A 461373-nucleotide genomic window follows, 5' to 3' on the forward strand; every position below is an offset into this window, starting at 1 on the left:
GCTAAGTGACAGTTCCTTACGTCCATCCTGATACTATCATCTGGAATAAAAGCCCAATGACAACGTGTTGAAGGATGCAACTATGCTGACATGGACTATTGCTGCAGCGCAATATGCTCCCCGCAGAGGGGATATCGCTGAGAACATTACCCACCATCTACGATTTGTCGATGCTGCCGCCGAGCAGGCCTGTAAGGTATTAATCTTCCCGGAGCTTTCCCTGACCGGCCCCGATGACGAGCAAGCTCTGCCCGTGCCACCGAGCGATACCCAGCTACAGCCCTTAAGCGAAGCCGCCCAGCGGCATCAGATGACCATCATCGCCGGGCTGCCGATGGAAAACGATGGTAAGCGCATCAAAGGTATTGTCATCTTCGCCCCACACGCCCCCGGCCCTATCAAGCAGCATCAAGGACAGGGAACCTGCCTGGCCCCAGAATCCGATCAAATCAGCGTCTTTGAGCTGCACCATGAAGGCTGCGAGCTTTCGCCGCAGGCCTCGTTGCTGGCCACGGTCAGCTCGATGGCAGAACCTCAGCAACAGAGAACCAGCCAACGGTTGCAGCGCTTCGCTCACAAGTACGCCATTGCCGTGCTGAAATCAAACTATGCCAATGGCACCTTCTCCGGCGGCAGCGCGTTATGGGATGAAAACGGCCAGCTTATTGTGCGTGCTGATGGCGGCGAACTGCTGCTGACGGGCAGAAAGAGCGACCAGGGTTGGCAAGGCGAGATCATTCCATTACGCTAAACGTTTTAGGCCGGAGTTTGCCATGCTGCGCGTAATCGATACAGAAACCTGTGACCTGCAAGGGGGTATCGTGGAGATTGCCTCCGTTGATGTTATTGACGGCAAAATCGTCAATCCAATGAGTCATCTGGTGCGTCCGGATCGTCCTATCAGCCCGCAAGCGATGGCTATTCACCGGATCACCGAAGAGATGGTGGCAGACAAACCGTGGATTGAGGAAGTGGTGCCGTTTTATCAGGGTAGCCCCTGGTATGTTGCCCACAACGCCAGCTTCGACCGCCGCGTACTGCCAGATATGGAAGGCGAGTGGATCTGCACCATGAAGATGGCACGCCGCCTGTGGCCGGGTATCAAGTACAGCAATATGGCGCTGTACAAGTCACGCAAGCTAAGCGTGGCAACGCCACCGGGTCTGCATCATCACCGCGCGCTTTACGACTGTTATATCACCGCTTCGCTGCTGATTGACATTATACAGGTATCAGGCTGGACGCCCGACCAGATGGTGGACGTCACCGGCCGCCCGGCGCTGCTGCGTACCTTCACCTTCGGCAAATACCGCGGGCAGGAAGTGGCTGAAGTGGCGAAAAACGATCCGGGCTATCTGCGCTGGCTGTTTAACAACCTCGACCGCATGAGCCCGGAACTGCGCGTGACGCTCAAGCACTACCTCGAGCAGTAGCTAGCGCTCGGACTGCCCCGGCAAGGTTCCCTGCGCCAGGGCAATCAGGAAGGCAAACTCCAGCGCCACGCCTTCATAGCTTTTATAGCGTCCGGATTTACCGCCGTGACCGGAATCCATCTCAGTGCACAGCAGCAGCAGGTTATCGTCTACCTTCAGTTCACGCAGCTTGGCCACCCATTTTGCAGGTTCCCAGTATTGCACCTGGGAATCATGCAATCCCGAGGTCACCAGAAGATGCGGGTAAGCCTGCGCCTTAACGTTGTCATAAGGGCTATAGGACTTCATATAGCGATAGTAGGTTTCATCCTGCGGATTCCCCCACTCCTCAAACTCACCGGTGGTCAGTGGAATCGACTCATCGAGCATCGTAGTTACCACATCGACGAACGGCACCTGCGCAACAACGCCATGGAACAGTTCAGGACGCTCGTTAATCACGGTTCCCATCAACAGGCCTCCCGCGCTGCCGCCCATCCCATAACAGAGCGCCGGGTCGCCATAGCCTTTCGCCAGCAGCGCATCGCAGGCATCCAGGTAGTCATTGAAGGTGTTTTTCTTCTTGAGGAATTTTCCCTCTTCGTACCAGAGCTGCCCCAGTTCACCACCGCCGCGAATATGGGCGATGGCAAAGACAAAGCCCCGGTCGAGCAGGCTTAAGCGGCTGCTGCTAAAGTCGGCGTCCATACTGGCCCCGTAGGAGCCGTAGCCGTAGACCAGCAGCGGATTTTTACCGCGACGGAAATGCTCATGACGATAGACCAACGACACGGGCACCTCAACGCCATCGCGTGCGGTAATCCAGATACGTTCACTGCGGTAATGACTGGCATCAAACCCTTTCACCTCTTGCTGTTTCAGCACGCGGCGCTCGCCGCTGTCCATATCCAGCTCAAACAGCGTGTCCGGGGTGGTCATTGACGAATAGCCGTAGCGCAGGCAGGCGGTTTCCGGCTCCGGGTTATAGGCAATCCAGGTCACATAGGCCGGATCGTCAAAGGCAATGGCCGTTTCCTGCTGGCGATGGCGATGGATCTGCCGCAGGCTGGTTAAGCCATGCTGACGCTCTTCCACCACCAGCCAGTCGCGAAACAGCGTGAAATCTTCGAGCATCACGGCATCGCGCGGCGCAATCAGAGTTTGCCACTCGGCCTCTTCCCAGGATTCACTGCGGTACAGGCCGAAGTTTTTACCCTCGCGGTTAGAACGCAGGTAGAACTGGTTTTGGTAGTGATCGAGGCTGTACTCATGATCTTTACGGCGCGGGACATAGACGCGCGGCTGGGCGTTTGCCTGGTCGGCATCCAGCAGCAGCATTTCACTGGTGGTGGTGCTGGACAACGCAATCACCACGTACTGGCGTGACGAGGTTTTATGCAGGCTGACATAAAATGTCTCGTCCTGCTCTTCGTAAATCAGCTCGTCCTGCTCGGCGGCAGCACCAATCTGATGTCGCCACACCTGCCACGGCAGCAGCGTCGTTGGGTGCTGGCGCACGTAGTAAAGCACGCGCGAATCGTTGGCCCACACCACACCCGGTGAAACATCGTCGATCACTTCCGGCAGCCAGGTTTCGTTTTCCAAATGGCGAATACGCAGGCTGTACTGGCGGCGGGAGAGAAAATCTTCGGTCACCGCCAACAGGTTATTGTCTGGTGCAACGTTTAGCCCACCCAGGGTATAGAACTCGCTGTGCGCCGCCCGTTTGTTTTCATCAATCAGCAAGGACCACTCATCGCTGTTTAACGCCTGGCGCTGGTAAATCGCATATTCACGGCCCGGCTCAAACACCTGGCGATAGCGATAGCCATTTTTGATATAGGGCGCTGAAACCTCACGCGGAGGGATCCTGTCGACAATCTCTTTCAGCACGCGATCCTGCAGGCTGCGCTGGGAGGACATCACTTCACGCCCGTAGGCATTCTCCTGCTGCAGGTAATCCAGCACCGCCGGTTTGGCGCGCGTGTCATCGCGAAGCCAGTAGTAGTTATCGACGCGCGTATCACCATGCAAAGTCATGGTGTGGGGTATCCGTTTCGCTTTAGGTGGCATCTCGTTATTCTTCTTGTCGTGTTAATTCATTATTAAGCCTGGCAAAAGTCGCGCTCATTGCCAACATAACCTTTCCCCTCATCCTACGTTTCATCAGCCTTTTGTGCCACTCGCAAGACAGACGCAAACGTTTTCGTTTATAATGCGCCAAACTTTGGATAGACGGTGGAATGGGTAATGACGTTATTAGGAACAGCTCTGCGTCCCGCTGCGACGCGCGTAATGCTTCTGGGTTCAGGTGAGTTAGGTAAAGAAGTGGCGATCGAATGCCAGCGCTTAGGTATTGAAGTGATCGCGGTCGACCGCTACGCCGATGCACCGGCCATGCACGTCGCGCACCGCGCTTACGTTATCAACATGCTCGATGGCAACGTACTGAAAGCGCTGGTCGCACAGGAAAAACCAGACTTTATCGTGCCGGAAATTGAAGCCATCGCCACGGACACGCTGATTGAGCTTGAGCAGGCCGGGCAGAAGGTCGTGCCGTGCGCCCGGGCAACCAAACTGACGATGAACCGTGAAGGCATTCGCCGTCTGGCGGCGGAAACCCTCAAGCTTCCGACCTCAGCCTACCACTTTGCCGACAGCGAAACGCAGTTCCGCGAGGCAGTCACCGATATCGGCCTGCCGTGCATCGTGAAGCCGGTGATGAGTTCATCCGGCAAGGGCCAGACCTTTATTCGCCGAGAAGATCAACTGGCGCAGGCCTGGCAGTATGCGCAGGAAGGCGGCCGCGCCGGTGCAGGCCGGGTAATTGTTGAAGGGGTGGTTAATTTTGATTTCGAAATCACTCTGCTGACCGTCAATGCCGTCGACGGCGTTCACTTCTGTGCTCCAGTGGGTCACCGTCAGGAAGAGGGTGACTACCTCGAATCCTGGCAGCCGCAGCAGATGAGCGAACTGGCGCTGGCGCGTGCGCAGGAAATCGCCCGCGAGGTGGTGCTGGCGCTGGGCGGCTATGGCCTGTTCGGTGTAGAACTGTTTGTGTGTGGTGATGACGTGGTGTTCAGCGAAGTCTCCCCTCGCCCACATGATACCGGGATGGTGACGCTGATATCGCAGGACGTCTCCGAGTTTGCCCTCCACGTTCGCGCTTTCCTGGGGCTGCCGATTGGCGCCATCCGTCAGTACGGCCCGTCCGCTTCGGCGGTACTGCTGCCCACGCTGACCAGCCGCAACGTCACCTTTGATAACGTGCAGAATGCGCTAAGCGCCGGGGTACAGCTGCGTCTGTTCGGTAAACCGGATATTGCGGGTTCTCGCCGTATGGGCGTGGCGCTGGCAACCGCAGACAGCGTTGAAGAGGCCGTCGAGCGTGCCAAAATCGCCGCGGCGGCCGTGGTGGTTCAGGGATAAGAAAAAAGGCGGGCTGCTTGCGCATACCCGCCCTTCTTTTGCTTACCCAGCCATCAGGCTGGGTGCAGCAAACACCTTACAGCTTCGCGCCTTCAACCGCTTCGCGAGCCAGCTTGGTGATGCGATCGTAGTCGCCTGATTCCAGCGCGTCAGCAGGAACCAGCCAGGAACCGCCGATGCACAGGACGCTTTTCAGCGCCAGGTAGTCACGGTAGTTAGCTGGGGAGATACCGCCGGTTGGGCAGAAACGAATCTGAGAGAATGGACCCGCGATCGCCTGCAGCGCTTTCACGCCACCGTTCGCTTCAGCCGGGAAGAATTTGAACTCTTTCAGGCCGTGTTCCATACCCAGCATCAGTTCAGACACGGAGCAGATACCTGGGATCAGCGGAATGGTACCCGCCGTCGCCGCTTTCAGCAGGCTGTCGGTCAGGCCTGGGCTGATAGCAAACTGCGCGCCAGCTTCGGTCACTTCTTTCAGCTGCTGAGCGTTGGTCACGGTACCCGCGCCCACGATAGCGTCCGGCACTTCTTTGGCAATGGCGCGGATAGCGTCCATCGCACAAGCGGTACGCAGCGTCACTTCCAGCACGCGTACGCCACCAGCAACCAGCGCTTTCGCCATCGGTACTGCGTGCTCAAGCTTGTTAACCACGATTACCGGAACTACCGGGCCAGTGGTCAGGATTGCTTCTGCAGTTGTTTTCCAGTTTTTCATCAGAAATTTTCTCTCGCCAGATCTACAAAACGTGTCATCTTAAAAGGTAATACAGGTTGCGCCCTGCTCTGCGCCGGACAGTTTTTCCCGTAATGCGCTAAACAGTTCACGGCCTGTCCCCACGCGCGAAGCGCTCAGATCGGGAATATGCGGTTGGCGTGCGGCCAGTTCAGCTTCATCAACCAGCAGCGTCAGTTCACCAGTCTGGCCATTGACGCGAATCATGTCGCCATCGCGCACTTTTGCCAGCAGGCCACCGTCATAAGCTTCAGGGGTTACGTGGATCGCTGACGGCACTTTACCGGATGCACCGGACAGTCGTCCATCAGTGACTAACGCAATTTTGAAACAGCGGTCCAATAATACACCAAGTGGCGGCATAAGTTTATGTAATTCTGGCATGCCGTTCGCTTTTGGCCCTTGATGACGCACAACAACCACGCAATCTTTATCCAATAAGCCCGCTTCAAACGCGGGCAGCACATCGTGCTGGCTCTCGAAGACCACCGCAGGCGCTTCAATAATCTGGTTTTCAACCGGTACCGCAGAGGTTTTCATCACCGCACGGCCCAGGTTACCGCTCAGCACTTTGGTGCCGCCGTGTTTTGAGAACGGTTTGTCGAAGGTGGCGATGATGTTGTCATCAAGCGAAGCCGTAGCGCCTTCACGCCAGTCAAGCTTGCCGTTGTTCAGCCACGGTTCCATGGTGTAGTGCGAGAGACCAAAACCGGCTACCGTGTTAACGTCTTCATGCAGCAGGCCGCCTTTCAGCAGTTCGCGTACCAGTACCGGCACGCCACCCGCCGCCTGGAAGTGGTTGATATCGGCCGGGCCGTTCGGGTAGAGACGCGCCATCAGCGGCACCACTTCAGACAGGTCGGAGAAATCATCCCAGTTGATGATGATGCCCGCCGCGCGCGCCATCGCCACCAGGTGCATGGTGTGGTTGGTCGAACCACCGGTTGCCAGCAGCGCCACGATACCGTTAACCACGACTTTTTCGTCGATCATTTTACCGAGCGGCATCCACTCGTTACCGTTACCGGTCATACGCGTCACCTGACGCGCGGCGGCAGCGGTCAGTTCAGCACGCAGCGGTGCGTCCGGGTGTACAAATGAGGAGCCCGGCAGCTGCATGCCCATAAATTCGATCACCATCTGATTGGTGTTGGCGGTGCCATAGAAGGTACAGGTGCCCGGTGCGTGATAAGACGCGGCTTCAGATTCCAGCAGCGCGTTACGATCCACTTTACCTTCAGCATACAGCTGACGAATTCGCACTTTTTCTTTGTTCGGCAGGCCGCTCGCCATCGGGCCTGATGGGATAAACACGGACGGCAGATGACCAAAGGAGAGCGCCGCCATGGCAAGCCCTGGGACGATCTTGTCGCACACGCCGAGGTACAGCGCGCCATCGAACATATTATGAGACAAGCCCACGGCGGCGGACATCGCGATCACTTCACGGCTCAGCAGGGAAAGCTCCATACCATCCTGCCCCTGCGTCACACCGTCACACATGGCGGGTACGCCGCCCGCGACCTGACCGACCGCGTTCACGCTATGCAGCGCTTTGCGGATCAGCTCCGGGTAGTGTTCATAAGGCTGGTGGGCTGAAAGCATGTCGTTATAGGAGGTTATGATCGCGATATTGTTACGCAGCATACTCTTCAGCGATGCTTTATCGTCCGGTTGGCAGGCAGCGAAACCGTGTGCCAGGTTACCGCAGGCAAGTTCAGAACGGTGAACCGTTTCAGTTTTTGCCTGATTGATACGCGCCAGGTAGGCTTCGCGAGTTTCACGAGAGCGTTCAATAATACGATTTGTTACGCGTAACATTACAGAGTTCATAAAGGCTCCTTAAAATTTTTCTGTCCAGGCCGCTATCTTACACTGATAAATCATTGGTCGGATTTATCGAAAAAGCCCGTATAGCGCAGCTCAGAGGCAAAGGTCTACCGGTAGTGTAATAAAAAAAGCCCCGGTGGTGAATCCACCCGGGGCTTAAATGCACAAAAATAGCACTACATGCTGTGTTAGATCATGTTACCGGTAAAATAACCCTTCCGGATTATCGCAGACGGTTATTCGAACTCGTTCCAGGAGCGCCCGTCACGGGTGATCATCGCAACCGAAGCCACCGGCCCCCAGGTGCCAGCCTGGTAAGGTTTTGGCGCGTCTTTATCGCTTGCCCATGCTTCGGTGATGGAGTCGACCCACTTCCACGCTTCTTCCACTTCGTCACGACGCACGAACAGCGCCTGGATACCACGCATGGTTTCCAGCAACAGACGTTCATAAGCATCTGCCAGGTGAGTCTGATTGAAGGTCTCGGAGTAGCTCAGATCCAGCTTGGTCACCTGCAGGTTATGCTTGTGTTCCAGGCCTGGAACCTTGTTGAGGATCTGGATATCCACGCCTTCATCCGGCTGCAGACGGATAGTCAGTTTGTTCTGCGGCAGCTCAGGCCAGGTTTCCTTGAACAGGTTCAGCTCAGGGTTTTTGAAGTAGACAACAACTTCAGAGCATTTGGTCGGCAGACGTTTACCGGTGCGCAGATAGAACGGCACACCCGCCCAGCGCCAGTTATCAATATCCACGCGAATAGAAACGAAGGTTTCCGTGCTGCTGGATTTGTTGGCGCCCTCTTCTTCGAGATAGCCCGGCACTTTCTGACCCTGCGCAAAACCGGCGGTGTACTGCCCACGCACGGTTTTATCACGCACGTTGCTACGGTCAATGCGGCGCAGTGACTTCAGCACTTTCACTTTCTCGTCACGGATGCTGTCAGCGCTCAGATCGGACGGTGGCGCCATCGCAATCATGCACAGAATTTGCAGCAGGTGGTTTTGGATCATGTCGCGCATTTGACCAGCCTGATCGAAATAGCCCCAACGGCCTTCAATCCCGACTTCCTCAGCCACGGTAATTTCCACATGATCGATAGTGCGGTTGTCCCAGTTGTTCACAAACAGGGAGTTGGCAAAGCGCAGCGCCAGTAAGTTCAGTACCGTTTCTTTACCCAGATAGTGGTCGATACGGTAAACCTGGCACTCTTCAAAGTATTCACCCACCTGGTCGTTGATCTCACGAGAAGTCTCCAGTGAGGTACCCAGTGGTTTTTCCATGACGACGCGCGCAGGCTTGGCATTCAGCTTCGTTTCACCCAGACCGCGGCAAATGGCGCCAAAAGTGCTTGGTGGCATGGCGAAATAGTTAATGGTGATGCGATTTTTTTGATCAAGCATCTCACCCAGACGCGAAAATGCTGGCGCATCGTTGACATCGAGGTTGCAGAAATCGAGACGCGCGCTGAGGGTATCCCACAAACCTTCATCAATCTTCTCCTTCATGAAGGTTTCCAGCGCTTCGCGGACAACTTTGGTGTATGCCGCTTTATCCCAGTCGGCACGGCCTACGCCGATAATGCGCGTATCTGGATTGATCTGACCGGCTTTTTCAAGCTGATACAGGGAAGGCAGCAATTTTCGGCGGGCCAAGTCGCCCTTCGCGCCGAAAATGACCAGATCGCATGCCTGGGCCGTTTGCGTTACCGCCATGTCATTCTCCTCAGTTAATGTCCTGGTCTACCACCCAAAGGCGCTGCCAGGTTATATACCCGCTAGCTATCAGGTTTCCCTGAAAAATAACGGATATCGTTGTAATTTTCTTACGGTGCACTGTACTGTGTTTACGAAATTGCCGAAACCCTTTAACGCGCTTCACCGCGTCCGATCGCACAAATCGGAACCATTGCGGCCTGAGTTTTAGGCAATCCGCCAGTATTGTTGGTTCTTTCGCCCGAGCGGCGTCTGTTAAAATACGACGCTGATCATGTAATGAAAAAAAACAACATTTTTTGCTGTTCCTCTCCACTTTTCGCCAGGCTTCAGGCGTATATTCTTGCTAAAACGCCTGCAGATTTCACCCATTAATGGAATCGTTTCAATCTATGAGCAACTTGTCACGATGAACATGCTGGAAAGAATCCAGACCCAACTGGAAAACCTTAGCAAATCCGAGCGAAAAGTGGCGGAAGTTATTCTTGCCGCTCCTGAACAGGCAATCCACTCAAGCATTGCCGCGCTCGCCCTTGAGGCCGAGGTCAGCGAACCTACCGTTAACCGCTTCTGTCGCAGTATGGAGACCCGCGGGTTCCCCGACTTTAAGCTCCATCTTGCCCAAAGTCTGGCCAACGGTACACCGTATGTTAATCGTAATGTTGATGAAGATGACAGCGTTGAGGCGTATACGGCCAAAATTTTCGAGTCAGCGATGGCAAGCCTGGCTCACGTCCGCCAGTCGTTGGATATGTCGGCGGTTAACCGCGCGGTGGATCTGCTGACCCAGGCCAAGAAAATTGCCTTCTTCGGCTTAGGCTCTTCCGCCGCCGTGGCGCACGACGCCATGAACAAGTTTTTTCGCTTTAACGTTCCAGTCATCTATTCTGATGACATCGTATTGCAACGTATGAGCTGTATGAATTGCAGCGACGATGACGTTGTGGTGCTGATTTCCCATACCGGCAGAACCAAAAGCCTGGTTGAGGTCGCCCAGGTGGCGAGGGAAAATGATGCTATGGTTATCGCCATCACCTCCGCCGGCACGCCGCTGGCCCGAGAAGCGACCCTTGCCATCACGCTGGATGTTCCCGAAGATACCGACATTTATATGCCAATGGTCTCCCGACTCGCGCAGCTTACCGTGATCGATGTCCTGGCAACCGGTTTTACCCTGCGTCGAGGGGCGAAATTCCGGGATAACTTGAAGCGAGTCAAAGAAGCGTTAAAGGAATCGCGGTTTGATAAAGAGCTATCCGCACACAGCGATAATCATTAAAAGCGATAATAACGGTGTAACCTATTAAAACATTCGGTAACGCTTGCTACCGAATCCTGTTCACGCAACACCTGAGTTGTATTAGTCAACGGAGTATTACATGTCCAGAAGGCTTCGCAGAACCAAGATCGTCACCACGTTAGGCCCAGCAACCGACCGCGATAACAACCTCGAGAAGGTGATTTCCGCCGGTGCTAACGTCGTACGCATGAACTTCTCTCACGGTACGCCAGAAGATCATCAGCTACGCGCTGACAAAGTACGCGAAATCGCAGCAAAACTGGGCCGCCATGTAGCTATTCTTGGCGATCTGCAAGGACCAAAAATTCGCGTTTCCACCTTCAAAGAAGGTAAAGTTTTCCTCAATATCGGCGACAAATTCCTGCTTGATGCCAACCTCGGTAAAGGCGAAGGCGACAAAGAGAAAGTGGGCATTGACTATAAAGGTCTGCCTGCCGACGTCGTGCCGGGCGATATCCTGCTGCTGGATGATGGCCGCGTACAGCTAAAAGTGCTGGAAATCCAGGGCATGAAGGTATTCACCGAAGTGACCGTCGGTGGCCCGCTGTCCAACAATAAAGGCATCAACAAGTTAGGCGGTGGCCTCTCGGCTGAAGCCCTGACCGATAAAGACAAAGCGGATATTCATACCGCCGCTAAAATCGGCGTTGATTACCTGGCCGTCTCCTTCCCGCGCTGCGGCGAAGACCTGAACTACGCTCGCCGTCTGGCGCGTGAAGCGGGCTGCGATGCGAAAATCGTTGCCAAAGTGGAACGTGCGGAAGCGGTGTGCAGCCAGGACGCAATGGACGACATCATTCTGGCCTCCGACGTGGTGATGGTTGCCCGTGGCGACCTGGGCGTTGAAATCGGCGACCCTGAGCTGGTCGGTATCCAGAAAGCGCTGATTCGTCGCGCGCGTCAACTGAACCGTTCCGTGATCACCGCGACCCAGATGATGGAGTCGATGATCACCAACCCAATGCCTACCCGTGCGGAAGTCATGGACGTGGCAAACGCCGTACTGGACGGTACCGATGCGGTGATGCTGTCTGCGGAAACCGCGGCGGGCCAGTACCCTTCTGAAACCGTGGCGGCAATGGCACGCGTTTGCCTGGGCGCTGAGAAGATCCCAAGCATCAACGTCTCTAAACACCGTCTGGATGTGCAGTTCGACAACGTGGAAGAAGCGATTGCCATGTCGGCAATGTATGCGGCAAACCACCTGAAAGGCGTGACCGCCATCATCACCATGACCGAGTCTGGCCGTACCGCGCTGATGACCTCCCGTATCACTTCCGGGCTGCCTATCTTCGCGATGTCTCGTCACGAGCGTACGCTGAACCTGACGGCGCTGTACCGTGGCGTCACCCCGGTATTCTTCGATAGCGAATGCGACGGCGTCGCCGCCGCACACGACGCGGTGAACCTGCTGCGCGACAAAGGCTATCTGATGTCCGGCGACCTGGTTATCGTGACTCAGGGCGACGTGATGAGCACCGTGGGCTCAACCAACACCACGCGTATCCTGACCGTCGAGTAAGTTATTCTCGATATAAAAAAACCGGGCGATGTCCGGTTTTTTTTTGCCTATGTAGCCCGGCCGAGTGAAACGACGCCGGGGTTATGCACTGAGCCGTCCCGGCGTCGCCTTGCTCGGCCGGGCTACGGGGTTATTTCTTTTTCTTCGGGTAGAGTTCTTTGCGCTGATACGGCTCGGTTTCACCCGGCTTACGCGTTTTCAACAGCTTGAGGATCCACGTGTACTGTTCGGTATGCGGCCCAACGAAAATCTCCACCTCTTCGTTCATGCGACGCGCAATGGTGTTGTCATCCGCTTCTAGCAGATCGTCCATCGGCGGGCGAACCAGAATCGTCAGGCGATGCGTTTTGCCATCATAGACCGGGAATAGCGGCACCACGCGCGCGCGGCACACTTTCATCAGACGGCCAATCGCTGGTAGCGTCGCTTTATAGGTGGCAAAAAAGTCCACGAACTCGCTATGCTCCGGGCCATGATCCTGATCCGGCAGATAGTAACCCCAGTAGCCCTGACGGACCGATTGAATAAACGGCTTAATGCCGTCGTTACGGGCGTGCAGACGACCACCAAAACGGCGACGGACGGTGTTCCAGACGTAGTCAAAGACCTTGTTACCCTGGTTATGGAACATCGCCGCCATCTTCTGGCCCTGCGACGCCATCACCATCGCGGGGATATCAACGCCCCAACCGTGCGGCACCAGGAAAATAACGTTTTCGCCGTTGGCGCGCATCTCATCGATAATCTCCTGCCCCTGCCAATCAAGGCGCGGCAGAATTTTTTCCGGCCCTTTCAGCGCCAACTCGGCCATCATAACCATTGCCTGCGGCGCGGTGGCAAACATCTCATCAATAATGGCTTCGCGCTCGGCTTCGCTTTTTTCCGGGAAGCAGTACAGCAGATTGATCTGTGCACGACGGCGCGCGCTGCGACCAAATTTACCCGCCAGGCGACCGAGCTTACCCAGAATAGGGTCACGGATTTTTGCCGGTACGTAAGCGATGCCCGCAAATGCCAGCACGCCTAACCAGGCACCCCAGTACTGGGGATGGCGGAAAGATTTCTCAAACTCGGGAATGTATTCACTGTTATTTTTTTTCGTTTCCATGCCTATTCCAGGGTTGATTCATCGGGTCAGTGTGGATATTCAGTTAGTGTAGCGAGGCCGGATGCTTCGCACAAAAGAAAAAGCCGGTGCTGTATAGGCACCGGCTCTGAACGGATACTTCTTAGGCGAAATTAGTCGAAACGCAGCTGCGGCAGCACTTCTTTCACCTGTGCCAGGTAGTCGGTACGATCCGAACCGGTCAGCCCTTCGGTGCGCGGCAGTTTCGCCGTCAGCGGATTCACCGCCTGCTGGTTAATCCACACTTCATAGTGCAGGTGTGGGCCAGTAGAACGGCCGGTATTGCCGGAGAGCGCGATACGGTCACCGCGTTTCACCTTCTGACCTGGTTTCACCAGCAGCTTACGCAGGTGCATGTAGCGGGTGGTGTAGGTGCGACCATGACGTAGCGCGACATAGTAACCCGCCGCGCCACTGCGCTTCGCCACCACCACTTCACCGTCACCGACGGCCAGTACTGGCGTACCTTGCGGCATCGCGAAATCCACGCCACGGTGCGGCGCGACGCGACCGGTTACCGGGTTCAGACGGCGTGGGTTAAAGTTCGACGACACGCGGAACTGACGCGCGGTTGGGAAGCGCAGGAAGCCCTTAGCCAGCCCCGTACCATTGCGGTCGTAAAACTTACCGTCTTCCGCGCGGATCGCGTAGTAGTCTTTGCCGTCGGAGCGCAAACGCACGCCCAGCAGTTGGCTCTGTTCGCGCTTGCCGTTGAGCATTTCACGCGACATCAGTACTGAGAATTCGTCGCCTTTTTTCAGCTTACGGAAGTCCATCTGCCACTGCATCGATTTAATCACCGCGCTCACTTCCGCGCTGGTTAAACCGGCGTTGACGGCGCTGGTCACAAAGCTTCCGCCGACGGTGCCTTTCACCAGGCTATTGACCCAATCGCCCTTCTGCAACTCGCTGCTCATTTTGAAACCGTTAGCAACGCGATCGTAGGTACGGGTTTCGCGGCGCGACATCTCCCAGGTTAAACGCTGTAGATCACCGTCGTCATTCAGCGTCCAGGAGAGCTGCTGCCCCACTTTCATGTTTTTCAGGTCTTTATCAACCGAAGCAAGTTGGCTGATGTTCCCCATATCGATGCCGTACTGATTGAGGATGCTGCTCAGGGTATCGCCCGTGGATACCACATATTCATGCACGCCCGTTTCGTTGTCGGCTTTATCGTCAAGCTCATCCTGAGGGATGGCTTCGTCTTCCTGAGCGGATTGGTCAATCGGTTCGCTGGCATCTGGCAGAAGCGAGCGAATCTCTTTTTTCTCCAGCTCAATCGTCCGGACGACGGGGGATGAAGAGGTTGGATGGTAAACGTAAGGCCGCCAGACAGCGACGGCCAGTGTTAAAACGGTAAGTGACCCCAGCATAACGCGGTGGGGCCGCGGCAAATTGTTAAATGCCAGAGCGACAGAGCGGGCTATCTGCTGCACGTATTCACTTCCTTACTTATCTCCTTTCAGGCAGCTCGCATACTGGGTCGCCAGTTGAGTAAGAAACGCGGGATAGCTCTCTTTACTCAGCTTAATGTTCGTGCCAAGAGGATCGAGCGTTCCCATGCGAACGCTGGTTCCCCGCGCAACAGATTCAACGACAGCGGGCCTGAATTGTGGCTCAGCAAAAACGCAGGTCGCTTTTTGCTCAACCAACTGTGTTCTTATTTGATGTAAACGCTGCGCACCGGGTTGAATTTCGGGGTTGACGGTGAAGTGCCCAAGCGGCGTCAAACCGTAGTGTTTCTCGTAATAACCATAGGCATCATGAAAAACGAAATACCCCTTTCCTTTCACCGGCGCCAGCTCGCTCGCCACCTGCTTATCGGTTGCGGCCAGATTGGCCTCAAAATCCTTCAGGTTGGCATCAAGCCGGGCTCGACTCTGGGGCATAAGTTCCACTAATTTGTCATGGATTGCAACCGCCGACAGCCGCGCTATCTCTGGGGAGAGCCACAGGTGCATGTTGTACTCGCCATGATGGTGATGTGCGTCACCTTTTTCACCGTGAGCGTGGTCATGATCGTCTCCGTCACCGGCTTCATGGTCGTCGTCGTCGGCCCCTTTCATGAGTAACGGTTTCACCCCGTCAAGCTGGGCTATGGTGACTTTTTTATTGTCAGGAATGCTTTGCGATGACTTGTCCATGAATGCTTCCATCTCTGGACCAATCCATACAACTAAGTCCGCGTTCTGTAAGCGTTTTGCATCAGATGGGCGCAGTGAATAATCATGCTCAGACGCACCGTCAGGCAGTAAAACCTGGGTCTCTGTTACACCGTCTGCAATGGCTGAAGCAATAAAGCCTAATGGCTTGAGAGATGCTACAACGGCAGCGTCAGCATGCTGTGCTGTCGTTCCCCAAAGTGCAGCGGATAAAGCTGCGAAAAGAAGCGTATTTTTCTGTAACATAATGCGTCTATTAATCGAAATGAATAAGTGATGTGTGATATTATAACATTCACTATCTTGTGCAACCCCTAATTGCTATGACGAATCTTGTATCACTGGAAAATGTCTCCGTCACTTTCGGCCAACGTCGGGTGCTCTCTGACATCTCATTGAACCTCAAGCCAGGCCGCATTTTGACGCTGCTTGGCCCAAACGGCGCGGGCAAATCAACGCTGGTACGCGTGGTGCTCGGCCTCGTAGCACCTAGCGATGGCGTTGTCATCCGCGATAAACATTTGCGCATCGGCTATGTGCCGCAAAAGTTACACCTCGACGCCACATTGCCGCTGACCGTCAAGCGTTTTTTACGCCTGCATCCGGCAACGCGAAAAGAAGATATTCTTCCGGCGCTCAAACGCGTGCAGGCGGGACATCTGCAGGATGCCCCTATGCAGAAGCTCTCCGGAGGGGAAACCCAGCGCGTGCTGCTGGCCCGTGCCCTACTCAATAAACCGCAGCTGCTGGTGCTGGATGAACCGACCCAGGGCGTGGACGTTAACGGTCAGGTCGCGCTTTACGATCTTATCAACCAGCTGCGCCAGGAGCTCGATTGCGCGGTGCTGATGGTGTCGCACGACCTGCATCTGGTGATGGCGAAGACCGACGACGTGCTGTGTCTGAATCATCATATTTGCTGCTCGGGTACGCCGGACGTGGTGTCGATGCACCCTGAGTTTATCTCTATGTTCGGCCCGCGCGGCGCAGAACAGCTGGGGATTTACCGCCATCAACATAATCATCGCCATGATTTACAGGGCCGTATTGTTTTACGTCGGGGAAATGGACAGTCATGATTGAAATTTTACTTCCCGGCTGGCTTGCCGGAATGATGCTGGCGTGTGCTGCCGGCCCGCTGGGCTCGTTTGTGGTCTGGCGACGAATGTCCTACTTTGGCGATACGCTGGCGCATGCCTCGCTGCTGGGCGTCGCGTTTGGTCTGTTGCTGAACGTGAACCCGTTCTACGCGGTGATCGCTGTAACGCTGGTGCTGGCGGGTGGTCTGGTATGGCTGGAGAAACGCCCTCACCTGGCCGTTGATACCCTGCTTGGCATCATGGCACACAGCGCACTGTCGCTAGGTCTGGTGGTGGTCAGCTTGATGTCGAACATTCGCGTCGATCTGATGGCCTATCTGTTCGGCGATCTGCTGGCGGTCACGCCACAGGATCTTATCTCTATCGCGCTGGGCGTGGTGGTGGTACTGGCGATTCTGTTCTGGCAGTGGCGCAATTTACTGTCGATGACCATCAGCCCGGATCTGGCGTTTGTCGATGGCGTGAAGCTGCAGCGGGTGAAGCTGCTGTTGATGCTGGTTACCGCGCTGACCATTGGCGTGGCAATGAAGTTTGTCGGGGCGCTGATCATCACATCGCTACTGATTATCCCAGCGGCCACCGCGCGTCGTTTTGCCCGTACCCCAGAGCAGATGGCGGGCGTCGCCGTTGGCGTGGGAATGATTGCGGTCACCGGCGGGTTAACCTTCTCGGCATTCTATGACACGCCAGCAGGGCCATCCGTAGTGCTGTGTGCGGCGCTGCTATTTATTCTGAGTATGTCGAAGAAAGCGGCCGTCTGATTTCCCCGGCATCGCTTCGCTCGGCCGGGCTACAGTGCATTGTAGCCCGGCCGAGCGAAACGACGCCGGGAATGCAAAGGTTAAGGCATTTCCGGTGGCGTAATACCAAAGTGGTTCCACGCACGGCTCGTCGCCATACGCCCACGCGGAGTACGCTGTAAGAACCCCTGCTGAATCAGGTACGGCTCCAGCACGTCCTCAATGGTTTCCCGCTCTTCCCCGATTGCCGCCGCCAGGTTATCCAGCCCAACCGGGCCACCGAAGAACTTATCAATTACCGCCAGCAGCAGCTTGCGGTCCATATAGTCAAAGCCTTCCGCATCGACGTTGAGCATATCCAGCGCCTGCGCGGCGATATCTGCCGAAATGGTGCCGTCATGCTTCACTTCTGCGAAGTCACGTACGCGACGCAGCAAACGGTTGGCGATACGCGGGGTACCGCGCGCACGACGCGCCACTTCCAGCGCACCATCGTCGCTCATCTCCAGCCCCATAAAGCGCGCGCTGCGCCCCACGATATACTGCAGGTCTGGCACCTGATAGAACTCAAGACGCTGCACAATACCGAAACGGTCACGCAGTGGCGAGGTCAGCGAGCCCGCGCGCGTCGTAGCGCCAATCAGGGTAAACGGCGGCAGATCGATTTTGATCGAACGTGCAGCTGGGCCTTCCCCAATCATGATATCGAGCTGGTAATCTTCCATTGCCGGATAGAGCACCTCTTCCACCACCGGTGAAAGACGATGAATTTCATCGATAAACAGTACGTCATGGGGTTCGAGGTTGGTCAGCATCGCCGCGAGGTCGCCCGCTTTTTCCAGCACCGGGCCAGATGTGGTGCGTAGATTTACGCCCATTTCGTTGGCAACGATATTCGCCAGCGTGGTTTTTCCGAGCCCCGGTGGGCCGAAGATTAGCAGGTGGTCAAGCGCGTCGCCGCGCAGCTTCGCCGCCTGGATAAAGATCTCCATCTGCGAGCGAACATGCGGCTGACCGATATACTCGGCCAGTAACTTAGGGCGGATGGCGCGATCCGCCACCTCTTCCGCCATGCTACTGCCTGACGAAATCAGGCGGTCTGCTTCAATCATCCTCTACCTCATAGCGCCGCGCGGAGCGCTTCGCGGATCAATGTTTCACTGCTGGCATCCGAACGGGCAACTTTGCTCACCATTCGGCTGGCTTCCTGAGGTTTATAGCCCAGCGCCACCAGCGCAGCAACTGCTTCCTGCTCGGCATCGTCGGCACTTGGGCCGGCTGGAGACGTGAGCACCAGATCGGCGGCTGGCGTGAAGAGATCGCCATGCAGACCTTTAAAGCGGTCTTTCATTTCGACAATCAGACGTTCTGCCGTTTTCTTACCAATGCCCGGCAGCTTAACCAGCGCGCCAAGCTCTTCGCGCTCTACCGCGTTGACGAACTGCTGCGCAGACATCCCCGAGAGGATTGCCAGTGCCAGCTTCGGCCCTACGCCGTTGGTCTTAATCAGCTCTTTAAACAGCGTGCGTTCCTGCTTGTTATTGAAGCCGTAGAGCAGCTGCGCGTCTTCACGTACAACGAAGTGGGTGAAGACAATCGCTTCCTGTCCGGCTTCCGGCAGCTCGTAAAAACAGGTCATCGGCATATGCACTTCATAGCCTACGCCGCCTGTCTCCAGAAGGACCAGCGGGGGTTGTTTTTCGAGAATGATGCCTCTGAGTCTGCCTATCACGTGACGCTCCTGCGTTAAGGGCTAAAAGGGTAATGTACTATCATAAAAAAAGGCTGGATATTTATCCAGCCTGATTTGTCATTATCGTAGCCGCCCACGCGCTAAGTTCAGCCGTGTGTCGCTCATCTGCATGGCGTTCTGGCTGACATGGCAGTGGGTAATCGCGATGGCTAGCGCATCCGCCGCATCGGCCTGCGGGTTAGCGGGAAGCTTCAACAGCGTGCGCACCATATGCTGAACCTGGCTTTTTTCCGCACTACCGATACCCACGACGGTCTGTTTGACCTGGCGGGCGGCGTACTCAAAGACCGGAAGTTCCTGGTTGGTAGCGGCAACGATGGCCACTCCGCGCGCCTGCCCCAGCTTGAGCGCCGAGTCGGCGTTTTTCGCCATAAAGACCTGCTCAATCGCGAAATAGTCCGGCTGGAACTGGGTGATTATCTCTGTCACGCCTGCATAAATCAGCTTCAGGCGCGACGGAAGATCGTCAACCTTGGTGCGGATGCATCCGCTGCCAAGGTAGGTCAGCTGGCGGCCAACCTGACGAATGACACCATAACCGGTGATGCGTGACCCCGGGTCAATGCCGAGAATAATAGACATCACGCACCTCCTGTTAGGTTACGGCACAGCCACCTCATTCTAAGGTCGCTGCCACCTCGTCAGAGATTTCGCCGTTGTGGTAGACTTCCTGAACATCGTCACAGTCTTCCAGCATGTCGATGAGACGCATCAGTTTTGGTGCGGTTTCTGCATCCATGTCCGCTTTGGTGGACGGGATCATCGACACTTCGGCCGCGTCAGCTTTCAGGCCCGCTGCTTCCAGCGCATCACGCACTTTACCCATCTCTTCCCACGCGGTGTACACGTCAATCGCGCCGTCGTCGAAGGTCACAACGTCTTCCGCACCAGCTTCCAGCGCGGCTTCCATAATGGTGTCTTCGTCGCCCTGTTCAAAGGAAATAATCCCTTTTTTGCTGAACAGATAAGAAACGGAGCCGTCGGTACCCAGGTTACCGCCGGTTTTGCTGAATGCGTGACGCACTTCAGCAACGGTACGGTTACGGTTGTCAGACAGGCATTCAATCATCACCGCGGTGCCGCCAGGACCGTAGCCTTCATAGATGATGGTTTCCATGTTGGAATCTTCATCACCGCCGACGCCACGCGCGATAGCGCGGTTCATGGTGTCACGCGTCATGTTGTTGGCCAGGGCTTTATCTACCGCAGCACGCAGACGCGGGTTTGCATCCGGATCGCCGCCGCCCAGTTTGGCCGCCGTCACCAGTTCACGAATGATCTTGGTGAAGATTTTGCCGCGCTTAGCATCCTGCGCCGCTTTACGATGTCTGGTGTTGGCCCATTTACTATGACCTGCCATAAAAATATCTCCAAAAAACTATGCCCTTTCAGGCAGCGTTAATGACAAATTCTTCAATCGCCTGCCGGTTACTCCACGATTTAGTGAGTGCCGCCGCGGCGGGTGCATCGAGCCACTGGTAGGTCAGGTGCTCGGTGAACACAACGTCCCGCTCGTGGGGCAGCGCAAGACAGAACCAGGATTCTGTATTGCGCACAACGCCCGGCGCATAGCGATGGCGTAAATGTTGAAAAATTTCAAACTCCACCGTGCGTTGACAGTCTTTCAAGGTCAGTTGCTCAGACACAACATCAATCGTGACCTCTTCCTTTACTTCACGCATGGCGGCCTGCGACGCGGTTTCCCCCTCTTCCACGCTGCCGGTTACCGACTGCCAGAAATCAGGGTCATCGCGTCGCTGCAGCATCAGCACCCGTTTGCTGTCCTGGGCATAAATCACCACCAGAATAGAGACGGGTCGCTTGAATGGCATGTTACTTGTTCTCCGCAGACTCTTTTGGCTCTTTCGCCACAACCTGAATACCCAGTTCGCCCAGAGAGGCTGGATTCGCGAAGCTTGGTGCTTCGGTCATCAGACACGCTGCTGCGGTGGTTTTCGGGAAGGCGATAACGTCACGGATGTTATCGGTGCCGGTCAGCAGCATGGTTAGACGGTCAAGACCGAATGCCAGGCCCGCGTGTGGCGGCGTACCGTACTTCAGCGCGTCCAGCAGGAAGCCAAACTTTTCGCGCTGCTCTTGTTCATTGATGCCGAGAATGCCGAACACGGTCTGCTGCATGTCACCACGGTGAATACGCACGGAACCGCCGCCCACTTCGTAGCCGTTGATAACCATGTCGTAGGCGTTTGCTACTGCGTCTTCCGGCGCCGCTTTCAGTTCTTCGGCGGTCATGTCTTTCGGCGAAGTGAACGGGTGGTGCATTGCGGTCAGGCCGCCTTCACCATCTTCTTCAAACATTGGGAAGTCGATAACCCACAGCGGCGCCCACATGTTTTCGTCAGTCAGATTCAGATCTTTACCCAGCTTCAGACGCAGTGCGCCCATCGCGTCAGCAACCACTTTCTTGTTGTCGGCGCCGAAGAAGATCATGTCGCCGTCCTGCGCGCCGGTGCGCTCAAGGATCGCTTCAATGATTTCTGGGGTCAGGAACTTGGCAACCGGGCTGGTGATACCTTCCACGCCTTTCGCACGTTCGGTCACTTTGATGTAAGCCAGGCCTTTCGCGCCATAGATCTTCACAAAGTTGCCGTATTCATCAATCAGCTTACGGGTCAGTGCAGCACCGCCCGGTACGCGCAGCGCAGCCACGCGGCCTTTCGGATCGTTGGCCGGGCCGGAGAATACCGCGAACTCAACGGATTTCAGCAGGTCAGCAACGTCAACCAGCTCCATTGGGTTACGCAGGTCCGGTTTGTCGGAACCGTAACGGCGCTCTGCTTCAGCGAAGGTCATGATCGGGAAGTCTCCCAGATCCACACCTTTAATTTCCAGCCACAGCTGACGCACCAGTGCTTCCATCACTTCACGCACCTGCGGTGCAGTCATGAAGGAGGTTTCGACGTCGATCTGGGTGAATTCTGGCTGACGATCAGCGCGCAGGTCTTCGTCGCGGAAGCATTTAACGATCTGATAGTAGCGGTCGAAGCCAGACATCATCAGCAGCTGTTTGAACAGCTGAGGAGACTGCGGCAGCGCGTAGAACTTACCTTTATGTACGCGAGACGGTACCAGGTAGTCGCGCGCGCCTTCCGGGGTCGCTTTGGTCAGCATCGGGGTTTCGATATCGAGGAAACCGTGATCGTCCATAAAGCGGCGTACGAAGCTGGTGATTTTAGCGCGGGTTTTCAGGCGCTGAGCCATTTCCGGACGACGCAGGTCGAGGTAGCGGTACTTCAGACGCGCTTCTTCGGTGTTGACGTGGTTAGAGTCCAGCGGCAGTGATTCTGAACGGTTGATGATGGTCAGATCGGAGGCCAGAACTTCGATAGCGCCGGTCGCCATATCCGCATTGATGTTCTTTTCGTCACGCGCACGAACGGTGCCGGTTACCTGAATGCAGAACTCATTACGCAGTTCAGAGGCTAACTTCAAGGCATCCGCACGGTCCGGATCGAAGAACACCTGTACGATGCCTTCACGGTCGCGCATGTCGATAAAAATGAGGCTACCGAGATCACGACGGCGGTTGACCCAACCACACAGAGTCACCTGCTGCCCAACGTGGGACTGTCGAAGCTGTCCGCAATATTCTGTACGCATGAGATATCCCTTAACTTAGCCGTCGGCGGATTGTCGCCTGCCATGCAGGCGTTACTGTCGCAGCTTTAGCTGAATGTCACTACTGGATGAAAAAAGGGGGCTATTATACTGGAAATTCTCGCTCGCGATAAGCCCGGAGCAGCTTATACGACTGTTTGCTGAACGCTTATTGCCTACGCTCACAAAAATTAACAATAATTATCCGTTCATTCACCAGACGTCGAATGTAAGGTATGCCCCCGACAGCCCGTTTACAGAGGAACCACCATGCTGAATTTAGACGCAAAAAAAACCGCCCTTGTGGTGATTGACCTGCAAGAAGGCATCCTGCCGTTTGCCGGCGGCCCGCATACCGCCACCGACGTTGTCGCCCGTGCCGCTCGTCTCGCCGACAAGTGCCGTGCCGCGTCCGCACCCGTGGTACTGGTGCGCGTGGGCTGGTCAGCAGACTTTGCCGACGCCCTGAAACAGCCAGTGGATGCGCCTGCACCGGCCAAAGCGCTGCCGGAAAACTGGTGGACCTACCCGGCAGAGCTGGGCAAACAGGACAGCGATATTGAGGTGACCAAACGTCAGTGGGGCGCATTTTACGGCTCCGACCTCGAAGTGCAGCTGCGTCGTCGTGGTATCGATACCATTATCCTGTGCGGTATTTCCACCAATATCGGCGTGGAATCTACTGCGCGGAACGCGTGGGAACTGGGCTTTAATCTGATTATCGCCGAAGATGCCTGCAGCGCGTTTAATAACGAACAGCACCAGAGCAGCCTTTCTTATATCTTCCCGCGCATTGCACGCGTGCGCAGCACCGATGAGATCCTCGCGGCGCTATGATTTATCTTGGGCTTCCCCAATGGTCGCACCCGAAATGGGTGCGCCTTGGTATTACCAGCCTTGAAGAGTATGCCCGCCACTTTAACTGCGTGGAGGGCAACACCACGCTCTACGCCCTTCCGAAGGCCGAGATTGTTGAACGCTGGCTGGCGCAAACCGATGATAGTTTTCGTTTCTGCTTCAAATTCCCGGCCACTATTTCGCACCAGGCCGCCTTACGACATTGCGACGATCTGACCCTCGAGTTTTTCCAGCGAATGGCACCGCTTGCCGGGCGAATTGGGCAGTACTGGCTTCAGCTTCCGGCCACCTTTGGCCCGCGTGATCTTCCCGCTCTGTGGGCTTTTCTCGACGGGTTACCGACCGTTTTTCACTATGGCGTTGAAGTTCGCCACCCGCAGTTTTTCGATAAGAGCGAGAGCGAGCGGCTGCTTAACCGCGGCCTGCACGAGCGCGGCGTGAATCGCGTGATCCTCGATAGCCGACCGGTACATGCCGCTATACCGCACAATGAAGCGGTTCGAGAGGCTCAGCGCAAAAAGCCGAAGGTACCGGTGCATGCGGTGGTGACCGCCGAGCAGCCCATGGTGAGATTTATCGGCAGCGACGATATGGCGCAGAACCAGGCCATGTTTGCGCCGTGGCTGGAGAAACTGGCGCAGTGGCAGCATTCCACCACGCCTTATCTGTTTTTGCACACCCCGGATATCGCCCTGGCGCCTGAGCTAGTGCATTCCCTATGGGATGCGCTACATTCCGCCCTTCCCGAGCTGGGTTCCGCACCGTCGATTCCACAACAATCTTCTCTTTTTTGACATTCATACCTATGATAATGAGTAGCCTCTGCCAACATAAAGGGAGTTTGTATGGTTAGCGCGCTGTACGCCGTACTCGCGGCGTTGTTGCTGATAAAATTTTCCTTCGACGTCGTGCGTCTGCGCCGACTCTATCGTGTTGCCTACGGTGACGGCGGCTTTAGTGAATTGCAAAGCGCCATCCGTATTCACGGCAATGCGGTGGAATACATTCCGATTGGCGTCATCCTGCTGCTGTTTATGGAAATGAACGGTGCGCAGACCTGGATGGTGCACCTGTGCGGGCTGATGTTGCTCGCCGGGAGACTCATGCACTACTACGGTTTTCACCATCGACTGTTCCGTTGGCGACGTTCAGGCATGATCGCCACCTATCTTTCGCTGTTGCTAATGGTGCTGGTGAACCTGTGGTATATGCCGTGGGAGTTGGTTTTCTCGCTGCGTTAGCGCACAATACGCCGTTTTTATTTTTCCGGATTTAACCTAATGTCTGACCGCGATACGCTTTTTTCTGCACCGATTGCCCGCCTCGGCGATTGGACCTTCGATGAACGGGTAGCCGAAGTTTTCCCGGATATGATCCAGCGCTCCGTGCCTGGCTACTCAAATATCATCTCCATGATCGGCATGCTGGCCGAGCGCTTTGTGCAGCCGGGTACCCAGGTTTACGACCTCGGCTGTTCACTGGGCGCCGCCACCCTCTCTATTCGCCGTAATATTGCCCACGACAACTGCCGTATTATCGCCGTTGATAATTCTCCGGCGATGATTGAACGCTGCCGTCGCCATATTGACGCCTACAAAGCGCCGACCCCGGTGGATGTCATTGAAGGCGATATTCGCGATATCGAAATTCATAACGCCTCAATGGTGGTGCTGAACTTTACGGTCCAGTTCCTTGAGCCCGCAGAACGTCAGGCATTACTCAACAAAATTTATCAGGGGCTGAACCCCGGCGGTGCGCTGGTGCTGTCAGAGAAGTTCAGCTTCGAAGACGCGACCGTCGGCGAGCTGCTGTTCAACATGCACCACGACTTTAAACGCGCCAACGGCTACAGCGAACTGGAAATCAGCCAGAAGCGCAGCATGCTGGAAAACGTGATGTTGACCGACTCGGTTGAAGTCCACAAAGCTCGCCTGAGCCAGGCCGGTTTTGAGCATAGCGAGCTGTGGTTCCAGTGCTTTAACTTTGGCTCTTTGGTGGCACTGAAATCGGGAACCCCGGCATGATCGAGTTTGGCAATTTTTATCAGCAAATCGCAAAAAGCCCGCTGTCCCACTGGCTGGAAACGCTGCCTGCGCAGATTGGCGCCTGGCAGCGCGATCAACACGGTCTGTTTAAGCAGTGGTCTAACGCCGTTGAATTTCTGCCGGAAATCCAACCGTGGAAGCTCGACCTGCTGCATAGCGTTACCGCTGAAAGCGAAACGCCGCTGAGCGAAGGTCAGGTTAAACGCATCGATACCCTGTTGCGTCATCTGATGCCGTGGCGCAAGGGGCCGTTTTCACTCTATGGCGTGAACATCGATACCGAATGGCGCTCCGACTGGAAGTGGGAGCGCGTGTTGCCTCATCTGTCCGATCTGAGCGGGCGTACCATTCTCGACGTGGGCTGCGGTAGCGGTTATCACCTGTGGCGCATGATTGGCGCAGGTGCGCACATGGCGGTCGGTATCGACCCAACCCATCTGTTCCTGTGCCAGTTTGAGGCAGTGCGTAAACTGCTCGGTAACGATCAGCGCGCGCACCTGTTGCCGCTGGGCATTGAGCAGCTTCCGGCGCTTAAGGCGTTTGATACCGTGTTCTCTATGGGCGTGCTGTACCATCGCCGTTCACCGCTCGAGCATATCTGGCAGCTAAAAGATCAGTTGGTCAGCGAGGGGGAGCTGGTGCTGGAAACGCTGGTAGTAGAAGGCGATGAGAACACGGTGCTGGTGCCTGGCGATCGCTATGCGCAGATGCGTAACGTCTACTTTATTCCGTCGGCGCTGGCGCTGAAAAATTGGATGGAGAAGTGCGGTTTCGTTGACGTCCGCATTGCCGATATGAGCGTCACCTCTACCGACGAGCAGCGTCGCACCGAGTGGATGGTCACCGAGTCGCTGGCCGATTTCCTCGATCCAAACGATCCGACCAAAACGGTTGAAGGTTATCCGGCACCGCTGCGCGCGGTGTTGATTGCACGTAAACCGTAACGGTTGTGCCCTTCCCGGCGGCGCTGCGCTTGGCCGGGCTACGTCAGGAATGAACCTGTAGCCCGGCCGAGCAACGCGACGCCGGGGAAATATGACGGCGAAAAAAAGGCCCCTGTTTAATGGGCAGGGGCCTGGTACAAGCAAGCATCATATTGGGCGAATATGACACGCGGTAAAAAACTTTTAGCTACACGTGGCGCTCAATGATTTCTCTCATTGCCGCTACCGCCGCGCCATCGACGGTATAGCGAGAATACTCATCAGCTTCAGGATCCGTTGACATTGATAATCCGGGGTTGCGGTAACGCATTTCGGAGGGCACCCATTGCCCGGCTGAACTGTGCACTTCTTTGACACCGGCTTCGAGGAAGAGAGAAAGGTTGCTCGCTCTTACACCTGCACCTGCCATAATGGTTGGAGTATCACCCCTACCAATAAGTTCCCGAATTAATAAAATACCTTTTTCCGCCGACGGCTGCTGGCCGGAGGTAAGTACCCTGGCAACGCCTAATTCTGCAAGCTGTTCAATGGCCTGCTGCGGATTCGCGCACATATCAAAGGCGCGATGGAAGGTCACCGCCAGCGAGCCTGCCGCCACCATAATCTGGCGCATGCGGGGAATATCCACCTGCCCTTCGGGATTGAGCACGCCAATCACAAAACCGGGATAGCCCAGCGAGCGAATCTGACGCACATCTTCCAGCATGGTGGCGAACTCACCGTCGGTATAACAGAAATCACCGCCTCGGGGCCGGATAATCGGGTGGACGGGAATCGTCACCCGATGACGCGTGGCTTTCAGCACACCGTATGAAGCTGTCAGTCCGCCCTCGAGCGGCGCCGCACACAGTTCAATACGATCCGCCCCATTCTGCTGCGCGATAACCGCGCATTCCGTGCTGTAACAGCAGATTTCCAGCAATGCCATATTTCTCTCCGTTTGATTCAGCGAAAGATCATGCCACCGTTCCCGTCTGCAGACCCGGCGTTAGTTCACATTGTTACACTGGCTATTTACATTGCCTGCTCGCTGGCAACAATTTCTTCAATCGTCCACGGGTGAAATTTCACCGTCACTTTCCCGTCGGTGACCGCCATCGTCGGGTTCGGCAGGCGTTCACGCTCGCCTTTTGGTGAACTGGTTTTGACCGAAATACCCGGCTGGCTCAGCCCGTCATCAGACAACAACGCCAGCGCGCGGGCGTTCAGCCCTTCCGGCTCGCCCGGCAGAACGATTTCGATATGTTCCCAGCCTTCATGCGGGTAGCGTTTCTCTCCCGGCCACGGTAGCTCGACCACCGTAAACTGCCAGTGGGCCACGCAAACCGGCTCCTCAAGCTTAAACAGACAAATCGGTCGACCATTGATGATATTTTCCGACAGCAGCGTGCCGCACTGCTCGAAGCCACGGCGCCAGCGCTCGGCGGTGGCGTTCTGGTGGCAGCGCAGCGAGATATGGTCAGCGTTGAGCGGCGCGATATCGAGCCCCAGTCGTTGGGAAAGCGCCGCCAGTGCGTCGGTGAAGCGCGGAAGATCCGCAGCGATATCCTGCAGTTCCGCGATAGTCTGCCAGTTTGCCATTTCAGCCCTACTCTTATTCCATGAAAAGGCTAATCTACCCTGTTGTGGGCCCCGAACCAACCGTTCGGCGAGATGAGCGATTAATCCCTGCTCAGGCAGCGTTTTTTCACCATGGCGGAGGGCGGCCCGATGCTGACGGCATCAGGCAAATGCAGTATACTCCCGCCTTAATTTATCCACACCCGGCGCTGGGCCGTGCAGGTTACAGCGTCTAAAACGTAAGGTATTCCGGTGAATATTCAGGCTCTTCTCTCAGAAAAAGTCAGTCAGGCCATGATTGCGGCAGGCGCGCCTGCCGATTGCGAACCGCAGGTTCGTCAGTCAGCAAAAGTACAGTTCGGCGACTATCAGGCTAACGGCATGATGGCAGTGGCCAAAAAACTGGGCATGGCACCGCGACAACTGGCAGAGCAGGTACTGTCTCATCTCGATCTGAACGGCATTGCCAACAAAGTCGAGATCGCCGGGCCGGGCTTTATCAACATCTTCCTCGACCCAGCCTTCCTGGCCGAGCACGTTAGCCAGGCGCTGAAAAGTGACCGTCTGGGCATTGCCCAGCCAGAAAAGCAGACGATCGTGGTGGACTACTCCGCGCCGAACGTGGCAAAAGAGATGCACGTCGGTCACCTGCGTTCCACCATCATTGGTGATGCTGCCGTCCGTACGCTGGAGCTGATGGGCCATAAAGTGATCCGCGCGAACCACGTCGGCGACTGGGGCACCCAGTTCGGTATGCTGATTGCGTATCTGGAAAAGCAGCAGCAGGAAAACGCCGGTGAGATGGCACTGGCCGACCTCGAAGGTTTCTATCGCGAAGCGAAAAAACACTACGACGAAGACGAAGCCTTCGCCGAACGTGCGCGTAGTTACGTCGTGAAGCTGCAGGGCGGCGACGAATACTTCCGTAAAATGTGGCGTCAGCTGGTCGATATCACCATGACCCAGAACCAGCTGACCTACGATCGCCTGAACGTCACCCTGACCCGCGATGACGTGATGGGTGAAAGCCTGTACAACCCAATGCTGCCGGGTATCGTCGCGGACCTGAAAGCCAAAGGTCTGGCGGTGGAGAGCGAAGGCGCTACCGTGGTGTTCCTGGACGAGTTCAAGAACAAAGAAGGTGAGCCTATGGGCGTCATCATCCAGAAAAAGGATGGCGGCTACCTGTACACCACCACCGATATCGCCTGTGCGAAATATCGTTATGAAACCCTACATGCCGACCGCGTGCTGTACTACATCGACTCCCGTCAGCACCAGCACCTGATGCAGGCGTGGACCATCGTACGTAAAGCCGGTTACGTGCCGGATTCCGTACCGCTGGAGCACCACATGTTCGGCATGATGCTGGGTAAAGACGGCAAGCCGTTCAAAACCCGTGCTGGCGGTACCGTCAAGCTGGCAGATCTGCTGGACGAAGCGCTGGAACGCGCACGTCGCCTGGTGGCTGAGAAGAACCCGGATATGCCAGCAGACGAGCTGGAAAAACTGGCCAACGTCGTTGGTATCGGCGCGGTGAAATATGCGGATCTCTCCAAAAACCGTACCACCGACTATGTGTTCGACTGGGACAACATGCTGGCCTTCGAAGGCAACACCGCGCCGTACATGCAATACGCTTATACCCGCGTGCTGTCCGTATTCCGTAAAGCGGAGCTGGAAGAGAGCGCTCTCATCAATGCCGCAGTGACCATCACTGAAGACCGTGAAGCACAGCTGGCAGCGCGTCTGCTGCAGTTTGAAGAGACGCTGAACGTCGTCGCTCGCGACGGTACGCCGCACGTAATGTGTGCTTACCTGTACGATCTGGCAGGTCTGTTCTCCGGCTTCTACGAGCACTGCCCTATCCTCTCCGCCGAGAGCGAAAGCGTGCGTAATAGCCGCCTGAAGCTGGCGCTGCTGACGGCGAAAACCCTGAAGCTGGGTCTGGATACCCTGGGTATCGAAACCGTAGAACGCATGTAATCACCTCGAGTGATGTGAAAAGCCCGCGCATGTCGCGGGTTTTTTATATTGTGCATTTCCCGGCGGCGCTTCGCCTGGACGGGCTACAGGCTAAATCCCCGCAATTTGTTACAAAACACAAGGAATGACACATTTCCCTATAGGGATGGTACATTTTTTGTCTGTCATGCCGGTGACCGCTCCGTATCATTAGGCGGCTTAAACACTGGGTACCGTAATGACTTTTAGAGACTATGAAGCGGAGCGAAAGCTCTTCATGCGCCGCGCGATCGTGGCCTTTGGCCTGGTGGTGGTCTGCTTTGGCATACTGATTTTCAATCTCTACCATCTACAGATTGACGAACACAGCTACTACGCCACACGTTCAGATGCCAACGACATCAAGATGCTGCCGGTTGCACCAACGCGCGGCATCATCTATGACCGCAACGGCATTCCGCTGGTAAAGAACGTCACCTGGTACGATATCTCCGTTACCCCTTATAAAATCGACGATATGAACGCGCTGCTGCGTGAACTGGCACCCATCGTTGACCTGACGCCCGACGACATCGACCAGTTCCATAAAGCGCTCAAGTCCAGCAGCCGCTACCGCCCAGTGGTGTTAAAGAACGCTCTCTCCGACGTCGAAATCGCCCGTTTTTCTGTCAACCAGTTCCGTTTTAGCGGCGTGACGATCGACAGCTATGAAGACCGCCAGTATCCGTACGGTGCCGAGCTAGCGCACGTGCTCGGCTACGTATCGAAAATCAACGACACCGATCTCAAAACGCTGGATAAAGAAGGCATTGCGGAGAACTACGCCGCCGATCATAACATCGGCAAACAGGGCATCGAACGCTACTACGAAAACGAACTGCACGGCAAAACCGGTTATCAGGAAGTGGAAGTTGATAACCACGGGCGCATCGTCCGTCTGTTGAAAGACGTGCCGCCGGTGGCGGGCAAAGATATTCACCTGACGCTGGATCTGCATCTGCAGGAGTACATTGAAAGTCTGCTGGTGGGTCAGCGCGCCGCGGTGCTGGTAGAAGACCCACACGATGGTTCGGTGCTGGCGATGGTCTCGAACCCCAGCTATGACCCGAACCCGTTTGTGAAAGGGATAAGCTACAAAGATTATAATTCACTGTTGCAGGATAAGAACCTGCCGCTGATTAACCGCGTCACCCAGGGGCTCTATCCGCCCGCCTCCACGGTGAAGCCCTATATGGCGATGTCGGCGCTGCTCGACGGCGTGATCACTCCGCAAACCAGCTTCTTTGGTGCGCCGACCTGGACGCTGCCGGGCACTCAGCGCCACTACCGCGACTGGAAAAAATCCGGCCACGGCATGCTGGACGTCACCAAAGCGATTGAAGAGTCCGCCGACACCTTCTTCTATCAGGTGGCCTATATGATGGGCATCGACCGCATCAATAATATGCTCAGCCAGTTTGGCTACGGCAAACCGACCGGGATCGATCTGGACGAAGAGTACACCGGCCTGCTGCCGAGCCGCGGCTGGAAAGAGAAAGTGCATAAGAAAGCCTGGTACCAGGGTGACACGATTTCCGTCGGCATCGGTCAGGGCTACTGGATTGCCACCCCAATTCAGATGGTGAAAGCAATGGTGGCCCTGCTCAACAATGGCCGTGTGATCCCGCCGCACCTGCTGAAGGATGAAGAGTCAGGCAAGACGGTTATCCCGTATCAGCAGCCAGCTAATGAACCGCAGATTGCCAGCGCCGCTTCACCATACTGGAATCTGGTACGCCAGGCGATGTTCGGTATGGCCAACGCGCCAAACGGCACCGGCTATAAGTTCTTCCATACTGCGCCTTACGGTATCGCAGCGAAAAGTGGTACCTCGCAGGTGTTCAGCCTGAAAGAGAACCAAACCTATAACGCGAAAATGATCCCAACGCGCCTGCGCGACCATATCTTCTATACCGCCTTTGCGCCGTATAAAAATCCGAAGGTTGCCGTTGCGCTGGTGCTGGAAAATGGGGGGAGCGATGGTGTGGTGGCAGCGCCGGTGATGCGCCAGATCCTCGACCATCTGTTTGTCCCCCAGGACGACGCGCAGCTGCCGTCGCCCCAGGGGTAAGTTGACGTGAACGTCGGGTGCATTAGCGCCCGGCGGATACCGCCTCGATAACAACCGGAGAGTCGTCTTTTTTGAACAGTGGGCTATTGCCCCAGCACTCTTCGTAGCGATGGCCAACCAGGTCTTCCACCACCGCACGCACTTCCGGAGTGATATCTTCCAGCTTGCCGCCCGCTTTAATACGCGCCACTTCCTGCAGCACCACTTTGTGGGTTTCGCGGTCCAGTTTCATCTGTTTACTGAAGACGATCGCCATCAGCGCCAACAGCGCCACACCGCCGCAGAACACTACCGCAATCGCGTTCACCGCGCTCTCCGGCTGCACGTGCGCTTTTGACTGGAAGCCGTAGTAGCTGAGAACAGCCCCCATCACAAAGACGATAATCGAGCGCAGGATTTTGCCGGAGAAGGTCATCGCACCGGCGTAAATCCCCTCGCGGCGACGACCGGTATAGACTTCATCCACGTCGGCCAGGAAGGTATAGACCGTCCACGGAATGTAGTACACGCCACCGGTGCCCAGACCGAAAATAATCGTAATCCCGAACATCAGAATGGTCGCCAGATGCACTGGCAGATGGAAGAACCACAGTGAGGTGTAGAGGAATACGGCGAAAATCACGATGCAAAGCGCAATAATGTACGGTTTGCTGAAGCCTTTTTTCACGCACAGGCCGATAAACAGCGCGGTGGAAATCAGCTGCAGGATGGAGTTCAGGCTATTCAGGCCCGCCACCATCGCCGGGTCATGCTGCAGCACAAAGATGACGAAGTAGGTAAAGATTGACGCGAACAGCCACTCGGCGCCAAAGCCACACAGGTACATGCCGAGGTGCTTACGGAACACCCGCAGGTAGAAGGTGGAGCGCATATCTTTCGCCAGCGACAGCAGCGTTTGCAGCAGGGTCGATTTTACCTGAGCTTCCGGCTCCTCTTCGCGCGGGCGCTCCCAGCTGTTGTACCACAGGCAGGCTACCGCCGCGATGAGGATCGCGCCGTAGGTCAGGCCGGTCAGGAAGAACGGCGTCGCTGAATCTTTACCGTAAATCAGGATAAACTGCCCAGGAATGAACGCGGCGAGGAAGTTGGCCAGCTTACCGAAAATCGCCTTATAACCGGTCAGCTTCGAGCGCAGTGCAAAATCGTCGGTCATCTCGGTGGCCAGCGTTTCGTATGGCACCATCACCGAGGTGTAGATAATCTCGAACATCACGTAGGTGGCGAGGTAGTACCAGAAGCTCAGCCCTTCTACCCACAGCAGCGGGTAGAACATCATCAGTGGAATGCCGATAAGCAGGAAGAAACGACGGCGGCCAAAGCGTTTGCCCAGCGCGGTTTTACCAAAATTATCGGTGAGATAACCCATCAGCGGGTTACTGATGGCGTCAATGACGCTCGCAACGGAGAAAATGAACGCTGCCTCAATCAGCGTCAGACCACAGAATGTGGTATAGAAGTACAGAAGCCACGCACCGCTAATCGCCAGCGCGCCGCTCCCCAAGAGGTTTCCGCCTCCGTATGCCAGTTGATGGCGCAGATTGACAGGTCTTCCCTGCAGCCCGTGGAGGGCTGAAGCCGCATTTCTTGCCATAAAATTAAACCTCGTGTTTTATAATTTTGAAACACTGTTTTTATATTATTATGATGAATGATGAAATGTGAGCTATATCACCATTGTCATTACGGCTATTAGCCATAAGCCAGGAATGCGATCTGGTTAAAATTTTTTTATAACCAAAAGTAAAAATAACAACTTTATTTGATGGAAAGGGCAATAAAAAACCCGGCCATCTACATAGCCGGGTTTTTAAAGCGCTAAGACTTAGAAGAACTTACGCAGATATTCCGTCAGACACAGAATCGCCATCGCCTGCCCGTATGGCATGGAGGTCAGCGGGATTTCACGATAGAAATCGAGGTTGGAACCCATCCCGGTACCGAAGGAGGTTTGCAGCAGCTCCCCTTCCGGTGAAACGTGCTTCACGATACCCTTAATGGCTTTCTCCGCAACGTCAGCATACTCCTGACCAACATAGCGTTTACGCACCGCTTTCAGAATACCGTAGGCAAAACCGGCGGTCGCCGACGCTTCCAGATAAGAGTTCGGGTCGTCCAGCAGCGTATGCCACAGGCCGCTGTCATCCTGACATTTCGCCAGCGCCGCGATCTGCGCATTCAGCACCTGTACCAGATAACGACGCACCGCGTTGTTCTCCGGCAGATCCACCAGCTCAAGGAAGTCCGGAATCACGATAGTCAGCCAGCTATTGCCGCGCGCCCAGCGCGCATTGGCAAAGTTGTGATTCCCTTCGTAGTTCCAGCCATGGAACCACAGCCCGGTTTCCCGGTCCATCAGGTTCTGCACGTGCAGCAGGAACTGATACACCGCCTCTTCCACGTAGTCCGGGCGATTCAGCAGCTTGCCGATTTTCGCCAGCGGCAACACGGTCATCATCAGAGTGTCATCCCACATCTGCTGATGGTTCTCTTCCGCCAGCGTGATGTGCTGCATACCGCCGTGATCGGTGCGCGGCATCTCGTTCATCGCCCACTCGGCCCAGGTTTCCAGCCACGGCAGATACGCCGGGTTGCGCGTCTCTTCATAGCGATAGGCCAGCGTCAGGAACGGAGCCATGGTGTTGACGTTTTTGGTGGTCGCGCCTTCGGCAAAACGGTCGGCAAACCAGCTATCAATAATGTCGCGCATCGCCACGTCGCCGGTCTGCTGGTAGTACTGATAGATACCGTACAGACCCACACCGTGCGTCCACTCCCAACCTGCCCAGCCTTTGGTGTCAATCACGCGACCATCGTCCAGGCGCAGCAGAAATTGACCAGTCTCATCCTTGATATTCACCAGATTGTTCGTCACCGTCTGAATCAAGGCTTTCAGCTCTTCCCGGGAGATAAAACGCTCCGGTTGACGTAATAATGGGCTATGTTTGACGGGCCAAACTTTCATATCTCTAACCTCTGTTGTAAGTCGAATTCAATGTTGCAGCCTGCTTCAGCGAAGGCGCGGCAGGTTTATTGCGATTCAGATAACCAATATTGTTGTTGCCCCATAGGGACTCGTACGGCATACCCGCCAGCGTTTCAACGGTTTCGCGCGCTTGGGCAGTGACGGTTTCAGGTACCACGCGTCCGGACTCACGCATTTTCGCGGTTTCTTCGCGCAGTACGCCGTGGGTTTTCAGGTTCAGTTTGAAGCGCAGCGAGACCAGGAAGCCCAGCGCCAGCACGATGATGGTCCCCATGCTGAGGATCAGCAGAATGGTGTGGCTCACCTCAGGCGGCTGGGTTTTCTGTCCGGAGACGAAGCCGGAGAGCTGCATGATGATCCCCACCAGCATCACGGCACCCGCCTGAGACGCTTTACGGGTCAGGGTCATGATGCCCGCAAAGATACCTTCACGGCGCTGGCCGGTAATCACTTCATCCACGTCAGCAATATAGGTGTAGGTGTTCCACGGTACGTAGTTGATACCGCCACGGCCCAGGCCGGCCACCGCAGAAATCAGCAGCAACAGCGAATAGATATCGCTCAGCCCCGCGTAGTACAGCGCCGCGTAAGAGAACGAGCCGATACCGAACAGCACCACCACCATGCGGTAAGATGGCGCAGGTCCAAAGCGAATGCACAATGGGATCATGGCGATAACCGCAATGAACTGGAAGATAGCCATGGTACCCAGCAGGTTAGAGGCCATGGAGGCTTCCTGCATCAGCACAAACACCACGTAGTAGGTGAAGACGGCGTTAAACACGTCCTGAGCGATATAGCCGCCGAGGTACATCCCCAGGTGCTGACGGAAAATCTTAATGCGCAGCGTTGAGGAGAGTTCGATGAACAGACGGCTCATGCTCTGGCCGAAGGTCAGATGTTTCTTCTCGGCTTCAGCCTGCAGCGCCGCCGCCGTCCACTCTTCACGCGGACGTTCCCAGGTGAAGAACCAGACAAAGGTCAGCATCAGCGCACACAGCACGGAGAACACCAGGCTGGCGTAGAAGAAAGAGACTGCGTTGTCTTTACCAAAGTGAGTCAGCAGGATGCCAGGCAGGAAGGAAGCCAGAATCGCCGACATCTGCGCCATACCGATACGCGCACCGGAGAATTTGGTCTTCTGTTTGAAATCGTCGGTCATTTCCGGCACCAGCGTTTCGTACGGCACCAGAATCATGGTGTAAACCACGTCAAAGATCAGGTAGGTCACCAGGTAGTACCAGAAGCCCATGTCCCCTATCCACATAAAGGAGTAGCTGAACACGCAGGGAATACCGAGCAGAATAAAGAATTTACGACGACCAAAGCGTTTACCGAACCAGGTCGAACCGAAGTTATCGGTTAAGAAGCCCATCAGCGGGCTGACAACCGCATCCAGTACCCTGGCGGTTGCAAAAATAAAGGTCGCTTCGATGGGAGAGAGCCCACAGAAGGTGGTGTAGAAGTAGAGGAGCCATGCGGCGGTCAGCGCGGTGGTGCCTGCGCCGAGAAAATCGCCCGAACCGTAGGCGAAGTAATTCACCAATCCTATTTTTCGCGTTCTATTCATTGCCGTCAATCCTGTGCCTTTTATTATTGGAACTCCTTCGGCACGCTAAGACCTCACCAAAAGGAGTACTGACACGGCTACAGTAAAAGTATGCGTAGCGGGATACCTTCCTATTTCTGCCAGCACGATGGCTGGATTGGCAAAAATGCAAAGAGTCGTGGCATATGTGTCACTGATTTATAAAACAACGTTTCTTTACGATCAAAAGGAAGGACCAGAAATGCGACATCGCCACCAGATTAGGGTGGCGATTGGTGAATTGTGCGGCGGTTAGCGGTAGTTAACGATAATTTGTACGCTTTGTACCTTCAATGCTGGAATTAATCGCCCACCGCCGGGAACTTCCCAGATGAAACGAAAAGGTTCTGATGCCGGCACCTGGCTAAACGCCATGGTGGTGCCGCTCTGGGCATCCAGCTCGGTACAGCGGGTCAGCGAACACAACCGAGTGCGCAGCCCGGCAGGCGTGGGGCCGTTAAGCTCGTAGCGCCAGGCCACCAGCGTGGTGGCCCCCTGAACAGGGGACGTTGCGGCAAGCGGCGCCGACGAGGCGGCAACGCCGCGATAGTTCAGCGTAATGCCCATATGACTCGCCTGCCAGGCCCCCTCACCCGCCGCCTGCGCCAGCATCGGCAGGCAGAGTAACAGCAGCAGCCTACGCATTACTTACCTCCAATGGTCGCGGTCATGCGGATATTGCGGTTATCTGACAGCTCCATATTCGACAGCACCACCAGTTGTGGCAGGCTGCGGCGCAGGAAGCGCGACAGCAGCGGACGCAGCGCATGGTTCACCAGCAGCACCGGCGGTGCGCCCAGCATTTCCTGCCGCGCCAGCGCCTCCTGGGTTTGCGCCAGCAGACGGTCCGCCAGCCCCGGCTCCAGCCCACCACCGCCCTGCAGCGCCTGCAGCAACAGACGCTCAAGCGGCGTATCCAGACCAATCACCTGCACTTCATCATTACCCGGGAACCAGCGCTGGGTAATCGCCCGGCCTAACGCCACGCGCACGACCGAGGTCAGCTCGCCCGGTTCGGTCTGAATCGGCGCGTGTTCCGCCAGCGTCTCCAGAATGGTGCGCATATCGCGAATCGGCACCTTTTCGTCGAGCAGATTTTGCAGCACTTTGTGCAGCGTAGTCAGCGTCACCACGCCCGGCACCAGATCTTCGGTCAGCTTCGGCATATCCTGTGAGACGCGATCCAGCAATTGCTGTGCCTCCTGACGACCGAACAGCTCGGACGAGTGCAGGCTAATCAGATGGTTGAGATGGGTCGCCACCACGGTACTGGCTTCCACCACCGTGAAGCCCTGAATTTGCGCCTGCTCTTTCAGTGCGCTTTCGATCCAGATAGCCGCCAGACCAAAGGCCGGGTCGGTGGTCACTTCGCCCGGCAGCGTCCCCGCCGCCGTGCCTGGGTTAATCGCCAGCCAGCGCCCCGGATAGGCTTCACCGCTGCCAATTTCAACACCTTTAAGCAGAATACGGTAGCGCGCAGGTGGGAGATCCATATTGTCGCGAATGTGCACTACCGGCGGTAAAAAGCCCATCTCCTGCGCAAATTTCTTACGGATACTGCGGATACGCCCCAGCAGTTCACCGTCCTGCTGGAAATCCACCATCGGGATCAGCCGGTAGCCCACCTCCATACCAAGGGTATCTTCAAGCTGCACGTCGCTCCAGGTAGCCTCAACGGCCTGAGTACTGGCTTCCTGAGGTTTCGCCGCCTGCGGCTGTTCCGGTGCTTTCATTTCACGACCGCGGATCCACCAGGCCAGCCCTAACAGCGCGGCGGTGAACAGTAAGAACACCAGGTTCGGCATGCCCGGTACCAGGCCCAACAGACCCAGCACCCCGGCGCTCAACAGCATGACGCGCGGGTTGCTGAACAGCTGGCCGACCATCTGCTCGCCCACGTCTTGCTCGGTACTGACGCGCGTGACGATAACGCCCGCCGCCGTCGAGATAACCAGCGCGGGGATCTGTGCGACCAGACCGTCACCGATGGTCAGCAGGGTATAAGACTCCGCCGCTTTACCGAGATCCAGCCCGTGCTGCAGTACCCCCACCAACAAGCCGCCGATAACGTTGATGACCATGATCAGGATACCGGCGATGGCGTCACCGCGAACGAACTTACTCGCACCGTCCATCGAACCGTAGAAGTCCGCTTCCTGGGTCACCTCAGAGCGGCGTTTTTTCGCTTCATCTTCCCCGATGATCCCGGCGTTGAGGTCGGCATCAATCGCCATCTGTTTGCCCGGCATCCCGTCCAGTACGAAGCGCGCGCCCACCTCCGCGATACGCCCGGCACCCTTGGTGATAACCATAAAGTTGATGATAACGAGGATGATAAACACCACGATACCGATGGCGAAGTTACCGCCCACCAGGAAGTGGCCGAAGGCTTCTACCACCTTCCCCGCCGCCGCCGCACCGGTATGTCCGTCCATCAGAATAATACGGGTGGAGGCCACGTTCAGCGCCAGGCGCAGCAGGGTGGTAAACAGCAGGATCGTCGGGAACGCGGCAAACTCCAGGGTACGCTGAGTGAACATCGCCACCAGCAGCACCATAATCGACAGCGCAATATTAAAGGTAAAAAGCAGATCGAGGACGAAGGCCGGCAACGGCAGCACCATCATCGACAGGATCAGCAGGATCAGCACCGGCCCGGCAAGCACCTGCCACTGGGTGGATTTCAGGTTGCTGGGGAGGCGCAGCATTGCGACAAGATTAGCCATCAGAGTCCTTCTCGTTCAAAAAATCCAGTGCCTCTGGCACCGGTAAGTTATCCGGTTTTTTCGGCGGTTGACCGCCCGCGAGCCGCCAGCGTTTAAGCTGCCAGACCCAGGCCAGCACCTCTGCCACCGCCGCGTAGAGCTGGCCGGGGATCTGCTGACCGATATCCGCATGGCGGTAGAGCGCACGCGCCAGCGGCGGGGCCTCCAGCATCGGGATACGATTCTCTTCGCCGATTTCGCGAATGCGCAGCGCCACCAGCCCCGCGCCTTTCGCCACCACTTTTGGCGCGCTCATTTTGTTTTCGTCGTACTGCAGCGCCACCGAGTAGTGGGTCGGGTTATTGACGATAACGTCCGCTTTTGGCACGTCCGCCATCATGCGTCGTCTCGCCGCCGCGCGCTGCATCTGGCGAATACGCCCCTTCACGTGCGGGTCGCCTTCGCTTTGTTTAAATTCGTCACGAATATCCTGACGCGACATGCGCAGCTTTTTCAGATGGCTGTGGATCTGCCAGAAGACGTCGAACCCCACCATCGGGATAATTCCCAGCGCCACCAGCAGCGCGCAGAGCCCGACCATATTGAGGGCGTTGCCTATCGCCGACAGCGGTGATTCGCTCACCAGTCGCATCATCTGCGGCCAATGCATCCACATAAAGAAACCCGCCACGGTGCCCATCAGCACCGCTTTCATAATCGCTTTCGCCAGCTCTGCCGCCGTCTGGGCGGAGAACATGCGTTTAATCCCCGGCAGCGGGTTGAGCTTGTCGAGTTTGAGGGCGAGGGATTTGGTGCTAAAAACCAGGCCGCCGAGCATCATCGGGGCCACTAACGCCACCGTCACCACGCCGACAATCAGCGGCAGCAGCGCCAGCATGGCCTCTTTGAGCAGCATGATTATCTGCCCGAGAATCAAATTGGGATCGTTAACGATACTGTGGTCAAAGCGCAGCCCGCCGGAGAGCAGGTTCGCCAGCCGCCGCGCAAGGGACTCCCCGCCCAGCCAGAGCACACAAACGCCCACCAGCAGCATCAGCACCGATGTCAGCTCGCGGGATCGTGGTATTTGCCCCTCTTCACGCGCTTTTTCAAGTCGTTGGGGTGTGGGGTCTTCTGTTTTGTCGTCGTCGCTTTCTTCTGCCACGGTGCCTACTCGCTGCCCATTTCCTCACGCTTATCATGCCAGCGCTGGCCAAAACCAATAGCGCGAAAAGCCCGTGGAATCGGGCTCTTTTCAGGGTTTACGTCGCCAGGTACGCATAGTTTTCAGGATCATTTCACGATATGGGAAGCCAAAATATCAACATGATAATTATTTAAATAACATTTAAGTGAAATTTAATATTGATGGAATAAGATATAAAAACAGTGAAAAAGCCCATAAAAATATCGTTCAACTGAAAACAAATGACCATTACCATCATATAAGAACGCATTGATACAATCACAATAATTATAATAACCAGCAACCATGAATACATTAATATCAATCATCATAAAAACAGTATAAATATCAACGCCACGGATAATTAGTCACACGCAAAATCATCTGTATACTCAGCATTGTTTTGTTTTTAGTATCATTTAAAGATAATTTTTATCTAAGATAGAGCATCAACAGATAAGGGACTATTCAATCATGAAGATGAAACAAGGTATTGTTTTACTGGCTCTACTATCCGGCTATTCATTCCCAGGCTTTAGCGCAGAGGAAGGTGCTGGCAAAATACACTTCACCGGTGAGATTATTTCACCAAGCTGCACAATCTCTGGTACCAGCGGCACCGAAAGCACCGTAGAACTGGGTACTTTTCCCACCTCACTGTTTACCAGCACAGGCGTTGAGTCAACCAAAACCCTGTTTACCATTGTATTAGCTAACTGCCCTCTCACCACCGACAGCCTGCCAGCCGTGCAGTTGACCTTTAACGGCACAACAACGTTGACGGGGTCAACATCACTGCTGGATGTCAGTAAAATCACGACTACCGGTAGCACCGCCGCTACGGGCGTGGGTGTTGCCGTCAGCCCTAAAGACGCGGATACCACGCTGCTGAAATTCGATGGCACCGAGGAACAGGTCTACATCGAACTGCCAACCAGCACCGAAGATACCATCAGGGCGTCGTTTAACGCCCGCTATAAATCCTTTAGCAGTACGGTGACCGCAGGCCCAGCGGATGCTGACCTTACCGTTAACATTCTCTATCGATAACGTCACTTAATATGGCCTGACACTAAAATCAGGCCATATTGCCCACTGAAATAATAACCACAAATTCAATTACGGGTTTTATTTATGCGTTCCGTTATTATGCTGACATTATTAGTGCCTGTATTTTATTCGCATATCTGCCCTGCCAGCGGTATCCAGGTTGGCCGTACGCGAATTATCTATGAAGCAGGAAAAAAAGAGGTCTCGCTTCCGTTAACCAATACCGATAGCGAACTCCCCTGGCTTATTCAGTCATGGACAGATATCGGCGATGAAAAAACACGCGGCCCCTTTATTGTCACGCCACCGCTCTTTCGCCTTGATCCGCAAAAAGAACAAAATCTACGCATTGCCTGGAACGGCACCGCCCTCCCAGAAAATAAAGAGACGCTGTTCTATATGAACGTGCGCACCATTCCCGCTTCTGCCAAAGAGGACGAAGGAAAAAATGTTCTGCGCCTGATTTATAAGACCCGTCTAAAGCTATTCTGGCGACCGAAACAGTTGAAAGGTTCGCAGGCAGAAAGCTGCGAAAAGCTTCGCTTCACGCGCCAGGGCAATACGCTGCAGGTTACGAATCCGCATGCGTATTATACCGTTTTCGATAGCATGCACCTGGGAGCAACCTCCCTTCGTACCGTCGATATGGTGCCGCCATTCAGTACCCGTTCGTTCACGCTGCCAGCCAACGCTACCGGCAGTCAAGTCACCTGGCGCTGCCTCACGGATTACGGAAACGCGTCACAGTCTTATTCTTCGACGCTGGGCAAGGAGTGATCTTTCGAGATGCTCAAAAAACGGTCTCCCAACCCCCCTGGCTCAGCGCAAACGTCGTCGTTTAAACTCACCCCGCATCTAGGGTTGCTGAGTATTTTGCTTGTTGCATCGGGGCTGGCCTCTGCACGGGAATTTTACTTCTCGGCCTCATCACTTGAGGGGGATGCCACCATGCAGCAAAATACCGATCTGACCATTTTTTCCCGTGAGAATGGTCAGATGCCGGGCACCTGGTCCTCACGTATACGGTTGAATGACACACAAATTGCTGATGAAACCATCACCTATAAGAGCGGGGAAGATGGCGCATTGCAGGCGCAGATAACGCCGAAAATGCTGAGGCTATGGGGCATTAAGGTCGACAATTACCCCAAACTGGCCGCCGCTGAGGCGGATAAACCGCTGCCCGCACCGATTGGGCACTACATCCCTCTGGCGGCCGTCACGTTTGATTTTTCCGCTATGACGCTGCGCATCAGCATGCCTCAGGCCGCGATTATTAATCTCGCACGCGACGGTATTGCGCCTTCACTTTGGGATGATGGCGTACCGGTCCTGTTTACCGATTATAGTTTTTCGGGTGCCAAAGTCAGCGATGAGGACCATAACACCACCGACAGTCAGTATCTGAATCTGCACAGCGGCATCAACCTGGGCGGTTGGCGATTACGTAATTACACCACTGCCAGCCGGTCCGATGGTGAAAACGAATGGAATGTCATCAGTTCCTACCTTCAGCATGATATCGATTTCTTGCGAAGCCAACTGACATTAGGTGAAAGCAACACCCGTGGCGATGTGTTCGATAGCATCCTGTATACCGGCGTAAACCTGGCTTCTGATGATGAAATGCTGCCCTATAGCCAGCGCGGGTACGCCCCCGTTATTCGTGGTACCGCAAACTCCAATGCCGTGGTGTCCGTTCGGCAAAACGGTTATTTGATTTACCAACAAAACGTCGCACCGGGCGCATTTGAAATCAGCGATCTCTACTCGACTACCAACAGCGGCGATCTTGAGGTCACCGTCAAAGAGTCAGACGGCAGCGAGCATCGCTTCACGCTGCCCTTTTCAAGCGTCGCCGTGATGCTTCGCCCAGGGCAAATGACTTATGAAGCGACTGCGGCGCGCTACCGGGCTGACAGCGGCGGCGAACAAAAAGAACCCCTGTTTACCCAGGGAAGCCTGGTGTATGGCCTGAACAATAGCGCCACGCTGTTTGGCGGCGCTACCCTGTCGCAAGATTATCAGTCAGCAAACGCGGGGATCGGCATCGCACTAGGGGATTTCGGCGCGGTTTCAGCGGATGTGACCTACGCAAAAACCACCCTGGATAACGACAAGCAGAGTACCGGGCAATCCTGGCGTCTGCTCTATTCCGGCAAAATAGACACCACCGACACCAACTTTACCCTCGCCAGCTATCGCTACTCCACCCAGGGGTACTACAGCTTTAGCGACGCTAACCAAAAATATGATGGGAATGAAGACGACTACCTCTTCCACTACAACAAGCGTAACCGTCTGCAGGCCAGTATCAGCCAAACGCTGCTCGGCAGCAGTATCTATCTCAATGGCTACCAGCAAGACTTCTGGGGGACATCGCGAACAGAACGCAGCCTCTCATCCGGGATAAACACCACTATCAACGGTGTAAGCTACCATCTGGCCTACACCTACAGCAAAACCAGCGACCAGCCGGATAATCAAATGGTCTCCTTTGGGTTAAGCGTGCCGCTTAGCCGCTGGTTACCCAATGCGTGGTCAAGCTACAACATCAGTAACAGCAAACATGGCTATACGCGGCAAAATATTGGGGTAAGCGGTATGCTGCTGGACGATAAGCGTCTGAGCTATTCCCTGCAGCAAAGTCACAGCAACCATGATGCCGCCGATTCCAGCAGCATCTATGGCAGCTACCGTTCGCAGTACGCCAATCTCAATGCGGGTTACTCCATGTCCTCTGGCAGCGCCCAGCAGGTTAGCCTTGGCGCCAGCGGCGGTATCGTCGTTCACCCACGCGGGGTGACGTTGTCGCAACCGCTGGGAGAGCAGTTCGCGATTGTTTCTGCCGAAGGGGCTAAAGGGATCCGTTTTCAGAATCAGCACGGCATTCGCACCGACTGGCAGGGTAACGCGGTCATCCCGTCACTGACGCCATACCAAAAAAATGACATCCGCATAGACACCAGCAATCTGCCAGAAAACGTCGATACCAACGAAACGGCGACCACCGTGATACCCAGCCGCAATGCGGCGGTGGCGGCAGCATTTGTCGCTCATGTCGGTTATCGGGTCATGCTGACGCTCAAAGATACGCAGGGCCAATTGATTCCTTTTGGCGCCGTCGTTACCGCCAATGATGGCGCCATTACCGGCATCGTTGACGACACCGGCGCGGTCTATCTCGCGGGCGTCCCTGACACCTTCCAGGTCACCGTGAAATGGGGGAGCCAGGACGCCCAGCAGTGCCGCGCCACCGCAGCCATCTCTCCCGCTGAGCGGGCCCCTAACCCTGCCGGTATCCATTTCGCCAGTGCTCACTGCCAACAGGAATAACACTATGCGTCACGCTGTAAACGCCGCTATCGCTTTTTCCCTGTCCCTGCTCCCATTAGGCACTTCTCAGGCCACGGTGCTACAGGGCTGCTTCGACTCACCGCAAGAGTACGCCATTACCTACGAGCATGAATTAAGCAGCAGCGAAAACACGGTAAGTAAGTCCTTTGATGCCGGAGGCTACCTGGTTGGGAGCGGCGGTGAAATGACCGCAAACTGCGCCTGCCCGAATAACCTATTCTCGTCAACCAAAGTGTTTGAGGCCACCTACTCCGGCAGCCCGTTAACGGCGGGCGTAAGCGGCTACGCTTATCTGACTGATAACGTCGATATTGCCCTGTCCGGCTATAGCGATGCTATCAATAATCCGAGTGGAAGCGGCCTGACGGAGATGAAAATCACCGCTTATCCCACCAACCACGGCAATATGCCGAGCGTTCAGGAGACCTATTCGTATACGGAAAAGACGGCGGATATCTGCAGCGACAGCACGCGCCCCTCCGGAGGAGCCAGCGTGAAGCGCACATTCAAATGGAACGTCATTCGCGCTAATCTCTATATCAAGAAACCCATTCTCGGCGAAGAGATCATTCCCTCAACCCTGGTGCTGCAGTACTTTACCTGCCTCTTTTTTGGCTCTGACACCTGTTCAAGCGCTGAGGCAGAACAGGTCTCCAATATTTGGTTTAGCGGACGGCTCACGGCGCCGCTCTCCTGCACCATCAACGCCGGAAGCACGATCGAGGTCGATTTTGGCGCCATCGTCAACAGTCAGTTCGTCAGCCCGGGTCAGCCACCTCAGAGTTTTACCCTGAAGAACGTCGATATCGCCTACCACTGCGACGGGCCCGCCGTGGGCAATGACGATAAAATTAAGATCACCTTTTCTGCCGATCAGGGCGTGGTGGACGGAAGCCAATCTTATATCGCGAAGCTAGTAGGAAGGAGCGACCTCGGTATCAGAATGTACGATGACGCGTCGCAAAACGTAGTACTCGACGGTACCGCCACCTTTCCGGTCACGCTGGATGAACAGGGTAATGGCAGCATAAAAATGAAAGCCGCACCGGTCAGCACCACCTCAAGCCGACCGGAACCGGGGAGCTTTGAAGGCAATATCACCGTGCAGATGGACCTACGGTAATGCGAACAGCAGCGACGGCTCAACGCACCGTCGCTGCCCTTATCCTCAACGCTGGAATATCACCCGATAACGACCAGACCCCACCTGCGCGCGGTAACCCTCAGCAACTGGTGCAAAATCGATACCGTCCGTCTCCAGCAGCGTATGCGCCCCGTCAAGCACCAGCGTTGAACAGGTATTAGGCGGGATCTCAACGTCCAGCGTCACCGTCTGGCCCCCCTTCGCCGGCTCCAACGCCCAGTTAACGCCGATATCGCCATAAACCGAAGCGTAGCGCGCCTTCAGCCACTGAAGATTGCCACCGGGAATGGGGTGCAGCACCGAGCGCTTAAAGCCCGGCGCAGCTTCTTCGGTGTTGATCCCCGCCGCTGCCCGGTACAGCCATTCGCCGATGGCGCCGTAGGCATAGTGATTAAACGAGTTCATATCCGGGCTCCACATGGTGCCGTCCGGCTTCACGCCGTCCCAGTGCTCCCAGATAGTGGTTGCCCCGGCCTTCACCTGATACAGCCAGGAAGGGAAATCCTCCTTCATCAGCAGCTGCCACGCCGCATCGGCCTGACCGTTCTCGCTGAGGGCATGGCAGAAGTACGGCGTGCCGACGAACCCGGTGACCAGATGCCCATCCTGCTCCTCCAGCAGCGTCAGCAGCGTTTGCACCGTACGTTCGCGATAGGCCTCCGGCACCAGTTGGAAGTAGAGCGCCAGAATATGCGCGGTTTGCGTTCTCGCCGCCAGCCTGCCGTTCGGGGTAAAGAATTCGCGATGGAAGCTGTCGACGATCGACGCGTGCAGCGCCGTGTAACGTTCAGCATCTTCCATGTGGCCGAGCACCTTCGCCGACTTCGCCAGCAGCTGCGTCGACAGCGCGTAGTAGGCCATGCAGGTCAGTTCGTTCGGCGTCGCACCAAAATAGCTGCCCTCGCGAGCATCCAGCGCCACCCAGTCACCAAACTGCAGCTTCCACGACCACATATTGTCGACCGCGTTGGCCCGCATAAACTCCACCCAGGCCTTCATACTCTGGTACTGTCGCGCCAGCGTCTGGGTATCGCCATACATCAGGTACAGCGTCCACGGGTTGATCACTGCCGCATCGGCCCATGCAGCGGACGAGTGGGTGCGCCCGTGCGACAGGAAGCGATCGTTATCGCATTTCCCGGTCAGAATATCGGGGATCACGTGCGGCACGCCGCCTTCCGGCGTCTGGTCATGCGCAAGATCCACCAGCCACTTGGCAAAGAAGGTGTGCGTCTGCATCAGATAGCTGGCGGTACGGCAGAAGATTTGCGCATCGCCGGTCCAGCCAAGGCGTTCATCGCGCTGCGGGCAGTCGGTAGGAATGTCGACAAAGTTCCCCTTGAGCCCCCAGAGAATATTATGATGAAGCTGGTTCAGATCGGCGTTTGAGGTCTCAATATGGCCGGTTGGGGTCATCGCCGAATGCAGCACCACGGCGGTAAAATCATCCAGCGTCGGCGTCCCCGGCCAGCGCTCAATCATCACGTAGCGGAAGCCCTGGAAGGTAAAGTGCGGGTGATAACGTTCCTCACCGTCGCCGCGCAGCGTGTAGTCAATGCGCTGTTTGGCGGTGCGCAGGTTGTCCAGATAGACGTTACCCTCCGCGTCCAGCACCTCAAAATGACGCAGTGAAACGTTGTCACCCGCTTCGCCGCGCACGCAAAACTCGACCCAGCCGCTAAGGTTCTGCCCAAAATCGAGCACCGTCTCGCCTTTCGGCGTAGTGAACAGCGCACGCGGCGTCAGGCGTTCAATCTCTTGCACCGGGCAGGCTGTTTGCGGCTGCAGCGCCGCACGGTCGGCGCTCAGCACGTTCACCGCGCGCCAGCCCTGCGCCGCAAAGCCGGGCTCACTCCAACCGCGCTGTTCGAGCCGAGCGTCGTAGATTTCACCATCATAGATTTCCGAGAACAGAATCGCCGAGTCGCTGCCCAGCCAGCCTCCGTCGCTGGCAATGATCTGCTGGCTACCGTCGCGCAGTGTGACGACCAGATGGCAGATAAACCCGGTCTGCTCGCCGTAGTAGTTGCGGTAACGGTTAAAGCTCATATCCCCTTTGTACCAGCCCGCCCCCACCATCGCCCCGATGGCATTCGTGCCCTCCCGTAGCCGTTCGGTCACGTCCCAGGTCTGGTACAGCAGGTGGTGGTGATAGCTGGTCCAGCCTGGTGCCAGCTCGTCGCAGCCGACCTTTTCCCCGTTAAGCCACAGCTGATAAAGCCCCAGCGCGCTGGCATGAACCACTGCCGAAACGATATCAGCGCCCTGCGGCAGGGTGAACTCATGGCGAAGCAACGTCCCTTTCGACTCGGCTTTATCCTGCGATGTCTCCGCTGAGATAAATTCGCCCTGCCACGCCTCGGCAGGCAGGCCGGTGATAAACGAAGCCTCCGGGCTCCAGTCGCTGCTCTGGCCGTGATTGTCGGTGATGCGAACCCGCACGTAGTAGCGAGTGGAATGCGCACAGACAAACGCAGGCAGCACCACGTTGTTCGAGCGGTCATCGTGGATGTCACCGCTGTCATAACAAGGGTCATCAAAACTGACCGATGTTGCCAACTGCAGCCGCCAACTGCGCTGCACGACATTGCGTAAGCTGCTACTGATGGTCCAGCCGAATACCGGGAGCGTCTCGCAGCCCGCCAGCGAGCGTTCATAGTTAAGCGTAACGTTCTCTACTGCCAACATAATTATTCCCTCAATAACGTCGTGTTCAGGCTTTCACCCGCATCGTGTCATGTGACGCAGCCCGCGCATCCGCCGCCGCGACCATTTCCGTTTCTGCATTAAATTCATTACGCTGCTTGCCGTGGAAGCACAGCCAGCCAATGACCATGCCGACGACCACAACCGCCGTCAGCAGGCAGTAGAGCACCATCGGCCCGGCGCTCAGCAGCACCGGTGTGACGAAGGCCAGCAGGCCGCAGGTCAAGCGGGCCACGCCGACGATCACCCCCTGGGCGGTGGCGCGCAGCATGGTCGGGAACGACTCCTGAGCCCACACTTTCATGATCCCTTCAAAGGCAAAGCCGGTACCGATATTGGTAAACAGCAGGCAGCAAAACCATGAGAGCGGCGAGAAATTCAGCAGTACCGGCACAAAGTAGCCGCCGGACATCATCACCGCGCCAAAGATGAAAAAGGGAATGCGCTTTGAAGTATCAACAATGCGCATAAACAGCAGTCCCGAGGCGACGCTGACCGGCAGGATCAACAGCCCCCAGAGCGAGTTGGTGCTCACCGAGATCCCCACCACGTTGACGGCGACAAAGGTGCCAAACTGCCCACCGGTATTGGCCGCCAGATTGGTGAAGGTGTAAAAAGCGCATAGAGAGAGAAACGGCCACAGGTATGTGCGATCCAGCAGGTCGCGCCAACCGTTTTTCTGCGCACGGACCGTCGCCACGCCCCGACGCTGCTCGTCGCGAGCGGCGAGCCACAGCGGCGATTCAGGAATCGACCAGCGCAGGATCAGCAGCACTGCCGCCACCAACCCGACGTGCATATACATGATCTGCGCGCCAATCCGCCCCCAATCGCCCACGACCGCTGAGATCCCCATCGTCGCGCCGATCCCCACCAGCCACAGCAGGTTCGACAGGCCGATAATTTTGCCGCGGTTATCATCGTTCGCCGCTTCAGAGATGGTCGCCAGCGACACCGGTAAATCGGCCCCGGTAGCCAATCCCACCAGCAGCGTACCAATGACCAGGAAGTGGAAGCTCAGCCCAAACGCCAACGCCAGCGTGCCGATAACGATCATCGCCATGGTGATAATAAAGACGTTACGCCGTCCAATGCGGTCGCCAAGCCGGCCACCGCAGAACGCCCCGGCGGCAATACAGAGGGTTAACAGGCCAGATAAAATGCCAATTTCTAGCGCGGTAATGCCAATGGTTTTTTGATAAATAACCAGCGCGGTACCATTAGAGACAATGGCGGCAGAATCAATATACGATGCCATTCCTGACACCACCCCAATATACCAGGGGCCGGGTGTGCTATTTCTTGCCATAACGTATCCCTTAATGCTGAGAAGTGAAAGAAGACGCGTGCAGAATCCCCTCTCACCGCGATTGTTGAGATAAAATTACTGTCGTTTTTTGTTATTAGCCGAAAATCAGATCTGCGTTAACACCCGTGAATGCAGTTCTCGTTCATGGGTGGGTGAATAATTAAAATAGCGTTTGTACGATTCGGTTAATCTAATCGCATTCATAAAGCCGCAGCGCGCGGCTATTTCGCTGACCGTTTTGTCGGTAGTGCGGAGCAGTTCCTGGGCTTTGAGCACCCGAAACAGCATCTGAAATTTCACCGGGGTGTAGCCGGTAATGCGTTTGATAAAGCGAAACATCGTGCGCCGCGCGACGCCGTTGTCATCGCTAAGTGCGCTCCAGTCGAGCTGCCGAAGGCTGTTGGATTTCAGCGTTTTGATAAGACTTGCGCGTCCTTTTTCCTCGACGCTAAGCGTCTCTCCCTGACGGCCACATAGGCAAAGCGTGTTGATCACGTTGAGAAATGCCGCTTCACACTGCGAAAAATAGAGCGTGTCGTAGTCGTGCTCATTGCGCGCAATGATCTGCTCGCTCCAACCTTCAATATTTGCCAGTTCACTCGACGTCAGCGTGCGGTCCTTACGCGACTGCAGCTGCGTTGTCACGCACTGCAACAGCGTGTCGATATGCTGTAAAAAATGAAAGTTGTGATTTCTGCGAATTAATATATTAATCACCGACAGGTGATTAGTCGAAACGTAGCTATGCGTATCATTTTTTGTAACGAGAAAGAAATCACCCTTACAAATAAAGTGGACAATATCATTAATAATATGAAACCCGCTGCCATCGCGGACAATAACCAATTCATCAAATTCATGCCCATGTACACCTTCCATTAACTGATTGTCCATGGTGAAAAGGCAAAATGCATGCTGCTCTGAATGAAAAAAATCACTGTCGCGTAATATTCGCATGAACACTCCCGAATTTATTTGGGCAATAACATTCCGACCTTAATGAATAGCAAGGATTGAAAAATAAATATTGTTGCAGGTCTCATTGATAACTATTTAAGCGCAATAATTATGACAAGTCTATATAACGGGGTGGCACTCAGGCGTAAGCCAACGTGACGCTGGTTTCATTTTCGGGAAATGCAGAGGGGTTTACCCCGGCGTCGGCGTGACCGCCTCGGCCGGGCTACGTTTTGAAGGTAGCCCGGCCGAGCATCGTGACGCCGGGGGCGTAATCTTAGAAGCCGAGGCTGTCCAGCAGGTCGTCAACCTGATCCTGGCTGGCAACCACACCGGCTTTGGAGCTGTCGACCTGAGGGCCGTTGAGCAAGCTATCGTTCTCACGTTTAGGACGAGCGCCCTGCTCAGGAATGTTCTCCAGTAACACCATCAACAGCTGGCGCTCAATCTCCTGAATCACGTCCATCATGCGCTTGATAACCTGACCGGTCAGGTCCTGGAAATCCTGCGCCATCATGATTTCGAGCAGCTGCGCGTTGGTAAAGCTGGTGTGCCCCGGCACGTCGCCAAGGTACTGACGAGTATCGGTCACCAGCTCGCGAGCATCGGCAAGCTCAATGGGATTCTCAAACCAGGCGTCCCAACGCTTCGTCAGCGCTTTTGCACCCTTCTCCATTTCATCCTGATGCGGCTGAGAAGCCTCCACGCTGTTGAGCGCGCGTTCCGCCGCCTGCGCGGTCATCTGCACCACGTAGTCGAGACGATCTCGGGCATCGGGTATCGCCTCCGCCGCTTCCGCAATGGCCTGGTCCAGCCCCAGCTCGCGCAGGCTATCGCGCAGCATACGGGTCAGATTGCCAATGCGGCTAATAATATCCGCGGCGGAGTGTTCCTCGCCGGGCTTGATGGAAGATTGCATCATGTTCGTCACCTTACATGCCCAGTTTCTCGAAGATTTTGTTCAATTTTTCTTCCAGGGTCGCCGCAGTGAATGGCTTCACCACGTATCCGCTGGCCCCAGCCTGTGCGGCAGCAATGATGTTCTCTTTCTTCGCTTCCGCCGTCACCATCAATACCGGCATCGCTGCCATAGCGCCGTTAGCGCGAATGGTTTTCAGCAGCTCGAGGCCGTCCATGTTTGGCATGTTCCAGTCGGAGATCACAAAACCAAAACCGCCGGTCTGCAGTTTGTTCATCGCATCTACGCCGTCTTCTGCTTCTTCAACGTTGTTAAATCCCAGCTCTTTTAACAGGTTGCGCACGATGCGACGCATGGTGGAAAAGTCATCCACAACCAAAAACTTAAGCTCTTTATCCGCCATAAAATAATTCTCCTGATCAAATACGTATTGCCTGTCCGGCACTGATTTTTGCCAGCATCTGCTGGCTTACCTGGCTAAGATCGACCACTTCGCTGACGCCACCGGTATTGATGGCCTCACGCGGCATGCCGAACACCACACAACTGGCTTCATTCTGCGCGATGGTCCAGGCTCCCGCCTGATACATCGCGTGCATCCCGGCCGCACCATCGTTGCCCATACCGGTGAGGATCACCCCCACGGCATTGCGCCCCGCGTGCTTCGCAACCGAATGAAACAGCACATCAACCGACGGGCGATGGCGATTAACCGGCGGCCCGTCGTGAATTTTGATTTGATAGTTAGCCCCGCTACGCGCGAGCTCCATATGTTTATCGCCCGGCGCGATATAGGCGTGGCCCGGCAGCACGCGCTCGCCGTCTTCCGCCTCTTTCACCGTTATCTGGCAGAGCTTGTTGAGCCGCTCGGCGAACGAACGGGTAAAGCCCGGCGGCATATGCTGAGTGATCAGCAGCGCGGGACTGGAGAGCGGCAGCGGCTGAAGCACGTGGCGAATCGCCTCGGTGCCGCCGGTCGACGCGCCAATGGCAATCAGTTTCTCGGAACTGAGCAGCGGGCCTGCTTTCAGCGTCACCGGTGCGGGCAGCGGCTTGTGGGCGCTGATACGCGCGCGCGATGCGGCACGCACTTTCTCGGCGATGGTCTCGCTGTAGGCCAGCATCCCTTCGCGAATACCGAGCTGCGGCTTGGTGACGAAATCCACCGCCCCCAGCTCCAACGCCCGCAGCGTCACTTCTGAGCCTTTTCCGGTCAGTGATGACACCATCACCACCGGCATCGGGCGCAGGCGCATCAGCTTTTCAAGAAAGTCGAGGCCGTCCATGCGCGGCATTTCGACGTCCAGCGTCAGTACGTCAGGATTAAATTTTTTTATCAGGTCGCGAGCGACCAACGGATCCGGCGCGGTGGCCACCATCTCCATATCGTCATGCTCGTTGATGATTTCCGTCATGATCTGCCGCATCAGCGCCGAATCATCCACGGAGAGGACCCTTATTTTTTTCATGTTCTTCCCTTACTTAACGCATAGACCGTTTGTCCGCGCAGGCTGAACTCACGGGCCAGATGGCTGAAGTTTTCCGAATGCCCGGCAAACAGCAGGCCGTCCGGTTTCAGCAGCGGCACAAAGCGTTTGAGGATCTCCTGCTGCGTGGTCTTATCGAAATAGATCATCACGTTGCGGCAGAAGATCGCATCAAACGGCCCCGGCACCTGGTAGTGGGCATTCAGCAAATTCAGCGTGGAGAAATCCACATAGTTCGCCAGTTCGGCTCGCACACGCACCAGGCCAGAATGCGGCCCGGTTCCGCGCATGAAATAGCGCTGAAGCTGCTGCTGGGAGAGCGTTTTCAGCTCATCCATGCGGTAAATGCCGCTCTGCGCCTTTTCCAGTACTTCGGTATCGATGTCGCTGGCATAGACCTTCCAGCGCCCCGGCGCGGTACCCAGCGTGTCGGCAAGGGTAATCGCGATGGAGTAAGGCTCTTCCCCGGTCGAGGCCGCCGCGCTCCACACCCGATATTCTCCCTGCCGACGCGCGGCGTGCTCCGCCAGCGTCGGAAAGTGGTGCGCCTCACGGAAAAACGCCGTCAGGTTGGTGGTCAACGAGTTAATAAACGCCTGCCACTCCGGACTGTCGCCGTTGGCCTCCAGCAGACTGAGGTAGTGACCAAAGTCATCGAGGTTCAGTGTACGTAAACGTCGTACCAGGCGGTTGTAAACCATGTCACGCTTGTGATCGGCCAGCACGATACCGGCGCGCTGGTAGATCAGTTGACATATCCGACGGAATTGACCGTCGGTAAGCGTCAGGCGCTGTGTCAGTTGACTCAATAATTGCGATTGCCCATTTGGCAGAGATACAGTCATAGCGCCTTCTTACATCACATCATTCAGGAAACTGCGGGTACCGCGGCCAGCTCTACGCTCTCGCGCGGGGCCGCCGCTTTCACTTCTTCCAGGGCAAATATCGATACCACGTTGGTTAAGCGATCGGCCTGGTCAGCAAGCTGCTGCGTTGCCGCCGCCCCCTCTTCGACCAGCGAGGCGTTCTGCTGAGTGACCTGGTCCATCTGCGTCACCGCCTGTGCAACCTGCTCAATGCCGCGACGCTGCTCGTCCGAGGCGGAGGCAATTTCACCCATAATGTCGTTCACGCGGGTCACCGACTGCACAATCTCGGTCATGGTATTGGCGGAGGTTTCCACCAGCGCCGACCCTTCCTGCACGCGAGCCACCGACTCTTCAATCAGCCCTTTGATCTCTTTTGCCGCCTGCGCGCTGCGGCTGGCCAGGTTACGGACTTCCCCCGCCACCACCGCAAACCCGCGCCCCTGTTCGCCCGCACGCGCGGCTTCCACCGCGGCGTTCAGCGCCAGAATGTTGGTCTGGAAAGCAATACCGTCAATTACGCTGATAATGTCGCTGATCTTGCGTGAACTGGTGGCGATGTTGTGCATAGTGCGAGCCACATGAGAAGCCTGCTCGCCGCCGCGTTTTGCCGTATCCGCCGCACCGTGCGCCAGATGAGACGCCTGACGGGCATTATCGGCGTTCTGACTAACGGTGGCGGTCAGCTGCTCCATGCTGGCGGCGGTTTGCGCCAGCGAAGCGGCCTGCTGTTCAGTACGCGAAGAGAGGTCGTTGTTGCCTGCGGCAATTTCCGAAATCCCGGTATGCATCGCATAGCTGCCTTCCCGCACCTGTCCGACGGTGTCGCGCAGCGATTGCTGCATCGTTTTCAGACCGGCAAAGATGGCGCTGATTTCGTTTTTGCCGTAGACGGAAATTGGCCGCGCCAGATTACCGTGGGCAATGTTGTCAAAGTGACGGCTGATGATCTCCATTGGCTTAACCACCATATGGCGTACCCACCACAGCGCGCCGACGGTGATCAGTACCGAAATAATCACCATGCCAATAAAGGTGATGGTCGAACGCTGGTAGTCGCTTTGACTTTCGCGTTCGGCGGCGGAGACGTAGTTCTCGATATTTTTGCGCCAGCTTTCGTAGTCGTTATCAAACTGGTCCTGTGATTTTTGTACCGGCGCCGCCACAAACTCCGCCAGCTGGTTATTCTCAAGCCAGGCCGTCTGGTGGGCTAACATTTCATGCCAGGCGGTAAAGGTGGTCGCCGTCTGCGCCTGCAGCTCTTTGTCGTGCTCGCTCATCAGCGGCAATGCCATAAAGCCCTGAAACAGCGCGTCGGCCTGCGACAAATTCTGCTTCACGTCATCGACAATGCTGCGCACTTCATCCGGCGGATAGCTCAGCGCGGTCAGCGTACCGGCCTTGTTGAGCATGGTGCTGGCCTGCAGCATCGCGGCGCGAGACTCGGTCAAGGTGTTCAACTGCTGGCTGCTCTGGTCTATCTGATTAATATTGCTTTGCCCATCGCGAAAAGCCCAAAAAGAGAGTCCGTTACTGCCAATCTGCAAAATGCCGCAGAGAATCAAAATCAGAAACAACGTGGTAGAGATTCGAATACGATAAAGCATCACCACACTCCTAAAGGCGGCAAAGACCGCGGATAAAATTAAAAGGTTTCCCAGTTACTGTCGGCAGCCCGTTCACCACTCGACGCGAGGCGTTTCGCCGCTATCGGGGCCGGGGCAGTTTTTGTCGCATGCTGTGCGGACGTGACGTTAAGGCGGAAAGCCGCAACGGCTTGATTCAGACGTTCGGCCTGGTCTTCCAGCGCGGCGGCGGCCGTTGCCGACTCTTCCACCAGCGCGGCGTTTTGTTGGGTGACGCTGTCCATTTCTGCGACGGCAATCGCCACCTGGTCGATCCCGCGGCTCTGTTCATCGGAAGCCGAGGCGATTTCGCCCATAATGTCGGTCACGCGGGTGACCGCATTGACGATATCGGTCATGGTTTCTCCCGCACTTTCTACCAGTACAGAACCGGTATCGACCCGGGAGACGGAATCTTCAATTAATGCTTTGATCTCTTTTGCCGCCTGGGCGCTGCGGCTTGCCAGATTGCGCACCTCGCCGGCCACCACCGCAAAGCCGCGCCCCTGCTCACCGGCGCGCGCCGCTTCAACAGCAGCGTTCAGCGCCAGAATATTGGTCTGGAAGGCAATACCGTCGATAACGCCGGTAATATCGGAGATTTTCTGCGAACTGGCGGCGATTTCATGCATGGTGTTCACCACACCGTTCACCACGTTGCCGCCGCGCTGGGCGGTTTCAGAGGCGCTTTGCGCCAGATGCGAAGCCTGACGGGCGTTTTCGGCGTTCTGCTTCACGGTTGCCGTCAGCTGTTCCATGCTGGCCGCGGTCTCTTCGAGCGAAGCCGACTGTTGTTCGGTGCGCGCCGAGAGATCGTTATTTCCCGCCGCAATCTCGCTGGTGCCGTGGTAAATCGCTTCAGCACCCGAACGAACGTGCGTCACGGTATCAATCAGCGAGGCCTGCATGTGATTCACGGTGTCGGCCAGTTCGGTGATTTCGTTACGCCCGCGAAGCGAAAGCGTAGGTGTCAGGTCACCCGCCGCGATATGGCGGATATGGCCCATTACCGATGCCAACGGCTTCAGCAGAATGGCGCGAATGCCAAACCAGGCACCGACCATCACCATGACCAGCACCACCGCCAGCACCAGCAGTTGCCAACGGGCTATCTGATAGTCGCTGCTACTGGTGGTAAAGGCGTTCTGATAGAGCGCTTCACTTTGGCTAGCATATTGCGTCATCGCCTCGCCCAGCGCGTTCTGCATGCCCTGCGTCGGCTGAGCGAAATAGGCATCCATATTGCCCGCTTCAAGGAAGCCGACCAGTTCCTGGAGCGCGGCATAATAATGTTGATAGGTTTTGGCCACCTGCTCGCTGGCCTCGTTCATTGCTGGCAGCGCGGGAGTTTCGCTAAACCGCGCGAAGTGACCGGCAGCCTGTTCCAGCGTGGCGCGCGCATTTTTCAGCAGTTCAGTTTTGGCGCTGCTCTGCTGATTGGCCGCATCCATCATCATCCTCGCCGAGGAGCGGCTGAGGTTGATACGGGTTTGCAGTAAAAGATCCCACGATTTCGTGAGCTCGGTTTGTTGGGTTCGAAGCGTATTAGATAGCGCAAAGCTTTGTTGGTTTTGATGCAACGAGGAGAACAGAAAGCCCCCGGAGACTAACTGCAAAAGTGCGAAGACGACCAGCACCAACATCAGCAGCGTGACAACGCGGATACGGTTTAACATACAGCACCTTCTCTATGACTTGTTACGGCTGTTATCGGCATCCCAAAAAGAAACTTTATGCGGCGGGCGGGTAAAAATCGTGGGGGCAAAACGGGGCTGGCGCGAGTCACTGAATAACAACGCTTTTTATAAGATATAAAAAAAAGTTGTAAATCACCGCATTTTCATACAATTTATGTGGTGAATGATTAATGACATTACATAACTAAAAAAGCATTTTTCATCGCACGACACTTTTGTAATCTGACGGGGTAATTTTTCGTGGCAAACGCTAATAAACTCACGGTTTTTATCGTGATTTTCATGCTGGCAGGCATTCTGACCGGCGCAATGATCCATTCCTATGCATCCGCAACAACGATTCAAGTCTGGTCCAGCAACATCACTCTGCTTACCGATATATTCCTGCGACTAATCAAAATGGTTATCGCACCGCTGGTCTTTAGCACCCTGACGGTCGGGATCATGAAGCTCGGCGAAACCTCCACTATCGGCCGCGTGGGCGGTAAAGCGATGGTCTGGTTTATCAGCTCTTCGGTGCTCTCTATTCTGGTGGGTCTGTTTATCGTGACCCTGCAGCATCCGGGCAGCGGCCTGAATTTGTCGGTGCCAAAAGACGCGGTGGAAACCGGTCTGGCAGTGGGCGGTATGAGCCTGAAGGGCTTCCTTTCCCATACCATTCCGACCAGCATCGTCGGCGCCATGGCGGATAACGAAATTCTGCAGATTGTGGTCTTCTCGATGTTCTTCGGTATCGGCGGCGCGTCGCTGGGTCAGAAGTTCAACGCCCCGCTGGTTGCCGCACTGGACGTGGTGTCCCATATCATGCTGAAGGTGACCGGTTACGTGATGTACGTTGCACCGCTGGCCATCTTCGCCGCTATCTCTTCGGTTATCGCCACCGAAGGTCTGGGCATTCTGCTTAACTATGCATCGTTCATCGGCGGCTACTATGTGGCGATTCTGCTGACCTGCTGCGTGCTGGTGGCGCTCGGCTATATGGTGCTGAAGAAAGAGGTTTTCCGTCTGCTGAGCATGCTGAAAGATCCGGTGCTGGTAGCGTTCACCACCAGCAGCTCCGAAGCGGCCTACCCGAAAACCCTGGAACAGCTGACCAAATTCGGCTGCTCCCGCAACATCGTGTCGTTCGTTCTGCCAATTGGTTATTCGTTTAACCTGGTCGGTTCGATGGTGTACTGCTCATTCGCTTCAATGTTTATTGCCCAGGCGTACAACATCCACCTGAGCTTCTCTGAGATTGCCGTGCTGATGCTGACGCTGATGCTGGCCTCTAAAGGTATCGCCGGTGTGCCACGCTCTGCGCTGGTGGTACTGGCAGCGACCATTCCTGGCTTCAACATTCCGGTGGCGGGCATCCTGCTGCTGATGGGGATTGACCACTTCCTCGATATGGGTCGTTCGGCTATCAACGTGCTGGGTAACGGCGTGGCGACGGCGATGCTGTCGCAAAACGAAGGTCAGCTTGAGGAAGTTGAAGCCGAGGTTGTGCAGCAGAATATGTAAGGGTTGAGCCGTTCCCGGCGGCGCTTCGCTTGGCCGGGCTACCCTTGAACGTAGCCCGGGCGAACGCAGTGACCCCGGGCTACGTTCAAGGGTAGCCCGGGCGAACGCAGTGACCCCGGGAGACGCGCAAAGCTAAAGCCAGGGCTCGGTCCTGGCTATTTCCGGCCGAAAATCTTTTATCCCCCCCAATTAATCCCATACCATTCCCAATAAGATGGTGTTCAAATAGACAAATCATCAGTATTATTTATAGCATTGCTATAGATTGCTTTTATAGCTAAATGCCCGTCAACGTAATAATTAAATCCCACACCAGAGATGATATATAATATCTTTTCTTGCTGAACTATGGTAGTTTTATATTAAAATACAACACTCCCCAGTTCGCTTTTACATACAAATGAGTAATGTTTAAATCCATTTAATAATATTGCTTTATACATTAAGCAATAAAACAAAAAAAATACGTATAGTTAAGATATCTTATAATATCTTTCTTGACTGAATTATTGTATGTTGTGGGCCATAAAGCCATTCAGTCAAGGGAGTGATGTTATGTGGCGGAATAACTTATTTATAATAATGATGTTTTTTAACACTTCAAATGCAAAAGCCTCAGAGATCTCCTGCCCGGAGTCGATGCAATCAGGAACGCTTACGTTCCCTGATGTTAAAGTTATTCTTGGTAACAATATCCCAGACTATACGGTTCTCTATTCGGTCAGAAACAAATCTACGGCAACAAGTATGACAGATTGTAGTGCAAGTGTAGATTGGGTCATGACCCTGGACAATACATCCTCTTCAAATAAATTGCCTATGGAACCAAGCTACAATGGGAAAACACATAAAATCTATAGCACTAATATATCTGGATTAGGTATATCGGTTATTAATGCTGAACCAAGTTCCTTAAGTGGGAATAGATTAACAGTGCCTGCATGGCCTGATACCCAATACGAATACTCAAAAAAAGGTTCTCGTATGGGAAATTGGTTCGATGTTTATCTTTGGAAGATCCCTGGCGACCTCCCTACTGATGGCACATTAGATTTCACCGGCCCAACGTTATTGCATATGCGTACGCCGACAAGTTCCTCGGATACCATCACTGGCCCAACGTATAAAGACTCCCGTCACGTTATCTGGGCGAGTACAGCCTTCGCAGGTTCACTAAATATACAACTTGGTACCTGCGATATGGTGGGCGGCAGTAAAACCGTTGAACTGGGCTCCTTCAACAACACAAATGCGAACGGCGGAAAATCGGCCTGGACCGACGCCAGTTTCTCCCTCTCCTGCCCTAATGCCGCTGGGTATGGTGGATATGTTTCAGGTTCTTCGACCACCGCCAACAGCGTTAAAAATAAGCCCATCCGCATTCAGATCGTACCCTACACCCCAGCCATTGATGTCACAAATGGCATTCTCGATGCTGATGTACAGGGTTATGGTATCCAACTGGCGTGGGGCGATCTGGCGACGCTCGGTGATACTCCGGCCAGCCCTGTACAACTGAATAGCTGGGTCTACGCCTATACCTTAAATTCTTCCGCTTACCGCTCTTCTGATTACGCGATTAACAGTGCAGGCATTAACGGTGATGGCACCATAAAAATGGCGGCACGTTTCGTCCGCACAACCGGAGAGGTCGAGGCTGGGCCAGCAAAAGCAATCGTGGAAGTTCTGGCAAGCTACGAGTAGGACATAATATCTGAGCCGTTCCCGGCGGCGCTTCGCTTGGCCGGGCTACCCTCGAATGTAGCCCGGGCGAACGCAGTGACCCCGGGAGACGCGCAAAGCTAAAGCCAGGGCTCGGTCCTGGCTATTTCCGGCCGAAAATCTTTTATCCCCCCCAGTTAATCCCATACCATTCCCAATAAGATGGTGTTCAAATAGACAAACCATCAGTATTATTTATAGCATTGCTATAGATTGCTTTTATAGCTAAATGCCCGTCAACGTAATAATTAAATCCCACACCAGAGATGATATATAATATCTTTTCTTGCTGAACTATGGTAGTTTTATATTAAAATACAACGCTCCCCAGTTCGCTTTTACATACAAATGAGTAATGTTTAAATCCATTTAATAATATTGCTTTATACATTAAGCAATAAAACAAAAAAGACGTATATCTTTCTTGACTGAATTATTGTATGTTGTGGGCCATAAAGCCATTCAGTCAAGGGAGTGATGTTATGTGGCGGAATAACTTATTTATAATAATGATGTTTTTTAACATTTCAAATGCAAAAGCCTCAGTGATCTCCTGCCCGGAGTCGATGAAATCAGGAACGTTTACGCTCCCTAATGTTAAAGTTATTCTTGGTAACAATATCCCAGACTATACGGTTCTCTATTCGGCCAGAAACAAAGCGACGACATTAAGTACAGCAGTTTGTAGTGCAAGTGTAGATTGGGTCATGACCCTGGACAATACATCCTCTTCAAATAAATTGCCTATGGAACCAAGCTACAATGGGAAAACACATAAAATCTATAGCACTAATATATCTGGATTAGGTATATCGGTTATTAATGTTGAACCAAGTTCCTCAAGTGAGAATCAATTAACAGTGCCTGCATGGCCTGATACCCAATACGAATACTCAAGAAGTAATGGTAGTATGGCAAATTGGTTCGATGTTTATCTTTGGAAGATCCCTGGCGACCTCCCTACTGATGGCACATTAGATTTCACCGGCCCAACGTTATTGCATATGCGTACGCCGACAAGTTCCTCGGATACCATCACTGGCCCAACGTATAAAGACTCCCGTCACGTTATCTGGGCGAGTACAGCCTTCGCAGGTTCACTAAATATACAACTTGGTACCTGCGATATGGTGGGCGGCAGTAAAACCGTTGAACTGGGCTCCTTCAACAGCACAAATGCGAACGGCGGAAAATCGGCCTGGACCGACGCCAGTTTCTCCCTCTCCTGCCCTAATGCCGCTGGGTATGGTGGATATCTTTCAGGTTCTTCGACCACCGCCAACAGCGTTAAAAATAAGCCCATCCGCATTCAGATCGTACCCTACACCCCAGCCATTGATGTCACAAATGGCATTCTCGATGCTGATGTACAGGGTTATGGTATCCAACTGGCGTGGGGCGATCTGGCGACGCTCGGTGATACTCCGGCCAGCCCTGTACAACTGAATAGCTGGGTCTACGCCTATACCTTAAATTCTTCCGCTTACAGCTCTTCTGATTACGCGATTGACAGTGCAGGCATTAACGGTGATGGCACCATAAAAATGGCGGCACGTTTCGTCCGCACAACCGGAGAGGTCGAGGCTGGGCCAGCAAAAGCAATCGTGGAAGTTCTGGCAAGCTACGAGTAGGACATAATATCTGAGCCGTTCCCGGCGGCGCTTCGCTTGGCCGGGCTACCCTCGAATGTAGCCCGGCCAAGCGAAGCGCCGCCGGGAATAGCACCCAAACAAAAGCCAGACCTCCCGGTCTGGCTAAATCCTTCAAAAAACCTTTCACCGTCGCCCCGAAGTCGACTCCCCTCCCCTGACGACCGAAAAGCAATACTCAAGCGCAATGAAAAAAACAGCCCGCCTCACTGGCCAGAGACGGGGTAAAACGCGGTTTAGATAAAGATACGCAGACCGACGGCGGCAAGGTGATCGGAGACGTTATACGACTCGTCGGTATTGCCGCTGGCTTTCTCATAGCCGTACTCGATATAGGTCACGGCGTTTTTGCCTAACCAGTAATCCGTGCCCAGCGTGGTGGACTGGAAGTGCTGGCCGTCCATCGCGTCACCGCCTTCGGTCCAATCAAAGTTCGCATACACGCTCCACTCAGGAGTAATTTTGAACTGAGAGGCATACTCCAGGCCGAGGATCGTTTCCTGGTCATCGGTCGTGTTACTGGTTGTGCCTCTCGCCGCCGTGACATCATCCACTTTGTTGAGGTAGTAGGTCGCCTGGGCGGCGTTATACCAGGTGAAGCCGTCAAAGTTGGCGGTGTATTTCGCGTTCATCCCCATGGAATAGGTATTACCATCGTAGGATGGGCCGGTGACATAGGTGACCGGTACAGTGCCTCCATTCGGGCCGAAACCTCTATCGTATGTTTCCGTTCCCTGATTCACCGTATAGTTGTTGTACGCTGCCGCGCCGGAAATAGCGAAGCCATTATCGAAGCGGTACTGCGCTGCCAGCGCGGCACCGCCATGCACGGTTGCCGAACCGTCATGATAGGCGTCGTGCATATCCGGGCCGTCGCCGTAGCCGCTACCGAAGCCAATTTTATCCACGTCGTCGTTGCCCTGGCCCATCACACCCACGGTCAATGCTTTGGTGTTGTAATAGTAAATCGCCGCCGAGTTAATAATATCGGTCGACATCCCTGCGGTGTCGTGTTTTGCCTTACCACCGTAGGCATAAGTGGTATCAATACCCAGCCCCCAGTCGGTTGGTGCATATTGTTTACCGAAGGTCACCACGCCGTATTTTTCATTGCCGACACCCGCATAGGCCTGGCGGGTATAAACATCGTTACCCTGATCGTCAGTAGCCGAATCCAGACCGTGCATCCCGGTTTCGTAATACCCGGCGGCGTAATAGCCTTTGTCGTTAATTTTCTGCCGCAGCGCCACGCCAAGACGTGAGTCGTTATTTTGAATATTATGTTCTACGCTATGCGCGGAGTCGTCTTTGGCATACAGACGAACGGAACCCATAATAGAAATCGCCGTGTCATCACCCTGATAAACCATCTCACCTTTGGTCTGCGTTGCCGTATAGGCCGGCGAGGCGAAGTCGCCGCTGGCAGCCAGCGCATACGTTGGAGCACCTACCGCTGCGGTAATGGCCAGAGCGATAATAGAGGGTTTAATCATTACAGTTTTTACGCGCATAGAAATCCCTTAATCAATATTTAAGATTATGTTTTTGCCACTTTTGAATTTAATAACGGGAAAGAAAGTTTTCTCTCCACGCCCAAAATATTAATTGCAGCGGGATTCTATTTTCCATGCAAAATAATAAAAAATAAGATGACGATCACTAAGAATCATTTCTTTTCTGCATTTCACATTATGTCGTTATTTTTACAAATTAATGAATTTATAATTCAATTGATTAGAAATTTACTTCAAGCATCGACATAAACATGTCTGAATATTAATAAGAAACCATCTATTTATATCTGACGAACATTTTAAGACACCAAAAGACACAAATGTATTCGTTATTTTTAACATGGAAATATCTTAGCAGACTAATCTATCGTCAATTTAGATTGTTATTTGTTCACTGCCGGGGAATTTTCGATATAGCCAACATGAAAAGAAAAAGATTAGATATATATATAAATTATTGTTTAATGCTTACCATTTTCCATGCAAATATTTATATTTCATGGCTATCTAATAGTTCGATAAAAATAAAGAGTGGCGAGTGAAGAATTGAGCGTTATGAATGTAGCGAGCGCACATTATTTAAATATTCGTATCGCTCACGTAAAATAGTGCGGGGATCACATTTAAAACAGGGTTCATCGTGTTATAGCGATGAACCCTGTTGCTCTCTATCAGGCAGCGTGGCTTGCAGCACTGTCCAGCAGCGCCATCTCTTCGCTGTTGAGCAGTTTCTCAATGTTGACCAGAATCAGCATACGGTCGCCCAGTGCGCCAAGCCCGGTCAGGTATTCCGTTGAGAGGGTGACGGCAAACTCCGGCGCGGGACGAATCTGTTCCGCCGCCAGCGACAGCACATCGGACACGCCGTCAACCACAATGCCCACCACGCGCTGGCCGAGGTTCAGGACAATCACCACCGTATTGTCGTTGTACTCCACGTCTTCCTGGCTGAACTTCACGCGTAGGTCAACAATCGGCACAATCACGCCGCGCAGGTTGGTCACGCCTTTAATAAAGGCCGGGGTGTTGGCGATGCGCGTCACCTGATCGTAGCCGCGGATCTCCTGCACCTTCAGAATATCGATGCCGTACTCTTCATTGCCCAGCGTAAATACCAGGAATTCTTGCCCAGTCGGTTCACCCGCCAGCTTTGTTACATTCGTCATACCGGTCATGTTGTTCCCTTTTTTCTGCGTATCAGGCGGCGGTGCTCGCCAGACGTTTTTCACGGTTGAGCCCCTGCAGTGCAGAGACATCGACAATCAGCGCGACGCTGCCGTCGCCAAGAATGGTGGCCGCCGAGATCCCCGGCACTTTGCGATAGTTGCTTTCGAGGTTCTTCACCACCACCTGATGCTGGCCAATCAGCTGATCCACCAGCAGCGCGTAGCGGCGTCCGGCGCTTTGCAGGATAACGACAATCCCCTGGGTGGCTTCGGTTTTAGCCCCCTGCACGTCAAAGGCTTTCCACAGCTCGACCAGCGGCAGATATTCGCCGCGTACTTCCAGCACGCGCTCGCCGCCCGCCAGCGGATGCAGATCTTCTTCACGCGGCTGCAGCGACTCCATCACCGCGTTGAGCGGCAGAATAAAGACCTCTTCGCTGACCTTAACCGACATACCGTCAAGGATCGCCAGCGTCAGCGGCAACAGAATACGGATGGTGGTGCCAGCGCCCTGCTTCGACTGGATCTCAACGTGGCCGCCCATCTCCTGGATGTTACGCTTGACCACGTCCATACCCACGCCGCGCCCGGAGACGTCGGTCACCTGCTCGGCGGTGGAAAAGCCCGGCGCGAAGATCAGCATGCCAACCTCTTCATCGGTCATGCTTTCATTCACTGCCATCCCCTGCGACATCGCCTTCGCCAGAATGCGCTCGCGGTTCAGCCCCGCGCCGTCATCGGTCACTTCGATACAGATATTGCCGCCCTGGTGTTCAGCGGACAGAATCAGGTTACCCACCGCTGATTTACCCGCCGCCAGACGGGTTTCCGGCAGTTCGATACCGTGATCCAGGCTGTTACGCACGAGGTGCGTTAACGGGTCGATAATACGTTCAATGAGGCTCTTATCCAGCTCGGTCGAGCTGCCCATCAGCGTCAGTTCGACCTGCTTGCCAAGCTTGCCAGCAAGATCGCGAACCAGACGCGGGAAGCGGCTGAAAACGTACTCCATCGGCATCATACGAATCGACATCACCGATTCCTGGAGGTCGCGCGCGTTACGCTGCAACTGGCCCATGCTGGTAATCAGGTCACCGTGCGATACCGGGTCAAGCGCGTTGGAGCGCTGTGCCAGCATCGACTGGGTAATCACCAGTTCACCGACCAGGTTAATCAGTTGATCGACCTTCTCTACCGCCACGCGAATACTGGTGGACTCGCTGCTGCGGGCCGCCGGTTTTTCTCGCTCCACACGGGGTGCCGCAGGGCTTGCGGCGGCAACAGGTGCGGCAACCGCAGGCGCCGCTAGCGCAACCTCGACGGGGACTTCCGCTTCTTCAGGCGCCTCTTCAACCGTCGCCGGCGCGGCCGAGAATTCAATCTGGTCGGCTTCAATCACAAAGCACAGCACGGCGACGAGATCGTCTTCATCCACGCTGTCATCAATGACCGCGCTCAGGCTGTCGGCGGTTTTGCTGACCTGGCTTAGGGTCGCCAGGTTGCTCAGTTCCTCTTCCAGCATATCCGGCTCGCCCGCTTTCAGGCGTGAGAGCGTGATTTGCTTTTTACCTGCCGCAGCGGAGGCCTCTGCTGGCGTCGCGGATTCAGTCTCCTGCGGAGCGTTGTCAACGACGCTTAAGCGCGCGCTACCCGCCACGGGAGGGACACTTTCACCTTTTGCTTCCAGCGCCAGCTGACGCAGCGCATTGCAGATATATTCGAAGCTGGCAGCGTCCGGTTCGGTGGAGCTTTTATAGGCGTCGAGCTGTTCCTGCATAATATCTTTGGTTTCCAAAAACAGGTTGATAATATCGGTGCTGAGCTGCATTTCCCCGCGACGTGCGTCGTCCAGCAGGTTCTCCATCAGGTGCGTCGTTTCCTGCAGCACCGAGAAGCCGAAGGTTCCCGCCCCGCCCTTGATGGAGTGCGCGGCGCGGAAAATAGCATTCAGCTGTTCAGCATCAGGGTCGTCCACCACCAGGTTCAGCAGATGCTGTTCCATATCGGCCAGTAGTTCATCGGCCTCGTCAAAAAATGTCTGATAAAAATCGCTGATATCCATGCTCACGCTATCACCTCGAGTCGGGTTGGGGCGGCGTAGTACCTGCCGCGTCTGAAGCGGTATTCGGCGACTGTAATACGCTTAAAGGTTCATTCTGGCTCTCGGCATTCTCATGAAGAATGGCCTGCTCAGCCTGGTTATTCAGCACCAGAAGGCTGATACGACGGTTGATCGCATCGTTACCACCGTGCTCTGACAAGCGCATCGAGTTCGACATCCCGATAACGCGCAATACTTTGCCGTCGTCCAGCCCGCCGGCGACCAGTTCGCGACGCGAGGCGTTGGCGCGGTCCGCCGACAGCTCCCAGTTGCTGTATCCCCTCTCACCGGAGGCGTACGGGTAATCATCCGTATGGCCGGAGAGGCTAACCTTGTTAGGAATTTCATTCAGCACCGGGGCGATAGCGCGCAAAATGTCGCGCATGTACGGCTCCACTTCGGCGCTGCCGGTTTTAAACATCGGGCGGTTCTGGCTATCGATAATCTGAATACGCAACCCTTCCTGCACCAGGTCAATTTTCAGATGCGGACGCAGCGCACGCAGCTTCGGATCGGCCTCAATCAGTTGGTCCAGTTCGCCACGAATCCGCTTGAGGCGGTTGGTCTCCATCCGTTTTTTCAGATCGTCAATCGTGGGCTGTTTGTGTACTTCACCCTGCTGCTGGGTGACGTCATCGCCGCCGCCGGGGATCGGGCTATCGCTGTTCGCCATGCGCTGCCCGCCGCTAATTGCCGTCGCCAGCGGGGTACGAAAATACTCGGCAATCTGGATAAGCTCTTTCGGGCTGGAAATGGAGATAAGCCACATCACCAGAAAGAAGGCCATCATGGCGGTCATAAAATCAGCATAGGCAATCTTCCACGAACCGTGGGCGCTACCGTGCGACTTATGCTTGCGCCGCTTAACAACGACAATAGGATGCGATTGATTTTTCATGCGTCCTCGGTGGTGGTCTGCTGCTGGCCTGCCGGGTTACGCACCGCGCGGACGTGTTCTTCCAGTTCGATAAACGATGGACGTTCGCTGCTGTAAAGGGTTTTGCGGCCAAATTCGACGGCAATCGGCGGTGCATAGCCGTTGAGATTCGACAGCAGCGTGATTTTGACGCACTGCATCATTTTCGTCGTTTCCGCACTCTTCTGGCGCAGTACGCTTGCTAGCGGAGAAACAAAGCCGTAGGCCAGCAGAATGCCGAGGAAGGTACCGACCATCGCGTGGGCAATCAGCGCACCCAGCTCCGCTGCCGGGCGATCCGCCGAGCCTAATGCGTGAACCACCCCCATGACCGCCGCCACGATACCGAACGCGGGCAGCGAGTCGCCGACCAGCGCCAGGCTGTTCGCCGGGACTTCACATTCGCTTTCATGGGTTTCGATCTCTTCGTCCATCAGCGCTTCAATTTCGAAGGTGTTCATGTTGCCGCTGATAATCAAGCGCAGGTAATCGACGATAAATTCCAGCATGACCTTATCGGCCAGGATACGTGGATAGCTGGCAAAGATTTCGCTCTCTTTCGGGTTTTCAATATCACGCTCAAGCGAAAACATCCCCTGCTGGCGTGACTTCGCCATCAGCCGGTAGAGCAGCGCCAGCAGATCCATATACATCGTTTTGGTGTATTTCGAGCGACGAAACAGCAGCGGCAGCGCCTTAAGCGTGCCTTTGATGGCCTTGCCGTTGTTACCGACGATAAAAGCGCCAACACCCGCCCCGCCGATAATAATCAGCTCGGCCGGTTGATACAGTGCCCCAAGGTGTCCGCCGGTCATCATGTAGCCGCCGAAAACTGTCCCTAAAACAACCAGGTAACCTATTAAGATAAGCACGTTATCATCCTTCCACCGTTGACCATGAGTGGAGACAGACGAGCAATTTCACTCACCGACGGGTAAAAAAAAGCAGCGGTCGTTAAGACCGCTGCTGGAGTGTTTTACCCACGTCGCGTGAGGTTAAACAGCTTGCTCTATCTGTTCATCCAGCAGTTGTGGATTACTATCGGCAGAATTGTCGGAAAGTTTACGTCTTTTTACTGCGCGAGATGGCGGCTGACAGAGGCTGCAAACAAAGCTCCCTGCTGGCTGGTGCGCATGGGTAATGAAATTACCGCCGCAGGAGTGACAGCTGGAAAGTTCAAGCATTCCGCTTTCGACAAAACGGACTAATGTCCACGCGCGAGTCAGTGCCAGGAGCGGGCCATTATCCTGCTGTGGGCATTGTTCGAGGTACAAACGGTAGGCTTTGATCACGGCATCCACGCCGGAGCACTGCCCACTTTTGAGTAAAAATTGCCAGGCATTACAAAACATGGAGGAGTGAATATTCTGCTCCCATGTCATAAACCAGTCCGTGGAAAACGGCAACATTCCCTTTGGCGGCGGGCTGCCGCGCAATTCTTTATACAGTTTTATCAAACGGCCACGGCTGAGCTGGGTTTCACTTTCCAGCATCTGCAAACGCGCGCCCAGCGTTATCAGCTCCATGGCCAGCTGAATATCGCGAGCTTCCTGAACAATGCTTTTTTCGCTCATTGTCAGGCCCTTTTCTTACGAGCAGGTTCGCCTGATTGGCTGGCTTCATTCAGCAGTCTGGTGGAAAGCAGAATACCGGTATGAATCTGCTGCAGGTCGTCAACGCGTGATTCTTGTGTGAGCCGGGTGATGGTTTGCGCATCATCAAAACGGAACTGACAAACTAACTGGTTGGTCTCCGCAATTTTCACCATCTGCGGCAGAGTCAGTTCACCCAGAACTTTTGCCATGGCCTCGTTGATACCGAGACGGAACATAGCAGAAGCCTTATCCTGACCAATCAAACGCTGTGCAAGAAGCAAGTAAGACAAATTGATGTCATAGATGTGCTTTAGCAACTCGGATGTATGCATTTTCCCCATCCCGAATAACCAATTAGTACTTTTATGCGGTCAAACCGCATACCCCGTGATGTCGTCGGGCAAGGCCCGATAAAAATGAATCGGTCGAAATGCATAGCCGATTAGGCGAATCTTTCTGCAGGATTGTCGGTCTGGGCAGTAACCTCTATGACCGCCAATTCTAAACATTTCTTACAATTTACTAAGATTTTTCCTAATTCGACGCAACTTTACTCGCCAGATGTGACACATACAATGTTACTTCACTGTTAATTTGAAATTTATGTGATCAAGCTCACAAAATCAAACCCCATTTTTAGGAGTAATCCATCAGTCACGGTTGTATTTTGCGCATTATTTAAGCTAAAAAATTGCTATTTTATTCCTGCCTAACGGATATTCATTCACCAAAACTATTTAACATCTCTCCAGGCGGAAGGACTTTACGCGAGCCATATGTGAAAAAATTATCACAGATCATACTTTTATCTGATAAATAAAATTCATTTTAAATTCAATAAATTGAAACAGTGATTCATTCGCAGTAAATTCATTTGCTTGTTATTTACTTTTCATTAACATGATTTCAGCAAGAATTAAATATTTAAGATCGATATTGATTACATCATATATTCAGCAGGGCTTATGCAAGCTGTGCATATTTCAGCCAATCACTCGCATAAAACTTGCTTATGTATTAGGTTAAATTATAAACAGCAATATTCCGTCTTCCGCTTGCAGCGATACGGTAAAAAGAGTAAGAGATGAAAGATTGAACGTGCGTATTCTTCAAGCAAGGAGGTCTGATGTCGTACTCACATCTTTTGGTGGCCGTTGCGCCGACCCCAGAGAGTCATGAACTGCTAAGGAAAGCTGTCGCCATCGCCAGGCCCGCTAACGCGAGAATTAGCCTGATGACGCTGTCTACCGACCCGGAAATGTATAACCAATTGGCAGCGCCGATGCTGGAGAATCTACGTGAGCTAATGCAGGAGGAGACGCGGCAATTTCTGCAAACCCTGGCTGACGCGGCTGATTACCCCATCTGGAAAAGCCAGATCGCCTCCGGCGAGCTGTGCGATCACGTTAAAGCGTTCTGCAAAAATCATCAGGTTGACCTGGTTATCTGCGGTAACCATAACCAGAGCTTCTTTTCACGCGCGACCAGCTCGGCGAAAAATATTGCCGGGAATAGCGGAGTTGATGTGCTGTTAGTGACACTGTAACAATACGCAAAACCCGGCGTCGCAGTAATCGGCCGGGCGACAAAAATACCTGCCTGTTGCCCGGCCGATTACTGCGACGCCGGGACAAACACCCAACGATCAAACGGTACGCTTCGCCTTTTGCTTGTAACGGTCAAAGATCACCGCCGCCAGCAGAATCAACCCGCGCACCACATACTGTGAGAACGGCGAGATGTTCAGCAGGTTCATGGCGTTCTCTACCGTCCCCAGAATCAGGATCCCGGCAACCACATACGAGATCTTACCAATCCCCCCTTTCAGCGATACCCCGCCGAGCACGCACGCCGAAATAACGATTAACTCATAGCCAATCGAGGTCATCGGCTGACCGCTGGTCATGCGCGACGCCAGAATAATCCCCGCCGCCGCCGACACCAGGCCGGAGAGCACAAAGATAATGATTTTGGTACGCACCACCGGAACCCCGGCCAGACGCGCCGCCTCTTCGTTGCCGCCAATCGCCAGCGTGTTACGACCAAAAGTGGTTTTGTTGAGCAGCAGGCCAAAGATAATCAGGCAGCCGACGGTTAACCAGATCGGGGCCGGCAGCCCTAACCAGTTGGCATAGCCGAGGGCAAAAAAGCGCTCGTCTTCAATCCCGACCGCTTTACCGTCTGAGATAATGTAGGCCAGGCCGCGCACAATCTGCATGGTCGCAAGGGTGGTGATCAGCGCGTTGATTTTCAGCTTTGCAATCACAAAACCGTTGACCAGACCGCTAAGTGCCCCCAACAGCAGACCGGCGAAGACGCCAATCCACAGGCTTTCGGTGAGATTAATCACCACCGCCGTGGTTACCCCCGCGCAGGCAATGACCGAGGCAACCGACAGGTCAAAGTCGCCGGAGGCCAGGCAGAACAGCATCCCGCAGGCCACCATACCCGACATCGAAATCGCCAGCCCCAGCCCCTTCATGTTGATGAAGGAGGCAAAGTTAGGCACAAAAATAGCGCAGCAGATAAACAGCACGGCAAAGACCACCAGCATGCCGTACTGATCCCAGATACGGCCAAAGCTCAGTGACGTGCGGCGCGCGCCCGGTGTAGTAACAGATGACATCGTAACCTCCTTCCTCAGGCAACCGCCTGACCGACTTTAGGCATCGCCAGGCTTAACGCCTGTTGTTCATTAGCGCTGTCGTGCAGCAGCTCCCCGGATATTTCCCCTTCCCGCATCACCAGAATGCGGTCGGCCACACCCAGTACTTCCGGCAGGTCGCTGGAGGCAAAGAGCACCGCCACGCCGGAGGCCGCCAGCGCGTAAATCACGTTATAAATTTCATGTTTGGCCCCGACATCGATACCGCGCGTCGGCTCATCGAGCAGGATGACCTTCATATCCTCAGATAACCAACGACCCAGGATCGCCTTCTGCTGATTGCCTCCGGAGAGGTTCATAATCAACTGCTGCGCACCGGGCGTTTTGATATTGAGCGATTGAATATGGTGGTCGGCGTTGGTCGCTTCCCAGCCGTTATTGATAAGGCAACCGGCGTGGATGTGTTTACGCCGCGCGCTGATGTTGATGTTGTCGCGCACCGAGTGAACGGGAATGATCCCCTCGGCTTTGCGGTCTTCCGGGCACAGCATCATCCCGGCACGAATCGCCTGCGCAGGTTTATCAATCATCACGTGTTGACCATCAATAAAGATCTGTCCGCTGCTCAAGCGGGTGCCGCCGAAGATCCCTTTCATCAGTTCACTTCGCCCTGCCCCCACCAGCCCGAACAGACCGACGATTTCACCGCTGCGTACCGCCAGCGATATTGGCGTGCGCACGCCCGGCGCTTTAACCTGCTCAAGACGCAGGCGCTCTTCGCCGTATTCACGCGGCTGCCAGCCATAGATATCGCCGATTTCGCGCCCGACCATTGCCTGCACCAGCCGGTCGTGGCTCACCGCCTGCATATCATCGAAGGTGCAGACATAGCGGCCATCTTTAAACACGGTTATCGCATCGCTAAGCGCAAAGATCTCCTCCATACGGTGGGACACATAGACGATCACCCGTCCCTCTTTGCGCAACTCACGGATCACCCGAAACAGGTTGTCGATCTCACGCGCCGAAAGGGAACTGGTCGGTTCATCAAAGGCGATAACCTTGGCGTTACGCGCCAGCGCCTTGGCAATCTCTACCATCTGCCACTGGCCGATGGAGAGGTATTTCAACGGCGTATCAGGGTCGATATCCAACCCCAGATGCTCCAGCTGCAGGCGCGCTTCATAGTTTAAAAGAGAGCGATTAACGAAGCCGCCTCGGCTCGGCAATTGCCCAAGATAGATATTTTCCGCCACGGTCATTTCCGGGACGAGATGCAGTTCCTGGTAAATAATCGCGATACCCGCGTTCAGCGCCGCGGTGGTATCAGCAAAAGAAATCTCTTCTCCACGCAGCACCAAAGACCCAGAGGTCGGCGCGTAGTTGCCGCTGAGAATTTTCAGCAGCGTCGATTTTCCGGCACCGTTCTCCCCCATCAACGCATGCACCTGGCCGCTATAGCAATCGAAGCTAATGTCGGACAGCGCCTTAACGCCGGGGAAAGTTTTGCTGATACCGCGGAAAGAGAGATAAGGGGTCGACTGTTGCATCGCAACCTCCACAATGACACGACTCGTCTCCCTCCGCTGTCGCGAAGGGAGAGCTATCAGGACTCAGAGGCCTTTTTTCGCCAGCTCTTCTTTGAAGTTATCGCGGGTAATCAGCACCACGTCGGTCACCGCGGTAAATTTCGGTGGTTCCGCGCCTTTCTGTACCCAGTTGTAGAGCAGTTCACTGGTCTTATAGCCGTGAATATCCGGGCTTGGCAGCAGTGAGCCAAAGAAGCCGGTCGCCTGCGCTTTCGACAGCTCGTTCACCGCATCAACGCCGTTAATACCGATACCAATGACGTTCGCCGCTTTAAAGCCCTGGCCTTCCGTCGCGCGGACGCCACCCAGTACGGTGTTGTCGTTCATCCCGATAATCAGCCACTGTTTCACTTCTGGGTGCTGTACCAGCAGGGAGTTACCGGCATCGAAAGCGCCTGGGATATCGTTAGATTTGGTTGGAACCTGATAGATCTGTTTTTCCGGGAAGCCCGCGGCTTTCAGAGCATCCATTGAGCCGGTGGTACGGCGACGCGCCGTATCCAGTTCGTTGGCGGTAATTGCCATCACGCCGGTGGTTTTGACATCCCAGCCGCGTTTTTGCATCTCTTTATAGAGTTCCTGCCCCTGACGCGCACCGATTTCACTGGCGGCCATCATCACCAGCGGCACGTCTTCCATCGGTTTGCCTTTGGCATTGACGAACTGGTCATCGACGGTGATCACCTTCATGTCATAACCGCGCGCTTTCGCCACGATGGCTGGCCCTAATTTTGGGTCCGGCGTACAGATAACGAAACCTTTCGCCCCGCTGGCCGCCAGGCTGTCGATTGCGTTCAGCGTTTTCTCTCCGTCCGGCACGGCAATTTTAATCACGTCAAAGCCGAGGTCTTTACCGGCCTTATCGGCAAACTTCCATTCCGTCTGGAACCAGGGTTCTTCCGGCTGTTTAACTAAAAAACCGAGCTTAAGATTTTCGGCCATAGCCGATTGTGACATAACCGCTGCCAGACCAATGGCCGCCAGCGCTTTGGTAAATTTGTGCATGGTTAACTCCAGCCTTAATGTTCTTTTATGTAGGGAAAATCAAATAGGTGATTTAAATTAGACATAAAACAATGTATTAGCTGTTTTATTAACAGCGTTAACGTTGTTGAAATATTAATAGCCAGGAATTGGCTTTGCAGAAGAGAGCGGCATCACACGGCAGAATTACAGTAAGGTGATGCATATATTCAGCAAATAAGTGCATATAAGACGCGTGAATTGTCAGACAATTCACGCGGGGGAATAGCAGATATCTCTATATCAGCAGCGGGAAATCCCTTTGGGAGGAATTTGCGCGGTATTACCAACGGTAATAGATATGATCGGCGTGGTCGCGTACCGGTGCTTCGTCACCCAACAGGCGGGCCGAAACGGTAAAGGCGAAATCAAAGACGTGACCAAAACCTTTGCCGCTAATCAGATTGCCATCTTCCACCACCGGCGCATCAACGTATTCGCCGTTTTTTACGTCCTGCCATAAATCACCGGAGCAGACATAACGACGCCCTTTCAGCAGATCGTTACCCGCTAATACACGTGCAGCCGCAGAGCAGATTGGGCAGATCAGTTTACCAGCCGCATCGTGAGCGGCGACAAATTTAACGACGTCTTTATTCGCCGCCAGATTCACGCTTCCCTGTGGGCCGCCCGGCAGAACCACGGCGTCATACAGCGTATCGAGACGTTCTGCCAGCGTCGCGTCGGCGACCATCGGAATATCGTGATAGCTCACTACCGCGCGAGATTCAGCGCACGACACCAGTTCAACACCGATGTGCAGACGACGCAGAATATCGATAGTGACAATCGCTTCCCCTTCTTCAAAGCCTGGGGCCAGCAGTACAGCAACCTGTTTCATTTTAACTCCTGTCATTTTAAACCAACGAGTCTTCCCTGAAGCGACGAAACGGGAAGGACTTTACGTACTTTTTATTACCGCGAACATAATCCTCTAGCCTGCTAATACCAAAAATGATCTAAAACAAATTGAGCATCATTCTGATATTTAATACAGCCATCTGAAAATACGCGATTTAGTTAGCATTTATTATTCGTAAAATGCCATTCATAGGAAATAATACGTATTCCATCTGCATTGACCTTATACTGCAATAAAAAATCAGATCACGATCACATTTTTACTGTATGCGTTGCAATGGCCATTCCATATGTTAACAAAGCCTTACAGAGACTATACGAATTCGTTATATCCACTAGTAATCATAGCATTACGAAAATATATCCTTGCCTTTTCGGTTATTCCCTATATAGGTTGTAACGAAACGTAAAAAGCACTTCGTGAGACTTTTCTTATATCCATACTAAGAGTATTCTTTTATTCGACCGGGCGATATTATATCTCGCGGTCGGACGCAAGGACTACAGGTAATATGTAGTCACACTCAAACGCGGAAATAGCGCATGGTTAGCGGCTATTACGAACTATGCGATGTCACGCGTATCGTTCCTACCAGTAATAAGGATATTTGTATGGCAGTTCCAGGAATGGTTCAAAAGCTTAATGCACAGATGAATCTTGAATTTTCTGCATCTAATCATTATTTGCGTTTGAGCGAGTGGTGCTCAGAACATCGGCTGAATGGTACCGCAACGTTTCTACGTTCACGGGCACAATCCAGCGTAACGCAGATGATGCGGGTGTTCGATTATATGAAGAAATCTGGCGCTTATCCGGTGGTTAAGGCTTTTGAAACTTGCGAAGATAAATGTGCCACCCTCGAAGATCTTTTCCTTAAAACCCTCGAAGACCACGACCAGCGTGCATCTACGTTGTCAGAATTAACTGAACAAGCGAAAGTGCTTCATGACGATAGCACCCTGAGCTTCCTGAACGCACTGGAAGAAGAACAGGAACAGGATGGTATCTTGCTGAAGACAATTCTGGATGAAGTTCGCAGCGCGCGTAAAGCCGGCCTGTGCATTCAACAAACCGATCAGCATCTGCTGAATATCGTCTCTCAACAACACCATTAATTGAATTCATAAGGGCGGAATCGCCGCCCTTATTTCAGACCGATTCAGGGCCGTCTGCCCTGATACCTCACCGCGTATTAGTGCGTTGCGTCCTGCGGCGTAAACTTCAGCTCAATCAGTGCAATCGCTTTCTGAATCGCTCGCATCGTCACCGGGTCGGCCCCTGCCGGATGGGTGGTAAAATCGATAGTTTTCAACTGACTCGCCATTTTTTCACGGACTTCAACCGGGGCGATAACGTCAATAACGTCGAGGATCTGTTTGATAACGAGCTGGCAGGCCACGACATCGGAAACCAGTTCATCGTTCGGGGTCAGGTTCTGGGACATTTTTTGCTCCTATTTTGCGGAGCATAATAGTAACCTACTTTCGCAGAAGATAAAAAAACCTGCCGTGGCAGGTTTTTTTTATCAGAACATAGCGCCTGGCGGTACGTCTTTGAAAGTTTTGCAGTAGTTCTCAAACATGCTTTTGAGGATTTTACGCATGCGCTGTTTCATGTTGATGCTCCGGTTTGTTATGCAGGTGTTATTGTCTTTACGCACATAATATGACCGCCATCACAAAAATCAACCATTTTGAGAGTTGAATCACGCTATTTTTATCAACTTAGTTAAATTTATAAAAAATTTGTTATAGAAATCTACCACTTACCAAATCTACAAAAGCTATAAATTTTAAAAATTATTTTGATAGGGTAAAACAACAATGAGTGAGCCTCTCCAGGCCCAGGCGAGCCGCGGGGTATCCCCTGCTGCGCTGCTTGTGGCCGGTGCATTCTTTATGGAGTTCCTGGATGGCACGGTGATTGCCACCGCCCTTCCTGATATGGCGAAAACTTTTGGCGTAGAAGCCGTTGACCTGAACATCGGCATCAGCGCCTACCTGATCACCCTCGCCGTGCTTATCCCTGCCAGCGGCTGGATTGCCGATCGCTTCGGTGCCAGAACGATCTTCAGTCTGGCGTTGGCGATCTTCACCGTCTCCTCCGTCTTCTGTGGCCTGGCGACCAGCGCCCATAGTTTCGTGGCGATGCGAATTTTACAAGGCGTCGGCGGCGCGCTAATGGTGCCGGTCGGGCGACTTGCCGTCCTGCGCACCACGCCTAAGCATCTGCTGATTACCGCCATCGCCACCCTGACCTGGCCCGCGCTCATCGCGCCGATCATCGGGCCACCGCTGGGCGGGTTTATCACCAAGGTCGCCGACTGGCGCTGGATCTTCTTTATTAACGTCCCGCTCGGCATTATCGCGATTCTGCTGGCGCTGCGTATCATCCCGAACATTCGCGATGATGAGCGTCGGCCTTTCGACCTGCCGGGCTTTGTGGCGACCTCGGTCTCGATGGTGAGCCTGGTGTATGCCATGGAGCTGTTGGGCGCGGAAAAAATGCAGGGGGGATTGATCGTCGCGCTGCTGGTTATTGGCGCCGCCACCTTCTATTACGCTTTGCGGCATTTCCGCCGCAGCCCGTCACCGATGATCCGCATGGATGCGCTGCAGGTGCCCACGTTCCGGGTAACCATGTACGGCGGATCGCTGTTCCGCGCCTCCATCAGCGCCGTGCCGTTCCTGCTGCCGCTTCTGTTCCAGGTCGGTTTCGGTATGGATCCGTTCCATTCCGGCCTGCTGGTGCTGGCGGTGTTTGTCGGTAACCTGACCATTAAGCCCGCTACTACGCCGCTTATCCGCAAGCTGGGCTTCCGCCGCCTGCTGCTGCTCAACGGGGCGCTGAACGTGATTGCGCTGGTTGCCTGCGCCTTTTTAACCCCACAAACGCCGGTGTGGGTCATTATGCTGGTGCTGTATCTCGGCGGCGTCTTCCGTTCGATTCAGTTCACCGGCGTCAGCACGCTGGCCTTTGCCGATGTGCCGTCCGCCCAGATGAGCTACGCCAACACGCTGTTCAGTACGGCTAGCCAGTTGGCTATCGGCCTTGGCATCACGCTTGGGGCCATCGGCATTCGCTTAGGAGAGAAAATTAGCGCCGTGCTCAGCCTTAGCGACGTGCCGGGCATCAGCTTCCGCCTGGCGTTCATCTTTATCGCGCTTATCTGTCTGGTGGGGATGATTGATACGCTGCACTTAACGCGGGATGCGGGCAGCGCGGTGTCGAAGAAAGTGAAGCAGTAAGCTGTACAAACAAAAAACCCACGCCATGGCGTGGGTTTTTATTTAACCGTTGAGCGTCAGGCTTATGCCAGCAGCTCGCGAACAAAGGCTTCAATCTCTTTGTTCTGGCAGTTTTCAAAGAAGCATTCCTGGAAACGCTGACCGGAAACGGCGGTTTTCACCAGTGCAGGGTCGATTGCGCGCAGGGTGTCCAGATAGTTTTCTTTCACTACCGCAGCTTTAACCTGATTCAGGATACCGGCATTACGCACCTGCGGCTCTTTACGCTCTGGTGGGTAGCCTTCGCCGTTACGACCGGTGAACGCTTTTTCGAACATGTAGCGAACGTTCAGCTCTGCGCCCCAGCCGTAGCCTTTAGCGAAAGCCAGAGACAGTGCGTTACCGTTGTTGATCTGAGCAAACAGGAAGGCGTCTGCTGGATCCAGGCAGTAGCCGCAGACCACGCCTGGGTGGATGTTTAGAGACATCATCGCGCCCTGGCCGGTACCGCAGCCGGTCACCACGAAATCTACCGCTTTGGAGTTCAGCAGGATGCTGGCCATAATACCCAGGTGGATATAGGTCAGGTGATGATCGTTCTCATCGCTCATACCCACGTTATAGACCGGGAAGCCTTTTTCATCGGCAACGGCTTTTAACTCATGATGAATAGTCGCGTTTTTGCTGGCCTGGCTATTTTCCATCATCAGTGCAATTTTCATTCTTTCCTCTCCTGAAAGCTAAGCGGCTTACCCGCAGTCGTTCGATTAGTCTATTCACCTTACTACCAGGCAAACACACTTTCAAATTTTATGAAAAGTTGTTTTGATTTTTACCGATGAGGTCACATTTTTGTCCAGGTGCCGCAGATAAAACCTTACATAAACCATTACTTATTTACTATCACCTGGCTGAATGGTCGACTACACTGGGTCAATGGGCAGAAAGCCCCTGCTGTTTGTCAGCATTTCAATGGATGAAATAGTCACTACAAAGGAACTGATTCGTGACACAGGACTGCCGAGGATTTCGACACGCGCTGGGTCTCCTTATTCTACTGACCCTGATACTGATTTGCGCTCCCCGCGCCCACGCCGCGCCGCCGCAAAAAAACCGGGCCCCCGCACCTATACCGGTTTGGATACTTGATGCCGATAGCTTCGAGTTCTGGCGCGATGAACATGGGCAATTTCAGGGATTCTACCCAGAGCTGCTGCACGCCATTAATGCACGCTACGGCTACAACCTGACGCTACGCCCCATCGATGGCACGACCTTTGAGCAACGCTTTAACCACCATGACTATGGCCTCTACGCCAGCGTGTTGCAAACGCCAGAGCACCTGAAAAACACTATTCTATCGTCCCGCCTGCTTGATAACCCCATCGTCACCGCCAGCATCACCCGCCAGGCTAAATCCATCAGTGATATCAATAATACGCGGGTTATCTTCCGCCGCAGCGACCCCACGCAGGCGCTGGTGAAACAGGCGTATCCTTCACTCCAGTTCCAGCAGGTTATCGAAGTCGACAGCAGCAGAGAGGCACTGCAAATTCTCCGCGGTGGCGGCGCTGATTTCTATATCAATGAAAACCGCGAGATGGGTGGGCCTCAGTTCTATTTCACTATTTCCCGACCGTTTGACTCACTGCATATCACCGCGTCTTTTGGCATCAGTCCTGAGCTGATTTCGCTTCGCGATAATATCAATCAACTTATTAATGAATGGCAACAGAACGGTAAACTTAGGGCGCTGGAGGAGCAAAGTCGGCTTGGGTATTTCCGTCAACGCTTGACCATAACGCCTGACGAACGCGCCTGGATGGACGAAAATCGACTCACCCTATGGTTGCCGAAAAACGAAAACTTCGCGCCAATAATCTGGCGAGATGACCAGGGCTACCACGGCAGCGCTATCAGCCTGGTGAACGATCTCCGCGACCTTTTGAACATTCATGTTGACGTGCAGTTTGTCGATAACTATATGACAAAAATGCAGAATGAAGATTGGCCCATCCGCCTCGCGGATATTTTTGATGTTCGCAACGGCGTACAGATGGAGGGGCAGATTGGTCCACTGGTCAACTGGTACAACGCGTATTACAACAAAGCCAGCGCCCCCTTTATTCTCGACGAAGAGCAGGTTCGCCATCAGCGGGTTGGCGTTATTCGTGGCTCGTTTGCCTCTTACTATCTGCGTCAACGCTTCGGGACTGATGTCACGCTTATCGCCCGTTCCTCCATCGATGAGCTGCTCGATGCCATCGACAGTAACCACATAGACTATATTCTTGGGGATTTGAGTTCGATGGAACAGGCGTTGCGCGGTAGCGATCTTTTCCGCGGCGCGTTAAAAGTCGCCGGAATGACCCATTCCAGCTACCAGATTGGTACCTGGGTGAATATCGCCCATCCCCTCTACGCCCTTCTTTCCCAAATACATCTTATCTCTAGCTATCGTTACCAGCAGGTTCCCCCTGCCAGCCTGGTCCAGCCCCCTTCATTGAGCAAAAATGCGCTGCAGATTATCAGCGCCGGGCTGTTGGCTCTGCTGTTCTTTATTCTTAGCATGATGTTGATGATGTGGCGGCATATGAATAAGAACCGGGCGATTAACCGCAGCATTGTGGAAGCGATGGAGAAGATTAACCATGTACATGATGATGAGACCGGGTGCCATATTCGCCGCGTAGCCGCCTATTGCAGCCTGCTGGCGGGCGCACTCAAGCTACCGCCGAAGCAGATCCGCGATATAGAGACCTTCGCCTCCCTGCACGATATTGGCAAAATTGCCGTGCCTGAACATATTCTCCGAAAAAAAGGCAAACTGACCGACGACGAGTTTAAGCAGATCCAACAGCACGCGATTAAAGGCTGGCGTATTGTCCAGGGGCTGGTGCTGGGATCGGTGGCGGAAAACCTGATTCACTATCACCATGAAAAATGGGACGGTACCGGGTATCCCGAAGGCTTAGCCGGGGAGAGTATCCCACTGGAAGCCCGTATTCTGGCGCTGGCAGATGTCTACGATGCGTTGCGGCAAAAGCGGGTCTATAAGCCGAGCTTCTCCCATGAAAGCGCCTACGAAATTATCGTCAGCAGCGCCGGTAGCCATTTTGATCCTACGCTGGTGTCCCTGTTCTGCCAGTTGCATCTACAGTTTAAGGCGATTTATGAGTCACAGAAGGATTAACCCCAGGTTATAGCGGCTATTCAAAGGATTGCACTCAAAGGTGATGGATACAATGAGGTCACGATTATTGCGCAGAGTGAATTAATGAAAAGCCTCATTCTTATTCCCGCCCTCCTGGCGTTGACGGCCTGTACCGTACCCCGTGCGGCAAGCGTAAGCCAGGTTGATGCGAACAGCGGTATCGTCCGTCTGACCTACGGGCAGGCGATGTTGCAGAATGCAAAAACCGATGACTATCTCGCCCAGTCCGAGGCCAATAAAGCCTGCCAGCAGATAGGTTACGCCACCGCATTTTCCTATGGTCAACCCATCACCACCTGCACGACCACCAGCGGTTCGCTGTGTCTGAACGAACACGTTACCTTGCAGTACCAGTGCCGCGGCATTGCCAATGTGCCCACTTCCGCCGCCTATTATTAAATACCACGCCGGTTAATTCCGGCGTTAATATCGCGATAAAATAAACCGTTATATTTATGCCAATGCGTTTTATTCCCATTCGCATTATTAAATAAATGTTTTTATATTTACCTTTTGCAAATAAATTAATAACAATTTATAGTGCCGCTGTAATTAACTCGTAACGTATTTTTCCAGGAGCGAAAACATGCTTAAAGCGGCAATGATCGAGAAATTAAATGAACAGATGAATCTCGAACTCTATTCTTCTCTGCTGTATCAGCAGATGAGCGCCTGGTGTAGCTTCAATAGTTTTGAAGGGGCTGCCGCCTTTTTACGCCGCCATGCGCAGGAAGAGATGACCCATATGCAGCGCCTGTTTGATTACCTGACCGATACCGGTAGCCTGCCGCGTATTAACACCATTCAGACACCGTTTGCCGAATATGCGTCTCTGGATGAACTGTTCCGCGTGACCTACGAGCATGAACAGCTTATCACCAGTAAAATCAATGAACTGGCTCACGCCGCGATGACCAATCAGGACTATCCGACCTTTAATTTCCTGCAGTGGTATGTGGCTGAGCAGCACGAAGAAGAGAAACTGTTTAAATCCGTTATCGATAAGCTGACGCTGGCGGGTAAAAGCGGTGAAGGCCTGTACTTTATTGATAAAGAGCTGGCCACGCTCGATACGCAAAATTAATGTTCGTGCAGCGGCGTATTCTACGCCGCTGCCGATTAATGGCGGCAGATTTTACTTTCCGTCGTCGTAAAGCCAGATTCCTGCGGAATAAACTTCCCTTTCTTATGCAGAAACGCGACCAGTTCGGCAGCACTCATATTTTCCGCTGAACAGGTATGAAAACGCGCCTGCTCGCCAAAGCGCGCGTGAATGGCCGCTTCCAGGCTTTCAATACTGTACTGCTCACCTGAATCAATCATCATATTCAGGACTTCATGACCGTGAATGGATTCCATTATTCCTCCTGTAAAAAATGCCACCATAAACTGCATTTACTTTGCATGTTTTGCGCTAGCGCAGCTTTTATCACGCCGCCTTAAATCGTAAATAATACTGTACACCCACTGTAATTCAGATTTGACGAACCTTCGGGTTTCACATACTCTGCGCGACATCTTTGGTCGTTAATCTGTTCTGCAGTAGAGGAAAGCGTGAAGAACCGTACCCTGGGGAGTATTTTAATCGTAGCCGGCACCACGATCGGCGCAGGAATGTTGGCGATGCCTTTAGCATCGGCGGGCGTTGGCTTTGGCGTCACCGTCTTGCTGCTAGCGGGCCTATGGGCGCTGATGTGCTATACCGCCCTGCTGCTGCTGGAAGTCTACCAGCACGTACCTGCCGACACCGGTCTCGGGACGCTGGCGTTACGCTACCTCGGCCGCTACGGCCAGTGGGCGACCGGTTTTAGCATGATGTTCTTGATGTATGCGTTAACCGCCGCCTACATCAGCGGCGCAGGCGAACTGCTGGCTTCCAGCCTGAGCCAGTGGTTCAGCATGGATATGCCGCCGTCACTTGGCGTACTGCTGTTTACCGCCGTCGGCGGGCTGGTGATTTGTATTGGCACTTCGCTGGTCGATCTGTTCAACCGTTTCCTGTTCAGCGCCAAAATCATCTTTCTGATCGTCATGCTGATCTTGCTGCTGCCGCACATCCACAAAATTAACCTGATGACGCTGCCGCTGGAGCAGGGTCTGGCGCTCTCAGCAATCCCGGTGATTTTCACCTCCTTCGGCTTCCACGGCAGCGTGCCGAGCATCGTCAGCTATATGAACGGCGATATTCGTAAACTGCGCGGCGTATTTGTTATCGGCAGCGCTATCCCGCTGGTTGCCTATCTGTTCTGGCAACTCGCCACGCTCGGCAGCATCGACTCTCCGGTGTTCAGCGCGCTGATGGAACAGCACTCCGGGCTGAACGGCCTGCTGCTGGCAATCCGTGAAGTGGTGGCCTCGCCGCACGTCGAACTGGCAGTCCACCTGTTTGCCGACCTGGCGCTGGCAACCTCATTCCTCGGCGTGGCGTTAGGGCTGTTTGACTACCTGGCCGATCTGTTCCAGCGTAAAAACAGCGTGCGTGGCCGCCTGCAAACCGGGGCCATCACCTTCCTGCCGCCGCTGGCCTTCGCGCTGTTTTACCCACGTGGGTTCGTGATGGCGCTCGGCTATGCCGGCGTCGCGCTGGCGGTTCTGGCGCTGATTATTCCGTCACTCCTGACGATGCAAAGCCGTAAACACCACCCGGAAGGCGGCTATCGCGTCGCGGGCGGCAAACCGGTGCTGTGGCTGGTCTTTGCCTGCGGGATTGCGGTGATTCTGATTCAGGCGGGGATTGCGACGGGGTTGCTGCCGTCGGTGGGGTAACTTCGCGACTGCTGCCTGGCCTTTACTTTTTTAGTTTCTCAGGCCAGGCAGCATTGTCGATTCCAGCGTTGAGCCAATAATTACACCTTTATCCTTTTCAGGATTTCCTCTACCGCCTGGTAGTTATGGTATTTTTTCTGAATGCTGTGGTTATATTTTTCAAGTGCGCGATCCCAATAGGTAGCAATGCCCTCATGTACCCCAGGTAGTTCCAGAAACTCAAGACAGTCGGCAAAATCGCCGCGAAACGACACCGATTTCGAATCCGGCAAGGCCGTTTTGTAGTAACCGGTCGCTATCTCTCCATCGCGCTTTCTTAACCACGCCAATGTCCTCTGATGCTTCAAAATCAGGCTATCCATACGTAGCATATTCGATTGATAGTCGTTGGCCCTCGAACAAAAAGCCACTTCATGGCTATGAATATTGAGCGTAAAGAAGCGAGCCCAGCCAGAATGAGTGGCGCTAGGAAAGAGAGTAAACGTCCAGACCCCCTCTTTAGCACGCCAGCGTTCGCATCCAGCAATGCTGAACAACTTAACCAGATAATCACTCATTGCCTGGTTATGAAACATACGATCAATTTTGGGGCGCGCGGTCGGGAGTAATGGTCCAAGTTCTTCAAGACGCAGTGAAACATCGCTAGCCGGTATCAGGAAAAGTTCTTTTTGGTTAGGGATGTCCCGACAAAGGCTGTCACGATAAATATAATGCAGATGATGTTCCACCTCACGCCAGTTATCAACTTCCCTAAAATCAACGATATGCCATGGTGCATACTGACTGTAGGCTGGCATCTTATCTATCTCTTTACATCTTTTCTGTGGCAGATAATCGGTTCCACCAATCTTGATATAATTCGTTTTTTCGGATGCCAGAATATAGACATAGCCATGTGTAGATACCCTATTCATATCAACCTCTGCTATTCCATGCAAAAATCCTTTCGCCCACAATAGCAGAGTGTTTTACAACTGAAATCCGATAAACGACGTAGTTTGTTGCGCTCGATATACAAATACTGCAGCGCCTGCTATTTAGCGCCTCAGCGCGCTAAATAGCAGTTCAAACAGCTGAAAAACCAGCGCTAGAAATCAAACGTAACGGATGCCCGCACTTCACGCCCCGGGCCGAGGAAGGCGCTTTCTGAGCCGCCGGAGCCGTTAATATCGCCTGGGAAGATCGATGCCCAGTAGTGCTCGTCGGTGACGTTGGTGACGTCAACGCGCCAGGTCGAACCAACGTTCTCAATCTTCGTGTTGTAACGCAGGCCGAGATCCAGCGTGGTGTAACTGGCCGCCCAGGTGGTGTTGGTGTCGTTTGCCGCGCGCTTGCCGGTGTAATGGACGTTAGCGTCATACACCACGGACGGAATCGACGGCAGGCTGTACTCCATCAGAATATTACCCTGCACCTTCGGAACGCCAACGACGCGTTTATCGGTGGTGGTTTCATCACCGGTATCTTTCAGCTGCGGATCCAACAAGGTGATGCCGCTATAGATATTCAGCGTCGACCAGACGTTGCCGTTTGCTGTCAGCTCCAGCCCTTTGTTGAGCTGCTCGCCTTCTTCGCGGAAATAGTAGTCATCATCAACGTAGGCGAACGGACGCTTCAGGCGGAACAGCGCCGCGCCGTAGTTCATCCCGCCTTCCGTTGCTTTGATGCCAAACTCAAGCTGCTGGCTGCGGTAGGGGTCCAGCGTCTGACCGGCGTTTTTCACATTGTCATCATCGGTCGGGGCGGTATCGCCCATCTCCAGTGAATCGGCATAGCTGATATAGGTCATCACCGACGGCACGATTTTATACATCAGCGCGGCTTCCGGGCTCATGCCCTGCTGATCGTCCTGATCGGTTTTCTCACCGGTTTTGGCGTAGCTTTGCGTCTCCATCCAGCTCTGGCTGAGATAGAACATGGCCGACCACTGCGGGTTAAAGGCAATGGTGTCACCGGCGGTGATGCTCTGCTGGCTGCTGGTTCCCGATTTGTAGCGGTCGCCGTCGGTATGAATTTTACCGTCGGACGGTTCCACCATCGCGTCCGGGTCATACATATTGGTGGGGCCCAGATCGTGGCTCTGGCTTTTAGCGGTCGCCGAATAGCTAATTTGCTGATAGCCGGTGGTCGACAGCGCCACATCATGGCCCCAACTGCCGGTGTCGAAGTGCCCGTTCAGGGTCATTAAATCACTTAATACCCGAAAACGCCCTGCCGCACTGGAGTCGCTAATTGAACGATCGATACCGCCGTTATTATCGACAATTTTATTCGTCACGTTGCGCGTGGCGCGGTCAGCCTGCTGATATCCCGCCGCCGTGGTTAAATACCAGTCCGGGGAGAAATAATTAATCAGTTTGGTGCTGATAGTATCGGTGGTTAAATCTTCCCCCGCCGTATTGAGCGCCAGATTTTTATTTTGTGGGTCTGGCGCTTTCGGTAACTGATATTGATCGCTATAGCTGAAACCACCCGGATACCCTTTCTGGATAAATTCATAATGGCTGGCGTTTAATTGCAGTTGCGTGCCCGGACGAATATCCCAGTCCAACGCCAGAGAGGCCAATTTCCGGCGCAGCGTACTGCCGACCACATCGCCTTCACCGTCTTCATCCAGTAAATTGAGTCGATAGCCAAACTGCTTATTGCTGCCCACCGTATCGCCTAAATCAAGGTGGCCGGAATAGGCGCTGCGCCCTTGATAAGAGGCGGTGACGCTATGGTAAGCCTGCGGCGTAGGCCGTTTCTGCACAAAGTTAAACTGACCTGCCGGGCTCGCCGGGCCGTACAGCGCGCCGGTCAGGCTATTGACCACATCAAGGCGATCCAGCATTTCTACCGGAAACGCCGTGGTGGAGACAATATTCAGCCCGTCAAGACGGCTGTTCGCCACCACGCTGCCTTCCATGCCGCGGCTTTGTGGGCGGCCGACATCCAGCCCACCGCGCGCTTCCATCTGCGTACTCGGCGCATATTTGAGTAAATCGTTAACGCTTTTCGCCTGCTGATTTTTTATCATCGCCTGGCTGATGGTATTGCTGGAATAGGGCGTATCAATCCACTGCTTATTACCCAGTGGTCCTAACTCAATATCGTCAGCGACAAAGCCAGAACCCGCCGGGGAATCGGAGGTGTCCTCCGGCGCCGCAGCCGTCACGACCATATTGTCTTCTTTTTTCGTTTGCTGCTGAGAAGAGAGACTACCGTTTGCAAGCACCACCTGCGGACACAACGCTGCGGCAGATGAAAAGAGAACTATCCGCCAACCGTACTTATTTTTCACTTAAAAACCTATTATCTAAATCGCTATATAAAAATTTATATTACGATCGTTAATAGCCCTCCCGTTTGCGTTTGATCAACATTCACAATACGTCCACATTGTGTGTTTTTTACGTAAGAATATCTCTTTATATAAATAGAGAGTAAATAACAAATATTTGTATGATGATTGAATTCAGCGTATCGCGAATTGTAAGGTAATGTGATTAAATCGAGGATTATCCGAGCAACAACCCCTTATTGGCAGCGAAATAAAAAGGGACCATCAGGCCCCTTAAAAAATTATTTTCCGCAGCACTGCTTATATTTCTTACCGCTGCCGCACGGGCAGGGATCATTACGCCCGACCTTTTGCTCATTTTTAATCGGTTGTTTGATCGGCGCTTCTTTCGGATTGTCCATCCAATAGTCAAACAGCGCCAGCGCGGCCGGGCTGATGCTATCGATGCTGTCGAGATACTGCTCGGCGGTGAAGGCCCCCAGCGCCGTCGTTTTTTCTTCGTCACCGTGCAGCGCAATGCAGTCAAACGCCGCCTGCAGCTCTTCCGGCAGGCCGGACCAATCGGTCAGCGCCGCACCGCGCAGGTAGCCATAGCACCACTCTTCAACGATGGTCAGCTCCTGCCCCTCTTCTTCGCGGGTACCAAACAGCGGATCAAACTGATCCGGGTAGTCGTTCAGACGGTCGGCGATGTCGCTCATATGCTGCAGCGTCAGGTTGACGAAACGGTCACGCTCGCGGTCTGTCGCCCAATGTGGCACGTGGTCTGCCCCGCCCCATACGGCGAACATCCACTCGGCAGGTTCAATCTCCAGTGGAGACGACAGAATCGCCGTCAGCATGCCGTCCAGTTCAGACACATCAATAATTGACGCATCGGTGGCATACTTTGCAATTGTTTCGTCAAGCCATTCCAGTTCGCTTTCGGTTAACGGTCCCGTTTTCATACTCTTTCTCTATCGTTGTTGATGAGGCATATCAGTTAAGGCGCAATGATGCAGGAGTTTGGCGTTGAACTCCAGCGTCATTGCCCTTTCCCCGGCGACATGGCGCTGCCGCCGAGCAGCATACGCAGGCCAAGACCCATCATCACCACCCCGGTGAAACGCTCCTGCCACTTGAGGAAACCAGGGTGTTTGCCTAACCATTCGCCGACCCTGACCGATGCCGCGCGCAATGGTCAGCATCATGTCAGGCCGGGGGAGATTTCGAGCAGCGCCAGCGCGGCCAGGAAGGTTAAAAACGTTTCGAGCGTAGGCATGATTATCGTATATACACAAAATCATTCAAGTTGCATCAAGGCGGCAAGGGAGTGAATCCCCAGGAGCTGACTAAAGTCAGTGACTGGGGTGAGCGAGCGCAGCCAACGCCGAGGCGGCTTGAAGGATGAAGTGTATACAGCAGCCAAAGATGCTCTGTTATAGCACGCTACGCCCCGCCCAGATACGCTTTACGCACCTCCTGATTGCCGAGCAGCTCTTCACCGCTGCCGCTGAGGCGAATCTGACCGTTAACCATCACATAGCCGCGGTCCGAAAGCTTTAACGCATGGTGCGCGTTCTGCTCCACGAGAAAAATGGTCATGCCGTTGCGCGCCAGCTCACGCAGCGTCTGGAAGATTTGTTTGACCACGATCGGCGCGAGCCCGAGGCTCGGTTCATCCAGCAGCAACAGTTTCGGGCGGCTCATCAGCGCGCGGGCAATCGCCAGCATCTGCTGCTCACCGCCGGACATGGTCATCGCCCGCTGTTTACGCCGTTCTTTTAGGCGCGGAAAGAGATCGAACATCGTTTGCAGATCGTCCGCCGCATACTGCGTGCCCACCGGGATAGTACCCATCAGTAGGTTCTCTTCGACGGTCATATCGGGGAAGATTCGTCGCCCTTCCGGCGCCTGGGCAATCCCGCCTGAGGCCACGTAGTGGGTCGATTTGTGGCTGATATCGTCCCCGCAGAACAGTATTTGTCCGCTGCGAATGCGCGGCTGGCCAAAAATCGACATCAACAGGGTCGATTTTCCCGCCCCGTTGGCGCCAATCAGCGAGACCGTTTCGCCCTTATTGACCTGCAAGGAGACCTGCTTAAGCGCCTGGATCACACCGTAATAAACATCGACCTCACGAAACTCCAGCATCGGCTCACTCATAGGCTCACCTCGTCTTCGCTGGTCCCCAGATAGGCGGCAATCACCTTTTCATCGTTCTGAATTTGTTCCGCCCTTCCCTGCGCAATCACATCGCCGTGGTCAAGCACGATAATGTTGTCCGATATCTCCATCACCATCCCCATATCGTGTTCAATCAGCAGCACCGTGATCGCATGGTGCTCGCGCAGGAAGCGGATAATCTTGCTTAACGCCCGGGTTTCCACCGGGTTCAGCCCCGCCGCCGGTTCATCAAGACAGATCATCTCCGGCCCGGTGCACATGGCGCGAGCAATTTCCAGACGGCGCTGCTGGCCGTAAGACATCTCGCCCGCCAGCCGGTTCGCGCAATCCACCAGATCCACCACCTCCAGCCAGTAGAAGGCGCGATCCAGCGCGTCGCTTTCGGCCCGGCGATAGGCCGGTGTATTCAGCACCCCGGCAATCAGGTTGCGGTTGACCTGCATATGCTGTGCCACCAGCAGGTTTTCAATCACCGACATTTCGCGGAACAGGCGGATATTCTGAAACGTTCGCGCCAGCCCGGCCCGGTTTACCAGATGGGTACCGCCAAACATTTTGTAGAACAGCCGCTGGCCGAACTGCGCAGGGTTTATCCAGTCACCGGGTTGAAATTTCTGCCCAAGGATCTGAATCACGTTGGTGGTTTTATTACGGGTATTGAACAGGATGTTGCCACCGGAGGCTTTATAGAAGCCGGTCAGGCAGTTAAACACCGTAGTTTTCCCCGCGCCGTTCGGGCCAATCAGCGCGGTGATAGACCCGCGCTTAACCTCAAGGTTGACGTCGTTCAGCGCCTTAATGCCGCCAAAATGCATCATCAGATGCTCAACGCTCAGAATCACGTCCTGGCTCATGGCGCGACTCCTTTACGCACGGCAAAGCCGCTGCGGTTGATACGAATCAGGCCACGTGGCCGCCAGATCATCATCACCACCATCAATACGCCAAACAGCAGCACGCGATATTCGGCAAAGCTACGCAGCAGCTCCGGAGTGACGGTGAGCACAAATGCCGCCAGCACCACGCCGATGGTCGAGCCCATGCCGCCCAGCACCACGATGGCAAGGATTAACGCCGACTCAAAGAAGGTGAACGAGGTCGGGTTGACGAACCCCTGATAGGTGGCGAAGAATACCCCGGCGATTCCCGCCGTGGAGGCACCAAGCGTAAACGCCGACAGCTTCACCAGCACGTGGTTAAGCCCCATCGAACGGCAGGCGATTTCATCTTCTCGCAGCGCTTCCCATGCGCGGCCAATCGGCATGCGGGTTAAACGATGCTTAATGTAAAGCACCAGCAGCACCACCAGAACCAGCACCGCATAGATAAAGATAAATTTCATATTGGGGTTGTAGGTGAGATGGAAAAACTCGTGGAACGGCACGCCTCCCTCTTTCGCCCGCCGACCAAACTCGAGGCCAAAGAAGGTTGGCGGCGGTGCCGATACGCCGTTCGGGCCGCCGGTAAAGCTCAGCCAGTTGTTGAGCACCAAGCGGATGATTTCGCCAAACCCCAGCGTCACGATCGCCAGATAGTCACCGTGCATCCGCAGCACCGGAAAGCCGAGCAGTGCGCCGGCGGCAGCGGCCATCAGCGCTGCAATCGGCAGCATCGACCAAAAGCCCAACCCCAGATACTGATACCCGAGCGCCAGCCCGTAAGCGCCAATGGCGTAGAAGGCGACATAGCCAAGATCCAGCAGCCCCGCCAGCCCGACCACGATGTTCAGTCCCAGGCCAAGCAGCACGTAGATAAGCCCGAGGATCGCCACCGTCAACACATATTTGGTCGCCACAAATGGGAAGCAGACCGCCAGCGCCAGAATCAGCGGGATAACCCAGCGCATGCTGCTTTTATAGTCCGGCGAGCGAACATAAACCCCGGCACTATCGCCTTCAAACCGCGCGCTGAAGCGCCTGCCGACGGCGGTCATCGACAGCGCGCTTAAGGCAAAACGCCCTATCATCACCGCCGCGACAATCCACACCAGCCGCTGGCCGTTAAAGTTGAAGCTGTAGCCGTCCAGCACCACGCCCACGATGGGGCCAAAGACAATCAGCGCCACCAGGCCTGCGAAAATCGTATCCAGCACGCAGCGTTTAAGAGAGAAACCATCATGTACGGCCGTTGAATGCGTCATGTTCGGCTCCTACACTTTGGCGACAATCGGGCGGCCAAGCAGCCCCTGCGGACGGAAAATCAGAATGACCACCAGCAGACCAAAGGAGAAGACGTCCTTATAGTCGGTGTTCACCATTCCGGAGAACTGCGCTTCGGCAACCCCGAGCAGCAGCCCGCCGAGCATCGCCCCCGGCAGCGAGCCGATGCCCCCTAACACCGCGGCGGTAAAAGCTTTAATACCGATGATAAACCCGGCGTAGAAATCAAAGGTGCCGTAGTTCATGGTGATAAGCACTCCCGCCAGCCCGGCCATCGCCGCACCGATAACGAACACCAGCGAGATAATCCGGTCGGTATTAATGCCGAGGATCGATGCCATTTTGCGATCCTGCTGCACGGCACGACACATGCGCCCAAGGCGGGTATGGCCGATTATCCAGGTCAGCAGCAGCATGCCCGCAAACGAGGCCAGCAGAATAAAGATTTTGGTGTAGGTTATCTGCACAAAGCCTTCGCCAATATGCAGACGCAGCACGCCGTCGAGCATCGTCGGCACGCCCTGTTGACGCGGCCCCTGGCTGATTTGCGCGTAGTTTTGCAGAATCAACGACATGCCGATGGCGGAAATCAGCGGTGCCAGGCGCGTGGAGTTACGTAGCGGTTTGTAGGCGATGCGCTCAATCGTCCAGCCGTAAACCCCCGTCACCACGATGGTAAACACCAGCGTGCCGAGGATCAGCAGCGGAAAAGAGTGCAGGCCGAAATAAGAGAGCAGCGCCAGACCGATGGCGCAGAGATAGGCCGATATCATATACACTTCGCCGTGCGCGAAGTTAATCATACCGATAATGCCGTAGACCATGGTGTAACCAATGGCTATCAATCCGTAGACGGAACCCAGCGTCAAGCCATTGACTAACTGTTGCAGGAAGAATGTCTCCATCATCGCTCGCTCGTGTTGTGTCATCTATTATTGAGCGCCGGTATGGACTCATACCGGCGCTGAGCGTGATTCCGTCTCGTTACTCGACTTCCTTGTACTTGCCCTGGTCATCCCACTGGTAGACCACGTAATCCGAGACCTTCAGGTCGCCTTTGCTGTCCCAGGCTTTTTTGCCCATCACCGTCTCAACCGGGTTTGCTTTCAGCCAGGCGCTGGCTTTCGCGGAGTCGGCACCGCCGGTGGCTTTGAACGCCGCGGCAATCGCCTGAATAGAGGCGTAAGAGTAGAGGGTGTAGCCTTCTGGCTCAAACTTGTTGGCGCGGAATTTCTCGATAACCGCTTTGCCGTCAGGGATCAGACGAGGGTCTTTACCGAAGGTCATATAGATACCCTTGGTGTACTGCGGCCCGCCCGCGGCGGTGACCATCTCTTCGTTGACGATACAGTCGCCGGAGAAGAATTTCGCCTGTACGCCCTGCTCACGCATCTGGCGCACCAGCGGGCCCGCTTCTGGGTGGCAGCCGCCGAAGAAAACCACGTCCGGTTTCTGCGCGCCAATCTTGGTCACCAGGGCGTTGAAGTCTTTCTCCCCACGTGACAAACCTTCGTACATCACATCTTTGACGCCACGTTTTGCCAGCGCGGCGCGGGTGGCATCCGCCAGCCCCTGACCGTAGGTGTCTTTATCGTGGATAATCACCACGCGTTTGGCCTTCAGCTTATCGATGATGAAATCGCTGGCGACGCCACCCTGCTGGTCATCGCGACCACACATGCGGAACATATCGTTCATCCCACGTTCGGTAATCAGCGGGTTGGTGGAGCCTGGGGTAATCGCAAGAACCCCAGCGTCGTTATAAACCTCTGAGGCAGGCATGGTGGAAGAAGAGCAGAAATGGCCGACCACGGCCTGCACTTTATCCTGATCGACCAGGCGGTTAGCCACCGACACGGCCTGTTTCGGTTCGCAGGCGTCATCCCCCTGCACCAGCTTAATTTTCTCGCCGTTAATCCCACCGGCAGCGTTGATGTCCGCTGCCGCCTGGGTGGCGCCATGCCAGTATTGATCGCCATAGGTGGCGTTTGGCCCGGTAAACGGCCCTGCAACGCCAATCACGATATCGGCCTGGGCGGAAAACGCCGTCACCAGACACCCTGCCAAAACAAGAGAAAGCGGACTTTTTATAAATTTCAGCGACATTATTATCTACCTTAGCAAAGAGGTTTATGCATAACGGTGTGAAGCCGAACGACTGGCGCGAGCACCAAACAACGACATCCTGACAATATCCTGCTGATAACGGCGAGGTTTCCTTACGCTTTTCAGGCCAAATCATTAAGCAAAATGGTTGCCAACTTTACGCACCCTTGCCTGGAATTTGACAATTTTGAGTATAGAGTGCGCGGGTCAAGCCTCTGCCTCGACGCGGTGAAATTACGGCGGGGATCACATCTCGTTAACAATAAAGTACATAAATAATGCAATAGTCACGCTTTGTGCATTTTTGTAGCAAATTGTTCGGCTTATGTTACCTGGTGGTGCAAAGGGGGGATGCGGTGCGCAGATGGCGTGCAGGGAGAAATGGGCTAATTTTGCTTCCGCTATGGCTAGTGGTAACATTTTATCTATACCTACCAGCGCGAGAAAAATAATGACGATAATCGAGGCCGATAAACAGATCCTGTCCGTTTTTGACTTTGACGGTACCCTGACCCGGCACGACAGCTTTATTCCCTTCCTGAAGTTCGCCTTCGGTCGTCGCCGGTTTGCCCGCAAAATGCTGCGTCTCGTTATCCCTTCGGTGCAGTGCTTTCGCCGCCGACTGACCCGCGATGAGCTTAAGGAAGTGCTGATCACCACCTTCCTCGCCGGATGTGACGAAAAATGGGTGCAGGATAAAGCGGAAGCCTACTGCCAGCATACCTGGAAAAAATTGATGCGCCCGGCCGGACTCATGGCGGTGGCGGCAGAACGCGCATCCGGCGCCGAAGTAACGCTATGCTCCGCCTCGCCGATGATCGTCCTGCGGCCTTTTGCTGAAAAGCTGGGGATTAAGCTGATAGGCACCGAACTGGAAAGCAAGGATGGCGTGTTAACGGGGCGGATCGTCGGCCATAACTGCCGATGCATCCACAAAATCAATCGCCTTGAGGCGGTTTATGGCCCGCTCAGCCGCTATCATCTCCGCGCCTGGGGAGATACGCGCGGCGATTATGAGCTGCTGGCTACCGCCAGCGATGCGCACTGGCAGCATTTTCAGCCCGGCTGGTCACGCAAGAAAAACCCGATTGCGCGCTTTCGCAGCGAGTTTATGAAGGATTTGACCTGAGGGTTTTACCGCGTGGCACCCACGCATTTTTATTCGGTTTTGCCGAAAAAATACACCTAGTAAGATGAAAAACAGCCTGGAGGGATGATGATAGAAAAATCAAAACCATTAACGCTGGGAAACCTTAACAACCACCACTTCTATCTTGGCGAGGCCATAAATCTTTTCCCGCATGAGGTCGTTGGTGGGAAAAATGTCAGCGAAGCGGGTCTCAGCGTCATCTTTAAATATGAAAAAAATGACCGTACGGTGTGTATCAAAAGCGATATTGATGGCAGTAAAAAAATAATACGAAAGCGAAGCTGGGTAGCGGACTTCTTCGAATCTCACAAAAAGAATATTGGGGATCAGGTGACAATCACCAAAATATCCTCAACGGAATACCGCCTGTCATAATACCCGCCACGCCATAGACTTGATGCAACTTAGGTATCAAGTCCTGTCGCTTGTGTCCTTCGTATGGACAAAAACAAAAAAACCACCCGTAGGTGGTTTCACGACACTGCTTATCATTGATTTTATTCTTGTTTTCCCATGGTAGCCGGAGTGGGACTTGAACCCACACAGCGCGAACGCCGAGGGATTTTAAATCCCTTGTGTCTACCGATTCCACCATCCGGCCAGGGAAAAAAGTGGAGGCGCGTTCCGGAGTCGAACCGGACTAGACGGATTTGCAATCCGCTACATAACCGCTTTGCTAACGCGCCTTTGATGCTTAAACATCCGCTAATGCCGATGCTTTTAATTTGGAGCGGGAAACGAGACTCGAACTCGCGACCCCGACCTTGGCAAGGTCGTGCTCTACCAACTGAGCTATTCCCGCATTATCAAGTTGATTTGCTAACCACTTGATTTTGCTATCGTCTGGCAATCAGTGCTGCCGTTCGATGCGTTGCATTCTACTTATCTGACGCGGTGAGTCAACGGTATTTTTCGCAACTTTGAATCGTTTGCTGAAAATTACACCGAAACGATCACTCTTGAAGCAAATCACCGCGCGCCGCGTTCAAATATTGCAGCATTGACCACAATGTCAGCACCGCCGCGACCATGAATAACGCGATACCGGCCCACTCAACCCAGATATTTGGACGCCACAGCATCCAGACCAGTGCAGCCATCTGTGCCGTGGTTTTAACTTTACCAATCCAGGAGACGGCCACGCTGCTGCGTTTACCCAACTCCGCCATCCACTCGCGCAGCGCGGAGATGATAATTTCACGGGCAATCATGGTCGCTGCTGGCAGCGTCACCCACCAGGTGTGGTAGTGTTCTGCTACCAGCACCATTGCAATCGCCACCATCACTTTATCCGCCACCGGATCGAGGAAGGCACCGAAACGGGTACTTTGGTTCCAGCGACGCGCCAGGTAGCCATCAAACCAGTCGGTTACCGCCGCGATAAAGAAGATAAGCGCACAAACAAAGGGAGCCCAGACGAACGGCAGGTAAAACGCCAGCACGAAAAACGGGATCAGGACGACGCGGAACAACGTGAGCAATGTAGGAATATTATATTGCATGGCGAGGTAACTATCTGTTGTCAGTAAATATTAGCCCTATGTTGCTACAGAGCCCCTAATGTTTCAACGAGTAGAAGATCTTTTCTGCGAGTCCGACCGAGATTCCTGGCACTTTCGCAATATCTTCAATGCTTGCCTGCTGCAAACCTTGTAGCCCGCCCATGTACTTGAGCAGCATCTGACGGCGCTTCGGCCCCACGCCTTCGATGGTCTCCAGCGAACTGGTGCTTTTAACTTTAGCGCGTTTCTTACGGTGCCCGGAAATCGCATGATCGTGCGATTCATCGCGAATATGCTGAATGACGTGCAGCGCCGGTGAGTCCGGTGGCAGGCTGAAGCCCTCGCCTTCCGGCTCGAAGAACAGTGTCTCAAGGCCCGCCTTACGGTCGCTGCCTTTTGCCACGCCCAGTAACAGCGGGTGGTTTTTATCCCACGGCACGTTAAGCTCAGCAAATACCGCTTTTGCCTGCCCCAGTTGCCCTTTCCCACCATCAATCAGGATAACGTCAGGAATTTTGCTGTCATCGATGGCTTTACCATAACGGCGACGCAGCACCTGGTTCATCGCGGCGTAGTCATCGCCCGGCGTAATGCCGGTAATATTGTAACGGCGGTACTCGGCACGCAGCGGACCGTTGGCATCAAATACCACGCATGAGGCAACGGTCTGCTCCCCCATGGTGTGGCTGATATCAAAACACTCCATGCGCTTGATAGCCGGTAATTTTAGCTCGGCGGAGAGCGCCTGCAGACGTTGATGGACGGTCGATTGTTGAGATAGCTTAGTCGATAGCGCCGTCACCGCATTGGTGCGTGCCAGTTTCAGATAGCGCGCACGGTCACCGCGTGGCTTGGTTTGCACCTGAATGCGACGCCCCGCCAGCTCGGATAATGAATCGGCCAGCAGCGTTTTGTCTTTCAGCGTAAAGTCGAGCAGGATCTCACCTGGCAGCGTACGCATCTGGCTGCCCTGGAAATAGAACTGGCCGACGAAGGTTTCCACCACTTCGCCCAGCTCGGTATCGCTCGGGACTTTCGGGAAATAGCTTCGACTGCCCAGCACTTTCCCCTGGCGGATAAACAGCACGTGCACGCAGGCCATACCCGCTTCAAACGCCACGCCAATCACGTCAAGGTCGTCGCCGTTGTTGGAGACGAACTGTTTTTCTGTCACGCGACGGACGGCCTGAATTTGATCGCGAATACGCGCGGCCTCTTCAAACGCCAGCGCCTGACTCGCTTTCTCCATCCGCGCGATCAGCTGGGTCAGCACCTGGTCGTCCTTTCCGGCGAGGAACAGACGCACGTAGTCAACCTGCTGAGCGTACTCTTCTTCACTCACCAACCCTTTCACGCACGGCCCCAGGCAGCGACCAATCTGGTACTGCAGGCATGGACGAGAGCGGTTACGGTAGACGCTGTTTTCACACTGACGAATCGGGAAGATCTTTTGCAGTAGCGCCAGCGTTTCCCTCACCGCATAGCCGTTAGGGAACGGCCCGAAGTACTCCCCTTTCGCGTGTTTTGCGCCGCGATGGGTCGCCAGACGCGGATGCGCATCGCCGCTCAGGAAGATAAAGGGATAGGATTTGTCATCGCGCAGCAGAACGTTATAGCGAGGCTGATAAAGCTTGATGTAGTTATGCTCAAGCAGCAGCGCTTCCGTTTCGGTATGGGTGACGGTCACGTCAATCTGCGCTATCTGCGCCACCAGGGCTTCCGTTTTGCGGGAGGCAACCTGAGCGCGGAAATAGCTGGAAAGGCGTTTTTTGAGATCTTTGGCTTTGCCAACGTAAATGACCGTGCCGCCGGCATCATACATACGATAAACGCCAGGCTGGCTGGTTACGGTTTTCAGAAAGGCTTTTGAATCAAAAACATCACTCACTGACTTGCTAACGACTCCGCATTGCACAGGCCATGGCGAATTGCCAGGTGCGTCAGTTCAACGTCACCGTGTATGTTTAATTTGCTAAACATACGATAGCGGTAGCTGTTGACCGTCTTAGGGCTCAGATTCAACTGTTCTGAGATCTCATTCACCTTCTGACCTTTAGTGATCATCAGCATAATCTGCAATTCACGTTCAGACAAACTGGAGAACGGGGACTCGGTCTTTTCCGGCTCAATCTGGCTCAACGCCATTTGCTGGGCGATGTCTGAGGCAATATAACGCTGCCCGGAGAAGACAGAACGAATCGCATTGACCACCTCTTGCGGGGCAGCACCTTTGCTCAGATAACCCGCAGCGCCGGCCTGCATCACCTTCGCGGGAAGTGGGTTTTCCGTGTGTACGGTTAACATGATGACTTTGGTGTCGACGGCAGAGCGCGCAATCTTACGCGTGGCTTCCAGGCCACCGATGCCCGGCATATTCATGTCCATCAGCACAACATCGACCGGGTTAGCGCGGCACCATTTCACCGCATCTTCCCCGCAGTTGGCTTCGCCGGTCACTCTAATACCTTTTATATCTTCGAGAATGCGTCGTATCCCTGCGCGCACCAGTTCGTGGTCATCAACAAGAAGGACGTTGATCAAAGGAATAATCTCCAGAATAGGGATAACGCTACTACTTCTTAATTTACCCATACTACCGGGTTTTATATCAACTGTGAAAGTCTAAAAATGCCAGAGCACCGATTTCGATCTCGTTTTTGGAAATATTCGTGTACAGGCACTGGAAAGACCTAAAAAACAATAAGATGCCAGACACAAAAGTCAGTATGCGGACAACAATAAGCCGAGTAAACAGGCGCTTTGTCGTATATTTGATAAATAGCCCTTATAATATGTAACAACAATTAACGACGAAGGAACCATATTTAAACAATTCAGGGCTAACTGTCTGTCTTCTCACCGCTAAATAATAATGAATAACAGATCTGAGCTGCGCGCAAAAAACAGGCACTCCTTTTTTTCCTCTCGCTTGTGGTATACTGCGCCGCTTTCATAATCCGGATCGCGCATAATGCGCAGAAATTGTACGAGGCAATAAATGAGCACACCTGATTTTTCTACCGCTGAAAATAATCAAAATCTAGCCCAGGAACTTTCCTGCCTGAAGGCAATGCTGACGCTGATGCTGCAGGCAATGGGGCAGGCAGACGCGGGGCGTGTGATTCTTAAAATGGAAAAACAAATTGCGCAGTTAGAAGATGAAGCTCAGGCTGCCGTATTTTCCAGCACCGTTAAGCAAATTAAACAAGCTTATCGCCAGTAATCTTAAACCGGCTGAAGCATCGCTGCTTACAGCCGGTTTGCCGTCTGGCACGCAGAACGCGCGAACGAGTCAGATCAATCCAATCGCCGCCGCATAGCAGGCAATCTGCGTTTTGTTAGGCGCATTAAATTTCTTCTGCATGTTCTTCTGATGGAAGTTTACGGTATTCTCGGAAATAGACAGAATCATCGAAATCTCCGCTGATGTTTTACCTTCCGCCGTCCATTTCAGAATTTCTAATTCCCGTTTACTGAATTTCATTTCCCGCGGCATCACCATTTCGTCTTCGACGCGTAATAATGCCAGCAGACTCATCTCCAATAATATTTGCAACCGCATCGCCATTTCGTCTTCTGCGAGCGGCTGACGCGCCACGCGCGTGCGCGATACCGACAGGAAGCCGTGAGCGTGGTTTGGCAACATCAGACACTGGGTTGCTCCGGTTTGCAGACCGTGCTGGCGAGCGGCGAGCCACAACTCTTGCGCATCGCTAAATAACTCATCGTTCCAGCGCAGGTGGCCCAGCGCGAAGTTATCCGGTTTCAGCACCGGATCGATAGCCATATAATTCGCAGACTTATAGTGACTCATCCAGGCGTCGGGATAAGTGGTGTACACCGAGATGCGAGGCCGTGTGAAAGGCACCGGATGGCGCACGCACAGTGCGAAGAAGTCATATTCCAGATATTCGGTTTGCTGCTGTAAGAGCGCATATATCTGATCGCTTGCTGTAGCCGCCTGGAAAATTTGCAGCATTTCCCGCCGCCAACTGAAAAAATCATCGTCTCTCATAACTACGAGAAACCCCCTGATCAATAATCATTTTTATGAATACAGAAAACTAACACATAAATCTTATTTATATGTATAAAATATCACGCTTCGGCAAAATAATCTGAATTCCCCCTATTTTTGCAACGTATCCCGTGGAAGTACTGCTAATAGGGCTTTTGGCTATGATGGGGGGGATATAAAATCTACCTATTAATTAGGCACACTTAAGTAAAATTTTTCATTAAAAGACCACAAATAACCCCCGTTCATTATTTGCGACGAGAAATAAGTGACTCACGGACGCACACCGGTTTATTGCCGGGCGCGTCCGAGCCGTCATTACTGCATGAGGAATTTTTCCAGGAATTGGCGGGTTCGAGCCTGCTGTGGGTTCGCAAACAGCGCCTTCGCCTCTCCTTGTTCAACCACGCGGCCCTGATCCATAAAGATGGCGCGGTCGGCAACGTCGCGGGCAAAGCTCATTTCGTGAGTGACGATAACCATCGTGCGTTTCTCTTCGGCCAGTGCGCGAATGGTGTTTAGTACCTCCCCCACTAGCTCTGGATCCAAAGCAGAGGTCGGCTCATCGAAAAGGATCACGTCCGGGCGCATCGCCAGCGCGCGCGCAATCGCCACTCGCTGCTGCTGGCCGCCAGAGAGGCGGCGCGGGTAGCTCTGCTCTTTTCCCGACAACCCCACCTTACCAAGCAGCTCACGCGCTCTGGCGGTGGCTTCAGCTTTATCTTCGCCTTTGACAATCACCGGCCCTTCAATGATGTTCTCCAGCACCGTGCGGTGCGGAAACAGGTTGAAGTTCTGGAATACAAAGCCGACGTGCTGGCGCAGGCGGCGGATCAGCCCTTTCTGTTGACTGAGCGGACGCGCGGTGTCGATGGTCATATCACCGACGCGAATGGTGCCGCTTTCCGGCACTTCCAGCAGGTTAATGCTGCGCAAAAGCGTGGTTTTCCCCGAGCCGCTCGGCCCGATGATCGCCACCACTTCCCCCTCTTTCACTTCCAGATCGATTCCGTGCAGCACCGTTTGCCCGTGGAATTTCTTCACCAGGTTTTTGACTTCAATTGCGCTCATTTCGGATCTCGCTCCTGGCGGTTAAGCTGGTTTTCAAAATAGTTCTGCAGCGCCGACAGCACCGTCGCCATCACCCAGTAAATCAGCGATGCGGCCAGATACATGGTGAACACTTCCAGCGTACGGGAGGTAATCAGCTGCGCCTGGCGGAACAGTTCCGGCACCTGAATGGTCGCCGCCAGCGAGGTGTCCTTCACCAGGCTGATAAAGCTGTTCGACAGCGGCGGCAGCGCCACCCGTGCCGCCTGCGGCAGAATCGCGCGGCGCATGGTTTGCCACGGCGTCATCCCGATACTGGCGGCGGCTTCCCACTGCCCTTTATCGATCGACGAAATCGCCGCACGCAGCGTTTCTGCCGCGTAGGCCGCAGTATTGAGCGACAGGCCAATCATCGCCGACGGGATCGGGTCGAGTTCGATACCAAACTGCGGCAGGCCGTAGTAGATCATAAACAGCTGCGCAATCAGCGGCGTGCCGCGGAAAATCGAGATATAGCAGCGCGCCAGCCAGCGGATGGGACCAAAGGGCGAGAGCCGCATCAGCGCGAGAATAAAGCCGAGAATCAGGCCGAAGAACATCCCGCCGATACTGAGCTGGAGCGTAAAGACCGCGCCTTTGAGCAGATACGGCGCGGAGTCGATAACCAGTTGAATACTTTCTTGCATGAGCGCGTTCTATTTAAATGTGAGGATGATAGGCAAAGAGCGCAGGCGCTCCGCCGGTGTGGATAAACAGAATCGGCCCTTCATCTTTAAAGCGTTTCTGATTAATACCGTCGATAAGCCCGGCCATCGCTTTGCCGGTATAAACCGGGTCAAGCAGAATGCCTTCCAGACGCGCCAGCAGCTTCACCGCTTCCATCCCGTCATCATTAGGAATGCCGTAGGCTGGGGCAAAATAGTCGTCCCACAGCGTAATACCGGCGCTTACCGTCAGCTCAAGGCTGCGTGCCACCTCCTGCTGCAGCGTCACCACTTTCGGCAACTGGTCGGCCACTTTGCGCGAAACGGTCACGCCAATCAATTCAGCGTCAGGCATTACCTGCTCGAGGCCAACGGCCAGGCCCGCGTGGGTTCCCGCACTGCCGGAAGCCACCACCACGGATGAAATCGACACCGCCCCTTCGCACTGCTGGGCAATCTCCAACGCGCTTTCAACGTAGCCCAGCGCGCCCAGTGCATTGGAACCGCCCACCGGGATCACGTACGGGCGAAAACCCTGCGCTTCCAGACGCGTGGCAAGTTCGGCGAGCTGCGCGTTCGGATCGGTCAGCGCATCGCACATCTCCACCTGAGTGTTAAACAGATCCAGCAGCAGGCGGTTGCCGTTACTGAGGTAGTTTTCCGCCGTCGTGCCCATCGGGTTTTCCAGCAGCGCCACGCAGTGCAGGCCGAGCTTGGCTGCCACTGCCGCCGTCTGGCGTACGTGGTTGGACTGAATCGCCCCGGCGGTCACTAACGTGTCTGCCCCTTCGCGCAATGCATCGGCGGCGAGGAACTCCAGCTTACGCAGCTTGTTGCCGCCCATCGCCAGCGGGGTGACGTCGTCGCGTTTGATAAAGATATCGCGGCCGATGTAGTCAGAAAAACGCGGCAGATATTCCAGCGGCGTGGGTGCGCCGATCAATTCGAGGCGCGGAAAGCGGGTTAAATTTTGCAGTGACATAGCATCTCCTTGGTCTTGTTTTTATTATGCGCCTTAAATAAAAAAAGGCGCTCAATCAGCGCCTTTTTTAAAGCATGACGATTATTCTGTCACGTCTGCCCCGAACCATTTTTCCGACAGTGCTTTCAGGCTACCGTCTTTATGCATGGCATCGATGGCGCCATCAACCGCTTTCAGCAGGTCTTCGTTGCCTTTACGCAGCGCCACACCTGATTCCTGACGGGAGAACGCGTCGCCCGCAACGGCCAGCGTATTGTTGGTTTTCTTCACCAGATCCAGCGCCGCCAGACGGTCAACCAGAATCGCGTTGATACGGCCTACACGCAGGTCCTGGTATTTCGTTGGGTCATCGTCATAAGTGCGAATATCCACGCCCTGGACGTTTTTACGCAGCCACTCTTCGTAGTTGGTCCCCAGACCGACACCGACTTTTTTGCCTTTCAGGTCAGCGGCGGTTTTGATGGTGTCTTCGCTGCCCTTTTTCACCAGCGCCTGGATACCGGAGATGGTGTACGGGGTGGAGAAGTCATATTTCTTCTGACGCTCCGGCGAAATGGTGACCTGGTTAATCACCACGTCGATACGTTTTGAGTCCAGCGATGCCAGCATCCCGTCCCATTTGGTCGGTTTGAGGTCAGCCTTCACGCCCAGGTGTTTCGCCAGTTCGTTGGCGAACTCGACTTCAAAACCGGTCAGCTTACCGTCATCGCCCTGGAAACTGAACGGAGGATAAGTGCCCTCCAGGCCAACGCGCAGCGTACCGCGCTCTTTAACCTGGTTTAATAAATTCTCTGCAGCAAACGCCTGCACGCTTGCTCCAGCGACCAGCGCAACGGCCATAGCGCCCATCAGCGCCTGACGACCCAGAAACTTCAGCTTCATTATACCCCCGAAAAGCATCACTTTTTTCGTAGTGTAAGCCGTTCATCATCAATGACAAACAACCATGAGCTACATCTTATTCCAATTTAATATATATCAGAGGTTTCACAGTCTGCGAAATTTTGCTCGCTGTTTAGCGGTAAGTGGCGCTGAAAACGCAGGTACTTACGCAGGGCAATACGATAATTGTTGGTGCTGGTATCCGGTAACCACGCCTCAAGCTTTTCATCTGCATGACGTTCATCCAACAGTGCACGCGGCACGTCATTGTCGACGAAGTGGTTGCCAAGACGACGCAGACGTACGACGTACTCACGTACGGTGCCTGCACTCATGTCGGTTTGTTCGAGGAGGTATTGTTTGAAGCCGATGATATTGAAGAACGCACTCTGCTCCTTGCAGTGCAGATCGCCGCAGAAGCGGCATAACGCGGACCAGGCTTGACGCTCCTGCTGCCAGGCGCTGTCGTCCATTAGCGTATCCAGACGGGAGATGGCGATTTTATTCACGATCACCCCCTGACGCACTAAGGTGATGCGATCGAGCAGCTTATGACAATGGGCGCAATGCGTTTCGCTGTGTTTAAAGTCTTTGAGATAGCGGCTTAATGGCCGTCTTTTTACCTGCATCATTATGATAACTCCGGGTTCTCATTACATAATGCGGCATTTTTGGCGCTAACGTGACGTTACACCAGTCTACGATTTACCCAGTTTAATGCGCAGACGCTTAATGGCCTGGCTGTGCAGTTGGCTGACGCGCGACTCCCCGACTTCCAGAACCGCGCCGATCTCTTTGAGGTTCAGCTCTTCCTGGTAATAGAGAGTTAACACCAACTTCTCACGCTCCGGCAGGGCCTCGATGGCCTCCATCACGCGATGGCGAAGATCGCCTTCCAGTAGTTGATGCAGTGGGTTTTCGTGTTGATTCTCTTCCGTCACCAGCTCGATGCTGTCGCCGTATTCTTCTCGCCATTCATCATAGGAGAAGAGCTGGCTGTTATTGGTATCCAGCAGCACCTGACGGTATTCTTCAATCGCGATCCCCAGCCGCTGCGCGACTTCGGTTTCGGTCGCGTTTCGTCCCAGTTCCTGCTCCAGCTGTCCTAACGTTTGCGCAACTTCACGCGCGTTCCGCCGGACGCTACGCGGCACCCAATCACGGCTGCGTAATTCGTCCAGCATCGCCCCACGGATGCGTTGCACTGCGTAAGTCGTAAATGCCGTACCTTGCAGAGCGTCATAGCGTTCAACTGCGTTCAATAAGCCGATACCGCCCGCCTGGAGCAGATCGTCCAGTTCCACGCTCGCCGGCAAACGCACCTGAAGGCGCAATGCTTCGTGACGCACCAGCGGCACATAGCGTTGCCATAGCGAGTGTTTATCCATTACACCTTCAGCGGTATACATTGAATTCACGATAAACAGCCCTGCATTAATATGAGTTATCGGCACGATTATCCGTTTCTATAGCCGTTTTAATCGATGGAACAGTGGGAGAAATGTGGGGTTATTTGCGGAGTAAGTGAAATTTCAGCAACAAAAAAACCCCGCCGAGGCGGGGTTGGTCAGGTTGAGAGCGATTAGCCCTGCAGCAGAGACAGAACCTGCTGTGGAACCTGGTTCGCTTTAGCCAGCACGGAGTTACCGGCCTGCTGAATGATCTGCGCTTTAGACATGTTGGACACTTCGGTCGCATAGTCGGCGTCCTGAATACGGGACTGCGCTTCAGACAGGTTGGTGGTGGTGTTGTTCAGGTTGGTTACCGCGGAATCCAGACGGTTCTGAACGGCACCCAGGGAAGAACGGAATTTGTCCACTTGGGCAATTGCTTGATCCAGTTTCTCCAATGGATTCGTCGTTGCGGCTGATGCAATTTGAGTCAATGCAGTGCCATTTTTGAAATCATGTCCACTAACCTGATCAGCGGCATAATTCTTGCCTCCAACATTTACAACTGCTGTTTGCTTATCAACACCGCCAAGAGCAATAGCCCCAGTAGCCATAGTACCTGTAGAGTCAGTATATTTAACAGTATTTACATCAACAGTTGTATTGTCTGCACCGTTGTAATCAGTCTGATATAACTTACCGTTGTAGGAGATCGCGTAACCAGCATCTGAAGCATTACCTTGGGAATCTGTAGCAGTCACTTTTACTAATGATGTATTACCCGCTGCAGCACCAGTAATTCCAGCAGCAACAAGAGTAGCTGCTGCAGTCGCCGTATTAATAACCGTACCAGTCTGATACTCTGTAACAGCACGTGCACCAGTTGGAATGCTACCCGCAGCAACCCCAACAGTTGCTACGCCAGCACTTGTTACGGTAACTTCGTGCACACCATCATCACTAGTATTCGTTGAGCCACTAACAGTAGTATAGTATTTACCAGTAGCATCATCGAAAGACAGAGGAGTACCTGTCGCGCTTCCGCCGAGACTGGAAACGTTAACAGTGCCAATAGTCGTGCCAGAATCGGAAAAAGTATTTTTAATGGTTGCAGTTGTAAGACTAGAAGCAGCTTGTACGTTAAAACCAGAAAGACCTAGTGTAGATGAATCGATTTTTTGCAAATTGATGTCAATAGTCTGCCCATCGTTGGCACCAACCTGAATAGACATAGTGCCGTTTTTAGCGAGCACATTCACGCCGTTGAACTGGGTTTGGCCAGAAACGCGGTCAATTTCTGACAGACGGGATTTGATTTCGTCCTGGATGGAAGACAGATCGGAATCGGAGTTAGTACCCGTGGTCGCCTGAACGGTCAGCTCACGAACACGCTGTAAGTTATTGTTGATTTCAGACAGAGCACCTTCGGTGGTCTGTGCAACGGAGATACCGTCGTTGGCGTTACGTGCCGCCTGAGTCAGGCCTTTAATGTTAGAGGTGAAACGGTTAGCAATCGCCTGACCCGCTGCGTCATCCTTCGCGCTGTTGATACGCAAGCCAGAAGACAGACGCTCGATCGAACTGGACAGAGCAGACTGGTTCTTGTTGATGTTGTTCTGAGTGATCAGCGAGAGGCTGTTGGTATTAATGACTTGTGCCATGATTCGTTATCCTATATTTCAAGTCGTTGATTACGTATTGGGTTTTCACCCGTCGGCTCAATCGCCGTCAAAGGTGTTATCGTCTGCCGTAAAACAACCTTTAGAATTATTTTTACCAACCCCCTCTTTTTTTTAGCCGCCGAAATACTCTTTTCTGTTGCCCTTATTCTCGCCATTAAAAAAAAACAATTAAGCGTAAACTTTGACGCATTCAGGCCGATAACCCAGACATTCATTCTACGTGTCGACACATTAAGGAATAAAAATGGCAAGCATTTCTTCATTGGGGATCGGGTCCGGCCTGAAGCTGGGCGACATTCTGGATAGCCTGACCGCAGCTGAAAAAGCCACGTTAACGCCTATTACCAAACAGCAAAGCTCTTACTCCGCTAAACTCAGCGGCTACGGCACGTTGAAAAGCTCGCTGGAGGCGTTCCAGACCGCCAACACCGCGCTGTCTAAAGCGGACCTGTTTACCGCCACCACAACGGCCAGCACCACTACCGCCTTTAGCGCCACCACCACCGGCAACGCCATTGCGGGTAAATACACCATTAGCGTGACCCAGCTGGCGCAGGCGCAAACGCTGACCACCAGTAAAACGCAGGCCGACAGCAAAACAGCCATCGCCACCAGCGACAGCGTCCTGACGATTCAACAGGGCGGCGACAAAAAACCGGTGACCATTGATATCAGCGCGGCAAACTCCTCGTTAGCCGGGATCCGCGATGCCATCAACAACGCCAAAGCGGGCGTCAGCGCCAGTATTATTAACGTCGGCGGGGCCTATCGCCTGTCGGTGACCTCGAATGACACCGGCAAAGATAACGCCATGACGCTCAGCGTCAGCGGCGACAGCGCGCTACAAAGCTTTATGGGCTATAACGGCGTCAAAGGCGGTGACGGCAACGGGATGACCGAGAGCGTGACGGCGCAAAACGCCAAGCTTACGGTGAACAACGTTGCGATTGAAAACAGCAGCAACACCATCAGCGATGCGCTGGAAGACATTACGCTGAACCTCAATGATACGACTACCGGCAACCAGACGCTGACCATCACCCAGGATACGACGAAAGCGCAAGCGGCGGTAAAAGCGTGGGTGACGGCCTATAACGCCCTGCAGGATACCTTCAGCAGCCTGACCAAATACACCGCGGTTGATCCTGGCTCCGACAGCCAAAGCACCAACAACGGCGCGTTGATTGGCGACACCACGCTGCGCACCATTCAGACCCAGCTCAAGAGCGCGCTGAGCAATACGCTAAGTTCTTCTACTTACAAAACGCTGGCCCAGATTGGTGTCACTTCTGACCCAAGTACCGGCCAACTGGAAGTCGATGACGACAAACTCAGCGCCGCGCTGAAAAAAGATTCCTCCGCCGTTGGCACCCTGATCGTCGGCGACGGTAAAAAAACCGGCATCACCACCACCATCGGCAGCAACCTGACCAGCTGGCTTTCCAGCACCGGGATCATTCAGGCGGCCAAAGATGGCGTCAGCAAAACGCTGAACAAACTGACCAAAGACTATAACGCCGCCAGCGATCTGATCGATCAGAAGGTCGCCCGTTATAAAGACCAATTTACCCAACTGGACGTGCTGATGACCTCGTTAAATAACACCAGCAGCTATTTAACGCAGCAGTTCGAATCCACCAGCAGTTCCAAGTAATCATTCTTAACCAGGAGAGACATCATGTACGGGGCAAAAGGTACGCAGGCCTACGCACAGATTGGAGTAGAAAGCGCAGTGATGAGCGCCAGCCAACAGCAGCTTGTCAGCATGCTGTTCGACGGCGCACTCAGCGCGCTGATCCGCGCCCGCCTGTTTATGCAGGACGGTAATCTGCAGGGGAAAGGGCTTTCCTTGTCGAAGGCAATCAACATCATCGAAAACGGCCTGAAAATCGGTCTGGATGAAGAGAGCCGCGATGAACTGACGCAGAATCTGTTATCGCTCTACGCCTATATGGTGAGACGACTTCTGCAGGCTAATCTGCACAACGACACGGGCGCCGTTGAAGAGGTGGAAAATCTCATGCGCAATATCGCCGATGCCTGGAAGGAATCCCTCCTTACGCCTAATTTGATTCAGGACGCCGTCTAATGAGCTATGCACCGCACCTTTATCTCGCGTACCAACACCTGGTTGAAAAAAGCAACAGGATGCTACGGCTTGCTACGGAAGGACTGTGGGATGAACTGATTGCCAGTGAAATGGAGTACGTTAATGCGGTGCAAAAGATTGCTCAATTAACCCAGACCAGTGAACCGACCGACCCGGTTCAGGAACAGCTTCGTCCGCTGCTGCGCACGGTACTGGATAATGAAAACACCGTAAAACGTCTGCTACAGGCGCGCATGGATGAGCTAGCCAAACTGGTAGGACAATCGTCGATGCAAAAATCGGTGATGTCGACCTATGGTAAACAGGGGGGCCAGGTGCTGGTACCTCAGGACAATGTCGACCTGAACCATTAACAGGGTTCGCTCCGGCAACGACTCGCGCCGGAGCGACAGCGCCTTACGGCAAGGTGGAGAGCAGCGGCGCTTTGGTCAGCGCAGCCGCGCATTCTACCGTTGGGCGATCGACGCGCTGGAGCGTCATGCCATCATATTTCAACGTATTACTGTCACGCTCCACCGCATAGACATCGAGCTTATTGGTGACGTTATAGACGTCCGCATCGCGCAGCATCAGTTTCCCCGGAACCGCAATCACACGCTGCCACTGACGACAGTCCAGAGTATCGCCGTCACGAGTGACAATCAGGCTGCCCATCGCCTCGGGGCTCACCAGCGCGCTTTGCGGGCCAACCGACTGCCAGTACCCTGCCAGCCCCGCCGGTGCCGGTGCTTTTACCACGGCGGAGTAATCGGTGATCTGCGCACAACCTGCCAGCGTTAACAGCGCCGCCACAATGGCTAATTTTTTCATTATTCGTCCTGTTCCGGGAGAAAAAAACAGAAACATTATAGCGTTAAACCGACTACCGTTTCACGGTAATTGACGATTGGCGTGGGGGTTTTAGCGATGAAAGGAAAAAGTCAGAAAGGGAAATGGCCGTTGTTGGCCGGATAAGCAAAGCGCCATCCGGCATAACCTGAGCACATTGTCGGATGGCGGCATAAACGCCTTATCCGGCCTGCCGATTCAATATTAAACCTGCATCGCCATCACGTCCTGGTAGGCACTCACCAGCTTATTGCGCACCTGTATCCCCATCTGCAGCGAGACCGACGCTTTTTGCAAGTCGGTCATCACATCGTTCAGCGCGATGCCTGGTTCACCCAGCGAAAACTTCTCCGCCTGCGCCTTCGCGCTGTTTTGCGTTTCGCTCACCCGATCCAACGCGGCGTGAAGCTGCCCGGCAAAGCTGATGCTTGGTTGCGTATCCACGCTCTGATTGCGCGCCATCGCCGCCGTTGACTGCAGCTGTGACAGAACACCTTCAATACCCTGAATCGCCATATGAACTCCCGGATTGTATTTAACCTGGGAACGAGCTTACCAGTTTGTCAATAAGATAAAGGCGCTAAATAGCACCATAAAAACGGGTTATTTGGCCCATCAAAAATCCTAAAGGAACAAATAATGGCATAGCTATCTTTATGTGTTCTGACCTGGGAGTCTGCTTTGTTTTCGTTAACGTTTAACGCCATTGATCAGGATCGACGAGGTGTGCAATGAGCGCGAGTGCTACGGCTACGCCACAAAATAAAACCGTAGAGTGGGTCAACCGCCTGCGCGCGAATCCTAAAATTCCACTGATGGTCGTCAGCGCGGCAGCGGTGGCCGTATTGGTGGCGATGGTGCTGTGGGCCAAATCCCCGGACTATCGCACGCTGTTCAGCAACCTGTCCGATCAGGACGGTGGCGCTATCGTCACGCAGTTAACCCAGATGAACGTCCCCTACCGCTTTGCCGATAACGGCGGCGCGCTGGAAGTGCCCGCAGATAAAGTTCACGAACTGCGTCTGCGTCTGGCGCAGATCGGCCTGCCGAAGGGCGGTGCGGTCGGCTTTGAACTGCTCGATCAGGAAAAATTCGGCATCAGCCAGTTCAGCGAGCAGGTGAACTACCAGCGCGCGCTGGAAGGCGAACTGGCTCGTACCATTGAAACCCTCGGCCCGGTGAAAAGCGCCCGCGTGCATTTAGCCATGCCGAAGCCGTCGCTGTTCGTGCGTGAACAAAAATCCCCTTCCGCCTCCATCACCGTCAACCTGGAACCGGGCCGCGCGCTCGATGAAGGCCAGATTTCTGCCGTGGTGCATCTGGTTTCCAGCGCCGTCGCAGGTTTACCGCCGGGTAACGTGACGCTGGTCGATCAGGGTGGTCACCTGCTGACGCAATCCAATACTAACGCCCGCGACCTCAACGATGCGCAGCTGAAATACACCGCCGACGTAGAAGGCCGCGTTCAGCGCCGCATAGAAGCGATTCTGGGGCCGATTGTGGGCAACGGCAACGTCCACGCGCAGGTTACCGCCCAGCTCAACTTCGACAATAAAGAGCAAACCGACGAGCAGTATCGCCCGAACGGCGATGCCAGCCAGGCGGCGGTGCGTTCCCGTCAGGTCAGCGAAAGCGACCAGGTGGGCAGCCCTTATCCGGGCGGCGTACCGGGCGCGTTAGCCAATACGCCAGCCCCTGCGCCTGCCGCACCGATTGCGACGCCGCCTGCCAATCAGGCCAACGGCCAGACCGCCGCGAACCGGACCACCACCACCGGCCCGCGTAATACGCAGCGTAATGAAACCAGCAACTACGAACTTGACCGCACCATCATGCACACCAAAAAGAACGTCGGCGATGTCCAGCGTCTGTCGGTGGCTGTGGTGGTCAACTATCGTAATCTGCCGGACGGTAAACCGCTGCCGCTGACCAGCGATCAGATGAAGCAGATTGAAGATCTCACCCGCGAGGCGATGGGCTTCTCCACCACCCGTGGCGATACCCTGAACGTGGTCAACTCGCCGTTTAACGAAACCGAAGAAAGCGGTGGCGAACTGCCGTTCTGGAAGCAGCAGTCGTTTATCGATCAGCTGTTGTCCGCCGGTCGTTGGTTACTGGTGCTGATTGTCGCCTGGCTGCTGTGGCGTAAAGCCATTAAACCGCAGCTCCAGCGCCGCGAAGCCATCGCGCTGGCAGCCGCCGAACAGACGAAAGTCCGGCAGGAAACGCAGCAAGCCGTTGAGGTTCGCCTCAGCAAAGATGAGCAGACGCAGCAGCGCCGCGCTAACCAGCGCCTGGGGGCTGAGGTCATGAGCCAACGTATCCGCGAAATGTCTGATAACGATCCGCGCGTCGTGGCGCTGGTCATTCGCCAATGGATGAATAACGACCATGAGTAACCTGACCGGAACCGATAAAAGCGTCATTCTGCTGATGACGATTGGCGAAGACCGCGCGGCGGAGGTGTTCAAGCACCTCAGCACCCGTGAAGTACAGCAGCTCAGTACCGCGATGGCGGGCGTGAAACAGATCTCCAATCAGCAGTTGACCGAGGTACTGGCGGAGTTTGAGCAAGAGGCCGAGCAGTTCGCGGCGCTGAGCGTCAACGCCAACGAATATCTGCGTACGGTGCTGGTGAAAGCGCTGGGCGAAGAGCGTGCCGCCAGCCTGCTGGAGGATATTCTCGAAACCCGCGAAACCACCAGCGGCATCGAAACGCTCAACTTTATGGAGCCGCAGAGCGCCGCCGATATTATCCGCGACGAACACCCGCAGATTATCGCCACCATCCTCGTGCACCTCAAACGCGCTCAGGCGGCGGATATTCTGGCGCTGTTCGACGAACGTCTGCGTCACGATGTGATGCTGCGTATCGCCACCTTCGGCGGCGTGCAGCCAGCGGCGCTGGCGGAACTGACCGAAGTGCTGAACAACCTGCTCGACGGCCAGAACCTCAAGCGCAGCAAAATGGGCGGCGTGAGAACGGCGGCCGAAATTATCAACCTGATGAAAACGCAGCAGGAAGAAGCGGTTATCACCGCGGTTCGCGAATTCGACGGCGATCTGGCGCAGAAAATCATCGACGAGATGTTCCTGTTCGAGAATCTGGTCGAGGTCGACGATCGCAGCATCCAGCGCCTGCTGCAGGAAGTGGACTCCGAATCGCTGCTTATTGCCCTCAAAGGCTCCGAGCCGCCGTTGCGCGAGAAGTTCCTGCGCAATATGTCCCAGCGTGCTGCCGACATTCTGCGCGACGACCTGGCCAACCGTGGCCCGGTCCGTCTGTCTCAGGTCGAGAACGAACAGAAAGCCATCCTGCTTATTGTGCGTCGTCTGGCCGAAACCGGCGAGATGGTGATTGGCAGCGGAGACGACACCTATGTCTGATACCACGCCGTGGAAAGTCTGGCAGCCTGACGATCTCTCGCCGCCGATGGAGATGGAGTTTACCCCGCTCTCCCTCGACGAGCCGAGTGAAGAGCAGGAGGAGATCTCCGCCGAACAGCTGCAACAGCAGCAGTTGGCTCAGCTGCAGATTCAGGCCCACGAACAGGGTTACCAGGCCGGGCTGCGTGAAGGTCACGCCGCCGGTCAGCAGCAGGGCTATCAGGAGGGTCTGGCGCAGGGGCTCGAACAGGGCCTGGTGCAGGCCAAACAGGAGCAGGCCCCTATTCACGCCCGGATGCAGCAGTTGGCAAGCGAGTTTCAGCATACGCTGGATACCCTCGACAGCGTGATTGCTTCGCGCCTGATGCAGATGGCGCTGGAAGCGGCGCGACAGATTGTCGGCCAGGTACCGGTGGTGGATAACACCGCGCTGATTAAGCAGATTCAGGCGCTGTTGCAGCAGGAGCCACTGTTCAGCGGCAAGCCGCAGCTGCGCGTTAGCCCGGAAGATTTACCGCGCGTTGAAGAGATGCTCGGCGCCACGCTCAACCTGCACGGCTGGCGGCTGCGCGGCGACCCAACGCTGCACCCTGGCGGCTGCAAAGTCTCCGCTGATGAAGGCGATCTCGATGCCAGCGTAGCCACGCGATGGCAGGAACTGTGCCGCCTGGCGGCACCGGGAGCCTGCTGATGACCGTGCGTCTGACCCGCTGGCTGAATACGCTCGACAATTTCGAAGCGCGCATCGCGCAGCTGCCCGCCGTGCGTCGCTACGGTCGCCTGACCCGCGCCACCGGGCTGGTGCTGGAAGCCACCGGGCTACAGCTACCGCTTGGCGCGACCTGTATTATTGAACGCCAGCAAGGGGCAGAAATGCAGGAAGTGGAGGCCGAAGTGGTCGGCTTCAACGGTCATCGCCTGTTCTTGATGCCCCTCGAAGAGGTGGAAGGCATTCTGCCCGGCGCGCGCGTTTATGCCCGCAATATTGCTGGTGACGGCCTGCAAAGCGGCAAACAGCTACCGCTGGGTCCAGCCCTGCTGGGCCGCGTACTCGACGGCAGTGGTAAACCGCTCGACGGCCTGCCATCTCCCGATACCACCGAAACCGGTGCGCTGATCACCGCACCGTTTAACCCCTTACAGCGCACACCGATTGAGCACGTGCTGGATACCGGCGTACGCCCCATCAACGCCCTGCTCACCGTGGGGCGCGGCCAGCGTATGGGGCTGTTTGCCGGTTCCGGCGTCGGTAAGAGCGTGCTGCTCGGCATGATGGCGCGCTATACCCGCGCCGACGTGATTGTCGTCGGGCTTATCGGCGAACGTGGCCGTGAAGTGAAAGACTTTATCGAGAACATTCTCGGCACCGAAGGCCGCGCACGTTCGGTGGTCATTGCCGCCCCGGCGGATGTCTCTCCCCTGCTGCGTATGCAGGGTGCTGCCTACGCCACCCGCGTGGCGGAAGATTTCCGTGACCGCGGTCAGCACGTTCTGCTGATCATGGATTCCCTGACCCGCTACGCCATGGCGCAGCGTGAAATCGCATTGGCGATCGGCGAACCACCGGCCACCAAAGGCTATCCACCTTCCGTGTTTGCCAAACTGCCTGCGCTGGTCGAACGTGCGGGCAACGGCATCACCGGCGGTGGTTCAATCACTGCGTTTTATACCGTACTGACCGAAGGCGACGATCAGCAGGATCCGATTGCCGACTCCGCGCGCGCGATCCTTGATGGCCATATTGTTCTGTCGCGCCGATTGGCCGAAGCCGGGCACTATCCGGCGATTGATATTGAAGCGTCAATCAGTCGTGCGATGACCGCGCTCATCAGCGAAGAACATTACGCTCGGGTGCGCAACTTTAAGCAGCTGCTCTCGAGCTTCCAGCGTAACCGCGACCTGATTAGCGTCGGCGCGTACGCCAAGGGCAGCGATCCGATGCTCGACAGGGCGATTACGCTCTGGCCGCATCTGGAAGCATTTTTACAGCAAGGCATTCTTGAAAAAGCAGACTGGGAATCGTCAATCCAGGCCCTGGAATTGATCTTCCCATCGTCATAGTGAAGCAAGAGGATCACCAATATGGCGCAGCACGGTGCATTAGCAACGCTGAAAGAGCTAGCAGAAACCGACGTGGACAACGCCGCCCTGGTACTGGGCGAGATGCGCCGCGGCTGCCAGCAGGCGGAAGAACAGCTCAAGATGTTGATGGACTATCAACTGGAATACCAGAACAACCTGAACAACGACATGACGCAGGGCATTGCCAGCCTGCGGTGGCAGAACTACCAGCAGTTTATCCAGACGCTGGAAAAAGCCATCGACCAGCACCGTCAGCAGTTGATTCAGTGGAATAACAAAGTGGAACAGGCACTGAACTTCTGGCGCGAGAAAAAGCAGCGTTTGCAGGCGTGGCAAACGCTCCAGGACCGTCAAGCCTCTGCCGCTCTGCTGGCGGAAAACCGCCTTGATCAGAAAAAAATGGATGAGTTTGCCCAACGCGCAACCTTGAGGAAACCCGAATGATTACTCTGCCTAACCTTGCTGTCAGCGATGCAAACCTTGCAGGCGCGGACGCGACGGCGAAAACCCCGGGGTCTCCCGAGGATTTTCTGGCGCTGCTGGCAGGCGCATTGACCCAAACTGCCGACCCAAACGGCGCGAAAACCGCGCTGTTGGCCGACGGCGATGCAAAAGACCTGCGCGATATCAACGTTCAGGGGCAGTCGCTGACCAAATGGCTGGTGCAGCAGGAAGCCACCCAGGCTAACGCCAGCGCGGAGATCGACGGTGACCTCACGACCTCGAGTGACGCTCAGGCCTTGTTAAGCTCACTGGCGGCACATCTAAAAAGTGAACTCACCACCGGTAAAGCGGACGCCAAAAGCGACGACGACGCCACGACGAGCACACTCAGCGACGACGATCTTAAAAGTCTCAGTGCGTTAATGGCGATGCTGCCGGTTACCCCGCAGGTTCAACAGGCGACAACCGCCACTGCGCCAGTGCAGGATAACGACACCCTCGGTTCACTGACCACCACACTCAACCGCGGTGGCGCGAAATCGCCGGGCTTTACGGATGTTAAAGGCACGACGACCACGCAAACGGGCGTTGATGCCCGCACGCTGCCCGCTGATTCCGCTTTTGTGATCCCAACGCAGAAAGCCGAATCCGAAAGCGTCTCGAGCCCAACGGCCGCCACCGCCGCGCTGGCACCGGTTGCCAACCAGAACCACGCGGCACCGGTCCTTCCGGCTGCGGCAACGGCAAACGTCCGCGCCCAGCTAGGCACCTCGGACTGGCAGCAGAATGTCAGCCAGCACATCACGCTGTTTACCCGCTCAGGCCAACAGACCGCTGAACTGCGTCTGCATCCGGAATCGCTCGGTCAGGTTCACATTACGCTGAAGGTGGAAGACAACCTGGCGCAAATCCAGATGGCCTCGCCGCACAGCCACGTTCGCGCCGCGCTGGAAGCCGCGCTGCCGGTGCTGCGCACGCAGCTTGAGGAGAACGGCATCCAGTTGGGACAGAGCAATATCAGCAGCGATGGCTTTGCCGGGCAGCAGCAACAGCCTTCGTCTCAACAGTCGTTTGCCGCACGTCGCGACGCTGATGGCCGCGAAAATCAGGATGACAATGAGCTTCTTGCCGTCCCTGCCGCCCTGCAATCCGCCGCTCGCGGAGACAATGCGGTAGACATCTTTGCTTAAACGCCCGAGGTAACACGATTATTCCCGTCTTTTCCACGCTTTGACCCGCGCGGGAGGCGGGATAATCATCGGATAAGCAGTAGTAAAAAGGAAGACCGCATCAGATGACTGACACCGCTATCAATAAAAAGAGCAAACGCTCCCTCTGGATCCCCCTGCTGGTGCTGGTAACGCTCGCCGCCTGCGCCACTGCAGGCTACAGCTACTGGCGTTTCAGCGCTAAAGCGGCACCTGCCGCGCCAAAAGAAGCGCCGCCGCCTGCTGCACCGGTCTTCTTCCCGCTGGATACCTTTACCGTCAATCTCGGTGATGCCGACCGCGTGCTGTACGTCGGCGTGACGCTGCGCATGAAGACCGAAGCCGATCGTGCCCGTCTGAATGACTACCTGCCGGAAGTCCGTAGTCGCATGCTCCTGCTGCTCTCGCGCCAGGATGCAACGAAACTGGCGACGGATGATGGAAAAAAACAGCTCGCCGCCGCGATTAAAGAGACGCTGAGCGCGCCGTTGATTGCCGGTCAGCCGAAACAGGATGTGACTGACGTGCTGTATACAGCCTTTATTTTGCGATAGCACCATGGGCGATAGCATTCTTTCTCAGGCCGAAATTGACGCGCTGTTGAACGGCGACAGCGACAATCCTAACGAACCGCAGGTACGCGCGACGAGCGAAGATGACATTCGCCCCTATGATCCCAATACCCAGCGCCGCGTTGTTCGCGAACGTCTGCAGGCGCTGGAGATCATCAACGAGCGCTTTGCCCGCCATTTCCGTATGGGGTTGTTTAACCTGCTGCGCCGCAGCCCGGATATCACCGTGGGGGCGATTCGTATTCAGCCCTACCACGAGTTTGCCCGCAACCTGCCGGTGCCGACCAACCTTAACCTGATCCATCTGAAACCGCTGCGCGGCACGGGTCTGGTGGTCTTCTCACCTAGCCTGGTGTTTATCGCCGTGGATAACCTGTTCGGCGGCGATGGGCGTTTCCCGACCAAAGTGGAAGGTCGTGAGTTCACCCATACCGAGCAGCGGGTCATCAACCGCATGCTGAAGCTGGCGCTGGAAGGCTATAGCGACGCGTGGAAAGCGATTAACCCACTGGAAGTGGAGTACGTGCGCTCGGAGATGCAGGTGAAGTTCACCAACATCACCACCTCGCCGAACGACATTGTGGTGAATACCCCGTTCCACGTAGAGATAGGTAACCTGACCGGCGAGTTTAATATCTGCCTGCCGTTCAGCATGATCGAGCCGCTGCGCGAACTGTTGGTTAACCCGCCGCTGGAGAACTCACGTCATGAAGATCAGAACTGGCGCGAAAATCTGGTGCGTCAGGTGCAGCACTCCGAGCTGGAACTGGTCGCGAACTTCGCCGATATCTCGCTGCGACTGTCACAGATACTCAAACTCCAACCCGGTGATGTGCTGCCGATAGAAAAGCCCGATCGCATTATTGCGCACGTCGATGGCGTGCCGGTGTTAACCAGCCAGTACGGTACGGTTAACGGACAATATGCGCTGCGCGTAGAACATTTGATCAACCCGATTTTGAATTCGCTGAACGAGGAACAGCCCAAATGAGTGATATGAATACTCCACCCGATGACAACAGCGGATCCGTGGACGATCTGTGGGCTGACGCGCTGAACGAACAGAAAACCACCAGCAGCAAAAGTGCTGCCGATGCGGTATTCCAGCAACTGGGCGGCGGCGACGTCAGCGGCACCCTGCAGGATATCGATCTGATCATGGATATTCCGGTCAAGCTGACCGTTGAACTGGGTCGTACCCGGATGACCATCAAAGAGCTGCTGCGTCTGACGCAGGGTTCCGTGGTGGCGCTGGACGGCCTGGCCGGTGAACCGCTGGACATCCTGATCAACGGCTACCTGATTGCCCAGGGCGAAGTGGTGGTGGTGGCGGATAAGTACGGCGTGCGCATCACCGACATCATTACGCCGTCAGAACGTATGCGTCGTCTGAGCCGTTAAGATGAGTACAAACCACGCTGCACCACCTGCCCCTACTGCTCACGCCGCCGCACCGTCAAACCACGGTGCGGCGGCTGCACCGGCCACTACGCCGGTCACCGTTGCCCATGTCAATGAACCCATGACCTCACCGCTGATTCAGGTGAGCGGCGCACTACTGGGCATTATTGTCTTAATTCTGGCCGCCGCGTGGGTGGTCAAACGTGTGATGCCCGGTGCCATGAGAAATCAGGCGGCTAGCGGGCTGAAAGTGAGCGCCAGCGCTTCGCTTGGCACGCGCGAACGCGTGGTGATTGTTAACGTCGACGACGCACGTCTGGTGCTTGGCGTCACCGCTCAACAGGTCACGCTGCTGCATAAGCTGCCTCCCGCGCCGACCGATAGCCAGCCGCAGGCCGCTACACCTGAGTTTGCCTCACTGATGAAAAATATGCTTAAGCGTCCCGGGAGATCCTGATGCGTCGTGTTTATTCCCTTGCGCTGAGCGGGCTGTTGCTGCTTTCGCCTTCTGCTTTTGCCGAACTTCCCGGCCTTATCAGCCAACCGCTGGCGAACGGTGGGCAGAGCTGGTCGCTGCCGGTGCAGACGCTGGTATTTATTACCTCGCTGACCTTTATCCCGGCGATTTTGCTGATGATGACCAGCTTCACCCGCATCATCATCGTCTTCGGCCTGCTGCGCAGTGCCCTCGGCACGCCGTCCGCGCCGCCTAACCAGGTGCTGCTGGGGCTGGCGCTGTTCCTTACCTTTTTCATCATGTCGCCGGTCATCGACAAGGTTTACACCGACGCCTATCAGCCGTTCAGCGAAGACAAAATCACGATGCAGGACGCGCTGGAAAAAGGGGCGCAGCCGCTGCGTGAATTTATGCTGCGTCAGACGCGCGAAGCCGACCTGGCGCTGTTTGCTCGTCTTGCCAACAGCCAGCCGATGCAGGGGCCAGAAGCGGTGCCAATGCGCATCCTGCTCCCGGCTTACGTCACCAGCGAGCTGAAAACCGCCTTCCAGATTGGCTTCACCATTTTTATTCCGTTCCTGATTATCGACCTGGTGATCGCCAGCGTGCTGATGGCGCTGGGGATGATGATGGTGCCCCCCGCCACTATCGCGTTGCCGTTTAAGCTGATGCTGTTTGTGCTGGTTGACGGCTGGCAGCTGCTGGTCGGTTCGCTGGCGCAGAGTTTTTACAGTTAAGGAGTACCCATGACCCCTGAATCCGTCATGATGATGGGCACCGAAGCGATGAAGGTTGCACTGGCGCTAGCCGCCCCGCTGCTGCTGGTCTCGCTGGTCACCGGCCTGATTATCAGTATTCTGCAGGCGGCGACGCAGATTAACGAAATGACGCTGTCGTTCATTCCCAAAATCATCGCCGTGTTTATCGCGATCATCGTCGCCGGGCCGTGGATGCTTAATCTGCTGCTGGACTACGTGCGCACGCTGTTCAGCAACCTGCCTTACATCATCGGCTAAGCGCGATGTTCAATGTTACCAGCGACCAGTGGCTCTCCTGGCTCAGCCTCTATTTCTGGCCGCTGCTGCGCGTGCTGGCGCTGGTCACCACCGCGCCGATTTTGAGCGAACGTACGGTACCCAAACGCGTCAAGCTGGGGCTCGGGATCATCATTACCTTCGTTATCGCCCCTTCTTTGCCGGTAGTGGAAGTGCCTATTTTCTCGGCAGCCGCGCTCTGGCTGGCGCTACAGCAGATTCTTATCGGTATTGCGCTTGGCTTTACCATGCAGTTTGCTTTTGCCGCGATACGCTACTGCGGTGAAATTATCGGCCTGCAGATGGGGCTGTCGTTCGCCACCTTTGTCGACCCTGGCAGCAACCTCAACATGCCGATACTGGCGCGTATTATGGATATGCTCGCCCTGCTGCTGTTTTTGGTGTTTAACGGTCATTTGTGGCTGATTTCGCTGCTGGTCGACACCTTCCATACCCTGCCTATCGGCGGCGAGCCCATCAACAGCAACGCGTTTCTGGCGCTGACCCGCGCGGGGGGGATGATCTTCCTCAACGGCCTGATGCTGGCGCTGCCGATCATCACCCTGCTGTTGACGGTTAACCTGGCGCTGGGGATGCTCAACCGTATGACGCCGCAGCTGTCGGTCTTCGTTATCGGTTTTCCGATTACGCTCACCGTCGGTATTTTGTTGATGGCTGCATTAATGCCGCTTATCGCCCCGTTTTGCGAACATTTATTTAGCGAATTATTTGATCTATTAGCAGATATTATCAGTGAATTACCACGCATAAATTCTCCATAATTCCTTCCTGGATATTATGAGGAAATTCCTAAAATAAAACCGAAAAAACATCTACCAGCATATCGCTGGCGCGGGTTATTTGTTTTTAGGTCTTTCACATAACATAACATTTACTTTACTTTGAGATGATTCCTGGCAAATTATACGTAACTTTACGGGATAGTTGATGCCGCCTGTTCGTCTTCATCCTCTTGTTTTTTATTTTCACCAGGTTCGTTGCGGCGATGAAGTTCGAGGGCACTGGGTTAATTATCGTTACGCATTGAGTGAGGGTATGCCATGTCAACGATTATTATGGATCTATGCAGTTATACGCGGCTAGGGTTAACCGGATACCTGGCCAGTCGTGGGGTAAAAAAACGTGATATTGACAATGTAGATAACGTAAACGGGCTCGCGGAGATCTGCGCTGCTCGAGGCCCAGCTGTCGTGTTTATTAATGAGGACTGCTTCATTCATGATGTGCAGAGTAGCCTGCATATTAAGCAGATCATTAATCAACACCCCAGCACGTTATTCATTGTTTTTATGGCGATTGCCAATATTCATTTTGACGAATATCTGATGGTGCGCAGTAATCTGCTAATTAGTTCTAAATCAATAAAACCCGAAACGCTCGATAGCATTCTGGGGAATTATCTGAAAAAAGAAACGGCAGAAGTAAAGCAAACTAATATCTCCACCCTGTCATTAAGCCGAACGGAATCCAGCATGTTGAAAATGTGGATGTCAGGCCAGGGAACGATACAAATCTCCGATCAGATGAATATTAAAGCCAAAACCGTATCGTCACATAAGGGTAATATCAAAAAGAAAATAAAAACGCATAACAAGCAAGTTATCTATCATGTTGTCCGTCTGGCGGAGAATGTCACCTCCGGTATTTACGTCAATATGCGTTAGGACAACAACAGCAGGGAAACTGGCGGTATCGCTACCGCCAGATGATTCAATTACGCTTCGCTCTCAACGAAAATACCATCAGGATGCCCCGACTCGTTGAAGAACCAGATCCCCAGCGGATAATCCTCCAGCGACACCAGATACATCGTTCCTTCATTGAATTGCTCGATTGCCAGCACGACACCGGAGCGACGCGGCCCCCCATCTGTCTTGACCGTCACACGATCGTTAACTTGCATAAACGTCATCTCCTGAGTGGTTTAGCCCAGTTTAGAACAAAATGACCGCGCTGACAGCGCCCCGCTGCATAAGTGCTTAATTCTCATTCACATTGACCGAATTGCTCATTTTTTGAGCAATTACATTCATTAGATGTATACTTATACAGGGACGGCAATAAAGGGTGTCTGTGATGAAGATGGCGATTGACCCCCGAGGGGTAAACGTTGATGCGCTGCTGGCAGCGATTAACGAAATCAGCGAAAGCGAAATCCACCGCGCGACTGAGGACCCACATCACGTGAGCGTCGACGGCCGCGAATACCATACCTGGCGCGATCTGGCGGAAGCCTTTGAGCTGGATATCCACGATTTCAGCGTCACGGAAGTGACGCGCTAGGCGGGAAAAAAAATCCCGACACGCAAGCGTCGGGATCAACCTTGCCGAAGCAAGAAGCATTGAAATATTCGTTACATCAGGAAACCTGACGTGGGTGAAACATTATCGTCGTTTATGTTGAATGACAAGAATTATTCACCTAAGAAATTAATATGACAGCGTAGTCATGCTTACGTAGACGCTTCGCTAACATAATGATAAATCAGGAAGATGACGTTTTAATTTTCAGACAACCGCCAGCCTTGCTTTAAGATTAATCTCATTTCAGCGTTTTTCCATAAACTAAACTTATGTTTCGCGCCGTGATTAATCACCCTGCTAGCTATCTGCTGCACAAACCTGATTCCTTCCGCCGCTCTTCGCCTGATACAGCCGCCGGTCGGCAATGGACTGCAGGTGCTGGAAGTCGTACTGTTCGAGCTCCTCGCTGCTGCATACGCCCAACGATGCGCTCACCCGGATAGTCTGTTTTTTAGCAATCAGAATCTCCCGGCTGTTGATGCTGTCCCGAATGCGCTCGGCAATATCCTGTGCCTGCCTCAGCGACGTCCCTGGCAGAACGATACAAAACTCTTCGCCGCCTACACGGCCAGCAATATCATCTTTGCGAATCTTGTTAAGGATCACCCGTCCGATATGAATCAGCACCCGGTCACCGGCCTGGTGACCGAAGCGGTCATTAATGCTTTTGAAATGATCGAGGTCGAGCTGGATCACCGCCAGCGGTTCATTGGCCTGCTGACAGGCCGCCAGTGCGATGCCCGCGCGCTCGAACAGCGCCCCACGGTTGAAGAGGCGGGTGAGCATATCGTGCCACGCGCGCCACTCGAGCGAATTCTGCAACGAGGACATATTGCGCACCATACGGCGGATCACCAGCCAGGAGATCAGCAGCATGGTGGTAAACAGTAGCCACAACAGCGTTATTGCAATGCTGATAGTCCCGAAATCACCGCGAATCCCCTCTTCCAGAGAGTGAATGCGCAGCAGCACACCATCAAAATTGCGCAGCTTCTCCCAGCTGATATAGCGCGAGAGCTGGCGCACGTTACCTTCATTTTCCGATTCATAGGCCCGCGCCAGCTGCGCCTGGACTTCCTGCGACAGCTGAGCGTGCTTTGATTTGTCGGGTTCAGAAGAGGCGATCAGGTTCATGCGTCGGTCGTAAAGCTGATATTCGCCTTCATCCTCCCCTTCCACCGCATGCGTGAGGAACTGGGTCATTTCGCTGACCGAGAGCTGAATGGCCAGCACGCCAAACCAGTAGTGCTGATAGTCAAGCGGTACCGCTGCCGTGACGGTCTGCGCCACCGGCGTTTTATCGCGCGTAAAGGTCGTCTGCCACTTTACCCCTCGATGTGGGTTATCCCGCTGCGACTGCTGAATAAACCATGGGCTGGTTGCCAGGCGATAGTAATATTCGGTAATGCTGCCTTCCTGCGTCGGTTCCGTGCTGAGATAAAAACCGGCACGAGAGACGTACAGCATGTGGGTCTCAAAGCGCGCCAGATGCTGACGCGTCGCAGCCGACAGCCGCAGCAGGTAGCCCAGCTCGATAGCGGCCATAAACTCATTGCCCAGCAGCGGGTTATCGCGCGAGAGCAGATTGGTATGTTCAACAAACTTATCGGAGACGCCGTTTAGCGGCAGCGTACGGTTGTTATTGAGGGAAATACGCCAGTCAGCCTGACCGCGCTGGCGCTCAAACTCCTGTTCGGCGGTGCGCAGCACTTCGAATGCCAGCGGAATTTGCAGCGCTGACCGCATGCCGTTACGGAAGAACAGCAGCCGGTCAGTATTGAACTGCAGCTGCGCATCCATATCGTTGGTGACGTTCTTCAGATTATTGCGCTGGCTGGAGATATAGGCATCTTCAAGTACGATGGTTTCGCGCCAGGTCAGCAGCGTTGAAAAGAACAACACCACCAGAAAGCAGATATTCACCACCCGGTCAGGCCGAATGCGGCGCGTTAGTTTCGCCCACCAACCAACAGGGTTCGCTGCCGTCACGTTCACGGGACGCACGATAGTGATCCCATCTTTTTGTTCGAGCCAAGCACCCGATACCGTTCTAAACTTGCCTGCTGCTGAAAATTCATGGTGCTCCACGGCGACATACGACAACAAAGCGCCGAAATGATGCGGCGCTAAACCGCCCGGCTAACGCCGGGCGCAAAGGGAGAGACTAAGCTTGTTCCTGCGGAGGAATTTCGCCCGGGATCAGCTCTTCCTCTCGGAATGCTTCCCGCTGAACGCCAAAGCCGTCATACCAGCGACACTCCACCATTCCGCTGGCATACCCCGTTACAACCATCCGCGGCCCACCGTTTTTGGGCCGGACTTCATCACTGACCAAAAAGACCATTGTTGCCTCCGGTATCAGGGTGAAACTGTTTCACCTTAGCCGATCTGTCGACGATTTGCGTACCAAAACCGCACTTTTTATGCGTCGGTCCGCCGCAGGCGTGAAACGAGATTCACCACGCCCAACACCACCGCGCCAATGATAAAACCAAGGACCAGATTGGCGAGCACCGGTACCAGCGCGGCAAGCCATGAGGCCTGCTGGGTAGCAAACGCTTCGATAGCGTGATGCACTGGCGCCACGCCGTGGACCACAATGCCGCCACCGACCAGGAACATCGCCAACGTGCCCACCACCGACAGCGTTTTCATCAGCCAGGGCGCAATCACCAGCAGCCCTTTACCCACGCCTTGCGCCAGTGCGTTGCGCTTCTCCACCAGCCAGTAGCCCATATCATCGAGCTTCACAATCACGCCCACCAGGCCATAAACGCCGATGGTCACCAGAATGGCGATGCCCGATAAAATCAGCACCTGATTGAGCAGCGGCGCTTCCGCCACAATACCGAGGGTAATAGCCACAATTTCGGCGGAGAGAATAAAATCGGTGCGGATAGCGCCTTTCACTTTATCCCGCTCGTAAAGGCCTGGGTCCTGCTGCGCTATCGCCTCCAGACGCTGCTGACGCGCCTCCTCGTCACCTTTATGCTTGCGCTCATGAAGAGTGTGCAGCACCTTCTCCACGCCTTCAAAACAGAGATACGCGCCGCCAATCATCAACAGCGGCGTCACGGCCCAGGGAATAAACGCGCTGATTAACAGCGCCAGCGGCACCAGGATGACCTTGTTGAGCAGCGAACCTTTCGCCACGCTCCACACCACCGGCAGCTCCCGGTTGGCCCGCACGCCCGAGACCTGCTGGGCGTTCAGCGACAAATCATCCCCCAGCACGCCAGCGGTTTTCTTCGCCGCCAGCTTCCCCATCATCGAGATATCATCCAGCAAAGTGGCAATATCATCTAACAAGGTTAATAAGCTACTTCCAGCCACAAACAACGTCCTTCATTTTTTTAGTGATAACAAAGTATGAAGCAAAATCGCGCGGGGCGTAAGAGATACATATTTATAACATAAAGACAACATCAACCCCTGAATTAAAGCACTCGCCAGCGCAGTAGTTTTGGCGTTTACTATCTGCCTGCTTGCTATTTTGCCGTGAGGAAGTATGCGTTTTAAACAACTGTTACCGCTGATAGGCGCGCTGTTCGCGCTGTACATTATCTGGGGCTCGACCTACTTTGCCATCAGCATTGGCGTTGCCAGCTGGCCCCCCTTAATGATGGCGGGCATTCGCTTCCTGTCGGCGGGCGTGGTGTTAATGGGTTTCCTGCTCGCTACCGGGCATCGCTTACCGGCACGTAAGCCGCTGATCAATGCCGCCATCATTGGCGTCCTGCTGCTGGCGGTGGGTAACGGGATGGTAACCGTCGCGGAACATCAGAATGTACCTTCCGGTATCGCCGCCGTGATGGTCGCCACCGTACCGTTATTTACGCTCTGCTTTAGCCGCTTTTTTGGCATTGCCACCCGTAAGCTGGAGTGGCTGGGGATTGCCATTGGTCTGGCGGGCATTGTGCTGCTCAACAGCGGCGGCAACCTCAGCGGCAACCCGTGGGGCGCATTGATGATCCTGATTGGTTCGTTGAGCTGGGCGTTTGGTTCGGTATATGGCTCGCGCATTGAACTGCCGACCGGCATGATGGCGGGCGCCATCGAAATGCTGGCCGCCGGTATTGTCCTGATGGTCGCCTCGCTGCTCAGCGGTGAGCGTTTAACTACGCTGCCGAGCCTGCACGGTTTTCTGGCGGTGGGCTATCTGGCGGTCTTTGGCTCGATCATTGCCATCAACGCCTATATGTATTTGATTCGCAACGTCACGCCTGCCGTGGCAACCAGCTATGCCTACGTCAACCCGGTGGTCGCCGTGCTGCTCGGCACCGGCTTTAACGGTGAGCACCTCTCCGGTACCGAGTGGGTGGCGCTGGCCATCATCATTGCCGCCGTGGTACTGGTGACGCTGGGGAAATATCTCTTCCCGGCGAAAGCCGCCGCTATTCCCTGCCAGACCCAGAAGTAAAACTCAGGCAGGAAATTCCCTGAATACCGATCTGCGCGCAGCCCTCGCCGCCGCAGATCCACTCCTCCAGCCGCTCGCATAACTCGAGGTCCGTCAGCTTCTCACGCCCGCGTAGCGCACATTCCCACACCACCAGCACACGCCAGCCTTGAGCAACAAGCTGGCGCATATCCCGCTCATCGCGGGCGACATTAGCGCCAATCTTATTCAGCCAGAAGTCGGTGCGCGTCGCGGGGACTTTAAACAGATAGCAGTCGTGATGATGCCAGAAGCAGCCGTGGGTGAATATCACGCAGCGGTAGTCGTCGAGGGTAAAATCGGGACGGCCCGGCAGGCGAGTGTCCTGCGCGAGCCACTGCAGGCCAAGGCTGTCCAGCAGCGCGGCCATTCGTTTTTCAATCGCCGTATTCTGCGCGCCGATGGCGCGCATATTTTTACTGCGGGTGGCCTTATCGTGGACGTCCGCCATCACCAGTTTCCGAATCACGCAGCGCCACCGCCTGCAAAATGCGCGACTGCAAAAGGCGCGCAACGGCGGCAAAAACCGGCACAATCACCGAGTTGCCAAACTGCCGGTACGCCTGAGTATCTGACACTGGAATACGGAAACCGTAGCCCTGTGGTGATTCAAAGCCCATCAGGCGAGCACACTCGCGCGGCGTCAGGCGGCGTGGGCGATGCAGCTGATTTTGTGGATCATCAAAGTGTTTTTCCCCCAACGCGCGATCCCAGCCACGGTCGATAAGGATCTCGGCGCCGTCTTTGTAATAGCGCGCCGATAGCGTCCGCGCGACGCTGCTGGCTCGCGTGGGGTCGACCAGACCGTAACCAAATCCGTTGCCCTTCTCCTGGTGCTTGCGCGCATAGCGGTAGAGATATTTCCACAGCACCGGGGTGAGGATAAATTTCGGGTTAACATTCGGCTCCAGCAGTTCGCCAAAGGTCGGGCGCTGCGCCGGATAGAGCGATGGAATATCACGCAGGGTAAAACCGTCGTGTAGCCCTAAATCCCGACGAAAACCGACCAGTACAATGCGCTCACGGTGTTGCGGCAGGAAGTTGCGGCCATCAATGATTTTCGGGTCATCAGCCCCCATATCGGCAGCGTCGGAAACTTCATAACCCAGTTCATCCAGCGTCTGCATGATTATGCGGAAGGTTTTGCCGTTATCGTGGCTCTTCAGGTTTTTGACGTTTTCCAGCACAAAGATAGGCGGCCTGCGAGCATCAATAATCCGCACGACGTCGAAAAACAGCGTGCCCTGAGTATCGCAGGCAAAGCCGTGCGCCCGGCCCAGCGCATTCTTTTTTGATACCCCCGCCAGCGAGAACGGCTGGCACGGGAAGCCCGCCAGCAGCACGTCGTGCTGAGGAATCGAGGCCCGGATATGTTCCTGAGCCTCACCGTCGCTGACGTCCGGCTGATTGCTTAGCGTCACATCGCGAATGTCGGCATTAAACCGATGTTCTAGCGGGTCGCAGTACCAGTTGGCTTTGTAGGTGCGTACCGCGTGTTTGTTCCACTCGCTGGTAAACACGCACTGCCCGCCAATCGCTTCAAAACCGTGACGAATGCCGCCGATCCCCGCAAAAAGATCGACAAAACGAAATGCATACTTTGGGTAATGCTTCGACGGCTTCGGCAATAGAGAGGCCAGATGGGCGCACTCATTTTCACTCAGACGCGTGTTGGCGCGCGACAGGGTCACCACGCGTTTGACGATAGCCGGGCTCCAGTGCTGTTCCCCCACGGCACTAAGCTCAGCGACAACGGTCTTTAGATCGTAAATCTCCAGAATATGCTCAAGCAGCGTCTGAGCATCCGGTGCGTCTAACGACGCGCCCTCGTGTGATAAGACTCGTTGTTGCATAAATTTGACCAGATACAGAAAAATAAACCTGAGGTTACCATAAGTTGCCCGTATCTGGCGTCGCGAATCTCTGCAGCACCTGGGTGTCCACCGACATCGGATCGCCCGCCAGTTCCGCGCTCAGCTTGGCCATAAATTGCACGAGGAAATCCGCATTATGCTGCGCCATCTCGCGCCCTTTTTTGGTTTGCATGCTCTGCGGTAGCCGCAGCAGCTTGGTCTGGAAATGATCGAGCGCGTAAGCTTTATCATCCAGCTCACGGTTATCGGCAAAGGGATCGTCGGCATCAAATAGCGCCGCGTTCATCGCTCCGGAGATGGCAAATACTCGCGCCAGGCCGATTGCGCCTAGTGCTTCCAGCCGGTCGGCGTCCTGCACGATTCTGGCCTCTGGGGTATTCGGCGTGATGCGCGCGCTAAAGCTGTGCGCTTCAATGGCGTGGGCAACGGCGCCATAGCGCTCTACGGGAAACTGCGGGAAATCGCGCTGTAGAATCAGCAGCGTTTGCTGTGCCGATAATAAAGAGGAACGAGCGCGGTCGGGATGATTTTTCGGCAGACTGACAAGATCGTGAAAATAGCTCGCCAGCAGAATTACCGTGAGGTCGACGGGATCGTCGGCAGCAATGTGTCTGGCAGTGCGCCAGACGCGGCGAAAATGGGCGATATCATGCGCCGCATCGCTACCGACATAATGGATTTCAAACCAACGTTCAACGTCCTGCTGCCATGCTGCTAGATCCATTCCTTCACCGTGGATGAGAGTACATTGACCCCCAGCATAGCAATATTAGCGCTGTTCTTCCTGTTCCAGACGACGAGGACGCGTGTACCAGGCAATCCCGCCAAGCAGCGCGCCGACGATGCTCAGCACCAGAAAACCCAGCAGCGCGCCGATCCACTTCCCCATGGCCGAACCGATTTCACCGTCGATCGTCGCGCCGGGAATACTTTGTACGTCGCTGATGACCCACAGATAGCGCGCCATCGCCCAGACAAAATAACCGCAAAATGCGTAAAACACCCACAGCGCCAGTTTGCCGCCAGGCCCACGCTCCATTTGCTCTTCCATAAAAACACTCTCATTACGCTATTCATGTTCACTGCCACGACACCACGTCGGCAATTGATGTGATATCGGTCACATTATAACGATTAAAATGGTGCGAGATAGTCTTGCGCTACGTTACCGGTAACAAATCGACGTTAGCTTGATCTCCGGCAATTTTATCAGATGACATCTACGCCATCGGAGGTACTCCTGGCGCGGAGCATCACTCTTTATTGTTCTTCCCTTTATGCTGCCGCTGAACGATGAGCCTTTAATAATAAAAATATGATAATAATTACCAATTTGAATTCATAAAACAAATAACCATAAAGTCTTTTTCTGTATCTTTATTTTTTATGGCAATCATGACATTATCCTTCCCGTTATTAGCCTTTTGTTATGCATCAATATGTTTATGTTTTTGACCTTCCCGATCGTATGCCAGTACGGTCGGGATTTTTTTTTAACCCCCGCCTGCTTATTCACCCCAACCATAACAACATAACAAACAATCACACCGGAAAATAAATTCAATAAAAACAATAGTAAATAAAAATGAAACGCACAAAAACATATTAAATAGAATATAATTGAAACAATTTGACATATTTAATATAATTTTATTACATTTATATTTTAAAATAAAATGAACTCTCCATATACTATCCAGCAAAGTAACACCGGATGGCATTACTTATATTCATATGCGCAATAATGCAAAGGAAAATATAATGAAAATAAAAGCTCTGGCACTGTTAGTTCCAGCTTTAATGATGGCTGGTGCAGCGAATGCTGCTGAAGTTTATAACAAAGACGGCAATAAGCTGGATCTGTACGGCAAAGTCGTTGGTCTGCACTATTTCTCAGACCACAGCGGTGACAATGGCGATCAGTCATACGCGCGTCTGGGCTTCAAGGGCGAAACCCAAATCAACGACCAACTGATCGGCTACGGTCAGTGGGAATACAATATTCAGGCCGATACCCCGGAAAGCGTCAAGGGTAACTCCTGGACCCGTCTTGGCTTCGCCGGTCTGAAATTTGGCGACTTTGGCTCATTCGATTACGGCCGTAACTACGGCGCCATCTACGACATCGAAGCCTGGACCGATATGCTGCCGGAATTCGGCGGTGACAGCTACACCCAGACTGACGTCTACTTCACTGGCCGTGCTAACGGCATTGCCAGCTATCGTAACAACGATTTCTTCGGCCTGGTGGATGGCCTGAACTTTGCGCTGCAGTATCAGGGCAAAAATGAAGACGGCGGCTCCGGCGAAGGCACCGCTAATGGCGCTGGCGGCAACATGGCGAAAGGCAACGGCGACGGCTTCGCGATGTCCACCACCTATAACTTTACCGATGTTCTGCCGGGCTTAAGCGTGGGCGCAGCCTATTCCAACTCCGATCGTACCAACGATCAGGTGGTTGCTGGCGGCATCCATAACCGCTATAGCAAATACGCCGGAGGTGATACCGCTGAAGCCTGGACCATCGGTACCAAATATGACGCTAATGACGTCTATCTGGCGATGATGTATGCCGAAACCAACAACATGACCCGTTACGGCAACAATGGTATTGCCAACAAGACGCAGAACTTCGAAGCCGTAGCGCAGTACCAGTTTGAATTCGGCCTGCGTCCATCTTTAGCCTGGGTTTATTCCAAGGGTAAAGACATGGGCGGCTACGATGGTCGTCACGGTATTGAGTACACCGACAAAGCGCTGGTGAACTACATTGAAGTTGGCGCAACCTACTACTTCAACAAAAACATGTCCACCTACATTGATTACAAAATCAACATGCTGGACGATGATGTGCAGTTCTACAACGATAACGGTATCGCCACTGACGATATCCTGGCTATCGGCCTGGTTTATCAGTTCTAATCGACTGGCGTAAAAAAGCCCGCTGCGCGGGCTTTTTTTATGCTGCCAACTACGGCGCCTCTTGTAGCGCCACCCGCACAAAACCATTGTTCTGCACCAGAAGATCGTGCGCTTTCCAGGCGTCCAACCCGGTGAGCACCATCAGCACCGCCGTCTTGCACTGGTGATCGCAGCTTTCCAGCGCCGCTTTCGCGACCGCCCGGCTGCACCCACCCGCTTCCATCACGATCGCAATTTGTCGCTCAACCATGTGTGTACCGGTATCGCGGATGTCCACGCGCATATTGCTATAGACCCGACCGCTGCGGATAGCGAGCCCGGTCGTTAACATGGAGAGCACCATCTTTTGCGCGGCAATCGCCTTCGGATTGCCGTAGCCTGCCACCACTTCAGCACCCGTTTGTGGCGCAATGACAATACTGGCAAGGTCGGTTGCTTCGCTTTGTGGATTACGAGTTATCAGCGCGCGCGTTGCGCCCAGAGACCAGGCATGTCGTAGCGCGCCCCACAACCACGGTGTTTTACCGCTGACGCTTAATGCCACCAGCATATCTTTTTGCGTGAACCCAATGGCCTGAAGATCCAGCACGCCACGGTCGTAGTCCTGCGCTGCCCCCGTCATATCATGCAGCATCGCCAGCGCTCCGCCAGCAATCAGCCCCATGACCGGGTGTTTTTCATCCGGGGAAAATTCGTTTGCGGTGATTACCGCATTGCGCCCGGAAGCACCGGCGCCAACCATCACCACACGCCCGCCGTGGCTGAGGGTTGCCACAGCGTTATCAATCAGCAGAGTGATGTCGTCGAGGCAAGGAGTAATCGCATCAGCAATGCGTTTATCTTCTTGATTAATCACGTTCAACATATCACGGGTAGACAGTCTATCAATCTCAGCCGTCGTTGAATTACGTCGTTCCATGACTGAACCGGCAAGCTTAATGCTCATAAACGGACTCCTTATTATGGGTTCTGAAGCAATACTAAAGTGTTTCGTATGGATTGCTCTGCGAGAACGGTCACAAAGAGAGGTTTGGTTTTGTAAGGGAGGATAGCTTTATGAAATCAGGCACATCGGCGATAATGTGTTTTTGACCTCTGATAATAAAAGGTGTTAATGCACGCCATGCAGCAAACTCAGCCCCAACCAAAGCGCCCCATGAAGCTCAGTACGCTGGTGACGCTGATGGTCTGCAGCGTCATTATTTCCGTGTTACTGGTGGTTTACGCCTTCTACTTTGTGCAGATAACCAAAGCCACCCGTTCCGGCGTAGAAGATACCGCCTTTGCCATTGCCCGTACGCTGGCCAACTCTCCGGATATCAAGCGCGGGCTGAGCGGGCCGCCGGACCACAATAGCATTCAGCCTATCGCCAGCGCCGTACAGCAGCACAACGGTTTACTGTACGCGGTTGTCACCAACATGGACGGCGTTCGCTATTCACACCCGAACGCGCATCTGATAGGCCAGAATTTTATCGGTACCGATCTCCAGCCTGCGCTGAAAGGCAAAGAAAACCTCTCGATTAACCACGGCGTGCTGGCCGAAGCCATGCGCGTGTTCACGCCTATTTATAACGACCGGCACCAGCAGATTGGCGTGGTGATTGTCGGCATTTCGCTGCAAAAAGTGGATGAGCAGATTAGCGCCGCCCGCCAGAATGCGATTTGGTTCGTGCTGTTTAGCGCCATCGTCGGTGTATTGGGTGTCTGGGGGCTGGTGCGGGTGCTTAAAAACATCCTGTTTGGTCTCGAACCCCACGAAATTTCTAGCCTGTTCGAGCAGCGCCAGGCGATGCTGCAATCGATTCGCGAAGGGGTCATTGCCGTCGATGCCAAAGGCCGGGTGACGTTGATTAATCAGGCCGCGCGGCAAATCCTGTTTTCACCTCAGGCCCCTGCGCTGGGCGCAGTACAGCATGCGCCGCTGCTGTCGAGCCTGAAAGAGGTGCTGGACAGCGGTACGCCCGTCGAAAACCGCGAAATCGGCTGTAACGGTCGTCTGCTGCTGTGCAACACCGTGCCGGTGCTCAACAACCGCCGCGTGATTGGCGCTATCACCACCTTCCGCGACAAAACTGAAATCAGCCAGCTGATGCAGCGAATGGATGGGCTGGTCAACTATGTTGATGCCCTGCGAAGCCACTCCCATGAGTTTATGAACAAGCTGCATGTGATTCTGGGGCTGCTGCACATGAAACGCTACGATAAGCTGGAAGGTTACATTCTGCAGACCGCGCAAAACTACCAGACCGACATTGGCACCTTGCAGCATAAGATCAAATCACCGATCATTGCCGGTTTCCTGCTGGGTAAAATCAACCGGGCGAGCGATGCCGGGATCGCGCTGACGCTGGCCGAAGAGAGCCAGATCCCGGACAACGCAAATGAAGAGCAGGTTGCCGTGCTGGTAACGGTGCTGGGTAACCTGATTGAGAACGCGCTGGATGCGATGGCGGACCAGGGCGAAGGCGAAATTGGCCTGCTGCTGCACTACCAGAATGGCTGGCTCAGCGGCGAGGTTAGCGACGATGGCCCGGGTATTACCGCCGATCGTATCCATGCCATCTTTAATAAAGGATTTTCCACCAAAGGCGAAAACCGTGGTGTCGGGCTGTTTTTAGCCCGTCAGCAGACGGAGAATCTCGGCGGGACACTTTCCGTCGAGTCAGAGCCGGGCGTGTTTACCCAATTTTTTGTTCAAATTCCCTGGGATAGCGAGAGGACAAGCGCGTGATAAATGTTTTAATTGTCGATGATGATGCCATGGTGGCCGACCTGAACCGCTGCTACATTGAGCGCGTTGATGGGTTTGTCTGCTGTGGTATCGCCTCCACGCTCCAGCAGGCGAAAGATAAAGTGCAGGATGCTTGCCAGACCATCGACCTGATTTTACTGGATGTCTATATGCAGCAGGACAACGGTCTGGATCTGTTGCCTATCGTGCGCGACTCGGGTCGCGCCATCGACGTGATTATGATTTCATCCGCCTCGGACGCCGCCACCGTGCAAACGTCGCTGCGCTATGGCGTGGTGGATTATCTCATCAAGCCGTTCCAGTTTCCGCGCTTTGAAGAGGCGCTGCTGAGCTGGCGTGAGAAAAAGCAGTTGATGGGTAGCCACGCCTACTACGAGCAGGCTGACGTCGATCGCCTGCTGCACGGCGGCACGCCAGAATTAGCGGACACGAAGCGGCTGCCAAAGGGGCTCACGCCGCAGACGCTGCGCACACTGTGTCAGTGGATAGATGCGCATCCTGAGACCGAATTTTCCACCGACGATCTGGCACAGGCGGTCAATATCTCGCGCGTGTCCTGCCGTAAATATCTTATCTGGCTGGCGCAGATTAATATTCTGTTCACCAGCATTCACTACGGCGCGACCGGCCGTCCGGTCTACCGCTACCGTTTGTTGCAGGAGCAGTATGCTCTGCTCAAACAGTACTGCCAGTAAGACGGTACTCGCTGTCCAGCAGCGTAAAACGATAGAGGTGGGATGAAGAGAGCACCACCTCTTTGTTTTTGGTCACAAAAATAGCTTCAATATCCGGGCGCGAACGCAGCGCCGCACACCCTTTTTCCACGCCCATGCCGTACATCAGCGTGGTCCAGATATCGCCGTCAATCGAGTCGGCGCTGATGATAGTCACGCTGTCCAGCTCATTATCCAGCGGATAGCCGGTGCGCGGGTCGAGAATATGGTGATAAAGCTGACCATGTTGCTCAAAGAAGCGCTCATACACGCCGGAAGTCACTACCGATTTATTCTCAATCTCCAGCGTGCCAATCATTGCTCCGGACGTGGAGAACGGTTTTTTCAGGCCAATTGACCAGCCGCCTTCCGGCGAGCCCAGCGTCTGGACGTTACCGCCGAGATTAATCAGCCCCTGCTCAACCCCTTCCTGACGCAGATAGTCGCGTACGCGGTCAGCAATATAGCCCTTGGCAATCGCGCCAAGATCGATCTCCATACCCCTTTGCGCCAGATACACGCTGTTATCGGCGTCGTTTAGTACCACCTGTTCAGGATTGGTGAGCGTCAGCAGGTGTGAAATTTCGTCCGCCGGCGGGACGCTGTCGCCTTTAAAACCGATACGCCAGCGCTTCACCAACGGGCCAATGGCGAGGTTAAATGCGCTTTGCGGCAGCAGGCTCGCCGATTTGGCGCATTTGATTAGAGTATAAACAGGAGCGCTAACGACGACCGGGTGCTGGCCCGCAGCGTGGTTGATATCCATCACCTGCGACTGGGCGCGGTTGACGGTAAGCAGGTCTTCATACTGTTTGATAAGGCGGAAAACGCGTGAGGCGAGCGCTTCGTTATGCGCGAAAAGCTTGAGCAGGATGGGTGACCCCATCAGTACGGCAGAATAGCTGTATACCCTTGTACTGTCTGACATCGTTCTCCCCTCACGTGGCTGGAAACAACCCGGCGTCGCTGCGCTCGGCCGGGCTACGGGATGGTGCCATGGGTTAATTACGCGGATTCAAGCATCGCCCAGGGTACCTGCTGCGCACGCTGTGCGGCCTGACGACCGGCAAGCGTACCAAAGATAATAATATCAGCCACCGCGTTCCCGCCAATACGGTTACCGCCGTGGATACCGCCAACCACTTCACCGGCGGCATACGCACCAGGGATCACCTGTTTGTTGACGTTCAGCACGCAGGTATCGGTATTGATGGTTACCCCGCCCATGGTGTGGTGTACGCCCGGCGCAATCTGGATGGCGTGATACGGCCCTTCATTCAGCGGCGCACGCAGCGCGGTTTTGCGGCCAAACTCTTCGTCATCCTGTTTTTCGACAAAGCCGTTGTAGCGGGTTAGCGTCGCCTGGAAAACGTGCTCATCCAGACCCAGTTTAGCCGCCAGCTCAGCTGGCGTGCTGGCGCTGGTCACCAGCCCTTTGGCGATGTACTCATCCGCCGCTTTGTTTTTCACGCGAACGTGTTCATCAAACACGATGTAAGCATAGTGTTCTGGCAGCGCAATAATCGCCGCAGACACTTTGTCACGGGTCTCCATCTCGTTGAAGAAGCGGTTACCCTGCTGGTTAACCAGAATCGCCCCGCCGCCGCGAATCGACTCAGAAACCAGGTACGAGGTTTTCTGCTCAACGGTCGGGTGAATCTGGATCTCGCCCATATCTACCGTACCGGCACCGATGCGTTCCAGCAGTGCGATACCGCCGCCGGTCGCCCCTTTATGGTTGGTGGTGACGAAGCCCGCCAGATCCGGACGGTATTTCACCACCATTTCGCTGTTGGCGCTAAAGCCGCCGGTCGCCATGATGATGCTGCGAGTCTGAATGGTGATCGTTTCCTGCTCGTCGGTCAGCAGACGCACGGCGGAGACTTCGCCTCCATCCATGACAATATCGACCACGGAGGTATCGAGCATGACATCAATCTGACGTTTTGTGACGTTACGCACAAGGCCGCTGATCAGGTAGCCGCCTACCGCAGAGCCATCTTTTGGACGATGCGTACGGTCAATGCTCATGCCCCCGGTGGTGGTGATGTCGTTCAGCATGATGCCGCGATCCGCCAGCCATTCGATCGCCTGCGGAGCCGTTTCCACGAAGCGGCGCAGTAGTGCTGGATTATTCTTGTTTTTGCCGCCTTTCAGGGTCTCTTCATAGAACAGCTCTTTGCTGTCCTGAATCCCTTTCACCCGCTGGAAGCGCGTTTCCGCGGCGTTCATCCCGGCGGACGCTTTAATGGTGTTCCCGCCAATGGTCGGCATTTTTTCGACGATCAGCGCGCGGGCGCCGTCATCGTGCGCCTGGATAGCCGCGGCCAGACCGGCACCGCCGCTCCCGACCACTACTACGTCGTAAGCTTTTGGTGCCGCGCTATCGCCGCCCTCTTCCGCCACCAGCGCTTTGCTGGATTTCACCATCGCTTTGGAGACGGCTTTTTTCACCGCTTCGCTCTGGCTGGTTGCCCCGGAAATGGCATCAACGTGCGGGGTATTGGCGTCCAGAATGCGTGAACGAATCTCTTCAAAGCTGGTGACGAACTCGACGTCCTGATCCACGCCGCCGGCCAGTTCAATGTCGGCGATGCGGTCGGTTTCGAGGCTAACGTTGATAATCAGTTCACCGGCTTCATCCTGCACTTTTTCAACGAACACGCCCGGTTTGAATTTAGATACCGACATGCTCATATCGCGGATCATGGCTTCCACCAGCGAGAAACGCCACAGCGGTTCAGGGATGTTCAGCGCTTCACGCTGGGTGCTGTCGATAAACAGATCCAGCGTCTGGCCGTCGGCAATACGTTCGGCCCAATCCGGATAGGCAATACAGGCGCGACCTACGGCAATCAGGTCGTAGCCGTGTGCCATTGCGCTATCAATATCACTGTCGTTTACCACGCCGCCCACGCCCATGACCGGCACCTGCGCCAGCGTTTCAGAACGTTGGGCAACGTATTTTTCAATCAGCGGCGTTGGGTCGGTGGTGTCAACAATGGACGAACGCAGCGACGCGCCGACGGAGAAGTGCAGGTAATCCAGGCCGCGCGCGGCCAGTTTTTCCAGCAGATACATGGTGTCGTCAAAGCGGATCCCCGGCACTTCCATCTCTTCCGGCGAGAAACGATAGCCGATGATGAAGGCGTCGTCCGCATACTGGCGAACCATTTTGTGGGTGATATCCAGCACCGCCAGCGGGAACTTCGCGCGGTTATCGCGGCTGCCGCCCCACTCGTCGTCACGCTGGTTGGAGTTTGGTGAGTAGAACTGTTGGATAAGGTAAGTATTGGCGCCGTGGATCTCGACGCCATCAAAACCGGCCTGAATCGCGCGGCGTACGGCATCGCCGAATTTACCGACCATCCCTTCCACTTCTTCAGAGGTCAGGGCCACCGGCGTTGCCGCGCCATCACGCGGTGCCGCGACGGCGCTTGGGCCAACCGGCGTACGGCCACCGATCAGTTTCGGGTCGACCATACGACCACCGTGGTAAATCTGCAGCAGCGCTTTGGAGCCTTTTGATTGAATTGCCTCAGCGATTTTCGCCAACCCGGCGATTTTGTCATCACTGTCGATACCGAGCGCGCCGGGGAACGCCAGGCCTAAATCGTCAACAAAACAACATTCGACGATGATGGTGCCAATCAGACCGGCACGCGCTCGGTAGTATTCCACCAGTTCGCTACTGACGGAGCCATCATAATAACCAGAGCAGGTTGTCATAGGCGCCATAAACAGACGGTTTTTAAGCTCGGTACCATTCGGTAAGGTACAAGAACTCAGTACGCGATGATGATTGTTCATAAGGGTTAACTCCAAACTTTTAAAAATTAAAATTTAAGAATTCGGGATCGGGCTGCATTTGAGTTATTTGTTATGCCGATATCATGATATTAATATAGCGATAATTTTAGTTACTAAAGTTATTACGTTAGTTATAAAACTATTTAATCCCTTAAATAACACACATACTCCTATGGTGTTACTAATTTAATTCTGTTTTATTCACAATTATTTAATATACATGAATACAATTATAACTTTGTTAACAGTGGTCGAACCAGTGTTTCATTATTTAAAACACCATTAAATTCAACGTGTTATATGAGATAGCCATGTGGTCAATAACTTTAAACTTAGAAATTAATTTAACCTAACACCATTAATACCCAATAACCTAATAGGGTTATTTCCAAAAGTATAAAAATAATGCCGCGGTTGTGCTTTTTTGATCACGATCAATTGTAATAGCATCCAAAAGCGCATTATATGAGTATAAGATTTTTTAAACCTGGCGCTAAATAATATAGCGACATCGACCTTATATACAAAATTGCCAGCTGTACTTTTGAAATCTAAATAAAGTAAAAAAACTAAAAAAAGCAAAGCGGCAGTTTTAGCAAACCGAATTATTAACTACTTATAGAAGCGTAATATGAACGAGAAATCTGCGACATCGCACTCACCGACGCCGGTGAGTAAACCAAAAGGCGGCCAGAAAAACCGCCTTCTGATGATGGCACTGCCTATTATCGTGGCCGTGCTGCTCCTCTTTGTCCCGGTTCCTGACGGGCTTCCACCGTATGCATGGCACTATTTCGCTATCTTCGTCGGCGTGATTGTCGGCCTTATCTTTGAACCCCTGCCGGGCGCCGTTATCGGCCTGACCGGGGTGGTTGCCATCGCCCTGTGCAGCCAGTGGGTGCTGTTCAGCCCTGAACAGATGGCGGCACCGAAGTTCCAGCTGGCAGGCGCCTCCTTTAAATGGGCGGTCAGCGGCTTCGGCAACTCTACCGTCTGGCTTATCTTCGGCGCGTTTATGTTCGCCGCCGGTTACGATAAAACCCGCTTCGGCCGCCGTCTGGCGCTGATTCTGGTGAAATATCTGGGCCGTCGCAGCCTGACGCTCGGCTACGCTATCACGCTGGCCGACCTGCTGCTGGCACCGTTTACGCCGTCCAATACCGCACGTAGCGGCGGGACTATCTACCCGATTATCGCCAACCTGCCGCCGCTGTACGGCTCAAAACCAAACGACCCAAGCGCACGTAAAATTGGCTCTTACCTGATGTGGGTGGCGATTACCGCCGCCTGTATCACCAGCTCTATGTTCCTTTCCGCCCTGGCACCTAACCTGCTGGCGCTGGCATTGGTGAAAAGCATCGTCGGTATCAACATCTCCTGGGGCACCTGGTTTATCGCCTTCCTGCCGCTGGGACTGCTGTTAATTCTGACCATGCCGCTGCTGGCCTACTGGTTCTATCCACCAGAAGTGAAGGTGAACGATGAAGTGCCGCTGTGGGCGGCCCGTGAGCTGGAAAAACTGGGCAAGCTGTCCCGTAACGAAATCCTGCTGTTGGTCTTCGTCTGCTGCGCATTGATGATGTGGATCTTCGCCGCTCAGTGGATTGAACCGGCAATGGCTGCGCTGCTGATTATCGTCCTGATGCTGTGGACTGGCGTGCTGGAGTGGAGCGACATCACCGGTAATAAAGCCGCGTGGAACACCTTCGTGTGGTTCGCCACCCTGGTCGCCCTCGCCGATGGCCTCTCCTCTACCGGCTTTATCGGCTGGTTGGGTAAAGAAGGCGGCATGCTGATGAGCGGTATTTCCCCAGGCGTGGCGACCATCGTGCTGCTGCTGGCGTTCTACCTGCTGCACTACCTGTTTGCCAGCACCACCGCGCACACCACCGCGCTGCTGCCTGCAATGCTGACCATCGCCTCAACCATTCCGGGCATGAACATGAATGTCTTCGTGCTGCTGATGGTGACCTCGCTGGGTATCATGGGGATCATCACCCCATACGGCACCGGCCCAAGCCCTATCTACTACGGCAGCGGATATCTGCCGACCAAAGACTACTGGCGCCTCGGCACCATCTTTGGGGGCATCTTCCTGGTGGCGCTGCTGGTCATCGGCTACCCATGGATGTCTATGATGTTCTGATTCATAACCGTCGGGGGGCAACCTCCGGCGGTTTTATTTTTATGGAGTGAAGCGCTATGTCGAACAAATCATTTTACTATCAGAATCCCTTCCCGCTGTCTCACGACGATACCGAATACTACCTGCTCAGCCGTGAGCACGTCTCCGTAGCCCAGTTTGACGGTCAGGACGTGCTAAAAGTGGAGCCTGAAGCCCTGACGCTGCTTGCCCAGCAGGCTTTCCACGACGCCGCCTTTATGCTGCGCCCTTCCCACCAGAAGCAGGTTGCTGCCATTCTGAGTGACCCGGAAGCCAGCGAAAACGATAAATACGTTGCCCTGCAGTTCCTGCGTAACTCCGAAATCGCTGCCAAAGGCGTGCTGCCAACCTGTCAGGATACCGGTACGGCGATCATCATGGGGAAAAAAGGCCAGCGCGTCTGGACCGGCGGCGGCGATGAAGCGGCGCTGTCTCAAGGCGTATACAACACCTATATCTCCGACAACCTGCGCTACTCGCAGAACGCGGCGCTGGATATGTACAAAGAGGTGAACACCGGAACTAACCTGCCGGCGCAGATTGACCTCTACAGCGTCGACGGCGACGAATACAAATTCCTGTGCATCGCCAAAGGCGGCGGTTCAGCCAACAAAACCTATCTCTATCAGGAAACCAAAGCGCTGATCACCCCAGCGAAGTTGAAAAACTATCTGGTGGAAAAAATGCGCACCCTCGGCACCGCGGCCTGCCCGCCGTACCACATCGCTTTCGTGATTGGCGGTACCTCAGCGGAGGTGACGCTGAAAACGGTGAAACTGGCGTCTACTCGCTATTACGATGGTCTGCCAACCGAAGGTAACGAGCACGGCCAGGCGTTCCGCGACGTGAATCTGGAAAAAGAGCTGATGATCGAGGCGCAGAATCTGGGCTTGGGTGCGCAGTTCGGCGGCAAATACTTCGCCCACGATATCCGCGTTGTCCGTCTGCCGCGCCACGGCGCTTCCTGCCCGATCGGCATGGGCGTCTCCTGCTCCGCCGACCGTAACATTAAAGCCAAAATCAACCGTGACGGTATCTGGATTGAGAAGCTGGAACACAATCCGGCGCAGTACATTCCCGAAGCGCTGCGTGAGCAGGGTGAAGGCGCTGCGGTCAGCATCAACCTCAACCAGCCGATGAGCGAGATCCTGGCCCAGCTTTCCGCCCACCCGGTGTCCACCCGCCTGTCGCTGAACGGTACCATTATCGTTGCCCGCGACATCGCCCACGCCAAACTGAAAGAGCTGCTGGATAACGGCGAAGCACTGCCGCAGTACGTGAAAGATCACCCGATCTATTACGCGGGCCCGGCCAAAACGCCTGAAGGTTATGCCTCAGGTTCTTTAGGCCCAACCACCGCGGGTCGTATGGACTCTTACGTTGACCTGCTGCAGTCCCACGGCGCCAGCATGGTGATGCTGGCGAAAGGCAACCGCAGCCAGCAGGTGACCGATGCTTGCCATCAACATGGCGGTTTCTATCTTGGCAGCATTGGCGGCCCGGCGGCCGTTCTGGCGCAGAGCAGCATCAAGAGTCTGGAATGCGTGGCCTACCCTGAACTGGGGATGGAAGCCATCTGGAAAATTGAGGTGGAAAACTTTCCGGCCTTTATTCTGGTGGACGATAAAGGGAACGACTTCTTCCAGCAAATTCAGAATAAGCAGTGCGCAGGGTGTCCTCAGCGTTAAATTCACCTCCCCCCGCCATTGCGGGGGGATTTATTTTAGGACTTTTCTTAATACAGAAATAAATTAGCTAATCCCTGCACAACACCGTCTCCGAAACAATATTCCACTCTTGCTCCCATAAATTCAGGTAGTTCATCAGAAATATCATTGCCGATATACTTCCCTCGATTTTTAAACTCATTGATAAACACAACACAATAATTTTTATGGGATTTTTAAAGTGAAGAAACTATCTCTGGCAGTTTTGGTCATGGGAAGCCTGGCAAGTGGAATGGCTATCGCAGATAGTCAAAGCGTTTCGATAGGTTATGCCCAGGCCGACGTTAAAGACTTCAAAAATATTCGTGGTGTTAACCTGCAATATCGCTACGAATTTGATTCTCCGTTCAGTGTAGTTGGCTCATTTACCTATATGAGTGGCAGTGAAGACCGTAATTATTATGTTGATTCTGATTCGGTCAACACCAATATCGACGTGAAATATTACTCACTGATGGTCGGCCCGGCCTACCGCATCAACGAGTACGTCTCCCTTTATGCGTTGGGCGGCGCGGCGCGAACCAAAGCTGATATCGATGTGAAGTGGCTGGAATCGAGCAATAACGAAGTTTATCGTGAAAGCGAGTCTCGCCATTCCACCTCCTTCGCCTACGGCGCAGGGGTTATCATCAACCCAATCGAAAACCTGACGGTAAACGTCGGCTATGAAGGCACCACCGCCGATATCGAAGACAAATACCAGATCAACGGTTTCAACATTGGCGTCGGCTATCGTTTCTAAGCCACCCCGCCGTGCGGCTTCTGTCCATTGCAGGTGAGAAGCCGCCTGCCTCCGTCACGGTGAATTTTGCCAGACGCCATCACAAAATTGCCACCCGCCCCTTTTGTATAGTAAACAAAATATCTACACTGCGTTGCTATTAACCTACTGACTATCGGGAAGACGGCAATGAGATTAGGGCTGGATATTGGCGGAACCAAAATTGAAGCCGTGGTGCTGGATGACCAGGGCGAGACGCTTTACCGCCAGCGCTACAGTACGCAAAAGCAGAGCTATGAGGCTTTTTTCCACTCGGTTATCACGGCAATAGACGCCGCCAGAGCAGCAACCACGCACTCACTTTCCATCGGGCTTGGCATCCCTGGCGCCTCTGCGACTGACGGACTCATCAAGAACTCCAACATTCTGGTATTGAACCAGCAACCCTTTGTGCAACAGCTTGAGCAGCATTTCAATATGCCCGTTGCAGTGACCAACGACGCCAATTGTTTCACCTTGTCAGAAGCCATCGACGGTGCGGGGAAAGGCTATGGCGTGGTGTTTGGCGTGATCCTCGGCACCGGCTGCGGCGGCGGGTTGTGCGTAGATAATCGTCTGATCACGGGGCCGAACGCCTGCGCCGGTGAGTGGGGGCATAACGTACTGCCCCACTATCATCCTGCGAAAGACGGCGAGTCGGCACAGTGCTACTGCGGGCAAACCAACTGTATTGAGAGCTTTATCTCTGGAAGCGGTCTGGAGCGTCAATACGCTCAATTGTTTAGTAAACATGATAAGGTCCCGCAGATCGTTGCCCGGATGAACGCCGGTGAGGAACCGGTTGCCGCGCTATGGGATCGCTATCAGGATCAGATCGCACGGGCGCTGGCGGGCGTCGTCAATACCCTCGACCCGGATGCGATTGTTATCGGTGGCGGCGTATCGAATATCCCCGAGATCTATGACGGGCTACCGGCGCGTATTGCGCAGTATGTCTTCGGTAAACAGTGCTGCACCCCAATTCTACAGGCGCGTCATGGTGACAGCAGCGGCGTTCGCGGTGCGGCCTGGCTCGGCGCCCAGCGCAAAGTATAAGAACAGGATGTGAACAGGTGAAAGCCGTCAGAATCAGAGATATCGCCGCCGCCTGCGGCGTGTCGCCGGGAGCGGTCTCCCGTGCGTTAAAGGGTCAGCCCGGCCTGCGGGAAGAGACGCGCCAGCGTATTATTGCGGCGGCAGAGCAGCAGGGCTATGACTTTGGCCGACTGCGCAGCGAGAAGATCAAACGCGTGCTGTTTTTACTGCACCGCCAGCACAATATCAGCCGCGCGCTGCCGTTCTACTCGCCGCTGTTTTTGGGGCTTGAGTCTGCATGCCGTGAACAGAGCATCGCGCTGAGCTTTTTGTCCGTTGGCCCTGGCGATGCCGTCGCCGAGCAGGTGATGCTCCACCAGCCGGATGCGTTAATCTGCGCGGGGTTCTTTGAACCGGAACTGCTAGCGGTGCTCGAACAGCTGAAGCTACCGCTGGTGTTGGTCGACCTCTGGTCGCCTGGTCTGCCGTGCGTTAACCCGGATAACCTACAGGGCGGCTATCTCGCCACTCAACATTTGCTGGAACAAGGACGCACACGTATCGCGTTTTTGGCCAGTACGCTGGGGCATTACAGCATTCGTCAGCGTGAAAAAGGGTACCGTCAGGCGCTGTACGATGCAAAGCTGTTGATGCCGCCGGAGTATGAAGCCATCGCCCTACCTCAGCTGGATACCGAGCAGTCGCTGCTGCGGGCGATAAACGAACTGTTCGACCTTGCTGAACCGCCGGATGCCCTTTTTGCCTATAACGATGCCACCGCACTTTTGGTGCTGCAGGTGTGCGCCGAACGCGGCCTGCGGGTGCCGGAAGATGTCGCGGTGGTGGGGTTTGATGATATTGAACCGGCGGCGTGGTCGCAGCCGCCGTTGACCACGCTGGCGGTGGATAAACAGCAACTGGCGCAGGAAGCGTTGGATATTTTGCTCAGTGAGCAGATGGAGGCGAACCTGATGCTACCTGTGGAATTGGTGGTGCGACGTAGCTCTGGTGCTTGATCCCGGGGTCGGCGTAAACGCCTCGCCCGGGCTACTTATCCTGTAGCCCGGCCAAGCGTAGCGCCGCCGGGAATACAAACGACTATGGTGTTACGATATTGAACCAGAACTCAAACTTATCCATATAGCTCAACAGCTCATCCACTTTGGCGTGGTTACCGGTGATGCGCACATCGCCCTGGTTTTCCGCCTGCTTCAGCGTCTCTTCTTTAAGGATAATCTTATTCAAGGTCGCGCGGTTAAGCGTAATAGCGGCATCGGCATTGCTGGCCTGCGCGTTCGCACTGTGGTTCAGCACGCCGTTTTCCAGCTCCAGCTTATACTTGCCGCCATCGCTGCCTAAATCGACGTTAAAGACCGCCTTGGCATTCGCCGCCTTTTCACCATTGATGTGAACCGCCAGATAGTCAAAGAACATCTCCGGCGACATTGCCTTCACCGTATCCGGGCTGGCGGTGTTCGGCGTTGGCCCTTTCACTACGCCGTTACGTAGCTCCTGCGCGCCGGTCAGGTAGAAGTTACGCCACGGGCCCGACTCGGCCTGATAGCCCATCTGCTCAAGCGCATCGGCTTCCAGACTGCGCGCGGCTTTATTGTTCGGATCGGCGAACACCACCTGATTGGTCACCTGTGCTACCCAGCGGTAGTTACCCTTCACAAAGTCAGCTTCCGCTTTTTGCATAATGGCATCGGCACCGCCCATATACTCAACGTATTTCTTCGCAGCCGCCACCGGTGGCAGCTCGTCCAGGGTTGCCGGGTTGCCGTTAAACCAGCCGAGATAGAAGACATAGGTCGCCTTCACATCATGGCTGACCGAGCCATAATAGCCACGGCTGGCCCAGGTTTGCGCCAGACTGTCCGGCAGCTTAAAGTTGGCAGCGATTTCATCACGGGTCAGCCCCTGGTTTGCCATACGCAGGGTTTGGTCATTGATATAGCGGTACATATCGCGCTGGCCTTTCATCAGCTTGACGACGTTCTCGTTGCCCCAGGTCGGCCAGTGGTGCTGAGCGATAATGATCTTCGCTTTGCCGCCCCAGCGGTCAATAACATCGTTGACGTACTTCGACCAGGCCAGCGGATCGCGGATTTTCGCGCCGCGCAGCGAGTAGGTGTTATGCAGCGTATGGGTCACATCTTCCGCCGCCTCAATCATTCCCTTCTCTTCGACATACCACAGCATTTCAGATGGTGCTTCCGAACCCGGCGCCATCATAAAATCGTAGGTCAGGCCGTCGATCACCTCTTTCTGACCGGTATGGGTGATATAGTTGGTCGGCTCAATCAGCGTCACCGTACCGGCTGATGTGGTGGTGCCGAGACCCGCGCCAACCTGACCTTTCGCGTCCGGTTTCAGCAAGTTACCGTACATATAGCTGGCACGACGGCTCATGGCGTTCCCGGCCATAATATTTTCCGATACCGCTTCCTGCATAAAGCCCGCTGGCGCATAGACCTTCACCTTGCCAGACTTCACATCAGCTTCGTCCACCACGCCGCGCACGCCGCCATAATGGTCAACGTGGCTATGGGTATAAATCACCGCGACGACCGGTTTTTTACCGCGATTCTTATAGTAGAGATCCATCCCTACCTTCGCGGTTTCCGCCGAGACCAGCGGGTCGATAACCGTGATCCCCTCTTTCCCTTCCATAATGGTCATGTTGGAGAGGTCGAGATTACGAATCTGATAGACGCCGTCGGTCACTTCAAACAGGCCGCCGATGTTGATGAGTTGCGACTGACGCCACAGGCTTGGGTTGACCGTATCCGGTGCCTTCTCGCCCTCTTTAATAAACGCGTACTGCTGCGGGTTCCAGACCACGTTTCCCTGCTTACCTTTAATCAGCTCTGGCGGCAGCGGCGCAATAAATCCTTTGTGTGCATTGGCGAAATCGGTTTTATCCGCGAAAGGCAGTTGCGTATAGAGCGCCTCATTGGCCTCTTTGGTTTGTGCCGTCGCCGCTTTACCTGGCTCCTGCGCCGTTGCTGGAAGGGAAATGACGGCGCTCGAGCACACGCCAGCGATGGCCATATAGCCCGCTAATTTCTTCAGTTTCATAAAACCTCTATTTATAACATTGCGCCGCACAAAGGAGGTTACTTATTGATATAGGCTGCGGCGATAGATATTTCGATTGAATAACGATGAGGCAAGAGTAACACCGGTATTTAGTGTGGAGAAAACAAGAACCGTTTAAATTTAAATTTATACTGCAAGCCCATATTACATTTAAAAATAAACGAATCGTTGGTCGCCAGGTCCAGGTATAAAAAGATAATAGGCACCTTATTTGTTAACCCTGGAAATACTATGTATAAAGTGACTGTTTTGCTTCTGGTCGCCACGTTAACTGCCTGCAGTACCGATAAACCGAAAACGTTGAGCAAAATTGATGCCCTGCAAATTCCGGTGGTCGCGCAGAGCTCGCCGCCTGCTGAGCCCATCGCGCTCACTACGCGATATCAGAACAATGAACGTATCATTGAAAACATCACCGAAACGCTAAAAATGCAGTATCTACAGCATGTTAACAGCCGGGACATTTTTGATGTTCATAGCGAGGCGCATCAGGTATACGCGGCGCTGTCCAAGCTCGACCAACTGCAGCTTATTAATCGCTACTATCTAAAAACGCAGAATCTCGATGGCCTTAACCACGTCGGTGATTCGCTGCAGCCGCTGGAGAAAGGATAAAAAAAACCGCTCATCTACCATGAGCGGGCTTTCTTCATCGAGCTAAAATCGTTCAGGCAAGCTATTGACCGATAATAAATAACCGCCACGCTTAAACTCGATATAATGACCATTCTTCAGTGCCGACAACACATTTAATACGCTGCTACGCGAAAGGTGTGTGCGCTCCTGAATATAATCAAGGATCGATATTTTCATGCGCGTTTCTTCAGGCAGTAATATCATCTCTTGCAGGTGATTACGAATCACCGAATAGGTGCGCTGCTGCACCACCAACGCGTCACGATAAAAAAGATAGGCGGTGTGGTACGACAGCACCGAAGCCACATCTTCCCAAGCGCCCTCCTCGCGGAACACCTGCATCGCCGTTTGCGCATCCACACGTAGAATGGTTGACTCCGACTCCGCCCGCAGTAAATGACCGCGCACCGGCTGGATCATTTCGGCAATACCGAACAGATGGGGATCATAGACGGTAACAATCAGCAGGCCGTCTGACGCTCGCAAGATGGAGAGTTCGCCTTCAAGAAAGAGAAAAAGCTGCGGCTGGTTTTTGTGCGTCCAGGTCATCCGTTTGCGGGGAACCACCTTCATTTTTTCAGCTATCGGCTGCAGCAGCGCCGTCAATCGTTGAATGCTCTGCTCCGGGCGAATCGGCGGTAAATTCTGCATAGTCCTACCTGTAAAAATGACACAACGTTGCATTTACGCACATCGGCAGATGTACCATAAAGCGCAACGTTGTTTAAATTTAAACCAATAAAAGCTTGTCCTAACGGTAGGCCGGATAAGCTAAGCGCCATCCGGCCTACAGGGTTATGGCGTGACGATATTGAACCAGAAATCAAACTTGTCCATATAGCCCAGCATCTCGTCGAGTTTTGCCCCGTTGCCGCTGATCTTCACTTCGCCCTTATCTTCAGCCTGTTTAAGCGTTTCCTCTTTCAGGATAATTTTGTTCAGGGTTGCCCTATCCAGGGTCAGCGTCGCATCGGCATCTTTCGCTTCTGCATTGGCGGTATGGTTCAGCACGCCGTTTTCCAGCTCCAGCTTATATTTGCCGCCGTCATTGCCAAGATCGATGTTAAACACCGACTTCGCTTTCCCAGCCTTCTCACCGTTGATATGCACGGCCAGATAGTCAAAGAACATTTCCGGCGTCATCGCACGCACCGTGTCCGGGCTGGCGGTGTTCGGCGTTGGCCCTTTCACCACGCCGTTACGCAATTCCTGCGCGCCGGTCAGGTAGAAGTTACGCCACGGACCTGATTCGGCCTGATAACCCAGTTGCTCCAGCGCATCGGCTTCCAGGTTACGCGCATCCTGGTTTTGCGGGTCGGCAAAGACCACTTTGCTGACCACCTGCGCCACCCAGCGGTAGTTGCCCTGGTCGTAATCCTCTTTGGCTTTTTTCAGAATCGCCTCGGCGCCGCCCATATAGTCGACAAATTTCTTCGCCGCTTCTTCAGGCGGCAGTTCGTCGAGGGTCGCCGGGTTGCCGTCGAACCAGCCGAGATACAGCACGTAGGTGGCCTTCACGTCGTGGCTCACCGAGCCATAGTAACCGCGGTTGGCCCAGGTGTTTGCCAGGCTGTCCGGCAGCTTGAAGTTTGCGGCGATCTCATCGCGGGTCAGCCCTTCGTTTGCCATACGCAGCGTCTGGTCGTTGATGTAGCGATAGAGGTCACGCTGGCTCTTCAGCAGGTTCACCACGTTTTCATTGCCCCAGGTCGGCCAGTGGTGCTGCGCCATAATCACTTCCGCTTTATCACCCCAGCGGACAATCGCTTCGTTGATATACTTCGACCACGGCAGCGGTTCACGAATCTTCGCGCCACGCAGCGAGTAGGTGTTGTGCAGCGTATGCGTCACGTCCTCTGCCGATTCAATGAGCTTTTTCTCTTCGATAAACCACAGCATTTCGGACGGCGCTTCTGAGCCTGGGGCCAGCATAAAATCATAGGTCAGGCCATCGATCGTCTCTTTCTGCCCGTCTTTATCAATGATATTGGTCGGTGCAATTAAGGTGACGGTCCCGGCCGAGGTGGTGGTACCCAGCCCTGCGCCAACCTGCCCTTTCGCATCCGGTTTTAACAGGTTGCCGTACATGTAGCTGGCGCGGCGGCTCATCACGTTACCGGCCATAATGTTTTCCGCCACCGCGGCTTCCATAAAGCCGGACGGTGCGTACACTTTAACTTTGCCCGATTTCACATCGGCTTCATCCACCACCCCACGCACACCGCCGTAGTGGTCAACGTGGCTGTGGGTGTAAATGATCGCCACCACCGGCTTTTTGCCGCGGTTTTTGTAGTACAGATCCATGCCCACTTTGGCGGTTTCCGCCGAGACCAGTGGGTCAACAACCGTGATCCCCTCTTTCCCTTCGATAATGGTCATGTTGGAAAGATCGAGGTTGCGAATCTGGTAGACGCCATCGGTGACTTCAAACAACCCACTGATGTTGATCAGCTGCGACTGACGCCACAGGCTCGGGTTGACGGTAGCCGGGGCTTTTTCGCCCTCTTTGATAAAGGCGTACTGTTGCGGGTTCCAGATTACGTTGCCCTGCTCGCCTTTAATCACGTCGGTTGGCAGCGCGGCAATAAAACCTTTGTGGGCGTTGGTGAAGTCGGTATTGTCAGAGAACGGCAACTGAGTTAAGAGCGCATCGTTAGCTTTTTGCGTGGTATCCGTCGCCTCTTTCGGCGTCACGTCGGCATAGGCTGGGAGGACAATTGTCGACATAAAACCTGCCAGCGCCAGGCTTCTGACAATAAGCTTTATTTTCATTATGAGCCTCGATTTTGCAAAATTTGGTATAATCCCAGAAGGTAATCGTTTGAGATATGGAATTTATTTTTCCCATCCTATAAAAACATAACCAGGAATCGCCATTACGCAAGAAATAAAGCTCCAATAAACACATGATTTTCATCATGAAATTTTATTGTTTAAAATCATTAGGTTATAGAATAAATTTAGGTTTGACGAATCTCAGTTTATGCACTAGAAAATTAAAAAATTTAACACTCGTTATTCCCGAGTAATTCAGCATGGAAAGTACAACAGCCATATTTATCGTTATTTTCAAATGTCATCATCTCAATATCATCTCTTTCATTGATTTGAACCATTTATAAAACATTAATGTTTAGAAACAGATAGACACGGGATTTACCTCATAGTGGGTATTTTTTCAATTTAAGCTCAACAACCGTCCTGGCGTCGTTGCCAACACCGCCTTTTTCATGAAAAATCGCTATGTAAAAAACTACATAACGAGACAAGTCGATGGTTTCAGGAAAAATGAAGTACGGAATTCTGGCGCTGATGGTATGTACCCCGGCGGTATTCGCAAAAGACATTCGCGTCACTTATGCCGGTTCGATGGGCAAAGTCATGGATCAAGGGTTAGGGCCTGCGTTCAGCAAAACCGATAACGGCGACTATCAGGGGCAAGGCCAGGGGGCGTACGGTATGGCTCGCCTGCTAGCCAGCCATAAAATTGAGGCCGACGTATTTGTATCCATCAACCCCGGCCCAATGCAGATCCTCAAAGATGCCGGGCTGATTGATGAGGCCGTACCCGTCGCCAGCACCAGCATGGTGGTGGCTTACAATCCGAAAGGAAAATATGGCGCTCAGTTTGCCGCCGCTAACCAAAAACGCGACGGCTCATGGCTCAATTTGCTGGCGCAAAAAGATATCAGCTTCGGGCGCACCGACCCCTACGTTGATCCGAAAGGTCAGAACATCGTCTTTACGCTGATGCTGGCGGAGAAATATTACCAGCAGCCGGGCATTGCGATGAAGATCCTCGGCAGCCTGCAAAACCCGCAGCAGACCCACCAGGAAGGCGGCCTGATATCACGCCTTGAGAGTGGTCAGGTGGACGCCGCCGCCGGCTATGAGAGCGAAATTCGCTCCGCACACCTGCCGTACGTGGCACTACCCGATGAGATTAACCTGAGCAACCCGGCGATGGCGAAGCAGTGGTATGACACGGTAAGCTTCACCATTAAAGATGCCCAGGGCAAAGATCAGGTTCTGCATACCCAGCCAATGGTGTTCTACGCTGCGGTGCTGAAAAATGCGCCTAACGGCGTTGAACAAGGGGAAAAATTCGTCAAATTTATGCAGAGCGCACAGGGTCAGGCGCTATTTAAACAGTACGGTTACGCGGAACCAAAAGGGGACGCGTTATACGCCCGCTAAACCGCCCAGCCAGAATAGCGGGCTGGCTCTCGCTGCCCGCTATTCTCCTGCTAAGCATTCCTTTTATTACCCTGATTAGCGTTACGCCGTGGCATCATTTACGGCTGGCCTGGCGAGATGGTGACGCCATTGTTGTGTCGATGGGGCTGGGAGGCGTGGCGCTGTGCATTACGGTCGCCATCGGGCTCCCCGTCGCCTGGTGGCTCTCACAAGCGAGCGGACGCCGCCGTTTACTGGGCGAACTATTGGTGATGATCCCCCTGCTTACCCCACCGCTAGCAATGGGGATCCTGCTGGTCTCGGCGCTGGGGCCTTATGGTTTGGTCGGGACGTGGGTAACCAGGCTTGGCGTGACGCTGGTCAACAACCCGGCAGCCTTTGTGCTGGCGCAAATTTATGGCTAGCTGCCCTACTTCATCGTGGTGGCGCGTTCGGCGTTCGTTACCGTGCCCAAAGATATTCTCGAAGCCGGTCAAACCCTCGGCGCATCAGGCTGGAATCGCTTTCGCTACCTGACGCTCCCCATCGCCCTACCGGGGCTCGCTTCAGCAGTGACCTTAGCCTGGGTACGTGCGGTAGGTGAATTTGGGATCGTGATGATTTTTGCCTATTTTCCGCAAGGGATCCCGGTAAAACTGTACACCAATCTTCAAAACGACGGTGTCGATGCCGTTTATACGTTGCTGTGGGTACTGCTGATTGTCACCCTGCCACTACCAATGCTCTGCTTCACGCTCGCGAGGCAGGGAACAACGAAAACAAAACGGTAAACATGAGATCCAACGCCTGGCTAGCAGGCGTGCTCAAGCTCGCCCCAAACGGAATCTAGATGGTTTTTCTTGCAGTACAATGCGATAACCATACTGCCGTTTACCGAATAGCCTCGACTGTCTACCTTGGTAATTAACGCGTCAAAATCTACACCAACCGATATCAGCGTGGACTTAAGATCCTGCATGACCTGCCAGAGACGCGCGGAAGAGGCTCGCAGGCCATAATGCTCCCAGACATTAGTCATAATCTTCTGATTAGTAATCAGTTTTTCACCAGCGTGTTCGAGTAGAAACATCAACAGCCTCAGTTTGGTATCACGCAGTGAGACTTTGAAATATTTCTGTGATTTATCACTTTGCCCTAAATTAATAAGATGTTTGTGGAACGCATCCAGCTGTACACCAGGGCTAATATAGTAGCCAAAAGTATGCATTTTTGTTAATTCCCTTTAAAATAACCACCACTAATCAATGGGCGAAAGTAATATATATTTAATATTAATTAAACCGATCAATATTGCGATGATAGAGTAGAAAATCAGCAGTATCAACACCTGACATAAGCGGAAAGTGCTTAATGATGGCGGACCTCTATTATATCTTCAGTGAATCAGCATGTTATTTATCATATCTATAAGGATGCTGGAACCATATTAAAGCCAAAATGTTAAACGCTATGGCTTAAGCTTTTAGCATTAAATCGCTTAGTTTTAATAATCACCAGCAATAGTCACAATACATTGCATCACCAAATAGCATTAATAAACAAGAACCGCATCCCGCCTATAAATATCCTAGCCGCCTTGAGATGACGTATTCATTGACCACATAAATAATTCAATCAATGAATCTAACATTATTTGAAAACAAAAATATATTTTCATAAAAATCAGCCATTGTGAAGTCTGTATTCATTCTATCTCGCCCTTCACTTTGGTCTAAAAAACCGACCAAGCAATTCTTTGCAGCATAAAAAACCATACGATGTAAAAATAAAAGAACATAACAGTTAGCTTTAACCCTCTTTAATTCTGAATGCTTCTTATGCGTTAATAGCCATCGCTAAGTTGATATTCTTTTTGGTGAGGTTATCCCGAGCCGAAGTTTAAGCAAAATTGGAATTTGCGAATTACCACATAAAGAGGATTTACAATGAAAAAAAGTATTCTGACTGCAGCGGTTGTTTTCGCGTTATCAGCAGCATCCAGTGCATATGCAGGCAACACCATTACTTTCCTGGGCGAAATTACCGACTCAACCTGCGACGTCAGCGTTGAAGGTGGTAACAGCACTATTACGCTGCCATCCGTGAGTAAATCACTGCTCAGCGCAACAAACAGCACCGCTGGCCGCGTTTCATTTGCTCTGCTGGCAGAAAACTGCGCTCTCGGCAACGGCAAATCTAAAGTTGCTGCATACTTTAACGGTAATGGTGCTGAAGGTGCTGATGCCAATAACATCGATAGCACAACAGGCTATTTGAACAACCTGGCAACTGACCCTAACCCGACAAACGCGGCGTATGATGCAGATGACGCTACCACCTATTATCAGGATGCCGCAACAAACGTTCAGTTACGTCTGATTGATGGTACCAGCAACGCCGTCATTAAAGCCGGTTTTGCCGATCAGGTTGACGATGCAGGTTACGTGACCGTTGATACCAGCAACAACGCCCGTCTGCCGTACTCTGTTGAATATATCTCCGTAGCCGGTAGCGCCACCCCTGGCCCAGTAAAAGGCATGGTTGTATACGATCTGATGTATCAGTAATCAGTGCATAAGTGGGGGCAATGGTTGCCCCCAGATTATTTATCAAGGATGATAAAATGACCTTCTCTAAAAAAAACATCGCTTTTCTTAGTGGATTAACCGTTCTGGCAGTCTTCAGCAATACCTGCACAGCCAGCATTATACTGAACGGCACACGTGTCATTTATCCCGCGAAAAAAAAAGAAGTCACCGTTACGGTAACGAATAACAATACCACGCCGGTATTAATACAAAACTGGATTGATAATGGTAACGCGAAAGGTGAACCGGGAAAAACAGCGGTCCCCTTTGTTCTCACCCCCCCAATTAATCGCGTTGATCCAGGGAAAGGTCAAACCTTACGTATCAGCTATATTGGCTCAACGCCACTTCCGGTTGATAAAGAATCAGTATTCTGGCTTAACGTATTGGAAATTCCATCAAAACAGAAAAATGAATCCGTTGCCGATAGTAAGTTAAATATCGCTTTCCGGACGCGTATTAAAATTTTCTACCGCCCAGAGGGATTAAGCGGAAGCCCATCCGTAGCAGCAGAGAACCTGCACTGGTCCGTGCAGGGCGGCGGAGTAAAAGTGACTAACCCTTCAAACTATTTTGTTTCACTTTCTAACGTCACGCTGCAGGTCAACGGTAAAACCGTTGAAGAACGAGCCCGGATGATTGCGCCTGGCGGATCGGATACTTACCAGTTTAAAGGTGCAAATGTTAGCAGCCTCGCCAACGTAAAATATACGGCAATCAATGATTACGGTGGGCTCAAACTCTATAAAGCAAAAAACTAATAGGCCATGGAAGGATGGCAATGTAGTGCCAAGGATGAACTATGCATACTAAAAACAGAAGTCACGGACGATATCTAAAAACTCGGATCTCCCCTTTGGCACTGACCATATTCATCGCTTTCAGCGCTGAGGGTGCTGAACCGTCAGCTGAACCCCCCAACGAATATGCCCGTAATGTCGTAGAGTTCGACTCCGACCTGCTTAAACTTGGCGGGCATAATAAGGTGGATGTGAGCCGTTTTTCTTATGGCTCCAGCGCCTCACCTGGTACCTATAAAGTAGAAATTTACGTTAACGATATTCAGGTGAGCAATGAAGATGTCGAATTTAAAGAGGATGATAAGCACCAGGTCTATCCCTGCCTGACGGCAAAAATTATCCAACTGATAAACTTTAAAACTGACCGTTTGTCAGATAGCGCTCGTGAAGCGCTGTCATCACCAGGCGCGTGCACTAACGTACAGGCACTTATTCCGGATACGGTGGTTGAATTCGACAGCAGCTCGCAGCAGCTGCGTATCACTATCCCACAAATTTATGTCAATAGAATCGCCCAAGGTACCGTCAGCCCAGAGCTATGGGAGGACGGCATTCCTGCGTTGCTGTTTGGCTATTATCTGAACGGCTACGACTCCAGCTACAGCGGCGGATACAGTTCACGTACCGTCTATAGCTCTTTCAATACTGGCTTAAACATTGGTGCCTGGTATTTCCGCCACAATGGCTCCTATAACTGGCAGGAAGATTACGGTGGTGAATACCAAACGCTGAACACTTACGTTCAGCGCGACATTGCCCCTATTCGCGGACGTTTAATACTTGGCGAATACAATACCACCGGCCAGCTGTTTAATACCGTTCCCTTTACTGGCGCGCAGATAGCCAGTGATGACCGTATGCTGCCTGAATCGCAGCGCGGATACGCACCGGAAATTCGCGGCGTTGCCAAAACCAACGCTAAAGTCACCGTACGCCAGCTAGGACGCATCATTTACGAAACCACGGTAACCCCGGGCGCCTTCCTGATAAATGACCTCTATCCCACCGGCTACGGCGGCGATCTGGACGTCACCATTCAGGAAGCCGATGGCAGCGTCCAGCAATACACCATGGCCTATGCCTCTGTCGCGCAGCTGCTGCGGCCTGGCGTATCACAATATAGCGCCACGGCAGGTAAGCTTCGCGATAGCTCCCTCTCCGATGAACCAATGTTCTATGAGCTGACCTACACGCGCGGCTTAAGCAACCTCTTTACCGGTTATGTGGGCACACAGCTTAGTGAAAACTATCGCGCCTACCAGTTTGGCCTGGCGCTGGGGACATCTCTCGGTGCCATAAGCGCGGATGTGACCCAATCAGAATCTCAATTAGGTGGTGACGCCGGGAAACGCAGCGGCCAAAGCTATCGTCTTAGCTACAGCAAACTGATCAACGAAACCAACAGTAATATTACGCTGGCCGCTTACCGCTATTCGACGGCGAACTATCTCGATTTAATGTCCGCTATGCAGACGCGTGATGCCATCAAAGATGGGCAGGATCCTAACTCGATCAGCCGTTCTAAAAACCGGTTTACCGTGAGCCTGAACCAGGGATTACCGTCCGGTTGGGGAAATATCTATATTAGCTCCACGATTGAAAACTACTGGCAGGAAAATGGCGGCTATAACAAACAATACCAGATGGGATATTCCAACAATCTGGGGCGTCTTAGCTACAGCGTCAACGTCAGCCGTAGCAAAACCGCGTATGGACATGACCAGACCAGCTGGTATCTGAACCTCTCCATGCCACTTGACTGGAGCCGCGACGCTACCCGGACATCAACGCCTTATCTGAGCATGCGCTATAACCAGGATACCAACGGTGGCAAAGGCGAGCAGGCAATGCTGACCGGATCGCTTGGGGAAAATAACAAGTACAGCTACAACGTGACGGCAGCCCATGATAACGACAGCGGCAGCTCCGGCAGCATCGGGGGAACCTGGCAAGGCCGGGCGGCAACCGTAAACGGCAGCTACAGCACCGGACGCGACTACCACAGCACCTCATTAGGTATGTCCGGCGGTATGGTTATCCATTCTGGCGGAGTGACGCTGTCGCCTTATAACAGCGATACCTATGCGTTAATTGAAGCCAAAGACGCGCAAGGTGCGAAGGTAGCAGGCTACGCAGGTTCGCAGGTCGATATGTTTGGCTATGCCTTATATCCTTCGCTGGTACCGTATCAGATGAACCAGGTTTCTATTGACCCGGAAGGTTCTTCCATGGATGTGGAATTTGAAAATACTTCTCAGCGCGTTGCGCCTCGTGCTGGCGCGGTTGTTAAAGTAAAATTTGATACCCACAGCGGTACCCCCGTGCTCATCACTTCGACCTATCAGGGAGACCCCCTGCCCTTTGGCGCTGAAGTGTTCGATGAAAACAATAAATATATTGGTAACGTGGCGCAGTTTGGTTTGATTTATGCCCGTGTTGCCGATGTAAAAGGTACGTTGAAAATAAAATGGGGTGAAGCGCTGAGCGCACGTTGTCAGGTCAGCTATATGCTGATGCCGGAGCCAGCGAAAACAGCAGCACAGAATATTCCACAACAATTTAATACGGTATGTACCGCCCCTACTGACATGAATAATCGTAATAATGTCAGAACGCTGTTAGCAACTGCATCTAATTAACATCGCAAGTTAATGCAAAGGAATTGCACCAATGAATAATGCATTACGCACAAAAATTAGCATGGGGGGCAATTCAGAATGGAAAGACGCCAGCTTCCGTCTTAAATGCGCCGATGCCTACGGTTATGGCGGATCCGTAAGCGGCGCGTTAAATTCCAACGATCCCAATGATGGCACCCAAACGGCAAACAACACGCAGAATGAAACCGTCATGATCCAGATACTCCCCTACACCACCATAAACGATGCAAACAGGGGCATTATTGAACTCGAAGCGGGCGGTGCTGAAGGTTACGGTCTGCAACTTGCGTGGGGGCTTCCCTCCACGCAGGGAACCAATCCGACTAACGCGGTAAGAATCAACACGCCCGTAAACTTACAGTCGGTAAATACCGGGTTTACGCTTGGCCCTTATGCCTATGGCTCAAACGTACAAACCAGCGGGGCGGACAATCTTATTCCTTTATCCGCTCGCTATATCCGTACTTCAGACACCGTGGTTGGCGGCCCAGCCAATGCGTCAATTGAGATCCTGGCCAGCTATCAATAGCATTATGCTCACTGTATCCACGAACAGGTCACCCGGCCTGTTCGTGGCCAACGCAGAACCCGACTTATCCCACCTGCTTTTCGGATTTCCGCCCCACCATTCGGCACATTTACCCGCTAGTTTTAATGATTGAAGTGATTATTGGGCTTGAATTGATAGACGGTAGGCCGACGGATAGACCAACTGTGATGGATATCGTTGAAACGTGGGGGCGTAAGTGCTTGAATAGTGGCGGAGAGAGGGGGATTTGAACCCCCGGTAGAGTTACCCCTACTCCGGTTTTCGAGACCGGTCCATTCAGCCGCTCTGGCATCTCTCCGTTTTGATGGTTGCCATCATGCCAGGTTATTTGGCATTTTAACAGACCCAGTCTCTTCAATTGCGTTCAAGTGACGAGTTTGCGAGCAAAATGATGATTAAATGGCCCTGGAAAGCAAGTGACACTGCCGAGATAACCAATTTACCGTGGGCGGAAGCGCTGGCGATTCCCCTGTTAGCGAATCTGTCCGACGATGAACAGGTCAAACTGGTGCAGTTAGCCGACCGTTTTTTACAGCAAAAGCGGCTGGTGTTTCTACAAGGATTGACGGCGGAGCCTATCATCGAGGCGCGCATCGCCCTGCTCTTCTGCCTGCCGATTCTGGAACTGGGGATCGAGTGGCTCGACGGCTTCCATGAAGTGTTGATCTACCCGGCGCCCTTTATCGTCGATGACGAATGGGAAGATGACATCGGCCTGGTACACAATCAGCGCGTCGTGCAGTCTGGGCAAAGCTGGCAGCAGGGGCCAATTGTGCTCAACTGGCTGGATATTCAGGACTCGTTCGATGCTTCCGGTTTTAACCTCATTATTCACGAGGTGGCGCATAAGCTGGATACCCGCAACGGCGATCGCGCCAGCGGCGTGCCCTTTATTCCGCTGCGCGAAGTCGCAGGCTGGGAGCACGACCTTCATGCGGCGATGAATAACATTCAGGATGAGATTGATTTAGTGGGCGAAAACGCGGCCAGCATTGATGCCTATGCGGCCACCGACCCTGCCGAGTGCTTTGCCGTCCTCTCTGAATACTTTTTCAGCGCTCCCGAACTTTTCGCTCCGCGCTTCCCGGCGCTGTGGCAGCGTTTCTGTGGCTTTTACCACCAGGATCCACTGCAGCGGTTGCGCGATAACGGCGAACAGGATGAAAATCCCCCAGTAGTTCACTAAAACAACATCTTGCGCTAAATTCATCCATTTGAATCAGCGAGTTAAATTTAGTGTTGACACAATTATCGAGGACCAGTACTATGCGCCTCGTTCACACGATTCCTCTGTAGTTCAGTCGGTAGAACGGCGGACTGTTAATCCGTATGTCACTGGTTCGAGTCCAGTCAGAGGAGCCATATTTAAGAAGCCTGCTTAGGAAACTAAGCAGGCTTTTTGCTTTTCGGTATTTACCCGCTCCCAGTACAGTTCACCACGCCCTTCAGGACAGATTAGCCCGCAACGACAATTTCATTTCCTCCCCACGAGGATTATGATGACGCTCATTATCCTTTCTGTTCGTTGTCACCGAGAAATTGATGGACGTCATCAGCATCATTATGTCGGCAGGGAAATCCTCCGTCGACGTAGCGCTCTATACCCTGCTGCCAATTATGGTGGTTATGCTCATCGTCATGAAATATCTGGAAGTGCGCGGCGTACTGGACGTCATCGTACGCTGGCTCGCCCCGCTGCTTAAGCCGTTTGGCCTCACCGGAATGAGCGCCTTTGCCCTTATCCAGATGAATTTCGTTAGTTTTGCCGCCCCGCTGGCAACGCTCGCCATTATGGATAAGCGCGGGGTCTCGGACCGTCAGATGGCGGCGACGCTGGCGATGCTGTTCGCCATGGGTCAGGGAAACGTCTTCTATCCGCTCACGCCGTTTGGCCTGCACTGGCTGGCCTCCATCGTTATCTCAATTGCTGGCGGGCTGTGCGCCGCTGCGGTCACCTGGCACGTCACCGGTCGTCGGCTATCAACGGTGGAGAGCGCCCGGGCTGAAGCGCTACCTGATGCCGAGAAAAATAATCAGGGGATCATTTCGGTTATCAACAGCGCGGGTTCTGATGCCATCCGTCTGGCGCTTGGCGCAGTGCCCATGCTGATTCTGTCGCTGGCCATCGTCGGCGTAATGAAGTCGGCAGGCCTGATTGAGATGCTGCAGCAACTGTTGATGCCGCTGCTGGTGTGGCTGCATATTCCGGTTAACTTTGTGCTGCCCGCGCTGGTCAAATGCGTGGCTGGCGGCACGGCCTACTTTGGCGTCGTCTCTGAACTGGTGCAGCAGGGGAAAATCACCGTAAGCCAGATTAACGCCTCTGCGGGGCTGTTAGTTCAGACCTTCGACCTTCCTGGCATCGGCATTTTTCTGGGGGTAAGCTCCCGCTTCGTTCGCCTGTTCCGCTACGCCGCCACCGGTGCGCTCGCCGGGATCGCCATCCGCACCCTTTTGCACCTTGCTCTGTTCTGACACGGCTTCCCGGAGGCAGGCGATAACATCAGGCCGCTCGCTACAGGCAATATGCTGCTGAACCCGCGCCATCATCCACGGGAAAAAGGGGTTGGAGGTGACGCGCATCAGCATATCCAGCCCCACGCTCAGCGTCGCCGTCTCTCCGCGCAGCGAAATTGTGCCCAGACTAATGCCGTAACGATTTATCTCCTGCGGGTTTCGACCATAAAGTGAGTCGGTCAGCGGGAACGGCACCGCCACGTGCGACAGCGAATACATATCCTGCGGCCAGGCGATCCGCAGGGGCGTCACGGTCTCCGTCAGGGCGCCCGCCTCCGTTGAGCGCGCGACCGTTTGATTGGTGTCCGGCGTGGTGTTAGTGATAACCGTGGTGGCATATAGCCTTGGCGCTGGCGGCAGCAAGGTATTTACCGCCGAATAGGATGATGACCGGAACAGCGCGCGTAAATTGGCCGCCTGGTTAATATCAAAAATAACCAGTTCACTGCCGTTATCCGGCAGATAGCGATAGAGCGAATCCACCACCGCCCGGGTGCTCACCGTGGAATCCATTACCGACTGAAACGTGAGTACGGGTGCCAGTTCAGCCAGCCGCTTATTTTGCGATTCCTGCACGATTTGCTGCTGCAGCGCCTGAGACAATAGCCACGACTGGCGTGCGGCCTTAACCGGGAACGAATTGTATTTATAGGGATTAAACTCTGGCACCACGTTAAGCCACGCCGCCCGGGCAAAGGCGGGGAATATCGCGGGCAGTCCGGCGAGTCCGGCAAAACGGGCAAAAGCGGTCACACCGATCATCGGCGATAGCAGGATTATCTGCTGCGGCCGACGCAGCGATTTATCCTCCAGGCTATCGAGGGCGTATTTCATCGCCAGCGCCCCGCCGTTTGAGTAACCGACAATATGCAGCGGGACGTCCTTCCCGGCCAGCCGCGTCGCTTCGCGCACGGCCATCCGCGTTGCCGCTATCCACTGTTCGCGGTCAACGCCGGTTAATGCCCCCGGCGCGGTACCGTGCCCCGGTAGTCTGGGGACAACGGCAATAAACCCCTGCTGCTGATACCGTTGTGCCAGATAGCGTACGCTATACGGAGAGTCCGTCAGGCCGTGGAGCAGCACCGCCGCACCGCGAGGTTTGCCCTCGGGCTGCAGAATAAAAGAGCGGTTCCAGTCAGGCTGAAACTTATCGGGATAAACCAGGCTTTGAGCGTAAAAACGGTTAATCGCCGTTTTCTCGTCGGCGTTCAACGTGTCGGTAATCTTATTTTTCATATCGCGGAAAATTGATGCTTCCCGCGTCTGATAGTCCGCAAACGTCGCATTATCAATCTCCCCAGCCGTCATTTCATCCGCCGTCCAGGTATGCCAGCGGTGCAGCGCCGGGCCACGCTGGGATTCATAGATGCGACCAATAAAAAAGACAATGATGACCACAACCAGGCCAATAAGCGCCTTTTTTGCCCATGAGAGCATTCTCTTGCCGGACGTATTCAGCAGTCGAGTTAAACGCTTCATTGCCATAGTGCTATCCGTCTTATCTCTCTGTTCACGAAGGGGTTATCGTTAAACCAAATACGATCCTGCGATGTGCCTTATAAACATAGACTAAACCAGACGCCAGTTTTACGGCCTGAACGTGTTAAGTTCGTGAGAAGAAATAGCATGATGGGATGCAAAGCAGCGCGCCCCAGGGGCGCGGCGTTAAATCTGATAATCCAGTACCGACTCTTCCAGCTCCATCGCCTGGCGTTTAATCTCCTCCAGCGACAGCCCGGCATTACAGAGTTCAATAAATCGCCACACATAGTTGCGCTGTAATTGCCCACGCTTAAGCCCCAGCCAGACAGTATTAGCATCAAACAGGTGATGGGTATCCAGCCGTACCAGGCTGCCGGACTCCTGCGGATCGCCGGACTGCTCCGCCACGAGTCCAATGCCGAGCCCCAGCTCAACGTAGGTTTTAATCACGTCGGAATCCTGGGCGCTCAGCACGATATCCGGCGTCAGCCCCTTGCGGTTAAAGGCTTCATCAATACGGGAACGCCCAGTGATCCCCTGGCGATAGGTGATGAGCGGCCAGCGGGCGATGTCTTCCAGCGTCAGCGGTGAGGTGTGAGTAAGTGGATGATCCTGCGGAACTAGCAGACTGTGATGCCAGCGAAACCACGGAAAAGCCACCAGCGTCGCGTCGTTACTGAGGCGCTCACTGGCAATGCCGATATCCGCTCCGCCGTTATGCAGCAACGCATCAATTTCCTGCGGCGTGCCCTGAATCAACTCCAGGCGCACGTCTTTGAAAATTTCCCGGAACGCTTTGATCACTGGCGGCAGGCTGTAGCGAGCCTGGGTATGCGTGGTGGCAATCGTCAGCACGCCGGACGCATCGTTGGTAAAGAGATCGGCCAGACGTCGGACGTTGCTGGCCTCATTCAGTATGCGTTCGGCAATCACCAGCAGGGCTTTGCCCGGCTCCGTCATCCCTAACAGGCGTTTACCGCGACGGATGAAAATCTCAATCCCCAGCTCTTCTTCGAGCTCACGAATATGTCGGCTCACGCCGGACTGCGATGTATAAAGCATGTTGGCAACTTCGGTCAGGTTGTAATCCTGCCGTGCCGCTTCACGAATTATTTTGAGCTGCTGGAAGTTCACGCTTCTCTCCGGGTCAATCAGACGTTGAGCTATTGTTAAAGTCTGATGCCCTTGTGAACAAATAATAAAAACCAGCAAGTTATATCTGAATGGAATATAAGCTTAGCTCACCAGCAGCAGTTCACGGTTATCCAGCATCGGGCGGCTGACCAGCGACATCAGGATCTCTTTCACCGCCTGCGCCTGCGGGCTTAACTGACCACGCGCCGATACGTTTAACGACAGCGGCAAGCTCATCGATGGTGTCGTAATCCGCGCCATCCAGCCATTTGCCGCACTGCACAGCGAACGGGCCGCCGATTCTGGCAGTACCGTCACGCCCATTCCGCTGGCAATCGCGGCTGTCAGCGTAGAGATAGACTCAATTTCACCGATAATTTTTGCCGTTAAGCGACGCAGCGAAAAAGCTTCGTCGACACGGGCGCGGACGGCGCTGTAATCACGCGGCAGGAAAAGATTCATCTCCGCTACTGCGGTGAGATCGACGCTTTGCCCCGGGCAATCACGGGTACCAACCAGATAAAGATCCTCTTTCAGCAGCGGCTGGCTGACGATCCCCGCCAGCGGTGCGCGGTCGTAAAGTACTGCCATATCCAACTGACCGTTCAACAATTTGTCATTAAGCACGGTGCCGCTATTTTCATGCAGATAAACCAGTACTTCAGGCAGCTCGTTACGTACCGCCTGCAGCAACGGCATGGTAATGGATGATGCCGCCGTGCCCGGCGCAAGGCCGATAGATACCGTGCCGCTGAGGGTCTGACCGACGTTATTCACCGCCAGTTGCGCCTGTTCACATTGACGTAAGATTGTCCGGGCATGGGTGTATAACACTTTGCCCGCTTCCGTTGGCGTGACGCCGCGCTTGGTACGAATCAACAGTTGTTGATCCAGCTCCCCCTCCAGCGTCGCCACCTGCTGACTCAACGCAGGCTGCGCGATATGCAACACTTCAGCGGCCTGGGTCAGGCTGCCGATATCGACGATTTTCACAAAGTACTTCAGCCGTCTTAAGTTCATTTTTGCCTCCGGTTCGGAATCACTGCCACGCTGGCGTTAAGTAATCGGAGGAGTTGCAAGATGCTTGCCAGTTTTAAAATAGCCAGTAAAACCGTGTAAACCTATCGCTAAGGCCCTTTTTTGCGGCTATCAGAAGTTTGTGATCTGCCCCATAAGGGGTAATTCTGCACTTTCACGGTGCAGAACAGTCAAAAAAACAGCAAATGGCACGGAATTGCTGAAATTGTCAGCAAACGAACTTATTAGCGCTTTTCACCCTTTGACAAGCCTGGGTGACATCGATAATATGCGCCCCGTTCACACGATTCCTCTGTAGTTCAGTCGGTAGAACGGCGGACTGTTAATCCGTATGTCACTGGTTCGAGTCCAGTCAGAGGAGCCAAATTTAGAAAAGCCTGCTTTCGAGCAGGCTTTTTGCTTTTCTGCATTTGTATATTCGCTCAATCCACGCTTATAGCGAAATGCCATAATGCGAACCGTCCGGCAGTTCGATATCCAGATTCAGCTTTCCACCCGCAGCTTCAACATAGCGCTTAAGCGTTGAGAGCTTCACATCGCGCCCCGGTTTTTCCATACTGGCGACGGTCGGCTGACGAAGCCCCAACGCTTGGGCCATTTCGACCTGCGTTTTCCGTACCCTTTCCCGCAGCTCTGCAAGATGAATATTCAGCAAGATATCTGCAGCCTGTGTCTGGGCATCGGCCACTACGTCAGGCTTTTCATCCTCAATAATCTGTTCCAGCGTTCTGCCCATCGCGTTACTCCTTCTTTTTTAATGTGTTCAGCCAATATGTAAATTCCCGATCAGCAATGGGAATTAACCGGGCGTAAAAACGTTTTTCATTCCCCACCTTATTTCCGGCGCACAACATAATTCCGGTACGCTCCTGGTCAAAAGCGAAAAATGCACGAATCGGATCGCCACGGCTCTGGATTCGTAGCTCTTTCATATTGTTGTAGCGGGAACCACTGATCGTATCGGCATAAGGTCTGGACAACGCTGGCCCTTTTTCGCGTAGGACCAGCAGCGCAGCAAGCACACTTGACCTGTCCTTATCGTTGAGAGAGGTATACCAGCAATCAAACGTATCCGTTGTTTTAATCGTCCACACGGGACCTCCTTATAAACATAGATTAAAATCTATATAAATGTAAAGCTATAAAGAGGAGTGTGACGCGATAATCTGTAGGGTTCATGCTCTATTTCAGTAAAGCGGAAAGTGCATTCTGGTATTTCAATGTATAGCGTGCAACGCCTCGACGGTTTTACGGCCAGGAGCGGAAAACAGTTGAAAACACCAGTTATAGTTGAGGGAACAGCATCCCCCTTACCGACTCATCTCATACTCCACCGCCTCCCTCACCGCCACCAGCGCCTCACGTAGGTTCTCCAGCGGCACCGACCCCAGTGCGACGCGCAATGCCTGCGGGACGTTGGTCGAAGTAGAGAACGGTTCAGCGGTAGAGATCAGGATATGGTTATCCATCAGCGCCTTCACGATGCGGTCGGCGCGGCACTCATCGGCCAGCGGTAGCCAGACAAACCACGAGTTTGGGTGGCCGAGACAGGGCAGCGGATGCAGGCATTCGCGGGCTAGCGCCTGCCGTTGACGAGCATCTTCTCTTTTTAAGACCGTCGTCCGGGCCACCGTGCCATCCTGAATCCAGTGGCTCATCAACGCGGTGAGAAGCGAGGGCGTATTCCAGGTGGTCGCCCGGATAGCCCGCTCCAGCGCCGGTTTTAGCGGGCCGGGGCAAATCGCTACACCAACGCGTAAGCCGGTCGCCACATTCTTCGAAAATCCGCTGATATAGACCGTTCTTTCCGGCGCATAGTGGGCAACGGGCGGTGGCGATTGTTCGACTAAAAAGGCGTAGGCGGCATCTTCGATAATCAGCAGATCATGCTGGCGAGCAATGGCAGCAAGCCGCTGGCGCTGCCGCTGGCTGAGCACCCAGCCTAGCGGGTTATGCAACGTCGGCATGGTGTAAACCGCCCGCACGTGGCGATGCAGGCAGAGATTATCGAGAGCCTCAAGATCAGGGCCATCGATAAGCGAGGGGATCGCCAGAAGTTCGAGGTGATAAAGCGCCGCCAATGCCTTAAATCCAGGGTAGGTTAGCGCGTCTACCGCCACCACATCGCCGGGCTGTAGTAGCCCCATCACCGCGACGGTCAGCCCATGCTGAGCGCCGTTAACCAACACGATATTGTCGGGTTCGGGGGCAAAGCCCATGCTCGTATAATATCGGGCGACAATCTCGCGGTCCGCTTTACGCCCGGCGTGGGGCTGGTAGCGCAGATGCGATTCAATATCGCCGACGTTGGCTAGCTGTCGTAGCGCGTCACGCAGCTGCTCACCCTGCCCCGGCAGCGACGGGTAGTTAAAGTTCAGGTCGAGCACGCCCGGAACCATCGCCTGTTGATCCACACCATGGCCCGCTGCGAGGGTAATTTCGCGGACAAACGTGCCGCGCCCGGTTTCACCACTCACCAGCCCCATCGCCTCCAGTTCGGCATAAACGCGCGTGGCAGTGGCAAGAGAAATGCGTTCCGCCGCCGCCAGCCGCCGGTGCGTGGATAGCCGGGTTCCGGCTACGAGTTGCCCGCTGCGTATCAATGTGGCATACCTGTCGACGATCGTTTTGTATCGCGCCTTCATACAATGTATCCATGACAATAATTTGATTGTATTAGATTAAGAAAACTACCATCGCGCCGTTAATGACTCAACGATGAGGTGGACAAAATGAAGGCAGCGGTATTTGAAACACACACGGTATCCGGCTGGTTTAACGGGCTGCTGGGGGTAGTGATTTTTAGCGGTTCATTGCCAGCAACGCGTATCGCGGTCGGCCATATGGACCCATTTTTTCTGACCTTTCTCCGGGCGTCGATTGCCGGGCTTCTCGCGCTGGCGCTGATTGTCATTTTTCGCGAGCGGCGCCCCACGTCCGGGCAAATTTTTCCGCTGCTGGTGGTTTCACTCGGCGTGGTGGTAGGCTTCCCCCTTCTCACCGCCATGGCGCTACGCTACGTCACGGCGGCGCACTCGATTGTCTTTCTTGGGCTTCTGCCGCTCTCCACGGCGATTTTTGGCGTACTGCGCGGACGAGAGCGCCCTCGTCCCGCGTTCTGGGTATTCTCGCTGCTGGGGAGCCTGCTGGTCGCCGGGTTTGCCCTCTCACAAAACGCCAACGCGTCGTTAACGGGTGATGTGCTGATGCTCGCCGCCGTGGTGGTCTGTGGGCTGGGCTATGCAGAGGGGGCCACGCTCACGCGCCAGTTAGGCGGCTGGCAGGTCATCAGTTGGGCACTCGTTTTATCGCTGCCAATGATGCTGCTGGCGACATTACTGACATTACCTGCCAACCCCGGCACCATTCCGGGTCAGGCGTGGCTGGCACTTGGCTACGTCTCGCTGTTCAGCATGCTGATTGGCTTTATCTTTTGGTACAAAGGTCTGGCTGAGGGCGGAATTGCTGCGGTAGGTCAGCTACAGCTCTTGCAGCCATTTTTAGGGCTGGCGCTGAGCGCACTGCTGCTGCACGAAGCGGTGAATCCGCTGATGATGCTGATTACACTTGGGGTGATCTTGTGCGTTATCGGCTCGAAAAAGTTCGCCCGATAGTCAAGCCCGGCGGCGCGATACCGGCCGGGCGTTATCCGCTATAGCGCGGCGCGGATCATATCCAGCACCCGCATATTACGCACGGTTTCATCCAGCGGGATCAGCCGCGACGGCTCGTTGAGGATCGCGCTGGAGAAGTGGCGGATTTCAGCCTGATAACGGTCCGACTCGCTCACCGGCAGCTCGCGTACACCCTCGCGGGTGTGCAACTCCAGCGCACCCGCGTCGTCGAGGAAAGGCTTATCAATAATCAGCATCCCTTTGCTGCCAATAATCTCCGCGTAGTTGCGACCAAAGGCGTTAAAGCCGCAGTGAATATTGGCAATCAGGCCATCATCATATTGCAGCAGCGCGGAGAGGTTGGTATCCACCCCCTGATCCGTTTCGCTCACCGCTTTACAGCTTACCGGCAGGCGACCGGTCACCAACCCGATAAAGTTCACCGGGTAGCAGCCAACGTCATACAGCGCCCCGCCGCCGAGCGCGGGCTGCATTTTGATGGTGCCAGGGCGGTCGAGCAGAAAGCGGAACGAAACGTTGATATGGCGTAGCTCGCCCAGTTCACCGCTCTCAAGCACCTGTTTAATGACCCGCACCCGGTCAGTATACTGGTACATAAACGCTTCCATCAGCAGGCGGTTATGCTTCTGCGCCACCTGCTGCATTTCACGCGCTTCGTCAGCGGTGAGGCCAATCGGCTTTTCGCACAGCACGTGTTTACCCGCTTCCAGCGCCCGGATAACCCACTCTTTGTGCAGCGAATTAGGCAGAGGGATATAGACCGCCTGAATGGCATCGTCGGCCAGCAGCGCGGTGTAATCACCATAACTTTTCTGCCACTCCCCCACCGGCAGTTCATCCTGATGACGCGAAGCCACGCCGTAGACACGGGCGTTATCGGCACGCTGAATAGCCGGAATAATGGAATTCTTTGCGATTCGGGCATAGCCCAGCACGCCCCAGTTCACGACATCACTCATTCAATGCTCCTTTTGCCAACCCTGGTTAAAAAGTCAAAAACCCGCAAATCGCGGGCTTTTGACGTTGAATATAGACAGGCTTACAACGCGTTATGCGAGGTACTGATATTGACCGGCATACCGGAGCGCCTTTCCAGCGCGCCTTTTGCCCGGCTCCCATCCACGCCCTCACCCTGAGTAAAACTACGCAGCGCGGGCGTAATAGGCAACGGAACTTTGTTATCAGACTCATATTCTGTGCGGTTGCGCGATAATGGCTCGTGCACTTCCACCCAGCGGCTGCCGTCCGGCTCGGTGGTATATTTCACCGCCTGGTCGATAATCTGCACTCGCGTACCGACCGGTACGTTATCGAACAGATACTTGATGTCGTCATTGCGCAGGCGGATACAGCCCTGGCTAACGCGCAGCCCAATGCCAAAGTTCGCATTGGTACCGTGAATCGCGTACAGGCGGCCAATATAGATGGCGTAAAGGCCCATCGGGTTATCCGGCCCGGCAGGGACAAACGCAGGCAGACTTTCACCACGTTTGGCATATTCGCGGCGGGTATTCGGCGTTGGCGTCCAGCTTGGTGCTTCCTGCTTGCGCTCTACGGTTGTCACCCAATTACGTGGCGTCTCTCGCCCCGCCTGACCGATACCAATCGGCAGCACCTCGACGGTGTTGCCCTCCGGCGGATAATAATAAAGGCGCATTTCTGCGACGTTTATCACAATCCCCTGGCGTACCGTGTTGGGCAGAATCAGCTGCTGCGGCACCACCAGCGTGGAACCCGATTTGGGCAGGAAGACATCCACGTTTGGATTGGCCTCCAGCATATTGCTAAGCCCCTGCCCGTACTGCGCCGCAAAGGCCTCCAGCGGCAAATGGTTATCCTGCGGCACCGTGATATTCAACGTGCTCCCCACAAGACGGCTCCCTTCCGGAGGAAGCGGATAGGTCACAGCCAGCGCGCTCTGGCTAGCGATGGTCAGTGCGAACGCACACAATAGTTTTACACGAGGTCCCATTTCCCTTTCCTCAGTTCACGGCAGATATCGGTTAATTATAGCTTTTTTACTCCATTGCGCAGCCTTTAACCGTACGACAAATCAGACGGCTAAAGGTTAATCAGTTGTTACATTGGAACCGGCTTACGCTTTTGTTTCATCATCGGCTGGCATACTATCGGTAAAAGCCGCACACAAGGAGCGAACGATGAGTAATACGGGCGTGAGTCTGACCCCAGAACAAGCGCTGGAGAAACTCCAGGCGCTGTACGATCAATCGGTAAGTGCATTACGTGACGCTATCCGTCTGTTTATTGACGACCGTTCGCTGCCAAGCGCCGAAGCGCGGGCAAACGGACTGTTTGTCTACCCTCAACTTTCGGTCTCCTGGAGCGGCAACGCGCACAAGGCGCAGAAAACCCGCGCGTTTGGCCGCTTTACCCACTCCGGTTGTTACACCACCACCATCACGCACCCGGTGCTGTTCCGCAGCTACCTGCTGGAACAGCTGAGCCTGCTGCACGAAGATTACGACGCCCATATTGAAGTCGGCCTGTCGCAGCATGAAATCCCCTACCCGTACGTGATTGATGGTCTGAATCTCGATCGCTCGATGAGCGCCGACCTGACGCGCTTCTTCCCCACCACCGAACTGTCGCAGATTGGCGATGAAACCGCGGATGGCCTGACGCATTCCACCGATTTTTATCCACTGTCGCACTTTGACGCCCGCCGCGTAGACTTCTCGCTGGCGCGCCTGCGTCACTACACCGGCACCCCGGTCGAGCACTTCCAGCCGTTTGTGCTGTTCACCAACTACACCCGCTACGTCGATGAGTTCGTGCGCTGGGGCTGCAGTCAGATCCTCGATCCCGACAGCCCGTACGTGTCGCTCTCCTGCGCGGGAGGGATCTGGATCACCGCCGATACCGAAGCGCCGGAAGAGGCGATTTCCGATCTGGCGTGGAAGAAGCACCAGATGCCGGCCTGGCATCTGATCACCAAAGATGGACAAGGGATCACTTTAATTAACATCGGCGTAGGTCCGTCGAACGCCAAGAATATCTGCGACCACCTGGCGGTGCTACGCCCGGATGTCTGGCTGATGATCGGCCATTGCGGCGGTCTGCGTGAAAGTCAGTCGATTGGCGATTATGTGCTGGCCCATGCGTATCTGCGTGATGACCACGTGCTGAACGCCGTACTGCCGCCGGATATTCCAATCCCGAGCATTGCCGAGGTGCAGCGCGCGCTGTACGACGCCACCAAACAGGTGAGCGGGATGCCGGGTGAAGAGGTTAAACAGCGCCTGCGTACCGGGACGGTAGTCACCACCGACGATCGCAACTGGGAGTTGCGCTATTCCGCGTCAGCGCTGCGCTTCAACCTGAGCCGTGCCGTAGCGATTGATATGGAGAGTGCGACGATTGCCGCGCAGGGGTACCGTTTCCGAGTGCCGTACGGCACGTTGCTGTGCGTATCAGACAAACCGCTGCACGGTGAGATTAAGCTGCCCGGTCAGGCAAACCGTTTTTATGAAGGGGCGATTTCCGAGCACCTACAAATTGGCATTCGGGCCATCGACCTGCTGCGTGCGGAAGGCGATCGTCTGCATTCACGTAAGCTAAGAACCTTTAACGAGCCGCCGTTCCGTTAAGCCAACATCAGCCGGACGCTCGTCCGGCTTTTTTTTATCAAACGCAGAAAAGCAAAAAGCCTGCTTAGTTTCCTAAGCAGGCTTCTTAAATATGGCTCCTCTGACTGGACTCGAACCAGTGACATACGGATTAACAGTCCGCCGTTCTACCGACTGAACTACAGAGGAATCGTGTGAACGAGGCGCATATTATCGATGTGCCCCATGGTTGTCAAAGCCTGTTTTGCACAAAACAAACCGTTTGCCGATTTATTCCTCGATTCGGCTGAAAACTGACTTTTATTGCCGATTTTCACCGCAATCAGGCTGTTACGCGGCATCCGTTTTCTTGGCCGGTGCGTATTTCCACGCCCAGCGGCCGGTTATCAGGCGACGGTAGAACAGCACCGCACGCGCGCCCCAGTCGAGGAACATGCCCATCCAGACACCAACCACGCCCCATCCCAGAAGAATACCCAGCACGTAGCCCACCACCACGCGACAGCCCCACATGCTCAGCATGGAGACCCACATGGCAAAGCGCACGTCTCGCGCTCCTTTAAAGCCTGCTGGCAGCACCCAGGAGGCGGCCCAGATAGGCATAAAGGCGGCGTTCATCCACAGCAGGATTTTCACCACGTCCTTCACGTCCTGCTCGTGGGTATAGAACGACGCGAACAGCCCGGCAAATGGCGCGGTGCCCCAGGCAATCAGGGTAAGGACGATGGTCGACATCCAAAACACGTGCCGCAGTTGGCGTTCTGCCTGGGCAAGCTGCCCCGTACCCAGCCGCTTACCGGTGATAATGGTGGACGCCGAACCCAGAGCGTTCCCCGGCAGGTTAATCAGCGCGGCCACCGAGAAGGCGATAAAGTTACCGGCGATAACGTCGGTCCCCATGCCGGCGACAAACATCTGCGTCAGCAGCTTACCGCTGTTAAACAGTACCGACTCGACACTGGCCGGAATACCAATCCCCATCACTTCCCAGATAATGGCGAAGTTGAGCGGCTTGAAATAGCTTTTAAGCGGAATACGCAGCGCCGGGTTAAAACCGACCATCAGCACGATAATGGTCACCACTGCGCCAATATAGCGGGAAATGGTCAGCCCGAGCCCTGCCCCAGCAAACCCCATGCCGTGCCAGGAGAACGCACCGTAAATCAGGAAGCTACTGATGATAATGTTGAGGATGTTCATCCCGCCGTTAATCATCAACGGGATTTTGGTGTTCCCCGCCCCGCGCAGCGCGCCGCTGCCGATAAGCGCAATGGCAGCCGCCGGATAGCTCAGCACGGTCAGTTCAAGGTAGGTCAGCGCCAGTCCTTTCACTTCCTCGGTGGCATCACCGGCCACGATATTAATAATCCCGGCGCCAAAATAGTGGATCACCGCCGCCAGAATGGTAGCGAAGAGGGTCATGATCACCAGTGACTGCCGTGCTGCCGCTCGCGCCTTGCGGCGATCACGCTTACCGAGGCTAAAGGCAACCACCACCGTCGTCCCGAGGTCTATCGCGGCAAAAAACGCCATGATGACCATGTTGAAGCTGTCGGCCAGACCCACGCCCGCCATCGCCTCTTTACCCAACCAGCTAACGAGGAAGGTACTCAATACCCCCATCAATAAAACACAGGTGTTTTCCAGAAAGATAGGTACGGCAAGGGGGGTGATTTCACGCCAGAAGAGGACTCGATAGCTTTTGCGTTTTTTGTACCAGGGCGTGCGGGCAACGGCCTGGCGAAGTGCGGCGGTGACGTTCAAAATGGGCCTTAGATCAGAAAGTTGAAACTCCATTTCAAATGATGATTGAGAAATGGCGATCCTGCAAAGCATTTTTCCTTAATTTTTGTCGGGAATGGCGACAAATTGTTGATGGAATAGGCAGTCGCATCACAAGACCAGAATTGATGTTTGACAAAAATTTTTTCGCCGCTAAGATACGACTCCACACCGATTCCTCTGTAGTTCAGTCGGTAGAACGGCGGACTGTTAATCCGTATGTCACTGGTTCGAGTCCAGTCAGAGGAGCCAAATTTAGAAAAGCCTGCTTTCAAGCAGGCTTTTTGCTTTCTACTTCCTCTCCGCTTCGGCAATTCTCACCAACACCACCCCCAGTAGTGTTAAATCGATCACGACCGCAAAGGCAAATCCATAGCCATTAACGCCCGGTGCCGAGTTTGCCTGGATGAGCAATACTGCAACCAACGCCGATACACTGCTCATTACATTGACAATTCTGTTGCCAGTCATTAATCGCCCATGAGCCACCCCCAGCCCCAGACCACCAGCGACGATTCCCGGCAATAGCACCAGCCCCGTTTGTCCACCAAGCAGGCTAAGCAGCACCAGCAGCCAACCCACCGCCGAAAGCAGAAAACCGTAGCGCACCATACTGCCTATGTTTGCCAGCATCATCCCCACCGCAAAGCTCAGGCCCAGCACAAAAAGCTGAACCAGACTCTGAGTGACGCTAACCGCTATCGACAGCTTAGTAAGCAGGCCAGCTCCGGCCATCGCCGCGCTTATCGCTATCGCCTTCTCTGCAATATTCCGGCTCCCCGGCGCAGTTCCGCTTACCCATACGTTCATCACCTTCCCCTTCACTATTATCATGAGATTAATTCACTCTCTTACTTATGCTGGGTAGACTACGTCTTCTATAACGGGTAAAACAAACGCATAGTTTTCAGCCATAGATGAGAAAAACTCAGCCATGAGAAAAGTCAGATTGCCACCGCTCGGCGCGCTAAGAGCGTTTCATGCGCTGGCTGAACAGCTCAGCTTCAAGCGCGCAGCAGACGTCCTGGGAGTTAGCGCAACGGCGGTCAGCCACCAGATAAAGCTGCTGGAGTCGGTACTGGAATGCCGGGTATGTGAACGTAGCGCTCAGGGCGTTAGCCTGACCGAGAGCGGCAAAGTGCTCTATGCCGGAACCCAACGTGCTTTTAGTGCGCTGGAAGAGGCTACGGCGCAGGTGCTGCAGGCTCATCAGCCACCCGCACTGACGGTCACCACCACCTCTAATTTTCTCACCCACTGGCTGGTACCGAGGCTTGCAGACTTCAAAGCGGAATGCCCGACCATCGACCTACGGCTGCATACCAGCGTCGAGCGTGTCGATCTCAGCCAACGTACCGTTGATGTGGCTATCCGCTATCGTGAAATGCCGGAAACCTCGCTGCACTGCACTCTTCTGCATGCAGACCGATTTATCGTTGTGGCCAGCCCCACGCTGGCACTTAAAAAACCCGAAGATTTAGCCAGCGTTACGCTGTTCCACGTAGAAAATCGCCGCGTTCCGGCCGATGAGCCTAGCTGGGCAAACTGGAAAAAGCGCTACGGGCCTCAGGCATTAAATCTTCAGGCTGGGTTGACCTTCAGCGACGAAACGCATGCGCTGCAGGCGGCGGTAGCCGGGCAAGGCGTGGTGATCGCTAGCGAGTTGCTGGCGAGGGATTTACTGCAACGTGGGGTGCTGACGATGCCGTTCGACATGTCGTTGCCGGGCGCGAACTACTATCTGGTGGCAACCGAAGAGAACGCGCAGCGCCAGGATATTACGGCGCTACGCGAATGGCTTTTACAACAAATGGCGGGAGAATAGTCGTTACGCTGGCAGCACGATATTGCTGCCCGCCAGCGTTCCCATGCGGTTGTACATGGTGCAGGCCGACTCAACGATATGCATCGCCATTGCTGCGCCGCTGCCTTCACCCAGACGCATCTCCATATGCAGATACGGTTCCAGTTCCAGATGCGCCAGCGCGATACGCGCGCCCTTCTCGGCGGAGAAATGGGAAGGGATCAGGTATGGCTTCACGGCTGGCACCATGCGGCAGGCCGCCAGCGCAGACGCGTATGAAAGGAAGCCGTCCAGCACCACCGGCAGGCCGCAGGAGGCAGCGCCGAGCATCACACCGGTCATTCCCAGCAGATCGTAACCACCGACTTTTGCCAGCACCTCAAGGCCGTCAGCGGCGTTGGGCTGATTTACCGCGATAGCGCGACGGACCACATCGACTTTATGCGTTAACTGCGCCTGTGGCAGATTCGCGCCAATGCCGACCACCGCTTCTGGCTCGCTGCCGGTCAGCACGCTGACCACCGCCGCGGCCGGCGTGGTGTTAGCCATACCCAGCTCACCCACGCCAAACAGCGTCACGCCCTGTTCGGCCAGACTGCGGGTATAGTTGATAGCCGACAGTAGTACGGTTTGCGCCTGCTCGGTCGTCATGGCGGCCGTCTGAGCGATGTTACCGCTGCTGCGCGCCACCTTCATATCGATAAGGCCAGGGATTGGATCGGCATCAATGCCCACATCAATGACGTGAACCTCCGCGCCTGCCTGTGCGGCAAGTACGCAAACGCCGGTGTTATGGCGCGTCATGTTGGTGGCCTGAATCGCGGTCACCACCTGCGGCGAAATGGCGACCCCTTCGTGCCAGACACCGTGATCGGCGCACATCACCAGAATGGCTTTCTTGTCGACGCTCGGCGTACCCTGTAGGCCGCGCATGCCCGCAAGCTGCACCGCCAGTGCTTCCAGCCGCCCGAGGCTACCCGTTGGTTTTAATAGCCCATCAATATGCTGCTGCGCCTGCGCCATCGCGGCGCTGTCCATTTCAGGGATGGCCGACAGCATTGAAGCCAGTGTTGTTTGCATTATTATTCCCACATAGTCATACGCTGGCTTACAGAAGCGCCAGCAAGAAAATCACTTCGCCCAACTCGATACTCGCGCCCAGCGTGTCACCGGTTTGCCCACCCAGCGTACGTTTCAGCAACTGACCCAGAATAAAGACGCCGATAAAAGCCACCAGCAGCGCTTTCAGACCATGTACGCCCAGCATGGCGGTGACCAGCGCCCCGGCAATCACTAACGTCACCCAGGTCTGGCGGAAGCTGATTTTGCCGATAAACAGATTACCTAGCCCCTCTTCACGGGCGTAACGGTGGCGATACATCATCAGTACAGAGGCACCACGGCCGGCGATACAGGCGCTGGCGATCGCCGCCAGCATAGGGGTGTCGCGCAGCGCCAGTTCGCTGACCGCCAGCACTTTCGCCAGCAGCACAAAGATCAGCGCCAGACCGCCGTGAGTGCCCAGTCGGCTGTCGCGCATAATTTCCAGCATCTTCTCGCGGCGACGCGCGGAGAACACGCCGTCACAGGTGTCCGCCAGACCATCGAGATGGAAGCCGCCGGTCAGCAGCGCCAGCGCCAGAACGCTAAAGAACGCCGCTAGCGGAATACCACACCAGCTCTGCACAATGACGAAGACCAGGCCACTTATCGCCCCCAGCAGCAGACCAATGATCGGAAAGGTGATGACGCCGCTCACGTAGCGGTCCAGATCCAGCCCCTGCGACCAGCGCTGTGGCACCGGCAGACGGCTCATAAAGGAGAGTGTGGCGAAAAACAGTCGACTCATTTTATTTTGACTCCAATCCCTGATACCACCAGCCAGACGTCATCTGCCGCCTGCGCCAGTTTTTGATTTACGCGCCCGGCGATATCGCGAAAATGCCGGGCCAGACGATTTTCGGGCACGATGCCCATCCCCACTTCATTGGTCACCAGCACAATCGGCGACGGACAGCGCTGGCAGGCCGCGATCAGTGCCTCAATTTCACCATTGACCTGCGCCTCAAGCGCCGCAAAGTCCCAGCGCTCAATCTCCTCCTCGTTTCCCGAGGCAAAGAGAATATTGGTGACCAGCGTGGTGATGCACTCCAGCAGAATCGCTTCTGAAGGATCGTTATCAGGCGTGATGATGTCGGCAAGATGCTGCCAGCGCTCTTCGGTGCGCCAGTGCGCAGGACGGTCGTCCCGATGATGCTGGATGCGTTCGGCCATTTCGGCGTCGAAGATTTGTGAGGTGGCGATATAGCAAACCCGGGGGTATTTGCTGAGTAACGTTTCAGCGTGACGGCTTTTTCCGCTGCGCGCGCCGCCGGTCACCAGTATCATGATTGCGCTTCCTGATGTTGCTGCATTGTTGGCGAGACCCTTTGATATCAATACGTTCCCACATGACCGTGGCTAATATATCAAACAGAAAGCTTTATACTCCGCATTGCTCGCGATGTCACTGGATTGTCGAAGGAGGATGATGACTGGAAGGGGTAAAACAAAGACCGGGTGGCCGCAGACGCAGCCACCCGTTAATGACGGTTACTCGCCTTTCTGCTCGCCCATCACTTTCAGTTTCTTGGAGATGTCACGGCGTTCTTTGGACAGCTCAGCATTTTTGATGATGTAATCATCAACGCGATCTTCATAGTCGCCTTTCATGCTGGCGATGATGCCCTGAATAGCTTCAACGCTCATGCCTGGTTTGATGTAGTCGCTGAGGTTGTCCAGCAGCAGCACGCGTTTCTGGTTGTCACGGATCTTTTTCTCAACGTCCTGAATTTCACGCTGCAGTTTGTTCTTACGACGGAACAAACGTACGAACTCCAGTACGTCCTGAAACGAAGGTTTCGTGGTTTCCATTTTTATACCCCTGATATGTTGAGAGTCGGATTCGTTAAACAACGGCTACACGATAAGGTACACATTAGTCATATACCCTTCAACCTGTATGATTTTTCGTACTGCCGTTGTAGCAAACAATCATTTTTACTTTGGGTTCATCATAACCCTAAATCTAGCTGAATCGAAACAACCTGGCGCAAAAGCATGTGCATCTGCCTTTTATTTACGCAACGCGCGACACATCAGGTTAGATAATAATTCCAGCTGGCGCGCCAGCTCCATGCTCAACCAGACGTAGCCATGAATGGACGTCTCAGCCAGATGGTCATCTTTGTACTCATGCACCAGCTGGCGCAGCTCCGAGACAATTTCATTGAGCTTTTCGCTGTTTGCTTTGATAGGACGCGGGTTGCCTTCGTACAGCGCATGGGCAATCGCCAGCAGTGTTTGCTGGGTCATCAGTTGGGTTTCGCGCAGCGTATGGGCGTTCAGCATCAGCAGGTGGCCAGGACGTGACGCCCAGTGGGCGTTAATTTGTAGCTCGAGCATGCAGACCAGATTGCGGCTGACGGTCTGAATGGCTTCAAAGATGCCCTTATGAATGTGCGTCTCTTTGCTCGCAGGCGTAATCAGGCCGCGCATTTTTACGACGTCATTGAGGACTTTTTGCAGATGCTTTTCCAGCCGTGGGCGCTCAATCAGGTTCGGCGACAGCCCCGCCTGATAGATACGGTTAAACTGCGTCACGAACGAGGCCATCTGGATGCGCCAGTGAATAAACGCCCGCTGCGGCCAGATGCCGGTAAAGAGCATGGCTAACAGACAGCCGAAGATAACGTCGCCGCTTCGCCACAGCGCGGTGGTCATATCCCCCGCCGGTGCGCCAACCACCACACCAAGAGTAATGCCGATAAGCAGCGCCTGATACGGCTTTTTGCCCAGCGCCAGCCAGCCGCACAGGAACATCGCCGCGGCGCACCAGATAAGCATCAACGGCAGGGAGAAGAGTTCAAGCTTGAGGGCTATCAGGCCCAGGGCGGAGCCGAGCACCGTACCGCCGATACGCTGAAAGGCGCGCGGCACCACGTTCCCCCAAAAAGAGATTGGCCCCATTACCACCACCAGCGTGATCAGCGGCCAGGAGCCATCGGGCACGCCCAACAGGCGGACTATCAGAAAGGTCAGGACGAAGGCCAGCGCAATACGCGCCCCGTGCACGGTACGATAGTGACGATATAAACGAATTTCAAAAGGACTGAGTGACTTATCCGGACGCACACCCACTCTCCGACAAGACTAAAGCGCGAATTGTACCTGCTCCTGCAGCAAGAAAGTAGCCCGGCCGATCAAGGTGATGCCGGGGTTGGTGCCGAGCCGCCCCGGCGTCGGTGCTAAAGCACCTCGGCCGGGCTACATAATGATCAAGTAGCCCGGCCGAGCAACGCACGCCGGGATTTGCGCCAACGCCTGGTTAGGCTTTGTGATGCACATAATCGCTCATACGCGAGAACAATCCACCTTTGCCAACGCTTTCCAGCGTCACCAGCGGCCATTGCGCCACAACCTTATCGCGGTCGAGCAACTGGATCTCTCCGACGCGCTGGTGCGCGGCAATCGGGGCGTCCAGCTCTTTAGTATCCAGCACATATTTCGCTTTGATATTCGGTACTTCGGCCTTTGGCAGCGCCAACCAGAAATCCTGATCGGTCCCCAGGGCGATGTTCTCTTTATCGCCGTACCAGATGCGCTCAGTACCAACTTTCTTACCGTTATGCAGAATCTGCACGGTATCAAAGTTTTGCTGGCCCCAGCGCAGCAGCGTGCGCGCCTGGTCTTCACGCCCTTTCGGGCTGTCGGCCCCCATCACCACGGCGATCAGGCGACGCTGTCCATCTACCGATGAGGCAATCAGGTTAAAGCCCGCGCCGGAGGTGTGGCCGGTTTTCAGGCCGTCGATGTGCATCGATTTTTCCCACAGCAGGCCGTTACGGTTCTGCTGGGTAATGCCGTTCCACGTCAGGCTTTTTTCGCTGTACATGTGATAGAAGTCTGGCTCGCCGTGAATAATCGCGCGGGAGAGCACCGCCAGATCGTAGGCCGAACTATGTTGGCCCGGAGCGTCCAGACCGTGAACGGTTTCAAAATGGGTATCGCGCAGATTCAGCTTCTGCACGTAGTCGTTCATCATTTTCACGAACTGCGGTTGACCGCCCGCCACGTAATCCGCCAGCGCCACGCAGGCATCGTTACCGGAATCCACAATCAGGCCGCGGCTCAAATCACGTACGCTCAGACGATCGCCTGCCTTGAGAAACATCAATGAAGAACCATCGAACACCGGGTTACCTGCCGCCCAGGCATCGCGACCCACGGTCACCATATCGTCCGCCGTAATACGATGGCTATCGATAGCGCGGTCAACCACATAGCCGGTCATCAGCTTGGTCAGGCTCGCCGGGTTACGCTGTTGATGTTCATTTCCGGCGGTCAGGATCTGTCCGGTGGTGTAATCCATTAATACCCAGGCACCGGCTTTAATCGGTGGAGGTGTGACGGAAGGAATCGCGGATTCGCCAGCAAAGGCACAAGAAACGCTCGAAGCGAGCAAAGAAACGGCAATAAGAAAACGGGCTTTCAACGGTAAATCCTCAACATTCACAAATTCGTTGTCCTTTTTACGGAAGTTCGTGCTTTGTGACAGGCTTAAATTGCAAGAAAATATGACATGTATCTATCTGGACACGAAAAAATACCCTGCGCGCCCGCTTCCAGATTCGGTTAACGCCCTTCTGATGCACCGCCAAATCGTTTACCATGAACCTTAAATGCCATAGACGGACACTGTTAACGCCATGCAAGAGACTTCAAGCGCGCCGGGATTCCTGTTCCACGACTACGAAACCTTCGGAACCAGCCCTTCCTTAGACCGCCCCGCGCAATTCGCCGCCATTCGTACCGATAAGGATTTCACGATAATCGGTGAGCCTGAGGTTTTTTACTGCAAGCCCGCGGAGGATTATCTACCGCAGCCTGAAGCGGTGTTAATTACCGGCATTACGCCGCGGGCCAAGGGCGATAACGAAGCGGCGTTTGCTAAACGTATCCACGATATCTTCACCGTGCCGGATACCTGCGTGGTGGGCTATAACAACGTGCGCTTCGACGATGAAGTGACGCGTAACATCTTCTATCGCAACTTCTACGACCCGTATGCCTGGAGCTGGCAGAACCGCAACTCGCGTTGGGATCTGCTGGACGTGATGCGCGCCTGCTACGCCCTGCGCCCGGAAGGCATCAACTGGCCGGAAAACGACGACGGCCTGCCAAGCTTCCGTCTCGAGCATTTAACCAAAGCTAACGGCATTGAACACAGCAACGCCCACGATGCGATGGCCGATGTTTACGCGACGATCGCGATGGCGAAACTGGTGAAAACGCAGCAGCCGAAGCTGTTTGATTATCTCTACGCCTATCGTGGTAAAAACAAGCTGATGACGCTGATTGACGTGCCGCAGATGAAGCCGCTGGTGCACGTCTCCGGCATGTTTGGCGCATGGCGCGGTAACACCAGTTGGGTGGCACCGCTGGCGTGGCATCCGGATAACCGCAACGCGGTGATCATGGTGGATCTTGCCGGTGATATCAGCCCGCTGCTGGATCTGGACGCCGACACGCTGCGCGATCGCCTCTATACCGCCAAAGCCGATCTTGGCGATAATTCCCCGATTCCCATCAAGCTAGTGCACCTGAACAAGTGCCCGGTGCTGGCGCAGGCCAATACGCTGCGTCCAGAAGATGCCGACCGTCTGGGGATCAATCGCCAGCACTGTCTGGATAATCTGAAAAAGCTGCGTGAGAACCCGCAGGTTCGCGAGAAGGCGGTAGCCATTTTTGCCGAAGCCGAGCCGTTTGTGCCGTCGGAAAACGTTGATGCTCAGCTCTATAACGGCTTCTTCAGCGATGCCGACAGAACGGCGATGAAAATTGTACTCGAGACCGAGCCACGTAATCTTCCGGCGCTGGATATCACCTTCGCCGATAAGCGTATTGAGAAACTGCTGTTTAACTACCGGGCGCGCAATTTCCCCGGCACGCTGGATGAAAGCGAGCAGCAGCGCTGGTTAGAGCACCGTCGGCAGATCTTTACGCCAGAGTTTTTACAGGCCTATGCGCAGGAGCTCGAAATGCTCTACGGGCAGTATGAAGGGAATGCGGAAAAGCTGTCGCTGCTGAAAGCGCTGTACCAGTACGCGCAGGAGATTGTATAACCATTGTAGCCCGGCCGAGCAAAGCGACGCCGGGGTTTTTCGTATTCAGAACCCCGCGTCGTTTCGCCTAACCGGACGTCATACTTACTTCTGTACCGTGATGGTCCAGGCCGCATCGCCGGACTGCTGGTAATCCGTGACCGTATAGCCCTCTTCCGCCGCCCACTGAGGAATGGCTTCCGTCGCCTGGGTACAGTCAAACTCAATCACCAACTGGTCACCGTTGGCCAGTTCGGCCATCGCGGCTTTGGCTTCAATTAATGGGAACGGGCACACCTGGGTAACCACATCCAGTTTCTTCACAACCATCTTAAACTCCTTATGCCGTCGCGGTTTTCAGTTTGGCTTTCCGCTGCGGGCGAACATACAACACCCAGGACGCGCACCACACGCCAAGGATCATAAATACCAGGCCAATCCAGCCCTGCCAGGTCATCATCGCGGTCATGACCAGACCATTACCAATCGAGCAACCGCCGGCAATGCTGGCGCCAAAGCCCATCAGCACGCCGCCACCGGCGCTGCGCAGCGTGGTGCTCGCATCAGCGGCACGCACACGGAACTCGCGGCTAGCTTTCGCCGCGATAAAGGAACCGATGAAAATACCCAGTACCAGGAACACGCCCCAGTTCAGATACTTGCTGTCGCCACCGACCAGGAACTGCAGAATATTGGCGGTAGGCGATGTGATACCCAGGCCGAACATACGGCCGGTCGCTTCACTCATCGGCCACGCCAGCAGTGCAATCAGACCAATCAGCACCGCAGTGAAAAAGGGATGCCAGCGCTTTTCAAACAGCAGATGCGCCAGGCCGCTACGACGCGGCGGCAATGAGGCCACTTTGAGCTTTGGTTTACGCAGCTCTTTGCGCACAAACCACAGCGTCACCACCACCAGCAGCGCGATAATCGGCCAGACGGAGATATTGAGGGTTTCTGCAATACCGTTGTGCGCCGTGGTATGTTCGCCGAGGAATTTATTCAGGCCAGCGGCGTGTGGAGAACGCATCACCGCGCTCATCACCATGTAGGTTACCAGCGCAATCCAGCTGCCGATAAGCCCTTCCCCGGCACGATACCAGGTCCCGGTTGCGCAGCCACCGGCATAGACAATACCGATACCAAAGACAAAGCCGCCGACAACAGTGCCCAGCCACGGAAATGCGCCTGCATCGTACTGCACCAGACCGAACTGGATCAGTGCAAAAACGCCTACGCTTTGAATGCAGATAGCAATCAGCAGCGCGTAGAACATGCGGTTATTTTTCGTGATATACATATCGCGGAAGCCGCCCGTCAGGCAGAAGCGACCGCGCTGCATGACGAACCCCAGTAGTGCACCGCAGACTATCCCGCTTATTATCATGTGCAACATAAGAATTAATTAACCCAATATTATCAGTCGTAAAATTATTCCCGAGCCCACCTTTCGGCTCCAATAACCAAAAGCTCTATATTATTCCTGAAGGTTATTAATTCAGTGTTGCTCAGACCAAAAAAAACCGGAGGCACATGGCCTCCGGTTTCATTATTTCACGCTCGTGAATTATGCGACGTCTTCGTACTGCGGAACCGGGTTGCGGAAACGCTTGGTCACGCACGCCAGGTACAGCAAGCCAATGGAGCCCCAAATCAGGCCCAGAATCATTGAGCTCTGCTCCAGGTTAATCCACAGTGCGCCAACGGTCAGCGCACCGCACACTGGCAATACCAAGTACTGGAAGTGGTCTTTCAGCGTCTTGTTACGCTTCTCGCGGATCCAGAACTGCGAAATCACGGAGAGGTTAACGAAGGTGAATGCCACCAGCGCACCGAAGTTGATCAGCGCCGTTGCGGTGACCAGGTCGAACTTAATCGCCAGCAGTGCAATCGCGCCAACCAGCAGCACGTTGAACGCTGGAGTACGCCATTTCGGATGCACATAGCCGAAGAAGCTGTTCGGGAACACGCCGTCACGGCCCATCACGTACATCAGACGCGATACGCCGGCATGCGCCGCCATACCCGATGCCAGCACGGTCACGCTGGAGAAGATCAGCACACCCCACTGGAAGGTTTTACCCGCAACGTACAGCATTATTTCAGGCTGAGACGCGTCCGGGTCCTTAAAGCGGGAGATATCCGGGAAGTACAGCTGCAGGAAGTAAGATGCACCGATAAAGATCATCCCGCCAATCAGCGCGGTCAGGAAGATAGCTTTCGGGATCACACGTTCTGCGTCTTTGGTCTCTTCAGACAGCGAAGAGATGCCGTCGAAGCCCAGGAACGAGAAGCACAGGATGGTTGCGCCGGTAATCATCGGCACCACGTGCGCGCCTTCGGACCAGAACGGACGGGTGCTGGTCAGCGTACCTGCGCCTTCACCGTGCATCACACCGTAAATGATCAGGCCAACGATGACCGCCACGATACCCATCTGCAGAACCACAATCAGCGTGTTGAAGTTCGCCACGGCTTTGATGCTGCGCAGGTTAGAGATGGTCATAAAGGCCACCAGCGCGACAACAAAGATCCACGATGGTACAGAAGGCATCAGCGCTTCAAAGTAAATTTTAGCCAGCAGAATGTTGATCATCGGCATGAACAGGTAGTCCAGCAGCGATGACCAGCCAACCATAAAGCCAACGACCGGGCTAATGGATTTCTGGGCATAGGTGTATGCAGAGCCAGCGGACGGGAACCGGCGAACCAGTTTACCGTAGCTTAGCGCTGTAAAAAGAATCGCGATCAGCGCAAAGGCATACGCCGTTGCAACGTGACCGTCGGTAAGGCCAGATACGATACCGAACGTATCGAACAGCGTCATTGGCTGCATATAGGCCAGGCCCATCATGACAACCGGAATCAGCGTAAGCGTTTTACGCAATTCCACGCGAGAGGTGTTTGGAGTAACGTTATTTGACACGGTGAGTCTCCTGTACGGCGACTGCCGGTGCAAAAAAGAAAAATTGCCCCATTTTTTTTCTGTTTCCTCAGCGACAACAACTGTCGTTTTTTAAGTAAATATCTATCCGGTACGAAGCCCGGCCTCTTTTATTGGATGGTTGTTTTGATGTAAAAAAATAACCGACGTGGCAATCACGTCGGTTAGTCTCATTTTTTACATTCGACATATTTTGCACCAAACGAATGTAAAAAAACAAGCCGGTGAGAGAAGTAATAATGCGACTTCTCATCCAACCGGCTGATTAACAAGCAATCTCTAAAGCAGCGTGAACATTTATAGCACTTTTTGCTAAAACGCAATTGGCTGCCATAGCCAATAACCATGCAAAAAGTGTATTTATTTATATGTTAAATGATTTGGCGACAGCGGCTACGCCATCGCCAGATGTCAATGAGACGCTACTCCAGAGGCATTCTCAATGGGTCAGGGAATTGATATTCAAAGCCTAATTCGCGACAGATACGACTACCGTCGATAATTTTCCCCTGCCCTTTACCGCTGTCGCTAAACACGGGTACCGCCAGTCCAAGCTCACGTGCCATCTGCGGATAAAAAACGCCGCGTGCAGGATGCTGTGGAGCACAGATATTGTAGATATGCCCGCCTTTCGGTGCCTGCAACAGCAGCGTAATAGCCGCAATCACATCTTCCAGATGCACCAGGTTGACCCCCTGCAGCCCGTCCGATGCCGATTTTCCGGCAAAGAAACGGCCCGGATGACGCTCCGGCCCAACCAGCCCGGCCAGGCGCAGAATATCAACCGACGTCCCCGGCAGCTGATGTAGCCAGTCCTCTAACTCCTTCAGCACCCTGCCGCTGGCGGTTACCGGGTTACGAGGCGAACTTTCTTTGACCGTCCCTTCTTCATTACCGTATACCGAGGTCGAGCTGGTAAAGATAATGCGCGGGATATGGTGCGCCAGCGCCGAGTCTACGATCTCCTGCACCGCCTGATGGTAAAAATCTTCCCCCGGGCCACTACGACGCGCCGGTAAGGTAATCACCAGCGCATCAACATTCATTAACGCATCGAGGTCATCAGCCTCGCATACCAACTGTGGGTCGAGCCGCAACGGATAGCTATCAATCCCGCACATCCGTGCTGCTTCCACGCCGTCCTCAGTCGTTTTACTGCCGGTCACCTGCCAGCCACGCGCCATCAACGACAGCGCTAGCGGCATACCCAGCCACCCTAAACCGACGATTGCCACTTTCTTCATTGCGCTATCTCCTGGTTCTTGCCGCACTACCTTTATAAGGCTACGCCACCACGATAAAACTGACAATTTATAGTCGCTACATGAATTGATTTAATGAATGTAAAAAGCGCTTGCGTTCAATGACAAAAGTGGTTTAGGTTAAAAGACATCAAGTGAATAGTCATTCAACGAGAAATTTATGAGCCGCGTTCAATTTAAACACCACCATCATCACCATCACCCTGACTAGTCTTTCAGGCGATGTGTGCTGGGAGACATTCAGATCTTCCAGTGGTGCATGAACGCAAGAGAGCCCCCGGAAGATATCTTCCGGGGGCTTTTTTTTTGAACCAAATTCAGCAGGGTAATGAGGAATAGAGAATGTTAGATAACAGCCGTTTACGCATAGCTATGCAGAAATCAGGTCGCCTGAGCGATGATTCACGCGAATTACTGGCCCGTTGTGGCATCAAAATTAATCTCCACACCCAGCGCCTGATTGCGATGGCGGAGAACATGCCGATCGACATCCTGCGCGTACGTGATGACGATATCCCAGGCCTGATTATGGACGGCGTCGTCGACCTCGGCATTATCGGTGAAAACGTGCTGGAAGAAGAGCTGCTGAGCCGCCGCGCCCAGGGTGAAGACCCGCGCTACTTTACCCTGCGTCGTCTGGATTTCGGCGGCTGCCGCCTGTCTCTCGCCACCCCGGCGGACGAAGCGTGGAACGGCCCGGCCGCACTCGACGGCAAACGTATCGCCACCTCTTACCCACACCTGCTGAAGCGTTACCTCGACCAGAAAGGCATCAGCTTTAAATCCTGTCTGCTGAACGGTTCCGTTGAAGTCGCCCCGCGCGCTGGCCTCGCTGACGCCATTTGTGACCTGGTCTCTACCGGCGCGACGCTAGAAGCCAACGGCCTGCGTGAAGTGGAAGTGATGTTCCGCTCTAAAGCCTGCCTGATTCAGCGCGACGGCGAGATGAGCGAAGCCAAACAGCAGCTGATCGACCGTCTGTTAACCCGTATTCAAGGCGTGATTCAGGCTCGCGAATCGAAATACATCATGATGCACGCGCCAACCGAGCGTCTGGATGAAGTTATCGCCCTGTTGCCTGGCGCTGAGCGTCCAACCATTCTGCCGCTGGCTGGCGATAAGCAACGCGTAGCCATGCACATGGTGAGCAGCGAAACCCTGTTCTGGGAAACCATGGAAAAACTGAAGGCCCTGGGTGCCAGCTCTATTCTGGTGCTGCCAATTGAGAAGATGATGGAGTAATCGCCATGAGCTTCAATACCCTGATTGACTGGAATAGCTGTAGCCCCGAACAACAGCAAGCGCTGCTGATGCGCCCGGCCATCTCCGCCTCCGACAGCATCACCCGTACGGTGGCAGAGATTCTGGAAAACGTTAAAGCCAACGGCGACAGCGCGCTGCGTGAATACAGTGCGAAGTTTGATAAAACCGAAGTCGGCGCGCTGAAAGTTACCGCAGAAGAAATTCAACAAGCCAGCGGCCGCCTGAGCGATAAGCTCAAGCAGGCAATGCAGGCGGCGGTTCGCAATATCGATACCTTCCACACGGCACAGATTCTGCCGCCGGTGGATATCGAAACCCAGCCGGGCGTGCGCTGCCAGCAGGTTACCCGCCCTATCGCCTCGGTTGGCCTTTATATTCCAGGCGGCTCAGCGCCGCTGTTCTCTACCGTGTTAATGCTGGCCACCCCGGCACGTATCGCTGGCTGCAAAAAAGTGGTGCTCTGTTCACCACCGCCGATTGCCGATGAGATCCTGTATGCCGCACAGCTTTGTGGCGTAGAGAACGTCTATAAAGTCGGTGGCGCGCAGGCGATTGCCGCACTGGCGCTGGGCACCGAATCCATTCCGAAGGTCGATAAAATCTTCGGGCCAGGCAACGCCTACGTTACCGAAGCGAAACGCCAGGTCAGCCAGCGTCTCGACGGCGCGGCGATTGATATGCCAGCTGGCCCGTCTGAAGTGCTGGTGATTGCCGACAGCGGCGCCACACCAGATTTTATCGCCTCTGATCTGCTGTCTCAGGCGGAGCACGGCCCGGATTCCCAGGTTATCCTGCTCACCCCGGACGCGAAGATTGCCGAAGGCGTCGCCGAAGCCGTAGAACGCCAACTTGCCGAACTGTCCCGCGCCAACACCGCGCGTCAGGCACTTTCCGCCAGCCGCCTGATCGTGGCAAAAGATCTGGCGCAGTGCGTGGCTATCTCTAACGCCTACGGCCCGGAACACCTGATTATTCAGACCCGCAACGCCCGTGAATTGGTTGACGACATCACCAGCGCTGGTTCGGTCTTCCTCGGCGACTGGTCGCCTGAGTCCGCTGGCGACTACGCCTCCGGCACCAATCACGTGCTGCCGACCTACGGCTACACCTCAACCTGCTCAAGCCTGGGGCTGGCCGATTTCCAGAAACGGATGACCGTGCAGGAACTGTCCCGCGAAGGCTTTAGCGCTCTCGCCGCGACGATTGAAACGCTGGCCGCCGCCGAGCTGCTGACCGCCCACAAAAATGCCGTCACCCTGCGCGTAAACGCCCTGAAGGAGCAAGCATGAGCATTGAACAGTTAGCCCGCGACAACGTTCGCGCCCTGACCCCGTATCAGTCGGCCCGCCGTCTTGGCGGCAAAGGTGACGTCTGGCTGAACGCCAATGAATACCCGACGGCGGTGCCTTTCGAACTGAGCCAGCAGACACTGAACCGCTACCCGGAATGTCAGCCTAAAGCGGTAATTGAAAACTATGCCGCCTATGCAGGCGTAAAACCAACGCAGGTACTGGTCAGCCGCGGCGCGGACGAAGGTATTGAACTGCTGGTGCGCGCCTTCTGTGAACCAGGCCGTGATGCGGTACTGTTCTGCCCGCCGACCTACGGCATGTACAGCGTCAGCGCTGAAACCATCGGCGTAGAATGCCGCACCGTACCGGCCAAAGCCGACTGGCAGCTCGACCTACCGGCGATTGCCGATAGCCTGACCAACGTGAAAGTGGTCTACGTCTGTAGCCCAAACAACCCGACCGGGCAGATTATTAACCCGCAGGATTTTCGCACCCTGCTGGAGATGACCCGCGATAACGCGCTGGTCGTTGCCGATGAAGCCTATATTGAGTTCTGCCCTCAGGCGACGCTGACAGGATGGCTGGCAGAGTACCCGCACCTGGTCATTCTGCGAACCCTCTCCAAAGCGTTTGCTCTGGCTGGCCTGCGCTGCGGCTTTACGCTCGCCAATGAGGAAGTGATTGCCTTATTAATGAAGGTGATTGCTCCGTATCCACTGTCGACCCCGGTTGCCGATATCGCCGCCCAGGCGCTTAGCGCGCAGGGGATTACCTCGATGCGCGAACGCGTGGCGCAGATCTTAAGCGAGCGCGAGTACCTGGTGGAGGCGCTGCGCACCATCGACTGCGTTGAGCAGGTTTTTGATTCCGAGACCAACTACGTACTGGCTCGTATCAAAGCCTCAAGTAGCGTATTTAAATCTTTGTGGGATCAGGGCATTATCTTACGAGACCAGAATAAACAACCTTCTTTAAGCGGCTGTTTGCGCATCACTATCGGCACGCGTGCTGAGAGCCAGCGCGTGATTGACGCTTTGAAAGCGGAGACCGTATGACCCAGAAGTTTCTCTTTATCGATCGCGATGGCACCCTGATTTCTGAACCACCAAGCGACTATCAGGTAGACCGTTTTGATAAGTTGGCCTTCGAGCCCGACGCTATTCCGGTCCTGCTGCAGCTGCAAAAAGCGGGCTATAAGCTGGTGATGATCACCAACCAGGACGGACTGGGTACCGACAGCTTCCCGCAGGCAGACTTCGACGGCCCGCACAACCTGATGATGCAGATTTTCACCTCTCAGGGCGTGGTTTTTGACGATGTGCTGATCTGCCCACACCTGCCGGCCGACAACTGCGAATGCCGCAAGCCGAAAACTCAGCTGGTCACCGCCTGGCTGGCGAATGAAGTGATGGACACCGCCAACAGCTACGTGATTGGCGACCGCGCTACCGACATTGAGCTAGCGACTAACATGGGCATTACCGGCCTGCGCTATCACCGCGACACGCTGAACTGGGCGATGATCGGCGAGCAGTTGACCCGCCGTGACCGCTACGCACACATCGAGCGTAACACCCGCGAAACGCAGATTGACGTGGAAGTGTGGCTCGACCGTGAAGGCGGCAGCAAAATCAACACCGGCGTCGGCTTCTTCGACCACATGCTGGATCAGATTGCCACCCACGGCGGTTTCCGCATGAACATCACCGTGAAGGGCGACCTGTATATCGACGATCACCACACGGTAGAAGATACCGGTCTGGCGCTCGGCGAAGCGCTGAAGGCGGCGCTTGGCGATAAGCGCGGCATCAACCGCTTCGGCTTTGTGCTGCCAATGGATGAATGTCTGGCGCGCTGCGCGCTGGATATCTCCGGCCGCCCGCACCTGGAATATAAAGCCGAGTTCACCTACCAGCGCGTAGGCGACCTCAGCACCGAGATGATCGAGCACTTCTTCCGCTCGCTCTCCTACGCGATGGGCATCACGCTGCACCTGAAAACCAAGGGCAAAAACGATCACCACCGCGTAGAAAGCCTGTTCAAAGTTTTCGGCCGTACTCTGCGCCAGGCGATTCGCGTAGACGGCAACACCCTTCCCTCCTCAAAAGGAGTGCTGTGATGAACGTGGTTGTCCTGGATACCGGCTGCGCGAACCTCAATTCGGTGAAGTCAGCGATTGCCCGCCACGGCTATGAGCCGGTGGTCAGCCGCGACCCGGAGGTGGTGCTGCGCGCGGATAAGCTTTTTCTGCCAGGCGTCGGCACGGCGCAGGCCGCCATGGACCAGATTCGCGAGCGCGAGCTGGTCGAGTTGATTAAGGCTTGTACTCAGCCAGTACTGGGGATCTGCCTTGGCATGCAGCTATTGGGCCGCCGCAGTGAAGAGACGAACGGTGTTGACCTGCTCGGTATCATCGACCAGGACGTGCCGAAGATGACCGACTTTGGTCTGCCGCTGCCGCACATGGGCTGGAACCGTGTCTACCCGAAAGCGGGTGACCGCCTGTTCCGCGGCATTGAGGACGGCGCGTACTTTTACTTCGTTCACAGCTACGCCATGCCGGTCAACGAGTACACCATCGCCCAATGCAACTATGGCGAGCCGTTCACTGCCGCCGTGCAGAAAGATAACTTTTACGGCGTGCAGTTCCACCCGGAGCGCTCGGGTAGCGCGGGTGCACAGCTGCTGAAAAACTTCCTGGAGATGTAATGATCATTCCTGCTTTAGATTTGATTAACGGCACCGTAGTGCGTCTCCATCAGGGCGATTACGGTCAGCAGCGCGACTACGGCAACGACCCGCTGCCGCGTCTGCAGGACTATGCGGCACAGGGCGCGGAAGTGCTGCACCTGGTCGATTTAACCGGCGCGAAAGACCCGGCCCAGCGGCAAATCCCTTTGTTGAAAACGCTGGTTGCCGGGGTGAAGGTGCCGGTACAGGTTGGCGGCGGCGTGCGGACTGAAGAAGATGTCGCCGCCCTGCTCGACGCGGGTGTCGCCCGTGTCGTTGTGGGATCAACGGCGGTGAAGTCCCCGGATGTGGTCAAAGGCTGGTTTAAACGTTTTGGCGCCGAGCACCTGGTGCTGGCACTGGACGTGCGTATTGATGAAAACGGCACTAAACAGGTGGCGGTTAGCGGCTGGCAGGAAAACTCCGGCGTGACGCTGGAAGCACTGGTTGAAACCTATCTGCCGGTTGGCCTGCAGCACGTGCTGTGCACCGATATATCCCGCGACGGCACGCTGGCCGGCTCTAACGTCTCGCTGTATGAAGAAGTCTGCGCCCGCTACCCGCAGGTGGCATTCCAGTCTTCCGGCGGCATTGGCGACCTCAATGATATCGCCGCCCTACGCGGCACCGGCGTGCGCGGCGTGATTGTCGGTCGCGCGCTGTTGGAAGGAAAATTCAACGTAACGGAGGCCATCCAATGCTGGCAAAACGGATAATCCCTTGTCTCGATGTGCGTGATGGTCAGGTCGTTAAAGGCGTGCAGTTCCGCAACCACGAAATCATCGGCGATATCGTGCCGCTGGCAAAACGCTACGCTGACGAAGGCGCAGATGAGCTGGTGTTCTATGATATCACCGCCTCAAGCGATGGCCGCGTGGTCGATAAAAGCTGGGTTTCCCGCGTTGCCGAAGTGATTGATATTCCGTTCTGCGTTGCCGGTGGCATCAAATCCATCGACGATGCCGCGCGCATTCTCTCCTTCGGGGCGGACAAAATTTCCATCAACTCCCCGGCGCTGGCCGACCCGGAGCTGATTACTCGCCTGGCGGATCGCTTCGGCGTGCAGTGCATTGTGGTGGGTATTGATACCTGGTTTGATGCCGACAACGGCAAATATCACGTCAATCAGTATACCGGCGACGAAAGCCGCACCCGCGTCACCCAATGGGAGACCCTGGACTGGGTACAGGAAGTGCAAAAACGCGGCGCAGGTGAGATCGTGTTAAACATGATGAACCAGGACGGCGTGCGTAACGGCTACGATCTGGCGCAGCTTAAGAAGGTACGCGACATCTGCCACGTACCGTTGATCGCCTCCGGCGGCGCAGGCACCATGGAACACTTCCTGGAAGCCTTCCGCGATGCAAACGTCGACGGCGCGCTGGCAGCATCGGTGTTCCATAAGCAAATCATTAATATTGGTGAACTAAAAGCGTACCTGGCAGCACAGGGCGTGGAGATACGGGTATGTTAACTGAACAACTGGACTGGGAAAAAACCGACGGACTGATGCCCGCCGTTATCCAACACGCGGTATCCGGCGAAGTATTAATGCTGGGATACATGAACCAGGAAGCGCTGGCCAAAACGCAGGAAACGGGTAAAGTCACCTTTTTCTCGCGCACTAAGCAGCGTCTGTGGACCAAAGGTGAAACCTCCGGCCACTTCCTGAACGTGGTCAGCATCGCGCCCGATTGCGATAACGACACACTGCTGATTCTGGTGAACCCAATCGGCCCAACCTGCCATAAAGGCACCTCAAGCTGCTTTGGCGAGACCAGCCACAAATGGTTGTTCCTGTATCAGCTTGAACAACTGCTGGCCGAGCGTAAAACCGCCGACCCAGCAAGTTCCTACACCGCCAAGCTGTACGCCAGCGGCACCAAGCGCATTGCCCAGAAAGTGGGGGAAGAAGGCGTTGAAACCGCGCTGGCCGCCACGGTGCATGATAAGTTTGAGCTGAAAAACGAAGCGTCGGATCTGATGTATCACCTGCTGGTTCTGCTGCAGGATCAGGAGCTGGATTTAACCACCGTTATTGATAACTTGCGCGAGCGTCATCAGTAACGCAAAAGGCCCACCGCACATTGTGCGATGGGCCTTTTTATTACGACTACCGATGATTAGCTACGGCAGCGGTAATCCGCTAGCGCTTTACGCCCGAGCACAATACCTGCCCCGATCATCCCGCCAAGCAGCACCGCCAGTACCAGCACGATCGCACGCTTAGGACTATCGCGGCGAGCAGGAAGGTCTGGTTTCATGACATAGCGTGCCGTCTGGATCATCTCCGGCCCGACATCCAAGTGTTGAATATCTAAGAGGTTGTTTTTGGTCGCATAGTACTTTTCAGAGAAGTCCAGTGGCCGGGTAGACTCATTCTCAATCATCGCCTTCAAACCATCACTACCGAGCAGGAACAAGGTGTCCTGGCTCACGAATTGCGCCTGCTGCGCCTGTGGCTGGGTGATCTTCGCCTCTTCAGCATACTTTAGCGCTTCTTTAATTTGATTTAGCCGCTCTGCACGCTGCTCTACCGCTATTGACGTCTGGTTTTTCAAAGACGCTTCCAGCAACGCCGTCTGCTGTTCAATGCTACCTTTTAGAGCGGTCGACAGTTCCGCCGCCACGTTTCTATCAACCTGATCCAGATAGTGAGTTAACTTTTGCTGCGCCTCTTTTGCGCTGGTGGATACGTAGCTTACCTGGATGGGGAAGTCACGGCCTTTAACCACCTGTTCAATGGTTAATTTTTCAGGTTCTTCCTGATTATCTAAGGTATTTGACAGCGCTGATAACGCGGCATTGTAACGCCCCCCCACCCTTTGCTGCACATCAACAACATTTATCGCGGTAGAGTCCGTGACGTCAGGGTTTAACACCTTTAAGGCATTGTAATACCCAGCAATTTGCGCCGTGTCCGGCTCTGTCAGGATGGCGGTAGAGACCCACTTCTCCTTAGCCACCAACAGATAGCCTACTGCCAGTATGAGAACAATCACCACGCTGGCGATGATTGTCGCTTTCCCTCTCCAAAGCTCTATTAGTAAATCAATCAAATCGATCTGCTCGGGGTCTTGACGCTGCTCACTCGACCCACCATTGCTTACTTGAGTCATAAAAACCTTATAGTCACAATTGGAATTATAATATTTAACGCACCCTATTTTACCAAGCTCACTCGTCACTGCCACCAAAACCCCCCCTAATTTTGGCAGATTTATCTGAATCAATGACAACGGCGATGACTGATTATGATTATCTTTTCCCCTTTGGGGGTATGATCCCCTTTCCGCTGTGGCAAAACTGCTGGGTTGCCTTTCTCTGCGGGGCTTATTGAGAAATATCATGCTCTATCTTGTTACAGGTGCTTCAGGTTTATTGACTTTCACGTCTGCGAGCACTTACCGTCCCTACAATTCCGATTCCATAAAATGGCCTGACTGAACGAACAACCATGGCGAATCTCTTCACGAACAAAAATATTGAACGCGCCATTCATCTCGCAGCCCTGACTGACTTGCGCTATTCGATTGAAAGTCCGCATATCTATGCAAACATCCAATCTGAAGGGCCACCTGAAGATCCCGAAAGGTTGCCGCCCTCGCAAGCTTCAGCATCTGCTGTATGCCCCTTCCATTTCAGTATATGACCTAAACGGCAAAACGCCATTTTCGACCGACAATTCAGTCAATTACCTGGTATCACTTTGCACCGTGCCACAAAAAAACGAATGAATTGATGTCGCATACCAACTCCCGCCTGTACGGCCTTTTCGGTGAAGGAAGGCGTGAAAAACGTCATGGACTGGTGTCGCGGGCGCTATACACCATAAAAAAACCCTCTGACGAGGGTTTTTTCTTACGTAGCCCGGCCAAGCGCAGCGCCGCCGGGAAGGGCGCTAAGACTCTCGCTTAATCATTACCAAACAGATCGCGCGTATAAACCTTCTCTTCCACATCCGCTAACTCTTCCGCCATGCGGTTAGAGATAATCACATCGGCTTCCTGTTTAAACGCATCCAGATCGCGCACCACGCGGGAGTTAAAGAACTCGTCCTCTTGCATCACCGGCTCATAAATAATGACCGGAATGCCCTTCGCCTTGATACGTTTCATGATCCCCTGAACGGAGGACGCACGGAAGTTATCAGAACCGGACTTCATGATCAGACGGTAGACGCCCACCACCTTCGGCTTACGCGCCAGAATAGAGTCAGCAATAAAGTCTTTACGCGTGCGGTTCGCATCAACGATGGCACCGATAATGTTGTTCGGTACCGACTCATAGTTCGCTAGCAACTGTTTGGTATCTTTCGGCAGGCAGTAGCCGCCATAGCCAAACGACGGGTTGTTATAGTGATTGCCGATACGTGGGTCCAGACATACACCTTCGATAATCTGACGGGAATTCAGCCCCAGGCTCTCTGCATAGCTGTCCAGCTCATTAAAGTAGGCCACGCGCAGCGCCAGATAGGTATTGGCAAACAGTTTAATCGCTTCAGCTTCGGTCGAGTCGGTAAACAGCGTTGGGATATCTTGCTTGATGGCCCCTTCCTGCAGCAGCGCGGCAAAACGCTCGGCGCGTTCAGAACGCTCACCAATCACGATACGAGACGGGTGCAGGTTGTCGTACAGCGCGCGCCCTTCGCGCAGGAACTCCGGCGAGAAGAAGATATTATCGATACCCAGCCGCGCTTTGATAGCGTTGGTAAAACCAACCGGAATGGTTGATTTAATAATCATCACCGCCTTCGGGTTAATTTCCGTAACGTCGCGGATAACCGATTCGACGCTTGAGGTGTTGAAGTAGTTGGTTTTCGGGTCGTAGTCGGTCGGGGTGGCGATAATCACGAAGTCGGCATCACGGTAAGCGTCATGCTTATCGGTCGTCGCGCGAAAATTCAGCGATTTCGTTGCCAGGAACTCTTCAATCTCTTTATCGACAATTGGCGATTTCTTCTGATTCAGCATATCGACTTTAGCCTGCACGATATCCAGCGCCACCACTTCGTGATGCTGGGCAATCAGAATGCCGTTAGATAAACCTACGTAGCCTGTTCCTGAGATAGTTATCTTCATTCGTTGTGTAACTTCTTCTGGTTAAACATGTAAGGGTGAACACGTCGCCTGTTAGCTGGTGTATCGGGTCAACATGTCGTCAGTATATCGTGATTTAGTGCAACGCCGACTATCAGACCTGACTGAATCCCATTTTTAGACAATAAAAAAGCCCGGAGGAGCGCTCCGGGCCTGCATTTGGCAATGAACTAATTCAGATTAATCCAGCCATTCGGTGTGGAACACACCTTCTTTATCGGTGCGTTTATAGGTATGCGCACCGAAGTAGTCACGCTGAGCCTGAATCAGGTTCGCTGGCAGCACCGCTGAACGGTAGCTGTCGTAGTACGCAACGGCTGCAGAGAAGGTTGGAACCGGAATACCGTTCTGAACCGCGTAGGCCACAACGTCACGCAGCGCCTGCTGGTATTCATCCGCGATATTTTTGAAGTACGGTGCCAGCAGCAGGTTAGCAATGCCTTTATTTTCAGCATAAGCGTCAGTGATTTTCTGCAGGAACTGTGCACGAATGATGCAGCCCGCGCGGAAGATCTTGGCGATCTCACCGTAGTTCAGATCCCAGTTGTACTCGTCAGACGCAGCACGCAGCTGAGAGAAGCCCTGCGCGTAGGAGACGATTTTCCCCAGGTACAGTGCACGACGCACTTTCTCAACGAACTCTGCTTTATCGCCTGCCAGTTTAGCCTGCGGGCCGGACAGCACTTTAGATGCCGCCACGCGCTGGTCTTTCAGGGAGGAGATGTAGCGTGCAAACACGGACTCGGTGATCAGCGACAGCGGCTCGCCCAGATCCAGAGAGCTCTGGCTGGTCCATTTACCGGTACCTTTGTTCGCTGCTTCGTCGAGAATCACATCGACCAGGTATTTACCTTCTTCGTCTTTCTTGGTGAAGATATCTTTGGTGATGTCGATCAGATAGCTGCTCAGCTCGCCTTCGTTCCACTCGGTGAAGGTGGTTGCCAGCTCTTCGTTAGACAGATTCAGGCCGCCTTTCAGCAGAGAGTAGGCTTCAGCAATCAGCTGCATATCGCCGTATTCGATGCCGTTGTGAACCATCTTCACGTAGTGACCTGCACCGTCTGCGCCGATATAGGTCACGCACGGTTCGCCATCTTCCGCAACCGCGGCAATCTTAGTCAGGATTGGCGCAACCAGTTCATACGCTTCTTTCTGGCCGCCAGGCATGATGGATGGGCCCTTCAACGCACCCTCTTCGCCACCGGACACACCGGTACCGATAAAGTTGAAGCCTTCAGCCGACAGTTCACGGTTACGGCGAATCGTGTCCTGGAAGAAGGTGTTGCCACCATCAATGATGATGTCGCCTTTATCGAGGTACGGCTTCAGGGAATCGATAGCCGCATCGGTTCCAGCGCCCGCTTTCACCATTAACAGGATACGGCGCGGGGTTTCCAGAGACTCAACGAACTCCTTAACCGTGTAGTGAGGGACCAGCTTCTTGCCCGGGTTCTCGGCAACAACTTCTTCGGTCTTTTCACGGGAACGGTTGAAAATGGAGACGGTATAACCACGGCTTTCAATGTTGAGCGCGAGGTTGCGGCCCATGACGGCCATACCGACTACGCCGATCTGTTGCTTGGACATTATTTGCTCCTGTTTGGGGTACGATGGGAAAACGTACCATTTATCTTAATCTTACAATAGATGATTTTTAACTTCCGTAAAAGAGAAATCATTATATTGAAAAAAAATAAAATAAAAATGTGTAGATAAAAATTCATCTCATGATTTTATATGCAAGCTTCATCAGACGGATAGGTGTTAGATGGAAAAAAAATCTTGAAATAATCAAAAAAAAATTTTTGATTGTAACTTCTTTCAAAGAGAACATATAATAAAGTCTTAGTGTAAATTCACTATATGCCTTTTTGATTCCCCTTCTCCTTTGAAGAGTATCTTCCGTCATCCTATACGAAAGTAAAACCTTATTAACATTCCCTAATTTAAATCCTTTCTTCAACAAATCAAACCATAGAGCTAGATCCTCACAATAATAAGTATTAGTCGGATATCTGACACCTGATTTTAAAACACACATTCTGAACATTACTGAAGGATGAATAAATGGGCAACGTGATATTGAAAATTGTTTTAACGTGTTATGATCCAGCGGAAGCCTTTTCTCTTTCAGAGAATATGATGCACCAAACTCCTCACAAAATCCGCCACAAACATCTACATCAGGATGTGAACTAAAATAGTTTACTTGTAAGGACAAACGATTCAAAAAAGAAATATCATCGCTATCCATTCTAGCAACAAACGAATAATCCTTTTTAACACACATTTCAATAAGTTGATTCAGACCATAAGCCAAACCTCTATTTACATCATTTTCAACAAGCGTAACATTGCTAAGACATGCATATTCATCTAATATAGATTGTAACTCAGATTTAACAAGACCATCTCTATATATATATAAGTCACAGGAGACTGTTTGAGAAAGTATGCTATCGCAAGCCAGTTTCAAATACTCAACATCGTCATTTTTGTAGACACTCATAATAACTGCAATACTATTATTAAGAATTTCAACTTTATGCATTATTATCAAACTCTAACAGATGAATTAGTATTTTTGGTAGTGTAGAAAAGTAGAACCAAAAGAGTGAAATAAGGAGTTGCAGTTATTATTTCCGCTTTTACATTAGCGATAAAGAAGGAGATGATTACAACGGCGCCCAGGAAATGAAATTGTTTCAACGTGCTTAAAAACCGATAAATAAAAACAAGGTATCCGATTTGAAATATAATGCCACCATAAAGAATTGGTCTAATTATGCCTGAATCACTGTGGCCATAAAAACTTCCATCTGGATTTGAATACATACCATCCCCAAATAAAATTGAGTTAACTGCAGGTATATATAAATGTTTTTGCAAAAGTTCATCGGATGACTTTGATTGTAGCGTGCCCGAATGTATTAATTGCTCCAATGGCTCTAAAGCATATTTAACTGAAACATACTCATTAGCTAGAATAGTCATTGCATAATAGAATACAGGAATAGCAATAATGACCATAAACAAATATTTTCTATCTTTTATTAGAACAAAAATCAAACATATACATATTGACATTAGCATTGCTGAACGAGCAGATATTGATGCACAAGCCAAACTCATCAATATATATATAAAGCTTTCTTTTTCAACTAGTAATAAAGAGGTTGTTAGGAAGAAAAACAGGCCTAAGTGGAATGTATGTGCTGATGTAGGGAACCATAATCTATATACTTCGAGTTTATCTTCTATACCATAGGTTTCACCTTTAAAAGAAAGTGCAATATTTCTTAATAACTCTACCTGAGTACTTGCAAGATAAAAAATCAGAGAAAAACACACACAAAACTTAATCGCACTCATTAAGTCTTGTTTGGATATTTTTAATGCAGCTACAATATAGTATGAGCCTATAATCACAACCAATAAGGAAATGAACTTTTTAACTAAATCTAGTTCTCCAGTATCGTGTATTAAAGGTGGTATTAACAATATTATAAAGGAAAAAAGAATAATAAGTAATTCATTTAATGGAATCGCAATTTTTTTCAAACATACAGAATAAAGAACAAAAAATAAACACAGTAATAATTCGGGCCTGATTAAGCCTTTCAAAAACCATGGTTGAAGAATAAAGATTGATAAAATGAGAATTTTACCTACTTTCACGATAAAAACCTTATTTTCTGGATGAATGAATATAGTATTTTACTCTGAAAAAAACCAATTAATTTAATTTTAAGAGATAAATTCATTTTGTTATATTTCACTCGTGAATCAAATAACTTATTACTGAGATAATTCCTTTCGTTTATGCTTTTAACCACCTGATTTTTTAGTTCTGCATCCTGTACTGATGACAAAATGAACTCAAGCCCATTAACACCCTTGAAATGGAATTTCCCATCATATCTATAAGTGGCCACTGCTCCTTTACAAAAATAAACATCGCGGTTAATAATATTTTCGTAAATATAAAGAAGATCCTCACCAACGCTCACTTTTTCATTGAAAGGTAACAGTTCACCTTTGAAGAAAACTATATTAGATAGATGTAAACATCTAGACACTATTAATTTAAAAAATATTTTTTCGTCTAGGAAAACCCTCCCTATCAGATTATGACTAATTTTTTTACGAAGTATTTTAAGATCAAAGAAAAGAGAGCAATTCATGCCATTAACTTTATCAATACAATCCTCAAAGAATGTCTCTAAGAGAGTATCATCCGCATCCAAAAAATAAATATAATTGAATTTCGATTCAGCAACACCTCTGTTTCTTGCTGACGAAACACCTTTATTTTCCTGATCAACAATTCGACAACACTTCAACTTAACAAGATCTATTGAGTCTTCTAATATTTTTCGTTGCTCTGCTACAGAACCATCATTAACTATGATAATTTCAACAAGTTGGCAAGGATATAATGGCTTACATTTTGATATTGCACGTTTAATACTTTGCAAAGTTTTGGCTATTGTTGCTGATTTGTTATAATAAGGGATAATTATAGATATCATATTCTTTCATTTTCTATTGTCGAATTGGAAAGATCTAAAGGATGTTCAATGCAGTCATAAAACCCTAAATTTGTTATTTTTGTTTTTTTCAAAATATACACCCAATCATCTGCTAAGAATGAATCAGTCAAATGTAAGTTATATAGAAGTTCAGCAGCTGGTCTATTCAAAATATAACCACATGTTCTATATAACCACCGAGCAGTTGGCAAAAATATCTTTCGATATTTTTGTTTGTTGATTTTAAATGAACTGAATGATAATACTCTATTTCGACAATGAATACCTTCCTGCCCACCTAAGTGAATTACTAGCGGTTCGCTAATATTAGTAGAAGAATCAAGATTATTTATTACCGTTTTAAAGCTATTTTTAAAACTAACATCATCTTCCAAGACAACAAGCCAAAATGAATCAGTACAGTCTAAGAAACTCTTAATTGCTTTCTTATGAGATAAACGACACCCTAACTCAGCGGGGCTTATGATGTGCCTCCGATTGAACCAATAGTGAGGATTTTTCGCCTTACTATAATATTCTTTAGTTGATAATTGACGCCCATCTATTGCATCTATAAATTCGTAAGGGCATGATATTTTATTAAGTCTTTCAATAATATTTTTTCGTCTTTCGAGATCAGTTTGCAATGAAATTATATATATCTGACTAGTAGTCATACTTATCCTTAAGTTTGTCAATTATATTTTTATAAAGAAATTTATAGCTTTGATGTTCTTTATTCCCAAAGATATCGAAAACTGCATTACGATTATCTTTATGTTTATCACAACTAATTGTGTCCTTCATTTCATTTAATAAATCAGAAAATGTATTAACTATCTGACCAGGCATATGTTCACCGAAATTAAAATACATTTCTCTCTCCTGTAGATAATCATCAGCATCGAAAGTATAAAAAATTATTGGCCGATCTAAATACAAATAATCAAAATAAACGGAAGAATAATCGGTTATAAGGCAATCAGCTAAAGCTAAGGTTTCATTTATATCAATTGATTTAGATATTAATGATAGGTTAGAGTAATCATCGATATTAATATTGATGTTAGTTGCAGGATGTAATTTTATTTTTAGCTCAGCATTATTTAATGCCAAAAAATCATTTAATTTCAAAAAATCAATATTAGATTTAGCTAGAAAATCCCCTCCAGAATCACGCCATGTTGGAACGTAAAAAAAAACGTATTTCCGATTTCCTTCATTCTTCTCGCGAGATCGTTCAAGCAAGTTAATAACCCTAGGATAACATCCTTCTAATATGTTAGATTCATTTTTTAATCGAAATGCACGTATAAAAGAATACTGACTGACAAACCTTGATGGTGATAACAAAAGATCGGGACTTTTATGATGCTGTGGATTTATAAATTTTGTTAACAGAGTAGCATCTTTTATCTTATCAACTAGCGGTTTTGTATTTATATCGAATTCGATTTTTTTTAGCGGTATTCCATGCCAAAGATTTATCAAAATAGCACCGCCAGATGTAAAGAAATTTATATCAGATGAATATCCTGTGTATATATATACGCGAGCTCTTAATGTAAAATAAATACCTTTTAGCGTCCATCTGTAATATGCAGGAATACCATTCCTTCTCAGATCATATGCTAGAGATGGTGTTATTGCAATCCAAATAGCTTTAATTTCTTTTTTATTCTTTGATATATACTCATAAAAGTATCGACTATTATCTGTATAGCCAGAAAAACTACCAAATACCCATAGTTTTTTATTTCTCGGAATAAAAAAAGATATGCCATATAGACAAAAATGTAATATCCGTTTCAATCCTTTAATAATCATTTAGATGCATTCCTTTTAAAATATAAGAACATACATAAGCGCAGCATTAATACGATGAATTCAATGCACATCACACTGATTGCTATATTAAGGCTATTAATCTCATTTTTAGAATATAAGATAGCTAAACATAATAGCTGCAAGCAACCTGCTATATATACTGTAAGATTAACAATTTTTATCTTATTCAATGTACTGAACAATGGATAGCCAAAATTAACGCTTATAAAGTTGAATACTATTGAAATCAAAAAAATATTAAGGATAGAATCCGCACTAGAAAATCCTCTCCCATAAAAAACTGTTATAATATTAGTTGAAAAATATATACAAATACTTACGCCTGTTATCAATGGAATTGTTAAATAAATAACAAATTTAAATAACTGTCTATAATCTTTATTTCTAGCCAGGAATGGATAAAGCGCCTGGCTGACGGGCTGGCAAACCCCTTGTCCAGCTTGATATAGTTTCTCAGCACATGAGTATAATGCAGCTTGTTGCAGACCTCCAAAATTCCCTATAATAAAAACATTCGCATTAGTGTAAACACCGACTGCTACTCTAGATATAAAAAATGCAGTACTCTCTTTGAATCTCCTAAGACAATATTTAAAACTAGGTGTGATTATCTTATATCCTTCTTTATAGATTAAAGTGATGTTCAATATTGATGAGAAAATGCAACTAATAAGCAAACATATAAGAACTATAATTACATCCCCTCTATCCCTAACTAATAAAAATACCGATATAATATATACTATTTTAGATGTTAAAGTAATAATACTGATATTTTTCATTTTTTCTATACCCTGATAAAACCACGTCATTTGATATGCTTGAAAAAAAATGACACCAGAAATAATAGAAAAATATTTTATTTTTTCCGCAAAATGATTATCAAAAAACATTATATATATATATAATGCTAAAATGACTAATATCACCAATACTGTTTTTATGCAAACTATGGAACCTATATAGTAATTGACTCGCTTAATTTTCCCCCGATTAATTGAAAGCCAGTATGTTGCAGACAAACCAAATCCATAATCTGTAACGATCATAGATATAGATATTATTGATAAACTAACCGCAACAAGTCCAAAGCTATCGATAGATAACACCCGAGTTAAGTAAGGAAGAACCAGTACAGGAGCAAGATAATTAGAGAATTGAACAAACAATAAAAAAAACATATTTGAAGTCAGTTTTTTTCTTTCTTCAAATTTTGACATATCTGGTTCTCAATCTATGAAAAAACAGGGTTAATAATAAACTCATTCTTTCTAAAAAATAAAATATCACCAGCTTTATATTTCCCATTGACAACATCCAAAAGAACATTACCAACTGTTTCAGCATCCATTATATTTGGATTAGTGATATTGAATTGCTTTCTAAATTTAGTATCAATTGCACCTGGGCATAAACAATAGGCATTATAGCCATCAGAGGCTAAGCATTTGGTGAACGTCACGACTCCAGCTTTTGAACAACAATATGAGGACCAATCTTTATAAGCATTAAATGCAGCAGTTGATGATATATTTATGATTTTAACTGATATATTATTCTCCGCTACTTTTCTTGTTGCTAGGTACGTACCAATAAGATTTACATTAATATCATTAATCCACTTTAGGGGCTCTGAATCTTTCAACACTGCAGAATGTAGCACCCCTGCATTATTTATTACAACATCATATTTTGTTTCACCAATATAATTTCCTACTGAATCAATGTCTGTAACATCCATTTCAGTCCTGGAGGGACAATCTATATCACCTAAAGGCGATAGTAATTTGCAAAATATTTTAGATAAATCACCACCACCTCCAGTTATTAATATTCTCATTTTTTCACCACTGGTATTTCATGATCATCACTAGCTCTAATTAACTTTTCATATTCTTTGTGAATTTGCTTTTTCAAATTACTAGAGCTAACACCTTTTCCATACGGGAAATAAAAAACTTTCACCCCTAACTCTTTTAAGTAATCATACTTTCCTAGCCAATCATCACCTATAACGAAGATGTCCATATTGATTTTATTCACCAAATCGTGATGATCTAATGAATGCTGAGGGATTACTACATCAGGATATTTCAATGCCTCAACAATAGAAATTCGCTCTTCGAATGGGATTGCAGGTGGATTTTTGTATGAACAAACTAATTCATCCGTACTCACCCCAACGATTAATGTTCCTCCGAGCCCACGCCCATAGCGAATCATTTTCAGATGGTTACTGTGAAAAAGATCGAATGTTCCTGAAACATATACAATATTATCTTTCATCATGATATCCTTGCAGCAATGCTACCGCCTTGGCTCAACAGCTACCAACGCACTGTACATAAACGATAAGGCAGAACAATATTCATTGTCCTGCCAAAACTTGCTTAATCCTTATACTAAATTTTAACCCATTACTTACTTTAATCGGCTCATTTGACAACACTAATAAAGGCTAACGCCGTACAACCTTATTAAGAGATGTATTCAGTGCTGCTTCTATACCAATGATATGGACACAATTAAAACAGATATTCACACACCAAGTAATTGTTCAATCTTTTTTCGAAACGGCGCCCCATCCTTCAAATTCCGCAGCCCATACTGCACAAACGCCTGCATATACCCCATCTTCTTCCCGCAGTCGTAGCTCTCACCCGTCATCAGCATCGCATCAACAGACTGTTTCTTCGCCAAGTCAGCAATAGCATCCGTCAGTTGAATACGCCCCCAGGCTCCCGGCACGGTCTTAGCCAGTTCCACCCAGATATCAGCAGAAAGCACATAGCGGCCAACGGCCATCAGGTCAGATTCCAGCGTCTGTGGCTGATCCGGTTTTTCGATAAAGTCGACGATGCGGCTTACCTTACCTTCTACATCCAGCGGCTCTTTGGTTTTGATCACCGAGTATTCAGACAGATCGCCCGGCATGCGTTTTGCCAGCACCTGGCTACGCCCTGTTTCATTGAAACGTGCAACCATTGCCGCAAGGTTATAGCGAAGTGGGTCTGCGCTTGCGTTGTCCAACACGATGTCCGGCAGCACAACCACAAATGGGTTATCGCCAACGATCGGATGTGCGCAGAGGATAGAGTGTCCCAGGCCCAGCGGCTGAGCCTGGCGAACGTTCATGATGGTAACACCAGGAGGACAGATAGACTGAACTTCGGCCAGCAGTTGACGTTTTACACGTTGTTCCAGCAGCGCTTCCAGTTCGTATGAGGTGTCAAAGTGGTTCTCCACCGAGTTTTTCGAGGCATGGGTCACCAGCACGATTTCTTTGATCCCCGCAGCCACAATCTCATCAACAATATATTGAATCATTGGCTTGTCGACGATCGGCAGCATCTCTTTGGGAATTGCCTTAGTGGCAGGAAGCATATTCATGCCCAAACCCGCTACCGGAATGACTGCTTTTAAATTAACCATTATCTTGTCCACCTGTATTCGGTTGATGAATTATAGCGATTAAACATGTTTAATCCACCCTAATTTGTGATAGTACGCTTTTGGATTAATCGAAATCTTTGGATATAATCTGAGAATGGAGTTGAGAGCACCTGTTATCGGCGTGGGAGAGCGAAATTGAGCCGTTCAGAATTGACAACATGCTGATCAACCCGGTCAATATCCACCGAAGCCCGCCCCCTCTCATCGACCGCATGGACGTTCGCCAGCGACAGCAGCGTATCCTGCTTCGCCATGAATTTCCCACGAACATCCTTACGCAAGTCAAAGTTTAGCAATAGCGCGGGTTCACGCGACGCCACCTGCATCACATTGATATTACGCATAAAAATATGCTTAGGTTTGTTGTGGAGCGCCAGCGAAGCGTACCGTAAATCCAGGTTAGTGATGGAGACAAACGACTGGGCATTGCCGGATGATATCTGTATTCCCCTCAGTTTATAGTTCGAATTCTCATTATTGATCCGCACATTATTCAGTCGAAAATTTTGCGGTATAGACAAATAGTTACCTTTGATAACACCATAGCCAATTAGCATTCCCGCACTATTAACCATCTCAACACCATCAATAACGAAATTATCACATCCGTAGATCGCCACGGTGGCATTATCTATTCCCGCCGTCTTACTGAATGCCGGGGTGATATTACAGGCCTTGACGTTGCGAATAATAAAATGCTTTCCGTTCTCAACATGCACCAATTGGCGGCAGTTGCTGCCGGTGATGTTGGCCACCACAAAGTGCTTCACCGCCTGGTCTTCCGGGTAGCCGTTATCGTAGGTGCTGCCTGCCAGCCCAATGCCAATTCCCCAGTTCACCTTGCCGTTAGTGCAGTCAATATGGTCGATGACGTGATCGGAAATGAGGATATTGCTGTCGTTTATCGCGACGTTCCACTCGATGGCGTCGCCCTGCAGGTAGCTGAAATGACAGTGGGTGATCTTGACGTCCTGCCACTGATTATGGAATCCCTGACGGAGGATGCCGTAGTTCGCTTTGGTGACGGTAAGGCGGGTAATATTGAGGTTTTTCATCTGCCGCTTATCTTTGCCGCCGATGAATATCTGCGCCACCGGGCCGTAGCCGCTCATGGTCAGCCCCTCGATGGTGCAGTCGCCGCCGCGCACGTCAAGGGTGATGTTATAGAGGCTCGCCTCTCCGCTGCCGCTAATCTTACAGCCCTGTTGCAGGATAAATCGGCCGCGGCCGTTACCTTTTAGCGCGCCAGCAACCGCCAGCGTTTTACCCGGCGGTAGCGTGATAGCGGTGTTGATGTTGTCGCAGGTCACATCAGCGGGAACGGAGACCGTATCCACCTTGCTGAAAGCCTCGTTAAAGGCACGGATCCAGTCGCCGTCGCGATAGAAGTCGCGAATATCAGCCGTTGCTGATTGCCCCGCCGCCCTTGCATGGGCGACAGGGAGCAGTGGCAAGGCGGCCAGCGTCGCGCCAGCCGTCAGAAAGTGTCGTCGGGTTAAAGTACGCATGGCCCCTCCTTAACAAAGCGTGTGCAGCAGGCGCGCGAGCTGTCGGTTAATCACCTGCTGGTTAAAATCGGTTTCCACTTTTTCACGTGCCCGCTGGAGCACGGGCTGGAGGCTTTGCGCATCCATCCGTCCCAGCGTCTTCAGCTTGTCGGCCAGCGCCCGCGCGTCGTTTTCAGCCACCAGCCAGCCGGAATCCCCGGACTCAATCAGCTCCGGAATGCCGCTATGAACGGTAGAGAGCACCGGGATCCCCACGGCCATCGCCTCCATTAGCGCCACCGGAATCCCCTCCATATCGCCGTCCGCGCCGGTCACCGATGGCAGCAGGAACACGTCGGCTTCATCGAGCATCGCTTTCACTTCGTGGCTCGGTTTAAACCCCGGCATCTCCACGCGGTCTTCTAGCTGATACTGTTCAATCAGGGTGCGTAAACGACGCTCCCACGGGCCGATGCCGAGAATGCGGTAGCGAAAGTTCACCCCCTGCGCTTTTAGCTGGCGGCAGGCTTCAATCGCTACGTGCAGGCCCTTTTTCTCGGTCAATCGGGCAACGGAGATAATCTGCAAGCAGTCGTCCGGTGCTTTCAAAGGCCGTAGCGAGAAACGGTCCATATTCACCCCCATCCGCGAGACGGTGATTTTATCCGCCGGGCAGCCCATCGCCTGTAGCCGTTCAGCCCACAGCTGGCTAATCGGCAGCATCATGTCGCCGCGACGAAATAGCTGCTGATACTCCCCGCCATAATGGCTGAGCACTTCACGGCTGGAGATATCAATACCGTGAAACACGGTGGCAATTTTGCCGTCTATCACCCCCAGTTCGCGTAGCTTCGCCGCCGTCACGCCCGCCGGGCCAAAGTGGGCGATAAAGATATCGGCGGCTATCGGCGCAGGGGTACGACTGCAGATGGAGGAGAGAATCAGGTTACGCGCCTCCTGCCCATAGCGACGCGTATTCAACGCCCGCCAGACGGCGGGACGGTGCAGGCCACGCAGGGTGCTGAAGGCACGGTAGCGCAGCTTTTCCAGCGCACGGGCGGGTTCATCCTGCAGCCAGCGGACCTTCTCCGCCAGCCGGTACTGGGTATAGGCGGCATGAGTGTTGGTGAGGTCGCCCTTTTGCAGCGCGACAATCTCGACCTCATGGCCCATCTCAATAAACGCCACAATCTGGTTCAGGACGAAAGTCTCTGACGATAACGGGAATTTCAGCAGAAAGAAGCTGACTTTCATCGGCCCTCCCGAATACGGCTAAGCACCGATTCAATCATGCTAAAGCCCTTCTGCCGCTCGCCTTCTACCGCCGCCGCCACTTTTTCACCCAGCGCCGGAAGCTGATTCAGAATATCGGCCACCACGCCCTGCATGGAGCCATCGAGCAAATGGCGGATGTCGATAGCCATCTCCGGCATCCCCAGCTGCTGCATGATGCCTGCGGATTTGTGCTCATAGTTGATGGCAATTGCCGGGGTGCCGAAGTTCATGGAGATAATCGCCGAGTGCAGGCGCGTGCCGATGGTCAGGTCGCAGGAGCCAAGGATCTTGCCGATCTCCACGTCGTTCAGTTCGTCCATGGCGATATGGAAATGGTCGCGGTTTTCGACGTACTGCGCCATACGCAGCGCCACCATGCGGTCATCGCGGTTGTAGCGGTCGATGCTGGTACAGGTCGAGAGCGCTAATACCTGATAGCCGTCGGCAATCATCCGGTTTACCACCTCGGCAAAGGCTTTCTCGTAGGCCTGCTGCGTGGTGCCAAGGCGTTTATCGAACGGTTCCAGCTCGCGCAGGGTAATCGCGACGGTTTTACGCTGGGCGGTCAGGTTCAGCCAGTGCTGCACCGCGTAGCTTGGTTCAAAGCTGTCGTTACGGTGTTCAACCAGCCAGGCGGTATCCACGCCCTGCTCCACTTTCGACGTATCGATCTCCGCTTTCGCCATCAGCTCACGGCTGACGGTTTCACGCAGGATCAGCGCATTCGTGCGGCCAAAGGCGTAGTTCGCCAGTTGGTTAAAGTCCGGGTTCTGGAACGGCCCAACGCTGTGGCCAATCATGTAAATCGGTTTATTGGCCATAAAGGCGCACAGCGGGTATTCGAAGTGGGTCAAACCGTAGAGATCGACGTAGTTCGAGCCGCCCACCTGGATAATCGCATCATAGTTGCCGAGGAAGCGCACAAACTCATGGAACTCCGGCGCAATGTCAAAGTTGCGCAATTTGCCTACGCCGGTCACCTTCGCCAGCAGGATCTTATGCTGGAAGCGACGGCGCAGCACCTTCTTCACGCGCCCGCTCATGCCCCCTGCCGCCTGCTGCTTCTGGCTCAGCTGATACAGCGGATCGGCGATAATCTCACGCCCCTGCAACCAGGAGGAACTGATCGGGAAACGGCTCATCACGTCCATTTCTACGTCCGGCTGTTGGCGGACGATGGCATCGAGCAGGCCGCGCATAATGGCGCTATCGCCGCGGTTGCCGCAGGTGTGGTTTCCCAAAATTAATAATTTCATCATGGCCTCATCAAAGGGGTTAAGCTCATTTATCAAAAACAGATAACAACGCTGCTAAATCGGTAGCCCGGCCGAACGCCGTGACGCCGGGGATTCCCCGGAGTGGGCGTAAACGCCTCGTCCGGGCTACGAAACGCGTAATAACATCTTCAGTTTTTTGTTCCGACAGAGCGGTTTTTTAAGTTCAATCAGCAGGCTATTGCGCGACAGCACAATCACCAGCGCGAAGCTGAGTACGCCCACCAGCACCTGCAGCGCCAGCAGCATTGGCAGCGACACACTACCCGCCAGCAGTCGCCCGACGGCATAGCTGGTGATAAGCGTAGGCAGCGAAAGCCGGAACGGCAGCCACAGGCTCAGCAGGTAGTCACGGTAGCCCGGCCCCAGCACCGGTTTGATCATCACGAAGTAGCTGAGGATGGTGTTGATGATTTGCACCAGCAGGAAGCCGAGCGTCACGCCAATCGCGCCGCCCATCTCCCCGCCGACAATCACCGCGGGAATAAACAGAAAGGTTTTAAACACGTTGAATTTAAAGCTGATGTCCACGCGTGCTTTGGCCATCAGCAGCGAGCCAATCGGGTTGCCAACGGAGCGCAGCAGCCCCACCACGCACAGCAGTTGCAGGATCGGCACGATGTGCATCCACTTCTCACCAAACACCAACGGCACGAAGTTATTGCTCACCACCATCAGCCCCAGCAGCGCCGGGAAGTTGATAATCCCCACCACCGACAGCAGCTTGTAGAAGTTCACCCGCAGCTTGTCGTTGTCGTCCTGAATCTTGGCAAACGCCGGGAACAGCACGCGGGTGATAATCGGGTTGAGCTTCATTGGCGGCACCACCGCCACGTTGTAGGCGAGGTTATAGCCACCCGCGACGCTCGCCCCGAGAATGCGCGCCAGCGTCAGGGTAGAAAGGTTGGTGTTGATGTAGTTAACGATGCTGTCCGCCGTTAGCCACGCGCCGAATCGCAGGTTGGGCATCACGGTGGCAAGCGAAAAGTGCAGGCCCGGGCGGTAAATTTTGCGGCCAAAGTAGCCAAACAGCAGCGTGCGCACGGCGCTGTTAACCAGATAGCCAAGGATCGCGGTCATCGCCAGCGGCCAGAAGCAGGCGCTGACCACCGTGAAGGTAAAGCCCGACAGCACGGCGGCGGTCTCAATCGAACCAATCTTGTTAAACTCCAGCTCCTTTTGCATCAGCGCGCGGAACTGCTGGCCATGCGGGATCACCACGAACGCCAGCGACAACGTTTTAATCAGCGGCGCTAAGTCCGGGTTATGCAGCAGATTGCCGATGGTGTCGCTCAGCAGATAAACCGCCGCAAACACCGCCACTCCCAGCCCAACGTTCAGCCAGTAGAGCGTGGTCAGCTCCAGCTGGCTAATCTCTTTTCGCTGAATAATCGAGTTGGCAATGCCGAAGTCCGACAACGTATCCGCCAGCGCGATAATCACCAATGACACGGTGAGCAGGCCGAACTGGTGGCCGTCAAACAGCCTTGCCAGCACGGTCATCTGCGCCAGACCGAGGCCAATAATCACCACCGTTGCCATCGCCGACCATTTGGCGCCGTTGATGGTTTTTTCTCGTAAGCCCATGTTGCGTCCTCAATAAGCTGCTTTATTGACGAAGCCTTTAAACACCGTCAGGAAAACAATTTTGATATCGAGCCACAGGCTCCACTCGCGGATGTACTCGAGGTCGAACTCCACCCGTTTTTCCATTTTTTCCAGGGTGTCGGTCTCGCCGCGCCAGCCGTTGATCTGCGCCCAGCCGGTGATACCAGGCTTCACTTTGTGACGTAGCATGTAGCCTTCAATCAGCTGACGGTACTGCTCGTTGTGCGCCACGGCGTGCGGGCGCGGGCCAACAATCGACATCCCGCCGGTGAGCACATTGATAAACTGCGGCAGTTCATCAAGCGAGGTCCGGCGCAGGAAGTTGCCGACTGGCGTCACGCGCGGGTCGTTCTGTGTCGCCTGAGTGACCACCTTGTCGTTCTCCATCACCTTCATTGAGCGGAATTTCCATACCTTGATAGGCTTGCCGTCCATGCCATAGCGGGTCTGGCGGAAAATAATCGGCCCCGGTGAACTGAGCTTCACCGCCAGCGCGATGCCGCACAGCGCAGGAGAGATAAGCAGCAGGATGCCGCTGGCCAGCACGATATCTTCCAGTCGTTTCAGGACGCGGTTTACGCCAGAGAGCGGCGTGTCATACAACGGAACGACGGGAATGCCGTTCACCACTTCGACGCGGGAGTGCAGGATGTTGAAAGTGAAGACATCCGGGATCAGCAGCACGGTGCAGGTGGTGTCGGCTAAGTCGCGTACCAGATTTTTAATCTGGGTTTCTTCCTGCATCGCCATGGAGATATAGACGTTGTGAATTTTGCCGTTACGCGCATCGTCGAGCAGTTGCTCGAAGTTGCCCATCCAATCGGTATTCACCCCGCCCGGTTTCGCATCGTGATAGCAGCCCACCACGGCATAGCCAAGCCACGGCTGATTGCGGAAGCTCTCCAGCAGCGCCTGCCCTTCCGGCATATCGCCCGCCACCGCCACATAACGGGTGTTGTAGCCGCGATGGCGCAGCACGCCCGCGCCGTAGCGGATAAACGCCCGGCTGGCCAGCATGCCGATGGTGCTCAGCAGATACCACGCCAGCCACATGGCGAAGTTGGTGTTGAAGTCATCGTTAAACGCCAGCAGCCCGGCGGTAAAAACCAGGCTCAACGTCCAGTTTTGCAGCAGCAGCAACAGCTCGGTGGTGATGCGAACACCACGCCATGAGCGATAAAAGTCGGTGATCCCACCGATCATCTGGAAGACCACCAGCGTGACCAGCGCCATCAGCAGATGCAGGTACAAAAACGGCAACGCGACCGCCTGACACACCAGCCACAGCCCACCTATCATGATGGTGATATCTGAGAAACGTTGCACCATGGAGATTAACGATGCATTCGTTTTGGCTCGTTCGCGCTTTTTTAGAGTCGTCATCGTTGGTCCTATTCAATGTGTTCCCCCTCACCCCGGCCCTCTCCCCGCAGGGGCGAGGGAGAAAACCGGACACTCCCCTCTCCCCTGTGGGGAGAGGGTTAGGGTGAGGGGGCAGTTATTACTGATTAAGCAGCGCCAGAATGTCCTGCGTTCGCGCATGCATCAGCGGTGTATTGCCGCGAGACTCCACGTTCAGACGCACCACCGGTTCGGTATTCGACGAGCGCAGATTAAAGCGCCAGTCGGCGAACGCCAGGCTGATGCCGTCGGTGCGGTCAATCTCCAGCGCGCTGCCGGCAAAATGCGCCTCTACCCGGGCAATCGCCTCCGACGGCGCTTTCAGCTGGCTGTTGATCTCTCCGCTTGCCGGGAACGCCGCCATACGGTCATGCACTAGTTGCCCCAGGGTTTTGCCCTTCAGGCACAGCAGTTCGCTTACCAGCAGCCACGGGATCATCCCGCTGTCGCAGTAGGCAAAATCACGGAAATAGTGGTGAGCGCTCATCTCGCCGCCGTACACCGCGTCGTCTTTACGCATGCGCTCTTTGATAAACGCGTGGCCGGTTTTCGACATTACCGGCGTGCCGCCCGCAGCGGTCACTACATCAACAGTGTTCCAGGACAGACGCGGGTCGTGAATGATGCGCGCACCGGGGTTTTTCTCGAGGAAGGCTGCCGCCAGCAGGCCAACGATGTAGTAGCCTTCGATAAACTGCCCCTGCTCGTCGAACAGGAAGCAGCGGTCGAAATCACCGTCAAAGGCGATACCCATATCGGCACCGTACTTCAGCACCGCATCACGGGTGTCGTCGCGGCACTCCGGCAGCAGCGGGTTAGGAATACCGTGCGGGAAGTTGCCGTCCGGGTTGTTATGTACCTTAATCAGGCTGACCGGCACGTTCAGTGCCTTGAAACGGGCTTCCAGCGCATCAATAACCGGGCCCGCCGCGCCGTTGCCGGAGTTAATCACCAGCTTGAGCGGGGTGAGATTTTTCACGTCGATATAGCCCAGCAGATGGTCAACGTAGGCATCGCGCAGGTTAATGTGCTGATAGCTACCGCGTTTTGCTTCGTCCACCGGCGGGAAGACGTTCTCTTCCGCCAGGCGCTGAATATCACGCAGCCCGGTGTCGCCGCTGATGGGACGCGCGCCTTCACGCACCAGCTTCATGCCGTTGTAATCCATCGGGTTATGGCTGGCAGTCACTTCAATACCGCCATCCACGCCGAGATGGAAGGTGGCGAAATAGATCTCTTCGGTACCGGCAAGGCCAATATCCAGCACATCCACGCCCGCATCGCGCAGGCCGCGCGCCAGCGCCAACTTCAACGCTTCGCTGGTCAGGCGTACGTCGCCGCCCAGCACCACGGTTTTCGGTTTCAGGTACTCGCCATAGGCGCGACCAATGCGGCAGGCAATCTCTTCGTTCAGCTCTTCGCCCAGCTTGCCGCGAATATCATAGGCTTTAAAACAGGTCAGCTTTTTCATGTTTTTACCTTTCTTCAGGCAGCAGTTAGCCCTGACCGGTGAGGGTCATGATTTTTCATGTCGTGAGTTGCCGGATGGCGCTGCGCCATCCGGCAGAATAGGCGCGCTACACGCGCCCGTAGCGGTCGGCGAATCGCACCACGTCGTCCTCTTCGAGATAGGCGCCGGAGCGCACTTCAATCAGGTCGAGCGGAATTTTCCCCGGGTTTTCCAGACAGTGGGTCACGCCCAGCGGGATGTAGATGGATTCGTTTTCACCCAGCAGGGTGATCTCATCATTGAGGGTCACTTTGGCGGTGCCAGCCACCACAATCCAGTGTTCGGCCCGGTGGTGATGCATCTGCAGAGAGAGCCCCTCGCCCGGCTTCACGGTGATGCGCTTCACCTGGTAGCGATCGCCGGAGTCGATAGAGTCGTATTTGCCCCACGGGCGATAGACTTCACGATGAATATGGTGTTCGTGACGGCCATCGGCCTTAATTTTCTCGACCACCTTTTTCACGTCCTGCACCGCGTTGCGATCGGCGATAAGCACCGCGTCTTTGGTCTGCACCACCACCAAATCCTTTACCCCGACGGTCGTCACCAGGCCGGATTCCGCGTAGACGTAGCTGTTCTCGGTTTTATGGCTGATCACATCGCCGTGGTGCACGTTGCCTTCCGGCGTATGGTTGCTGATTTCCCACAGCGATGACCAGGAACCTACGTCGCTCCAGCCTGCGTCCATCGGCACCACGACCGCGTCGTGGGTGCGTTCCATCACCGCATAGTCGATAGACTCGTCCGGGCAGCTCAGGAAGGCCTCTTCCTCAACGCGGATAAAATCGAGATCCGGGTCGGTGACGTTCATCGCTTTTTCACAGGCACTCAGAATGTCCGGGCGATATTTGCCCAGCTCTTCCAGGTAACGCCCGGCGCGGAACAGGAACATGCCGCTGTTCCAGTAGTATTCACCGCAGGCAACGTAGGCCTGAGCGGTATCAAGATTCGGTTTTTCGACAAACTGCGCCACTTCAAAAGCCAGCGCCTCACCGGCAGCCGGGCTCACGTTGCCGCGCCGAATATAGCCATAGCCGGTTTCCGGCAGGCTCGGCACGATACCGAACGTCACCAGCTTGCCGCTTTCGGCGTACGGCGTGGCATCGCGTACCGCGGCGCGGAAGGCATCTTCGTCCTGAATGACGTGGTCTGCCGCCAGCACCAGCATCAGCGGGTCGTTATCCGGCTCACGGCGAACAGCGGCCAGCGCGGCCAGCGCAATCGCCGGGGCGGTGTTGCGTCCGGCGGGTTCCAGAATGATGTTTTCGGTCAGCTTGTTCAGCTGGCGCAACTGCTCAGCGACGATAAAACGGTGCTGCTCGTTGCAGATAACCACCGGACTCGCGCATTTCACCCCTTCCAGGCGGTTAACCGTGGCCTGCAGCATGGTCATGTCCCCTTTCAGGCACAGGAACTGCTTGGGGTAGAGCACTCGGGACAATGGCCACAGGCGGCTGCCCGAGCCACCGGCCATCACGACCGGGAAAAGCGTAGATTGACTCATCGTTTAACCCCGAATATCAGCAATAAATTGGTTAAGAACGTGCTCTTTTTCGAGCGAGCGTTCTGCCCAGGCGCGGGCTACCGCGTTGCGTTTTGGCATACTCAGCGCCTGTTCAATTCCTTCCACCAGCGACGGAACCGATTCAGGCGTGACGCACACCGCTATGCCTGGGTTGTCGAGACACAGCTGTCCAAGCTCGGTGTCCGCCTCTGCGGTGATCACCGCGTTACCGCCCACCGCCAGAATATTGGTCAGTTTGGACGGCAGTACCGCATCCGCCGCGCCGCGTTTCTGGATAACCAGATGGCAGTCGCCCATTGCCAGCAGGGCGGGTAAATCTTCATAGGATTGCAGCGGCAGGAACTTCACGTTATCCAGCCCGCGTTCAGTGGCCATTTTTTCCAGCCGCGCTTTGCCGCCGCCCTGGCCGACAATCACAAACAGCAGCGGCTGTTCACGAAACTGTTCCGCCGCGCTAATCACGCTTTCCAGCCCCTGCTTTTCGCCGATGTTGCCGGAATAAAGCACTATCTTGCGGTCATCGGGCAGCCCCAGCCGCTGACGCAGCGCGATAACCAGCGTTTCAGGCACCTCGCGGAAGCGGGAAACCTCAGACCAGTTAGGGAAGAAGATCACCTTCTCTGTCGGAACGCCTTTCTCACAGGCTTTGTTCATCATCGAACGCGAGATAGTCGAAACGTTGTCGACGTTGTGCAGGCCGCTGCGCTCAAAGGCGCTGGCGAGCTTCGCCACCTTGCCGGACTTGCCTTTACCGGCCATGCCGAGCCCTAACATGGCGTCGACTTCATAATCCTGAATATGCAGCAGCGTACGCGCCCCGGAGAGTTTGCCTAACAGGCGCATGCCCGGCGTGCAAAACAGGGTCGGCACGACGCCGATAATGCGGTCCGGCTTCCAGCGCCGCTGGGCCATCAGCGGGAAGAAGCTGCTGAGCGCAAAGCTGCCAAGATGCAGCAGGCGCTTGAGCGTCGAGGGCTGCTTCGGCACGTACAGCGGGCAGCGCCACACGGTGGCATCACCCTCTTCCCGGCGGTAGCGCCAGCTGGAGTAGTTCACGCCAACCTGCCACTCCGGGTAGTACGGCGGTGCGGTAATCACCCGTACCTCGTGGCCCTGACGCGCCATCCACTCCACCATCTCGCCGGTGTATTTGCCGATGCCGGTCAGTTCAGGTGAGTAGTTAATGCCATACACCAGAATTTTCATAAGCCCGGTACCTCGGCCATTTTGTCGACCCGGAAGTAGGCGCGGCTGTTTTCGTGGACGTTGTCCGCCGCTAGCAGCGCCTTAGGACTCATCCAGCGATAGTCGTTATGCTGAGCTTCCGGAAGCGTGAGCGCCTCGGCGTCCACCTGCAGGCGGAACCCCAGTACGATGTAGTGAGTTGAGAAGTCCGCGCCCGAGAAGTTGTCGTCATAAAAATGCTGCCAGACGCCGTAGAAGCGGCCTACCGTCATCGGCAGGCTCAGCCCCAGTTCCGCCTGGGTGAGGCGAGCAAACGCCTCGGCCAGCAGTTCATCTTTCTGTACCCGTCCGCCGGGGACAAACCAGTACCCCTGCGCCGGACGGTTGGTGCGTTTACCCAGCAGAAACTCGCCCTGCGCGTTCTCCACGATCAGGTCGATGGAAATCAGCGGCGTAGACTGTACCACGGTGGCAAACGCCTCCTCGCTCAGAAACATGCGTTACCCCCGGAAGCGGTGCTGGTTTTCGAGGAACCACTGGTAGGTGCTGGCAAGCCCAGCCTCCAGTGAAATCTCGTGATACCAGCCCAGTTGATGCAGGCGCGATACGTCGAGCAGCTTGCGCGGCGTCCCGTCCGGCTTGGTGGCGTCGAACACCACGCGGCCTTTGAAGCCCACCACTTTTGCCAGCGTCTGCGCCAGCTCGCGGATGGTGCAGTCAACGCCGGTGCCGACGTTAATGTGCGACAGCATTGGCTGGGTGTTGTCGAGCCACACGCTGCGGTCCAGCTCCATCACGTGGATGCTGGCGGCCGCCATATCATCGACGTGAAGGAACTCGCGCATCGGCGTACCGCTGCCCCACACCACCACGTCGGCATCATTCTTCTGCACCGCCTCGTGGAAGCGGCGCAGCAGCGCCGGGATCACGTGGGAGTTGCTCGGGTGGAAGTTATCGTTCGGCCCGTACAGGTTGGTCGGCATCACCGAGCGATAGTCGCGATTGTGCTGACGGTTGTAGGATTCGCACAGCTTGATCCCGGCGATTTTGGCAATCGCGTACGGCTCATTGGTGGCTTCCAGCGTACCCTGCAGCAGTTCGCTCTCGTGCATCGGCTGGTTGGCCATCTTCGGATAAATACAGGATGAACCGAGAAACAGCAGCTTGTTCACGTTGTGCGTATGCGCCGCGTGAATGATGTTGCTTTCAATCATCATGTTTTCGTAGATGAAGTCCGCCGGGAAGGTGTTGTTGGCGACAATACCGCCCACCTTCGCCGCTGCCAGATACACCTGAGTGATATTTTCGCGGGCGAAGAAGTCATGCACCTCGCGGCTGTCCAGCAGGTTAAGCTCGTCGCGGCTGCGCAGAACCAGATCCACGTCGCCGCGCAGCTCAAGCTGTCGGACGATGGCAGAGCCCACCATTCCCCGGTGGCCCGCCACAAAAATACGTTCTCTGGTCATGCTTAAGACTCCAGCGCAATCGCCACTTCGTAACCGTGGGATTTCAGCAGGGAATGTTTTTTCGCCGCTTCAAGGTCTTTGGCGACCATTTCAGAGACCATCTCCTGCAGGGTGATTTCCGGTTTCCAGCCCAGTTTTTCGTGCGCTTTGGTTGGGTCGCCCAGCAGGGTTTCCACTTCCGCCGGACGGAAGTAGCGTGGGTCAACGGCCACCATCACATCACCCGGCTTCACACCCGGCGCATCATGACCGGTGACGGAGACCACAATTCCCTTCTCTTCCACACCAGTGCCTTCAAAGCGCAGTTTGATACCGAGCTGTGCTGCCGCCATTTCAACGAACTGGCGCACGGAATACTGCACGCCGGTGGCGATAACGAAATCTTCCGGCTGTTCCTGCTGCAGCATCATCCACTGCATTTTGACGTAGTCTTTGGCATGGCCCCAGTCACGCAGAGAGTCCATGTTGCCGAGGTACAGGCACTTCTCCAGACCCTGGGCAATATTGGCAATCGCACGGGTGATTTTGCGGGTGACGAAGGTTTCGCCGCGGCGCGGGGATTCGTGGTTGAACAGGATGCCGTTACAGGCGTACATGCCGTAGGATTCACGGTAGTTGACGGTGATCCAGTAGGCATAAAGCTTGGCAACAGCATACGGCGAGCGTGGGTAGAACGGCGTGGTCTCTTTCTGCGGGATCTCTTGCACCAGGCCGTACAGTTCAGAGGTGGACGCCTGATAGAAACGGGTTTTCTTCTCCAGGCCCAGGAAGCGGATAGCTTCCAGCAGGCGCAGCGTGCCCATCGCATCCACATCGGCGGTATATTCCGGGGATTCAAACGACACGGCCACGTGGCTCATCGCACCGAGGTTGTACACTTCGTCCGGCTGCACTTCCTGCAGAATACGCGTCAGGTTGGAACTGTCGGTCAAATCGCCATAGTGCAGGTGAAATTTCGGGTTGCTGCTGTGCGGATCCTGGTAGATGTGATCGACACGTTCGGTGTTAAAGGAGGAAGCACGACGTTTGATCCCATGAACTTCATACCCTTTTTCCAGCAGCAGTTCCGCCAGATAAGAACCATCCTGCCCGGTTACGCCGGTAATAAGTGCGACTTTCGACATTATATTTTCCTCAAATAGTCCCGTTTAGGGAGTAACTTTCTCAACGCGTTCACGCGTGACCACTGCGGGATTGCCACGGCAAATCACCTTTGCCGGTAGCGATTTAAAAACGCTGCTTCGTGCACCGACGATGGTGCCGTCGCCAATCGTGACGCCGGGAGCAACGAAGACATCCGTTGCCAGCCAGCATTTTTCACCGACCACAATCGGCGTGGCATTAATATCAAAATGCGCGCTCTGATAATCGTGGCTGCCGGTGCATAAATAACATTTCTGTGAAACGACGGAATTTGCCCCAAGGGTAATGTCGCCGAGGGTATATAACACGGCGTCGTCCCCAACCCAGGCATAATCACCGATGGTTAATTTCCACGGGTAGGTGATTTTTACCGACGGGCGAATCACTACGTTTTTTCCTATTTTTGCGCCAAATAAACGTAATAAAAATACGCGCCAGCGGTAGAGTATCTGCGGAGACCAGGCAAATAATGTCGCCTGCACTGCCCACCAGAGTTGCACTTTTATGCCCCCGGCACCGCGAAAACCTTTGGGCACCGTAAAGCCAGATAATTCCTGCATCCTGTTTCCTTATGCTTTGTGATATAAGGCTTTGGTTTTCCCGGTTGTCCGCAGGCGTAACAAATAAGATAATTCCGTCAGTACGGCTGGCATGCATAATATTTCTTGCTGCACTTTTTTAGCATCCCGACACAATTGCAGATTATTGGTGGTTGACACGCCGCCCATTGAAAATTCCGACACCAACCCTTTAATTCGCTTAAAGGCATAACCTGATTTATACATTCTGGCGGCCAGCGCATAATCTGACGACACGCGGTACTGCACATCATAAGGATAATTTTTCAGCCCACGCAGCGGGAAGAAAATAGCCTGATGACTCGCGGGTAGGCTGTGGTAAATATACCAGCCTTGCTTCGCACTGCGGCGAATCTGGGTGCCGTCGCCGAAGTCGAGCATCGCGTCACCGAGGTACATGGCATCATCGCTCTTGCCACGAAGCTGGCGGACAAACTGCGAGACGTCTGGGTGAAAGCTGTCGCCGGAGTTAAGGAACAACACGAACTTGCCCTGCGCCATGCGAATGCCTTTATTCATCGCGTCGTACAGCCCTTTATCCGGCTCACTGACGTAGCGTAACTGGTACTGTCCATTACGTTTTTCGAGAAATTCTGCGGTACCATCTTCCGAACCACCGTCGACCACAATCCACTCAAATGCAAGGCTCGGATCGTTCGCCAGATGGGCCAGCGAACGCCAGGTTTTCATCACGCCTTCCACGTTGCGAAACGCCACGGTCACCACACTTAACAACATGTTCCACCTCATCTGTTGTCGGCAATATTCAGCGCTTTACGCAGAATAAAGGGACACACAATTAAAAATGCATATTCCGGGCTAAATATCGAACCGGTAAAAAATAGTGATACCGGCGTGAATAAATACAGCTGCACAGCGAAATTGCAATTATTCCCAAAAGCGTTAATGAACATTTTAAACACGCAATACAGATAGCCGATTGTTAATATCACGGCAAACCAGGAGAAATAGATCATTAACAGATACAGACCATTGTCTATGGTTTTACCGACATCCGCACCGTTAAATATTCCGAATGATGCAACATATTCGTAAAGAGAACCAAAGCGCACCACCCCATCAATACTGGTTAACGAATAACCGACCATCACCAGCGGGCCAATAATACGGTAATACGATGACGAACCTTCCGTCCCCAGGTCACCAATACGTTCTGCAATATAGGGGCCAGCAAATATCAAACCAACAAAAAATGCGCCTAAAGAAATAATTGCTAACGGTAATTTCTTTTGAATCGCCTCTTTGTTCAGATACTGAAATGCCCACTCCAGCAGATAAAACAGGATAAATGTCATTACCCCGGAGAACGATCCTGAAAGAATTATCCCTGCGAGAATCATAGCATCAGATTTTGGGGTTTTGATACCAAACTGTTTGATGCAAAGCCAAATTGAGATTAATGCCAGAGCGAAGAATGCCGGTTCAAAATAGAGTGCCGTGGTGCGCTTCCCGCCAAATTTGATAAAGTTCAGAACATAGCTATTACTGTAAATAAGATATTTCGAAATCATCTCAATCAAACTACTACTGCCGGAAAGAATAATTTGCACCATTTCAAGGGCCGCCAGCATCACCACGATGCCGATAACGACGTAAAAGAAGCGCAGGATCTTACGGTGGTTGTGCGGCGAAATGGTTTTAAAGCGAATGCTCCAGACCATACCAATGATGATAACGATGTAGACAAACAGCATCGTTGAGGTGACGTATTTACTCGGGTCCAGGGACTGGCCGAACACGTAGTTGAACAGCGTTAACCCCACGCCAAGCCCGAGGGCAATCATCAGCTTTTTCAGGTTAATGCGTTCAACGTACAGCAGCAGCAGCAATGGGAGAAAGGTCACGATGGTGATGGGAAAACTCTCGCCAAGCTGCGCCAGCTTCACGTTCACCAGCAGATAGATTAACGGCAGCAGCAGATAGCTACAGACTCTGATAGAACGAGACATATTCCTCCAGCATCTGTTGTCCGCTATAGGCTTTACGGCTGCGGGCGCTGAACGCGCTGAGCGTGGTGCCAAATACCGCTTCGGCAATCTCCGCTTTTGGCAGCTGTACCAACGAAAGCACCGCGCTTTCGTCAACCGTATGACCGCCGGATTTTTCCAGCACCTCTTTTGCCGCCTCGCTGTGGGTGGCAATCACCGGCACGCCAATGGAGAGCGCTTCGCAAAGAATCAGCGGGTAGTTATCAACGCGAGAGCTAAACAGCAGCGCATCGAGCGGGTTGAGTTCGCTCATCAGCTGGCGCTTGTCGGTGAGAAAACCGTGGTTCACCACGTTGGCGCCGTCAAACGGTGAAAACTTACCGAAGGTATGAATTTCCACCTTATCGCCGAGCGCCATGATGTCGCGCACCAGACGCTGGTTGGTTTTACCGTCATAGCGCAGGTCGTGGGCAACAACGGCAATTTTCGGCCGCGGCGCGGTCGCCGTCATTGGCTTCAGTTCTGCCAGAATCGCTTCGGTAGCGACATCAATGCCGTTGTTGATAATCAGGCAGCGTCCTGGGCCGTAAAGGCTATTAAACGCTTCGGCCACGTGTTGGCTGGGGGAGATAAACTGGCAACCGAGCGCGAGCATACGGCGGAAGAGATGGCGTTTTTCCTCCACCTGCTGATGCGCACGGTCAACCTTAACCGGCGGATAGTTGTCGAGGGTCGGACACTGATGACAGCCGTTTTTCCAGCCATCGCAGCCGTCGAGAAACGCGCAGCGCCCGGTCACGCTCCAGTGATCGTGCAGGGTCCAGACCAGCGTGACGTCCGCTTTATGCGCCTTAACGCGCTCGCAGAAATCAATCATCTCCGCCAGGTTCAGCCAGTAGCTGTGCATGACGTGAAAATGCAGCACCACCGGCCCCTCGGTGCGAGTCACCTGACGATAAAGGTTATTCAGATTGCCAAACAGGTCGCGGTTGAACAGGCGGAACAGCGCCAGGTTTGCTATCGACGTCAGACGCGCGGTCTGTTTTACCACCTGCGGATAACGCTCGTGGCTGACGCTCTTTTTGCCGCCCTTACCGTAGCCGTAGATAAACTGCGAGGACAGCCCCTGACGCAGCGCGCGCTGATGCAGGTCCAGCGCCACGCCCGCCGCGCCGCCTTCGGCGAGGCGCACGTTAAATTGCAGAATATTCATTTGATTACCTTCACTCGAGCCTTTTCGCCCACCACCAGCGCATGGTCGGGAATATCGTCCAGCACCACGCTTCCTGCGCCGATGGTTACCTGATTACCGATGGTGATGCCGCCGATGATGACCACGTTGGCGCCCAGTTCCACACCGTTACCCAGCGTCGGACAGGCCAGGCTATCTGGGCCACGGTTACCGAGCGTGACGCCGTGGCGAATGGTGAAGTCATCCCCCGCCACCACGTTTTTATTGATCACCACCGCATAGCCGTGGTGAATGGTGAAGCGTCGGCCAATGGTCGCCGCCGCCTGAATTTCATAGCCAAAGACGCATTCGGTGATGAGGCGATAAAGCACCAGCACCGGCGCGGCCCACAGATTGTTGAGCACATTTTTCTTACGCCACACCGAACAGAAATGGGCAATGCGATAGGCGGTGACCATGCAGCACGGGCGCAGGCTCCAGCTATTGGCGCGTAGATCTTCCAGCAGCATTATTTACTCCGTAATCCGTCTACCCAGCGCTTACCGTTACGCACCGACAGGAGCGTCAGAAACGTCTTCCAGGTCATTCGCTTATTGCGAATCTGGTACAGGGTGAACAGCTGATACTTCTTGCTGGCGCGGTCAAACTTCGCTTTGTGCTTGCGATAGAAGCTGAAGTAGCCGGAGAATTTTTTCGGCGAGGAGGTGATCTGCATCTCCCCGTGGTTGATGTGCAGGATTTGCGTCGCCGCCTCAATTTTCCACGGCTCGCCGTAGGCCATCACCATGCGCAGAAAGATGTCGTAATCCTGTGCCGCCTTTAGTTCGGTATCGAACAGGCACTCTTTAAAGCGCCACGCCCAGCTAAACACCTGGTTGCCAATAATGTTGCGCTTATAGAACAGCTCGCGAGAGAACGGGGATTTCGGGTACAGCGGCAGGCTGGCGGGTTGCGAATAGACTTCGCCTTCGCAGACATAGTCATTAGCGTAGAGAAACGCATGGCTGTTGAGCTGCTGTTTGTCCGCCAGAAAGGTCGAGAGCCGGGTTGGCGTCCACTCATCGTCATCGTCGATGCCGGTAATAAACTGGCCTCTGGCCTGTAAAATGGCCTGGTTACGCACCGCGCAGGCTCCAGAGTTAAAGGGGTTGTGGGTGTACTGCACGCGGCTATCGTTCAGCTCGGCGATGTACTGCTGGAGCTGCTCGACGCTGCTGGAGCAGTCATCGACGATAATCATTTCCCAATGGGGATAGTCCTGACGCAGCACCGACTTGATGGCGCGAATCGCCAGCTGCTGTCGGTTCCAGGTCGGCATATAGATGGAGATCAACGGATAGTCTGTTGGCATGGGATATCCCTTATCGAGTAGCCCGGCCGAGCGAAGCGACGCCGGGAATACCCCGGAGTCGGCGCTCGCGCACCTCGTCCGGGCTACAGGTGAGGCACTAAAATTATTTCGAATCCGACTGATACTCGTACTCGTAATAGCCGTAATCCTGATAACCGGTAGCACGGCGGAAAATAGAGTTCAGAATCACCCCTTTCACCGCGATGCCGTTTTGCTCAAAGCGGCTCAGGCTGGTCTCCACTTCTTTGAGCGTATTGACCGCGTAACGCGTCACCATCAGCGTGGTGCCCGCATGGCGGCCCACAATTGCAGCGTCGGTGACGGCGAGAATTGGCGGGGTATCAATCAGTACCAGGTCGTAGTTCGCACTCCCCCATTTCAACAGTTCGCTAAAACGCTCCCCCATCAGCAGTTCAGACGGGTTCGGCGGGATCTGCCCGCGAGGGACGAGGTCAAAATTGGCCACCGAGGTTTTCTTCGCGCAGTGCTCAATCGCCGTTTTACCCACCAGCACGTCCGACAGACCGTTATCGTTGGTGGTGCCGAGCAGCTCGTGGGAGTAGCCCTTACGCATATCGCAGTCGATCATCAGCACTCGCTTGTTGGTCTGGCTAATCACCGCCGCGAGGTTGGCGCAGACGAAGGTCTTACCGATTGACGGGCTGACCCCGGTCATCATCAGCACGTTGTTTTGCGCCTGCATCATGGCGAAGTGCAGGCTGGTACGCAGGCTGCGAATCGCCTCAATCGCGAGGTCAGTCGGGTTACCGACCGCCAGCAGTTGGCTCTGCTTGTAGCGCTTCACGCCGTTAGTGCTTTTCACGCTGTCGCGGGATTTTTGCCATTCCGAAAGTGGAATACTGGCGTACACGTTGATGCCGTGCTCTTCCAGCACCTGCGGACTTTCGATACCGCGGTTAAACAACGACCGCAGCAGCACGCCGACAATCGACAGCATCAGGCCGAGGATAATGCTGCCCAGCACAATCAGCGCTTTCTTCGGCTTCACCACGCCCGGCTGGGTAATCGCCGGGTCGACGATGCGCACATCGCCCACGGTGCTGGCCCTGGTGATTTTCAGCTCCTGCTGCTTGTTCAGCAGCTGCATGTAAACCTGCTGACCAGACTCTACGTCGCGAGTCAGACGTAAAATTTCCTGCTGGGTTTTCGGCATCGCGGTTACCCGCTGGCTCAGTTTTGCCTTCTCCTCTTCCAGCGTCCGGCGTTTTTCCAGCAGCGTGCGGTACGCTGGGTGGATTTTGGTGTACAGCTTGGAGATTTCCGCTTCCCGGAAGGTCAGTTCGTTGAGTTGAGCATCGATGTTCACCATCGAGTCGAGCACCGATTTAGCCTCCAGCGGCAGGTCAACGGAGTCTTTCTGCTGACGGTAGGCGTTCAGTTTGTTTTCGGCGATATCAAGCTGGCTGCGCACCTGCGGCAGCTGCACTTCGAGGAACTCCAGGCTCTTTGCCGCCTCTTCCGATTTACGCGCCACGTTTTGCGCCAGGTAGTTGCGGGCGATGCTGTTAAGGATTTCGCGAATCTGGTCCTTATCTTCCCCCACCATCGTCAGCGTCAGCACGCCGGAGTCTTTACCGTCTTCGGTCACGCTCAGGCTGTTTTGCAGGGTATTGATCATCCCCAGCGTCGAGTATTTGACGATCGTAAAGCTGGCTCCTTCATCGGCGGCAATCCCTGCAACCATCAGCGACACGCCGTCTTTGTTGACAGGCTCACCCACTTTGCCATCGACGCTGAAACCATTATCGTTACTGAAACGGAAGGTGGTTGGACTCAGCACGTCCAGCGTGAAGGTGCTGTCCGCCATCGCCGCCGGGCGCTCGAAGGTGGTGACTTTGACGGTCTGGTTCTGGCGTCCCATCAAGCGATCCCACCCTGCCCCCAGGACAGGGAAGGTGTTTTTACTGACCGCAATATCGAGATCCAGATCGTCGACGGTTTTGCCGAGCACCAGACGTGAGGTGATCATCTGGATCTCCGCCTCAGAGGCCGGTGGCTTGCTGGTTAAGGCGTTGCTGATATCCTGCACCAGCGCGCTGCCCTGGTTTTGCTCAATACGCACCAGCGCATCGGCACTGTAGATAGGCGTAGCGAAGATGGCGTAGACAATCGCGGCAGCGGCGAACAGCGCCGTAATACCCGCGACCCACCACTTAGCTTCAATAACGGTACCCACCAGGCGGCCAATATCAATCTCATCGCCGCCCGAGGCCGCCGGGCTTATTTGTTTTACTTTATCAGTCATAGTTATCCCTGCTGCGCTTTCAATGCCTGCGCCCACTGGCTGGCAGATCTGTCGAGTAACTGGTACACCGCTTCAAATGCCTCACGGCTTTTGCGATACGGGTCGGGGATTTCACGCTCGTCATCCCAATGGCCAAACAGCATTACCTTGCCGCGCATCTCTGGCGCTATTTCATGCAAGGTAGCCACATGCCGTCTCTCCATCGCCAGGATCAGGTCGTACTCCCGGCACATGCGCCCGGAGACTTGCCGCGCGCAGTGGCCATCAAGCGAAATATCATGCACCGCTGCGACGCTGGCGGCGCGTTCATCCGCCGCTTTTCCCACCAGCGCGCCCAGCCCCGCCGACTCGACGGTGACCGCCGGAAGATGACGGCGTAACAGACGTTCTGCCGTGGGGGAACGACAGATGTTCCCCACGCATACCACAAGAATTTTGTTAAACATGACGGTTACCAGGTGTGAATGTCTTTCGCCGAGTCGGTCATGTAGCGAACGCCACTGATGGTCGGCAACAGTTGGTTGATCAGACGGTTCCAACGGGCAACCGGTGCGGTAGTGACGTAAACCACGTCGTAAGGCTGCAGGACAAAGTTGGTCGCCATCACCAGCGAGGTCGCATCGGACATATCCAGCTGATAAACGTTGGCCATCTTGCCGTTGTTGCCCGCTTTGGTTGGACGAATCACGAAGATGCCGCTGGCGTCCGAAGTCGTCAGGTCGATACCTTCCGCCTGGCCGAGCGCTTCGGTCAGCGTCATGCCGCTGAAGTCCATTTTGAGCGTGCTCTGTTTCTTCACTTCGCCCATCACGAACACTTTCAGGTCATCGTTGCGCGGTACGAACAGAATATCGCCCGGATAAAGCAGGCGGTTCTGGCTCAGATCGCCGTTCTGCATCAGCGCCTGCACGGAAATACGCTGCTCGCGACCGTCGTGCGTCAGCACCACGTTGCGCCAGTCGGCCAGTTCGCCCAGCCCACCGGCGGCGTTAATGGCGTCCAGGATGGTCAGCGGTACGTTGGTGATCGCCTGCTGGCCAGATTTATTCACCTGACCGGAGACGTAGACTTTCTGCGAGCGGAAGGCGGCGACGTTGACGTCCACCTGCGGATCATTGATATAGGCGGCGAGGCGTTGGGTAATGACCTGGCGTATTTCCGCCAGCGTGCGCCCTTTCACCTGCACCTTGCCGATGTAGGGATAGAAAATGCTACCGTCAGGCTGAACCCAGTTGCCGGTATCGCTGGAGCTACGATACTGCCCCGCCGGGGTCGTCAGTTCCGGGTGGTCCCAGACGGTAACGTTCAGTACATCGCCCGACCCCACGCGGTACTGGTAATTGCTTAACTCCTGATCCAGCGACATGTTGGGCTGCGCGACGTTAGGCCGCGGGCGTAATTGTTCAATCAGTCGCGGGGTCAGCGGATAAACATTCACCATTCGGCCAATGTCATAATCAGCATCCTGCTGCTTAATCACATCTTTTCCGTAGGTAGACATATTGCTGCCGGGAAGTATGGTGCAACCACTCATCAAGGTTACCGACACCAATAATGGCATCAATTTTAGTTTGGATTTCATCATTGATTATTTATCACTTTGGCAGAAAATTACCCTGTGCGAATTAAATTAATCCGTACCATTTGATTACCACTACATCCACCATGCATTTAATTACTGATGAATATAAATGGCATATATCCGAAAAAAGTTTGGATTCATCCGCAGGCTATTGACAGAATAATCGAGGCTTCGCTTCACGCCTTCAGGCACGCTACCGCCCTTGGCCCACTGCTACCAATTCACCTAAAAATCATGTTGTTATATAAAATTCAGCCACGCTAAAAATTAGAATGGAGAATATTCCTGGATATATAATGCAGGTTCTGTCATTCCCGCATGACTATTTTATGAAGTACCTCAATGGCTATTCCATTTAGTACCGGGAGAATTGTTGCAGCTAAGCGAATAGCAGGCAAGGTTAGCGCCGCCTAAAAAATAATTTTAAGAATAAGATTAAGATCAATATTGTCTGGTTTTTTAGGATTTTCTTTATGTTGACAAATTAAACCATGTGCCATTGAAGGATATATTTCTATAATAAATCCCGTTCTGCTTTTGACTATTATATCCTGTTGCACCTTGATTTTTTGCCATGAGAAATCTCAGCCAAACGTTGCAATTTGCCGTCGCTTTATCCATGATCAATTCGTCATATAACATAAGGTTTTAACCAACGTATGGAATGGATTGCCGATCCGTCTATTTGGGCGGGACTCGTGACGCTGGTCGTCATCGAGCTGGTTCTCGGAATTGATAATCTGGTGTTTATCGCCATCCTCGCCGAAAAGCTGCCACCAGCCCAACGCGACCGCGCACGCGTCACCGGGTTGATTCTGGCGATGCTGATGCGCCTGCTGCTGCTGGCCTCAATCTCGTGGCTGGTCACCCTGACTAAACCGCTGTTTAGCATCCGCGACTTCACCTTTAGCGCCCGCGATCTGATTATGCTGGTCGGCGGCTTCTTCCTGCTGTTTAAAGCCACGGTAGAGCTTAATGAGCGGCTGGAGGGGAAAGATAACGATAACCCGACGCAGCGCCGTGGCGCGCGTTTTTGGGGCGTTGTCGCGCAAATCGTGGTGCTGGACGCGGTCTTCTCGCTTGATTCGGTGATCACCGCCGTTGGCATGGTCGACCATCTGGCGGTCATGATGGCTGCGGTCATTATTGCTATCAGCCTGATGCTGATGGCCAGCCGGGCGCTGACCCGCTTTGTGAACAGCCACCCGACGATTGTTATTTTGTGTCTGAGCTTCCTGCTGATGATTGGCTTTAGCCTGGTGGCGGAAGGTTTCGGCCTCGTCATACCAAAAGGCTATCTGTACGCCGCCATCGGTTTCTCGGTGATGATTGAGTTCTTAAACCAACTGGCTATCTTTAACCGTCGCCGCTTCCTCACCGCTAACCAGTCGCTGCGTAGCCGTACCACGGAGGCGGTCATGCGCCTGCTGAGCGGTCAAAAAGAGGATGCCGAGCTTGATGCGGGCACCGCCTCGCTGCTGGTAGACCAGAGCGATCAGCAGATCTTCGACCCGCAGGAGCGGCGGATGATTGAGCGCGTGCTGAACCTCAACCAGCGTACCGTGAGCAGCATCATGACCTCGCGTCATGATATTGAGCACATCGACCTGAGCGCGCCGGAAAGCGAAGTGCGCGCGCTGCTGGAGAAAAACCAGCACACCCGTCTGGTGGTTACCGGCGGCGATGATGAAGAGGATTTGCTCGGCGTGGTGCACGTGATTGACCTGTTGCAGCAGTCTTTGCGCGGCGAACCGTTGGATCTGCGCGTGTTAATTCGTCAGCCGCTGGTGTTCCCGGAAGCGCTGCCGCTGCTGTCGGCGCTGGAGCAGTTCCGTAACGCCCGTACCCACTTCGCCTTTGTGGTGGATGAGTTTGGTTCGGTTGAGGGGATTGTGACGCTCAGCGACGTGACGGAAACCATCGCCGGTAATCTGCCAAACGAAGCGGAAGAGATTGATGCCCGCCACGACATTCAGAAAAATGCCGACGGCACCTGGACCGCTAACGGGCATATGCCGCTGGAAGATTTAGTGCAGTACATTCCGCTACCGCTGGACGAGAAGCGTGAGTACCACACCATCGCCGGGCTGCTGATGGAGCACCTGCAGCGTATTCCGAAAGCCGGTGAGGAAGTGCAGATTGGCCCGTGGACGCTCAAAACCCTGCAGGTTGAGAGCCACCGGGTACAGAAAGTGCAGATTATCCCACCGCCGCGGGATGATGAGTGGGATTACGAAGTGTAGTGAGGAGCCCGTCCCGGCGTCGCGTTGCTCGGCCGGGCTACTTGTTCAGCAGTTTCTGCACGTCTTTACCGGACTGGGTGTTTTTATTGCGCTCTGCCCACTCATTCAGCCGCCGCTTGGCTTCATTTTGCAGCTGACGGCGCAGCACCTGATCAACCTGCAGACTGTAATTCAGCTCAGACCATTTGCCATATACCCGCAGCGGAATCGCGGTACGCTTGAGCATATCCACCAGCTTGCCCTCGCCCTGCCATCCATCAGTCACCTGAATAGCGAACTGCATATCGCCCTCTTCTTTCACCAGATCCAGCGCACCTTTGCCGGTTAATGACATCAGCGACGACGAGCCGCTCATGTTATCGAGGGTCAGAATGCCGCTGTCGAGGTCGATATCGGCGGTAAGCTTGTCGAGGCGCGTCGCGCTGTCGTCGTTTTCCTTAGCGCGTACGTCAGTGCTGCGTTCAACCGCCTGCTGCACCAGCTGCTGGAAGTTGAGGCCTTCGGTACGGGTATCCTGCATCTCAATGGACGCCTGCCCCTGCCAATCGCGACGGAAATGGTTAGCATCCACCACCGAGCCGGAGAAATCCCCCGCCAGCGACATTTTGCCTGCCATGTCTATCGGGTAGTTAAAGGCTTTCAGCAGACTGCCGATCTCGATGTTATCAAGCTTCGGCTGGAACGCCGCCTGCGGTACGCTATTGCGAGCATCAACCGTACCCGGCAAGGAGAGCATCCCACCGCCGAGTTTTCCTTCCAGTTGAGCGATGTGCAGCAAACCGCGCTGGTTGTCGGCCTGAATACGCACGTCGGTAAACGGCATTTCGCGCCAAACCACCTGCTTCGCCGTCATCGCCAGGGTCCCGTCAAAGCTATTCAGCCCGCTGTACGGCACCACCTTCACGCCGTTGGCAATAACCGGACGCGGCTGTTTTGGCGTCGCCTGCGCTTTTTGTACGTCTCCGCCGTTGCTCGGCAGAATGTCCGAATGCAGCAGCAGGTTATCAAGATTGAGCTTATCGGACTGCAGATCCAGCGCCCAGAGCGGGTAATCACCGAGGACCACGCTGCCGGAACCGGTCAATGAACTGTCGTTCGCCGTCAGGTTCAGGGCGCTAAAGCTAAGCTTCTTCGCCTCCTCCTGCCAGCTGGCGTTCAGGCTGCCGTTACCGCTGATGCCCTGCGCCGGAAGATCTGCGCCCTGAAGCTGCCAGCTAAGCTGCGACAGCTGCGCGTCCAGGCGATGCGGGTAGTCAGCGGCCTGCACCTGGGCGGAAAAACTGAGGGTTAAATCGCGCTGGTCGCGGTTGAGGCGACCGGAGAAATCAACTTCTGCCTGATGGTTGGCATCCTGCTCCATCTGCAGACGAATATCGCGCACCGTCACCTGCTCATCGTCTTCATGCTGGAAGACCAGCACGCTATCCACGACCTGCAGTGCCGCAATATCAAAGGACCAGCCGCTGTTGCCCGGCTCCTGCGGCAGCGACGTGCCTTTTGGTGCCACCGGGGCGTTTTGCGCGCGTTCGGCTTCGGTTTGCGGCGTCAGTTGAATCACCGCGCCTTTGAGCATCACCTGCTTCACCTGAAGCTGATGCGAGAGCAGCGGCATCAGCGCCACGTCAAGACGCATATTGTCTGCCCGCACCAGCGGCGCACTGGCCCCCGGCGCGGTTAAGGTCATACGACCCGCGAGGATGCTCAGGCGCGGCCAGACGTGCCAGCGCAACGAGCCATCAAGCTGAAGCTGATAGCCGCTACGTGCTTCAACCTGTTTCACCATATAGCTGCGGAAATCGTTGGGATTCACCAGCAGCACCAGCGATGACAGTCCAGCGACCAGCACCACCAGCAGGATCATCAGCGTCGTCAATATTCGTCTCATGGCACCCTCATCAGGTTCGCGGCGGATCAGTCTTTATCAATACGACTGGCGACCGCACCCTGCTGATCGCGATATTTCGCATCTTCGCGACGGTTGTACGGGCGATCGGCGGGGCCAGACAGCGGCTCAAAGCTCAGCGCGCCGATTAACATCCCCGGACGCAGCGCCAGCGGCAGTTTGCCTGAATTGTAGAACTCCAGCACGATGCAGCCGGACCAGCCTGGATCGATACGGTGGGCGGTCACGTGTACCATCAGCCCCAGACGCGCCAGTGAAGAGCGCCCGTCGAGCCAGCCGACCAGATCCGCCGGCAGCGTCACCGACTCCAGCGTCACCGCCAGCGCCAGCTCACCCGGATGCAGATAGAAAGCATCGCCCTCAGGCAGCACAATCTCTTCACTCATCACGCGATCCAGCGCCGCGCTGACTTCCGCCTTCGGCCCGCTTAAATCAATATAGGCCGCCGTATGACCGCTAAAGGTGCGAAACTTGTTGCCTAAACGCACGTCAACCGTCGCGCCGTTGATACGCTCAATCGGCGGACGCGGGTTAATCGACAGTCGGCCGTCATCCAGCCAGGCTTCTATGTCTCGGTCGCACAGACGCATATCACTCTCCTTTATGTACTACCTGCCCTCTTCCGGCATGGTTGAGGGCTATTAATGCACGTTACACAATTCGCGTGAGTTATTCAAAAAACTGACTAATTTTCGCTTTCAGAATGTCGATAGCGATGCGGTTTTTACCCCCACGCGGCACGATGATGTCGGCGTACTGCTTGGACGGTTCGATAAACTGCAGGAACATTGGACGCACGGTTTTCTGGTACTGAGCCATCACCGAGTCCATCGAACGCCCGCGCTCGTTAACGTCACGCTTGATACGACGCATCAGGCAAATATCCAGCGGGGTATCAACGAAAATAGAGAAGTTCATCTCTTCACGCAGGCGCGCATCCGTCAGCAGCAGGATCCCTTCAAGGATGATCACTTTTTTCGGTTCGATGTGGATCGTTTCCTGAGTACGGGTGTGCTCGACGTAACTATAGACCGGCAGTTCGATAGCGGTGCCGCGTTTTAAGGTCTGCAAATGCTGGAACAGCAGACTGTGGTCCATCGCATTAGGATGGTCATAATTGGTTTTTACCCGATCTTCCATGGACAGGTGACTTTGGTCTTTGTAATAGCTATCTTCAGGGATAACACCGATATGCTCATCACCAACCTGCTCGCGTAATTCGCGATACAGCGTACTAGCAATAAGACTTTTACCTGAAGCCGATGCGCCGGCGATGCCTACAATGACGCACTGATGAGACTTATCAGTCATAAATTTTGCGACCCGATTAACCTGGATGATAGGAAGGACGGCACGGACAGACAATATTATTCAAGAGGTGAAGTTCTGAATAATCAGGTGTACCAGCGCCAAACGCGGCAATTATAGGGATTTCATAGCGACGATACCAGTCGAATGCATCGTTCTGCGGTGACAATCGGCTAAACGCCGTCGGGACACGTTCCCGCGCAAGTAATTATTCACGAAGAAAATATTACGCTTGTGATGAATTAGTGATTATTGTCAATAAGTGTCACAGATCCGATAAACGCCGCCTAAGTTGGTGCATAATCGACATTAATGTCGGCATGGCCGGAGTGTGCAGTTCCGGATAATCGTGGTAATGAAGAAAGAAAAACAGTACATCCCCATCGTCCTGACCTCACCGTTTCGTACGGCACAACTCCTGTTTGGCCTCGGGCTTCTGACGTTCCTGTTCACGCTCTACTCGTTCGCACTGATGCATCAGCCAAGTGACCTTTCGCCAGTCTGGTTCCCGACGGCGGTCATGATGGCAGGATTCTATCGTTTTAAGCGTTCCCTGTGGCCCGGTATTGGGCTCGCGGGCGCGCTGGGTATTATTACCGCGACGAGTCTCTACTCCCCATCGGCGGTGACGCTCACATACCCGGCGATTAACATTCTGGAGGCGCTGGTCGGCGCATTGCTGCTACGTCGCTGGCTGGTGCGCGATAACCCGTTGCAAAACCTGGTGGACTGGACCCGCATGGCGATCGCCTGCGCGCTGGTGCCAGCATTACTGGGCGGTATGCTCGTCTCCAGCCTCTCTCCCGGCGCCAACGCGTTGCAAACGCTGGTAGTCTGGATGCTTGCCGAAGCCACCGGTGCGCTGGCAGTGGTACCAATTGGCCTGCTGCTGAAAGCGCGATTCGTCACGCGCTATCAAAATACCGCGCTGCTGGTCTCTACGCTGCTGACCGCCGTGCTTACCCTGGCGCTAAGCATGACGTCGATGCTCTATCTGCCGTGGCCGTTCACCTTCATCATGGTGCTGCTGATGTGGAGCGCCGTGCGCCTGCCGCGCTTAGAAGCGTTTATGATTTCCCTGCTGACCATTATGGTGGTGCTGATGCTGACCTCACTGCATCCGCTGGTTCAGCACATGATTGAAAATACCCTCAATAGTTATCGCCTGCACAATATGCCGGGGCTGCCGTTCCTGATGGTGCTACTGCCAACCGGCGTCATGAGCATCGCCATGTACGCCGTACACAACGAGCGCCGACATATTGCCGAGAGCGAAACCCGCTTTCGTCATGCGATGGAGTATTCCGCCATCGGCATGGCGCTGGTCGATACCTACGGGCAGTGGCTGCAGGTCAACAAAGCGCTGAGCGCCTTCCTCGGCTACAGCCAGGACGAACTGCACCGAATGACCTTCCAGCAGGTGACCTGGCCGGAAGATTTAGCCACCGATTTGGCTCAACTCGATCGATTGAATCGCGGTGAGGTTGACAGCTACTCGCTGGAGAAACGCTACTTTACCAAGCAGGGAGAGGTCGTCTGGGCGCTGCTCGCCGTGTCGGTCGTGCGCAATAACGACGGCACACCACTCTATTTTATTAAACAGATTGAAGACATTAACTCGCTGAAAAAGAGTCGCGAAGCAAACAAGCAGCTTATGGCAGATCTCACCCAGGCCAACGAGGCGCTGTTTCAGGAAAAAGAGCGCCTGCATATCACCCTCGACTCCATTCATGACGCGGTAATCAGCACCGACAATAAACAAAACATTATTTTCATGAACCCGGTCGCTGAAAAGATGAGCGGCTGGAAGCAATCGGAAGCGCAGGGCAAGCCATTGCTAACCGTGTTGCGTATTACCGAGGGACCGGGCGGAGAGCGGCTGGAAGCGCTCAGCGCGCAGGCGGGCCCTGAAAGCGATGCCGAGTACGACAACTCGCTGAAAAACCGCTATGGCGACAGCTACGATATTCACTACAGCATGACGCCGCTGAACACCCTTGAGGGTGAGCATATCGGCTTTGTATTGGTCATTCAGGACGTTACCGAATCACGCAAGCTGCTGCGCCAGCTCAGCTACAGCGCGACCCACGATGCGTTGACCGGGCTGCCCAATCGCTCCAGCTTTGAAAGTCAGCTCAAAGGGCTGCTAAAAGCGCTGCCGGGCACCCATCAGTCGCACGCGTTGATTATGCTCGACCTTGATTTCTTTAAGGCGGTCAACGACAGCGCTGGCCATGCGGCAGGCGATGCGCTTTTGCACGAAATCGCCTCGCTGATGCGCTCGATGCTGCGCCCCAGCGATATTCTGGCGCGCCTCGGCGGCGATGAGTTTGGTTTTATTCTGCGCCACTGCTCCACCGAACAGGCGGTGAGCGCCACCGAGCGCGTCGTTGAGGCGATTAATCACTACGAATTTATCTGGGCAGGCCGCGTGCACCAGGTGGGCGCCAGCGCCGGGTTAACGCTGGTGCATGAGCACAACGCCAAACTGGCGGAACTGCTGGTACAGGCCGATGCCGCCTGCTACGACTCGAAAAACAACGGGCGCGGTAGAGTCACAGTCTACGCACCGGTGACTTATGCCGGCGACCAGTCGTCCGTATGCCAGATATGCAATAACGCGTAGGAGCGCCAGGGTTGCCAGCGCTCGGCGTAAACGCGAATTTGCGCGGGCGTCATTCCCGGAAAACGCTGTTTAATCAAATAATCATCCGACAGGAAAATATCCTTCGCCTGCCAGGCACGCAGCGCGAAATAGTTTGCTGTCCAGCGGCCAATACCGGGAAACTGCTGTAGCGCTTTTAGCGCCTGGGGAACATCCGCAGGTAGCATCGACGGCAGCTCGCCGTTGACCGTCGCCTGGGCGAAATAGATCAGCGCCTCGGCGCGTTTTAGCGGCATCCCCAGCGCTTTCAGCGCCTGCGGGTCGCCCGCCGCCAGACGCTCGGCGGTAGGAAACAGGAAAAAGCCCTCCTCTTCAGCCAGCGGTTCGCCATAGAGCGCCACCACCCTGCCGGTCAGCTTCGCCGCCATCTTCACACTCACAAGCTGGCCGAGAATCGCCCTTATTCCCTGTTCAAATGCTTCAAGCGCTCCCGGCAGACGCAGCCCCGGTCTGGCGGCGGCGAGACTGCCCAACGCATGCTGAATTTGCAGCGGACAGCAGCGCAGGTCCAACAGCTTTTCCACGCCTGCCAGCGCCCGGTCGGCCACCGGTAAAAGCCCGGCGGAGAGCGTGACGCCAAGTTGGTTGTGCGCCGTGTCCGGCGTCATGGTGATAAGCCCGTGATGTTCGCCACAGCGCCAGCTGCGGGTGTAGCTACCGTCGTCAAAACGTTCAATGCCGCTGACGGCACGCGCTTGCAGAAAGCCAAACATCCATTGCCAGTCGTACGGCGGTAACCACGGCAGTTCAAACATCGTTGCTCCTTAAGCACATAGCAATAAACCGAGCGTAATAGCATAGCGGGTTATCACGTCAGTGACCTTGCTTTCATATTCCAGTTGCCGCCTTCGCGACATTCCGCTAAAGTCGCCCCCCTTTCTTCACTGGCATGGGGATAATTGTCGTGTTTATTGGTTTTGACTACGGGACGGCGAACTGTTCTATCGCCGTGATGCAAGATGGCGCACCGCGCATGCTGACGATGGAAAACGGCAGTACGCTGCTGCCTTCAATGCTCGCGGCGCCAACGCGCGAAGCGGTGAGCGAGTGGCTTTATCGCCACCATCAGGTGCCTGCCACCGGCGATGAAGCGCAGGCGCTGCTGCGTCGGGCGATGAACTTCAACCGCGAAGAAGATATCGACGTACTGAGCAATAGCGTGCAGTTTGGCCTCGCGTCGCTCAAGCAGTACATCGCCGACCCGGAAGAGGTCTATTTTGTTAAATCACCGAAATCGTTCCTTGGCGCCAGCGGCCTGAAGCCGCAGCAGGTGGCGGTATTCGAAGACCTGGTCTGCTCAATGATGCTGCATATTCGCCAGCAGGCGCAGTCGCAGCTCACGGATAACCTCGACCAGGCGGTGATCGGCCGCCCGATTAACTTCCAGGGGCTTGGTGGCGACGACGCTAACGCCCAGGCGGTCGGTATCCTTGAACGTGCGGCAAAGCGCGCGGGCTTCCGTGAGGTGGTGTTCCAGTATGAACCGGTTGCCGCGGGCCTCGATTTCGAAGCCACGCTGAGTGAAGAAAAACGCGTGCTGGTCGTCGATATCGGCGGCGGTACCACCGACTGCTCGGTGCTGCTGATGGGGCCGCAGTGGCGCACCCGTCACGACCGTGAACAGAGCCTGCTTGGTCACAGCGGCTGCCGCGTCGGCGGTAACGACCTGGACATCGCGCTGGCCTTTAAGAGTCTGATGCCGCTGCTCGGTATGGGCGGCGACACCGAAAAAGGCATCGCCCTGCCGATTCTGCCATGGTGGAACGCGGTGGCTATCAACGACGTTCCGGCACAAACCGATTTCTACAGCGCGGCCAACGGCCGACTGCTGCGCGACCTGGCGCGCGACGCCCGCGACGCCGAGAAAGTCGCCCTGCTGTATAAGGTCTGGCAGCAGCGCCTGAGCTACCGTCTGGTGCGCAGCGCCGAAGAGAGCAAAATCGCGCTGTCCGAAGCCGCACAAATTGACACCTCGCTGCCGTTTATCAGCGACGAACTGGCGACTGCCATCAGCCAGGATGGGCTGGAAGCGGCGCTGAATCAGCCGCTGACGCGCATCCTTGAACAGGTGCAGCTGGCGCTGGAAAACAGCAACGAAAAGCCGGATGTCATCTACTTAACCGGCGGCAGCGCACGCTCACCGCTGATTAAGAAGGCGCTGGCCCAACAGCTTCCCGGCATTCCGATTGCCGGCGGCGATGATTTTGGCTCGGTGACCGCCGGTCTGGCCCGCTGGGCGCAGGTGGTTTTCGCCTGATATATCGTCGTTGACTTCGCTGTTTTTTCGACCTATCGTAAAGGAATGAGGGTAAGGGAGGATTTCTCCGCCCCCTGGTGTCTTAGTCAGCCGGTAAGCTCATCACTAAGAGTATCACCAGTATGATGACTATCTTCATCATAACCCTTTCCTTATATAAGGCCCCTTCGTCAGGAGGGGCTTTCCTGTTTTAGCGCCCTGCTAAACGCCGCTGACGGTAGCACGCGTTAGCCCGGCCCGCAGTTTCATCCCCAGAGTTTGCGAGCCTACTCGTAAAGCCGCGCAGGATTCGGACGATTCCTTCCGTCTTTCATATTTCCTCCATTTTTTCTGAGCGTTCCGTAACTAAACTAGTATCATTTCGTGAAATGATTCAGGGCGAGAAACGGATAACAATGAAAGGCATTCATAACTATCGCTGGCGCATTGCGCTGGCCGTGCTGGTGGCGATCGCAGTCGCGTTCGGTATCTGGCACTTCAGCAGCAATTCTGATACCTCGGGTTCCACCGCCGCGAAACCGGCGGGCGCGCCTGCCGCTGGCGGTCGTCACGGTGGTCGCTTTGGCGGCACGCTGGCACCGGTTCAGGCCGCCACCGCCACCAGCGAAGCGGTACCTCGCTACCTGAGCGGGCTGGGCACCATTACCGCTGCCAACACCGTCACCGTTCGCAGCCGCGTTGACGGCCAGCTGATGGCAATTCACTTCCAGGAAGGGCAGCAGGTGAAAGCCGGCGATCTGCTGGCGGAAATTGACCCAAGCCAGTTCAAAGTCGCCCTCGCCCAGGCGCAGGGGCAACTGGCAAAAGACAGAGCCACGCTCGCCAACGCACGTCGTGATTTATCCCGCTACCAGCAGTTGGTCAAAACCAACCTGATCTCCCGTCAGGAACTGGATACCCAGCAATCGCTGGTCAGTGAATCCGAAGGGACGATCAAAGCCGATGAAGCCGCCGTCGCCAGCGCCCAACTGCAGCTCGACTGGAGTCGCATCACCGCCCCTATCGATGGCCGCGTGGGCTTAAAACAGGTCGATATCGGCAACCAGATCTCCAGCGGCGATACCACCGGTATCGTCGTTCTGACCCAGACACACCCAATCGACCTGGTCTTCACTCTGCCGGAAAATGATATTGCTACCGTGGTTGCCGCACAGAAAGCGGGCAAAAGTCTGGTGGTTGAAGCCTGGGACCGCACCAACAAGCAGAAACTGAGCGCCGGTACGCTGCTGAGCCTTGATAACCAGATTGATGCCACCACCGGTACCATCAAACTCAAAGCGCGCTTTAACAACCAGGACGACGCGCTGTTCCCGAACCAGTTCGTTAACGCCCGCATGCTGGTCGATACCCAGCAGAACGCCGTCGTTATCCCTACCGCCGCCCTGCAGATGGGCAACGACGGTCACTTTGTCTGGGTGCTGAACAGCGACAATAAAGTCAGCAAACACACCGTGGTGCCGGGCATTCAGGACAGCCAGAAAGTGGTCATTGATGCCGGACTTTCCGCTGGCGATCGCGTGGTGACCGACGGTATCGACCGCTTAACCGAAGGGGCCAAAGTGGAAGTCGTCACCGCCCACGATGCCACCACCTCCGGAACGGAAAAACCGGCGGCGGCTGAAGGCCATGCCGCCGGTCATAAAGGAGCGCGCGGCTGATGCAAGTTTTACCGCCGAGCAACACGGGCGGCCCGTCCCGCCTGTTTATTATGCGCCCTGTCGCCACCACGCTGCTGATGGTGGCGATCCTGCTGGCCGGGATTATCGGCTACCGTTTTCTGCCCGTCTCCGCGTTGCCGGAGGTGGACTATCCAACGATTCAGGTGGTCACACTCTATCCGGGTGCCAGCCCGGACGTGGTGACGTCGGCGATTACCGCACCGCTTGAACGCCAGTTCGGGCAGATGTCCGGGCTGAAGCAGATGTCATCGCAAAGCTCCGGCGGCGCATCGGTCGTCACCCTCCAGTTCCAGCTCACGCTGCCGCTGGACGTCGCCGAGCAGGAAGTGCAGGCCGCGATTAACGCCGCCACCAACCTGCTGCCAAGCGACCTGCCTAACCCGCCGGTCTACAGCAAGGTCAATCCGGCAGATCCGCCTATCATGACCCTCGCCGTCACCTCAACCGCCACGCCGATGACCGAAGTGGAAGATATGGTTGAGACCCGCGTGGCGCAGAAAATTTCGCAGGTCTCTGGCGTCGGTCTGGTAACGCTGGCGGGCGGTCAGCGTCCTGCCGTGCGCGTGAAGCTGAACGCTCAGGCCATTGCCGCCCTCGGGCTGACCAGCGAAGATATTCGCACCGCCATTACCAATGCCAACGTTAACTCGGCGAAAGGTAGCCTCGACGGCCCAGCGCGCGCGGTAACGCTCTCGGCAAACGACCAGATGCAGTCGGCGCAGGAGTACCGGGCGCTGATTATCGCCTACAAAAACGGCGCGCCGATTCGCTTAGGCGATGTAGCGACCGTGGAACAAGGGGCAGAGAACACCTGGCTTGGCGCGTGGGCCAATAAAAAACAGGCCATCGTGATGAACGTGCAGCGCCAGCCGGGCGCTAACATCATCTCCACGGCCGACAGCATCCGCCAGATGCTACCGCAGCTCACCGAAAGTCTGCCGAAATCAGTCAAGGTTGAGGTGCTTTCCGACCGTACCACCAACATCCGCGCCTCGGTCTCCGACACCCAGTTCGAGCTGATGCTGGCGATTGCGCTGGTGGTGATGATCATCTACCTGTTCCTGCGTAACGTTCCGGCGACCATCATCCCCGGCGTTGCCGTGCCGCTCTCGCTGGTAGGCACGTTCGCGGTGATGGTGTTTCTTGATTTCTCGATTAACAACCTGACGCTGATGGCGCTCACCATTGCCACCGGCTTCGTGGTTGATGACGCCATCGTGGTGATTGAGAACATCTCGCGCTATATCGAAAAAGGCGAGAAGCCGATGACCGCAGCGTTAAAGGGCGCGGGCGAGATTGGCTTTACCATTATTTCCCTCACCTTCTCGTTGATTGCAGTGCTGATCCCGCTGCTGTTTATGGGCGATATCGTTGGCCGCCTGTTCCGCGAGTTCGCCGTCACCCTGGCGGTGGCGATATTGATATCCGCCGTGGTGTCGTTGACGCTGACGCCAATGATGTGCGCGCGCATGCTCAGCCACGAATCGCTGCGCAAACAGAACCGTTTCTCCCGCGCCAGCGAACGCTTCTTTGACCGGGTGATTGCCGGTTACGGGCACCTGCTGGCCCGCGTACTGAACCATCCGTGGTTAACCCTGAGCGTGGCACTCGGCACGCTGGCGCTGTCGGTGATTCTGTGGGTGACCATTCCGAAAGGTTTCTTCCCGACGCAGGATAACGGCATTATTCAGGGTACCTTACAGGCGCCGCAGTCGGTGTCGTTTGCCAGCATGGCGCAGCGCCAGCAGGCGGTGGCCGATGCCATTCTGAAAGACCCGGCGGTCGAAAGTCTGACCTCATTCGTCGGCGTGGACGGCACCAACCCAGCGCTCAACAGCGCCCGTTTACAGATTAACCTCAAGCCGCTGAGCGAGCGTGACGACCGCGTGCAGGCGGTTATCAGCCGTCTGCAGCAGTCGGCCGACCGCATTCCAGGCATCCAGCTTTATCTGCAGCCAACGCAGGATCTAACCATCGATACCACCGTGAGCCGCACGCAGTATCAGTTTACCCTGCAGGCCAACTCGCTCGATGCGTTAAGCCAGTGGGTGCCGCAGCTGATGGAACAGCTTCAGGCACTGCCGCAGCTCTCCGACGTCAGCAGTGACTGGCAGGATCAAGGGCTGGTGGCCTATGTTAACGTCGACCGCGATAGTGCCAGCCGCTTGGGGATTTCGATGGCGGACGTCGATAACGCGCTGTACAACGCCTTTGGTCAGCGCCTTATCTCCACTATTTACACCCAGGCCAACCAGTATCGCGTAGTGCTGGAGCACGACACCCGTGAAACACCGGGGCTAGCCGCGCTCGATAACATTCGCCTGACCAGCAGCGACGGCGGCATCGTGCCGTTAACCGCGATTGCCAAAGTTGAGCAGCGTTTTGCGCCGCTGTCGATAAACCACCTCGACCAGTTCCCGGTGACCACCATTTCGTTCAACGTGCCGGATAAGTACTCGCTGGGCGATGCAGTGCAATCGATTCTGGACACCGAAAAAACGCTGAACCTGCCGTCAGATATTCGTACTGAATTCCAGGGTAGCACCCTCGCCTTCCAGTCGGCGCTGAGCAGTACTATCTGGCTGGTGGTCGCAGCGGTGGTGGCGATGTATATCGTGCTTGGCGTGCTCTATGAGAGCTTTATCCACCCGATCACCATTCTGTCGACGCTGCCAACCGCGGGCGTCGGCGCGCTGCTGGCGCTGATGATTGCCGGTAACGAGCTGGACGTGATTGCCATCATCGGCATCATCCTGCTGATTGGTATCGTGAAGAAGAACGCGATCATGATGATCGACTTTGCGCTCGCCGCCGAGCGCGAACAGGGCATGGCGCCGCGCGAGGCGATTTACCAGGCCTGCCTGCTGCGTTTCCGCCCGATTCTGATGACCACGCTGGCGGCCCTGCTGGGGGCGCTGCCGCTGATGCTCAGCACCGGTGTCGGCGCGGAGCTACGCCGCCCGCTGGGGATTGGCATGGTCGGCGGTCTGTTGGTAAGCCAGGTGCTGACGCTGTTCACCACCCCGGTTATCTATCTGCTGTTCGACCGACTGTCGCTGTACCTGAAAAGCCGGTTCCCGCATCGTGAAGAGGAAGCGTAAGTGAAATTTTTCGCGCTCTTCATCTACCGTCCGGTGGCGACGATTCTTATTTCGCTCGCCATTACGCTGTGCGGGATCCTCGGATTCCGCCTGCTGCCGGTCGCCCCGCTGCCGCAGGTCGATTTCCCGGTGATCATGATCAGTGCTTCGCTGCCGGGGGCGTCGCCAGAGACCATGGCCTCATCCGTGGCAACGCCGCTGGAGCGCTCGCTCGGGCGTATTGCGGGGGTCAACGAGATGACCTCAAGCAGCTCGCTCGGCAGTACGCGCATCATTCTCGAATTTAACTTCGACCGTGATATCAACGGCGCGGCACGTGACGTGCAGGCGGCCATTAACGCCGCACAGAACCTGCTGCCAAGCGGTATGCCGAGCCGCCCGACCTACCGTAAAGCTAACCCGTCAGATGCACCAATCATGATCCTGACGCTGACCTCTGACACCTACTCCCAGGGCGAACTGTACGACTTCGCCTCTACCCAGTTGGCGCAGAGCATTTCGCAGATTGACGGCGTGGGCGACGTCGACGTCGGCGGCAGCTCCCTGCCCGCCGTGCGCGTTGACCTCAACCCACAGGCGCTGTTTAACCAGGGCGTGTCGCTGGATGCCGTGCGCACCGCCATCAGTAACGCCAACGTGCGCAAACCGCAGGGGGCGATTGACGACACCACCCACCGCTGGCAGCTTCAGACCAACGACGAACTAAAAAAAGCCGCGGAATACCAGCCGCTGATCGTTCACTACAACAACGGTGGTGCGGTGCGCCTTGGCGATGTCGCCAACGTGACCGACTCAGTACAGGACGTCCGCAACGCCGGGATGACCAACGCCAAACCGGCGATTTTGCTGATGATCCGCAAGCTGCCGGAAGCCAATATTATCGACACGGTGGACCGCATCCGTGCGGAACTGCCGGAGCTGCAACAGACCATTCCGGCGGCGATTGACCTGCAAATTGCCCAGGACCGCTCGCCCACCATCCGCGCCTCGCTGGAGGAAGTTGAGCAGACGCTGGTGATTTCCGTCGCGCTGGTGATTCTGGTGGTCTTCCTGTTCCTGCGCTCCGGCCGCGCAACACTTATCCCCGCCGTGGCGGTGCCGGTGTCGCTGATTGGCACCTTTGCCGCCATGTACCTGTGCGGCTTTAGCCTCAATAATCTGTCGCTGATGGCGCTGACCATTGCCACCGGGTTTGTGGTCGATGATGCCATCGTGGTGCTGGAGAATATTTCACGCCATATTGAAGCCGGGATGAAACCGATGCAGGCGGCGCTTCAGGGTAGCCGCGAGGTGGGCTTCACCGTTCTGTCGATGAGCGTTTCACTGGTAGCGGTATTCCTGCCGCTGCTGCTGATGGGCGGCTTACCGGGTAGGCTGCTGCGGGAGTTTGCCGTCACGCTGTCGGTGGCTATCGGTATTTCGCTCGCCGTCTCGCTCACCCTCACGCCGATGATGTGCGGCTGGATGCTGAAATCTAACCGTCGGCATTCGCCAACCCGCAACAAAGGGTTCGGACGCGTGCTGGTCGCCATGCAACAGGGCTATGGTAAATCGCTGAAGTGGGTATTGGGGCATGCGAAACTGGTCGGCGTGGTGTTCCTCGCCACCATTGCGCTCAATATCTGGCTGTACATTACGGTGCCGAAAACCTTCTTCCCGGAGCAGGATACCGGGGTGCTGATGGGCGGTATTCAGGCTGACCAGAGCATCTCGTTCCAGGCGATGCGCGGCAAGCTGCAGGACTTTATGAAAATCATCCGTGAAGACCCGGCGGTGGATAACGTCACCGGCTTTACCGGCGGCTCGCGGGTTAACAGCGGCATGATGTTTATCACCCTGAAAGCGCGCAACGTGCGCCATGAATCGGCACAGCAGGTTATCGACCGGCTGCGTAAAAAGCTCGCCAAAGAGCCAGGAGCTAACCTGTTCCTGATGGCGGTACAGGATATTCGCGTCGGCGGCCGTCAGGCCAACGCCAGCTATCAGTACACGCTGCTCTCCGACGACCTCAGCGCGCTGCGGGAATGGGAACCAAAAATTCGTAAAGCGCTGGCGGCGCTACCGGAGTTAGCCGACGTCAACTCAGACCAGCAGGACAACGGTGCGGAAATGGACCTCATCTATGACCGTGAAACCATGTCACGACTGGGGATCAGCGTCGAAGCGGCCAACAGCCTGCTGAACAACGCCTTTGGTCAGCGTCAGATCTCCACCATTTACCAACCGCTGAACCAGTATAAGGTAGTGATGGAGGTGGATCCGGTTTATACCCAGGACGTCAGCGCGCTGGACAAAATGTTCGTGATTAACAGCGAAGGCAAGGCGATTCCGCTATCGTACTTCGCCAAATGGCAGCCAGCCAATGCGCCGCTGTCGGTGAACCACCAGGGGCTGTCGGCGGCATCGACCATCTCCTTCAACCTGCCGACCGGTAAATCACTGTCGGAGGCGAGTGATGCCATCACGCGGACCATGACCCAGCTTGGCGTGCCGTCCACGGTGCGCGGCTCCTTCGCCGGTACCGCGCAGGTCTTCCAGCAGACAATGAACTCGCAGGTGATCCTGATCATTGCCGCGATTGCTACGGTCTATATTGTGCTGGGGATCCTGTATGAGAGCTACGTTCACCCGCTGACCATCCTCTCTACGCTGCCCTCTGCGGGCGTCGGGGCGCTGCTGGCGCTGGAGCTATTCGATGCCCCATTCAGCCTAATCGCCCTTATCGGGATCATGCTATTAATTGGCATTGTGAAGAAAAACGCCATCATGATGGTCGACTTCGCCCTTGAAGCGCAGCGTAACGGCAACCTCGCCCCGGAAGAGGCGATTTTCCAGGCCTGTCTGCTGCGTTTTCGTCCGATTATGATGACCACGCTGGCGGCACTTTTTGGTGCCTTACCGCTGGTTCTCTCCGGGGGCGACGGCTCGGAACTGCGTCAACCGCTGGGGATTACCATTGTAGGGGGTCTGGTGATGAGCCAGCTGTTAACCCTCTACACCACCCCGGTGGTCTATCTGTTCTTCGATCGTCTGCGTCTGCGTTTTTCACGTCAACCCCGACAATCGGTAACTGAATAACTATGACTGACCTACCCGCCAACGTACGCTGGCAACTCTGGATCGTGGCGTTCGGCTTTTTTATGCAATCGCTGGACACCACGATCGTCAATACCGCCCTCCCCTCAATGGCGTTAAGCCTCGGGGAGAGCCCGCTGCATATGCATATGGTGGTGGTCTCCTACGTGCTGACCGTCGCGGTGATGCTGCCCGCCAGCGGCTGGCTGGCTGACCGGGTTGGTGTGCGAAATATCTTTTTCACCGCCATCGTGCTGTTCACCGCCGGTTCGCTATTTTGCTCGCTGTCCAGCACACTCAATGAGCTGGTGATGGCGCGCGTACTACAAGGGATTGGCGGTGCCATGATGGTGCCGGTAGGCAGGCTAACGGTGATGAAAATCGTCCCGCGCGATCAGTATATGGCGGCAATGACCTTTGTGACGATCCCCGGCCAGGTGGGTCCGCTGCTCGGCCCGGCGCTCGGCGGGATTCTGGTGGAATACGCCTCCTGGCACTGGATCTTCCTGATTAATATTCCGGTCGGCATTATCGGCTGTATTGCTACGCTGGCGCTGATGCCCAACTACACCGTCCAGACCCGGCGATTCGATATCGCGGGTTTTGTCGTGCTGGCACTGGGCATGGCGACCTTAACGCTGGCGCTGGACGGGCAAAAAGGCCTCGGCATCTCGCCGTTGACGATGGGCGCGCTGGTGGCTATCGGCATCGTCTCCATCGTGATGTACCTGTGGCACGCCCGCGGCAACGACAGCGCACTGTTCAACCTCAAGCTGTTCCGTACGCCAACCTTCTCTCTCGGCCTTGCCGGCAGCTTTAGCGGGCGTATCGGCAGCGGCATGCTGCCGTTTATGACCCCGGTATTCCTGCAAATTGGCATGGGTTTCTCGCCGTTCCACGCCGGGCTGATGATGATTCCGATGGTGCTGGGCAGCATGGGGATGAAGCGCATTGTGGTACAGGTGGTGAACCGCTTTGGCTATCGCCGCGTGCTGGTGGTCAGCACCGTTAGCCTGGCGCTTATCAGCCTGCTGTTTATGTTCACCGCGCTGGCGGGCTGGTACTACGCGCTGCCGGTGATTCTGTTTATTCAGGGAATGGTGAACTCCAGCCGCTTCTCGTCGATGAATACCCTGACGCTGAAAGACCTGCCTGATGAATTTGCCAGCAGCGGCAACAGCCTGCTGTCGATGATTATGCAGCTATCGATGAGTATCGGCGTCACTATCGCCGGGATCCTGCTCGGCACCTTCGGCCAACAGCATATCGCCGTCGGCAGCGACGCGACGCACCACGTCTTTATGTACACCTATCTTTGCATGGCGGCGATTATTGCCCTCCCGGCGTTGGTCTTTGCCCGCGTACCGGACGACACCACCAAAAACGTGGTGATCGCCCGACACAAACTCAAGGAGTAAAGCGTGAAACTATGGCGCCCGGGCATCTCCGGCAAACTGTTTCTGGTCATTTTAGCCACCTGTATCGTGCTGCTTATCAGCATGCACTGGGCCGTGCGCATCAGCTTTGAGCGCGGCTTTATTGACTATATCAAGCGCGGCAACGAACAGCGGCTCCAGCTGCTGAGCGACGCGCTGGCGGAGCAGTATGCTCAACACGGAAACTGGCGCTTTTTACGTAATAACGACCGTTTTATCTTCCAGATCCTGCGCTCTTTTGAGCATGACAATAACGAAGAGCGCCAGCCGCCAGGCCCTCCGGGACCGGACAGCGAGCCTCCTCGCGGCCCGGATCGCGGCGGCATGCCGCCGCACGGCTGGCGCACCCAGTTCTGGGTCGTCGATCAGAATGCCCGTGTGCTAGTTGGCCCGCGCGAAGCGGTGCCCCACGACGGCTCCCGGCGCGGTATTATCGTCAACGGTATGGAAGTGGGCGCGGTGATCGCCTCGCCGGTAGAGCGCCTGACGCGCAACACCGACATCAACTTTGATCAACAGCAGCGGCGCACCAGCTGGCTTATCGTCGGGCTGGCGACGCTGCTCGCCGCACTGGCCACCTTCCCGCTGGCCCGCGGCCTGATTGCGCCGGTCAGACGGCTGGTAGAAGGTACGCATAAGCTGGCGGCGGGCGATTTTTCTACCCGCGTTCCGGTAACCAGCGGCGATGAGCTGGGGAGACTGGCGAAAGACTTTAACCAGCTCGCCAGTACGCTGGAGAAAAACCAGCAGATGCGCCGGGATTTAATGGCCGATATCTCCCACGAGCTGCGCACCCCGCTGGCGGTGCTGCGCGGCGAGCTGGAAGCGATACAGGACGGCGTGCGCAAATTTACCCCCGAGTCGGTGACTTCGCTCCAGGCCGAAGTCGCCACGCTGACCAAGCTGGTCAATGACCTGCATCAGCTATCCATGTCTGACGAAGGTGCGCTGGCCTACCAGAAATCCACCGTGGATATTATCGCGCTGCTGGAAATTGCCGCCGATGCCTTCCGCGAACGCCTTGCCAGCCGCGGCCTGACGCTCAATCTGGCGCTGGCGGAAAGCGCCACCGTATTTGGCGACCCCGATCGCTTAATGCAGCTGTTCAACAATCTGCTGGAAAACAGCCTGCGTTACACCGACAGCGGCGGTCAGGTGCTGATTCGCACCACGCTCGACGCGCAGCATATCGTGCTGGAATTTGCCGACAGCGGCCCCGGCGTCACCGACGAACAGCTAGCAAGACTGTGCGAACGCTTCTACCGCACCGAAGGTTCACGCAACCGCGCCAGCGGCGGCTCCGGCCTGGGGCTGGCGATCTGCGCCAACATCGTCACCGCCCACGGCGGGCAGCTAAACGTCGGACATTCGCCTTTTGGCGGGGTTAGCATTAAAGTAGAGTTACCGCTGGAACGCGCAATACCGAGAGAGATATGACCGATTTACCGATTGATGAAAACGCCCCGCGCATTCTGATTGTTGAAGATGAACCGAAGCTGGGACAACTGCTCATCGACTATTTGCTGGCCGCTCACTATGCCCCAACGCTGATTAGCCACGGGGATAAAGTGCTGCCGTACGTTCATCAAACGCCGCCGGATCTTATCCTGCTGGATCTGATGCTGCCGGGCACAGACGGTCTGACGCTGTGCCGCGAAATCCGCCGCTTCTCCGATGTGCCGATTGTGATGGTGACTGCCAAAATCGAAGAGATCGACCGTCTGCTGGGCTTAGAGATTGGTGCCGACGATTATATCTGTAAGCCGTACAGCCCACGTGAAGTGGTGGCGCGCGTGAAAACCATTTTGCGCCGCTGCAAGCCGCGCGCCGAACTTCAGGCGCTGGATGCCCAGAGCCCGCTTATCGTAGATGAAAACCGTTTTCAGGCCTCCTGGCGTGACCGCCTGCTCGACCTCACCCCCGCTGAGTTCCGCCTGCTGAAAACCCTGTCGCAGGAACCGGGGAAGGTCTTCTCCCGCGAGCAGCTGCTTAATCACCTCTATGATGATTACCGCGTGGTGACCGACCGCACCATCGACAGCCACATTAAAAACCTGCGCCGTAAGCTGGAGTCGCTGGACGCCGAGCAGTCGTTTATCCGCGCCGTCTATGGCGTAGGCTACCGCTGGGAAGCTGACGCCTGCCGCATGGCGTAATCTGATAGATTGCCGGATGGTGCACGCTTCGCTTATCCGGCATAAAGCGTACAAAGGTTTACTCCCCTCCCTTGCAGCGCTACAATGCCCGCCCTTAATGTGGGGGCACTCCCCAACTCGCCGCATCAGGTGCGACGAATCTGACCTGTCATCAGAACGAGATAATCATGTTTAAACCGGAACTCCTTTCCCCGGCGGGAACGCTGAAAAATATGCGTTACGCTTTCGCTTACGGTGCCGATGCCGTTTATGCTGGCCAGCCACGCTACTCACTGCGCGTCCGTAACAACGAATTCAATCACGAAAATCTGCAGCTCGGCATCAACGAAGCCCATGCGCTGGGTAAAAAATTCTATGTGGTGGTGAACATCGCGCCGCATAACGCCAAGCTGAAAACCTTTATTCGTGACCTGAAGCCGGTAGTGGATATGGGGCCGGATGCGCTGATTATGTCTGACCCAGGCCTGATTATGCTGGTGCGCGAAAACTTCCCGGAGATGGACATCCACCTGTCCGTGCAGGCCAACGCCGTGAACTGGGCGACGGTGAAGTTCTGGAAACAGATGGGGCTGACCCGCGTGATCCTCTCCCGCGAACTGTCGCTGGAAGAAATTGAAGAAGTCCGTACCCAGGTGCCGGATATGGAGATTGAGATCTTCGTTCACGGCGCGCTGTGCATGGCCTACTCCGGCCGCTGCCTGCTCTCCGGCTACATCAACAAGCGTGACCCGAACCAGGGCACCTGCACCAACGCCTGCCGCTGGGAATACAACGTTCAGGAAGGCAAAGAAGACGACGTCGGCAACATCGTCCACAAATTCGAGCCAATTCCGGTACAGAACGTTGAGCCTACACTCGGCATCGGCGCGCCAACTGATAAAGTCTTTATGATTGAGGAAGCCAAACGTCCAGGCGAGTACATGACCGCCTTTGAAGACGAACACGGCACCTACATCATGAACTCCAAAGATCTGCGCGCCATTGCTCACGTTGAACGTCTGACCCAGATGGGCGTGCACTCGCTGAAAATTGAAGGCCGTACCAAGTCGCATTACTACTGCGCCCGCACCGCTCAAGTTTACCGCAAGGCCATTGACGACGCTGCCGCGGGCAAACCGTTCGATGCCTCTCTGCTGGAAACCCTGGAAAACCTCGCGCACCGTGGCTACACCGAAGGTTTCCTGCGTCGTCACACTCACGACGACTACCAGAACTACGAGCACGGCTACTCCGTCTCCGAGCGTCAGCAGTTTGTCGGCGAATTCACCGGTGAGCGTAAAGGCAATCTGGCTGCCGTCGCGGTCAAAAACAAATTCACCGTCGGCGACAGCCTGGAGATGATGACCCCGCAGGGCAACGTCAACTTCACCCTGGAGCACATGGAAAACAGCAAAGGCGAAGCCACTGCCGTCGCACCTGGCGATGGGCACACCGTATGGTTACCCGTGCCGGAAGACGTGGCGCTGGAGTATGGCCTGCTGATGCGTAACTTCGCAGGAGAATCCACTCGGAATCCGCATAACGGCTAGTGCATTTATATTGTTTTTCAATAGCAAAGATTCTTAGAAATGGATCACAGACGGAATAATCGATTGTAGATATCATTCGCTTCGCTGAAAAACATAATCCATAAATGCTAGCTGTACCCAGGAACCACCTCCTTAGCCCGTGTAATCTCCCTTACACGGGCTTATTTTTTTCTCCGCGATGTTTAGACCGTACCGCTACCACTCGTTCCAGCGCAGCCTGCGCCAAAAAACCTGACCGACTTTTGAACTCTGGGTTACTGGCCACACATCGATCTATTCTATCGATCAGTGACTTAGGCAACGTGACGTTGATTTTCTCCGATCCCCCCAGCAAACGCGTCAGGTCGATCTCAACCAGCGCCCAGGTATACCCAGAATATTCAGCATTTTTCGCCAGCTCAGCAACCGTAGAGACAGCGGGGATATCCTTCTCCAACTCCACCAGCAGCTCAATATGCCCGGTAATTGCCTCTTTGGCGTTCATGATAGCTTCGTCCAGCGTATCTCCCGCCGAATAGCACCCCGGCAGGTCAGGAACAATAACGCCATAGGCAAAGTCATTGTCACCAGCTTCAATTGCGATTGGATAAAACATCGTTAGCCTCTTTTCTCATTCAGTATTAAATCCCCGCCTGTTTTCTTATGCTTTTAACAGTACCAACGGGCAGCTCTTTTTTGGGATGGGGAACCGTGACCATGCCCGATTTTACTGGATGCGTAAAATGGTGGTGGCTCCCATTTATGCGCACAAGCCCCCAGCCATCCGCTTTGAGTTCAATGATTAATTTTCGGCTATCCATGCCCTCACCTCGCCGCCATTTTCTATAACGAACAATAACCCCAATAACCCTTCAAAGCAACATTCAGAGTTATCGGAGTTATGTCTTCATAATAAGCGCATCTCAACTTCCTTTGTTACACTCTTTGCATACCCCACAAAGAGGTACCACGGATGTCCGACTTTCCTGCAAGCTTATTGATTTTAAACGGCAAGGGTGCCAATACCCCTCAACTGCGCGAGGCGGTTGAACTGCTGCGCGATGAGGGCGTGACCATTCATGTGCGCGTCACCTGGGAGAAAGGCGATGCGGTGCGCTATGTGGAAGAGGCCATTCGCCTGAACGTCGAGACGGTTATCGCGGGCGGCGGCGACGGGACGATTAACGAAGTGGCGACGGCGCTGATCCACAGCGAAAGCCGTGAGGTACCGGCCCTCGGTATTTTGCCGCTCGGTACCGCCAACGACTTTGCCACCAGCGTCAATATTCCAACCGATCTGGCTAATGCGCTGAAGCTCGCCATTGCCGGTCGCGACGTGCCGGTTGATATCGCCCAGGTGAACCACAAAACCTGTTTTATCAATATGGCCACCGGCGGCTTCGGTACCCGCATTACCACCGAAACGCCCGAGAAGCTAAAAGCCGCGCTGGGCGGCGTGTCTTACCTGATTCATGGGCTGATGCGAATGGATACCCTGAAGCCGGACCGCTGCGAAATTCACGGCGAGAACTTTCACTGGCAGGGCGACGCGCTGGTTATCGGTATCGGCAACGGACGTCAGGCGGGCGGCGGGCAACAGCTATGCCCGGATGCGTTGATTAACGACGGCCTGCTGCACCTGCGTATTTTCACCGGAGAAGAGCTTATTCCAGCGCTGTTTAATACCCTTGCCAGCAGCGATGGCGCGGAAAACCTGGTGGATAGCGTTTCGCCGTGGTTTGAAGTCACTGCGCCGCACGAGATGACCTTTAACCTCGACGGCGAACCGCTGAGTGGTAAAACTTTCCGTATGGAGATTTTACCGGCGGCATTACGCTGTCGCCTGCCGCCGGACTGCCCGCTGCTACGTTAACGCATTGCGCGTTTTAAAATGCGCTCCGACTGGCGTTTGAAATCCGTTGCCGCTTCGGCGACGGTTTTCTTGCCGTAATCGATCGACTGCAGCGCGCTATCAAACTCCTGCACCAGCTGCGGGTCTTCCAGATATGGCGACACGGAAAGCGTGGTCGGCAGTGCCAGCGCCTGTTTAATCCCGGCAACCGACGGGTCTTTATCGTTAATCACCCCCGCCGCCGTCAGGGTTGCCACCGCGCTTTTGCTCAGCGGCACGCCGCGCTCCAGCCCCAGCAACGTGACGCCCTCTTTGCTGTTCAGCAGGAAGTTAATCAGCTTCGCTGCCGCTTCCGGGTGTTGAGTGGTTTTGCCAATCGACAGCATCATCGACGGTTTCATAAACAGCCCCGCATCGGTGGCACCCGGCAGCATCGGATAGTCACCCAGTTCGAGCTTCGCCGGTGGCTTGAGGTTGTCCGAGTACTTGGTAACGGCGGTGTTCCACATATAAACGCCGCCCCACTCCCCTTCGATCCACGGCTTCATTTCGTACATATTGCCCTTGCCGAACGAGGCGTAGTACTTCATATCCGGGATGACGTGGTTGTCGATAAGGGTTTTATACAGCTGGAAAAACTCGACCCACTGCGCGTCGCTGTAGGTGAATTTTTTACTCTGCTGGTCAATAGCCGGAATATTGTACTTCTGCACCATATAGGAGTTGAGCAACGCCAGCACGCCCAGGCTTTCCGGGGCCACCGGGTAGTACGGTTTGCCGAGCTTGCTCTCAAACGTTTTCCCGGCGCTTATCAGCTCATCCCAGTTTTTCGGGTAACTGATCCCCGCCTTTTTCCAGGTTTGATCGTTGTAGTAGAAGATACGGGCGGTCATGGCGACCGGGATGCCGTTCAACTTACCTTTGACCGTGACCGGCTGGAGGTCTTTGGCGGTGAACTGATCGAGGCCAATCTCACCTTTCACTTTGTTGAGATCGTAGAAGCCGTTGCCGTCTTTAGAGAACAGCGCCAGCCAGTTCCAGTTGGTTTGCATCACGTCCGGCTCGGTACCGCCCGCCAGTTGCGTGGTTAGGCGCGAAGTGTGCCCGTCCCAACCGGTATATTCGGCTTTGACGTTGATATCTGGATACTGCTGATGGAAGGCTTCCAGCGCCTTCAGCGTCACCTGATGGCGACCGTTGCCGCCCCACCAGGACATACGCAGGTCGACGGTTTCCGCCGCCAGTGCGGAAGCAGAACAGGCACAGAGGAGAAGTGGTAGGGCAAGACGGAAGGATTTTTTATCCATTTTTATGATTTCCCAGAGTTCGAGTAGCCCGGCCGAGCAAAGCGACGCCGGGGCCATGCACTGAGCTAAACCCGGCGTTGCTTTGCTCGGCCGGGCTACGGGTTTTAATATGCCGCCACCTCGCGCGCCATTTCTCGCGTGTATTGACGGCTGGCGTTAACCAGCATCTGCGTGTACGGCGTTTGCGCTTCACCGTTGACCAATGCATCGACGGTGAGCGTTTCGAGGATCTTGCCGTACTGCATCACCGCCACCTTCTGGCAGAGGTGGGCGATCACGCCCAGATCGTGCGTCACCATCAGGTAGGTCAGGTTCGACTCTTTTTGCAGCTCCGCCAGCAGATTGAGGATTTCCGCCTGCACCGACACGTCCAGCGCCGAGGTCGGTTCATCGAGCAACAGTACCTGCGGTTCGAGGATCAGCGCGCGGGCAATCGCCACGCGCTGGCGCTGGCCGCCGGAAAGCTGGTGCGGATAGCGGTCGCGGAAGGCGCGGTTCAGCCCCACGCGGTCGAGCAGCGTGTTGATGCGCCGGTCCCGCTCGCCGATGCCGTTAATTTGCAGCGGCTCTTCCAGAATGTCGCCAATGGTATGGCGCGGATGCAGCGACCCGTATGGGTCCTGAAACACCATCTGCACCTGACGACAGCGCTCGCGGCTGATCTTATGCGAGAGCCCCTGGCCGCTAATCGCCAGCTCGCCCTGCCAGTGATTAAACAACCCGGCAAGGCACTTCAGCACCGTGGTTTTCCCGGAGCCTGACTCCCCCACCAGGCCATAAATCTCGCCCGGCTTAACGTGGAAATTGACATCAAACAGCACCTGGTTGCGCTTTTCGCCCTCGCCAAACACCAGGCTTAAGTTTTTCACTTCAATCATCGTGCGCTCCTTAATCGGTCAGCCAGCTGGTCTGGCGCTGCAATACCGGGAGAACCGGTCGGCGATGGTGCATATCCGGCAGGGCGCTAATCAGCCCTTGCGTATAGGGATGAGTGGCGTTATCGAGGTCGCAGGCGGCAATCGACTCCACCACTCGCCCGGCGTACATCACCAGCACGCGGTCGCAGAAGCTGCGCACCAGGTTAATGTCATGGCTGATAAATATCAGCCCCAGCCCGCGCGACTTCACCAGGTCATCCAGCAGCCCCAGCACCTGCAGACGTACCGACACGTCGAGCGCCGAGGTCGGCTCATCGGCAATCACCAGCTCAGGGTCCGTTATCAGCATCATCGCAATCATGATGCGCTGCCCCTGCCCGCCGGAAATCTCGTGCGGATAGAGGTTGTAGACGCGCTCCGGCTGGCGAATGCGCACCACGTCGAGCATCTCCATCGCCTTGGCCTTCGCCTCGGCTTTGTAGCCCGGATGGTGAGTCAGCCAGGCTTCGGCAATCTGGTCGCCGACGCGTACCACCGGGTTCAGCGAGTATTTCGGGTCCTGCATAATCATCGAAATACGCTTGCCGCGAATGGCGCGCATCTGCGCCTCGCTGGCGTTCAGCAGGTCGATATCGCCAAACTGCATCCGGCTGGCGTCAATGCGCGCTTTTTTCGGGTGCAGGTGCAGCAGCGCGCGGCCAACGGTGGATTTCCCGGAACCGGATTCACCGACTATCGCCAGCTTCTCCTGCCCAAGCTGGAAGGAGACGCCGCGCACCGCGTGGGTTACCGCGCTGCCGTTGACGAAATCCACGCTTAAATCGCGTACGTCGAGCAGCGGTGCAGCGTTATTCGCTGCGAGGATCGAGGATGTCACGTAGGCCATCTCCTAAGAAGTTGAACGCTAAGCTGTTGATCAGTATCGCCAGCCCCGGGATCGTTACTACCCACCAGCACTCCATCATGTAGGTACGGCCGCTGGAGATCATCGCCCCCCATTCTGGATCTGGCGGCTGCGCGCCGAGGCCAAGGAAGCCCAGACCGGCGGCGGTCAGGATGATCCCCGCCATGTTCATGGTGATACGGATAATCACCGACGGCAGGCACAGCGGCACAATGTGACGCCACAGCACGCGGGCCGGAGAGGCACCCTGCAAACGGACGGCAGAGATAAAGTCGGCCTGACGCAGCGACAGGGTTTCCGCACGCGCCAGACGCGCAATTGGCGGCCAGGCGGTCAGGGTAATGGCAATCACCACGTGCTCAAGCCCTGGGCCTAAGGCAGCAACGAACGCCAGCGCCAGCACCAGGCTTGGGAAGGAGATGAAGATATCGGTCACCCGCATCAGCACCATATCGACCTTGCCACCGAAGTAGCCCGCGCAAACGCCGAGCAGCAGCCCCAGCGGGCCGACGGTGACCGACACCAGCAGCACGATGTAGAGCGTGATGCGCGCGCCGTACACCAGGCGGCTAAAGATATCGCGGCCAAATTCATCGGTACCGAACCAGTGCTGCGCGTTCGGTGCCATCAGCGCGTTGTTTAAGTCCTGCACCAGCGGGTTATAGGGGGCAATCAGCGGGGCGAATATCGCCACCACCAGCAGCAGGAAGATAATCCCGCCGCCGATAGCGGTCAGCGGATTACGCGCCATCTTGCCGATAAATCCCCCCGCCCTTGCCAGCCCGCGCAGCAAACGCTGGCGGCCTTCGCCGGAGGCGCTGGAGAGTCGACTATCGAGAGAAACCGTCATGATTTTGTCCTCGGGTCGAAGAATTGATACAGCATGTCTGAGAGCAGGTTGAGCATCACGAAGATCACCCCAACCAGCAGCACGCAGCCCATCACCGCATTCATGTCGCCCAGCAGCAGGCTACCGGTGAGATAGGAGCCAAAGCCCGGCCAGGAGAAGACGGTTTCAATTAATACCGCCCCTTCCAGCAATGAACCGTAGGCCAGCGCCACCACCGTCAGCAGTTGGACGAGGATGTTGCGGAAGGCGTGGTTCCAGATAACCTGACGCTCGGTCAGCCCTTTGACGCGGGCGGTGATGATGAACTCCTGCGACAGCTGCGCCAGCATAAAGCTGCGGGTCATACGGCTGATGTAGGCGAGCGAGTGGAAGCCCAGCAGCGCCGCCGGCAGGATCAGGTGGTTAATGGCGTTCCAGAACACTTCACTGTTTCCGGCCAGCAGCGCATCGACGGTCATCAGCCCGGTGCGACGCGGCACGATGCCGTCCAGCCCCAGGTCGACGCGCCCCGCGCCGCCCACCCAGCCGAGCCAGGCGTAGAACACCAGCAGCCCCATCATCCCCACCCAGAAAATCGGCGTGGAGTAACCGGCAAGGCTGATAATACGAACCACATAGTCGGAAATACTGTTGCGGCGCGCCGCCGCCAGTACGCCCAGCGGAATGCCAAGGCCCGCGCCGACGATAATCGCCATCGTCGCCAGCTCCATGGTGGCCGGGAAGACGCGGATAATGTCATCGGTCACCGGTTTGCCGGTCAGCAGCGCATTGCCGAGATCGCCGTGCAGCAGATTGACAAAGTAGATGCCAAACTGGGTCATCAGCGACTGGTCAAAGCCCAGCTGGTGATAGACCTGCTGGTAAGTGCTCTGGTCGGCATCCGGGCCGACAATCGCCAGCACCGGGTCGATAGGCATCACGCGGCCAATAAAGAAGGTCAACAGCAGCAGGCCGAACAGCGTAATCGCTACCTGCAACAACCGTTTTGAGAAGCGCCGGGTCCGGGAGCCGGGCGCAAGAATTGCCGTACTCATCCTTTATCTCCTTCGCTGACTTTGTAGACTTCACGCAGGAACGTGGTGGCCGACGGATGCGGCTTGTACTCCTTCACCTCGTTACGCACCACCACCGAGTCGACCATCTGCGACACCGGGATCATCGCGGGGATCAGCGCGTCGAAGCGGGTCTGAATGGCCTGATAATCGGCAATCTGTTTTTGCGGGTTACGCTCAAGCAGCGCGCCGTCGATCATCTCGTTAAGCTGTTTGTCATAGAACCCGGTGCGCCAGCCCTGGAAGTTGGTCAGGCGTGCCTCATCGCTGTTGTCCGGGTTATAGACCAGCGCACGCAGGCTGGAGTGCGGGTGTGGCTCCATACCGCTGCCGCCGCGTCCTACCAGCATGTCGAACTTACGTTCGCGCATCGCGCCGTAAATCTGGTTGCCGGTGCCGGTGATAATTTTGGCGTTAATGCCCGCCTGCATCAGCGTGGACTGCACGGCGATGGCGATATTGAGGAACGGCTGGTCGGCGAGTACGCGCAGCGTGGTGTCAAAGCCGTCAGGATATCCGGCCTCCGCCAGCAGCTTTTTCGCCCGTGCGAGATCAAAGGTGTAGCCCGGGTCCGGCAGCGTCGACGGCATTCCGGCTTTGATTGGACGCTGGTGCAACACACCGTAGCCCGGCATCAATGCCTTATTAATCCCCTGATAATCAATCAGGTAGCGCACCGCTTCACGCACTTTCGGGTTGGCGAAGTGCGCCTCTTTCATGCTCATCGACACGTAGTACATAGTGCCGCGCTGTACCGCGTCAACGGTGAGCTGCGGGTCTTTACGCAGGGCGTTGATATCCGACACCGCCATGTTGCTGGCAATATCGAGGTCGCCTTTTTCAATCATCAGGCGCAGGGTCTGCGACTCCTGGAAGTGACGCAGCACCACGCGGTTCATCTTCGCTTCGCCGCGCCAGTAGTCCGGGTTGCGCTTCATGCGCAGCACGTCTTTTGCCTGCCAGGTTTCCAGCGTAAACGGCCCGGAACCGGCTTCGTGGGTCGTCAGCCACTTATTGCCCCAGTCGTTATTCTGTTCATGGCTTTGGACGGTTTTACTGTCGAGCACGCCAAGGTTGCCGAGCGCGCCCAGCGAGTAAATGACCAGCTGCGGGTCGTTATCCTTCGGCAGGGCAATCTGCACCGTATAGTCGTCCAGCGCCGTTACCTGCTTGTCGACGTTCTTCTTACTAAAACCGTAGGATTTCCACACCGATGCCTGCGCCAGGTTAAGGTGCAGAATGCGGCGCATCGACCACACCACGTCGGCGGCGGTCAGCGGGTTGCCGGAGTGAAACTTGACGTTGTTGTGCAGATGGAAGGTCAGCGTTTTGCCGTCCGGGCTGATATCCCAGGATTTGGCGAGCGCCGGTTTAACGTTGGTGAGCTGTTCAGGGTCAAGCTCCACCAGCGAGTCATAGAGATTCACCACAATCCCCACCACTTCGTTGCCGGTCATTGCCGCCGGGTCGAGGGTGAGCAGGTTATTCATGTTCATGCCGATAATGAGCTGATCCGGCGGCGTTTTTGCCAGCGCCGCCCCGCTCCCCATCGTCATGGTCAGCGCGAGCAAACACGCTCCCAGTAAGGAGGATTTTTTCATCTATCTATCGCCTGTAGGGTACGACAGGCGACGAATCCGTCCGTGCCTGTCTTGTCTTTGTTATGTGTCAGTCGTGGCTGACGGTATTGGCTTCGATAAAGGCAAAATTGATGTCTTCGCCCAGTCCAGGGCGTTGAGACAGGTGAACATAGCCATCGGCGTCCATTGGGTCGACGATGCTGTTCAGGTAGGCCGCTGGCTGGTCGTAGTCGAGGAACGGGTGCAGCAGGCCACGCTCGTACCAGCGACAGTTGCGAATGGCGCCAATCACCGCCAGGCTCGCCGCGCCGTTACCGTGTACTTCACAGTCCATACCAAATGACTCTGCCAGCGCCGCCACCTTCATGGTTGGCGTAATGCCGCCCACGCCGTTGGCCCCCGCGCGCAGAATGTCGCAGGCTCCGGCTTTCACCCAGTCGGCACGGCTGTGGTGCTTACCGCCAAAGCTTTCCGGCCCAATGATCGGAATAGAGAGGTTTTCAGCCAGCCACGCGTAGGAGGACATGCTGTCTTCTTCCATCGGCTCTTCGAACCAGGCAAAGTTGAGTTTTTCCAGCTCTTTACCAATCCACAGCGCTTCGGTGCGGCTGTACCAGTGATAGCCGTCGATCATCAGGTCGATATCCGGGCCTACCGCTTCACGTACCGCAGCGCAGGCTTTGATATCCATTTTTGGGTTTGGCGCGAACGAGACCGGCGGCATCCAGGTATGCAGCTTGATGGCTTTATAGCCGCGCGCAACCAGCGTTTCGGCAAAGGCCGCGTACTCTTCCGGCGTGGACAGGCCGCCTTCGAGATCGTCGCCGCACATGGTGCTGCCGTAGGCCGGTACTTTGTCGCGATAGCCGCCCAGCAGCTTGTAAACCGGCATATTGAGCTTACGCCCAATCAGGTCCCATAACGCCTGCTCAACGAAGGAGAGCGCGCGTTCGGTCAGTTGATGCGCGCTGCCACGCTGCCAATGCACCAGATCCTGCCAGATACGTTCGCGGTCGAACGGGTCCTGCCCTACCAGCACCTTGCGGAAGAAGGTGTTAACCACGAACGGACGCACGATTTCTGGCGGCGCAAAGGAGTAGCCCTTGCTACCGTCGTCGGCGGTAATGGTCAGCATCGCCATTTTGGCCATGCTTTCTGGCCCCGGATGAGAGTGTCCGGCGCTGTCGGAGACGCGGCGCGTAGGGTGCTGGAAAACGGTGACATTTACAGATTCAATTTTCATTAAGTGTCCTTTATACAACATGCTACCTGGCGATTAATTCACCACGGGTCTGTGTAAAACACGGTTCCGGTAAAACGGTTTTGTGGAATTGAAAAGGCGTTTCATCACTAATCTAAGCACAAAATACCGCCACTTCCACGGACAAATTCCGCTAACGCCGGGCTGTTTTTTGGGCATGCGCACGAGGGTGCGTGACGTTTTTCACAAAAGGACGGGGAAGTGTGAGTGCGATCATTATCCTCTCCCGGACGGGAGAGGATGGGCAAAAATCAGGCGAAGGTGATTTTACTGTCGAGGTAGACGTCCTGAACGGCGTTGATAAGCTGCACGCCATCGGCCATCGATTTTTTGAAGGCTTTACGGCCAAGAATCAGACCCATACCGCCAGCGCGTTTGTTGATCACCGCCGTACGGACCGCGTCCGCAAGGTCGGTTTCGCCGCCCGCTGCGCCGCCGGAGTTAATCAGCCCGGCACGGCCCATATAGCAGTTCGCCAACTGGTAGCGCACCAGGTCGATAGGATTCTCGCTGGTCAGTTTGCTGTAGACGCGTTCGTCGGTATAGCCGAAGTTCACCGCTTTATAGCCGCCGTTATTCTCAGCCATTTTCTGCTTCACGATATCGGCGCCGATGGTGGCGGCCAGATGGTTGGCCTGCCCGGTAAGGTCGGCAGATACGTGGTAATCCACGCCATCTTTTTTAAACGCCGGGTTGCGCAGATAGGCCCACAGCACGGTGACCAGCCCCAGCTCATGCGCGCGCTCAAAAGCGGCAGAGATCTCCTCAATCTGACGACGAGACTCTTCCGAACCAAAATAGATGGTCGCCCCCACCGCTACCGCCCCCATATTGAACGCCTGCTCGACGCTGGCATACAGCGTCTGGTCGAAGGTGTTTGGGTAGCTCAGGGTTTCGTTGTGGTTCAGTTTGACGAGGAACGGAATGCGGTGCGCGTAGCGGCGAGAGACCGAGGCCAGCACGCCGTAGGTGGAGGCCACGCAGTTACAGCCCGCTTCAATCGCCAGTTCAACAATGTTTTTCGGGTCAAAATAGAGCGGGTTGGCGGCAAACGAGGCCCCGGCCGAGTGCTCAACGCCCTGGTCCACCGGCAGAATCGACAGATAACCCGTCCCCGCCAGACGCCCGGTATTGTAGAGGGTCTGCATATTTCTCAGCACGGCAGGCGGACGATTGTTATCCACCATCACCCGGTCAACGTAGTCGTGGCCGGGCAGATAGAGCTGGTCGGCTGGAATGGTCATACAACGATGCTGTAAAAGGCTGTCGGCGTCTTTGCCAAGCAACTGCGCAATATCAGTCATAGCTATGCTCCCGTAAGCGCCGACATCATGTCGGCTGGATATCCTGCTCAACACTTTTGAGCAGGATAAGCCTGGTACCGGGAGCGCGGAATGTCCAACTTTTGGCAGATTTTAAGCACAACCGACTGGCACGTCAGCCGGACAGCTACCACCATTCGTGGAAATGGTGCACCGGCCCAATACCTTCGCCTACCTGTAAGGTATCGGCCTGCGCCAGCGCCTGCGACAGCCAGGCTTTGGCGACGGGCACCGTCTCCTGCCAGCTGGCGTGGCGCGGCCGCAATGCCGCCAGCGCGGCCGACAGCGTACAGCCGGTGCCGTGAGTGTTTTTGGTCACCACACGCGGCGCGGTAAAACGCATTTCACCCTCGGCGGTAAACAGCCAGTCGGGGCTTTCTGCATCATCAAGATGCCCACCTTTCATCAGCACCGCTTCGCAGCCGAGCGCCCGCAGCGCTCTGCCCTGCTCCAGCATCTCACGCTCGTTACGAGCATGCGGCGTATCGAGCAGCGCCGCGGCCTCCGGCAGGTTTGGCGTAATCAGCGAGACCTGCGGCAGCAGGCGCTGGCGCAGCGTCTCAACGGCGGATACGGAAAGCAATGGGTCACCGCTTTTGGCCAGCATCACCGTATCCAGCACCACGTTCTGAATATGATAGCGTTGCAGTCGCTCGGCCACCGCCTCGACGATATCCGTCTCCGCCAGCATACCGATTTTGGTGGTGTCGATGCGCACGTCGCTGAACACGGAATCTAACTGCGCGGCGACAAAGTCGGGTTCAATCCGGTAGACCGACTGCACTCCACGGGTGTTCTGCGCCACCAGCGCGGTGATAACAGAACAGCCGTAGGCGCCAAGCGCCGAGAAGGTTTTCAGGTCGGCCTGAATGCCCGCGCCGCCGCTAGGATCGGTACCGGCAATGGTCAGGGCATTGATACGCTTCATGCCGCTACCTCCCCGTGCATCACATACAAGGCATCAAGAAACGCAGGAACAAAACTGCCCGGCCCTCGCCCCTGCGCAGCAAGCTGCCCCGCCCGCTTCATCACCGCGCAGGCTCCTGCGACGTTCAGCAAACGGTCGCCCGGTAAGGCACAGCTCGCCGCCACGACGGCCGAGAGCGCGCAGCCGGTGCCGACCACGCGGGTCATCAATAGAGAGCCGCCGTTCACCGCCAACGTTCGTGCACCGTCGGTGATGTAATCAACTTCGCCGGTCACTGCAACCATCGCCCCGCTTGCGCACGCCAGTTTCTGCGCCGCTGGCAGCGCCGCCGCTGCGGTATCGGTGGTATCCACGCCGCGCCCGCCCTGGCTTTCTCCAGCCAGCGCCATAATTTCTGAGGCATTGCCACGAATCGCCGCCGGGGCCATCTGCACCAGTTCGCGGCAGAAGTCACTGCGCAGCGTCAACGCGCCCACCGCCACCGGATCGAGCGCCCACGGCGTTCCCGCCCGGTTCGCGCTCTCAACCGCCGCCCGCATCGCCTGAGCACGCGGCTGGGTTAAGGTGCCGACGTTAATCAATAATGCGCTGGCAATAGCCGAGAACTGCGCGGCTTCTCCGGCATCAATGACCATTGCTGGCGATGCGCCGAGCGCCAGCAATACGTTGGCGGTAAAGGTCTGTACGACATCGTTAGTCATACAGTGAACAAGGGGAGAATGTTGCTGCAGAAGGAGTGCGGTGTGCGCGAATTGCGCGGGACTTAGCAGGTCGGCTTGCATGGTTTGCTCCTGCCAAAACGCGAAGAAGCAATGACCTGGCGGTCTCTGACTTCCCTACGCTGGCATTATCCAGATCAGGTGGTACGGGTTTTTCTCAGCCTTCGTAAAGAAGGGCACCCCGAGTCATTTGAATCAATTTATGGCGATTAACTTGTCATTAATAGCTGCCCGCAATAATGCCAGCAGGATGCACGACAAACAAGCCCATACGTTGAGCGGACCGCATTACGCGACTGATGACTTAGCCATAATGTTTCCGCGGCGCTTTACCCTGTTTCGCTAAATACATCGCTTTGTCGGCATAATCGAGAAGCTGGCGCTCATCGCTGCCATGCTCTGGATAACAGGCAATCCCAATACTGGGTTCGATGGTCAACATATGGCCCTGCAGGCTAAAAGACGTGCGGAACGCGTTATCAATTTTTTGAGCGACCCGCGCCGCATGTTCAGGCGACAACGTTCCCTGAATCAACACCACAAACTCATCACCGCCAATGCGCGCGACGGTATCCGATTCACGTACGCAACGCTTCAGGCGCACGGCGGTCTCTTGCAGCAGCAGATCGCCCATGCCGTGGCCCAGCGTGTCGTTAACCTGCTTAAATTTGTCGAGATCGATAAACAGCAACGCCAGTTGACCTTGTTCGCGGCGTACCGTCGCCAGCGTTGTTTTCAGGCGATCGTACAATAGGCTACGGTTCGGCAGGTCGGTCAGTTGATCGTACTGCGCCATATGCTGCAATCGGGCCTGCATCTGCTGGCGTTCAATCACCGTCGCAATTTGTGTCGATACAAACTGCAGCAGTTCCTGATCCTGTTCGTTGTAGCACACGCCGCCCGGATAACTTTTGAGCACTAACGCGCCAATCGTGCCTTTATGCGACTTTAGCGGCACGCCCAGCCAACAGAATGGATTCATACTAAAGGAGGTGCGCAACTCTTCCATACGCCCTGCCATCGTTTCAGGCGTGAGCAGCAGAGGTTGACCGGTATGAATGACTTCCGCGTAAAACGTCTCCGGGATCAGCGTAAACGGCTCCGGGGTCTCCTGAAACTCGTCCACATGGTACGGGAAGCTCAGTTGGGCCGTTTTATCATCATAGAGCGTCACCGAGAAATTATCGGCCGGTAGCAGCGTACCGACTATCTCATGAATACGCTGGAATAGTTTGAGCAGATCTTCAGCGGTATGTGCGGCTTCAGAAATGGCATAAAGCACCGACTGGAGCAATTCGGAACGTTTACGCTCGGTGATATCGCGGGCCACGCCGATACGTAATTGATCGGCCGGTGACCAACGCGCTGACCACATGATATTCAAGACCTGCCCATTTTTGTGGACATAACGATTTTCGAAATGAAATTGCGGGTTACCTGCCATCACATCGACAATCGAATTTCGGGTTAATTCCTGGTCTTCCGGCAACATCATGTCAAACATGTTACTGCCGATCAGTTCTTTCGGAGTATAACCAAAAATACGCTCGCAGGACGCGCTGGCAAAAATGATATTGGCATGGGCGTCAACGGCAAAAACAGCGTCCATCATGAGATCGATAAAACTGCTCAACGGTGCGTGAGAATTCGATTCCATAGAGAAAGTCAGGCCTGAATATAGGAGTGAGTGCGACTACCCTTAAGAACCGTCGCCCATAAGCACTACAGCAAAGGTTAAATATAGTACAGCGACAGTTTACTATACAATCAAAAAGCATGACGCCACGGCGTTAAAAAGGCGCGAACGTATCGCAATCGCCCCAGGAGATATAGTGGACCACGACAGCCTAGACCTAATAACTGGCTTCCTTTTAAAAAACCATGTAATAACAGTGGTAAATTATCTTCTTTATTGTGTCTGAAAAAACGGGGGTCTCTCAAATAAGGTCCACTCCTCTTTGGCGACGTGGCGTTCAGGTGAAGATTCTCGCTTATCTTGCTCACCGCGTTAGAAATAGGTTTACGGTGTTCCGGTTGCATCATTCATTCTTGTTTTCGCTGGAGGATATTTCTAGCGATGTTTTTTACCCACCCACTTTTCATACCTATTATTTTTGCATCACACTAGCAAACCAATATTTAAATTTTAATTAACAATCATGCTTTGAGAATAATCTGCACATCAGGACAACTCCTTCATATGAAAGTAAAGATCATTAAGGCATCCAGTGTGAATAACACTCAATGAAAATAAAAATGAATGAAATCATTAAACTCCGGTATCCGTTCATCAGAATAAGCTTTTAACTTCGAATAGTAACCATTCACAACAAAGGAAGCGTGTTAGCGTAAGCGACTGTTTATTATAATCAATAACAATAAACATCATGACTGTTCGTTGCATCGATCGCTTCCGATTCTATGCATGATCTAAATCAATATTCAAATGACCATCTTAGTTGATAGTTGCTTTGCGTTACGAAAGAAGGGAATCGTGTGTCCGTGACACTATTAGCGGTTTTCTTTTTTGGTACAACGTAAACAATAATGATGATAGCCGTTCTATAAAATAAATAGCCGATGATAAAACTCATTCTTGCTTACGCCATTGCCTCTATGGCATTGGTGGCGACAGGTGTGCTTCTTGGTGCGGTATTTAACAATACTCTATCAACGATTAGCATTGACTGTAACCACGAATAATTCAGACTACACTTAATTTTTTACATTTTGCTAGTAATAACGGAAGTGATTAAATAATCTTTCCGATTAAATATTGTGTGTTAATTAATAAGAAATAAGGTTAATGATGAAAGCTAAAATGATGGTGTTAGCCGTTCTGGTTGGTTCCGCAGCGCTGGCAGGTTGCAGCTCCCCGGCACAGCGCATGGCTTCCTGCGAAGCACAGGGCGTCTCTAAAGACACCTGCTATTTATCCGAGCAGAACCGCCAGCAGAGCATTAACAATGCGGCGATGACGGCGGCGTACGCTAATGCGGCAAACGCTACCCGCAGCAAAGACGTCGAGCAGCACGCTCAAGCCGCGCACGTCGCGGACCCAATGCGCGAAGCGACCCTCTCCTCCAACGTCCTGAAAGCCACCCTGTCAAACGGCTTCTTCTCCGCGACCATCAACGGTAAGAAAGCGGTGGTTAAGCGTGTTAACGCCAATTTCTATGAAATTCGCGGGGCGGGCTATGTGATTTCCGTCAGCATGAATGCCGACGGTATTGAAAGCGCGTCATGGAATAAAACCCATGGCCGCGATAACGGGATGCTGACCGTTACCCAGAAGTAATTCGCTAAGGAGGCTTCGGCCTCCTTCTTTCTTTATTGGGTGGCGTCTTCCCGGCGTCGCTTTACTCGACCGGGCTACGGGGTATCGCGAAGCGCTTTTAACAGCAATGTGAAACAGGCTTCGATAAGCGGCGGCAGCGTCTGCGGGCCACGCATTAACGCGACGGTACGCGTTAGCTCTGGCTGCTGAAGCTGCGCGACTCGCAGCGCCGCATCCTGCAGATGGGTAGTGTACAGCTGCGGAAGGATCCCCACCGCTAAGCGCGAGCGCACCAACCCGTACAGCGTTTCAATATAATCAACCTGATAGCGGGTATTGAGCGTCAACCGCTGGCTCTCCACCAGCGCGCCAACCAGACGCTGAATATTACCTTTTGAGAACACTGCAATATCGCGCCCTGCCAGCTGTTTCCACGGTAAATGTGGCTGCCCGGCCAGCGGGTCATCCACATGCAGTATCGCCACCAGCGGGTCTTCACGCAGCGGAAAAACCTGCAATTCAGCGGGCAGAGAACTGTCGATAGCCCCCACGCCAAAATCAATGTGTCCGCTTTGCAGATCGCGCGCCAGTGCGTCGTTGGTGCGATCGAGAAACTCGACGCGCAGGCGCGGAAATGCCTGCGCTAGCGCCTCGGGTAACAGCGGAAACAGCAGCGAACTGACCGACGGCACCAGCCCAATGCGCACCGTGCCATCACCGCCCGCTTCCACAATCTGCTGCATATCGTGAAACGCCAGCTGCGCCACGCTCAGCACCCGCTGGGCATGCGGCAAAATGGCCGCCCCCAGCTCGGTCAGCGTCACCGCCGAGGCGGTACGGTTGACCAGCTTACCGCCCAGCACCGTTTCAATCTGGCGCAGAGCGCTGCTCAGCGCCGGTTGGCTAATCGCCAGCCGGTTAGAGGTATCGGTAAAGTGACGCAGCTGCGCCAGCGTGACAAAATACTGCAACTGTTTAAGCGAGAGCGCAGGCAATCGCTGCCAGGGGTCGGTCATGGTGTGCTTCACTCGTGGCTATCACGCACAATAAGCTGAAGTTATCGGGTGATAAATTTAATCATCTGGGCAACCGTTTGCTCTGCCCCTAAAGTAGCACGCATTATCCCTGCGCCGGAGTTGTTATGTCCAGCAATGCTGAAAACCGCCGCCGCGCCGTTCAGGCCGCACGTGGCGAGTCCCCGTTTGATCTTTTGCTCACCGATGCCAACGTTGTCGATATGGCGACCGGTGAAATTCGCGAAGCCGATGTCGGTATCGTTGGCGATATGATTGCCAGCGTCCACCCGCGCGGCAGCCGCAGCGACACGCTGGAACATCACTCCCTGCCCGGCGTTTACCTCTCTCCAGGCCTGATGGACACCCACGTTCACCTCGAAAGTTCACATCTGCCGCCGGAGCGCTACGCGGAGATCGTACTGGCACAGGGCACCACCGCCGTATTCTGGGATCCGCATGAGCTGGCAAACGTGCTGGGCGTCGCGGGCGTTCGCTATGCCGTAGAAGCCAGTCGTCATCTGCCCCTGCAGGTGATGGTCGCCGCACCGTCCAGCGTGCCGTCTACGCCGGGGCTGGAGATGTCCGGGGCCGATTTTGCCGGTGCCGAAATGGAAACCATGCTGGGCTGGCCGGAAGTGCGCGGCGTAGCGGAAGTGATGGACATGCACGGCGTGCTACACGGCAGCTGCCGGATGCAGGAGATCGTGCAGGCGGGGCTCAACAGCGGCAAGCTGATTGAAGGCCACGCCCGTGGCTTGAGCGGTGCCGACCTGCAAGCCTATCTTGCCGCAGGCGTCACCTCCGATCACGAACTGACCTCCGCCGACGACGCGCTTGAGAAACTGCGCGCCGGTCTGACCCTGGAAATTCGCGGCTCGCACCCTTACCTGCTGCCGGATATCGTCAAGGCGCTGAAATCACTGCCGCATCTCTCTTCACAAATTACCGTCTGTACTGACGATGTGCCGCCGGACATGCTGCTGGAAAAAGGCGGCATTATCGCCCTGCTGAATCTGCTGATTGAACATGGCCTGACAGCGACCGATGCCCTGCGCTTCGCCACCCTGAACGCCGCCATTCGCCTGCAGCGCTATGACCTTGGGCTGATTGCCGCCGGACGTCGCGCCGACCTCGTGGTATTCGATTCGCTGGAAAAACTCAACGCCCGCGCGGTGTACGTCGCCGGAAAGCAGATTGCCCGCGACGGCAAGCTGCTAGACGCGTTGACCGCCGCCGTTGGGGTCACGCCGCCGCGTAATACCCTGCGCCTCTCCCCGCTTGAGGCTGATGATTTCTCGCTGCGCGTGGGCAATATCCAGCACGGCACCGCCCGTCTGCGCCACATCCGCGGCGCGCGCTTTACCCAATGGGGCGAAATCGACGTACAGATCCGCAACGGCGAGGTCGAGATCCCAGCGGGCTTCAGCCTGATCTGGGTGAAGCACCGTCACGGCCGCCATGAAGCCAAACCGCAGATTGCCCTGCTGGAAGGCTGGGGTGAGCTGCGCGGCGCAATTGCAACCAGCTACTCGCACGACTCCCACAACCTGGTGGTGCTGGGGCGTAACGCCGAGGATATGGCGCTGGCGGCCAATCAGCTGTTCGCCTCCGGCGGCGGCATGGCGCTGGCGCAAAACGGCGGCATTCTGGCCCACGTGGCGATGCCGATTGCCGGCATGCTCTCCGACAAACCGGCGCATACGCTGGCCGCTGAATTCCGCCAGCTGCGCGACCTGAGCGCCGAGATAGCCGACTGGGAGCCGCCGTACCGCGTCTTTAAGGCGATTGAAGGCACCTGTCTTGCCTGCAACGCCGGGCCGCATTTAACCGATTTAGGGCTGACCGACGGCACGACGCGCCAGATAGTCGACCCCGTACTGGATTGCCGGGAAACGCCGGAACACACATCACAACAATAATCACGGGAGCGCCACACCATGGCCGATAACACCCTTCAAACGCCAACCGCTGGGAGTTGGCTTGAGCGACGTTTTGCATTGTCTTCCCGCGGCAGTTCGCTGCGTACCGAGTGCCTGGCAGGCGTCACCGGTTTTCTCGCCGCCGCCTATCTTCTGGTGGTGATCCCTGGCCTGTTAGCCGTAGGGGGAATGGATAAAGGTGCGGCCACCACCGGCACCATTTTAGTGTTCGTTGGCGGTACGCTGCTGATGGCGTTCTACGCTAACCTACCGTTTATCGTCGGCCCGGGTATTGGCGGTTCGGTGCTGGTCGGCGTGACGCTGGCAGGCAGCGAAGGCATTGGCTGGCAGATTGGCCTCGGCATCGCCTGCTGGTCGGGGATCCTCTTCTTCCTGCTGACCAAATTCGGCCTGCGCGAAGTGGTGACCCGCTCGGTGCCGCAGTCGATTAAGCTCGGCCTCACCGCCTCAATCGGCCTGTTTGTCGCCGTGTTAGGTTTTCGTAATGCCGGTCTGGTACTGGCGAACGCCAAAACCAACTCTCTGATGTTGGGTGACTTTATGGCCCCCGGCGCGCTGGTTGCGCTATGCGGCCTGTTCCTGGCGATCGCATTGCAGGCTCGCCGTATTCCCGGCGCGATTCTATGGGCAATTCTGTTCGCGACATTGGTTGGCATCCCGGCGGGCGTGACACATCTCCCCGCCAGCTTTATCGATATGCCGCATTCGCTGACGCCGGTACTCGGTCACGTTGACATGCTGGGCGCGCTGAATATCGCCTTCCTGCCGTTCCTGTTCGTCTTTTTCGCCTCTGAGTTTTTCTCCACCATGGGCACCACGCTGGCGGTCGGCGGCGAAGCGGGTCTGCTGGATAAAGAAGGCAACATGCCGCACATCAACCGCCCGTTTATGGTGGATTCCATTGCCGCCGCTATCGGCCCGTGGCTTGGCATTCCGGCGGCCACCGCGCTGATTGAATCCTCGGCGGCGGCGGAAGCCGGTGGTAAAACTGGCCTGACGGCGCTGGCAGCAGCGGTGATGTTCCTGCTGATGCTGCTGTTCACGCCGGTGGCGCTGATGATCCCGAAAGAAGCGACCGCGCCTGCGCTGATGCTGATCGGGCTGAATATGTTCAGCGGCCTGCGTAAGGTTGACCTCGGTAACTTCACCGATGGCCTGCCGGTGCTGATGATGGTGATGATCACCCTGATTGCCAACAGCTTCGGTACCGGGATTGCCGGTGGCCTGCTGTTCTTCATCATGATTAAAACCATCGCTGGAAAATGGCGTGAAATTCCCATCGGTCTGTGGGTGCTGGCGGTACCGCTGGTGTACTACTTCGCGACGCTGGTGAAGCACTAAGTTTTCAGCCCTCATCAGGCGAACACCGTCGCCTGATGAGGCTCAGAATACGCTGACTTACTACACTGAATTGATTGTAATTTTATTTCAAATCTTGATGACGCCCACCGCAAGCAGATAATATATTTCCAGTTTACCAAGAGGCTGAAAATATTATGCCAGAACCATCAGACATTAAACTAAGACCCCTTGAACGCGAAGATTTACGCTTCGTTCATCAACTCGATAATAACGCGAGCGTGATGCGCTATTGGTTCGAAGAACCCTATGAAGCCTTTGTCGAGCTGAGCGATCTTTACGATAAACACATCCACGATCAGAGCGAACGCCGTTTTGTCATTTCGTTTAATGGCAATAATGCGGGCCTGGTGGAGCTTGTCGAAATAAACCATATTCACCGCCGGGCTGAGTTTCAGATTATCATCTCGCCGGAATATCAGGGTAAAGGCCTGGCGACCCGTGCCGCTAAGCTGGCAATGGATTACGGCTTTACCGTACTGAATCTCTATAAGCTCTATCTCATCGTCGATAAAGAGAACGCCAAAGCGATTCATATTTACCGTAAGCTTGGTTTTATCCAGGAGGGAGAATTAATCCATGAGTTCTTCGTGAACGGTGAATACCGTAACACGATCCGCATGTGTATTTTCCAGCATCAATATTTAGAAAATAATAAATCGACGGGCGGGATACTGAAACCGACGGCGCAATAACGGTGAGCCGAGTCGGTACATATCGTCCGCTCGGTCATCCAGCGCAACGGCAGTTAAGCCTGTTTCGCCGCACACTCCGCTTTCACCGCTTCATACAATAACCGCACCGCCGCAGAGAGCTGCTTGCGGTGTGGGCAAATCATATTCAGCGGCACCCGGTCGCCAAGGTAGTGCGGTAGCAGCACCTTGAGTCGCCCATCCCGCAGGTCATCGCTGACATCGAGCCCGGATTTAAACGCAATCCCCTCCCCGGCAATCGCCAGACGGCGGATCACTTCCGCATCATCGCTGGTGATGCTACCTGAGACCTGCACGCTATGCTCCACGCCATCGAGACTCAGTGGCCAGCGGTCGAACGGCCTGCCGCGCAGCACGTAGGTTAACGCGTTACATTTTTCGAGGTCGGCCAGCGTCTGTGGTTCGCCGTGACGGGCAATCCAGTCGGGCGAGGCCACCACCACGCGTCGGTTTTCCGCTGCGACCGGCAAAGAGACAAACGAAGCATCGTCGTTCTCACCGTAGCGAAACGCCACGTCGACCGGGTCTTTAAACACATCGGTGCGATGATCGGAAAACAGGATACGCAGGCGCAGCGCCGGATGGCGCTCGCGGAACTGGCGGAACACCCGCAGCAGCAGGTTACGGCCGAGGTCGGACGGCACGGCGATTTGCAGCGTGCCGCGCACCTCATCGTCCGGGGTATGAATCTTTTGCAGCCCATTTTGCAGCGCATCGAGCATCTGCAAGGCAAACGGCAGCCAGGTCTCCCCTTCCGCCGTCAGGCGCAGGCTGCGCGTCGAACGAGCAAACAGGCGAACGTTAAGCGCGGTTTCCAGCCGTTTAATGGCTGAACTAACCTGCGCCGGGGGGATGCCCGCTTCGCGCGCCGCGTCGCTAAAGCTGTTCAGCGCGGCGGCGCGCACGAACAGAGATAAATCTTCCAGCCTGAACATGGCGGTGTCCTTAGTCGCGAGTGCCAGAATAATCCTCAAAACCGAATAGTCACGGTTTGCTTACACTTTTTACGAAAGCAGCGCTTGCCATTCAGGCCGCGCATCAGGAATCATACGGAGCTGCAATTTTATATCCAGGATAATGTGGGGATAGTATGCGTAAAACAAAAATGATGCTTCTGGGCGTACTGTTGGCGACGGCGAGTGCGGCGTGGGCGGCACCAGCACCGACACCGGCAACGGGAATTCAGCAGTATGAGCTGAAAGAGTTCACTGCCGACTTCACGCAGTTCAAGATTGGCGACAAAGCGCCGGCGATGTACCTGACACCAGAGTACAACATCAAGCAGTGGCAGCAACGTAACCTGCCAGCGCCGGATGCAGGCACCCGCTGGACGTACATGGGCGGTAACTATGTACAGATTAGCGATGCCGACGGCACCATCAGCAAAATCTACGACGGCGAGATTTTCTACCACCGTTAATGAATAAAGACCGGGCGCATCAGTGATGCGCCCGGCCTCTTTCTTCCCCCGTTACACCGCGCGGAACGCGATGTCGCCAGGAATCACTTCGCCCTGCCAGTAGAGCTGCGCCGCAACGCGCCCCGCCAGTCGACGATAAATCTCGGTGAATTCACTGTCCGGACGCGCAATAACCGTTGGCGTACCGTTATCCAGATCTTCACGCAGATTGATGTGCAACGGCATCTGACCCAGCAGTTGGGTGTGATACTGCTCCGCCAGCTTCTCCGCGCCACCGGTGCCGAAAATCGGCTCGTGGTGACCGCAGTTGCTGCAGATGTGCATGCTCATGTTTTCCACGATACCCAGCACCGGCACTTCCACTTTCTCGAACATCACGATGCCTTTTTTGGCGTCGATCAGCGCAATATCCTGCGGCGTGGTGACGACCACGGCCCCGGTCACCGGAATGTTCTGCGCCAGCGTCAGCTGGATATCACCGGTACCCGGCGGCATGTCGAGCACGAGGTAGTCGAGGTCCGGCCACAGCGTCTCTTGCAGCATCTGCATCAGCGCCTTGCTGGCCATCGGGCCGCGCCACACCATAGCGTTGTCGTCCGTCACCAGATAACCGATAGAGTTAGTGGCCAGGCCATGGGCCATAATCGGCGCCATATGGGTGCCGTCCGGCGAGGTTGGGCGTTGGTTTTCTGCGCCCAGCATGTTCGGGATAGACGGGCCGTAGATATCGGCATCGAGGATGCCCACTTTCGCCCCTTCCGCGGCCAGCGCCAGCGCCAGGTTCACGGCGGTGGACGATTTCCCCACTCCGCCTTTGCCGGAGCTGACGGCAATAATATTTTTCACGCCGTTAACGCCCGGCTGATTTTTCACGCGCTTCAGCGTGGCGATGCTATGTGACAGCTTCCAGTCGATGGCTTTCGCCCCGGTTACCCGCAGCAGTTCCGCGCTGGTTTGCTCTTTTAATTCTTCAAAGGCGCTATGCCAGACAAACGGCATCTGCAGTTCGATGTGCACGGTGTCGTCAAGCCAGGCGACGTGGTGCAGCGCTTTCAACGCCGTTAAGTTGTGCTTCAGGGTGGGGTGCTGGAAGTTTGCCAGCGTACCGGCCACCATCGCACGTAGACGTTCAGGTGATTTGGCCTGGGATTCTGAGTTCATCCCGACTCCTTTGTTGTTTTAACATGCTTTCAGTACGCCTAAGTCTACCACAGGTAAGCGGCATCCATATATGGCACACCCTCTACCCTTTTGGTAATATCAAAACCCCTTTTTTAAAACAGAAGAAGTAATACCCACTATGACTCAAGTCGCGAAGAAGATTCTGGTAACGTGCGCGCTGCCGTACGCCAACGGCTCCATCCACCTCGGCCATATGCTGGAGCACATCCAGGCTGATGTCTGGGTCCGTTACCAGCGAATGCGCGGCCACGAGGTTAACTTCATCTGTGCGGACGATGCCCACGGCACGCCAATCATGCTGAAAGCACAGCAACTGGGCATTACCCCAGAGCAGATGATTGCCGAAATGAGTCAGGAGCATCAGACTGATTTTGCGGGCTTTAACATCAGCTATGACAACTACCACTCGACGCACAGCGACGAGAACCGCGAGCTGTCCGAACTGATTTATGGTCGCCTGAAAGAGAACGGTTTTATTAAAAACCGCACCATCTCTCAGCTGTACGATCCGGAAAAAGGCATGTTCCTGCCGGACCGTTTCGTTAAAGGCACCTGCCCGAAATGTAAATCACCGGATCAGTACGGCGATAACTGCGAAGTGTGCGGCGCGACCTACAGCCCAACCGAGCTTATCGAGCCGAAATCCGTGGTATCTGGCGCCACGCCGGTGATGCGCGAGTCTGAGCACTTCTTCTTTGACCTGCCGTCCTTCAGCGAAATGCTGCAGGCGTGGACCCGCAGCGGCGCGCTGCAGGAGCAGGTCGCGAACAAAATGCAGGAATGGTTTGAATCCGGCCTGCAGCAGTGGGATATCTCCCGCGATGCGCCGTACTTCGGCTTTGAAATCCCGAACGCGCCGGGCAAATACTTCTACGTCTGGCTGGATGCGCCAATCGGCTACATGGGCTCCTTCAAGAACCTGTGCGACAAGCGCGGCGACACCGTAAGCTTCGATGAATACTGGAAGAAAGACTCTACCGCCGAGCTGTATCACTTTATCGGTAAAGATATCGTCTACTTCCACAGCCTGTTCTGGCCAGCGATGCTGGAAGGCAGCAACTTCCGCAAGCCGACCAACCTGTTCGTGCACGGCTATGTGACGGTGAACGGCGCGAAGATGTCCAAGTCTCGCGGCACCTTTATTAAAGCCAGCACCTGGCTCAAGCATTTCGATGCCGACAGCCTGCGCTACTACTACACGGCGAAGCTCTCTTCCCGTATCGATGATATCGACCTGAACCTGGAAGACTTCATCCAGCGCGTCAACGCCGATATCGTCAACAAGGTGGTGAACCTGGCTTCCCGTAACGCGGGCTTTATCGCTAAGCGTTTCGACGGCGTGCTGTCCGCTGAACTGGCTGACCCTGAGCTGTACAAAACCTTCACCGACGCGGCAGAAAGCATTGGCGAAGCGTGGGAAAGCCGTGAATTCGGTAAAGCCATTCGTGAAATCATGGCGCTGGCCGACGTGGCTAACCGCTACGTTGACGAGCAGGCACCGTGGGTTGTCGCTAAACAGGAAGGCCGCGACGCCGACCTGCAGGCTATCTGCACCATGGGCCTGAACATGTTCCGCGTACTGATGACCTGGCTGAAGCCGGTTCTGCCTGAACTGGCAGCGCGTACCGAAGCATTCCTCAACACCGAACTGAGCTGGGATGCTATCAACGCACCGCTGGTAGGTCACAAGATCAACACCTTCAAGGCGCTGTATAACCGTATTGAAATGAAACAGGTGGAAGCGCTGGTGGAAGCGTCTAAAGAAGAAGTGAAAGCAACCGCAGCCCCGGTCACCGGCCCGCTGGCGGACGACCCGATTCAGGAAACCATCACCTTTGACGATTTCGCCAAAGTTGACCTGCGCGTGGCGCTGATTGAAAACGCCGAGTTCGTGGAAGGTTCCGATAAGCTGCTGCGCCTGACGCTGGATCTCGGCGGCGAGAAGCGCAATGTCTTCTCCGGCATTCGTTCTGCTTACCCTGACCCGCAGCCGCTGATTGGTCGCCTGACCATCATGGTGGCCAACCTGGCACCGCGTAAAATGCGTTTCGGCATCTCGGAAGGGATGGTGATGGCCGCAGGCCCTGGCGGCAAAGATATCTTCCTGTTAAGCCCGGATGACGGTGCGCAGCCTGGTCAGCAGGTGAAATAACGTCCCCATAAAGCGTCGCTTCCCAGCGGCGCTTTTTTTTGTTGCATGACCTGCCCATCTCTCCCGCGCCACGCCATTTTCGGATTGTTTAAATAGCCGTAAAGGCCCTAAGCTAATGCGCCCCTGACATGTGTCATATACATGATCTTTAAGCATCACATCGTTTATAAAATGGAGTTTTAAATGAAAGTATCCTCAAAATTATTATCCATAGCCGTCGCATCGGTTCTCGTCTTCTCACTGGCAGGATGCGGTGATAAAGAAGAGTCCAAAACCTTCAGCGCCAACCTTAATGGCAATGAGATCTCAATGACTTACACCTATACGGGCGACAAAGTCATTAAACAGACTTCGCAAAGTAAAATTCTCTATGCGTCGGTGGGTGCGAAAACCAAAGAGGATGCAGAAAAAATTCTCGGCCAGCTTAGCGCAAAGTACCAAAGCATTGCTGGTGTAGAAGAAAAGCTAACCTATCAGGATACCTATGCAGAGGAGAGCGTAACGGTGGATATGGAAAAAGTTGACTTTAAAGCACTGCAAGGCGCGATGGGGGCAATGGTGTCTGGCGATACCAGCAAGGGCGTCAGCATGAAACAAAGTCAGGCATTGCTGGAAGCCGCTGGCTTTAAAGAAGTGAAATAATCCGATGGGCGGCCCACAATAAGTGGGCCGTTTTTTTAGGCTTTTGCCGCGTGTTCGCGAATCGCCAGGCCACGCAGGAAGTAGCGCAGGAACTGGTCGCCGCACTCGCGGAAATTTTTGTGGTCTGGTGCGCGCATCATAGCGGTGATTTCCGGCATCGAGACGCGGAACTGCTGCTGCGTCAGGATCGCCAGAATATCGTCGGTTTTCAGCGCAAACGCGATACGCAGTTTTTTCAGCATGATGTTGTTGTTAATACGGCGTTCCACCGCCAGCGCTGGCGCAGATTCGTCGCGACCGCGTTTTTCGTAAATCAGGCCGTTCAGGAAGCACGACAGCATAATGTCCGGGCAACGTACGAAGCCTTCCTCATCCTCTTTGCGCAGCCACGGCGCCAGCTGTTCAACGCTGACTTCGGCTTCGCCCAGCGCGAAAATACGCACCAGATCGTTGTTGTTCATTTTCAGGATGTAGCGGACGCTGCGTAAAATATCGTTACTGACCATAGTGCCTTCGGTGGTGATGAAAAATACGGTGGCTAATTCTACACGAATTATAAGCCTAGCGCTTCTTTCAAGGTCTTCAAATAGCGACGACTTACCGGCACGGTCTGCCCGTTACGCAACAGCAGCTCGGCCTGGCCGTTATCCTCCAGACGAATCTCCTTCAGATGCGCCATGTTCACCAGATGCTGGCGATGGCAGCGGATCAGCGGCGTACGGCTCTCCAGCGTACGCAGCGTCAGCTCGGTAAAGCCCTCTTTGCCCTCACCGCTGGTGACATACACGCCGCTCATCCGGCTGCTGACAAACGCCACATCGTCCATCTGCAGCAGATAAATCCGGCTGTGTCCGGTGCAGGGAATAAACTTCAGCGCCTGCTGGTTTTCGCCCAGCACCGACATATCCTGCACCGCCCGCTCCTGACGCAGGCGCATCAGCGTCTTTTCCAACCGTTTTTCTTCAATCGGCTTGAGCAGATAGTCAAAGGCGTGTTCCTCAAACGCCTTCACCGCATATTCATCGAAGGCTGTCAGGAACACGATATAGGGGCGATGCTCCGGGTCGAGCATGCCGACCATCTCCAGCCCGCTGATGCGCGGCATCTGGATATCGAGAAACAGCACGTCCGGGCGTAGCTTATGCACCGCGCCGATGGCCTCCACCGCGTTGGCGCACTCGCCCACAATCTCAAGGTCGTCCTGCGTTTGCAGCAGGACGCGCAGGTTCTCCCGCGCCAGCGGCTCGTCATCAACAATCAGCACTTTAATCATGCATTCTCCTCCAGAGGTAACCGCAGAGTGACCCGGGTAAAACGGTCCGGTTCGCAGGCGACGGCAATCCCGCATTCGTCGCCAAAACGCATCCGTAGACGCTTGTCCACCAGGCTCATGCCCAATCCGCTGGACGAGGAATTGGGTTGATACAGCCCGGCATTGTCTTCGATGTCCAGCACCAGATGCCTGCCCTGCTGGCGAGCGCGCAGCGTAATCTCGCCAACATCCATCAATTGCGAAGTGCCGTGCTTAATGGCGTTTTCGACAATCGGCTGCAGGGTGAACGCCGGAAGCTGCTGATGCTCCAGCGCATCGGGGATATCCAGATGCACCTGCAGCCGCGACTGGAAGCGCGCCTTCTCAATTTGCAGGTAGGCGTTCACGTGCTCAATTTCATCCGCCAGAGTGACAATCTCCGACGGGCGTTTGAGGTTTTTGCGGAAAAAGGTCGACAGATACTGCACCAGTTGGCTCGCCTGTTCGCTGTCGCGGCGAATCACCGCTTTGAGCGTATTCAGGGCGTTAAACAGGAAGTGCGGGTTGACCTGGGCATGCAGCAGCTTGATCTCCGACTGGGTCAGCAGCGCTTTCTGGCGCTCATACTGCCCGGCCAGAATCTGCGCCGACAGTAGCTGGGCAATCCCCTCGCCTAACGTACGGTTGATGGAGCTGAACAGGCGGTTTTTGGCCTCGTACAGTTTGATGGTGCCAATCACCCGCTGGTTCTCACCGCGCAGCGGGATCACCAGCGTCGAGCCTAGCTTGCAGTTGGGGTGAATCGAGCAGCGGTACGGTACTTCGTTGCCGTCAGCGTAGACCACTTCGCCAGTCTCAATGGTTTTTTGCGTGTAGCGTGAGGAGATAGGCTTACCAGGCAGATGGTGATCTTCGCCAATGCCGGTAAAGGCGAGCAGCTTCTCGCGGTCGGTGATAGCCACCGCGCCGATATCCAGCTCCTGAATCAGTACCTGCGCCACCTTCATGCTGTTCTCTTCGTTAAAGCCTTTACGCAGGATCCCCTCCGTCGAGGCGGCCACTTTCAGCGCGGTGGCGGAAAAGGCCGAGGTGTACTTCTCAAACATCGCCCGCTTATCGAGCAGAATACGCATAAACAGCGCCGCACCCACGGTATTGGTGACCATCATCGGTGCGGCAATGCTCTGCACCAGATGCAGCGCATCTTCGAACGGGCGGGCAATCAGCAGGATAATCAGCATCTGCACCAACTCCGCCACCAGGGTGATCGCCCCTGCCGTCCACGGGCTGAATACTTTATCCGGGCGACCACGACGGATCAGCAGACTGTGCACCAGCCCGCCAAGCAGCCCCTCAACCATGGTCGAGATCATGCAGCTTAGCGCGGTCATCCCGCCCATCGAGTAGCGATGTAAGCCGCCGGTCAGCCCCACCAGCCCACCGACCACCGGGCCACCGAGCAGGCCGCCCATCACTGCGCCAATCGCGCGGGTGTTGGCAATGGAGTCTTCAATGTGCAGGCCGAAATAGGTACCGAGAATACAGAAAATGGAGAACGTGACGTAGCAGAGCAGCTTGTGCGGCAGGCGAACGGTAACCTGCATAAGCGGGATGAAGAGGCGCGTTTTGCTCATTAACCAGGCGATGACCAGGAAAACACACATCTGCTGAAGCAGCAGCAACACCAGATTAAACTCGTACATACCCGTTCACCACAGCAGAAATAAAACTGCGTAACATACACACAGTTGGCATAACTTTCTTTGAAACCTGGCAAAAAAAGTGCAAAAAATGCTACCGATCACATTTTATCCATCATCATCTCCGCGAAGTGGATAAAAAACAATCAAAGCAGGCCGTGCTGTTAATCCCCGTCTAAAGTTAAATGGGATATCGCATGCCGGAGGAAAAGATGGCGCTTTATACGATTGGTGAAGTCGCACAGCTCTGTGATATTAACCCGGTGACGCTTCGCGCCTGGCAGCGACGCTACGCGCTGCTGAAGCCGCAGCGCACCGACGGCGGCCATCGCCTGTTTAATGATGACGATATCGACCGCATCCGCGAGATCCAGCGCTGGATAGAAACCGGCGTGCAGGTGAGCAAAGTCAAAGGGCTGCTCAGCGAGCAGCAGGACGGCTGGCGGGAGCAGCAGGAAAAGGTGCTGAGCTACCTGCGCAGCGGTCATCTGCACCCGCTGCGCCTATGGGTGAAGGATCTGCGCCGCAGCCACAGCGCCCGCACGCTGGTTGATTGCCTGTTTAACCCCCTGCGCCAGCGGTTACAGAGCGCGCAGTTTGCCCAGCAAACGCTGCTGGGCCTGCTCGACGGCGTGTTGATTAACGACATTGCGTTGAATCTGGCCTCCGGTCGCCGTAAGTCGGGGCCGCACGCGCTGGTGGTCGGCTGGAACGTCACCGATATGACGCGCCTGTGGCTGGAGAGCTGGGTGGCCTGCGAACAGGGCTGGCGCGTTGATGTGCTGGCTCATACGCTCACCCATGTGCAGCCGGAGCTGTTCCCCGGCCAGACGCTGCTTGTCTGGTGCGGTGTGGCACCCAGCGCCTTGCAGCGGCAGCAGCTCGCCTGCTGGCAGGAAGAGGGCGTGGCCTTCGCGCTCCCCACAAATTAATCGTTCGTTAACAGACCAGCTTCGCGGTATAATCTTTTGGTTAACAAAAGGAGTACACCATGAAGTCTACCAAACTAGCCGCGATCTTCATTTTTGCCCTGATGGCCATCAGCGGTATTGGCGGCGTGATGCTCGCAGGCTATTCATTTATTGTGCGCGGCGGTGTCGGCTGAGCCGTAGACTCAGCCGCTCAAAGGCGCGGTCGACGATAATCGCCGCCAGCGCCACCAGTATCGCCCCTTGCACCACGTAGGCCGTGTTAAACCCACTCAGGCCGATAATAATTGGCGTGCCCAGCGTATTCGCGCCCACCGTGGAGGCGATGGTGGCCGTGCCGATATTAACGATAACCGAGGTCCGCACGCCCGCCACGATAACCGGCGCCGCTAACGGTAGCTCAACCTGACGCAGCCGCTGCCAGCCCGACATCCCCATCCCTTCTGCCACGCTCAACGCACTCAGCGGTACGGCCGCCAGCCCGGCTAACGTGCCTTGCAATACCGGCAGAATGCCATACAGGATCAGCGCAATAATCGCTGGTTTTTCACCAAAACCCATTACCGGAACCGCCAGCGCCAGTACCGCTACCGGCGGAAAAGTTTGCCCCATTGCCGCCAGCGTCTCAACCAGCGGGCGAAATTCACTGCCCGCCGGGCGCGTTACCGCCACGCCAGCACTCACGCCGATAACGATCGCCGTCAGGCTCGAAACCCCCACCAGCCAGGCATGAGCCAGCGTCAGCGACAAAAAACCTGCCTGCTGATAGAGCGGGCGCGGCTGTTCAGGAAACAACAGATGAAACAGCGGCTCGCTGTAGGGCAGGCCCACCAGCAGCCCGATAAACAGCGCCAGCAGCCACAGCAGCGGGTCACGGAATAGTCGCATCGCTCGGTTCCTCGCGTAGCAGGTCGGCAAAATGCAGCGTGCCGTAAGCCCTTCCAGCCTCATCCGCCACCGGCAAAACGGTGCGCCGCTGGTCCATAAAACCGGAGAGCGCATCGCGCAGCGACGCGGTAGCGATAATCGCCTCCCCCTCGGCTTGCTCGCCGTGGCGCACGTAGTCCGCCACCCGCCGCAGCGACAACAATCGCACGCCCAGCTCGCTACGGCCAAAGAAGGTGCGTACAAATTCGCTGCCCGGTTGGCTAAGCAACTGTAGCGGCGTGCCCTGCTGCACCACCTCGCCGCCGTCCAGCAGAATGATGTTGTCCGCCAGACGTAGCGCTTCGTCAATATCATGGGTTACCAGCACGATGGTGCGCCCCAACAGTTGGTGAATACGGCGCATCTCCTGCTGAAGCGCGCCGCGCGTCACCGGATCCAGCGCACCGAAGGGTTCATCCATCAGCAGCACCTCCGGGTCGCCCGCCAGCGCCCGCGCCACGCCGACGCGCTGCTGCTGGCCACCGGAGAGTTGATGCGGGAACCGCGTGCGCAGCGTCGGCTCCAGCCCCAGCAGCGCCATCAGTTCATCGATGCGCGCATCGACCTTTGCCTTCGGCCATTTCAGCAGTTGCGGCACGGTGGCGATGTTTTGCGCCACCGTCCAGTGCGGGAACAGGCCAATCGACTGAATAGCATAGCCCATGCGTCGGCGCAGGGTGAGCAGCGGCTGCTCGCGGATATCCTGCCCGGCAAAACGAATCGTCCCGCTATCGGGCTCCACCAGCCGGTTAATCATCTTGAGGGTGGTGGATTTCCCCGAACCGGAGGTACCAATCAGCACCGAAAACGCCCCTTCAGCCAGCCGCAATGAGAGGTTTTTTACCGCCGGATGGTGACCGAACGATTTGTTGACCTGGAAGAATTCAATCATCGCTCTCTCCTTGTAATAAGCTGCCCGCCAGGCTGAACAGCGCATCGGCGATAACCGCCATCGCGATGGTCGGGATCACGCCAAGCAGCACCAGATCCAGCGCGCTGCTGAGCAGCCCCTGGAACACCAGCGCCCCAAAGCCGCCCGCCCCAATCAGCGCCGCCACCACCGCCATGCCCACCGTCTGTACGGTTACCACCCGCAGGCTGCGCAGCAGTACCGGCAGCGCCAGCGGTAACTGCACGCGAAGAAAGATCTGGGCGCGGCTCATGCCCATCGCCGCCGCGCTTTCCTGCACCTGCATTGAGACCTGCTGCATCCCGGCGACCACGCCGCGTACGATAGGCAGCAGCGCGTAGAGCACCAGCGCAATCAGCGCCGGAGCCAAGCCGGTTCCCGCCACACCGAGATTCGCCAGCCACGGGAAGCGCTGCGCCAGCCCGGCAAGCGGCGCAATCAGCAGGCCGAACAGCGCCACCGAAGGAATGGTCTGAATAATGTTGAGGACAGTAAACACGCTCGACTGCCGCCCCGGATGCCGCCAGCACCACATGCCGAGCGGCACGCCGAGCAGCAGCCCCGGCAGCAGCGTGCCCCAGAGCAGCGTCAGGTGCTGGCTCAAGGCATCGTTAAAGGTCTCCTGCCGGTTGGCGTACTCTTTCATCAGCGACAGGCCATCAAGCGCCCCGCTCCACAACAGCCAGCAAGGCAGCAGCCACAGCTGCACGTTCAACAGCCAGCGCCACCGCGCATGCGATGTCAGGCGGCGAATAGCCTCGCTGCAAATCAGCAACATCAGCAGTAAGCCCAGCCATAGCCCGCTCCCCGGTGAGGTTCGCGCCAGCGGGCTGCTGCTCTGCGCCAGTTGCTGCGCAGCCTCGCCGCTCGCCCACAGCAGGAGCGCAAAGCCGCCTTCGGCCAGCAGCAGAATCAACAGACTCGGCAGCCGCCCAGGCAGCCAGCTAAGCCACAAAAACAGCGCCGGAATAATCAGCAGGATAAGCGGAGGGAAATCCCAGATTTGCCATAGCCAACGGCCTTCGCCCGATACCAGACGGTTCGGGGCGAAATTGACAAACGGCAGCGCGGCGGCAGCCAGCAACAGAACCGCCAGCAGCGCCACCACGCGATGAGTACAACGAGGCATGCGATTAACCGATTACTTCGCCCACCCTTTTTGCTTCAGGTATTCCGCCGCCACGGTTTTGGCGTCCAGCCCTTCGACCGCAATCTTCGCGTTCAGCGTTTGCAGGGTCTTTTCATCTAGGCTCGCGAACACCGGCTTCAGCCATTCGTCCAGTTGCGGATAGGCTTTCAGCACCGCTTCACGCACCACCGGCGTCGGCGCATAAATCGGCTGCACGCCTTTCGGATCGCTCAGGGTCTGTAGCCCCAGCGCCGCCACCGGGCCGTCGGTGCCGTAGGCCATCGCCGCGTTGACGCCAGAGGTTTGCTGCGCCGCCGCCTTAATGGTGACGGCGGTGTCTCCGCCCGCCAGCGACAGCAGCTGGTCCTGACTCAGTTTGAAATCGTAGGCTTTTTCAAACGCCGGCAGCGCATCCGGGCGTTCGATAAATTCAGCAGAGGCTGCCAGCTTAAAGGTGCCGCCTTTTTTCAGATAGCCGCTCAGGTCGGCCAGCGAAGTGAGTTTATTTTGTTCCGCCAGGTCTTTGCGAACGGCGATGGTCCAGGTGTTATTCGCCGGTGCAGGGGTCAGCCAGATCAGATGATTTTTCTCGGCATCGAGCTTTTTCACTTTCTCATAGCCCGCCGCCGCATTTTTCCAGGCCGCATCGGTTTCATCTTTGAAGAAGAACGCGCCGTTGCCGGTGTACTCCGGGTAGATATCCAGCGCGTTGGAGGTGATAGCACCGCGCACCACCGGCGTGGTGCCAAGCTGAACCTTGTTCACCGTTTTGACGCCGTGGCTTTCCAGCACCTGCAGGATAATGTTCCCCAGCAACGCCCCTTCGGTATCAATTTTTGACCCTACTTTTACCGGCTCCACGGCCTGTAACGGCAGCGCAACCGCCGCCAGGAGCACCAGTGACGCCGTCCATCCCCTTGCCATCGTCATACGCTTTCCTCTTATTATTTGCGCTCAATTAACAGGCGCTTAAGTAAAAAGCGTAGACGAAATCTCAGTAATCAGCCCTTTTTCGGGATCGTTAACGGGATCGTCAGCAAGCTCGCGGCGAAGTACAGCAGCGCGATTACCCACAGCGTACCCTCCACGCCGAGCGGGTTAACGCACAGGGTGACGATAAATGGCCCGACAAAATTGCTCAGGCCAGAGCCAAGGTTCAGGCAGGAGATCGCCGCGCCTTTATTTTCCGGCAGCAGCGAGGGAATCAGCGCGCTCAGCGGGCCGAAAGCGCCAAGGCCGATGGCATAAATCGCCAGCGCGATAACCATCGCCACACTGCTATGGCCAAACAGCACCGGTGCATAGCACACCGCCAGCGCCGACGCGCCGCAGAGCGTTCCGGCAAACCAGACCACGGTGTTACGCCAGCCGATGGTATCGCCCAGCCAGCCGAAGAAGTAGTTGGCGAAGATATTCACCACGTTCACCAACCCCCAGATGGTCAACCACTCTTCAATGCTGAAGCCAAAGCGCGGCAGGTAAACCGGCATCAAAATCACCAGCGAGAACTTGCCGATATCGTTGATGGTTTTAACCACCACCGCCAGGCGCATTTTCGGCTCGCGCACCAGCACAATAATCCCCTCCGCCAGCGCCTTGCCGACCGCACCATCCTGCTGCCACTGCGGTTTATCGCGATTGAGGAGCAGCGCGCAGCCGCAGCCCGCCAGCACAAAGATAAAGCCGGAGAGTAAGGTGGTGGTCTCCCCCAGACGCGGGATCATAAAGCCGGAGAACCACGGCCCGACGATAGTCATGCCGACGCCGAAGGCAATCCAGAACCAGGAGACGGCGCGGCCGAGAATCCGGCTTTCGCAGCGCTGGTTAATCCACACCAGAAACGAGTAGGCGAACAGCGGATAGGCCATACCGCGCACCGCGTAGCTCACCATCATCAATGGGTAGTTGCCGTCCGGCAGCGCGACGAAAATAAACGGTACCGAGCCGACAAAGTAGAGCAGCGTCGCCAACCACATCAGGCGACGAATGCCAAGTACGCCCGCCCCAATCCCGGAAAACCACGAAATCGCCGCCACGCATAGGCCAAAGACGGATGACAGCAGGCTGATATGTACCGCATCAAGCCCGCGCTGTTGCAGCAGAGAGGCCAGCCAGCTCTGTTCGATAGTTGCCCCGGTAATAAACAGGAAGACGCCCACGAATCCCCATACCAGCTCGCGCGGGAGGCCGAGGCGTGCCCAGATGCCCTGTTGAATATATAAACTTTGATCGGTCATTTCTGATATCCAAAAAAACGTCCCAGCCGTAGCTGGGGGTTGTGCGGTTTGTTTCCCGGCGTCGTTTCACTCGGCCGGGCTACAGGTGTTGGTTTGTAGCCCGGGCGAGCGCAGCGACCCCGGGATTGGCACCTATGCGTTATTCAACTGCGCTAACTGATGCTGTTTGGCTTTGAGCAGGCTGCGGTTGACGTGGCCGACGGTGTTATCCCCCCAGCAGTGGTCGTACGGCATCCCGGTCAGGCTTTCGATAACCTCTTTGGTTTCTGCCGTGACGGTTACTTTGCTGCCGCCCTGTTTCAGGCGTGCCACTTCTTCATTCAGCACCGCATGGGTACGGCTGTTGACTTTGAACTGGAAGGCCGACCAGATGCCCCACAGAGTCAGGAGAACCGGCAGAATAATCATGATGGCGAGGATCATATTAATCGCCGACTGCGGCTGGCTGGTGTGGCCGGTGATAAAGCCGGACATCTGCAGCGCCACGCCAACGAGGAAGATGGAGAACGCCTGGGACGCTTTACGCAGCAGGCTCATAAAGCCCGCGAAGATCCCTTCACGACGGTTGCAGGTCAGAATTTCATCCACATCCGCCACGAAGGTGTAATTGTTCCATGGAATGGAGTAGATACCGCCGCGCGCCAGACCGGCCACGCCCGCAGCCAGATACAGCATGGACATGCTGGTCGAGCCGTAGAGATAGGTCACCGCGAACAGGGCAAACGCCACCAGCGCCATTAGCGCCTGAGTCGCAAACGCGCGGGACGGCGAGTAACGCAGGGTCAGCCAGGTGGCGACGCCGACACCGAAGAACTGCAGACCGTTGATCACGCTCAACAGGTTACTGGCGACAACGGAAGAGGTCGCCAGGGCAAAGACCACGAAATAGGTAAAGACGGAGTTAAAGATATCCTGCGCGACCGAACCGCCCAGATACATCCCCAGGTGAGAACGGAAGGTTTTAATTTTCAGCGTAGAGATGAAATCGTAGTAGATATCGAACAGGCGCTTACTCAGCGGCAGCTTCTCTTCGGTCTCAACGCTGCGTTCGCTCTGCTCAATCTCTTCCAGCGAACGTTCCCAGGTGCCGAAGTAAACGAAGAACAGCACCACCATAAAGGCAACGGTGAAAATCGCCCCGGCGTAGAAGAACGATATCGCCGAATCAGAACCAAAGTAGGCCAGCAGGCGGCCCGGCAGGAATGCGGCGGTGAAGCCCGCGAACTGCGCGATATACATACGAGCGCTGGTCAGCTTAGAGCGTTTGGTGAAGTCGTTAGTCATCTCGGCCGACAGGGTGTCGTACGGGATCAAAATCATCGAGTAGACGATTTCAAACAGGATATAGACCAGCAGGTACATCCAGTAGTTAAAGCCCTGCACCCACAGCAGGCTGTAAACCGCCACCAGCGGAATGCTCAGCAGCAGGAAGAAACGGCGACGGCCAAAGCGACGACCGAGGCGGGTTTTGTGGAAGTTATCGGAGATGTAGCCCATGCACGGACACATGATCACATCGACGATACGCGCCACGGCGAACAGCGAACCTGCTTCAATCGGCGTCAGGCCGCAGAAGGTGGTCAGGAAGAACAGCAGCCAGGCACTCACCAGAGTAAAAGCCCCTGAACCGATAACATCGGCCAGGCCGTAACAGATATAGTTGTGGAGTTTTATCTCCCGCACTTTTTTTATCATTTTCCATCCCCTTGAACATAACAGGACGGCGAGGCTGCAAGCCGCGCCGTCGTCAAATAGCATCAGGCGTCGGCGTTTTCCTGCACGATGGCGTGCTCACTCCAGCCCTGCGGCAGCGGCTGCGGGCGGCGAATGCGCAAATCGTTAAGCGTGAGTCCCCTCACCCCGTTGGCGTACAGCGCGGGCAGGCCGCCCGGATAGGCATCCACGCCCCAGGCGCGGCCAGTTTGCGGGTTCACGCGATAGGCGTTATCCAGCCCCATCCCGGTTGGGCTTGCCGGATTGCACGGCGGGCGGATGTCATAGCAGCCCTGCTCGTCGGACGGGCCGGCAAGCTGCTGCAATGAAAGCCCGTTGAAGGTGACGTGGCGGATATCACCCGGCGTTTCCGCGTGCAGGTTGATGGCCCCTTCGCTCACCCCAGAAAGCTGGCTGAAGGTAATCTCCTCGACCCTTCCCGGCGGTATCTGCGGGTCGCGGTGGCGCACGGAGATAAACACCGGGTCGGCTTTGCCCCAGTGGCACGGGTGGCCGTGACGGCAGTCGAACAGAATGTTGCTGAAGATCATCTGGCTGAACTGGCCGCCGTCGCGGGAGACCAGGCCAATGCCGCGGTTGGACTCAAAGATTGAGCAGTTGTGCACCGCGATATGGCTGATGTCGGCGAAGGTTTCGGTGCCAATTTTGATGGCGCAGCTTTTTGAGCGGATCAGGCAGTTGCTCACCACCACGTGGCGCGTTGGCTGCTGGAGCCCTTCCGGTTTGCGGGTGGTTTTCACGCAGATGCCGTCATCGGCGGCGCTGAAGTAGCTGTCGCTGATATGCACGTGCTGACAGCTGTCGATATCCAGCGCGTCGGTATTGGAGAGCGCCAGATCGTTATCAATGGTCAGGTTCTGGATAAACACCTGGTTGCAGCTCACCAGATGTGCGGTCCACATCGGCGAGTCGCTGATGGTGATATCACGGATGCGCACCTGCTGACAGCCTTCCAGCACCAGCATGCGCGGGCGCATGGTTTTCGGCTGACGGTAGCCCTGGGCATCGGCGCACTCAGAAAACCAGGCGCTGGCCCCGCCCGCCAGGCAGCCTTCGCCGCTGAGCGTAATGTGGTGGGCGTTGTGCGCATAAATCAGTGCCATGCGGGACAGTTCGGCGACGGTTTGCGTCAGCTCAGCCGGATAATCCTCGGCGCGAGGGCTAGCCAGCAGGCGCGCACCCGCTTCCAGATGCAGAGTAAAGTTCGACGGCAGGACCAGCGTGCCGGTCATCCAGTCGCCCGGAGAAACCACCAGCGTGCCGCCACCGGCGCGGTCGATTTCATCAATCAACTGCTGAAGCTGCGCGGTAAGCGGGGTGTTGCCGCTGCGGTCGAGGGCGGTGTTATGCAATGAAATCTTCATGTGGCTACCTGCGTAGATTGAGATAGCTGCATTTAACGCGGTTACGCCGATTCTCTCGCCGGGCAGATACGGGCTTTTTTACGTATTAGTGAATGGCATCACGCCGGTTATGGCCCCCGGTCATCGCTTTTGAGCAAGCGCACAAAACGGCGAGGCGGCGGGATTTGATGAGTGACGGAGGTCACATATTGGTTGGGTTTGGCGGGGGAAAAGCGGTGGGTTGACGCAGATAGGGGTGGGATAGTGGATAAATTGGGAGGGGGATCACAAAGCGGTGCGGGAGTCAGGGTTGGGGGATTGCTCCCCTCACCCTAACCCTCTCCCCAAGGGGGAGAGGGAACCGTTCGGTGCTCGCATACGCCCTCTCCCTTTTAGGGAGAGGGCCGGGGTGAGGGTAATCCTTACAGCAGCTCGAACTCGCCCTGCTTCACGCGCGCCGAATCCACACCGATAAAGACGTTAAACTTGCCCGGCTCCGCCGCGTACTGCATCTGCTGGTTCCAGAACTTCAGCGCGTTGACGTCAATCGGGAAGCTGACGGTCTGGGTTTCACCCGGCTTCAGGGTCACTTTCTCAAACCCTTTCAGCTGTTTAACCGGACGGCTCATCGAGGCGGTGACATCCTGCAGGTACATCTGGATAACCGTTGCCCCTTCACGCTTGCCGGTGTTGGTCACCTGCACGCTGGCGGTCACGCTGCCGCCCGCTTTCATGGTTGGCGCAGACAGCTTCACGTCGGAGACCGAGAAGGTGGTGTAGCTCAGGCCGTAACCAAACGGATAGAGTGGACCGTTCGCTTCATCGAAGTAGCGTGAGGTGTACTTGTTCGGCTTGTCAGCATTATACGGGCGACCGGTGTTCAGGTGGCTGTAGTACTGCGGAATCTGCCCCACGGAGCGCGGGAAGGACATCGGCAGCTTACCGGACGGGTTGTAGTCGCCAAACAGCACGTCGGCGATAGCGTTACCGCCTTCAGTACCGGCAAACCAGGTTTCCAGAATGGCGTCAGCCTGCTGGTCTTCTTTCACCAGCGTCAACGGGCGACCGTTCATCAGCACTAAGACCAGCGGCTTGCCGGTGGCTTTCAGCGCGGCAATCAGATCCTGCTGGCTTTTCGGAATCGAAAGTTCGGTACGGCTGGAGGCTTCATGCGCCATGCCCTGCGCTTCACCGACCACGGCAACGACAACATCGGACTGTTTCGCCGCTGCAACCGCTTCATCAATCATCGCCTGCGGCGAGCGCGGGTCAATTTTTACCGCCTCTTCGTACAGATTCAGGAAGTCGACGATACCTTTGTCGTTGGTGACATTAGCGCCTTTGGCATAAACCACTTTGCCTTCGTTGCCCATCACGTTCTTGATACCGGTCAGCACGGTCACCGACTGCGCGGCAACGCCTGCGGCAGACCAGCTCCCCATCACGTCGCGTTGGCTATCGGCCAGCGGACCCACCACGGCGACGGTGGCATTTTTCTTCAGCGGCAGCGTTTCCAGACGGTTTTTCAGCAGCACCAGGCTCTGGCGCGCAACTTCACGCGCTTCGGTGCGGTGCAGGCGGCTTTCCGCGTTGGTGTCCTGCGGGTCAGAATCTTTCGGCCCTAAGTGGCTGTACGGGTCGTTAAACAGCCCCATGTCATATTTGACGTTCAGCACGTGGCGCGTGGCATCGTCGAGTTCCGCCATCGTGACCTTGCCCGACTTAATCAACCCCGGCAGGTATTTGCTGTAGAACTCGTCGCTCATACTCATGTCGATACCGGCTTTCAGCGCGACGCGCACCGCATCTTCCGGGTCGGCGGCCACGCCGTGTTTAATCAGCTCTTTGATGGCCCCGTGGTCGGAAACGGTAATGCCTTTAAAGCCCCACTGCTTACGCAGCACGTCTTTCATCAGCCAGGCGTCGGCGGTGGCCGGGGTGCCATTTAGCGAGTTCAGGCCGATCATTACCGCGCCGCTGCCGGCATCCAGCCCCGCTTTGTACGGCGGCATATAGTCGTTGAACAGGCGCTGCGGGCTCATGTCGACGGTGTTGTACTCTTTACCGCCTTCCACCGCGCCGTAGGCGGCGAAGTGCTTCACGCTGGTCATCACCGAGTAGCGGTCTGCCGGGCTTTTGCCCTGCATCGCTTCCACCATGGTTTCACCCATGATGGAGGTTAGGTAGGTATCTTCGCCAAAGCCTTCAGAGGCACGGCCCCAGCGCGGGTCGCGGGACACGTCGACCATCGGCGCCCAGGTCATGTTCAGACCGTCGTCCGCCGCTTCATAGGCCGAAATGCGACCCACGGTTTTCACCGCATCGAGGTTAAAGGTGGAGGCCAGCCCTAAGCTAATCGGGAAGACGGTACGCTGACCGTGTACCACGTCATAGGCGAAGAACAGCGGGATCTTCAGGCGGCTGAGGGACATCACCTGATCCTGCATGGCGCGGATATCCTGACGGGTGACGGTATTAAAAATCGCCCCCACCTGCCCTTCTTTGATCATGTCGCGAATGGCTTCTTTCGGGTTGTCCGGCCCGACGCTAATCAGGCGCAGCTGACCGATTTTTTCATCAACCGTCATCTTCTTGAGCAAACCGGTCACAAAGGCGTCACGCGCCTGCGGCGTGAGGAGGTGGTTGCCGAACAGATCTTCCGCCAGAGCGGGTTGCAGCGCCAGGCTCACGGCGACGCCAACAGAAAGTAGCCATTTCATATTCTTGTAATCTCTTTATTCCATGCCGGGTAGCGCGGCGAGAGTCGATGAAAAAACGCAGTTTGCCATAAACTTAAAGGACGGCGGTACAGAAAGCTAAGGTTATTCTCTGATTTTTAGAAACATTCACTCACCAAATGATCATACAAAGCGCTATTCTTAGAAACGACAAATTTGTCCCACCACAAGGAGTGGAGAATGTCTTCTCAAACGACAACTGATAATAATGCGCTGATTAACGAACTCTCCCGCCTGGTTGGTCATGCCCACCTGCTGACCGACCCCGCCAAAACCGCTCGCTATCGCAAAGGCTTCCGTTCCGGCCACGGCGACGCGCTGGCCGTGGTCTTCCCCGGCTCCCTGCTTGAGCTGTGGCGCGTGCTGAACGCCTGCGTCAACGCCGACAAAATTATTCTGATGCAGGCCGCCAACACCGGCCTGACCGAAGGTTCAACCCCGAGCGGTAACGACTACGACCGCGATATCGTCATTATCAGCACCCTGCGCCTCGATAAGCTGCACCTGCTGGATAACGGCGAACAGGTGCTGGCATGGCCGGGCACCACGCTCTATTCACTGGAAAAAGCGCTGAAGCCCTTTGGCCGCGAGCCGCATTCAGTGATCGGTTCTTCCTGTATCGGCGCCTCGGTGATTGGCGGTATCTGCAACAACTCTGGCGGCTCGCTGGTGCAGCGCGGCCCGGCCTACACCGAAATGTCGCTGTTTGCACGCATTGACGAACAGGGCAAGCTGACGCTGGTCAACCATCTGGGCATTGACCTTGGCGAAACGCCGGAGCAGATCCTCAGCAAGCTCGACGACGAGCGCGTCAAAGACAGCGACGTGCAGCACGATGGCCGCCACGCGCATGACTATGACTACGTGAACCGCGTGCGCGACGTGAACGCGGATACGCCAGCGCGTTACAACGCCGACCCGGAACGTCTGTTTGAATCCTCCGGCTGTGCGGGCAAGCTGGCGGTGTTTGCGGTGCGCCTCGACACCTTCCCGGCGGAAAAACGCCAGCAGGTGTTCTATATCGGCACCAACCAGCCGGACGTGCTGACCGAAATTCGCCGCCATATTCTGGCGGAGTTCAAAAATCTGCCGGTGGCGGGCGAATATATGCACCGCGATATCTACGATATTGCCGAGCAGTACGGCAAAGATACTTTCCTGATGATCGACAAGCTCGGCACCGACAAAATGCCGTTCTTCTTCACCATGAAGGGCCGCGCAGATGCGATGCTGGAAAAAGTGTCGCTGTTCAAGCCGCACTTCACCGACCGCTTTATGCAAAAGCTGGGGCACGCCTTCCCGGCGCATCTGCCGGAGCGCATGAAAACCTGGCGCGATAAGTACGAACATCACCTGCTGCTGAAAATGTCCGGTGACGGCATTGATGAAGCGCAGGCGTGGCTGACCGAATACTTTAAAGAGGCAGAAGGTGACTTCTTCGTCTGCACGCCGGAAGAAGGCAGCAAAGCGTTCCTGCACCGCTTCGCGGCGGCGGGTGCGGCCATCCGCTACCAGGCGGTTCACGCTGATGAGGTGGAAGATATTCTGGCGCTGGATATCGCGCTACGCCGTAACGATACCGAGTGGTTCGAGCACCTGCCGGCGGAAATCGACAGCAAGCTGGTGCATAAGCTCTATTACGGGCACTTTATGTGTTACGTGTTCCACCAGGATTATATCGTCAAGAAAGGGGTCGATCCGCACGAGGTGAAAGAGCAGATGCTGGCCCTGCTGCGGGAACGCGGCGCGCAGTACCCGGCGGAGCATAACGTAGGGCATCTGTATGAAGCAGATGAAAACCTGAAGCGCCATTACCGCGAAAACGATCCGACCAACAGCATGAACCCGGGGATCGGTAAAACCAGTAAGCTCAAATATTGGGGCGAAAAAACCGACGTGTAATGCGACGCTGGTAGAATTTCCCGGGGTCGGCGTAAACGTCTCGCTCGGGCTACGATTCGCATGTAGCCCGGCCGAGCGCAGCGACGCCGGGAACTTTCCCAACACGATAAGGAATACAATGATGTCTACGCTTGATGTCACCCGCGACGGCGATGTTGAAATCCGTGACGCGCAGGCTGACGATGTACAAGCCATTGCCGCGCTGTATGCCTGGCACGTTCTTAACGGCCGCGCCTCGTTTGAAGAGGTGCCGCCGTCCATTGATGAAATGCAGCAGCGGATGCGCAATATTCAGGAACAGGGCCTGCCGTGGCTGGTGGCGCTCTATCGCGGCGAAGTGGTCGGTTACTGCTATGCGAACCACTACCGCCCTCGCCCGGCCTACCGTTACACCCTTGAAGAGTCTATCTACGTCGACACCACCATGACGGCGCACGGTATAGGCAGCCGTCTGTTAACGGCGCTGATTACGATTTGCGAGCAAGGGCCATGGCGGCAACTGCTGGCGGTGATTGGCGACGGCAATAACAATACCGGTTCGCTGCGCCTGCATAAAAAGCACGGTTTCGAGGTGGTGGGTCAACTGCGTAGCGTCGGCTACAAGATGGGTGACTGGCGGGATACGGTGATTATGCAGCGTCCACTCAACGATGGAGACTGGACGCTGCCCGAGTAATTAATCGTCCTGGGTGGTCTGCCCGCTCTTCTGGGCTCTGGCGATATCGCCTTCCACCTGGGCTTCCTTCTGCTTTTTATAGCTCAGCGCGGCCGCAGGTACCGGCATCACTTTCCCGGTTTCTACCCAGGTACGCAGACGGCTGGCGTCGGCGAAGTGGGTAAATTTACCGAACGCATCCATTACCACCATCGCCACCGGACGCTTGTTCATCACGGTGCGCATTACCAGGCAGTGACCCGCAGCGTTAGTAAAGCCGGTTTTGGTCAGCTGAATGCTCCAGTTATCGCGATACACCAGATGGTTGGTATTGCGGAATGGCAGCGTATAGGCCGGATGGGCGAAGGTCGCGGTGTCTTCTTTGGTGGTGCTGAGCTGGCCAATCAGCGGGTACTGTTTGGTGGCAATCAGCAGCTTCGTCAGGTCACGCGCGGTCGACACGTTATGAATCGAAAGCCCGGTTGGCTCAACGTAGCGGGTATTGGTCATCCCCAGCGATTTTGCCTTTGCGTTCATCGCGCGGATAAACGCGTCATAGCCGCCCGGATAGTGGTGAGCCAGGCTCGCCGCCGCGCGGTTTTCTGAAGACATCAGCGCCAGCAGCAGCATATTTTTACGGCTGATCTGGCTGTTCAGGCGCACACGAGAGTAAATTCCCTTCATCTCTGGCGTATGGCTGATGTCCACCGTCAGGATCTCATCCAGCGGCAAATGCGCGTCCAGCACCACCATCGCCGTCATCAGCTTGGTGATAGAGGCCATCGGGCGCACCAGATCCGGCTGGTTGGCGTAAATAACTTTGTTCGTTTCAAGATCAACAATCATCGCGCTACCGGAAGCAATTTCCGGCTGCGAGGCAACGGCGGTGACGGCCGTTTTAGCACTCGCCTGAGGCGCAAAAGGCAAAGCCAGCACAAAGGCAAGGCTCAGCAGGGAAACGCGAAATTTCTGCATGGTGAGTATTCTGGTGGTTATTTATGCACATTATGATAGACAACCGCCTCGTACCTAAGGGGTACGAAGCGGAATGGCTCATCATAGCGCGGAGTACGCGGCATCTACCAGAAAAGAATAGTGAATAAATGCTGCATTGCTGACGGAATCTGCATTCACATCAGCAATGCATTCAGCGAGTTAAAACAGCCTGTATCCGTAGCCCCACAGCACCACGGTCAGCGCCAGCAGAACCTCCAGTACCAGCACCCCAATAGCGAGGGTGGAACTGGCGAAGCTCAGCCCCTCTTCCCGGTTAATATTGAGGAAGGTAGGAATACCGACGTAGAGCAAATACCCGGTGTAGAACAACGCCACCGTCCCCACCAGCGCGCATAGCCACACCAGTGGATAGAGCGCGACGATACCGCTCAGGAAGATTGGCGTCGCCACGTAGCCGGCAAACACCATACAGCGCTTGAGTGAAGGGCGCTGCGGGTAGTTACGCGCCATCCACCAGATAACCCGGCCCATTACCGCTACGCCCGCCAGCATAAGCGCGTAGAACAGTATCGCCAGCCCAATCCCGGTCATCAGTGACAGCCTGACCACGGTGCCTTCGCCAAAGTTCCAGCCAAGCTGGGTGGTACCGATAAACGCGCACACCACCGGAATGGCCGCCATCACCAGCACATGATGCATATAGTGGTGAGAGACGGTTTCGTTCTCACTACGGATCACATGCATCTCTTTATCAGGGTGGGAGAAGAGTCCCCATACATGGTTCATAACGCCTCCTCAGCACGGCTTCGTACCACGTTGCTCTAAGTATAATTCACATGAATAGATTGTTTTATGTACAACGCAAAAAATAGACGCAGCCGCACTTCTCGCGTGAGGGTGTATGATTAAAGGATTGATGCAGTAAGGAGTGAGTGTTTGCATGGATATCAATAACCTGATTTCCCACTATGGTTACGCTGCGCTGGTGATTGGCAGTATGGCGGAGGGCGAGACCATTACGCTGCTCGGCGGGGTGGCGGCGCATCAGGGTCTGTTGAAGTTCCCCTTAGTGGTCATTTCGGTGGCGCTGGGCGGTATGATTGGCGACCAGTTGCTGTACCTGCTTGGTCGGCGGTTTGGTGGGCGGCTGCTTAAACGTTTTTCACGCCACCAGGCGCGCATTCGCAAGGCGCAGCGGCTGATTAAAAATCGTCCCTACCTGTTCGTGATTGGCACCCGTTTTATGTACGGTTTCCGCGTTATTGGGCCGCTGTTGATTGGCGCCAGCGGATTGCCGCCGAAGATCTTCCTGCCGCTGAATATTCTGGGGGCGTTAATCTGGGCGCTGCTGTTCACCACGCTCGGCTATCTGGGCGGTGAAGCGATTGGCCCGTGGCTGCATCATCTGGATAAGCATCTGAAGCACCTCATCTGGCTGGCGCTGGTGGTCGTACTGGTGATTGCCGTTCGTTGGTGGATGAAGCATCGGGAAGCGAAAAAACCGCAGGAATAAACCCGGCATAGGCCGGGTTATAGGTAGCCCGGCCGAGCAACGCGACGCCGGGAATCACGCAAAACTTAAAACGAATACTGCACGCCTACACGATAACGCGTCTGACGCTCGTCGGTGGTATTTCGCACGGAAACGTTGCCGATTTCCACGTACGGCTTCCAGTTTTTATCAATACTGTAGGCCGTTTTGAAGTTCAGCTCGTAGTCATCTTTACCGTTGTCATAGCGATTAAAATCTTCGCTCTTTTTATAAATATAGTTGCCTTCGAATGCCCATGGCCCGATTTTATAGCCCAGCCACAGGTCACCACGGTTAATATGTTCATCGTCCTTATCCACCGAGGTATCACGAACATATTCGTAGCGATATCGCGCGGCAAGATAAATACCATTACTGAAATTATACTGCCCACGAATATACGGTTTATATATTGACTTCGACGAAGAGGTTTCTAATGCAAAACCGGGTTGAATCGTTATTTCCGGCGTTGCATTAAACTGATAGCTCACCACATATTCGCTACCATTATCGACAACGTCATTAAACATTTTCCGCGAATGTTCACCGCCCGATTTGCTTTTTGCCTCAACCGAGAAGCCAAAGCCGTTAGCAAAGCGGTGTGATATCAGCACCCTGTCCTTCTGCGCCTGACTGTCGTCCGTATACTCATGGCGCAGATCGATAGTGACCGCATGTGCGGACGCGCTGGCAAAGGCCAGCATCCCAAAGGTTATTAATTTTTTCACGCAATCGTCCTCTGTTTTTATCGTTAACTCCAAAGCGGTGAGGAACTGGCTTTAATATTTAAAATATGAATATAAAAAGGTGTAGGGTATTTATTATCAATAAAGAATATTTTTTCTTCGGAGGGCGATAGTAGTGGCGAGAAAATGAAGTGTCATTCATTTAAATCAAAATACGTGATCGCAAACATATTTTAATGCAATATCGATGGCGATTTTTAATAAAAATAAAAATCCAATACTGAGGGCGTATATTAGCGAGTGATATTATTTAATCTGAGTATTTATTTTTCACTTTTCCCCTGCACAAATAATACAGGGGAAAAGGAACCCGCAGTGGGTTATTTCTCTTCGCTGATGTGGTAGCCGCCGCCCAGCGCCGAGGTCAGCTGAATGTTGGCATCAATCCACTGGCCGTGCAGGCGTAACGCGTTGACACGCTCCTGCAGAGCAGGCAATTTCGCAAGGCTGACTTTAGAACCCGGAATAATTCCGGCGTTCATCCGCGCCTGCGCCAGCGTCACCAGGCGCTGCGCGTCTTTCTCAACCTGCTGCTGCTGCTGGTTTTTCTCCATCAGCGTCTCAACCTGGCTGGCGGTTTTCGCTACCTGGTTTACCGCATCCACCACCGCTTTATTATATTTAGCGACGGAGAGATTGTTCTGCGCATTGGCGATATCCAGGTTGGCGTTCAGACGACCGCTGTCGAAGATAGGCAGCGTCAGCCCGGCGGTCACGCCCATCTGATTGGCGGAGCTACGGAACAGATCGCTTAAGTGCAGCGCATCCTGTTGCAGGAAGGCCATCAGGTTGATGTCCGGGTAGAACGCCGCTTTCGCGGCATCGATTTCGCTCAGCGACGCTTCGATATACCAGTGCGCTTCCTGCAAATCCGGACGGCGCGCCAGCAGGTCGTAGCCTAAGCGAGTCGGCATTTTACTGGCAACCGCCGGCAGGTCGACTTTACGCAGATTCAGCGACTGGCTCTGGCTGTTGGTCAGCGCCATCAGCCGCGCCTCAATCTCTTTCATATTGCCAGCCACGTCAGCCAACTGCTGGTCGGTTTTGCTGACGTTAATATCGTTCTCTGCCCCTTCGGCGGAGTTGGTTATACCGTGCTGATACAGCTCGGTATCCACGGTCACGATATTATTCTGTTCTTTTTTCACTTGCTCTAGCACGTCGTGAATCGCCGCTTCGGTTTGCCACTGCCAGTACAGACGCGCCACGCTGCTGGAGAGCAGTTCCTGGGTTTGCGCCCGCTCGGCGACCTGCGCCTTCACTTCACCGATACGCGCCTTCACCTGCGCGCGGTTTTTACCCCACAGGTCGAGATCCCATCCGGCGGTCAGGCCGAACGTACCGTTGGTGTACCACGGGCCGGTATTGCCATCAGCATCGGTGGCAAACGGCCCCATCAGGCCTTCTGCGGACATTTTCTGGCGTTCAAGATTCCCGCCGAAATCCACTTCCGGGCCCAGCGACGACTTCGACATCCGCGCCTGCGCTTCAGCCAGTTTGATGCGCTGATCGGCAATCTGCATATCCGGCGCATTTGCCAGCGCGCGGGTAATTAGGCCGTTCAGCTGTGCATCGTGATAGCCCTGCCACCAATTACTCTGCGGCCAGCCGTTTTGCAACGCCGCAGGGAGTTCCGTTGAAACGTTCGAGGCCGGAACCTGCTGTTTAACAGGACTACCAATATCATGCGAAGGTGCACAGCCAGCCAGCGCAATGAGCAGGGGTAAACCAGACAACACGCTTTTTTTCAGAGTTAAGTTCATTTGAGAGGTCAGGTTACAAAAGAAGGAGGATTATATTAATTTAAATGCAGCCAATCCGTTTAGTAAAGCGTGTGGGAACATAATTTGACATACTTAGTGACAGTCAAAAATTATTAAATTTCATGGAGTAGAAATGAGCCAGAACATTTATGACAATCCTGATTTCTTCGCCGGGTACGCCACGCTCGACCGTTCGGTTAGAGGACTCGACGGTGCGCCGGAATGGGCCACCATTGTGCACATGATGCCCGCGCTGGTCGGCCAGCGGGTGGTGGATCTTGGCTGCGGCTACGGCTGGTTTTGCCGCTGGGCGCGCGACCAGGGTGCCGCTAAGGTGACCGGGCTGGATCTCTCCAGCCTCATGCTGGAACGGGCGCGAGAGATGACCCACGATGCAGGGATTGAATACCGCTGCGAAGATTTGCAGACCCTCACGCTTGCCGCCGATAGCTGCGACGTGGTTTACAGCTCGCTGGCGCTGCACTATTTGCCCGATATCGCCCCGCTGCTCGCCTGCGTTTATCAGGCTCTGACGCCGGGCGGCACGCTGCTGTTTTCCGCCGAGCATCCTATCTACACCGCCCCGCTCAAGCAGGGCTGGCAGGAAGATGCGCAGGGGCAGAAAAGCTGGCCAGTCAGCCATTATCAGCAGGAAGGCGAGCGCATCAGCAATTGGTTTGCCGACGGCGTCAAGAAACAGCACCGGACGCTGGGCAGTTGGATTAACGCGCTGGTAGCCGCCGGTTTTGTCATTGAGTGCCTCAACGAATGGGGGCCAACCGCAGAACAGATTGCCGCCAACCCGGCGCTGGATGAAGAGAAAGAACGGCCGATGATTTTTATTCTGCGCGCGCGTAAGCCGGTGTGAGTTGGGTGAGTGCCGGATAAGCAAAGCGCCATCCGGCAATTCACCGACGCTTACGCTTTCAAACTCGCGCCGTTGGTCGCAATCACCTCTTTATACCAGTCGAAGCTCTTCTTCTTGCTGCGCGCCAGCGTACCGGTGCCATCGTCGTGGCGATCCACATAGATAAACCCGTAGCGCTTAGAGAGTTCCGCTTTCGAGGCGCTGACCAGGTCAATCGGCCCCCAACTGGTGAAGCCCATCAGCTCAACGCCGTCCTCAATCGCTTCCCGCGCCTGCACCAGATGGTCATTCAGGTAGCTGATACGGTAGTCATCGTTGATGCTGCCGTCAGCTTCCACTTTATCCTTCGCGCCGAGGCCGTTTTCAACAATAAACAGCGGCTTCTGGTAGCGATCCCACAGCACGTTCAGCAGCGTGCGCAGCCCCAGCGGGTCAATCTGCCAGCCCCACTCCGAGCTTTCCAGGTGCGGATTCGGCACCATGTTGAGGATATTGCCGCGCGCTTTCTGGTTCAGCGCGTCGTCGGCGGTCACACAGCCGGTCATGTAGTAGCTAAACGAGATAAAATCGATGGTCGATTTCAGCGCGTCACGGTCGGCGTCGGTAATCTCCAGCGCAAAACCGTTATCGCGGAAATAGCGCAGCATATAGCCCGGATACGCCCCGCGCGCCTGCACGTCGCCGAAGAACTGCCAGCCGCGGTTCTCCTGCAGGGTTTTGAACACATCATCCGGCTTGCAGCTTAGCGGGTACATCAGGCCGCCCAGCAGCATGTTACCAATTTTCCCCTCCGGCACGATTTCATGGCAGGCTTTCACCGCCAGCGCGCTCGCCACCAGCTGATGGTGAATGGCCTGATACACCTCCGCTTTGCTGCTATCACTCGGCAGGCCTACGCCAGTCATCGGCGCGTGCAGCGACATGTTGATTTCGTTGAAGGTCAGCCACAGTTTAACCTTGCCTTTGTAACGTTCGAACACCGTACGAGCATAACGCTCGAAGAAGCCAATCACCTTGCGGTTGCCCCAGCCGCCGTAATTTTTCACCAGCGCCCACGGCATTTCATAGTGGGAGAGCGTCACCAGCGGCGTAATGTGATGTTTAGCCATCTCGTCAAACAGCGTGTCGTAAAAGGCCAGGCCAGCCTCGTTTGGCTCGGCGTCATCACCGTTCGGGAAGATACGCGTCCAGGCAATCGACACGCGCAGGCAGTTAAAGCCCATCTCAGCAAACAGCGCGATATCGTCCGGGTAACGGTGATAGAAGTCGATGGCGATATCTTTTAAGCCGGTGTCCCCCGGCACACGCTCAACGACGTCACCAAAAACGCCGTGCGGCTGCACGTCGGAGGTGGATAACCCTTTGCCATCCTCAAGAAAGGCACCTTCAACCTGGTTTGCAGCGGTCGCGCCGCCCCAATAAAACGTCTGCGGGAATGCTTTCATCTCTCTCTCCTGTGATTAATGCGTAATGGTCAACAGCGGCTGCCCGGCGCTGACCGCGCTGGCGGCAACGATTTCCACTTCCGGGTACTCGTCGCTGTTGCTGATAATAATGGGCGTCGCCAGGTCGTAACCGGCGTCCAGAATGGCCTGACGGTCGAAGGTGAGCAGCAGATCGCCCGCCCGCACCTTGTCGCCCTCTTTCACATGGGCGGTAAACGGCGCGCCGTCCAGCTTGACGGTATCAATGCCGACGTGGATCAACAGTTCAATGCCGCTGTCGCTCTCAAGACCGATGGCATGTTTGGTTTGAAAAATCGAGGCGACTTCGCCGTTAAAGGGGGCAATCACTTTGCCTTCCGCCGGAATCATCGCCACGCCTTTACCCAGCAGGCCGCTGGCGAAGGTGGTATCCGGAACATTTTCCAGCGCCAGCACGCTGCCGGTCATCGGTGCCAGCACGTCGTTTTCCGCGGCTTTTGCCACCACTGTGGCCTCTGCGGCTTTGCGCGGCATCCCGAAGAAGTAGGTCAGCGAGCCGGAGAGGATAAAGGCCACCGCCGTACCAATAAGCCCGCCCCATACGCTGGCGTCAATGCCGCTTGCCGGGATCATCTGCGCCGGGAAGAAGATATTCGGCAGGCCAAAAGAGTAGGTCGCGCTGTTGCTGAAGGCGGTAATCGCGCCACCGAGGGCACCTGAGACGCAGCCAAAGATGAACGGACGACGCAGCGGCAAAGTCAGACCGTAAATTGCCGGTTCGGTAATACCAAAAAGTCCGGCAGAAAACGCAGAGCCTGCCAGCACTTTCTGGCGCGCATCACGAGTGGCGAGGAAAATCCCCAGCACCGCCCCCACCTGCGCCAGCACCGCCGGTAGAATAATCGGCAACATCGAGTCGTGGCCCAGCACGTTCAGGTTATTGATCATCAGCGGTACCAGCCCCCAGTGCAGGCCGAAGATAACGCAGACCTGCCACAGCCCGCCCAGTGCGGCCCCCGCCAGCCACGGCGCAACGACGTAAACCGCCTGGTAGCCGTTCGCCAGCATCACGCTAAGCCAGGTAGCGATTGGTCCGATAACCAGAAACGTCAGCGGCACCACGATGGCAAGGCAGATAGCCGGGGTGAAAAAGTTCTTCATCGCCGACGGCAGCAGCGCGTTGCTGCGCCGCTCAATCCAGCAGCACACCCACGAGGCGAGGATAATCGGGATAACCGAGGAGCTGTAGTTAATAAAGGTGACGGGGATGCCCAGGAAATACTCCGCCGTGGCGCCCGGCAATTGCCCGGCCTCAAAGGCCTGAATCATCAGCGGGTGGGTCAGCGCGCCGCCGATCACCATCGTAATAAACGGGTTACCGCCAAACTTTTTCCCGGCGGTGTAGCCGAGGAACAGCGGGAAGAAGAAGAACAGCGCGTCGCTGGCCGCAAACCAGATTTTGTAGGTCGCCTGTTCGGTGTTCAGCCAGCCGCACACCACCGCCAGCGCCAGCAACCCTTTCAACAGACCGGTGGCCGCCATCACGCCGATAAACGGCGCAAAAATACCGGACACCACGTCGATAACCTGGCCCAGCACGGAGGTTTTTTCGCCTTTGACCGCGACCGGTTCGCTATCGTCGGTAATGCCCGCCGCCTCGCGTACCGCCAGCCAGACATCGTGGACGTGATTACCAATCACCACCTGAAACTGTCCGCCGCTCTCAACCACCATAATCACGCCGGGGTTCGCCTTCAGCGCCTCGGCGTCAGCTTTGCTGCTGTCTTTAAGCTTAAAACGCAGCCGGGTAGCGCAGTGAACCAGACTCACCATATTCTCTTTACCCCCCACGTGGCGGAGAATATCCTGCGCAAGTTCCTGATATTTCATACTGAATTCCTTGACCGAGTATAAAAACAAAAAAACCCGAGAACGACGCCAGATGGCACCGCGCTCGGGTTTTGCCTGCATAATGCAGTAACAATCCCATTGTGGTTTGGGGTTATTTCCCCTCTTTTCTCACCCGTTCAATATGAATGGCGAGAAACATAATCTCTTCCGTCGTCAACGGCCGCTGATAGCTGTTTTGCAGATGCAAACCGACGGTTTCCGCACACTTCCACGCTTTGGCGTAGTTGTCCTTCACCGCGCTATGCAGTTCGGCGTCATCGTCTTCCACCACCGTTCGCGTCAGCATTCGCTGGGCAAAAAATTTCAGGTGGGTCACGAAGCGCTGATAGCTTAACGACTCTTCGTTGTACTCCAGACGCAGCTGATACTTCACCAGCTGCAAAATTTCCTGCATCACCCGGGTGACGTGCATCACTTCCGGCATTTCGCTGTTGAGCTGCGCCGTGACCAGATGCAGGGCGATAAACCCGGCTTCATCCTCCGCCAGCGCCACGCCGAGCCGCTTTTCAATCAGCGCTCGCGCCTCTTGTCCCAGCGCAAACTCTTTCGGGTAGAGCCGCTTTATATCCCACAACAGCACGTTGCGCAGCGCTACGCCCTTTTTCTGCCGCTCAATGGCGAAGTGGCAGTGGTCGGTCAGGGTGATGTAAACGCTCTCCTGCAGCCTGCCGAGCCGCTCGCGCGCCCGTTCGATAATCCGGTCGCAGGTGGTCATCACCTCAAGCGGGATCTGACTGAGTAATTCACCTAAACGCCCTACCAGCTCATCGCTTTGCAGGGCAAAAATTTTCTCGATTTTCGTCTCATCCAGTGAGTCGCCGACGCGTTTCTGAAAGGCTAGCCCTCGCCCCATCACAACCTGCTCACGCCGGTGTTCATCCAGAACCACCACCACATTATTATTAAGCACTTTGGCGATTTGCATTTATGAACCCCAGAAACAAAAAAACCTGACTTCTGACAGGAGCCAGATAATCAGGTTTTGCCTGCCGAAGCAGTAACAATCGTTCAGGAGTATTTCACTTTCACGCCGTGAAGCTCAATGAAGCAAAGAGAAAACTGTGATGGAGATCGGATACTTTATACGCGCCAGTCGGTAATCGCCCGCGCAATCAGCTTCGACTCCTGCAGCGCGCGCACGGCGCTAAACAGTTCGCTAGCCTCGTCATACTCTTTACGCAGGTAGCCAAGCCACTGCTTAATACGCGCCACATGATACAGCCCGGTATCTCCCTGTTTTTCCAGGAGAACATATTTTTTGAGCAGATCCACCACCTGCGGCCACGGCAGGCGAGGCTCGTTGTATTTGATCACCCGGCTGAGGTTCGGCACGTTCAGTGCGCCGCGGCCAATCATCACCGCATCGCAGCCGGTGACGGCCATACACGCCTGCGCGCTGTCGTAGTCCCAGATTTCACCGTTGGCGATAACCGGAATAGTGAGCCGCTGGCGAATCTCGGCGATCGCCTGCCAGTTGATGCGCTCGGCCTTGTAGCCATCCTCTTTGGTGCGCCCGTGGACGGCGAGTTCGGTAGCGCCCGCCTGCTGCACCGCATCGGCAATTTCAAACTGTCGCGCCCCGCTATCCCAGCCCAGACGCACTTTTACCGTCACCGGCAGATGCGCGGGCACCGCTTCGCGCATCGCTTTTGCGCCCTGGTAGATAAGCTCGGGGTCTTTCAGCAATGTCGCCCCACCGCCGCTACCGTTTACCGTTTTCGACGGGCAGCCGCAGTTGAGGTCTACGCCCCAGGAGCCTAACTCCACCGCGCGGGCGGCGTTCTCCGCCAGCCACTCGGGGTATTGACCTAATAGCTGAATACGCACGCGGGTACCGGAAGGTGTGCGACTTTGGTTATGCAGCTCGGGACATAGCTTGTAGAACGATTTTTCCGGCAATAGCTGATCCACCACGCGCAGAAATTCGGTGATGCACAGATCGTAATCATTCACTTCGGTCAGCAGCTCGCGCACTAAGGAGTCGAGCACACCTTCCATCGGTGCCAATAAAACACGCATATCGTTATCCGGAAAAAAAAGAGGCGCTATGGTAACGTCTTAGTATGCCGCTTTCCACTGCCAGTCAACACACCAGGAGGTGAATGATGAATTCAAGGGATATTACGCTTAAAGCCATCCAGCCGCCGTGCGGATTCAGCGATGTGCCACCGGTCACGCTGACCGATGCCACCCTGCTCGAACGTAAAACGACGCTGCTCGCGCGGATGCAGGAAGAGCGCTTTGATGCGCTGGTGATTTACGCCGATAAAGAGCACGGCGGTAATTTTGAGTACCTGACCGGGTTTATTCCGCGCTTTGAAGAGGGCCTGCTGGTGCTGCATAAGTCCGGGCACGCCACCGCCATTCTCGGCAATGAAAACCTGAAGATGGCAGCGCATTCGCGCATTCCGGTGACGTTAAAACATTGCCCGCTGTTCTCGCTACCCAATCAGCCGATGGATAACGAAAAGCCGCTGGCACAGCTGTTCAGCGAAACCGGGCTGAGCGCGATGTCTAAAGTGGGGCTGGTCGGCTGGAAGATGTTTACCACCGCCGGGAGCGATAACGCAAAGCTGTTCGACCTGCCGTGGTTTATCGTCGAGGCGATAAAACAGAGCACCCATGCCGATTTGATCAACGCGGCGCATCTGTTTATTCGCGGTGATAAAGGGGTGAGAACGGTGAATAACGCCAACGAAATTGCCCATTACGAATACGGCGCCAACCTCGCCTCTCGCTGCATGCTGGCGGCGCTGGATGCCGTTGAACCGGGCATTCGCGAAGTAGAGCTGGGGGCGCTGCTCGCCGCCGAAGGGCAGGCACCGTCTGTTGTCACCATCGCTGCAACGGGCCAGCGTTTTGAGAAAGCCAACCTCTACCCTTCATGGAAAAAGGTCGAGCGCGGTCAGCCGCTGTCGATGACCACTGGGTTTAAGGGCGGGCTCTCCAGCCGTACCGGGTTTGTGATTGCCGAGGAGAGCGAGCTGCCGGAGAACCAGCGTGATTATCTGGACCGAGTGGTGAAGCCCTATTTCGGCGCGATGGCGACGTGGCTTGAGAAGATTAAAATCGGGATGCCGGGCGGTGAGCTTTATGATTTAGTCGAGCGCGTGCTGCCAAAAGCGCAGTACGGCTGGCACCTTAACCCAGGGCACCTGAGCGCGGATGAAGAGTGGATGTCATCACCGGTCTATTCAGGCTCAAGCGAGACGCTGAAAAGCGGCATGGTGATGCAGATTGATATTATTCCGTCGGTACCAGGGTATACGGGAACCAGCGCGGAAGAGAGCATTGCCCTGGCCGACGCGACGTTGCGCCAGCAGATAGCGCAGGCGTATCCGGCGCTGTGGGCGCGCATCGAGGCGCGACGGGCGTATATTCGCGAGACCTTGAATATTGCGTTGAGCGATGACGTGTTGCCGCTGTCTAACGCCGTGGGGTATCTGCGGCCGTTTATGTTAGCCAAAGATAAGGCGCTGGTGGGGTAGTGTGGTGATATTCCCGGCGGCGCTTTGCTTGGCCGGGCTACACGTTCCAATGTAGCCCGGGCTAGCGCAAGCGACCCCGGGGAAACCGCGATTACCGCGGTTGCAGACAGTTATCTTCTTTCCAGCCGTACAGCCACTCTATGCCGCGATAGAACTCTTCCTGGGTTTTGCCTTTCCACAGCAGGTTACGCACCTGACGCTCTACCCCAGCCGCATGGTACAGACGCCCCATTTCGCGGGTAGACCAGACGATACGCGCGGTGCGCGGAATACGCACCGACTCGTACAGCGCAAACGCGCTGGCGGCATCGCCGTCGCACTGGGTCAGCGCCTTACCAAGCGTCACCGCATCTTCCAGCGCCATGCAGGCGCCCTGGGCCATATACTGCGCGACCGGGTGTGCGGAGTCGCCCACCAGCGTGATCCGGTCGTTGCCCCACTTCTCCACCGGCTCGCGATCAGCGGTGGACCAGCGACGCCAGGAGGTGGGCTTATCCAGCATCTGGCGGGGACGTGGGTGAATGCCTTTAAAGTACGACAGCACCTCTTCTTTACTGCCGTCGCGCACGCCCCACTGCTCGGTTTCGCGGCTGTGGAAGGTCACCACCAGGTTGTACTGCTTACCACCGCGCAGCGGATAGTGCACCAGGTGACAGTGCGGGCCAGCCCATAACACCGGCGCATTGATGCGCAGGTCTTCCGGCATATCGTCACGTTCCACCACGGCGCGATAGACCACGTGACCGGTCACGCGCGGCGTATCGCCGAGCAGGCTCTGGCGCACCACCGATTTCACGCCGTCGCAGCCAATCAGAATATCCGCCGTCCAGCTGTTACCTTTATCGTCAAACACGGTGACATCGTCAGCGGTCTGGCGAATGTCCACTACGTGGGTGGAGGTACGGTATTTCACGCCCGGGTGCTGCATCGCCGCTTCCCAGACGGTGGCATGAATATCGACGCGGTGGATAACCGCATAGGGGCCGCCGAAGTGGTCACGGAACGCTTGCCCCGTTTCGATGTGAATCACCTCTTCGCCGTTGACCGCATCCATCATAGTGATGTGGTCGGTAAAGACCGCACGCTGACGGGCGACCTCGCCCACGCCGAGGCTGTCGAGCGCGGAAAAGGCGTTCGGCCCCAGTTGGATCCCGGCGCCAATCTCGCCAATTTCGTGCGCTTGTTCCAGCAGCATCACCTGGATGCCCTGACGCGCCAGCGACAGCGCGGTGGCTGCGCCACCAATACCGCCGCCGACAATGATTGCACGCGTTACTTTAGCCATGATTCTTCTCCTGTTCTCACTACGCCGGGATCTTATCCTGCTGGTTTTCAGGGGCCGCCGCGATAAATGCCGGCAGCGCCGTACACGCATCAAACACGGCTTTACAGCGTGGGAAACCGCTTAAATCGCAGCCCATCCGCTCGGCGTTCGCCCACTGCGGCACCAGGCAGCAGTCGGCCAGCGTCGGCGTGTCGCCGAAGCAAAATGCCCCTGATTGGCCGCGGCGCAGCAGCTGTTCTACCGCGCTTAGCCCCTGCTGGATCCAGTGTGCATACCAGCGTTTTTTCTCTTCTTCACTCACCTTCAGCTCATCGCTGAGGTAGCGCAATACGCGCATGTTGTTGATGGGGTGGATGTCGCAACAGATGGCGTACACCACCTCCAGCACGCGCATGCGCTGGGGATCGTTCGCCGGAAGCAGCGGCGTCTGCGGGAAATGTCTGTCCAGCCAGTCAATAATCGCCAGCGACTGCCCCAGCGATTCACCCTCGTCGGTGACCAGCGCAGGCACTAATCCCACCGGGTTCAGGCGTCGGTACTCCAGCGCATTCTGCTGGCCGATACGGATGTTGACCCCGACGGTCTGGTGGTCAATGCCCTTCAGCGCCATCGCAATACGTACGCGGTAAGAGGCCGAACTATTAAAAAAACTGTACAGCTTCATCATTCACCTCAAATAATTTTGACCGCGATGGGCGTTAACCCTTCCACATTACCGGTGATGGTTTCGCCCTTCACGACCGCGCCAACGCCTTCCGGCGTGCCGGTGAAGATCAGGTCGCCCGGCTGCAGTTCGAAGAAGCCAGACAGGTAGCTGATGGTCTCTTTCACATCCCAGATCAGGTGCTGAATATCGCTGCGCTGGCGGTCTTTGCCGTCAACCTGCAGCCAGATTGGCGCGTTATCGAGGGACGGCGCGTCGGCCACTTTATGCAGCGGCGCAATCGGTGCGGACAGATCAAAGGCTTTGCCGATTTCCCACGGACGGCCCATCTGACGCATCTCCATCTGACGGTCGCGGCGGGTCATGTCCAGCCCGGTGGCGTAGCCCCAGATATACTCTTCGGCTTTCTCCAGCGGGATATCGCTGCCTTTTTTACCAATGGCGACCACCAGCTCGATTTCATAGTGATAGTTGTCGGTCTGCGCCGGGTAGGCGAGGTTCAGGGTTTCGCCAGCGGCAACGGGAACCACGGCATCCGCCGGTTTGCAGAAGAAGAATGGCGGTTCGCGATCCGGGTCAAAGCCCATCTCACGGGCGTGGGCGGCATAGTTACGGCCCACGCAGTACACGCGGCGCACCGGGAACTGCTCATCGCTGCCAACAACCGGCACGGCAACCGGCGCCTGAGGTTCAAATACGTATTTGCTCATCTTTCTTCTCCTGATTAATAGCGCGCTTCGCGGAACAGTCCCAGGGCTTCCTGGACAGGCCTATCCGAAAAACTGAATAGCACGGTCTCTTCTGGCGTGTTAAAGGACACGCTGTGCCAGGTTGGCACGACAAAAATATCTTTCGCTTTAAAGCTGAAGGTCTGCTCGCCGATGGTCACCTCACCGCTGCCTTCCACCACGTGGTAGATGGTGCTGTCGGTGGTACGCGCCTGACGCGTCTGGAAACCTTTCGGCAATAGCTGCAGGAAAGCGCCCATCGACGGCATCGGGTAGCCCCCGGTCACCGGGTTGACGTAGCGCATCTTGTAGCCATCCCACTCATCGGCATCACCCATGCGCATCAGCTCATGCAGCGCTTCACGGCTGCGGTCGTAGCGGTAGTTGAAAATCGGCGATGAGTTACCCACCTGATGGCGCAGCGGCAGCATGTTGGCGGCGTAGCGCGGCAGGTAGTCGCCCTCTTTACGGGTGACCGGCTGCTGTTCTTCCGGGTAATCTTCGGCAAAGCCGCAACCGAGGTAGTTCACCAGCGGCAGGTCGAGGCCGTCGAGCCAGATAACCGGCTCGTCGCCCGGGTTGCCGTGGTCGTGCCAGCGCCATTGCGGGGTGAGGATAAAGTCACCAGGACTCATCTGGGTGCGTTCACCGTCAACGGCGGTAAACGCGCCGTGGCCTTCTACCACAAAGCGCAGCGCCGACTGGTTATGGCGATGGCTTGGCGCCACCTCACCCGGCATGATCAGCTGCAGGCCCGCGTACAGCGACGAGGTAATCGATGAGTGACCGCGCAGGCCGGGGTTTTCCAGCACCAGCACGCGGCGTACCGCCTCTTTTGCGCCAATCAGCGTGCCGCTTTCCAGCAGCAGCGGGCGAATTTCCTGGTAGTTCCAGTAGGCCGGAGCACAGTTGGCGTTCGGCGTTTTTGGCACCAGGTGATGCAACGATTCCCACAGCGGCGTCAGGTTTTGCCCGGAAATATGCTGGTAGAACTGCTGGCGATCGTGTTTTACGTCCGAGGTCATTATTATTCTCCTTAACTTTTCACCGCGCCCATCACAGGCGACGATTCGGGTACTAGGGAAGATTGGCGTACGACCAGCGTCAGGAGCGTCAGCACCACGGCGCTAATGGCGGCCGGTACGGCAATCACAAAGAACAGGGTGTCGAATGAGAAGTTCATCGCCATCATCACGCCGCCGGAAACGGAGCCGACAATCGCGCCGCAGCGGCCAATAGCGTTTGACCAGCTCACGCCAGTGGCACGGCTCTGGGTCGGGTAAAGCGTGGCGGTCAGTGCATTCAGGCCAACCTGCGATCCGCTGATGCCGATGCCAGTGCCGAAAATCGCCAGCGCCATCATCCACAGGCCGTTTTCGCTCAGGCCAATCATCACAATGCACACCGCCCCCAGCGCATAGCTCACCGCCAGCACCCAGAATGGGTTGAATTTATCCATGAGTACGCCAAGCATCAGCGCCCCCAGCGTACCGCCCACCTGGAACGCCGCCGTCACCCACGAGGCGTGCTGGAGATCGATCCCGCGATGGTTCAGCAGGGTTGGCATCCAGCTGGAGAGTAAATAGATGATCAGCAGGCTCATAAAGAACACCACCCACAGCATCAGCGTGATGGTGAGCTGACGCCCGGCGAACAACTGGCTGATGCTGCCCTTCTGGGTTGCCGCCGGTTCATCAAGCCAGAACTCGGCGTCGTCATAGCGCTCGCCGGTCATGGCGCTGACGGTACGGCGAATTTCCGCCTGCGGACGCTGACGACGCACCAGCCAGCGCGGGGATTCCGGCAGAACCGCCAGCAGCGCGAAGAACAGCACGATAGGCAGGACGCCGCCCAGCACCAGAATGCCGTGCCAGCCAATCACCGCCACCAGCTGCGCGCTGACGATACCGCCCAGCGCCGAGCCGAGGGTAAAGCCGCAGAACATCAGGGTGACCAGCGCGCCGCGACGGCGGGCCGGCAGGTATTCAGAGGTCATGGTGATGGTATTGGGCATCGCGCCGCCAAGGCCGAGGCCGGTTAAAAAGCGCAGGATGATTAAGGCTTCCAGATTCGGTGAGAACGCCGACAACAGGCTGAAAAGGCCGAACAGCGCCACGCACCATTCGATAACGCGCTTGCGCCCGAGCCGGTCAGAGAGCGGGCCGCACAGCAAGGCGCCTGCGGTTAACCCCAGCAGCCCTGCACCAAACAGCGGCGCCAGATCGCCTGCGGTTAGCTGCCAGTGGTCGCAAATGGCCGGGGCAATAAAGCCAATCGCGGCGGTATCAAAACCGTCCATCATCACTACCAGAAAACAGCAGATGATGACGCGCCACTGCATCTTGCCGATCGGAGCGACATCGATGAGTGCCTGTAGTTCACGTCGTTGCGTCATAGGGAGGGCCTCGGTATATGCAGGTTATCCACGTCGCCGTTCACGCTTTCGCCAGAACGGCTCAGAGTAAGATGTTTATTTTTTTGCTTTTATGTTGCTATCTTGTGACATGTGAAATGAGTTGTACAATGGCATTTCATGCCTATCCATAACCTGGAGGTTATATCTCATGGCCGATTGGACGCAGAAACTGAAGCTCCACCATCTGAAGATGTTGGTGGCACTTGGCGAGCAGGGAAACCTGACTCAGGTCGCTAAAATGATGCACATCACCCAGCCCGCGCTGTCGAAATGGTTAACCCAGTTTGAAGAGGAACTGGGCATTACGCTTTTTGAGCGTCATAGCAAAGGGCTGCGCGTGTCGGAGGGCGGTAAGCTGCTGCTGCAACACGCCCAGCGGTTGATTAACGACATTGAACGTTCGCAGTTTGAGATGGAGCGTTTTAAGCAGGGTGGCCTGGTAGGGAGTCTGAAAATCGGCTGCTCGCCGGTGGCGACCGACTGCGTCTCCCAGGCGATTTTTCCGCTGCTGGCCGAGATGCCGACGCTGCATCTGAATATTGAAGAGAAGGTGATGACGCCGCTGCTGCATGATTTGCAATCCGGCGTCGTGGACGTGGTGGTTGGGCGCATCGGCGGTCGGGCGCTGGAGTTACCGCTAAACTATGAGGTGCTCTACACCGAGCCAGTCTGTTTCGTGGCGCGAACCGATCATCCCCTAGCCCACCGCAGCCGACTGTCGTGGGAGGACCTGGCGTCATGGCGCTGGATCGTCTGGCCAAACGGCACGCCGATTCGCCAAAGCATCGACAACGCCCTGGTGGAAAATGGCGTCATGCTGCCGGAAAACACCATTGAATCGGCGTCGATGAACGTCAGCGTCAACCTGCTACAAAGCAGCGATATGATCTCAATTCTTTCCCTGCGTCTGGCGGAGCGATACCAGAGCCAGGGCCAGCTCGCCATTCTGGCGCTACCAAAGGTTGAGCAGAAAGGCAGCGTCGGCGTATTCTGGCGCAAATCGAGCACGCCTTCGCTTGCGCTAAGCCGGTTTCTCCACTATTTGTCGCATCCGGTACAAATGGCGGGATAACGCCGGGCAGATGCCTGATGTTCGCGTTATCTATATCAGGTATGCTCAGATTTCATGATGTGATCGGTAGCACATTTCAGGGTTTAATTGTATGATGAATACATTCCACCAAAGGTGAATCCCATGCTCAAATCGCTGAATTTAATCTGGCAATACCTGCGTGCATTCGTGCTGATTTACGCCTGTCTGTATGCCGGTATTTTTATTTCGTCGCTGCTGCCGATTACCATTCCCGGCAGCATTATCGGCATGCTTATTATGTTTGTGCTGCTGGCGCTGCAAATCCTGCCCGCGAAGTGGGTCAACCCCGGCTGCTACATCCTGATCCGCTATATGGCGCTGCTGTTCGTGCCAATTGGCGTCGGCGTGATGCAGTACTTCTCGCTGCTGAGCGCGCAGTTCGGCCCGGTGGTCGTCTCCTGTACCATCAGTACCCTGGTAGTGCTGGTGGTGGTGAGCTGGAGCTCTCACCTGGTTCACGGTGAGCGTAAAGTGGTAGGTCGTGAGGGAGCGGATAAATAATGCTGCACTATATCTGGTGGTCTTTGCCGCTGACCTTAGTCGTCTTTTTCGCCGCCCGTAAGCTTGCCGCGCGCTTTAAGATGCCGCTGCTTAACCCGCTGCTGGTGTCGATGGTAGTCATTATTCCGTTCCTGCTGCTGACCGGTATTCCGTACGACCACTACTTTAAAGGCAGTGAGGTGCTGAACGACCTGCTGCAGCCTGCGGTGGTCGCCCTGGCCTTTCCGCTGTATGAACAGCTGCACCAGATCCGCGCCCGCTGGAAATCCATCATCACTATCTGCTTTATCGGCAGCGCGGTGGCGATGATCACCGGGACGTCGGTGGCGCTGATGATGGGGGCTTCCCCGCAAATCGCTGCCTCTATTCTGCCGAAATCGGTGACCACGCCGATTGCGATGGCGGTCAGCGGCAGCATCGGCGGTATTCCAGCCATTAGCGCCGTATGCGTGATTTACGTGGGTATTCTCGGGGCGGTATTTGGTCATACCCTGCTGAACCTGATGCGGATTACCACCAAAGCCTCGCGCGGGCTGTCGATGGGCACCGCTTCACACGCCCTGGGTACCGCGCGCTGCGCCGAGATGGACTACCAGGAAGGGGCGTTTAGTTCGCTGGCGTTGGTTATCTGCGGCATCATGACCTCGCTGATTGCGCCCTTCCTGTTCCCGATTATTCTGTCGGTAGTGGGATAAAACGAGACAAATCACACATTTTTAATTGATGTTACACACGTTGCATTAACAATGAGATATTGATCACTAATCGGGGCGCTTGCGCCCCGTACACTACGATCCCATTACATTGTTATGAGGCACAACGCCATGCATCCACGTTTTCAATCTGCTTTTTCGCAACTGGCGGCAGATCTGCAGACCGCTATCGCTCCCCTGCTAGCCGATCCGCACTTCCCTGCTCTGCTGAGCGCCGAGCAGGTCTCTTCGCTTAAAACGGCGACGGGGCTGGACGAAGACGCGCTCGCTTTTGCGCTTCTGCCGCTGGCAGCAGCCTGCGCCCGTGCTGACCTGTCTCACTTTAACGTGGGCGCTATCGCCCGCGGCGTGAGCGGTACCTGGTACTTTGGCGGCAACATGGAATTCCTTGGCGCCACCATGCAGCAGACCGTGCACGCAGAACAGAGCGCCATCAGCCATGCCTGGCTGCGCGGCGAAAAATCCCTGCAGGCTATTACCGTTAACTACACGCCGTGCGGCCACTGTCGTCAGTTTATGAATGAACTGAACAGCGGGCTGGCGCTGCGTATCAACCTGCCGGGCCGTCAGCCGCATACGCTGCAAGACTACCTGCCGGACGCGTTCGGGCCAAAAGATCTCGATATCAAAACCCTGCTGATGGACGAGCAGGATCATGGTTATCCGCTCGAGGGCGATGCGCTGGCGCAGGCTGCCATTCAGGCCGCTAACCACAGCCATACCCCATACAGTAAAGCGCCTTCCGGCGTGGCACTGGAGCTGCGTGACGGTACCATTTTCAGCGGCAGCTATGCGGAAAATGCCGCGTTTAACCCAACGCTGCCACCGCTGCAGGGAGCCCTGAACCTGCTGAGCCTGAACGGTTACGACTACCCGGATATTCAGCGTGCCATTCTGGCCGAACGCGCCGATGCGCCGCTGATTCAGTGGGATGCCACCGCCGCCACGCTGAAAGCGCTGGGCTGCCACAATATCGATCGCGTACTGTTAGGTTAACGATGTAGCCCGGACGAGGCGTGAACACGCCGACTCCGGGGTGGCTCGGAACCCCGTCCCGGCGGCGCTTCGCTTAGCCGGGCGACAAAACACCGGTTAATTTCCCCGCAATTAAACGATGGTTTCTTGCTCTTGCCCGGCGGGTAAAGTAGCCTGATGTCTCCCTCGTCCACTATTGAGTCAAGTTCATGTTAAAGCGTGTGTTATACAGCCTGTTAGTCCTATGCGGCCTGCTGCTGTTGACCGTGCTGGGTCTTGACCGTTGGATGAGCTGGAAAACCGCCCCCTATATCTACGATGAACTGCAGGATCTCCCCTACCGCCAGGTTGGCGTGGTGCTCGGCACTGCCAAGTATTACCGCACCGGGGTTATCAACCAGTATTATCGTTACCGCATTCAGGGCGCGCTGAACGCCTACAACAGCGGTAAGGTCAACTACCTGCTGCTGAGCGGCGATAACGCGCTGCAAAGCTATAACGAACCGATGACCATGCGTCGCGATCTGATCAAAGCAGGCGTCGATCCTGCCGATATCGTGCTCGACTACGCTGGTTTCCGCACGCTCGACTCCATCGTGCGTACCCGCAAAGTCTTCGACACCAACGATTTCATCATCATCACCCAGCGCTTCCACTGCGAGCGCGCGCTGTTTATCGCCCTGCATATGGGTATTCAGGCGCAGTGCTACGCCGTGCCGTCACCGAAAGATATGTGGAGCGTTCGCCTGCGCGAGTTCGGCGCCCGCTTCGGCGCGCTGGCCGATCTCTACCTCTTCAAGCGCGAGCCGCGTTTCTTAGGCCCGCTGATCCCCATTCCTGCCCAGCAGGAAGTGCCGGAAGGCGCTCAGGGTTATCCGGCGGTCACGCCAGAGCAACTGCTGGAATTGCAGAGGAAGAAATCCGCAGCTAAAGTTGATGAGTGATATATGTGTCACTAAAAACGTAAAATGTGAATAACGCGTGATATAAGGTACATAACTTGCCTTTATCACGTTTTATGTGTCATATTTTACGCATTAGTGGGAGGGACATATGGAATCACTGACGCTACAGGCGCTGCTGAACGAAGCATGGGTTGATATCGCTGAAATCTCATTTCCCGAAAGCGATAACGGCAACTGGCGACTGACTGAATTAGACTACCTTTCAGATTATGCCATCGAGCACCTGGATGCAGATAACCATTGCGCGGCCTCTATCAACCACCCGGTAGCCCTCTACTTTGACGACCATAGCTCTCCTGGCTGGCGGCGAACGCTTTCATAAAGAGCCGTTTGTCATTGAATGGGTACGACGCGATTTACTTAATATCGTATTTGGCAATAGCGATAACCACGGACGGAACACCGCATTTATGCGGGATGAAAATCAGATTCGCCTGGCACCGATTTATGACTTCGCACCAATGAAAGCTGACCCTGAAGGGATCCCCCGCTCGACCAAATGGGCATCACCGCTCGAAATAGGCGGTCAGTACAACTTTCCGGCGATTGCAGATACGCTAAGCGATCTCGTACCTGCCCCAGAGTTACTGAGCGCACTGCGTGAAACGGCAGCTTCGCTCGTCGACTTACCGGAAAGGCTCCTGGCACGCGGCGTACCGGAGGCCATTTTATTGATGCCGTCGATTGGCTTTAAATTTATGACAGACAAACTGACACGGTGGGGGCTGCTATGAGTGCGCAAAATAAAAAAGATGAGATTAAAGCCACCGTCGAACGCTTACGTCAGTCTAATAACGACTTAAATCAGACGACAGGGATTTATAACGTCACCAGACAGAAACCGCTGGTGGAAAAAAAGCGCGTCTCCTCAACGACGGATAAAATCACCACTCAGGAACGAAAAACGGTGATGAATAACCTCATCAGGCAGCTACTGCTGGGTGAGATTTCACAAGGCATCGCGCTAAAGCAGTTTCGAATCCACATCATGGGATTAAAACAGGACGCCTACGCCGAACTGGTATCCGTATCACGTAAAACGCTGTCAGATATTGAAAACGACAAAGGAAATTACTCCGTCGAGGTGATCAATCGAATCTATAAACCCCTCGGTCTACAGATAGGTCTGATACCGATCGCAAAAAGCCTACTGACGACGCTGCTTTCATCGGAGTAAACCTCTGCTTCAGATAAATCGCTCTAATGGATTCTCATTGCGGTAATTGTTCCTATTTGCATCTTATGTATTCTTGCGATTCCCAATAAACCACATCAATTATCAGGTTATTTGTGAATGCTTTCACAGAACCCTCCCCCTCATCCGCTTAGCCTGCCGGTAGTTGTTTCACTTTATTTGCCTTAATTAAACTAATCATTAAGGGAGCAATTATGTCGCAACACGAATACCAGGATGAGCTGATTCCCGCCTTTACGCCGCTATTGGCGATCAAAGAAGCCTCCCGCTGCCTGCTGTGCCACGACGCGCCGTGCAGCCAGTCCTGCCCGGCGGAGACCGACCCAGGCAAGTTCATTCGCTCACTCTATTTCCGCAACGTTAAAGGCGCGGCCGAAACCATTCGAGAAAATAATGCATTAGGGGCGGTGTGCGCGCGTGTCTGCCCAACGGAAAAGCTGTGCCAACAGGGCTGTTCCCGCTCGGGAATCGATATGCCGATTGATATCGGCCGCCTGCAGCGTTTTATTACCGACTTTGAGCAGCAAACGGCGATGCAGATTTACCAGCCGGGCCGCAAGGATAAGGGCAAAGTGGCGATTGTTGGCGCAGGCCCTGCCGGATTACAGGCCAGCGTCACCCTCACCAATCTGGGCTATGACGTGACCCTTTTCGAAAAAGCGGCTCAGCCGGGCGGCTGGCTGCGTCACGGTATTCCTGAATTCCGCCTGCCGCAAAAGGTGCTGGATGCTGAGATTGCGCGCATCAGCGAAATGGGCGTGACGATTCGCTGCGGCTGTGAAGTCGGCAAAAACCCGACCCTCGCCGAGCTAAAAGCCGACTACCGCGCCGTACTGCTGACCGTTGGGATGTCCAAAGGCTCGACGCTGCCACTGTTTAACGACGCAAGCCCGGTCGAGATTGCCGTCGATTTTCTCCAGCGCGCCCGTACCTCTGGCGGCAACATCACCGTACCGCAAAGCGCCCTGATTGTCGGCGGCGGCGACGTGGCAATGGACGTGGCCAGCACGCTGAAAATTCTCGGCTGCTCGTCCGTCACCTGCGTCGCGCGCGAAGAGCTGGCTGACTTCCCGGCAAGCGATAAAGAGTTCACCACCACCCAGGCGCTGGGCGTGTCGATTATCGATGGCTTTACGCCTGTCAGCGTGGCGGGCAACAAAGTCACATTCCAGCACGTCCGCCTGCCCGGCGAGCTAACGCTGACGGCAGAGCGTATTTATCTGGCGGTGGGTCAACACGCTGAGCTAAATGCCTTTGCGGGCATTAAGGTACAGCACAACGTCGTGGAAACGCACGACTACCAGACCAGCGATCCTGCGCTGTTCGCCGCGGGCGATATCGTCAAGGGAGATAAAACCGTGGTCTACGCCGTGAAGACCGGGAAAGAAGCCGCTCAGGCCATTCATCACTATTTAGAGGAGGCATGAACATGTTAACCAAAGATCTGTCGGTCACCTTCTGCGGCGTTAAATTCCCTAACCCGTTCTGCCTCTCGTCTTCGCCGGTGGGCAACTGCTACGACATGTGCGCCAAGGCCTATGACAGCGGCTGGGGCGGGATCGTGTTTAAAACCATCGGCTTCTTCATTGCCAACGAAGTCTCTCCGCGCTTCGATCATCTGACCAAAGAAGATACCGGGTTTATCGGCTTTAAGAATATGGAGCAGATTGCCGAGCACCCGCTGGCGGAAAACCTGGCGGCAATCCGCCAACTCAAACAGGATTATCCCGATAAGGTGCTGATCGCTTCGATCATGGGCGAAAATGAGCAGCAATGGCAGGATCTGGCGAAGCTCGTCGAGGAAGCCGGGGCCGACATGATTGAGTGTAACTTCTCCTGCCCGCAGATGACCTCCCACGCGATGGGCAGCGACGTCGGGCAAAGCCCGGAGCTGGTCGAGAAATACTGCCGGGCGGTGAAGCGCGGCTCCTCTCTGCCGATGCTCGCTAAAATGACGCCGAACATCGGCGATATGTGCGAAGTGGCGCTGGCGGCCAAACGCGGTGGCGCCGACGGCATTGCGACCATCAACACCGTTAAATCCATTACCAATATCGACCTAAACCGTAAAATCGGCATGCCGGTGGTCAACGGCAAATCCAGCGTCTCCGGGTACTCCGGTAAAGCCGTGAAGCCGATTGCGCTGCGCTTCATTCAGCAACTGCGCACGCACCCCGAGCTGAAGGATTTCCCCATCAGCGGGATCGGCGGGATTGAAACCTGGGAAGACGCCGCCGAGTTTTTACTGCTGGGCGCAGCGACGCTGCAGGTCACGACCGGCATCATGCAGTACGGTTACCGTATCGTCGAAGATATGATAAGCGGCCTCTCCCACTACCTTAACGATCAGGGCTTCAGTTCGCTTGATGAGATGATTGGTCTCGCCAATCACAACATCGTGCCGGCCGAAGAGCTCGACCGCAGCTACATCGTCTACCCGCATATTAATCAGGAAAAATGCGTCGGCTGCGGCCGCTGCTATATCTCCTGCTACGACGGCGGGCATCAGGCGATGGAGTGGAATGAAGAGACCCGCACACCGCACTGCGATACCGAAAAATGCGTCGGCTGTCTGCTCTGCGGACACGTCTGTCCGGTGGCCTGCATTAGCCTTGGAGAGATAGCCTTTAAACCGGGTGAAACAGCGCACGCCGTGGCGCTTTAACGCCCTTCAACATACCGGCCCGTCCAACGGGCCGGATGGATAACGCTATGAGCACACTTGTCGCCATCGCGCTAACTACCGGGATTTTATCCGGTATCTGGAGCTGGGTTGCCGTGACATGGGGGTTGCTTAGCTGGGCGGGGTTTCTTGGCTGTACCGCATATTTTGCCTGTCCACAGGGCGGGCTAAAAGGGCTGGGCATTTCATTTTGTACGCTGGTCAGCGGCGTATTCTGGGCAGAAGTGATTATTCACGGTAGCGCGCTGTCGCCTGCGCTGACGATTGTCAGCTATCTGCTCACCGGGGTGGTGGCCTTCGCCATGTGCATTCAGGCCAAAAGCGGCTGGCTCTCTTTTGTCCCCGGCACCTTTATCGGCGCCTGTTCAACCTTTGCCTGCGACGGCAACTGGCGAGTGGTACTGCCTGCACTGCTGGTAGGGTTGGTTTTTGGTTATGCGATGAAAAACAGCGGGCTGTATATTGCCGCCCGCAGCAAATAGCCTGGCCGAGCGAAGCGACGCCGGGGCCCCGGCGTCGGTGCTTTGCACCTCGTCCGGGCTACAATGAAAACGCCCGGCATTTCGCCGGGCCTCTTTTTATTTCTTATTATTTCTTACGCGCGTATTTCAGGGAGTCCAGCGCCACGGCGAAGATAATAATCCCGCCCTTGATGATGTACTGCCAGTAAGGGTTCACGCCGATATAGGTCAGGCCATAGTTGATAACGGTGAAGATAATCACACCGGTCACCACGCCCAGTACGGTACCTACGCCGCCGCTGAATGACACCCCACCAACCACGCAGGCGGCAATCGCATCCAGTTCATACATAAAGCCGAGGTTGTTGGTTGCCGAGCCGATACGCCCTGCTTCCAGCATCCCGCCGAAGGCATAGAACACGCCGGACAGCGCATAAATCACCAGCAGGTTCAGCGCCACGTTCACGCCGGAAACCTTCGCCGCTTCCGGGTTACCGCCGATAGCGAAGATGTTTTTACCAAAGCGAGTCTTGTTCCACAGGATCCAGACAAAGCCAACGGCAATCAGCGCGTAGAAGGTAATGTACGACAGGCGGAAACTGCCTAGCGCGACAAACCCTTGCGTGAACGTCGAGAAGCCGCCGTCGAAGCCAGAAATCGGCGATGCGCCCACGAAGTCGTAGTACAGGGAGTTGATACCGTAAACGATGATCATCGTACCCAGCGTGGTGATGAACGGCGTCACGTTCAGGTAAGCAATGATAATCCCGTTAATCAGGCCAATCACCGCGCCAATAGCGCAGACAATAATCATTACCACGAAGATTGGCATGGTCGCCATCTCAGGGAAGACCTTGTTGGCGTTCTCCATCGACTGCAACAGCGTCGCCGCAATCACCGCTGCGAGGCCAACCTGGCGACCCGCCGACAGGTCGGTACCCTGGGTCACAATCAGACCGGCAACGCCGAGGGCAATAATAATACGTACCGAAGACTGAGTCAGGATGTTACTCAGGTTCAACAAACTTAAGAAAGTCGGGTCCTGGATAATAATAATGGCCAGCAGAACCAAAAGAACAACGTAAATACCGCCATCTTTCAGATAAGTGAGAAAGCTTTTTTTATTTAACGCACTCATGTCGAGCCCCTGAAATTAAAGGTGCAATGACGCAAGACGGAGAATTTCGTTTTGCGTTGCGGTTTTCGTTTCTACAATCCCGGCAACCAGGCCATTACTCATGACAAGGATGCGGTCAGTAATACCCAGCAGCTCTGGCATTTCTGAAGAAATAATAATGATCCCTTTATCTTTCTTCGCCAGTTCGGCGATTAATTGATAAATTTCAAATTTCGCACCAACGTCGATACCGCGGGTCGGTTCATCCAGCATCAGGATTTCAGGCTGGGTTAGCAGCCAGCGTCCAATAATCACTTTCTGCTGGTTACCACCGGATAACGAACCAATTTGCGTGTGATGCCCCGGCGTTTTCACGCGCATAGAATCGATAACCCATTGGGTGTCGCTCTTCATGCGGGAGTTATCCAGCAGGCCCACTTTGTTTTTATAACTCTTGATATTCGAGATTAATGAGTTAAATCCAATATCAAGGTAGGCATAAATACCGGTTGAGCGGCGTTCTTCGGTGACCAACGCAAAACCGTTATTTATCGCTTCGTTGGCGCTATGGTTGTTGATTTTCTTCCCGTGCAGGGTAATGGTGCCGCCCGATTTTTCGCGCACGCCAAACAGCGTTTCCACGATATCGGTACGCTTAGCGCCCACCAGCCCGGCGATACCGAGGATCTCCCCTTTGCGCAGCTGGAACGACACGTCGCGAATCGACGGCTGACGCAGGGACGTCAGGTGCTGCACGTCGAGGATGACTTCGCCCGGCTCGTTCTGCCTGTCCGGGAAGCGCTGGTTCAGCGAACGGCCCACCATCATGGCGATGATCTTGTCCATATCCAACCCTTCCAGCGGCTGGGTGGCAATCCACTGCCCGTCGCGCAGAACGGTGATCTCATCGCACAGCTGGAAGATTTCTTCCATCTTATGCGAGATATAGACGATGCCGCAGCCACGGTCTTTCAGCTTACGGATAATGGTAAACAGGTGGTTTACCTCTTTTTCCGTCAGCGATGACGTTGGCTCATCCATAATCACGATTTTCGCGTTATAGGAGAAGGCCTTTGCAATTTCAATCATCTGCATCTGCGAAACGGACAGCGTACCGACGCGCGCACGCGGGTCGATATCAATATCCAGCTCATCAAAGATGGCTTTAGTATCGCGATACATTTTATCCTGGTCGACAAACATGCCTTTGGTTGGGTAACGACCTAACCACATGTTGTCCATGACCGAGCGTTGTAATACCAGGTTAAGTTCCTGGTGAACCATCGAAATACCATTCTCCAATGCCTCTTTAGCAGAATGGAAATCAATCTCTTTGCCCTGGAAGAGAATACTGCCGGAATCTTTTTGGTAGATCCCAAATAGACATTTTAATAACGTTGATTTGCCCGCGCCGTTCTCGCCCATTAATGCATGGATCGAGTGCGGACGAACTTTCAGGTTAACATTATCGAGTGCTTTTACGCCCGGAAATGACTTGTTGATCTGGCTCATTTCCAACAAGAATTCACCAGACGGCTCTCTATTATTGTTGTCCATATATATACCTGGCTGCGATATTTCTGCGTCAGTATTTATAGGGCGCACAAATGCGCGCCCTATATATTTAAAGATTACTTACCGGTGAATTCGCTAAGGTTGTCTTTATCTACGCCAACGTAAGGAACGCGGACGATTTTGTTCTCGATCTTCCAGTTGGTACCATCAGCAGCACCTTTACCGGCAGCGAGGTTTTTCGCCAGATCGAAGGTCGCCTTCGCCTGGTTGTTCGCATCGTTCAGCACGGTACCGGCCATCGCACCGGATTTCACCAGCGCCAGCGCTTCTGGCAGGGCATCAACGCCGAATACTGGAATGGAAGATTTGTTGTGTGCTTTCAGCGCTTCTACCGCACCCATTGCCATCGCATCGTTGTTGGCGATAACGACTTCAATTTTGTTGGCGTTAGGGCCGGACAGCCATGCGTCCATCTTATCTTTCGCCTGAGCGGTATCCCACATGGCGGTATCTAACGCCAGCTGCTGGGTTTTCAGGCCCTTGTTGTTCAGCTCTTTGATAACGTAGGTGGTACGCGCTTCAGCATCCGGGTGGCCCGGTTCGCCTTTCAGCAGAACGAACTGAATCTGGCCGTCTTTGTTCAGGTCCCAGTTCGGGTTAGCCGCCCAGTGTTTAGCAATCAGGTCGCCCTGGATAATACCGGACTCTTTAGAGTCAGTACCGACGTAGAACGCTTTGTCATAGCTATCCAGCGCTTTACGAGAAGGTTCTTTGTTGAAGAAGACGATCGGCACGTTCTGGCCGCGCGCTTTTTCAATGACCGTGCCCGCCGCCGCTGGGTCAACCAGGTTAATCGCCAGCGCTTTCACGCCTTTTGCCAGCAGCACGTCAATCTGGTCGTTCTGCTTGGATTGGTCGTTCTGGGAGTCGTTCATCAGCAGCTGAACGTCCGGCGCGGTTTTCGCATCTTTCTCGATAGCTTTACGCACAACGGACATAAAGTTGTCGTCGTATTTATAAATCGTCACACCAATACGCGTATCGGCAGCGTGAGCTGCTGCACCGAAAAACATGCTGGCCATCAGGGCAGACAGGGTTAACACCTTCTTATTCATGGTATCTCCGGTTTTATTATGCAGGGTAGTTCGGGTGAAAATAATCGGCGGGCAGCGTTAACAGGATGTTACTGCTCGACGAAATTCACTGATAAAAATTTGTTCTTCCGTGTTGAGTAACGATCCAGATTACGATCTAAACTGTTTTTGCAGCTGGAATACGTTATAAAAAGTGATTAATCACCGTTACATCATGTTTCAGCCTGATAAACGCTGCCATCATAGCCATGCCGATGTTAACAATCTGTGAATTTACTCACAGATTGAAAACGGTTACATCGAGCTAACAAATCAGTTCGTGATGGGATGCACAAATTGCCGTTGCGCCACCGAATGGCGGCGAACTAAGGTCGGCATAAAGCAGTGCGTTGCTTCGCCGTCGAGCTTTCCTGCCGCCCCTAACAGCGCCAGTTCCGTCGCCTGTTTTGCCATAGAAACAATCGGGTAGCGGATGGTCGTCAGCTGCGGGTCGGTATAGCGGGCGATGGGAATATCATCAAAGCCAATGACCGACACCTGCTGCGGCACGGCAATGCCGTTATCTTTAAGCGCGCTAAGCGCCCCGGCCGCCATATTGTCGTTATAGGCAAACACCGCCGTCAGCCCGGCATTGCGTCCGAGCAACTCAACCATCGCCGCTTCCCCGCCCTGCATATCCGGCGAGCCGGTGCCGACCCAGCTATCGGGTGCCACAATCCCCTGCTCCAGCAGCGCACGCGCCCACCCTTCCCGCCGCATATCATCATCTTCAATACGGTGGCTGGAGGCGAGATAACCAATACGTTGATGACCATGATTGAGCAACATCCGCGTCCCCATCAGCGCACCGCTGACGTTATCAAGGCAGACGCAGCGGTGGGCATAGCCGGGGACGATGCGGTTGATGAGCACCATGCCGGGCATTTGCGCCATAAACTCGCTCAGTTCACGATCGCTTAAGGCTTTTGAATGGACGATTAACGCGCTACAGCGCTGACGAATCAGCACCTCAATGGCGTTACGCTCTTTTTCTGCTTCGTGGTAGCTATTGCCGATCAGGACATACTTATGATGCTGCTGGGCGACGGTATCCACCGCTTTGACCAGCGCGCCAAAAAAGGCGTCGGACACGTCCATTACCACGCAGCCAATGGTATCGCTGACCTGCGTAGCCAGCGCCTGCGCGTTGGCGTTCGGGCGATAGCCCAGCGCTGACACCGCTTTCATGACCATGTCGCGCGTCTCATGGCTGACCAGCGCGCTGTTGTTCAGCACCCGCGAAACGGTGGCAACGGAGACGCCCGCCTGGCGGGCGACATCACGAATGGTGACCATACACACCGCCCGGTTGAAAATTGCTGCAGTTCACGATACACCCCCTATGTCCAGCGTGAGCGCTATTCTGGCAGCGAGCTTGCGGCAACTACGTGAGTGAGGTCACAGGGTTGGAAACGGTTACATCCATTTTGTTAATGGTTGTGATCTGGATCGTTATCTAAATGTGCCGCGAAATGACACGCCTGACGCTTTTGCCGTCAATTGCCGCCAGAGCCATTCAACCGGCCCCTGACGGAAATAGCGCAGCCACAGCAGCGAGAACGCGAGGTTGACCAGCCAGATGGGAACGACAAACGCCAGCAGCGTCAGGCGATCGAATTCCATAAACAGGCCGAAGTGATAAAACAGCGTGGTGCAGATAAGCGTTTGCAGAAGATAGTTGGTGAGCGCCATGCGCCCGACGCAGACCACTGCCGCCGCCAGCCGGAAACGGCTGATTTGCGGCCAGTAGGCGTAAGCCAGCGCCGCATAGCCCAGCGTCTGGATAGGTGCGCTGATTTCACGCGGTGCCTGCAGCAGGAACGCACACCAGCGATAGTCCCAGTCGAGATGCCACTGAGCGACAATCGCCGGCAGGTTAATCAGCATACCAAGTGAAATGCACACCACCGCGCAGCGACGATAGTGGCGATGGCTAAACTGCCCCTTCAGCCAGCCGCAGCGCATCAGCGCCGCGCCCATCAGCATCATGCCCGCCAGCTGCCAGCCGTACTGCGCGCCCAGCGCCAGCAGGTTCGCCGACAGCATATCGCTGCGGTTAGTGATGGCTTCCATTCCGCCGTTCAGCTTCCAGTAATGTTCGTAGAGCAGGCTTGAAGCGTCCGGCACCCATGAACGGCTTTGTCCGTTATCGGCAATCAGCCCAAGTAACAGCAGTACGGCCACGCCAATGACGTACAGCATCGCGCCGGTATTGAATAATGCTTTCACTTCACGCGCGTCGCGCACCAGCCGCCAGCAAACCAGCCCCACCAGCGAATAGGCCAGCAGAATATCGCCGTCCCAGAACAGCAATCCGTGGATAAACCCAAGCAGCGCCAGCAGCGTCAGACGGCTTTGGATCCAGCGTGAACCGCGCGGAAGCAATAGCTGAAGGCCCGCGCCAAACAGCAGCGCAAACAGGGTGAGGAATTTCACCTGCGCAAACAGGTCAAGAATGGCCCACGTCCAGGCATCGCGAGAGGTAATTTCGCCGTACCAGGCAGGGTTAAGATAGGCGGCCTTCGGCAAGCCGAAGGCGCTGATGTTCAGCAGCAGGATACCCAGTATGGCTACGCCACGAATAAAATCCAGCGTGACGTTTCGCTCCATGTACCCTGCTCCGCTGGTCAATTAATTGTGGTGACGTACCGCGCGCAAGAACTCCTGGCGGGTATTCTGGCTGGACTTGAACAGGCCGCCCAGCGAGGTGGTGGTGGTGGCGCTGGTCGCATCACGAATGCCACGCGCTTTCACGCAATAGTGCACCGCGTCAATAGAAACCGCCACGTTGTTAGTACCGAGCAGGGTTTGCAGCGCGGTCAGAATCTGCTGCGTCAGACGCTCCTGCACCTGTGGGCGCTGGGCGAAGAACTGCACGATACGGTTAATTTTCGACAGACCAATCACCGAATCTTTCGGGATATAGGCCACGGTCGCTTTACCGTCGATGGTGACAAAATGGTGTTCGCAGGTGCTGGTTAAGGTGATATCGCGCACCGTTACCATTTCGTCGACCTTCATTTTGTTTTCAATGACGGTAATTTTCGGGAAGTTAGCGTAATCGAGCCCGGAGAAAATCTCATCGACATACATTTTTGCAATGCGATGCGGCGTTTCCATCAGACTGTCATCACTCAGATCGAGATTCAGCAGCTGCATGATCTCAGTCATATGCCCGGTGATCAGACGCTTACGGGTTTCATTATCCATTTCGCGCTCCGATGGGCGCAGCGGCGTTTCCAGACCACGAGCGACCAGCGCTTCATGAACCAGGACCGCTTCTTTACTCAGTGATGACATCGTTTATTCTCCTGCAGGTGTGGCGCTTTGCTTTTTCGGTGCAAAGTTTGCACTCATTGTGCGTGAGGCGACGCACAGAATCCAGTATTCGTCGCGATAATTATTGCAATCGTTATTCTCTTTCAACCCGCGGACGCCAGACCAGCGCCCCGCCAATCAGTAAGGCCACGGCGGCAATGCCCAGTGCGGGCTCCAGCCGTTGCGTGAGCCAGGTGGATATTGCCGAAGTCATCGGCCCCACTAATTGCCCAACGGCGTAACCGGTGGTCAGCAGCCCGGCCATATAGCGCGCGTGTTTTGGCGCGAGTTCTCGGCCATACAGCAGCGACAACTGAACCGCCGCCAGGAATCCGCCACCGACCAGCAGCGCGCCGCACACCAGCCCACTCATCCCCGGCAGCAGCCAGGCCAACAGTACGCCCAGCCCCTGAAGCCACAGTACGACGGCCAGACGCTGATGCGCGTGACCTACCCCACGCATGGCGATACTCAGGCCAATCCCCGTGACGCTCGCCAGACCGAAAATCGGCCAGATAAACTGCGCAAACAGGCTCTCAGGAAAGCGATGGCTCGCCATCTGCGATAAAAAAGTCGCGGGCAGGATATAGCCGAAGCCAGCCAGGCTATAGCTCCACACCAGCCGTTTCAGATTGGTGGTTAAGGTTAGCGGCTCGGGCTTTTCGCCGCTGCGGTGCAGTTCACCCGGACGCGGCAGCCAGCGGCCAATCAACGCCACCAGCAGTAGTGCCAGTACGCCATAAAGCTGCCAGCCCGCCGCTGCGCTCAGCGACTGCGCATGAATAAACACGCCTAGCAAACCGCTTAACGCAATACCGGCGCCCGGCCCGGCAAATACCGCCGCGCTTAAGCCAGGCCTCGCATAGTGCGCCAGCCGTTCATTAACCCACGCCGCCGTTAGCACCATTGCCCAGCCGCTCATGCAGCCAATGACAAAACGCAGCGCACCGTGCAGCCAGGCGTTATCCGCCAGCGCCGAGAGAAAGGTCAGCGCAACGGCGCCCACAATCCCCAAATAGAGACGCATCTCCACGCCGCGATGGGCGCGCATAGCATCCCACGCGCCAACTAGATACCCCAGATAGTTCAGCGCGGCGACCAGCCCTGCGCTGGTCAGCGTCAGCTCACCTTCGCCGATCATCAGCGGCACCTGCGGGGTGAAGGCGAAGCGCCCTATCCCCATCGCCGCTACCAGTACCAGAAACCCACTTAGCGCAATACGTACCGGCATGAACGCCCCGGATGTAAATGTAAAGTTATCTTTATGATGCAACATGTGGATGTTATGCGGAAGTGAAAGTTACTCACCGCCGATGAATTATCTGTATGATGGACTGATATATTTTGACCAAAACCGCGAGGAGCCCGCATGGAAATGCTTGAAGAGCACCGCTGTTATGGCGGCTGGCAGCAGCGCTGGCAGCACCATTCTGCCACGCTAAATTGCCCGATGACCTTTAGTCTGTTTTTGCCTCCGGAAGGGAAAAAAACGCCGCCACCGGTGCTGTACTGGCTGTCCGGCCTGACCTGTAACGATGAGAACTTCACCACCAAAGCCGGAGCGCAGCGGGTTGCCGCCGAGCTGGGCATTGTGCTGGTAATGCCTGATACCAGCCCACGCGGCGACGGCGTTGCCAACGATGCTGGCTACGATCTCGGCCAGGGCGCAGGCTTCTACCTGAACGCTACCGAGTCCCCGTGGGCCGCGCACTATCGGATGTATGATTATCTGTGCGATGAGCTCCCGTCGCTGATCCAGGAACAGTTCAACGTGAGCGCACGCAGCGCGATTAGCGGCCACTCCATGGGCGGCCACGGTGCGCTGATGCTGGCGCTCAAAAATCCGGGCAAATATTGCAGCGCGTCGGCCTTCGCGCCAATCGTCAACCCAAGCCGAGTGCCGTGGGGGCAGAAAGCGTTTAGCGCCTATCTGGGCGATGATGTTGCTCGCTGGAAAGAGTGGGACAGCACCGAGCTGCTGCTGGCAAGCCAGGCGGAACATGCGATCCCGATGCTGATCGACCAGGGCGATAACGATCAGTTCCTCGCCGACCAGCTCCAGCCCGCGGTGTTCGCCGAAGCGGCGCGGCAGAAAGACTGGCCGCTCACCCTGCGCATTCAGCCGGGATACGACCATAGCTATTACTTTATTGCCACGTTTATTGAAGATCACCTGCGTTTCCACGCCGAGTATCTGTTGAAATAATGATGATCCCGGTGTCGGCGCTTACGCGCCTCATCCGGGCTACCGCTCCGGCAACGTGTACGGATACGCCTTGCGATACTGCAACGGCGTTTTCCCCATATTTTTGCGAAAACAGGTAATAAACCACGCGTATTCGGTAAAGCCGACCCTTTCGGCAATCTCCCTCACCGAATGCTGTGAGTGCAGCAACAGCTCGCAGGCCTGGCGAATGCGCCGCATCATCAAATACTCCTGAATCGTCCCGCCGGTTTCATCATGAAATCGCCGCGAAGTATGCCCGCGCGAGCAGCCCATCACGGCGGCAATCTCCTCTAACGAACAGCGTTCATGATAGTGATTCTCCAGCCAGCGGATAATCGTCGACGAGAAGGTGTTATGCCCCACCGCCTGCTCCTGCTGCGGCAACAAGCTAATCAGCTGCATAATCAAAAACGCGCTGTCGCTGGTGCTCCAGTTCTCTTCATGCGTTAGGGTTTCAAAGCGCTGTAACAGCGTTTCAATCACCGGCTGCAGGTCGCCGACGTCAAACACCCTCGCCTTTTCACCGCGCCCGCAGAGATGGCGTAGCAGCATCTGCTGGCGGGGAAAATCCCGCAGCCAGGGCTCAATCAACGACGGGTTAAAGTGCAGCGTGGTGCGGTGATAGAGGTTGCGCTCGCTTTGCTCGACGTAGACCTTGTGCAGCTTGCCCGGCGGGAAAATAAACAGTCGCCCCGGCTTCACCGTATATTGCTGATGCTCCATCAGCGCGATACCCACGCCCCGTGAAACGGAGAGGATCTCCGCGCACTGGTGCCAGTGGTAATAGTTGGCGGGAAGATTCTGCATCCGGTTGAAATAGATAGATTTATCGTTGAGATGTATCTGCTCAAGATAGGTGGTGTCTTCCGTTGGTTGTGAATGTGCCACTGCGCCAGCCCCGCATGTTAATAAACTTAAATTTTCATCATCAGAATAAAACTTTTTCGCCAAATTACGCCATAAAATTATTTTTAATTACCCTTCATGCTTAAAAGTAAGAGCGTAATCACATTTGCCAACCACGCCAAATTCCTATTATTCGTCCGCCATCAACAAACTGAAACGGGATTTCATCATGCGGACGAAACAAGAATACGGTGCATTAGTCGAGGGTTGGATAACGGCGGCAGTTCCCCGTTTATCAGCGGACTGCACGCGACTTCATGCGGGCGATACCGCCGCGCAATACCCGGACGATGTCGCCGGAATGGAGGGTTTTGTTCGCTTGATGTGGGGACTGTTTCCGCTGGTGAGCGGCGGCAGCGTGCCCGCGTGGCACGACGCATTCGTCACTGGAGTGCGTAACGGCAGCAACCCACAGCATGCAGGCTACTGGGGCGATGTAGGCGACAACGACCAGCGCTGCGTGGAAATGGCGGCCTTTGGCCTGGGTCTCGCGCTGCCTAACGGTAAGCTGTGGTCATCACTCTCGGCCGAAGAGCAGGATAACCTCGCCCATTGGCTCAGCCAAAGTGCAGATGTTTCGGTGCCGGACAATAACTGGCACTTCTTCCCGGTGCTGATCCAACTGGGGCTGAAATGCGTCGGACGCCTCTACGACATGGCGGTCATCAATCGTCATCTCGACGCCATTGAGCCCTTCTGGCTCGGCAACGGCTGGTACAGCGATGGCGCCGGCAAACCGCGCGACTATTACATCTCCAGCGCCTTCCATTTTTATGGCCTGATCTACAGCCACTTTATGCAGGATGTCGACCCCGAGCGCTGCCTGCGCTATCGCCAGCGCGCCCAGCAGTTTGCCAAAGATTACGCCTATTACTTTGCCGCTAACGGCGAGGGGATTCCGTTTGGCCGCAGCCTGACCTATCGCTTTGTGCAGGTCGCATTCTGGAGCGCGGTCGCCTTTACCGAACTGGAGGTCTTTACCCCTGGCGTGGTGAAGGGGCTGATTTTGCGCCACCTTGAAAGCTGGCTCGATAAGCCTTTTATCGGCGCCGATGGCCTGTTCACCATTGGCTACAGCTATCCAAACCTGATTATGGCCGAGGATTACAACAGCCCCGGCTCCCCTTACTGGGCGCTGAAAGCGATGCTGATTCTGGCGCTGCCGGAAGAGAGCGCCTTCTGGCAGGCCGCCTGCGAACCGCTGCCGACGCTGGATGCCGTTCACCCCGTTCCCGAAGCCGGGCAAATCATCGTCCACAGCGATGAACAACGCCACGCGTGGATGCTGATGTCCGGTCAGTTCGACAAAAACAACTTCGTCAACTTCGAGCAGAAGTACTGCAAATTCGCCTACTCCAGCCAGTTTGGTTTTACCCTGGAGCGCGGGCGCTTTGGCCTGAGCCATGCGGCGGTGGATTCCATGCTGCTGTTCAGCAACGGCGATGACTACTATCGCGGCCGCCGCGAGTGCGACAGCGCTGAGGTAACGGATGACTGGGTTCGCAGCGAATGGCGTCCGTGGGCTGACGTCACCGTCAGCACCTGGCTGGTTGCGCTGCCGGAAGGCCACGTGCGCGTGCACCGCGTACACACGCCGCGAACACTCGAGTGCGTTGAAGGCGGATTTGCCGCTAATCGCCACCAGCAAATGCGCCAGAGCATCACCAAAAATGGCGTCACCCTTGAAACCACACACCACTACAGCCGGATGGTGAGCCTGACCGACAGCCGTCACCCGTTCATCGTCACCACGCCGCCGAACAGCAATTTGCTGTACGCCGCACCGGCCACTATCCCCTGCCTGCGCGCACGGCTTAGCGCCGGAACCCATTGGCTCGCCTGTTACGTCAGCGCCGATCCGGGTGCAGTGCGTGAACTGCAGGGGCCATTGCATTTTGATGCTACGACACAGCAGTTAACCGTGAACAACCTGACGATCACCCTAAAATAACCCTGACCTCTGGATAACGGCGGAGACCGCAATGACCACGATGATTCAGTCGACACGTTCGGCGTATATAAAACTCAGTCTCTTTGTTTTTCTGTTTACCTTTACCTGGGCGGCAAGCTTCGGCCTGTACGCCATCTGGCTTGGCGATAAAGCGGGGCTCGATGCCGTGGATATCGGCACCGTCTTCGCGGTGAACGGCGTGTTCGCGGTAGTGATTAAGCCGGTATACGGCTACATCATGGACAAAATCGGCATGAAGAAGCACCTGCTCTATTTTGTCTGCATCGTCTCGGCGTTGATGGCACCGTTCTATATCTGGATCTACCTGCCGCTGCTGCAAACGCATTTCATCACCGGCATGATTGTCGGCGCGCTGTTCTTTAGCCTCGGCTGGTACGCGGGCGTGGCGGCGGAAGAGTCCTACGTCGACCGCTTCAGCCGCCTGTATAACATGGAGTTTGGCCGCATTCGCATGTGGGCGGCGCTCGGCTGGGCGACCGCGTCCTCTTTCTCCGGCTTCCTCTATAACATCTCGCCAAAAATCAACTTCGCCATCAGCAGCGTGTCGGCGCTGTGCATGTTTGCCGTGCTGCTGACGCTCAAGGTGGACCATTTCGGCAAAGAAGAGAATAACGTTTTATCAAAAGAGAAAATCGTCATTACCGACGTGCTGAACCTGCTGAAAAACCGCAAGTTCTGGATGTTTGCGCTCTATATCGCAGGCGTGGCCTGGATGATGTTTATCGCCGAGCAGCAGTTCTCACGCTACTTCGTCACCTTCTTCTCCACCAAAGAGGAAGGCAACGCGATGTTCGGCTATATGAGCACCGCGCAGTCCGCCGCTGAATTCTTCGGCATGATGCTGGTACCGGCGATTATCAACCGCATCGGCGCCAAGCAGGGCATGCTGCTCACCGGGCTGGTTATCAGCCTGCGCCTGATTATCTCCGGCATGACTAACGACCCGCTGATTATCTGCCTCGTCAAGCCGCTGTACGGTATTGAGATTGCCCTGATTCTGGTGTCGGTCTTCAAATACATTGCCGAGCATTTCGACAAACGCGTTAACGCCACCATGTATCTGCTGGGCTACCAGGCGATGATCTACGTCGGTTCTATCGTTGTCGCGCCACCGGCGGGTTATGCCTATCAAACCATCGGCTTCGAGCACACCTATCTCATCATGGGCATTATCGCCCTGGTGTTCACCGGCGTCTCCGCCCTCACCTTATCGACCTGCTACAGCCATAAAAAAAGCGCTGTAGAACAGGAAATCAAGCAGCAAGCGCTGAATTAAAACGGGAATATGCCAGCATGATGTCTGAACAGATCAGAAAAGAACCGCTCGCCTCACACACCCTGAAACCGGGCGAACGTGAAGAGATTGGCCGTAAAATTCGCGGGGCGATGCCCGCGCTGCTGAAGGCGATTGATGACAACGCCGACTATTTCGGCACACGCTTCCCGGATGCGGCCTGTAAAAACGGGGTCTATCCGATTATTGATAACGTCGAATGGACCACCAGCTTCTGGACCGGGCAGCTGTGGCTGGCCTATGAGTGGACGGGGCTTGAGCGCTACCGCACGCTGGCGGAGCAGCATATCCACTCCTTCGGCCAGCGGATTATCAACCGCGACCACACCAACCATCACGATCTGGGCTTCCTTTATAGCCTTTCCTGCGTGGCGGGCGAACGCCTGACCGGCAACCGTGAAGCGGGCTACATCGCCCTGCTCGCCGCCGAGGCGCTGATGGAGCGCTACAACGAGAAGGCCGGGATCATTCAGGCATGGGGTGAGCTGAATAACCCTGAGCAGCAGGGCCGCATGATCATCGACTGCAACATGAACCTGCCGCTGCTGTATGAAGCCAGCGCGGCCAGCGGCGACCCGCGCTACGCCGAGGCGGCGAAGCAGCACATTGAGCGGGCGCGTCGCCATATCGTGCGTGAAGACGGTTCGACCTTCCATACCTGGTATATGGACGTCGAAACCGGCGAGCCGCGCTTTGGCAACACCCATCAGGGCTTCTCCGATGATTCGTGCTGGGCGCGCGGCCAGGCGTGGGGCGTGTACGGTTTCCTGCTGAACTACCTGCACACCGGTGATGAACGCCTGCTGGCGCTGAGCCAGACGCTGGCGAATTACTACCTGAACCGGCTGCCGGAGGATCTTGTCTGCTATTGGGATCTGGCGCTGACCGATCCTGCCAGCGAGCGCGACAGCTCAGCGGCGGCGATTGTAGCCTGCGCCCTGCTGGAGTTGGTTAAACATCTGCCGGTCACCCATCCGGATCGCGAGAGCTATGAAACCCTGGCGCTACGGATGATTGGCAACATGATCGACGGTTACATTAATTGCGAGCATACGCCGGGCCAGGGGCTGCTTAAACATTCGGTCTATTACTTTAAAGGCGGGATTGGCGTGGACGAGTGCTGTAGCTGGGGGGATTACTTCCTGATGGAAGCGATGGTGCGCGCAACGCGGAACTGGCAGAGCTACTGGTAATAAAAGGCCCGATGGCGTTGTGCTTTTCGGGCCTGCAATTCCCGGGGTCGCTTGCGCTCGCCCGGGCTACCCTCGTATGTAGCCCGGCCAAGCGTCAGCGTCGCCGGGATTAATATGTAGCCCGGCCAAGCGTCAGCGCCGCCGGGGTTCGCACAGGTTTAGAAGCGGTAATCCACCGCCATAAAGTAGCGACGACCGTCTTCGTTATAGCTGTAGTCATCACGATTCAGGTCTTTATCACCCACGTTGAGCACGCCCGCGCGCAGCTTAACGTCCTTGGTCGCCTGCCATGCCCCGCCGATATCCCAGGTGGTATAGCCGCCCGGCGTTTTCGAGGTTGCCGTGGTAGCACGCTGCTTACCGGTGTAGCTTCCCGCCAGATAGAACGTCCAGTCCTGAATCGGGCTCCAGTCCACGCGCCCGTTACCGGTGTGGAACGGCAGCTCCTGAAGCGGCTTGTCACCACCGTTGCTCAGGTCCCGACCGTCGTTATAGGTATAGTTCAGCGTCACCTTCCAGTCGTCACCGAACGGCACCTTCAGCTCGGATTCTACGCCGCGAATACGTGCTTTATTGACGTTATAGTAGGCAAACACCGGCACGCCGTTATCGAAGCCGACAAAGTTCGGATAGCCCGGCGCAGCGTTCTTATCGCGCGTACGGCTGATGTTAATCATGTCGTCGATATCGTTCTGGAAGGTGGTCACGTTCGCCTGCACGCCCTCCAGCCATCCCTCTTCCCCTTGATAGTAGAGGCCGATTTCATAGCTCTCGCTGGTTTCCGGCTTCAGATCCGGGCTACCGACAATTCGGCAGCCGCCGCGACAGGAGTTGGTAGCCCAGTCCGGGCTTAACTGCAGCAACGAAGGCGCTTTAAACGCCGTGGCCCAGCCCCCTTTCACCGTCACGGTATCAGTCGCGTTATAGACCAGATACGCACGCGGGCTCCAGTGGTCACCATAGGTCTGGTGATCGTCCATACGGATGCCGGTGGTCAGCGCCAGCGGTTCAAAGATGCGCCATTCATCTTCAAGGAACAGCGCGTACTGGCTGGCTGAGGTTTCGCTGCTAGTGCCGCGCGTCAGGTTAACCGGGTCACTCAGCTTGTCGTGACGCCATTCGCCACCTAAGGTCACCAGTTGATTTATCGCCCCCAGCGGCAGCACGTATTTACCGTCGATGGTGTTGCTTTCAGAGGTGATTTCACTGGCGTTACCCGGGTTCTTATTCACCACCTTCTCGCCGTAATACTTAAGCTCGCTGTTGCCCAGCTCCCAGCGGCCATTGTGGCTCAACGAGTAGTTCTGGCGTTCAACGCGGTTACGGTCGAGCGAGTCGGAGTCGCGGTCCTGGCGGTCGAAACCATAGCCTGCGGTGATGTCGTTGCTCTCGTTCGGCGTCCAGGCAAACTCGACGTTGGCATCGCGACTGGTGAAGCCCTCAATACGCGGACTCTCGCCGGTCGTACTGGTGCTGGAGGGTTGCTGATCGTCTTTCTCGCGTTTTGCCAGACTACCAAAGGCTTTCATGCCCAGCACGCCGTCCACCAGCGGACCTGCGGTATAGAACTGGCCGTTCCAGGTGTCGCCACGGTCGCGGTGCTCCTGAATGGTGGTGTCAGCGGTGACGGTGCCGGTCCATTTGGCGCCAATCTTTTTGGTGATGATATTGACCACGCCGCCCAGTGCATCGGAGCCGTACAACGAAGACATCGGCCCGCGCACCACTTCAATACGTTCGATGGCGTCTACCGGGATCCAGTTGAGGTCGAAATCATTGTGGCGGAAGACGACGTTACGCGAGTTGACGCGCTTGCCGTCGATAAGAATCAGGGTATAGCTGCTGTCCAGGCCGCGAATACTCACGCCCTGACGGTTATCCCCTTCGTTGGTGAGCTGAACGCCCGGCACTTCTTTCAGCACATCCTTCAGGTTCTGCACCGGCTTGCGCTGCAGGTCTTCCTGGGTGATGACGCTGATACTCGCGGGCGCATCCTTCACGCTTTGTTCGGTGGCAGCCGCCGTCACGACCATCACGTCTTTATCATCTGCAGCGCTGACCGGCAGCGCCAGGGACATTACGGACGCACAAAGCCCGCCCCGAACCAAGGGGTTTAACCTGAACATTTCCTATCTCCATGAGGTGAATACTGAATTAAAACAAAGAGGTCTTACTCACAAATGCTGCTGCAATGCCGTTGACCGACGGCCTGTTGTTTTATGCAGATGTGGCTGGTCCCTCCAGGTTTTATCCATCAGGAGTGGAAATGGCTTCATCTATTTATATGAGGCGTGATAATAAACGTAATGATAATGATTATCAATTAAGTTTATTTAAAGTTATGTCAAGAAGTAACTATTTGCGTCTATTTTATAGACGGCAGGCATAAAAAAACCTCTCCGAAGAGAGGTTTTCACATTATCCCGAACCGCTGATTATTTCTTAAAGCGTTCCGGGAAGTGCATTTCGCTATAGCTCACGAAGTGCGTACCGCGGGTCAGCTTATAGCCGAACCAGATGACCAGGAACAGCGGAATACCGATATAGGTTGCCGCTACGCCGCCCCAGTCGATGGTATCGGCCAGGAATGCTTCGTAGTTCTGGCCCAAGGTAATGATCAGGCACAGTACGAAGGCAAAGATTGGCCCCAGTGGGAAGAACCCGGAACGGTACGGCAGATTATTCAGGTCATGACCCTGCATCACATAGCCGCGACGGAAACGATAATGGCTAATCGCAATCCCCAGCCAGGCGATAAAGCCGGTCATCCCGGAGGTGTTCAGCAGCCACAGGTAAACGGTCTGGTTGCCAAACATTGAGGTCAGGAAGCACAGGCCAGCAATCACGGTCGTCGCATACAGCGCGTTACGCGGCACGCCGCCACGGGAGAGCTTCGAGAAGATGCGCGGCGCTTTGCCGTCGCAGGCCAGGGTGTAGAGCATACGGGTTGAAGCGTACATCCCGGAGTTACCCGCCGACAGCACCGCCGTCAGGATAACCGCGTTCATAATCGCCGCCGCAGAGAGCAGACCCGCGTGTTCGAACACCAGCGTGAACGGGCTGACGGAGATATCTTTCACGTCGTTACGCAGCAGGCTTGGGTCGGTGTAAGGGATGATCAGGCTGATAATCAGGATCGCGAACACATAGAACAGCAGGATTCGCCAGAACACCTGACGGACCGCGCGCGGAATGTTCTTCTCTGGATCTTCAGACTCGCCCGCCGCAATACCGATAAGTTCGGTACCCTGGAAGGAGAAGCCGACGATCATCGCCACGCCAATCATCGCTGATAACCCACCGGCAAACGGCGCATCACCGGTTGTCCAGTTGCTCCAGCCCACCGGCTGCGCACCTTTGAAGATGCCGAGGATCATCATAATGCCGACGATAATAAAGATGATAACAGTCGCGACTTTGATCAGTGAGAACCAGTACTCCGCTTCGCCAAAGCCTTTAACCGAGATGTAGTTCAGCAGGAAGATAACGCACAGGAACAGCGCACTCCAGATCCAGCCTGGGGTATCCGGGAACCACCAGCTCATCACCAGCTGCGCGGCCACCAGGTCAACGGCAATCGTCACCGCCCAGTTGTACCAGTAGTTCCAGCCCAGGGCGAAGCCGAAGCCCTCTTCCACATAGTTCTGGCCATAGGTGGCAAAAGAACCGGATACCGGCATATAGGCTGCCAGCTCGCCAAGACTGGTCATCAGGAAGTACACCATCAGGCCAATCAGAATATAGGAAAACAGCGCGCCGCCCGGGCCCGCCTGAGAAATGGTTGCGCCGGACGCAACAAACAGACCTGTACCAATGGAACCGCCAATGGCGATCATCGTCAGGTGACGCGCCTTGAGTTCGCGACGTAACGCGGGCGCTTGTGTGGTTTTTGTTTCGGAACCCATGTGAAAATGCTATCCATCCAAAAAATGAGGCGCGATTGTAACAGACGATTCCGGCATATCACGGTAGAAATGCGCAGTTATAAGAGAGCTTCATGATCGCTCTCTTATTATAAGTAAAGCATCCGATGGCGATTTTAGATATCGCAGTAGTGCAGAAAACGCTTGAGGGCGTTGGAGAGGTGCTTTTGTCGGTGATGGATACGCCACAGCGTGCGGCTAAGCGTCGGCAGCGGGATCGCCACTTCCACCAGCGTCCCGGCGTCAAGCTGTTCGGCGATCACCCGCCGCGACAGGCAACTGATACCAAGATCATGTCGTACCGCGTGTTTAATGGCTTCCGAGTTGCCAAGCTCCATACCCATCTGGAACTGCGGCAGGTGTGAAAGCAGCAGATAATCGACGATCTCCCTCGTCCCCGACCCCTTCTCACGCAGGATCCACGGTGCCATCGCCAGCTTTTCGAGCGTCACCTCTCCCAACAGCCAGGCGCTGTTTGGTGCGGAGAACACCACCAGCTCATCGTCGAGCCACGGCTCAGCAATAATGTCCGCCGAGTGGCACGGGCCTTCGATAAGACCGATATCGACGCGGAAGTCCGCCACCGCGTTAATTACATCCTGACTGTTGCCCACGCTCAGTTCCAGCGGCAGCGCAGGAAAGTCTTTGCGGTAGCGGGCGATAATGCCCGGCAGAATATAGTTGCCGATGGTGCTACTGGCATAGACGCGAATCGCGCCGTTATCTTCACGAAACAGCTGTTCGATCTCCCCGGCTTGTTCAAGCAGCGCCAGCGCGCGCGGGTAAAGCAGGCGACCGTGCTCGTTAACCACCAGCCGTTTACCGACGCGGTCAAAAAGCTGAACGCCGAGTTGGCCTTCCAGATCGGTGAGCGCCGCGCTGACCGCCGACTGCGACAGCGCCAGCATCTGCGATGCCTGGGTGGTTGAGCCACTTTTCAGTACCTCTACAAAAACTTCTAACTGCCGCAGCGTGATATGCATAGCGCTTCAGCCCGCACGGGCCGCCCTTACCAGTTATTACGATTAATTATAAATATATAATCAATTTTATCTTTAAACCAGCGAGGCGTACTCTTTTAGCCAGACAAAGGAGAAGGCTATGACACAGGTCACCTTAGAAACGCATCATCATCGCGGTATCAAACATTTTATCCCAGGTCTTGCGCTGACCGCCGTGATTACCGGCGCCGCAGTCTGGATCGGCAATATCCCGGCCGTTGCAGGCGTCGGCATGAGCGCATTGACGCTGGCCATCCTGTTTGGGATGGTGATTGGTAACACGATTTACCCGAAACTCTGGCAGTCCTGCGACGGCGGGGTACTGTTCGCCAAGCAGCATTTACTGCGTCTGGGGATCATTCTTTACGGCTTCCGCCTGACCTTTTCCCAGATTGCAGACGTGGGCGTAAGTGGGATTGTGATCGATGCCCTGACGCTTTGCAGTACCTTTATGATGGCCTGCTGGCTCGGGCAAAAAGTCTTTGGTCTCGATAAACACACCAGTTGGCTAATTGGTGCAGGTAGCAGTATCTGCGGCGCGGCGGCAGTACTGGCGACCGAACCCGTCGTAAAAGCTGAGGCAAGCAAAGTGACCGTCGCGGTAGCGACCGTGGTTATCTTCGGTACGTTGGCTATCTTCATCTACCCAGCCATGTACCCGCTGCTGGCGCACTGGTTTAGCCCTGAGGCTTACGGGATCTATATCGGTTCCACCATGCACGAAGTGGCGCAGGTTGTAGCGGCTGGCCATGCGGTAACGCCGGAAACCGAAAACGCAGCGGTCATTGCCAAAATGCTGCGCGTAATGATGCTGGCGCCGTTCCTGCTGTTTATGGCCGCTCGCGTTAAACAACTGGCTCCAGCCGGTGCGACCGAGAAAAGCAAAATCACGATCCCATGGTTTGCCATCATGTTTATCGTGGTCACTATCTTTAACTCGTTCCATCTGCTGCCAAACAGCGTGGTGCAAATGCTGATTACGCTGGACACCATTATGCTGGCCATGGCCATGGCGGCACTGGGTGTGACCACGCACGTTAGCGCACTGAAAAAAGCCGGTGCAAAACCGCTGATGATGGCGCTGGTGCTGTTCATCTGGCTGATTGTTGGCGGCGGTGCGATTAACTACGCTATCCATAGCGTGATGGCATAATCGACAACGACTAAGCGCTTTTAACCCGCTATACTCCCCTTTTTGAGTATGGCGGGTTTAACGATATGAAATACATTGGAGCGCACGTCAGCGCCGCGGGCGGCCTGGCAAACGCCGCAATTCGGGCTGCGGAAATCGAAGCGACCGCATTCGCCCTGTTCACCAAAAATCAGCGCCAGTGGCGCGCCGCGCCGTTAACCACCGAGGTTATCGACGACTTCAAAGCCGCTTGTGAAAAATATCACTACACCCCGGCACAAATTCTTCCTCACGACAGCTACCTGATTAACCTCGGCCACCCGGTTGAGGAGGCGCTGGAGAAATCCCGCGAAGCCTTTATCGACGAACTGGCACGCTGCCAGCAACTGGGGCTGACGTTGCTGAACTTCCACCCGGGCAGCCACCTGCTGCAAATTGACGAAGACAAGTGCCTGGCGCGGATTGCCGAATCCATCAATATCGCGCTGGCGCAGACCGAAGGCGTCACGGCGGTGATTGAGAACACGGCCGGTCAGGGCAGCAACCTCGGCTTTAAGTTCGAGCATCTGGCGGCCATTATCGACGGCGTAGAAGATAAGTCTCGCGTCGGCGTCTGCATCGATACCTGCCACGCGTTTGCCGCGGGCTACGACCTGCGTACCACCGAAGCCTGCGCGGAAACCTTTGCTGAGTTCGAACGCATTGTCGGCTTCCAGTATCTGCGCGGCATGCACCTCAACGACGCCAAAAGCGAGTTCGGCAGCCGCGTTGACCGCCACCAGAGTCTGGGCCTCGGCAATATCGGGCACGATGCGTTTCGCTTTATCATGCAGGACAACCGCTTTGACGGTATCCCGCTAGTGCTGGAAACCACCAACCCGGATATCTGGGGTGAAGAAATTGCGTGGCTGAAGGCGCAACAGCAGGAAACTGCGGCGGCCTGATTGCCCGGCGGCGCTATGCTTACCGGGCCTAAAGGTTCGGTGAGATCGAATAAGCCACAGCCGCCATCAGATACAAAAAAAGGGCCGAATCATCGGCCCTTTTCTACGTAGTGCACTACGGTTACGCTTTCGCGGCAACCCCACTTTCCGGGCGTTTCAACACCGCGTAAGAGAGGCCCGCCACCAGCGTACCCACGATAATCGCCACCAGATAACCCACCACCGGCGTGATAGCGCCAGGGATCAGCAGGACGAACAGACCACCGTGTGGTGCCATCAGTTTCGCACCAACCGCCATCGAAATAGCCCCGGTAACGGCACCGCCGACGATACAGCAAGGCAGGACGCGCATTGGGTCACGAGCCGCGAATGGAATCGCCCCTTCGGAGATAAAGCACAGACCCAGAACCAGCGCCGCTTTACCGCCTTCACGTTGACCCTGATCGAATTTCTTACGCGCAATCAGCGTGGCAATACCCATTGCCAGCGGTGGAACCATACCGGCCGCCATAATCGCCGCCATCGGCGCGTAGGTTTGGGTACTCAGCAGACCAACGCCGAACGCGTATGCCGCTTTGTTCACCGGACCACCCATGTCGGTACACATCATCGCGCCGAGGATCGCACCCAACAGGACGGCGTTCGCGGTACCCATGGTTTGCAGCCAGTGGGTCAGCCAGTTCAGCAGCGCCGCAACCGGGGTGCCGATCAGGTAGATCATCGCCAGGCCAACAATCAGACTGGAGACCAGCGGGATAATCAGGATTGGCTTCAGCGCTTCCATGCTTGGCGGTAGCTTCAGCTTGGTGCTGATAAGTTTCGCGACGTAACCGGCCAGGAAGCCTGCAATGATACCGCCGATAAAGCCAGAACCGCCGCTTACCGCCAGCATACCGCCGATAAGACCCGGGGTCAGGCCTGGACGGTCAGCAATAGAGAAGGCGATAAAGCCTGCCAGTACCGGCACCATCAGCGCGAAGGCGGAACCGCCGCCAATCTGCATCAGCGCCGCCGCCAGCGTGCCTTTGACTTCAAACGCTTTGATACCGAAGGCAAAGGACAGGGCGATACACAGACCGCCCGCCACGACCATTGGCAGCATATAAGAAACACCGGTCAACAGGTGACGATACGCCCCGCCGCCGCTCTCTTTCTTCGCGGAATCCGCCGGGGATTTACTCTGGCCAGTCGGCTGATACGGCTTCGCCTCAACCATTGCTTTGTCCAGTTCCTGCGCGGTTTTCTTCAGCGCCAGGCCGGTGGTGGTGCGATACATCGGCTTACCAGCAAATTTCGCCAGATCCACTTCAATATCCGCCGCCACGATAACCAGATCCGCCTGCTCAACTTCTTCTGGCGTAATCGCGTTACCAGCGCCCACGGAGCCACGGGTTTCCACTTTCACCCACAGGCCACGTTTTTTAGCCTCGGTTTCAATGGCTTCAGCCGCCATAAAGGTGTGCGCCACGCCGGTTGGGCACGCGGTGACCGCCACAATGCGTTTTACCGCACCTTTGGCAGTAGGCTCCGCCTGCGCCGGAGCCTCGTAAGGCAGGGCGTGCGATTTGGCTTCACTCAGGAACAGTTCCGGATGGGAGACTGCACGGTTGATGTCGCCAAGGTAAACCTGTTTGCCAGCCAGCGCGGTATCCGCTGGCAGAGCAGTGCCCAGCACGATCGCCAGGTCGGCGTCGTTCGGGTTATCAATGAACTCCAGGCGCGCTTTCTGCGCCGCCGCGTTCAGCAGGGTCTTCGCCATATAAGCGCGAGCCTGTCCGAGTTTGGCATCGATAATCAGCAGCGTTTTCATACGCCTCTCCCGCTGTTAGTTAAAAGGTTTCAGGTCGACACGCGCCATCATCGCGGCCAACTGGGTACGGTCGGTGATCCCGACGTTGCTCTGGCTTACCGCCAGCGCTGCAACGGCAGTCGCCAGACGCAGGGTATGCTCGCTGGACTCACGCATCAGCAGGCCGTAAATCAGACCGCCAACCATTGAATCCCCTGCCCCTACGGTGCTTACCACTTCCATTGACGGCGGCTTAGCGATCCATTCGCCGGAGGCGTTAACCCAAAGCGCGCCTTCTGCACCCAGCGAAATCACCACGTGAGCAATACCCTGCTCGCGCAGCGCGTGGGCCGCTTCAATCACATCTTTCATTTCAGGCAGCTTGCGGCCAGCCCAGATTTCCAGCTCGCGACGGTTTGGCTTCACCAACCACGGTGCGGCTTTCAGCCCGGCAACCAGCGCTTCACGGCTGCTGTCGAAAATAATGCACGGACACTGGCTACGCAGACGCGTCATCCAGTCGGTGAACGCTTCAGGGCTCACCCCCGTCGGCAGACTGCCGCTCACGCACACCATGTCGAACTGGCCCAGCCAGCTCAGAGAATCATTGACGAAGCGTTCCCAGTCAGACGGGGTAACTTCGAAACCAGAGAAGTTGAAGTCGGTGACTTCACCATCTTTTTCCGTCAGCTTGACGTTAATACGGGTACGGCCCTGGACGACCTGGAAACGGTTAGCAATGCCCAGTTCGCTGAACAGCTGCTGAAAACCATCCTGGTTGTCTTTGCCCAGGAAACCACCTACAGTGACGTCGATGCCTAAGTCCTTCAGCACTTTGGCCACGTTAATGCCTTTACCCGCTGCGTGCAGCCCGGTGGTACGCACCAGGTTCACTTCACCACGCTCAACTTCTGGCGTGAACCCTACCAAATCATAGGCCGGGTTTAAGGTAATTGTGGCTACTCTTCTGCTCATTTATGCGCCCTCCCCGAGGCCTGAAGCAATGGCTTCGCCAATAGCGTCCAGCGCCTGACGAGCATCATCACCCTGTGCGGTAAAGCGCAGGCGATGACCTTTTTTGACACCCAGCGCGACAACCTTCATCAGGCTACGCCCGTTGGCTGGTTTACCGCTGCCGTCAAGGTTGGTGACGGTAATGTCACTGTTAAACTGTTTAATCGTGTTCACCAACACGGTGCCCGGACGGGCGTGCAGACCGTGTTCGTTACGCACTACGAATTCTTCATTCAGCACGTCTTCAGCCAGCGCTTCATCGCTGGTCAGCAGCGCCAGCAGCGTAGCGGCATCGGCTTTCAGCAGGCGTTCAGCTTTGTTGTCCAGCAGAATATTGACCAGGCGGTTCAGCACTGCGGTCGGCTGGGCATCAGCCATGGCGACGGAGATCAGCAGCGAAGCAGAAGCGTCACCGACGGTAAATGGCGTTGCCGCGCGGCTTACCGCAATGGCGCTGCGCAGGTTGCCTTCCGCGCTGTCGTTCAGCCAGATACCCTGGCCCAGGTTCAGCGGCTGCTCGTTAATCACGCGCGCCACAAAGTTGGCATCTACCGCGCCCGCTTCTTTCAGACGTGCGGCGTTCAGCGCCTGCAGCGTCACCAGGTCACTGGCGACCACGTCAAGCGACAGCGTGTCGTTATCAAGCTTCAGCACTTCGCTCTGCTTTTCACCCATCAGCAGCGCACGCAGCTCTTCCGCGGTGGTGGCGGTTTTCAGCTGTTCAGCCACCGCGTCATCGCTCAGCACATGCGTCAGCTGACGTAGCAGGCCGAGGTGCTCATCGGAGCTGGCAGCGATACCGATAGCAACATACGCCGTCTGGCCTTCGCCCCAGGTCACGCCCTGCGGGAATTGATAAACCTGAACACCGGTTTTCAGCACCTGATCGCGGGTATCGGTGGTGCCGTGCGGAATCGCAATGCCGTTGCCAAGGAAAGTGGAGGTTTGTTGCTCACGCGCCAGCATACCGGCAACGTAACCGTCAGCAACGTTGCCTGCGCTGACGAGCGCTGCAGCAACCTGCCGAATAGCCTCTTCTTTATTCGCGGCCTGCTGGCCGGGATGAATATCCTGAACAGTTAACTGGAACATGGTTCCCCTCGCGCGCTGAATTGAATCGATTCAGCTTTGGTGAGAAAAAATCGTCGTACTTAGCGAGTAAAGTGCTGAAGACGACGCTGAAACGTTTCAATAATATTGTGCCTTTCTTAATCAGCCTGCAAGTTTTGCTGACAACTTGATTGCATAAATTAGATCTACAGCACATTTCATTAGCATTCTCGCCACATCTGCTGACGCGCTGATGGCGACTCAACAACGGCTTCAGCAAGACGTAAGCTAGATTTTGAAATGGCCTTTTAATTTTTCGTGCCGAATTTGATTTAGGTTACTGTTCATTTTCTGAGTCGCGGCGTAAACTCCCGGCCTCTCCTAAAGCGACCGATAAAACAACATGCAAAACAGTACCGCCGCCGCCCCACGGCGATCGTTTGATTTCACCTCGTCATCCTTTCTGATTGTTGCCTTTTTAACCGGTATTGCCGGCGCGCTTCAGACCCCAACGTTGAGCCTGTTCCTCAGTAATGAAGTGCACGTTCGCCCGGCAATGGTCGGCTTCTTTTTCACCGGCAGCGCCGTTATCGGCATCCTGGTCAGCCAATTTCTGGCGGGCTACTCGGATAAACGCGGGGACCGTAAAAATTTGATCGTGGTCTGCTGCCTGCTCGGCGTGCTGGCCTGCGTACTGTTCGCCTGGAACCGCAACTACTTTATTCTGCTGTTCGTCGGCGTCTTCCTCAGCAGCTTTGGCTCCACGGCCAACCCGCAAATGTTTGCCCTCGCCCGCGAGCACGCCGACAAAACCGGCCGCGAGGCGGTGATGTTCAGTTCGATTATGCGTGCACAGGTGTCGCTGGCGTGGGTGATTGGCCCGCCGCTGGCCTACGCGCTGGCCATGGGTTTTAGCTTTACGGTGATGTATCTGTCGGCTGCGGTGGCGTTTGTGGTCTGCGGCGCGATGGTCTGGCTGTTTCTGCCAACCATGCGCAAGGAGAAAGCGGCGGCCAGCGGTACGATTCAGGCACCGCGCACCAACCGTCGGGATGCGCTGCTGCTGTTTGTTATCTGCACCCTGATGTGGGGCACTAACAGCCTCTATATCATCAATATGCCGCTGTACATCATTAATGAACTGCATCTGCCGGAGAAGCTGGCTGGGGTGATGATGGGCACCGCTGCCGGGCTGGAAATCCCGACGATGCTGATTGCGGGTTACTTCGCTAAACGGCTGGGTAAACGCTTCCTGATGCGCCTGGCCGCCGTGGCTGGACTATTCTTCTATATTGGTATGCTGACCTTCAATAGCCCAACGCTGTTGCTGGCCATGCAGCTGCTGAACGCGGTGTATATCGGGATTCTCGGCGGGATTGGCATGCTGTACTTCCAGGATTTGATGCCGGGGCAAGCCGGTTCAGCCACCACGCTGTACGCCAATACCTCGCGCGTCGGCTGGATCATCGCCGGTTCGCTGGCGGGCGTCGTGGCGGAAATCTGGAACTACCACACCGTATTCTGGATTGCGCTGGCGTTGTGCATTGCCACCCTTTGCTGCCTGGTGCGGATTAAAGACGTTTAGGGCGCGGTCAGCGCTTCGAGGTGAAGCAGATAGGTCATCGCCGCGTCGCGGGTGACGCCGCACATTTCAGGCGCGGGCTGTAACCCTGCACACACTTTCGGACGCAGCGGCGAGCCAAAGATTTTACACCGCTGGCGTTCGTCGAGCTGCACGCAGGGCGTGTTAGCCGGTTTGCCGTTGGGCATGCCGGGAATGGGGCTGGAGATTGAAGGTGCAGTGCAGCAAGCCCCGCAGTCCGGACGACATTCCATCGCGGGTTCTCTGTAGTGTGGATAACGTGGTGGCGCGCACATTACCACCTTTTAAGCAGGCATAGCAAAAGCCTTTAAATCCTCTTGCCTGAAACGCCCGGCACGAGTACTTTTACGCGATATTTTTGACACCCTAGTTCACAGGATAATTGCAATGCCAAGAGCGAACGAAATTAAAAAAGGTATGGTGCTGAATTACAACGGCAAACTGCTGATTGTAAAAAACATTGATATTCAGTCACCGAGCGCCCGTGGCGCAGCAACGCTGTACAAAATGCGCTTCTCCGATGTCAGCACCGGGCTGAAGGTTGAAGAGCGTTTTAAAGGCGACGACATGGTCGATACCGTGACCCTGAACCGCCGTTTCGTTGACTTCTCCTACATCGATGGCAACGAATACGTGTTCATGGATAAAGAAGATTACACCCCGTATATCTTCACCCACGACCAGATTGCTGAAGAGCTGCAGTTCATTCCTGAAGGCGGTATGCCGGAAATGCAGGTTCTGCTGTGGGATGGCCGGGTTCTGGCGCTGGAACTGCCGCAAACGGTTGATCTGGAAATTGTTGAAACGGCACCGGGCATCAAAGGCGCTTCCGCCAGCTCCCGTACCAAGCCAGCAACCCTGACCACCGGTCTGGTTGTGCAGGTTCCTGAATACCTGACCACTGGCGAAAAAATTCGCGTTCATATCGAAGAAAAACGCTATATGTGCCGCGCGGACTAACTGTCTCTGGTAGCCCGGCCGAGCAACGCGACGCCGGGATTATACCTCGTCCGGGCTACGGAAATAGGCAAACAAAAAGGGCAGCCAAATGGCTGCCCTTTTTTATTTTGGGAAAATGACGACTTACAGCAGATCGCGGAACTTGGTCATTTTCAGCGCCAGCTCAACGCCGCGCACTTCCGCCAGGCCTTTCAGGCGACCAATCGCCGAGTAGCCAGGGTTGGTTTTCTTCTTCAGGTCATCCAGCATCTGGTGACCGTGGTCAGGACGCATTGGGATAGGACGCAGATCGCCCGCTTTCTTACGACGCTGCTCTTCGGTCAGAATCGCATCTACTACCGCAACCATGTTCACATCGCCCTGCAGGTGCGCTGCTTCGTGGAAGGTTTTCGGGTTCCCTTCACGGCAGGTAGAACGCAGGTGCGTGAAGTGGATACGGTCGCCAAAGGTCTCGATCATTTTCACCAGATCGTTATCCGCACGCACGCCGTAAGAACCGGTGCACATGGTGAAGCCGTTGTTGATGCTATCAACGGTCTCTTTCAGCCACTGCATATCTTCAATGGTAGAAACGATACGCGGCAGGCCGAGGATTGGACGCGGTGGATCGTCCGGGTGAACCGCCAGACGCACGCCGACTTCTTCCGCTACCGGCACGATAGCGCGCAGGAACACCGCCATGTTTTCACGCAGGTTTTCTTTGCTGATGTGGTCGTATTCCGCCAGACGTGCACGGAACTGGTCCAGGGTGTAACCCTCTTCCGCGCCCGGCAGGCCAGCAATGATGTTGCGGGTCAGTTTGGTGACTTCCGCTTCGGTCATTGCCTGGAAATATTCCTGCGCCTGACGCTGCTCTTCCGCGGTGTAATCCGCCTGCGCGCCTTCACGCTTCAGGATGTGCAGTTCAAACGCCGCAAAAGCGATCTGGTCAAAGCGCAGCGCTTTAGAGCCATCTTCCAGGGTGTACTCGAGGTCGGTACGCGTCCAGTCGAGGATCGGCATGAAGTTGTAGCAGACGGTGTCGATGCCACATTCAGCCAGGTTGCGGATGCTCTGCTGATAGTTGGCAATCCAGGTTTTGTACTCACCGGAGCCAGTCTTAATATCTTCGTGAACCGGGATACTCTCAACCACGGACCAGGTCAGACCTTTTTCAGCCAGCATCGCTTGACGCTGTTTAATTTCTTCAACCGGCCATACCTGACCGTTTGGAATGTGGTGCAATGCCGTTACGACGCCCGTCGCGCCAGCCTGACGCACATCATCAAGAGATACCGGATCGTTCGGGCCGTACCAACGCCAGGTTTGTTCCATTGCCTCACCCTCTAAAGTTGTTATACCAATAAAATCACCTTCAATGACGACTACCATACATGTTTATTCTGTAGCGTCAATAAATCCGCTGGGATTGATTGATCAAGCTCACATTAACGCGATAAATACGGCACACCAATTCAATTTGTTGTCATATAACTTTACACTGCACACGTTAATTAATCGTTAATCGGATGTGTGAACAATGAATACAATCGCCTCAAGCGCCCTTCCCGCCAGCGTCCAGCGCCCTCAATATGATAGACAACAGCTACGTTCGCGGATTGTGCACTTCGGTTTTGGTGCGTTTCACCGCGCCCATCAGGCGCTGTTAACCAACCGGGTATTGAACCAGCACGGCGGCGACTGGGGGATTTGTGAAATCAGCCTGTTTAGCGGCGACGTGCTGATGAGCCAGCTCCGTCAGCAGGATCATCTGTTCACCGTGATGGAGAAGAGCGCTGCGGGTAATCAGCCGATTATCATTGGTGCGGTCCACGAGTGTCTGAACGCAAAGCTTGATTCTCTGGCGGCGATTATCGAGAAATTCTGCGAGCCGCAGGTGGCGATTGTCTCTCTGACGATCACCGAAAAAGGCTACTGCATCGATCCGGCGACCGGACACCTCGATTTCACCCAGCCGCGGATCGTCCACGATCTTGAATCCCCCACGGAGCCACACTCTGCGCCTGGCATTCTGGTTGAAGCCCTGTCTCGCCGTCGCGATCGTGGTCTTCCGGCCTTCACCGTCCTCTCCTGCGATAACATTCCTGATAACGGCCATGTGGTTAAAAACGCGGTGCTGGACATGGCAACCCGTCGGGATCCAGAGCTGGCGAGCTGGATTGCGGAATACGTCAGCTTCCCCGGCACCATGGTCGACCGTATCGTCCCGGCCGCGACCGAAGCATCGCTGGCTGAAATCACCCAGGAGTTGGGTGTCGAAGATCCGTGCGCCATCAGCTGTGAACCGTTTATTCAGTGGGTCATTGAAGATAATTTCGTCGCCGGACGCCCTGATTGGGGCAGCGTAGGGGCGCAGATGGTCAGCGACGTCCTGCCGTGGGAAGAGATGAAGCTGCGTATGCTTAACGGCAGCCACTCGTTCCTTGCCTACCTCGGCTACCTTGCGGGCTATGCGCACATCAGCGACTGCATGCAGGATGAATCTTACCGCCGTGCGGCGCGTCATCTGATGATGGCCGAGCAGGCTCCCACACTGCGCATTACCGATGTAGACCTCGGCGCGTATGCCGATAGCCTGATCGCGCGCTTCAGCAACCCGGCGCTTCAGCACCGTACCTGGCAAATCGCGATGGACGGCAGCCAGAAGCTGCCGCAGCGTCTGCTGGACGGCATTCGTATTCATCTCCAGAACGGCAGCCGTTGGCCGCTACTGGCGCTGGCCGTCGCCGGGTGGATGCGTTACGTGAGCGGCGTGGACGATGCCGGGCAGCCGATTGATGTCCGTGACCCGCTGGCGGAGAAAATTCGCAACATCGTGGCGAACAGCAGCAACGAGAACCGGGTCGCTGCGCTGCTCACGCTGCAGGAAATTTTCGGCAGCGACCTGCCAGCCAACCCGCAGTTTGTTCAGGCTATCGAGCAAGCCTGGCAACATCTGGTGCAACAAGGCGCACGCCAGGCGGTGTTGACCGCGCTCAATAGTTAACATTTTCTGCTATTTCGCGGGCTAATATTAGATTAGCCCGCCTTAACACTTCTCTTTTCGACGTCGCTTCGCCAGGATAAAGTGATCCAGATAACACTATCACTATGTCCAGTGCGGAGTTTTCGTGACTAAAACCAATCTGATCACCGGCTTTCTCGGCAGCGGGAAAACCACCTCTATTCTGCACCTGCTGGCCAATAAACCTGCCGACGAAAAATGGGCTGTTCTGGTCAATGAATTTGGCGAAGTCGGCATCGACGGTGCCCTGTTAGCCGACAGCGGCGCGCTGCTTAAAGAGATCCCCGGCGGCTGCATGTGCTGCGTGAACGGCCTGCCAATGCAGGTCGGCCTGAATACGCTGCTGCGCCAGGGCAAACCGGATCGCCTGCTGATTGAGCCTACGGGCCTCGGTCACCCTAAACAGATCCTCGATCTGCTTACCGCCCCGGTTTACGAGCCGTGGATCGACCTGCGCGCCACGCTGTGCGTGATCGACCCTCGTCAGCTGCTGGACGACAAGGTCGCCAACAATGAAAACTTCCGCGACCAGCTCGCGGCGGCGGACATTATCGTCAGCAACAAAACGGACCGTGCCACCGCCGAAAGCCAGCAGGCGCTGGCTGACTGGTGGCAGCATCACGGTGCTGAACGCCAACTCGTCGAGGCCACTCAGGGCAGCATCGATAATGCCCTGCTGGATACACCACGCAGCAACACGGCGCCGCTCAGGGCCAGCGCGGCGCACTCGCACTCACATCCGTCAAACAAAGGTCTCGCGGCGTTAAGCCTGCCGGAGCACCAGCGTTGGCGCAGAAGCGTCAACGAAGGCCAGGGCTATTACGCCTGCGGCTGGATTTTTGACGCCGATACCGTATTTGACACCATCGGCCTGCTGGAGTGGGCACGTCTATCACCGGTGACTCGTCTGAAGGCGGTGATGCGTATTCCTGAAGGGCTGGTGCGTATTAATCGCCAGGGCGCCGACCTGCACATTGAAACGCAGAGCGTCGCACCGCCCGATAGCCGTATTGAGCTGATAAACGACGCGCAAACCGACTGGAATCCACTACAAACGGCGCTGTTGAAACTTCGTTTAGGTTAAAACCGCTAAGGTTTCCGCCGAGACTAATTGCTATGAATATTAAGATGCGTACACGTTTTCCCCTGATTATTTTGCTCAACGCTGCCGGCGTGGCGTTGTTTCTCTCCTGGTTCCTGCCGGCGAATCACGGCTTCTGGTCCGTGGCTGACCTTGGCATTTTTCACTTCTTTAACCGGGGTTTAAACGCAGATAATTTGGGCTACGCCTGGTTCTTAGCCATCATTAATAACCGCGCCTTTGACGGCTGTTCGCTGTTGGCAATGGGCTGTCTGATGCTCAGTTTCTGGCTAAAGGAAACCACTCAAGGCCGTCGCCGGATCGTGGTGATGGGCCTGGTGATGCTGCTGTCGGCGGTCATCATCAATCAGTTGGCGCAGCACCTGATGCCGGTTACCCGCAGCAGCCCGTCGCTTTCCGTGCCGGGCGTACACCGCGTCAGCGACTTTATCGACTTCTCGACCAAAGACGGTTCACGGGACAGTTTCCCCGGCGATCACGGTATGATGCTGCTGATATTTGCCACCTTCATGTGGCGCTATTTCGGCCAAAAAGCGTTCCTTATTTCACTGATTATTTTTGTGGTTTTCGCCTTCCCGCGCGTGATGATCGGCGCACACTGGTTTACCGATATTGCCGTCGGTTCGTTAACCGCAGTGCTGATTGGCGTACCCTGGGTGCTGATGACGCCATTAAGCGATAATGTGATGGGCCTCTTTGAGCGAAATTTGCCCCATTTATCCAAAGCGAAATCGGCGCAATAAATAACCAATTCATCTGATATTCCAGAAAGAGGGTATTCACCCTCTTTTTCTTTTTTTATCCCACCGCGTTATTGTCATCGTCCCGTCACAACATTCATTTTTATAATGAATGAGTTGCCCATTTTTCATTCACCAGCGACGCAATTTTGGCCATTCACAATTTTTAACTTTGTGTATCACGATTTCTTATAAGAAATCGGGCAAAAGCGCTCGCAATGCCGCTTTCGTTAAGGTAATCTCATTCGCGTTTGTCGTTTCAAAGAGCAATTATTTGGTTCGTAAATAAAACTTTGTGCGCTAAGCCACAAAAATGAATTCAAAGAATTGTCTCATTGATTGCGTGTATTTAGTCTCAGACGCGTTTGGCATTTTTTATAACGACTCCATCGTTAAGGACTTCAAGGGAAAACAACGAAAATGGTCAAATCTCAGCCGATTTTGAGATATATCTTGCGAGCGATTCCAGCAGTAGCAGTTGCGGTTCTGCTTTCTGCCTGTAGTAACACCAGTAACACCGCTAAGAACATGCATTCTGAGACGCATGCAGTGGGCACCGAAGATGCCTCGTCACTGCAAGCCTCTCAGGATGAATTTGAAACCATGGTGCGTAACCTAGACGTGAAGTCCCGTCTGATGGATCAATACGCAGGATGGAAAGGTGTCCGTTACCGTCTGGGCGGCGACACCAAGCGTGGTATCGACTGCTCCAGCTTTGTGCAGCGTACCTTCCGCGAACAGTTTGGTTTAGAGCTGCCGCGCTCCACCTGGGAGCAGCAGGAAACGGGTAAATCCGTTAAACGCAATCAGCTTCGAACCGGTGATTTAGTGTTGTTCCGCGCCGGCTCTACCGGTCGTCATGTAGGCATCTACATTGGCAACAACCAGTTTGTTCATGCTTCCACCAGCAGTGGTGTGACGATTTCCAGCATGAATGAACCGTACTGGAATAAACGTTACAACGAAGCACGCCGCGTCCTGAGTCGTTCGTAATGTCGTTTACCGTCGGTTTCCCTTGGCTGACGGTAAGCATAAAAAAAGCACTGCTCCGGCAGTGCTTTTTTTATGCTTCATCATTATTCTTTTCTTTAGAGTTCCGTAGCATAGAGAAGTTGCATGTTCACTCGCCATTCATCGATTAACCGTCGAATCGTTCTCACCAGTATTGTTGCCGGCCTGCTGATTGCGCTTGCTGCCGGGCTGGTGCAGTTTTCTATATTCCATCACCGTCGTTCGGTCCAGTTTGATAACACCATTTCCAGCTTACAAAACTACTTGAATAACTACTTCAGGCAGATCCTGGTGACGATGGATTCTCTGCAACCGCTAACGATGGACCCGTGCCAGGCCGTGTCGTCGGAACTCACCGAGCGCGCCGCGTTCAGCATGAACGTGCGAGCATTTCTGCTGGTGAAAGATCAGATAGCCTACTGTTCATCGGCCACCGGGGAGATGTCGCTGGGGCTTAAGGATCTGGTGCCGGATCTCGATCTCAGCAAAACGCACGTGATGGGGATCGTCCCCGGCACGCCGATGATGCCGACCACCCCTGCCTTTGTGCTATGGGTAAAAAGCCCGCTGCTGGAGAACCGCGGCGTTTTCGCCTCGATTAACGCCAACCTGATGCCCTGGGTGCTCTACTCGTCAAAGCAGACCCCGTATAACGGCGTCGCGCTGGTCGTTAACGGTAAGACAGCCATCTCTACCTTTAGCAGCAAACCCCTTGCGGTCGACGACATTACCGATACCGCCGTTCGCCACGTGAAGATCAACGACGTGCCGCTGGAGGTCTATCTCTACAGCAACGCGCTCAGCAGCGATAACTCGCTCTATTCAATCCTGCTCGGACTCATCTGCGGCCTGATCGGCGGCCTGCTGTGCCTCTACATTTTGGCTATTCGATCGCGGCCGGGGAAAGAGATCCTCGCCGCCATCAAACACCGCCAGTTCCACGTGGTCTATCAGCCGGTGGTGGATGCGAAGAATCGCCAGATTACCGGTGCGGAGGCGCTAATGCGTTGGTCGCACCCGACCGCCGGGAATATCCCGCCGGACGCATTTATCAGCTATGCCGAAGCGCAGGATCTCATCGTCCCCCTCACTCACCATCTGTTTGAGCTGATCGCCCGCGATGCGCCGGTGCTAAAAGATCTGCTGCCGCCGGGCGCCAAGCTCGGCATCAATATTGCGCCCGGTCACCTGCATGCCGAGAGCTTCCAGCAGGATATCCGCAACCTGGCGGCCAGCCTACCGCAAAACTACTTCCAACTGGTGCTGGAGATAACCGAGCGCGACATGCTGCATCTGGAGAAGGCCATGAGCCTGTTTGCCTGGCTGCGCGGCGAAGGCATTGAAGTGGCTATCGATGATTTCGGCACCGGGCACAGCGCGCTTATCTACCTCGAACGCTTCACCCTCGACTACCTGAAAATCGACCGCGGGTTTGTCAACGCTATTGGTCGGGAGACCATCACCTCGCCGGTGCTGGATGCGGTGCTAACCCTGACGCACCGCCTGAACCTGGTGACGGTCGCTGAAGGCGTGGAAACCGAGGAACAGGCAACCTGGCTTTGCGATCACGGCGTCGACTATCTTCAAGGCTATCTGATAAGCCGCCCGCTCACGCTGCAGCAGCTGATTGTGGAATATCGTAAGCCAGCAAAGTATTTCACAAGTTAAGCAAGGTCATTTAAGATTCAGGGATAAAAGACGTTTTCAATCAATACTTTTCAATGCGGGGTAGCCCTATCGTGATCGTAGCGCGTGTCTGTTTGACCCTGCTGATGCTGTTCAGCCTGTCCCTGCAGGCGCAGACCATTAAAGAGAGCTACGCGTTTGCGGTGATAGGTGAACCTAAATACGCCGTCGACTTCAACCACTTTGATTACGTCAATCCTGCCGCTCCAAAAGGCGGCAACGTCACGCTAGCCGCACTCGGCACCTTTGATAACTTCAACCGCTTTGCGCTGCGCGGAAACGCCGCAGTGCGCACCGACTCGCTGTATGACACGCTGTTCACCACCTCCGACGACGAGCCGGGCAGTTACTATCCACTGGTCGCCGACCGGGCCCGCTACGCCGATGATTATTCCTGGGTGGAGTTGACCATCAACCCGCGCGCCCGCTTCCACGACGGCAGCCCTATTACCGCTCGCGACGTCGCCTTCACCTTTAACAAGTTTATGACCGAAGGCGTGCCGCAGTTCCGCCTGGTCTACAAAGGCACCACCGTCAAGGCTATCGCCCCGCTGACGGTCCGCATTGAGCTGGCGAAACCGGGCAAGGAAGATATGCTGAGCCTGTTTACCCTGCCGATTCTGCCGGAAAAGTTCTGGAAAGATCATAATCTCAGTGAACCGCTCAGCACGCCGCCGCTGGCAAGCGGCCCTTACCGCATCAGCGACTGGAAGATGGGGCAATATATCGTCTATCAGCGCGAGAAAGATTACTGGGGCGCCGACCTGCCGGTAAACCGAGGTCGCTGGAACTTCGACACCCTCCGCTATGACTACTACCTCGATGACAACGTCGCGTTTGAGGCTTTCAAGGCCGGGGCCTATGACGTGCGTACCGAGAGCAGCGCTAAAAACTGGGCGACGCGCTATATCGGCAAAAACTTCGCCAGCGGTTACATCGTTAAGGATGAACAGAAGAACAACGCCGCGCAGGATACCCGCTGGCTGGCTTTTAACATCCAGCGCCCGGTATTCCATGACCGCCGCGTGCGCCAGGCGGTCAGCATGGCGTTTGATTTCGAATGGATGAACAAAGCCCTGTTTTACAATGCCTACAGCCGTGCTGACAGCTATTTCCAGAATACCGAATACGCCGCACGTGGCTACCCGGATGCCGACGAGCTCACGCTACTGGCTCCACTCAAGAGTGAGCTGCCACCGGAAGTGTTCACCTCCATCTACCAGCCCGCCGCGTCAGACGGGCACGGCTTTGACCGCGACAACCTGCTGAAGGCGGGAAATCTGCTGACCGACGCCGGCTGGGTGCTGAAAGGCCAGCAGCGCGTCAATGCGAAAACCGGCCAGCCGCTGCGCTTTGAACTGCTGCTACCTTCAGGCGGTAACGATCAGTGGGTGATGCCCTTCCAGCGCAATCTGCAGCGTCTGGGCGTGACGATGGATATCCGCCAGGTTGATATCTCACAAATCACCAACCGGATGCGTAAGCGCGACTACGACATGATGCCGCGCCTGTGGCGAGCAATGCCGTGGCCAAGTTCAGATCTGCAAATCTCCTGGTCGTCGGAATACATCAACTCGTCCTACAACTCGCCTGGGGTGGCAAGCCCGGCGATTGATAGCCTGATCAACCAAATCATCCGCTGGCAGGGCAATCAGCAGAAGCTGCTGCCGCTCGGACGCGCCCTTGACCGGGTACTGACCTGGAACTATTACATGCTGCCGATGTGGTATATGTCCGGCAGTCGAATCGCCTACTGGAATAAGTTTTCTTATCCCAGCATCCACCCGCTCTATGCCTCCGGCACGGACGCGCCGGGCTTCGACACCTGGTGGTACGACGTGAATAAAGCGGCGACCTTACCCGCTTCCCGACGTTAAGGAGAGAACATGGGTGCCTATCTGATTCGCCGACTGCTGCTGATTATCCCAACCCTGTGGGCAATCATCACGCTCAACTTTTTTATCGTACAGATAGCGCCCGGCGGCCCGGTTGACCAGGCGATTGCCGCGGTAGAGTTCGGCCATCAGGGCGGGCTACCCGGTGGTGGAGGTGGGCTGGAACGTAGCCAGGCGCGGGCGGGCGTTGGCAATATCGCGGAAAGCCAGTACCGCGGCGGGCGCGGTCTTGACCCAGAGGTTATCGCCGAGATAACCCACCGCTACGGCTTCGACAAACCGCTGCACGAGCGCTATTTCAAGATGCTTGGCGACTATCTGCGCTTTGATTTCGGCAACAGCCTGTTCCGCAACGCCTCGGTCATGCAACTGATGAAAGAGAGCCTGCCGGTCTCCATCTCGCTCGGGCTCTGGAGCACGCTGATTATCTATCTGGTCTCTATTCCGCTGGGCATCCGTAAGGCGGTGTATAACGGCAGCCGCTTTGATATCTGGAGCAGCACCGGCATTATTATCGGCTACGCTATTCCGGCGTTTCTCTTCGCCATCGTCCTGATCGTCTTCTTTGCCGGCGGCAGCTATTACGACATCTTCCCGCTACGCGGACTGGTCTCAGCGAACTTTGACACCCTGCCGTGGTACCAGAAAATCACCGACTACCTCTGGCACATCACCCTGCCGGTGCTGGCAACGGTGATCGGCGGCTTTGCCGCGCTCACCATGCTGACGAAAAACTCATTTCTTGATGAAATCCGCAAACAGTACGTGGTCACCGCGCGGGCAAAAGGGGTCGGCGAAAAGCAGATCCTCTGGAAGCATATCTTCCGTAACGCCATGCTGCTGGTTATTGCTGGCTTCCCCGCCACCTTTATCAGCATGTTCTTCACCGGATCGCTGCTGATCGAGGTGATGTTCTCCCTGAACGGGCTGGGGCTACTGGGCTACGAGGCGACCGTCTCCCGCGATTATCCGGTGATGTTCGGCACGCTCTATATTTTCACCCTGATAGGGTTGCTGATGAACATCGTCAGCGACATCAGCTATACGCTGGTGGACCCACGTATTGATTTTGAGGGCCGCTAATCATGACCCTGAACGCCGTCAACCAAGCCCGCTGGGCGCGCTTTTGCCACAACCGACGCGGCTACTGGTCGCTGTGGATCTTTCTGGTTATCTTTGTCTGTAGCCTGGGTGCCGAGCTTATCGCCAACGATCGTCCGCTGCTGGTCAGCTACCAGGGCAGTCTGTACGTGCCAGTGGTGAAAAACTACAGCGAAAAAACCTTCGGCGGAGAATTCGCCACCGCCGCCGATTATCAGGACCCGTGGCTACAGCAGAGGCTGGAGAAAAACGGCTGGGTGCTATGGACGCCGATCCGCTTCGGCGCCAGCAGCATCAACTTCAGCACCGATATCCCCTTCCCCGCGCCACCGTCCCGGCAAAACTGGCTGGGTACCGATGCTAACGGCCGTGATGTGCTGGCGCGTATTCTCTACGGTACGCGCATCTCACTGCTGTTTGGCCTGATTCTGACGGTCTGCTCCAGCGTGATGGGAGTGATTGTCGGCGCCGTGCAGGGCTACTACGGCGGGCGTATTGACCTGTGGGGGCAGCGCTTTATCGAAGTGTGGTCGGGTATGCCAACGCTGTTTTTGATTATCTTGCTCTCAAGCGTTGTGCAGCCAAACTTCTGGTGGCTGCTGGCGATTACCGTGCTGTTCGGCTGGATGTCGCTGGTTGGCGTGGTGCGCGCCGAATTTCTGCGTACCCGCAACTATGACTATATTCGCGCCGCGCAGGCGCTGGGCGTCGGGGATCGCAGCATTATCCTGCGCCATATGTTACCCAATGCGATGGTCGCCACCCTGACCTTTATTCCGTTTATTCTGTGCAGCTCCATCACCACGCTGACCTCGCTCGACTTTCTGGGCTTTGGCCTGCCGCTCGGTTCACCGTCGCTCGGCGAACTGCTGCTGCAGGGCAAAAATAACCTGCAGGCCCCCTGGCTTGGGATCGCCGCGTTTCTCTGCGTTGCCGTACTGCTCTCGCTGCTGATCTTTATCGGCGAGGCGGTGCGCGACGCCTTCGATCCTTCTAAGGCGGTATAGGATGCAGCAACCACTTCTGGAGATCGACAACCTCTCCATCGCCTTCCGCCAGCAGGGCGTGACCACCACCGTGGTTGAACAGCTTTCGCTGACGCTCGCTGCCGGAGAGACGCTGGCGCTGGTCGGGGAATCTGGTTCGGGAAAAAGCGTCTCGGCGCTGTCGATTCTGCGCCTGTTGCCAGAGCCGCCGGTCAGCTACCCGACGGGCGATATCCGCTTTGCCGGGGAGTCATTGCTGCACGCCAGCCCGCAGACGCTGCGCGGGGTCCGCGGCAACCGGATTGCGATGATTTTTCAGGAACCCATGGTGTCGCTGAACCCGCTGCACAATCTGGAAAAGCAGCTTTATGAAGTGCTGTCGCTGCACCGGGGCATGCGCAAAGAGGCCGCGCGCGGCGAGATCCTCGACTGCCTTGACCGGGTCGGCATTCGCAACGCCGCAAAACGGTTGAGCGATTTCCCCCACCAGCTCTCCGGCGGTGAGCGCCAGCGTGTGATGATCGCCATGGCCCTGCTGACGCGTCCGGAGTTATTGATTGCCGATGAACCGACGACCGCGCTGGACGTTTCGGTGCAGGCGCAAATCCTTCAGCTACTCAGAGAGTTGCGCACTGAGCTGAATATGGGGCTGCTGTTCATCACCCATAATCTGAGCATTGTACGCAAACTGGCTGACCGGGTGGCGGTAATGCAACATGGTCGCTGCGTTGAGCAAAACAGCGCTAGCGCGCTTTTTGCCGCGCCGCAGCATCCGTACACCCGCAAGCTGCTGGACAGCGAACCGGCGGGCGATCCGGTGCCTTTACCGCCGGAGGCCGCCCCGCTGCTGGAGGTCAACAAGCTCAGCGTGGCCTTCCCGATTCGCAAAGGTCTCCTGCGCCGGGTGGTCAGCCACAATACGGTGGTCAACAACCTGAGCTTTACGCTACGCAAAGGGGAGACGCTGGGACTGGTCGGTGAGTCTGGTTCCGGTAAGAGCACCACCGGGCTGGCGCTGCTGCGTTTAATCGCCTCGCAGGGCGATATTCGTTTTGCTGGGGAGGCTATTCAGGGGCGCAACCGTCAACAGATGCTGCCGCTGCGTCGTCGGATTCAGGTGGTGTTTCAGGACCCTAACTCGTCGCTCAATCCACGGCTCACCGCGCTACAGATTATTGAAGAAGGTCTGCGGGTTCATCACCCCGCTCTCACCGCCGCCGAACGCGAGCAGCGGGTGATAGCAGCCATGCAGGAGGTGGGGCTGGAGCCGGAGACCCGGCAGCGCTATCCGTCTGAGTTTTCCGGCGGCCAGCGGCAGCGTATCGCCATCGCGCGGGCGCTCATCCTGCAGCCGGAGCTTATCGTGCTGGACGAACCAACGTCCTCGCTCGATCGCACCGTTCAGGCGCAAATTCTGGCGCTGCTTAAGGCGTTACAGGAAAAGCATCAGCTGACCTACATCTTTATCAGCCACGATCTGCACGTCGTTCGTTCGCTGTGCCATCAGGTGATGGTGTTGCGTCAGGGAGAAGTCGTCGAACAGGGAGAGTGTCGGCGCGTATTTTCAGCACCGCAGCAGGAATATACGCGTCAGCTCATTGCGCTGAGCTGACGGTTAAAACGGGTTGTTGCCGGAGAACGGTTCGGCAATCGCCACGCCGAAGTTTTTCAGGCGGCAGGTTGCCGCAAACTCATCCTGACGTTTCACGAACAGGCACGGCTCCCCTTCACACTCGAGCACCGAGCAGTCGACGGAAATATCGGTTAACGCCTGGCTAAGGGAATGCATCACCGGCCAGGCGCTATCACCGTCCGGGCTCAGCAGTTTGAGGGCCACCAGCGCATTTTCGCCGGATGCGCCATTTTGCGGAATCGGTTCAACTTTCGAACCTGCAAAACCCGCAGACCAGCGATAGTCCTGCGGCAGTCGATGTACGATTGATAGCTGTAATGTCATTACGTTCTTTTCCCCGGAAGCGATAGTGCTTCACAATTATTTCACATCCATATTAACACATTGTTGACAAATCGTCCTGCATCCAGAAAAAAAACGCCAGCATTCAACATTCTTCTTACGACATAGTTCGGTGTACTGATGCGTTTTCGCGCTATATGTACCCGTATCTGTGATCTAACGCAACCTTTTTATCTACAACAATGTGACTTTTTACATAAATGGATTTTACATAAAAGAAACATCACACCCTATCAGGAATGCCATTTCTGTTGATACATATCAACAAAGGAGCGTATTTCGCCCCCCTAAAGGCTTATGAGTGCGCGGTTTTACGCAGACGGATAGCGTAGTTGTTTGTAGGCCAGATAAAGATGCCGAGCTCGCAGACATCATTTAACCGTAGCCCGGCCAAGCGAAGCGCCGCCGGGAATAGCACCGTAGCCTTCCCGGCGTCGCTTCGCTCGGCCGGGCTACATTATTGAACCGGATAAGCGCATTATGATTTGTGTATGGTTTTGCGGGGTCTACTGGCGTAGAGATAGAAGAGGATCGAGCAGGTCGCACACAGAGCGATGGAAATTAGCATTGGCCATGCGGTGGTGAAGGTAGCAAACGACAACAGCGCGCCAATGATGGCCCCGATGCCAAAGCGGAACGTCCCCGCCAGCGATGACGCCGTACCCGCCATATGCGGGAATTCATCGAGGATCACCGCCATCGCGTTTGAGGAGACCATCGACACGCAGCCGACAAACACCGCAATGCCCAGCACCAGCGACCAGAAGCCAACGCCCAGCAGCGCGCAAGCCACCATCCAGATTGCCATAACAAACTGTATCGTCAGCCCGGCGCGGAACATCCACAGCGCCCCAACCCGGCGAACAAAACGGCTGTTAATGGTGGTCATGACAAAGAGGAACACAATGTTCAGCGCAAAGTAGTAGCCGAAGTGCTGCGGCGACACATGGTTAAGCTCGATGTAGACAAACGGCCCGGCGCTTAAGAATGAGAACATCGCCGCAAAGCTGAAGCCGCTCGCCAGCATATAGGAGAGCACGCGCTTGTGGCGGAACAGCGACGCAAAGTTGCCAAGCGTGGTGCTCAGGCGGAACGGTTGGCGTTTCTCTACCGGCAGCGTTTCGTCAATAAAGAAGCAAATTGCCGCCGAAGCCAACAGCGCGGCAATGGCCAGGATCCAGAAGATCGCGTGCCAGCTAAACCAGACCAGTACCGCACCACCCACCATCGGCGCCACCAGCGGGGCGATAGTCGTCACCAGCATGACAAACGACATCATGCGCGAGAACTCTTCCTTCGGGTAGATATCGCGCATCAGGGCGTTGATCACGACGCTTGCCGCCGCAGCCGCCAGGCCGTGGAAAAAGCGGGTGACGATCAGGTAGTCGATGGTCGGCGCCAGCGCACAGGCCACCGCCGCCGCCGCAAAGATAAGCGTACCGCCCAGAATCACCGGCTTACGCCCGAGGCTGTCCGCCATTGGTCCGTACAGCAGCTGACCCAGCGCAAAGCCCAGAATATAGGTACTCAGGGTCATCTGCGCGCTGCCTGCCGGCACGCCAAACTGTTGTGAAATGACCGGCAGCGCCGGAAGGTACATGTCGATCGATAACGGCATTAACATGGCCAGAAGGCCAAGAATAAACACAATTTTTAACGACGAGCGCGGCCTGGACGTCACAATTTACCTCGGTTGTTGGTTAGCGCTACGGTGCGCCAACGCTGGCAATTTCTGCTTCTGTTAACGGACGGTATTCACCCGGTTCTAAGTCTGAGTCGAGCGCAATCTCACCGATGCGTTCGCGATGCAGACCGACAACGTGGTTACCCACGGCGGCAAACATGCGTTTCACCTGGTGATAACGACCTTCACTGATGGTCAGACGCACTTCGGTCGGCGTAATCACTTCCAGCACCGCTGGCTTGGTGAGATCTTTCTCATTGTGCAGCTGAACGCCTTTGGCAAACTGCGCGGCGGTGTCATCGCTGACCGGATTTTCCAGCGTCACCAGGTAGGTTTTCTCGCAATGATGGCGCGGCGAGGTGATGCGATGGGACCACTGACCGTCATCGGTCATCAGCACCAGACCGGTGGTATCAATGTCTAAACGACCCGCGGCATGCAGCTTGTACGCCACCGGGACATCGAGAAAATAGAGCACCGTTGGGTGATCCGGGTCTTCCGTGGAGCACACGTAGCCCTGCGGCTTGTTCAACATGAAATAGCGCGGGCCATTCTGCTGAGTCAGCGGGTTGCCTTCGTAGGCCACGTCGTGTTCTGGTAGCAGTTTAAACGCGGTATCGCGCACCACTTCGTCATCAACGGTCACGTGTTGACCGCGGATCAAACGCCCGGCAATAGCACGGCTGACGCCGAGTTGCTGAGCGATAAACTTATCAAGTCGCATGAAGTATTTTTAGCCTGTAATAGTGCCGGGTGCCGGACGAAAGGTCCGAAAAATGGGGTAATCGACTCGAGGCCTACCGCGTAGCGGGACAAAATGCACCGGCAACGGGAGAGACAGCGAGTATAACAATCCGTAAGTATAACGGGCTTGTTATCCCACTCAAGTGAAAAGATTCATGGCATACTATTTGGCTGTTAAGGACAATCATCACGCCAATGACTTTTACACTTCGCCCCTACCAGCAGGAAGCGGTTGACGCTACCCTGGCCTACTTCCGCCGCCATATCCAACCCGCGGTCATCGTATTGCCTACCGGCGCCGGGAAAAGCCTGGTGATCGCAGAGCTGGCACGGTTGGCGCGCGGCCGCGTGCTGGTGCTGGCGCACGTCAAAGAGTTGGTGGCGCAGAACCACGCAAAATACTGCGCGCTGGGGCTGGAGGCCGATATTTATGCGGCCGGGCTAAAGCGCAAAGAGAGCCACGGCAAGGTGGTGTTCGGCAGTGTGCAGTCGGTGGCGCGTAATCTCGACCATTTCCAGGGTGAGTTTTCCCTGCTCATTGTCGATGAATGCCACCGCATCAGCGACGATGATGATAGTCAGTACCAGCAAATTCTCAGCCATCTGGGGAAAGTGAATCCTCACATTCGGCTGCTGGGCCTGACGGCTACACCGTTTCGTCTGGGTAAAGGCTGGATTTATCAGTTCCACTACCACGGCATGGTGCGCGGCGACGAGAAAGCGCTGTTCCGCGACTGTATCTACGAGTTGCCGCTGCGCTATATGATCAAGCACGGCTATCTGACGCCGCCGGAGCGGCTGGATATGCCGGTGGTGCAGTACGATTTCAGCCGCCTTCAGGCCAATAGCAACGGGCTATTCAGCGAGTCTGACCTCAACCGCGAGCTGAAACAGCAGCAGCGCATTACGCCACACATCATCAGCCAGATTGAGGAGTTTGCGCAGACGCGCAAAGGGGTGATGATTTTTGCCGCCACCGTCGAGCACGCTCGCGAGATTACCGGGCTGCTGCCCGCCAATGACGCGGCTCTGATCACCGGCGAAACGCCGGGACCGCAGCGCGACGAGCTGATTGAAGCCTTTAAAAATCAGCAGTTCCGCTATCTGGTTAACGTCGCCGTACTGACTACCGGTTTTGACGCCCCGCACGTTGACCTGATTGCGATTCTGCGCCCTACCGAGTCCATCAGCCTGTATCAGCAAATTGTAGGCCGCGGCCTGCGCCTGGCGCCGGGAAAAACGGATTGTCTGATCCTCGATTACGCCGGTAACCCACACGACCTCTACACGCCGGAAGTGGGTTCACCCAAGGGCAAGAGCGATAACGTGCCGGTGCAGGTTTTCTGTCCCGGCTGCGGCTTTGCCAACACCTTCTGGGGAAAAACCACCGCCGACGGCACCATTATTGAGCATTTTGGCCGCCGCTGTCAGGGCTGGCTGGAGGATGATGAAGGTCATCGCGAGCAGTGCGACTACCGCTTCCGCTTTAAAAACTGCCCGCAGTGCAACGCCGAAAACGACATTGCCGCCCGCCGCTGTCGGGAATGCGACACGGTGCTGGTTGACCCGGACGACATGTTGAAAGCGGCGCTGAAGCTGAAAGACGCACTGGTGCTGCGCTGTAGCGGCATGGTGCTACAGGACGGCATGGATGAGAAAGGCGGCTGGCTTAAAATCACCTATTACGACGAGGATGGCGCGGACGTCAGTGAGCGCTTCCGTCTGCACACCCCCGCGCAGAAAACGGCGTTCGAGCAGCTGTTTATCCGCCCGCACACCCGCACGCCCGGCGTACCGCTGCGCTGGATAACACCTGGCGATATCATCGCCCAGCAGGCGCTGCTACGTGCACCGGATTTCGTCGTCGCCCGTAAGAAAGGCGTCTACTGGCAGGTGCGCGAAAAAGTGTTCGACTACGAAGGGCGCTATCGCCGGGCTAACGAGCTACGCTAGGCGCGCGTCTGCTTCACCCACCGCAGGTTGTCGACCGGGAACCCAAGCCCACGGGCGATGGTCAGGTAGTTTTGCTGTACCTGCGGCGGCAGCGTTGGCGTGCGCGATAGTATCCACAAATAGTCGCGGTTCGGCCCGCTGACCAGCGCGTACTGATAGTCATCATCCAGCGCGATGATGTTATAGCCACCGTAGAAGGGACCAAAGAACGACACCTTCAGTGCGGCTACGCTCGGCTCGCCGGTGAAGTACGCCTTCCCTTCGCTCTCTTTCCACTCGCCTCTCAATGGGTCAAACCCACGGTTCAACACGCTAATGCCACCATCCTTACGCTTGCCGTAGTGAGCGGTCACCTGCTCCAGACCGCGCTCAAAGCGGTTATCCAGACGAGCGATTTCATACCATTTCCCCAGATAGCGGCTAGCATCGAAATGGCGAATCGGCGTCACCCCTTTTGGCGGGGTGGGTGAACGGCAGGCCACCAGCGCGAGCGACAACGCCACTCCGGTGACAACGGGCCATAGCTTCATGCAGTTTCCTCTCTTTACGATCCCTGGTTAAGTGTAGAGGATAAAAAGCCACGCGGCCGAAAGCGGGAGAACCTATGCTTGAGCTATGGCCCACCACAAACAGGACAATAATATGAACGACAAACCGATACTCGGCATCAGCGGCTGCCTGACCGGTGCTGCCGTTCGCTTTGACGGCGGGCATAAGCGGATGGGGTTTATTATGGATGAGCTTGCCGAATGGGTGACCTTCAAACCCGTCTGCCCGGAAATGGGCATCGGCCTGCCCGCACCGCGCCCGGCGCTGCGGCTGGTGAAGACCGCAGATGGCGATACCCGCGTGCGCATGAGCCAGGACCTGGATTGCGACCTCACCGATAAAATGCACCAGTTTGCCGAGGAGGTGCTCCCGGGCGCGGCGCAGTTCGCGGGTTTTATCGTCTGTGCAAAATCCCCCAGCTGCGGAATGGAGCGGGTACGGCTGTACGACGAGCGCGGCAACCGGGGGGCAAAGGAAGGCGTTGGCCTGTTTACCGCGGCGCTGCAGGCGCGCTATCCGTGGCTGCCGGTGGAAGAGGACGGCCGACTGCACGACCCGGTTCTGCGGGAGAATTTCGTGGCGCGAATTTTTGCGCTGCACGAGCTGAATGCGCTGCGGGAAGAGGGATTAACCCGTCAGGCCCTGCTGGCGTTTCACAGCCGCTATAAGCTGCATCTGCTGGCCCACAACCAGCCGGGCTATCGTGAAATTGGCCCCTTTATCGCTCACCTGCACGAATGGCAGGATCTGGATGCTTTTTTTGTCGCCTATCGCGACAAGCTGATGGCGATTCTGCGCCACCCTGCCTCACGTAATAATCACACCAACGTGCTGATGCACATTCAGGGCTATTTCCGCAAACAGCTCAACGACCGCCAGCGGGCAGAGCTTCGCGACGTTATCGTCAACTACCACGCCGGGCACCTGCCAATCCTCGCGCCGCTGACGCTGCTGAAGCATTATCTCGCCGAGCACCCAGATGATTACCTACTGACGCAGCGCTATTTTTCGCCCTACCCGGACAGTTTACGGTTGCGCTTAACGGCCAACTGAAGGTGAGGTTTTCATTGCCCGTAAGGCAATAGGCGGCTATAATGCCGCCCGCTTTCACATCCGTGAAGCAGATCATTTGCCTGCTGCTGGGTCGCCTGTAGCAGGATTAATTAAGAGAGCTATCAATGTTTACTATTAACGCAGAAGTACGTAAAGAGCAGGGTAAGGGTGCGAGCCGCCGCCTGCGCGCAGCTAACAAGTTCCCAGCTATCATTTATGGTGGCGAAGCAGCTCCGGTTGCTATCGAACTGGATCACGACAAGCTGTGGAACCTGCAGAACAACGCTGAATTCTACAGCGAAGTTCTGACCATCGTTGTTGATGGTAAAGAAGAAAAAGTTAAGGCTCAGGCGGTGCAGCGTCACCCGTTCAAGCCAAAACTGGCTCACATCGACTTCGTTCGCGCTTAATCGCCGACAAGTCTTCGTGACGAAAAAACGGCTCCTTACGGAGCCGTTTTTTTTACTGCTTCGCCGCCTCTCGCACGACCGTCTCCTTCCCTACCGAGGTTATCACCTCATTATTCACGCTGTCTGAAAGCGTAATACCGCTTACCTGCGCAACGTTCCAGGCGTGCTCAGTATTATCAAACGTAACGTTGGTAAACTGGCTGTCATGCAGGAAGGTGATTTTGCTCGCCTGCACGTTACGGAACTTCACGTTGCTGAACGCCAGGTTCTGATGATAAGCATCGCGCGGATAGGTAATCCCGTAGGCCGCCGTCATCTCCTGCACCGTCATGCCATCCACCAGGATACTTTTCTTCGCCGCCGTGCCGTCAACGGTGACGTGCTCAACGGTCACGTTGCGGAACTGCGCGGGCTCAGTTGCTGGCGTGGTGTCATTCACGTCGGCACTGTACTTGATGGTGAAGATAAACGGCTCTTTCGCCAGATCTTTCATCGCGTTATTACGGAATAGTACGTCGCGCGCACCGCCGCCGTAGTACGGGCGGCTTTTCATTCGCAGGCCGATATCCGTCATATACATAACGTTATCTTCCGCTTTGATCTTCTCGATCCAGGCGCCGGTATGGCTGCCGGTCACTACCGCGCCGTGGCCTTTGCGGAAATAGTTGTTGAAGATCCATGCCCCGCTCTGCGGTTTCTGACCAAAGGTTTCGACGCCTTTGCCGAAGCCCGCCGCAAAGTTCATGCCGTCGTCGCCGGTATCAAAGAAGTTATTAAAGACCAGGCTATTTTGGCTATTACCCAATTCGATGCCGTCGGCGTTATTGCCGTCGAACGTCTTATGGCTGAGCGCATTCAGCGCAATATTTTCCGACTCCAGCACCATAATCCCGTGAAATGCCGGGTTGAGGATGGTCAATCCTTCAATGTAGAGATTGCTGACGCCGCGCAGCGTCATCAGGCTAGAGCGGCGGTTTTTGTAGGCGCTGTCGCGGTCCATCCCTTCAGATACCGCCAGCTCGGTCTGATGTTTTGCCAGAATCCCATCTTCCCCCACCTTGTTGGCGTTGCTAGCGCGATACTGCGGCAGCGCATTACCGGCTTCATCAACGATAGACTCCGGCCCGCCGTGCTTCACACCTCGCGTCCAGCCGTTACCATCGATGGTACCTTTGCCGACAATACGAATATTGCGGAAAGTGCCCGCGTGAGAGCTTCCTTTGTCGTCGGCCTCCAGTGCATTAATTAACGATGGTGGACGCTTCGGCAGCGGATTATCAGTATAGGGGTAAAGAAAGTAGCCTTTGTTCATCGGGTACTGCCCAGGGTCATCTGAACCCAGCAGCGTCGCGTCTTCGGCAATCTCCAGCGTCATATCGCTGTGTAAGAACAGCGCGCCGGTTTTAAACACGCCGCCGCGCACGCTGACTTTGCAGCCTTGCGGATACTGCGCCAGCGTACAGCTATCAATGGCTTTTTGCAGCGCGGCGGTATCAAGCGTTGTTCCGTCGCCGACGGCCCCTGTCGCTTTGGCATCCACCACGTGCGGCACCTTCGTGGTGCGTAGGGAAATCGGTGCGCTGTCGGCGGACTCGTTGCCGTCCGAATAGACCGCGCGAACGGTGAACTGGTAGTCGGTATCGGCTTTCAACCCTTCGACGGTGAAGCTTCGCAAATCAACCTTTTGCTGCCAGTGGTCGTTATCCAGCGTCTGGTAAAAATTGTCGATATAGGGTTTCGCAGGGGAGAACGTGTCCTGATTGTCTCGCGCGCTGCCCAGCAGTTCACCGCCGCGATAGACGTGATAGTCCACCACCTTGTCCGCCTCCAGAAGCGGTTTTTCCCACACTAGCACCACGCTGTCATCGTCGACGGAGAGCACCGGCGACTGGACGTTTTGCGGCGCCGCTGACGCCTTCGCCTGAGCGGCTTCGCTATCATCACAGCCGCTTAATACGCCCGCGAGCATCATGGTGGTGGCCAGCGCCAGTCGGGAGTGCCTGAAGGTATTGTGCATCTTGTTATTTTTCCTCTCAGTGATTCGCGGCACCCAGCTGCCGCGTCCTTGAGCCCTCCTGAATAAGGATGGCTCTCCATTTATAAAATCAAAATATATTTGCATTTAAAATGAAACGTATTTTCATTTATTTCATTGAGTATTAACTGAGAGTCAGGTCAAGTTTTAGCCTGGCTGAAAAACCATCGATACAAAAAATGCGAAGGGCGTCACCCAAAACAGGCGGGAATACGGATAGACAAAGCCCGCTCAGGGATAAGCGGGCTTTAAGAGGGACGACTTAGCTTTTTCCGGAGGTCCGGCGCTGTAGCTGGTCACGCAGGTTTGGCGGCGTGCCTTTAATGGTCAGCGTATCGGTGGCCGGGTCCCAGTAAATTCGCTCGCCGAGCAGCATGGCGTCGAAGTTAATGGTTAAGCCACCGCCGCTACCGGCAAATTTGGTCAGCTGACGCAGGGTGCTGCGATCCGCCGGGAAGCTCTCTTCCAGTTCGTAGCCCTTCTCCGCGGTAAATACGCTGAAGCTCACTTCGCTCACGCCGGAGAGCTCTTTCGACAGCGACTCCAGCTCAATCTCCTCACCGGCCTGCAGCTGTTCGTTGCAGTAGGAGTAGACCTGCTGACGCACGTTCTGACGCTCGTTTTTGTCGAGCTGCGCTTCGGCGGCAAAATCGTCCAGCGCCTGCAGCAGGCCGCGGTTTTGCACTTTCGCATTCAGCCCTTCGCTCGCCCCGAGGAAGTCCATAAAGAAATCGGCGACTTTGCGCCCGACTCGCCCTTTCAGGAAGGTCAGGTAGCGTGTCGATTCCGGGTTGGTTTCCCACTCGGTTAAGTCGATACGTGCCACGATATCCGCATGGTTGATGTCGAGATAATGGGTCGCGCTGATGTCCAGCTCTTCGTTGACGCGCATGCTGCTGAGATTATTCAGCACCGCGACCAACAGATACTCCACTGCCAGATAGCGGTAGTGGCAGAACAGCACGATCCCACCGTCGGCAAACGGATATTTCGCTAGCTCGTCGCGCAGACGACCGGTGGCCGCGCGGCTGAACGCGAGGAAATCTTCCTCACCCTGACGCTGCAGCTTTAACGCCTGCGCCAGTTCGCTCTCTTCGGTAAACAGGCCGTAGGCTTTATTCTTCGCGCTGTACACCCGATGCAGCTCGGCCATCATCTCTTCAACCGGCGCGGTAGGCTCCAGCAGCGTGTCGCGCAGCACCACGTCCAGGTTTTGCTCATCGCGTTTGATAAGCTGATGCAAAGCAATCTGGTCGATATCCAGACTCATGTTAAACTCTCCTTTAAGATCGGGTGTATTCAACCACCCCCGATGCGACAGTGCAACTCACACATTACCGCCCTCGCGGCAGCATAATGGCGAAAGGATAACGCGTTACGCTGAAAAAAAGCGGAAAAAATGCTGCTGCTACGGTAATATACTGCCCTTTAATGAATAGACAGATTTCGATTTATGCCACAACAATCCCGCTATAGTGATGAACACGTTGAAAAGCTGCTGAGCGAGCTCGCCAATGTGCTGGAAGAACATAAAGCCCCGACCGACCTTTCTTTGATGGTACTGGGCAATATGGTAACCAACCTGATTAACAGCAGCGTGGCTCCGGCTCAACGCCAGGCTATCGCGCGTTCTTTCGCCCAGGCGCTTCAGTCTTCTATTAACAGCGATCCTGCGCACTAAGGGTACAAGCAACAGTTTATGGTGACTCATCGTCAGCCTTACCGAGAAAAAGTCTCCCAGATGGTTAGCTGGGGGCACTGGTTCGCCCTGTTCAACATGCTGTTGGCCATGGTGCTCGGTAGCCGCTATCTTTTTGTCGCCGACTGGCCGACGACGCTGACTGGACGCATTTTCTCCTACATCAGCCTTGTCGGGCATTTCAGTTTTCTGGTGTTTTCCGCCTATCTACTGATTCTGTTCCCGCTGACCTTTATCGTCATGTCTCAGCGCCTGATGCGCTTCCTGTCCGCCATTCTGGCGACGGCGGGCATGACGCTGCTGCTTATCGACAGCGAGGTCTTTACCCGCTTCCACCTGCACCTCAACCCGGTGGTGTGGGAGCTGGTTATCAACCCCGATCAAAACGAGACTGCCCGTGACTGGCAGTTGATGTTTATCAGCGTGCCGGTGATTCTGCTGGTTGAGATGCTGTTTGCCACCTGGAGCTGGCAGAAGCTGCGCAGCCTGACGCGCCGCCGTCACTACGCTCGCCCGGTCGCCTGGTTCTTCTTTGCGTCGTTTATCGCCTCGCATGTGATGTACATCTGGGCCGATGCTAACTTCTATCGTCCGGTCACCATGCAGCGCGCCAACCTACCGCTGTCATACCCAATGACCGCGCGTCGCTTCCTTGAGAAGCACGGGCTGCTGGACGCGCAGGATTACCAGCGCCGTCTGGTGGAGCAAGGCGATCCGGAAGCCGTTACTGTACAGTACCCGCTCAGCGATCTGCGCTATCGCGATATGGGTGTCGGCAAGAACGTCCTGCTGATTACCGTCGACGGTCTGAACTATTCGCGCTTCGAACAACAGATGCCGTCGCTGGCCCGTTTTGCGGACAGTAACGTCAACTTTACCCAGCATATGAGCGCGGGCAATACTGCCGATAACGGCATCTTTGGCCTGTTCTATGGTATTTCGCCATCCTATATGGACGGCGTCCTGTCAGCGCGTATTCCGGCAGCGCTGATTAGCGCGCTTAACCAACAGGGCTATCAGCTGGGTCTTTTCTCTTCTGACGGCTTCACCAGCCCGATTTATCGCCAGGCGCTGCTGTCTGATTTCTCACTGCCGCCGGGCAAATCGCAAAACGATGCCCAGACGGCAAGCCAGTGGACTAACTGGCTCAAAAACAATGCCCAGGACGAAAACCGCTGGTTCTCGTGGGTGTCGTTTAATGGCACCACCATTAACAATGCTCAGGCCAATGACCGTCAATATGCTCGCGCGGCAGCGGATGTGGATGCACAAATTGCTAAGGTACTGAATGCGCTGCGCGATTCCGGCAAGCTCGATGACACCGTGGTGATTATTACCGCCGGTCACGGCGTGCCGCTCAGCAGCCAGAACAGTAACTTTAACTGGTCACGCGCCCAGCTTCAGGTGCCGCTGGTCATCCACTGGCCGGGTACCCCTTCTCAGCGCATCGACCTGTTGACCGATCATAAAGATATTATGACGACCCTGATGCAACGCCTGCTGCACGTCAGCACGCCGGCAAACGAATACTCGCAGGGTCAGGATCTGTTCAGCGCCACGCGCCGCCATAACTGGGTGACGTCGGCAGATAACGATACGCTGGCGATCACAACACCAGCGATGACCGTCGTGCTCAGCCATAACGGTCACTATAAGACCTGGAGCGCGGCGGGCGAGAAGGAAGAGGATCAAAAAGCCCAGCTCAGTTTGCTGCTGCAGGTGCTGACGGATGAAAAACGCTTTATCGCTAACTGATTGATTAATTTTGAATCAATCGGAAAGCACTGACTTGCAATCAGGGATAAAAGCGGTACTATTTTTGTCATGCGTCGGCACGTAGCGCAGCCTGGTAGCGCACCGTCATGGGGTGTCGGGGGTCGGAGGTTCAAATCCTCTCGTGCCGACCAAAAAACTCATATAAACCAGCCTGTTATGGCTGGTTTTTTATGCCCTTACCGCGACTTCCCTAGCGCCCAGCGGCTGTCAAAATGCGCCTGATACTGGCGGATAACCTCCGGCTCATCGCGAATGACCAGCACGTTCTCTGAGTTTTCCGTTTCTGCCGATTTAGCAAAGTTAAACGACCCGGTCTCCAGCGTATTACCGTCAACAATCATCACCTTGTCATGCTGAATGTGATAGTGGCCGTCAATGCGAACGTCAATGCCGTTTTCTACCGCCCGGGCAATGGCTTTCTGGCTAACCTTCCCCTGGTTTCGTCGTTTATCAATCACCGCCCGCACCTTCACACCGCGCTTTTGGGCGTGAATCAACGCGTCGACAATATCTTTGGCCTGAAACGAGTAGGCCATCATGTCAATAGAGTGCTGCGCGCCATCAATCGTGTTCAATACCCACTCGCGGGCGGATCCTTCGGGTGAAAACCCTACCTGGATTGTCGCCTGTGCGGCAGGGATAACGCCGAGAAGCGCAGCTATAATAAGAAATCTGGTTTTCATCATCGTGACTCAGGATATCCACACGCCATCAGGCGAATTAAGTAGTCTTAATCGCTATATTCATTCAAAAAATCAATATTTAGAACTAGTCCTAATGCAAAATTCAGTAAAATACGATTACCATTCATGTCAGGAATGATATTCTCCTCTCGTTGCAAACTGATAAAAAGGATGAACAGTGAAAAACACACATAAACTTGCCGCTTCGTTACTGGCCATCGCCTGTGCTACCAGCGCCGCCTGGGCCGCAGAACAGCCGCTTGAAAAGGTTGCGCCTTTCCCTAAAGCGGAGAAAGGTATGACGCGTCAGGTGATTCAGTTGCCGGAACAGAAAGATGAGTCTGCCTATAAGGTAGAATTATTGATTGGTAAAACGCTGGAAGTCGACTGCAACCATCATCGCCTGGGCGGCGAGCTGGAAAGCAAAACGCTGGAAGGTTGGGGCTACGACTACTACGTGGTGGAGAAAATCTCCGGGCCAGTGTCAACCATGATGGCCTGCCCTGACCAGAAGAAAACGAAAAAATTCGTCACCGCATCGCTGGGCGACGATGGCATGCTGCGCTACAACAGCAAGCTGCCGATCGTTATCTACGCGCCTGAAAACGTAGAAGTGAAATACCGTATCTGGGAAGCCCAGGAAACGGTACATAACGCCGTCGCGCGTTAATAAAAAACCCGGGGTCGCTTGCGCTCGCCCGGGCTACCTAATACTAAAATCCCGGTCTGACCGGGATTTTTTCTTTATTAGAGTGCGATATCCGCCATCTCTTTTGCTTCAACCGGTTTGGACGATACCTGCACTGCCGGTGTCGGATCCGCTTCACGCGTTGCTTCATGACGCAGTCCCAGCACTTCGCTGGTGTAGGCCAACGTCTTTTCAATCAGGTGCGGGTTTTCCGTCAGCGTAGAACCGTAGGTCGGTACCACGGCGCGAATTTTTTCCTGCCACTCTGCGGTCTGCATTTTGTCCTTAAAGACCTTCTCCATCAGCTCCAGCATGATAGGCGCGGCGGTTGATGCCCCCGGAGATGCCCCCAGCAGCGCGGCAACGGTGCCTTCATCGTCGCTGACCACTTCAGTACCCAGACGCAGTACGCCACCGATACGCGCATCACGCTTGATGATCTGCACGCGCTGACCGGCCTGCCACAAACGCCAGTCCTGCTTTTTCGCCATCGGATAGTAGGCGCGCAGAGCCGCATGGCGGTCTTTATCTTTCTGCAGCACCTGGCTTACCAGGTATTTCACCAGATCGAAGTTATCCAGCCCGACGTTCAGCATCGGCAGGATGTTGGATTTATTGGTCGAGGCCAGCAAATCCCACAGCGAACCGTTTTTCAGGAAGCGCGTAGAGAAGGTGGCGAACGGCCCAAACAGCACCACGCGTTTACCGTCGATGATACGGGTGTCGATGTGCGGCACGGACATCGGCGGCGCGCCCACGGAAGCCTGACCGTAGACCTTCGCCAGGTGATGGTTAACCACTTCCGGGTTTTCACATACCAGGAACTGACCGCCCACCGGGAAGCCCGCATACTCTTTCGCCTGAGGAATTTTGGTTTGCTGAAGCAGCTTCAGCGCCGCACCGCCCGCGCCGATAAAAATGAACTTCGCTTTGATGGTGCGTTTTTCATGGCTGCCGTTGGCGTCAGACACCGTCACATTCCAGCTGTTGTCTGGATTACGGCGGAAACGACGTACCACGGTATTAAGCTGCAGCGTAAAGCGTTCGCGCTTTTTGAGGCCCTGAATGAGCTGACGGGTAATCTCACCGTAGTTCACATCGGTGCCCGCTTCGGTGCGTGTTGCAGCAATCTTCTGCTGCGGATCGCGCCCTTCCATCACCAGCGGCGCCCAGTCTTTGATCTGCTCGTGATCTTCGGAGTAGCGCATGCCGTTAAACAACGGACTCTTTTGCAGCGCACGGTAACGGGCGCGCAGGAAGTTGACGTTGTCATCGCCCCATACAAAGCTCATATGCGGCACGGTGTTAATAAAGCTTTTCGGCTGCGTCAGCACGCCGCGCGTCACCTGGTGGGCCCAGAATTGACGGGAAATCTGGAAGGCTTCGTTAATATCAATGGCTTTGTCGATGCTGACAGAACCATCAGCTTTCTGTGGGGTATAGTTGAGTTCCATCAGCGCCGAGTGCCCGGTACCGGCATTGTTCCAGCCGTTTGAGCTCTCTTCAGCCACGCTTTCCATCTGCTCAACCATGGTAATCGACCAGTCTGGCTCCAGCTCCTGCAGCCATGTACCCAGCGTAGCGCTCATAATTCCGCCACCGATCAGCAATACATCTGTCTCGTGCACCACACGAGTCTTCGCCTTAGTCGCCACAGAAACCTTCTCGGTACCCGATTTCTGTGCGTTGGGTACAGCTATCTTTTTTTTCATCGTAGGGGGCCTTACTTGACTTGCGATTTGTTACATGCAGGTAAAAACATCCGTACGGTTACGTTACCACCAGCCACGGTAAATTTAAATATTGTTTAAAATTTAAGTTGAGTTTTGAGATCTGTTATTAAAATGTTTAATAAATGTGTACAGAAAATGAGATTTGGTACTGGTAGAGTGTGACGGGAAGCGGTATTATTCTCCCCTTTGTGATGGTACGCACGGACGCTGGGGATTATAGAAAACCCGCCATCGATAACCTGTGAATACCCTATGTCAAACGCTTCTCCCTCCCCTCTTTCTGGTTCTCTGCTTACCGTCCTGACGTCACCTTCCATGTTGACGCGTGAAGTTCTGGCGGGCGTGATTACCGCGCTGGCGCTGATCCCCGAGGTTATCTCATTTTCCGTGATTGCAGGCGTTGATCCAAAGGTCAGTCTGATTGCCTCCGTGGTGCTGTGCCTGTCGATGTCGTTTCTCGGCGGCCGCCCGGCGATGGTCACCGCCGCGGCGGGTTCCGTGGCGCTGGTGATCGGCCCGATGGTACATCAGCACGGCGTTGCTTACATCCTGCCTGCCGTGGTGATGGCTGGTATCATTCAAATTCTGTTTGCCGCCTGCGGGATGGCAAAGCTGATGCGCTTTATTCCACAGTCGGTGATGACCGGGTTTGTGAATGCGCTGGGCATTCTGATTTTCTTCGCTCAGGTTCCCCACTTCTGGAGCCGTAGCCCGCTGATTGTCGCGCTGTTTGCCGCCACGATACTCATCGTGTTGTGGCTCCCACGCGTGATGAAAAGCATTCCGTCACCGCTTATCGCCGTCGTCCTGCTCACCCTCTATACCGTCACCAGCGGGCAGATTTTGCCAACCGTCGGCGATGAAGGTTCGATGAGCGGCGGGCTGCCGGGCTTCACCCAGTGGCTGGTGCCGATGAATCTTGAAACGTTGCAGATTATCTGGCCGTGCGCGCTGAGTATTGCTTTTGTTGGCCTGATGGAGTCGCTGCTAACCGCGAAGCTGGTCGATGACCTCACCGTCACGCCATCGAACAAAACGCGTGAGAGCGCGGGTCTCGGCTTCGCGAATATTCTGGCAGGCTGCTACGGCGGCATCGCCGGATGCGCCATGATCGGTCAGACCATCGTGAACGTGGAGATGGGCAAAGGCCGCACCCGGATATCAACCATCGCGGCAGCGTTGGTACTGCTGCTGCTGGTCACCGCCTTAAGCGAAGTGATGGCAAAAATCCCGATGTCGGTACTGGCGGGGATTATGGTGATTGTCGCCTTCAAAACCTTTAACTGGCACAGCCTGCAGCCAGGCACGCTGAAGCGCACGCCGTGGCCGGAAACGCTGGTGATGTTGGTCACCGTCGGCGCGACGGTCAGCACGGGAAATCTGGCAATTGGCGTGCTGGCGGGCATCATGATGATGGTCGTCGTCCCTGCCCGCCTGAAGCACCGCGCAAAACTTAAAGCAGAAACGCGGTCGCCAGCCCCAGGAAAATAAAGAAGCCGCCGGTATCGGTGATCGCGGTGATCATCACGCTGGAGCCGACCGCCGGGTCGCGCCCCAGCTTGGCCATGATCATCGGGATCAGCACGCCCATCACCGAGGCCACTAGCAGGTTGAGGATCATCGCCAGGGTCATCACGGCTCCCAGATGTGGGTCGCCGTACAATAACCAGGTGACGGTGCCCATAATGCCGCCCCAGACGATGCCGTTAATCAGCGCCACGCCCATTTCACGCAGAATCAAAAACGAGAAGTTGCCCGGCTGGATATGCTGTAACGCCAGCGCGCGCACGATCATCGTGATGGTCTGATTACCGGTATTGCCGCCAATCCCCGCCACAATCGGCATCAGCGAGGCCAGCGCCACCAGCTGCGAGATGGTATGTTCGAAACCGTCGATCACGCGCGAGGCGATAAAAGCGGTACAGAGGTTAATAGCGAGCCACGCCCAGCGGGTTTTTACCGCTTTCATCACCGGCGCAAACACATCTTCTTCACTGCTCAGGCCGCCCATGCGGCGCAGATCGCTGTCGGTCTCTTCGTAGACCACGTCAACGATCTCATCGATGGTCAAACGCCCCATCAGCTTGCCTTCCGAGTCAATCACCGCGGCGCTGATGAGGTTGTCACGCTCGAAGGTACGGGCGACGCTTTCCGATCGCTCCTCCGGGTGAAACGCGACCGGATCGGCCTCCATCACTTCATGAACGTAGCGTTCCGCCGCATTCAGCAGGATCGTTTTAAGCTCCAGTTCGCCAATCAGGGTTTGGTCGCGCTTTACCACAAACAGTTTGTCGGTGTTCTCCGGCATTTTGCCCAGCCGACGCAAAAAGCGTTGCACCGAGGCCAGCGTGACGTCCGGGCGAATGGTGATCACCTCGAACTCCATGATCGAGCCCACCTGTTCGTGGGCATAGTTCATGACCTGGCGAACGCGCGCACGTTCAGCGGGATCCATCGAGGCCAGCAGGCGCCCGGTCAGATCACGCGGCAGGTGCTGAACCAGGTAGATCTGCTCGTCGATATCCAGCGTTTGCAGTGCATCGAGCAACGCCCGGTCGCTCATATCTTCAATGAGGTCGTCCCAGACGTTCTCCGATGCTTCCAGCAACACTTTCCCGCGCCGGTCATCTTCAACCATGTTCCACAGCGCGTGACGCTCTTCTGACGGCAGCGCTTCCAGGGTATCGGCAAGGTCCGGCGGCGGCAGATGCGCCACCAGCGCGCCCACTTCCGCAAGGTCATCAACCAGCGTGCCCTCATCATACTGCTCGGCCAGCGTCAGCTTGCCCAGCAGCGCTGAAGTCACCGCTTTATCGGTGGTCAGCAGCCAGATGAGCCGCTGGCGCTCTTCATCGCGCAGGCGGGCACTGTTCTTCTTCAACAGAGACATGAATAATCCTTATTCCTGAAAGTGCGCCCAATCGGATGATTGAGCGCATTAAGCATAGCGCGGGGGAATATAAAAAAAGTTAAACAAGCCGCTTAGGCGTTGAAAAAATCAGCAAAGCGGCTAAAAAAATCAGGCGGTACGCGCAACGGCATCGCGGGAAGCGCGCTCGCGCTCCTCACCCACCAGTTCGCTCAGTTGACCGTTACGCATCTCCAGCAGGCGATCTGCGTGGGTAAAGTAGTGGTCATCGTGGCTGATGGCAAAAATCGTTTTGCCCATCTGCTGCATCAGCGGCAGCAGCACCTGATAAAACTCGCGGCGGAAATGCGGGTCCTGATCGGCCGCCCACTCATCAAGCATAATGATGTCGCGTTCTTCCGCCAGCGCCAGCAGCAGCGCCACGCGCTTTTTCTGCCCTTTTGACAGCTTCAGGTCGAGAATTCGCCCATCCTCAAGCTTCACCTTGTGGCTCATTTGCAGCTGCGCCAGCCACTTCTCTACCAGCTCCGGTTTCGCCTGTTTACCTTCCGGCCCCAGCAGATGTTCAAACAGCCAAACGTCGGTAAACACCGCGGAGAACAGCTTGCGATAGTCTTCCGGTTTATCCGCCGCCAGCGGCTGGCCGTCGAGCAGGATCTGCCCGGAAATCGGCTGATACAGCCCGGTCAGCAACATCGCCAGCGTCGATTTACCGCTGCCGTTACCGCCAATCAGGAACACCATTTCGCCGCGCTTCAGCGTCAGGTTCAGCGGGCCGACCGCGAAGGTGTTGTCTTCGTAGTGGAAGGTCACATCGCGCAGCTCCAGCGTCTGCCAGTTCGGGTGCGCCGTTGGCTGCGGGAACGGCTCGCGGAACGGTGCCAGCGAGAATTTATTCAGCTTGTTAAACGCGACCTGGGCACTCAGCAGCGTTGGCAATGCCCCTACCGCCGACAGCAGCGGCGTACGCAGGAACAGCAGCGTCAGGGAGTAGGTTGCCGCCACGTTAGTGTCGGCCCAGCCCAGGCCATTTGCCATCCAGAACACCAGGCCAATCGCGCCCAGCATCATGATATTCGACCAGTTAACGGCGCTCAGGTGGAAGGTATCGGCGCGGATAATATGGTGGCGATAAGCCTTTGCGTCCGGCGTGAACTGCTGTTCAAACACGTACTGCGCGCGCTCGCGGTTCAGGGTGAGCTCTTTGCGCCCTTCCAGCACCGTCTGATAGTCGTTATAGAGGCTATCTTCGGTTTCACGCAGCGTCGCCATATGCTTATAGACGCGCGCCACCAGCATAAAACCGCCCCAGATGGTCAGCGCCATCCATAGTGCGGTTATCAGCAGCATTTTAGTCGACAACATCGCCAGATAGGCGGCAGAGCCCACGGTCAGGATAATCCCCTGCACTAGTTCGGGCAGGCGCACGAAGGCAATGGTGATAGCACGAATATCGCTGGTCAGGCCCGCGAGCAGCGAGGCGCTGCCAAGCTTCTCCACGCGTTCCACCTGAGTGTCGAGAATACGTTTAATAAATTCACGACGCAGGCGATACACAAAATGATGCCCCAGCGTCGTCAGCGCCAGCTGGGAGCCCAGCGTCACGGCCATCAACAGCAGCAGCAGCCCGAGAAACTCCGGCAGCACCGTAAGGTTGGTGTCGACCATTTCAATCAGACGCACGTTGATAAAGGCGATGAGTCCAATACCGAGCGCCGCGCTCAGCAGGCTTAGCGCGATAACGCCAATGAAGGGCCAGCGGTACTGACGCCAGACGAGTAAAAGAAGTTCCATAACAGCAACCAGAGCAAGAAAAACAGCCAGCAGTGTAAACTGCTGAGCAACGACATCAAGAATAATTCTTATTTTTATTCGTCATTGAGCAGCACGGCGAAACGTCAGGTTATAGCGCCAGGCGCCCACCTGCGGGTGGCTGCCCGCTTTAAGCGGTAAAATGGCGTGGTAGAACAGCCGGGACGCACCGCCCCATACCACGACATCGCCGTGCTCCAGCCAGACGCGCTGCAGCGGATCGTTGCGTTTTAACCCGCCGAACTGGAAGGTAGCCGGTAATCCCAGCGAAACGGAAACGATCGGCGCATCCAGCCGTGCTTCATCTTTGTCCTGATGCAGCGACAGCTTTGCGCCCGGCTGGTAGCGATTGATAAGACAGGCATCGGGGCTGAATTCGGGGTATCCGGCCTGACCCGCCGCCATCTTCGCCAGGCGGAGAAAAACATCCGGAATAGCTGGCCAGGGCTGCCCGGTCAGCGGGTCGATGGCGGCGTAGCAGTAGCCGCGGCTGTCCGTACTCCAGCCAAGCGGCCCGCAGTTGGTCATCGCCACCGACATGGTATACCCGCCCGGCGTCACCATGTGGCGAAACGGCGAGACGGCGGCAACCTGCGCCATAGCGGCGAGCAGCGCATCGCTCTGTTCACGTGCCAGGCGGCGCAGAACGACGGCACCCGGCGCCAGCGGCTCTGACCACGGCGCTTCATCAGCAAACAGATCCAGCATCACCGCTCCTGCTCTTTTTCACGCGCCAGCAGCGCCGCTTTACGCGTCACGCCCCAGCGATAGCCGGACAAACTGCCGTCGCCGCGCACCACTCGGTGGCACGGTATCAGAATCGCCAGCCGGTTTGCCGCACAGGCCCCGGCCACCGCCCGCACGGCTTTCGGGTTGCCAATGCCGTCGGCTATCTGCTGATAGCTGCGGGTTTCACCGGTTGGAATGGCGCGCAGCGCCTGCCAGACCTGCTGCTGGAAAGCCGTGCCGCGAATATCCAGCGGCAGCGTTAGCGGTGTTGAACGCTGATTCAGACTGGCGATAACGGCCTGAATCTGCGCTTGAGACGATGCATCCGCTGCCGCCAAGTGGGCAGACGGAAAGCTCTGCCGCAGTTCCGCCAGCAGCGTGGTGTCATCATCCCCCAGCAGCACCGCGCAAATTCCGCGATCGCTCAGCGCCACCAGGCAGCGGCCCAGTTCGCAGCTATCGGTCGCATAATGAATCCCGGCGGCTTTTCCCCCGTGGCGATAGGCACTTGCCGTCATTCCCAGCACCTCGTCAGCCTGACGATAGTAGCTGCTGCTTGAAGGGAATCCCGCCGCCAGCACCGCCTGGGTGACAGGCTCGCCGTCGCTGAGTGAATCGCGCAGCCGACGCGCGCGCCACGCCTGCTGCCAGGCCTTTGGCGTGATGCCGGTGACGGATTTAAACAGACGATGGAAATGGTAAGGGCTGACGGCAACCGCCTCAGCCAGCGCCTCAAGCGTGACGGGGCTGTCCTGCTCCAGCAGCCGACAGGCCTCGGCAACTTTGTCGATTTTCTGCTGTTCGGGAGAAAGGCTATCTGGTTGGCAACGCTTGCAGGGACGAAATCCGGCCTCCAGCGCAGCCTGCGCATTGGGATAAAATCGGACGTTCTGGCGCAGCGCGTGACGGGCACGACAGGACGGGCGACAAAAAATACCGGTGGTCTGTACAGCAAAAACAAACTGACCATCGGCGCGGGCGTCGCGATTCATCACCGCCTGCCAGCGGTCATCATCGGTATGTAGGGTATGAGATGTCATAACGGGCTCCTCCTTTTAGTGTAACCATCACTGTGACCAAAAGGAGGAATTAAAAAACCCGCAATCTTGCTTTTTAATTTTTCCCGCTGACCAGGAACGCACGGAACTGCGGCGACATCCAGGTGGTGAAGCCGTCACCCTCTTTCATGATCATATAGACCGCCAGCCCCTGCTCACGCACCACCTGCTGGGCTTTTTCCGTGCCGAGCACCATCAGGCCAGTATCCCAGCCGTCGGCTTCCAGCGCGGTTGGCGCAATCACGGTGACCGACACCAGCTTATGGGTAATCGGCCGCCCGGTTTGCGGATCGATAACGTGTGAGATGCGCTGACCATCCAGCTCATAGTAGTTACGATAGCTGCCGGAGGTGCTGATCCCGTGGCCGTTAATATCCACAATCGCCTGCACCGCGTTTTCCCGGTCGGTTGGCTTTTGAATCGCCACACGCCACGGCTGGCCATCGGCATTCATCCCACGACTCACCAGCGCACCGCCCACCGAGACCAGATAGCGGGAGATCCCCTCGACGATCATCAGGCGCGCCAGATGATCGGCGGCGTACCCTTCGCCCACGGTCGAGAGATCAACATACAGATCGGGGATCGCCTTTTGCAGATACTGCTGGCCCGCGCGGTTAATCACCGTCAGGTTTTGCAGCCCGGTACGCGCTTTAGCAGCATCTATCTGCGCCTGAGTGGGGGTTTTCACCGGCTGTTTATCCGGGCCAAAACCCCAGAGATTGACCAGCGGCCCGACGGTAATATCCATCGCCCCCTGGGTTTTCTGCCCGATGCGCAACGATTCGGTGACAATATCCGCCATCCCTTCGCTCACCGGCCATGGGGTGGTGCTTTGCGAGTGGTTAAAGCGCATCAGCGCCGAGTCGCTTTTCCAGGTCGACAGCAGATGATCGTCGCCATCGAGCAGCGTCTGCACCTTCTGACGCAGATCTTCTGCCCTGTTTTGATCAATACCAACCACGCTCACCCGCCAGAACGTGCCCATGGTTTTACCATCAAGTACGGTCACCTGCGCTTTTGGGGTAGCAGGCGTGCTGGTATTGTCACAGCCTGCCAGCAAAATAACGATGCCTAGCAGCATCGTGCGTAAAAAAGTCATTTCCATCGGTTATTACCCTCCTGCAATCGGCGCAAGAGTACACTAATTAGCTGAAATCAGACATTAAAAAAGGGGCCAAAAGGCCCCTTTTGTCTCGGTCGAAACCGAATTAGAACTGGTAAACCATACCCAGTGCTACGATGTTGTCGGTAGAGATACCCGCGCGGCGAGTAAACTCGGTGTCATCCAGCAGGTTGATTTTGTAATCAACGTAGGTAGACATGTTTTTGTTGAAGTAGTAGGTCGCACCCACATCAACATATTTCAGGATATCCTGGTTGCCGAAGTTGCCGCCAGCACCGTTGATGTCCTTACCTTTAGACTGCAGGTAAGCGATGGATGGACGCAGACCGAAGTCGAACTGGTACTGTGCAACCACTTCGAAGTTCTGTGCTTTGTCAGCATAACCGCTGATAGGATTAGGATTAGTATCGCTTTTGCTACCGCTGAATCGGGTCGCGTTATAAGTCTGGGTGTACTGAGCGGCCAGGTAGATGTTGTTCGCATCATATTTCACGCCACCGGAGTAGGTGGTCGCTTTGTCGCCGTGACCGTAAACCAGGTTGTTCTGGTCGGTAGTACGTTTGGAGCTGGAGATCGCAGTACCTACGCTGAAGCCTTCGCCCAGATCGTAAGTCAGGGAGCCGCCGAAGCCGTCACCGTTCTGTTTCAGAGCATTGTCACGACCGTTGTTGGTGGAACCTTCGCCAGAAGCGCTGCCGTTTTTACCCTGATACTGCAGAGCAAAGTTCAGGCCATCAACCAGACCGAAGAAGTCGGTGTTACGGTAGGTTGCAACGCCGTTAGCACGCTGCTGCATGAAGTTGTCAGAACCGTAGGTGTCACCGCCGAATTCTGGCAGAACGTCGGTCCAGGAAGTCACGTCGTAAACAACGCCGTAGTTACGACCGTAGTCTAAAGAACCTGCGTCAGCAACGCGGATACCGGCGAAACCAACACGGGTCCATGCCTGGTCAGAAGCGCTTTCGGTGTTGTTTGCCTGGATGTTGTATTCCCACTGGCCGTAACCGGTCAGCTGGTCGTTGATCTGAGTTTCACCTTTGAAGCCCAGACGAACATAAGACTGGTCGCCGTCGCTACCGTTGTCATCGGAGAAATAGTGCAGGCCGTCGACTTTACCGTACAGATCTAATTTGTTGCCGTCTTTGTTATAAATTTCAGCCGCATTTGCTGCGCCCGCTACCAGCAGTGCTGGTACCAGGAGGGACAGTACTTTAACTTTCATGTTATTAACCCTCTGTTGTTATATATATGCCTTTATATATGCCACTGCTTACTGATTAACCCTCATTAATCAGTCGGCAGACCCATTGTGCTGTAAAAAATAGAATAATCCAATAAGAATATGATACGAAAATCATTCAAATGTTTCATTTATCCACATAGATGTTTCATAATGTAAATCCCAGGGAACTTTTATAAGCACAAAAAGCCAGGAAAAATAGCACTAATAATCAAAATCAAAAAAAATAAATTCATCAAATCAATGAGTTAAAAAACAGATCTGGTATAGCACTGAATGGTAAAACAAAACTTTCACCTACAACTAAAATAGTCCTCGCTATCATCATTAACTTTATTTATTACCGTCATTCAGTTCTGAATGTCTGTTTACCCCTATTTCCACCGGATGCTTCGCGTCCGGTTTTTTTTACCTTTCTTTACGTAAACTGAATCTCAGTGTGCTACCGCGCGTAAATTGTAACGACTATTAACTAATCAAATCCCATACCATTTCTTACATTAGCCAGGCATTGAAATAATAATGTCTTGTTATTTAGTGCTATTTTTTCGGCATTATTCGTAAATAACTGTACAATAAATGTTACATTGTACAATTATTCCGCAACAAACTATTTCTGCTCACCGCCCATATTATGTGGTGCCATCCACCGAACATTACCGCCCTCTTTTACCTGTGGAATTTGCCGCGTTGGTGCATCCTGGCGACTTTTTTGTATATACTGCCAGCAATGCAAAAACAGGATTTTCACATCTCAATGCCGATTCAGGCTTGAGCCAGTCCTCATTCAGATGCCGTTATGATGGGTTACACACGCCAATGAGTCAGTCCGACAAGATGAGCCCGACGAAATTCTCTCTGCTTCCAGGCAGCATCACCCGTTTCTTTCTTCTTATGATCATCGTTTTGCTGGTCACAATGGGCGTGATGATTCAAAGCGCGGTCAACGCGTGGCTTAAAGATAAGAGCTATCAGATTGTCGATATGACGCATGCCATACATAAACGTATCGACACCTGGCGCTATACCACCTGGCAGATCTACGACAACATCGCCGCCAACACCAATACCCCGCCCGTCGATGGCCTGCAGGAAACCCGCTTAAAGCAGGATGTTTACTATCTTGAAAAACCACGCCGTAAAACCGAAGCGCTGATTTTTGGTTCGCACGATAGCGCCACGCTCGATATCACCCAACGCATGTCGACCTATCTGGATACCCTGTGGGGCGCGGAGAACGTGCCCTGGTCGATGTACTATCTCAACGGCCAGGATAACAGCCTGATACTTATCTCGACCCTACCGTTAAAAGATCTCTCCTCCGGCTTTAAAGAGTCGACCGTAGGCAGTATCGTCGACTCGCGTCGCGCCGAGATGCTACAGCAGGCCAACACCCTGGATGAGCGCGAAACCTTCTCGTCACTGCGCCGCCTTGCCTGGCAGAACGGCCGCTACTTTACCCTGCGCACCACCTTCAACCAGCCGGGGCATCTGGCAACCGTCGTCGCCTTTGATCTGCCGATTAACGATCTGGTGCCGCCAACCATGTCGCTGGACAGCTTCCGCCTTGAACCAGACCCAACGCAGAACGCCCAGCGCGCTCAGGAAAAAGACGCGAGCGACAGCGTCTCTATCAACTTTAATAGCTCACGCATTGAAATAACCTCGGCACTGAATGGCACCGGCATGCGTCTGGTGTGGCAGGTGCCGTTTGGCACGCTGCTGCTCGATACCTTCCAGAACATCATGCTGCCACTGCTGCTGAACATTGGGCTGCTAGCGCTGGCGCTGTTCGGCTACTCGACGTTCCGTAATCTGCCTACGCGCGGCAGCAGCAACAGCGCCCCCTCTTCAAGTACCAATAATGAACTGCGCGTACTGCGTGCAATAAATGAAGAGATAGTCTCGTTACTGCCGCTGGGGCTACTGGTACACGATCAAGAGTCGAACCGAACGATAATCAGCAACAAAATTGCTGACCATCTGCTGCCGCACCTTAACCTGCAAAATATCACCAGCATGGCGGATCAGCATCAGGGGGTGATTCAGGCCACCATCAATAATGAACTGTATGAGATTCGTCAGTTCCGCAGCCAGGTCTCACCACGCACCCAGATTTTCATTATTCGCGATCAGGACCGGGAAATTCTGGTGAATAAGAAGCTCAAACAGGCCCAGCGTCTGTATGAGAAGAACCAGCAGGGCCGCGCGGCATTTATGCAGAACATCAGCGATACGCTGAAGCAGCCAATCAAAGCGCTCGCCGCCGAGGCCAGCACCATTGATACGCCAGATGGCCAGAAGCTCGCGAACCACGCCGACCTGTTGGTACGGCTGGTCGATGAAATTCAGCTCGCTAATATGCTGGAAAACGACAGCTGGAAAGGATCGTCCACACAGTTCTCCCTGCAGGAGCTTATCGACGAAGTGGTGCCTGAAGTCCTGCCGTCGATTAAGCGTAAAGGGCTGCAGCTACTGATCAATAACCAGCTTCCGGCAAAAGAGCAGCGTCACGGCGACCGCGATGCGCTGCGCCGCATTCTGCTGCTGCTGATCCAATACGCGGTAACCACCACGCAGATAGGCAAAATTACCCTTGAGGTGAATGCCGATGAGTCGGTGGAGGAGCGTTTAACCTTCCGCATTCTTGATACCGGCAACGGCGTGTCCCACGGTGAAGTCGATAATCTGCACTTCCCGTATCTGAACGACACCCAGTCAGACCGCTACGGCAAAGCTAACGCCCTCACCTTCTGGCTGTGCGATCAGCTGGCACGAAAGCTTGGCGGTCACCTTAATATTAAGGCACGAGAGTCGCTGGGCACGCGCTACACACTGCATGTCAAAATGCCGGTGCGCGAAGAGGACGTGGAGTCCGAGGAACAGCTGCTCGATGATGTGGTGGCGATGGTCGATATCACCTCAAACGAGGTCCGCAATATTGTCACCCGTCAGCTTGAAAGCTGGGGGGCCACCTGCATCAGCCCCGATGAGCGCGCCACAAGTCAAGAATTTGACCTATTTTTAACAGATAATCCGTCTAATCTTACTGCTTCGGGCTTGCTTTTAAGCGATGATGAGGCTGGGATACGCAAAATTGGCCCAAGTCAGCTGCGTGTGAACTTTAACATGAGCAACGCCATGCAGGATGCCGTACTCCAGCTTATTGAAGAGCAACTGGCGCAGGAAGAAGTGACGGAATCGCCGCTGGGCGGGGATGAAAGTGCCGAGCTTCAGGCCAGTGGCTATTATGCTCTGTTTGTGGATACGGTACCGGAAGATGTTAGCAGGCTGTATACTGAGTCTGCGGCGAAGGATTTTGCCGCACTGGCACAGACAGCTCACCGCCTTAAGGGTGTGTTTGCCATGCTAAATCTGGTACCTGGCAAGCAGTTATGTGAATCGCTTGAGCATCTGATTCGTGAAAAAGATGCGTCAGGCATAGAAAAATACATCAGCGACATTGACGCCTACGTCAAGAGCTTGCTGTAGCAAGGTAGCCTTTACATGAACAATATGAACGTAATTATTGCCGATGACCATCCGATTGTGCTGTTCGGGATTCGTAAATCTCTGGAGCAAATTGAATGGGTTAATGTTGTTGGCGAATTTGAAGACTCCACTGCGCTAATTAACAACTTACCGAAACTTGATGCACATGTACTGATTACCGACCTCTCCATGCCTGGAGACAAGTACGGTGATGGCATTACGCTTATCAAGTACATCAAACGCCATTTCCCAGGTCTGGCTATTATCGTGCTGACCATGAACAACAACCCGGCGATTCTGAGCGCCGTGCTGGATCTGGACATTGAAGGGATCGTACTGAAGCAAGGTGCGCCGACAGACTTGCCAAAAGCGCTGGCAGCGCTGCAAAAAGGCAAAAAGTTTACCCCGGAAAGCGTCTCTCGCCTGCTGGAGAAAATCAGCGCGAGTGGTTACGGCGACAAGCGCCTGTCACCAAAAGAGAGCGAAGTCCTGCGTCTCTTTGCTGAAGGTTTCCTGGTGACGGAGATTGCTAAGAAGCTGAACCGCAGCATCAAAACCATCAGTAGCCAGAAGAAATCGGCCATGATGAAGCTGGGCGTAGAAAACGACATCGCGCTGCTGAACTACCTCTCCTCCGTGACGCTTTCGCCGTCGGACAAAGACTAAACCGCGTTGCACATTGGGCCTGCTTTATGTAGGCCCGATGGCGATGCTGCCGTCGTACCACCTGTGATAATCCCGGCGGCGCTTCGCTTGGCCGGGCTACCCATAAAATACTTTATTCCCGCGCTTTACGGACTCGTGCGGCATAGACCGTTAACGTCTGTTTGAGCACGTCCAGCGTCACTGGTTTCGACAGGCAACTGTCCATCCCCGACTCCAGACAGCGCTGCTTCTCTTCGGCCAGCGCGTTGGCTGTCACCCCGACGACCGGTAGCGTCAGCCCCAGTTGGCGAATACGCTGCGTCAGGCGATAACCGTCCATATTCGGCATGTTGACGTCGCTGAGCACAATATCAATGTGGTTCTTGCTCAACACGTTCAGCGCGTCGACGCCGTCATTGGCGGTTTTACACTGATACCCCAGCGATCCCAACTGATCCGCCAGCAAGCGGCGGTTAATTGGGTGATCGTCGACCACAAGGATCATCATATCGTCGTTGCTGTCTGCCGGCATTTCATGCGCGGTCTGCAGTTCCGTCGCATCACCCGTCCCCACCTTCACGCGGTAGATGCGTCCCAACAGCGTCATCAACTCATGCGGCGAAACCACGCTGTGCACCCACTGACCCGGTGCGTACTCCTGCGGAATACCGATATGACGGCGGCAGAAGACCACCGCGGCCCTGCCCGCCCACGGCTGCGACAGCTCATCATCCGCAATCAGTAGATCGTCCGGCCCCGGCGTTTCGCCGTCGTACAGGCGAACATCAATACCGTGCCAGCTCAGCAGCGAATGAATAAAATCGGAAAGCGACGCATTGCGTACCGCCAGCCAGCAGCGAATCTTCGCCAGCCCGTCGATGGACAGCGGCGTAGAATCCTGCTCACCGTACAGCGGAATGCGCAGCGTAAACTGGCTGCCCATACCCGGCTCGGTATCCACCGCAATATCGCCGTCCATCATATTGACCAGCTTCTCACAAATCGCCAGCCCCAGCCCGGTCCCCTGGAAGTTGCGCTGCACGCCGGTTCCTACCTGGAAGAACGGGTCAAACAGGCGCACCACCTCTTTAGCCGGGATCCCGACACCGGTATCGCGAATGCTGATGCTGAGGTAATACCCTTCGCGCTTCAGATGTAAAACGATGCAGCCGATATCGGTAAACTTAATCGCGTTGCTTAGCAGGTTAGAGATAACCTGCTGCAGGCGCATCGGGTCGCCCATCAGCTTCATTGGCACGTCCGGCTCAATAAAGCAGTACATGCCGAGCTGTTTTCTCACCACCAGCGGCAGGTAGTTGGCGGTAATGTGGTTCATCACCTCTTTTGGCGAGAACTCGCGCGGCTCAATTTTCAGCTGCTCGGACTCAATTTTCGAGAAATCGAGGATATCGCTGATAATCTTCAGCAGCAGCCCGGAGGAGTTGTTCATCGCTGTGACCAGGCGGTCAACGCCCTTCGGCAGCTCTTTGGTTTGCAGCAGGTCGAGGTTACCGATAATCCCGTACAACGGAGTACGCAGCTCGTGGCTGACGGTGGCGAGGAACATCGATTTCGACTGGCTCGCCTGCTCCGCCGCCTGCGCCATCTCCTGCAAGGACTCTTCCATTTTGACACGGGAACTAACGTCCACCAGCACGCAGATCGCCACGTTTTCGTTGCGGTAGCGCGAGTGAACGAAGCTGATTTGCAGGTTGGTATTGTTGCTGGTGAGCACATCGACGAAGTTAACCTGCTGGCCGCAGATAATCTGCGTCAGACGCTGGCGATCCTCGTGGGTCAGCATATTGAGGTAGTTATGCGCCAGCTCGTTACTCAGGATGTTGGTGCCGTCCTGTGTACGCAGAATACAGATCCCCACCGGCGCCGAGGCGACAATTTTGCGGTTGAACTGCTCGTGCTCTTCAAGGCGCAGCGCATCGGATTCAGCCGGTAAAAAGATACGCCGCTCGTACATGCGCGCCATGGTAAACAGCGCAATACCGGTCAGTAGGTTCAGCAACAGCGCGTTCAGCACCAGAATACGAATACGTTCCAGCACCGCATCCAGCGGCACCGAGTAGACAATACTCAGCGAGGACGGCGACAGCGTCTTTTTCAGCACCAGCTCACGGTAGCCAGCGGTATAGCCGAACCACAGTCGCTCCTGCAAACCGCGCGCGTTGATATGCATTTTGGTATCCGGCCCCGCCAGGGAAATCAGCGTATTACCGTTATCATCCAGGATGGAAACGCCCATTGGCATACTGCCAGGGGTAAAGAAGTTTTCTGCGCGAATGGTTTGCTCAACGCCCAGCAACGCCTGCAGGCGGTTCGCCAGATAGACCGGCGTCAGCGCGTAGAAGTAGCCGACGCTATGGCGCGGCCCTTGCCCTACCCAGAACAGATTGCCGCCGCGATCGTCCTGCGGGGCATTGCGATAGGCCATAATGCGTTCGTGCAGCGCCTTCAGCGCCTCGCTGCGATCCACCGGCATTTCACGCAGGCCAAAGTTGGCCATGCACAGGTTGTCACTGCCGATTAAAAATACACGGTTGAGATCGTAGGCCGCCGAGAAATTTTCCCGCCAGTAGCGCAGGAACCAGGCGAGCGATTCCAGCGGGCCGCGCCAGGTGGTATCCAGAGTGCCGCAGTCAGAGTCAGGGAACAGCGGTTCAAAATCCGGCACATCGGAATTGTCTTTTACCTGCCCGCCCGGCAGCGCGCCGTTCGCCGCGGTGAGACGGTTTTCCGCAATATACTTGAGCTCTTTTATCACATCGGAGGTGCGCTGGAAGTAACGCTGGGCCTGATCGGAGTTAAGGATAAATTCCTGGCGGATTTCCGACTCTTTTTGATGCAGGGCATTCACGATATAGAAGACGGAAATCAGCGCGATAAGCAGCCAAAGCAGCAGCGCCAGCGCCCGAAACAGGTAACGTGAAACTTTCAGCGTTGTGCGAAAGGAGACAAGATATTTCAAAGTGGCGAAACTCCGCCGTTGAGGGCTAACAGGATGTGGTTAAGGTAGCGGGAAAAGCCGCTAGCCGCAATCAGAGAGTCACTTAGAACACCCCGGAGTCGGTGCTTTGCACCTCGTTCGGGCTACGTGATATGAAGCCCGGATGAGCATAGAGACGCCGGGAATGATTAGAATACGTAGCCCGGCCGAGCGCAGCGACGCCGGGAATGCCGCACACATAAAAAAGGGCCAGTTTTCACCGGCCCTTTCTCAACGTTGCTCAACGATTACTCTTCAGCATCGTCCGCGACGTCGTCATCGCTGTCGGTTTCCGGCACGATATCATCGTCGCCTTCCGCCACGCTACCGTCGATAGCGTCCAGTTCTTCGTCATCAACCGGCTCGGCCACGCGCTGCAGACCCACTACGTTTTCATCTTCCGCAGTACGGATGAGGATAACGCCCTGGGTGTTACGCCCTACCACGCTGACTTCCGACACGCGAGTACGCACCAGCGTACCGGCATCGGTGATCATCATGATCTGGTCGCAGTCGTCGACCTGCACCGCGCCCACCACGGAGCCGTTACGCTCGGTGACTTTGATAGAGATAACGCCCTGCGTCGCACGCGACTTGGTCGGATACTCTTCGGCAGCAGTACGTTTACCGTAGCCGTTCTGGGTGACGGTCAGGATTGCGCCTTCGCCACGTGGAACAATCAGCGATACCACGCTGTCTTTTTCCGCAAGCTTAATACCGCGTACGCCGGTCGCAGTACGACCCATGGCGCGGACGGCATCTTCTTTAAAGCGCACCACTTTACCGGCGGCAGAGAACAGCATGACTTCATCGGAGCCGGAAGTCAGGTCAACGCCAATCAGTTCGTCGCCTTCGTTCAGGTTCACCGCGATAATACCGGCAGAACGCGGACGGCTGAACTCGGTCAGCGCCGTTTTCTTCACGGTGCCGCTGGCGGTCGCCATAAAGACGTTCACGCCCTCTTCGTACTCGCGTACCGGCAGGATGGCGGTGATACGTTCGTTCGCTTCCAGCGGCAGCAGGTTGACGATCGGACGGCCACGCGCGCCGCGGCTCGCTTCCGGCAGCTGATACACCTTCATCCAGTACAGACGACCACGGCTGGAGAAGCAGAGGATCGTGTCGTGGGTGTTGGCCACCAGCAGGCGGTCGATAAAGTCTTCTTCTTTAATACGGGCAGCTGACTTGCCTTTACCGCCACGACGCTGAGCTTCGTAGTCGGTAAGTGGCTGATATTTAACGTAACCCTGGTGAGACAGCGTAACGACAACATCTTCCTGGCTGATCAGATCTTCGATATTAATATCGGCGCTGTTGGCGGTGATTTCAGTACGACGCGCATCACCAAACTGTTCACGAACCAGCTCCAGCTCTTCACGGATCACTTCCATCAGACGCTCGGCGCTGCCCAGAATGCGCAGCAGTTCAGCGATCTGTTCCAGCAGCTCTTTGTACTCGTCGAGCAGTTTTTCATGCTCAAGGCCGGTCAGTTTCTGCAGACGCAGATCCAGAATCGCCTGTGCCTGCTGTTCGGTCAGGTAGTATTTACCGTCACGAACGCCAAACTCAGGTTCCAGCCACTCTGGACGCGCCGCGTCATCACCCGCGCGTTCCAGCATCGCGGAAACGTTGCCCAGTTCCCACGACTGTGCCACCAGGCCCGCTTTCGCTTCGGCTGGGGTTGGCGCACGACGGATCAGTTCAATGATCGGATCGATGTTTGCCAGCGCAACGGCCAGCGCTTCCAGGATGTGCGCACGGTCACGAGCTTTACGCAGTTCGAAAATGGTACGGCGGGTCACCACTTCACGGCGGTGACGCACGAACGCAGCGATAATCTCTTTCAGGTTCATGATCTTCGGCTGACCATGGTGCAGGGCAACCATGTTGATACCGAAGGAGACCTGCAGCTGGGTCTGAGAGTAGAGGTTGTTCAGCACCACTTCCCCGACCGCGTCGCGTTTTACTTCGATCACGATGCGCATACCGTCTTTATCAGACTCGTCACGCAGCGCGCTGATGCCTTCAACGCGTTTATCTTTTACCAGCTCGGCGATTTTCTCGATCAGGCGCGCTTTGTTCACCTGATACGGAATTTCGTGCACGATGATGGTTTCACGACCGGTTTTGGCGTCGGCTTCGACTTCCGCGCGGGCGCGAATGTACACTTTGCCACGACCGGTACGATAGGCCTCTTCAATCCCACGGCGGCCGTTGATGATGGCGGCAGTCGGGAAATCCGGGCCTGGGATATGTTCCATCAAACCTTCGATGGTGATGTCTTCGTTGTCGACATATGCCAGACAGCCGTTGATCACTTCCGTCAGGTTGTGCGGTGGAATGTTGGTGGCCATACCTACAGCGATACCAGAGGCACCGTTAACCAGCAGGTTAGGAATTTTGGTCGGCATTACATCTGGAATACGTTCGGTGCCGTCGTAGTTATCGACGAAGTCCACCGTCTCTTTTTCCAGATCGGCCATCAGCTCATGAGCGATTTTCGACATACGGATTTCCGTATAACGCATCGCTGCGGCGGAGTCGCCATCGACAGAACCGAAGTTACCTTGACCATCTACCAGCATGTATCGCAGCGAGAATGGCTGTGCCATACGGACGATAGTGTCATAGACGGCAGTATCACCATGCGGGTGATATTTACCGATCACGTCACCCACGACACGGGCTGATTTTTTGTAGGCTTTGTTCCAGTCATTGCCCAATACGTTCATGGCGTAAAGTACGCGACGGTGTACCGGCTTCAGGCCATCTCGGACATCCGGTAGCGCACGGCCAACAATGACCGACATCGCATAATCCAGATAAGAGTTCTTTAGCTCTTCCTCAATGTTGACCGGTGTAATTTCTCTCGCAAGGTCGCTCATCTAACCGCTATCCCTCTACTGTATTCCCGGATTCAAAGGTCGCAAATTATAACACATTAGCGTAAAGACAGGTAAACCCATTAGCACCCCGCGAACGCTTTATTCACACCGTGGTACTGATATACTCGCTCTCAATAACGAAATAAGGAGCAGGAACAGCCATGAATGCCGAAAAAGCTGCGGTAGCGCACAACGTAGACCACGAAGAGATCGCCAAATTCGAGGCCGTCGCGTCACGCTGGTGGGATCTGGAGGGGGAATTTAAGCCTCTGCACCGCATTAACCCGCTGCGTCTGGGCTACATCGCCGAACGTTCCGGCGGCCTGTTTGGCAAAAAAGTGCTGGATGTCGGCTGCGGCGGCGGCATTCTGGCCGAAAGCATGGCGCGTGAAGGTGCCACGGTCACCGGGCTGGATATGGGCTTTGAGCCGCTACAGGTGGCAAAGCTGCACTCGCTGGAAACCGGTATTCCGGTCGACTACGTGCAAGAAACCGTCGAAGAGCACGCGGCAAAACACGCCGGGCAGTATGACGTGGTGACCTGCATGGAGATGCTGGAACACGTTCCGGACCCGCAGTCGGTGGTGAAAGCCTGCGCCAAACTGGTGAAACCCGGCGGTCAGGTCTTCTTCTCCACGCTCAACCGCAACGGCAAATCCTGGCTGATGGCGGTGGTTGGCGCGGAGTACATCCTGCGCATGGTGCCAAAAGGCACTCACGACGTGAAGAAATTTATCAAGCCGGCCGAACTGCTGAGCTGGGTTGACCAGACCGTACTGAAAGAGCGCCATATGATTGGTCTGCACTACAACCCGATAACCAACAGCTTTAAGCTGGCGCCGGGCGTCGACGTTAACTATATGCTGCACACCACCGCAAAAGCAGAGTAAACAACCCATGCCGGATGGCGCTGCGCTTATCCGGCCTATATGTCGCCTACCAATCATGGGAGGCACCTACGACAAAATTGCGCTACATCATATTGCGCAATTTCTCCCTTCGACGAAGAAATCAGCACTCGATCAAATTTTCATTTTTTTTTGCAAATTATTGACATTCCCGCCAGCCCTTATGCGCCGTGGACTTCGCCTTTTTCACGCTTTATCAACCTCAAGTTAACGTCAAAATCAACCCTTGTACTCAAAAGAATCCGGACTAGAATACTCACCATATAGCGTTTAATTAATCAACGAACCCCTACATGTAGTATTTATCCACAGGTTTTGCTACAACGGCAATTGTGGATAAATCAGGGGATATTTTCCTTTTCACGGACAGGTAAAAATCACATGAATCAGAGTCTGCTGGTGACTAAGCGTGACGGCCGCACAGAACGCATTAACCTCGACAAAATTCATCGCGTGCTGGATTGGGCCGCCGAAGGGCTGCACAACGTTTCGATTTCTCAGGTCGAACTGCGTTCACACATCCAGTTCTACGACGGGATTAAAACGTCCGACATTCATGAAACCATTATCAAAGCAGCAGCAGACCTGATCTCCAGCGAAGCACCAGACTACCAGTACCTGGCCGCGCGCCTGGCGGTATTCCACCTGCGCAAAAAAGCCTACGGCCAGTTTGAACCACCAGCACTGTTCGACCATGTCAAACACATGGTTAACCTGGGTAAATACGACAATCATCTGCTGGAAGACTATACGGAAGAAGAGTTCAAGCAGATGGACTCGTTCATTGTTCACGACCGTGACATGACCTTCTCCTACGCTGCCGTTAAGCAGCTAGAAGGGAAATACCTGGTACAGAACCGCGTCACCGGCGAAATCTACGAGAGCGCCCAGTTCCTCTATATTCTGGTCGCCGCGTGCCTGTTCTCGAACTACCCGCGTGAAACCCGTCTGAGCTACGTGAAGCGCTTCTACGATGCGGTTTCCACGTTCAAAATTTCTCTGCCTACGCCGATTATGTCCGGCGTGCGTACCCCAACGCGTCAGTTCAGCTCTTGCGTACTGATCGAGTGTGGCGACAGCCTGGATTCCATCAACGCCACCTCCAGCGCCATTGTGAAATACGTTTCCCAGCGCGCCGGTATCGGCATCAACGCCGGCCGCATTCGTGCGCTGGGTAGCCCGATTCGCGGCGGCGAAGCGTTCCATACCGGCTGTATTCCGTTCTATAAGCACTTCCAGACGGCGGTTAAATCCTGCTCCCAGGGCGGCGTACGCGGTGGTGCAGCCACCCTGTTCTACCCAATGTGGCACCTGGAAGTGGAAAGCCTGCTGGTACTGAAAAACAACCGTGGCGTGGAAGGCAACCGCGTGCGTCATATGGACTACGGCGTACAGATCAACAAGCTGATGTACACCCGTCTGCTGAAAGGCGGCGACATCACCCTGTTCAGCCCATCCGACGTCCCAGGCCTGTACGACGCGTTCTTCGCCGACCAGGACGAGTTCGAACGTCTGTACACAAAATATGAGAACGACGACAGCATCCGCAAACAGCGCGTGAAAGCGGTCGAACTGTTCTCCCTGATGATGCAGGAACGTGCCTCTACCGGCCGTATCTACATCCAGAACGTTGACCACTGCAACACCCACAGCCCGTTTGACCCGGTAGTCGCGCCGGTGCGCCAGTCTAACCTGTGCCTGGAAATCGCCCTGCCGACCAAACCGCTGGACGACGTGAACGACGAAAACGGCGAAATCGCTCTGTGTACGCTGTCCGCCTTCAACCTGGGCGCTATCAAAAGCCTGGACGAGCTGGAAGAGCTGGCGGTGCTGGCGGTGCGCGCACTGGATGCCCTGCTGGACTACCAGGACTACCCAATTAAAGCCGCTGAACGTGGCGCAATGGGTCGTCGTACGCTGGGTATCGGCGTTATCAACTACGCCTACTGGCTGGCGAAAAACGGCAAGCGTTACTCCGACGGCAGCGCCAACAACTTGACGCACCAGACCTTCGAAGCGATTCAGTACTACCTGCTGAAGGCCTCCAACGAGCTGGCGAAAGAGCAAGGTGCCTGCCCGTGGTTCAACGAAACCACCTACTCGCAGGGCATTCTGCCGATCGACACCTATAAGAAAGACCTGGATGCAATTGCCAACGAGCCGCTGCATCTGGATTGGGAAACGCTGCGTGAGTCTATTAAGACGCACGGCCTGCGTAACTCCACGCTCTCTGCCCTGATGCCGTCCGAGACCTCTTCGCAGATCTCCAACGCCACCAACGGCATCGAGCCGCCGCGCGGCTACGTGAGCATCAAAGCGTCGAAAGACGGGATCCTGCGCCAGGTGGTGCCGGACTACGAACACCTGCACAACGCTTACGAGCTGCTGTGGGAAATGCCGAACAACGACGGCTATCTGCAGCTGGTAGGTATCATGCAGAAGTTTATCGACCAGTCTATCTCGGCCAACACCAACTACGATCCGACGCGCTTCCCATCTGGCAAAGTCCCGATGCAGCAGCTGCTGAAAGACCTGCTTACCGCCTATAAATTTGGCGTGAAGACCCTGTACTACCAGAACACCCGTGACGGTGCAGAAGATGCGCAGGACGATCTGGTTCCGTCCATTCAGGACGACGGCTGCGAAAGCGGCGCTTGTAAGATCTAATAACGATTGCCGGGCAGCGATACGCTGACCCGGCCTTTGATTTCCGTATCGACCAAAACCTTATTCGGTGTACGGATTTATTTGCGATGATATTGTAAGCAGGTAAGTAACCGCCATCCGGCATTACTCTCCAGACAGGATTGACATCAATGGCATATACCACTTTTTCACAGACGAAAAACGATCAGCTCAAAGAGCCGATGTTCTTTGGCCAGCCGGTCAACGTGGCACGCTACGACCAGCAGAAATATGACATCTTCGAAAAACTGATTGAAAAGCAGCTCTCCTTCTTCTGGCGTCCGGAAGAAGTTGACGTGTCCCGCGACCGTATCGACTACCAGGCGCTGCCGGAACACGAAAAGCATATCTTCATCAGCAACCTGAAGTATCAAACCCTGCTGGACTCCATCCAGGGACGTAGCCCGAACGTCGCGCTGCTGCCGCTGATTTCCATTCCGGAACTGGAAACCTGGGTTGAAACGTGGGCGTTCTCTGAAACCATCCACTCACGCTCTTACACCCACATCATCCGCAACATCGTCAACGATCCGGCGATTGTGTTTGATGACATCGTTACCAACGAACAGATTCAGAAGCGCGCGGAAGGTATCTCCAGCTATTACGACGAGCTGATCGAAATGACCAGCTACTGGCACCTGCTGGGTGAAGGCACCCACACCGTCAACGGCAAAACCGTGACCGTGAACCTGCGCGAGCTGAAAAAGAAACTCTACATCTGTCTGATGAGCGTGAACGCGCTGGAAGCGATCCGCTTCTACGTCAGCTTCGCCTGCTCCTTCGCCTTCGCCGAGCGCGAACTGATGGAAGGCAACGCCAAAATTATTCGTCTGATCGCCCGCGATGAAGCACTGCACCTGACCGGCACCCAGCACATGCTGAACCTGCTGCGCAGCGGCGCGGATGACCCAGAGATGGCGGAGATTGCGGAAGAGTGCAAACAGGAGTGCTATGACCTGTTCGTACAGGCTGCGGTGCAGGAAAAAGAGTGGGCAGATTATCTGTTCCGCGACGGCTCGATGATTGGCCTGAACAAAGACATTCTGTGCCAGTACGTTGAGTACATCACCAACATCCGTATGCAGGCGGTTGGCCTGGATCTGCCGTTCCAGACCCGCTCCAACCCAATTCCGTGGATCAACACCTGGCTGGTGTCCGATAACGTGCAGGTTGCCCCGCAGGAAGTGGAAGTGAGCTCCTATCTGGTCGGCCAGATTGACTCAGAAGTCAATACTGACGATCTCAGCGACTTCCAGCTCTAATGAGCCGCGTTTTTCTGCGCATCTCTGGCACGCGTTTGCAGTGCCAGGATGAACACCCTTCCCTACTGGCGGCGCTGGAGTCTCACAACGTTGAGGTGGAATACCAGTGCCGCGAAGGCTACTGCGGCTCCTGCCGCACGCGGTTGGTGTCGGGCCAGGTCGACTGGCTGACCGAACCGCTGGCCTTTATCCAGCCGGGTGAAATTTTGCCCTGCTGCTGCAGGGCAAAGGGTGATATTGAGATTGAGATGTAAAAGCGCCCTATATTTATAGGGCGCTAGCCTTATCTGACAACCCTCTCAATGCGTAAACCCGACATCCGCAATAGAAACCCTGGCGTTTTCTATTCGGATGCCATGCATTACTCATAGTTAGCTAACACTTCAACTGCCGCATTTGCCGGCCCCGCCACGATATCTCCGCTGGTTCGGATATAGCGTGCCGCCATTTTTATCGTCCCATCCGCCGTACCGCTTATCGCCGAAGCGCCAATAGCATAAGCACTTGAGCTATACGCCGAGTTCAGTGAATTCGCGGAGGTCCAGGCATTAAGCTGAACGGGATTAGCCGGTACTCCTGAATTCTGCGTCGTCGCATCACCCCAGGCAAGTTGGATACCGTATCCTTCCGCGCCAGTACCATCGAGTGCCAAAATGCCAGAGGTGGCATCGATCACCGGGGTATAAGGCTGAATTTGAATGCGAATAGGGTTATTTTTTACCGAATTTGCGCTTAGAGTCGAAGCAGAGGCAACACCATTCGGTGAGTTATAACCATCGATCGAAGACAAACTACCACCATAACCGTATGCATTTGAGCATGACAATTTGAAACTCGCATCTTTCCAGGCCGAATCTCCTCTACCGCCACCATCGTGCGTTCCCATTTGTACCGTCGTATTAGGCATAACCAAATCGCAGGTGGTTGGCTGGATCATCAGCGTTCCAGTTAACACTCGGGAACCGTTGATCCAAGCTTTACCGCCATCCAGTATCCTGTTTTGATCGCTACTGGTAAATGTCACGCCTGAGCCCATAATCACTGGAGCAAGCGTTGGCCCCGTGAAAGAGATAGAACCCGCAGAGACCGGAATGGTTCCAGGAACTTTCCAGATAGTAATGGCTACCCAATACCCCTGCCCGTTTACAACGCTGTTCCAAACCTGCCCTTCTGGATATAGCTTGATCGGCCTATTTGACAACAAATAAGCCGTCTTTATTGAAATGCCAATACCCGGCACCGAAGTAGGATAAATAGCATCATTACCGATAGTATTTAAAACCGCCCCATGCGCACTCAACATGGTGTAGTACATGTATAAACCGGATGTTGTAGAGCATGTCTCACCGAGGTTTCCGACGTTAACCTGCGAAATAGTGTACAGCACGGTATAGTCCGCAACTCCTGCCCCCACGGTCATATTGGCGTTTTTTGCAGCATTGACCTGACCGATATTTAATTCAAACGGCGTATTAAGCGTTGTCCAGGCAGGATAGCTGTTATTCACATTACATGTGACCGTGGCCGAAAAACCTCGAGTACTAATGAAAAGTACCCCCAGCAACATCAGGAATGCTCTTCCTATAAAAAAATAGCAGCATGAGCAGAGGCTAGAATAACACCGTGTTCTTTCCATGAAGATCTCCAGACCTCGAAATCCATCCAAGGTTGCATATATATTTATTAGAAAATTTTAACCGGTTGATATTAACAGTGAATACAACACAATAAAACCATTCACCGCAATGATATTATTTACACAAAAAATAAATTAAATTTTTTTGAATCCCAACCTTACTAATAAGGTCATCGTACACTACCACCAATCGAATACATCGATCAATATAAAATAATTGATCGACAGACCCGATTACAGCAATGCAAAAGGATAATAAAAGTGCAAAAACATCCCCCATTAATATTACCACCCCACCACCAATACAATTGACGAATGAAAAATAAACACACCGAAAACCCAATGGTGATATTTTCTTAACAAATAAATTAAACAGAAGGGAATAATAACTAAAAGAGGAGATAGTGGGATGGAATTAACAGGTTACATAGGGCCAAAAAAAATATATTTTTCTCTGGCCCCATACGGCTTAGTGTACCTCGTGCGCGCTCACGAGCGGCATCGCGCCACGGCGCTTCATCTGTGAGATATACAGCGCTCCGGCCAGCACCACCAGCAGCGCGCCGACCAGGTAAATGGCGCGGTAGCCCACGCCTTCCACCATCATCCCCATCACGAAAGCGCCAATCGCCAGCCCGGCATCCATCGCATTAAAGAACAGCGAGTTCGCCACGCCGATTTTATGCGGCTCCACCGAGCTGATAATTTGCGTCTGGAAGATAGGCGTCACCGAACCGTAGCCAATACCAATTAACGCCCCCGCCAGAATCATCGACACGCTGCCGTGAGTGTATCCCAGCACGACCAGCCCGATAGTGAACGCCAGCAGACAAGGATAGACCACGTATTTCGGCCCTTTTTTATCGCAAATGTTGCCGGTAAAGGCGCGGCAGATCATCAGGAAAATGGCGTAGCACAGCAGGAAGTTGCTGGCGGCAGCCATCAGATCCAGCTCACGCGCATACAGGGCGAGGAACGCAGAAACGCCAGCGTAGGAGAAGGTCATAAAGAAGGTGACCAGCGCAAACGGCATGGCGGCGCGGTCGAACATAGCGGAGAAGCCCAGCTTTGGCTGAGAACCATCGGCATGGCGAATGACCGGCGGCACGCGAACAATCAATGACAACACGATACCAATGGCTGAGACGACGGTACACATCCAGAACGCCTGGGTAAACGCGCTATGCCGCGCCATATTCAGGCCAATCCACGGCCCGACAACCATCGCCAGCCCCATAGCTAAAGAGAAAAAGCTGATGCCCTCCCCACGTCGGGAAGCAGGAATCAGGCGCGCAGAGATCGTCCCCTTCACCGTGGTGATCACCCCAAAGGTAATACCGTGCAGCACGCGAATAAAAAGCAGTGCTTCAATGGAATGACAGAACGGATACAGTGCAGTCACCGCTAAAAACGCCAGGGAGGAGAGCATCAGAATCGTTTTGTTCGAGTATTTCCCCACCCATTGCCCGGCAAACGGGCGGACGATAATCGCGGCGGCGAGGAAGAAAGTCACCAACAGCCCGGCTTTATCCGCCGTGGCGTGGAGGTTATCGGCGATATAAATCGGCAGGAGCGTGAGAAGAACATAAAATACGAAGAAGATAATAAAGCTAATAATCGTGATTGCCCAAAAATCTTTAGTCCATAATTTTTCTTTCATTTATATGCAACCTAATTAAACGGCGCGCATTATCACATTCATCACGAATATATAATTCAAGAATGCATTAAAAACACAAATAATTGCGTGCGTGATTGTGTGATTCAGTCCGTAGAAAAATTATAAGCAGACGATGTAAATTAGTAAAATTAATCATCTTAATAGCTTTAATTAGGAAAAACTAATGACACTAACGCAGATCGGTGCGCTGTTAACGGTTCTCGAATGCGGTGGATTCACCGAGGCGGGTAAGCGGCTTTACATGACCCAGTCCGCCGTCAGCCAGGCTATTGCTGCGCTGGAAGAGGAGCTGGGTGTCGCTATACTCGTGCGCGAGCGCCGTAAAGCCATCACGCTGACGGTAGCAGGCGTGCGCATCGTGGCCCACCTTCGCCGCCTGATGAGCGAAGTCAGCGCGGTCAAAGAGATTGCCGAGCAGGAGAAAAAAACGCCGCTGCGCCAGCTGCGTATCGGCTGTTTTCCGAGCATTTGCGCCAGCGTACTGCCGGAGGTGGTGCGCTATTTTGAACAGCATCATCCCAATATTAAAATCGTTCCTCACGAGGCCAACAGCGCCGAAATTATCGACGCGATTCGCGACAATAATATTGATGCCGGCTTTGTGCATATTCCGGTTGAGGGCATGTTTGTTGCCCCGGTCTATAAAGACCGTTTTGCCGTCGTGGTGCCAGATAATCATTCCTTTGCGGAGAAAAAAGCCATTTCGCTGAACGCCTTGTTCGACGAGCCGCTGATTGTCAGCAAAGGGCGCTATGAAATGAGCATCATGTCGCTGTTTGCCGGCATGAATATTACCCCCAACATTCAATACGAATTTAACCACCCCAGCACGGCGATGAGCTTTATCCGCCAGGGGCTGGGCATCGCGCTGCTGCCGGAGCTGACCCTGAAAACGCTGGAGCAACCGCTACGCTCAGTGCCGCTGGAGCCGCCGTTCTATCGCCAGGTGTCGCTGATTGCCAGCGAGCCCCCGGTGAGCGGCAGCCCTTTGCAGCTGCTGCACGACTGTCTGCACCAGCTAGTCGGCGACGGGCACATCTGAGAAAAAGCGATGCGCAGCACATTTTTCAGCATTGCCCTTTTCGATTAATGCGCGAATATGTTCGAAATCAAACAAAATAATCCATACACATGACTTAATGTTGTTAAAACGAACATTGAGGACACATTATGGACAGCGCCTCTGTCAATGAATACGATGTCATCATCATCGGCGGCGGAGCCACCGGAGCCGGTATCGCTCGCGATGCCTCCCTGCGCGGGCTGAAGGTTGCGCTGGTTGAACGCTTTGATATTGCCACCGGCGCCACCGGCCGCAACCACGGCCTGCTGCACAGCGGCGCACGCTATGCGGTCACCGACAGCGAATCGGCGCGCGAATGCATCAGCGAAAACCAGATCCTGCGGCGCATTGCCCGTCACTGCATCGAGCCCACCAGCGGGCTGTTTATCACCCTGCCCGAAGACGACCTCAGCTACCAGCGCACTTTTATGGATGCCTGCCAGACGGCAGGGATTCAGGCCGAAGCTATCGACCCCGCGCTGGCGCGTCGAATGGAGCCCGCGGTAAACCCGGCATTAGTCGGCGCGGTGCGCGTACCCGACGGTACCGTCGACCCTTTCCGTCTGACCGCCGCCAATATGCTCGACGCGCGCGAACACGGCGCGGCGATTTTTACCGCCCATGAAGTCACCGGACTGATTCGTCACAATGACCGCATCAGCGGCGTTCGCCTGCTCAACCACACCACCGGACAACCGCGCGAACTGCGTGCGCCGGTGGTGGTTAACGCCGCCGGGATCTGGGGCCAGCGCATCGCCGAATACGCCGACCTACGCATCCGCATGTTCCCGGCGAAAGGCTCGCTGCTGATTTTTGAAAACCGTATCAACCAGCACGTGATCAACCGCTGCCGACCGCCTGCTGATGCCGATATTCTGGTGCCCGGCGACACGATTTCGCTGATTGGCACCACCTCAACGCACATTGATTACGCCGATATTGACCGCTGCCGCGTCACCGCCGACGAGGTGGATATCCTGCTGCACGAAGGCGAGAAGCTGTCGCCGTTAATGGCGAACACCCGCATTCTTCGCGCTTACTGCGGCGTGCGTCCGCTGATTGCCAGCGATGATGACCCCAGCGGGCGCAACGTCAGCCGTGGCATTGTCCTGTTGGATCACGCCGAGCGCGACGGGCTGGAAGGGTTTATTACCATTACCGGCGGCAAGCTGATGACCTACCGCCTGATGGCGGAATGGGCCACCGATGCTATCTGCCGCAAACTCAACCACAGCGGCATCTGCACCACCGCCCAAACGCCGCTGCCCGGCTCTCGCGAATCCGCAGAGAAAACGCTCCAGCGCATGATTTCCCTGCCCGCGCCGCTGCGTGGTTCAGCGGTCTATCGTCACGGCGACCGCACGCCGGAGTGGCTCGGCAACAGCCGACTGCAGCGCAGCGTGGTCTGCGAGTGCGAAGCCGTGACCGCAGGTGAAGTGCAGTACGCGGTGGAAAATCTGGCGGTCAAAAACCTGTTGGATTTACGCCGCCGCACCCGCGTCGGCATGGGAACCTGCCAGGGCGAACTGTGCGCCTGCCGCGCCGCTGGCCTGCTCCAGCGTTATCGCGTTGCCACTTCAGCGCAATCGCTCACCCAGCTTTCCGCCTTCCTTAACGAACGCTGGAAAGGCGTGCAGCCGATTGCCTGGGGTGATGCGCTGCGCGAAAGCGAACTGACACGCTGGGTGTACCAGGGATTATGCGGCCTGCAAAAGGAGCCTGAAGATGAAATTTGATAGCGTGATTATCGGCGGCGGACTCGCCGGGCTGCTGTGCGGCATTCAGCTACAAAAAGCTGGCCTGCGCGCGGTGATCGTTAGCCGGGGTCAGAGTGCACTGCACTTCTCCTCCGGCTCGCTGGATCTGCTTAGCACCCTGCCCGATGGCCAACCGGTCACCGACCTCGACAGCGGGCTGGCCGCGCTGCGCGAACAATCGCCGCAACATCCTTATAGTCTGATGGGTGCTGACCTTGTGCAGCGCTATGCACGACAGACGCAAACGCTGCTGGCAGAGTGTGGAATGAAAATGGTCGGCGATCTCGCTACGCCCCATCAGCGTATTACCCCGCTAGGCACCCAACGCGCTGCCTGGCTTAGCCCGTCAGAAGTACCAGTTATTCCGTTCAGGCACGGGCGCATTCGGGTGGTGGGCATTAGCGGGTTTCTCGATTTCCAGCCGCATCTGGTCGCCGAATCCCTCCAGCAGCAGGGGCTGAACGCCGATACCGCTGAGATTGATTTACCCGAGCTGGATGTGCTGCGCGAGAACCCGACCGAGTTCCGTGCGGTCAATATCGCCAGAGTGCTGGATGAAAAAGCGCATTGGTCGGTGCTGCATCAGGCGCTGCTACCGCTCAGCGAAGGGCGCGACACGCTGGTAATGCCCGCCTGTTTTGGCCTGCGCGACACGGCGTTGTTCGACTGGCTGAACCACAATCTCCCCTGCACCCTTTCGCTGCTGCCAACGCTACCACCTTCAGTGCCAGGCATGCGGCTACACGCCTCGCTGCAACGGCGGTTTATTACCCTGGGAGGAACCTGGATGGTGGGCGATGAAGCGGTGCGCGTCAGCCACGAGCATGGTGAAGTTCGCGAAGTCTGGACACGTAACCACGGCGATATTCCACTGCGCCCGCGTTTTGCGGTGTTAGCCAGCGGCAGTTTTTTCAGCAACGGCCTGACCGCCAGTCGCGACGGTATTCGTGAGTCGATCATGGGGCTGGATATTCAGCAACCCATCTCGCGCAGCGCGGGCTACCGCGATGATTTCTTTGACCCGCAGCCGTGGCAGCAATCCGGCGCTATCGTCGATGCCGAACTGCATCCCTCGCTCCGGGGCTTACCTATGCGCAACCTATTTGCCATCGGCTCGGTGCTCGGCGGCTTCGACCCGATCGCCCAGGGCTGCGGCGGGGGCGTGTGCGCCGTCACCGCCCTGCACGCCGCCGCGCAGATTATCCGTTTGGCGGGAGGTGAAGCATGAGCCAGCAAAGTTTCGAAAACTGCATTAAATGCACCGTTTGCACCACCGTCTGCCCCGTCAGCCGCGTCAACCCGCGCTACCCGGGGCCAAAACAGGCCGGGCCGGACGGCGAACGTCTGCGACGTAAAGATGCCGGGCTGTATGACGAGGCGTTAAAATACTGCATCAACTGCAAACGCTGCGAAGTCGCCTGCCCGTCGGATGTGAAAATTGGCGATATTATCCAGCGCGCCCGCGCCGACTATAGCCAGCAAAAGCCGGGCATCCGCGATACGATCCTCAGCCATACCGATCTGATGGGCACGCTCTCAACGCCGTTCGCCCCCATCGTCAACGCCGCCACCGGCCTGAAGCCGGTACGCCAGTTGCTGGATAGCGCCCTCAAGATTGACCATCACCGCGCCCTGCCGAAATACTCCTTCGGCACCTTCCGCCGCCGCTACTCACGCCTTGCCGCCCAGCAGGCGCAGTTTGCCGAGCAGGTGGCGTTTTTCCACGGCTGCTACGTCAATTACAACCACCCACAACTCGGGCTTGATCTGATTAAGGTGATGAACGCAATGGGGATTGGCGTGCAGTTGCTCAGCAAAGAGAAGTGCTGCGGCGTGCCGCTGATTGCCAACGGCTTCTTTGACAAAGCGCGCCGCCAGGCGCAAAGCAACGTCGCTTCGCTGCGGGAGGCGATTGGCGGTAAAAAACTGCCGGTGATTGCCACCTCATCCACCTGCACCTTTACGCTGCGCGATGAGTACCCGCACCTGCTGGATGTCGATAACCACGACCTGCGCGACAACATTGAGCTGGCAACCCGCTGGCTGTGGCGCAAACTGGACGATGGCGCGGAGCTGCCGTTAAAGCCGCTGCCGCTAAAGGTGGTTTACCACACGCCGTGTCATATGGAGAAGATGGGCTGGTCGCTGTATACCCTGGAGTTAATCCGCCGCATACCGGGCATTGAACTACAGGTACTGGATTCACAGTGCTGCGGAATAGCGGGAACGTACGGCTTCAAAACGGAGAACTACCCAACGTCACAGGCGATAGGCGCACCGCTCTTCGCGCAAATTGAAGCGAGCGGTGCAGACCTGGTGATTACCGACTGCGAGACCTGCAAATGGCAGATTGAGATGTCCACCAGCAAGCGCTGTGAACATCCGATAACCCTGCTGGCGCGGGCGCTAGTCTAAATCACATGTTCTGAAGGGGAGAATGCTAGTAGCTCCCCTTTCCCTGCGGCTGTTCGGTCACGGATTTGAATATCGCCAGACGTTTATCAAGCGCGCTGGTATAGAGATTGGTATCCACCCCCACCGCGACAAAATTAGCCCCCCACGCCAGTACTTTTTGCGCCATTTCAGGGTCAACGGCCAGGAACCCAGCCGCCTTTCCCGCAGCACGAATGCGTCGTATGCTCTGCTCAATAACCCGCTGAACTTCCGGATGCCCGGCGTTATCCGGGTACCCTAACGAAGCCGATAAATCAGCGGGGCCGATAAAGACGCCATCAATCCCCTCAACCTCCAGGATCTCATCCAGATTCTCAAGAGCCTTTTTGCTCTCCATCTGAATCAACAGGCACAGTTCATCGTTGGCCCTCGCCATATAGTTCTCGACCCGTCCCCAACGGGCGGCACGAGCCACCCCAGCACCTACCCCGCGGGTACCGACAGGTGGGTAGCGGGTGGCAGAGACAATATCCCTCGCCTGCTCAGCGGTATCGACCATCGGAATCAGCAGCGTTCTGGTGCCGATATCCAGCACCTGTTTAATCAGGCTACGATTGCCCTCTACCGGTCGAATAACCGGATGGCTGGCGTAGGGAGCAATAGCCTGGAGTTGATGGTAAAGATCCTGCACAGTATTCGGCGCATGCTCGCCGTCAATCAGCAGCCAGTCGTAGCCCGATGTGGCGGCAATTTCCGCCATGTAAGAAGAGGTCGTGCTCAGCCACAAACCTATTTGCGCCTCTCCCTGCAATAATCCCGCTTTAAACGGATTCGATAAAATAGCGTTCATAATTCTCCCTTAAATTAATGCGGTAAGGTGCTTGCCTGCGGCACCGTGCGATTCACACGCAGTGAAAAAATAATCACAACCCCAACAATCGCCACACAGGCGAGGGTCACTAACCCGGCGGCGCTGCTGGCGAAGACCGTTTCAGCCTGAACGCGAATAATCGGGGCCAGAAAACCGCCGATGGCGCCGAACAGGTTGACGAAACCAATGCCAGCCGCCAGCGCCGTGCCGGAGAGCAGCTGTGTCGGCATGGTCCAGAAGACCGGCTGTACGGCAATAACGCCAACGGCGGCCACGCACAGCGCAATAATCGCCAGTACCGGCGATACCAGCCCAGAAACCGCAATGCCAATTGCTGCCGCCAGCAGGGTGAATGCCGCGATATTACGCCGCTCGCCGGTACGGTCGGAGTAGCGTGGAATCAGCCAGGTACCGAACAGCGCCGCCACCCACGGGATCGCGGTCACTACCGAGGCCACAAAACCCACTTTGGTACCCAGCAGCGCGGCAACCTGAGTCGGCAGGAAGAAAATCAGGCCATAAACCGCGACCTGGATGGTCAGATAGATAATCGCCAGCTGCCAGACGCGGCCATTGCGCAGAGCATCGGACAACCGCGAGGTGACCTTTTTCTGCTCTTCGCTGGCCAGTTCGCTGATTAACGCCTGTTTCTCAGCGGGCGTCAGGAAACGTGCATTTTGCGGCGTATCGTCGAGCCAGATGAAGGTGAAGAATCCCGCGCCGACGGCAAGCAGCCCTTCAATGATAAACATCCAGAACCAGCCGGGATGTCCCATAAAGCCGTGCATTTCCAGCAGCGCGCCGGATAAAGGCGAACCGAGCGTCAATGCCAGCGGCGCCCCCATATAAAACAGCCCCATAATGCTGGCGCGGTTTTGCTGCGGGAACCACTGGGAGGTCAGGTAGATCATACCGGGGAAAAAGCCCGCTTCGGCGGCGCCGAGCAGCGTGCGCACCAGCAAGAATTTCGCTTCGGTATCCGCCCACGCCATCGCTGCAGACAGCACGCCCCACAACAGCGTGGTGCAGCCAATCCATTTTCTCGCGCCGAATTTGCGCATCAGCAGGTTGGCGGGCACCCCCAGAAAGGCGTACACCACAAAGAAAATCCCCGCCCCCAGCGCATAGGCCTCATTGCTTAGCCCGGTATCCAGCTGGTAGGTCTCTTTGGCAAAGCCAATATTCGAGCGGTCAAGAAATGCCAGCACGTACAGCGCCAACATAAAGGGGATCAAACGGGCGCGGTTTTTCTTCACCACGCTCTCAAGCAAGGTGTTGCTCATCGTAATATCCTCTAAAAAATAGGCCGCACATCAGTACCGTGCGGCACGGCGGGATCAGTGGCTATAAGGACGTTTCAGGTTACAGTCGCGGTTCAGCTCAACGCCGAAGCCCGGTTTATCAAGAGCGGTTTTATGAATGCGCCCGTTCTGTGGTACCGGTTCGCCGAGCAGAATCGGGTCAAACTGTGGGCGCATGGTTGAACAGTCCGGGCTGGTCATCAGGAATTCGCTGAACGGTGTATTGGTAAAAGTAATGACGGCATGGTGCGAATAGACCGATGATCCGTGCGGGACCACCAACTGACCGCGCGATTTAGCAATGGCGGCAATCTCTACCAGCGTGGTCAAACCGCCGCACCAGCCCACATCAGGCTGCATAATATCGATGCCGGTTTCTGATAAGGTGCGGAAAGATTGCAGCGTGCCGTGGTGCTCGCCGCTGGTGACCATCATTCCGGCTGGCGCATTGCGTTTGAGCTCACGATACCCTTCATACTGCTGCGGCGGCAGGCACTCCTCGATCCACTTAAGATTATGCGGCGCGCAGGCGTGGGCGAGCTTAGTAGCATAGTTAACGTCCTGGCTCATCCAGCAGTCCAGCATCAGCCAGAAATCCGGGCCGCATTTTTCGCGCATCTCAGCGACCATCGCGGCATCTTTGCGGATACCCGCATCGCCATCGTGCGGCCCCCAGTGGGTCGGCATCTTACCGCCGATAAAGCCCATCTCTTTCGCCAGGTCCGGGCGCGCGCCGGTGGCGTAGAACTGAATTTCATCGCGCACCGCACCGCCCAGCAGTTTATACACCGGCAGGCCAACCACTTTGCCGAACAGATCCCACAATGCGAGATCGATACAGGAGATGGTGTTCATCACCAGACCGCCGGAGCCGGAATAGTACATGGTGGCGTTGAGCATCTGGTCATGGATCAGTTTGATATCGCTGACGCACTTGCCTTCAATAAAGCGATTCAGGTGTTTTTCAACGATAAAGCAGCCCATTTCCCCCGCCGTTGACACCGCAAAACCGGTCTGCCCGTTTTCGGCTTCAACTTCAACAATCAGCGTCCCGAGAACATTGATGCCGAACGACTGGCGAGACTGTTCATACTGTTTGTACTTGCTCATCGGAGTGGCGATGTGATCGTCAATCCAGTGATTTGCGCCCTGGTCGTGGTAATCACCGCCGCCAGCGCCTTTCTCTGCGGTAGCGCCGCCAATAAACCAGGCGCGAACGTGTTTAATTTTCGGTAGGGTCATGGTGTTTTTCCTTGTTATGAGGCTTGTTGTTCAAAGGGGCTCTTCCACCCCAACAGACGTGAAATATCTTTCGCGCATGCAATCGCCTTACCGGCGAGGTAATCACGATTGTCTTCGTTGATTTGCAGGCGTGTTCCCACCACTGAAATCGCGGCGGTCAGCTCGTTATTGGCGTTAAAGACCGGTGCTGCGACGCAGCGAACGTCGGGATAATCCTCGCCGTTATCGAAGCTCCAGCCTCTGGCACGAATGCGTTTTAGTTCATCGTGAAGCTGCTGGGCATTGATGATGGTGGTCGGCGTGGCCCGCTCCCAGTTCAGTTCGCTGATAATTGCCGACTGAACCCGCTCGGGCTGCCAGGCCAGCAGGCATTTACCGATACCGGAACGATAAAGCGACAGGCTCTTGCCTTCATGCGAACGCACGCTGATGGTGGCTGGAGATTCAACTTTCAGGATGTAATAGGCGTTGCCGTGATCGATGATGCCCAGATGGCAGAGCAACCCACACTGATCCATCAGCTGCGTCAGGCGCGGACGCGCCAGTTCGCGCAGATCCATTTTGCTCAGTGCATGACCCGCCAGTTCAACCAACTTAGTCCACAGGCAGTAGTTATCCTGATTATCCATGCTGAGGAAGCGCTGCTTTCTTAGTTCTCCCAGCAGCAGATAAGCAGTGCTTTTCGGAATACCCAGTTCGTCAATAATGGTCGCCGCGCTGCAGGGGCCGATACGGGCGATCAAATTGAGAATATCAATGGCGCGGGTGAGCGCCGGGACTTTGCTTGATTCCAACATACTGGACTCCAATCCTGAATACTGGAATCAGTGTTGCGGTTGTCGGGGCGTTAAATTGTGAGCGACTTCAAACGATGGCGCTATTCCAGCCGAGTGGAGGTTTGGAGGGAAAAAGATGAGAGATGGCGCACAGATTATTTTAAAGCAAGTACAACAGGTTGGACTGAAAAAGCGCCGGAGGCCGTCTCCGACGCGTTGATGTGTTACAGCACCAGCGAATCCACCACGTTAATCCAACCATGTTCACTGGCAACCGGGCGACCATTCAACCAGCGGCGCAGCATGTTGAGCGCCATCATCGCGCACACTTCTTGACGCACCGCCAGACTATGTCGCGTATTGCTGAACTTCACCTGGAGCGCGTGGGTGGCGTCCGGGGTGGCGAGCGCAAAGTTGATGTGCTCGCTTTCAAGGCCGCTTACCGCCAGCGCCAGCCCGGCGAAATGATTCACCCGGCGCTCGGCGGCCCAGCGGGCGGTCTGCGCTAAGCTCTCATCCTGCGGTGGTACCACCTCGCTGGCGAGCAGCGGCGCCTGGGCGCGGGACAGTTGCAGGGCAATCAACCCGCTGGTGAACTGCTCGCTTAAGGTCAGGCTGAGCTGTTTCTCTTTCAGCACCCGCGCCAGCTGCGCAGGCAGCCCTTCGGTGCCTTCAAAAATCAGACTTTCACCCGCCACTTTCTGCACTTCCGGCCACAGCGCCAGCATCGCCTCGCGATGTTCGGCAGGCCCGGTCAGCTTCAGTTCGATAATCGGCATTGAGGAGCGATAGCCCATGCTGACGCCCGGCGGTAGCTCAAGGTGCTGCAGGCTCTGAGCGAGATCGCTTTCTGAGCGGCCAAAGGTGGTCAGACGCAGACACAGCGGCGGTTCGCCAACCGGATAACGCTGGCGAATGCGCGGCAGGATCTCTTTTTCGACCATCACCTTAAATTCGGACGGCACGCCCGGGGTGAAGAACATCAGGCAGCGGTTGAGCTTAACGGCAAAGCCGCAGGCGGTGCCGACCGGGTTATCGATAAGCTCGGCGCTGGCCGGGATTTCGGCCTGTTTGCGGTTGCTCGGCGCCATGACGCGGCCGCGCTCGCTGAAAAAGCGCTCCATAAACGCCAGCCACTCTTCGTGCAGAATCAACGATTCGCCTTTGGCCGTTGCCGCGGCAAGCGCGCTGAGGTCATCACTGGTCGGCCCCAGGCCGCCGTTCACAATCAGAATATCCGCCTGGGTACTGCGCTCGCGCAGAATCGCCACCAGGTCTTCCAGGTTATCGCCCACGGTGTTGCGTCGCGTCAGCGGGATTCCCTGCTGAAAGCAAAAGTCGGCAAGCCAGGCAGCGTTTGTATCGACGATCTGCCCCGATAAGACTTCGTCACCGGTGGACAGCATCTCAACCGTTATCATCACTTTCTCCAATAAAAAGAGGACGAGTCACTATAACGCAAGCGGAGGATTTAAGAAGAGAAAAACTGGCGCAGCGGTGCCGCCGCGCCGGGGGGGATTAGAATGCTGCGCTCACGCCAACGTACGGGCCATCGGCCACGGCGTTGTCACGATGACCGTCTTTACCCGCGAGGTTCAGGTAACGATACCCCGCTTCGATGCTGATTGGACGCATGATGGTGTAACGCGCGCCCGCGTTCGCTTCGGTGTAGCTGTCGATGCCGCTGGAGAGGGAATCTGGAGAGTAGTAGTACTCGCCAAACAGACGCAGGCTGTCGCCAATTTTCCACTGCAGGCCGCCGCCGACCGCTGCGGCGTAGCCGGAATCGCTGTCGTTCGGATCGGTGTAAACCCCTTTACCGCCCACGGTTGCCATGAATGGACCGAGAGGGATATTCAGACCCAGACCCAGACCTGCAACGTCACCGTCGTCGTCGCTGTGCGTCCAGTTACCCGTTAACGCCAGGCCGGATGTCTCAGTGCCGAGACCAAAGCCCAGGTTAGTGTAATCTTTACCGGCCTGGCCGCTAAAGCTGACTGCACTCGCTGACGCGGAGACAAACATCAGCCCCGCCAGACCCAATAACACGCTCTTTTTCATCTTCATCCTTTCACGCAAACGCAAAAAATAAACGCCCATAACCCGCTGAATTGTACTGCGATGCGCAGCGGATTCAATGTGCGAAACAGGCAATAATCAGCGGGATTGTAACGAATTACGTCTCATACATCAGCATGAAAAATAACTAACACACATGCAATCACGCAAATCTATTGCTTACGATTTTGCCTGCGCATTTATCCACTGCGTGAGCTGATGGCGAGAGACCTTAATTCCCGTTCCCTTCATCGCCTCGGGTAGCATCAACCAGCGGCACGGCTGCTGGAATCCCGCCAGCTTATCTTTTGCCCACAGTGCCAGCTCGGTAATATCCAGCGACGGCTCAGCATCCAGCACTGCCACCGGGCGCTGACCAAATTCGATATCGTCAATGGGAACAATAAAGACCTGATTCACCGCAGGATGCTGTACCAGCACTCGCTCTACCTCTTCCGGCTGAATGCCTTCACCGCCGCTGAAAAACAGGTTATCCAGACGACCAATGACGTGCAGCTTGCCGTCGTGGATTTCACCGCGATCGCGAGTGGCAAACCAGCCTTCAGCGTTGACCAGCGGCATCAGTTCACCGTTGCGCCAGTAACCTGAGGCCATGCTGCTGGCCCGCAGCCAGATTTCGCCATCGACCAGACGCAGTTCACGCCCCGGCAGCGGTACGCCAACATCCTCGCCGCCGTTGGCTTCGCGCGCGCAGACGGTGGAAGCAAACTCGGTCAGGCCGTAGCCGCAGAAGGTTTGAATCCCCCGCGCTGCCGCCTGTTCGGTCAGCACCGCTGGAATCGCCGCACCGCCCAGTAGCACCGTTTTCAGGGTAAGCGGCTGTTCATCATTAAGCAGACGCCAGAGTTGCGTCGGCACCAGCGAGGCGTGGGAGCAGCCGTGCAGCGCCTGCGCGAGCAGACGTTCACTGACCGCCATCTGTGCGCCCATTAGCAACCAGCGCCAGAAAATCCCCTGGCCGGAGACGTGGAATAGCGGCAGCGACAGCAGCCAGCAATCGTCTTGAGCAAACGGCATCAGGCTCAGCACGCCGTGCGCGCTCGCGAGATGCGCCGCGCAGGTATGCACCGCCGCTTTCGGCAGGCCGGTTGAGCCCGAGGTGAGCGTCATCGACGCCAGGCGTTCAGCACGCCAGTCGCACGACGATGACAGCGATGCGGAACGCAGCTGCAACGGCGCGAGGCCATAGTGCTCATCGGCTTCCAGATTTAAAAAGTGGCGCAGGCTGAGTCCCGGCAACAGTTGGCTGACCAGCGTCGTCGGCAGCCGTGGGTTCAGCGGCAGAATGCGCGCGCCGCACTGCAACAGCGCCAGCCAGGCCAGCACCGCCTCCGGGCGATTACGCGCGCAGAGCGCCACGCCGTCTTCAGGCTTCACGCCCTGCGCCTGAAACCCGGCGGCCAGCGCGTCGATACGTTCGCACAGCGCCGTCCAGCTCAGGGGTTCATCATCGAACCGCAGCGCAACCGCGTCACCGCGCACGTCACGCCAGTGCCGCCACGGCCAGGTTGCAAAGGTCACAGCAGCGGCTCCATATCCTCAATCGCGCCGCACGGCAGCGAGCTTCCAGGCCAGCAGCGAACCAGCTGAGTTTGCATCAGATTCAGGGTATCAAGGCCGGGGATGGTTTGCGGCGTTAGCCACGCAGCGATGCGCGCCAGCTGGGTTAAGCCGAGGCTTGATTCCAGCGAGGAGCTGATCACCGCCGTCAGGCCGAGCGCGTGTGCCGCCGCGACCTGGGCTTTGACGCGTTCCAGGCTGCCGGTCAGCGTCGGTTTGATCACCACGGCGTTGAGGCCGGGCTCGGCTTCAACGCGGAAATCCGCCTCGCGCAGACTTTCGTCCCAGGCAATGGCGATGCCGGTTTCACGCGCAAAAGCGCGCGAGTCATCGCGGGTTTTGCACGGTTCTTCAAGGAAAGCGATACGCGAACGGTAATCCGGGTTGACGTATTTGGCGAACTGCTGGGCTTTCAGCGGCGTCCAGGCGCGGTTGGCATCAAGGCGCAGGGTCAGCTCTGGAATGGCTTCCAACAGCAGGTTCACCACCATGCCGTCGCGGACCGCTTCGTACAGGCCGACCTTCACTTTCGCCACCTTCTCGCCGGACATGTCGGCAAGCTTGATAACCAGATCGTCCGGGTCACCGGTGCACAGCGGCGCGGCGCGATAATCCGCCGCCTCAGGCAGCGCATCGTTCAGCTCCGCCAGCGCGCAGCTGATGCCGAAGGCTACCGAGGGAACCTCTGGCAACGCGCAATCGTCACCCTGCCGCCAGGCGTTAACCCAGCTCAGCAGCGCCGACTGCGCGTCGTCCAGCGACTCCTGGCTAAAGCCCGGCAGTGGGGAGATTTCTCCCCACCCGTCCCGTTCGCCGTCACGCAGGTAGACGAATAACCCATCACGGGTTTTCAGCCGCCGCTCGCGCAGAACCACACCTGCGTCCATCGGTATCTGCCAGCGGTAAACCTGCGCACTACGCATTACGGATTCCGTTTGAATTTGCTGAAGTCAGGCTGACGTTTCTGGTTGAAAGCGTTACGGCCTTCCTGACCTTCTTCGGTCATGTAGAACAGCATAGTGGCGTTACCCGCCAGCTCCTGCAGACCTGCCTGACCGTCACAGTCAGCGTTCAGCGCAGCTTTCAGGCAGCGCAGCGCCATCGGGCTGTTTTGCAGCATTTCGCGGCACCAGCGAACGGTCTCTTTTTCGAGATCGGCCAGCGGTACCACGGTGTTCACCAGGCCCATATCCAGCGCCGCTTTCGCGTCGTACTGGCGGCACAGGAACCAGATTTCACGCGCTTTCTTCTGACCGACGATGCGCGCCATGTAGGATGCGCCCCAGCCGCCGTCGAAGGAACCCACTTTCGGGCCGGTCTGGCCGAAGATGGCGTTATCCGCCGCAATGGTCAGGTCACACATCATGTGCAGCACGTGGCCGCCGCCGATGGAGAAGCCTGCGACCATCGCCACGACCGGTTTCGGGCAGGTACGAATCTGACGCTGGAAGTCCAGCACGTTCAGGTGGTGAACGCCGCTGTCGTCCTGGTATCCGCCGTAGTCGCCGCGCACTTTCTGGTCGCCGCCAGCGCAGAAGGCTTTGTCGCCCGCACCGGTCAGGATGATCACGCCGACGTTGTCGTCATAGCGGGCATCCGCCAGCGCCTGAATCATCTCTTTGACCGTCAGCGGACGAAACGCGTTGCGAACCTGCGGGCGGTTAATGGTGATTTTGGCGATGCCGTCAGCGGATTTTTCGTAGCGAATGTCGGTAAAACCTTCGGAACAATCGTGCCACTCAGCGGGGGCGTACAGCATAGCTTCATCAGGATAGATCATAGCGAGTCCTATAAGTTAACAGGCAGAATCTGAGCCAGGCACGCGGCCACGCCCGCGGGATTTTCCCGGTGCGCGTTGTGCCCGGCATCATGAATAAGGTGGCAAGGTCGCGAGAGTTCCTCGGCAATAGCCCGAAACTTGCGGTCGCGCTCGCCACAGAGATACCAGAATGGATATGAAAGCGTGTGCAGCGCAGGACGGAGGTCTTCCTGCACGGCTAAAGAAGTGACCAGCAGCATTGCCGCCAGCGCATTGCCGTCGTTTTGCTGACGCAGCGCCACCAGCGAATCGCGCTGTGCGTCGGTAAGGCTGGCAAAAACCGGCTGTTGGTACCAGGCGCTGAAAACGTCCGCTAGCGGAAGCTCACGAAAACGCTGCGCCCAGGCTTCGTCGTTGCGCCAGCGCGATTCCCGCTCCGCGTCGTTCGTCAGGCCAGGGTGACCACCTTCGACAATCAGCCCTGCGAGGCCTTCCGGCCGCGAGCAGGCGTAGTGCATGGCAATCCGTCCGCCCAGCGAGTACCCCACCAGCCAGTAATTTAGTATGTTGTAACTAAGCAGCGTTTCCCGCAGCAGCGCGTCCATTTGCGCAAAATCATTAATCCGTAAGGCGGCAGAACCACCGTGACCAGGGAGATCGACATACAGCCGATTGGCCCGCACAAAGCGTTGCCCTACCGGCTGCCACTCGCGGTGGTCGCCGGAAAAGCCGTGCAGGAAAACCAGCCACGGCTGCGTTGGATCGCCCTGCTCGGCCACGGCGTGCAGAATCATAGCTTGCTGACCTGCGCCAGCAGATGCTGCAGCGTTTGTGCGCCGTCAGTGTCGTTAACCACCAGCTCAATCACCGTGGTCGCGGGCGTACGCCAGGCGGTGCTCAGCGCTGCTTCCAGCGAGGCCCAGTCCTCTGGCTGCTGATAGCGCAGGCCAAACATTTTCGCCGCGTGCTCAAAGTGAACGTTTTGCGGCATCGCGTAGAAGCGCTCGCGCTCTTCCACCGGCGTCGGCAGCAGGGAGAAAATCTGCCCGCCGTTGTTGTTGACCACAATCAGCACCAACGGCGCGGACACCTGACGCAGCAGCGCCAGCGCGTTGAGGTCGTAGAGCGCGGACAGGTCACCAACGATGGCAAGCGTCGGCCGCGCGCTGGCACGCTGCACGCCAGCCGCCGTAGAAATCAGGCCGTCGATGCCGCTGGCACCGCGGTTGCTGTAGACCGGGTAGCCCGCCGGAAGCTGGCCCAAGGCGTCAATTAAGCGCACCACCAGGCTGTTGCCGACGAACAGTTGCCCCTGATCCGGCAGGTAGCGACGAATACGGTGCGCCAGCTGCGCTTCACCGAAATGTTCGCTTTGCGCGGCGACCGCATCCCATGCCTGCTCGGAGAGCGTGGGGATGACGGTGGTCCACGGCGCGCGTTTCTCCGCCGGGTGTTTTTCCAGCCACTGCGCAATGTTGCTCACCAGTCGGCGACCACGATGATGCGCCGGGTCGAGGCGACCGGAAAGCGGGTCAACCAGCCAGTACTCGTCCGGTTCGCAGGCCAGTTGCCATTGCAGCACGCGTTTGCCGGTGAGGCTACTGCCAAGCTGCACCACAATTTGGGCCTGCTCAAGCTCGCTGATGGCGGCCGGGTTACTCAGCCAGAGATCCGCGCACGGCAGCGGCTGCCCGGTTTGCGACAGCACGTCGCCAATCAGCGGCCAGCCGAGGGTTTTCGCCCATTCGGCAACCTTCTTGCCCTCTTCCGCGCTCATGCGCCCGGCGACAATCACGCCGCGCTTTTGCCGCCAGAAGAACCAGTCACGCTGGACGGCACTCTCCTGCTGCAGCGCTTCGCGCAGCCAGGGTTTTTCCCCCTGCCACCAGTCGCCCAGCGCCTGCTGCCAGGCAAGGCCGGTATCGTCCATATCGCCATACAGCGGTTCGGCAAACGGGCAGTTGATGTGCACGCCGCCGGAATGCAGCGAGCCCAGCGCGTCATCCACCACGGAGACCAGCCAGCGGGCCGGAATATCCTGGCTCGGACGCGGTAATGAAACGGTACTGGAAGGATGTGAGGCAAACATGCCGGGTTGCCGAATCGCCTGATTCGCGCCGCAGTCGATCAGCTCTGGCGGACGGTCGGCGGTCAGCAGAATAATTTTTTCGCCGGTCAACCCTGCTTCTATCAGCGCCGGGTAGAGGTTCGCCACCGCCGTGCCGGAGGTGACAATCACCGCCACCGGCTGCTGGCTAACCTTCGCCAGCCCCAACGCCAGATGCCCGAGCCCGCGCTCATCAAAATGGGTGTGATGAATAAAGGTGCGGTTCTCCGCCGCCGCCAGCGTAAGCGGTGTGGAACGAGACCCGGGCGCAATGCAAACGTGCCGCACGCCGTGACGGGTTAATGCTTCGAGGATCACCGCCGCCCAGCGTCGGTTAAATGCGCTTACTGACATGAAGTTGTCCGGTATCAAATAATCGACTCAGTATAAATTCTACGGCTTAGTAGGATTTTGATATGAATCGGTAATGTTCTATTCAGGGAACAGCAAAGCGCGCAGACCCGCCGCTTTATTTTCGATTTCCTGCCACTCTTGCTCAGGATCCGAGCCGTCGATGATGCCGGCCCCGGCATACAGGCGCACCGTGTCGCCTTCCACTTTCGCCGAGCGCAGCGTGACGCAAAATTCACTTTGACGACGAGAAAGATAGCCCGCCGACCCGGCGTACCATTCGCGGGTAAACGGCTCGAAACGGTCGATAAAGTCCAGCGCCTGCGCACGCGGTAGCCCCGCCACCGCCGCCGTCGGCTGCAGTTGCAGCAGGCAGCGCGTATCGTCCGCCACGTTAAGCTCCGCCTGAATGCAGCGCCGCAGATGCTGCACCTTACGCAGGCGGACGATTTCCGCGGGCAGAACATCGAGCGCGTGGGTCAGCCCCTGTAAACGCTGGCAGATATCTTCCACTACCAGGCTGTTTTCCCGCTGGTTTTTATCGTCGCGCATCAGCCAATCGCCCAGCCGCTTTGCGGTTGCTGCATCGTCGTGCGCCGCTACGGTGCCCGCCAGCGCTTCGGTACGCAGCGCCGTGCCGCGCCGCCGCCATAAACGCTCCGGCGAGGAACCGAGAAAGGTCCGCTGCGCGTCGAACGCCATATAGAAATGATAGCAAGAGAAATTGACCCGGCGGCTGGCGGCCATCAGCGCACTGGCGTTTGGCGCGCCGCAAAAGACCAGATCCGTTGCTCGTGCCAGCACCACTTTGCTAAAGGCACCGTCGCGAATCGCCTGGGTAGCCTGGTCAATCAGCCGACACCAGCCCTCTTGGCCGGGGCGATGGGTTTCACTTTTTTGCTGCAACGCCAGCTCCGCCGAGGCGTGATGAGCAGTGAGCAAGGCCAGGCATGCCCGCGCCTGTTCAGCATCCTGCTGGAGCGAGGTATCGCTCCATAGGTTGATGCGAAGCTGAGCGTGCCCGGCTTCACGCCGCCACTCCAGACGCGGCAGGAACAGCTGGCCGACGTTGGGATCAAACGCGTTCACGCCGCAGATGCGCAGGTCGTCGCGCTCAAGCGTGTGCAAAAAGGCATTGGCCTTAGCCAGGGAGGAAAAGGTCTGTACGGCGCCCAGCGCGGCAATCTCTTCTTTGCCGCTGCGCTGCTGCCAGTAGAACTGCGGCCAGACCGCCTGCCCGCTAAGCCAGGCAAGCGGGTCGAAGGCATCGCTCAGGGGGAAAAAGACTTCGAGGGTTCGCGCGCCGGGCAACGCTGGAAAATCGTCTGTCAGCAGCCCTGACAGGCTCTGCAACGCCGCTAAAATGGATCGCACGCAAACCTCCCTATGATAAAAACCACATAGTATACGGGGTACTTGTTATAAAAAGCAGTACCCACGATTAGGGAGCGGAAACGTAACAAGGCAATATCGCACTGAAAATCAACGCTCTTTGCCTTTCACTATAGACGGGATTTGGGGTTATGCCTGCGCCACTTCTCGTGCCATGCCCACGTGCGGAATACCATCTTCGTCGTAGACATCGGTGACGGTGATAAACCCGAAATGGCCGTAGAACTCCCGCAGATGCGCCTGCGCGCCGAGATAGAGCGCCCGCTGCGGCCAATGCTGCTGGCAACTGGCCAGCGCGCGTTCCATCAGCTGATAGCCCAGACGCTCGCCGCGCACCGCTGAGCTGACAATCACCCTGCCAATCACCACCGGTTCAAATTCTTCCTCACTGACCAGAATGCGCGCGTAGGCCACCAGCTTGTCGTCTTTCCAGCCCAGCAGATGACGGTTTTCGCCCACCAGATCATCGCCGTCGATATCCAGATAGACGCAGGCCTGTTCCACCACAAAGACTTCGCTGCGCAGCTTCAGCAGGTCGTACAGCGTCGGGACGGTTAATTCAGAATGGTGCAAATCTTGCCAGCGAATCATGGTAGGCTCCTTAAACCTTATTTTTTACCGCCAGGGGCGCGGCGCTATGCAATTGACGTTTTTAGGTACATCCGCGGGCGTGCCAACCCGAACTCGCAACGTAACAGCAATACTGCTGAATCTGCAACACCCGACGCAGCCGGGGCTGTGGCTTTTCGACTGCGGCGAAGGCACCCAGCACCAACTGCTGCACACCGCTTTTCATCCGGGCAAAATCGAGCGCATCTTTATTAGCCACCTGCACGGCGACCATCTGTTTGGCCTGCCGGGGCTGATTTGCAGCCGTTCGATGTCGGGCAGCGCCCAACCGCTCACCCTGTACGGGCCAAAAGGGCTGAAAGAGTTTATTGAAACTACCCTGCGCCTGAGCGGTTCGTGGACCGATTTCCCGCTGGAAGTGGTTGAAATCAGTGGCGGAGAGATCCTTGATGACGGCCTGCGCAAAGTCACCGCTTTCCCGCTGAATCACCCGGTCGAGTGCTACGGCTTTCGCGTGGAAGAACACGATAAGCCGGGCGCGCTGGATGCGCGCAGGCTGGTTGCCGCAGGCGTCGCGCCCGGCCCGCTGTTCCAGCAGCTTAAAGCCGGTGAACAGGTAACGCTGGCGGACGGTCGCGTGATTAACGGCGCGGATTACCTCTACCCCGCTACGCCCGGTAAAAAAGTAGCGATTTTTGGCGACACCGCGCCGTGCGATGCTGCGCTGGAGATGGCCCGCGATGTTGATGTGATGGTGCATGAAGCGACGCTGGAAGCCGCCATGGCGGAGAAAGCCAACAGCCGTGGGCATTCGTCCACCGAGCAGACCGCCCAGCTGGCGCGGGCCGCCAACGCCAAGCGGCTTATCGTCACTCACGTCAGCTCGCGCTACGACGCCGAAGGCTGCCGCCGCCTGCTCGCCGAGTGCCAGGCGTATTTCCCGGCGTGCGAACTGGCCGAGGATTTCGCCACCTTCACGCTGTGATAACGTTTTAGCCGCGCCTGCCGATAACTCAGCTAATAAGAGAACGCTTTTTACGCTGAGGGCACGATGGATAACTTCCAGAAAGAGATCGACGACAGGGCTAACCTGACCCTGTCCAACCGTTTTGAGCTGCTGCTTTTCCGCCTCGGCGCGTCATCGCAGAGCGACGCCTCGGAGCTGTACGGCATTAACGTCTTTAAGCTGCGGGAAATCGTCCCGATGCCGAGCTTCACCCGCCCCGCCGGCATTAAGCCGCCGCTGATGGGCATGGTGAACATTCGCGATCAAATCATTCCGGTTATCGATCTCGCCGCCGTCGCGGGCTGCAAACCTGCCACCGGCCTGAACATTCTGCTGATTACCGAATACGCCCGCAGCGTGCAGGCCTTCGCCGTCGAATCCGTTGAGAACATTACCCGCCTCGACTGGACGCAGATCCACACCGCCGAGAAAGCGGTGAACGGCAAATACATCACCAGCATCGCCTGCCTCGACGATCATAAGGAGAGCAACAACCTGGCGATGGTTATCGACGTAGAACAAATTCTTTACGACATCACCCCCTCCAACCACGATCTGCACGCCAAAGAGCTGAACCCGCGTAAATTCAATATTAAACCGGGTGCTACGGCGATTGTCGCCGAGGACTCGAAGGTAGCGCGCGCCATGCTGGAGAAAGGGCTGAAGGCGATGGACATCCCCGCCCAGCTGCACGTGACCGGCAAAGAAGCGTGGGAGAAAATCGAGCTTATCGCCCAGGAAGCGGCGAAAGAAGGCGTGCCGGTGAGCGATAAAATCGCCCTCGTGCTGACCGACCTCGAAATGCCGGAGATGGACGGCTTTACCCTGACCCGCAAAATCAAAACCGACCCACGGCTGCGCAATATTCCGGTGGTGATCCACTCCTCCCTGTCGGGGAACGCTAACGAAGACCATATTCGCAAGGTTAACGCCGATGGGTATGTGGCGAAGTTTGAGATTAATGAGCTGGCGGCGGTGATTGAGCGGGTGCTGAATAAGGCGGCTGGGAGGGGGGAAAGTGGGTTGCATGCGGTGAGGTGAGGGTTTGGGGGACCGCCAGGAGGAAATACCTGGCGGAGATCGTTTGGGGTTAAGATTGATATCCACATCATCTTCATTGAAATATACAAAGGAGAAATATAGAGGGCAGTGGTAAAAAACATTAATTTAAAATTGAAGTGTTATTTGTTATCCCCCGCATGCGGCCCTATATTAATCAGAGATAAGCCAAGATAAAACCGGCTCAATCATAAATATAATCAATATCATAAATAACAAACCCAAATACTCAACTGGCATATAAAAAACAGATATCAAAAAAATATACTCAATATGGATACATGTCACAAAATCAGAATTAAAAAAATCGTCTAATCTACTCCTTTTTTTTAAAAGAATACGCTGCCACCTCAAATAAACAATAGATATAAATTAGCGTTATTTATAACCTGGAAATAAGATATGGAATTTCGCAATCTGACGCCATTTTCCGTGATGGAATATGCAATGGATGACCTACGGAATGAACGCCATCATGTGGTCGCAATGAAAACAGGTTTTCAATTGTCAAAAGATGCCAATGATAAATGGCATGCCACGCTGATGGAATATCCAGCATCCCCCTTAAGAATGGCAGATAAATTTTCCGGGGAAATAAATGCCTCTCCGGTTGCGCACGAAAGTGACCTCGCCCCCTTCAAGCCTGCCTGCGATATTATCGTCAACGGAACCGTTTATACGCCAGATGGCGCAGCCGTACCGACGATGACCGCAGGCTTGCTGATGCACTCACCGACTGGTGAAGTGCTGATGGATAAAAAGTTGCGCATCACCGGCAGGCGATTTTACCGGCGCCAGCCATTAACCGGGCAATGGTATGAAACAGAGCCTGAGCCATTCACCTCCCTGCCGCTGGATTATCGCTACGCCTATGGCGGTGAATGTCGCATCGAATCCAACAGCGAATATGCTGACCGCATCCTGCAGGAATACCGTCTGACCGCCGAACAACGGCGCGTGCACCCTGAATCATCTCATCCCCCGCTGGCACATATGGCCTGCCCGGTAAATCCACTGGGGCTGGGCTTTATGCCGCCTTGGTATCAACGGGCCGGTAAAATCCAGCAGGCCGAAGCACCCCGAATTATCTCGGTTAAATGTCCATTCACCCTTCATCATTTTATTGCCTGCCTGGACGGCAAAAACGACGGTTCTGCACCTGAGTTTCAGCCCGCGGGTTTTGGCTGTATCAGCCGTACCTGGCTACCCCGGCTGCCGCTGGCCGGGACTTACGACCAGGAATGGCTGGAAAACCGCCACCCTGGCCTGCCGGAGGATTTTGATTTCCGCTACTGGAACGCAGCCCCGCATGACCAGCAAATTCCTTTCCCGGTCCCCGGTATAACGTTCGCCCTGAGAGGCTTTCATCCTGAGGGTGATATCCGTTTTACATTACCCACCAATCGGGCCGGCATTCTGCTGCGGATGGACTCTGGTGAGTGTATTCCACAGATGATGTGGACCGACACGCTACTCATTGACACAGATGCCCTGACCGTCGAACAGACCTGGCGATATCTGTTACCCGTTAATTCGTCAGTACGGGTAATGGAAGCCCGTTATCACGTGACAGGAGAATAATGATGGCTAAGAATTATATCGCCCGCCAGGACGAGCTGTGGATGGCCATCAGCCTGACACCGGATGTCTGTAAAACCCCGATAGGCCCCGTCACGCCGCCCATCCCTTATCCTGTCACCGCCAGTCTGAGTGATTCCGTGCAGATTGTTCCGTCAGTCAAAGCGAACGGGCACCCGGTGCTGGTACTGGATCAAAGTTTCATTCCCGCTACAAAAGGCGATGAGCCGGGTGTGGCTAAGGGAGTGAAAAGCGGTACGGTGGGTGACATTTGCGAACCGCTGGAGCACAGCACCACCTTCAAAGCCGGTGGCAAGCCCGTTCTGCGCCACTTCGATATGTTCTGGATGAATGCCAGAAATACCACCGGCCTCATTATCGGCCAGTCCCCTTCCGCCAGTGTCATGGCAAAAGAAGCAGACCCGCAACCTGCTCCCGAAACGGAGAAAGAGCAAAGCTTCTGGGACATGATGATGATGGTACAACTTGACCAGAATCGGGCACAAATCGAGGCCGCCCCCTTCCAACTGGACTTAACCATTGGCGGTCTCAAAGCCGCCTGGAACCAGTTCCCGGATATAGTCACGATGATGGGCCAGAGTGCCGTGATGCAGCACGCCGGAGAAATGCAGATGAATGCTGCCATTCTCTCAGCCACTGGTCAGGATGCGCTGGGCAGAGAGATGTATAACCAGGGGGCGGAGCTTCGGGAGCATGCCGGTGATTTCAATCTGGATAAATACCACCTGGAGATGGACAACGAGACGCAGGCGCTCGGCGGAAAAATTTATGACTATGGCTCGCTGGCGCTGGGGGGATATGGCCTGCTGAAAGGGGGATTTACGCTGGTGAAAACCCTGCGGGCCGCCAGGAAGCTTGCGAATGAAGGAAAGCATGCCGGTGAGTTGACCGCTGACTTGCTGAAAATAAAAAATGGCGAAAACGCTGTCGGTGATATGTCCCGCACCGAGAAACTGGCTGATGACGCCCTTCCCGACAGTAACAATGGAGCAATAGTTAAAGGCAAAGGCACGGATAATAGCGGCCAGGGTAATAACGCCAGTCAGGGCAATATGACGTGTACAGGTGACCCTGTGGATGTAGCCAGTGGCAGCCTCATTCAGGCTCTCAGCGTCCTCACCCTCCCCGGTACGCTGCCTTTGACTCTCTCCCGCCTCTACCGCTCACAGGCACAAAGCAGTGGCATCTTTGGCCCAAAATGGACCGATGAGTGGTCAGTCTCTCTGAGGGTACATGGCCGCAGTCTGCACTTTACCGACCACGAAGGCGTAGTGCTGTATTACCGCCTTCCGCAGGACGGTGTTTTTCGCGATGCCGTTAACTCCCGCCAGGCATATTATCGGCTGTCGGGGAGCCTGCAAGAGGGTGTGCGCGTATTTGACCGTCGCACGCAGCAGACACAGATATTTTCCCCGGCAGGCCACGACATTTACCTGCTGTCTGCCGTTCAGGACCACCACGGCAACCGGATCGAGTTTCTCCGCACGGATAACCTGCTGACGGAAATTCGCCACAGCGATGGTTACACGCTTTCGCTTGACTGGCAGAAGCGGCAACTGGTGAGCATCGATCTGGTGACGCCGCAGCGTCAGCGCCTGGTGACCTGCCAGTACGACAGTCATGGTTTTCTGTCAGAGTGCGATACCTTTCAGTTCTCACACCTGTGGCATGACTATTCTCCTGAAGGTTTTATGACCCACTGGCGGGACACGGACAAAACCTGCGTGGGTATTCGTTACGACACGCAGGGTCGCGTTATTAGCACCCTGTCAACGGAAGGGTATTACGACGACCGCTTTGTCTATAACGATGAAGAACACTGCACCACCTACATGGATGCCGAAGGCGGTGAAACCCGTTACTGGTACAACGAGGATGGCCTGGTCACCCGCAGCCTCGACCCGCTGGGCCGGGAAGAAACCACCGTATGGGAGAACACACTGCTTCAGTCCCGCACCGATGCGCTGGGGCGTACTACGCAATACCAGTACAACGATGAAGGCGAAATCAGCCAGGTTGCCCTGCCGGGCGGCTACAGCCTGTATTACGACTACAACGAACACGGTCAGCTCACCCGGCTAAGCGCTCCGGGTAACCAGACATGGCAGTGGGCTTATGATGACCACGGCAGCATGGCCTGCCTGACCGACCCACAGGGACGCCAGCAACAATTCAGCTACAGCGAACAGGGCGAGTTACTCCGGCAAATCATGCCGGGCGGTGCCACCTGGCAGTGGCATTACGATGCACTGCATCAGTTCAAAGAAACCACCGCGCCGAACGGCGGTGTGACGCAGACAGAGCAGGATTTTCTCGGCCGCCTGCTGAGCGTTAAAGACCCGCTTGGCTTCATCACGCAGTTCCGCCACAGTAAAAATCATGCCGGGCCACAAGGCAGCGTCGAAGAAATCAACCGTCCCGATGGCGTGCGGGAACTGATGCGTCAGAACAGCGAAAAGCTGCCGGAAAGCGTCACCGATGGCGAAGGCAAAACCACCCGTTATGAGTACGGTGCGTTTGACCTGCTCACCGCCGTCATCCGTCCGGATGGTGAGCGCCTGGAATGCCGCTACGACAAGCTCACCCGCCTGACTGAAATCATCAACGCCGAAGACGAGCATTACCGCCTGACCTACGATAAAGCCGGGCAGCTTATCGCCGAAACCGACTTTACCGGACGCACGCTGACTTACCTCTACGATGCCGCCAGGCGCTGTATCCGCACCGCCTTCCCCGACGGCACACACCTTCATCGCCGGTACAACGTCACCGACCAGGTGATAAACGAGGAAGTGACGCACGGTGACAGCGATCGGGTGCTCAGTCGTACGACGTTTACTTACGATACTCTCTGCCGCCTGACGGAAGCCCGCAACGACGATGCCACCGTCACCTATGAATATGATGACGCCAGCCGGGTCACCGCCGAAACCCTTAACGGCAGGCGGACTGAATATCAGTACGATACCGGACAGGATGATGTCTCCCGCCGCACGACCGACGGCATTACAGAACGCTTTACCCGTGGGATTATGGGCGAACTCACGCAGTGGCAGATAGCGGACCATGCCCCGCTGATTTTTGAGCACGACCTGCGTGGCCAGGAGATATCCAGAAAAAGTGAAGCCGGGTTCAGCCTCCGCCAGCATTACACCCCGACGGGAATGCTGACTGAGCAGCAGGCCGGTGACCTCACGGAACAGAACCCGCACTACCGGCGCAACAACACCCTGCACCGCCAGTGGCTGTATGACAAAGCGTACAACCTGACAATGATTGCCGATTCCCTCCGGGGAACGATGGTCAACAGCGTGACGGCGAACGACCAGATAAGTCACGCCACCTGGACCGGCAGCCGCGATATCCCTATGCGGGAAGAACGCTTCACTTACGATAAAAACCGCAATATCGCCCGTCGCCAGACCTGGGTGGATGAAGTCATGGAAAGTGAGACGTACCAGCGCCAGCTGCATGGCCGGGTGACCTCACGGGAAGACAAAGCGTGGCGGCACTCAACCTCACGTATTAACCCTCACAGCGGGATGCCGGAAGAAGGTAAGTTTGTCAAAGTCATCCGCGATGAACAGACCACCTGGAAATACGATGTTAACGGTCGCCTGGTGGAAAAGCTGGTCGATAAAGGCGGCTACCGCCCACTCACGTGGCGCTACCGCTGGGATGCCAGAAGCCAGCTTACCGGGCTGGAAACCCCCGAAGGCGAACGCTGGGAATATCAATATGACCCGTTCGGCAGACGTATCAGCAAGCGCTGCACTAACCGGGACAAACCGGGAACGGACTTTCACTGGAACGGCGACCAGCTAACCGAAGAAATCCCGGTCAGCCCGGAAGGTACACCGGAATACGAAAACGCCATTCGCTGGATATACGAACCGGGGCGTTTTACGCCGCTGGCGCGTTATGAAAAAGGCCAGTTGCACTACGCCATCACGGATACGGTGGGCCGGATTCAGGAGCTGCTGACCGAAGACGGCACGATAGTCTGGCGGGGCCAGCAGCAGCTATGGGGACGGGAAGAAAGCCGAAACAAGGAAGACGCCCCCACCTGCCGCCTGCGCTTTCCGGGGCAGTATGAGGATGGAGAGTCGGGGTTGTATTATAACCGGTTCCGATATTATGATGGCGGGACGGGGCAGTATCTGAGTGCGGACCCGATAGGGCTAAGAGGCGGGTTAAACCTGTATGCTTATGTGCCTAATCCATTAAAATATATTGATCCCCTCGGATTATGTAAAATTGAGCGTGGTGCCGATGTAACACCTGACATAATTCAGGATGCATTAAAAGGCGACACCATGCAGACACTGCAAGGTAGTGTTTCTCTCCCGGCTATTCAACGTTATGTAGATCGATTGCTAAAAGGTGATGTGGCACCTCCCATAAAAGTTGATGGCAATGTTGTAGTAGAAGGGAATCATCGATATGTTGCAGGTAAAGTCACTGGAAAAATGCCTGAAACGACACCAGGGAATTTGTCACCGAGCCAAGCACCAAATATTAAACCGATGTCAGAAACCACTGTAGATGAGTTCGATTGGGGAAATCACTAATGATCACTATAAAATTTAAGACAAACGAAAAAAAAGAATTCGATCTTGATAGTTTGGATATGGTTAATTTTGATGAGAGTCAATTACATACAGCAATCTTTAGTGGGCATTCCTTATATAAAACTAGTTTTATTAAAGCTAATCTACGAAGTGCCGAATTTTCCCGATGCTATCTGGATGGGGCGGTTTTCATTGAAGCTTTATTGATGAATGCCAACTTAACATATTCAGTGTTGACGAGTTCTGATTTTTCTTATTCTAAATTGTCGGGTGCATGTGTTTTTAAAGCTGATATGAGGAATGCTAACTTTTACCATACAGACTTATTCTGTGTTGATTTCAGTTGTGCTGATTTAAGGGGTGCTAATTTTTCTGATGCACAACGTATTGACAGTGCTACTTTTGACAATGCACTTTATGACGAAAAAACTATTTGGCCTGAAAATTTCTCCGCAGACCTTAAGGGATTAATATTGGTTTAGCCGTCTCTATTTTATAAGAATGACCGTCTTGTGTATGAACTATGACATGGTATATTTAGGAAGGTACGAGCAAAACTGGTAGTATGATCCGCCGATCGGGTGGATTTGCCATTCTGATCCTATAGGGCTACGTGGTGGGTTAAATCTGTATTCATACGTATCTAATCCATTAAAATATATTGATCCGTTAGGATTATGCAAAGTAGATATTGATTCAAAGAAATTTGATTATTTTTCGGTAGGGTTACGTCCGGTTCTCATAATACCGCTCGCTCTCAGCAAATGGCGACTGTTATGAAACAGTTGGGTGTCCCTGATACACCCGAAGGATATAAAATGTTAGCGGATCATTTAACTGATGCTGCAAGGAACCCATTAAATACTGTTGGTGGTTATCCAAAGAATATAGATAATGTAACCTTGTATTTTGTCACAAAAGAATCGCTATTTGCTGGCCCAAGTGGAAAGTTTGCTCAGTTCGATTCTACACGGGAAGTGCTAAGTGATGAAACATTACGATTAACAACGGTGATACCAAAATTATGATAGCAGATTTTGAAGATTAAATACTGGCGGATTTGGCTTTGGAAGCCGAATGTTTTGACCGCGAACATGCTCAGTGGACATATAAATTTAGGCAAGATAATATTGTGTTGGAATTTATTTATTCGATTGATGGCACAATATCTACTTCTTTATACCTGAATGATTTTTTAATCTCTTTTTATTTTGCTGCGGGACTTCAAAATTTATATATGAGTAATGGAAAAATTCATGGCGAAATTATTTCAGGACAACTAGTAAGGAAAGTAATGATAAATCCAATAAATATAGAAGTGAACTGGCAAGACTCATAATAGTCATATGTAAAGAACCGGGAAAGATCCTCAAATCTTCCCGGTTTTTATTATTTAATCCCTGCTCACCACACTTTTTATTCCCTTCTTAATACGCTACCGCCCGCTCACGTGGCGCTACCGCTAGGATGCCAGAAGCCAGCTTACCGGGCTGGAAACCCCCGAAGGCGAACGCTGGGAATATCAATATGACCCGTTCGGCAGACGTATCAGTAAGCGCTGCACTAACCGGGACAAACCGGGAACGGACTTTCACTGGAACGGAGACCAGCTAACCGAAGAAATCCCGGTCAGCCCGGAAGGTACACCGGAATATGAAAACGCCATTCGCTGGATATACGAACCGGGGCGTTTTACGCCGCTGGCGCGTTATGAGAAAGGCCAGTTGCACTACGCCATCACGGATACGGTGGGCCGGATTCAGGAGCTGCTGACCGAAGACGGCACGATAGTCTGGCGAGGCAAACAACAGTTGTGGGGCCGGGAAGAAAGCCGAAACAAGGAAGACGCCCCCACCTGCCGCCTGCGCTTTCCGGGGCAGTATGAGGATGGAGAGTCGGGGTTGTACTATAACCGGTTCCGATATTATGATGGCGGGACGGGGCAGTATATTTCGGCAGATCCCATAGGGCTGGCGGGGGGATTAAACCTGTATGCGTATGCGCCTAACCCGTTGTCATGGATCGATCCGCTTGGTTTAAAGTGCAGTGGTCCTGCTGTAAAACTAAACAGAAAATTAAGCGCATTAGAAAAAGCTCAAAAGAACGCTGTTAATACCCGAATTTTACCCGATGGGCGAATCCGCTATTACAATGAAGAAGCTTTAGCTCATACACCCGGACCAACACGGGGACGTTCTCATGTAACAGAATGGAATCCAAAAAACGGAGATGTCAGGATTTGGGAAGAAACCTATAATCATTCAGGGCAGGTAAACAGAGTGCATCCCAAAATGAAAAATGGTGATTTGTTGGATTTACCACACTAACCACCTACTAAAGCAGATATTGATTCAGGCATAGCCACCTCTTCCGGGCGCGCAGTTCCGTTTAACTTGAGAGGTTCATTATGAATGAACTGACTCAATAGTTTATACGGAACATAAACCGTCTCCTTGAAAATGGATATAATCCACGAGATGTTGCAAGATATTCATTTTTATTCTCTTTAGATCATAAAATTGAAGATGGAAGATTGGAGTATGTTGTCGATTACATTGGTGGAATGGATGCTGGACCAGAATTTTAATTAAAAAAGGAAGAGTTGATTGAGTTTATAAAACAAAATCTTTTATAAAATAAAAGCCGGGAAGAATCTTAATCTTCCCGGCTTTTTTATTACTTAAATCTCGTTCAATCCACTAAACAAGAGCATCCTTAATCCCCTTAACCACCTGTTTAGCCTGATAAAGCTGCTCGCGCAGCTCCTGCACCTCGTTACCATCCGCCATCAGCACGATACACCCCTGTGAAATCTCACGGTCACGTCGCATCCGGTCTCAAATCCCGCCTCTTCAAACCAGCCAGGATGACAGCGACCGGGTACTCAGTCGCACCGTGTTCCACTACGACAGTCGGTGCCGTCTGGTGAAAGCGAAAAATGACGATGCCACCGTCACCTATGAATATGATGACGCCAGCCGGGTCACCGCCGAAACCCTTAACGGCAGGCGGACTGAATATCAGTACGATACCGGACAGGATTATGTCTCCCGCCGCACGACCGATGGCATTACAGAACGCTTTACCCGTGGGATTATGGGCGAACTCACGCAGTGGCAGATAGCGGACCATGCCCCGCTGATTTTTGAGCACGACCTGCGCGGCCAGGAGATATCCAGAAAAAGTGAAGCCGGGTTCAGCCTCCGCCAGCATTACACCCCGACGGGAATGCTGACTGAGCAGCAGGCCGGTGACCTCACTGAGCAGAACCCGCATTACCGGCGCAACAACACCCTGCACCGCCAGTGGCTGTATGACAAAGCGTACAACCTGACAATGATTGCCGATTCCCTCCGGGGAACGATGGTCAACAGCCTCACGGCGAAATATCCACGGTTCTAGCTGACAATTCACAAGCCATCTGTAAAGTTGGTCAAAACACCTCTGCTTCTTGCACAAAGCTGAGGTGCAACCCATAGTTACCAAACATCTCACATCCCTCAATGTATCACCGGCGTCGCTCCGCTCGGCCGGGCTACCATTGTCGCTTGTCGTTAGAATTTCCCGCCCGATTTACTCCGCTTAATCGCCGGAATATCCCCGCTATCGTTCAACGCCCCCGGAAAGGTTTTCAGCCATGCTTTCACTTTGCGCTGGTTGATGCTTGCGACGCTCATGCCTTCAATGCAGCCCCATAGCTCGCGGGTGTTCTGCGGGGTGATCACGATGCAATCTTTCATCACGCGGACTTTGATGGGCATGCCGTCGATAAATCCGGCTTGGGAGAGCCATTCTCCGCCGAGGTGGACGGCGCGGCCTTCGACGAAGGAGTAAAACTCGCAGTGGGTGAAATCGGGTACGGTAGTTTGAGTGAGGGGTGTCGCCATAGTGGCAGCCTCCGATGAGTGATATTATCTCCCACCACCTGAGGTTCCAATCTCATTGGTGGTGGAACCAGACGGGGTTGGAACTACCGGCCTCATCGACACCGGCGCGTCTTTCGACGCCCCCGCTGGCCCACCATTGAGATGTGACTAAGCGCACGACATAAAAATAGCGCTACGCGCTTTATGTCGTCGATGAAGTTAGTTCAGGGTTCCAATCCCAGCACCTGATTTTGCAGGTACAACAACAGGATACTGCGCTTAACGGGGCTGAGCAATACGGGTTGCTGGAAGAACGCTCGCAAAACTGAATGAAAATCATGCTGTCGTAACATGGTTAAAGCCCGATACGAAAACGTCATCGGGCTTGATTCCGCGCTACCAGCAAACAGAGATTACGGGTAAATCCCGCGCTCTTTCCTCGCGGTAAGAATACGCTCGCAGGCAATCGCATACGCCGCCGTGCGCAGCGAGATCTTCAGCTGCTGCGATTTATTCCACACATCATCAAAGGCGTTGAGGATGATTTTATCCAGCTTCTGATAAATCTCGTCTTCTGACCAGTAGAAGCTGGAGAAATCCTGCACCCACTCAAAGTAGCTCACCGTCACGCCGCCCGCGTTACAGATAACGTCCGGGAGCACGATAATGCCGCGTTCGCGCAAGATGTCATCGGCCTGCGGCACCGTCGGGCCATTCGCGCCTTCCAGCACCAGGCGGCATGAAAGACCTTCGGCGCGTTGGGCTGTAATCTGGCCCTCCAGCGCGGCGGGGATCACGATATCGTAGTCGTACAGCCAGAAAGCATCGGGGCTGACGTCAGCCGCACCCGGGAAGCCCTTTATCTTGCCGTTGGCGGTTTGCCAGGCGATAAGCGCATCAATATCAATGCCGGAAGCGTCATACAGCGTGGCGGAGTGATCCTGCACGGAGATGACCTTCGCCCCTTCGCTGGCAAACAACTGCGCGGCGACGCTGCCGACGTTACCAAAGCCCTGCACGCCAATACGCGCGCCGGTAATATCGAGGTTAATGTGTTTGGCCGCCGCCATCCCAGTGACAAAGACCCCGCGCCCGGTGGCCTTAACGCGCCCCAAAGAGCCGCCAAGGTGGATAGGTTTGCCGGTGACCACGCCGGTGGTGGTAGAGCCGACGTTCATCGAGTAGGTGTCCATCATCCAGGCCATCACCTGCGCGTTGGTGCCCACGTCCGGCGCCGGAATGTCCTGCTGTGGCCCAATAATCAGGCCGATTTCGCTGGTATAGCGGCGGGTCAGCCGTTCCAGCTCCTTCTTGCTGAGCTCGCCAGGGTCAACGCGAATACCGCCTTTAGCACCGCCGAAAGGCAGATTCAGCGCTGCGCATTTGATGGTCATCCAGGCGGATAACGCCATCACCTCTTCTAAGGTGACGTCCGGGTGGTAGCGCACCCCGCCCTTACCCGGCCCACGGGACAGGTTGTGCTGTACGCGATAGCCTTCGAAATGGCGCACGGTGCCATCTTCCATCTCCAGCGGAATGTCGACAATCAGCGCGCGTTTGGGGCGGATCAGCGTGTCGGCCCAGCTCTCCAGTTCACCTAAATACGGCAGCACGCGCTCAACCTGGGCAATAAAGATATTCCATGCGGAGTCGGGATCATTATTCAGAAACGACAGCGTTTTCATCGTTTACCTCAACAGTGAAATCGGATTTTTTAATAAAAAAACCGACGATACGGATGGCTATCGTCGGTGCTCGGATGAGCAAAGTACCACGGCACTAAAGATATCCATCTTGTGCAGAAAGCAAGGGTAACGTGGCGGTTCGTCAGTCCTTCAGGGCGTTTTTGATGATCTCCAGCGCCTGGGTGAACTGGAACTCCGGAATGGTTAACGGATAGAGGAAGCGGATCACGTTGCCATACTGGCCGCAGGTCAGCAGCAGTAACCCCTGCTCCAGCGCTTTACGCTGCACGCGCTGAGCGAGTTCGGCTGACGGTTCTCCGCTTGTCGGGTCGGTAAACTCTGCGGCAATCATCGAACCTACACCACGCACTTCTGCCAGACCCGGCGCGTATTCACGGGCATCGTTCAGGGTAACACGCAGGCGTTCGCCTAACGCATCGGCACGCAGGCATAGTTTCTCATCATCAATAATATCCAGCACCGCCAGCGCAGCCGCGACGGAGAGCGGGTTGCCCGCATAAGTACCGCCCAGGCCGCCAGGCGCTGGTGCATCCATGATTTCGGCTTTGCCCACCACGCCGGAGAGCGGCATACCGCCCGCAAGGCTTTTGGCGATGGTCATCAGGTCTGGTTTGTCCGCGTAGTGGTCCATGGCGAACAGCTTGCCGGTACGGGCAAAGCCGCTTTGTACTTCGTCGGCAATCATCACAATGCCGTGCTTATCGCAGATGCGACGAATTGCCGCGACGAAATCTGGCGGAGCCACGACAAAGCCCCCTTCCCCCTGGATAGGTTCGAAGATAATGGCGGCGACCTGCTCAGCATCAATATCGGCCTTAAACAGGCGTTCGATGGCTTTTACCGCATCCTCGGTGGTGATCCCGTGCAGCGCGGAAGGATAAGGCGCGTGGAATACCGAGCCCGGGAAGGGGCCAAAGCCTTTTTTATAAGGGGCCACTTTGCCCGTCAGGGCCATGGTCATGTAGGTGCGGCCATGGAAGCCACCGCCAAAGGCGATAACGCCCGGTCGGCCGGTGTGGGCGCGGGCAATTTTCACCGCGTTCTCTACCGCTTCGGCACCGGTGGTGAAGAAGGCGGTTTTCGCGTTGCTGCCCACCGGAGCCGCGGCGTTAATCTTCTCGGCAAGGGTGACATAGCTTTCGTAAGGGACAATCTGGTAGGCGGTATGGGTAAAGGCCTGCAGCTGCGCTTCAACGGCTTGCACCAGGCGCGGGTGGCGGTGACCGGTGTTGAGTACCGCGATGCCGGCAGCAAAATCAATAAACTGGCGACCTTCCACGTCCGTCAGGGTGCTGTTCTCAGCGGACTGCGCGAAGAAATCGCACATCACGCCCACGCCACGTGGGGTGGCGGCTAGGCGACGTTGATGCAGGTTTTTATTACTCATAGTGTTGCCTCATCCTTTTTTTATAAGTCTGTGAATACATCTCACTGCTATTTATTCATCATCTGGTACTCTAATCGAGAGCCAAAACGTTTTATTTTAAGGATCCAAATGCGTTCTCTTGCTGTAGATGTGATCACGCAGGCATTTTCGCAACAGACCGGTGAGAAATTACATCGTCGTCTTTATGCGGCGATATGCAGCTGCATTCTGGAAGGCAGCCTGAAGCCCGCCACCCGTATCCCTCCTTCCCGGGATCTGGCCAACGAGCTGGCGCTGTCGCGTAACACCGTGCTGCGCGTCTATGAGCAGCTTCAGGCGGAGGGGTATATCTCGGCCCGCACCAGCAGCGGCACCTTTGTCAGCGAGAGCGTGCTGGACAATCTGGTCCAGCGAAAGGCGCCGCCGTCGGCCCCGCCGCAGCAGGCGCTCAGCGTCCAATTGTCGGAACGCGGCCAGACGCTGCTGGGCAACGCCAGCGCCAGCCCGCGCCAGTGGGGCGCATTTGTGCCGGGCGTCCCCGACGTCACCCTCTTCCCGCATCGCGCACTGAAAAAAATTCAGGATCGCCTCGCCCGCCAGCCGCTGCCGCAGTATCTGACCTACGATGCCTACGGCGGCGTGGCCGAGCTGAAAGCCTCGCTGACCGATTACCTGCGCACGGCGCGCGGGGTGCGCTGCTCCCCGGACCAGATTCTGATAACCGAAGGGATCCACCAGGCGCTGGATTTGGTGACGCGTACCTTATGCAACCCGGGCGACCAGGCCTGGGTGGAGGAACCGGGCTACTGGGGCATCAAAAATATTCTGCGCATGAATGGGGTGAATTTCTCCGCCATCGCGGTGGATGAAGAGGGGCTGGTGCCTGCAGAAGAGAACGCGGTGCCGCCGAGGATGATTTTTGTCACCCCCTCGCATCAATACCCGCTAGGCTCGGTGATGAGCCTGAGCCGTCGTCAGCAGCTGCTGGCGCTGGCGCGGAAAACCCAAAGCTGGATTGTCGAGGACGATTACGACAGCGAGTTCCGCTTTGCCGGGCAGCCGATCCCATCCCTTCAGGGTCTCGAAGAGGCAAGCCCGGTGATTTACATCGGCACCTTCAGTAAAACCCTCTACCCGGCCCTCCGCCTCGGCTATATGGTGCTGCCGGTGCCACTGGCGGCGGCGTTAAAAAAGGTGCATAGCGATCTCTATCGCGGGGGCCACCTGCTGATGCAGGCCGCGCTGGCGGAGTTTATTCGCGAAGGTTACTACGCCGCCCATATCCGCAAAATGCGCCAGCTCTACAGCCGCCGTCGCCTCGCGCTGGTCGCGCTGATTACCCGACAACTGGGGAAAGAGTATCTGGGCGAGTTCAGCAGCAACGCCGGGCTGCATCTCATTTTGCAGCTACCCGATGATGCCGATGACCTCGCCATTACCCAGGAGGCCAACCAGCAGGCGCTGCTGGTGCGCCCCCTGTCACGCTACTTTGCCGACACACCAAGGCGCAAAGGGCTGCTGCTGGGGTTTGCCAGCATTGATGAAGAGGCGATGGCACCGGCGTTTACCCGGCTGGCGGAAATTATCAAAAAACACCTGCTTAACCGACTGATGCTGGCGGGCGGGGCGCAATTTTCGGTTCGATGATAGACTAACTGTAGACCCAGATTACGGCTCTATTCTTGCAAATCTTCGCGAGTTGGCCCCTGAAAGTAGATGCTACCGATATGGCAACTGCGAGGTTGGGTCAGCACAAAGCAAATCGTTTCCCAAATAGAACGTCCATCCATGAGACTCTCCCCCATTCGGGATTGAGTATCGACAGACGCGTCTAACCCAGTAACGTCAAAGTCTGGTGGGTATAATCCGGTCACCCGTATGTTTTCTTTGGATAATTGTCTGGAGAGTTTGGTAGTAAAACCGCTCAGTCCATGTTTACTGGCAAAAAACGCAGGATGAGCGATGGAATCGGTAAAATTCGGGATACCGCATGCCGATATTATTGAGACGATGTCAGCACTCTCTGAACGTCTTATTCCCGGAAGCAGTGTCTGAGTGAGGAGAATGGAACCCGTCAGACCAGAACTGATGGTCGTGATGATTTCAGCGCTAGGTTGATCGTCCATTGTCCCTGACAGCCACTGAGCAGCATTGAGGATCAAAATATCGATGGGCTTGTCGGCGCTTAGAAGCTGCGAAGAAAACTGAGAAATGGAGGCTGGCTGGGTTAAATCGCAGAGATAGCCTGTTGCCTTTCCCCCTTCAGCAGCAATAATGCTGCAGGTCTTTTCAATATCAGCGACACGCCGCGCAGAGAACATCACCTCGACGCCCTCTCGTGCCAGCCAAACGCACAGCGCCTGACCAAATCCCCCACCGCCGCCAGTGATTACGGCTCTTTTACCTCTCAACATCGCTATGCTTCCTTTTTATGAGGAGTATATGTTGATGGATATATAGCATGGTGAGGTGGGGTCACATCTTCCCTTTAGTGCCATTTACAGCGGTATGTAAACCGCTGTTTGCAATCTTTTCAGAACTGCTTTTGGCAATAACTATATCTGGCTAGATATAGTTATTTATAACGTCTTTATAAATTTAAAAATCTGCCATAACGGCAGATTTCTTTAATCTATAATTAGAGGTTGGCAACGTTGTGATAGACTTTCTGCACATCGTCATCATCTTCAAGAGCATCAACAAGCCCTTCAAAGATGGCTAAATCTTCTGGTGACAGTTCAATTTCTGATTGCGCAATCATTTCTAATTCGGTGGTCGCGAATTCAGTAATACCAGACGCTTTCAGCGCGGCAATACCTTTATGAAGATCGGTCGCTTCAGTATAAACCACGATGTTACCTTCTTCTTCGGTGACATCACGAACTTCCACTTCAGCTTCAAGCAGAATTTCAAAAATACTATCAGGGTCTGTTCCCTTAAATACAATCACACCGGTGTTGTCAAACATATAGCTGACCGCACCCGTTGCGCCGATGTTCCCGCCTTTTTTATTGAAAATGTTGCGGACATTAGCAATCGTGCGGTTAACATTAGAGGTCAGCGTTTCAGCGATAAGCATAGAACCGCTTGGCCCAAAGCCTTCATAACGCCCTGCTACGAAGGTTTCATCTCCGCCGCCTTTGGCTTTATCAATAGCTTTATCGATAACGTGCTTTGGAACCTGTGCTTGTTTCGCACGTTCAATAACGAATTTTAACGCGGAGTTTGATTCTGGATCTGGCTCGCCTTGTTTAGCAGCAGCATAGATTTCTACACCGAACTTTGCATATACGTTTGACGTTGCACCGTCTTTAGCCGTTTTTTTAGCAACGATATTGGCCCATTTACGTCCCACTGGAAGAGTCCCCTCAAATATTTATTTACGTTAACGCCAGATTAATAATCTGCACGTTTTTCCTCCGCATTATATCATGATATGTAAATACTCGTCTATGAGAACTAAAAACAGCCAATTTTCACGATGTGTTACTTTAATTATATAAATAATTAACATTGCGGATGAATTATTTTGAAATGAACTCCATGATATTATATTTCTATTATTAACAACCAAACGCCAGCAATAAAATATAATAGAAATAAGGCGGTATTCCTGAAAAATACCGCCGTCATTTTATTATAAAACCACGCTCACCTGCCCTACCCCGCCAGCGCCCCAAAGCTCACGATCCGCGAACGCCCTAGTTCTTTCGCCCGGTACAGCGCCACGTCCGCCGCACGCAGCAGACTGTCGCTCTGGGCATGCTGCGGGTAGCTCGCCACGCCGATGGAGACATCCACATGACCAATCTCCGCACCGCTAAAGCGCAGCACCAGTTCGCGCACGCCGTCGAAAATCTCGCTGGCGATGCGGTTGGCGGCCTCATCGTCCATGTCGTACAGCAGCACCAGAAACTCTTCGCCGCCGTAACGGAACGCTAAGCCTCGGTCCTGCACCACGCGCTGAATGGTGGAGGCGACGCTTTTTATCACACCGTCGCCCGCCTCGTGGCCAAAGCGGTCATTGATATTTTTGAAGTGATCGATGTCGATCATCAGACAGCTCATCGGCTCTTCGTTACGAATCGCCCGGCTCATCTGAGTATTCAGGATATCGTCCAGATGGTGACGGTTGCGCAGCCCGGTCAGCGGGTCGTAGAGCGCTTTTTCCAGCAGCGCATCGCGTAGTCGCTGGTTGGCTAACGCCAGGCCAAGCGCTTCCGCCATCAGTTCGAGGTAGGCGCGGGAAGGTGCGGTCTGTTCGTTGAGATTCTGGAATGAGAGCAGGCCGATGGCCTCGCCCTGGGCAATCAGCGGGACGCACAGCGTATGGTCGAGGCATGACTCCGGCAGATGGTAGCAGCCGATATCCGGTTCGCCGTGCACCGGCGGATGGCTCTGCCCGCGGCGCACCGCCCAGCACTCGTCCGGGTGGAACGGCGTCGGCTCGCCTTCCGGCGATAGCCAGGACGCCACGCAGCGCATCTGCCACGGATCGCGGTCGAGGATGTAGAGGCGCCCTGCCACGCCCGGCGCAATGTTCGGGGCAAAAAGCTCGGCGACGTTAACCACATCATCAAAACACTCGCAGCCCTGCAGACGCTGGGTCATGCGCGCCAGCAGTTCGCGTATCGCCCAGTCAGCATCGCGCTGCCGTTCAAGCTGCTGCCGCACCAGGCCGTTCTCGCGGAAAATACGGATCGCCTGCGCCATGTCGCCAATTTCATCAATCTGGTTAAAGCTCGGCGTTTCCACGGCATAGTCCTGCGAGGCCAGGCGATGTACCACGTCGCTCAACCGCACCACCGGGCGCAGCACACGGCGTTTTAAAATAAAGCCGAGGACGAATAAAAACATCAGCGCCGTCAGCCCTACCATCACCTCCGACAGCGTGCGCAGCATACGGGAGTCGCGGGTCGCTTCCTGAACCGCACGCAGCGCCCGGCTATCGAGCATCTGGCGGAAATGGTCCATGCGTTCCTGCGCCCGGTCAAGCTCCTGCTCGTAGACTTTGCCATACAGCAGCGATACGGCCAGCGGAGCCTGATCGTGTGCGAGATTGGCGAGCGCCGTTTGCTGCTCATCCTGCAGCCCATCAACAATCTCCAGCCCTTCATGCAGCAGCGCCAGCTCTTCCCCTGTCGCACCGGCGTCTTTAAGCTTTGACAGACGCTGTTCAATCTCAACCTGCTGCTTCTCTCGTTGCTGATATTCGCTCAACACCGCTGGGTCTTTACTCACTACGTACAGGCGCGCCAGGTCAGAGAGCGACCAGGCATCGCCGTCGACCTCATCCGTGAGTTGGTCGAACATCAGACGCTGCTGTACCGCCTGCCGCTCGGCGTTATCCGCACTGGAGGCCATCAGCATGACGATACCGGAGACAATCGTCAGACATACCGTCGCGCCGTAGGCCCAGTTGGTTATTGTGGCAATTCTCACCTGTCGGTTCCTTCTACTACCTGAAAACAAGAAGCATGATTGAAATTATAGGAAACGCCTGATTTCTCGTGACAATAAAAAGGCGACCTCAGGCCGCCTTTTGCTATTTCGTGATCGTCATGCCTCGGGCGGACTTTTGCCCTCTTCAATAAACTCTTCGTCCAGCCCTTCGACGTTCCCGGCGTGATCTCGCCCGGAGAAGAGGTTCCAGCAGGCGAGGAACAGCGCGGCAATCAGCGGGCCAATCACAAAGCCGTTGATACCGTAAATTTCCATGCCGCCAATGGTGGTGATAAGAATCAGGTAGTCCGGCATTTTGGTATCTTTGCCCACCAGCAGCGGGCGCAGAATATTGTCCACCAGCCCGACAATAATCACGAAGAAGCCGACGATAAACAGCCCCTGCCACACCTGCTGGGTGGCGAAGAGGAAGATTGCCGCCGGTACCCAGATAATCGCCGACCCTACGGCAGGCACCAGCGAGAGAAACGCCATCAGCGCGCCCCACAGCACGCTGCCGTCGATGCCGACAATGGCAAAGGCTATGCCGCCGAGCGTCCCCTGCACCACCGCAACCACCGCCGTGCCTTTGACCGTCGCCCGCGTGACGCCGACAAACTTGGCAAACAGGTGCTGCTTAACGATATCCGTCAGCGGTAAAGAGTCGAGGATCTGGCGCACCAGAAACGGCCCGTCTTTCAGCAGGAAGAACAGCAGATAGAGCATGATGCCGAAGCTGATGGTAAAGCCAAACGTCCCCTTACCAATCAGGAAGGCGCTGCCAGCAAGGTACTGCCCACCCGCCAGCGCGACGTCAGAGAGTTTTTTCTGGATCTGCGCAACGTTATCGAGATTGTGTTCTATCAGGAACCCGCGCGCCCAATGCGGCAGATGCGAGAAGAGGCTGGCTATCACCTGCGGAAAACGGGTGTTGTTCTCCTGCAGCTTGGTGTACACCACGTTCAGCTCAAGCGCCAGCGAGGAGAGGATCACCATCAACGGAATAAAAACGATCAGACAGATAATGCCGATAGTCAGCAGCGACGCCAATCCGTTACGATCGCCCAGTGCGCTGCGCAGTTTGTTTTTCACCGGGTTAAAGACGACGGTGAGTATCGCGGCCCACAGAATGGCGGAGAAATACGGCGACAGTACATCGAAGAATGCCCAGGTCACGAGCGCGAGAATGAAAATAAAGAAGCCTTTGGTCAATCCGTTAAATCGCATTAGTGAGTCCTGTTGCGGGGAAACAGTCTCGACTATAGAAGCGTTTAGCCGGATTTACCAGGTGGCATGTTCATTCCCCTTAACAGACAAGTGACCGCGCCAGGTATCCTACAAAGACCGTTTTCCAGCATTTTTACCGGAAAACACAACGGGAGGAAGCATGTCAGAAGTACTCAACGATAATGAACTTGCACGCATTGCTCAACGTTTACAAGCGCTGGCGCAGACCGGACTCACCTACACCAAAGACGTCTATGACCGAGAGCGATATGAGGAGCTGATGGGCATCGCCGAGCGGATGCTAACCGCGCGCTTTGACCTGCCGGAGGCCACGCTGCAAAATCTGCATAAGGTAGACACCGGCTACGCCACGCCAAAAACCGACGTCCGCGCCATCATTCTGCATGAAGGCAAGCTGTTGATGGTTCAGGAATCTGACGATAAAGGCTGGAGCCTGCCGGGCGGCTGGGCCGATATTGGCGATAGCCCTGCGCAAGCGGTCGAGCGTGAAGTGCGTGAAGAGACCGGGCTTGAGGTGAAAGTAAGCCGCCTTCTCGGCGTCTGGGACCGCAACCAGCACGGGCATCCGCCCTATCCCTGGCATGTCTATAAGCTGATTTTCCTCTGTGAAACGCTGGGCGGCGAGCTTGCCATTAGCCATGAATCGCTGGATATCGCCTACGTCGACCCGGACAACCTGCCGCCGCTCTCCCTGACTCGTATCGTGCCGGAAGAGATCCACGCTAGCATCCGCAGCATTCGTGAAAACGAACCGGTGTGGTGCGACTAGATATCCGGCAATAAAAAACCCCGCGTCGCGGGGTTTTTTCACATCGGTGACGATGGATTACATCATCGGCATCGCCAGTCGCACAATGCTAATCAGCGGCTGTGGATAGATACCCAGCACCAGTACCAGCAGCGCGGAGATCAGAACCACAATACCGCCTGCACTGTACTGCCAGTTAGATGGCGCATCGCGGTTTGGTTTTTCCGGTGCGCTCAGGTACAGGCTCACCGCCACGCGCAGGTAGTAGTAGAGACCAATCGCGGAACCGACAACCACCGCGCCAACCAGCCACCACAGGTGTGCCTGGACGCCGACGGCCAGCACGTAGAACTTGCCGATAAAGCCGAGGGTCATTGGGATACCGGCCAGAGACAGCATCATCACGGTCATCACCGCCGCCAGAATCGGACGGTGCCAGAACAGACCACGGTAGGCGTACAGAGACTCTGCATCCGGGCCACGGTACGGGCTGGACATCAGGCTGACGACACCAAACGCGCCGAGGCTGCTGAACAGGTAACCCGCCAGGTACACGCCAACGGTTTCCATCGACATCTCGCCGCTATGCAGCGCAATCAGCGCCACCAGCAGATAGCCAAGGTGAGAGATGGAGGAGTAACCGAGCAGACGCTTGATGTTGGTCTGGCTCAGCGCCATCAGGTTACCGAAGATGATAGAGGCAAAGGCGATCAGGCCCAGCACCACGCGTACCGCTTCGCTGTCGCCTACCGGCGCATACAAGAACAGACGCATCACCACGCCAAAGATAGCAATCTTGCTGGCGGTCGCCAGGAAGGTTGATACCGGCGCAGGGGCCCCCTGATAAACGTCCGGCGTCCACAGGTGGAACGGCACCAGAGAGAGCTTGAAGCCGAGGCCGACGATCATCATCCCCAGGCCTGCCAGCAGCAGCGGTTCGTGCAGCATGTTATCACTGAGGCTCTTACCGAGCGCCACGAAGGAGAGGCTACCGGATTCAGCGTACAGCAGCGCCATACCAAACAGCAGGAACGACGACGCAGCGGCGGACAGGATGGTGTACTTGATGCTCGCTTCCAGCGAACGCTTCTGCCGATAGGCGTAGCCAATCAGGCCGAACAGCGGTAGCGAGATCAGTTCAATACCGAGGAACAGCGCCGCCAGGTGGTTGGCGTTCGCCAGCAGAATACCGCCCATCGCGGCAATCAACACCAGCAGGTAGAACTCTTCCTTGTTGTCGGTATAGCCCTCAAGCCACGGGTAGGCAAAAGTACAGGTCGCCAGGCTCGCCAGCAGCACCAGCCCGGTGTAGAGCATCGCGTAGCCGTCAACGCGCATCAGCGGCGTGACGTCCATGGCCCCGCCCTGGCCAACAAACCAGAGCGAAACCAGCGCGGCGTTAAGCCCAAGCACCGCCAGCGTGGCGTTAAGGAAGTGATTGCGTCGCCACGCAATGGAGAGCATCACAACCACCACCGTCAAGCCGACGATCAGCAGCGGTAATAGCGCGATCAGTTGTTGTGGAGTTATTGTCATGGCGAATTACGGCCTTGTAGTTGAAACAGAATTAACAAACCACTGCTGGATGTTACTCATCGCAGAATGTGACGTGTCCAGAATCGGCTGCGGGTAGAAGCCCAGCAGAACCAGAAGCACGACCAGCAACAGGACGATAAACAGCTCGCGCAGCGACATCCCTGGCAGTTCTTTTGCCGCGATTTCACTCTTCGCTTTGCCAAAGTACGCACGGTGCAGCATCGCCAGCGAGTAAACGGAAGCGAACACCAGACCGAAGGTCGAAATCACCGTAATCGTCGGAACCACATGGTAGCTGCCGAACAGGATCATGAATTCGCCGACGAAGTTACCGGTACCCGGCATCCCCAGCGTACAGACTGCGAAGAACAGTGACAGCGCAGGCAACCATTTAATTTTGCTCCACAGACCGCCCATCTGACGCATGTCGCGGGTATGCAGACGTTCGTAAAGCTGACCACACAGAATGAACAGGCCGGCTGCGGACAGACCGTGTGCAATCATCTGGATAACCGCGCCCTGGTAAGCCAGCTGGCTGCCGGTGTAGATAGCAATCAGCACGAAGCCCATGTGGGAAACGGAGGTGTAGGCAATCAGACGTTTGATGTCGTACTGCGTGAACGCCATCCATGCGCCGTAGAAGATACCAATCACACCCAGCCACATGGCGATAGGCGCGAACTCCGCAGAGGCGTTAGGGAACAGCGGCAGCGCGAAGCGCAGCAGACCGTAGGCCGCGGTTTTCAGCAAGATACCCGCCAGGTCAACGGAACCGGCGGTTGGTGCCTGCGAGTGCGCGTCTGGCAGCCAGCCGTGCAGCGGCACCACCGGCATTTTCACCGCGAAGGCGATGAAGAAGCCCAGCATCAGCAGGTATTCCACGCCGTGGGACATTGGCGTCTTCAGCAGGTCCTGATAGTTGAAGGTCCATACACCGGTCGCATCGTGGTGCACGAACACCAGCGCCAGGATAGCAATCAGCATCACCAGACCGCTCGCCTGGGTATAGATGAAGAACTTGGTGGCCGCCGTGATACGCGTTTTACCATCGGAGGCTTTATGGCCCCACAGCGCGATCAGGAAGTACATCGGCACCAGCATCATCTCCCAGAAGAAGAAGAACAGGAACATGTCGATGGCCAGGAACACGCCGATAACGCCGCCCAGGATCCACATCAGGTTGAGGTGGAAGAAGCCCTGGTATTTCTGGATTTCATTCCAGGAACAGAGCACTGCCAGCACACCCAGCAGACCGGTCAACACCACCATCAGCAGCGACAGGCCGTCGAGCGCGAGGTGAATCGTTATCCCAAAGCGTGGGATCCACGGCAGGATGAACTCAGACTGCCACTGCGGCAGACCGGTGGATTGGGTGAGTGAGTAGCCGCCCTGCAGCCACAGCTGCAGGCCAAGCGCCAGCGTCAGTCCCATGGTGATCAGCGCGATCCAGCGCGGCATCTTCACGCCAAAGCGTTCGGTCTGCCAGCAGAGGAAACCGCCGATAAAGGGAATCAGTATTAGCCAGGGTAATAACATGGCAATTCATTTCCTTATTAATCTATCCGGAGGCGACAAGCCCGCCAGAACAGGAAAACAGCACGACATTTTCATGGGGAGGAAACTCCTCCCCAACGAATTAACGCAATACCATCAACAACGCCAGCACCACCACGGCACCGATGCTCATTGACGCAACATACCAGCGCAGATACCCGTTCTCGCTCAGCACCAGGCCTTTGCCTGCGAAGCGGGAGAGGATAGCCGGAATGTTCATCAAGGCATTGAGCGGGTCGCGCTTCAGCAGCCAGGCGATGCCAAGGAACGGCTTCACGAACACCTTGTCGTACAGCCAGTCAAAGCCCCAGGCGTTATACCACCAGGTTCCGAGCAGGCGGCCAGGCGCGCTGTTGGCGATGGAGGTCACCAGCGTGCGTTTACCCAGCCACAGCCATGCGGCAATCAGGATCCCGGCAATCGCCACGACACCCGAGGTGATTTCCAGCGTCAGCACGCGGCCGTGTTCCAGTTCGGTCGTTGCCGGCAGTACGCCGTGCAGCGGTGGCACAATCAGCGCGCCGATAAAGGTCGACAGAATCATCAGCACGATCAGCGGCAGGTGGTGGGTAATGCCCTTCCCTGCGTGGGCGTGAATCTGCTCTTTACCGTGGAAGACGATGAAGATCATACGGAAGGTGTAGAGCGAGGTCATGAATGCACCGACCAGGCCCGCCACCATCAGGTTGATATGACCATTCGCCATCGCACCGGCGAGGATTTCGTCCTTACTGAAGAAGCCAGCGGTAATCAGCGGCAGCGCGGAGAGCGCGGCACCACCAACCAGGAAGCAGGCATACACCAGTGGAATCGACTTACGCAGGCCACCCATCTTAAAGATGTTCTGTTCGTGATGGCAGGCCAGAATCACCGAGCCGGACGCCAGGAACAGCAGCGCTTTGAAGAACGCGTGGGTCATCAGGTGGAAAATCGCCGCATCCCATGCCTGTACGCCAAGCGCCAGGAACATGTAGCCAATCTGGCTCATGGTGGAGTAAGCGAGTACACGTTTGATGTCGGTCTGTACCAGCGCGGCAAAGCCTGCCAGCACCAGCGTTACCGCCCCAATAATACCGACCAGATGCAGCACTTCCGGCGTCAGCAGGAACAGGCCGTGAGTACGGGCAATCAGGTAAACACCGGCGGTAACCATGGTCGCCGCGTGGATCAGCGCAGAAACAGGCGTTGGGCCAGCCATCGCATCCGCAAGCCAGGTCTGCAACGGCAGCTGCGCGGATTTACCTACCGCACCGCCCAGCAGCATCAGGGTTGCCCACATCAGCATGTTGTTGCCCGCCGCGAAGTGCGCCGGTGCCAGCTCAACCATTTCGCGGAAGTTCAGCGTGCCCAGTTCGTTGTAGAGAATGAACAGCGCGAACGCCAGGAAGACGTCACCGACACGGGTCACCACGAAGGCTTTCATGGCCGCCGCGCCGTTCTTCGGATCGGTGTAGTAGAAACCGATCAGCAGATAGGAGCACAGGCCCACGCCTTCCCAGCCGAGGTACATCAGCAGCAGGTTATCGGCCAGCACCAGAACGACCATGCTCGCGATAAACAGGTTGGTGTAGGCGAAGAAGCGGGAGTAGCCCTCTTCCCCACGCATATACCAGGAGGCGAACATGTGGATCAGGAAGCCGACGCCGGTGACCACGGAGAGCATGGTCAGGGACAGGCCATCCAGCACCAGGTTAAAACCGATGTTGAAGTCGCCGACGGACATCCACGTCCACAGCGGCAGGCTGAAGGCCTGCTTGCCGTTGGCGAAGAAATCCATGCCAGCATACGCCGTGACCAGCGCCGCGAGGCCAATCGACCCGACGCCAACGGTGGCGGAGAGATTCTCCGACCAGCGTCCGCGGGAGAAGGCCAGCAGAACGAAGCCAATAAATGGCAGAATAATGGTTAAGGCAAGCATGTTCATCCGCGCAACTCACTTACTGAATCGATGTTCAGGTTCTGGCGGCGACGATGGAGCTGCAGCAGCAGCGCCAGGCCAATACTCGCTTCCGCAGCCGCGAGGGTAATGGCGAGGATATACATCACCTGACCGTCGGTCTGGCCCCAGTAGCTGCCGGCGACCACGAAGGCCAGCGCAGCGGCGTTAATCATGATTTCCAGCCCAATCAGCATAAACAGCAGGTTGCGGCGGATAACCAGACCGGTTAAACCCAGCACGAATAAAATCGCCGCGAGGATCAGCCCATGTTGTAAAGGAATCATGCGTGTTCCTCCGTTTTCCTTTTCGCGCTATCGCCAGCGCGGTTGCTCAGCACTTCGCCCATGCGGTCTTCACGACCGATATGGAAGGCCACAACCAGGCCTGCCAGCAGCAGCATCGATGCCAGTTCAACCGCCAGTACGTACGGCCCGAACAGGGCGATACCCACTTCTTTGGCGCTGATAGCGTTACCGTCAATACCCTGGTCGTTCAGGCCCATGATGGCGTACACCATCACCGCCAGCAGCACGGCGGACAGTACCGCCGGGCCAATCCAGATTTGCGGCTTCAGCCACTGACGTTCCTGGGCGATTTCAGCGCCGCCCAGGTTCAGCATCATCACCACGAAGACGAACAGCACCATGATGGCGCCCGCATAGACGATGATCTCCAGCGCACCGGCGAAGTAAGCGCCCAGCGAGAAGAACACCCCGGCGATAGCCAGCAGCGAGACAATCAGATACAGCAGCGCGTGTACCGGGTTAGTGTGCGTAATCACTCGCAGGGTTGCGAGGACAGCAATCAGGCCACAGATATAAAAAGCGAATTCCATTGCCCCTCTCCTTACGGTAACAGGCTCTTGACGTCGATAGGCTTAGCTTCGTTCTCTGCTTCGCCCTTATCTTTGCCGTCGATTGCCATACCCGCCATCCGGTAGAAGTTATATTCCGGGTATTTGCCCGGACCGGAAATCAGCAGATCCTCTTTTTCGTACACCAGATCCTGACGCTTGTATTCGCCCAGTTCGAAGTCCGGGGTCAACTGAATCGCCGTGGTCGGGCACGCTTCTTCACACAGGCCGCAGAAGATGCAGCGTGAGAAGTTAATGCGGAAAAACTCCGGATACCAGCGGCCATCTTTGGTCTCTGCTTTCTGCAGAGAGATACAGCCAACCGGGCAGGCTACCGCGCACAGGTTACAGGCAACGCAGCGCTCTTCGCCGTCCGGGTCGCGCGTCAGCACGATACGGCCACGATAGCGCGGTGGCAGGTAGACCGACTCTTCCGGGTACATCTGCGTTTCGCGTTTGGCGAACGCATGCAGGCCGATCATCCAGATACTGCGTACCTGGGTGCCGAAGCCTACGAGTAATTCTTTTAAGGTCATGGTCTATAGCCCCTTATGGCTGCTGCCAGAGAATGACAGCCGCCGTTACCAGCAAGTTGATGAGCGTCAGCGGCAGGCACACTTTCCAGCCGAAGGACATTACCTGGTCATAACGAGGACGCGGTAACGACGCACGAATCAAAATGAACATCATCATGAAGAACGCGGTTTTCAGCGCGAACCAGATGAATGGCGGTAAGAACGGGCCTTGCCAGCCACCGAAGAACAGCGTCACGATCAGCGCCGACACGGTGACGATACCGATGTATTCACCCACGAAGAACAGACCGAATTTCATACCGGAATATTCAATGTGGTAACCATCGGCCAGTTCCTGCTCCGCTTCCGGTTGGTCAAACGGGTGACGGTGACACACCGCCACGCCCGCAATCGCAAAGGTAATGAAGCCGAAGAACTGAGGAATGACGTTCCACAGGTGAGCCTGGTTATTGACGATGTCGGTCATGTTGAATGAACCGGCCTGCGCCACCACGCCCATCAGAGACAGACCCAGGAACACTTCGTAGCTCAGGGTCTGCGCAGACGCACGCATCGCACCCAGCAGCGAGTATTTGTTGTTGCTCGACCAACCGGCGAACAGCACCGCGTAGACCGCGAGGCCCGCCATCATCAGGAAGAACAGGATCCCGATGTTGAGGTCGGCGACCACCCAGCTTGGGCTGACCGGCACAATGGCGAAGGCCAGCAGCAGCGAGGTGAAGGCGATAACCGGTGCCAGCGTAAAGATCATACGGTCCGTAAATTTCGGAACCCAGTCCTCTTTAAAGAACATTTTGATCATGTCGGCAACGAGCTGGAGCGAACCGCCCCAGCCCACGCGGTTTGGCCCGTAGCGGTTCTGGAACAGGCCCAGAAGGCGACGTTCGCCGAAGCTCATGAACGCCCCGCAGGTGACGACCACCAGCAGGATGACCACGGCCTTGATGATGCTAAGGAGGATCTCAATCAGATCCGGCGTTAACCAACTCATTGCTGTGCCTCCTGCAGATTCTCAAGACGCGCGCCCGCCAGTGCTGGAGCAATGCCCGGCATGCCCATCGGCAAACCAACCTGCCCTGCCACCAGCCCGCTGGAAATGACCAGCGGCAGCGTGACCGTCTGACCATCAAAGCTGAACGCCATCTTCGCACCTTCGTTTACGCCAAGCGCCGCGGCATCCGCCGGGTTGAGCTTGAGGTAAGGCTGCGGCATGCGGCTCTGGAACACCGGTGCGCGCTGTGACATCTCGTCGCTACCAAACAGATGGTAGTACGGGGCCACGCGCCATTTCCCGGCTTCAGCCTGGAAGCTTGCCGGTACGGTGGTGAAGTAATCCAGACCGTTGGCAGATGCTTCAATCAGACGTACGCCAGGGTCACCGTGACGCAGTTTGCCACCCACTTCCGCCTGGAACTTGTTCCATGCCTGCGGGGAGTTCCAGCCTGGAGCCCATGCAAATGGGATCTGCGAGCGCGGCGCGCCCGGCTGGTTGTTCCCTTCCATCGAGAAGGCGAACATGGTGTCTTTATCCTGCGGCTGACGCGGTTCGTGAACGCTGATGTTCGCGCGCATGGCCGTACGGCCACTGTAGCGGTGCGGTTCACGCGCCAGCTTCTGACCGCTAATGCGGAAGGTCGCGTCCGGCGCAGCATCTTTGATGCCAGCCAGCTGCGGCAGCGCCGCGACGGCTGCGTCAATCACGTGGTCCAGCTGAGTCCAGTCAACCTGACGGTTTTCCAGGGTGCTGTGCAGCGAGTGCAGCCAGCGCCAGCTTTCCAGCATGATGGTTTTGCTGTCGTAGTAGCTTGGGTCATACACCTGGAAGAAGCGCTGCGCGCGGCCTTCGTTGTTGATGACTGTACCGTCGCTTTCAGCGAAGCTTGCCGCCGAGAGCACCAGGTGTGCATGGTCCATAATCGCCGTGCGCTGATGGTCAATCACCATCACCAGCGGGGCTTTATCCAGCGCCGCGTTAACGCGGCTGACAGCCGCATGACGGTGCAGGTCGTTTTCGAGCACGATAACCGCATCGGCAGCGCCGCTTTCCAGTTCGTTCAGCGCGTCATCCAGAGAGCCGCCGCCAATCATGCCGAGGCCAACGCTGTTCACCGCACGGGCAATCATCGTTACGCCAACGTCAGAACCGCGGACTTTCAGGGCTTTCGCCACGTTAGCCGCCGCCTGAATCACTTCTGCGCTACCGGCGTTGGTGCCGGAGACGATCAGTGGTTTTTTCGCCCCGGCCAGCGCCTGAACGATCACGTCGATCTTGCCCTGCAGGTCACGATCGATACCGTCAACTGCCGGTGCGTTGTTGTCCAGCGCATGAGCAATGGCGAAGCCTAAACGCGCCTGGTCTTCTACCGGTGCGCGGTAGGTCCACGCGGCGATATCGTCCAGACGGGTGTCGTCAACGTTGGTGACAAACAGCGGATGTTTAGCACGTTGGCCGATGTTGAGGATTGCCGCAATCTGCCAGTCAGCCACTTTCTGGGCCGCCGCCATCTCGCGCGCTTTGCCTTTCACCGCCTGGCGAACCGCCAGCGCGACGCGAGCGCCGGTCTGGGTAACGTCTTCGCCCAGCACCAGTACCGCATCGTAAGATTCGATGTCGCGCAGCGCCGGAGTATGAATGCCGCCTTCGCGCAGCACTTTCAGCGCCAGCTGCAGACGTTCCTGCTCGCCTTTGGCGATGCCGGTATAGAAGTTATCCGCGCCCACCAGTTCACGCAGCGCGAAGTTGCTTTCTACGCTGGCGCGCGGAGAGCCGATACCAATCACTTTCTTCGACTGACGCAGAATATCCGCCGCGCCCTGCATCGCCTGCTCGGCGTTGAGGGTGATGAGGTCATCGCCACGACGTTGAACCGGCTGACGCGGACGGTCTTTCAGGTTCACATAGCCATAGCCGAAACGACCGCGGTCGCAGAGGAAGTAGTGGTTAACGGTACCGTTATAGCGGTTTTCGATACGACGCAGTTCGCCGTAGCGCTCGCCCGGGCTGGTGTTACAGCCGATGGAGCACTGCTGGCAGATGCTTGGTGCAAACTGCATGTCCCACTTACGGTTGTAGCGCTCGGAGTGCGTCTTATCGGTAAATACGCCGGTCGGGCAAATTTCAACCAGGTTACCGGAGAATTCGCTTTCCAGGGTACCGTCTTCTGGACGGCCGAAGTAGACGTTGTCGTGCGCGCCGTACACACCGAGATCGGTGCCGTCAGCGTAGTCTTTGTAGTAACGCACGCAGCGGTAGCAGGCGATGCAGCGGTTCATTTCGTGAGAGATGAACGGCCCCAGGTCCTGGTTACGGTGGGTACGCTTAGTAAAGCGATAGCGACGGAAGCTATGGCCGGTCATCACGGTCATATCCTGAAGGTGGCAGTTACCGCCCTCTTCGCAGACCGGACAGTCGTGCGGGTGGTTAGTCATCAACCACTCCACCACGCTCTCGCGGAACTGCTTCGCTTCTGCGTCGTCAATAGAAATAAAGGTGCCGTCAGATGCCGGTGTCATACAGGACATCACCAGGCGACCACGCGTGTCTTCCGCGTTCTGATATTGCTTCACCGCACACTGGCGGCAAGCACCGACGCTCCCAAGCGCCGGGTGCCAGCAAAAGTATGGAATATCAAGGCCCATAGAGAGACATGCCTGTAGCAGGTTGTCCGCTCCGTTGACCTCGTACTCTTTGCCGTCTACATGAATCGTAGCCATTAGCGTGCTTCCAAATTAAAAAATCGTTACCACTTCCTCATTCAGGCTGCCTCTGCGTTGGCCGCCTTGATGCAACCTGAATGCGTTTGTGGGAATCACCAGCGCGTCTTTAGCAGGTTCGGCTGAATCCCGTTAATTGCATGGGTGTTGCTGAACTGCTGCTTGATGCCTGCTTCGAATTCTTCGCGGAAATATTTAATGGCGCTCTGCAGCGGCTCAACCGCACCAGGCGCATGCGCGCAGAAGGTTTTACCCGGCCCTAAGAATCGACACAGTTGCTCAAGTGTCTCGATGTCGCCAGGCTGGCCTTCACCGCGCTCAAGGGCGCGCAGAATTTTGACGCTCCACGGCAAG

At 55.2% G+C, this 461373-nt stretch carries 398 protein-coding genes, 9 tRNA genes, 8 pseudogenes, 1 riboswitch and 1 other annotated feature (1 of these 417 only partly in view); of the genes and pseudogenes, 166 read left to right on the top strand and 249 right to left on the bottom strand.

Translation table 11 applies throughout. From position 1 onward, the window contains the following. The first annotated feature begins 82 nt into the window (after positions 1–82). Both V6944_RS00930 and exoX read left to right on the top strand, forming a co-directional pair. On the top strand, positions 83–751 hold the full coding sequence (locus tag V6944_RS00930) for a carbon-nitrogen hydrolase family protein (protein WP_333497541.1): 669 nt from the start codon (positions 83–85) through the stop codon (positions 749–751). 22 nt (positions 752–773) lie between these two features. Continuing rightward, positions 774–1433 carry an exodeoxyribonuclease X gene (gene exoX / locus V6944_RS00935; RefSeq protein ID WP_333497542.1) on the top strand — a complete coding sequence of 220 codons (660 nt, stop codon included), beginning with the start codon at positions 774–776 and terminating at the stop codon, positions 1431–1433. Here exoX and ptrB read toward each other — a convergent pair whose 3' ends face one another. Then, complete coding sequence (gene ptrB / locus V6944_RS00940) at positions 1434–3485, bottom strand: oligopeptidase B (RefSeq protein WP_333497543.1); 2052 nt, start codon at positions 3483–3485, stop codon at positions 1434–1436. 177 nt (positions 3486–3662) lie between these two features. Here ptrB and purT point away from each other — a divergent pair, with 177 nt between their 5' ends. Further along, positions 3663–4841, top strand: a complete 1179-nt coding sequence (gene purT / locus V6944_RS00945) for a formate-dependent phosphoribosylglycinamide formyltransferase (protein ID WP_333497544.1) — start codon at positions 3663–3665, stop codon at positions 4839–4841. A gap of 76 nt (positions 4842–4917) precedes the next feature. Here the strand turns inward: purT and V6944_RS00950 are convergent, their stop codons facing one another. From V6944_RS00950 to zwf, 3 genes are all read right to left on the bottom strand, one after another. Continuing rightward, a complete protein-coding gene (locus V6944_RS00950; RefSeq protein ID WP_185667584.1) occupies positions 4918–5559 on the bottom strand; it encodes a bifunctional 4-hydroxy-2-oxoglutarate aldolase/2-dehydro-3-deoxy-phosphogluconate aldolase in 642 nt (213 codons plus the stop codon). Between the two features lie 39 nt (positions 5560–5598). Beyond that, a complete protein-coding gene (edd, locus tag V6944_RS00955; protein WP_333497545.1) occupies positions 5599–7410 on the bottom strand; it encodes a phosphogluconate dehydratase in 1812 nt (603 codons plus the stop codon). Positions 7411–7643: 233 nt separating this feature from the next. Next, on the bottom strand, positions 7644–9119 hold the full coding sequence (zwf, locus tag V6944_RS00960) for a glucose-6-phosphate dehydrogenase (RefSeq protein WP_333497546.1): 1476 nt from the start codon (positions 9117–9119) through the stop codon (positions 7644–7646). A 409-nt stretch (positions 9120–9528) separates the two neighbouring features. Here zwf and V6944_RS00965 point away from each other — a divergent pair, with 409 nt between their 5' ends. Together V6944_RS00965 and pyk are read left to right on the top strand one after the other, a co-directional pair. After that, a complete protein-coding gene (locus V6944_RS00965; protein WP_035891692.1) occupies positions 9529–10398 on the top strand; it encodes a MurR/RpiR family transcriptional regulator in 870 nt (289 codons plus the stop codon). Positions 10399–10498: 100 nt separating this feature from the next. Then, the gene (pyk, locus tag V6944_RS00970) at positions 10499–11941 is read left to right on the top strand and encodes a pyruvate kinase (RefSeq protein WP_035891694.1); all 1443 of its coding nucleotides are present in this window, start codon (positions 10499–10501) and stop codon (positions 11939–11941) included. A 130-nt stretch (positions 11942–12071) separates the two neighbouring features. Here pyk and lpxM read toward each other — a convergent pair whose 3' ends face one another. The 3 genes from lpxM to znuA form a co-directional block, all read right to left on the bottom strand. Beyond that, the gene (gene lpxM, locus V6944_RS00975) at positions 12072–13049 is read right to left on the bottom strand and encodes a lauroyl-Kdo(2)-lipid IV(A) myristoyltransferase (RefSeq protein WP_333497547.1); all 978 of its coding nucleotides are present in this window, start codon (positions 13047–13049) and stop codon (positions 12072–12074) included. A gap of 131 nt (positions 13050–13180) precedes the next feature. Beyond that, positions 13181–14503 carry a murein DD-endopeptidase MepM gene (gene mepM / locus V6944_RS00980; RefSeq protein WP_333497548.1) on the bottom strand — a complete coding sequence of 441 codons (1323 nt, stop codon included), beginning with the start codon at positions 14501–14503 and terminating at the stop codon, positions 13181–13183. A 12-nt stretch (positions 14504–14515) separates the two neighbouring features. Next, on the bottom strand, positions 14516–15475 hold the full coding sequence (gene znuA / locus V6944_RS00985) for a zinc ABC transporter substrate-binding protein ZnuA (RefSeq protein WP_333497549.1): 960 nt from the start codon (positions 15473–15475) through the stop codon (positions 14516–14518). 77 nt (positions 15476–15552) lie between these two features. Here znuA and znuC point away from each other — a divergent pair, with 77 nt between their 5' ends. Further along, entirely contained in the window at positions 15553–16308 is a 756-nt protein-coding gene (znuC, locus tag V6944_RS00990; RefSeq protein ID WP_185667579.1) for a zinc ABC transporter ATP-binding protein ZnuC, read from the top strand. Then, positions 16305–17090, top strand: a complete 786-nt coding sequence (gene znuB / locus V6944_RS00995; protein ID WP_185667578.1) for a zinc ABC transporter permease subunit ZnuB — start codon at positions 16305–16307, stop codon at positions 17088–17090. The genes znuC and znuB overlap by 4 nt, the downstream gene beginning before the upstream one ends. An 80-nt stretch (positions 17091–17170) precedes the next feature. Here znuB and ruvB read toward each other — a convergent pair whose 3' ends face one another. The 6 genes from ruvB to aspS all read right to left on the bottom strand — a co-directional run bounded on the left by ruvB (position 17171) and on the right by aspS (position 22443). Continuing rightward, on the bottom strand, positions 17171–18181 hold the full coding sequence (gene ruvB / locus V6944_RS01000; RefSeq protein ID WP_333497550.1) for a Holliday junction branch migration DNA helicase RuvB: 1011 nt from the start codon (positions 18179–18181) through the stop codon (positions 17171–17173). An 8-nt stretch (positions 18182–18189) separates the two neighbouring features. After that, a complete protein-coding gene (gene ruvA, locus V6944_RS01005) occupies positions 18190–18801 on the bottom strand; it encodes a Holliday junction branch migration protein RuvA (protein ID WP_035891707.1) in 612 nt (203 codons plus the stop codon). Between the two features lie 81 nt (positions 18802–18882). Then, positions 18883–19404, bottom strand: coding sequence for a crossover junction endodeoxyribonuclease RuvC (gene ruvC, locus V6944_RS01010; RefSeq protein WP_035891708.1), 522 nt, complete (start codon positions 19402–19404; stop codon positions 18883–18885). 34 nt (positions 19405–19438) lie between these two features. Beyond that, entirely contained in the window at positions 19439–20182 is a 744-nt protein-coding gene (locus V6944_RS01015) for a YebC/PmpR family DNA-binding transcriptional regulator (RefSeq protein ID WP_333497551.1), read from the bottom strand. A gap of 28 nt (positions 20183–20210) precedes the next feature. Then, a complete protein-coding gene (gene nudB, locus V6944_RS01020) occupies positions 20211–20654 on the bottom strand; it encodes a dihydroneopterin triphosphate diphosphatase (protein ID WP_185667573.1) in 444 nt (147 codons plus the stop codon). Position 20655: 1 nt separating this feature from the next. Next, positions 20656–22443, bottom strand: coding sequence for an aspartate--tRNA ligase (gene aspS / locus V6944_RS01025; RefSeq protein WP_333497552.1), 1788 nt, complete (start codon positions 22441–22443; stop codon positions 20656–20658). Between the two features lie 267 nt (positions 22444–22710). On the opposite strand from aspS, the gene V6944_RS01030 reads away from it, so the two are divergent. The 5 genes from V6944_RS01030 to cmoB are packed head-to-tail and all read left to right on the top strand — an operon-like array spanning position 22711 to position 26287. Further along, entirely contained in the window at positions 22711–23277 is a 567-nt protein-coding gene (locus tag V6944_RS01030; protein WP_333497553.1) for a hydrolase, read from the top strand. Further along, positions 23274–24092: a DUF72 domain-containing protein gene (locus V6944_RS01035; protein WP_333497554.1), complete on the top strand. Its 819-nt coding sequence runs from the start codon at positions 23274–23276 to the stop codon at positions 24090–24092. Before V6944_RS01030 ends, V6944_RS01035 begins: the two co-directional genes overlap by 4 nt. Positions 24093–24143: 51 nt before the next feature. Next, positions 24144–24539: an MAPEG family protein gene (locus tag V6944_RS01040; RefSeq protein ID WP_333497555.1), complete on the top strand. Its 396-nt coding sequence runs from the start codon at positions 24144–24146 to the stop codon at positions 24537–24539. A gap of 39 nt (positions 24540–24578) precedes the next feature. Next, positions 24579–25322, top strand: a complete 744-nt coding sequence (gene cmoA / locus V6944_RS01045) for a carboxy-S-adenosyl-L-methionine synthase CmoA (protein WP_333497556.1) — start codon at positions 24579–24581, stop codon at positions 25320–25322. Beyond that, positions 25319–26287: a tRNA 5-methoxyuridine(34)/uridine 5-oxyacetic acid(34) synthase CmoB gene (gene cmoB, locus V6944_RS01050; RefSeq protein ID WP_333497557.1), complete on the top strand. Its 969-nt coding sequence runs from the start codon at positions 25319–25321 to the stop codon at positions 26285–26287. Before cmoA ends, cmoB begins: the two co-directional genes overlap by 4 nt. A gap of 187 nt (positions 26288–26474) precedes the next feature. Here cmoB and cutC read toward each other — a convergent pair whose 3' ends face one another. Together cutC and V6944_RS01060 are read right to left on the bottom strand one after the other, a co-directional pair. Next, positions 26475–27215 (bottom strand): copper homeostasis protein CutC, encoded by a 741-nt coding sequence (gene cutC, locus V6944_RS01055; RefSeq protein WP_333497558.1) that lies wholly within the window; start codon positions 27213–27215, stop codon positions 26475–26477. Between the two features lie 86 nt (positions 27216–27301). Next, a complete protein-coding gene (locus V6944_RS01060; RefSeq protein WP_333497559.1) occupies positions 27302–27868 on the bottom strand; it encodes a VOC family protein in 567 nt (188 codons plus the stop codon). Positions 27869–28099: 231 nt separating this feature from the next. Between V6944_RS01060 and argS the strand changes: the two genes are divergently transcribed. Both argS and mrdA read left to right on the top strand, forming a co-directional pair. After that, complete coding sequence (gene argS, locus V6944_RS01065) at positions 28100–29833, top strand: arginine--tRNA ligase (RefSeq protein ID WP_333497560.1); 1734 nt, start codon at positions 28100–28102, stop codon at positions 29831–29833. Positions 29834–30050: 217 nt separating this feature from the next. Next, the gene (mrdA, locus tag V6944_RS01070; RefSeq protein ID WP_333497561.1) at positions 30051–31922 is read left to right on the top strand and encodes a penicillin-binding protein 2; all 1872 of its coding nucleotides are present in this window, start codon (positions 30051–30053) and stop codon (positions 31920–31922) included. Positions 31923–31944: 22 nt separating this feature from the next. On the opposite strand, the gene V6944_RS01075 is transcribed toward mrdA, so the two are convergent. From V6944_RS01075 to flhB, 6 genes are all read right to left on the bottom strand, one after another. Further along, a complete protein-coding gene (locus tag V6944_RS01075; RefSeq protein WP_333497562.1) occupies positions 31945–33513 on the bottom strand; it encodes an MFS transporter in 1569 nt (522 codons plus the stop codon). Positions 33514–33744: 231 nt separating this feature from the next. Next, a complete protein-coding gene (bglB, locus tag V6944_RS01080) occupies positions 33745–34884 on the bottom strand; it encodes a beta-galactosidase BglB (protein WP_333497563.1) in 1140 nt (379 codons plus the stop codon). Between the two features lie 4 nt (positions 34885–34888). Continuing rightward, positions 34889–36475, bottom strand: a complete 1587-nt coding sequence (locus V6944_RS01085; protein ID WP_333497564.1) for an MFS transporter — start codon at positions 36473–36475, stop codon at positions 34889–34891. Between the two features lie 270 nt (positions 36476–36745). Next, a complete protein-coding gene (flhE, locus tag V6944_RS01090) occupies positions 36746–37138 on the bottom strand; it encodes a flagellar protein FlhE (protein WP_333497565.1) in 393 nt (130 codons plus the stop codon). Further along, a complete protein-coding gene (gene flhA, locus V6944_RS01095) occupies positions 37138–39219 on the bottom strand; it encodes a flagellar biosynthesis protein FlhA (protein ID WP_333497566.1) in 2082 nt (693 codons plus the stop codon). The genes flhE and flhA overlap by 1 nt, the downstream gene beginning before the upstream one ends. Then, the gene (gene flhB, locus V6944_RS01100) at positions 39212–40363 is read right to left on the bottom strand and encodes a flagellar biosynthesis protein FlhB (RefSeq protein WP_333497567.1); all 1152 of its coding nucleotides are present in this window, start codon (positions 40361–40363) and stop codon (positions 39212–39214) included. The genes flhA and flhB overlap by 8 nt, the downstream gene beginning before the upstream one ends. A 495-nt stretch (positions 40364–40858) precedes the next feature. Here flhB and V6944_RS01105 point away from each other — a divergent pair, with 495 nt between their 5' ends. The 4 genes from V6944_RS01105 (at position 40859) to V6944_RS01120 (ending at position 45914) form a co-directional block, all read left to right on the top strand. After that, positions 40859–41434, top strand: coding sequence for a fimbrial protein (locus tag V6944_RS01105; RefSeq protein WP_333497568.1), 576 nt, complete (start codon positions 40859–40861; stop codon positions 41432–41434). An 84-nt stretch (positions 41435–41518) separates the two neighbouring features. Next, positions 41519–42211, top strand: a complete 693-nt coding sequence (locus V6944_RS01110; protein ID WP_333497569.1) for a fimbrial biogenesis chaperone — start codon at positions 41519–41521, stop codon at positions 42209–42211. 96 nt (positions 42212–42307) lie between these two features. Next, positions 42308–44770: a fimbria/pilus outer membrane usher protein gene (locus tag V6944_RS01115; protein ID WP_333497905.1), complete on the top strand. Its 2463-nt coding sequence runs from the start codon at positions 42308–42310 to the stop codon at positions 44768–44770. Positions 44771–44774: 4 nt separating this feature from the next. Further along, positions 44775–45914: a fimbrial protein gene (locus V6944_RS01120; protein WP_333497570.1), complete on the top strand. Its 1140-nt coding sequence runs from the start codon at positions 44775–44777 to the stop codon at positions 45912–45914. 45 nt (positions 45915–45959) lie between these two features. Here the strand turns inward: V6944_RS01120 and V6944_RS01125 are convergent, their stop codons facing one another. The 9 genes from V6944_RS01125 to tar all read right to left on the bottom strand — a co-directional run bounded on the left by V6944_RS01125 (position 45960) and on the right by tar (position 57480). Further along, positions 45960–48623, bottom strand: a complete 2664-nt coding sequence (locus tag V6944_RS01125) for a family 78 glycoside hydrolase catalytic domain (RefSeq protein WP_333497571.1) — start codon at positions 48621–48623, stop codon at positions 45960–45962. Positions 48624–48648: 25 nt separating this feature from the next. Beyond that, positions 48649–49899, bottom strand: coding sequence for an MFS transporter (locus V6944_RS01130; RefSeq protein ID WP_333497572.1), 1251 nt, complete (start codon positions 49897–49899; stop codon positions 48649–48651). Between the two features lie 156 nt (positions 49900–50055). Then, positions 50056–50907, bottom strand: coding sequence for a helix-turn-helix domain-containing protein (locus V6944_RS01135; RefSeq protein WP_333497573.1), 852 nt, complete (start codon positions 50905–50907; stop codon positions 50056–50058). A 277-nt stretch (positions 50908–51184) separates the two neighbouring features. Next, positions 51185–51829, bottom strand: coding sequence for a protein phosphatase CheZ (gene cheZ, locus V6944_RS01140; RefSeq protein WP_333497574.1), 645 nt, complete (start codon positions 51827–51829; stop codon positions 51185–51187). Between the two features lie 10 nt (positions 51830–51839). Next, positions 51840–52229 (bottom strand): chemotaxis response regulator CheY, encoded by a 390-nt coding sequence (cheY, locus tag V6944_RS01145; protein WP_185667552.1) that lies wholly within the window; start codon positions 52227–52229, stop codon positions 51840–51842. A 16-nt stretch (positions 52230–52245) separates the two neighbouring features. After that, positions 52246–53295, bottom strand: coding sequence for a protein-glutamate methylesterase/protein-glutamine glutaminase (locus V6944_RS01150; RefSeq protein WP_333497575.1), 1050 nt, complete (start codon positions 53293–53295; stop codon positions 52246–52248). Then, on the bottom strand, positions 53292–54158 hold the full coding sequence (gene cheR, locus V6944_RS01155) for a protein-glutamate O-methyltransferase CheR (RefSeq protein WP_185667550.1): 867 nt from the start codon (positions 54156–54158) through the stop codon (positions 53292–53294). Before cheR ends, V6944_RS01150 begins: the two co-directional genes overlap by 4 nt. 23 nt (positions 54159–54181) lie before the next feature. Next, positions 54182–55786, bottom strand: coding sequence for a methyl-accepting chemotaxis protein (locus tag V6944_RS01160; RefSeq protein WP_333497576.1), 1605 nt, complete (start codon positions 55784–55786; stop codon positions 54182–54184). Positions 55787–55824: 38 nt separating this feature from the next. Further along, the gene (gene tar, locus V6944_RS01165; protein WP_333497577.1) at positions 55825–57480 is read right to left on the bottom strand and encodes a methyl-accepting chemotaxis protein II; all 1656 of its coding nucleotides are present in this window, start codon (positions 57478–57480) and stop codon (positions 55825–55827) included. A gap of 261 nt (positions 57481–57741) precedes the next feature. Here tar and V6944_RS01170 point away from each other — a divergent pair, with 261 nt between their 5' ends. From V6944_RS01170 to V6944_RS01180, 3 genes are all read left to right on the top strand, one after another. Continuing rightward, positions 57742–59004, top strand: coding sequence for a dicarboxylate/amino acid:cation symporter (locus V6944_RS01170; protein ID WP_333497578.1), 1263 nt, complete (start codon positions 57742–57744; stop codon positions 59002–59004). Between the two features lie 555 nt (positions 59005–59559). After that, positions 59560–60708, top strand: coding sequence for a fimbrial protein (locus tag V6944_RS01175; RefSeq protein WP_333497579.1), 1149 nt, complete (start codon positions 59560–59562; stop codon positions 60706–60708). A gap of 500 nt (positions 60709–61208) precedes the next feature. Continuing rightward, complete coding sequence (locus V6944_RS01180) at positions 61209–62357, top strand: fimbrial protein (RefSeq protein WP_333497580.1); 1149 nt, start codon at positions 61209–61211, stop codon at positions 62355–62357. A gap of 254 nt (positions 62358–62611) precedes the next feature. Here the strand turns inward: V6944_RS01180 and V6944_RS01185 are convergent, their stop codons facing one another. The 7 genes from V6944_RS01185 to flhD form a co-directional block, all read right to left on the bottom strand. Then, positions 62612–63886: a porin gene (locus V6944_RS01185; protein ID WP_333497581.1), complete on the bottom strand. Its 1275-nt coding sequence runs from the start codon at positions 63884–63886 to the stop codon at positions 62612–62614. A gap of 674 nt (positions 63887–64560) precedes the next feature. After that, a complete protein-coding gene (gene cheW, locus V6944_RS01190; protein ID WP_035895231.1) occupies positions 64561–65064 on the bottom strand; it encodes a chemotaxis protein CheW in 504 nt (167 codons plus the stop codon). A gap of 22 nt (positions 65065–65086) precedes the next feature. Beyond that, complete coding sequence (gene cheA / locus V6944_RS01195) at positions 65087–67117, bottom strand: chemotaxis protein CheA (protein ID WP_333497906.1); 2031 nt, start codon at positions 67115–67117, stop codon at positions 65087–65089. Positions 67118–67127: 10 nt separating this feature from the next. Then, positions 67128–68054, bottom strand: a complete 927-nt coding sequence (motB, locus tag V6944_RS01200) for a flagellar motor protein MotB (RefSeq protein ID WP_333497582.1) — start codon at positions 68052–68054, stop codon at positions 67128–67130. Next, positions 68051–68944 carry a flagellar motor stator protein MotA gene (motA, locus tag V6944_RS01205; RefSeq protein WP_333497583.1) on the bottom strand — a complete coding sequence of 298 codons (894 nt, stop codon included), beginning with the start codon at positions 68942–68944 and terminating at the stop codon, positions 68051–68053. Before motA ends, motB begins: the two co-directional genes overlap by 4 nt. Positions 68945–69067: 123 nt before the next feature. After that, positions 69068–69652, bottom strand: a complete 585-nt coding sequence (gene flhC, locus V6944_RS01210; protein WP_333497907.1) for a flagellar transcriptional regulator FlhC — start codon at positions 69650–69652, stop codon at positions 69068–69070. Further along, positions 69649–69999 carry a flagellar transcriptional regulator FlhD gene (flhD, locus tag V6944_RS01215; protein WP_220439276.1) on the bottom strand — a complete coding sequence of 117 codons (351 nt, stop codon included), beginning with the start codon at positions 69997–69999 and terminating at the stop codon, positions 69649–69651. Before flhD ends, flhC begins: the two co-directional genes overlap by 4 nt. Positions 70000–70793: 794 nt before the next feature. On the opposite strand from flhD, the gene uspC reads away from it, so the two are divergent. Beyond that, positions 70794–71213, top strand: a complete 420-nt coding sequence (gene uspC, locus V6944_RS01220; RefSeq protein WP_333497584.1) for a universal stress protein UspC — start codon at positions 70794–70796, stop codon at positions 71211–71213. A gap of 99 nt (positions 71214–71312) precedes the next feature. Here the strand turns inward: uspC and araH are convergent, their stop codons facing one another. The 4 genes from araH to V6944_RS01240 all read right to left on the bottom strand — a co-directional run bounded on the left by araH (position 71313) and on the right by V6944_RS01240 (position 75725). Next, positions 71313–72293, bottom strand: a complete 981-nt coding sequence (gene araH, locus V6944_RS01225; RefSeq protein ID WP_185669428.1) for an arabinose ABC transporter permease AraH — start codon at positions 72291–72293, stop codon at positions 71313–71315. A 14-nt stretch (positions 72294–72307) separates the two neighbouring features. Next, the gene (gene araG, locus V6944_RS01230; protein WP_333497585.1) at positions 72308–73822 is read right to left on the bottom strand and encodes an L-arabinose ABC transporter ATP-binding protein AraG; all 1515 of its coding nucleotides are present in this window, start codon (positions 73820–73822) and stop codon (positions 72308–72310) included. 63 nt (positions 73823–73885) lie between these two features. Then, a complete protein-coding gene (locus tag V6944_RS01235; RefSeq protein ID WP_185669426.1) occupies positions 73886–74866 on the bottom strand; it encodes an arabinose ABC transporter substrate-binding protein in 981 nt (326 codons plus the stop codon). Positions 74867–75167: 301 nt separating this feature from the next. After that, positions 75168–75725, bottom strand: a complete 558-nt coding sequence (locus V6944_RS01240; RefSeq protein WP_185669425.1) for a DJ-1/PfpI family protein — start codon at positions 75723–75725, stop codon at positions 75168–75170. 632 nt (positions 75726–76357) lie between these two features. Here V6944_RS01240 and V6944_RS01245 point away from each other — a divergent pair. Continuing rightward, complete coding sequence (locus V6944_RS01245) at positions 76358–76861, top strand: non-heme ferritin-like protein (protein ID WP_333497586.1); 504 nt, start codon at positions 76358–76360, stop codon at positions 76859–76861. Positions 76862–76938: 77 nt separating this feature from the next. Here the strand turns inward: V6944_RS01245 and V6944_RS01250 are convergent, their stop codons facing one another. Continuing rightward, a complete protein-coding gene (locus tag V6944_RS01250; RefSeq protein WP_185669423.1) occupies positions 76939–77190 on the bottom strand; it encodes a DUF2766 family protein in 252 nt (83 codons plus the stop codon). A gap of 81 nt (positions 77191–77271) precedes the next feature. Continuing rightward, the gene (gene azuC, locus V6944_RS01255) at positions 77272–77361 is read right to left on the bottom strand and encodes a stress response protein AzuC (protein WP_015963980.1); all 90 of its coding nucleotides are present in this window, start codon (positions 77359–77361) and stop codon (positions 77272–77274) included. A gap of 208 nt (positions 77362–77569) precedes the next feature. Between azuC and V6944_RS01260 the strand changes: the two genes are divergently transcribed. Next, complete coding sequence (locus V6944_RS01260; RefSeq protein WP_185669422.1) at positions 77570–78994, top strand: MFS transporter; 1425 nt, start codon at positions 77570–77572, stop codon at positions 78992–78994. 62 nt (positions 78995–79056) lie between these two features. On the opposite strand, the gene V6944_RS01265 is transcribed toward V6944_RS01260, so the two are convergent. Then, on the bottom strand, positions 79057–79695 hold the full coding sequence (locus V6944_RS01265; protein WP_333497587.1) for an RpiB/LacA/LacB family sugar-phosphate isomerase: 639 nt from the start codon (positions 79693–79695) through the stop codon (positions 79057–79059). Positions 79696–79979: 284 nt separating this feature from the next. On the opposite strand from V6944_RS01265, the gene V6944_RS01270 reads away from it, so the two are divergent. The 3 genes from V6944_RS01270 to ftnA all read left to right on the top strand — a co-directional run bounded on the left by V6944_RS01270 (position 79980) and on the right by ftnA (position 83271). Continuing rightward, complete coding sequence (locus V6944_RS01270; protein WP_333497588.1) at positions 79980–82166, top strand: HD domain-containing phosphohydrolase; 2187 nt, start codon at positions 79980–79982, stop codon at positions 82164–82166. An 84-nt stretch (positions 82167–82250) separates the two neighbouring features. Further along, positions 82251–82586, top strand: coding sequence for a YecR family lipoprotein (gene yecR, locus V6944_RS01275; RefSeq protein WP_333497589.1), 336 nt, complete (start codon positions 82251–82253; stop codon positions 82584–82586). Positions 82587–82773: 187 nt separating this feature from the next. Then, positions 82774–83271, top strand: coding sequence for a non-heme ferritin (gene ftnA / locus V6944_RS01280; RefSeq protein WP_220439287.1), 498 nt, complete (start codon positions 82774–82776; stop codon positions 83269–83271). 35 nt (positions 83272–83306) lie between these two features. Here the strand turns inward: ftnA and V6944_RS01285 are convergent, their stop codons facing one another. Next, positions 83307–83546 (bottom strand): YecH family metal-binding protein, encoded by a 240-nt coding sequence (locus V6944_RS01285; RefSeq protein ID WP_333494679.1) that lies wholly within the window; start codon positions 83544–83546, stop codon positions 83307–83309. A 195-nt stretch (positions 83547–83741) separates the two neighbouring features. Here V6944_RS01285 and tyrP point away from each other — a divergent pair, with 195 nt between their 5' ends. Beyond that, positions 83742–84953, top strand: a complete 1212-nt coding sequence (tyrP, locus tag V6944_RS01290) for a tyrosine transporter TyrP (protein WP_185669416.1) — start codon at positions 83742–83744, stop codon at positions 84951–84953. Between the two features lie 80 nt (positions 84954–85033). Here tyrP and V6944_RS01295 read toward each other — a convergent pair whose 3' ends face one another. From V6944_RS01295 to V6944_RS01335, 10 genes and pseudogenes are all read right to left on the bottom strand, one after another. Beyond that, positions 85034–85867, bottom strand: a complete 834-nt coding sequence (locus V6944_RS01295; protein ID WP_333497590.1) for a GIY-YIG nuclease family protein — start codon at positions 85865–85867, stop codon at positions 85034–85036. Positions 85868–86040: 173 nt separating this feature from the next. Then, the gene (locus tag V6944_RS01300; RefSeq protein ID WP_333497908.1) at positions 86041–88173 is read right to left on the bottom strand and encodes a TonB-dependent receptor; all 2133 of its coding nucleotides are present in this window, start codon (positions 88171–88173) and stop codon (positions 86041–86043) included. A 344-nt stretch (positions 88174–88517) separates the two neighbouring features. Continuing rightward, a complete protein-coding gene (locus V6944_RS01305) occupies positions 88518–89183 on the bottom strand; it encodes a YecA/YgfB family protein (protein ID WP_333497591.1) in 666 nt (221 codons plus the stop codon). A gap of 77 nt (positions 89184–89260) precedes the next feature. Further along, on the bottom strand, positions 89261–89413 hold the full coding sequence (locus V6944_RS01310) for a hypothetical protein (RefSeq protein WP_442910715.1): 153 nt from the start codon (positions 89411–89413) through the stop codon (positions 89261–89263). Further along, positions 89370–89497, bottom strand: a pseudogene (locus V6944_RS23305) (LysE family translocator); the annotation flags it as partial. The gene V6944_RS01310 and the pseudogene V6944_RS23305, both read right to left, overlap by 44 nt. Positions 89498–89664: 167 nt before the next feature. Continuing rightward, positions 89665–90381: an ABC transporter ATP-binding protein gene (locus tag V6944_RS01315; protein ID WP_333497592.1), complete on the bottom strand. Its 717-nt coding sequence runs from the start codon at positions 90379–90381 to the stop codon at positions 89665–89667. Then, on the bottom strand, positions 90378–91256 hold the full coding sequence (locus V6944_RS01320; protein WP_185669411.1) for an ABC transporter ATP-binding protein: 879 nt from the start codon (positions 91254–91256) through the stop codon (positions 90378–90380). Before V6944_RS01320 ends, V6944_RS01315 begins: the two co-directional genes overlap by 4 nt. Next, a complete protein-coding gene (gene livM, locus V6944_RS01325; RefSeq protein ID WP_333497593.1) occupies positions 91253–92542 on the bottom strand; it encodes a high-affinity branched-chain amino acid ABC transporter permease LivM in 1290 nt (429 codons plus the stop codon). The genes V6944_RS01320 and livM overlap by 4 nt, the downstream gene beginning before the upstream one ends. A 9-nt stretch (positions 92543–92551) precedes the next feature. After that, positions 92552–93466 carry an ABC transporter permease subunit gene (locus V6944_RS01330; RefSeq protein ID WP_185669431.1) on the bottom strand — a complete coding sequence of 305 codons (915 nt, stop codon included), beginning with the start codon at positions 93464–93466 and terminating at the stop codon, positions 92552–92554. A gap of 79 nt (positions 93467–93545) precedes the next feature. Next, positions 93546–94667, bottom strand: coding sequence for a branched-chain amino acid ABC transporter substrate-binding protein (locus V6944_RS01335; protein WP_185669409.1), 1122 nt, complete (start codon positions 94665–94667; stop codon positions 93546–93548). A gap of 451 nt (positions 94668–95118) precedes the next feature. Between V6944_RS01335 and V6944_RS01340 the strand changes: the two genes are divergently transcribed. Next, on the top strand, positions 95119–95796 hold the full coding sequence (locus V6944_RS01340; RefSeq protein ID WP_333497594.1) for an HAD family hydrolase: 678 nt from the start codon (positions 95119–95121) through the stop codon (positions 95794–95796). A gap of 84 nt (positions 95797–95880) precedes the next feature. Beyond that, entirely contained in the window at positions 95881–96192 is a 312-nt protein-coding gene (locus tag V6944_RS01345; RefSeq protein WP_333497595.1) for a hypothetical protein, read from the top strand. Positions 96193–96331: 139 nt separating this feature from the next. Here V6944_RS01345 and V6944_RS01350 read toward each other — a convergent pair. From V6944_RS01350 to uvrY, 6 genes are all read right to left on the bottom strand, one after another. Further along, a tRNA-Leu gene (locus V6944_RS01350) sits at positions 96332–96418 on the bottom strand. 11 nt (positions 96419–96429) lie between these two features. Continuing rightward, positions 96430–96503: transfer RNA gene (locus V6944_RS01355), tRNA-Cys, on the bottom strand. A 40-nt stretch (positions 96504–96543) separates the two neighbouring features. Further along, positions 96544–96619: transfer RNA gene (locus tag V6944_RS01360), tRNA-Gly, on the bottom strand. A gap of 151 nt (positions 96620–96770) precedes the next feature. Beyond that, positions 96771–97319 (bottom strand): CDP-diacylglycerol--glycerol-3-phosphate 3-phosphatidyltransferase, encoded by a 549-nt coding sequence (pgsA, locus tag V6944_RS01365; RefSeq protein ID WP_333497596.1) that lies wholly within the window; start codon positions 97317–97319, stop codon positions 96771–96773. A gap of 55 nt (positions 97320–97374) precedes the next feature. Beyond that, complete coding sequence (gene uvrC, locus V6944_RS01370) at positions 97375–99207, bottom strand: excinuclease ABC subunit UvrC (protein WP_333494671.1); 1833 nt, start codon at positions 99205–99207, stop codon at positions 97375–97377. Next, positions 99204–99860, bottom strand: a complete 657-nt coding sequence (gene uvrY / locus V6944_RS01375) for a UvrY/SirA/GacA family response regulator transcription factor (RefSeq protein ID WP_064544562.1) — start codon at positions 99858–99860, stop codon at positions 99204–99206. The genes uvrC and uvrY overlap by 4 nt, the downstream gene beginning before the upstream one ends. Before the next feature lie 457 nt (positions 99861–100317). On the opposite strand from uvrY, the gene V6944_RS01380 reads away from it, so the two are divergent. Continuing rightward, complete coding sequence (locus tag V6944_RS01380; protein ID WP_333497597.1) at positions 100318–100542, top strand: DUF2594 family protein; 225 nt, start codon at positions 100318–100320, stop codon at positions 100540–100542. Positions 100543–100611: 69 nt separating this feature from the next. Here the strand turns inward: V6944_RS01380 and sdiA are convergent, their stop codons facing one another. From sdiA to V6944_RS01420, 8 genes are all read right to left on the bottom strand, one after another. Then, on the bottom strand, positions 100612–101334 hold the full coding sequence (sdiA, locus tag V6944_RS01385; protein WP_333497598.1) for a transcriptional regulator SdiA: 723 nt from the start codon (positions 101332–101334) through the stop codon (positions 100612–100614). A gap of 321 nt (positions 101335–101655) precedes the next feature. Further along, complete coding sequence (gene tcyN, locus V6944_RS01390) at positions 101656–102408, bottom strand: L-cystine ABC transporter ATP-binding protein TcyN (protein ID WP_333497599.1); 753 nt, start codon at positions 102406–102408, stop codon at positions 101656–101658. Further along, on the bottom strand, positions 102405–103073 hold the full coding sequence (gene tcyL / locus V6944_RS01395; RefSeq protein WP_333497600.1) for a cystine ABC transporter permease: 669 nt from the start codon (positions 103071–103073) through the stop codon (positions 102405–102407). The genes tcyN and tcyL overlap by 4 nt, the downstream gene beginning before the upstream one ends. A 13-nt stretch (positions 103074–103086) precedes the next feature. After that, positions 103087–104073, bottom strand: a complete 987-nt coding sequence (gene dcyD / locus V6944_RS01400) for a D-cysteine desulfhydrase (protein ID WP_333497601.1) — start codon at positions 104071–104073, stop codon at positions 103087–103089. A gap of 81 nt (positions 104074–104154) precedes the next feature. Then, positions 104155–104955 carry a cystine ABC transporter substrate-binding protein gene (tcyJ, locus tag V6944_RS01405; RefSeq protein ID WP_185669447.1) on the bottom strand — a complete coding sequence of 267 codons (801 nt, stop codon included), beginning with the start codon at positions 104953–104955 and terminating at the stop codon, positions 104155–104157. Positions 104956–105041: 86 nt separating this feature from the next. After that, entirely contained in the window at positions 105042–105593 is a 552-nt protein-coding gene (fliZ, locus tag V6944_RS01410; protein ID WP_333497909.1) for a flagella biosynthesis regulatory protein FliZ, read from the bottom strand. A gap of 60 nt (positions 105594–105653) precedes the next feature. After that, positions 105654–106373: an RNA polymerase sigma factor FliA gene (locus V6944_RS01415; RefSeq protein ID WP_185669448.1), complete on the bottom strand. Its 720-nt coding sequence runs from the start codon at positions 106371–106373 to the stop codon at positions 105654–105656. Between the two features lie 164 nt (positions 106374–106537). Then, positions 106538–108007 carry a flagellin N-terminal helical domain-containing protein gene (locus tag V6944_RS01420; RefSeq protein WP_333497602.1) on the bottom strand — a complete coding sequence of 490 codons (1470 nt, stop codon included), beginning with the start codon at positions 108005–108007 and terminating at the stop codon, positions 106538–106540. A 265-nt stretch (positions 108008–108272) separates the two neighbouring features. On the opposite strand from V6944_RS01420, the gene fliD reads away from it, so the two are divergent. From fliD to fliT, 3 genes are read left to right on the top strand one after another with little or no spacing between them, the layout of a single operon-like run. Continuing rightward, entirely contained in the window at positions 108273–109682 is a 1410-nt protein-coding gene (fliD, locus tag V6944_RS01425; protein WP_333497603.1) for a flagellar filament capping protein FliD, read from the top strand. A gap of 24 nt (positions 109683–109706) precedes the next feature. Continuing rightward, positions 109707–110117 carry a flagellar export chaperone FliS gene (fliS, locus tag V6944_RS01430; protein WP_220439305.1) on the top strand — a complete coding sequence of 137 codons (411 nt, stop codon included), beginning with the start codon at positions 109707–109709 and terminating at the stop codon, positions 110115–110117. Then, complete coding sequence (gene fliT / locus V6944_RS01435; RefSeq protein ID WP_333497604.1) at positions 110117–110491, top strand: flagella biosynthesis regulatory protein FliT; 375 nt, start codon at positions 110117–110119, stop codon at positions 110489–110491. Before fliS ends, fliT begins: the two co-directional genes overlap by 1 nt. A gap of 43 nt (positions 110492–110534) precedes the next feature. On the opposite strand, the gene yedD is transcribed toward fliT, so the two are convergent. Beyond that, positions 110535–110948 carry a lipoprotein YedD gene (gene yedD, locus V6944_RS01440; RefSeq protein ID WP_333497605.1) on the bottom strand — a complete coding sequence of 138 codons (414 nt, stop codon included), beginning with the start codon at positions 110946–110948 and terminating at the stop codon, positions 110535–110537. A 222-nt stretch (positions 110949–111170) separates the two neighbouring features. Then, entirely contained in the window at positions 111171–111482 is a 312-nt protein-coding gene (gene fliE, locus V6944_RS01445; RefSeq protein ID WP_333497606.1) for a flagellar hook-basal body complex protein FliE, read from the bottom strand. Between the two features lie 215 nt (positions 111483–111697). Between fliE and fliF the strand changes: the two genes are divergently transcribed. The 14 genes from fliF to rcsA all read left to right on the top strand — a co-directional run bounded on the left by fliF (position 111698) and on the right by rcsA (position 123236). Further along, positions 111698–113365, top strand: a complete 1668-nt coding sequence (fliF, locus tag V6944_RS01450; protein ID WP_333497607.1) for a flagellar basal-body MS-ring/collar protein FliF — start codon at positions 111698–111700, stop codon at positions 113363–113365. After that, positions 113358–114353, top strand: a complete 996-nt coding sequence (gene fliG, locus V6944_RS01455; protein WP_333497608.1) for a flagellar motor switch protein FliG — start codon at positions 113358–113360, stop codon at positions 114351–114353. Before fliF ends, fliG begins: the two co-directional genes overlap by 8 nt. Beyond that, positions 114346–115044 (top strand): flagellar assembly protein FliH, encoded by a 699-nt coding sequence (gene fliH, locus V6944_RS01460; protein ID WP_333494663.1) that lies wholly within the window; start codon positions 114346–114348, stop codon positions 115042–115044. The genes fliG and fliH overlap by 8 nt, the downstream gene beginning before the upstream one ends. Beyond that, positions 115044–116414 (top strand): flagellar protein export ATPase FliI, encoded by a 1371-nt coding sequence (fliI, locus tag V6944_RS01465; RefSeq protein WP_185669491.1) that lies wholly within the window; start codon positions 115044–115046, stop codon positions 116412–116414. Before fliH ends, fliI begins: the two co-directional genes overlap by 1 nt. Positions 116415–116435: 21 nt before the next feature. Beyond that, complete coding sequence (gene fliJ / locus V6944_RS01470; RefSeq protein WP_333497609.1) at positions 116436–116879, top strand: flagellar export protein FliJ; 444 nt, start codon at positions 116436–116438, stop codon at positions 116877–116879. Beyond that, positions 116876–118069: a flagellar hook-length control protein FliK gene (locus tag V6944_RS01475; RefSeq protein WP_333497610.1), complete on the top strand. Its 1194-nt coding sequence runs from the start codon at positions 116876–116878 to the stop codon at positions 118067–118069. The genes fliJ and V6944_RS01475 overlap by 4 nt, the downstream gene beginning before the upstream one ends. 104 nt (positions 118070–118173) lie before the next feature. Next, positions 118174–118641: a flagellar basal body-associated protein FliL gene (fliL, locus tag V6944_RS01480; protein WP_333497611.1), complete on the top strand. Its 468-nt coding sequence runs from the start codon at positions 118174–118176 to the stop codon at positions 118639–118641. Positions 118642–118645: 4 nt separating this feature from the next. Further along, positions 118646–119650: a flagellar motor switch protein FliM gene (gene fliM, locus V6944_RS01485; protein ID WP_333497612.1), complete on the top strand. Its 1005-nt coding sequence runs from the start codon at positions 118646–118648 to the stop codon at positions 119648–119650. After that, positions 119647–120060 (top strand): flagellar motor switch protein FliN, encoded by a 414-nt coding sequence (gene fliN, locus V6944_RS01490; RefSeq protein WP_185669461.1) that lies wholly within the window; start codon positions 119647–119649, stop codon positions 120058–120060. Before fliM ends, fliN begins: the two co-directional genes overlap by 4 nt. 121 nt (positions 120061–120181) lie before the next feature. Further along, positions 120182–120517 carry a flagellar biosynthetic protein FliO gene (gene fliO, locus V6944_RS01495; RefSeq protein ID WP_333497910.1) on the top strand — a complete coding sequence of 112 codons (336 nt, stop codon included), beginning with the start codon at positions 120182–120184 and terminating at the stop codon, positions 120515–120517. Continuing rightward, positions 120517–121254 carry a flagellar type III secretion system pore protein FliP gene (fliP, locus tag V6944_RS01500; protein ID WP_333497613.1) on the top strand — a complete coding sequence of 246 codons (738 nt, stop codon included), beginning with the start codon at positions 120517–120519 and terminating at the stop codon, positions 121252–121254. Before fliO ends, fliP begins: the two co-directional genes overlap by 1 nt. A gap of 9 nt (positions 121255–121263) precedes the next feature. Then, entirely contained in the window at positions 121264–121533 is a 270-nt protein-coding gene (gene fliQ / locus V6944_RS01505; protein WP_062778154.1) for a flagellar biosynthesis protein FliQ, read from the top strand. Between the two features lie 5 nt (positions 121534–121538). Continuing rightward, on the top strand, positions 121539–122333 hold the full coding sequence (gene fliR, locus V6944_RS01510) for a flagellar biosynthetic protein FliR (RefSeq protein ID WP_333497614.1): 795 nt from the start codon (positions 121539–121541) through the stop codon (positions 122331–122333). A 279-nt stretch (positions 122334–122612) separates the two neighbouring features. Next, the gene (gene rcsA / locus V6944_RS01515) at positions 122613–123236 is read left to right on the top strand and encodes a transcriptional regulator RcsA (protein WP_333497615.1); all 624 of its coding nucleotides are present in this window, start codon (positions 122613–122615) and stop codon (positions 123234–123236) included. 50 nt (positions 123237–123286) lie between these two features. Here the strand turns inward: rcsA and dsrB are convergent, their stop codons facing one another. Next, complete coding sequence (gene dsrB, locus V6944_RS01520; RefSeq protein ID WP_185669465.1) at positions 123287–123475, bottom strand: protein DsrB; 189 nt, start codon at positions 123473–123475, stop codon at positions 123287–123289. A 173-nt stretch (positions 123476–123648) separates the two neighbouring features. On the opposite strand from dsrB, the gene V6944_RS01525 reads away from it, so the two are divergent. Next, positions 123649–123855, top strand: a complete 207-nt coding sequence (locus tag V6944_RS01525; protein WP_185669466.1) for a YodD family protein — start codon at positions 123649–123651, stop codon at positions 123853–123855. 318 nt (positions 123856–124173) lie between these two features. Here the strand turns inward: V6944_RS01525 and dgcQ are convergent, their stop codons facing one another. The 3 genes from dgcQ to V6944_RS01540 all read right to left on the bottom strand — a co-directional run bounded on the left by dgcQ (position 124174) and on the right by V6944_RS01540 (position 127209). Next, complete coding sequence (dgcQ, locus tag V6944_RS01530; protein WP_442910713.1) at positions 124174–125889, bottom strand: cellulose biosynthesis regulator diguanylate cyclase DgcQ; 1716 nt, start codon at positions 125887–125889, stop codon at positions 124174–124176. A 151-nt stretch (positions 125890–126040) separates the two neighbouring features. Next, positions 126041–126220 carry a YodC family protein gene (locus tag V6944_RS01535; RefSeq protein ID WP_333497616.1) on the bottom strand — a complete coding sequence of 60 codons (180 nt, stop codon included), beginning with the start codon at positions 126218–126220 and terminating at the stop codon, positions 126041–126043. A 77-nt stretch (positions 126221–126297) separates the two neighbouring features. Further along, on the bottom strand, positions 126298–127209 hold the full coding sequence (locus tag V6944_RS01540; RefSeq protein ID WP_333497617.1) for a DUF808 family protein: 912 nt from the start codon (positions 127207–127209) through the stop codon (positions 126298–126300). A gap of 175 nt (positions 127210–127384) precedes the next feature. Between V6944_RS01540 and yedA the strand changes: the two genes are divergently transcribed. Continuing rightward, positions 127385–128296: a drug/metabolite exporter YedA gene (gene yedA / locus V6944_RS01545; RefSeq protein WP_333497618.1), complete on the top strand. Its 912-nt coding sequence runs from the start codon at positions 127385–127387 to the stop codon at positions 128294–128296. Here the strand turns inward: yedA and V6944_RS01550 are convergent. Genes V6944_RS01550 through drpB form a run of 4 tightly spaced genes read right to left on the bottom strand, consistent with a single transcriptional unit; the run spans position 128271 to position 131239 of the window. Continuing rightward, positions 128271–128765, bottom strand: coding sequence for a very short patch repair endonuclease (locus V6944_RS01550; RefSeq protein ID WP_333497912.1), 495 nt, complete (start codon positions 128763–128765; stop codon positions 128271–128273). The genes yedA and V6944_RS01550 overlap by 26 nt on opposite strands. Next, positions 128746–130167 carry a DNA cytosine methyltransferase gene (locus V6944_RS01555; RefSeq protein ID WP_333497619.1) on the bottom strand — a complete coding sequence of 474 codons (1422 nt, stop codon included), beginning with the start codon at positions 130165–130167 and terminating at the stop codon, positions 128746–128748. The genes V6944_RS01550 and V6944_RS01555 overlap by 20 nt, the downstream gene beginning before the upstream one ends. A 34-nt stretch (positions 130168–130201) precedes the next feature. Beyond that, entirely contained in the window at positions 130202–130912 is a 711-nt protein-coding gene (locus V6944_RS01560) for a phosphohydrolase (RefSeq protein ID WP_333497620.1), read from the bottom strand. Positions 130913–130957: 45 nt separating this feature from the next. After that, positions 130958–131239, bottom strand: coding sequence for a cell division protein DrpB (drpB, locus tag V6944_RS01565; protein WP_333497621.1), 282 nt, complete (start codon positions 131237–131239; stop codon positions 130958–130960). Between the two features lie 710 nt (positions 131240–131949). Between drpB and ompC the strand changes: the two genes are divergently transcribed. Further along, positions 131950–133110: a porin OmpC gene (gene ompC / locus V6944_RS01570; protein WP_333497622.1), complete on the top strand. Its 1161-nt coding sequence runs from the start codon at positions 131950–131952 to the stop codon at positions 133108–133110. Between the two features lie 49 nt (positions 133111–133159). On the opposite strand, the gene V6944_RS01575 is transcribed toward ompC, so the two are convergent. Further along, positions 133160–134056 carry an N-acetylmuramic acid 6-phosphate etherase gene (locus V6944_RS01575; RefSeq protein ID WP_333497623.1) on the bottom strand — a complete coding sequence of 299 codons (897 nt, stop codon included), beginning with the start codon at positions 134054–134056 and terminating at the stop codon, positions 133160–133162. Between the two features lie 168 nt (positions 134057–134224). Between V6944_RS01575 and V6944_RS01580 the strand changes: the two genes are divergently transcribed. Together V6944_RS01580 and dcuR are read left to right on the top strand one after the other, a co-directional pair. Next, positions 134225–135844 (top strand): sensor histidine kinase, encoded by a 1620-nt coding sequence (locus V6944_RS01580; protein WP_333497624.1) that lies wholly within the window; start codon positions 134225–134227, stop codon positions 135842–135844. Continuing rightward, positions 135841–136560, top strand: coding sequence for a two-component system response regulator DcuR (gene dcuR, locus V6944_RS01585; protein ID WP_333497625.1), 720 nt, complete (start codon positions 135841–135843; stop codon positions 136558–136560). Before V6944_RS01580 ends, dcuR begins: the two co-directional genes overlap by 4 nt. Here the strand turns inward: dcuR and V6944_RS01590 are convergent. Both V6944_RS01590 and V6944_RS01595 read right to left on the bottom strand, forming a co-directional pair. Continuing rightward, positions 136541–137506 carry an FAD:protein FMN transferase gene (locus V6944_RS01590; RefSeq protein WP_333497626.1) on the bottom strand — a complete coding sequence of 322 codons (966 nt, stop codon included), beginning with the start codon at positions 137504–137506 and terminating at the stop codon, positions 136541–136543. The genes dcuR and V6944_RS01590 overlap by 20 nt on opposite strands. A gap of 77 nt (positions 137507–137583) precedes the next feature. Continuing rightward, a complete protein-coding gene (locus V6944_RS01595; protein WP_333497627.1) occupies positions 137584–140388 on the bottom strand; it encodes a flavocytochrome c in 2805 nt (934 codons plus the stop codon). 631 nt (positions 140389–141019) lie between these two features. On the opposite strand from V6944_RS01595, the gene V6944_RS01600 reads away from it, so the two are divergent. The 5 genes from V6944_RS01600 to V6944_RS01620 all read left to right on the top strand — a co-directional run bounded on the left by V6944_RS01600 (position 141020) and on the right by V6944_RS01620 (position 147090). After that, the gene (locus tag V6944_RS01600) at positions 141020–142534 is read left to right on the top strand and encodes a DASS family sodium-coupled anion symporter (protein ID WP_333497628.1); all 1515 of its coding nucleotides are present in this window, start codon (positions 141020–141022) and stop codon (positions 142532–142534) included. A gap of 56 nt (positions 142535–142590) precedes the next feature. After that, complete coding sequence (gene fumA / locus V6944_RS01605) at positions 142591–144240, top strand: class I fumarate hydratase FumA (RefSeq protein ID WP_333497629.1); 1650 nt, start codon at positions 142591–142593, stop codon at positions 144238–144240. Between the two features lie 220 nt (positions 144241–144460). Next, positions 144461–145021 (top strand): Ail/Lom family outer membrane beta-barrel protein, encoded by a 561-nt coding sequence (locus tag V6944_RS01610; RefSeq protein ID WP_333497630.1) that lies wholly within the window; start codon positions 144461–144463, stop codon positions 145019–145021. A 168-nt stretch (positions 145022–145189) separates the two neighbouring features. Beyond that, positions 145190–146095, top strand: coding sequence for an ROK family protein (locus V6944_RS01615; protein ID WP_333497631.1), 906 nt, complete (start codon positions 145190–145192; stop codon positions 146093–146095). A gap of 17 nt (positions 146096–146112) precedes the next feature. Continuing rightward, positions 146113–147090, top strand: a complete 978-nt coding sequence (locus tag V6944_RS01620) for a LacI family DNA-binding transcriptional regulator (RefSeq protein ID WP_333497632.1) — start codon at positions 146113–146115, stop codon at positions 147088–147090. Between the two features lie 82 nt (positions 147091–147172). On the opposite strand, the gene V6944_RS01625 is transcribed toward V6944_RS01620, so the two are convergent. Further along, a complete protein-coding gene (locus V6944_RS01625; protein WP_333497633.1) occupies positions 147173–149155 on the bottom strand; it encodes an alkyl/aryl-sulfatase in 1983 nt (660 codons plus the stop codon). 252 nt (positions 149156–149407) lie between these two features. Between V6944_RS01625 and V6944_RS01630 the strand changes: the two genes are divergently transcribed. Continuing rightward, a complete protein-coding gene (locus V6944_RS01630; RefSeq protein ID WP_333497634.1) occupies positions 149408–149791 on the top strand; it encodes a hypothetical protein in 384 nt (127 codons plus the stop codon). Positions 149792–149833: 42 nt separating this feature from the next. On the opposite strand, the gene V6944_RS01635 is transcribed toward V6944_RS01630, so the two are convergent. After that, positions 149834–150463 (bottom strand): winged helix-turn-helix transcriptional regulator, encoded by a 630-nt coding sequence (locus tag V6944_RS01635; RefSeq protein WP_333497635.1) that lies wholly within the window; start codon positions 150461–150463, stop codon positions 149834–149836. A 144-nt stretch (positions 150464–150607) separates the two neighbouring features. Continuing rightward, on the bottom strand, positions 150608–152584 hold the full coding sequence (locus tag V6944_RS01640) for an alkyl/aryl-sulfatase (RefSeq protein ID WP_333497636.1): 1977 nt from the start codon (positions 152582–152584) through the stop codon (positions 150608–150610). A gap of 516 nt (positions 152585–153100) precedes the next feature. On the opposite strand from V6944_RS01640, the gene V6944_RS01645 reads away from it, so the two are divergent. Both V6944_RS01645 and V6944_RS01650 read left to right on the top strand, forming a co-directional pair. Continuing rightward, the gene (locus tag V6944_RS01645) at positions 153101–154009 is read left to right on the top strand and encodes an extracellular solute-binding protein (protein WP_333497637.1); all 909 of its coding nucleotides are present in this window, start codon (positions 153101–153103) and stop codon (positions 154007–154009) included. 14 nt (positions 154010–154023) lie between these two features. After that, a pseudogene (locus tag V6944_RS01650) lies at positions 154024–154779 on the top strand (molybdate ABC transporter permease subunit). A gap of 20 nt (positions 154780–154799) precedes the next feature. On the opposite strand, the gene V6944_RS01655 reads toward V6944_RS01650, so the two are convergent. Next, positions 154800–155216 carry a winged helix-turn-helix domain-containing protein gene (locus V6944_RS01655; RefSeq protein ID WP_333497638.1) on the bottom strand — a complete coding sequence of 139 codons (417 nt, stop codon included), beginning with the start codon at positions 155214–155216 and terminating at the stop codon, positions 154800–154802. 718 nt (positions 155217–155934) lie between these two features. Between V6944_RS01655 and V6944_RS01660 the strand changes: the two genes are divergently transcribed. The 4 genes from V6944_RS01660 to V6944_RS01675 all read left to right on the top strand — a co-directional run bounded on the left by V6944_RS01660 (position 155935) and on the right by V6944_RS01675 (position 160565). Next, positions 155935–156555, top strand: coding sequence for a fimbrial protein (locus V6944_RS01660; RefSeq protein ID WP_333497639.1), 621 nt, complete (start codon positions 155935–155937; stop codon positions 156553–156555). Positions 156556–156611: 56 nt separating this feature from the next. Next, positions 156612–157337 (top strand): fimbria/pilus periplasmic chaperone, encoded by a 726-nt coding sequence (locus tag V6944_RS01665; protein WP_333497640.1) that lies wholly within the window; start codon positions 156612–156614, stop codon positions 157335–157337. A 95-nt stretch (positions 157338–157432) separates the two neighbouring features. Next, positions 157433–160015, top strand: coding sequence for a fimbria/pilus outer membrane usher protein (locus tag V6944_RS01670; RefSeq protein ID WP_333497641.1), 2583 nt, complete (start codon positions 157433–157435; stop codon positions 160013–160015). Between the two features lie 31 nt (positions 160016–160046). Further along, on the top strand, positions 160047–160565 hold the full coding sequence (locus V6944_RS01675; protein ID WP_333497642.1) for a hypothetical protein: 519 nt from the start codon (positions 160047–160049) through the stop codon (positions 160563–160565). 229 nt (positions 160566–160794) lie between these two features. On the opposite strand, the gene V6944_RS01680 is transcribed toward V6944_RS01675, so the two are convergent. Further along, a tRNA-Ser gene (locus V6944_RS01680) sits at positions 160795–160884 on the bottom strand. A gap of 90 nt (positions 160885–160974) precedes the next feature. On the opposite strand from V6944_RS01680, the gene mtfA reads away from it, so the two are divergent. The 3 genes from mtfA to V6944_RS01695 all read left to right on the top strand — a co-directional run bounded on the left by mtfA (position 160975) and on the right by V6944_RS01695 (position 163061). Continuing rightward, the gene (gene mtfA, locus V6944_RS01685) at positions 160975–161772 is read left to right on the top strand and encodes a DgsA anti-repressor MtfA (protein ID WP_333497643.1); all 798 of its coding nucleotides are present in this window, start codon (positions 160975–160977) and stop codon (positions 161770–161772) included. 100 nt (positions 161773–161872) lie between these two features. After that, positions 161873–161948 (top strand) — tRNA-Asn (locus V6944_RS01690). 180 nt (positions 161949–162128) lie between these two features. Further along, positions 162129–163061 carry a nucleoside recognition domain-containing protein gene (locus V6944_RS01695; RefSeq protein WP_333497644.1) on the top strand — a complete coding sequence of 311 codons (933 nt, stop codon included), beginning with the start codon at positions 162129–162131 and terminating at the stop codon, positions 163059–163061. Here the strand turns inward: V6944_RS01695 and V6944_RS01700 are convergent. The 3 genes and pseudogenes from V6944_RS01700 to nac all read right to left on the bottom strand — a co-directional run. Then, positions 162978–164582 (bottom strand): annotated as a pseudogene (locus V6944_RS01700) (alpha/beta hydrolase); the annotation flags it as partial. The gene V6944_RS01695 and the pseudogene V6944_RS01700 overlap by 84 nt on opposite strands. 186 nt (positions 164583–164768) lie before the next feature. Beyond that, complete coding sequence (gene cbl, locus V6944_RS01705) at positions 164769–165719, bottom strand: HTH-type transcriptional regulator Cbl (RefSeq protein WP_185670137.1); 951 nt, start codon at positions 165717–165719, stop codon at positions 164769–164771. Positions 165720–165821: 102 nt separating this feature from the next. Beyond that, entirely contained in the window at positions 165822–166739 is a 918-nt protein-coding gene (gene nac / locus V6944_RS01710) for a nitrogen assimilation transcriptional regulator NAC (protein WP_185670136.1), read from the bottom strand. A gap of 306 nt (positions 166740–167045) precedes the next feature. Here nac and V6944_RS01715 point away from each other — a divergent pair. Then, a tRNA-Asn gene (locus tag V6944_RS01715) sits at positions 167046–167121 on the top strand. 69 nt (positions 167122–167190) lie between these two features. Here the strand turns inward: V6944_RS01715 and V6944_RS01720 are convergent. From V6944_RS01720 to V6944_RS01730, 3 genes are all read right to left on the bottom strand, one after another. Next, on the bottom strand, positions 167191–167493 hold the full coding sequence (locus tag V6944_RS01720) for a helix-turn-helix domain-containing protein (protein WP_333497645.1): 303 nt from the start codon (positions 167491–167493) through the stop codon (positions 167191–167193). Positions 167494–167497: 4 nt separating this feature from the next. Beyond that, positions 167498–167851 carry a type II toxin-antitoxin system RelE/ParE family toxin gene (locus V6944_RS01725; protein ID WP_333497646.1) on the bottom strand — a complete coding sequence of 118 codons (354 nt, stop codon included), beginning with the start codon at positions 167849–167851 and terminating at the stop codon, positions 167498–167500. A gap of 216 nt (positions 167852–168067) precedes the next feature. Further along, positions 168068–169402 carry an aminotransferase-like domain-containing protein gene (locus V6944_RS01730; RefSeq protein ID WP_333497647.1) on the bottom strand — a complete coding sequence of 445 codons (1335 nt, stop codon included), beginning with the start codon at positions 169400–169402 and terminating at the stop codon, positions 168068–168070. Between the two features lie 87 nt (positions 169403–169489). On the opposite strand from V6944_RS01730, the gene V6944_RS01735 reads away from it, so the two are divergent. Next, positions 169490–170371 (top strand): DMT family transporter, encoded by an 882-nt coding sequence (locus tag V6944_RS01735; RefSeq protein ID WP_333497648.1) that lies wholly within the window; start codon positions 169490–169492, stop codon positions 170369–170371. Between the two features lie 38 nt (positions 170372–170409). Here V6944_RS01735 and V6944_RS01740 read toward each other — a convergent pair whose 3' ends face one another. Together V6944_RS01740 and ldtA are read right to left on the bottom strand one after the other, a co-directional pair. Continuing rightward, positions 170410–171351: a Gfo/Idh/MocA family protein gene (locus tag V6944_RS01740; RefSeq protein WP_333497649.1), complete on the bottom strand. Its 942-nt coding sequence runs from the start codon at positions 171349–171351 to the stop codon at positions 170410–170412. Positions 171352–171431: 80 nt separating this feature from the next. Continuing rightward, positions 171432–172364 (bottom strand): L,D-transpeptidase, encoded by a 933-nt coding sequence (ldtA, locus tag V6944_RS01745; protein ID WP_333497650.1) that lies wholly within the window; start codon positions 172362–172364, stop codon positions 171432–171434. A gap of 187 nt (positions 172365–172551) precedes the next feature. Here ldtA and V6944_RS01750 point away from each other — a divergent pair, with 187 nt between their 5' ends. Beyond that, positions 172552–174000 carry an AMP nucleosidase gene (locus V6944_RS01750; RefSeq protein WP_333494628.1) on the top strand — a complete coding sequence of 483 codons (1449 nt, stop codon included), beginning with the start codon at positions 172552–172554 and terminating at the stop codon, positions 173998–174000. Positions 174001–174092: 92 nt separating this feature from the next. Here the strand turns inward: V6944_RS01750 and V6944_RS01755 are convergent. The 3 genes from V6944_RS01755 to V6944_RS23310 all read right to left on the bottom strand — a co-directional run bounded on the left by V6944_RS01755 (position 174093) and on the right by V6944_RS23310 (position 175931). After that, positions 174093–174168 (bottom strand) — tRNA-Asn (locus tag V6944_RS01755). A 141-nt stretch (positions 174169–174309) separates the two neighbouring features. Next, positions 174310–175776, bottom strand: coding sequence for an EmmdR/YeeO family multidrug/toxin efflux MATE transporter (locus tag V6944_RS01760; protein ID WP_333497651.1), 1467 nt, complete (start codon positions 175774–175776; stop codon positions 174310–174312). Further along, positions 175752–175931: a DUF5951 family protein gene (locus V6944_RS23310; protein ID WP_416019977.1), complete on the bottom strand. Its 180-nt coding sequence runs from the start codon at positions 175929–175931 to the stop codon at positions 175752–175754. Before V6944_RS23310 ends, V6944_RS01760 begins: the two co-directional genes overlap by 25 nt. A 6-nt stretch (positions 175932–175937) precedes the next feature. On the opposite strand from V6944_RS23310, the gene V6944_RS01765 reads away from it, so the two are divergent. Further along, positions 175938–176013: transfer RNA gene (locus tag V6944_RS01765), tRNA-Asn, on the top strand. Between the two features lie 39 nt (positions 176014–176052). On the opposite strand, the gene V6944_RS01770 is transcribed toward V6944_RS01765, so the two are convergent. Continuing rightward, on the bottom strand, positions 176053–176571 hold the full coding sequence (locus tag V6944_RS01770; RefSeq protein WP_333497652.1) for a hypothetical protein: 519 nt from the start codon (positions 176569–176571) through the stop codon (positions 176053–176055). 124 nt (positions 176572–176695) lie between these two features. On the opposite strand from V6944_RS01770, the gene V6944_RS01775 reads away from it, so the two are divergent. Continuing rightward, positions 176696–177586, top strand: a complete 891-nt coding sequence (locus V6944_RS01775; protein ID WP_333497653.1) for a LysR substrate-binding domain-containing protein — start codon at positions 176696–176698, stop codon at positions 177584–177586. 3 nt (positions 177587–177589) lie between these two features. On the opposite strand, the gene cobT is transcribed toward V6944_RS01775, so the two are convergent. The 6 genes from cobT to dacD all read right to left on the bottom strand — a co-directional run bounded on the left by cobT (position 177590) and on the right by dacD (position 183098). Then, complete coding sequence (gene cobT, locus V6944_RS01780) at positions 177590–178645, bottom strand: nicotinate-nucleotide--dimethylbenzimidazole phosphoribosyltransferase (RefSeq protein ID WP_333497654.1); 1056 nt, start codon at positions 178643–178645, stop codon at positions 177590–177592. 28 nt (positions 178646–178673) lie between these two features. Continuing rightward, positions 178674–179414 (bottom strand): adenosylcobinamide-GDP ribazoletransferase, encoded by a 741-nt coding sequence (gene cobS, locus V6944_RS01785; protein ID WP_333497655.1) that lies wholly within the window; start codon positions 179412–179414, stop codon positions 178674–178676. Then, complete coding sequence (gene cobU / locus V6944_RS01790) at positions 179411–179956, bottom strand: bifunctional adenosylcobinamide kinase/adenosylcobinamide-phosphate guanylyltransferase (RefSeq protein ID WP_333497913.1); 546 nt, start codon at positions 179954–179956, stop codon at positions 179411–179413. Before cobU ends, cobS begins: the two co-directional genes overlap by 4 nt. 201 nt (positions 179957–180157) lie before the next feature. Beyond that, positions 180158–180478 carry a DUF496 family protein gene (locus tag V6944_RS01795; RefSeq protein WP_035894853.1) on the bottom strand — a complete coding sequence of 107 codons (321 nt, stop codon included), beginning with the start codon at positions 180476–180478 and terminating at the stop codon, positions 180158–180160. A 201-nt stretch (positions 180479–180679) separates the two neighbouring features. Next, positions 180680–181738 carry an FUSC family protein gene (locus V6944_RS01800; protein ID WP_185670124.1) on the bottom strand — a complete coding sequence of 353 codons (1059 nt, stop codon included), beginning with the start codon at positions 181736–181738 and terminating at the stop codon, positions 180680–180682. Between the two features lie 193 nt (positions 181739–181931). Then, a complete protein-coding gene (gene dacD, locus V6944_RS01805) occupies positions 181932–183098 on the bottom strand; it encodes a serine-type D-Ala-D-Ala carboxypeptidase DacD (RefSeq protein ID WP_333497656.1) in 1167 nt (388 codons plus the stop codon). A gap of 214 nt (positions 183099–183312) precedes the next feature. On the opposite strand from dacD, the gene sbcB reads away from it, so the two are divergent. Continuing rightward, positions 183313–184728: an exodeoxyribonuclease I gene (sbcB, locus tag V6944_RS01810; protein ID WP_333497657.1), complete on the top strand. Its 1416-nt coding sequence runs from the start codon at positions 183313–183315 to the stop codon at positions 184726–184728. An 84-nt stretch (positions 184729–184812) separates the two neighbouring features. Here the strand turns inward: sbcB and tsuB are convergent, their stop codons facing one another. The 4 genes from tsuB to V6944_RS01830 form a co-directional block, all read right to left on the bottom strand. Beyond that, complete coding sequence (gene tsuB, locus V6944_RS01815; RefSeq protein WP_035894857.1) at positions 184813–185037, bottom strand: thiosulfate utilization sulfurtransferase TsuB/YeeD; 225 nt, start codon at positions 185035–185037, stop codon at positions 184813–184815. A 10-nt stretch (positions 185038–185047) separates the two neighbouring features. Continuing rightward, positions 185048–186103, bottom strand: a complete 1056-nt coding sequence (tsuA, locus tag V6944_RS01820) for a thiosulfate utilization transporter TsuA/YeeE (RefSeq protein WP_333497658.1) — start codon at positions 186101–186103, stop codon at positions 185048–185050. Positions 186104–186274: 171 nt separating this feature from the next. Continuing rightward, a complete protein-coding gene (locus V6944_RS01825; RefSeq protein WP_035894859.1) occupies positions 186275–187633 on the bottom strand; it encodes an APC family permease in 1359 nt (452 codons plus the stop codon). 440 nt (positions 187634–188073) lie between these two features. Next, positions 188074–188895 carry an SDR family oxidoreductase gene (locus tag V6944_RS01830; RefSeq protein ID WP_333497659.1) on the bottom strand — a complete coding sequence of 274 codons (822 nt, stop codon included), beginning with the start codon at positions 188893–188895 and terminating at the stop codon, positions 188074–188076. 178 nt (positions 188896–189073) lie between these two features. On the opposite strand from V6944_RS01830, the gene hisL reads away from it, so the two are divergent. The 9 genes from hisL (at position 189074) to hisIE (ending at position 196265) form a co-directional block, all read left to right on the top strand. Then, positions 189074–189124: a his operon leader peptide gene (gene hisL, locus V6944_RS01835; RefSeq protein WP_071594744.1), complete on the top strand. Its 51-nt coding sequence runs from the start codon at positions 189074–189076 to the stop codon at positions 189122–189124. Next, positions 189100–189220: a sequence feature (His leader region), on the top strand. Its footprint overlaps the gene before it by 25 nt. A 35-nt stretch (positions 189221–189255) precedes the next feature. Then, positions 189256–190155: an ATP phosphoribosyltransferase gene (gene hisG, locus V6944_RS01840; RefSeq protein WP_035894861.1), complete on the top strand. Its 900-nt coding sequence runs from the start codon at positions 189256–189258 to the stop codon at positions 190153–190155. A gap of 5 nt (positions 190156–190160) precedes the next feature. Continuing rightward, positions 190161–191465: a histidinol dehydrogenase gene (gene hisD / locus V6944_RS01845; protein ID WP_333497660.1), complete on the top strand. Its 1305-nt coding sequence runs from the start codon at positions 190161–190163 to the stop codon at positions 191463–191465. Then, on the top strand, positions 191462–192523 hold the full coding sequence (gene hisC / locus V6944_RS01850) for a histidinol-phosphate transaminase (protein WP_333497661.1): 1062 nt from the start codon (positions 191462–191464) through the stop codon (positions 192521–192523). The genes hisD and hisC overlap by 4 nt, the downstream gene beginning before the upstream one ends. Further along, positions 192520–193587 carry a bifunctional histidinol-phosphatase/imidazoleglycerol-phosphate dehydratase HisB gene (hisB, locus tag V6944_RS01855; RefSeq protein WP_333497662.1) on the top strand — a complete coding sequence of 356 codons (1068 nt, stop codon included), beginning with the start codon at positions 192520–192522 and terminating at the stop codon, positions 193585–193587. Before hisC ends, hisB begins: the two co-directional genes overlap by 4 nt. Further along, positions 193587–194177, top strand: coding sequence for an imidazole glycerol phosphate synthase subunit HisH (gene hisH, locus V6944_RS01860; RefSeq protein WP_333009768.1), 591 nt, complete (start codon positions 193587–193589; stop codon positions 194175–194177). The genes hisB and hisH overlap by 1 nt, the downstream gene beginning before the upstream one ends. After that, positions 194177–194914, top strand: a complete 738-nt coding sequence (hisA, locus tag V6944_RS01865) for a 1-(5-phosphoribosyl)-5-[(5-phosphoribosylamino)methylideneamino]imidazole-4-carboxamide isomerase (RefSeq protein ID WP_333497663.1) — start codon at positions 194177–194179, stop codon at positions 194912–194914. Before hisH ends, hisA begins: the two co-directional genes overlap by 1 nt. Further along, positions 194896–195672 carry an imidazole glycerol phosphate synthase subunit HisF gene (hisF, locus tag V6944_RS01870; RefSeq protein WP_333497664.1) on the top strand — a complete coding sequence of 259 codons (777 nt, stop codon included), beginning with the start codon at positions 194896–194898 and terminating at the stop codon, positions 195670–195672. The genes hisA and hisF overlap by 19 nt, the downstream gene beginning before the upstream one ends. Beyond that, positions 195666–196265, top strand: a complete 600-nt coding sequence (hisIE, locus tag V6944_RS01875) for a bifunctional phosphoribosyl-AMP cyclohydrolase/phosphoribosyl-ATP diphosphatase HisIE (protein ID WP_315406170.1) — start codon at positions 195666–195668, stop codon at positions 196263–196265. Before hisF ends, hisIE begins: the two co-directional genes overlap by 7 nt. 56 nt (positions 196266–196321) lie before the next feature. Here the strand turns inward: hisIE and wzzB are convergent, their stop codons facing one another. The 32 genes from wzzB to V6944_RS02035 all read right to left on the bottom strand — a co-directional run bounded on the left by wzzB (position 196322) and on the right by V6944_RS02035 (position 231925). Next, the gene (wzzB, locus tag V6944_RS01880) at positions 196322–197317 is read right to left on the bottom strand and encodes an LPS O-antigen chain length determinant protein WzzB (protein ID WP_333497665.1); all 996 of its coding nucleotides are present in this window, start codon (positions 197315–197317) and stop codon (positions 196322–196324) included. Positions 197318–198112: 795 nt separating this feature from the next. After that, entirely contained in the window at positions 198113–199279 is a 1167-nt protein-coding gene (gene ugd / locus V6944_RS01885; RefSeq protein ID WP_333497666.1) for a UDP-glucose 6-dehydrogenase, read from the bottom strand. A gap of 198 nt (positions 199280–199477) precedes the next feature. Further along, positions 199478–200884 (bottom strand): NADP-dependent phosphogluconate dehydrogenase, encoded by a 1407-nt coding sequence (gene gndA / locus V6944_RS01890; protein WP_035897610.1) that lies wholly within the window; start codon positions 200882–200884, stop codon positions 199478–199480. 133 nt (positions 200885–201017) lie between these two features. Next, positions 201018–201848: a glycosyltransferase gene (locus V6944_RS01895; RefSeq protein WP_333497667.1), complete on the bottom strand. Its 831-nt coding sequence runs from the start codon at positions 201846–201848 to the stop codon at positions 201018–201020. A 5-nt stretch (positions 201849–201853) separates the two neighbouring features. Beyond that, positions 201854–202975, bottom strand: coding sequence for a hypothetical protein (locus tag V6944_RS01900; RefSeq protein WP_333497668.1), 1122 nt, complete (start codon positions 202973–202975; stop codon positions 201854–201856). Further along, positions 202972–203829, bottom strand: coding sequence for a glycosyltransferase family 2 protein (locus tag V6944_RS01905; RefSeq protein WP_333497669.1), 858 nt, complete (start codon positions 203827–203829; stop codon positions 202972–202974). The genes V6944_RS01900 and V6944_RS01905 overlap by 4 nt, the downstream gene beginning before the upstream one ends. Beyond that, positions 203826–204506 (bottom strand): glycosyltransferase family 25 protein, encoded by a 681-nt coding sequence (locus tag V6944_RS01910; protein ID WP_333497670.1) that lies wholly within the window; start codon positions 204504–204506, stop codon positions 203826–203828. Before V6944_RS01910 ends, V6944_RS01905 begins: the two co-directional genes overlap by 4 nt. Continuing rightward, the gene (locus V6944_RS01915; RefSeq protein WP_333497671.1) at positions 204496–205656 is read right to left on the bottom strand and encodes a CDP-glycerol glycerophosphotransferase family protein; all 1161 of its coding nucleotides are present in this window, start codon (positions 205654–205656) and stop codon (positions 204496–204498) included. The genes V6944_RS01910 and V6944_RS01915 overlap by 11 nt, the downstream gene beginning before the upstream one ends. Continuing rightward, positions 205653–206897 (bottom strand): oligosaccharide flippase family protein, encoded by a 1245-nt coding sequence (locus V6944_RS01920; RefSeq protein ID WP_333497672.1) that lies wholly within the window; start codon positions 206895–206897, stop codon positions 205653–205655. Before V6944_RS01920 ends, V6944_RS01915 begins: the two co-directional genes overlap by 4 nt. Before the next feature lie 14 nt (positions 206898–206911). After that, on the bottom strand, positions 206912–207517 hold the full coding sequence (locus V6944_RS01925) for an SDR family NAD(P)-dependent oxidoreductase (protein ID WP_333497673.1): 606 nt from the start codon (positions 207515–207517) through the stop codon (positions 206912–206914). Next, entirely contained in the window at positions 207514–207963 is a 450-nt protein-coding gene (locus V6944_RS01930; protein WP_333497674.1) for an adenylyltransferase/cytidyltransferase family protein, read from the bottom strand. The genes V6944_RS01925 and V6944_RS01930 overlap by 4 nt, the downstream gene beginning before the upstream one ends. A 252-nt stretch (positions 207964–208215) precedes the next feature. After that, positions 208216–209109 carry a UTP--glucose-1-phosphate uridylyltransferase GalF gene (gene galF, locus V6944_RS01935; RefSeq protein ID WP_333497675.1) on the bottom strand — a complete coding sequence of 298 codons (894 nt, stop codon included), beginning with the start codon at positions 209107–209109 and terminating at the stop codon, positions 208216–208218. A 134-nt stretch (positions 209110–209243) separates the two neighbouring features. Continuing rightward, positions 209244–210638 (bottom strand): colanic acid biosynthesis protein WcaM, encoded by a 1395-nt coding sequence (gene wcaM / locus V6944_RS01940; protein ID WP_333497676.1) that lies wholly within the window; start codon positions 210636–210638, stop codon positions 209244–209246. Between the two features lie 9 nt (positions 210639–210647). Continuing rightward, complete coding sequence (wcaL, locus tag V6944_RS01945; RefSeq protein ID WP_333497677.1) at positions 210648–211871, bottom strand: colanic acid biosynthesis glycosyltransferase WcaL; 1224 nt, start codon at positions 211869–211871, stop codon at positions 210648–210650. Then, a complete protein-coding gene (wcaK, locus tag V6944_RS01950; RefSeq protein WP_333497678.1) occupies positions 211868–213148 on the bottom strand; it encodes a colanic acid biosynthesis pyruvyl transferase WcaK in 1281 nt (426 codons plus the stop codon). Before wcaK ends, wcaL begins: the two co-directional genes overlap by 4 nt. A gap of 126 nt (positions 213149–213274) precedes the next feature. After that, the gene (locus V6944_RS01955; protein ID WP_333497679.1) at positions 213275–214753 is read right to left on the bottom strand and encodes an MOP flippase family protein; all 1479 of its coding nucleotides are present in this window, start codon (positions 214751–214753) and stop codon (positions 213275–213277) included. 9 nt (positions 214754–214762) lie between these two features. Then, positions 214763–216157, bottom strand: coding sequence for an undecaprenyl-phosphate glucose phosphotransferase (gene wcaJ, locus V6944_RS01960; RefSeq protein WP_333497680.1), 1395 nt, complete (start codon positions 216155–216157; stop codon positions 214763–214765). Between the two features lie 118 nt (positions 216158–216275). Then, the gene (gene cpsG, locus V6944_RS01965) at positions 216276–217646 is read right to left on the bottom strand and encodes a colanic acid biosynthesis phosphomannomutase CpsG (protein ID WP_333497681.1); all 1371 of its coding nucleotides are present in this window, start codon (positions 217644–217646) and stop codon (positions 216276–216278) included. Between the two features lie 106 nt (positions 217647–217752). Beyond that, entirely contained in the window at positions 217753–219189 is a 1437-nt protein-coding gene (cpsB, locus tag V6944_RS01970; protein ID WP_333497682.1) for a mannose-1-phosphate guanyltransferase, read from the bottom strand. A 3-nt stretch (positions 219190–219192) separates the two neighbouring features. Further along, positions 219193–220416: a colanic acid biosynthesis fucosyltransferase WcaI gene (gene wcaI, locus V6944_RS01975; protein ID WP_333497683.1), complete on the bottom strand. Its 1224-nt coding sequence runs from the start codon at positions 220414–220416 to the stop codon at positions 219193–219195. Then, positions 220413–220892 (bottom strand): GDP-mannose mannosyl hydrolase, encoded by a 480-nt coding sequence (locus V6944_RS01980; protein ID WP_333497684.1) that lies wholly within the window; start codon positions 220890–220892, stop codon positions 220413–220415. The genes wcaI and V6944_RS01980 overlap by 4 nt, the downstream gene beginning before the upstream one ends. 3 nt (positions 220893–220895) lie before the next feature. After that, positions 220896–221861 carry a GDP-L-fucose synthase gene (fcl, locus tag V6944_RS01985; protein WP_185666987.1) on the bottom strand — a complete coding sequence of 322 codons (966 nt, stop codon included), beginning with the start codon at positions 221859–221861 and terminating at the stop codon, positions 220896–220898. A 2-nt stretch (positions 221862–221863) separates the two neighbouring features. Then, complete coding sequence (gmd, locus tag V6944_RS01990) at positions 221864–222985, bottom strand: GDP-mannose 4,6-dehydratase (RefSeq protein ID WP_185666986.1); 1122 nt, start codon at positions 222983–222985, stop codon at positions 221864–221866. A 24-nt stretch (positions 222986–223009) separates the two neighbouring features. Beyond that, on the bottom strand, positions 223010–223564 hold the full coding sequence (gene wcaF / locus V6944_RS01995; RefSeq protein WP_185666985.1) for a colanic acid biosynthesis acetyltransferase WcaF: 555 nt from the start codon (positions 223562–223564) through the stop codon (positions 223010–223012). Between the two features lie 9 nt (positions 223565–223573). Then, complete coding sequence (gene wcaE / locus V6944_RS02000; protein WP_333497685.1) at positions 223574–224320, bottom strand: colanic acid biosynthesis glycosyltransferase WcaE; 747 nt, start codon at positions 224318–224320, stop codon at positions 223574–223576. 8 nt (positions 224321–224328) lie between these two features. Beyond that, positions 224329–225552 (bottom strand): colanic acid polymerase WcaD, encoded by a 1224-nt coding sequence (wcaD, locus tag V6944_RS02005; RefSeq protein ID WP_333497686.1) that lies wholly within the window; start codon positions 225550–225552, stop codon positions 224329–224331. Then, the gene (wcaC, locus tag V6944_RS02010) at positions 225527–226744 is read right to left on the bottom strand and encodes a colanic acid biosynthesis glycosyltransferase WcaC (RefSeq protein ID WP_333497687.1); all 1218 of its coding nucleotides are present in this window, start codon (positions 226742–226744) and stop codon (positions 225527–225529) included. The genes wcaD and wcaC overlap by 26 nt, the downstream gene beginning before the upstream one ends. Then, positions 226741–227229, bottom strand: coding sequence for a colanic acid biosynthesis acetyltransferase WcaB (wcaB, locus tag V6944_RS02015; protein WP_185667047.1), 489 nt, complete (start codon positions 227227–227229; stop codon positions 226741–226743). The genes wcaC and wcaB overlap by 4 nt, the downstream gene beginning before the upstream one ends. 2 nt (positions 227230–227231) lie before the next feature. Beyond that, the gene (gene wcaA / locus V6944_RS02020; RefSeq protein WP_333497688.1) at positions 227232–228074 is read right to left on the bottom strand and encodes a colanic acid biosynthesis glycosyltransferase WcaA; all 843 of its coding nucleotides are present in this window, start codon (positions 228072–228074) and stop codon (positions 227232–227234) included. 103 nt (positions 228075–228177) lie between these two features. Continuing rightward, positions 228178–230340, bottom strand: a complete 2163-nt coding sequence (gene wzc / locus V6944_RS02025) for a tyrosine-protein kinase Wzc (RefSeq protein ID WP_333497689.1) — start codon at positions 230338–230340, stop codon at positions 228178–228180. Positions 230341–230342: 2 nt separating this feature from the next. Then, a complete protein-coding gene (wzb, locus tag V6944_RS02030; protein WP_333497690.1) occupies positions 230343–230786 on the bottom strand; it encodes a low molecular weight protein-tyrosine-phosphatase Wzb in 444 nt (147 codons plus the stop codon). 5 nt (positions 230787–230791) lie between these two features. Then, entirely contained in the window at positions 230792–231925 is a 1134-nt protein-coding gene (locus V6944_RS02035; RefSeq protein WP_333497691.1) for a polysaccharide export protein, read from the bottom strand. A gap of 656 nt (positions 231926–232581) precedes the next feature. Here V6944_RS02035 and V6944_RS02040 point away from each other — a divergent pair. Next, entirely contained in the window at positions 232582–234165 is a 1584-nt protein-coding gene (locus V6944_RS02040) for a TerC family protein (protein ID WP_333497692.1), read from the top strand. Between the two features lie 37 nt (positions 234166–234202). Here V6944_RS02040 and asmA read toward each other — a convergent pair whose 3' ends face one another. From asmA to udk, 3 genes are all read right to left on the bottom strand, one after another. Continuing rightward, complete coding sequence (gene asmA / locus V6944_RS02045) at positions 234203–236050, bottom strand: outer membrane assembly protein AsmA (RefSeq protein ID WP_333497693.1); 1848 nt, start codon at positions 236048–236050, stop codon at positions 234203–234205. A gap of 26 nt (positions 236051–236076) precedes the next feature. Next, positions 236077–236658, bottom strand: coding sequence for a dCTP deaminase (dcd, locus tag V6944_RS02050; RefSeq protein WP_185666975.1), 582 nt, complete (start codon positions 236656–236658; stop codon positions 236077–236079). 79 nt (positions 236659–236737) lie between these two features. Beyond that, complete coding sequence (gene udk, locus V6944_RS02055) at positions 236738–237379, bottom strand: uridine kinase (protein ID WP_185666974.1); 642 nt, start codon at positions 237377–237379, stop codon at positions 236738–236740. A 352-nt stretch (positions 237380–237731) separates the two neighbouring features. Between udk and V6944_RS02060 the strand changes: the two are divergent. After that, a pseudogene (locus V6944_RS02060) lies at positions 237732–239948 on the top strand (PAS domain S-box protein); the annotation flags it as partial. A gap of 5 nt (positions 239949–239953) precedes the next feature. Here V6944_RS02060 and alkA read toward each other — a convergent pair. Continuing rightward, positions 239954–240796 (bottom strand): DNA-3-methyladenine glycosylase 2, encoded by an 843-nt coding sequence (gene alkA, locus V6944_RS02065; protein ID WP_333497695.1) that lies wholly within the window; start codon positions 240794–240796, stop codon positions 239954–239956. 149 nt (positions 240797–240945) lie between these two features. Here alkA and yegD point away from each other — a divergent pair, with 149 nt between their 5' ends. The 8 genes from yegD (at position 240946) to trhP (ending at position 255274) form a co-directional block, all read left to right on the top strand. Beyond that, on the top strand, positions 240946–242298 hold the full coding sequence (gene yegD / locus V6944_RS02070) for a molecular chaperone (RefSeq protein WP_333497696.1): 1353 nt from the start codon (positions 240946–240948) through the stop codon (positions 242296–242298). A gap of 395 nt (positions 242299–242693) precedes the next feature. Further along, positions 242694–243956 carry an MdtA/MuxA family multidrug efflux RND transporter periplasmic adaptor subunit gene (locus V6944_RS02075; RefSeq protein WP_333497697.1) on the top strand — a complete coding sequence of 421 codons (1263 nt, stop codon included), beginning with the start codon at positions 242694–242696 and terminating at the stop codon, positions 243954–243956. Further along, positions 243956–247078, top strand: a complete 3123-nt coding sequence (locus tag V6944_RS02080; protein WP_333497698.1) for an MdtB/MuxB family multidrug efflux RND transporter permease subunit — start codon at positions 243956–243958, stop codon at positions 247076–247078. The genes V6944_RS02075 and V6944_RS02080 overlap by 1 nt, the downstream gene beginning before the upstream one ends. Further along, positions 247079–250156, top strand: a complete 3078-nt coding sequence (gene mdtC / locus V6944_RS02085; RefSeq protein WP_333497699.1) for a multidrug efflux RND transporter permease subunit MdtC — start codon at positions 247079–247081, stop codon at positions 250154–250156. It begins immediately after the preceding gene. Between the two features lie 2 nt (positions 250157–250158). After that, positions 250159–251571, top strand: a complete 1413-nt coding sequence (locus V6944_RS02090; protein WP_333497700.1) for an MFS transporter — start codon at positions 250159–250161, stop codon at positions 251569–251571. Between the two features lie 3 nt (positions 251572–251574). Next, complete coding sequence (gene baeS / locus V6944_RS02095) at positions 251575–253026, top strand: two-component system sensor histidine kinase BaeS (RefSeq protein WP_333497701.1); 1452 nt, start codon at positions 251575–251577, stop codon at positions 253024–253026. Beyond that, a complete protein-coding gene (baeR, locus tag V6944_RS02100; RefSeq protein WP_333497702.1) occupies positions 253023–253745 on the top strand; it encodes a two-component system response regulator BaeR in 723 nt (240 codons plus the stop codon). The genes baeS and baeR overlap by 4 nt, the downstream gene beginning before the upstream one ends. Positions 253746–253912: 167 nt before the next feature. Further along, positions 253913–255274 carry a prephenate-dependent tRNA uridine(34) hydroxylase TrhP gene (gene trhP / locus V6944_RS02105; protein WP_333497703.1) on the top strand — a complete coding sequence of 454 codons (1362 nt, stop codon included), beginning with the start codon at positions 253913–253915 and terminating at the stop codon, positions 255272–255274. 151 nt (positions 255275–255425) lie between these two features. Here the strand turns inward: trhP and V6944_RS02110 are convergent, their stop codons facing one another. Together V6944_RS02110 and V6944_RS02115 are read right to left on the bottom strand one after the other, a co-directional pair. After that, positions 255426–255869 (bottom strand): type II toxin-antitoxin system HicB family antitoxin, encoded by a 444-nt coding sequence (locus V6944_RS02110; protein WP_333497704.1) that lies wholly within the window; start codon positions 255867–255869, stop codon positions 255426–255428. Between the two features lie 25 nt (positions 255870–255894). Further along, the gene (locus V6944_RS02115; RefSeq protein ID WP_333497705.1) at positions 255895–256074 is read right to left on the bottom strand and encodes a type II toxin-antitoxin system HicA family toxin; all 180 of its coding nucleotides are present in this window, start codon (positions 256072–256074) and stop codon (positions 255895–255897) included. Between the two features lie 152 nt (positions 256075–256226). Here V6944_RS02115 and yegS point away from each other — a divergent pair, with 152 nt between their 5' ends. Further along, a complete protein-coding gene (gene yegS / locus V6944_RS02120; RefSeq protein ID WP_333497706.1) occupies positions 256227–257126 on the top strand; it encodes a lipid kinase YegS in 900 nt (299 codons plus the stop codon). Here yegS and V6944_RS02125 read toward each other — a convergent pair. The 11 genes from V6944_RS02125 to V6944_RS02175 form a co-directional block, all read right to left on the bottom strand. Continuing rightward, on the bottom strand, positions 257123–258412 hold the full coding sequence (locus V6944_RS02125; protein ID WP_333497707.1) for an ABC transporter substrate-binding protein: 1290 nt from the start codon (positions 258410–258412) through the stop codon (positions 257123–257125). The two genes, yegS and V6944_RS02125, sit on opposite strands and share 4 nt — an antisense overlap. 104 nt (positions 258413–258516) lie before the next feature. Continuing rightward, positions 258517–259290, bottom strand: a complete 774-nt coding sequence (locus V6944_RS02130) for an ABC transporter ATP-binding protein (RefSeq protein WP_333009739.1) — start codon at positions 259288–259290, stop codon at positions 258517–258519. Between the two features lie 10 nt (positions 259291–259300). After that, positions 259301–260167 (bottom strand): ABC transporter ATP-binding protein, encoded by an 867-nt coding sequence (locus tag V6944_RS02135; protein WP_333009738.1) that lies wholly within the window; start codon positions 260165–260167, stop codon positions 259301–259303. Continuing rightward, entirely contained in the window at positions 260139–261044 is a 906-nt protein-coding gene (locus V6944_RS02140) for an ABC transporter permease (protein ID WP_220439400.1), read from the bottom strand. Before V6944_RS02140 ends, V6944_RS02135 begins: the two co-directional genes overlap by 29 nt. After that, a complete protein-coding gene (locus tag V6944_RS02145; RefSeq protein WP_220439401.1) occupies positions 261041–262078 on the bottom strand; it encodes an ABC transporter permease in 1038 nt (345 codons plus the stop codon). Before V6944_RS02145 ends, V6944_RS02140 begins: the two co-directional genes overlap by 4 nt. Next, positions 262075–263697, bottom strand: a complete 1623-nt coding sequence (locus tag V6944_RS02150) for an ABC transporter substrate-binding protein (protein ID WP_333497708.1) — start codon at positions 263695–263697, stop codon at positions 262075–262077. The genes V6944_RS02145 and V6944_RS02150 overlap by 4 nt, the downstream gene beginning before the upstream one ends. A gap of 67 nt (positions 263698–263764) precedes the next feature. After that, positions 263765–264919, bottom strand: coding sequence for a mandelate racemase family protein (locus V6944_RS02155; RefSeq protein WP_035894884.1), 1155 nt, complete (start codon positions 264917–264919; stop codon positions 263765–263767). Between the two features lie 269 nt (positions 264920–265188). After that, the gene (gene fbaB / locus V6944_RS02160; RefSeq protein WP_333497709.1) at positions 265189–266241 is read right to left on the bottom strand and encodes a class I fructose-bisphosphate aldolase; all 1053 of its coding nucleotides are present in this window, start codon (positions 266239–266241) and stop codon (positions 265189–265191) included. Between the two features lie 145 nt (positions 266242–266386). Beyond that, a complete protein-coding gene (gene thiD, locus V6944_RS02165) occupies positions 266387–267187 on the bottom strand; it encodes a bifunctional hydroxymethylpyrimidine kinase/phosphomethylpyrimidine kinase (RefSeq protein ID WP_333497710.1) in 801 nt (266 codons plus the stop codon). After that, entirely contained in the window at positions 267184–267969 is a 786-nt protein-coding gene (gene thiM / locus V6944_RS02170; RefSeq protein ID WP_333497711.1) for a hydroxyethylthiazole kinase, read from the bottom strand. The genes thiD and thiM overlap by 4 nt, the downstream gene beginning before the upstream one ends. Before the next feature lie 34 nt (positions 267970–268003). Further along, positions 268004–268100: riboswitch (TPP riboswitch) on the bottom strand. Between the two features lie 110 nt (positions 268101–268210). Further along, complete coding sequence (locus tag V6944_RS02175) at positions 268211–269563, bottom strand: sensor domain-containing protein (RefSeq protein ID WP_333497712.1); 1353 nt, start codon at positions 269561–269563, stop codon at positions 268211–268213. 1152 nt (positions 269564–270715) lie between these two features. On the opposite strand from V6944_RS02175, the gene V6944_RS02180 reads away from it, so the two are divergent. After that, positions 270716–271204, top strand: coding sequence for a hypothetical protein (locus tag V6944_RS02180; protein WP_333497914.1), 489 nt, complete (start codon positions 270716–270718; stop codon positions 271202–271204). A gap of 74 nt (positions 271205–271278) precedes the next feature. Here V6944_RS02180 and V6944_RS02185 read toward each other — a convergent pair whose 3' ends face one another. After that, a complete protein-coding gene (locus V6944_RS02185) occupies positions 271279–272199 on the bottom strand; it encodes a LysR family transcriptional regulator (protein ID WP_333497713.1) in 921 nt (306 codons plus the stop codon). Positions 272200–272324: 125 nt separating this feature from the next. Here V6944_RS02185 and V6944_RS02190 point away from each other — a divergent pair. The 3 genes and pseudogenes from V6944_RS02190 to speG all read left to right on the top strand — a co-directional run. Continuing rightward, positions 272325–274119, top strand: a pseudogene (locus V6944_RS02190) (adenine deaminase); the annotation flags it as partial. A 17-nt stretch (positions 274120–274136) separates the two neighbouring features. Then, complete coding sequence (locus V6944_RS02195; RefSeq protein ID WP_333497714.1) at positions 274137–275480, top strand: NCS2 family permease; 1344 nt, start codon at positions 274137–274139, stop codon at positions 275478–275480. A gap of 155 nt (positions 275481–275635) precedes the next feature. Next, complete coding sequence (speG, locus tag V6944_RS02200; RefSeq protein WP_185666950.1) at positions 275636–276193, top strand: spermidine N1-acetyltransferase; 558 nt, start codon at positions 275636–275638, stop codon at positions 276191–276193. A gap of 53 nt (positions 276194–276246) precedes the next feature. Here the strand turns inward: speG and V6944_RS02205 are convergent, their stop codons facing one another. Next, on the bottom strand, positions 276247–277146 hold the full coding sequence (locus V6944_RS02205; RefSeq protein ID WP_333497715.1) for a LysR family transcriptional regulator: 900 nt from the start codon (positions 277144–277146) through the stop codon (positions 276247–276249). Positions 277147–277301: 155 nt separating this feature from the next. Between V6944_RS02205 and V6944_RS02210 the strand changes: the two genes are divergently transcribed. Beyond that, complete coding sequence (locus tag V6944_RS02210; RefSeq protein ID WP_333497716.1) at positions 277302–277631, top strand: RcnB family protein; 330 nt, start codon at positions 277302–277304, stop codon at positions 277629–277631. A 51-nt stretch (positions 277632–277682) separates the two neighbouring features. On the opposite strand, the gene apbC is transcribed toward V6944_RS02210, so the two are convergent. Continuing rightward, on the bottom strand, positions 277683–278792 hold the full coding sequence (apbC, locus tag V6944_RS02215; RefSeq protein WP_333494544.1) for an iron-sulfur cluster carrier protein ApbC: 1110 nt from the start codon (positions 278790–278792) through the stop codon (positions 277683–277685). Positions 278793–278931: 139 nt separating this feature from the next. Here apbC and metG point away from each other — a divergent pair, with 139 nt between their 5' ends. Next, positions 278932–280965: a methionine--tRNA ligase gene (metG, locus tag V6944_RS02220; RefSeq protein ID WP_333497717.1), complete on the top strand. Its 2034-nt coding sequence runs from the start codon at positions 278932–278934 to the stop codon at positions 280963–280965. A gap of 183 nt (positions 280966–281148) precedes the next feature. Continuing rightward, entirely contained in the window at positions 281149–281607 is a 459-nt protein-coding gene (locus V6944_RS02225; RefSeq protein WP_333497718.1) for a YehR family lipoprotein, read from the top strand. A 35-nt stretch (positions 281608–281642) separates the two neighbouring features. On the opposite strand, the gene V6944_RS02230 is transcribed toward V6944_RS02225, so the two are convergent. The 3 genes from V6944_RS02230 to V6944_RS02240 are packed head-to-tail and all read right to left on the bottom strand — an operon-like array spanning position 281643 to position 284562. After that, positions 281643–282113, bottom strand: coding sequence for a DUF1456 family protein (locus V6944_RS02230; RefSeq protein WP_333497719.1), 471 nt, complete (start codon positions 282111–282113; stop codon positions 281643–281645). Positions 282114–282160: 47 nt separating this feature from the next. After that, the gene (btsR, locus tag V6944_RS02235; RefSeq protein ID WP_185666944.1) at positions 282161–282880 is read right to left on the bottom strand and encodes a two-component system response regulator BtsR; all 720 of its coding nucleotides are present in this window, start codon (positions 282878–282880) and stop codon (positions 282161–282163) included. Next, entirely contained in the window at positions 282877–284562 is a 1686-nt protein-coding gene (locus V6944_RS02240) for a sensor histidine kinase (protein WP_333497720.1), read from the bottom strand. Before V6944_RS02240 ends, btsR begins: the two co-directional genes overlap by 4 nt. A gap of 209 nt (positions 284563–284771) precedes the next feature. Between V6944_RS02240 and V6944_RS02245 the strand changes: the two genes are divergently transcribed. Both V6944_RS02245 and V6944_RS02250 read left to right on the top strand, forming a co-directional pair. Further along, a complete protein-coding gene (locus V6944_RS02245) occupies positions 284772–285491 on the top strand; it encodes a MerR family transcriptional regulator (RefSeq protein WP_333497721.1) in 720 nt (239 codons plus the stop codon). Positions 285492–285550: 59 nt separating this feature from the next. Beyond that, positions 285551–285664: a protein YohO gene (locus tag V6944_RS02250; RefSeq protein WP_333494539.1), complete on the top strand. Its 114-nt coding sequence runs from the start codon at positions 285551–285553 to the stop codon at positions 285662–285664. Here the strand turns inward: V6944_RS02250 and V6944_RS02255 are convergent. From V6944_RS02255 to bglX, 8 genes are all read right to left on the bottom strand, one after another. Then, positions 285639–286376, bottom strand: a complete 738-nt coding sequence (locus tag V6944_RS02255; RefSeq protein WP_333497722.1) for an ABC transporter permease — start codon at positions 286374–286376, stop codon at positions 285639–285641. The two genes, V6944_RS02250 and V6944_RS02255, sit on opposite strands and share 26 nt — an antisense overlap. After that, entirely contained in the window at positions 286360–287307 is a 948-nt protein-coding gene (locus V6944_RS02260; RefSeq protein WP_333497723.1) for an ABC transporter ATP-binding protein, read from the bottom strand. The genes V6944_RS02255 and V6944_RS02260 overlap by 17 nt, the downstream gene beginning before the upstream one ends. Continuing rightward, positions 287300–288454, bottom strand: a complete 1155-nt coding sequence (locus tag V6944_RS02265) for an ABC transporter permease (RefSeq protein ID WP_333497724.1) — start codon at positions 288452–288454, stop codon at positions 287300–287302. The genes V6944_RS02260 and V6944_RS02265 overlap by 8 nt, the downstream gene beginning before the upstream one ends. A 12-nt stretch (positions 288455–288466) precedes the next feature. After that, entirely contained in the window at positions 288467–289384 is a 918-nt protein-coding gene (gene osmF / locus V6944_RS02270) for a glycine betaine ABC transporter substrate-binding protein OsmF (RefSeq protein ID WP_333497725.1), read from the bottom strand. A 71-nt stretch (positions 289385–289455) separates the two neighbouring features. Then, positions 289456–290691 carry an MFS transporter gene (locus V6944_RS02275; RefSeq protein WP_333497726.1) on the bottom strand — a complete coding sequence of 412 codons (1236 nt, stop codon included), beginning with the start codon at positions 290689–290691 and terminating at the stop codon, positions 289456–289458. 132 nt (positions 290692–290823) lie between these two features. Continuing rightward, positions 290824–292386: an MFS transporter gene (locus V6944_RS02280; protein WP_333497727.1), complete on the bottom strand. Its 1563-nt coding sequence runs from the start codon at positions 292384–292386 to the stop codon at positions 290824–290826. Between the two features lie 62 nt (positions 292387–292448). Next, positions 292449–293789, bottom strand: coding sequence for a glycoside hydrolase family 28 protein (locus V6944_RS02285; protein ID WP_333497728.1), 1341 nt, complete (start codon positions 293787–293789; stop codon positions 292449–292451). A gap of 401 nt (positions 293790–294190) precedes the next feature. Further along, on the bottom strand, positions 294191–296488 hold the full coding sequence (gene bglX / locus V6944_RS02290; RefSeq protein ID WP_333497729.1) for a beta-glucosidase BglX: 2298 nt from the start codon (positions 296486–296488) through the stop codon (positions 294191–294193). Between the two features lie 198 nt (positions 296489–296686). Between bglX and dld the strand changes: the two genes are divergently transcribed. Further along, positions 296687–298408, top strand: coding sequence for a D-lactate dehydrogenase (dld, locus tag V6944_RS02295; RefSeq protein WP_333497730.1), 1722 nt, complete (start codon positions 296687–296689; stop codon positions 298406–298408). A 121-nt stretch (positions 298409–298529) separates the two neighbouring features. Continuing rightward, positions 298530–299084 (top strand): GNAT family N-acetyltransferase, encoded by a 555-nt coding sequence (locus V6944_RS02300; protein WP_185667042.1) that lies wholly within the window; start codon positions 298530–298532, stop codon positions 299082–299084. On the opposite strand, the gene pbpG is transcribed toward V6944_RS02300, so the two are convergent. Beyond that, on the bottom strand, positions 299085–300038 hold the full coding sequence (gene pbpG, locus V6944_RS02305; RefSeq protein ID WP_185666932.1) for a D-alanyl-D-alanine endopeptidase: 954 nt from the start codon (positions 300036–300038) through the stop codon (positions 299085–299087). It lies immediately after the preceding gene. 180 nt (positions 300039–300218) lie between these two features. Beyond that, complete coding sequence (locus tag V6944_RS02310) at positions 300219–300806, bottom strand: Yip1 family protein (protein ID WP_185666931.1); 588 nt, start codon at positions 300804–300806, stop codon at positions 300219–300221. Between the two features lie 154 nt (positions 300807–300960). Between V6944_RS02310 and V6944_RS02315 the strand changes: the two genes are divergently transcribed. After that, positions 300961–301533, top strand: coding sequence for a DedA family protein (locus V6944_RS02315; protein WP_333497731.1), 573 nt, complete (start codon positions 300961–300963; stop codon positions 301531–301533). A gap of 65 nt (positions 301534–301598) precedes the next feature. Here the strand turns inward: V6944_RS02315 and V6944_RS02320 are convergent, their stop codons facing one another. Together V6944_RS02320 and mdtQ are read right to left on the bottom strand one after the other, a co-directional pair. Further along, the gene (locus tag V6944_RS02320; RefSeq protein ID WP_333497915.1) at positions 301599–302255 is read right to left on the bottom strand and encodes an oligogalacturonate-specific porin KdgM family protein; all 657 of its coding nucleotides are present in this window, start codon (positions 302253–302255) and stop codon (positions 301599–301601) included. Positions 302256–302617: 362 nt separating this feature from the next. Further along, positions 302618–304060 carry a multidrug resistance outer membrane protein MdtQ gene (gene mdtQ / locus V6944_RS02325; RefSeq protein WP_333497732.1) on the bottom strand — a complete coding sequence of 481 codons (1443 nt, stop codon included), beginning with the start codon at positions 304058–304060 and terminating at the stop codon, positions 302618–302620. 133 nt (positions 304061–304193) lie between these two features. Between mdtQ and V6944_RS02330 the strand changes: the two genes are divergently transcribed. Further along, positions 304194–304928 carry a class I SAM-dependent methyltransferase gene (locus tag V6944_RS02330; protein WP_333497733.1) on the top strand — a complete coding sequence of 245 codons (735 nt, stop codon included), beginning with the start codon at positions 304194–304196 and terminating at the stop codon, positions 304926–304928. Positions 304929–304978: 50 nt separating this feature from the next. On the opposite strand, the gene V6944_RS02335 is transcribed toward V6944_RS02330, so the two are convergent. The 4 genes from V6944_RS02335 to dusC form a co-directional block, all read right to left on the bottom strand. Beyond that, the gene (locus V6944_RS02335) at positions 304979–306373 is read right to left on the bottom strand and encodes a glycoside hydrolase family 1 protein (RefSeq protein ID WP_333497734.1); all 1395 of its coding nucleotides are present in this window, start codon (positions 306371–306373) and stop codon (positions 304979–304981) included. Positions 306374–306388: 15 nt separating this feature from the next. After that, entirely contained in the window at positions 306389–308326 is a 1938-nt protein-coding gene (gene bglF, locus V6944_RS02340; protein WP_333497916.1) for a PTS beta-glucoside transporter subunit IIABC, read from the bottom strand. Positions 308327–308354: 28 nt separating this feature from the next. Beyond that, positions 308355–309188: a transcriptional antiterminator BglG gene (bglG, locus tag V6944_RS02345; RefSeq protein ID WP_333497735.1), complete on the bottom strand. Its 834-nt coding sequence runs from the start codon at positions 309186–309188 to the stop codon at positions 308355–308357. A 155-nt stretch (positions 309189–309343) separates the two neighbouring features. Then, positions 309344–310282: a tRNA dihydrouridine(16) synthase DusC gene (dusC, locus tag V6944_RS02350; RefSeq protein ID WP_333497736.1), complete on the bottom strand. Its 939-nt coding sequence runs from the start codon at positions 310280–310282 to the stop codon at positions 309344–309346. An 86-nt stretch (positions 310283–310368) separates the two neighbouring features. Between dusC and V6944_RS02355 the strand changes: the two genes are divergently transcribed. Beyond that, a complete protein-coding gene (locus tag V6944_RS02355; RefSeq protein WP_333497917.1) occupies positions 310369–311751 on the top strand; it encodes a M24 family metallopeptidase in 1383 nt (460 codons plus the stop codon). 91 nt (positions 311752–311842) lie between these two features. Here V6944_RS02355 and V6944_RS02360 read toward each other — a convergent pair whose 3' ends face one another. Genes V6944_RS02360 through mhbT form a run of 5 tightly spaced genes read right to left on the bottom strand, consistent with a single transcriptional unit; the run spans position 311843 to position 316823 of the window. Continuing rightward, complete coding sequence (locus V6944_RS02360) at positions 311843–313036, bottom strand: 3-hydroxybenzoate 6-monooxygenase (RefSeq protein WP_333494524.1); 1194 nt, start codon at positions 313034–313036, stop codon at positions 311843–311845. A gap of 19 nt (positions 313037–313055) precedes the next feature. Then, positions 313056–313700: a maleylacetoacetate isomerase gene (gene maiA, locus V6944_RS02365; protein WP_185666924.1), complete on the bottom strand. Its 645-nt coding sequence runs from the start codon at positions 313698–313700 to the stop codon at positions 313056–313058. Between the two features lie 8 nt (positions 313701–313708). Beyond that, entirely contained in the window at positions 313709–314410 is a 702-nt protein-coding gene (locus V6944_RS02370; RefSeq protein WP_333497737.1) for a fumarylacetoacetate hydrolase family protein, read from the bottom strand. Positions 314411–314424: 14 nt separating this feature from the next. After that, positions 314425–315453 (bottom strand): gentisate 1,2-dioxygenase, encoded by a 1029-nt coding sequence (gtdA, locus tag V6944_RS02375; RefSeq protein ID WP_185666922.1) that lies wholly within the window; start codon positions 315451–315453, stop codon positions 314425–314427. A gap of 11 nt (positions 315454–315464) precedes the next feature. Further along, a complete protein-coding gene (mhbT, locus tag V6944_RS02380) occupies positions 315465–316823 on the bottom strand; it encodes a 3-hydroxybenzoate transporter MhbT (protein WP_333497738.1) in 1359 nt (452 codons plus the stop codon). A 169-nt stretch (positions 316824–316992) separates the two neighbouring features. On the opposite strand from mhbT, the gene V6944_RS02385 reads away from it, so the two are divergent. The 11 genes from V6944_RS02385 to V6944_RS02435 all read left to right on the top strand — a co-directional run bounded on the left by V6944_RS02385 (position 316993) and on the right by V6944_RS02435 (position 325451). Further along, positions 316993–317916 (top strand): LysR substrate-binding domain-containing protein, encoded by a 924-nt coding sequence (locus V6944_RS02385; protein ID WP_333497739.1) that lies wholly within the window; start codon positions 316993–316995, stop codon positions 317914–317916. A gap of 123 nt (positions 317917–318039) precedes the next feature. Further along, positions 318040–318438 (top strand): CidA/LrgA family protein, encoded by a 399-nt coding sequence (locus tag V6944_RS02390; RefSeq protein ID WP_333497740.1) that lies wholly within the window; start codon positions 318040–318042, stop codon positions 318436–318438. Further along, positions 318438–319133, top strand: a complete 696-nt coding sequence (locus tag V6944_RS02395; protein WP_333497741.1) for a CidB/LrgB family autolysis modulator — start codon at positions 318438–318440, stop codon at positions 319131–319133. Before V6944_RS02390 ends, V6944_RS02395 begins: the two co-directional genes overlap by 1 nt. A gap of 129 nt (positions 319134–319262) precedes the next feature. Continuing rightward, positions 319263–320147 carry a cytidine deaminase gene (gene cdd / locus V6944_RS02400; protein ID WP_185666917.1) on the top strand — a complete coding sequence of 295 codons (885 nt, stop codon included), beginning with the start codon at positions 319263–319265 and terminating at the stop codon, positions 320145–320147. A gap of 188 nt (positions 320148–320335) precedes the next feature. Beyond that, a complete protein-coding gene (gene sanA / locus V6944_RS02405; RefSeq protein WP_333497742.1) occupies positions 320336–321070 on the top strand; it encodes an outer membrane permeability protein SanA in 735 nt (244 codons plus the stop codon). A 109-nt stretch (positions 321071–321179) separates the two neighbouring features. Continuing rightward, complete coding sequence (locus V6944_RS02410) at positions 321180–321413, top strand: hypothetical protein (protein WP_333497743.1); 234 nt, start codon at positions 321180–321182, stop codon at positions 321411–321413. Next, the gene (locus V6944_RS02415; RefSeq protein WP_333497744.1) at positions 321370–321825 is read left to right on the top strand and encodes a HipA domain-containing protein; all 456 of its coding nucleotides are present in this window, start codon (positions 321370–321372) and stop codon (positions 321823–321825) included. The genes V6944_RS02410 and V6944_RS02415 overlap by 44 nt, the downstream gene beginning before the upstream one ends. Next, positions 321822–322268, top strand: coding sequence for a helix-turn-helix transcriptional regulator (locus V6944_RS02420; protein WP_333497745.1), 447 nt, complete (start codon positions 321822–321824; stop codon positions 322266–322268). Before V6944_RS02415 ends, V6944_RS02420 begins: the two co-directional genes overlap by 4 nt. 212 nt (positions 322269–322480) lie before the next feature. Beyond that, positions 322481–323713, top strand: a complete 1233-nt coding sequence (locus V6944_RS02425; RefSeq protein ID WP_333497746.1) for an NAD(P)-dependent oxidoreductase — start codon at positions 322481–322483, stop codon at positions 323711–323713. A 2-nt stretch (positions 323714–323715) separates the two neighbouring features. Further along, complete coding sequence (gene preA / locus V6944_RS02430) at positions 323716–324951, top strand: NAD-dependent dihydropyrimidine dehydrogenase subunit PreA (protein ID WP_333497747.1); 1236 nt, start codon at positions 323716–323718, stop codon at positions 324949–324951. A 47-nt stretch (positions 324952–324998) separates the two neighbouring features. Next, a complete protein-coding gene (locus V6944_RS02435; protein WP_333497748.1) occupies positions 324999–325451 on the top strand; it encodes a DUF1097 domain-containing protein in 453 nt (150 codons plus the stop codon). Positions 325452–325557: 106 nt separating this feature from the next. On the opposite strand, the gene mglC is transcribed toward V6944_RS02435, so the two are convergent. From mglC to V6944_RS02470, 7 genes are all read right to left on the bottom strand, one after another. Beyond that, positions 325558–326568, bottom strand: coding sequence for a galactose/methyl galactoside ABC transporter permease MglC (gene mglC / locus V6944_RS02440; protein ID WP_333497749.1), 1011 nt, complete (start codon positions 326566–326568; stop codon positions 325558–325560). Positions 326569–326583: 15 nt separating this feature from the next. Beyond that, a complete protein-coding gene (gene mglA, locus V6944_RS02445) occupies positions 326584–328104 on the bottom strand; it encodes a galactose/methyl galactoside ABC transporter ATP-binding protein MglA (RefSeq protein ID WP_185666911.1) in 1521 nt (506 codons plus the stop codon). Positions 328105–328178: 74 nt separating this feature from the next. Continuing rightward, positions 328179–329177, bottom strand: a complete 999-nt coding sequence (gene mglB / locus V6944_RS02450) for a galactose/glucose ABC transporter substrate-binding protein MglB (protein ID WP_333494513.1) — start codon at positions 329175–329177, stop codon at positions 328179–328181. 291 nt (positions 329178–329468) lie between these two features. Continuing rightward, positions 329469–330491 carry an HTH-type transcriptional regulator GalS gene (gene galS / locus V6944_RS02455; protein WP_185666909.1) on the bottom strand — a complete coding sequence of 341 codons (1023 nt, stop codon included), beginning with the start codon at positions 330489–330491 and terminating at the stop codon, positions 329469–329471. A 156-nt stretch (positions 330492–330647) separates the two neighbouring features. After that, positions 330648–331805: a DUF418 domain-containing protein YeiB gene (gene yeiB / locus V6944_RS02460; RefSeq protein ID WP_333497750.1), complete on the bottom strand. Its 1158-nt coding sequence runs from the start codon at positions 331803–331805 to the stop codon at positions 330648–330650. Positions 331806–331826: 21 nt separating this feature from the next. After that, a complete protein-coding gene (gene folE / locus V6944_RS02465) occupies positions 331827–332495 on the bottom strand; it encodes a GTP cyclohydrolase I FolE (protein ID WP_035893451.1) in 669 nt (222 codons plus the stop codon). A 112-nt stretch (positions 332496–332607) separates the two neighbouring features. Then, the gene (locus tag V6944_RS02470) at positions 332608–333744 is read right to left on the bottom strand and encodes a YbfB/YjiJ family MFS transporter (protein ID WP_333497751.1); all 1137 of its coding nucleotides are present in this window, start codon (positions 333742–333744) and stop codon (positions 332608–332610) included. Positions 333745–333882: 138 nt separating this feature from the next. Between V6944_RS02470 and fghA the strand changes: the two genes are divergently transcribed. After that, entirely contained in the window at positions 333883–334719 is an 837-nt protein-coding gene (fghA, locus tag V6944_RS02475) for an S-formylglutathione hydrolase (protein ID WP_333497752.1), read from the top strand. A 39-nt stretch (positions 334720–334758) separates the two neighbouring features. Here fghA and V6944_RS02480 read toward each other — a convergent pair whose 3' ends face one another. Beyond that, positions 334759–335628, bottom strand: coding sequence for an AraC family transcriptional regulator (locus V6944_RS02480; protein ID WP_333497753.1), 870 nt, complete (start codon positions 335626–335628; stop codon positions 334759–334761). 187 nt (positions 335629–335815) lie between these two features. Here V6944_RS02480 and V6944_RS02485 point away from each other — a divergent pair, with 187 nt between their 5' ends. Genes V6944_RS02485 through V6944_RS02495 form a run of 3 tightly spaced genes read left to right on the top strand, consistent with a single transcriptional unit; the run spans position 335816 to position 340105 of the window. Then, positions 335816–337597: a DUF2264 domain-containing protein gene (locus V6944_RS02485; RefSeq protein WP_333497754.1), complete on the top strand. Its 1782-nt coding sequence runs from the start codon at positions 335816–335818 to the stop codon at positions 337595–337597. A gap of 31 nt (positions 337598–337628) precedes the next feature. Then, positions 337629–338894 carry an oligosaccharide MFS transporter gene (locus V6944_RS02490; protein WP_333497755.1) on the top strand — a complete coding sequence of 422 codons (1266 nt, stop codon included), beginning with the start codon at positions 337629–337631 and terminating at the stop codon, positions 338892–338894. A 20-nt stretch (positions 338895–338914) separates the two neighbouring features. Continuing rightward, positions 338915–340105 carry a glycoside hydrolase family 88 protein gene (locus tag V6944_RS02495; protein WP_333497918.1) on the top strand — a complete coding sequence of 397 codons (1191 nt, stop codon included), beginning with the start codon at positions 338915–338917 and terminating at the stop codon, positions 340103–340105. 158 nt (positions 340106–340263) lie between these two features. Here the strand turns inward: V6944_RS02495 and cirA are convergent, their stop codons facing one another. From cirA to yieE, 3 genes are all read right to left on the bottom strand, one after another. Beyond that, positions 340264–342231 (bottom strand): catecholate siderophore receptor CirA, encoded by a 1968-nt coding sequence (gene cirA, locus V6944_RS02500; RefSeq protein ID WP_333497756.1) that lies wholly within the window; start codon positions 342229–342231, stop codon positions 340264–340266. A gap of 309 nt (positions 342232–342540) precedes the next feature. Beyond that, positions 342541–344010 carry an amino acid permease gene (locus V6944_RS02505; protein ID WP_333497757.1) on the bottom strand — a complete coding sequence of 490 codons (1470 nt, stop codon included), beginning with the start codon at positions 344008–344010 and terminating at the stop codon, positions 342541–342543. Between the two features lie 134 nt (positions 344011–344144). Beyond that, on the bottom strand, positions 344145–345011 hold the full coding sequence (yieE, locus tag V6944_RS02510) for a DNA-binding transcriptional regulator YeiE (protein ID WP_333497758.1): 867 nt from the start codon (positions 345009–345011) through the stop codon (positions 344145–344147). Positions 345012–345129: 118 nt separating this feature from the next. Between yieE and V6944_RS02515 the strand changes: the two genes are divergently transcribed. Next, complete coding sequence (locus tag V6944_RS02515) at positions 345130–346182, top strand: YeiH family protein (protein WP_185666900.1); 1053 nt, start codon at positions 345130–345132, stop codon at positions 346180–346182. A 65-nt stretch (positions 346183–346247) separates the two neighbouring features. Further along, positions 346248–347105 (top strand): deoxyribonuclease IV, encoded by an 858-nt coding sequence (gene nfo, locus V6944_RS02520; protein WP_333497759.1) that lies wholly within the window; start codon positions 346248–346250, stop codon positions 347103–347105. 121 nt (positions 347106–347226) lie between these two features. On the opposite strand, the gene fruA is transcribed toward nfo, so the two are convergent. From fruA to fruB, 3 genes are read right to left on the bottom strand one after another with little or no spacing between them, the layout of a single operon-like run. After that, positions 347227–348915, bottom strand: coding sequence for a PTS fructose transporter subunit IIBC (fruA, locus tag V6944_RS02525; protein WP_333497760.1), 1689 nt, complete (start codon positions 348913–348915; stop codon positions 347227–347229). A 15-nt stretch (positions 348916–348930) separates the two neighbouring features. Continuing rightward, on the bottom strand, positions 348931–349869 hold the full coding sequence (gene fruK / locus V6944_RS02530; protein ID WP_333497761.1) for a 1-phosphofructokinase: 939 nt from the start codon (positions 349867–349869) through the stop codon (positions 348931–348933). After that, positions 349870–351000, bottom strand: coding sequence for a fused PTS fructose transporter subunit IIA/HPr protein (fruB, locus tag V6944_RS02535; RefSeq protein WP_220440422.1), 1131 nt, complete (start codon positions 350998–351000; stop codon positions 349870–349872). Positions 351001–351361: 361 nt separating this feature from the next. Here fruB and setB point away from each other — a divergent pair, with 361 nt between their 5' ends. Then, a complete protein-coding gene (gene setB, locus V6944_RS02540) occupies positions 351362–352543 on the top strand; it encodes a sugar efflux transporter SetB (protein ID WP_333497762.1) in 1182 nt (393 codons plus the stop codon). Here setB and V6944_RS02545 read toward each other — a convergent pair. Next, complete coding sequence (locus V6944_RS02545) at positions 352540–352794, bottom strand: YkgJ family cysteine cluster protein (RefSeq protein WP_185667036.1); 255 nt, start codon at positions 352792–352794, stop codon at positions 352540–352542. The two genes, setB and V6944_RS02545, sit on opposite strands and share 4 nt — an antisense overlap. A gap of 154 nt (positions 352795–352948) precedes the next feature. On the opposite strand from V6944_RS02545, the gene yeiP reads away from it, so the two are divergent. After that, positions 352949–353521, top strand: coding sequence for an elongation factor P-like protein YeiP (yeiP, locus tag V6944_RS02550; protein WP_185666890.1), 573 nt, complete (start codon positions 352949–352951; stop codon positions 353519–353521). A gap of 123 nt (positions 353522–353644) precedes the next feature. Here yeiP and uxuA read toward each other — a convergent pair whose 3' ends face one another. Then, positions 353645–354835 (bottom strand): mannonate dehydratase, encoded by a 1191-nt coding sequence (gene uxuA, locus V6944_RS02555; protein ID WP_333497763.1) that lies wholly within the window; start codon positions 354833–354835, stop codon positions 353645–353647. A 205-nt stretch (positions 354836–355040) separates the two neighbouring features. Between uxuA and V6944_RS02560 the strand changes: the two genes are divergently transcribed. The 9 genes from V6944_RS02560 to yejF all read left to right on the top strand — a co-directional run bounded on the left by V6944_RS02560 (position 355041) and on the right by yejF (position 366658). Further along, on the top strand, positions 355041–356507 hold the full coding sequence (locus V6944_RS02560) for a mannitol dehydrogenase family protein (RefSeq protein WP_333497764.1): 1467 nt from the start codon (positions 355041–355043) through the stop codon (positions 356505–356507). A gap of 124 nt (positions 356508–356631) precedes the next feature. Then, positions 356632–357609 (top strand): CobW family GTP-binding protein, encoded by a 978-nt coding sequence (locus tag V6944_RS02565; protein WP_333497765.1) that lies wholly within the window; start codon positions 356632–356634, stop codon positions 357607–357609. Positions 357610–357653: 44 nt separating this feature from the next. Continuing rightward, a complete protein-coding gene (locus tag V6944_RS02570; protein WP_333497766.1) occupies positions 357654–358370 on the top strand; it encodes a phosphatase PAP2 family protein in 717 nt (238 codons plus the stop codon). Positions 358371–358787: 417 nt separating this feature from the next. After that, positions 358788–359360 carry a bifunctional murein DD-endopeptidase/murein LD-carboxypeptidase gene (gene mepS, locus V6944_RS02575; RefSeq protein WP_185666886.1) on the top strand — a complete coding sequence of 191 codons (573 nt, stop codon included), beginning with the start codon at positions 358788–358790 and terminating at the stop codon, positions 359358–359360. 123 nt (positions 359361–359483) lie between these two features. Further along, complete coding sequence (locus V6944_RS02580) at positions 359484–361046, top strand: cyclic di-GMP phosphodiesterase (RefSeq protein WP_333497767.1); 1563 nt, start codon at positions 359484–359486, stop codon at positions 361044–361046. Between the two features lie 104 nt (positions 361047–361150). After that, positions 361151–362941, top strand: coding sequence for an extracellular solute-binding protein (locus V6944_RS02585; protein ID WP_442910714.1), 1791 nt, complete (start codon positions 361151–361153; stop codon positions 362939–362941). Between the two features lie 9 nt (positions 362942–362950). Continuing rightward, the gene (locus V6944_RS02590; RefSeq protein ID WP_185666884.1) at positions 362951–364042 is read left to right on the top strand and encodes a microcin C ABC transporter permease YejB; all 1092 of its coding nucleotides are present in this window, start codon (positions 362951–362953) and stop codon (positions 364040–364042) included. 2 nt (positions 364043–364044) lie between these two features. Next, positions 364045–365067: a microcin C ABC transporter permease gene (locus tag V6944_RS02595; protein WP_191091994.1), complete on the top strand. Its 1023-nt coding sequence runs from the start codon at positions 364045–364047 to the stop codon at positions 365065–365067. A 1-nt stretch (position 365068) separates the two neighbouring features. Then, entirely contained in the window at positions 365069–366658 is a 1590-nt protein-coding gene (gene yejF, locus V6944_RS02600) for a microcin C ABC transporter ATP-binding protein YejF (protein WP_333497768.1), read from the top strand. 3 nt (positions 366659–366661) lie between these two features. Here yejF and V6944_RS02605 read toward each other — a convergent pair whose 3' ends face one another. From V6944_RS02605 to rsuA, 3 genes are all read right to left on the bottom strand, one after another. Beyond that, complete coding sequence (locus V6944_RS02605; protein WP_185666882.1) at positions 366662–367003, bottom strand: YejG family protein; 342 nt, start codon at positions 367001–367003, stop codon at positions 366662–366664. 496 nt (positions 367004–367499) lie between these two features. Continuing rightward, positions 367500–368702, bottom strand: a complete 1203-nt coding sequence (locus tag V6944_RS02610; RefSeq protein ID WP_333497769.1) for a Bcr/CflA family multidrug efflux MFS transporter — start codon at positions 368700–368702, stop codon at positions 367500–367502. Between the two features lie 25 nt (positions 368703–368727). Continuing rightward, positions 368728–369429, bottom strand: coding sequence for a 16S rRNA pseudouridine(516) synthase RsuA (rsuA, locus tag V6944_RS02615; RefSeq protein WP_333497770.1), 702 nt, complete (start codon positions 369427–369429; stop codon positions 368728–368730). Positions 369430–369644: 215 nt separating this feature from the next. Between rsuA and V6944_RS02620 the strand changes: the two genes are divergently transcribed. After that, entirely contained in the window at positions 369645–371402 is a 1758-nt protein-coding gene (locus V6944_RS02620; protein ID WP_333497771.1) for a DEAD/DEAH box helicase, read from the top strand. Here V6944_RS02620 and blc read toward each other — a convergent pair. Further along, positions 371399–371932 carry an outer membrane lipoprotein Blc gene (blc, locus tag V6944_RS02625; RefSeq protein ID WP_333497772.1) on the bottom strand — a complete coding sequence of 178 codons (534 nt, stop codon included), beginning with the start codon at positions 371930–371932 and terminating at the stop codon, positions 371399–371401. The genes V6944_RS02620 and blc overlap by 4 nt on opposite strands. Positions 371933–372044: 112 nt before the next feature. Between blc and V6944_RS02630 the strand changes: the two genes are divergently transcribed. Both V6944_RS02630 and rplY read left to right on the top strand, forming a co-directional pair. Next, positions 372045–373004: a YbgA family protein gene (locus V6944_RS02630; RefSeq protein ID WP_333497773.1), complete on the top strand. Its 960-nt coding sequence runs from the start codon at positions 372045–372047 to the stop codon at positions 373002–373004. A 125-nt stretch (positions 373005–373129) separates the two neighbouring features. Beyond that, the gene (rplY, locus tag V6944_RS02635; protein WP_052285124.1) at positions 373130–373414 is read left to right on the top strand and encodes a 50S ribosomal protein L25; all 285 of its coding nucleotides are present in this window, start codon (positions 373130–373132) and stop codon (positions 373412–373414) included. A gap of 52 nt (positions 373415–373466) precedes the next feature. Here rplY and V6944_RS02640 read toward each other — a convergent pair whose 3' ends face one another. Both V6944_RS02640 and yejK read right to left on the bottom strand, forming a co-directional pair. Beyond that, a complete protein-coding gene (locus tag V6944_RS02640) occupies positions 373467–375431 on the bottom strand; it encodes a glycosyl hydrolase family 28 protein (protein ID WP_333497774.1) in 1965 nt (654 codons plus the stop codon). A gap of 280 nt (positions 375432–375711) precedes the next feature. Then, the gene (yejK, locus tag V6944_RS02645) at positions 375712–376719 is read right to left on the bottom strand and encodes a nucleoid-associated protein YejK (RefSeq protein WP_333497775.1); all 1008 of its coding nucleotides are present in this window, start codon (positions 376717–376719) and stop codon (positions 375712–375714) included. Positions 376720–376902: 183 nt separating this feature from the next. On the opposite strand from yejK, the gene V6944_RS02650 reads away from it, so the two are divergent. The 3 genes from V6944_RS02650 to V6944_RS02660 all read left to right on the top strand — a co-directional run bounded on the left by V6944_RS02650 (position 376903) and on the right by V6944_RS02660 (position 379055). Continuing rightward, the gene (locus tag V6944_RS02650; RefSeq protein ID WP_035892650.1) at positions 376903–377130 is read left to right on the top strand and encodes a YejL family protein; all 228 of its coding nucleotides are present in this window, start codon (positions 376903–376905) and stop codon (positions 377128–377130) included. An 18-nt stretch (positions 377131–377148) separates the two neighbouring features. Next, positions 377149–378903, top strand: a complete 1755-nt coding sequence (gene yejM / locus V6944_RS02655) for an LPS biosynthesis-modulating metalloenzyme YejM (protein WP_333497776.1) — start codon at positions 377149–377151, stop codon at positions 378901–378903. Positions 378904–378978: 75 nt separating this feature from the next. Beyond that, positions 378979–379055, top strand: a tRNA-Pro gene (locus V6944_RS02660). A 45-nt stretch (positions 379056–379100) separates the two neighbouring features. Here the strand turns inward: V6944_RS02660 and V6944_RS02665 are convergent. Further along, on the bottom strand, positions 379101–379607 hold the full coding sequence (locus tag V6944_RS02665) for a phospholipase D family nuclease (RefSeq protein WP_333497920.1): 507 nt from the start codon (positions 379605–379607) through the stop codon (positions 379101–379103). Positions 379608–379785: 178 nt separating this feature from the next. Here V6944_RS02665 and eco point away from each other — a divergent pair, with 178 nt between their 5' ends. Then, positions 379786–380277: a serine protease inhibitor ecotin gene (gene eco, locus V6944_RS02670; RefSeq protein WP_333497777.1), complete on the top strand. Its 492-nt coding sequence runs from the start codon at positions 379786–379788 to the stop codon at positions 380275–380277. Between the two features lie 77 nt (positions 380278–380354). On the opposite strand, the gene mqo is transcribed toward eco, so the two are convergent. After that, positions 380355–382007 (bottom strand): malate dehydrogenase (quinone), encoded by a 1653-nt coding sequence (gene mqo, locus V6944_RS02675; protein ID WP_333494480.1) that lies wholly within the window; start codon positions 382005–382007, stop codon positions 380355–380357. Positions 382008–382280: 273 nt separating this feature from the next. Here mqo and V6944_RS02680 point away from each other — a divergent pair, with 273 nt between their 5' ends. Next, positions 382281–383519 (top strand): SulP family inorganic anion transporter, encoded by a 1239-nt coding sequence (locus tag V6944_RS02680; protein ID WP_333497778.1) that lies wholly within the window; start codon positions 382281–382283, stop codon positions 383517–383519. Here V6944_RS02680 and mgtE read toward each other — a convergent pair. The 6 genes from mgtE to V6944_RS02710 form a co-directional block, all read right to left on the bottom strand. After that, a complete protein-coding gene (gene mgtE / locus V6944_RS02685; protein WP_333497779.1) occupies positions 383482–384918 on the bottom strand; it encodes a magnesium transporter in 1437 nt (478 codons plus the stop codon). The two genes, V6944_RS02680 and mgtE, sit on opposite strands and share 38 nt — an antisense overlap. Before the next feature lie 129 nt (positions 384919–385047). Continuing rightward, positions 385048–386691: a multidrug ABC transporter permease/ATP-binding protein gene (locus tag V6944_RS02690; protein ID WP_333009654.1), complete on the bottom strand. Its 1644-nt coding sequence runs from the start codon at positions 386689–386691 to the stop codon at positions 385048–385050. Between the two features lie 81 nt (positions 386692–386772). Continuing rightward, a complete protein-coding gene (gene alkB, locus V6944_RS02695; protein ID WP_333497780.1) occupies positions 386773–387417 on the bottom strand; it encodes a DNA oxidative demethylase AlkB in 645 nt (214 codons plus the stop codon). Continuing rightward, the gene (gene ada, locus V6944_RS02700) at positions 387417–388478 is read right to left on the bottom strand and encodes a bifunctional DNA-binding transcriptional regulator/O6-methylguanine-DNA methyltransferase Ada (RefSeq protein WP_333497781.1); all 1062 of its coding nucleotides are present in this window, start codon (positions 388476–388478) and stop codon (positions 387417–387419) included. Before ada ends, alkB begins: the two co-directional genes overlap by 1 nt. Before the next feature lie 73 nt (positions 388479–388551). Beyond that, on the bottom strand, positions 388552–389604 hold the full coding sequence (gene apbE, locus V6944_RS02705) for an FAD:protein FMN transferase ApbE (protein WP_333497782.1): 1053 nt from the start codon (positions 389602–389604) through the stop codon (positions 388552–388554). A gap of 103 nt (positions 389605–389707) precedes the next feature. Next, positions 389708–390844: a porin OmpC gene (locus tag V6944_RS02710; protein WP_333497783.1), complete on the bottom strand. Its 1137-nt coding sequence runs from the start codon at positions 390842–390844 to the stop codon at positions 389708–389710. Positions 390845–391681: 837 nt separating this feature from the next. Here V6944_RS02710 and rcsD point away from each other — a divergent pair. Together rcsD and rcsB are read left to right on the top strand one after the other, a co-directional pair. Continuing rightward, on the top strand, positions 391682–394354 hold the full coding sequence (gene rcsD / locus V6944_RS02715) for a phosphotransferase RcsD (protein ID WP_333497784.1): 2673 nt from the start codon (positions 391682–391684) through the stop codon (positions 394352–394354). 15 nt (positions 394355–394369) lie between these two features. Then, positions 394370–395020: a response regulator transcription factor RcsB gene (gene rcsB / locus V6944_RS02720; RefSeq protein ID WP_333497785.1), complete on the top strand. Its 651-nt coding sequence runs from the start codon at positions 394370–394372 to the stop codon at positions 395018–395020. A gap of 112 nt (positions 395021–395132) precedes the next feature. Here the strand turns inward: rcsB and rcsC are convergent, their stop codons facing one another. Continuing rightward, the gene (gene rcsC, locus V6944_RS02725; RefSeq protein WP_333497786.1) at positions 395133–397979 is read right to left on the bottom strand and encodes a two-component system sensor histidine kinase RcsC; all 2847 of its coding nucleotides are present in this window, start codon (positions 397977–397979) and stop codon (positions 395133–395135) included. A gap of 266 nt (positions 397980–398245) precedes the next feature. Continuing rightward, complete coding sequence (gyrA, locus tag V6944_RS02730) at positions 398246–400882, bottom strand: DNA topoisomerase (ATP-hydrolyzing) subunit A (RefSeq protein ID WP_333497787.1); 2637 nt, start codon at positions 400880–400882, stop codon at positions 398246–398248. A gap of 161 nt (positions 400883–401043) precedes the next feature. Between gyrA and ubiG the strand changes: the two genes are divergently transcribed. The 4 genes from ubiG (at position 401044) to yfaE (ending at position 405991) form a co-directional block, all read left to right on the top strand. Next, the gene (ubiG, locus tag V6944_RS02735) at positions 401044–401772 is read left to right on the top strand and encodes a bifunctional 2-polyprenyl-6-hydroxyphenol methylase/3-demethylubiquinol 3-O-methyltransferase UbiG (protein ID WP_333497788.1); all 729 of its coding nucleotides are present in this window, start codon (positions 401044–401046) and stop codon (positions 401770–401772) included. A 399-nt stretch (positions 401773–402171) separates the two neighbouring features. Next, positions 402172–404457, top strand: coding sequence for a class 1a ribonucleoside-diphosphate reductase subunit alpha (gene nrdA / locus V6944_RS02740; protein ID WP_333497789.1), 2286 nt, complete (start codon positions 402172–402174; stop codon positions 404455–404457). Positions 404458–404606: 149 nt separating this feature from the next. Further along, entirely contained in the window at positions 404607–405737 is a 1131-nt protein-coding gene (gene nrdB / locus V6944_RS02745) for a class Ia ribonucleoside-diphosphate reductase subunit beta (RefSeq protein ID WP_035892621.1), read from the top strand. Further along, positions 405737–405991, top strand: coding sequence for a class I ribonucleotide reductase maintenance protein YfaE (yfaE, locus tag V6944_RS02750; protein ID WP_035892620.1), 255 nt, complete (start codon positions 405737–405739; stop codon positions 405989–405991). The genes nrdB and yfaE overlap by 1 nt, the downstream gene beginning before the upstream one ends. A gap of 107 nt (positions 405992–406098) precedes the next feature. Here yfaE and V6944_RS02755 read toward each other — a convergent pair whose 3' ends face one another. Together V6944_RS02755 and V6944_RS02760 are read right to left on the bottom strand one after the other, a co-directional pair. Further along, positions 406099–407373 (bottom strand): hypothetical protein, encoded by a 1275-nt coding sequence (locus V6944_RS02755; protein ID WP_333497790.1) that lies wholly within the window; start codon positions 407371–407373, stop codon positions 406099–406101. Positions 407374–407842: 469 nt separating this feature from the next. Further along, positions 407843–409033: an MFS transporter gene (locus V6944_RS02760; RefSeq protein WP_333497791.1), complete on the bottom strand. Its 1191-nt coding sequence runs from the start codon at positions 409031–409033 to the stop codon at positions 407843–407845. A gap of 184 nt (positions 409034–409217) precedes the next feature. Between V6944_RS02760 and V6944_RS02765 the strand changes: the two genes are divergently transcribed. The 4 genes from V6944_RS02765 (at position 409218) to glpC (ending at position 414289) form a co-directional block, all read left to right on the top strand. Further along, entirely contained in the window at positions 409218–410096 is an 879-nt protein-coding gene (locus V6944_RS02765; RefSeq protein WP_333497792.1) for a LysR family transcriptional regulator, read from the top strand. Positions 410097–410224: 128 nt separating this feature from the next. After that, complete coding sequence (gene glpA / locus V6944_RS02770; protein ID WP_333497793.1) at positions 410225–411853, top strand: anaerobic glycerol-3-phosphate dehydrogenase subunit A; 1629 nt, start codon at positions 410225–410227, stop codon at positions 411851–411853. Further along, positions 411843–413102, top strand: coding sequence for a glycerol-3-phosphate dehydrogenase subunit GlpB (gene glpB, locus V6944_RS02775; protein WP_333497794.1), 1260 nt, complete (start codon positions 411843–411845; stop codon positions 413100–413102). The genes glpA and glpB overlap by 11 nt, the downstream gene beginning before the upstream one ends. Further along, entirely contained in the window at positions 413099–414289 is a 1191-nt protein-coding gene (gene glpC / locus V6944_RS02780; RefSeq protein ID WP_333497795.1) for an anaerobic glycerol-3-phosphate dehydrogenase subunit GlpC, read from the top strand. The genes glpB and glpC overlap by 4 nt, the downstream gene beginning before the upstream one ends. Before the next feature lie 25 nt (positions 414290–414314). Here the strand turns inward: glpC and yfaU are convergent, their stop codons facing one another. The 13 genes from yfaU to V6944_RS02845 all read right to left on the bottom strand — a co-directional run bounded on the left by yfaU (position 414315) and on the right by V6944_RS02845 (position 428297). Continuing rightward, positions 414315–415118: a 2-keto-3-deoxy-L-rhamnonate aldolase gene (yfaU, locus tag V6944_RS02785; RefSeq protein ID WP_333497796.1), complete on the bottom strand. Its 804-nt coding sequence runs from the start codon at positions 415116–415118 to the stop codon at positions 414315–414317. 14 nt (positions 415119–415132) lie between these two features. Further along, a complete protein-coding gene (locus tag V6944_RS02790; RefSeq protein ID WP_333497797.1) occupies positions 415133–416422 on the bottom strand; it encodes an MFS transporter in 1290 nt (429 codons plus the stop codon). A 54-nt stretch (positions 416423–416476) separates the two neighbouring features. Next, positions 416477–417682, bottom strand: a complete 1206-nt coding sequence (gene rhmD / locus V6944_RS02795) for an L-rhamnonate dehydratase (RefSeq protein WP_333497798.1) — start codon at positions 417680–417682, stop codon at positions 416477–416479. Between the two features lie 14 nt (positions 417683–417696). Continuing rightward, entirely contained in the window at positions 417697–418479 is a 783-nt protein-coding gene (locus tag V6944_RS02800; RefSeq protein ID WP_333497799.1) for an IclR family transcriptional regulator, read from the bottom strand. A gap of 203 nt (positions 418480–418682) precedes the next feature. Then, entirely contained in the window at positions 418683–419879 is a 1197-nt protein-coding gene (locus tag V6944_RS02805; RefSeq protein WP_333494460.1) for a nicotinamide mononucleotide deamidase-related protein YfaY, read from the bottom strand. A 97-nt stretch (positions 419880–419976) separates the two neighbouring features. Next, the gene (locus tag V6944_RS02810; RefSeq protein WP_333494459.1) at positions 419977–420519 is read right to left on the bottom strand and encodes a YfaZ family outer membrane protein; all 543 of its coding nucleotides are present in this window, start codon (positions 420517–420519) and stop codon (positions 419977–419979) included. A 177-nt stretch (positions 420520–420696) separates the two neighbouring features. After that, positions 420697–422058, bottom strand: coding sequence for an o-succinylbenzoate--CoA ligase (menE, locus tag V6944_RS02815; RefSeq protein ID WP_333497800.1), 1362 nt, complete (start codon positions 422056–422058; stop codon positions 420697–420699). After that, entirely contained in the window at positions 422055–423020 is a 966-nt protein-coding gene (gene menC, locus V6944_RS02820; protein ID WP_333497801.1) for an o-succinylbenzoate synthase, read from the bottom strand. Before menC ends, menE begins: the two co-directional genes overlap by 4 nt. Then, positions 423020–423877: a 1,4-dihydroxy-2-naphthoyl-CoA synthase gene (gene menB, locus V6944_RS02825; protein ID WP_035892608.1), complete on the bottom strand. Its 858-nt coding sequence runs from the start codon at positions 423875–423877 to the stop codon at positions 423020–423022. Before menB ends, menC begins: the two co-directional genes overlap by 1 nt. An 8-nt stretch (positions 423878–423885) precedes the next feature. Beyond that, entirely contained in the window at positions 423886–424650 is a 765-nt protein-coding gene (gene menH, locus V6944_RS02830) for a 2-succinyl-6-hydroxy-2,4-cyclohexadiene-1-carboxylate synthase (protein WP_333497802.1), read from the bottom strand. Further along, the gene (gene menD / locus V6944_RS02835) at positions 424647–426317 is read right to left on the bottom strand and encodes a 2-succinyl-5-enolpyruvyl-6-hydroxy-3-cyclohexene-1-carboxylic-acid synthase (protein WP_333497803.1); all 1671 of its coding nucleotides are present in this window, start codon (positions 426315–426317) and stop codon (positions 424647–424649) included. The genes menH and menD overlap by 4 nt, the downstream gene beginning before the upstream one ends. A gap of 78 nt (positions 426318–426395) precedes the next feature. Continuing rightward, on the bottom strand, positions 426396–427688 hold the full coding sequence (menF, locus tag V6944_RS02840) for an isochorismate synthase MenF (RefSeq protein ID WP_333497804.1): 1293 nt from the start codon (positions 427686–427688) through the stop codon (positions 426396–426398). A gap of 147 nt (positions 427689–427835) precedes the next feature. Further along, positions 427836–428297 (bottom strand): GNAT family N-acetyltransferase, encoded by a 462-nt coding sequence (locus V6944_RS02845; protein WP_333009635.1) that lies wholly within the window; start codon positions 428295–428297, stop codon positions 427836–427838. A 46-nt stretch (positions 428298–428343) separates the two neighbouring features. On the opposite strand from V6944_RS02845, the gene rbn reads away from it, so the two are divergent. The 9 genes and pseudogenes from rbn to V6944_RS02895 all read left to right on the top strand — a co-directional run bounded on the left by rbn (position 428344) and on the right by V6944_RS02895 (position 438838). Continuing rightward, the gene (rbn, locus tag V6944_RS02850; RefSeq protein WP_333497805.1) at positions 428344–429261 is read left to right on the top strand and encodes a ribonuclease BN; all 918 of its coding nucleotides are present in this window, start codon (positions 428344–428346) and stop codon (positions 429259–429261) included. A gap of 66 nt (positions 429262–429327) precedes the next feature. Further along, entirely contained in the window at positions 429328–430323 is a 996-nt protein-coding gene (locus V6944_RS02855; protein WP_185667033.1) for a chemotaxis protein, read from the top strand. Between the two features lie 420 nt (positions 430324–430743). Next, positions 430744–431922, top strand: coding sequence for a DUF2169 family type VI secretion system accessory protein (locus V6944_RS02860; RefSeq protein ID WP_333497806.1), 1179 nt, complete (start codon positions 430744–430746; stop codon positions 431920–431922). Beyond that, positions 431922–436511 carry a PAAR-like domain-containing protein gene (locus V6944_RS02865; protein WP_333497807.1) on the top strand — a complete coding sequence of 1530 codons (4590 nt, stop codon included), beginning with the start codon at positions 431922–431924 and terminating at the stop codon, positions 436509–436511. The genes V6944_RS02860 and V6944_RS02865 overlap by 1 nt, the downstream gene beginning before the upstream one ends. Continuing rightward, entirely contained in the window at positions 436511–436993 is a 483-nt protein-coding gene (locus tag V6944_RS02870; protein WP_333497808.1) for a pentapeptide repeat-containing protein, read from the top strand. The genes V6944_RS02865 and V6944_RS02870 overlap by 1 nt, the downstream gene beginning before the upstream one ends. 82 nt (positions 436994–437075) lie before the next feature. Continuing rightward, a pseudogene (locus V6944_RS23315) lies at positions 437076–437216 on the top strand (RHS repeat domain-containing protein); the annotation flags it as partial. A gap of 71 nt (positions 437217–437287) precedes the next feature. After that, positions 437288–437539 (top strand): hypothetical protein, encoded by a 252-nt coding sequence (locus V6944_RS02880; protein ID WP_333497809.1) that lies wholly within the window; start codon positions 437288–437290, stop codon positions 437537–437539. A 32-nt stretch (positions 437540–437571) separates the two neighbouring features. Then, positions 437572–437850: a hypothetical protein gene (locus tag V6944_RS02885; protein ID WP_333497810.1), complete on the top strand. Its 279-nt coding sequence runs from the start codon at positions 437572–437574 to the stop codon at positions 437848–437850. A gap of 385 nt (positions 437851–438235) precedes the next feature. Continuing rightward, positions 438236–438838: an RHS repeat-associated core domain-containing protein gene (locus tag V6944_RS02895; RefSeq protein ID WP_333497811.1), complete on the top strand. Its 603-nt coding sequence runs from the start codon at positions 438236–438238 to the stop codon at positions 438836–438838. A gap of 372 nt (positions 438839–439210) precedes the next feature. On the opposite strand, the pseudogene V6944_RS02900 reads toward V6944_RS02895, so the two are convergent. Then, positions 439211–439371, bottom strand: a pseudogene (locus tag V6944_RS02900) (SymE family type I addiction module toxin); the annotation flags it as partial. 65 nt (positions 439372–439436) lie between these two features. On the opposite strand from V6944_RS02900, the gene V6944_RS02905 reads away from it, so the two are divergent. Beyond that, on the top strand, positions 439437–439913 hold the full coding sequence (locus tag V6944_RS02905; protein WP_442910711.1) for a hypothetical protein: 477 nt from the start codon (positions 439437–439439) through the stop codon (positions 439911–439913). Between the two features lie 152 nt (positions 439914–440065). On the opposite strand, the pseudogene V6944_RS02910 reads toward V6944_RS02905, so the two are convergent. From V6944_RS02910 to puuE, 3 genes and pseudogenes are all read right to left on the bottom strand, one after another. Then, a pseudogene (locus tag V6944_RS02910) lies at positions 440066–440317 on the bottom strand (SymE family type I addiction module toxin); the annotation flags it as partial. A 473-nt stretch (positions 440318–440790) separates the two neighbouring features. Continuing rightward, a complete protein-coding gene (locus V6944_RS02915) occupies positions 440791–442062 on the bottom strand; it encodes a Glu/Leu/Phe/Val family dehydrogenase (RefSeq protein ID WP_333497813.1) in 1272 nt (423 codons plus the stop codon). Between the two features lie 142 nt (positions 442063–442204). Further along, positions 442205–443470: a 4-aminobutyrate transaminase gene (puuE, locus tag V6944_RS02920; RefSeq protein ID WP_333497814.1), complete on the bottom strand. Its 1266-nt coding sequence runs from the start codon at positions 443468–443470 to the stop codon at positions 442205–442207. Positions 443471–443578: 108 nt separating this feature from the next. Here puuE and pdxR point away from each other — a divergent pair, with 108 nt between their 5' ends. Beyond that, on the top strand, positions 443579–445096 hold the full coding sequence (gene pdxR, locus V6944_RS02925) for a MocR-like pyridoxine biosynthesis transcription factor PdxR (protein ID WP_333497815.1): 1518 nt from the start codon (positions 443579–443581) through the stop codon (positions 445094–445096). A 29-nt stretch (positions 445097–445125) separates the two neighbouring features. On the opposite strand, the gene V6944_RS02930 is transcribed toward pdxR, so the two are convergent. The 4 genes from V6944_RS02930 to V6944_RS02945 form a co-directional block, all read right to left on the bottom strand. Continuing rightward, the gene (locus V6944_RS02930; RefSeq protein ID WP_333497816.1) at positions 445126–445863 is read right to left on the bottom strand and encodes an SDR family oxidoreductase; all 738 of its coding nucleotides are present in this window, start codon (positions 445861–445863) and stop codon (positions 445126–445128) included. Between the two features lie 224 nt (positions 445864–446087). Beyond that, on the bottom strand, positions 446088–446804 hold the full coding sequence (locus V6944_RS02935; RefSeq protein WP_333497817.1) for a YebC/PmpR family DNA-binding transcriptional regulator: 717 nt from the start codon (positions 446802–446804) through the stop codon (positions 446088–446090). A 305-nt stretch (positions 446805–447109) separates the two neighbouring features. After that, positions 447110–448891 carry a diguanylate cyclase gene (locus V6944_RS02940; RefSeq protein ID WP_333497818.1) on the bottom strand — a complete coding sequence of 594 codons (1782 nt, stop codon included), beginning with the start codon at positions 448889–448891 and terminating at the stop codon, positions 447110–447112. A gap of 117 nt (positions 448892–449008) precedes the next feature. Continuing rightward, positions 449009–450118, bottom strand: coding sequence for an AI-2E family transporter (locus V6944_RS02945; RefSeq protein WP_333497819.1), 1110 nt, complete (start codon positions 450116–450118; stop codon positions 449009–449011). A 160-nt stretch (positions 450119–450278) separates the two neighbouring features. Between V6944_RS02945 and V6944_RS02950 the strand changes: the two genes are divergently transcribed. Beyond that, positions 450279–450908: an NUDIX hydrolase gene (locus V6944_RS02950; RefSeq protein ID WP_333497820.1), complete on the top strand. Its 630-nt coding sequence runs from the start codon at positions 450279–450281 to the stop codon at positions 450906–450908. A 57-nt stretch (positions 450909–450965) separates the two neighbouring features. On the opposite strand, the gene nuoN is transcribed toward V6944_RS02950, so the two are convergent. From nuoN to nuoF, 9 genes are all read right to left on the bottom strand, one after another. After that, positions 450966–452423 carry an NADH-quinone oxidoreductase subunit NuoN gene (gene nuoN / locus V6944_RS02955; RefSeq protein ID WP_333497821.1) on the bottom strand — a complete coding sequence of 486 codons (1458 nt, stop codon included), beginning with the start codon at positions 452421–452423 and terminating at the stop codon, positions 450966–450968. 6 nt (positions 452424–452429) lie between these two features. Beyond that, on the bottom strand, positions 452430–453959 hold the full coding sequence (gene nuoM, locus V6944_RS02960) for an NADH-quinone oxidoreductase subunit M (protein ID WP_185666815.1): 1530 nt from the start codon (positions 453957–453959) through the stop codon (positions 452430–452432). Between the two features lie 100 nt (positions 453960–454059). Continuing rightward, positions 454060–455901 carry an NADH-quinone oxidoreductase subunit L gene (gene nuoL / locus V6944_RS02965; RefSeq protein WP_333497822.1) on the bottom strand — a complete coding sequence of 614 codons (1842 nt, stop codon included), beginning with the start codon at positions 455899–455901 and terminating at the stop codon, positions 454060–454062. Beyond that, entirely contained in the window at positions 455898–456200 is a 303-nt protein-coding gene (nuoK, locus tag V6944_RS02970; protein ID WP_035892477.1) for an NADH-quinone oxidoreductase subunit NuoK, read from the bottom strand. The genes nuoL and nuoK overlap by 4 nt, the downstream gene beginning before the upstream one ends. Further along, positions 456197–456751, bottom strand: coding sequence for an NADH-quinone oxidoreductase subunit J (nuoJ, locus tag V6944_RS02975; protein ID WP_185666813.1), 555 nt, complete (start codon positions 456749–456751; stop codon positions 456197–456199). The genes nuoK and nuoJ overlap by 4 nt, the downstream gene beginning before the upstream one ends. A gap of 11 nt (positions 456752–456762) precedes the next feature. Next, positions 456763–457305, bottom strand: coding sequence for an NADH-quinone oxidoreductase subunit NuoI (gene nuoI / locus V6944_RS02980; protein WP_333497823.1), 543 nt, complete (start codon positions 457303–457305; stop codon positions 456763–456765). A gap of 13 nt (positions 457306–457318) precedes the next feature. Continuing rightward, positions 457319–458296 carry an NADH-quinone oxidoreductase subunit NuoH gene (gene nuoH, locus V6944_RS02985; RefSeq protein ID WP_185666812.1) on the bottom strand — a complete coding sequence of 326 codons (978 nt, stop codon included), beginning with the start codon at positions 458294–458296 and terminating at the stop codon, positions 457319–457321. Further along, positions 458293–461019 carry an NADH-quinone oxidoreductase subunit NuoG gene (nuoG, locus tag V6944_RS02990; protein ID WP_333497824.1) on the bottom strand — a complete coding sequence of 909 codons (2727 nt, stop codon included), beginning with the start codon at positions 461017–461019 and terminating at the stop codon, positions 458293–458295. The genes nuoH and nuoG overlap by 4 nt, the downstream gene beginning before the upstream one ends. Positions 461020–461114: 95 nt before the next feature. Continuing rightward, positions 461115–461373 carry the 3' end of an NADH-quinone oxidoreductase subunit NuoF gene (gene nuoF, locus V6944_RS02995; protein WP_115073851.1) on the bottom strand. The gene runs 1079 nt beyond the window's last position, so 259 of the gene's 1338 nt are visible here — the last part of the coding sequence; its start codon lies off the right edge, out of view; it ends in the stop codon at positions 461115–461117.

The sequence above is a fragment of the Kluyvera sp. CHPC 1.2972 genome (assembly GCF_036759925.1).
Lineage (GTDB): Bacteria > Pseudomonadota > Gammaproteobacteria > Enterobacterales > Enterobacteriaceae > Kluyvera.

Bases quoted from the DNA above. Each gene is read 5' to 3' on its own strand.
- cheR (WP_185667550.1), bottom strand. From the start codon at position 54,158: ATGACTGTATCTCTGCCAAATGGGCAATCGCAATTATTGAGTCAACTG.
- V6944_RS01740 (WP_333497649.1), bottom strand. From the start codon at position 171,351: ATGAGTGATGTCGTGAACTGGGGCGTGCTGGGCTATGCCCGAATCGCA.
- V6944_RS02495 (WP_333497918.1), top strand. From the start codon at position 338,915: ATGTCTGAACAGATCAGAAAAGAACCGCTCGCCTCACACACCCTGAAA.
- mglC (WP_333497749.1), bottom strand. From the start codon at position 326,568: ATGAGTGCGTTAAATAAAAAAAGCTTTCTCACTTATCTGAAAGATGGC.
- V6944_RS02155 (WP_035894884.1), bottom strand. From the start codon at position 264,919: ATGAAAATTGAATCTGTAAATGTCACCGTTTTCCAGCACCCTACGCGC.
- wzb (WP_333497690.1), bottom strand. From the start codon at position 230,786: ATGTTTAACAAAATTCTTGTGGTATGCGTGGGGAACATCTGTCGTTCC.
- cmoA (WP_333497556.1), top strand. From the start codon at position 24,579: ATGTCTGACCGCGATACGCTTTTTTCTGCACCGATTGCCCGCCTCGGC.
- V6944_RS02845 (WP_333009635.1), bottom strand. From the start codon at position 428,297: ATGATTCGCTGGCAAGATTTGCACCATTCTGAATTAACCGTCCCGACG.
- V6944_RS01630 (WP_333497634.1), top strand. From the start codon at position 149,408: ATGTATAAAGTGACTGTTTTGCTTCTGGTCGCCACGTTAACTGCCTGC.
- glpC (WP_333497795.1), top strand. From the start codon at position 413,099: ATGAGCCAGCAAAGTTTCGAAAACTGCATTAAATGCACCGTTTGCACC.
- V6944_RS02790 (WP_333497797.1), bottom strand. From the start codon at position 416,422: ATGAGCAACACCTTGCTTGAGAGCGTGGTGAAGAAAAACCGCGCCCGT.
- V6944_RS02090 (WP_333497700.1), top strand. From the start codon at position 250,159: ATGACTGACCTACCCGCCAACGTACGCTGGCAACTCTGGATCGTGGCG.
- V6944_RS01380 (WP_333497597.1), top strand. From the start codon at position 100,318: ATGAGCACACCTGATTTTTCTACCGCTGAAAATAATCAAAATCTAGCC.
- galS (WP_185666909.1), bottom strand. From the start codon at position 330,491: ATGGTCACCATTCGTGATGTCGCCCGCCAGGCGGGCGTCTCCGTTGCC.
- flhA (WP_333497566.1), bottom strand. From the start codon at position 39,219: ATGGCTAATCTTGTCGCAATGCTGCGCCTCCCCAGCAACCTGAAATCC.
- mhbT (WP_333497738.1), bottom strand. From the start codon at position 316,823: ATGACGCAACGACGTGAACTACAGGCACTCATCGATGTCGCTCCGATC.
- V6944_RS01600 (WP_333497628.1), top strand. From the start codon at position 141,020: ATGAACGAGAAATCTGCGACATCGCACTCACCGACGCCGGTGAGTAAA.
- V6944_RS01560 (WP_333497620.1), bottom strand. From the start codon at position 130,912: ATGGATCTAGCAGCATGGCAGCAGGACGTTGAACGTTGGTTTGAAATC.
- fliE (WP_333497606.1), bottom strand. From the start codon at position 111,482: ATGGCGATTCAGGGTATTGAAGGTGTTCTGTCACAGCTGCAGTCAACG.
- hisG (WP_035894861.1), top strand. From the start codon at position 189,256: ATGTTAGATAACAGCCGTTTACGCATAGCTATGCAGAAATCAGGTCGC.
- wcaK (WP_333497678.1), bottom strand. From the start codon at position 213,148: ATGAAATTATTAATTTTGGGAAACCACACCTGCGGCAACCGCGGCGAT.
- yeiP (WP_185666890.1), top strand. From the start codon at position 352,949: ATGCCAAGAGCGAACGAAATTAAAAAAGGTATGGTGCTGAATTACAAC.
- V6944_RS02240 (WP_333497720.1), bottom strand. From the start codon at position 284,562: ATGTACGAGTTTAATCTGGTGTTGCTGCTGCTTCAGCAGATGTGTGTT.
- lpxM (WP_333497547.1), bottom strand. From the start codon at position 13,049: ATGGAAACGAAAAAAAATAACAGTGAATACATTCCCGAGTTTGAGAAA.
- fliI (WP_185669491.1), top strand. From the start codon at position 115,044: ATGACCGTGCGTCTGACCCGCTGGCTGAATACGCTCGACAATTTCGAA.
- yieE (WP_333497758.1), bottom strand. From the start codon at position 345,011: ATGCATATCACGCTGCGGCAGTTAGAAGTTTTTGTAGAGGTACTGAAA.
- V6944_RS01180 (WP_333497580.1), top strand. From the start codon at position 61,209: ATGTGGCGGAATAACTTATTTATAATAATGATGTTTTTTAACATTTCA.
- cobT (WP_333497654.1), bottom strand. From the start codon at position 178,645: ATGCAAACAACACTGGCTTCAATGCTGTCGGCCATCCCTGAAATGGAC.
- cpsG (WP_333497681.1), bottom strand. From the start codon at position 217,646: ATGAAAAAGCTGACCTGTTTTAAAGCCTATGATATTCGCGGCAAGCTG.
- fliM (WP_333497612.1), top strand. From the start codon at position 118,646: ATGGGCGATAGCATTCTTTCTCAGGCCGAAATTGACGCGCTGTTGAAC.
- V6944_RS02605 (WP_185666882.1), bottom strand. From the start codon at position 367,003: ATGACATTACAGCTATCAATCGTACATCGACTGCCGCAGGACTATCGC.
- ugd (WP_333497666.1), bottom strand. From the start codon at position 199,279: ATGAAGATAACTATCTCAGGAACAGGCTACGTAGGTTTATCTAACGGC.
- flhD (WP_220439276.1), bottom strand. From the start codon at position 69,999: ATGCATACATCCGAGTTGCTAAAGCACATCTATGACATCAATTTGTCT.
- V6944_RS01305 (WP_333497591.1), bottom strand. From the start codon at position 89,183: ATGAAAACGGGACCGTTAACCGAAAGCGAACTGGAATGGCTTGACGAA.
- V6944_RS01735 (WP_333497648.1), top strand. From the start codon at position 169,490: ATGAAGGCAGCGGTATTTGAAACACACACGGTATCCGGCTGGTTTAAC.
- menC (WP_333497801.1), bottom strand. From the start codon at position 423,020: ATGCGTAGTGCGCAGGTTTACCGCTGGCAGATACCGATGGACGCAGGT.
- V6944_RS01720 (WP_333497645.1), bottom strand. From the start codon at position 167,493: ATGGGCAGAACGCTGGAACAGATTATTGAGGATGAAAAGCCTGACGTA.
- V6944_RS01645 (WP_333497637.1), top strand. From the start codon at position 153,101: ATGAAGTACGGAATTCTGGCGCTGATGGTATGTACCCCGGCGGTATTC.
- alkA (WP_333497695.1), bottom strand. From the start codon at position 240,796: ATGTTTGAACTGCCGTGGTTACCGCCGTACGACTGGCAATGGATGTTT.
- V6944_RS01130 (WP_333497572.1), bottom strand. From the start codon at position 49,899: ATGGCATCGTATATTGATTCTGCCGCCATTGTCTCTAATGGTACCGCG.
- cheY (WP_185667552.1), bottom strand. From the start codon at position 52,229: ATGGCGGATAAAGAGCTTAAGTTTTTGGTTGTGGATGACTTTTCCACC.
- V6944_RS02800 (WP_333497799.1), bottom strand. From the start codon at position 418,479: ATGTTGGAATCAAGCAAAGTCCCGGCGCTCACCCGCGCCATTGATATT.
- fliP (WP_333497613.1), top strand. From the start codon at position 120,517: ATGCGTCGTGTTTATTCCCTTGCGCTGAGCGGGCTGTTGCTGCTTTCG.
- setB (WP_333497762.1), top strand. From the start codon at position 351,362: ATGCAAAACAGTACCGCCGCCGCCCCACGGCGATCGTTTGATTTCACC.
- V6944_RS01775 (WP_333497653.1), top strand. From the start codon at position 176,696: ATGAGAAAAGTCAGATTGCCACCGCTCGGCGCGCTAAGAGCGTTTCAT.
- nuoI (WP_333497823.1), bottom strand. From the start codon at position 457,305: ATGACCTTAAAAGAATTACTCGTAGGCTTCGGCACCCAGGTACGCAGT.
- ompC (WP_333497622.1), top strand. From the start codon at position 131,950: ATGAAAATAAAAGCTCTGGCACTGTTAGTTCCAGCTTTAATGATGGCT.
- V6944_RS01040 (WP_333497555.1), top strand. From the start codon at position 24,144: ATGGTTAGCGCGCTGTACGCCGTACTCGCGGCGTTGTTGCTGATAAAA.
- V6944_RS01035 (WP_333497554.1), top strand. From the start codon at position 23,274: ATGATTTATCTTGGGCTTCCCCAATGGTCGCACCCGAAATGGGTGCGC.
- V6944_RS02485 (WP_333497754.1), top strand. From the start codon at position 335,816: ATGCGGACGAAACAAGAATACGGTGCATTAGTCGAGGGTTGGATAACG.
- nuoK (WP_035892477.1), bottom strand. From the start codon at position 456,200: ATGATTCCTTTACAACATGGGCTGATCCTCGCGGCGATTTTATTCGTG.
- aspS (WP_333497552.1), bottom strand. From the start codon at position 22,443: ATGCGTACAGAATATTGCGGACAGCTTCGACAGTCCCACGTTGGGCAG.
- rhmD (WP_333497798.1), bottom strand. From the start codon at position 417,682: ATGACCCTACCGAAAATTAAACACGTTCGCGCCTGGTTTATTGGCGGC.
- V6944_RS02355 (WP_333497917.1), top strand. From the start codon at position 310,369: ATGAATTCAAGGGATATTACGCTTAAAGCCATCCAGCCGCCGTGCGGA.
- yedD (WP_333497605.1), bottom strand. From the start codon at position 110,948: ATGAAAAAATTAGCCATTGTGGCGGCGCTGTTAACGCTGGCAGGTTGT.
- tsuA (WP_333497658.1), bottom strand. From the start codon at position 186,103: ATGTTGCACATGATAATAAGCGGGATAGTCTGCGGTGCACTACTGGGG.
- V6944_RS02130 (WP_333009739.1), bottom strand. From the start codon at position 259,290: ATGATTGAAGTGAAAAACTTAAGCCTGGTGTTTGGCGAGGGCGAAAAG.
- ftnA (WP_220439287.1), top strand. From the start codon at position 82,774: ATGCTTAAAGCGGCAATGATCGAGAAATTAAATGAACAGATGAATCTC.
- cmoB (WP_333497557.1), top strand. From the start codon at position 25,319: ATGATCGAGTTTGGCAATTTTTATCAGCAAATCGCAAAAAGCCCGCTG.
- V6944_RS01595 (WP_333497627.1), bottom strand. From the start codon at position 140,388: ATGAACAATCATCATCGCGTACTGAGTTCTTGTACCTTACCGAATGGT.
- V6944_RS01265 (WP_333497587.1), bottom strand. From the start codon at position 79,695: ATGAAAATTGCACTGATGATGGAAAATAGCCAGGCCAGCAAAAACGCG.
- V6944_RS01640 (WP_333497636.1), bottom strand. From the start codon at position 152,584: ATGAAAATAAAGCTTATTGTCAGAAGCCTGGCGCTGGCAGGTTTTATG.
- fliL (WP_333497611.1), top strand. From the start codon at position 118,174: ATGACTGACACCGCTATCAATAAAAAGAGCAAACGCTCCCTCTGGATC.
- V6944_RS02505 (WP_333497757.1), bottom strand. From the start codon at position 344,010: ATGGGTTCCGAAACAAAAACCACACAAGCGCCCGCGTTACGTCGCGAA.
- bglX (WP_333497729.1), bottom strand. From the start codon at position 296,488: ATGAAATGGCTACTTTCTGTTGGCGTCGCCGTGAGCCTGGCGCTGCAA.
- V6944_RS01795 (WP_035894853.1), bottom strand. From the start codon at position 180,478: ATGGAAACCACGAAACCTTCGTTTCAGGACGTACTGGAGTTCGTACGT.
- V6944_RS01660 (WP_333497639.1), top strand. From the start codon at position 155,935: ATGAAAAAAAGTATTCTGACTGCAGCGGTTGTTTTCGCGTTATCAGCA.
- V6944_RS02515 (WP_185666900.1), top strand. From the start codon at position 345,130: ATGACACAGGTCACCTTAGAAACGCATCATCATCGCGGTATCAAACAT.
- V6944_RS02125 (WP_333497707.1), bottom strand. From the start codon at position 258,412: ATGGATAAAAAATCCTTCCGTCTTGCCCTACCACTTCTCCTCTGTGCC.
- mqo (WP_333494480.1), bottom strand. From the start codon at position 382,007: ATGAAAAAAAAGATAGCTGTACCCAACGCACAGAAATCGGGTACCGAG.
- sbcB (WP_333497657.1), top strand. From the start codon at position 183,313: ATGCAAGAGACTTCAAGCGCGCCGGGATTCCTGTTCCACGACTACGAA.
- wcaE (WP_333497685.1), bottom strand. From the start codon at position 224,320: ATGTTGTTAAGTGTGGTGACCGTGGCGTTTCGCAACGTGGAAGGCGTG.
- cdd (WP_185666917.1), top strand. From the start codon at position 319,263: ATGCATCCACGTTTTCAATCTGCTTTTTCGCAACTGGCGGCAGATCTG.
- V6944_RS01555 (WP_333497619.1), bottom strand. From the start codon at position 130,167: ATGCAACAACGAGTCTTATCACACGAGGGCGCGTCGTTAGACGCACCG.
- V6944_RS01930 (WP_333497674.1), bottom strand. From the start codon at position 207,963: ATGAAAGATAATATTGTATATGTTTCAGGAACATTCGATCTTTTTCAC.
- btsR (WP_185666944.1), bottom strand. From the start codon at position 282,880: ATGATTAAAGTGCTGATTGTTGATGACGAGCCGCTGGCGCGGGAGAAC.
- V6944_RS01250 (WP_185669423.1), bottom strand. From the start codon at position 77,190: ATGTCCCAGAACCTGACCCCGAACGATGAACTGGTTTCCGATGTCGTG.
- V6944_RS01245 (WP_333497586.1), top strand. From the start codon at position 76,358: ATGGCAGTTCCAGGAATGGTTCAAAAGCTTAATGCACAGATGAATCTT.
- V6944_RS02185 (WP_333497713.1), bottom strand. From the start codon at position 272,199: ATGACCGACCCCTGGCAGCGATTGCCTGCGCTCTCGCTTAAACAGTTG.
- V6944_RS02880 (WP_333497809.1), top strand. From the start codon at position 437,288: ATGAAACAGTTGGGTGTCCCTGATACACCCGAAGGATATAAAATGTTA.
- fruB (WP_220440422.1), bottom strand. From the start codon at position 351,000: ATGTTCCAGTTAACTGTTCAGGATATTCATCCCGGCCAGCAGGCCGCG.
- nuoN (WP_333497821.1), bottom strand. From the start codon at position 452,423: ATGACAATAACTCCACAACAACTGATCGCGCTATTACCGCTGCTGATC.
- V6944_RS02580 (WP_333497767.1), top strand. From the start codon at position 359,484: ATGTTCACTCGCCATTCATCGATTAACCGTCGAATCGTTCTCACCAGT.
- V6944_RS02080 (WP_333497698.1), top strand. From the start codon at position 243,956: ATGCAAGTTTTACCGCCGAGCAACACGGGCGGCCCGTCCCGCCTGTTT.
- exoX (WP_333497542.1), top strand. From the start codon at position 774: ATGCTGCGCGTAATCGATACAGAAACCTGTGACCTGCAAGGGGGTATC.
- V6944_RS01285 (WP_333494679.1), bottom strand. From the start codon at position 83,546: ATGGAATCCATTCACGGTCATGAAGTCCTGAATATGATGATTGATTCA.
- yfaU (WP_333497796.1), bottom strand. From the start codon at position 415,118: ATGAACGCTATTTTATCGAATCCGTTTAAAGCGGGATTATTGCAGGGA.
- hisA (WP_333497663.1), top strand. From the start codon at position 194,177: ATGATCATTCCTGCTTTAGATTTGATTAACGGCACCGTAGTGCGTCTC.
- nuoG (WP_333497824.1), bottom strand. From the start codon at position 461,019: ATGGCTACGATTCATGTAGACGGCAAAGAGTACGAGGTCAACGGAGCG.
- tcyJ (WP_185669447.1), bottom strand. From the start codon at position 104,955: ATGAAGCTGAAGTTTCTGGGTCGTCAGGCGCTGATGGGCGCTATGGCC.
- V6944_RS02865 (WP_333497807.1), top strand. From the start codon at position 431,922: ATGATGGCTAAGAATTATATCGCCCGCCAGGACGAGCTGTGGATGGCC.
- V6944_RS01120 (WP_333497570.1), top strand. From the start codon at position 44,775: ATGCGTCACGCTGTAAACGCCGCTATCGCTTTTTCCCTGTCCCTGCTC.
- V6944_RS01910 (WP_333497670.1), bottom strand. From the start codon at position 204,506: ATGACTACTAGTCAGATATATATAATTTCATTGCAAACTGATCTCGAA.
- tsuB (WP_035894857.1), bottom strand. From the start codon at position 185,037: ATGGTTGTGAAGAAACTGGATGTGGTTACCCAGGTGTGCCCGTTCCCA.
- fliQ (WP_062778154.1), top strand. From the start codon at position 121,264: ATGACCCCTGAATCCGTCATGATGATGGGCACCGAAGCGATGAAGGTT.
- V6944_RS02040 (WP_333497692.1), top strand. From the start codon at position 232,582: ATGGAATGGATTGCCGATCCGTCTATTTGGGCGGGACTCGTGACGCTG.
- V6944_RS02490 (WP_333497755.1), top strand. From the start codon at position 337,629: ATGACCACGATGATTCAGTCGACACGTTCGGCGTATATAAAACTCAGT.
- V6944_RS01320 (WP_185669411.1), bottom strand. From the start codon at position 91,256: ATGAGCCAGGACGTGATTCTGAGCGTTGAGCATCTGATGATGCATTTT.
- V6944_RS02330 (WP_333497733.1), top strand. From the start codon at position 304,194: ATGAGCCAGAACATTTATGACAATCCTGATTTCTTCGCCGGGTACGCC.
- menH (WP_333497802.1), bottom strand. From the start codon at position 424,650: ATGATTCTGCACGCCGTGGCCGAGCAGGGCGATCCAACGCAGCCGTGG.
- V6944_RS02805 (WP_333494460.1), bottom strand. From the start codon at position 419,879: ATGATAACGGTTGAGATGCTGTCCACCGGTGACGAAGTCTTATCGGGG.
- yecR (WP_333497589.1), top strand. From the start codon at position 82,251: ATGAAAAGCCTCATTCTTATTCCCGCCCTCCTGGCGTTGACGGCCTGT.
- pyk (WP_035891694.1), top strand. From the start codon at position 10,499: ATGTCCAGAAGGCTTCGCAGAACCAAGATCGTCACCACGTTAGGCCCA.
- fliN (WP_185669461.1), top strand. From the start codon at position 119,647: ATGAGTGATATGAATACTCCACCCGATGACAACAGCGGATCCGTGGAC.
- V6944_RS02260 (WP_333497723.1), bottom strand. From the start codon at position 287,307: ATGATTGAATTCTTCCAGGTCAACAAATCGTTCGGTCACCATCCGGCG.
- cheA (WP_333497906.1), bottom strand. From the start codon at position 67,117: ATGGATATCAGCGATTTTTATCAGACATTTTTTGACGAGGCCGATGAA.
- V6944_RS01665 (WP_333497640.1), top strand. From the start codon at position 156,612: ATGACCTTCTCTAAAAAAAACATCGCTTTTCTTAGTGGATTAACCGTT.
- speG (WP_185666950.1), top strand. From the start codon at position 275,636: ATGCCAGAACCATCAGACATTAAACTAAGACCCCTTGAACGCGAAGAT.
- apbC (WP_333494544.1), bottom strand. From the start codon at position 278,792: ATGAACTCAGAATCCCAGGCCAAATCACCTGAACGTCTACGTGCGATG.
- yejF (WP_333497768.1), top strand. From the start codon at position 365,069: ATGCAGCAACCACTTCTGGAGATCGACAACCTCTCCATCGCCTTCCGC.
- V6944_RS02710 (WP_333497783.1), bottom strand. From the start codon at position 390,844: ATGAAAGTTAAAGTACTGTCCCTCCTGGTACCAGCACTGCTGGTAGCG.
- bglB (WP_333497563.1), bottom strand. From the start codon at position 34,884: ATGAAAGTTTGGCCCGTCAAACATAGCCCATTATTACGTCAACCGGAG.
- nrdA (WP_333497789.1), top strand. From the start codon at position 402,172: ATGAATCAGAGTCTGCTGGTGACTAAGCGTGACGGCCGCACAGAACGC.
- ubiG (WP_333497788.1), top strand. From the start codon at position 401,044: ATGAATGCCGAAAAAGCTGCGGTAGCGCACAACGTAGACCACGAAGAG.
- V6944_RS01315 (WP_333497592.1), bottom strand. From the start codon at position 90,381: ATGAGTGAGCCGATGCTGGAGTTTCGTGAGGTCGATGTTTATTACGGT.
- znuB (WP_185667578.1), top strand. From the start codon at position 16,305: ATGATTGAAATTTTACTTCCCGGCTGGCTTGCCGGAATGATGCTGGCG.
- sanA (WP_333497742.1), top strand. From the start codon at position 320,336: ATGTTAAAGCGTGTGTTATACAGCCTGTTAGTCCTATGCGGCCTGCTG.
- V6944_RS01015 (WP_333497551.1), bottom strand. From the start codon at position 20,182: ATGGCAGGTCATAGTAAATGGGCCAACACCAGACATCGTAAAGCGGCG.
- rbn (WP_333497805.1), top strand. From the start codon at position 428,344: ATGCAATTGACGTTTTTAGGTACATCCGCGGGCGTGCCAACCCGAACT.
- V6944_RS01895 (WP_333497667.1), bottom strand. From the start codon at position 201,848: ATGCATAAAGTTGAAATTCTTAATAATAGTATTGCAGTTATTATGAGT.
- nuoL (WP_333497822.1), bottom strand. From the start codon at position 455,901: ATGAACATGCTTGCCTTAACCATTATTCTGCCATTTATTGGCTTCGTT.
- V6944_RS01920 (WP_333497672.1), bottom strand. From the start codon at position 206,897: ATGTCAAAATTTGAAGAAAGAAAAAAACTGACTTCAAATATGTTTTTT.
- V6944_RS01535 (WP_333497616.1), bottom strand. From the start codon at position 126,220: ATGGTCTTTTTGGTCAGTGATGAAGTCCGGCCCAAAAACGGTGGGCCG.
- pbpG (WP_185666932.1), bottom strand. From the start codon at position 300,038: ATGCAGAAATTTCGCGTTTCCCTGCTGAGCCTTGCCTTTGTGCTGGCT.
- osmF (WP_333497725.1), bottom strand. From the start codon at position 289,384: ATGACGATGGCAAGGGGATGGACGGCGTCACTGGTGCTCCTGGCGGCG.
- V6944_RS02425 (WP_333497746.1), top strand. From the start codon at position 322,481: ATGTCGCAACACGAATACCAGGATGAGCTGATTCCCGCCTTTACGCCG.
- V6944_RS02570 (WP_333497766.1), top strand. From the start codon at position 357,654: ATGCGTACACGTTTTCCCCTGATTATTTTGCTCAACGCTGCCGGCGTG.
- V6944_RS01240 (WP_185669425.1), bottom strand. From the start codon at position 75,725: ATGAAACAGGTTGCTGTACTGCTGGCCCCAGGCTTTGAAGAAGGGGAA.
- wzc (WP_333497689.1), bottom strand. From the start codon at position 230,340: ATGACTGATAAAGTAAAACAAATAAGCCCGGCGGCCTCGGGCGGCGAT.
- edd (WP_333497545.1), bottom strand. From the start codon at position 7,410: ATGAACTCTGTAATGTTACGCGTAACAAATCGTATTATTGAACGCTCT.
- thiD (WP_333497710.1), bottom strand. From the start codon at position 267,187: ATGAAGCGTATCAATGCCCTGACCATTGCCGGTACCGATCCTAGCGGC.
- nfo (WP_333497759.1), top strand. From the start codon at position 346,248: ATGAAATACATTGGAGCGCACGTCAGCGCCGCGGGCGGCCTGGCAAAC.
- ruvC (WP_035891708.1), bottom strand. From the start codon at position 19,404: ATGTCTATTATTCTCGGCATTGACCCGGGGTCACGCATCACCGGTTAT.
- V6944_RS02310 (WP_185666931.1), bottom strand. From the start codon at position 300,806: ATGAACCATGTATGGGGACTCTTCTCCCACCCTGATAAAGAGATGCAT.
- V6944_RS01125 (WP_333497571.1), bottom strand. From the start codon at position 48,623: ATGTTGGCAGTAGAGAACGTTACGCTTAACTATGAACGCTCGCTGGCG.
- V6944_RS01475 (WP_333497610.1), top strand. From the start codon at position 116,876: ATGATTACTCTGCCTAACCTTGCTGTCAGCGATGCAAACCTTGCAGGC.
- cirA (WP_333497756.1), bottom strand. From the start codon at position 342,231: ATGTTCAGGTTAAACCCCTTGGTTCGGGGCGGGCTTTGTGCGTCCGTA.
- gmd (WP_185666986.1), bottom strand. From the start codon at position 222,985: ATGTCGAAAGTCGCACTTATTACCGGCGTAACCGGGCAGGATGGTTCT.
- cheW (WP_035895231.1), bottom strand. From the start codon at position 65,064: ATGACCGGTATGACGAATGTAACAAAGCTGGCGGGTGAACCGACTGGG.
- V6944_RS02140 (WP_220439400.1), bottom strand. From the start codon at position 261,044: ATGACGGTTTCTCTCGATAGTCGACTCTCCAGCGCCTCCGGCGAAGGC.
- hisB (WP_333497662.1), top strand. From the start codon at position 192,520: ATGACCCAGAAGTTTCTCTTTATCGATCGCGATGGCACCCTGATTTCT.
- V6944_RS02180 (WP_333497914.1), top strand. From the start codon at position 270,716: ATGAAAGCTAAAATGATGGTGTTAGCCGTTCTGGTTGGTTCCGCAGCG.
- V6944_RS01330 (WP_185669431.1), bottom strand. From the start codon at position 93,466: ATGGAGACATTCTTCCTGCAACAGTTAGTCAATGGCTTGACGCTGGGT.
- V6944_RS02115 (WP_333497705.1), bottom strand. From the start codon at position 256,074: ATGGATAGCCGAAAATTAATCATTGAACTCAAAGCGGATGGCTGGGGG.
- menD (WP_333497803.1), bottom strand. From the start codon at position 426,317: ATGTCAGTAAGCGCATTTAACCGACGCTGGGCGGCGGTGATCCTCGAA.
- dsrB (WP_185669465.1), bottom strand. From the start codon at position 123,475: ATGCAAGTTAACGATCGTGTGACGGTCAAGACAGATGGGGGGCCGCGT.
- zwf (WP_333497546.1), bottom strand. From the start codon at position 9,119: ATGGCGGTAACGCAAACGGCCCAGGCATGCGATCTGGTCATTTTCGGC.
- V6944_RS02315 (WP_333497731.1), top strand. From the start codon at position 300,961: ATGGATATCAATAACCTGATTTCCCACTATGGTTACGCTGCGCTGGTG.
- V6944_RS02145 (WP_220439401.1), bottom strand. From the start codon at position 262,078: ATGAGTACGGCAATTCTTGCGCCCGGCTCCCGGACCCGGCGCTTCTCA.
- V6944_RS02390 (WP_333497740.1), top strand. From the start codon at position 318,040: ATGCTCAAATCGCTGAATTTAATCTGGCAATACCTGCGTGCATTCGTG.
- V6944_RS01625 (WP_333497633.1), bottom strand. From the start codon at position 149,155: ATGAAACTGAAGAAATTAGCGGGCTATATGGCCATCGCTGGCGTGTGC.
- V6944_RS02280 (WP_333497727.1), bottom strand. From the start codon at position 292,386: ATGATAAAAAAAGTGCGGGAGATAAAACTCCACAACTATATCTGTTAC.
- rcsD (WP_333497784.1), top strand. From the start codon at position 391,682: ATGAGTCAGTCCGACAAGATGAGCCCGACGAAATTCTCTCTGCTTCCA.
- rplY (WP_052285124.1), top strand. From the start codon at position 373,130: ATGTTTACTATTAACGCAGAAGTACGTAAAGAGCAGGGTAAGGGTGCG.
- nuoM (WP_185666815.1), bottom strand. From the start codon at position 453,959: ATGTTATTACCCTGGCTAATACTGATTCCCTTTATCGGCGGTTTCCTC.
- V6944_RS00930 (WP_333497541.1), top strand. From the start codon at position 83: ATGCTGACATGGACTATTGCTGCAGCGCAATATGCTCCCCGCAGAGGG.
- fbaB (WP_333497709.1), bottom strand. From the start codon at position 266,241: ATGACTGATATTGCGCAGTTGCTTGGCAAAGACGCCGACAGCCTTTTA.
- V6944_RS01760 (WP_333497651.1), bottom strand. From the start codon at position 175,776: ATGGAGTTTCAACTTTCTGATCTAAGGCCCATTTTGAACGTCACCGCC.
- V6944_RS01750 (WP_333494628.1), top strand. From the start codon at position 172,552: ATGAGTAATACGGGCGTGAGTCTGACCCCAGAACAAGCGCTGGAGAAA.
- V6944_RS02300 (WP_185667042.1), top strand. From the start codon at position 298,530: ATGTCTACGCTTGATGTCACCCGCGACGGCGATGTTGAAATCCGTGAC.
- glpA (WP_333497793.1), top strand. From the start codon at position 410,225: ATGGACAGCGCCTCTGTCAATGAATACGATGTCATCATCATCGGCGGC.
- V6944_RS02690 (WP_333009654.1), bottom strand. From the start codon at position 386,691: ATGGAACTTCTTTTACTCGTCTGGCGTCAGTACCGCTGGCCCTTCATT.
- V6944_RS02545 (WP_185667036.1), bottom strand. From the start codon at position 352,794: ATGGAATGTCGTCCGGACTGCGGGGCTTGCTGCACTGCACCTTCAATC.
- V6944_RS01730 (WP_333497647.1), bottom strand. From the start codon at position 169,402: ATGAAGGCGCGATACAAAACGATCGTCGACAGGTATGCCACATTGATA.
- fruK (WP_333497761.1), bottom strand. From the start codon at position 349,869: ATGAGCAGAAGAGTAGCCACAATTACCTTAAACCCGGCCTATGATTTG.
- blc (WP_333497772.1), bottom strand. From the start codon at position 371,932: ATGAAGCTATGGCCCGTTGTCACCGGAGTGGCGTTGTCGCTCGCGCTG.
- hisIE (WP_315406170.1), top strand. From the start codon at position 195,666: ATGTTAACTGAACAACTGGACTGGGAAAAAACCGACGGACTGATGCCC.
- azuC (WP_015963980.1), bottom strand. From the start codon at position 77,361: ATGAAACAGCGCATGCGTAAAATCCTCAAAAGCATGTTTGAGAACTAC.
- V6944_RS02255 (WP_333497722.1), bottom strand. From the start codon at position 286,376: ATGCGACTATTCCGTGACCCGCTGCTGTGGCTGCTGGCGCTGTTTATC.
- cpsB (WP_333497682.1), bottom strand. From the start codon at position 219,189: ATGAGTCAATCTACGCTTTTCCCGGTCGTGATGGCCGGTGGCTCGGGC.
- V6944_RS02320 (WP_333497915.1), bottom strand. From the start codon at position 302,255: ATGCTGGCCTTTGCCAGCGCGTCCGCACATGCGGTCACTATCGATCTG.
- hisH (WP_333009768.1), top strand. From the start codon at position 193,587: ATGAACGTGGTTGTCCTGGATACCGGCTGCGCGAACCTCAATTCGGTG.
- pdxR (WP_333497815.1), top strand. From the start codon at position 443,579: ATGCGTTCTCTTGCTGTAGATGTGATCACGCAGGCATTTTCGCAACAG.
- V6944_RS01060 (WP_333497559.1), bottom strand. From the start codon at position 27,868: ATGGCAAACTGGCAGACTATCGCGGAACTGCAGGATATCGCTGCGGAT.
- araH (WP_185669428.1), bottom strand. From the start codon at position 72,293: ATGTCATCTGTTACTACACCGGGCGCGCGCCGCACGTCACTGAGCTTT.
- V6944_RS02210 (WP_333497716.1), top strand. From the start codon at position 277,302: ATGCGTAAAACAAAAATGATGCTTCTGGGCGTACTGTTGGCGACGGCG.
- V6944_RS02285 (WP_333497728.1), bottom strand. From the start codon at position 293,789: ATGAAGATTTCATTGCATAACACCGCCCTCGACCGCAGCGGCAACACC.
- fliG (WP_333497608.1), top strand. From the start codon at position 113,358: ATGAGTAACCTGACCGGAACCGATAAAAGCGTCATTCTGCTGATGACG.
- V6944_RS02265 (WP_333497724.1), bottom strand. From the start codon at position 288,454: ATGCCTCGTTGTACTCATCGCGTGGTGGCGCTGCTGGCGGTTCTGTTG.
- V6944_RS02195 (WP_333497714.1), top strand. From the start codon at position 274,137: ATGGCCGATAACACCCTTCAAACGCCAACCGCTGGGAGTTGGCTTGAG.
- metG (WP_333497717.1), top strand. From the start codon at position 278,932: ATGACTCAAGTCGCGAAGAAGATTCTGGTAACGTGCGCGCTGCCGTAC.
- V6944_RS02470 (WP_333497751.1), bottom strand. From the start codon at position 333,744: ATGCCGGTACGTATTGCGCTAAGTGGGTTTCTGGTACTGGTAGCGGCG.
- V6944_RS01175 (WP_333497579.1), top strand. From the start codon at position 59,560: ATGTGGCGGAATAACTTATTTATAATAATGATGTTTTTTAACACTTCA.
- V6944_RS01160 (WP_333497576.1), bottom strand. From the start codon at position 55,786: ATGCTTTATCGTATTCGAATCTCTACCACGTTGTTTCTGATTTTGATT.
- fliR (WP_333497614.1), top strand. From the start codon at position 121,539: ATGTTCAATGTTACCAGCGACCAGTGGCTCTCCTGGCTCAGCCTCTAT.
- V6944_RS01675 (WP_333497642.1), top strand. From the start codon at position 160,047: ATGAATAATGCATTACGCACAAAAATTAGCATGGGGGGCAATTCAGAA.
- V6944_RS01550 (WP_333497912.1), bottom strand. From the start codon at position 128,765: ATGGCGGACGTCCACGATAAGGCCACCCGCAGTAAAAATATGCGCGCC.
- mepS (WP_185666886.1), top strand. From the start codon at position 358,788: ATGGTCAAATCTCAGCCGATTTTGAGATATATCTTGCGAGCGATTCCA.
- hisD (WP_333497660.1), top strand. From the start codon at position 190,161: ATGAGCTTCAATACCCTGATTGACTGGAATAGCTGTAGCCCCGAACAA.
- motB (WP_333497582.1), bottom strand. From the start codon at position 68,054: ATGAAAAATCAATCGCATCCTATTGTCGTTGTTAAGCGGCGCAAGCAT.
- nuoJ (WP_185666813.1), bottom strand. From the start codon at position 456,751: ATGGAATTCGCTTTTTATATCTGTGGCCTGATTGCTGTCCTCGCAACC.
- V6944_RS01075 (WP_333497562.1), bottom strand. From the start codon at position 33,513: ATGGCAAGAAATGCGGCTTCAGCCCTCCACGGGCTGCAGGGAAGACCT.
- wcaD (WP_333497686.1), bottom strand. From the start codon at position 225,552: ATGTCTCGTTCTATCAGAGTCTGTAGCTATCTGCTGCTGCCGTTAATC.
- V6944_RS02250 (WP_333494539.1), top strand. From the start codon at position 285,551: ATGAAGTCTACCAAACTAGCCGCGATCTTCATTTTTGCCCTGATGGCC.
- V6944_RS02870 (WP_333497808.1), top strand. From the start codon at position 436,511: ATGATCACTATAAAATTTAAGACAAACGAAAAAAAAGAATTCGATCTT.
- V6944_RS02585 (WP_442910714.1), top strand. From the start codon at position 361,151: ATGCTGTTCAGCCTGTCCCTGCAGGCGCAGACCATTAAAGAGAGCTAC.
- V6944_RS02915 (WP_333497813.1), bottom strand. From the start codon at position 442,062: ATGAAAACGCTGTCGTTTCTGAATAATGATCCCGACTCCGCATGGAAT.
- V6944_RS02335 (WP_333497734.1), bottom strand. From the start codon at position 306,373: ATGAAAGCATTCCCGCAGACGTTTTATTGGGGCGGCGCGACCGCTGCA.
- nuoH (WP_185666812.1), bottom strand. From the start codon at position 458,296: ATGAGTTGGTTAACGCCGGATCTGATTGAGATCCTCCTTAGCATCATC.
- uspC (WP_333497584.1), top strand. From the start codon at position 70,794: ATGTCGTACTCACATCTTTTGGTGGCCGTTGCGCCGACCCCAGAGAGT.
- wcaL (WP_333497677.1), bottom strand. From the start codon at position 211,871: ATGAAAGTCAGCTTCTTTCTGCTGAAATTCCCGTTATCGTCAGAGACT.
- wcaI (WP_333497683.1), bottom strand. From the start codon at position 220,416: ATGAAAATTCTGGTGTATGGCATTAACTACTCACCTGAACTGACCGGC.
- V6944_RS02560 (WP_333497764.1), top strand. From the start codon at position 355,041: ATGAATACAATCGCCTCAAGCGCCCTTCCCGCCAGCGTCCAGCGCCCT.
- gyrA (WP_333497787.1), bottom strand. From the start codon at position 400,882: ATGAGCGACCTTGCGAGAGAAATTACACCGGTCAACATTGAGGAAGAG.
- yegS (WP_333497706.1), top strand. From the start codon at position 256,227: ATGTCCGACTTTCCTGCAAGCTTATTGATTTTAAACGGCAAGGGTGCC.
- sdiA (WP_333497598.1), bottom strand. From the start codon at position 101,334: ATGAGAGACGATGATTTTTTCAGTTGGCGGCGGGAAATGCTGCAAATT.
- uxuA (WP_333497763.1), bottom strand. From the start codon at position 354,835: ATGGAACAAACCTGGCGTTGGTACGGCCCGAACGATCCGGTATCTCTT.
- preA (WP_333497747.1), top strand. From the start codon at position 323,716: ATGTTAACCAAAGATCTGTCGGTCACCTTCTGCGGCGTTAAATTCCCT.
- V6944_RS01695 (WP_333497644.1), top strand. From the start codon at position 162,129: ATGGACGTCATCAGCATCATTATGTCGGCAGGGAAATCCTCCGTCGAC.
- V6944_RS01105 (WP_333497568.1), top strand. From the start codon at position 40,859: ATGAAGATGAAACAAGGTATTGTTTTACTGGCTCTACTATCCGGCTAT.
- udk (WP_185666974.1), bottom strand. From the start codon at position 237,379: ATGACTGATAAGTCTCATCAGTGCGTCATTGTAGGCATCGCCGGCGCA.
- nrdB (WP_035892621.1), top strand. From the start codon at position 404,607: ATGGCATATACCACTTTTTCACAGACGAAAAACGATCAGCTCAAAGAG.
- V6944_RS01235 (WP_185669426.1), bottom strand. From the start codon at position 74,866: ATGCACAAATTTACCAAAGCGCTGGCGGCCATTGGTCTGGCAGCGGTT.
- asmA (WP_333497693.1), bottom strand. From the start codon at position 236,050: ATGAGACGAATATTGACGACGCTGATGATCCTGCTGGTGGTGCTGGTC.
- V6944_RS02110 (WP_333497704.1), bottom strand. From the start codon at position 255,869: ATGTTTTATCCAATCGCAATTGAAGCTGGTGACAATGACTTTGCCTAT.
- V6944_RS01915 (WP_333497671.1), bottom strand. From the start codon at position 205,656: ATGATTATTAAAGGATTGAAACGGATATTACATTTTTGTCTATATGGC.
- V6944_RS01590 (WP_333497626.1), bottom strand. From the start codon at position 137,506: ATGTCAGACAGTACAAGGGTATACAGCTATTCTGCCGTACTGATGGGG.
- puuE (WP_333497814.1), bottom strand. From the start codon at position 443,470: ATGAGTAATAAAAACCTGCATCAACGTCGCCTAGCCGCCACCCCACGT.
- V6944_RS01655 (WP_333497638.1), bottom strand. From the start codon at position 155,216: ATGCATACTTTTGGCTACTATATTAGCCCTGGTGTACAGCTGGATGCG.
- mrdA (WP_333497561.1), top strand. From the start codon at position 30,051: ATGACTTTTAGAGACTATGAAGCGGAGCGAAAGCTCTTCATGCGCCGC.
- wcaJ (WP_333497680.1), bottom strand. From the start codon at position 216,157: ATGACGACTCTAAAAAAGCGCGAACGAGCCAAAACGAATGCATCGTTA.
- hisC (WP_333497661.1), top strand. From the start codon at position 191,462: ATGAGCATTGAACAGTTAGCCCGCGACAACGTTCGCGCCCTGACCCCG.
- V6944_RS01110 (WP_333497569.1), top strand. From the start codon at position 41,519: ATGCGTTCCGTTATTATGCTGACATTATTAGTGCCTGTATTTTATTCG.
- V6944_RS01925 (WP_333497673.1), bottom strand. From the start codon at position 207,517: ATGAGAATATTAATAACTGGAGGTGGTGGTGATTTATCTAAAATATTT.
- folE (WP_035893451.1), bottom strand. From the start codon at position 332,495: ATGTCATCACTGAGTAAAGAAGCGGTCCTGGTTCATGAAGCGCTGGTC.
- V6944_RS01340 (WP_333497594.1), top strand. From the start codon at position 95,119: ATGACGATAATCGAGGCCGATAAACAGATCCTGTCCGTTTTTGACTTT.
- V6944_RS01085 (WP_333497564.1), bottom strand. From the start codon at position 36,475: ATGAATAGAACGCGAAAAATAGGATTGGTGAATTACTTCGCCTACGGT.
- V6944_RS01580 (WP_333497624.1), top strand. From the start codon at position 134,225: ATGCACGCCATGCAGCAAACTCAGCCCCAACCAAAGCGCCCCATGAAG.
- yedA (WP_333497618.1), top strand. From the start codon at position 127,385: ATGCGTTTTAAACAACTGTTACCGCTGATAGGCGCGCTGTTCGCGCTG.
- cobS (WP_333497655.1), bottom strand. From the start codon at position 179,414: ATGAGTCGACTGTTTTTCGCCACACTCTCCTTTATGAGCCGTCTGCCG.
- V6944_RS01135 (WP_333497573.1), bottom strand. From the start codon at position 50,907: ATGCGAATATTACGCGACAGTGATTTTTTTCATTCAGAGCAGCATGCA.
- wzzB (WP_333497665.1), bottom strand. From the start codon at position 197,317: ATGACTCAAGTAAGCAATGGTGGGTCGAGTGAGCAGCGTCAAGACCCC.
- yfaE (WP_035892620.1), top strand. From the start codon at position 405,737: ATGAGCCGCGTTTTTCTGCGCATCTCTGGCACGCGTTTGCAGTGCCAG.
- drpB (WP_333497621.1), bottom strand. From the start codon at position 131,239: ATGGAAGAGCAAATGGAGCGTGGGCCTGGCGGCAAACTGGCGCTGTGG.
- hisF (WP_333497664.1), top strand. From the start codon at position 194,896: ATGCTGGCAAAACGGATAATCCCTTGTCTCGATGTGCGTGATGGTCAG.
- ada (WP_333497781.1), bottom strand. From the start codon at position 388,478: ATGACATCTCATACCCTACATACCGATGATGACCGCTGGCAGGCGGTG.
- alkB (WP_333497780.1), bottom strand. From the start codon at position 387,417: ATGCTGGATCTGTTTGCTGATGAAGCGCCGTGGTCAGAGCCGCTGGCG.
- araG (WP_333497585.1), bottom strand. From the start codon at position 73,822: ATGCAACAGTCGACCCCTTATCTCTCTTTCCGCGGTATCAGCAAAACT.
- dcd (WP_185666975.1), bottom strand. From the start codon at position 236,658: ATGCGTCTGTGCGACCGAGACATAGAAGCCTGGCTGGATGACGGCCGA.
- mgtE (WP_333497779.1), bottom strand. From the start codon at position 384,918: ATGTCTCTGTTGAAGAAGAACAGTGCCCGCCTGCGCGATGAAGAGCGC.
- tcyL (WP_333497600.1), bottom strand. From the start codon at position 103,073: ATGCAAGAAAGTATTCAACTGGTTATCGACTCCGCGCCGTATCTGCTC.
- V6944_RS02205 (WP_333497715.1), bottom strand. From the start codon at position 277,146: ATGTTCAGGCTGGAAGATTTATCTCTGTTCGTGCGCGCCGCCGCGCTG.
- fliD (WP_333497603.1), top strand. From the start codon at position 108,273: ATGGCAAGCATTTCTTCATTGGGGATCGGGTCCGGCCTGAAGCTGGGC.
- V6944_RS02075 (WP_333497697.1), top strand. From the start codon at position 242,694: ATGAAAGGCATTCATAACTATCGCTGGCGCATTGCGCTGGCCGTGCTG.
- tcyN (WP_333497599.1), bottom strand. From the start codon at position 102,408: ATGAGCGCAATTGAAGTCAAAAACCTGGTGAAGAAATTCCACGGGCAA.
- znuA (WP_333497549.1), bottom strand. From the start codon at position 15,475: ATGTTACAGAAAAATACGCTTCTTTTCGCAGCTTTATCCGCTGCACTT.
- thiM (WP_333497711.1), bottom strand. From the start codon at position 267,969: ATGCAAGCCGACCTGCTAAGTCCCGCGCAATTCGCGCACACCGCACTC.
- V6944_RS01830 (WP_333497659.1), bottom strand. From the start codon at position 188,895: ATGAAGAAAGTGGCAATCGTCGGTTTAGGGTGGCTGGGTATGCCGCTA.
- V6944_RS02410 (WP_333497743.1), top strand. From the start codon at position 321,180: ATGGAATCACTGACGCTACAGGCGCTGCTGAACGAAGCATGGGTTGAT.
- V6944_RS01030 (WP_333497553.1), top strand. From the start codon at position 22,711: ATGCTGAATTTAGACGCAAAAAAAACCGCCCTTGTGGTGATTGACCTG.
- V6944_RS02640 (WP_333497774.1), bottom strand. From the start codon at position 375,431: ATGCACAATACCTTCAGGCACTCCCGACTGGCGCTGGCCACCACCATG.
- V6944_RS02945 (WP_333497819.1), bottom strand. From the start codon at position 450,118: ATGCGATTTAACGGATTGACCAAAGGCTTCTTTATTTTCATTCTCGCG.
- ruvB (WP_333497550.1), bottom strand. From the start codon at position 18,181: ATGATTGAAGCAGACCGCCTGATTTCGTCAGGCAGTAGCATGGCGGAA.
- yeiB (WP_333497750.1), bottom strand. From the start codon at position 331,805: ATGGAGCGAAACGTCACGCTGGATTTTATTCGTGGCGTAGCCATACTG.
- V6944_RS02395 (WP_333497741.1), top strand. From the start codon at position 318,438: ATGCTGCACTATATCTGGTGGTCTTTGCCGCTGACCTTAGTCGTCTTT.
- fliH (WP_333494663.1), top strand. From the start codon at position 114,346: ATGTCTGATACCACGCCGTGGAAAGTCTGGCAGCCTGACGATCTCTCG.
- tar (WP_333497577.1), bottom strand. From the start codon at position 57,480: ATGTTAAACCGTATCCGCGTTGTCACGCTGCTGATGTTGGTGCTGGTC.
- glpB (WP_333497794.1), top strand. From the start codon at position 411,843: ATGAAATTTGATAGCGTGATTATCGGCGGCGGACTCGCCGGGCTGCTG.
- purT (WP_333497544.1), top strand. From the start codon at position 3,663: ATGACGTTATTAGGAACAGCTCTGCGTCCCGCTGCGACGCGCGTAATG.
- maiA (WP_185666924.1), bottom strand. From the start codon at position 313,700: ATGAAGCTGTACAGTTTTTTTAATAGTTCGGCCTCTTACCGCGTACGT.
- menB (WP_035892608.1), bottom strand. From the start codon at position 423,877: ATGATCTATCCTGATGAAGCTATGCTGTACGCCCCCGCTGAGTGGCAC.
- V6944_RS02035 (WP_333497691.1), bottom strand. From the start codon at position 231,925: ATGATGAAATCCAAACTAAAATTGATGCCATTATTGGTGTCGGTAACC.
- fliJ (WP_333497609.1), top strand. From the start codon at position 116,436: ATGGCGCAGCACGGTGCATTAGCAACGCTGAAAGAGCTAGCAGAAACC.
- dld (WP_333497730.1), top strand. From the start codon at position 296,687: ATGTCTTCTCAAACGACAACTGATAATAATGCGCTGATTAACGAACTC.
- rcsB (WP_333497785.1), top strand. From the start codon at position 394,370: ATGAACAATATGAACGTAATTATTGCCGATGACCATCCGATTGTGCTG.
- mglB (WP_333494513.1), bottom strand. From the start codon at position 329,177: ATGAATAAGAAGGTGTTAACCCTGTCTGCCCTGATGGCCAGCATGTTT.
- baeR (WP_333497702.1), top strand. From the start codon at position 253,023: ATGACCGATTTACCGATTGATGAAAACGCCCCGCGCATTCTGATTGTT.
- V6944_RS02665 (WP_333497920.1), bottom strand. From the start codon at position 379,607: ATGAAAACCAGATTTCTTATTATAGCTGCGCTTCTCGGCGTTATCCCT.
- mtfA (WP_333497643.1), top strand. From the start codon at position 160,975: ATGATGATTAAATGGCCCTGGAAAGCAAGTGACACTGCCGAGATAACC.
- V6944_RS01635 (WP_333497635.1), bottom strand. From the start codon at position 150,463: ATGCAGAATTTACCGCCGATTCGCCCGGAGCAGAGCATTCAACGATTG.
- V6944_RS02630 (WP_333497773.1), top strand. From the start codon at position 372,045: ATGAACGACAAACCGATACTCGGCATCAGCGGCTGCCTGACCGGTGCT.
- V6944_RS01980 (WP_333497684.1), bottom strand. From the start codon at position 220,892: ATGTTTCTGAGCGAGGAGGCGTTTGCCACCGTGGTACAGTCTACGCCG.
- dcyD (WP_333497601.1), bottom strand. From the start codon at position 104,073: ATGTCACTGCAAAATTTAACCCGCTTTCCGCGCCTCGAATTGATCGGC.
- V6944_RS02245 (WP_333497721.1), top strand. From the start codon at position 284,772: ATGGCGCTTTATACGATTGGTGAAGTCGCACAGCTCTGTGATATTAAC.
- fliS (WP_220439305.1), top strand. From the start codon at position 109,707: ATGTACGGGGCAAAAGGTACGCAGGCCTACGCACAGATTGGAGTAGAA.
- cheZ (WP_333497574.1), bottom strand. From the start codon at position 51,829: ATGATGCAATCTTCCATCAAGCCCGGCGAGGAACACTCCGCCGCGGAT.
- rsuA (WP_333497770.1), bottom strand. From the start codon at position 369,429: ATGCGACTTGATAAGTTTATCGCTCAGCAACTCGGCGTCAGCCGTGCT.
- mglA (WP_185666911.1), bottom strand. From the start codon at position 328,104: ATGGACAACAATAATAGAGAGCCGTCTGGTGAATTCTTGTTGGAAATG.
- V6944_RS01335 (WP_185669409.1), bottom strand. From the start codon at position 94,667: ATGTCGCTGAAATTTATAAAAAGTCCGCTTTCTCTTGTTTTGGCAGGG.
- apbE (WP_333497782.1), bottom strand. From the start codon at position 389,604: ATGGAAATGACTTTTTTACGCACGATGCTGCTAGGCATCGTTATTTTG.
- fliT (WP_333497604.1), top strand. From the start codon at position 110,117: ATGAGCTATGCACCGCACCTTTATCTCGCGTACCAACACCTGGTTGAA.
- yejM (WP_333497776.1), top strand. From the start codon at position 377,149: ATGGTGACTCATCGTCAGCCTTACCGAGAAAAAGTCTCCCAGATGGTT.
- trhP (WP_333497703.1), top strand. From the start codon at position 253,913: ATGTTTAAACCGGAACTCCTTTCCCCGGCGGGAACGCTGAAAAATATG.
- V6944_RS02930 (WP_333497816.1), bottom strand. From the start codon at position 445,863: ATGTTGAGAGGTAAAAGAGCCGTAATCACTGGCGGCGGTGGGGGATTT.
- V6944_RS02420 (WP_333497745.1), top strand. From the start codon at position 321,822: ATGAGTGCGCAAAATAAAAAAGATGAGATTAAAGCCACCGTCGAACGC.
- fcl (WP_185666987.1), bottom strand. From the start codon at position 221,861: ATGACCAGAGAACGTATTTTTGTGGCGGGCCACCGGGGAATGGTGGGC.
- V6944_RS02810 (WP_333494459.1), bottom strand. From the start codon at position 420,519: ATGAAAAAGAGCGTGTTATTGGGTCTGGCGGGGCTGATGTTTGTCTCC.
- V6944_RS02150 (WP_333497708.1), bottom strand. From the start codon at position 263,697: ATGAAAAAATCCTCCTTACTGGGAGCGTGTTTGCTCGCGCTGACCATG.
- V6944_RS02855 (WP_185667033.1), top strand. From the start codon at position 429,328: ATGGATAACTTCCAGAAAGAGATCGACGACAGGGCTAACCTGACCCTG.
- gndA (WP_035897610.1), bottom strand. From the start codon at position 200,884: ATGTCCAAGCAACAGATCGGCGTAGTCGGTATGGCCGTCATGGGCCGC.
- V6944_RS02385 (WP_333497739.1), top strand. From the start codon at position 316,993: ATGGCCGATTGGACGCAGAAACTGAAGCTCCACCATCTGAAGATGTTG.
- nudB (WP_185667573.1), bottom strand. From the start codon at position 20,654: ATGCCATTCAAGCGACCCGTCTCTATTCTGGTGGTGATTTATGCCCAG.
- V6944_RS01150 (WP_333497575.1), bottom strand. From the start codon at position 53,295: ATGAAAAAAATAAGGGTCCTCTCCGTGGATGATTCGGCGCTGATGCGG.
- V6944_RS01955 (WP_333497679.1), bottom strand. From the start codon at position 214,753: ATGGGCTTACGAGAAAAAACCATCAACGGCGCCAAATGGTCGGCGATG.
- V6944_RS02755 (WP_333497790.1), bottom strand. From the start codon at position 407,373: ATGGAAAGAACACGGTGTTATTCTAGCCTCTGCTCATGCTGCTATTTT.
- yejK (WP_333497775.1), bottom strand. From the start codon at position 376,719: ATGAGTCTGGATATCGACCAGATTGCTTTGCATCAGCTTATCAAACGC.
- dusC (WP_333497736.1), bottom strand. From the start codon at position 310,282: ATGCGTGTTTTATTGGCACCGATGGAAGGTGTGCTCGACTCCTTAGTG.
- V6944_RS02650 (WP_035892650.1), top strand. From the start codon at position 376,903: ATGCCACAACAATCCCGCTATAGTGATGAACACGTTGAAAAGCTGCTG.
- ldtA (WP_333497650.1), bottom strand. From the start codon at position 172,364: ATGGGACCTCGTGTAAAACTATTGTGTGCGTTCGCACTGACCATCGCT.
- znuC (WP_185667579.1), top strand. From the start codon at position 15,553: ATGACGAATCTTGTATCACTGGAAAATGTCTCCGTCACTTTCGGCCAA.
- nac (WP_185670136.1), bottom strand. From the start codon at position 166,739: ATGAACTTAAGACGGCTGAAGTACTTTGTGAAAATCGTCGATATCGGC.
- fruA (WP_333497760.1), bottom strand. From the start codon at position 348,915: ATGAAAACGCTGCTGATTATCGATGCCAAACTCGGACAGGCTCGCGCT.
- fliO (WP_333497910.1), top strand. From the start codon at position 120,182: ATGACCTCACCGCTGATTCAGGTGAGCGGCGCACTACTGGGCATTATT.
- V6944_RS02595 (WP_191091994.1), top strand. From the start codon at position 364,045: ATGACCCTGAACGCCGTCAACCAAGCCCGCTGGGCGCGCTTTTGCCAC.
- livM (WP_333497593.1), bottom strand. From the start codon at position 92,542: ATGACGCATTCAACGGCCGTACATGATGGTTTCTCTCTTAAACGCTGC.
- V6944_RS02275 (WP_333497726.1), bottom strand. From the start codon at position 290,691: ATGACCGATCAAAGTTTATATATTCAACAGGGCATCTGGGCACGCCTC.
- wcaA (WP_333497688.1), bottom strand. From the start codon at position 228,074: ATGCCAACAGACTATCCGTTGATCTCCATCTATATGCCGACCTGGAAC.
- V6944_RS02360 (WP_333494524.1), bottom strand. From the start codon at position 313,036: ATGGCTAAAGTAACGCGTGCAATCATTGTCGGCGGCGGTATTGGTGGC.
- V6944_RS01420 (WP_333497602.1), bottom strand. From the start codon at position 108,007: ATGGCACAAGTCATTAATACCAACAGCCTCTCGCTGATCACTCAGAAC.
- bglG (WP_333497735.1), bottom strand. From the start codon at position 309,188: ATGCAAATCGCCAAAGTGCTTAATAATAATGTGGTGGTGGTTCTGGAT.
- V6944_RS01905 (WP_333497669.1), bottom strand. From the start codon at position 203,829: ATGATATCTATAATTATCCCTTATTATAACAAATCAGCAACAATAGCC.
- V6944_RS02175 (WP_333497712.1), bottom strand. From the start codon at position 269,563: ATGGAATCGAATTCTCACGCACCGTTGAGCAGTTTTATCGATCTCATG.
- V6944_RS01770 (WP_333497652.1), bottom strand. From the start codon at position 176,571: ATGAACGTATGGGTAAGCGGAACTGCGCCGGGGAGCCGGAATATTGCA.
- wcaM (WP_333497676.1), bottom strand. From the start codon at position 210,638: ATGCGTACTTTAACCCGACGACACTTTCTGACGGCTGGCGCGACGCTG.
- V6944_RS02230 (WP_333497719.1), bottom strand. From the start codon at position 282,113: ATGGTCAGTAACGATATTTTACGCAGCGTCCGCTACATCCTGAAAATG.
- V6944_RS02590 (WP_185666884.1), top strand. From the start codon at position 362,951: ATGGGTGCCTATCTGATTCGCCGACTGCTGCTGATTATCCCAACCCTG.
- V6944_RS02680 (WP_333497778.1), top strand. From the start codon at position 382,281: ATGTCAAACGCTTCTCCCTCCCCTCTTTCTGGTTCTCTGCTTACCGTC.
- V6944_RS00950 (WP_185667584.1), bottom strand. From the start codon at position 5,559: ATGAAAAACTGGAAAACAACTGCAGAAGCAATCCTGACCACTGGCCCG.
- V6944_RS02620 (WP_333497771.1), top strand. From the start codon at position 369,645: ATGACTTTTACACTTCGCCCCTACCAGCAGGAAGCGGTTGACGCTACC.
- V6944_RS02860 (WP_333497806.1), top strand. From the start codon at position 430,744: ATGGAATTTCGCAATCTGACGCCATTTTCCGTGATGGAATATGCAATG.
- V6944_RS02950 (WP_333497820.1), top strand. From the start codon at position 450,279: ATGTCAGAAGTACTCAACGATAATGAACTTGCACGCATTGCTCAACGT.
- V6944_RS01260 (WP_185669422.1), top strand. From the start codon at position 77,570: ATGAGTGAGCCTCTCCAGGCCCAGGCGAGCCGCGGGGTATCCCCTGCT.
- mdtQ (WP_333497732.1), bottom strand. From the start codon at position 304,060: ATGAACTTAACTCTGAAAAAAAGCGTGTTGTCTGGTTTACCCCTGCTC.
- fliF (WP_333497607.1), top strand. From the start codon at position 111,698: ATGAGCGCGAGTGCTACGGCTACGCCACAAAATAAAACCGTAGAGTGG.
- cutC (WP_333497558.1), bottom strand. From the start codon at position 27,215: ATGGCATTGCTGGAAATCTGCTGTTACAGCACGGAATGCGCGGTTATC.
- wcaC (WP_333497687.1), bottom strand. From the start codon at position 226,744: ATGAATATTCTGCAATTTAACGTGCGCCTCGCCGAAGGCGGCGCGGCG.
- V6944_RS01575 (WP_333497623.1), bottom strand. From the start codon at position 134,056: ATGAGCATTAAGCTTGCCGGTTCAGTCATGGAACGACGTAATTCAACG.
- V6944_RS01615 (WP_333497631.1), top strand. From the start codon at position 145,190: ATGAGATTAGGGCTGGATATTGGCGGAACCAAAATTGAAGCCGTGGTG.
- V6944_RS01345 (WP_333497595.1), top strand. From the start codon at position 95,881: ATGATGATAGAAAAATCAAAACCATTAACGCTGGGAAACCTTAACAAC.
- V6944_RS01525 (WP_185669466.1), top strand. From the start codon at position 123,649: ATGAAGATGGCGATTGACCCCCGAGGGGTAAACGTTGATGCGCTGCTG.
- V6944_RS02435 (WP_333497748.1), top strand. From the start codon at position 324,999: ATGAGCACACTTGTCGCCATCGCGCTAACTACCGGGATTTTATCCGGT.
- V6944_RS02760 (WP_333497791.1), bottom strand. From the start codon at position 409,033: ATGAAAGAAAAATTATGGACTAAAGATTTTTGGGCAATCACGATTATT.
- V6944_RS01295 (WP_333497590.1), bottom strand. From the start codon at position 85,867: ATGAATAGGGTATCTACACATGGCTATGTCTATATTCTGGCATCCGAA.
- V6944_RS02225 (WP_333497718.1), top strand. From the start codon at position 281,149: ATGAAAGTATCCTCAAAATTATTATCCATAGCCGTCGCATCGGTTCTC.
- V6944_RS00965 (WP_035891692.1), top strand. From the start codon at position 9,529: ATGAACATGCTGGAAAGAATCCAGACCCAACTGGAAAACCTTAGCAAA.
- galF (WP_333497675.1), bottom strand. From the start codon at position 209,109: ATGGTTAATTTAAAAGCAGTCATTCCGGTAGCGGGTTTGGGCATGAAT.
- fumA (WP_333497629.1), top strand. From the start codon at position 142,591: ATGTCGAACAAATCATTTTACTATCAGAATCCCTTCCCGCTGTCTCAC.
- fghA (WP_333497752.1), top strand. From the start codon at position 333,883: ATGGAAATGCTTGAAGAGCACCGCTGTTATGGCGGCTGGCAGCAGCGC.
- V6944_RS02765 (WP_333497792.1), top strand. From the start codon at position 409,218: ATGACACTAACGCAGATCGGTGCGCTGTTAACGGTTCTCGAATGCGGT.
- V6944_RS02370 (WP_333497737.1), bottom strand. From the start codon at position 314,410: ATGAGCAAATACGTATTTGAACCTCAGGCGCCGGTTGCCGTGCCGGTT.
- wcaF (WP_185666985.1), bottom strand. From the start codon at position 223,564: ATGCAGGAATTATCTGGCTTTACGGTGCCCAAAGGTTTTCGCGGTGCC.
- pgsA (WP_333497596.1), bottom strand. From the start codon at position 97,319: ATGCAATATAATATTCCTACATTGCTCACGTTGTTCCGCGTCGTCCTG.
- V6944_RS01185 (WP_333497581.1), bottom strand. From the start codon at position 63,886: ATGCGCGTAAAAACTGTAATGATTAAACCCTCTATTATCGCTCTGGCC.
- gtdA (WP_185666922.1), bottom strand. From the start codon at position 315,453: ATGACCTCGGACGTAAAACACGATCGCCAGCAGTTCTACCAGCATATT.
- ptrB (WP_333497543.1), bottom strand. From the start codon at position 3,485: ATGCCACCTAAAGCGAAACGGATACCCCACACCATGACTTTGCATGGT.
- flhE (WP_333497565.1), bottom strand. From the start codon at position 37,138: ATGCGTAGGCTGCTGCTGTTACTCTGCCTGCCGATGCTGGCGCAGGCG.
- rcsA (WP_333497615.1), top strand. From the start codon at position 122,613: ATGTCAACGATTATTATGGATCTATGCAGTTATACGCGGCTAGGGTTA.